The 453,408-nt window shown below is 70.0% G+C and carries 420 protein-coding genes, 3 tRNA genes and 28 pseudogenes (2 of these 451 only partly in view); 223 read left to right on the forward strand and 228 right to left on the reverse strand.

Annotation, left to right across the window (positions count from 1 at the left end; all coding sequences use genetic code 11):
- Nucleotides 1-341 carry the 3' portion of a hypothetical protein gene (locus AC5JOC_RS07470; protein WP_494245981.1) on the forward strand. Its footprint begins 262 nt before the window's first position, so only the last 341 of its 603 coding nucleotides appear in the window; its start codon lies off the left edge, out of view; the stop codon is at nt 339-341.
- 10 nt (nt 342-351) lie between these two features.
- Here AC5JOC_RS07470 and AC5JOC_RS07475 read toward each other — a convergent pair whose 3' ends face one another.
- Nucleotides 352-1,434, reverse strand: coding sequence for an alpha/beta hydrolase (locus tag AC5JOC_RS07475; protein ID WP_161578587.1), 1,083 nt, complete (start codon nt 1,432-1,434; stop codon nt 352-354).
- A gap of 194 nt (nt 1,435-1,628) precedes the next feature.
- On the opposite strand from AC5JOC_RS07475, the gene AC5JOC_RS07480 reads away from it, so the two are divergent.
- Together AC5JOC_RS07480 and AC5JOC_RS07485 are read left to right on the forward strand one after the other, a co-directional pair.
- Nucleotides 1,629-1,802 (forward strand): CsbD family protein, encoded by a 174-nt coding sequence (locus AC5JOC_RS07480; protein WP_064294062.1) that lies wholly within the window; start codon nt 1,629-1,631, stop codon nt 1,800-1,802.
- Between the two features lie 96 nt (nt 1,803-1,898).
- On the forward strand, nt 1,899-2,162 hold the full coding sequence (locus AC5JOC_RS07485) for a GlsB/YeaQ/YmgE family stress response membrane protein (RefSeq protein ID WP_064294061.1): 264 nt from the start codon (nt 1,899-1,901) through the stop codon (nt 2,160-2,162).
- 297 nt (nt 2,163-2,459) lie between these two features.
- Here the strand turns inward: AC5JOC_RS07485 and AC5JOC_RS07490 are convergent, their stop codons facing one another.
- From AC5JOC_RS07490 to AC5JOC_RS07520, 7 genes and pseudogenes are all read right to left on the reverse strand, one after another.
- Nucleotides 2,460-3,011, reverse strand: a complete 552-nt coding sequence (locus tag AC5JOC_RS07490; protein ID WP_079704303.1) for a type 1 glutamine amidotransferase domain-containing protein — start codon at nt 3,009-3,011, stop codon at nt 2,460-2,462.
- Nucleotides 3,012-3,120: 109 nt separating this feature from the next.
- Nucleotides 3,121-3,858, reverse strand: coding sequence for a G5 domain-containing protein (locus AC5JOC_RS07495; RefSeq protein ID WP_494245984.1), 738 nt, complete (start codon nt 3,856-3,858; stop codon nt 3,121-3,123).
- A 106-nt stretch (nt 3,859-3,964) separates the two neighbouring features.
- Nucleotides 3,965-4,063 (reverse strand): annotated as a pseudogene (locus tag AC5JOC_RS07500) (DUF2510 domain-containing protein); the annotation flags it as partial.
- A gap of 88 nt (nt 4,064-4,151) precedes the next feature.
- Nucleotides 4,152-5,096 carry a J domain-containing protein gene (locus tag AC5JOC_RS07505; protein WP_079704305.1) on the reverse strand — a complete coding sequence of 315 codons (945 nt, stop codon included), beginning with the start codon at nt 5,094-5,096 and terminating at the stop codon, nt 4,152-4,154.
- 193 nt (nt 5,097-5,289) lie between these two features.
- Nucleotides 5,290-6,915 carry a DUF7059 domain-containing protein gene (locus tag AC5JOC_RS07510; protein WP_426739001.1) on the reverse strand — a complete coding sequence of 542 codons (1,626 nt, stop codon included), beginning with the start codon at nt 6,913-6,915 and terminating at the stop codon, nt 5,290-5,292.
- A complete protein-coding gene (locus AC5JOC_RS07515; RefSeq protein WP_494246356.1) occupies nt 6,878-8,995 on the reverse strand; it encodes an efflux RND transporter permease subunit in 2,118 nt (705 codons plus the stop codon). The genes AC5JOC_RS07510 and AC5JOC_RS07515 overlap by 38 nt, the downstream gene beginning before the upstream one ends.
- 58 nt (nt 8,996-9,053) lie before the next feature.
- Nucleotides 9,054-10,805: pseudogene (locus AC5JOC_RS07520) on the reverse strand (efflux RND transporter permease subunit); the annotation flags it as partial.
- Between AC5JOC_RS07520 and AC5JOC_RS07525 the strand changes: the two are divergent.
- The gene (locus AC5JOC_RS07525; RefSeq protein WP_064294055.1) at nt 10,738-11,118 is read left to right on the forward strand and encodes a hypothetical protein; all 381 of its coding nucleotides are present in this window, start codon (nt 10,738-10,740) and stop codon (nt 11,116-11,118) included. The pseudogene AC5JOC_RS07520 and the gene AC5JOC_RS07525 overlap by 68 nt on opposite strands.
- Nucleotides 11,119-11,137: 19 nt before the next feature.
- Here the strand turns inward: AC5JOC_RS07525 and AC5JOC_RS07530 are convergent, their stop codons facing one another.
- The 3 genes from AC5JOC_RS07530 to AC5JOC_RS07540 all read right to left on the reverse strand — a co-directional run bounded on the left by AC5JOC_RS07530 (nt 11,138) and on the right by AC5JOC_RS07540 (nt 15,302).
- Nucleotides 11,138-11,710 (reverse strand): hypothetical protein, encoded by a 573-nt coding sequence (locus tag AC5JOC_RS07530; protein ID WP_494245987.1) that lies wholly within the window; start codon nt 11,708-11,710, stop codon nt 11,138-11,140.
- Nucleotides 11,711-11,719: 9 nt separating this feature from the next.
- On the reverse strand, nt 11,720-13,762 hold the full coding sequence (locus AC5JOC_RS07535) for a primary-amine oxidase (RefSeq protein WP_494245989.1): 2,043 nt from the start codon (nt 13,760-13,762) through the stop codon (nt 11,720-11,722).
- Nucleotides 13,763-13,823: 61 nt separating this feature from the next.
- Nucleotides 13,824-15,302, reverse strand: a complete 1,479-nt coding sequence (locus AC5JOC_RS07540; protein WP_159876496.1) for an APC family permease — start codon at nt 15,300-15,302, stop codon at nt 13,824-13,826.
- 212 nt (nt 15,303-15,514) lie between these two features.
- Here AC5JOC_RS07540 and AC5JOC_RS07545 point away from each other — a divergent pair, with 212 nt between their 5' ends.
- The 7 genes from AC5JOC_RS07545 (at nt 15,515) to trxA (ending at nt 25,094) form a co-directional block, all read left to right on the forward strand.
- Nucleotides 15,515-17,005, forward strand: a complete 1,491-nt coding sequence (locus AC5JOC_RS07545) for an APC family permease (RefSeq protein ID WP_124767825.1) — start codon at nt 15,515-15,517, stop codon at nt 17,003-17,005.
- Entirely contained in the window at nt 17,002-17,727 is a 726-nt protein-coding gene (locus tag AC5JOC_RS07550) for an IclR family transcriptional regulator (RefSeq protein ID WP_124767826.1), read from the forward strand. Before AC5JOC_RS07545 ends, AC5JOC_RS07550 begins: the two co-directional genes overlap by 4 nt.
- A gap of 76 nt (nt 17,728-17,803) precedes the next feature.
- Nucleotides 17,804-19,483, forward strand: coding sequence for a DHA2 family efflux MFS transporter permease subunit (locus AC5JOC_RS07555; RefSeq protein ID WP_494245992.1), 1,680 nt, complete (start codon nt 17,804-17,806; stop codon nt 19,481-19,483).
- A 134-nt stretch (nt 19,484-19,617) separates the two neighbouring features.
- The gene (locus tag AC5JOC_RS07560; protein WP_426738995.1) at nt 19,618-21,957 is read left to right on the forward strand and encodes a DUF6049 family protein; all 2,340 of its coding nucleotides are present in this window, start codon (nt 19,618-19,620) and stop codon (nt 21,955-21,957) included.
- Nucleotides 21,950-23,566 (forward strand): murein biosynthesis integral membrane protein MurJ, encoded by a 1,617-nt coding sequence (gene murJ, locus AC5JOC_RS07565; RefSeq protein ID WP_079704314.1) that lies wholly within the window; start codon nt 21,950-21,952, stop codon nt 23,564-23,566. The genes AC5JOC_RS07560 and murJ overlap by 8 nt, the downstream gene beginning before the upstream one ends.
- Nucleotides 23,567-23,717: 151 nt before the next feature.
- Nucleotides 23,718-24,728, forward strand: a complete 1,011-nt coding sequence (trxB, locus tag AC5JOC_RS07570) for a thioredoxin-disulfide reductase (RefSeq protein WP_086472471.1) — start codon at nt 23,718-23,720, stop codon at nt 24,726-24,728.
- A 45-nt stretch (nt 24,729-24,773) separates the two neighbouring features.
- Complete coding sequence (gene trxA / locus AC5JOC_RS07575) at nt 24,774-25,094, forward strand: thioredoxin (protein ID WP_064294045.1); 321 nt, start codon at nt 24,774-24,776, stop codon at nt 25,092-25,094.
- Between the two features lie 269 nt (nt 25,095-25,363).
- Here the strand turns inward: trxA and AC5JOC_RS07580 are convergent, their stop codons facing one another.
- From AC5JOC_RS07580 to rpmH, 8 genes are all read right to left on the reverse strand, one after another.
- On the reverse strand, nt 25,364-26,422 hold the full coding sequence (locus AC5JOC_RS07580; protein ID WP_079704316.1) for a ParB/RepB/Spo0J family partition protein: 1,059 nt from the start codon (nt 26,420-26,422) through the stop codon (nt 25,364-25,366).
- On the reverse strand, nt 26,422-27,324 hold the full coding sequence (locus AC5JOC_RS07585) for a ParA family protein (RefSeq protein ID WP_274500041.1): 903 nt from the start codon (nt 27,322-27,324) through the stop codon (nt 26,422-26,424). The genes AC5JOC_RS07580 and AC5JOC_RS07585 overlap by 1 nt, the downstream gene beginning before the upstream one ends.
- A 2,200-nt stretch (nt 27,325-29,524) precedes the next feature.
- A complete protein-coding gene (rsmG, locus tag AC5JOC_RS07590) occupies nt 29,525-30,166 on the reverse strand; it encodes a 16S rRNA (guanine(527)-N(7))-methyltransferase RsmG (protein WP_494245995.1) in 642 nt (213 codons plus the stop codon).
- A gap of 30 nt (nt 30,167-30,196) precedes the next feature.
- Nucleotides 30,197-30,700: a Jag family protein gene (locus AC5JOC_RS07595; RefSeq protein ID WP_064294041.1), complete on the reverse strand. Its 504-nt coding sequence runs from the start codon at nt 30,698-30,700 to the stop codon at nt 30,197-30,199.
- A gap of 8 nt (nt 30,701-30,708) precedes the next feature.
- A complete protein-coding gene (gene yidC / locus AC5JOC_RS07600) occupies nt 30,709-31,692 on the reverse strand; it encodes a membrane protein insertase YidC (protein ID WP_124767832.1) in 984 nt (327 codons plus the stop codon).
- A 9-nt stretch (nt 31,693-31,701) separates the two neighbouring features.
- Nucleotides 31,702-32,013 carry a membrane protein insertion efficiency factor YidD gene (gene yidD / locus AC5JOC_RS07605; protein ID WP_079003764.1) on the reverse strand — a complete coding sequence of 104 codons (312 nt, stop codon included), beginning with the start codon at nt 32,011-32,013 and terminating at the stop codon, nt 31,702-31,704.
- Nucleotides 32,010-32,441, reverse strand: a complete 432-nt coding sequence (gene rnpA, locus AC5JOC_RS07610) for a ribonuclease P protein component (protein ID WP_338000133.1) — start codon at nt 32,439-32,441, stop codon at nt 32,010-32,012. The genes yidD and rnpA overlap by 4 nt, the downstream gene beginning before the upstream one ends.
- A complete protein-coding gene (gene rpmH, locus AC5JOC_RS07615; protein WP_056010217.1) occupies nt 32,380-32,517 on the reverse strand; it encodes a 50S ribosomal protein L34 in 138 nt (45 codons plus the stop codon). Before rpmH ends, rnpA begins: the two co-directional genes overlap by 62 nt.
- A gap of 327 nt (nt 32,518-32,844) precedes the next feature.
- Here rpmH and dnaA point away from each other — a divergent pair, with 327 nt between their 5' ends.
- The 11 genes from dnaA (at nt 32,845) to AC5JOC_RS07670 (ending at nt 44,842) form a co-directional block, all read left to right on the forward strand.
- Nucleotides 32,845-34,266 carry a chromosomal replication initiator protein DnaA gene (dnaA, locus tag AC5JOC_RS07620; protein ID WP_064294038.1) on the forward strand — a complete coding sequence of 474 codons (1,422 nt, stop codon included), beginning with the start codon at nt 32,845-32,847 and terminating at the stop codon, nt 34,264-34,266.
- Between the two features lie 561 nt (nt 34,267-34,827).
- Nucleotides 34,828-35,979 carry a DNA polymerase III subunit beta gene (gene dnaN, locus AC5JOC_RS07625; protein ID WP_064294037.1) on the forward strand — a complete coding sequence of 384 codons (1,152 nt, stop codon included), beginning with the start codon at nt 34,828-34,830 and terminating at the stop codon, nt 35,977-35,979.
- A gap of 17 nt (nt 35,980-35,996) precedes the next feature.
- Entirely contained in the window at nt 35,997-36,887 is an 891-nt protein-coding gene (gnd, locus tag AC5JOC_RS07630) for a phosphogluconate dehydrogenase (NAD(+)-dependent, decarboxylating) (protein ID WP_064294036.1), read from the forward strand.
- 160 nt (nt 36,888-37,047) lie between these two features.
- Entirely contained in the window at nt 37,048-38,277 is a 1,230-nt protein-coding gene (recF, locus tag AC5JOC_RS07635) for a DNA replication/repair protein RecF (protein WP_494246000.1), read from the forward strand.
- Entirely contained in the window at nt 38,270-38,794 is a 525-nt protein-coding gene (locus AC5JOC_RS07640) for a DciA family protein (protein ID WP_079704322.1), read from the forward strand. The genes recF and AC5JOC_RS07640 overlap by 8 nt, the downstream gene beginning before the upstream one ends.
- Nucleotides 38,795-38,917: 123 nt before the next feature.
- Nucleotides 38,918-40,927, forward strand: a complete 2,010-nt coding sequence (gene gyrB, locus AC5JOC_RS07645; protein WP_079704323.1) for a DNA topoisomerase (ATP-hydrolyzing) subunit B — start codon at nt 38,918-38,920, stop codon at nt 40,925-40,927.
- 107 nt (nt 40,928-41,034) lie between these two features.
- On the forward strand, nt 41,035-43,659 hold the full coding sequence (gyrA, locus tag AC5JOC_RS07650) for a DNA gyrase subunit A (protein WP_159876516.1): 2,625 nt from the start codon (nt 41,035-41,037) through the stop codon (nt 43,657-43,659).
- Nucleotides 43,649-44,056: a DUF3566 domain-containing protein gene (locus AC5JOC_RS07655; RefSeq protein ID WP_056010202.1), complete on the forward strand. Its 408-nt coding sequence runs from the start codon at nt 43,649-43,651 to the stop codon at nt 44,054-44,056. Before gyrA ends, AC5JOC_RS07655 begins: the two co-directional genes overlap by 11 nt.
- Nucleotides 44,057-44,143: 87 nt before the next feature.
- Nucleotides 44,144-44,217, forward strand: a tRNA-Ile gene (locus AC5JOC_RS07660).
- 55 nt (nt 44,218-44,272) lie between these two features.
- Nucleotides 44,273-44,345 (forward strand) — tRNA-Ala (locus tag AC5JOC_RS07665).
- 74 nt (nt 44,346-44,419) lie between these two features.
- Nucleotides 44,420-44,842 carry an NUDIX hydrolase gene (locus AC5JOC_RS07670; protein WP_079704326.1) on the forward strand — a complete coding sequence of 141 codons (423 nt, stop codon included), beginning with the start codon at nt 44,420-44,422 and terminating at the stop codon, nt 44,840-44,842.
- Nucleotides 44,843-44,913: 71 nt separating this feature from the next.
- On the opposite strand, the gene AC5JOC_RS07675 is transcribed toward AC5JOC_RS07670, so the two are convergent.
- Complete coding sequence (locus AC5JOC_RS07675; protein ID WP_079704327.1) at nt 44,914-45,438, reverse strand: hypothetical protein; 525 nt, start codon at nt 45,436-45,438, stop codon at nt 44,914-44,916.
- Between the two features lie 104 nt (nt 45,439-45,542).
- On the opposite strand from AC5JOC_RS07675, the gene AC5JOC_RS07680 reads away from it, so the two are divergent.
- Nucleotides 45,543-46,100 (forward strand): peptidylprolyl isomerase, encoded by a 558-nt coding sequence (locus AC5JOC_RS07680; protein ID WP_064294028.1) that lies wholly within the window; start codon nt 45,543-45,545, stop codon nt 46,098-46,100.
- Between the two features lie 165 nt (nt 46,101-46,265).
- Entirely contained in the window at nt 46,266-46,958 is a 693-nt protein-coding gene (locus AC5JOC_RS07685; RefSeq protein ID WP_274498870.1) for a rhomboid family intramembrane serine protease, read from the forward strand.
- 395 nt (nt 46,959-47,353) lie between these two features.
- Here the strand turns inward: AC5JOC_RS07685 and AC5JOC_RS07690 are convergent, their stop codons facing one another.
- Nucleotides 47,354-47,599, reverse strand: a complete 246-nt coding sequence (locus AC5JOC_RS07690; protein WP_064294026.1) for a cell division protein CrgA — start codon at nt 47,597-47,599, stop codon at nt 47,354-47,356.
- Between the two features lie 78 nt (nt 47,600-47,677).
- Here AC5JOC_RS07690 and AC5JOC_RS07695 point away from each other — a divergent pair, with 78 nt between their 5' ends.
- Genes AC5JOC_RS07695 through AC5JOC_RS07705 form a run of 3 tightly spaced genes read left to right on the forward strand, consistent with a single transcriptional unit; the run spans nt 47,678 to nt 49,280 of the window.
- Entirely contained in the window at nt 47,678-48,484 is an 807-nt protein-coding gene (locus AC5JOC_RS07695; protein WP_139382341.1) for a class E sortase, read from the forward strand.
- 2 nt (nt 48,485-48,486) lie between these two features.
- The gene (locus AC5JOC_RS07700; protein ID WP_164486886.1) at nt 48,487-48,648 is read left to right on the forward strand and encodes a hypothetical protein; all 162 of its coding nucleotides are present in this window, start codon (nt 48,487-48,489) and stop codon (nt 48,646-48,648) included.
- Entirely contained in the window at nt 48,645-49,280 is a 636-nt protein-coding gene (locus tag AC5JOC_RS07705; RefSeq protein ID WP_494246005.1) for an anthranilate synthase component II, read from the forward strand. The genes AC5JOC_RS07700 and AC5JOC_RS07705 overlap by 4 nt, the downstream gene beginning before the upstream one ends.
- A 93-nt stretch (nt 49,281-49,373) precedes the next feature.
- Here AC5JOC_RS07705 and pknB read toward each other — a convergent pair whose 3' ends face one another.
- The 8 genes from pknB to AC5JOC_RS07745 form a co-directional block, all read right to left on the reverse strand.
- Nucleotides 49,374-51,065 (reverse strand): Stk1 family PASTA domain-containing Ser/Thr kinase, encoded by a 1,692-nt coding sequence (gene pknB, locus AC5JOC_RS07710; protein WP_192004005.1) that lies wholly within the window; start codon nt 51,063-51,065, stop codon nt 49,374-49,376.
- 66 nt (nt 51,066-51,131) lie between these two features.
- Complete coding sequence (locus AC5JOC_RS07715) at nt 51,132-51,728, reverse strand: hypothetical protein (RefSeq protein ID WP_494246007.1); 597 nt, start codon at nt 51,726-51,728, stop codon at nt 51,132-51,134.
- Nucleotides 51,710-52,918: a protein kinase domain-containing protein gene (locus AC5JOC_RS07720; protein WP_494246009.1), complete on the reverse strand. Its 1,209-nt coding sequence runs from the start codon at nt 52,916-52,918 to the stop codon at nt 51,710-51,712. Before AC5JOC_RS07720 ends, AC5JOC_RS07715 begins: the two co-directional genes overlap by 19 nt.
- A complete protein-coding gene (locus AC5JOC_RS07725; protein WP_079704332.1) occupies nt 52,915-54,390 on the reverse strand; it encodes a peptidoglycan D,D-transpeptidase FtsI family protein in 1,476 nt (491 codons plus the stop codon). Before AC5JOC_RS07725 ends, AC5JOC_RS07720 begins: the two co-directional genes overlap by 4 nt.
- Nucleotides 54,387-55,784, reverse strand: coding sequence for an FtsW/RodA/SpoVE family cell cycle protein (locus AC5JOC_RS07730; RefSeq protein WP_079704333.1), 1,398 nt, complete (start codon nt 55,782-55,784; stop codon nt 54,387-54,389). Before AC5JOC_RS07730 ends, AC5JOC_RS07725 begins: the two co-directional genes overlap by 4 nt.
- On the reverse strand, nt 55,774-57,018 hold the full coding sequence (locus AC5JOC_RS07735; protein ID WP_079704334.1) for a Stp1/IreP family PP2C-type Ser/Thr phosphatase: 1,245 nt from the start codon (nt 57,016-57,018) through the stop codon (nt 55,774-55,776). Before AC5JOC_RS07735 ends, AC5JOC_RS07730 begins: the two co-directional genes overlap by 11 nt.
- Before the next feature lie 4 nt (nt 57,019-57,022).
- Nucleotides 57,023-57,559, reverse strand: a complete 537-nt coding sequence (locus AC5JOC_RS07740) for an FHA domain-containing protein FhaB/FipA (protein WP_192004009.1) — start codon at nt 57,557-57,559, stop codon at nt 57,023-57,025.
- Entirely contained in the window at nt 57,556-58,302 is a 747-nt protein-coding gene (locus AC5JOC_RS07745; RefSeq protein WP_124767843.1) for an FHA domain-containing protein, read from the reverse strand. The genes AC5JOC_RS07740 and AC5JOC_RS07745 overlap by 4 nt, the downstream gene beginning before the upstream one ends.
- Nucleotides 58,303-58,540: 238 nt before the next feature.
- On the opposite strand from AC5JOC_RS07745, the gene AC5JOC_RS07750 reads away from it, so the two are divergent.
- The 3 genes from AC5JOC_RS07750 to AC5JOC_RS07760 all read left to right on the forward strand — a co-directional run bounded on the left by AC5JOC_RS07750 (nt 58,541) and on the right by AC5JOC_RS07760 (nt 59,503).
- Nucleotides 58,541-58,627: transfer RNA gene (locus tag AC5JOC_RS07750), tRNA-Leu, on the forward strand.
- Between the two features lie 81 nt (nt 58,628-58,708).
- The gene (locus AC5JOC_RS07755) at nt 58,709-59,014 is read left to right on the forward strand and encodes a hypothetical protein (protein WP_494246012.1); all 306 of its coding nucleotides are present in this window, start codon (nt 58,709-58,711) and stop codon (nt 59,012-59,014) included.
- A gap of 54 nt (nt 59,015-59,068) precedes the next feature.
- The gene (locus tag AC5JOC_RS07760; protein ID WP_494246014.1) at nt 59,069-59,503 is read left to right on the forward strand and encodes a hypothetical protein; all 435 of its coding nucleotides are present in this window, start codon (nt 59,069-59,071) and stop codon (nt 59,501-59,503) included.
- 170 nt (nt 59,504-59,673) lie between these two features.
- On the opposite strand, the gene AC5JOC_RS07765 is transcribed toward AC5JOC_RS07760, so the two are convergent.
- Complete coding sequence (locus AC5JOC_RS07765; protein ID WP_494246016.1) at nt 59,674-60,831, reverse strand: low temperature requirement protein A; 1,158 nt, start codon at nt 60,829-60,831, stop codon at nt 59,674-59,676.
- 122 nt (nt 60,832-60,953) lie between these two features.
- Here AC5JOC_RS07765 and AC5JOC_RS07770 point away from each other — a divergent pair, with 122 nt between their 5' ends.
- From AC5JOC_RS07770 to AC5JOC_RS07790, 5 genes are read left to right on the forward strand one after another with little or no spacing between them, the layout of a single operon-like run.
- Nucleotides 60,954-62,027: an ABC transporter permease gene (locus tag AC5JOC_RS07770; RefSeq protein WP_426738982.1), complete on the forward strand. Its 1,074-nt coding sequence runs from the start codon at nt 60,954-60,956 to the stop codon at nt 62,025-62,027.
- Entirely contained in the window at nt 62,024-62,446 is a 423-nt protein-coding gene (locus AC5JOC_RS07775) for a hypothetical protein (RefSeq protein WP_192004014.1), read from the forward strand. Before AC5JOC_RS07770 ends, AC5JOC_RS07775 begins: the two co-directional genes overlap by 4 nt.
- On the forward strand, nt 62,443-62,667 hold the full coding sequence (locus AC5JOC_RS07780; protein ID WP_079704339.1) for a helix-turn-helix transcriptional regulator: 225 nt from the start codon (nt 62,443-62,445) through the stop codon (nt 62,665-62,667). Before AC5JOC_RS07775 ends, AC5JOC_RS07780 begins: the two co-directional genes overlap by 4 nt.
- Complete coding sequence (locus AC5JOC_RS07785; protein WP_494246019.1) at nt 62,664-63,623, forward strand: ABC transporter ATP-binding protein; 960 nt, start codon at nt 62,664-62,666, stop codon at nt 63,621-63,623. Before AC5JOC_RS07780 ends, AC5JOC_RS07785 begins: the two co-directional genes overlap by 4 nt.
- Complete coding sequence (locus AC5JOC_RS07790) at nt 63,620-64,393, forward strand: ABC transporter permease (RefSeq protein WP_494246021.1); 774 nt, start codon at nt 63,620-63,622, stop codon at nt 64,391-64,393. The genes AC5JOC_RS07785 and AC5JOC_RS07790 overlap by 4 nt, the downstream gene beginning before the upstream one ends.
- Nucleotides 64,394-64,417: 24 nt before the next feature.
- Here the strand turns inward: AC5JOC_RS07790 and AC5JOC_RS07795 are convergent, their stop codons facing one another.
- Nucleotides 64,418-65,383: a LacI family DNA-binding transcriptional regulator gene (locus tag AC5JOC_RS07795; protein ID WP_124767854.1), complete on the reverse strand. Its 966-nt coding sequence runs from the start codon at nt 65,381-65,383 to the stop codon at nt 64,418-64,420.
- 154 nt (nt 65,384-65,537) lie between these two features.
- Between AC5JOC_RS07795 and AC5JOC_RS07800 the strand changes: the two genes are divergently transcribed.
- From AC5JOC_RS07800 to rarD, 6 genes are all read left to right on the forward strand, one after another.
- Nucleotides 65,538-67,055 (forward strand): mannitol dehydrogenase family protein, encoded by a 1,518-nt coding sequence (locus AC5JOC_RS07800; protein WP_494246023.1) that lies wholly within the window; start codon nt 65,538-65,540, stop codon nt 67,053-67,055.
- Nucleotides 67,052-68,056, forward strand: a complete 1,005-nt coding sequence (locus AC5JOC_RS07805) for an L-idonate 5-dehydrogenase (protein ID WP_494246025.1) — start codon at nt 67,052-67,054, stop codon at nt 68,054-68,056. The genes AC5JOC_RS07800 and AC5JOC_RS07805 overlap by 4 nt, the downstream gene beginning before the upstream one ends.
- Before the next feature lie 63 nt (nt 68,057-68,119).
- On the forward strand, nt 68,120-69,511 hold the full coding sequence (locus tag AC5JOC_RS07810) for an MFS transporter (protein WP_086472499.1): 1,392 nt from the start codon (nt 68,120-68,122) through the stop codon (nt 69,509-69,511).
- 31 nt (nt 69,512-69,542) lie between these two features.
- A complete protein-coding gene (gene manD / locus AC5JOC_RS07815) occupies nt 69,543-70,784 on the forward strand; it encodes a D-mannonate dehydratase ManD (RefSeq protein ID WP_079704346.1) in 1,242 nt (413 codons plus the stop codon).
- Between the two features lie 163 nt (nt 70,785-70,947).
- Complete coding sequence (locus AC5JOC_RS07820) at nt 70,948-72,036, forward strand: hypothetical protein (RefSeq protein ID WP_494246027.1); 1,089 nt, start codon at nt 70,948-70,950, stop codon at nt 72,034-72,036.
- A gap of 135 nt (nt 72,037-72,171) precedes the next feature.
- Nucleotides 72,172-73,077 carry an EamA family transporter RarD gene (rarD, locus tag AC5JOC_RS07825; protein ID WP_079704349.1) on the forward strand — a complete coding sequence of 302 codons (906 nt, stop codon included), beginning with the start codon at nt 72,172-72,174 and terminating at the stop codon, nt 73,075-73,077.
- A 291-nt stretch (nt 73,078-73,368) separates the two neighbouring features.
- Here the strand turns inward: rarD and AC5JOC_RS07830 are convergent, their stop codons facing one another.
- Nucleotides 73,369-74,565, reverse strand: a complete 1,197-nt coding sequence (locus AC5JOC_RS07830) for a LacI family DNA-binding transcriptional regulator (RefSeq protein WP_494246029.1) — start codon at nt 74,563-74,565, stop codon at nt 73,369-73,371.
- A gap of 253 nt (nt 74,566-74,818) precedes the next feature.
- Here AC5JOC_RS07830 and AC5JOC_RS07835 point away from each other — a divergent pair.
- The 6 genes and pseudogenes from AC5JOC_RS07835 to AC5JOC_RS07860 all read left to right on the forward strand — a co-directional run.
- Nucleotides 74,819-76,445: pseudogene (locus AC5JOC_RS07835) on the forward strand (beta-galactosidase); the annotation flags it as partial.
- Between the two features lie 39 nt (nt 76,446-76,484).
- Nucleotides 76,485-76,727, forward strand: a complete 243-nt coding sequence (locus tag AC5JOC_RS07840) for a Beta-galactosidase C-terminal domain (protein ID WP_494246357.1) — start codon at nt 76,485-76,487, stop codon at nt 76,725-76,727.
- Nucleotides 76,724-77,668 (forward strand): carbohydrate ABC transporter permease, encoded by a 945-nt coding sequence (locus tag AC5JOC_RS07845; RefSeq protein ID WP_079704353.1) that lies wholly within the window; start codon nt 76,724-76,726, stop codon nt 77,666-77,668. The genes AC5JOC_RS07840 and AC5JOC_RS07845 overlap by 4 nt, the downstream gene beginning before the upstream one ends.
- The gene (locus tag AC5JOC_RS07850; protein ID WP_079704354.1) at nt 77,665-78,534 is read left to right on the forward strand and encodes a carbohydrate ABC transporter permease; all 870 of its coding nucleotides are present in this window, start codon (nt 77,665-77,667) and stop codon (nt 78,532-78,534) included. Before AC5JOC_RS07845 ends, AC5JOC_RS07850 begins: the two co-directional genes overlap by 4 nt.
- Before the next feature lie 78 nt (nt 78,535-78,612).
- Nucleotides 78,613-79,935, forward strand: coding sequence for an ABC transporter substrate-binding protein (locus AC5JOC_RS07855; protein ID WP_159876557.1), 1,323 nt, complete (start codon nt 78,613-78,615; stop codon nt 79,933-79,935).
- A 7-nt stretch (nt 79,936-79,942) separates the two neighbouring features.
- Nucleotides 79,943-82,045, forward strand: a complete 2,103-nt coding sequence (locus tag AC5JOC_RS07860) for an alpha-galactosidase (protein ID WP_494246033.1) — start codon at nt 79,943-79,945, stop codon at nt 82,043-82,045.
- Between the two features lie 85 nt (nt 82,046-82,130).
- Here the strand turns inward: AC5JOC_RS07860 and AC5JOC_RS07865 are convergent, their stop codons facing one another.
- From AC5JOC_RS07865 to AC5JOC_RS07875, 3 genes are all read right to left on the reverse strand, one after another.
- The gene (locus tag AC5JOC_RS07865) at nt 82,131-82,544 is read right to left on the reverse strand and encodes a peptidoglycan-binding domain-containing protein (protein WP_494246035.1); all 414 of its coding nucleotides are present in this window, start codon (nt 82,542-82,544) and stop codon (nt 82,131-82,133) included.
- An 88-nt stretch (nt 82,545-82,632) separates the two neighbouring features.
- Nucleotides 82,633-82,911, reverse strand: a complete 279-nt coding sequence (locus AC5JOC_RS07870) for a hypothetical protein (protein ID WP_494246037.1) — start codon at nt 82,909-82,911, stop codon at nt 82,633-82,635.
- A gap of 259 nt (nt 82,912-83,170) precedes the next feature.
- Nucleotides 83,171-83,710 carry a hypothetical protein gene (locus AC5JOC_RS07875; protein ID WP_494246038.1) on the reverse strand — a complete coding sequence of 180 codons (540 nt, stop codon included), beginning with the start codon at nt 83,708-83,710 and terminating at the stop codon, nt 83,171-83,173.
- A gap of 272 nt (nt 83,711-83,982) precedes the next feature.
- On the opposite strand from AC5JOC_RS07875, the gene AC5JOC_RS07880 reads away from it, so the two are divergent.
- From AC5JOC_RS07880 to AC5JOC_RS07905, 6 genes are all read left to right on the forward strand, one after another.
- Nucleotides 83,983-84,831, forward strand: coding sequence for a carbohydrate ABC transporter permease (locus AC5JOC_RS07880; protein ID WP_494246040.1), 849 nt, complete (start codon nt 83,983-83,985; stop codon nt 84,829-84,831).
- Nucleotides 84,832-84,954: 123 nt separating this feature from the next.
- Nucleotides 84,955-85,767 (forward strand): carbohydrate ABC transporter permease, encoded by an 813-nt coding sequence (locus AC5JOC_RS07885; RefSeq protein WP_494246042.1) that lies wholly within the window; start codon nt 84,955-84,957, stop codon nt 85,765-85,767.
- Between the two features lie 381 nt (nt 85,768-86,148).
- The gene (locus AC5JOC_RS07890; RefSeq protein ID WP_494246044.1) at nt 86,149-87,228 is read left to right on the forward strand and encodes an extracellular solute-binding protein; all 1,080 of its coding nucleotides are present in this window, start codon (nt 86,149-86,151) and stop codon (nt 87,226-87,228) included.
- A 17-nt stretch (nt 87,229-87,245) separates the two neighbouring features.
- Nucleotides 87,246-88,937: a BNR-4 repeat-containing protein gene (locus tag AC5JOC_RS07895; RefSeq protein ID WP_494246046.1), complete on the forward strand. Its 1,692-nt coding sequence runs from the start codon at nt 87,246-87,248 to the stop codon at nt 88,935-88,937.
- Nucleotides 88,927-89,166 carry a hypothetical protein gene (locus AC5JOC_RS07900; protein WP_494246048.1) on the forward strand — a complete coding sequence of 80 codons (240 nt, stop codon included), beginning with the start codon at nt 88,927-88,929 and terminating at the stop codon, nt 89,164-89,166. The genes AC5JOC_RS07895 and AC5JOC_RS07900 overlap by 11 nt, the downstream gene beginning before the upstream one ends.
- Nucleotides 89,167-89,239: 73 nt before the next feature.
- Complete coding sequence (locus AC5JOC_RS07905) at nt 89,240-90,133, forward strand: LacI family DNA-binding transcriptional regulator (protein ID WP_194599971.1); 894 nt, start codon at nt 89,240-89,242, stop codon at nt 90,131-90,133.
- A gap of 183 nt (nt 90,134-90,316) precedes the next feature.
- On the opposite strand, the pseudogene AC5JOC_RS07910 reads toward AC5JOC_RS07905, so the two are convergent.
- A pseudogene (locus AC5JOC_RS07910) lies at nt 90,317-91,087 on the reverse strand (DeoR/GlpR family DNA-binding transcription regulator); the annotation flags it as partial.
- Nucleotides 91,088-91,113: 26 nt separating this feature from the next.
- On the opposite strand from AC5JOC_RS07910, the gene AC5JOC_RS07915 reads away from it, so the two are divergent.
- The 4 genes from AC5JOC_RS07915 (at nt 91,114) to AC5JOC_RS07930 (ending at nt 93,530) form a co-directional block, all read left to right on the forward strand.
- A complete protein-coding gene (locus AC5JOC_RS07915) occupies nt 91,114-92,262 on the forward strand; it encodes an acetylxylan esterase (protein ID WP_494246050.1) in 1,149 nt (382 codons plus the stop codon).
- Nucleotides 92,263-92,486: 224 nt separating this feature from the next.
- Nucleotides 92,487-92,648 carry a hypothetical protein gene (locus AC5JOC_RS07920; RefSeq protein ID WP_494246051.1) on the forward strand — a complete coding sequence of 54 codons (162 nt, stop codon included), beginning with the start codon at nt 92,487-92,489 and terminating at the stop codon, nt 92,646-92,648.
- Nucleotide 92,649: 1 nt separating this feature from the next.
- The gene (locus AC5JOC_RS07925) at nt 92,650-93,069 is read left to right on the forward strand and encodes a DoxX family protein (RefSeq protein ID WP_494246053.1); all 420 of its coding nucleotides are present in this window, start codon (nt 92,650-92,652) and stop codon (nt 93,067-93,069) included.
- An 86-nt stretch (nt 93,070-93,155) separates the two neighbouring features.
- Nucleotides 93,156-93,530 (forward strand): hypothetical protein, encoded by a 375-nt coding sequence (locus AC5JOC_RS07930; protein ID WP_241160979.1) that lies wholly within the window; start codon nt 93,156-93,158, stop codon nt 93,528-93,530.
- A 66-nt stretch (nt 93,531-93,596) separates the two neighbouring features.
- Here the strand turns inward: AC5JOC_RS07930 and AC5JOC_RS07935 are convergent, their stop codons facing one another.
- Both AC5JOC_RS07935 and AC5JOC_RS07940 read right to left on the reverse strand, forming a co-directional pair.
- Complete coding sequence (locus AC5JOC_RS07935; protein ID WP_494246358.1) at nt 93,597-94,004, reverse strand: MFS transporter; 408 nt, start codon at nt 94,002-94,004, stop codon at nt 93,597-93,599.
- A 22-nt stretch (nt 94,005-94,026) separates the two neighbouring features.
- Nucleotides 94,027-94,947 (reverse strand): annotated as a pseudogene (locus tag AC5JOC_RS07940) (MFS transporter); the annotation flags it as partial.
- Between the two features lie 162 nt (nt 94,948-95,109).
- Here AC5JOC_RS07940 and AC5JOC_RS07945 point away from each other — a divergent pair.
- The 4 genes from AC5JOC_RS07945 (at nt 95,110) to AC5JOC_RS07960 (ending at nt 100,117) form a co-directional block, all read left to right on the forward strand.
- Nucleotides 95,110-97,458, forward strand: a complete 2,349-nt coding sequence (locus tag AC5JOC_RS07945; RefSeq protein WP_494246055.1) for an FAD-dependent oxidoreductase — start codon at nt 95,110-95,112, stop codon at nt 97,456-97,458.
- Nucleotides 97,459-97,511: 53 nt separating this feature from the next.
- On the forward strand, nt 97,512-98,294 hold the full coding sequence (locus AC5JOC_RS07950; protein ID WP_159876585.1) for an IclR family transcriptional regulator: 783 nt from the start codon (nt 97,512-97,514) through the stop codon (nt 98,292-98,294).
- A gap of 44 nt (nt 98,295-98,338) precedes the next feature.
- Nucleotides 98,339-99,307 (forward strand): acetylxylan esterase, encoded by a 969-nt coding sequence (locus AC5JOC_RS07955; RefSeq protein ID WP_430892866.1) that lies wholly within the window; start codon nt 98,339-98,341, stop codon nt 99,305-99,307.
- Nucleotides 99,308-99,385: 78 nt separating this feature from the next.
- On the forward strand, nt 99,386-100,117 hold the full coding sequence (locus AC5JOC_RS07960; protein WP_159876590.1) for a YoaK family protein: 732 nt from the start codon (nt 99,386-99,388) through the stop codon (nt 100,115-100,117).
- Nucleotides 100,118-100,142: 25 nt separating this feature from the next.
- Here AC5JOC_RS07960 and AC5JOC_RS07965 read toward each other — a convergent pair whose 3' ends face one another.
- Nucleotides 100,143-100,544, reverse strand: a complete 402-nt coding sequence (locus tag AC5JOC_RS07965) for a RidA family protein (RefSeq protein ID WP_137242888.1) — start codon at nt 100,542-100,544, stop codon at nt 100,143-100,145.
- Nucleotides 100,545-100,648: 104 nt separating this feature from the next.
- Nucleotides 100,649-101,461 carry an endonuclease/exonuclease/phosphatase family protein gene (locus tag AC5JOC_RS07970; RefSeq protein ID WP_137242887.1) on the reverse strand — a complete coding sequence of 271 codons (813 nt, stop codon included), beginning with the start codon at nt 101,459-101,461 and terminating at the stop codon, nt 100,649-100,651.
- A gap of 79 nt (nt 101,462-101,540) precedes the next feature.
- Here AC5JOC_RS07970 and AC5JOC_RS07975 point away from each other — a divergent pair, with 79 nt between their 5' ends.
- A complete protein-coding gene (locus AC5JOC_RS07975) occupies nt 101,541-102,020 on the forward strand; it encodes a hypothetical protein (protein WP_079704373.1) in 480 nt (159 codons plus the stop codon).
- Here AC5JOC_RS07975 and AC5JOC_RS07980 read toward each other — a convergent pair whose 3' ends face one another.
- Nucleotides 102,021-102,992, reverse strand: a complete 972-nt coding sequence (locus AC5JOC_RS07980; RefSeq protein WP_494246059.1) for a LacI family DNA-binding transcriptional regulator — start codon at nt 102,990-102,992, stop codon at nt 102,021-102,023.
- Nucleotides 102,993-103,042: 50 nt separating this feature from the next.
- Between AC5JOC_RS07980 and AC5JOC_RS07985 the strand changes: the two genes are divergently transcribed.
- From AC5JOC_RS07985 to AC5JOC_RS08010, 6 genes and pseudogenes are all read left to right on the forward strand, one after another.
- Nucleotides 103,043-104,707 carry a heparinase II/III domain-containing protein gene (locus AC5JOC_RS07985; protein ID WP_494246061.1) on the forward strand — a complete coding sequence of 555 codons (1,665 nt, stop codon included), beginning with the start codon at nt 103,043-103,045 and terminating at the stop codon, nt 104,705-104,707.
- Nucleotides 104,708-104,764: 57 nt separating this feature from the next.
- Entirely contained in the window at nt 104,765-106,672 is a 1,908-nt protein-coding gene (locus AC5JOC_RS07990) for a DUF4962 domain-containing protein (protein ID WP_494246063.1), read from the forward strand.
- Between the two features lie 5 nt (nt 106,673-106,677).
- Nucleotides 106,678-107,289: a DUF624 domain-containing protein gene (locus AC5JOC_RS07995; protein WP_494246065.1), complete on the forward strand. Its 612-nt coding sequence runs from the start codon at nt 106,678-106,680 to the stop codon at nt 107,287-107,289.
- A gap of 117 nt (nt 107,290-107,406) precedes the next feature.
- A pseudogene (locus AC5JOC_RS08000) lies at nt 107,407-107,862 on the forward strand (3' terminal RNA ribose 2'-O-methyltransferase Hen1); the annotation flags it as partial.
- A 58-nt stretch (nt 107,863-107,920) separates the two neighbouring features.
- A complete protein-coding gene (locus tag AC5JOC_RS08005) occupies nt 107,921-108,811 on the forward strand; it encodes a 3' terminal RNA ribose 2'-O-methyltransferase Hen1 (protein WP_494246359.1) in 891 nt (296 codons plus the stop codon).
- Nucleotides 108,808-111,370, forward strand: a pseudogene (locus tag AC5JOC_RS08010) (polynucleotide kinase-phosphatase). Before AC5JOC_RS08005 ends, AC5JOC_RS08010 begins: the two are co-directional and overlap by 4 nt.
- Nucleotides 111,371-111,537: 167 nt before the next feature.
- Here AC5JOC_RS08010 and AC5JOC_RS08015 read toward each other — a convergent pair.
- The gene (locus AC5JOC_RS08015; protein WP_079704383.1) at nt 111,538-111,969 is read right to left on the reverse strand and encodes an Lrp/AsnC family transcriptional regulator; all 432 of its coding nucleotides are present in this window, start codon (nt 111,967-111,969) and stop codon (nt 111,538-111,540) included.
- 161 nt (nt 111,970-112,130) lie between these two features.
- Between AC5JOC_RS08015 and ocd the strand changes: the two genes are divergently transcribed.
- The 3 genes from ocd to AC5JOC_RS08030 all read left to right on the forward strand — a co-directional run bounded on the left by ocd (nt 112,131) and on the right by AC5JOC_RS08030 (nt 115,977).
- Entirely contained in the window at nt 112,131-113,159 is a 1,029-nt protein-coding gene (gene ocd / locus AC5JOC_RS08020; RefSeq protein WP_124767884.1) for an ornithine cyclodeaminase, read from the forward strand.
- Nucleotides 113,160-113,166: 7 nt separating this feature from the next.
- Nucleotides 113,167-114,144, forward strand: coding sequence for a citrulline utilization hydrolase CtlX (ctlX, locus tag AC5JOC_RS08025; protein ID WP_124767885.1), 978 nt, complete (start codon nt 113,167-113,169; stop codon nt 114,142-114,144).
- Nucleotides 114,145-114,312: 168 nt separating this feature from the next.
- A complete protein-coding gene (locus AC5JOC_RS08030; protein ID WP_494246067.1) occupies nt 114,313-115,977 on the forward strand; it encodes a sensor histidine kinase in 1,665 nt (554 codons plus the stop codon).
- Nucleotides 115,978-116,170: 193 nt separating this feature from the next.
- Here AC5JOC_RS08030 and AC5JOC_RS08035 read toward each other — a convergent pair.
- A pseudogene (locus tag AC5JOC_RS08035) lies at nt 116,171-116,659 on the reverse strand (GNAT family N-acetyltransferase); the annotation flags it as partial.
- Between the two features lie 135 nt (nt 116,660-116,794).
- Here AC5JOC_RS08035 and AC5JOC_RS08040 point away from each other — a divergent pair.
- Nucleotides 116,795-117,784, forward strand: coding sequence for an aldo/keto reductase (locus AC5JOC_RS08040; protein WP_124767888.1), 990 nt, complete (start codon nt 116,795-116,797; stop codon nt 117,782-117,784).
- On the opposite strand, the gene AC5JOC_RS08045 is transcribed toward AC5JOC_RS08040, so the two are convergent.
- The 6 genes and pseudogenes from AC5JOC_RS08045 to AC5JOC_RS08070 all read right to left on the reverse strand — a co-directional run bounded on the left by AC5JOC_RS08045 (nt 117,772) and on the right by AC5JOC_RS08070 (nt 122,522).
- Nucleotides 117,772-117,966, reverse strand: coding sequence for a hypothetical protein (locus AC5JOC_RS08045; protein WP_494246069.1), 195 nt, complete (start codon nt 117,964-117,966; stop codon nt 117,772-117,774). The genes AC5JOC_RS08040 and AC5JOC_RS08045 overlap by 13 nt on opposite strands.
- 16 nt (nt 117,967-117,982) lie before the next feature.
- Nucleotides 117,983-118,519 (reverse strand): annotated as a pseudogene (locus AC5JOC_RS08050) (hypothetical protein); the annotation flags it as partial.
- 857 nt (nt 118,520-119,376) lie between these two features.
- Nucleotides 119,377-119,628 (reverse strand): putative immunity protein, encoded by a 252-nt coding sequence (locus AC5JOC_RS08055; RefSeq protein WP_494246070.1) that lies wholly within the window; start codon nt 119,626-119,628, stop codon nt 119,377-119,379.
- A gap of 851 nt (nt 119,629-120,479) precedes the next feature.
- The gene (locus AC5JOC_RS08060) at nt 120,480-120,752 is read right to left on the reverse strand and encodes a hypothetical protein (protein ID WP_494246072.1); all 273 of its coding nucleotides are present in this window, start codon (nt 120,750-120,752) and stop codon (nt 120,480-120,482) included.
- 644 nt (nt 120,753-121,396) lie between these two features.
- A complete protein-coding gene (locus AC5JOC_RS08065; protein WP_202938260.1) occupies nt 121,397-121,777 on the reverse strand; it encodes a hypothetical protein in 381 nt (126 codons plus the stop codon).
- 163 nt (nt 121,778-121,940) lie between these two features.
- Complete coding sequence (locus AC5JOC_RS08070) at nt 121,941-122,522, reverse strand: uracil-DNA glycosylase family protein (protein ID WP_124767893.1); 582 nt, start codon at nt 122,520-122,522, stop codon at nt 121,941-121,943.
- A 40-nt stretch (nt 122,523-122,562) separates the two neighbouring features.
- Between AC5JOC_RS08070 and AC5JOC_RS08075 the strand changes: the two genes are divergently transcribed.
- The 4 genes from AC5JOC_RS08075 (at nt 122,563) to AC5JOC_RS08090 (ending at nt 126,086) form a co-directional block, all read left to right on the forward strand.
- On the forward strand, nt 122,563-124,119 hold the full coding sequence (locus AC5JOC_RS08075; protein ID WP_124767894.1) for a deoxyguanosinetriphosphate triphosphohydrolase family protein: 1,557 nt from the start codon (nt 122,563-122,565) through the stop codon (nt 124,117-124,119).
- 142 nt (nt 124,120-124,261) lie between these two features.
- Complete coding sequence (locus AC5JOC_RS08080) at nt 124,262-124,594, forward strand: DUF7882 family protein (protein ID WP_079706140.1); 333 nt, start codon at nt 124,262-124,264, stop codon at nt 124,592-124,594.
- 89 nt (nt 124,595-124,683) lie between these two features.
- Complete coding sequence (locus AC5JOC_RS08085) at nt 124,684-125,055, forward strand: hypothetical protein (protein WP_159876643.1); 372 nt, start codon at nt 124,684-124,686, stop codon at nt 125,053-125,055.
- Nucleotides 125,056-125,132: 77 nt separating this feature from the next.
- Entirely contained in the window at nt 125,133-126,086 is a 954-nt protein-coding gene (locus AC5JOC_RS08090; RefSeq protein ID WP_494246075.1) for a helix-turn-helix transcriptional regulator, read from the forward strand.
- A gap of 16 nt (nt 126,087-126,102) precedes the next feature.
- Here the strand turns inward: AC5JOC_RS08090 and AC5JOC_RS08095 are convergent, their stop codons facing one another.
- From AC5JOC_RS08095 to AC5JOC_RS08110, 4 genes and pseudogenes are all read right to left on the reverse strand, one after another.
- Nucleotides 126,103-126,378 carry a hypothetical protein gene (locus tag AC5JOC_RS08095; protein WP_124767897.1) on the reverse strand — a complete coding sequence of 92 codons (276 nt, stop codon included), beginning with the start codon at nt 126,376-126,378 and terminating at the stop codon, nt 126,103-126,105.
- 143 nt (nt 126,379-126,521) lie between these two features.
- Nucleotides 126,522-128,210 (reverse strand): ABC-F family ATP-binding cassette domain-containing protein, encoded by a 1,689-nt coding sequence (locus tag AC5JOC_RS08100; protein WP_192004050.1) that lies wholly within the window; start codon nt 128,208-128,210, stop codon nt 126,522-126,524.
- Nucleotides 128,211-128,533: 323 nt separating this feature from the next.
- On the reverse strand, nt 128,534-129,610 hold the full coding sequence (locus AC5JOC_RS08105) for a phosphotransferase family protein (RefSeq protein ID WP_430892836.1): 1,077 nt from the start codon (nt 129,608-129,610) through the stop codon (nt 128,534-128,536).
- A gap of 181 nt (nt 129,611-129,791) precedes the next feature.
- A pseudogene (locus tag AC5JOC_RS08110) lies at nt 129,792-131,010 on the reverse strand (MFS transporter).
- A 174-nt stretch (nt 131,011-131,184) separates the two neighbouring features.
- On the opposite strand from AC5JOC_RS08110, the gene AC5JOC_RS08115 reads away from it, so the two are divergent.
- From AC5JOC_RS08115 to AC5JOC_RS08130, 4 genes are all read left to right on the forward strand, one after another.
- Nucleotides 131,185-131,643 (forward strand): MarR family winged helix-turn-helix transcriptional regulator, encoded by a 459-nt coding sequence (locus tag AC5JOC_RS08115; protein WP_137242863.1) that lies wholly within the window; start codon nt 131,185-131,187, stop codon nt 131,641-131,643.
- A gap of 157 nt (nt 131,644-131,800) precedes the next feature.
- Nucleotides 131,801-132,766, forward strand: coding sequence for a DMT family transporter (locus AC5JOC_RS08120; protein ID WP_494246078.1), 966 nt, complete (start codon nt 131,801-131,803; stop codon nt 132,764-132,766).
- Nucleotides 132,767-132,824: 58 nt separating this feature from the next.
- On the forward strand, nt 132,825-133,625 hold the full coding sequence (locus AC5JOC_RS08125; RefSeq protein WP_138945810.1) for a carbon-nitrogen hydrolase family protein: 801 nt from the start codon (nt 132,825-132,827) through the stop codon (nt 133,623-133,625).
- On the forward strand, nt 133,622-134,950 hold the full coding sequence (locus AC5JOC_RS08130) for a M20/M25/M40 family metallo-hydrolase (RefSeq protein ID WP_192018904.1): 1,329 nt from the start codon (nt 133,622-133,624) through the stop codon (nt 134,948-134,950). The genes AC5JOC_RS08125 and AC5JOC_RS08130 overlap by 4 nt, the downstream gene beginning before the upstream one ends.
- Before the next feature lie 250 nt (nt 134,951-135,200).
- Here AC5JOC_RS08130 and AC5JOC_RS08135 read toward each other — a convergent pair whose 3' ends face one another.
- The gene (locus AC5JOC_RS08135; RefSeq protein ID WP_079704412.1) at nt 135,201-135,908 is read right to left on the reverse strand and encodes an NUDIX domain-containing protein; all 708 of its coding nucleotides are present in this window, start codon (nt 135,906-135,908) and stop codon (nt 135,201-135,203) included.
- A 505-nt stretch (nt 135,909-136,413) separates the two neighbouring features.
- Here AC5JOC_RS08135 and AC5JOC_RS08140 point away from each other — a divergent pair.
- On the forward strand, nt 136,414-137,526 hold the full coding sequence (locus AC5JOC_RS08140) for a glycoside hydrolase family 30 protein (protein WP_494246081.1): 1,113 nt from the start codon (nt 136,414-136,416) through the stop codon (nt 137,524-137,526).
- A gap of 83 nt (nt 137,527-137,609) precedes the next feature.
- Nucleotides 137,610-138,179 carry a dihydrofolate reductase family protein gene (locus AC5JOC_RS08145; protein ID WP_079704414.1) on the forward strand — a complete coding sequence of 190 codons (570 nt, stop codon included), beginning with the start codon at nt 137,610-137,612 and terminating at the stop codon, nt 138,177-138,179.
- A gap of 197 nt (nt 138,180-138,376) precedes the next feature.
- On the opposite strand, the gene AC5JOC_RS08150 is transcribed toward AC5JOC_RS08145, so the two are convergent.
- From AC5JOC_RS08150 to AC5JOC_RS08160, 3 genes are read right to left on the reverse strand one after another with little or no spacing between them, the layout of a single operon-like run.
- A complete protein-coding gene (locus AC5JOC_RS08150) occupies nt 138,377-139,549 on the reverse strand; it encodes an acetyl-CoA C-acyltransferase (RefSeq protein WP_079704415.1) in 1,173 nt (390 codons plus the stop codon).
- Complete coding sequence (locus AC5JOC_RS08155) at nt 139,546-140,238, reverse strand: 3-oxoacid CoA-transferase subunit B (RefSeq protein WP_430892827.1); 693 nt, start codon at nt 140,236-140,238, stop codon at nt 139,546-139,548. The genes AC5JOC_RS08150 and AC5JOC_RS08155 overlap by 4 nt, the downstream gene beginning before the upstream one ends.
- A 5-nt stretch (nt 140,239-140,243) precedes the next feature.
- A complete protein-coding gene (locus AC5JOC_RS08160) occupies nt 140,244-140,969 on the reverse strand; it encodes a CoA transferase subunit A (RefSeq protein ID WP_085511404.1) in 726 nt (241 codons plus the stop codon).
- Between the two features lie 160 nt (nt 140,970-141,129).
- Between AC5JOC_RS08160 and AC5JOC_RS08165 the strand changes: the two genes are divergently transcribed.
- Nucleotides 141,130-141,915, forward strand: a complete 786-nt coding sequence (locus AC5JOC_RS08165) for an IclR family transcriptional regulator (protein ID WP_426738942.1) — start codon at nt 141,130-141,132, stop codon at nt 141,913-141,915.
- 155 nt (nt 141,916-142,070) lie between these two features.
- On the opposite strand, the gene AC5JOC_RS08170 is transcribed toward AC5JOC_RS08165, so the two are convergent.
- Nucleotides 142,071-142,940 (reverse strand): aldo/keto reductase, encoded by an 870-nt coding sequence (locus AC5JOC_RS08170; protein ID WP_192004060.1) that lies wholly within the window; start codon nt 142,938-142,940, stop codon nt 142,071-142,073.
- A gap of 107 nt (nt 142,941-143,047) precedes the next feature.
- Nucleotides 143,048-143,938: a LysR family transcriptional regulator gene (locus AC5JOC_RS08175; protein ID WP_071262156.1), complete on the reverse strand. Its 891-nt coding sequence runs from the start codon at nt 143,936-143,938 to the stop codon at nt 143,048-143,050.
- An 89-nt stretch (nt 143,939-144,027) separates the two neighbouring features.
- Between AC5JOC_RS08175 and AC5JOC_RS08180 the strand changes: the two are divergent.
- A pseudogene (locus AC5JOC_RS08180) lies at nt 144,028-147,502 on the forward strand (bifunctional proline dehydrogenase/L-glutamate gamma-semialdehyde dehydrogenase).
- Between the two features lie 208 nt (nt 147,503-147,710).
- Here the strand turns inward: AC5JOC_RS08180 and AC5JOC_RS08185 are convergent.
- Nucleotides 147,711-148,715, reverse strand: coding sequence for an aldo/keto reductase (locus AC5JOC_RS08185; RefSeq protein ID WP_494246360.1), 1,005 nt, complete (start codon nt 148,713-148,715; stop codon nt 147,711-147,713).
- Between the two features lie 97 nt (nt 148,716-148,812).
- On the opposite strand from AC5JOC_RS08185, the gene AC5JOC_RS08190 reads away from it, so the two are divergent.
- Nucleotides 148,813-149,280 (forward strand): NUDIX hydrolase, encoded by a 468-nt coding sequence (locus tag AC5JOC_RS08190; RefSeq protein WP_201299344.1) that lies wholly within the window; start codon nt 148,813-148,815, stop codon nt 149,278-149,280.
- Nucleotides 149,281-149,290: 10 nt separating this feature from the next.
- Nucleotides 149,291-150,391 (forward strand): serine/threonine-protein kinase, encoded by a 1,101-nt coding sequence (locus tag AC5JOC_RS08195; RefSeq protein ID WP_494246085.1) that lies wholly within the window; start codon nt 149,291-149,293, stop codon nt 150,389-150,391.
- Here AC5JOC_RS08195 and AC5JOC_RS08200 read toward each other — a convergent pair.
- Nucleotides 150,388-150,885 carry an acyltransferase family protein gene (locus tag AC5JOC_RS08200; protein WP_494246087.1) on the reverse strand — a complete coding sequence of 166 codons (498 nt, stop codon included), beginning with the start codon at nt 150,883-150,885 and terminating at the stop codon, nt 150,388-150,390. The genes AC5JOC_RS08195 and AC5JOC_RS08200 overlap by 4 nt on opposite strands.
- A gap of 70 nt (nt 150,886-150,955) precedes the next feature.
- Nucleotides 150,956-151,435: pseudogene (locus AC5JOC_RS08205) on the reverse strand (acyltransferase family protein); the annotation flags it as partial.
- Between AC5JOC_RS08205 and AC5JOC_RS08210 the strand changes: the two are divergent.
- Entirely contained in the window at nt 151,317-151,589 is a 273-nt protein-coding gene (locus AC5JOC_RS08210) for a hypothetical protein (protein WP_494246089.1), read from the forward strand. The pseudogene AC5JOC_RS08205 and the gene AC5JOC_RS08210 sit on opposite strands and share 119 nt — an antisense overlap.
- 38 nt (nt 151,590-151,627) lie before the next feature.
- A complete protein-coding gene (locus tag AC5JOC_RS08215; protein ID WP_494246091.1) occupies nt 151,628-153,397 on the forward strand; it encodes a NosD domain-containing protein in 1,770 nt (589 codons plus the stop codon).
- Nucleotides 153,398-153,454: 57 nt separating this feature from the next.
- Here the strand turns inward: AC5JOC_RS08215 and AC5JOC_RS08220 are convergent, their stop codons facing one another.
- From AC5JOC_RS08220 to AC5JOC_RS08230, 3 genes are all read right to left on the reverse strand, one after another.
- Nucleotides 153,455-155,539, reverse strand: coding sequence for an ABC transporter ATP-binding protein (locus AC5JOC_RS08220; protein WP_494246093.1), 2,085 nt, complete (start codon nt 155,537-155,539; stop codon nt 153,455-153,457).
- Between the two features lie 2 nt (nt 155,540-155,541).
- The gene (locus AC5JOC_RS08225; RefSeq protein WP_079704423.1) at nt 155,542-157,278 is read right to left on the reverse strand and encodes an ABC transporter ATP-binding protein; all 1,737 of its coding nucleotides are present in this window, start codon (nt 157,276-157,278) and stop codon (nt 155,542-155,544) included.
- 194 nt (nt 157,279-157,472) lie between these two features.
- On the reverse strand, nt 157,473-159,038 hold the full coding sequence (locus AC5JOC_RS08230; protein ID WP_194642993.1) for a molybdopterin-dependent oxidoreductase: 1,566 nt from the start codon (nt 159,036-159,038) through the stop codon (nt 157,473-157,475).
- Between the two features lie 90 nt (nt 159,039-159,128).
- On the opposite strand from AC5JOC_RS08230, the gene moaA reads away from it, so the two are divergent.
- Nucleotides 159,129-160,196 carry a GTP 3',8-cyclase MoaA gene (moaA, locus tag AC5JOC_RS08235; RefSeq protein WP_064293946.1) on the forward strand — a complete coding sequence of 356 codons (1,068 nt, stop codon included), beginning with the start codon at nt 159,129-159,131 and terminating at the stop codon, nt 160,194-160,196.
- Nucleotides 160,189-160,446 carry a MoaD/ThiS family protein gene (locus AC5JOC_RS08240; protein WP_079704425.1) on the forward strand — a complete coding sequence of 86 codons (258 nt, stop codon included), beginning with the start codon at nt 160,189-160,191 and terminating at the stop codon, nt 160,444-160,446. Before moaA ends, AC5JOC_RS08240 begins: the two co-directional genes overlap by 8 nt.
- Here the strand turns inward: AC5JOC_RS08240 and AC5JOC_RS08245 are convergent.
- The 5 genes and pseudogenes from AC5JOC_RS08245 to AC5JOC_RS08265 form a co-directional block, all read right to left on the reverse strand.
- A complete protein-coding gene (locus AC5JOC_RS08245) occupies nt 160,443-160,910 on the reverse strand; it encodes a BLUF domain-containing protein (protein ID WP_159876694.1) in 468 nt (155 codons plus the stop codon). The two genes, AC5JOC_RS08240 and AC5JOC_RS08245, sit on opposite strands and share 4 nt — an antisense overlap.
- A gap of 37 nt (nt 160,911-160,947) precedes the next feature.
- Nucleotides 160,948-161,406: a hypothetical protein gene (locus AC5JOC_RS08250; protein WP_494246097.1), complete on the reverse strand. Its 459-nt coding sequence runs from the start codon at nt 161,404-161,406 to the stop codon at nt 160,948-160,950.
- Nucleotides 161,407-161,568: 162 nt separating this feature from the next.
- A pseudogene (locus tag AC5JOC_RS08255) lies at nt 161,569-164,138 on the reverse strand (excinuclease ABC subunit UvrA); the annotation flags it as partial.
- 83 nt (nt 164,139-164,221) lie between these two features.
- On the reverse strand, nt 164,222-164,725 hold the full coding sequence (locus AC5JOC_RS08260) for a GNAT family N-acetyltransferase (RefSeq protein WP_494246098.1): 504 nt from the start codon (nt 164,723-164,725) through the stop codon (nt 164,222-164,224).
- Nucleotides 164,718-165,011 (reverse strand): type II toxin-antitoxin system TacA family antitoxin, encoded by a 294-nt coding sequence (locus AC5JOC_RS08265; protein WP_494246100.1) that lies wholly within the window; start codon nt 165,009-165,011, stop codon nt 164,718-164,720. The genes AC5JOC_RS08260 and AC5JOC_RS08265 overlap by 8 nt, the downstream gene beginning before the upstream one ends.
- Before the next feature lie 47 nt (nt 165,012-165,058).
- Between AC5JOC_RS08265 and AC5JOC_RS08270 the strand changes: the two genes are divergently transcribed.
- Nucleotides 165,059-165,625, forward strand: a complete 567-nt coding sequence (locus AC5JOC_RS08270; RefSeq protein WP_494246101.1) for a dihydrofolate reductase family protein — start codon at nt 165,059-165,061, stop codon at nt 165,623-165,625.
- A gap of 73 nt (nt 165,626-165,698) precedes the next feature.
- On the opposite strand, the gene AC5JOC_RS08275 is transcribed toward AC5JOC_RS08270, so the two are convergent.
- The 5 genes and pseudogenes from AC5JOC_RS08275 to AC5JOC_RS08295 form a co-directional block, all read right to left on the reverse strand.
- Complete coding sequence (locus tag AC5JOC_RS08275) at nt 165,699-166,127, reverse strand: molybdenum cofactor biosynthesis protein MoaE (RefSeq protein WP_056011786.1); 429 nt, start codon at nt 166,125-166,127, stop codon at nt 165,699-165,701.
- Nucleotides 166,120-166,611: a MogA/MoaB family molybdenum cofactor biosynthesis protein gene (locus tag AC5JOC_RS08280; RefSeq protein ID WP_494246103.1), complete on the reverse strand. Its 492-nt coding sequence runs from the start codon at nt 166,609-166,611 to the stop codon at nt 166,120-166,122. The genes AC5JOC_RS08275 and AC5JOC_RS08280 overlap by 8 nt, the downstream gene beginning before the upstream one ends.
- 88 nt (nt 166,612-166,699) lie before the next feature.
- Nucleotides 166,700-167,113: pseudogene (gene moaC, locus AC5JOC_RS08285) on the reverse strand (cyclic pyranopterin monophosphate synthase MoaC); the annotation flags it as partial.
- A complete protein-coding gene (locus tag AC5JOC_RS08290; protein WP_494246105.1) occupies nt 167,101-168,336 on the reverse strand; it encodes a molybdopterin molybdotransferase MoeA in 1,236 nt (411 codons plus the stop codon). The pseudogene moaC and the gene AC5JOC_RS08290, both read right to left, overlap by 13 nt.
- Nucleotides 168,337-168,394: 58 nt before the next feature.
- On the reverse strand, nt 168,395-169,534 hold the full coding sequence (locus tag AC5JOC_RS08295) for a ThiF family adenylyltransferase (protein ID WP_137242838.1): 1,140 nt from the start codon (nt 169,532-169,534) through the stop codon (nt 168,395-168,397).
- Nucleotides 169,535-169,678: 144 nt separating this feature from the next.
- Between AC5JOC_RS08295 and AC5JOC_RS08300 the strand changes: the two genes are divergently transcribed.
- Nucleotides 169,679-170,092: an ASCH domain-containing protein gene (locus AC5JOC_RS08300; protein ID WP_494246107.1), complete on the forward strand. Its 414-nt coding sequence runs from the start codon at nt 169,679-169,681 to the stop codon at nt 170,090-170,092.
- A gap of 6 nt (nt 170,093-170,098) precedes the next feature.
- On the opposite strand, the gene AC5JOC_RS08305 is transcribed toward AC5JOC_RS08300, so the two are convergent.
- The 9 genes from AC5JOC_RS08305 to AC5JOC_RS08345 form a co-directional block, all read right to left on the reverse strand.
- Nucleotides 170,099-170,476, reverse strand: a complete 378-nt coding sequence (locus tag AC5JOC_RS08305) for a VOC family protein (protein WP_071261898.1) — start codon at nt 170,474-170,476, stop codon at nt 170,099-170,101.
- Between the two features lie 51 nt (nt 170,477-170,527).
- Complete coding sequence (locus AC5JOC_RS08310) at nt 170,528-171,082, reverse strand: WHG domain-containing protein (RefSeq protein WP_197977355.1); 555 nt, start codon at nt 171,080-171,082, stop codon at nt 170,528-170,530.
- 22 nt (nt 171,083-171,104) lie between these two features.
- On the reverse strand, nt 171,105-171,941 hold the full coding sequence (locus AC5JOC_RS08315) for an alpha/beta fold hydrolase (protein WP_124767925.1): 837 nt from the start codon (nt 171,939-171,941) through the stop codon (nt 171,105-171,107).
- A gap of 66 nt (nt 171,942-172,007) precedes the next feature.
- Entirely contained in the window at nt 172,008-172,538 is a 531-nt protein-coding gene (locus AC5JOC_RS08320) for a PspC domain-containing protein (protein ID WP_197977356.1), read from the reverse strand.
- Nucleotide 172,539: 1 nt separating this feature from the next.
- Entirely contained in the window at nt 172,540-172,863 is a 324-nt protein-coding gene (locus tag AC5JOC_RS08325) for a PadR family transcriptional regulator (protein ID WP_159876711.1), read from the reverse strand.
- Between the two features lie 40 nt (nt 172,864-172,903).
- Nucleotides 172,904-173,161 (reverse strand): DUF6510 family protein, encoded by a 258-nt coding sequence (locus AC5JOC_RS08330; protein WP_192004076.1) that lies wholly within the window; start codon nt 173,159-173,161, stop codon nt 172,904-172,906.
- A complete protein-coding gene (locus AC5JOC_RS08335) occupies nt 173,161-173,688 on the reverse strand; it encodes a ferredoxin reductase domain-containing protein (protein ID WP_494246111.1) in 528 nt (175 codons plus the stop codon). Before AC5JOC_RS08335 ends, AC5JOC_RS08330 begins: the two co-directional genes overlap by 1 nt.
- A gap of 198 nt (nt 173,689-173,886) precedes the next feature.
- The gene (locus tag AC5JOC_RS08340; RefSeq protein ID WP_086472594.1) at nt 173,887-174,480 is read right to left on the reverse strand and encodes a sulfite oxidase-like oxidoreductase; all 594 of its coding nucleotides are present in this window, start codon (nt 174,478-174,480) and stop codon (nt 173,887-173,889) included.
- 89 nt (nt 174,481-174,569) lie between these two features.
- Nucleotides 174,570-175,265, reverse strand: a complete 696-nt coding sequence (locus tag AC5JOC_RS08345; protein ID WP_194599907.1) for an HAD hydrolase-like protein — start codon at nt 175,263-175,265, stop codon at nt 174,570-174,572.
- Nucleotides 175,266-175,365: 100 nt separating this feature from the next.
- Here AC5JOC_RS08345 and AC5JOC_RS08350 point away from each other — a divergent pair, with 100 nt between their 5' ends.
- Together AC5JOC_RS08350 and AC5JOC_RS08355 are read left to right on the forward strand one after the other, a co-directional pair.
- Nucleotides 175,366-176,247: a sugar phosphate isomerase/epimerase family protein gene (locus AC5JOC_RS08350; RefSeq protein WP_194599906.1), complete on the forward strand. Its 882-nt coding sequence runs from the start codon at nt 175,366-175,368 to the stop codon at nt 176,245-176,247.
- Nucleotides 176,244-177,296 (forward strand): Gfo/Idh/MocA family protein, encoded by a 1,053-nt coding sequence (locus AC5JOC_RS08355; RefSeq protein WP_192004079.1) that lies wholly within the window; start codon nt 176,244-176,246, stop codon nt 177,294-177,296. The genes AC5JOC_RS08350 and AC5JOC_RS08355 overlap by 4 nt, the downstream gene beginning before the upstream one ends.
- Before the next feature lie 28 nt (nt 177,297-177,324).
- On the opposite strand, the gene AC5JOC_RS08360 is transcribed toward AC5JOC_RS08355, so the two are convergent.
- Nucleotides 177,325-178,206, reverse strand: a complete 882-nt coding sequence (locus AC5JOC_RS08360; RefSeq protein ID WP_494246113.1) for an ROK family protein — start codon at nt 178,204-178,206, stop codon at nt 177,325-177,327.
- Nucleotides 178,207-178,379: 173 nt separating this feature from the next.
- A pseudogene (locus tag AC5JOC_RS08365) lies at nt 178,380-178,541 on the reverse strand (hypothetical protein); the annotation flags it as partial.
- Nucleotides 178,542-178,682: 141 nt separating this feature from the next.
- On the opposite strand from AC5JOC_RS08365, the gene AC5JOC_RS08370 reads away from it, so the two are divergent.
- From AC5JOC_RS08370 to AC5JOC_RS08380, 3 genes are all read left to right on the forward strand, one after another.
- Entirely contained in the window at nt 178,683-180,182 is a 1,500-nt protein-coding gene (locus AC5JOC_RS08370; RefSeq protein WP_494246115.1) for a glycoside hydrolase family 36 protein, read from the forward strand.
- 95 nt (nt 180,183-180,277) lie between these two features.
- On the forward strand, nt 180,278-181,267 hold the full coding sequence (locus tag AC5JOC_RS08375) for a helix-turn-helix transcriptional regulator (protein ID WP_124767930.1): 990 nt from the start codon (nt 180,278-180,280) through the stop codon (nt 181,265-181,267).
- A gap of 4 nt (nt 181,268-181,271) precedes the next feature.
- Nucleotides 181,272-181,649: a RidA family protein gene (locus tag AC5JOC_RS08380; protein ID WP_079704440.1), complete on the forward strand. Its 378-nt coding sequence runs from the start codon at nt 181,272-181,274 to the stop codon at nt 181,647-181,649.
- Between the two features lie 20 nt (nt 181,650-181,669).
- On the opposite strand, the gene AC5JOC_RS08385 is transcribed toward AC5JOC_RS08380, so the two are convergent.
- The 5 genes from AC5JOC_RS08385 to AC5JOC_RS08405 form a co-directional block, all read right to left on the reverse strand.
- The gene (locus AC5JOC_RS08385) at nt 181,670-182,194 is read right to left on the reverse strand and encodes a GrpB family protein (RefSeq protein ID WP_124767931.1); all 525 of its coding nucleotides are present in this window, start codon (nt 182,192-182,194) and stop codon (nt 181,670-181,672) included.
- Nucleotides 182,195-182,299: 105 nt separating this feature from the next.
- Nucleotides 182,300-183,370, reverse strand: a complete 1,071-nt coding sequence (locus AC5JOC_RS08390; protein ID WP_159876725.1) for a LacI family DNA-binding transcriptional regulator — start codon at nt 183,368-183,370, stop codon at nt 182,300-182,302.
- An 86-nt stretch (nt 183,371-183,456) separates the two neighbouring features.
- Entirely contained in the window at nt 183,457-184,341 is an 885-nt protein-coding gene (locus AC5JOC_RS08395; protein ID WP_430892787.1) for a sugar phosphate isomerase/epimerase family protein, read from the reverse strand.
- The gene (locus AC5JOC_RS08400; RefSeq protein WP_494246119.1) at nt 184,338-185,435 is read right to left on the reverse strand and encodes a Gfo/Idh/MocA family protein; all 1,098 of its coding nucleotides are present in this window, start codon (nt 185,433-185,435) and stop codon (nt 184,338-184,340) included. Before AC5JOC_RS08400 ends, AC5JOC_RS08395 begins: the two co-directional genes overlap by 4 nt.
- A 52-nt stretch (nt 185,436-185,487) precedes the next feature.
- A complete protein-coding gene (locus tag AC5JOC_RS08405; protein ID WP_124767935.1) occupies nt 185,488-186,300 on the reverse strand; it encodes a sugar phosphate isomerase/epimerase family protein in 813 nt (270 codons plus the stop codon).
- Nucleotides 186,301-186,484: 184 nt separating this feature from the next.
- Between AC5JOC_RS08405 and uxaC the strand changes: the two genes are divergently transcribed.
- The 3 genes from uxaC to manD (AC5JOC_RS08420) all read left to right on the forward strand — a co-directional run bounded on the left by uxaC (nt 186,485) and on the right by manD (AC5JOC_RS08420) (nt 190,688).
- Complete coding sequence (gene uxaC, locus AC5JOC_RS08410; protein ID WP_124767936.1) at nt 186,485-187,903, forward strand: glucuronate isomerase; 1,419 nt, start codon at nt 186,485-186,487, stop codon at nt 187,901-187,903.
- A 5-nt stretch (nt 187,904-187,908) separates the two neighbouring features.
- Nucleotides 187,909-189,369: a mannitol dehydrogenase family protein gene (locus AC5JOC_RS08415; protein ID WP_494246122.1), complete on the forward strand. Its 1,461-nt coding sequence runs from the start codon at nt 187,909-187,911 to the stop codon at nt 189,367-189,369.
- A gap of 80 nt (nt 189,370-189,449) precedes the next feature.
- A complete protein-coding gene (manD, locus tag AC5JOC_RS08420; RefSeq protein ID WP_124767937.1) occupies nt 189,450-190,688 on the forward strand; it encodes a D-mannonate dehydratase ManD in 1,239 nt (412 codons plus the stop codon).
- 116 nt (nt 190,689-190,804) lie between these two features.
- Here the strand turns inward: manD (AC5JOC_RS08420) and AC5JOC_RS08425 are convergent, their stop codons facing one another.
- The 4 genes from AC5JOC_RS08425 to AC5JOC_RS08440 form a co-directional block, all read right to left on the reverse strand.
- Nucleotides 190,805-191,695 carry an EamA family transporter gene (locus tag AC5JOC_RS08425; RefSeq protein WP_494246123.1) on the reverse strand — a complete coding sequence of 297 codons (891 nt, stop codon included), beginning with the start codon at nt 191,693-191,695 and terminating at the stop codon, nt 190,805-190,807.
- Between the two features lie 239 nt (nt 191,696-191,934).
- The gene (locus AC5JOC_RS08430; RefSeq protein ID WP_079704451.1) at nt 191,935-192,339 is read right to left on the reverse strand and encodes a RidA family protein; all 405 of its coding nucleotides are present in this window, start codon (nt 192,337-192,339) and stop codon (nt 191,935-191,937) included.
- A gap of 157 nt (nt 192,340-192,496) precedes the next feature.
- Nucleotides 192,497-193,270: an IclR family transcriptional regulator gene (locus tag AC5JOC_RS08435; protein ID WP_159876741.1), complete on the reverse strand. Its 774-nt coding sequence runs from the start codon at nt 193,268-193,270 to the stop codon at nt 192,497-192,499.
- Nucleotides 193,271-193,348: 78 nt separating this feature from the next.
- Nucleotides 193,349-194,317, reverse strand: coding sequence for a sugar kinase (locus tag AC5JOC_RS08440; protein WP_494246126.1), 969 nt, complete (start codon nt 194,315-194,317; stop codon nt 193,349-193,351).
- A gap of 158 nt (nt 194,318-194,475) precedes the next feature.
- Here AC5JOC_RS08440 and AC5JOC_RS08445 point away from each other — a divergent pair, with 158 nt between their 5' ends.
- The 4 genes from AC5JOC_RS08445 to AC5JOC_RS08460 are packed head-to-tail and all read left to right on the forward strand — an operon-like array spanning nt 194,476 to nt 199,625.
- Nucleotides 194,476-195,780: a type III PLP-dependent enzyme domain-containing protein gene (locus tag AC5JOC_RS08445; protein ID WP_494246128.1), complete on the forward strand. Its 1,305-nt coding sequence runs from the start codon at nt 194,476-194,478 to the stop codon at nt 195,778-195,780.
- A 23-nt stretch (nt 195,781-195,803) separates the two neighbouring features.
- A complete protein-coding gene (locus AC5JOC_RS08450) occupies nt 195,804-196,463 on the forward strand; it encodes a bifunctional 4-hydroxy-2-oxoglutarate aldolase/2-dehydro-3-deoxy-phosphogluconate aldolase (protein WP_411557376.1) in 660 nt (219 codons plus the stop codon).
- Nucleotides 196,460-198,100, forward strand: a complete 1,641-nt coding sequence (locus AC5JOC_RS08455; RefSeq protein WP_494246130.1) for an N-acyl-D-amino-acid deacylase family protein — start codon at nt 196,460-196,462, stop codon at nt 198,098-198,100. The genes AC5JOC_RS08450 and AC5JOC_RS08455 overlap by 4 nt, the downstream gene beginning before the upstream one ends.
- Before the next feature lie 52 nt (nt 198,101-198,152).
- Entirely contained in the window at nt 198,153-199,625 is a 1,473-nt protein-coding gene (locus tag AC5JOC_RS08460; RefSeq protein WP_086472615.1) for a GntP family permease, read from the forward strand.
- Between the two features lie 199 nt (nt 199,626-199,824).
- On the opposite strand, the gene nucS is transcribed toward AC5JOC_RS08460, so the two are convergent.
- The 3 genes and pseudogenes from nucS to AC5JOC_RS08475 all read right to left on the reverse strand — a co-directional run.
- Nucleotides 199,825-200,520 (reverse strand): endonuclease NucS, encoded by a 696-nt coding sequence (gene nucS / locus AC5JOC_RS08465; protein WP_064294112.1) that lies wholly within the window; start codon nt 200,518-200,520, stop codon nt 199,825-199,827.
- Between the two features lie 258 nt (nt 200,521-200,778).
- Entirely contained in the window at nt 200,779-201,558 is a 780-nt protein-coding gene (locus tag AC5JOC_RS08470; protein ID WP_494246131.1) for an MFS transporter, read from the reverse strand.
- Nucleotides 201,559-201,590: 32 nt separating this feature from the next.
- Nucleotides 201,591-202,166 (reverse strand): annotated as a pseudogene (locus tag AC5JOC_RS08475) (MFS transporter); the annotation flags it as partial.
- On the opposite strand from AC5JOC_RS08475, the gene AC5JOC_RS08480 reads away from it, so the two are divergent.
- The 5 genes and pseudogenes from AC5JOC_RS08480 (at nt 202,151) to AC5JOC_RS08500 (ending at nt 206,454) form a co-directional block, all read left to right on the forward strand.
- Nucleotides 202,151-203,218 carry a LacI family DNA-binding transcriptional regulator gene (locus tag AC5JOC_RS08480; protein WP_494246133.1) on the forward strand — a complete coding sequence of 356 codons (1,068 nt, stop codon included), beginning with the start codon at nt 202,151-202,153 and terminating at the stop codon, nt 203,216-203,218. The pseudogene AC5JOC_RS08475 and the gene AC5JOC_RS08480 overlap by 16 nt on opposite strands.
- A gap of 144 nt (nt 203,219-203,362) precedes the next feature.
- Nucleotides 203,363-204,649: an amidohydrolase gene (locus tag AC5JOC_RS08485; RefSeq protein ID WP_079704463.1), complete on the forward strand. Its 1,287-nt coding sequence runs from the start codon at nt 203,363-203,365 to the stop codon at nt 204,647-204,649.
- Nucleotides 204,646-205,047 (forward strand): YbjQ family protein, encoded by a 402-nt coding sequence (locus AC5JOC_RS08490; RefSeq protein WP_079704464.1) that lies wholly within the window; start codon nt 204,646-204,648, stop codon nt 205,045-205,047. The genes AC5JOC_RS08485 and AC5JOC_RS08490 overlap by 4 nt, the downstream gene beginning before the upstream one ends.
- A gap of 218 nt (nt 205,048-205,265) precedes the next feature.
- Nucleotides 205,266-206,063 (forward strand): annotated as a pseudogene (locus AC5JOC_RS08495) (glycoside hydrolase family 125 protein); the annotation flags it as partial.
- Between the two features lie 64 nt (nt 206,064-206,127).
- Nucleotides 206,128-206,454 carry a glycoside hydrolase family 125 protein gene (locus AC5JOC_RS08500; RefSeq protein ID WP_494246361.1) on the forward strand — a complete coding sequence of 109 codons (327 nt, stop codon included), beginning with the start codon at nt 206,128-206,130 and terminating at the stop codon, nt 206,452-206,454.
- 26 nt (nt 206,455-206,480) lie between these two features.
- On the opposite strand, the gene AC5JOC_RS08505 is transcribed toward AC5JOC_RS08500, so the two are convergent.
- The 7 genes and pseudogenes from AC5JOC_RS08505 to AC5JOC_RS08535 form a co-directional block, all read right to left on the reverse strand.
- Complete coding sequence (locus tag AC5JOC_RS08505; protein WP_079704466.1) at nt 206,481-207,110, reverse strand: response regulator; 630 nt, start codon at nt 207,108-207,110, stop codon at nt 206,481-206,483.
- Nucleotides 207,107-208,402: a sensor histidine kinase gene (locus AC5JOC_RS08510; RefSeq protein ID WP_494246136.1), complete on the reverse strand. Its 1,296-nt coding sequence runs from the start codon at nt 208,400-208,402 to the stop codon at nt 207,107-207,109. Before AC5JOC_RS08510 ends, AC5JOC_RS08505 begins: the two co-directional genes overlap by 4 nt.
- A gap of 86 nt (nt 208,403-208,488) precedes the next feature.
- Nucleotides 208,489-209,349 carry an ABC transporter permease gene (locus AC5JOC_RS08515; protein ID WP_274498964.1) on the reverse strand — a complete coding sequence of 287 codons (861 nt, stop codon included), beginning with the start codon at nt 209,347-209,349 and terminating at the stop codon, nt 208,489-208,491.
- A 72-nt stretch (nt 209,350-209,421) separates the two neighbouring features.
- Nucleotides 209,422-210,279 (reverse strand): annotated as a pseudogene (locus AC5JOC_RS08520) (ABC transporter ATP-binding protein); the annotation flags it as partial.
- Between the two features lie 175 nt (nt 210,280-210,454).
- The gene (locus AC5JOC_RS08525; protein ID WP_124767954.1) at nt 210,455-211,030 is read right to left on the reverse strand and encodes a hypothetical protein; all 576 of its coding nucleotides are present in this window, start codon (nt 211,028-211,030) and stop codon (nt 210,455-210,457) included.
- 98 nt (nt 211,031-211,128) lie between these two features.
- Entirely contained in the window at nt 211,129-212,469 is a 1,341-nt protein-coding gene (locus tag AC5JOC_RS08530) for an MATE family efflux transporter (protein ID WP_370581816.1), read from the reverse strand.
- A gap of 9 nt (nt 212,470-212,478) precedes the next feature.
- A complete protein-coding gene (locus AC5JOC_RS08535; RefSeq protein ID WP_494246138.1) occupies nt 212,479-215,442 on the reverse strand; it encodes a VTT domain-containing protein in 2,964 nt (987 codons plus the stop codon).
- A gap of 150 nt (nt 215,443-215,592) precedes the next feature.
- On the opposite strand from AC5JOC_RS08535, the gene AC5JOC_RS08540 reads away from it, so the two are divergent.
- Together AC5JOC_RS08540 and argG are read left to right on the forward strand one after the other, a co-directional pair.
- Nucleotides 215,593-217,572 carry a M13 family metallopeptidase gene (locus AC5JOC_RS08540; RefSeq protein ID WP_159876761.1) on the forward strand — a complete coding sequence of 660 codons (1,980 nt, stop codon included), beginning with the start codon at nt 215,593-215,595 and terminating at the stop codon, nt 217,570-217,572.
- Between the two features lie 293 nt (nt 217,573-217,865).
- Nucleotides 217,866-219,305 (forward strand): argininosuccinate synthase, encoded by a 1,440-nt coding sequence (argG, locus tag AC5JOC_RS08545; protein ID WP_079704472.1) that lies wholly within the window; start codon nt 217,866-217,868, stop codon nt 219,303-219,305.
- Nucleotides 219,306-219,555: 250 nt separating this feature from the next.
- Here the strand turns inward: argG and AC5JOC_RS08550 are convergent, their stop codons facing one another.
- From AC5JOC_RS08550 to AC5JOC_RS08570, 5 genes are all read right to left on the reverse strand, one after another.
- A complete protein-coding gene (locus tag AC5JOC_RS08550; protein ID WP_494246140.1) occupies nt 219,556-220,692 on the reverse strand; it encodes an NAD(P)/FAD-dependent oxidoreductase in 1,137 nt (378 codons plus the stop codon).
- Nucleotides 220,689-221,774 carry a Gfo/Idh/MocA family protein gene (locus AC5JOC_RS08555; RefSeq protein WP_274498971.1) on the reverse strand — a complete coding sequence of 362 codons (1,086 nt, stop codon included), beginning with the start codon at nt 221,772-221,774 and terminating at the stop codon, nt 220,689-220,691. Before AC5JOC_RS08555 ends, AC5JOC_RS08550 begins: the two co-directional genes overlap by 4 nt.
- Nucleotides 221,774-222,544: an amino acid ABC transporter ATP-binding protein gene (locus AC5JOC_RS08560; protein WP_064293895.1), complete on the reverse strand. Its 771-nt coding sequence runs from the start codon at nt 222,542-222,544 to the stop codon at nt 221,774-221,776. The genes AC5JOC_RS08555 and AC5JOC_RS08560 overlap by 1 nt, the downstream gene beginning before the upstream one ends.
- Complete coding sequence (locus AC5JOC_RS08565) at nt 222,541-223,329, reverse strand: amino acid ABC transporter permease (protein WP_079704476.1); 789 nt, start codon at nt 223,327-223,329, stop codon at nt 222,541-222,543. Before AC5JOC_RS08565 ends, AC5JOC_RS08560 begins: the two co-directional genes overlap by 4 nt.
- A gap of 69 nt (nt 223,330-223,398) precedes the next feature.
- The gene (locus tag AC5JOC_RS08570; RefSeq protein ID WP_071261542.1) at nt 223,399-224,271 is read right to left on the reverse strand and encodes an ABC transporter substrate-binding protein; all 873 of its coding nucleotides are present in this window, start codon (nt 224,269-224,271) and stop codon (nt 223,399-223,401) included.
- A gap of 208 nt (nt 224,272-224,479) precedes the next feature.
- On the opposite strand from AC5JOC_RS08570, the gene AC5JOC_RS08575 reads away from it, so the two are divergent.
- Nucleotides 224,480-225,550: a LacI family DNA-binding transcriptional regulator gene (locus AC5JOC_RS08575; protein WP_494246143.1), complete on the forward strand. Its 1,071-nt coding sequence runs from the start codon at nt 224,480-224,482 to the stop codon at nt 225,548-225,550.
- Nucleotides 225,551-225,912: 362 nt separating this feature from the next.
- Here AC5JOC_RS08575 and AC5JOC_RS08580 read toward each other — a convergent pair whose 3' ends face one another.
- Entirely contained in the window at nt 225,913-226,443 is a 531-nt protein-coding gene (locus AC5JOC_RS08580; protein WP_494246145.1) for an SAM-dependent methyltransferase, read from the reverse strand.
- Nucleotides 226,444-226,722: 279 nt separating this feature from the next.
- On the reverse strand, nt 226,723-228,267 hold the full coding sequence (locus tag AC5JOC_RS08585; RefSeq protein ID WP_124767962.1) for a leucyl aminopeptidase: 1,545 nt from the start codon (nt 228,265-228,267) through the stop codon (nt 226,723-226,725).
- An 87-nt stretch (nt 228,268-228,354) separates the two neighbouring features.
- Between AC5JOC_RS08585 and AC5JOC_RS08590 the strand changes: the two genes are divergently transcribed.
- Nucleotides 228,355-229,131, forward strand: coding sequence for a hypothetical protein (locus tag AC5JOC_RS08590; protein WP_494246147.1), 777 nt, complete (start codon nt 228,355-228,357; stop codon nt 229,129-229,131).
- A 51-nt stretch (nt 229,132-229,182) separates the two neighbouring features.
- Here AC5JOC_RS08590 and AC5JOC_RS08595 read toward each other — a convergent pair whose 3' ends face one another.
- The 6 genes and pseudogenes from AC5JOC_RS08595 to AC5JOC_RS08620 all read right to left on the reverse strand — a co-directional run bounded on the left by AC5JOC_RS08595 (nt 229,183) and on the right by AC5JOC_RS08620 (nt 235,618).
- Entirely contained in the window at nt 229,183-230,322 is a 1,140-nt protein-coding gene (locus tag AC5JOC_RS08595) for a Gfo/Idh/MocA family protein (RefSeq protein ID WP_494246149.1), read from the reverse strand.
- A complete protein-coding gene (locus AC5JOC_RS08600) occupies nt 230,319-231,098 on the reverse strand; it encodes a ThuA domain-containing protein (protein WP_159876781.1) in 780 nt (259 codons plus the stop codon). Before AC5JOC_RS08600 ends, AC5JOC_RS08595 begins: the two co-directional genes overlap by 4 nt.
- 59 nt (nt 231,099-231,157) lie before the next feature.
- Nucleotides 231,158-232,040: pseudogene (locus tag AC5JOC_RS08605) on the reverse strand (carbohydrate ABC transporter permease).
- Nucleotides 232,041-232,054: 14 nt separating this feature from the next.
- Entirely contained in the window at nt 232,055-233,053 is a 999-nt protein-coding gene (locus AC5JOC_RS08610) for a carbohydrate ABC transporter permease (RefSeq protein WP_124767972.1), read from the reverse strand.
- 5 nt (nt 233,054-233,058) lie between these two features.
- Nucleotides 233,059-234,318 carry a sugar ABC transporter substrate-binding protein gene (locus tag AC5JOC_RS08615; protein WP_082916064.1) on the reverse strand — a complete coding sequence of 420 codons (1,260 nt, stop codon included), beginning with the start codon at nt 234,316-234,318 and terminating at the stop codon, nt 233,059-233,061.
- 70 nt (nt 234,319-234,388) lie between these two features.
- On the reverse strand, nt 234,389-235,618 hold the full coding sequence (locus tag AC5JOC_RS08620; RefSeq protein ID WP_430892725.1) for a Gfo/Idh/MocA family protein: 1,230 nt from the start codon (nt 235,616-235,618) through the stop codon (nt 234,389-234,391).
- A gap of 183 nt (nt 235,619-235,801) precedes the next feature.
- Here AC5JOC_RS08620 and AC5JOC_RS08625 point away from each other — a divergent pair, with 183 nt between their 5' ends.
- Nucleotides 235,802-236,815: a LacI family DNA-binding transcriptional regulator gene (locus AC5JOC_RS08625; protein WP_249404621.1), complete on the forward strand. Its 1,014-nt coding sequence runs from the start codon at nt 235,802-235,804 to the stop codon at nt 236,813-236,815.
- Between the two features lie 36 nt (nt 236,816-236,851).
- On the opposite strand, the gene AC5JOC_RS08630 is transcribed toward AC5JOC_RS08625, so the two are convergent.
- A complete protein-coding gene (locus AC5JOC_RS08630) occupies nt 236,852-237,286 on the reverse strand; it encodes a hypothetical protein (protein ID WP_159876789.1) in 435 nt (144 codons plus the stop codon).
- Between the two features lie 93 nt (nt 237,287-237,379).
- On the reverse strand, nt 237,380-238,684 hold the full coding sequence (locus tag AC5JOC_RS08635) for an alpha/beta hydrolase (protein WP_494246152.1): 1,305 nt from the start codon (nt 238,682-238,684) through the stop codon (nt 237,380-237,382).
- 184 nt (nt 238,685-238,868) lie between these two features.
- Here AC5JOC_RS08635 and AC5JOC_RS08640 point away from each other — a divergent pair, with 184 nt between their 5' ends.
- Nucleotides 238,869-240,260, forward strand: a complete 1,392-nt coding sequence (locus AC5JOC_RS08640; protein WP_064295424.1) for a glycine--tRNA ligase — start codon at nt 238,869-238,871, stop codon at nt 240,258-240,260.
- A gap of 96 nt (nt 240,261-240,356) precedes the next feature.
- Here AC5JOC_RS08640 and AC5JOC_RS08645 read toward each other — a convergent pair whose 3' ends face one another.
- Nucleotides 240,357-241,100 carry a dienelactone hydrolase family protein gene (locus AC5JOC_RS08645; RefSeq protein ID WP_085511333.1) on the reverse strand — a complete coding sequence of 248 codons (744 nt, stop codon included), beginning with the start codon at nt 241,098-241,100 and terminating at the stop codon, nt 240,357-240,359.
- 250 nt (nt 241,101-241,350) lie between these two features.
- On the opposite strand from AC5JOC_RS08645, the gene AC5JOC_RS08650 reads away from it, so the two are divergent.
- The 5 genes from AC5JOC_RS08650 to AC5JOC_RS08670 all read left to right on the forward strand — a co-directional run bounded on the left by AC5JOC_RS08650 (nt 241,351) and on the right by AC5JOC_RS08670 (nt 250,460).
- The gene (locus tag AC5JOC_RS08650; RefSeq protein WP_494246154.1) at nt 241,351-246,054 is read left to right on the forward strand and encodes a type I polyketide synthase; all 4,704 of its coding nucleotides are present in this window, start codon (nt 241,351-241,353) and stop codon (nt 246,052-246,054) included.
- Between the two features lie 35 nt (nt 246,055-246,089).
- Nucleotides 246,090-248,207: an MMPL family transporter gene (locus AC5JOC_RS08655; protein WP_494246156.1), complete on the forward strand. Its 2,118-nt coding sequence runs from the start codon at nt 246,090-246,092 to the stop codon at nt 248,205-248,207.
- A complete protein-coding gene (locus AC5JOC_RS08660) occupies nt 248,208-249,215 on the forward strand; it encodes a nitroreductase family protein (protein WP_494246158.1) in 1,008 nt (335 codons plus the stop codon).
- Nucleotides 249,212-249,895 carry a 4'-phosphopantetheinyl transferase family protein gene (locus AC5JOC_RS08665; protein ID WP_494246362.1) on the forward strand — a complete coding sequence of 228 codons (684 nt, stop codon included), beginning with the start codon at nt 249,212-249,214 and terminating at the stop codon, nt 249,893-249,895. Before AC5JOC_RS08660 ends, AC5JOC_RS08665 begins: the two co-directional genes overlap by 4 nt.
- Before the next feature lie 64 nt (nt 249,896-249,959).
- Complete coding sequence (locus AC5JOC_RS08670) at nt 249,960-250,460, forward strand: DUF2087 domain-containing protein (RefSeq protein ID WP_494246160.1); 501 nt, start codon at nt 249,960-249,962, stop codon at nt 250,458-250,460.
- A 187-nt stretch (nt 250,461-250,647) separates the two neighbouring features.
- Here AC5JOC_RS08670 and AC5JOC_RS08675 read toward each other — a convergent pair whose 3' ends face one another.
- The 9 genes from AC5JOC_RS08675 to AC5JOC_RS08715 all read right to left on the reverse strand — a co-directional run bounded on the left by AC5JOC_RS08675 (nt 250,648) and on the right by AC5JOC_RS08715 (nt 265,801).
- Entirely contained in the window at nt 250,648-252,279 is a 1,632-nt protein-coding gene (locus AC5JOC_RS08675; RefSeq protein ID WP_494246162.1) for a beta-N-acetylhexosaminidase, read from the reverse strand.
- A gap of 115 nt (nt 252,280-252,394) precedes the next feature.
- On the reverse strand, nt 252,395-252,745 hold the full coding sequence (locus tag AC5JOC_RS08680; protein WP_079704496.1) for a hypothetical protein: 351 nt from the start codon (nt 252,743-252,745) through the stop codon (nt 252,395-252,397).
- Nucleotides 252,746-253,141: 396 nt separating this feature from the next.
- The gene (locus AC5JOC_RS08685; protein ID WP_494246165.1) at nt 253,142-254,884 is read right to left on the reverse strand and encodes a DUF5605 domain-containing protein; all 1,743 of its coding nucleotides are present in this window, start codon (nt 254,882-254,884) and stop codon (nt 253,142-253,144) included.
- Nucleotides 254,885-254,973: 89 nt separating this feature from the next.
- Nucleotides 254,974-257,802, reverse strand: a complete 2,829-nt coding sequence (locus tag AC5JOC_RS08690; protein ID WP_494246166.1) for a family 78 glycoside hydrolase catalytic domain — start codon at nt 257,800-257,802, stop codon at nt 254,974-254,976.
- Nucleotides 257,799-260,276 (reverse strand): beta-glucosidase family protein, encoded by a 2,478-nt coding sequence (locus AC5JOC_RS08695; RefSeq protein ID WP_494246168.1) that lies wholly within the window; start codon nt 260,274-260,276, stop codon nt 257,799-257,801. The genes AC5JOC_RS08690 and AC5JOC_RS08695 overlap by 4 nt, the downstream gene beginning before the upstream one ends.
- A gap of 198 nt (nt 260,277-260,474) precedes the next feature.
- Complete coding sequence (locus AC5JOC_RS08700) at nt 260,475-261,326, reverse strand: ATP-binding cassette domain-containing protein (RefSeq protein ID WP_064295413.1); 852 nt, start codon at nt 261,324-261,326, stop codon at nt 260,475-260,477.
- Entirely contained in the window at nt 261,323-263,182 is a 1,860-nt protein-coding gene (locus tag AC5JOC_RS08705; RefSeq protein WP_124768000.1) for a dipeptide/oligopeptide/nickel ABC transporter permease/ATP-binding protein, read from the reverse strand. The genes AC5JOC_RS08700 and AC5JOC_RS08705 overlap by 4 nt, the downstream gene beginning before the upstream one ends.
- Nucleotides 263,179-264,120: an ABC transporter permease gene (locus AC5JOC_RS08710; RefSeq protein ID WP_079704501.1), complete on the reverse strand. Its 942-nt coding sequence runs from the start codon at nt 264,118-264,120 to the stop codon at nt 263,179-263,181. The genes AC5JOC_RS08705 and AC5JOC_RS08710 overlap by 4 nt, the downstream gene beginning before the upstream one ends.
- Nucleotides 264,121-264,280: 160 nt before the next feature.
- A complete protein-coding gene (locus AC5JOC_RS08715; RefSeq protein ID WP_079704502.1) occupies nt 264,281-265,801 on the reverse strand; it encodes an ABC transporter substrate-binding protein in 1,521 nt (506 codons plus the stop codon).
- Between the two features lie 247 nt (nt 265,802-266,048).
- Between AC5JOC_RS08715 and AC5JOC_RS08720 the strand changes: the two genes are divergently transcribed.
- Complete coding sequence (locus AC5JOC_RS08720; protein ID WP_241160987.1) at nt 266,049-266,609, forward strand: TetR/AcrR family transcriptional regulator; 561 nt, start codon at nt 266,049-266,051, stop codon at nt 266,607-266,609.
- 11 nt (nt 266,610-266,620) lie between these two features.
- Here AC5JOC_RS08720 and AC5JOC_RS08725 read toward each other — a convergent pair whose 3' ends face one another.
- From AC5JOC_RS08725 to AC5JOC_RS08735, 3 genes and pseudogenes are all read right to left on the reverse strand, one after another.
- A complete protein-coding gene (locus tag AC5JOC_RS08725; protein ID WP_494246172.1) occupies nt 266,621-267,124 on the reverse strand; it encodes a hypothetical protein in 504 nt (167 codons plus the stop codon).
- A 118-nt stretch (nt 267,125-267,242) separates the two neighbouring features.
- Nucleotides 267,243-267,788: pseudogene (locus tag AC5JOC_RS08730) on the reverse strand (VanZ family protein); the annotation flags it as partial.
- A 72-nt stretch (nt 267,789-267,860) separates the two neighbouring features.
- Nucleotides 267,861-268,196, reverse strand: coding sequence for a hypothetical protein (locus AC5JOC_RS08735; protein ID WP_411557411.1), 336 nt, complete (start codon nt 268,194-268,196; stop codon nt 267,861-267,863).
- A 189-nt stretch (nt 268,197-268,385) separates the two neighbouring features.
- On the opposite strand from AC5JOC_RS08735, the gene AC5JOC_RS08740 reads away from it, so the two are divergent.
- Together AC5JOC_RS08740 and AC5JOC_RS08745 are read left to right on the forward strand one after the other, a co-directional pair.
- Nucleotides 268,386-268,694 (forward strand): DUF7882 family protein, encoded by a 309-nt coding sequence (locus tag AC5JOC_RS08740; protein WP_124768008.1) that lies wholly within the window; start codon nt 268,386-268,388, stop codon nt 268,692-268,694.
- Nucleotides 268,691-268,942: a hypothetical protein gene (locus AC5JOC_RS08745; protein WP_494246173.1), complete on the forward strand. Its 252-nt coding sequence runs from the start codon at nt 268,691-268,693 to the stop codon at nt 268,940-268,942. Before AC5JOC_RS08740 ends, AC5JOC_RS08745 begins: the two co-directional genes overlap by 4 nt.
- A 6-nt stretch (nt 268,943-268,948) precedes the next feature.
- On the opposite strand, the gene AC5JOC_RS08750 is transcribed toward AC5JOC_RS08745, so the two are convergent.
- Together AC5JOC_RS08750 and AC5JOC_RS08755 are read right to left on the reverse strand one after the other, a co-directional pair.
- Nucleotides 268,949-269,305 carry a DUF7882 family protein gene (locus tag AC5JOC_RS08750; protein WP_411557414.1) on the reverse strand — a complete coding sequence of 119 codons (357 nt, stop codon included), beginning with the start codon at nt 269,303-269,305 and terminating at the stop codon, nt 268,949-268,951.
- Nucleotides 269,306-269,310: 5 nt separating this feature from the next.
- Complete coding sequence (locus AC5JOC_RS08755) at nt 269,311-269,667, reverse strand: DUF7882 family protein (RefSeq protein ID WP_494246175.1); 357 nt, start codon at nt 269,665-269,667, stop codon at nt 269,311-269,313.
- 311 nt (nt 269,668-269,978) lie between these two features.
- Here AC5JOC_RS08755 and AC5JOC_RS08760 point away from each other — a divergent pair, with 311 nt between their 5' ends.
- Complete coding sequence (locus AC5JOC_RS08760; RefSeq protein ID WP_494246363.1) at nt 269,979-270,428, forward strand: NAD(P)H-dependent oxidoreductase; 450 nt, start codon at nt 269,979-269,981, stop codon at nt 270,426-270,428.
- Between the two features lie 178 nt (nt 270,429-270,606).
- On the opposite strand, the gene AC5JOC_RS08765 is transcribed toward AC5JOC_RS08760, so the two are convergent.
- Nucleotides 270,607-271,344: a FadR/GntR family transcriptional regulator gene (locus tag AC5JOC_RS08765; RefSeq protein ID WP_064295407.1), complete on the reverse strand. Its 738-nt coding sequence runs from the start codon at nt 271,342-271,344 to the stop codon at nt 270,607-270,609.
- A gap of 244 nt (nt 271,345-271,588) precedes the next feature.
- Between AC5JOC_RS08765 and AC5JOC_RS08770 the strand changes: the two genes are divergently transcribed.
- From AC5JOC_RS08770 to AC5JOC_RS08805, 8 genes are all read left to right on the forward strand, one after another.
- Nucleotides 271,589-272,968: an MFS transporter gene (locus AC5JOC_RS08770; RefSeq protein WP_229940051.1), complete on the forward strand. Its 1,380-nt coding sequence runs from the start codon at nt 271,589-271,591 to the stop codon at nt 272,966-272,968.
- Complete coding sequence (locus tag AC5JOC_RS08775) at nt 272,965-274,749, forward strand: dihydroxyacetone kinase family protein (protein ID WP_494246178.1); 1,785 nt, start codon at nt 272,965-272,967, stop codon at nt 274,747-274,749. Before AC5JOC_RS08770 ends, AC5JOC_RS08775 begins: the two co-directional genes overlap by 4 nt.
- Nucleotides 274,746-275,216, forward strand: a complete 471-nt coding sequence (locus tag AC5JOC_RS08780) for a ribose-5-phosphate isomerase (RefSeq protein WP_064295405.1) — start codon at nt 274,746-274,748, stop codon at nt 275,214-275,216. The genes AC5JOC_RS08775 and AC5JOC_RS08780 overlap by 4 nt, the downstream gene beginning before the upstream one ends.
- A complete protein-coding gene (locus tag AC5JOC_RS08785; protein WP_426738590.1) occupies nt 275,216-276,046 on the forward strand; it encodes a triose-phosphate isomerase family protein in 831 nt (276 codons plus the stop codon). Before AC5JOC_RS08780 ends, AC5JOC_RS08785 begins: the two co-directional genes overlap by 1 nt.
- A gap of 150 nt (nt 276,047-276,196) precedes the next feature.
- On the forward strand, nt 276,197-276,841 hold the full coding sequence (locus AC5JOC_RS08790; RefSeq protein WP_494246180.1) for a sugar phosphate isomerase/epimerase family protein: 645 nt from the start codon (nt 276,197-276,199) through the stop codon (nt 276,839-276,841).
- Nucleotides 276,838-277,710, forward strand: a complete 873-nt coding sequence (locus AC5JOC_RS08795) for a phosphogluconate dehydrogenase C-terminal domain-containing protein (protein ID WP_079704514.1) — start codon at nt 276,838-276,840, stop codon at nt 277,708-277,710. The genes AC5JOC_RS08790 and AC5JOC_RS08795 overlap by 4 nt, the downstream gene beginning before the upstream one ends.
- A gap of 222 nt (nt 277,711-277,932) precedes the next feature.
- Nucleotides 277,933-278,685, forward strand: a complete 753-nt coding sequence (locus AC5JOC_RS08800) for an SDR family NAD(P)-dependent oxidoreductase (RefSeq protein ID WP_064295403.1) — start codon at nt 277,933-277,935, stop codon at nt 278,683-278,685.
- A gap of 10 nt (nt 278,686-278,695) precedes the next feature.
- A complete protein-coding gene (locus tag AC5JOC_RS08805) occupies nt 278,696-280,642 on the forward strand; it encodes a D-apionate lactonase family protein (protein ID WP_494246181.1) in 1,947 nt (648 codons plus the stop codon).
- 7 nt (nt 280,643-280,649) lie between these two features.
- Here AC5JOC_RS08805 and AC5JOC_RS08810 read toward each other — a convergent pair whose 3' ends face one another.
- Nucleotides 280,650-281,165, reverse strand: a complete 516-nt coding sequence (locus AC5JOC_RS08810) for a GNAT family N-acetyltransferase (RefSeq protein ID WP_079704517.1) — start codon at nt 281,163-281,165, stop codon at nt 280,650-280,652.
- A 220-nt stretch (nt 281,166-281,385) separates the two neighbouring features.
- On the opposite strand from AC5JOC_RS08810, the gene AC5JOC_RS08815 reads away from it, so the two are divergent.
- Nucleotides 281,386-281,664, forward strand: a complete 279-nt coding sequence (locus tag AC5JOC_RS08815; protein ID WP_138945899.1) for a hypothetical protein — start codon at nt 281,386-281,388, stop codon at nt 281,662-281,664.
- A gap of 193 nt (nt 281,665-281,857) precedes the next feature.
- Nucleotides 281,858-282,955 (forward strand): annotated as a pseudogene (locus tag AC5JOC_RS08820) (MFS transporter); the annotation flags it as partial.
- A gap of 63 nt (nt 282,956-283,018) precedes the next feature.
- Here AC5JOC_RS08820 and AC5JOC_RS08825 read toward each other — a convergent pair.
- Nucleotides 283,019-284,029: a diacylglycerol/lipid kinase family protein gene (locus AC5JOC_RS08825; protein WP_494246184.1), complete on the reverse strand. Its 1,011-nt coding sequence runs from the start codon at nt 284,027-284,029 to the stop codon at nt 283,019-283,021.
- Nucleotides 284,030-284,199: 170 nt separating this feature from the next.
- Here AC5JOC_RS08825 and pdxY point away from each other — a divergent pair, with 170 nt between their 5' ends.
- Nucleotides 284,200-285,048 (forward strand): pyridoxal kinase PdxY, encoded by an 849-nt coding sequence (gene pdxY / locus AC5JOC_RS08830; protein ID WP_079704522.1) that lies wholly within the window; start codon nt 284,200-284,202, stop codon nt 285,046-285,048.
- A 203-nt stretch (nt 285,049-285,251) separates the two neighbouring features.
- Here pdxY and AC5JOC_RS08835 read toward each other — a convergent pair whose 3' ends face one another.
- The 8 genes from AC5JOC_RS08835 to AC5JOC_RS08870 all read right to left on the reverse strand — a co-directional run bounded on the left by AC5JOC_RS08835 (nt 285,252) and on the right by AC5JOC_RS08870 (nt 294,258).
- The gene (locus tag AC5JOC_RS08835) at nt 285,252-286,760 is read right to left on the reverse strand and encodes a PucR family transcriptional regulator (protein ID WP_159876834.1); all 1,509 of its coding nucleotides are present in this window, start codon (nt 286,758-286,760) and stop codon (nt 285,252-285,254) included.
- Nucleotides 286,757-287,812 (reverse strand): DUF917 domain-containing protein, encoded by a 1,056-nt coding sequence (locus AC5JOC_RS08840; protein ID WP_274499003.1) that lies wholly within the window; start codon nt 287,810-287,812, stop codon nt 286,757-286,759. Before AC5JOC_RS08840 ends, AC5JOC_RS08835 begins: the two co-directional genes overlap by 4 nt.
- A gap of 9 nt (nt 287,813-287,821) precedes the next feature.
- On the reverse strand, nt 287,822-288,970 hold the full coding sequence (locus AC5JOC_RS08845) for an S-methyl thiohydantoin desulfurase family protein (RefSeq protein WP_124768043.1): 1,149 nt from the start codon (nt 288,968-288,970) through the stop codon (nt 287,822-287,824).
- Entirely contained in the window at nt 288,967-290,070 is a 1,104-nt protein-coding gene (locus tag AC5JOC_RS08850) for an S-methyl thiohydantoin desulfurase family protein (RefSeq protein WP_124768045.1), read from the reverse strand. The genes AC5JOC_RS08845 and AC5JOC_RS08850 overlap by 4 nt, the downstream gene beginning before the upstream one ends.
- Complete coding sequence (locus tag AC5JOC_RS08855) at nt 290,067-291,620, reverse strand: hydantoinase/oxoprolinase N-terminal domain-containing protein (protein ID WP_159876842.1); 1,554 nt, start codon at nt 291,618-291,620, stop codon at nt 290,067-290,069. The genes AC5JOC_RS08850 and AC5JOC_RS08855 overlap by 4 nt, the downstream gene beginning before the upstream one ends.
- A 67-nt stretch (nt 291,621-291,687) precedes the next feature.
- Nucleotides 291,688-293,040: a purine-cytosine permease family protein gene (locus AC5JOC_RS08860; RefSeq protein ID WP_192004135.1), complete on the reverse strand. Its 1,353-nt coding sequence runs from the start codon at nt 293,038-293,040 to the stop codon at nt 291,688-291,690.
- A 139-nt stretch (nt 293,041-293,179) separates the two neighbouring features.
- Nucleotides 293,180-293,908, reverse strand: coding sequence for an alpha/beta hydrolase (locus AC5JOC_RS08865; RefSeq protein WP_494246188.1), 729 nt, complete (start codon nt 293,906-293,908; stop codon nt 293,180-293,182).
- A gap of 62 nt (nt 293,909-293,970) precedes the next feature.
- Nucleotides 293,971-294,258 carry a hypothetical protein gene (locus AC5JOC_RS08870; protein WP_159876848.1) on the reverse strand — a complete coding sequence of 96 codons (288 nt, stop codon included), beginning with the start codon at nt 294,256-294,258 and terminating at the stop codon, nt 293,971-293,973.
- Between the two features lie 52 nt (nt 294,259-294,310).
- Here AC5JOC_RS08870 and AC5JOC_RS08875 point away from each other — a divergent pair, with 52 nt between their 5' ends.
- The 3 genes from AC5JOC_RS08875 (at nt 294,311) to AC5JOC_RS08885 (ending at nt 296,467) form a co-directional block, all read left to right on the forward strand.
- Nucleotides 294,311-294,868, forward strand: coding sequence for a GNAT family N-acetyltransferase (locus AC5JOC_RS08875; RefSeq protein WP_494246190.1), 558 nt, complete (start codon nt 294,311-294,313; stop codon nt 294,866-294,868).
- 161 nt (nt 294,869-295,029) lie between these two features.
- On the forward strand, nt 295,030-295,233 hold the full coding sequence (locus tag AC5JOC_RS08880) for a hypothetical protein (RefSeq protein WP_124768057.1): 204 nt from the start codon (nt 295,030-295,032) through the stop codon (nt 295,231-295,233).
- 46 nt (nt 295,234-295,279) lie between these two features.
- Nucleotides 295,280-296,467 (forward strand): uroporphyrinogen decarboxylase/cobalamine-independent methonine synthase family protein, encoded by a 1,188-nt coding sequence (locus tag AC5JOC_RS08885; RefSeq protein ID WP_494246192.1) that lies wholly within the window; start codon nt 295,280-295,282, stop codon nt 296,465-296,467.
- A gap of 21 nt (nt 296,468-296,488) precedes the next feature.
- On the opposite strand, the gene AC5JOC_RS08890 is transcribed toward AC5JOC_RS08885, so the two are convergent.
- Together AC5JOC_RS08890 and AC5JOC_RS08895 are read right to left on the reverse strand one after the other, a co-directional pair.
- Nucleotides 296,489-297,397 (reverse strand): cation diffusion facilitator family transporter, encoded by a 909-nt coding sequence (locus tag AC5JOC_RS08890; protein ID WP_079704532.1) that lies wholly within the window; start codon nt 297,395-297,397, stop codon nt 296,489-296,491.
- Nucleotides 297,398-297,473: 76 nt separating this feature from the next.
- Complete coding sequence (locus AC5JOC_RS08895; protein ID WP_314138089.1) at nt 297,474-297,686, reverse strand: hypervirulence associated TUDOR domain-containing protein; 213 nt, start codon at nt 297,684-297,686, stop codon at nt 297,474-297,476.
- A 146-nt stretch (nt 297,687-297,832) separates the two neighbouring features.
- Between AC5JOC_RS08895 and AC5JOC_RS08900 the strand changes: the two genes are divergently transcribed.
- Both AC5JOC_RS08900 and AC5JOC_RS08905 read left to right on the forward strand, forming a co-directional pair.
- A complete protein-coding gene (locus AC5JOC_RS08900; RefSeq protein ID WP_137242746.1) occupies nt 297,833-298,039 on the forward strand; it encodes a hypothetical protein in 207 nt (68 codons plus the stop codon).
- Nucleotides 298,040-298,089: 50 nt separating this feature from the next.
- The gene (locus tag AC5JOC_RS08905) at nt 298,090-299,364 is read left to right on the forward strand and encodes a threonine/serine exporter family protein (protein WP_494246195.1); all 1,275 of its coding nucleotides are present in this window, start codon (nt 298,090-298,092) and stop codon (nt 299,362-299,364) included.
- 51 nt (nt 299,365-299,415) lie between these two features.
- Here AC5JOC_RS08905 and AC5JOC_RS08910 read toward each other — a convergent pair whose 3' ends face one another.
- Both AC5JOC_RS08910 and AC5JOC_RS08915 read right to left on the reverse strand, forming a co-directional pair.
- On the reverse strand, nt 299,416-299,790 hold the full coding sequence (locus tag AC5JOC_RS08910) for a GrpB family protein (RefSeq protein WP_494246196.1): 375 nt from the start codon (nt 299,788-299,790) through the stop codon (nt 299,416-299,418).
- A complete protein-coding gene (locus tag AC5JOC_RS08915) occupies nt 299,672-300,493 on the reverse strand; it encodes a putative immunity protein (protein ID WP_494246198.1) in 822 nt (273 codons plus the stop codon). The genes AC5JOC_RS08910 and AC5JOC_RS08915 overlap by 119 nt, the downstream gene beginning before the upstream one ends.
- 59 nt (nt 300,494-300,552) lie before the next feature.
- Between AC5JOC_RS08915 and AC5JOC_RS08920 the strand changes: the two genes are divergently transcribed.
- Nucleotides 300,553-301,137: an NADPH-dependent FMN reductase gene (locus tag AC5JOC_RS08920; protein WP_192004141.1), complete on the forward strand. Its 585-nt coding sequence runs from the start codon at nt 300,553-300,555 to the stop codon at nt 301,135-301,137.
- 63 nt (nt 301,138-301,200) lie between these two features.
- Here AC5JOC_RS08920 and AC5JOC_RS08925 read toward each other — a convergent pair whose 3' ends face one another.
- Nucleotides 301,201-302,316, reverse strand: a complete 1,116-nt coding sequence (locus tag AC5JOC_RS08925; RefSeq protein ID WP_494246199.1) for a zinc-binding alcohol dehydrogenase family protein — start codon at nt 302,314-302,316, stop codon at nt 301,201-301,203.
- A gap of 100 nt (nt 302,317-302,416) precedes the next feature.
- On the opposite strand from AC5JOC_RS08925, the gene AC5JOC_RS08930 reads away from it, so the two are divergent.
- Nucleotides 302,417-302,983, forward strand: a complete 567-nt coding sequence (locus AC5JOC_RS08930; RefSeq protein WP_494246201.1) for a TetR family transcriptional regulator — start codon at nt 302,417-302,419, stop codon at nt 302,981-302,983.
- On the opposite strand, the gene AC5JOC_RS08935 is transcribed toward AC5JOC_RS08930, so the two are convergent.
- On the reverse strand, nt 302,980-303,180 hold the full coding sequence (locus AC5JOC_RS08935; RefSeq protein ID WP_494246202.1) for a hypothetical protein: 201 nt from the start codon (nt 303,178-303,180) through the stop codon (nt 302,980-302,982). The genes AC5JOC_RS08930 and AC5JOC_RS08935 overlap by 4 nt on opposite strands.
- Nucleotides 303,181-303,367: 187 nt before the next feature.
- Here AC5JOC_RS08935 and AC5JOC_RS08940 point away from each other — a divergent pair, with 187 nt between their 5' ends.
- Entirely contained in the window at nt 303,368-303,880 is a 513-nt protein-coding gene (locus AC5JOC_RS08940; RefSeq protein ID WP_494246204.1) for a hypothetical protein, read from the forward strand.
- A gap of 133 nt (nt 303,881-304,013) precedes the next feature.
- Here AC5JOC_RS08940 and AC5JOC_RS08945 read toward each other — a convergent pair whose 3' ends face one another.
- From AC5JOC_RS08945 to AC5JOC_RS08955, 3 genes and pseudogenes are all read right to left on the reverse strand, one after another.
- Nucleotides 304,014-304,298, reverse strand: a complete 285-nt coding sequence (locus tag AC5JOC_RS08945) for a hypothetical protein (RefSeq protein ID WP_494246205.1) — start codon at nt 304,296-304,298, stop codon at nt 304,014-304,016.
- 70 nt (nt 304,299-304,368) lie between these two features.
- Nucleotides 304,369-305,256 (reverse strand): LacI family DNA-binding transcriptional regulator, encoded by an 888-nt coding sequence (locus AC5JOC_RS08950; RefSeq protein ID WP_494246206.1) that lies wholly within the window; start codon nt 305,254-305,256, stop codon nt 304,369-304,371.
- A gap of 31 nt (nt 305,257-305,287) precedes the next feature.
- Nucleotides 305,288-305,539 (reverse strand): annotated as a pseudogene (locus AC5JOC_RS08955) (LacI family DNA-binding transcriptional regulator); the annotation flags it as partial.
- A gap of 47 nt (nt 305,540-305,586) precedes the next feature.
- Here AC5JOC_RS08955 and AC5JOC_RS08960 point away from each other — a divergent pair.
- From AC5JOC_RS08960 to AC5JOC_RS09000, 9 genes are all read left to right on the forward strand, one after another.
- Entirely contained in the window at nt 305,587-306,882 is a 1,296-nt protein-coding gene (locus AC5JOC_RS08960) for an ABC transporter substrate-binding protein (RefSeq protein WP_494246208.1), read from the forward strand.
- A 77-nt stretch (nt 306,883-306,959) separates the two neighbouring features.
- A complete protein-coding gene (locus AC5JOC_RS08965; RefSeq protein ID WP_192004148.1) occupies nt 306,960-307,877 on the forward strand; it encodes a carbohydrate ABC transporter permease in 918 nt (305 codons plus the stop codon).
- A gap of 2 nt (nt 307,878-307,879) precedes the next feature.
- Nucleotides 307,880-308,809 (forward strand): carbohydrate ABC transporter permease, encoded by a 930-nt coding sequence (locus AC5JOC_RS08970; protein WP_338000136.1) that lies wholly within the window; start codon nt 307,880-307,882, stop codon nt 308,807-308,809.
- 48 nt (nt 308,810-308,857) lie between these two features.
- Complete coding sequence (locus tag AC5JOC_RS08975) at nt 308,858-310,780, forward strand: glycoside hydrolase family 127 protein (protein ID WP_494246210.1); 1,923 nt, start codon at nt 308,858-308,860, stop codon at nt 310,778-310,780.
- A 203-nt stretch (nt 310,781-310,983) separates the two neighbouring features.
- On the forward strand, nt 310,984-317,244 hold the full coding sequence (locus tag AC5JOC_RS08980) for an OmpL47-type beta-barrel domain-containing protein (protein WP_494246212.1): 6,261 nt from the start codon (nt 310,984-310,986) through the stop codon (nt 317,242-317,244).
- Between the two features lie 186 nt (nt 317,245-317,430).
- Nucleotides 317,431-321,276 carry an OmpL47-type beta-barrel domain-containing protein gene (locus AC5JOC_RS08985; RefSeq protein WP_274499017.1) on the forward strand — a complete coding sequence of 1,282 codons (3,846 nt, stop codon included), beginning with the start codon at nt 317,431-317,433 and terminating at the stop codon, nt 321,274-321,276.
- 215 nt (nt 321,277-321,491) lie between these two features.
- The gene (locus tag AC5JOC_RS08990) at nt 321,492-321,977 is read left to right on the forward strand and encodes a DUF2975 domain-containing protein (protein WP_137242733.1); all 486 of its coding nucleotides are present in this window, start codon (nt 321,492-321,494) and stop codon (nt 321,975-321,977) included.
- Nucleotides 321,977-322,189: a helix-turn-helix domain-containing protein gene (locus tag AC5JOC_RS08995; protein ID WP_137242732.1), complete on the forward strand. Its 213-nt coding sequence runs from the start codon at nt 321,977-321,979 to the stop codon at nt 322,187-322,189. Before AC5JOC_RS08990 ends, AC5JOC_RS08995 begins: the two co-directional genes overlap by 1 nt.
- A 70-nt stretch (nt 322,190-322,259) precedes the next feature.
- A complete protein-coding gene (locus AC5JOC_RS09000) occupies nt 322,260-322,892 on the forward strand; it encodes a DUF805 domain-containing protein (protein WP_494246214.1) in 633 nt (210 codons plus the stop codon).
- 18 nt (nt 322,893-322,910) lie between these two features.
- Here the strand turns inward: AC5JOC_RS09000 and AC5JOC_RS09005 are convergent, their stop codons facing one another.
- Both AC5JOC_RS09005 and AC5JOC_RS09010 read right to left on the reverse strand, forming a co-directional pair.
- Nucleotides 322,911-324,170 carry an RNA polymerase sigma factor gene (locus AC5JOC_RS09005; RefSeq protein WP_494246364.1) on the reverse strand — a complete coding sequence of 420 codons (1,260 nt, stop codon included), beginning with the start codon at nt 324,168-324,170 and terminating at the stop codon, nt 322,911-322,913.
- A gap of 37 nt (nt 324,171-324,207) precedes the next feature.
- Complete coding sequence (locus tag AC5JOC_RS09010) at nt 324,208-324,651, reverse strand: YciI family protein (RefSeq protein ID WP_191940091.1); 444 nt, start codon at nt 324,649-324,651, stop codon at nt 324,208-324,210.
- A gap of 214 nt (nt 324,652-324,865) precedes the next feature.
- Here AC5JOC_RS09010 and AC5JOC_RS09015 point away from each other — a divergent pair, with 214 nt between their 5' ends.
- Nucleotides 324,866-325,069: a three-helix bundle dimerization domain-containing protein gene (locus AC5JOC_RS09015; RefSeq protein WP_079704549.1), complete on the forward strand. Its 204-nt coding sequence runs from the start codon at nt 324,866-324,868 to the stop codon at nt 325,067-325,069.
- Nucleotides 325,070-325,092: 23 nt separating this feature from the next.
- On the opposite strand, the gene AC5JOC_RS09020 is transcribed toward AC5JOC_RS09015, so the two are convergent.
- The gene (locus AC5JOC_RS09020) at nt 325,093-325,278 is read right to left on the reverse strand and encodes a hypothetical protein (protein WP_079704550.1); all 186 of its coding nucleotides are present in this window, start codon (nt 325,276-325,278) and stop codon (nt 325,093-325,095) included.
- Nucleotides 325,279-325,470: 192 nt separating this feature from the next.
- Here AC5JOC_RS09020 and AC5JOC_RS09025 point away from each other — a divergent pair, with 192 nt between their 5' ends.
- Both AC5JOC_RS09025 and AC5JOC_RS09030 read left to right on the forward strand, forming a co-directional pair.
- Nucleotides 325,471-326,271 carry a sugar phosphate isomerase/epimerase family protein gene (locus AC5JOC_RS09025; RefSeq protein WP_079704551.1) on the forward strand — a complete coding sequence of 267 codons (801 nt, stop codon included), beginning with the start codon at nt 325,471-325,473 and terminating at the stop codon, nt 326,269-326,271.
- 409 nt (nt 326,272-326,680) lie between these two features.
- The gene (locus AC5JOC_RS09030; RefSeq protein WP_202939802.1) at nt 326,681-328,117 is read left to right on the forward strand and encodes a glucose-6-phosphate dehydrogenase; all 1,437 of its coding nucleotides are present in this window, start codon (nt 326,681-326,683) and stop codon (nt 328,115-328,117) included.
- 84 nt (nt 328,118-328,201) lie between these two features.
- Here the strand turns inward: AC5JOC_RS09030 and AC5JOC_RS09035 are convergent, their stop codons facing one another.
- Nucleotides 328,202-329,383 carry an alcohol dehydrogenase catalytic domain-containing protein gene (locus AC5JOC_RS09035; protein ID WP_079704553.1) on the reverse strand — a complete coding sequence of 394 codons (1,182 nt, stop codon included), beginning with the start codon at nt 329,381-329,383 and terminating at the stop codon, nt 328,202-328,204.
- A 169-nt stretch (nt 329,384-329,552) separates the two neighbouring features.
- A pseudogene (locus AC5JOC_RS09040) lies at nt 329,553-330,413 on the reverse strand (LysR family transcriptional regulator); the annotation flags it as partial.
- 57 nt (nt 330,414-330,470) lie between these two features.
- Here AC5JOC_RS09040 and AC5JOC_RS09045 point away from each other — a divergent pair.
- Nucleotides 330,471-331,409 (forward strand): DMT family transporter, encoded by a 939-nt coding sequence (locus AC5JOC_RS09045; RefSeq protein ID WP_494246218.1) that lies wholly within the window; start codon nt 330,471-330,473, stop codon nt 331,407-331,409.
- A gap of 6 nt (nt 331,410-331,415) precedes the next feature.
- Here AC5JOC_RS09045 and AC5JOC_RS09050 read toward each other — a convergent pair whose 3' ends face one another.
- From AC5JOC_RS09050 to AC5JOC_RS09065, 4 genes are read right to left on the reverse strand one after another with little or no spacing between them, the layout of a single operon-like run.
- Nucleotides 331,416-331,799: a hypothetical protein gene (locus AC5JOC_RS09050; protein ID WP_494246219.1), complete on the reverse strand. Its 384-nt coding sequence runs from the start codon at nt 331,797-331,799 to the stop codon at nt 331,416-331,418.
- On the reverse strand, nt 331,799-332,416 hold the full coding sequence (locus AC5JOC_RS09055; RefSeq protein WP_079706159.1) for an Asp23/Gls24 family envelope stress response protein: 618 nt from the start codon (nt 332,414-332,416) through the stop codon (nt 331,799-331,801). The genes AC5JOC_RS09050 and AC5JOC_RS09055 overlap by 1 nt, the downstream gene beginning before the upstream one ends.
- Nucleotides 332,413-332,964 (reverse strand): RNA polymerase sigma factor, encoded by a 552-nt coding sequence (locus AC5JOC_RS09060; protein WP_079704557.1) that lies wholly within the window; start codon nt 332,962-332,964, stop codon nt 332,413-332,415. Before AC5JOC_RS09060 ends, AC5JOC_RS09055 begins: the two co-directional genes overlap by 4 nt.
- A 7-nt stretch (nt 332,965-332,971) precedes the next feature.
- Complete coding sequence (locus AC5JOC_RS09065) at nt 332,972-333,274, reverse strand: hypothetical protein (RefSeq protein ID WP_124768103.1); 303 nt, start codon at nt 333,272-333,274, stop codon at nt 332,972-332,974.
- A 131-nt stretch (nt 333,275-333,405) separates the two neighbouring features.
- Here AC5JOC_RS09065 and AC5JOC_RS09070 point away from each other — a divergent pair, with 131 nt between their 5' ends.
- Nucleotides 333,406-333,927, forward strand: a complete 522-nt coding sequence (locus AC5JOC_RS09070) for a MarR family winged helix-turn-helix transcriptional regulator (protein ID WP_079704559.1) — start codon at nt 333,406-333,408, stop codon at nt 333,925-333,927.
- A 284-nt stretch (nt 333,928-334,211) separates the two neighbouring features.
- Here the strand turns inward: AC5JOC_RS09070 and AC5JOC_RS09075 are convergent, their stop codons facing one another.
- Together AC5JOC_RS09075 and AC5JOC_RS09080 are read right to left on the reverse strand one after the other, a co-directional pair.
- Nucleotides 334,212-334,529, reverse strand: a complete 318-nt coding sequence (locus AC5JOC_RS09075) for a DUF7882 family protein (protein ID WP_086472701.1) — start codon at nt 334,527-334,529, stop codon at nt 334,212-334,214.
- 101 nt (nt 334,530-334,630) lie between these two features.
- Entirely contained in the window at nt 334,631-334,945 is a 315-nt protein-coding gene (locus tag AC5JOC_RS09080) for an ArsR/SmtB family transcription factor (RefSeq protein ID WP_064295809.1), read from the reverse strand.
- 83 nt (nt 334,946-335,028) lie between these two features.
- Here AC5JOC_RS09080 and AC5JOC_RS09085 point away from each other — a divergent pair, with 83 nt between their 5' ends.
- Complete coding sequence (locus AC5JOC_RS09085) at nt 335,029-336,264, forward strand: MFS transporter (RefSeq protein WP_205125839.1); 1,236 nt, start codon at nt 335,029-335,031, stop codon at nt 336,262-336,264.
- Between the two features lie 22 nt (nt 336,265-336,286).
- Here the strand turns inward: AC5JOC_RS09085 and AC5JOC_RS09090 are convergent, their stop codons facing one another.
- Both AC5JOC_RS09090 and AC5JOC_RS09095 read right to left on the reverse strand, forming a co-directional pair.
- Nucleotides 336,287-336,694 (reverse strand): Lrp/AsnC family transcriptional regulator, encoded by a 408-nt coding sequence (locus AC5JOC_RS09090; protein WP_494246223.1) that lies wholly within the window; start codon nt 336,692-336,694, stop codon nt 336,287-336,289.
- A pseudogene (locus AC5JOC_RS09095) lies at nt 336,681-336,974 on the reverse strand (hypothetical protein); the annotation flags it as partial. The pseudogene AC5JOC_RS09095 and the gene AC5JOC_RS09090, both read right to left, overlap by 14 nt.
- Here AC5JOC_RS09095 and AC5JOC_RS09100 point away from each other — a divergent pair.
- A complete protein-coding gene (locus tag AC5JOC_RS09100) occupies nt 336,871-337,539 on the forward strand; it encodes a YitT family protein (protein WP_079704563.1) in 669 nt (222 codons plus the stop codon). The pseudogene AC5JOC_RS09095 and the gene AC5JOC_RS09100 overlap by 104 nt on opposite strands.
- A 93-nt stretch (nt 337,540-337,632) precedes the next feature.
- Here the strand turns inward: AC5JOC_RS09100 and AC5JOC_RS09105 are convergent, their stop codons facing one another.
- Together AC5JOC_RS09105 and AC5JOC_RS09110 are read right to left on the reverse strand one after the other, a co-directional pair.
- Nucleotides 337,633-338,859, reverse strand: coding sequence for a pyridoxal phosphate-dependent aminotransferase (locus tag AC5JOC_RS09105; protein WP_056009747.1), 1,227 nt, complete (start codon nt 338,857-338,859; stop codon nt 337,633-337,635).
- Nucleotides 338,860-338,941: 82 nt separating this feature from the next.
- Nucleotides 338,942-340,015, reverse strand: a complete 1,074-nt coding sequence (locus AC5JOC_RS09110) for an ankyrin repeat domain-containing protein (RefSeq protein ID WP_494246226.1) — start codon at nt 340,013-340,015, stop codon at nt 338,942-338,944.
- Between the two features lie 228 nt (nt 340,016-340,243).
- Between AC5JOC_RS09110 and AC5JOC_RS09115 the strand changes: the two genes are divergently transcribed.
- From AC5JOC_RS09115 to AC5JOC_RS09140, 6 genes are all read left to right on the forward strand, one after another.
- Nucleotides 340,244-341,230, forward strand: coding sequence for a 3-oxoacyl-ACP synthase III (locus tag AC5JOC_RS09115; RefSeq protein WP_194718740.1), 987 nt, complete (start codon nt 340,244-340,246; stop codon nt 341,228-341,230).
- Complete coding sequence (locus tag AC5JOC_RS09120) at nt 341,224-342,396, forward strand: alpha/beta fold hydrolase (RefSeq protein ID WP_494246228.1); 1,173 nt, start codon at nt 341,224-341,226, stop codon at nt 342,394-342,396. The genes AC5JOC_RS09115 and AC5JOC_RS09120 overlap by 7 nt, the downstream gene beginning before the upstream one ends.
- Entirely contained in the window at nt 342,330-343,907 is a 1,578-nt protein-coding gene (locus AC5JOC_RS09125) for an AMP-binding protein (RefSeq protein ID WP_494246365.1), read from the forward strand. The genes AC5JOC_RS09120 and AC5JOC_RS09125 overlap by 67 nt, the downstream gene beginning before the upstream one ends.
- Nucleotides 343,904-344,872 (forward strand): NAD-dependent epimerase/dehydratase family protein, encoded by a 969-nt coding sequence (locus AC5JOC_RS09130; RefSeq protein ID WP_426738626.1) that lies wholly within the window; start codon nt 343,904-343,906, stop codon nt 344,870-344,872. The genes AC5JOC_RS09125 and AC5JOC_RS09130 overlap by 4 nt, the downstream gene beginning before the upstream one ends.
- A gap of 83 nt (nt 344,873-344,955) precedes the next feature.
- Entirely contained in the window at nt 344,956-346,230 is a 1,275-nt protein-coding gene (locus AC5JOC_RS09135) for an alpha/beta fold hydrolase (protein WP_494246230.1), read from the forward strand.
- A 57-nt stretch (nt 346,231-346,287) separates the two neighbouring features.
- On the forward strand, nt 346,288-347,415 hold the full coding sequence (locus tag AC5JOC_RS09140) for an epoxide hydrolase family protein (RefSeq protein ID WP_494246232.1): 1,128 nt from the start codon (nt 346,288-346,290) through the stop codon (nt 347,413-347,415).
- Nucleotides 347,416-347,435: 20 nt separating this feature from the next.
- On the opposite strand, the gene AC5JOC_RS09145 is transcribed toward AC5JOC_RS09140, so the two are convergent.
- Nucleotides 347,436-347,867: a MarR family winged helix-turn-helix transcriptional regulator gene (locus tag AC5JOC_RS09145; protein ID WP_494246366.1), complete on the reverse strand. Its 432-nt coding sequence runs from the start codon at nt 347,865-347,867 to the stop codon at nt 347,436-347,438.
- A 79-nt stretch (nt 347,868-347,946) separates the two neighbouring features.
- Between AC5JOC_RS09145 and AC5JOC_RS09150 the strand changes: the two genes are divergently transcribed.
- The 12 genes from AC5JOC_RS09150 (at nt 347,947) to AC5JOC_RS09205 (ending at nt 359,110) form a co-directional block, all read left to right on the forward strand.
- Nucleotides 347,947-348,315: a VOC family protein gene (locus AC5JOC_RS09150; RefSeq protein ID WP_494246234.1), complete on the forward strand. Its 369-nt coding sequence runs from the start codon at nt 347,947-347,949 to the stop codon at nt 348,313-348,315.
- Between the two features lie 34 nt (nt 348,316-348,349).
- Nucleotides 348,350-348,883 (forward strand): P-loop NTPase family protein, encoded by a 534-nt coding sequence (locus AC5JOC_RS09155; RefSeq protein WP_192004167.1) that lies wholly within the window; start codon nt 348,350-348,352, stop codon nt 348,881-348,883.
- Nucleotides 348,884-349,026: 143 nt separating this feature from the next.
- Complete coding sequence (locus AC5JOC_RS09160; RefSeq protein WP_494246236.1) at nt 349,027-350,073, forward strand: NAD(P)-dependent alcohol dehydrogenase; 1,047 nt, start codon at nt 349,027-349,029, stop codon at nt 350,071-350,073.
- Nucleotides 350,074-350,265: 192 nt separating this feature from the next.
- On the forward strand, nt 350,266-351,525 hold the full coding sequence (glnT, locus tag AC5JOC_RS09165) for a type III glutamate--ammonia ligase (protein WP_494246238.1): 1,260 nt from the start codon (nt 350,266-350,268) through the stop codon (nt 351,523-351,525).
- Nucleotides 351,526-351,529: 4 nt separating this feature from the next.
- Nucleotides 351,530-351,628 carry a hypothetical protein gene (locus AC5JOC_RS09170; protein WP_494246239.1) on the forward strand — a complete coding sequence of 33 codons (99 nt, stop codon included), beginning with the start codon at nt 351,530-351,532 and terminating at the stop codon, nt 351,626-351,628.
- A gap of 315 nt (nt 351,629-351,943) precedes the next feature.
- On the forward strand, nt 351,944-352,654 hold the full coding sequence (locus tag AC5JOC_RS09175; protein ID WP_494246240.1) for an alpha/beta hydrolase family protein: 711 nt from the start codon (nt 351,944-351,946) through the stop codon (nt 352,652-352,654).
- 38 nt (nt 352,655-352,692) lie between these two features.
- Nucleotides 352,693-353,553, forward strand: a complete 861-nt coding sequence (locus AC5JOC_RS09180; RefSeq protein ID WP_494246241.1) for a TetR/AcrR family transcriptional regulator — start codon at nt 352,693-352,695, stop codon at nt 353,551-353,553.
- 47 nt (nt 353,554-353,600) lie between these two features.
- Entirely contained in the window at nt 353,601-354,920 is a 1,320-nt protein-coding gene (locus AC5JOC_RS09185; RefSeq protein WP_494246243.1) for an ammonium transporter, read from the forward strand.
- Between the two features lie 112 nt (nt 354,921-355,032).
- A complete protein-coding gene (locus tag AC5JOC_RS09190; protein ID WP_274499047.1) occupies nt 355,033-355,713 on the forward strand; it encodes a DedA family protein in 681 nt (226 codons plus the stop codon).
- A gap of 5 nt (nt 355,714-355,718) precedes the next feature.
- Complete coding sequence (locus AC5JOC_RS09195) at nt 355,719-356,966, forward strand: sensor histidine kinase (RefSeq protein ID WP_494246244.1); 1,248 nt, start codon at nt 355,719-355,721, stop codon at nt 356,964-356,966.
- A complete protein-coding gene (locus AC5JOC_RS09200; RefSeq protein WP_494246246.1) occupies nt 356,963-357,697 on the forward strand; it encodes a response regulator in 735 nt (244 codons plus the stop codon). Before AC5JOC_RS09195 ends, AC5JOC_RS09200 begins: the two co-directional genes overlap by 4 nt.
- Nucleotides 357,698-357,832: 135 nt before the next feature.
- Nucleotides 357,833-359,110, forward strand: a complete 1,278-nt coding sequence (locus AC5JOC_RS09205; RefSeq protein WP_494246247.1) for an acyltransferase family protein — start codon at nt 357,833-357,835, stop codon at nt 359,108-359,110.
- On the opposite strand, the gene AC5JOC_RS09210 is transcribed toward AC5JOC_RS09205, so the two are convergent.
- Complete coding sequence (locus AC5JOC_RS09210) at nt 359,027-359,602, reverse strand: TetR/AcrR family transcriptional regulator (RefSeq protein WP_124768153.1); 576 nt, start codon at nt 359,600-359,602, stop codon at nt 359,027-359,029. The genes AC5JOC_RS09205 and AC5JOC_RS09210 overlap by 84 nt on opposite strands.
- Nucleotides 359,603-359,647: 45 nt before the next feature.
- On the opposite strand from AC5JOC_RS09210, the gene AC5JOC_RS09215 reads away from it, so the two are divergent.
- A complete protein-coding gene (locus AC5JOC_RS09215; RefSeq protein ID WP_494246249.1) occupies nt 359,648-360,694 on the forward strand; it encodes an NAD(P)-dependent alcohol dehydrogenase in 1,047 nt (348 codons plus the stop codon).
- 40 nt (nt 360,695-360,734) lie between these two features.
- On the opposite strand, the pseudogene AC5JOC_RS09220 reads toward AC5JOC_RS09215, so the two are convergent.
- From AC5JOC_RS09220 to AC5JOC_RS09245, 6 genes and pseudogenes are all read right to left on the reverse strand, one after another.
- Nucleotides 360,735-362,596: pseudogene (locus AC5JOC_RS09220) on the reverse strand (FAD-binding monooxygenase); the annotation flags it as partial.
- Nucleotides 362,597-362,646: 50 nt separating this feature from the next.
- Entirely contained in the window at nt 362,647-363,264 is a 618-nt protein-coding gene (locus AC5JOC_RS09225) for a hypothetical protein (protein WP_494246251.1), read from the reverse strand.
- 34 nt (nt 363,265-363,298) lie between these two features.
- Nucleotides 363,299-364,198 carry a pentapeptide repeat-containing protein gene (locus AC5JOC_RS09230; protein WP_494246252.1) on the reverse strand — a complete coding sequence of 300 codons (900 nt, stop codon included), beginning with the start codon at nt 364,196-364,198 and terminating at the stop codon, nt 363,299-363,301.
- A gap of 380 nt (nt 364,199-364,578) precedes the next feature.
- Nucleotides 364,579-365,070: a hypothetical protein gene (locus AC5JOC_RS09235; protein ID WP_494246254.1), complete on the reverse strand. Its 492-nt coding sequence runs from the start codon at nt 365,068-365,070 to the stop codon at nt 364,579-364,581.
- 282 nt (nt 365,071-365,352) lie between these two features.
- Nucleotides 365,353-366,165 (reverse strand): isocitrate lyase/PEP mutase family protein, encoded by an 813-nt coding sequence (locus AC5JOC_RS09240; protein WP_494246256.1) that lies wholly within the window; start codon nt 366,163-366,165, stop codon nt 365,353-365,355.
- A 62-nt stretch (nt 366,166-366,227) separates the two neighbouring features.
- On the reverse strand, nt 366,228-366,797 hold the full coding sequence (locus tag AC5JOC_RS09245; RefSeq protein WP_494246258.1) for a hypothetical protein: 570 nt from the start codon (nt 366,795-366,797) through the stop codon (nt 366,228-366,230).
- Between the two features lie 105 nt (nt 366,798-366,902).
- Between AC5JOC_RS09245 and AC5JOC_RS09250 the strand changes: the two genes are divergently transcribed.
- On the forward strand, nt 366,903-367,319 hold the full coding sequence (locus AC5JOC_RS09250; protein WP_426738643.1) for a hypothetical protein: 417 nt from the start codon (nt 366,903-366,905) through the stop codon (nt 367,317-367,319).
- A 21-nt stretch (nt 367,320-367,340) separates the two neighbouring features.
- On the opposite strand, the gene AC5JOC_RS09255 is transcribed toward AC5JOC_RS09250, so the two are convergent.
- Nucleotides 367,341-368,186 (reverse strand): helix-turn-helix transcriptional regulator, encoded by an 846-nt coding sequence (locus tag AC5JOC_RS09255; RefSeq protein WP_494246260.1) that lies wholly within the window; start codon nt 368,184-368,186, stop codon nt 367,341-367,343.
- A 100-nt stretch (nt 368,187-368,286) separates the two neighbouring features.
- On the opposite strand from AC5JOC_RS09255, the gene AC5JOC_RS09260 reads away from it, so the two are divergent.
- The 4 genes from AC5JOC_RS09260 (at nt 368,287) to AC5JOC_RS09275 (ending at nt 371,252) form a co-directional block, all read left to right on the forward strand.
- Entirely contained in the window at nt 368,287-369,042 is a 756-nt protein-coding gene (locus tag AC5JOC_RS09260; RefSeq protein WP_159876953.1) for an SDR family oxidoreductase, read from the forward strand.
- 189 nt (nt 369,043-369,231) lie between these two features.
- The gene (locus AC5JOC_RS09265) at nt 369,232-370,200 is read left to right on the forward strand and encodes an alpha/beta hydrolase (protein ID WP_274499060.1); all 969 of its coding nucleotides are present in this window, start codon (nt 369,232-369,234) and stop codon (nt 370,198-370,200) included.
- Between the two features lie 64 nt (nt 370,201-370,264).
- Nucleotides 370,265-370,984: a hypothetical protein gene (locus AC5JOC_RS09270; RefSeq protein WP_494246261.1), complete on the forward strand. Its 720-nt coding sequence runs from the start codon at nt 370,265-370,267 to the stop codon at nt 370,982-370,984.
- Nucleotides 370,929-371,252, forward strand: a complete 324-nt coding sequence (locus tag AC5JOC_RS09275) for a helix-turn-helix domain-containing protein (RefSeq protein WP_494246262.1) — start codon at nt 370,929-370,931, stop codon at nt 371,250-371,252. The genes AC5JOC_RS09270 and AC5JOC_RS09275 overlap by 56 nt, the downstream gene beginning before the upstream one ends.
- Nucleotides 371,253-371,303: 51 nt before the next feature.
- On the opposite strand, the gene AC5JOC_RS09280 is transcribed toward AC5JOC_RS09275, so the two are convergent.
- Nucleotides 371,304-373,742 carry a glycoside hydrolase family 2 TIM barrel-domain containing protein gene (locus AC5JOC_RS09280; protein ID WP_494246264.1) on the reverse strand — a complete coding sequence of 813 codons (2,439 nt, stop codon included), beginning with the start codon at nt 373,740-373,742 and terminating at the stop codon, nt 371,304-371,306.
- A 181-nt stretch (nt 373,743-373,923) separates the two neighbouring features.
- Here AC5JOC_RS09280 and AC5JOC_RS09285 point away from each other — a divergent pair.
- Together AC5JOC_RS09285 and AC5JOC_RS09290 are read left to right on the forward strand one after the other, a co-directional pair.
- Nucleotides 373,924-374,058, forward strand: a pseudogene (locus tag AC5JOC_RS09285) (LacI family DNA-binding transcriptional regulator); the annotation flags it as partial.
- A gap of 494 nt (nt 374,059-374,552) precedes the next feature.
- Nucleotides 374,553-374,975, forward strand: a complete 423-nt coding sequence (locus AC5JOC_RS09290) for a substrate-binding domain-containing protein (RefSeq protein WP_494246367.1) — start codon at nt 374,553-374,555, stop codon at nt 374,973-374,975.
- Here the strand turns inward: AC5JOC_RS09290 and AC5JOC_RS09295 are convergent.
- Nucleotides 374,929-375,927, reverse strand: coding sequence for an NAD-dependent epimerase/dehydratase family protein (locus tag AC5JOC_RS09295; protein ID WP_494246266.1), 999 nt, complete (start codon nt 375,925-375,927; stop codon nt 374,929-374,931). The two genes, AC5JOC_RS09290 and AC5JOC_RS09295, sit on opposite strands and share 47 nt — an antisense overlap.
- A 65-nt stretch (nt 375,928-375,992) precedes the next feature.
- Between AC5JOC_RS09295 and AC5JOC_RS09300 the strand changes: the two genes are divergently transcribed.
- Nucleotides 375,993-376,304, forward strand: coding sequence for a metalloregulator ArsR/SmtB family transcription factor (locus tag AC5JOC_RS09300; protein ID WP_064295846.1), 312 nt, complete (start codon nt 375,993-375,995; stop codon nt 376,302-376,304).
- Nucleotides 376,305-376,377: 73 nt separating this feature from the next.
- On the opposite strand, the gene AC5JOC_RS09305 is transcribed toward AC5JOC_RS09300, so the two are convergent.
- Nucleotides 376,378-377,274 (reverse strand): alpha/beta hydrolase fold domain-containing protein, encoded by an 897-nt coding sequence (locus AC5JOC_RS09305; protein ID WP_494246268.1) that lies wholly within the window; start codon nt 377,272-377,274, stop codon nt 376,378-376,380.
- Between the two features lie 172 nt (nt 377,275-377,446).
- Here AC5JOC_RS09305 and AC5JOC_RS09310 point away from each other — a divergent pair, with 172 nt between their 5' ends.
- Nucleotides 377,447-377,941, forward strand: coding sequence for a GNAT family N-acetyltransferase (locus AC5JOC_RS09310; RefSeq protein ID WP_079704598.1), 495 nt, complete (start codon nt 377,447-377,449; stop codon nt 377,939-377,941).
- Nucleotides 377,942-377,965: 24 nt separating this feature from the next.
- On the opposite strand, the gene AC5JOC_RS09315 is transcribed toward AC5JOC_RS09310, so the two are convergent.
- On the reverse strand, nt 377,966-378,859 hold the full coding sequence (locus tag AC5JOC_RS09315; RefSeq protein WP_079704599.1) for a DUF808 domain-containing protein: 894 nt from the start codon (nt 378,857-378,859) through the stop codon (nt 377,966-377,968).
- A gap of 133 nt (nt 378,860-378,992) precedes the next feature.
- On the opposite strand from AC5JOC_RS09315, the gene AC5JOC_RS09320 reads away from it, so the two are divergent.
- The 4 genes from AC5JOC_RS09320 to AC5JOC_RS09335 all read left to right on the forward strand — a co-directional run bounded on the left by AC5JOC_RS09320 (nt 378,993) and on the right by AC5JOC_RS09335 (nt 382,200).
- On the forward strand, nt 378,993-379,394 hold the full coding sequence (locus AC5JOC_RS09320; RefSeq protein ID WP_494246271.1) for a (R)-mandelonitrile lyase: 402 nt from the start codon (nt 378,993-378,995) through the stop codon (nt 379,392-379,394).
- A gap of 168 nt (nt 379,395-379,562) precedes the next feature.
- Nucleotides 379,563-380,849, forward strand: coding sequence for a hypothetical protein (locus tag AC5JOC_RS09325; protein ID WP_494246272.1), 1,287 nt, complete (start codon nt 379,563-379,565; stop codon nt 380,847-380,849).
- Nucleotides 380,850-380,904: 55 nt separating this feature from the next.
- Nucleotides 380,905-381,849, forward strand: a complete 945-nt coding sequence (locus tag AC5JOC_RS09330; RefSeq protein ID WP_494246274.1) for an alpha/beta fold hydrolase — start codon at nt 380,905-380,907, stop codon at nt 381,847-381,849.
- 90 nt (nt 381,850-381,939) lie between these two features.
- Complete coding sequence (locus AC5JOC_RS09335) at nt 381,940-382,200, forward strand: hypothetical protein (RefSeq protein WP_079704601.1); 261 nt, start codon at nt 381,940-381,942, stop codon at nt 382,198-382,200.
- Nucleotides 382,201-382,240: 40 nt separating this feature from the next.
- Here AC5JOC_RS09335 and AC5JOC_RS09340 read toward each other — a convergent pair whose 3' ends face one another.
- Nucleotides 382,241-384,532 (reverse strand): FdhF/YdeP family oxidoreductase, encoded by a 2,292-nt coding sequence (locus AC5JOC_RS09340; RefSeq protein ID WP_494246276.1) that lies wholly within the window; start codon nt 384,530-384,532, stop codon nt 382,241-382,243.
- Nucleotides 384,529-385,407 carry a formate dehydrogenase accessory sulfurtransferase FdhD gene (fdhD, locus tag AC5JOC_RS09345; protein ID WP_159876975.1) on the reverse strand — a complete coding sequence of 293 codons (879 nt, stop codon included), beginning with the start codon at nt 385,405-385,407 and terminating at the stop codon, nt 384,529-384,531. The genes AC5JOC_RS09340 and fdhD overlap by 4 nt, the downstream gene beginning before the upstream one ends.
- A gap of 93 nt (nt 385,408-385,500) precedes the next feature.
- Between fdhD and mobA the strand changes: the two genes are divergently transcribed.
- The 4 genes from mobA (at nt 385,501) to AC5JOC_RS09365 (ending at nt 387,687) form a co-directional block, all read left to right on the forward strand.
- Nucleotides 385,501-386,178 carry a molybdenum cofactor guanylyltransferase gene (gene mobA, locus AC5JOC_RS09350; RefSeq protein WP_494246278.1) on the forward strand — a complete coding sequence of 226 codons (678 nt, stop codon included), beginning with the start codon at nt 385,501-385,503 and terminating at the stop codon, nt 386,176-386,178.
- Complete coding sequence (locus tag AC5JOC_RS09355) at nt 386,175-386,447, forward strand: DUF6457 domain-containing protein (protein WP_159876979.1); 273 nt, start codon at nt 386,175-386,177, stop codon at nt 386,445-386,447. Before mobA ends, AC5JOC_RS09355 begins: the two co-directional genes overlap by 4 nt.
- A complete protein-coding gene (locus AC5JOC_RS09360) occupies nt 386,444-387,013 on the forward strand; it encodes a hypothetical protein (protein WP_494246280.1) in 570 nt (189 codons plus the stop codon). The genes AC5JOC_RS09355 and AC5JOC_RS09360 overlap by 4 nt, the downstream gene beginning before the upstream one ends.
- A gap of 200 nt (nt 387,014-387,213) precedes the next feature.
- Nucleotides 387,214-387,687, forward strand: coding sequence for a molybdopterin-binding protein (locus tag AC5JOC_RS09365; RefSeq protein WP_494246282.1), 474 nt, complete (start codon nt 387,214-387,216; stop codon nt 387,685-387,687).
- Between the two features lie 12 nt (nt 387,688-387,699).
- On the opposite strand, the gene AC5JOC_RS09370 is transcribed toward AC5JOC_RS09365, so the two are convergent.
- The 11 genes from AC5JOC_RS09370 to AC5JOC_RS09420 all read right to left on the reverse strand — a co-directional run bounded on the left by AC5JOC_RS09370 (nt 387,700) and on the right by AC5JOC_RS09420 (nt 398,066).
- Nucleotides 387,700-388,512, reverse strand: a complete 813-nt coding sequence (locus AC5JOC_RS09370) for an HAD family hydrolase (protein WP_494246284.1) — start codon at nt 388,510-388,512, stop codon at nt 387,700-387,702.
- On the reverse strand, nt 388,509-389,663 hold the full coding sequence (locus AC5JOC_RS09375; RefSeq protein ID WP_159453338.1) for a cysteine protease StiP family protein: 1,155 nt from the start codon (nt 389,661-389,663) through the stop codon (nt 388,509-388,511). The genes AC5JOC_RS09370 and AC5JOC_RS09375 overlap by 4 nt, the downstream gene beginning before the upstream one ends.
- Nucleotides 389,660-391,054, reverse strand: coding sequence for a phosphoribosyltransferase domain-containing protein (locus AC5JOC_RS09380; protein WP_494246286.1), 1,395 nt, complete (start codon nt 391,052-391,054; stop codon nt 389,660-389,662). Before AC5JOC_RS09380 ends, AC5JOC_RS09375 begins: the two co-directional genes overlap by 4 nt.
- Nucleotides 391,051-392,244, reverse strand: a complete 1,194-nt coding sequence (locus AC5JOC_RS09385; protein ID WP_071261351.1) for an HpcH/HpaI aldolase/citrate lyase family protein — start codon at nt 392,242-392,244, stop codon at nt 391,051-391,053. Before AC5JOC_RS09385 ends, AC5JOC_RS09380 begins: the two co-directional genes overlap by 4 nt.
- A 2-nt stretch (nt 392,245-392,246) precedes the next feature.
- On the reverse strand, nt 392,247-392,633 hold the full coding sequence (locus AC5JOC_RS09390) for a hypothetical protein (protein WP_494246289.1): 387 nt from the start codon (nt 392,631-392,633) through the stop codon (nt 392,247-392,249).
- Between the two features lie 466 nt (nt 392,634-393,099).
- A complete protein-coding gene (locus tag AC5JOC_RS09395) occupies nt 393,100-393,651 on the reverse strand; it encodes a TerD family protein (protein ID WP_064295863.1) in 552 nt (183 codons plus the stop codon).
- Nucleotides 393,651-394,166, reverse strand: coding sequence for a hypothetical protein (locus tag AC5JOC_RS09400; protein WP_079704609.1), 516 nt, complete (start codon nt 394,164-394,166; stop codon nt 393,651-393,653). The genes AC5JOC_RS09395 and AC5JOC_RS09400 overlap by 1 nt, the downstream gene beginning before the upstream one ends.
- Before the next feature lie 55 nt (nt 394,167-394,221).
- Entirely contained in the window at nt 394,222-395,433 is a 1,212-nt protein-coding gene (locus tag AC5JOC_RS09405; protein WP_079704610.1) for a toxic anion resistance protein, read from the reverse strand.
- 52 nt (nt 395,434-395,485) lie between these two features.
- Nucleotides 395,486-396,064 (reverse strand): TerD family protein, encoded by a 579-nt coding sequence (locus tag AC5JOC_RS09410; protein ID WP_079704611.1) that lies wholly within the window; start codon nt 396,062-396,064, stop codon nt 395,486-395,488.
- A 58-nt stretch (nt 396,065-396,122) separates the two neighbouring features.
- Nucleotides 396,123-396,713, reverse strand: a complete 591-nt coding sequence (locus AC5JOC_RS09415; RefSeq protein ID WP_079704612.1) for a TerD family protein — start codon at nt 396,711-396,713, stop codon at nt 396,123-396,125.
- A 129-nt stretch (nt 396,714-396,842) separates the two neighbouring features.
- Complete coding sequence (locus tag AC5JOC_RS09420) at nt 396,843-398,066, reverse strand: TerC family protein (protein ID WP_079704613.1); 1,224 nt, start codon at nt 398,064-398,066, stop codon at nt 396,843-396,845.
- Nucleotides 398,067-398,188: 122 nt separating this feature from the next.
- On the opposite strand from AC5JOC_RS09420, the gene AC5JOC_RS09425 reads away from it, so the two are divergent.
- Entirely contained in the window at nt 398,189-398,680 is a 492-nt protein-coding gene (locus AC5JOC_RS09425) for a MarR family winged helix-turn-helix transcriptional regulator (RefSeq protein WP_086472760.1), read from the forward strand.
- A gap of 11 nt (nt 398,681-398,691) precedes the next feature.
- Here the strand turns inward: AC5JOC_RS09425 and AC5JOC_RS09430 are convergent, their stop codons facing one another.
- Both AC5JOC_RS09430 and AC5JOC_RS09435 read right to left on the reverse strand, forming a co-directional pair.
- Complete coding sequence (locus tag AC5JOC_RS09430) at nt 398,692-399,189, reverse strand: GtrA family protein (RefSeq protein ID WP_494246292.1); 498 nt, start codon at nt 399,187-399,189, stop codon at nt 398,692-398,694.
- Between the two features lie 4 nt (nt 399,190-399,193).
- Complete coding sequence (locus AC5JOC_RS09435) at nt 399,194-400,714, reverse strand: glycosyltransferase family 39 protein (RefSeq protein WP_494246293.1); 1,521 nt, start codon at nt 400,712-400,714, stop codon at nt 399,194-399,196.
- 207 nt (nt 400,715-400,921) lie between these two features.
- Here AC5JOC_RS09435 and AC5JOC_RS09440 point away from each other — a divergent pair, with 207 nt between their 5' ends.
- Nucleotides 400,922-401,575: a hypothetical protein gene (locus AC5JOC_RS09440; RefSeq protein ID WP_079704617.1), complete on the forward strand. Its 654-nt coding sequence runs from the start codon at nt 400,922-400,924 to the stop codon at nt 401,573-401,575.
- Between the two features lie 1,642 nt (nt 401,576-403,217).
- Here the strand turns inward: AC5JOC_RS09440 and AC5JOC_RS09445 are convergent.
- A complete protein-coding gene (locus tag AC5JOC_RS09445; protein WP_079704619.1) occupies nt 403,218-403,391 on the reverse strand; it encodes a CsbD family protein in 174 nt (57 codons plus the stop codon).
- 201 nt (nt 403,392-403,592) lie between these two features.
- Entirely contained in the window at nt 403,593-404,321 is a 729-nt protein-coding gene (locus AC5JOC_RS09450) for a VIT1/CCC1 transporter family protein (RefSeq protein WP_192004206.1), read from the reverse strand.
- A gap of 161 nt (nt 404,322-404,482) precedes the next feature.
- On the opposite strand from AC5JOC_RS09450, the gene nhaA reads away from it, so the two are divergent.
- Nucleotides 404,483-405,799: a Na+/H+ antiporter NhaA gene (nhaA, locus tag AC5JOC_RS09455; RefSeq protein WP_079704621.1), complete on the forward strand. Its 1,317-nt coding sequence runs from the start codon at nt 404,483-404,485 to the stop codon at nt 405,797-405,799.
- On the opposite strand, the gene AC5JOC_RS09460 is transcribed toward nhaA, so the two are convergent.
- Genes AC5JOC_RS09460 through AC5JOC_RS09485 form a run of 6 tightly spaced genes read right to left on the reverse strand, consistent with a single transcriptional unit; the run spans nt 405,753 to nt 410,287 of the window.
- Entirely contained in the window at nt 405,753-406,082 is a 330-nt protein-coding gene (locus AC5JOC_RS09460) for a CHY zinc finger protein (RefSeq protein ID WP_494246294.1), read from the reverse strand. The genes nhaA and AC5JOC_RS09460 overlap by 47 nt on opposite strands.
- Nucleotides 406,079-406,675, reverse strand: a complete 597-nt coding sequence (locus AC5JOC_RS09465; RefSeq protein ID WP_124768225.1) for an energy-coupling factor transporter transmembrane component T family protein — start codon at nt 406,673-406,675, stop codon at nt 406,079-406,081. Before AC5JOC_RS09465 ends, AC5JOC_RS09460 begins: the two co-directional genes overlap by 4 nt.
- A 4-nt stretch (nt 406,676-406,679) precedes the next feature.
- On the reverse strand, nt 406,680-407,390 hold the full coding sequence (locus AC5JOC_RS09470; RefSeq protein WP_229939330.1) for an energy-coupling factor ABC transporter ATP-binding protein: 711 nt from the start codon (nt 407,388-407,390) through the stop codon (nt 406,680-406,682).
- A complete protein-coding gene (locus AC5JOC_RS09475) occupies nt 407,387-408,535 on the reverse strand; it encodes a thiolase family protein (RefSeq protein WP_494246295.1) in 1,149 nt (382 codons plus the stop codon). The genes AC5JOC_RS09470 and AC5JOC_RS09475 overlap by 4 nt, the downstream gene beginning before the upstream one ends.
- The gene (locus AC5JOC_RS09480) at nt 408,528-409,685 is read right to left on the reverse strand and encodes a class I adenylate-forming enzyme family protein (RefSeq protein WP_494246296.1); all 1,158 of its coding nucleotides are present in this window, start codon (nt 409,683-409,685) and stop codon (nt 408,528-408,530) included. Before AC5JOC_RS09480 ends, AC5JOC_RS09475 begins: the two co-directional genes overlap by 8 nt.
- Complete coding sequence (locus AC5JOC_RS09485; protein WP_192004212.1) at nt 409,682-410,287, reverse strand: biotin transporter BioY; 606 nt, start codon at nt 410,285-410,287, stop codon at nt 409,682-409,684. The genes AC5JOC_RS09480 and AC5JOC_RS09485 overlap by 4 nt, the downstream gene beginning before the upstream one ends.
- Before the next feature lie 94 nt (nt 410,288-410,381).
- On the opposite strand from AC5JOC_RS09485, the gene AC5JOC_RS09490 reads away from it, so the two are divergent.
- Both AC5JOC_RS09490 and AC5JOC_RS09495 read left to right on the forward strand, forming a co-directional pair.
- Entirely contained in the window at nt 410,382-410,993 is a 612-nt protein-coding gene (locus tag AC5JOC_RS09490; RefSeq protein WP_159877011.1) for a TetR/AcrR family transcriptional regulator C-terminal domain-containing protein, read from the forward strand.
- Between the two features lie 106 nt (nt 410,994-411,099).
- Nucleotides 411,100-411,600 (forward strand): MarR family winged helix-turn-helix transcriptional regulator, encoded by a 501-nt coding sequence (locus AC5JOC_RS09495; RefSeq protein ID WP_079704629.1) that lies wholly within the window; start codon nt 411,100-411,102, stop codon nt 411,598-411,600.
- A 28-nt stretch (nt 411,601-411,628) separates the two neighbouring features.
- On the opposite strand, the gene AC5JOC_RS09500 is transcribed toward AC5JOC_RS09495, so the two are convergent.
- Nucleotides 411,629-412,477: a DNA/RNA non-specific endonuclease gene (locus tag AC5JOC_RS09500; protein WP_494246297.1), complete on the reverse strand. Its 849-nt coding sequence runs from the start codon at nt 412,475-412,477 to the stop codon at nt 411,629-411,631.
- Nucleotides 412,478-412,712: 235 nt separating this feature from the next.
- On the opposite strand from AC5JOC_RS09500, the gene AC5JOC_RS09505 reads away from it, so the two are divergent.
- The 5 genes from AC5JOC_RS09505 (at nt 412,713) to AC5JOC_RS09525 (ending at nt 417,474) form a co-directional block, all read left to right on the forward strand.
- On the forward strand, nt 412,713-414,014 hold the full coding sequence (locus AC5JOC_RS09505) for an ABC transporter substrate-binding protein (RefSeq protein ID WP_139382359.1): 1,302 nt from the start codon (nt 412,713-412,715) through the stop codon (nt 414,012-414,014).
- Between the two features lie 89 nt (nt 414,015-414,103).
- On the forward strand, nt 414,104-415,168 hold the full coding sequence (locus AC5JOC_RS09510) for a carbohydrate ABC transporter permease (protein ID WP_138946001.1): 1,065 nt from the start codon (nt 414,104-414,106) through the stop codon (nt 415,166-415,168).
- Nucleotides 415,165-416,064, forward strand: coding sequence for a carbohydrate ABC transporter permease (locus tag AC5JOC_RS09515; protein WP_079704633.1), 900 nt, complete (start codon nt 415,165-415,167; stop codon nt 416,062-416,064). Before AC5JOC_RS09510 ends, AC5JOC_RS09515 begins: the two co-directional genes overlap by 4 nt.
- 94 nt (nt 416,065-416,158) lie before the next feature.
- On the forward strand, nt 416,159-417,133 hold the full coding sequence (locus AC5JOC_RS09520; RefSeq protein ID WP_426738668.1) for a LacI family DNA-binding transcriptional regulator: 975 nt from the start codon (nt 416,159-416,161) through the stop codon (nt 417,131-417,133).
- Nucleotides 417,134-417,231: 98 nt separating this feature from the next.
- Nucleotides 417,232-417,474, forward strand: coding sequence for a hypothetical protein (locus AC5JOC_RS09525; RefSeq protein WP_274499091.1), 243 nt, complete (start codon nt 417,232-417,234; stop codon nt 417,472-417,474).
- 22 nt (nt 417,475-417,496) lie between these two features.
- Here AC5JOC_RS09525 and AC5JOC_RS09530 read toward each other — a convergent pair whose 3' ends face one another.
- The 4 genes from AC5JOC_RS09530 to AC5JOC_RS09545 all read right to left on the reverse strand — a co-directional run bounded on the left by AC5JOC_RS09530 (nt 417,497) and on the right by AC5JOC_RS09545 (nt 420,578).
- On the reverse strand, nt 417,497-418,501 hold the full coding sequence (locus tag AC5JOC_RS09530; protein WP_494246298.1) for a zinc-dependent alcohol dehydrogenase: 1,005 nt from the start codon (nt 418,499-418,501) through the stop codon (nt 417,497-417,499).
- 272 nt (nt 418,502-418,773) lie between these two features.
- Nucleotides 418,774-419,100: a hypothetical protein gene (locus tag AC5JOC_RS09535; RefSeq protein WP_494246299.1), complete on the reverse strand. Its 327-nt coding sequence runs from the start codon at nt 419,098-419,100 to the stop codon at nt 418,774-418,776.
- Complete coding sequence (locus AC5JOC_RS09540) at nt 419,081-420,250, reverse strand: serine hydrolase domain-containing protein (RefSeq protein WP_494246300.1); 1,170 nt, start codon at nt 420,248-420,250, stop codon at nt 419,081-419,083. Before AC5JOC_RS09540 ends, AC5JOC_RS09535 begins: the two co-directional genes overlap by 20 nt.
- Nucleotides 420,251-420,293: 43 nt before the next feature.
- Nucleotides 420,294-420,578: a MerR family transcriptional regulator gene (locus tag AC5JOC_RS09545; protein ID WP_079704638.1), complete on the reverse strand. Its 285-nt coding sequence runs from the start codon at nt 420,576-420,578 to the stop codon at nt 420,294-420,296.
- Between the two features lie 160 nt (nt 420,579-420,738).
- On the opposite strand from AC5JOC_RS09545, the gene AC5JOC_RS09550 reads away from it, so the two are divergent.
- Both AC5JOC_RS09550 and AC5JOC_RS09555 read left to right on the forward strand, forming a co-directional pair.
- Nucleotides 420,739-421,164 carry an Hsp20/alpha crystallin family protein gene (locus tag AC5JOC_RS09550; protein ID WP_071261327.1) on the forward strand — a complete coding sequence of 142 codons (426 nt, stop codon included), beginning with the start codon at nt 420,739-420,741 and terminating at the stop codon, nt 421,162-421,164.
- 152 nt (nt 421,165-421,316) lie between these two features.
- Nucleotides 421,317-421,643, forward strand: a complete 327-nt coding sequence (locus AC5JOC_RS09555) for a hypothetical protein (RefSeq protein WP_426738671.1) — start codon at nt 421,317-421,319, stop codon at nt 421,641-421,643.
- Between the two features lie 12 nt (nt 421,644-421,655).
- Here AC5JOC_RS09555 and AC5JOC_RS09560 read toward each other — a convergent pair whose 3' ends face one another.
- From AC5JOC_RS09560 to AC5JOC_RS09575, 4 genes are read right to left on the reverse strand one after another with little or no spacing between them, the layout of a single operon-like run.
- Nucleotides 421,656-422,618, reverse strand: coding sequence for a DUF3558 domain-containing protein (locus AC5JOC_RS09560; protein ID WP_494246301.1), 963 nt, complete (start codon nt 422,616-422,618; stop codon nt 421,656-421,658).
- Nucleotides 422,619-422,638: 20 nt separating this feature from the next.
- A complete protein-coding gene (locus AC5JOC_RS09565) occupies nt 422,639-423,394 on the reverse strand; it encodes an enhanced serine sensitivity protein SseB C-terminal domain-containing protein (RefSeq protein WP_494246302.1) in 756 nt (251 codons plus the stop codon).
- Nucleotides 423,395-423,434: 40 nt separating this feature from the next.
- Nucleotides 423,435-424,127 (reverse strand): cation diffusion facilitator family transporter, encoded by a 693-nt coding sequence (locus AC5JOC_RS09570; protein WP_494246303.1) that lies wholly within the window; start codon nt 424,125-424,127, stop codon nt 423,435-423,437.
- On the reverse strand, nt 424,124-424,459 hold the full coding sequence (locus tag AC5JOC_RS09575; protein ID WP_085511700.1) for an ArsR/SmtB family transcription factor: 336 nt from the start codon (nt 424,457-424,459) through the stop codon (nt 424,124-424,126). Before AC5JOC_RS09575 ends, AC5JOC_RS09570 begins: the two co-directional genes overlap by 4 nt.
- Nucleotides 424,460-424,671: 212 nt before the next feature.
- On the opposite strand from AC5JOC_RS09575, the gene AC5JOC_RS09580 reads away from it, so the two are divergent.
- Nucleotides 424,672-425,235: a manganese efflux pump MntP gene (locus AC5JOC_RS09580; protein ID WP_192004221.1), complete on the forward strand. Its 564-nt coding sequence runs from the start codon at nt 424,672-424,674 to the stop codon at nt 425,233-425,235.
- Nucleotides 425,236-425,242: 7 nt separating this feature from the next.
- Here the strand turns inward: AC5JOC_RS09580 and AC5JOC_RS09585 are convergent, their stop codons facing one another.
- From AC5JOC_RS09585 to AC5JOC_RS09595, 3 genes are all read right to left on the reverse strand, one after another.
- Nucleotides 425,243-426,685 (reverse strand): sugar porter family MFS transporter, encoded by a 1,443-nt coding sequence (locus AC5JOC_RS09585; protein ID WP_494246304.1) that lies wholly within the window; start codon nt 426,683-426,685, stop codon nt 425,243-425,245.
- Nucleotides 426,686-426,954: 269 nt separating this feature from the next.
- Nucleotides 426,955-427,632, reverse strand: a complete 678-nt coding sequence (locus AC5JOC_RS09590) for a response regulator (RefSeq protein ID WP_494246305.1) — start codon at nt 427,630-427,632, stop codon at nt 426,955-426,957.
- Nucleotides 427,629-428,879, reverse strand: coding sequence for a sensor histidine kinase (locus AC5JOC_RS09595; protein ID WP_494246306.1), 1,251 nt, complete (start codon nt 428,877-428,879; stop codon nt 427,629-427,631). Before AC5JOC_RS09595 ends, AC5JOC_RS09590 begins: the two co-directional genes overlap by 4 nt.
- A gap of 166 nt (nt 428,880-429,045) precedes the next feature.
- Here AC5JOC_RS09595 and AC5JOC_RS09600 point away from each other — a divergent pair, with 166 nt between their 5' ends.
- Nucleotides 429,046-429,753: an ABC transporter ATP-binding protein gene (locus tag AC5JOC_RS09600; RefSeq protein ID WP_085511157.1), complete on the forward strand. Its 708-nt coding sequence runs from the start codon at nt 429,046-429,048 to the stop codon at nt 429,751-429,753.
- Nucleotides 429,754-429,889: 136 nt separating this feature from the next.
- Here AC5JOC_RS09600 and AC5JOC_RS09605 read toward each other — a convergent pair whose 3' ends face one another.
- Entirely contained in the window at nt 429,890-430,024 is a 135-nt protein-coding gene (locus tag AC5JOC_RS09605) for a hypothetical protein (protein WP_494246307.1), read from the reverse strand.
- Between the two features lie 191 nt (nt 430,025-430,215).
- Here AC5JOC_RS09605 and AC5JOC_RS09610 point away from each other — a divergent pair, with 191 nt between their 5' ends.
- A complete protein-coding gene (locus AC5JOC_RS09610; RefSeq protein ID WP_494246308.1) occupies nt 430,216-431,061 on the forward strand; it encodes an ABC transporter permease in 846 nt (281 codons plus the stop codon).
- A gap of 129 nt (nt 431,062-431,190) precedes the next feature.
- On the opposite strand, the gene AC5JOC_RS09615 is transcribed toward AC5JOC_RS09610, so the two are convergent.
- On the reverse strand, nt 431,191-432,555 hold the full coding sequence (locus AC5JOC_RS09615) for an FAD-dependent oxidoreductase (RefSeq protein ID WP_494246309.1): 1,365 nt from the start codon (nt 432,553-432,555) through the stop codon (nt 431,191-431,193).
- A gap of 58 nt (nt 432,556-432,613) precedes the next feature.
- On the opposite strand from AC5JOC_RS09615, the gene AC5JOC_RS09620 reads away from it, so the two are divergent.
- From AC5JOC_RS09620 to AC5JOC_RS09630, 3 genes are all read left to right on the forward strand, one after another.
- Complete coding sequence (locus AC5JOC_RS09620; protein WP_139382362.1) at nt 432,614-433,210, forward strand: hypothetical protein; 597 nt, start codon at nt 432,614-432,616, stop codon at nt 433,208-433,210.
- A gap of 593 nt (nt 433,211-433,803) precedes the next feature.
- Nucleotides 433,804-434,892, forward strand: a complete 1,089-nt coding sequence (locus AC5JOC_RS09625) for an HNH endonuclease signature motif containing protein (protein WP_494246368.1) — start codon at nt 433,804-433,806, stop codon at nt 434,890-434,892.
- A gap of 308 nt (nt 434,893-435,200) precedes the next feature.
- The gene (locus tag AC5JOC_RS09630; RefSeq protein WP_494246310.1) at nt 435,201-435,644 is read left to right on the forward strand and encodes a BLUF domain-containing protein; all 444 of its coding nucleotides are present in this window, start codon (nt 435,201-435,203) and stop codon (nt 435,642-435,644) included.
- A gap of 31 nt (nt 435,645-435,675) precedes the next feature.
- Here AC5JOC_RS09630 and AC5JOC_RS09635 read toward each other — a convergent pair whose 3' ends face one another.
- Entirely contained in the window at nt 435,676-436,260 is a 585-nt protein-coding gene (locus AC5JOC_RS09635; RefSeq protein ID WP_494246311.1) for an HAD family hydrolase, read from the reverse strand.
- Nucleotides 436,261-436,480: 220 nt separating this feature from the next.
- A complete protein-coding gene (locus AC5JOC_RS09640) occupies nt 436,481-437,035 on the reverse strand; it encodes a hypothetical protein (protein WP_159877052.1) in 555 nt (184 codons plus the stop codon).
- Nucleotides 437,036-437,134: 99 nt separating this feature from the next.
- Here AC5JOC_RS09640 and AC5JOC_RS09645 point away from each other — a divergent pair, with 99 nt between their 5' ends.
- The 6 genes from AC5JOC_RS09645 to AC5JOC_RS09670 all read left to right on the forward strand — a co-directional run bounded on the left by AC5JOC_RS09645 (nt 437,135) and on the right by AC5JOC_RS09670 (nt 443,366).
- Nucleotides 437,135-438,706 carry an ABC transporter ATP-binding protein gene (locus AC5JOC_RS09645; protein WP_494246312.1) on the forward strand — a complete coding sequence of 524 codons (1,572 nt, stop codon included), beginning with the start codon at nt 437,135-437,137 and terminating at the stop codon, nt 438,704-438,706.
- A gap of 14 nt (nt 438,707-438,720) precedes the next feature.
- Nucleotides 438,721-438,969: a hypothetical protein gene (locus AC5JOC_RS09650; RefSeq protein WP_494246313.1), complete on the forward strand. Its 249-nt coding sequence runs from the start codon at nt 438,721-438,723 to the stop codon at nt 438,967-438,969.
- Nucleotides 438,905-439,948 (forward strand): serine hydrolase domain-containing protein, encoded by a 1,044-nt coding sequence (locus AC5JOC_RS09655; RefSeq protein WP_494246314.1) that lies wholly within the window; start codon nt 438,905-438,907, stop codon nt 439,946-439,948. The genes AC5JOC_RS09650 and AC5JOC_RS09655 overlap by 65 nt, the downstream gene beginning before the upstream one ends.
- A 68-nt stretch (nt 439,949-440,016) precedes the next feature.
- Complete coding sequence (locus AC5JOC_RS09660) at nt 440,017-441,288, forward strand: sensor histidine kinase (protein ID WP_494246315.1); 1,272 nt, start codon at nt 440,017-440,019, stop codon at nt 441,286-441,288.
- Nucleotides 441,285-441,947, forward strand: a complete 663-nt coding sequence (locus AC5JOC_RS09665) for a response regulator (protein WP_494246316.1) — start codon at nt 441,285-441,287, stop codon at nt 441,945-441,947. Before AC5JOC_RS09660 ends, AC5JOC_RS09665 begins: the two co-directional genes overlap by 4 nt.
- A gap of 978 nt (nt 441,948-442,925) precedes the next feature.
- Nucleotides 442,926-443,366: a hypothetical protein gene (locus AC5JOC_RS09670; protein WP_159877064.1), complete on the forward strand. Its 441-nt coding sequence runs from the start codon at nt 442,926-442,928 to the stop codon at nt 443,364-443,366.
- A 444-nt stretch (nt 443,367-443,810) separates the two neighbouring features.
- Here the strand turns inward: AC5JOC_RS09670 and AC5JOC_RS09675 are convergent, their stop codons facing one another.
- Nucleotides 443,811-444,539, reverse strand: a complete 729-nt coding sequence (locus AC5JOC_RS09675) for a potassium channel family protein (protein ID WP_411557536.1) — start codon at nt 444,537-444,539, stop codon at nt 443,811-443,813.
- A gap of 68 nt (nt 444,540-444,607) precedes the next feature.
- Here AC5JOC_RS09675 and AC5JOC_RS09680 point away from each other — a divergent pair, with 68 nt between their 5' ends.
- The 4 genes and pseudogenes from AC5JOC_RS09680 (at nt 444,608) to AC5JOC_RS09695 (ending at nt 448,305) form a co-directional block, all read left to right on the forward strand.
- On the forward strand, nt 444,608-445,222 hold the full coding sequence (locus AC5JOC_RS09680) for a nucleoside/nucleotide kinase family protein (RefSeq protein ID WP_411557537.1): 615 nt from the start codon (nt 444,608-444,610) through the stop codon (nt 445,220-445,222).
- A gap of 149 nt (nt 445,223-445,371) precedes the next feature.
- The gene (locus AC5JOC_RS09685; RefSeq protein ID WP_411557538.1) at nt 445,372-446,415 is read left to right on the forward strand and encodes an ABC transporter substrate-binding protein; all 1,044 of its coding nucleotides are present in this window, start codon (nt 445,372-445,374) and stop codon (nt 446,413-446,415) included.
- A gap of 29 nt (nt 446,416-446,444) precedes the next feature.
- Nucleotides 446,445-447,506, forward strand: a pseudogene (locus AC5JOC_RS09690) (FecCD family ABC transporter permease); the annotation flags it as partial.
- 13 nt (nt 447,507-447,519) lie between these two features.
- Nucleotides 447,520-448,305: an ABC transporter ATP-binding protein gene (locus tag AC5JOC_RS09695; RefSeq protein WP_137242630.1), complete on the forward strand. Its 786-nt coding sequence runs from the start codon at nt 447,520-447,522 to the stop codon at nt 448,303-448,305.
- On the opposite strand, the gene AC5JOC_RS09700 is transcribed toward AC5JOC_RS09695, so the two are convergent.
- The 5 genes and pseudogenes from AC5JOC_RS09700 to AC5JOC_RS09720 all read right to left on the reverse strand — a co-directional run.
- Nucleotides 448,271-448,759 carry a PhzF family phenazine biosynthesis protein gene (locus AC5JOC_RS09700; RefSeq protein ID WP_494246317.1) on the reverse strand — a complete coding sequence of 163 codons (489 nt, stop codon included), beginning with the start codon at nt 448,757-448,759 and terminating at the stop codon, nt 448,271-448,273. The two genes, AC5JOC_RS09695 and AC5JOC_RS09700, sit on opposite strands and share 35 nt — an antisense overlap.
- Nucleotides 448,760-448,854: 95 nt before the next feature.
- Nucleotides 448,855-449,178, reverse strand: a pseudogene (locus tag AC5JOC_RS09705) (PhzF family phenazine biosynthesis protein); the annotation flags it as partial.
- A 9-nt stretch (nt 449,179-449,187) separates the two neighbouring features.
- Nucleotides 449,188-451,374: an alpha-galactosidase gene (locus tag AC5JOC_RS09710; protein WP_494246318.1), complete on the reverse strand. Its 2,187-nt coding sequence runs from the start codon at nt 451,372-451,374 to the stop codon at nt 449,188-449,190.
- A 27-nt stretch (nt 451,375-451,401) separates the two neighbouring features.
- On the reverse strand, nt 451,402-453,393 hold the full coding sequence (locus AC5JOC_RS09715) for a DUF2264 domain-containing protein (protein WP_494246319.1): 1,992 nt from the start codon (nt 453,391-453,393) through the stop codon (nt 451,402-451,404).
- Nucleotides 453,390-453,408: the 3' end of a hypothetical protein gene (locus tag AC5JOC_RS09720; RefSeq protein WP_494246320.1), read on the reverse strand. The gene runs 206 nt beyond the window's last position; 19 of the gene's 225 nt are visible here — the last part of the coding sequence; the start codon falls outside the window, past its right edge; its stop codon occupies nt 453,390-453,392. The genes AC5JOC_RS09715 and AC5JOC_RS09720 overlap by 4 nt, the downstream gene beginning before the upstream one ends.

Here is a 453,408-nt window from a genome sequence, read left to right on the forward strand (position 1 = left end):
TGTCAGCGCTGGTGACGGAGGCGTTCGTCGTCCAGAACGGCTTCGCCTGGCCCACCGGACTCGACGTCGTCACGTGGCGAGGCGTCCGCCGGGTCGTGCATCGCGACCACCGCGCGGTCACCGACATCAGTCCCGCGGAGATCTGCAACGCCATGGAGCTCGTGATCACCGCGAGCCCCGAGCACGAGGTCGACCGCGAGCAGCTGCCGATGCAGGCGGCGTCGGTGCTCGGCTACGGTCGCCTCGGTGAGACCGCTCGACGATGGCTCGACCTGACGCTCGCCCAGGCGGTGCTTCACGGTCGTCTCGTCGAGGACGGCGACCGCATCCGCCTCCCCTGACACAGGTCGTTCAGCGGACGGGCGGACCCTGCTGCCCGAACGGCAGGCTCGTGTCGGTGACGCCGTCGATGAAGGCGTCCATGCGCTGGAGGTTGAACCGACCCTGGTCGTTGAGCAGGAACTGGTACTCGTGCTCGAGCCCTGGCCGGAAGTCCGGGTTGAAGATCATCGATTGCACGTCCACACCGAGGCCCTGGAGCTTCGCCTTGAACTCGACCGACTGCGGGTAGAGCGGATCCCAGTTGCCGACCGTGATGTACGTCGGTGGATACTTCGCCGTCAGATAGTCGACGACGGACGCGGACGCCACCTCCGGCCGGGTCTTGTAGTCGCGCGCTCCGAAGTACGACCACAGCACCGTGTCGAGGAACCACCCGAAGCTGCCCTCGGCGTTGACCAGGCTGAGGTCGTAGGCCCCGCAGGCGAGGACCACCCCGGCGAGCTGCTCCGGTTCGATCGGCGATTCGACCTTGATGGAGCTGGCGTACTCGGAGCTCGTGACCACGTTCGCGACCTGGGCGGCGATCTGGGCACCGGCGGAGTCGCCGGCGAGGATGAGCTTGGACGAATCCACGTTGAGCGCGCGAGCGTTGGCGTCGAGGTAGCCGAGCGAGTCGGCGACCTGCTCGATGGGCAACGGGTACTGACCCTCGGGCGCGATCGTGTACTCGACCGCGATCGCCGTGTACCCCTCGCCGGCCAGCACGCGCATGTAGTTGGAGATGAGTTCCTTGCTGCCGGAGATCCACGCTCCACCGTGCACCCACACGATCGTCGGGAGGGCGGCACCGCTGCCGCGCACCCCGTCGGGCGTGTAGACGTCGAGCAGCGCGTCCGCGTCGCCGGAGCGGTACGGGATGTCCTGTCGGACGTCGACACCGTCGGGGACGTACTTCACGAGGTCGGATTGCACGACCTTCGCCCGCTCGTCGAATGCCATGCGGATGACCATCGAGCCCGGCCACGGGGTCAGCTGCAACCAGACGAAGATCACCAACGCGATGGCGAGGATCACGCCGATGATCCAGAACATCGTGTTGCGGACGACACGCAGGAAGCGCGCGAAGCCCGAGCGAGGGGGTGCTGTCCTCAAGCGATTCACCTCCTGGCGGGTCTGGACGGCGGCGCTGCCTGGCGGAACACGAACCTCCAGTCTCGCATTCGATCGGACACCGGCGGCGTCCCGGAAGTTTTTCGACGGATTTCGTGACGAATGCCCGCCGAGCTGCGTCTTACCCGATGACCGGACATCATCACCGGTTTCCAACGCAGACGAAGGAGAACGCCATGAGTGCATCGGACAAGATCCAGAACGCCGCTGAGGACCTCGCGGGCAAGGCGAAGGAAGCCCTGGGCAAGGTCACCGGCGACGACAGCAAGGTCGCAGAGGGCAAGGCCGACCAGACGAAGGCCGACGCCAAGAAGGCCGGCGAGAATGTCAAGGACGCGTTCAAGCACTAGTCCTCGCGATACAGTGGCTGCCCCCGCCCACCGGCGGGGGCGGTAACACGGTCGACCGGCACCCCGTTCGATCCAGCAATCACATTTGGAGACATCATGAGTTTTCTCGGCTTCCTGCTGCTCGGCCTCATCGCCGGCGCCCTCGCCAAGGCGATCCTTCCGGGCCGTCAGGGCGGCGGCTGGTTGATCACGCTGCTGCTCGGCGTCGTCGGTGCACTGCTCGGCGGCTGGCTCGGCGGCATCCTCTTCGGCGCGAACCTGCAGGAGTTCTTCTCGCTGCAGACCTGGCTCCTCGCCATCGGCGGATCCATCGTCGTGCTCCTCATCTACGGCGCACTGACCCGCAACAAGAAGGCGTAAGCGCCTCCACACAGCACTCGGACGCCCGGCCCCTCCAAGGGGTCGGGCGTTCGTGCGTGTCGGAGGAAGGCCGGCGACCGCGGGGTGTCCGCCATTGCGGGGACTGTGCGACCTTCTGCGCCCTGTCAGGATGTCTGATGTTTGACGTCAGAAGCTGATATGAGAGGAGGTGGTCTCATGGACTTCTATCGAAAGTTGCTCGAGCTGCTCCGCGCGATCTGCGGCTGGGCCTGACCCGCACGGACGAACGCCCGGTCCACCAGGACCGGGCGTTCGTGCGTCGCGCTGCGACCCGAGTCAGGCGTGCTGGCCCTCGTGCTCGCCCTCGCCGATCTCCTCGACGAGCTTCGCGTTGAAGGCCGGGAGGTCGTCGGGCGTCCGGCTCGACACGAGGCCCTGGTCGACGACGACCTCCTCGTCCACCCAGGACGCGCCCGCGTTCCGCAGATCCGTCTTGAGGCTCGGGTAGCTCGTGAGCTCACGACCACGGACGACGTCCGCCTCGATGAGGATCCATGCGCCATGGCAGATGACCCCGACCGGCTTGCCCTGCTCGAAGAACGCCTTCGCGAAGGCGATCGAGGTCTCGTCCACGCGGAGGTCGTCAGCGTTGACGACGCCTCCGGGCAGCACGAGTGCGTGGTAATCGTCGGAGGAGGCCTCGGCGACCGCGACGTCGACGGGCTGGACGTGTCCGTTCTTGCCGGTCACGTCCTGGGTGGCGGGCGACACCAGTCGGGCGGTCGCTCCGGCTCCGGTGACCGCCTCCCAGGGGCTCGTCAGTTCACTGTCCTCGTAGCCGTCCGTGAGCAGGAAGGCCACCTGCTTGCCGTTGAGTGCTGCGCTCATCGTCGCTCCAATCCGTCAGCGTCGAGGCACCGTCCAGCGCCTCGCCAGCGACGATACGCTCGGCTCCACATCTCGGACCCGGACTTCCGCCGAACGCGAACGGGGTTGCTCAGGCGTCGCAGGCGATACCGTCACCATCCCGATCGAGGTCGTAGACGTCGCTCCCGACGACGTACACCGGGCCGGGCGTGTACGCCGGTCCGTTGCCGCTTCCCCCGGCGCAGTCGACGTCGCTGGCGATCGGAACGCACTGCCCCTCGTAGTTCGGGTCACACCCTCCACCGGCCGGATCGGCGACGGGAGCGGGAGGCGGCGGAGCGGGTTGCCGCGTCCCGACGGACGTCACCTGCGCGACCGGTTGGACCGACACGAGCTGTGCGACGAGCTCTCGAGCGATCTCGACCCCGGCTCGCGTGGTGACGCGGTAGGTGTTCGTCTGCTGCCCGGGGACGCCCGTCGTCGTCACGACGACCTGACCGACGTCGATGTTCGGGTCCTGCACCTCGGTCACCGCGAACGGGATCTCCACCACCTCGGTCACCTCGGTGACGACCTCGGTCGGGGTGGGGGTCGGCGTGGCACTCGGCTTGGCGACGGACGTCCCCTCCGGAGCCGACAACAGCGCCGCCGGACGGGGCCCGACCGGGTGGATGGCCGCGTTGGCGCTTCCGCCCACGACGACCAGGCACAGGGCGGCACCGATCACGGCGGCCGCGATCCCGCGGTTGCGGATCCCGAGGGAGGAGACGCGACCACGGACGAGCGCGACCACGCCGATGACCACGGCCACGATGGCGACGAGTGCGAGCATCGCCCAGAACGCGCCACCGACGGCGCTGACGAGCAACAGTGCTCCGACCAGGCTGAGCAGGACGATGTGGAGCGGACCGAGGCGGCGCGTCCGGGTTGCCCCGGCAGCAGCAGGCAGGGACGGCGACCGGGGGAGCGGGCACGGCCGCCGGCATGCGTTGCCCACCCCAGCCGACTCCGGTCCACCATCGTTGCCGGCCGGGCTGCTCGGGATCGGGATACCAGCCTGCGGGAGAAGTCATGCCCTGATGCTGGGGCCCGGAGCACGACGGCACAAGGTCCCCGAGTGGGGCGGGAGGGGATTCCTCCCGTGCCGTGTCACGGCGCGTGTCAGAGGCCGACGAAGCGGATGGTCTGCTGCAGACGCGTGCGGATGTCGAACAGCTGGTTGCCGCCCATGCGGTCGACGCCCGGGAGACCGGTGCGGAGGAGGTCGGCCAGGCGGGAGCGCTCGACGAGGACCGTCACCGGATGCTTGCGACCGATGAACTCCACCGACTCCGGGGTGGCGCCGTCCGGCACGACGATGACGGAAGCCGTGAACTTCACCCGCGCCGCCTTCGCGACGGTCCGAGCCGAGCGCACGATCGACCGGACGGGCTCCTCGCGAGGATCGAGCGTCTCCCCGACGACCTCTCCACGGTGCACCCGGACCGGCCCACCCCAGTCCTCCGACTTGACCGCGAAGAGGCCGGTCGGGCCGAGGACGACGTGGTCGAGCTTCGCCTCGCCCGGCGCCAGGACGTCGTGCCAGACCGTGTATCCGATGCCGAGCGTCGCCACGGTGCGCGCCGTCTGCTCCTCGGCGAGCGCGTTGGCCAACTGGTGCCGGATCTCGCGCGGAGCCGAGCGGACGAGCTTCGGGTCGTAGGGGTCGTCGAGTGGGACACCTCGGCCGACCCACTCCCGGATGAGCCCGAGGTAGGCCTCCCGCGAGTCTCCGCCGGGGTGTCCGTAGGCACGAGCGCGAGGGCGTGAGTCGGCGCGCTGCGTACCCGACCGACCAGTGGTCGACGCCGACCAGGTCGGCGCGTCGTCGTCGCCCGCGTCGGAGGACGGAACGTTGCGCCCGCGGTCGTAGGCGGCCCGGTCCTGCTCGGTTCCGACGCGCTCCCAGGCGAGCTGGACGGCGTTGAACTGCCGCGCGCTTCCGCCGAGGTCGGGGTGGGTCTCGCGCATGAGCCGTCGGTAGGCCCTCCGGAGCTCGTCCTGCGTCGCCGTCGTGCTCACGCCGAGCACCTCGTACGGGCTGGCTGAGAGTGGGCTCTCCGGCATGGAGGGTGGTCGCTTTCGTCGGCGGCGTCGGTCGGTCCGACACGGCAGACTATCGCCATCACCTGGAAGACCGCCCGAACCGGCACCCTGTCGGTGCTGTGGAGCATCGACTGGTCTCCCGCATCACGGACGACGGCGTCCTCATCGCCCAGGCACGGTTCCACGACGAGTAGGGCCAGCGTGCCTGAACACCTCAGGAGCTCGGCAGGAGGATGCCGTCGTCCAGCAGGGCGCGGACCCGGGGGATGAGTTCGGCGCGGAGTTCCGCCGCATCGACCTCGACGAGCTGGGCGATCGCGTCGATGATGGCTCCCAGGGTCAACTCGCCGTCGCAGGCCCCGACGAGCCCCGCCAGGCCCGTGTCGATGCCCACCGAGCGAGCCAAGCCGCCACCCTGCCGCAGCGTCATCGCCGTCGGGTCCTCGTCCCCGGGCCAGTAGTGGCGCTCCTCGGTGACATCGCCCGCGAGGATGACGCGTTCACCGAGCAGCTGGTCGTCGTCGAGCGCCACCTGCCAGTCGTGAGTGAGGAGACACACGGCGAGGTGCGCACCCAGCCCGGCGGAGTTCGAGCCCGCCTGCCCGTGCAGCCGCTCGAAGCGGCGCAGCGGAGTGGACGGGTCCGATCGACGGAGCAGCACGTACCCGAAACCGACGCCGGTCACGGCCCGAGCCGCGAAGTCGTCGAGCCAGGCTCCCGCGAGGCGCTCGAACTCCGGCGTCCCGAGCCGGGTGCCACCGTCCCGGATCCAGGTCTCCGCGTATTCGGCCGGATCCTGCACCTCGCGCTCGATGACCCAGGCGTCGACCGGTTCCGGACTGCGCTCCACCCACCCGGCCACGCGGTCGAGCCCGTCGGCGCCGTCGCGGTACTCCCAGTTCCCGAGGAACTGCGCGACCCCGCCGGGCGTCAGATGCCGGGCGACCTCGAGGAACACGGACTCGACGAGCGCATCGCCGACGAGACCGCCGTCGCGGTACTCGTAGCTCGGCACGCCCTCGGCACGCGGGGTGATGACGAACGGCGGGTTGGAGACGATGCGGTCGAACCGTTCGCCGGCGACGGGTTCGAACATGCTGCCGTGGCGGAATTCGATCGAGTCGATGCCGTTCAGGCGCGCGTTGAGTGCGGCGAGCTCGAGGGCTCGTTCGGAGATGTCCGTCGCGACCACGTGATCCGCGATCCGCGACAGGTGGAGCGCCTGGATGCCGCACCCGGTCCCGAGGTCGAGTGCCGTTCCGATCCGCTCGGGGAGGATGATGCCGCTCAGGGTCATCGACGCGCCGCCGACCCCGAGGACGTGCTCCTCGCCGAGCTCGTGACCCAGCGCGAGTTCGCCGAGATCGGAGGCGATCCACCAGGCACCGCTCCCGTTGGCGTCGACCCAGGCGTACGGCCGCAGATCGATGGCCGGGGCGACGGATCCGTCGTCGCTCAGGCCGACGAGACCGAGCGCCACCGCGCCGTCGAGACCGAGCGACGGCAGTGCCCGCGTCGCGTCATCGGCCTCCACGGCGACACCGAGCACGAAGAGCCTCGCCAGCGTCGCGATCGGTTCCACCCCCGCGGTCCGGCGGCGTTCGTCGAGTGAGCGGATCGCCACGACCCGGTTGGAGCGGTGCAGGGCGGCCTCGGCCGTCTCACCCCAGAGGCCGCGCACCCGTTCCACCGTGTACCCGGCCGCGTCGAGGTCGGAACGGAGGAGGTCGATCAGTCGCTGGTCCACGCCCACCAGTGTGCCAGCTGCGGGGTGGGCCGAGCCGCCCACCCTGCAGCCGCCGTCAGCGATCCGTGGTGAGGATCGCGTCGAGGTCCTCATCGGTCTGCTCGTCGTGCTCCTCGACCTCGCGCTGCGCGGCCTTCGCCGTGCGCTTCCGCTCGCGCTTCGCCAGACGGCGCTCGGTCCGGCGCTCCAGGAGCAGGTACAGCACCGGCACGAGGATGAGCGTCAGGAGCGTCGACGACACCAGGCCGCCGATCACGACGATCGCGAGCGACTGCGAGATGAACACCCCACCGCCGGTGAGGCCGAGCGACATCGGCACGAGCGCGAAGATGGTCGCGCAGGCGGTCATGATGATCGGCCGCAGACGGAGTCGGGCTCCGTGCAGGACCGCGTCGTCGATGCCGTCGCCCCGAGCCCGGTACGAGTTGACCAGGTCGATGAGGACGATCGCGTTCGTGACGACGATGCCGATGAGCATGAGGAGGCCGATCATCGACGGGATGCCGAGCGGTGTCCCGGTGATGAGGAGCGCCGCGATCGCGCCGGTCGCCGCGAAGGGCACGGAGACCAGCAGGATGAGCGGCTGCAAGAGGCTCCGGAACGTCGCCACCATGACGATGAAGACGAGCACGATCGCGATGAGCATCGCGAGGCCGAGCTGCGCGAACGACTCCTCCTGGTCCTGGGCGACACCACCGACCGAGGCCGTGACCCCGCTCGGCAGGTCCAGGCCGTCGAGGCCCTCCCGGACGGCGAGCGTCGTCGCGCTGAGGTCGTCACCCGTCGGCGTCGCCGACACGGTCACGGTCCGGACGCCGTCGATGCGCGTGATCGCCGCGGCGGCACGTTCCTCGCCCACCTGCGCGACGGCGCTGACCGGGATCGGGACGGCGCTGACGTTGGCGAGGTCCTTCTGCGCCTGGGTGAGGCGGTCCGCCTCCGCCTGCTGCTCGGCGGCCTCGCTCTCGGCGTCCCGCATCGCGGTCAGCTGCTCGTCGATGGTCGTGATCGAGCCCTGGAGCTGGGAGATCGCGTCGCTCAGCCCGGCGAGTTGGGCGGCGCGGGCCTCGTAGGCCTGTCGTGCCGCCTCCTCCTCCGGGGTCGTGGGCGTGACCGGCGGCACCTCGACGGGAGCCGCCTGCAACGCGCTCAGCTGAGCCCGCAGGGCGTCGAGCTGCGAGGCTGCGGTCGAGCGGGCCTCCTGGAGTTCCGAGCGCTGGGTCGCGGCCTGGGATGCCGCCTCGTCCTTCGCACGCTGGGTGGCCTCGTCCTGCTCGGCCGTGAGGGCGTCGGTCGCGGCCTTCTGGGCCGCGGCCTGCTGCAGCGCGCTGACCGGAAGGGGGAGCGCGGCGATCTCGGCCGGTGTCGTGCCGACCCGCTGCGAGCGCACGATGATGTCGCGAGACGAGCCCTCGAGGATGACCGAACCCATCGGCGTGCCGCGGAGCGCACTGGCGATGGCCTGGCCGACCTGTTCCTGCGTGAAGCCGTACCGGGCGGCGGCGGCGCGGTCGACGTTCACCTTGAGCAGGCCCTGCTCGTCGGCGAGGTCGCTCGTCGCATCGCGGAGGCCGTCCGTACCGCCGAGCATGTCCTGCACCGCGGCCGCCGCTGTGGCGAGCGCCACGGGGTCCTCACCCTGCAGCGTGACCTCCATGCCGCCTCCGCCACCGGTGAATCCACCGGCGGCGTCGCCGACGGTGACCTCGCCGACGTCGTCGAGCTTCGCCACGGCCTTCCGGATGGTGTCGGCGACGCCCTCGCGTGAGCTCTCCTCACCGACGGTCACGCTGATCTGTGCCGTGTTGCTCGAGCCGTTCCCACCGACGGTGGTCAGGTACCCGGAGACGCCCGCGGTCTTCGCGAGGACCGCTTCGACGGCCGCGGCCGCGTCGCTGGTCACGTCGAGGCTCGTCCCCTCGGGGAGTTCCTGCGTGACCGTGACGGTGTTCTCGCCCCCGATGTCGCCGAGGTAGTCGGTCTTCAGGAACCCGGCCGAGACGATCGTCCCGGCGAACACGACCGCCGCCACGAGCAGGGTCACGACCGGACGCTTCAGGGCGGTGCGCAGGACCGGCAGGTAGGCGCGCTGGAGCTTCGAGTACGCCTCGGACTCGTCCTCGACGACGGACGCCTCTTCGGTGGCCGCGTCGCTCGGTGGCCTTGCCCACAGCCGGGGCGGAGGAGCCTCGCATGAACCAGTAAGCGAGCACCGGCACGATCGTGAGCGACACCACGAGGGACGCGATGAGCGCGACCGACACGGTGACGGCGAACGGTCGGAACAGCTCGCCGACCGTCCCGCCGACGAAGGCGACCGGGAGGAACACGGCCACGGTCGTGATCGTCGACGCGGTCACGGCCCCGGCGACCTCGCGGACCGCCTCGACGACGCTCGTGGTCGTCATCGCCCGCCCGGTGTGCCGACGTTTGATGTTCTCGATCACCACGATCGAGTCGTCGACCACCCGCCCGACCGCGACGGTCAGCGCTGCGAGCGTGAAGATGTTGAGCGAGTAGTCGCCGATCCACAGACCGATCATCGCGATGAGGAGGGAGAGCGGGATCGACACGGCCGTGATGATCGTGGACCGGATCGACAGCAGGAAGACCAGGATCACGATGATCGCGAACAACAGCCCGAGCCCGCCCTCGACGGAGAGGTCGTGGATGGACTGCTCGACCATCGGCGACTGGTCGAAGACGACGGTGAACGCCGCACCCGAGCCGAGCTCCTGCTCCAGGCCCGGGGAGGGCGTCACGGATGGTGTGGGCGAGTTGGACGGCGTTGGCCGACGGGTCCTTGAGGATCGTGAGCGACAGCGACGGGAGACCGTCCGCCCGGGCGATGGAGGTCTCGGCTGCGGGCACGAGCTCCACGTCCGCGACGGCGGAGAGCGCGAACGGGCCCGTCCTCGTGCTGGATGGGGAGCGCCTGCAGTTCCTCGGCCAGCGAGCCGACGGCGCGAACCGACCTCGATCGAGAGCTCCTTGCCGGCGTCGACACTGGTGCCGGCCGCCGTCACGGCACCACTCGCCTGGACGGCCGCCATGACCTCCTCCGCGGTCACCTTCTTGGCCGCGAGGTCGGCCGGACGCATCGTGATGACGAGCTGCGTGGCGTTCTCACCCGCGAGATCGACCTGACGCACGCCGGCGATCCCACGGAGCGCGGGGAGCACGGTGGTCTCGACCTTGCCCGCGAACTCGCCGGACTCGTCCTCGGACGCGACCGCGAGCTGCAGCACGGGGATGTCGTCGCTCCCACCGGCGTAGACCTCGGTGCTCGTGTCGTTCGGAAGGGTGCTCTTCAGGCCGGCGAGCGCGCTGCGGATGTCGCCGACGATCTTCTCGTCGTCCTGGCCGAAGTCCCAGCTCACCTGCACGGACGTGGAACCGCTGACCGACGTCGAGGTGACGCCGGTGACGCCCTTGACCCCCTGGACCGCCTGCTCGACGGGCTTCGTGACCTCGCGCTCCACCGACGACGGCGATGCACCGGGATACGTCGCGGCCACGACGGCACCCGGCTGCTGCACGGACGGCAGGAGTTCCTGCTTCAGCGAACCGACCGCGAAGAGTCCGAAGGCCACGATCGCCGCGGTGATGAGGCCGACGATCAGTCGATTGGCGAGGCTGAGCCTCGTGAGGAATGACATGGAAGGACGGGCCTCTCGGTCGCGGAGTGGGCGCGATCCGCCCCACTCCACGCTATGGAGCGCCGCCACCGACCACATCCGCATGAGGATGGACCTGATGCGACCCCGGCATCCGCCGATCGGACGACATCGGTGGTCCTGCGGTACCAGCCTCGGCCGCGAGGGAGCTGCGCCTTGACGGCATGGTCCACCGATACCGGGCGTACCCTTGATACCCGAGTGCGCGCCGCGGGGTGCGCCGGAGCGAGGAGGGTACGTGGATCTGCAGGCCGTCGACCTCCCCAGGTTGCGCCGCGACGCACAGCTCGAGCGCGAGGTGATCATCGAGCACCGCGCCCGCGACGGTGAGGACCCCTGGGACTTCCTGCCCTCGATGCCGACGGTCGACGAGCTCGTCGTCGCCGTCCTCCGGGACGACGCGCTGCACGCCCGGGGTCTGGCCGCCCAGCACGCGATGGCGCGGCTCGCCGGGTACTCGTCGCTCGACGACGCCCAGGACCACCGCGACAACGCGGACCACTTGGAGTACGAGGTACTCCGTGAGATCGCCCGCGTGCACCCCGAGTTGACCCGAGCGGTATGGCGGATGTCCGGCAAGGTCGCCCGGCCGCCGTGGGAGGGCGACGACGCCGAGTAGATCGACGCCGCCGCCCAGGTCACAGCGCCGCGGCGAGCCCCATGGCGACGACGGAGACCGTCATGCTCACCACCTCGACGACCACGACCCGCTCACGCCGCCGAGCCGCGTCGACCGCGATGCGCGTGGACAGAGCGATGAACCCCGCCATGGCGCCCGCCAGGAGCACGGCAGGGAGGGCACTGCTTCCGATCTGATGGCCTGCCGGGTGTATACCCGATCCGGCATATATACTCCCGGCGGCATGACCCGCCATGGTGCACACGAGCGCCGCCATGATGACGAGACCGCCTGAGGTGTGCACGGTCATCGCCGCACGGTGGCGCGTGACGGCGAGCGACACAGCGTCGTCGACCGGAGCCGGCAGTCCGGCGATGGACCGAAGCCGGACCGCCGAGGCGACGGCGAGGACGATCAGGACGACGGCCCAGAGCAACGGATGCAGCATCCCGACACCGGTCGCCAGGTCGAGCATCGCCGCGAGCATGACGATCGCGGCCACGAGGTCGAGGGGTCCGCGTCGGCCGCCGACGGTGCAACAGGCGCCGACGGCGGCCGGGACGAGCGCCCCGAGGTGGAGGACCTCGCTCATCGCCGCGACCTAGTGCCCGTGGCCACAGTGCTCCTCGGCGCCCTGGTCGTGACCTCCGTGTCCCGCGTGCGCGGCGCCGGTGTCGTGCGAACAGTGCCCGACCGCTTCGTTCGGCGGGACGTTCAGGGTCGGGTTCTTGCCGAAGAAACCGTAGGGCTTGAGCGTGAACCGGGCGTAGTCCACCGGCATCACCGGCCAGTCCTCTGGACGGGGGAAGTGCGTCGGTCCGAAGGTGTGCCAGAGCACGATGTCCTCGCCGTCGATCGACTCGTCGCCCTCGATGAACCGCGTGATACCGTCGCCACCCGGGTTCTGGTGGACGAAGTCGCCCGCCGCGTATCGTTCAGCCGGGTCGTACTTCGTGACGAAGAGGTGCTTCGTCGCGAACTCCGCCCGCTTGGCGATCGACGACGACGCGTCGGCCATGAGCGTCGGCGACTCCTGCGGGTACAGCACGTACCCCGTCGGGCGTCCCATCCGGTTCGTCTTCTCCGTGTTGACGATGTGCCAGGCCCGAGCGGCCGAGCCGTCCGCCACGCGTCCGGACCCCGCTTCCGTGCTGAGCCGCGTGACCCGCTTCGTGAACGCGTTGCCGTGCTCGTTCCCCGGCCCGATCGGCACCCGGACCGCGTCCACCTCCTCGACCGCGTTCGACAGACCGTCGACCATCATGTCCAGACGGGCCGAGAAGAGGTGCTGGTGGTACGGCCCACCGAGCCCGGGCGCGACCTCCGAGGCGTACGGGTAGTCGGCGCCCTCCGCGTCGAGCCCGGGGTACGCCGAGGTGAACAGGATGCCCGTCAGCTTCGACTCGCACTCGATGGTGCCGTCGAGGTACAGGTACCAGTAGAACCCGTAGTCGTAGTTGCCGACGGTCGTGAAGAACGAGATGACCAGCCGACGCGACCGCCGGACCTCGTTCGAGCCGGTGTACAGGTCGGAGTGCTTCCAGAGGGTGCCGAAGTCCTCCTCGTGCATGCAGATACCGTTCTCGATCGTGAACGGGTTGCCGAGTTCATCGGCGAGCACCGCGTCGAAGTACTTGATCTCGCCCACGCAGTCGCACCCGAGCGCCAAGGAGTTCGTGAACCGGCCGAACAGGTACTCGCCGGTGTCGAAGTAGTTCTGCCAGAAGCGCACGGGGGAGGGGTCACCGTAGGGGACCAGCATCTCGTTGATCGACGCCCGGTAGATGATCGGTCGTTCCTCGCCGGCATCGTCGAACGAGAGCTGACGGAGGACGAGGCCCTCACGGACGTCGAACCCGACCTGGAACCGCCAATTGCCCCACTCGACGAACTCGCCGTCGACCTGGAAGCTCGGACCCTCCGGCTGGGTGATGACGATCGGCTTGAGCGAGGAGAGCGGAGCACCCTGGACCGCCGGGTCGTCGAAGTTCCCGGGCTCCGCCGGAATCGCCAGGGCGGTCGCGTCGATCAGGCGGGTGATCCGCCGCGCCGCGGTGTCGACATAGGCGCTCAGCCCGTCGACGGGGTGGGCCCACGGGTGGTCGGCCGGGTAGTCCTGGCGGAACGCGAGGACCCGGACGATCCGGCGCCCGACCTCCTCGGGATAGTCGTAGAAGCCTGCCGACAGCGGGACGACCTTCACCTCGTCGACCGTGCAGCCACGGGCGGCGAGGGCGGCGACCCACCCCTCGTCCTCCGCCACGATCTCCGCGATGGCGTCGAACTCCTCGATGAGGATCGGCAGTTGGCCGCGGGAGCCGTCCAGCACGACCGTGCTGAGCAGGGACCCGCTGTCGATGGACACCACGTTGTCCGTCGATCGACCCGTGGCCATGTCGAGCAGCATCACGCGGGCGAGGCGTTCCGGCAGTGGACCGTCGCCGGCCTGCCAGGCGAGCACCGCCCGCTTGTGGGGCTCCTCGAGGCCGACGTAGGCGAACCGGGTCGTCTCGGTGAAGTCGTCGAAGCCGGTGACGATGTCGCGGATGCGGTCGAACTCGGGTGCGGACAGGCTGGCGAGCGGGTGCTGGACGGGGGCGTCGCCGTCGGCGCTGCGCAGGGTGGTGGGGTCGGTGATGGTCATCGTGATGCTCCTGGTTCGGTGATGCGGGTGGTCGCGGGTGGCGAGGGGAAGGGTCGGATGGTCAACCGCCGATGGCGTCCATGACGTCGGCGTAGGCGGCCGGGCGACGACGACGCAGGTACGCGGCCTGCACGAGGCCGACGACGGGGCAGACCGCGATGAGGGCGAGGAGGACGGCGCTCACGGTTCCGAACACGGGGTTGCCGCCCGCATCCACGTCTCCCACCAGCATCGGGAAGTAGACGACGATCACGACGGCCGAACCGACGAGTCCGATGAACCCGAGGCCGGGTGCGACGACCGTGTTCCACAGCCGCCGATCCTGCTTCGTGCGAGCGAAGTACACGATCACCGCGAGGCTCGTGACCGCCATGAGGATCGCGATCGCGAGGGTCGCGACGCCGGCGAACCACGTGAACACCTGCAGGACGGGGTCGAGACCGAGCACGGCGAAGACGACGATCAGGATCGCTGCGGTTGCGCTCTGGACGAGCGACGAGGTGTGCGGCGAGAGGTGCTTGGGGTGGACGCCGCCGAGCCGGCCCGGCAGGACGCCGGCGTTCGACATCGTGTGCTGGTAGCGGGTGATGACGTTGTGGAAGGAGAGGACGCAGGCGAACATGCTCGTGATGAGGAGGACGTTGATGACGAGCTCTCCGACCGGACCGAGGTAGAGCAGCGTGGTGCGGAGGATCATCGCACCCGGGTCCTCACCGGCCACGGCGAGGACGTCGTCCGGCCCCCAGGCCATGACGAGCGCCCAGGAGGCGAGGGTGTAGAACAGGCCGATCCCGATCACCGCGATGTAGGTCGCCCGTGGGATCGTGCGGGACGGGTCCTTCGCCTCGTCGCGGAAGATCGCGGTCGCCTCGAACCCGATGAACGCCGCGATCGCGAACATCAGTCCGACACCGGGCGACCCGGAGAACACCTGCTCGGGCACGAACGGCTCGGCCGACAGCCCGTCGGCACCGCCGGTCACGATGACCGCCCCGGCGAGGACGAGGACGATCCCGACCTCCGCCACGAGCAGGACGCCGAGGACCTTCGAGCTGAGGTCGATGTGGCGGTAGCCGAGCAGACCGACCACGGCGATCGACGCGAGCGAGTAGACGTACCAGGGGATCTCCGGAGCGCCGAGACCGGCGAAGGTCACGCTCAACAGGTAGCCGATGTAGCCGTACACCGACACCTGGATGGTCGTGTAGGTCAGGAGGGCGAGGAACGCCGACGCGAGACCGGCCGGTTTGCCGAGCCCGTATCCGACGAAGGTGAAGAAGGCACCCGGCTTGGGCACATGCCGGGTCATGGCCGAGAGTCCGACGGCGAACAGCAGGAGGATCACCGCGGACACGACGTACATGCTCGGGAAGCCGACCCCGTTGCCGAGCAGGATGCCGAGCGGTGCGGCTCCACCGACGACCGTCAACGGCGACGCCGCGGCGACGACCATGAAGACGATGGCGGTGACGCCGAGCGATCCCTTCAGGGACCGGGTGGGCTGTCCGGCATCGGTGGCCGGACCTTTCGTGACGGTCATGGACACTCCTCGAGCAATGCGGCGGTATCGGGACGAGGCCAGCATCCCGGTCTCCTGTTGCCGCCTCGTCTCGTCGCCGTAACACCTGCTCGGCACCGAATGAGACCGGTCGACACCGCTGTCTCATTTGACGGTCATGAAGCCGAAACACGCCCGCCACGCCGGTGCAACGGGACGCGCCTAGCCTGAACGACGAGGAGGAGGTGAGGGACGTGACGGCTCTGGAACGCGCGATCAGCAATCCTCCGAGCGTCCGTGGTCTCGAGTCCCGGTCACCGGTCGACGGCCTCCAGCGGCGCAGTGTCGGGTTCATCGACGTGTTCGCCCAGTCCGTCTCGGCGGTGGCGCCGTCCGCCGCTGCGACGACGATCCCGTTGATCGTCACCGTGACCGCGGGCGGGGCGACCATGTGGTCGCTCGCCATCGCGATGCTGCTGTCGTTGCTCGTCGCCACCACCGTGAACGTGTTCGCGAAGCGCATCGCCGCGACCGGCTCGCTGTACACCTTCGTCTCCAAGGGGCTCGGAACGGGTGCGGCCTTCGTCACGGGCGTCGCGCTGCTCATCGGGTACGGCTTCATCGCCATGTTCGCCCTGGCCGGAGCCGGGTACTACCTGTCGATCCTGCTGCACCGGTTCTGGCCCGGCATGCCGAGTTCGACGGGTGTCGTGTCCGCACTGCTCGTCTGCATGGCCATGGTCTGCCTCGTCGTGCTCGTCCGCGGGATCCACCTGTCCACCCGGGTGACCCTGATCGTGGAGAGCGCCTCGGTCGCGATCATCCTCATCCTCGTGGGCGTGCTCCTGTCGCAGCTGGGACCGACGCCCGATTGGGCGGTGCTCGGGCTGGACGCCTCCCCGGAACACCTCGCGGTCGGATCGGTCCTCGCCGTGACCGCCTTCGTCGGATTCGAGAGCTCCTCGACGCTGGGCGTCGAAGCCCGCCGGCCCTTCGCGAGCATCCCACGGTCCCTGGTCTGGACCGTCGTCGGCGCGGGTCTCCTCTTCCTCGTCACCTCGTACAGTCAGCTGGCGGGCTTCGCGGCGTTGGGGGAGGACATCACCGCGACGCGGACGCCCATCAACGACCTGGCGCTGGCCTCCGGGGTCGAATGGATGGGACTGCTGCTCGACCTGTCCGTCGCGGCCTCGTTCCTCGCCTGTGCGATCGCCTCCATCACGGCGTTCTCGCGGGTCGTCTTCTCGATGGGTCGAGAAGGGGTCCTCCCGTCGCGCCTCGGGACCACGCACGGCCGGTTCCGAACGCCCCATGTGGCGATCATCACGGCTCTGGCGATCGTCACGCCCGTCTCGGTGCTCGCGCTCCTGCTGACCGGAGGAGCCTGGGCGGCCATGCAGGTCCTCATCGTCGTGGCCGCGGCCGGGTACATCACCGCCTACGTCCTCGTCTGCATCGCAGCCCCGGTCTTCCTCTGGCGGATCGGAGAACTGACGCTCTGGCCGCTCCTGCGCGCGGTGGTGGCCGGGGTGCTGCTGTCCGTCGCGCTCGTCGTCTACCTGGTCGTCGAGAGCACCGGCGAACGGGGCGTCGGCGTCTGGGTGTTCCTCGTCACGATGGCGCTCGGTATCACGATCTGGGCGATCCGGCATCGACGCCGACCGTGGCTGAGTTCGACCGTGGGGGTCTACGACGAGACGGTGAGCGCCGACGTGCTCGGCGGACCGTCCGCGGAGCACCGGTGAGCGGCGCGGGCGAGCTCCGCGCCCGACAGCCGAAGGCCGTGCACAGCGCGCTCACCGTGCTCGAAGAGGTCGCGCGATGCGGTGCCGGTGTGACGGCGCAGGAGGTCTCAGCCGGACTCGACATGCCGAGGGCGACCACCTACCGACTCCTCAACCTCCTCGTCCAGGACGAATACCTCGTCCGCATGCCCGACCTGCGCGGATTCGCACTCGGGCGGAAGGTCGTCGAGCTCGCCCATCTCGTCGCTCCGGCCCCACCCCCGCTCGCTGCGCGCGAGGTGATCGGACGATTGCGGTCGAGCGTCCGAGGAGGCGTCCACCTCGTGCGGTACGAGGGCGATCGGATCAGGATCGCGGATGCGGATCCCGACTTCCCGTTGAGTGACGAGCAGCGGATCGTCAGGCGCCTCGACACCTCCGCGATCGGGCGCCTCCTTCTGCACGAGCTCGCTCATGGCGGATACGACTGGTCAGGACTCGTCCAACGGCCGTTCCGGGACGCCGAGCCGTTGATCCGCGACGTCGAACGACTCGGGTATGCACGACAGGTGGGTGAGGTGACGCCCGGTCACGGTTGCCTCGTGGTCCCGATCCGGGACGACCGCGGCGGTCTCGTCGCGGGGCTGTCGCTCTCGGCACCCAGTGAGCGGATCGAGCGCCCCGCCGCACTCCTGGACCTCTTGCTCGACGGCTCGCACCAGCTGCAGCCGCTCCTCGTCTGACCACCGGATGTCCGTGTGACATCAGCCTCGAGAAGGCGCATAATCAGAATATGCAGCCAGCTGATCGTTTCCGCGCATGACGGAGTCCACGCCTTCCGCGAAGCCTGAGCGCTCGCCGTCGGACCGTCGCAAATGGTTCGGCCTCGTCGTCATCAGCATCGCCGTCGCCCTCATCATCGTCGACTCGACGATCGTCAACGTGGCGATCCCGTCGATCGTCGACGACCTCGGGATCTCCTCGACCCAGGTGCAGTGGGTCCAGGAGTCCTACACGCTCGTCTTCGCCGCACTGCTCATCGTGTTCGGCACGCTCGCCGACCGGTTCGGCCGTCGTCGCATGCTGCTCATCGGCGTCGTGGTCTTCGGCGGAGCCTCCGTCTTCGCCGCCATCGCGCCGACGGGCGACCTCCTGATCCTGTCCCGGGTCATCCAGGGCGTCGGCGGCGCGATGATCCTGCCGACGACCCTCTCCATCATCAACGCGACCTTCCGAGGCCGCGACCGTGCGATCGCCTTCGCGGTCTGGGGCTCCACGATCGGGGGCATGGTGGCGGTCGGTCCGCTCCTCGGCGGCTGGCTCACCACCGACTTCTCCTGGCGCTGGGCGTTCGGGATCAACGTGCCGCTCGGTGTCCTCATCATCGTCGGACTGCTCCTGTTCGTATCGGAGTCGCGGGAACCCGCGACCGACCGCATCGACGCCGTCGGCGCCGTCCTGTCGATCCTGACGAGCGCGTCCCTCGTCTACGGACTCATCGAGGGCCGGAGTCTCGGGTGGTGGCTCACGGACACCCCGCTCGTCATCGGGGACTGGACCTGGCCGTTCACCCTCTCCCCGGTACCTGTGGCCCTCATGGTCACGGTCCTCGCAGGTGTCGCGTTCGTCCTCTGGGGACGCCACCGGATGCGCCAGGGGCGCAGCACGATCATCGCGTTCTCCCTGTTCTCACTGCCGTCGTTCCGGAACGGCAACATCGCCGCCCTCATCGTCTCGCTGGGGGAGTTCGGCATCATCCTCTCGCTGCCGATCTGGCTCCAGTTCGTCCTCGGCTACAGCGCACTGCAGACCGGTCTGATCCTCCTGGCCCTCGCGATCGGTTCCTTCGTCGCGAGCGGGTTCGCCGGCGCGTTCGGCAACCGGGTCGCGCCCGTCCTGATCGTCCGCGTCGGCATCGTCGCGGAGATCATCGGTGTCGCGGGCATCGGGCTGGTCGTCGGGCCGGCGACCGAATGGTTCGCGATCGTGCCGTTCCTGTTCGTCTACGGCTTCGGCGTCGGTCTCGCCACCGCACAGCTGACGGGCGTCGTCCTGAAGGACGTGCCCGTCGAGCAGAGCGGCCAGGGCTCCGGGACGCAGAGCACGGCGAGGCAGATCGGCTCGGCACTCGGTATCGCCGTCCTCGGGACCATCCTCTTCGTGAGCACGGCGTCGGTCCTCGACGGACGACTCGAGGACGCCGGTGTGCCGACCGCGCAGCGCGACGCCCTCGTGACGAGTGTCGTCGACAGCTCGGGCGCCGCCATCGCCGGTCTCGACGCGAACCCGGCGACCGCGACGGTGGCCGAGGACGCCAGGATCGCCCTGTCGGACGGCACCCGCTCCGCGGCGTTCGCGGCCGCAGGATTCCTGGCCGTCGGCTTCCTCGCCACCCTGTCGCTCGGCGCCGGGCGCCGGGAGGACCGAGAGGACGAAGCCGGAGCACGAGTGGACGGGACGGACTCCTCCGAGACGTCCGACCCGGCCCCGCGGGCGTAGGACGCGAGGCCGCCTCACACCTCCGCCGACGTCGCATCGGCGTCGTACAGCGCACAAGCATCCAGGTTCGACTGGGAGGCCCCCGTACAATCGTCACCGGACGGCTCCGCCCGAGCGGACCGTCCCCACCGCCCATGACACGCCACCGCCACCGCCCACGCCTCCTCAGCGCCCTCGCAGCAGCCGCGCTGTCGTTCGCCGTGGTGTCCGCCGGCGGATGGTCCACGGGTTCCAGCGCGATCGCCTCGCCCGAGCTGAGCGCGAACACGGCATCGACTCCCGACGGCCTCGTGTCCGTCGAGGTGAGTCCGAGCGACGGGGGAGCGGTCGAACCCTCGTCCCTCACCTCGTTCGGCATCACGCTCACGAACGGCACCGACGCCGATCTCCCCGCCGGCTCCGTGTCCGTGGCGATCACCACGGCGCGGATCACCGGCACGGCGGCGCTCGACGCCTGGCTCGACACGACCGGTGCGGACGCGGCCGCGACCCCCGCCGGCACCACCGTGGTGCGGACGATCGACATCCCCGAGCTCATCGCCGGGCAGCAGTACGTCGTCAGCGGGCTCGACTTCACTCCTCCGGCGCTGGGGTTCGACGACACCGACGCGTGGGGCTCCTACGGCGTCTCAGCCGGCTACGTCGCGGGCGACACGGCGGCCGGAGGTCGGACGGCGCTCGTCTGGCGGGCGCAAGGACAGCCCACGTCAGCCACCGTCGCGCTCGTCGCCCCGCTCACCGTGCCGCTCAGTTACGGCGGACTCCTCGATGCGGACGAACTCACCGAGCTCACGGCCGACGACGGCGCGCTCACGACGCAGCTCGACGCACTCTTCGGCGAGCAGATCGCGCTCGGGATCGACCCACGCATCATCGCGTCCATCCGGGCGCTCGGCACGCGCGCACCGGAGAGCGCCGTCGCCTGGCTCGCCCGCCTCGAGGCCGCTCCGAACGAGACCTTCGCGCTCCAGTACGGCGACGCCGAACCCGCCGTGCAGGCCGAAGCCGGCCTCGACCGACTGCTGACCCCGAGCTCGTTCTCCTTCGCCCTGAACGTCGCCGACTTCCCCGTCGTGCAGCCGACCGAGACGCCCACCCCGACCGCGTCGCCGACCACCGGGCCCGACGACGTCCAGCCGACTCCGCAGGCCGGCTCCTCACCGGCCACGTCCTCCGAACCATCGGCGGCAGCCACTCCGTCGGAGGAACCGGCACCCACACCGAGCCCCTCCGAGACGCCCGGCCAGGCGGTGCCGACCGTTCCGACGATGGACGAGCTCCTCAGGTGGAGTTACTCGCTCCCCAGCATCGTGTGGGCGGGCGGCGCGGTGACCGATGCGGATCTCGCCGTCTTCGCCGCATCGGGCGGAACGGTCACGTTGCTCGACTCCGCGAACACGACCGACACCGGACAGTCCGTGCGCGCCTCGACGGCGGTCGGCACGGCGCAGACGCTGCTGGCCGACCACGGCCTCGCCGAGTCGCTGGGCGACGCCGCCGCCGCCACGACGGACGCCGCGTTCGAGAGCGCCATCGCCGACGTGAACGCGCGGGCGGCCGCCATCGGCACCGAGGGTTCGTCCGGCGGAACGGTCGTCGCCGTGCTGCCTCGGGGAGTGGACGCGACCCTGCCCGCCCTCGCCGACACCGTGAACGCGCTCCGCTCCCTGCCGGCCACGACGCAGACCTCCCTGGCGGCGACGCTCGCCGAGCCCCCTGCCGCGGCGACGCTCGGGGCGATGGCACCCGACAGCGAACGCGTGTCCGACGTGCAGGTCCTCCTCGACGAGGAACAGGACGTCACCGCCTTCTCCTCGGTGCTCGACGAACCCGAGCTGCTGACCGGACGGGAGCGCGCCACCCTGCTCTCCAGCCTCGCGGCCGGCTGGCTGCGTACGGAGGGCGACTGGGGATCGGCGGTGACCGCGCAGCAGGAACGGACGGACACGGTCCTCGCGTCGGTGCGCGTCACCGACAGCAGTCGCATCAACATGGTCGGCGGCGAGGTGTCCCTGCCGTTCGCCGTGCGCAATGACCTGCCCTATCCCGTCACCGTGGTCATGGAGGCCTCGCCGAGCAACGGTCGACTGAGCATCTCCGGTTCCGTGACGCAGGAGATCGCCGCGGACTCGCGCGCCACCGTGCTCGTCCCCGTGCAGTCGCAGATCGGCAACGGCGACGTCACCCTCCGTCTGCAACTCTTCAGCACCAGCGGGCAGGCGATCGGCGAACAGTCCTTCGTGGGCGTGAACGTCCGCGCCGACTGGGAGGGCATCGGTGCCGTCGTCCTCGCCCTGCTCGTCGCCCTGCTGTTCGTCAGCGGTGTGGTCCGCATGGTGGTGAGCCGACGAGCCAAGCGACGCGGCTCGGGTGCCACGTCCGCCGCCCCCACAGATGCTCCGGACAGCGGTCAGCCCCCCGGCGGTGAGCCCCCGGTAGAGTCGTCACCCGGACGACAGGAGACGAATGGCTGACGGCATCGGCAGGGCGAGCGCGCTCCTCGCCTCGGGAACCCTCGTCTCCCGACTGCTCGGCTTCGTCAAGGCGATCCTCGTGGCTCAGGCCATCGGCGTCCTGGTCATCGGCGACACCTTCGCGATCGCCAACCAGCTCCCGAACACGATCTACGTCATCATCGGTGGCGGCGTGCTCAGCGCCGTGCTCGTGCCACAGATCGTCCGTGCGGGGATCCATGCCGACGGTGGCAACGCGTACATCAACAAGCTCGTCACCATCACCCTCGTCTTCATCGGCGGGGCCACCGCGCTCATCACCCTGCTCGCACCCGTGTTCGTGTTCATCGTCGCCGCGACGCTGTCGCCTGATCAATTCGCGCTCGCGACGGCATTCGCCTACTGGTGTCTCCCGCAGATCCTGTTCTACGCGCTCTACACCGTCCTCGGGGAGGTCCTGAACGCACGCAAGATGTTCGGACCGTTCACCTGGGCACCGGTGCTCAACAACGTCATCGCGATCGCCGGGCTGATCGCCTTCATCACGCTGTACGGCAGCGGCGACCTCGCGGTCAGCGAGTGGACCGACGGTCGAACGGTGCTCCTCGCAGGCTCCGCCACCCTCGGCGTCGTCGTCCAGGCCGCCTTCCTCATGCTGTTCTGGCGTCGGGCCGGACTGCGTTTCCGACCGGACTTCCAGTGGCGAGGCGTCGGCCTCCGCGCCACCGGGCGGATCGCCAGCTGGACCTTCGGCATGCTGCTCCTGACGACCGGTGCGGGGATCGTCGAGACCCAGATCGTCGCTTCCGTGAGCAAGCAGGGACCCTCGGTCGCGATCCTCAACTACGCCTGGCTGATCTTCATGCTCCCGCACTCGATCATCACCGTCTCGATCGCGACGGCCTATTTCACGCGGATGAGCGAGCACGCGCAGGGCACACGCGATCGCGGACGGGACATCCCGCGGCTGCAGGCCGACATCTCCGGGGCCATCCGCGTCGTGAGCGTCCTCATCGTGCTCGCAGCGGCCGTCATCATGGTGGTCGCCGTGCCGTTCGGCAGTGTCTTCGCCGAGACGTTCGAACAGGCGCAGGCGATGGGCGGCATCATCATCGCGTTCGTGATCGGACTCGTGCCCTTCTGCATCCTCTTCGTCCTCCAGCGCGCCTTCTACGCCCTCGGAGACACGAAGACGCCCTTCTTCTTCACCCTGTTCCAGACCCTCCTGTTCGTCCTCCTGGCGCTGATCGTGCTCCTGGTCCTCCCACCGCATCTGGTGGGTGCCGGCGTCGCGCTCGCCATCACGATCGCGTGCATCGCACAGACCGTGGTCGCCGCACTGCTGCTCCGGCGCCGGCTGGGGGGTCTCGACGGCCGACGTATCGTCCTGAGCCTGGTCCGGTTCATCGCCGCCGCCGTGCCTGCGGCTGTGGTCGGAGTCGTCGTGCTGCTGCTGCTCGGCGGTGTCAGCGAGGAGGGGTTCCCGACCGCCACGATCCCCGGCGCCATCGTCACCATGGCCGTCGTCGGGGCGGCGATGGCCGCCGTGTACCTCGCGGTGCTCGCCCTCCTCCGCACGCCGGAGCTCAAGGCGGCCTTGGCGCCCGTCCTCGCCCGCTTCGGGCGCTGACACCCACGCGTCGACACCACCTCACGCACACCGGCTGAGAGCTGCCCGAGGCCCCGGGGGGAGCGGAATAGCGGCCGGTTAGGATGTGTTACACCACTCGGAACCCCGGAACCCACCTGGTCCGGGAGCCCACGAACCACTGAGGAGCATCGTGCGTCAGGTCATCATCATCGGATCAGGACCCGCCGGCTACACGGCGGCGATCTACGCTGCCCGCGCCTCGCTGCAGCCGCTGCTCGTCGCGTCATCGGTCGAGGCCGGCGGCGAGCTCATGAACACCACCGAGATCGAGAACTTCCCCGGCTTCCCCGAGGGCATCCAGGGCCCCGAGCTCATGATGAAGCTCCAGGAGCAGGCAGAGCGGTTCGGCACCGAGGTCCTCTACGACGACGTCACCGAGCTCAAGCTCGACGGCGACGTCAAGACGGTCACCCTCGGCAACGGACAGGTGCACGAGGCCCACACCGTGATCTTCGCCACCGGCTCCGCCTACCGCAAGCTCGGCCTGCACGACGAAGAGCGACTCTCCGGCCACGGTGTGTCCTGGTGCGCCACCTGCGACGGCTTCTTCTTCAAGGAGAAGACGATCGCGGTCATCGGCGGCGGCGACAGCGCCATGGAGGAGGCCACCTTCCTCACGCGGTTCGCGTCGAAGGTGTACGTCATCCACCGCAAGGACACCCTGCGCGCGTCGAAGATCATGCAGGACCGTGCGTTCGCGAACGAGAAGATCGAGTTCATCTGGAACAGCGAAGTCGCCGGCATCACCGGCGCCGACGCGGTCGACGGCGTGACGCTGCGCTCGACCACCGACGGCACCGAGACACACCTGCCGCTCGGTGGCCTCTTCATCGCGATCGGCAACGACCCGCGCACGCACCTCATCCACGGCCAGCTGGAGCTCGCCCCCGAGGGCACGATCGCCGTCAAGGGCCGCTCGTCGAAGACCAACCTCCCCGGCGTCTTCGCCGCGGGCGACGTCATCGACCCCACGTACCGACAGGCCATCACCGCGGCCGGCAGCGGCACCATCGCCGCCCTCGACGCGGAGCACTACCTCGCAGACCTCGAGCAGGCTGCTGGGGAAGCGTCGGCCATCGGCGAAGCACAGACGGCCGGTCGTCCGCAGCCGGCCGACCCCGTGCTCACCACCACCGTTTGATCGACGGCCAGGCTGTCGGCCTGGCCACCACGAAGGAGAACACTCATGTCAGATGCAGTCACCGAGGCCACGTTCGACGAACTGGTCATCAACAGCGACAAGCCCGTCCTCGTCGACTTCTGGGCCGCCTGGTGCGGTCCGTGTCGCGCGGTCGGCCCGATCCTCGACACGATCGGCTCCGAGAACAGCGACAAGATCACCGTTCTCAAGCTGAACGTCGACGAGAACCCGAACCTGGCCATGAAGTACCAGATCACCTCCATCCCCGCGATGAAGGTCTTCAAGGGTGGCGAGGTCGTGCAGACCGTCATCGGCGCCAAGCCGAAGGCCGCACTCGAGAAGGATCTCGCGGCTTTCCTCGCCTGATCAGGTTTTTCTGAACCACGGAACCGCCCGGCTCATCTGAGCCGGGCGGTTCTTCGCTGTCGAGGAGTTTCACGTGAAACACCCCGAATTGTCGCTCTGATCAGGGGTTATCAATCACAGTGCACCCGCGCCGCGCTTCGACAGAGCTCAGTAGCCGAGATGGGGTGGCTGTCCGCCAATCCACGGATTCCACCGCGTTGGTCCCTGAGCTTGGCGAAGCGCATACGGGACCCCGCGGCCGAACGGCCCATGTTTCACGTGAAACAGCGTCAGGAAGACTGACCGAATCCTGACTCGCCAAGCTCGCTCAGGATGCGGTTGAGGTCGGCGATGGTCGCGAACTCCACGACCATCTGTCCCTTCTTCGCACCGAGCGTCACCTTCACGCGGGTGTTCAGGCGGTCGCCGAGGCGGTCTGCGATCTCATCGAGTTGTCCGCGTCGCGATCCGGCCACCGGACGCGGCTTCTTCGCCTGAACACCCTGAGCCGCAGCAGCCTCGGCCGCGCGAACCGACAGGTCCTCGTTCACGATCTTGTCGGCCAAGCGCTGCTGTGCCTCAGGATCGGTCAGCGACAGGATGGCGCGAGCATGTCCGGCGCTCAGCACACCGGCAGCGACGCGCTGCTGCACGGCCGCCGGCAGCTTGAGCAGGCGGATGGTGTTGCTGATCTGGGGGCGGGAACGACCGATGCGGTTGGCAAGCTCGTCCTGGGTGATTCCGAAGTCGGCCAGGAGCTGCTGGTATGCAGAAGCCTCCTCGAGCGGATTCAGCTCCGAGCGGTGCAGGTTCTCGAGCAGCGCATCGCGCAGCATGTCCTCGTCGGCGGTGTCCTTGATGATCGCGGGGATGCGGTCGAGACCCACCTCCTTGGAGGCGCGAAGACGGCGCTCACCCATGATGAGTTCGTATCGTTCGTCGTCGCCAGGGATCGGTCGGACCACGATCGGCTGCAGCACGCCGACCTCACGGATGCTCGTGACGAGTTCGGCGAGGTGGTCCTCATCGAAGACCGTGCGCGGCTGGTTGGCGTTCGGCACGATCAGTTCGGGGGAGAGGTACGCCAGCCGGGCACCGGGGACGGCCACGAGCTGCGGCCCATCTGCCGTGGTCGCAGCGGCGTCCGGTGCAGTGGGGGCGTCGGCTGCCGCCGCCTCTGCTGCGGCGGCGTCCGCGGCGGCAGTAGCCGCGTCCTTCGCCGCCTTGCGGGCAGTGCCCTGGTTGTCGGGGAAGAAGACGTCGACGGGACGGTTCGCCTGCGAGTCTGAACTCGTCGTCGGAATGAGTGCACCGATCCCGCGACCGAGTCCAGTTCGTTTCGTTGCCATCAGTGACTGACTCCCTCAGGGTGGTTCGTATCGGGTGTATCGGAGGAGCCTGCGGCCCATCGGTTGGCGATCTCCGCCGCTGCTTCGAGATAGGACACCGCGCCGAGTGACGTGGGGTCGTAGCTGATGACGCTCTGCCCGAAGCTGGGGGCTTCGGAGATGCGCACCGCTCGTGGGATGACCGACTCGAGGACCTGCCCGGTGAAGTGGTCTCGGACGTCCTGGGCCACCTGCTGCGCGAGGTTGGTGCGCCCGTCGTACATCGTCAGGAGGATGGTGCTGACGGCGAGCCCTGGGTTCAGGTGCCGCTGGATCAGCTGGATGCTACTGAGGAGCTGACTCAAGCCCTCGAGCGCGTAGTACTCGCACTGGATCGGGATGAGTACCTCTTTGGCCGCGACGAAGGCATTGATCGTCAGGAGGCCGAGGGACGGCGGGCAATCGATCAGGACGTAGTGGAACGGCTCTTCGGCGTCCTGGATGAACTGTTCGAGCGCCGTGCGGAGTCGGTGCTCACGCGCGACCTGTGACACGAGTTCGATCTCCGCGCCGGCGAGATGGATCGTCGAGGGAGCGCAGAACAGCGTGGGGAACTCGGGGCTCTGCTGGACGACATCGGCCAGGGGGAAGTCGTCGATCAGGACGTCGTAGACACTCGGGACGTCCGAGTGATGCTCGACACCGAGTGCGGTTGACGCGTTCCCCTGGGGATCCAGGTCGATCACGAGGACACGAGCGCCCGAACGAGCGAGGGCGGCGCCGATGTTGACGGTGGTCGTCGTCTTGCCGACTCCACCCTTCTGGTTGGAGACCGTGAAGACCCGAGTGTGGTCGGGCGTCGGCAGGGTTGCGTGAGCCAAGGCTTTACGCCTCTCAGTCAGATGGTGGAGCTCGCGAGCCAACGGCGTGGACGCGTCGAAGGCGCTACCAACGGAGTCGCGCTCGGGAGCCGCGGAATGCGTTGGTTCGGGTTGTTTCACGTGAAACCTTCTTGCTCGAAACGTGTCCTTCAACCGTACCAGCGTGGGCTGACGCCAGGGGAGCGATCTCCGACAGTGATCGGGGGAGTGCGTACGCACGGAGGCCCTCGAGCGCCGTTTTGCGACACCCGCATATCGTCGAACGTCCCGGATGGTGCCCAGAAGGGACACCTCCCCCTCCTGCGTCCACAGGGTTATCCACAGGGCACCGGCGTGGCCGATCCCGCGCAACCGCGCGAGCCCCGGGCGTGCAGGTCGATGCTGGTCAGATCAACCCGAGACGAGACCGGCGGACGTGTGTTGACAACCATGTGGGAGGTTCCTCTGCGATCAGGCGGAGATCCGCGTCTTTCCGCGGAAGTTCGTACCCGCACGTCCCACTCCGGGCCCGGCACGTCCGGGCTCTCGCCCCGGTGTGAGTTGGCCACAGTGCGGTGGTGGGCCGGGCGGGGCCCCCTTCTTCGCAGAGGATCACCAGTTCCTGCGGTTGCGCGCCAGAACTGTCCACAGAGTTATCCACAGGCCCCAGTCCCACACGCTCGTATGGTGGAGAGTTGCACGACAGGCACGAGTCCGCGCCAACGTTTCACGTGAAACCGAGACTCCGCGCACGCCGAGCCGTCGGACGGCTCATATCGATAGGCGTCTTCGCAGCCCCTGGCCACAGCCCGCTATCCGCCTCACCGGTGTGATCCCACACTGGGGGAGCGGTATCGACGAAGTATCACGCAACCGGTCCGATCTCACACCCGGTCCGTCGTACCCGGCCGCTGTTTCACGTGAAACCCTCTCGACAGGACCAACGCAACCGATGGGTGTGGTCTCGAGCGCAGGCCAGCCTGCTACCGCGCACTGTGCTCGTCGAACTCAACTTGTCTCCACCACCGCGCTACAGCCACGCAGGAGCAGACCGCCACCCATGTTCCACGTGAAACATCGAACACCGCGGCGGTCCCAGCACGACGGCCTCCCTGGGCGTGCACGCACTGAGTGAACTGGATCACACGACTCCAGGCCGACAGGAACCACTCCTGAGAACGAAGGACTCCAGCGAGTGGCATCGCTCCCACGTTCCACGTGAAACGTCGCGCAATCTCACCCTTCCGGTGGCAAGCACCCTCCGCCGAGGCCACCTGGGCGCAGAATCATGCATCGTCGATCGGGAATACGCCTGCTCCTTCCAAGCTCACAGGAGTCACGAGTACGACATCCGCGGTGCCGGCGCACTTCGACACATCGTTACGCAGAATGGGCGCCGTGCACGGTACCTCGCCGCCGGGGAGAGCGCGGAGTAGCAGCACGGGATGCTCCAATGTGAACGCACCGCACCGCGCCAGAACCTCGAAGAACGGGACGACTTCGACGCACGCGATAGCGGCAGGCAGACCATCCTCTCCTTCTCCGGCCGGCAACTGACCCAGCACCTCCGCCAACACCGACCCGCCGGCGGACATGAGCCTGCCGACGCTCGGGCGCCAGTCGGCCCACAGGAACCTGAGGAACTGGCGGAATGTGCATCTCGCAGCAGGTCTCCAACGACAGGTCCGCCACGTGATGCACCACCGCGAGTCAGTTGAACGTGTGGGACGGGGACGGGGCGACGCATCTTCCCTGCAACCAAGGACAGCCTCGGACCTACCCGGGACTTCGAACGAAGGCCACAGATCCCTGACAAGCCCGACCGGATCACCAACCTGAGAGGTCCACCGTTGCCACCCGCACTCGTCCGCCATCTCCGAAGTGACAGCTAGCTGGCCGGCCACCGCGTCGAGCATCGACGTCTGGGTGTGCCGATCACCGGAGCACGGAGCATCGCCGCCCGTCAATGGCGGGGCCGGCTCCGCGTCACGAGACTCGCGCTACAGGCCGATCGAAGAACATATATGAGATATCAGCAGCAACACTGCTGACAAAGGCCAGAAAACACTCGAATCCAGCCCGCCAAGCGGGCCTGATCCGCGTACGGAATGGACCGGAGAATCGTTCCTGACGAACTCAGGACCCCTGAAATGGCCTCGCTCTCCAGCGGGGTTCGTCAGGAGCCATTCTCCCGAGAGCTCGCAAACCGCCGAACATCGTCTGTGAGGCCCCTCGCGGAGGCCCCAAGAGCTCTCGCCCGACTTCAGCCGCGGACGGTTCCCACGATGACTCGGGTCGGCTCCGCGAGAACGCCCTCGCCGAGCGTTCGAACCTCGACGCCGGAGACCCGGTACTTGCGAAGCTCCTTGGTCGACGCGTCGACCTCCGCCTGCGCGCCGGCACCCTTCATGAGGACCAGCTCTCCGCCGTCCCGAAGCAGGGGAGCGGTGAGGGGGAGTAGCTTTCGCAATGCGCTGACCGCCCGTGCGGTCACCTGGTCGAGGGGCTCATCGAGACGAACCTCCTCAGCGCGCGCTCGCACGACGGTGACGTTCTCGAGCCCGAGGACGCCTACCTGATCGTTGAGCCAGGCGACCCGACGTTCCATCGGTTCGATGAGCACGAACTCGACGTCCGGCCGGGCGATCGCAAGGACCAGTCCAGGCAGCCCCGCGCCAGTGCCGACGTCCCCGACTCGTCCGGGATGAAGGAGCGGGGCCACGATCACGCTGTTGAGGATGTGGCGCGTCCAGAGACGCGGAAGCTCCAGGGGCCCGATCAGCCCGAGTGGCTCACCGAACTCCGCCAGGTTCGCGGCGAATGCACGACCGACATCGATCCGGTCGCCGAACAACTCGGCTGCTTCCGCCGGTTCCGGTTCGAGTCCTGCAGGCACGTCAGTCATCGCAGTTTCACGTGAAACGATCAGGCCGCGTCAGCCGCGGGTGATGACGGTGTGACGGTCGCGGCCTTCGCCGTGCGACTCGGACACGAAGCCGCGAGCCGACACGATGTCGTGGACGAGCTTGCGCTCGTAGCTCGACATCGGGGGGAGTGCCGCCTCGGTGGAACCGGCCTCGATGCGCTCGACCGCTCGCTCCACGAGGGCGCCGAGCTCCTGCTGACGCGCTTCGCGGGATCCGCCGATGTCGAGGATGAGCCGGGAGAAGCCACCGGTACGGTTCTGAACAGCCAGGCGGGTCAGCTCCTGCAGTGCGTTCACCGTGTCGGGACGCGACAGGAGACGCAGGTTGCTCTCCGTGGGGGAGTCGATCGACACGTACGCACGACCATTGCGGGCATCGATGTCGATGTCGCCATCGATGTCGCAGATGTCGAGGAACTCCTCGATGTAGTCCGCTGCGACGTCGCCCTCTTCTTCGAGCTGCGTGATGGTGGGTGCTTCGTCCTGGGCCGGGGCCAGTTCCTGGTCAGTCACCGATACTCCTACTTGTCTCGTCCGTCGGTCTGCTGCTTCTTCGCACGCGCCTTGCCCATGGGCTGCTGGCGCTGCGTCGGGGTCTTCTTCTCGGGTACCGGCGCCTCGGAGATCGAGATGACGTCGCCGTTCGGCGTCATGAGCTTGCCCTTCCGCGCGAGACGCTCCTCCCGAGCCTTCGCAGCGTCGGAACCAGGCGTCGGCATGTTCCGGATGACGAGGAACTGCTGCACCATCGTCCACGCGTTGGACGTCAGCCAGTAGAACATGACGCCGAGCGGGAAGGCGAAGCCGGAGAAGAGGAACACGAAGGGCAGGATGTAGAGGAGGATCCGCTGCTGCTTGAACTGCGGGCTGGCCTTCGTCTCGGCCGACATGTTCTTCGACACGATCTGCAGCTGCGTGATGAACTGCGACGCGCACATGAGGATGACCATGACGGCGGCGATGATGACGACCGCCCAGTTGACCGGGTTGCCGGCGAGTGCCGCCTGCATGCTCGTGTGCAGCGGAGCGATCCCGAAGAGGTTCGCGTCGCCGAACTGCACGGCGAGGGTCTCGTTCAGGGGACCGACGCCGGCCTTGCTCTTCTGGGCGTCGTTGAGCACGGAGAACAGGGCGAAGAAGATCGGCATCTGGACGAGCAGCGGCAGACATCCGCTGACGGGGGAGGTGCCGTGCTTCTTGTACAGCTCCATCGTCTCGCGGGACATCGCCTCACGGCTGGCCTGGTCGCGCTTGCCCTTGTACTTCTCCTGCACCTTCTTCATCTGCGGCGCGATCTCGAGCATCTTGCGCTGGCTCTTGATCTGCTTGATGAACAGCGGGATCAGGGCGGCACGGACGACGAGGACGAGCCCGACGATCGAGAGGACCCAGGTGATACCGGCCGCGGGGTCGAGTCCGATGGCCGTCCACAGCAGGTGCCAGCCCACGAGGAGCAGCTCGACCGCCCATTTGAGCGGCCAGAGAATTGTGCCGATGATGTCCATAGGTGCGGGTCAGCCCTTTCCGTGGCTCGGTTGCACGACAAATCCGTGAGAAGTGACGCTGTACCGGAAGTTCTTCTTGGGTGGCACCTCGTCGAAGCGAGGTGCTGCCCAGGGGTGGCATCTCGCGATGCGGGCCGCTGCCATCGCCGAACCGACGACGACACCGTGTTGCTGCACCGCTCCCAGAGCGTACGCGGAACAGCTGGGGTAATACCGGCAGACGTCGCCGTACAGCGGAGAGATCGCGGCGCGATACCCGCGAAGCGCCAGCACCGCAGCATTGCGGGGCGCGAGGCAGGTGGCAGCGAGGACGCCGTTCATCGGTGCGCGTCCGAACTCTCGACGATCACGCCGCGTTTCGCGAAGGCGCGATCGACCTCGGCATGGAGCGAGGCGAACGGCGCCGTCGCTGCAGACGGCAGCGCCCGGATGACCACGTCAGCGCCGTGGGCAGCCTGAACGACGCTGTCGTGGCAGATGGCCTTCAAGCGACGTCTGACGAGATTGCGGGTCACTGCGTTACCGACCGTTTTCGCAACGATGAACCCGAAGCGCGGCTGTCCGCCCTTCGGGTTCATGCGTACGTACGTGACCGTGTGCTCGCCGACGAACCGGGACCCGCGACGAACTACCCCTCGGTAGTCGTCGCCGGACGTGATCCGGCTCGCACGCTCGAGCACGACGGCTCTACGCGGAGAGTTCGGTGCGGCCCTTGGCGCGACGAGCCGACAGGATGCCGCGGCCGGCACGCGTGCGCATGCGCAGACGGAAGCCGTGCTTCTTGGCGCGACGACGGTTGTTCGGCTGGAAGGTTCTCTTGCTCATAATTACGATCTCCGGATCATGACCCACCACTGCACAGGTGGCAGCAGGGTACGGAAGGGTGCCCGTGGGCAGAAGTCAACTGATTAAACCTACGGTCTACTCGCGCGAAGGTCAAACCAGCGGCGCCCAAACGAATGATTATCCACAGGATTCACAGAAATTGTAGCAGTGACACGCAGGGCGGCCGTACAGTGATTTGGGACTGGGGCGACGTGTTGTTAGCGTAAGCCCTCGGGTTATGCACAGCGTGTGGATAGCACCGCGCTCAGCCCCGAATACTCAGGGGAGAGCCTGTGGATGAACCTGTGAGTATGTGTGGGGAGAACTATGTCGGACGCCGACGATGCGATCGCTGAGACCTGGCAATCGGTGCTCGAGATCCTCTCCGTCGACGACCGCATCACCCCGCCGCTCCGCGGGTTCCTCAACCTCATCGTCCCCAAGGGCATCATGGGCGGCACCTTCTACCTGGAGGTGCCCAACGAGTTCACGATGGGCATGCTCAACCAGCGCATGCGGGCACCGATCCTCGCCGCACTCGCGTCCATCGTCGACGGCGGTCCCGTCGGCAACTACGCGATCGTCGTCAACCCCGACATCGTCGAGGAACGGTACGAGCAGACCGGCTTCCAGCACATCGACCCGGCACCGCTCGAGTCACCGCAACCGCAGCTGACCCCGACCCCCACGCTGCCGGCTCGCGAGAACGACACCCGACTCAACCCGAAGTACAGCTTCGACAACTTCGTCATCGGTCAGTCCAACCGGTTCGCGCACGCGGCCGCGGTCGCCGTGGCCGAAGCGCCGGCCAAGGCCTACAACCCGCTGTTCGTGTACGGCGACTCCGGGCTCGGCAAGACCCACCTCCTCCACGCCATCGGCCACTACGCGATGAACCTCTACGCGGGGATCCGCGTCCGGTACGTGTCCAGCGAGGAGTTCACGAACGACTTCATCAACTCGATCGCCAACAACCGCGGCTCGTTCTTCCAGTCGCGGTACCGCGACATCGACATCCTGCTGATCGACGACATCCAGTTCCTCCAGGGCAAGGCGGAGACGCAGGAGGCGTTCTTCCACACCTTCAACACCCTGCACGATCACAACAAGCAGGTGGTCATCACCAGCGACCTGCCGCCGAAGGCGCTCACCGGCTTCGAAGAGCGGATGCGTTCGCGCTTCGAGTGGGGACTCATCACCGACGTCCAGGCTCCCGACCTCGAGACGCGCATCGCGATCCTGCGCAAGAAGGCGCAGAACGAGAAGCTGCACATCCCGGACGAGGTCCTCGAGTTCATCGCCACCAAGGTGTCGAGCAACATCCGTGAGCTGGAGGGCACGCTCATCCGGGTCGTCGCGTTCGCGAGCCTGAACCGGACCGCCGTCGACATGACGTTGGCCCAGACGGTGCTGAAGGACGTCATCAGCCTCGACGACGACAACGTCATCTCGCCGATCGACATCATCAACACGACGGCCGACTACTTCAAGCTCTCGGTCGACGACCTGTACGGCTCGAGCCGGTCGCAGGCGGTCGCGACGGCGCGTCAGATCGCGATGTACCTCTGTCGCGAGCTCACGAACCTCTCACTCCCGAAGATCGGTCAGCTGTTCGGCAACCGGGACCACACGACGGTCATGTACGCCAACCGCAAGATCACCGACCTCATGCAGGAGAAGCGCTCGATCTACAACCAGGTGACCGAGCTCACGAGCCGCATCAAGCAGAACCTCCGCTACGGCGCCTGACCCCTTGTTCGGTCACTGAGCCTCGCTCGGTCCCTAAGCTTGTCGAAGGCCCCTCGACAGGCTCGGGGACCGGGGAACCGCTACGGCGCCTGACGCGTCCTGGTGAACGTTTCCGGCCCCTCGACGCACTCGGTGCGCTCGAGGGGCCGATTTCGTTCATCAGGCGACGACGAGCGCTCATTCGACGACATGATCCGAGCCCGATCTGTCCACATTCGGACCTCGCAGCCCTGTGGATAACCTGTGGAGAGATGTGGAAGCTCCGGGCAGGCTTGTGAGTGAACATCGTTCACCGGCCTCCGCGTCCCACACCCTCGTGTCGTTCTCTCCACAGGCCACCACCAAGTTACACACATGTAGTTCCCTGTGTTCGAGCGGGTTCGGCGGACTTATCCACAGTTTCCACACCGGTTAAGACTGTTAACCGTTAATTCAATGATCTCTCCGCCAAACAACCTTTCCCCAGGCTCGCTTCTCCACAGCACCTCGTCCCACTCGACCCCGGAAGCAGACCCACTAGCATTGGTGACGTCATCGAGAGCCAGAGACAGGGGACTTGTCGTGCGATTCAGCGTCAACCGGGATGTATTCAGCGAAGCCGTCTCGTTCGCAGTGAAGCTGCTCCCGCAGCGCCCGACGCTGCCGATCCTGAACGGCATCCTCATCGAAGCCGGTGACGACGGTCTCATCCTGTCCTCCTTCGACTACGAGGTCTCCAGCCAGACCGGCATCGCGGCCGAGGTCGAGGAGGCCGGCACGGCACTCGTCAACGGCCGGCTGCTCTCGGAGATCGCCAGCCGCCTTCCGAACGCGCCCGTCCGGTTCAGCAAGGTCGAGAACCGCATCGAGGTCACCTGTGGTTCTGCCCGGTTCACGCTCGGATCGATGCCCGTCGAGGAGTACCCGACGATCCCGCAGGTCGACGCCGACTTCGGCCTCGTGCCCGCCGACGAGTTCGCCACCGCAGTGAGCCAGGTCGCTGTCGCCGCAAGCCGCGACGACGTGACCCCGGTCATCACCGGCGTGCAGCTCGAGGTCTCCAAGACGAGCCTCAGCCTCGTCGCGACCGACCGCTACCGCGTCGCGGTCCGCGAGATCGACTGGGACTCGGGCCAGGGCGACGGTTCCAGCGAGACGATCACGGCCCTCGTGCCGGCCCGCACGCTCCAGGAGGTCGGCAAGACCTTCGGCCACAGCGGCAACATCAACGTCGCGATCACGAATCGCGACGACCGCGAGCTCATCGCGTTCCGGGCCGACCGCAAGACGGTCACCTCGCTGCTGATCAAGGGCAACTTCCCGCCGGTCAAGCGGCTCTTCCCCGAGACGACCGACAACTACGCGATCATCAACACCGCGGAACTCATCGAGGCGACCAGGCGCATGTCGCTCGTCCTCGAGCGCGAAGCGGCTCTCCGCTTCACCTTCACCATCGACGGCCTCACGCTCGAAGCCGTCGGATCCGAGCAGGCGCAGGCATCCGAGGGCATCGACGCCCTCCTCACCGGCGACGACATCGTGCTCTCCCTCAAGCCGCAGTTCCTGATCGACGGTCTGACCGCGGTCCGGAGCGAGTACGTGCGGTTCTCGTTCACGAAGACGGAGAACACGAACAAGCCGGGACCCATGCTCATCACGAGCCAATCCTCCAAGGATCAGCCGGGTGCCGACAGCTACAAGTACCTGCTGCAGCCGAACCTGCTGCTGCGCTGACACGCAAAGGATCCACCATGCACATCGGTCTCGTCGGTCTCGGCAAGATGGGCAACAACATGCGCACGCGTCTGCGTGCGAACGGCATCGAGGTCACCGGTTTCGACCGGAACCCCGATGTCACCGACGTCGCGACGATCAGCGACCTCGTCGCTGCGCTCCCGGCACCTCGCACGGTCTGGGTCATGGTCCCCGCCGGGGCCATCACCGACTCCGTCGTCGAGGAGCTGAACGGCCTGCTCGAGGCCGGCGACCTGATCATCGACGGCGGCAACAGCCGCTTCACGGACGACTTCAAGCACGCTGAGCTGCTGTCGGCGAAGGGCATCGACTACATCGATGCCGGCGTCTCCGGCGGTGTCTGGGGTGTCGACAACGGCTACGGCCTCATGGTCGGCGGTTCCAAGGAGCAGGTGGAGCGGGTCATGCCCGTCTTCGACGCCCTGCGTCCTGAAGGCCCGCGCGATGAGGGCTTCGTCCACGTCGGAGAGGTCGGCGCCGGCCACTACGCGAAGATGGTGCACAACGGCATCGAGTACGCGCTCATGCAGGCGTACGCCGAGGGCTTCGAGCTCCTCGACAAGCGCGAGGACATCATCAAGGACGTGCCCGGCACCTTCAAGGCCTGGCAGCGCGGCACCGTCGTGCGGTCCTGGCTGCTGGAGCTCCTCGTCCGCGCCCTCGAGGAGGACCCGGACTTCGAGCAGATCGAGGGCTACGTCGAGGACTCGGGTGAGGGCCGCTGGACGATCGAGGAGGCCATCGCGAACGCGGTGCCCGTCCCGACCATCTCGGCATCGATCTTCGCCCGCTTCGTGTCGCGCCAGGAGGACTCGCCGGCCATGAAGGCGGTCGCCGCACTCCGCAACCAGTTCGGCGGACACGCGGTCAAGAAGGCCGACGACTGACGACACGACGTCTCCTGACGAACGAAATCGACCCTCCCGGAGCCTTCCGCTCCGCTGGAGGGTCGATTTCGTTCACCCTGCGTCGTCGTGACGGGCGCGCTCGGACGTCCGACGGCGCCCCGACCCGTTCGGCGTCAGGGCGAGGCGGTAGGGTGACGTGGTGATCGTGCGGCACTTGAATCTCACCGACTACCGCAACTACGCGGTGGTCGATGTGGCGCTCGAACCCGGACCCAATCTGTTCGTGGGTCGCAATGGCCAAGGCAAGACCAACCTCGTCGAGGCGATCGGATACCTCAGCAGCCTCGGGTCCCATCGGGTCTCCTCCGAACAGGCGCTCATCCGACACGGTGCCGACGCGGCGATCATCAGGGCGCGCATCGTGCACGACGGTCGTGAGCTGCTCGCCGAGGTGCAGCTCAACCGGGGTTCGGCCAACCGCGCGCAGGTGAACCGGTCGCAGATCAAGCCGCGCGAACTGCCGCGGTACGTGTCCACCGTGCTGTTCGCCCCGGAGGACCTCTTGATCGTCCGAGGCGACCCGTCGGCGCGCCGGCGGTTCATCGACCAGCTCCTCGTGCAGCGGATCCCCCGCCTGGCCGGGGTGATGGCCGACTACGACCGCTCCCTGAAGCAGCGGAACTCGCTCCTCAAGTCGGCGAGGGCGCGTGGGCTGAAGTCCGGGCCCCTGGCGACGCTCGACCTCTGGGACGACCGACTCGTGCAGTACGGCACGGAGATCATCGCCGAACGTCTGCAGCTCCTGGCCATGCTCGGTGGGCCACTGCGTGCCGCGTACGAGGCCGTGGCCGGCGACGATCACCGACCGGTCCTCCTGCCCGTGCTCAGTATCGCCGGCACCGATGCCGAGGACGAGTCGGCAGCCGCCGATCCCACGGAGGGCGTGGAGCCGGGCGCGCCCGTCGATCTGGCGCGCATCGCGGAACGGTTCCGTGCTGCGCTCGCGCAGCGTCGGTCGGCCGAACTCGAGCGGGGCCTGACGCTCGTCGGACCACACCGCGACGACGTGTTCTTCGGTCTCAACGGGCTGCCGGTCAAGGGCTACGCGAGCCACGGCGAATCGTGGTCGTTCGCGCTCGCCGCCAAACTCGCCTCGGCCGAGCTCCTCCGGGCCGACTCGTCCCTCGGCGATCCGGTGCTCATCCTCGACGACGTCTTCGCCGAGCTCGATTCGCGTCGCCGGGAACGCCTCGCGGCCGCGGTCGCGGAGTACGACCAGGTCATCATCACCGCGGCCGTGTTCGACGACGTCCCCGAACGGTTCACCGCGCACGTCGTGCGCATCGAGGCCGGACGGATCGTCGACGGTCCGGAAGATGCGGCCGGCCCAGTGAACGAGCCGCTTCCCACGGAGTCGACGCATGACTGAGCCGCGGCGACTCGGACGGGACGCCGACCCGGCGGGGGAACTCTCCGCCACGGTGTACCTCCGGTTCAAGGAGATCTTCGGTGGCGAACGGATCTCCCGTGATCGCAAGCGCCGCGAACGCTCGGCCGAGGGGCCGCAGGACTCGGTGCCGTACGGTGTCGGTCGCGACCCCAAGGGCCTCGGGACGGTCATCGATTCGCTGACCGCCGGACTCGGGTGGAACTCGCCACTCGCCCAGCACGAGGTCCTCGGGAACTGGGCGGAGTTGTGCGGCGAGGACACCGCCAGGTACTCCGAACCGGTGTCGATCGCGGACGGCGTCCTGCTCGTCCAATGCCAGTCGACGGCCTGGGCGACACAGCTGCGGCACATGCGCCACGAGATCCTCGTCCGCATCGCCGAACGCTATCCCGACGCCGGTGTCGACACGATCCGTTTCCAGGGCCCCGGAGCACCCTCCTGGAAAAGAGGCCCCAGGTCGATCCCAGGGCGTGGTCCACGCGATACTTACGGCTAGGGAGGCAAATACGGCCTCCGGGCATGGAAAAGTGCCTCAAACGGGCGTTTTCTCGCGGCTTCACGGGGTCTGTTTGGTAGGATGGAACGGTCGAATCTCGACGGTTTGGAGCCCTCTTTTCCTATGACATCAGAACCCAACACGCACGCCCAAGACTCTGATTACGGCGCAAGTGCCATCCAGGTTCTCGAAGGTCTCGAAGCCGTCCGGAAGCGGCCCGGTATGTACATCGGGTCCACCGGTCCACGTGGTCTGCACCACCTGGTCTACGAGATCGTCGACAACTCCGTGGACGAGGCCCTCGCCGGCTACTGCGACACGATCCTCGTGACCATCCTGGAGGACGGCGGCGTCCGCGTCATCGACAACGGTCGAGGCATCCCGGTCGACATCCACCCGGTCGAGAAGAAGTCGACCGTCGAGGTCGTCCTGACCATCCTGCACGCCGGCGGCAAGTTCGGTGGCGGCGGGTACGCGGTCTCCGGTGGGCTCCACGGCGTCGGTTCGTCCGTCGTCAACGCACTGTCCACGCGCCTCTCGGTCGAGGTCCGTCGTCAGGGTTCGGTCTGGCGCCAGAGCTTCCAGCACGGTGTCCCCGACGCCCCGCTCCACGAGGACGAGCCGTCCTCCGAGACGGGCACCACGATCACCTTCTGGCCGAGCGCCGAGACGTTCGAGACGACGGAGTTCGACTACGAGACGCTCCGGACCCGCTTCCAGCAGATGGCGTTCCTCAACAAGGGCCTCCGCATCGAGCTCGCCGACGAGCGGCCGTTGCGCGACGCCATCGAGGCCGAGGACGTCGACGACAACTCGGCGGCCCACTCGCAGCGCAAGGACGTCTTCTTCTACGAGCGCGGTCTCGAGGACTACGTCGAGTACCTGAACAAGGCCAAGCGTGCCGAGCTCGTCCACGACGAGATCATCTCCTTCGAGTCGGAGAACACCGAGCGCAAGATCGCGCTCGAGGTCGCGATGCAGTGGACGACGGCGTACAACGAGAGCGTCCACACCTACGCGAACACGATCAACACGCACGAGGGCGGCACCCACGAAGAAGGGTTCCGTGCGGCGCTCACCACGCTCGTGAACCGGTACGCACGTGAGAAGGGCATCCTCAAGGAGAAGGACGACAACCTCTCCGGCGACGACGTCCGCGAGGGCCTCACGGCCGTCATCTCCGTCAAGCTCTCCGAGCCGCAGTTCGAGGGCCAGACGAAGACCAAGCTCGGCAACACCGAGGCGAAGGCGTTCGTGCAGAAGGTCGTCAGCGAGCAGCTCAACGACTGGTTCGACCGCAACCCCAACCAGGCCAAGGAGATCATCCGGAAGGCGCTGCAGGCCGCGACCGCTCGTCTCGCCGCCCGCAAGGCGCGCGAGACGGCCCGTCGCAAGGGTCTCCTCGAGGGTGGCGGCATGCCCGGCAAGCTCAAGGACTGCCAGTCGAAGGACCCGTCGCTGTCCGAGATCTTCATCGTCGAGGGTGACTCCGCAGGCGGCTCCGCCGTGCAGGGTCGCAACCCGGAGACCCAGGCGATCCTCCCGCTCCGCGGCAAGATCCTCAACGTCGAGAAGGCACGCCTCGACCGCGCGCTCGCGAACAACGAGGTCCAGGCCATGATCACGGCCTTCGGTGCCGGCATCGGTGAGGACTTCAACCCCGACAAGGTGCGGTACCACAAGATCGTGCTCATGGCCGATGCCGACGTCGACGGCCAGCACATCACGACGCTGCTGCTGACGCTCCTGTTCCGCTACATGCGCCCGCTCGTCGACCTCGGATACGTGTACCTCGCGCAGCCGCCGCTCTACCGCCTGAAGTGGTCGAACGCCGACCACCAGTACGTGTACAGCGACCGCGAACGCGACGCCCTCCTCACCGACGGTGTCGCCTCGGGCAAGCGCATCCCGAAGGAGAACGGGATCCAGCGCTACAAGGGTCTCGGCGAGATGAACTACAAGGAGCTGTGGGAGACCACGATGGACCCGCAGACGCGGACGCTCCTCCAGGTCACCCTCGACGACGCCGCGGCTGCCGATGAGATCTTCTCCACGCTCATGGGCGAGGACGTGGAGTCCCGCCGGACCTTCATCCAGAAGAACGCGAAAGACGTCCGCTTCCTCGACATCTGAGTGGCACGAACCACCCTCATCCACCGGTCACTGAGCTTGTCGAAGTGATCCACCTCGCATCAAACAGGCCCTTCGACAAGCTCAGGGACCAGGAGAAGTAAGAGAACATGGCAGACGAAACCAACGACGAGATCACGGTCCCGGACGAGGACCACGGCGTGCACGGACGGATCGACCAGGTCGACCTGCAGCTCGAGATGCAGCGCAGCTACCTCGACTACGCGATGAGCGTCATCGTCGGCCGCGCCCTGCCCGACGTCCGCGACGGCCTGAAGCCCGTCCACCGTCGCGTGATCTACGCGATGTACGACGGCGGCTACCGCCCCGACCGCTCGTTCTCCAAGTGCGCGCGCGTCGTCGGCGACGTCATGGGTCAGTTCCACCCGCACGGCGACACGGCCATCTACGACGCGCTCGTCCGCCTCGTCCAGCCGTGGAGCCTGCGGTACCCGTTGGCGCTCGGCCAGGGCAACTTCGGCTCACCGGGCAACGACGGCGCGGCCGCCCCTCGGTACACCGAGACGAAGATGGCCCCGCTCGCCATGGAGATGGTGCGCGACATCGACGAGGAGACCGTCGACTTCCAGCCCAACTACGACGGCGAGTCCCAGGAGCCGGTCGTCCTGCCGGCGCGCTTCCCGAACCTCCTCGTCAACGGTTCCGTCGGCATCGCGGTCGGCATGGCCACGAACATCCCGCCGCACAACCTCCGCGAGGTCGCCGACGGTGCCCTGTGGCACCTGGCGAACCCCGAGGCCAGCCGGGAAGAGCTCCTCGAGGCGCTCATGCAGCGCATCAAGGGGCCGGACTTCCCGACCGGCGCGCAGATCCTCGGTATCAAGGGCATCCAGGACGCCTACCGCACGGGTCGCGGTTCCATCACGATGCGGGCCGTCGTGAACGTCGAGGAGATCCAGGGCCGGACCTGCCTCGTCGTCACCGAGCTCCCGTACCAGGTGAACCCCGACAACCTCGCGCTGAAGATCGCCGACCTCGTCAAGGAGGGTCGTCTCGGCGGCGTCGCCGACATCCGCGACGAGACCTCCGGTCGTACCGGCCAGCGGCTCGTCATCGTGCTGAAGCGCGATGCGGTCGCGAAGGTCGTCCTCAACAACCTCTACAAGCACACGCAGCTGCAGGACAACTTCGGCGCGAACATGCTCGCGATCGTCGACGGCATCCCGCGCACGCTGCCGCTCGACGGGTTCATCACCAACTGGGTGACGCACCAGGTCGAGGTCATCGTCCGCCGCACCGTGTTCCGACTCCGCAAGAAGGAGGAGCGCGCACACATCCTCCGCGGCTACCTGAAGGCGCTCGACGCACTGGACGAGGTCATCGCGCTCATCCGTCGCTCGCCGTCCGCCGACGAGGCGCGCACGGGCCTCATGGACCTCCTCGAGATCGACGAGCTCCAGGCCAGCGCGATCCTCGACATGCAGCTGCGTCGTCTCGCCGCCCTCGAGCGTCAGAAGATCATCGACGAGGCAGCCGAGATCGAAGCGCAGATCGCCGACCTCAAGGACATCCTCGCGAAGCCGGTCCGTCAGCGCGAGATCGTCAGCGAGGAGCTGACCGCGATCGTCGACAAGTACGGCGACGACCGCCGCACCGAGATCATGTTCGGCTTCGACGGCGACATGAACATGGAAGACCTGATCCCCGAAGAGGAGATGGTCATCACCGTCACCCGCGGCGGGTACATCAAGCGCACGCGCAGCGACAACTACCGTCAGCAGCACCGCGGTGGCAAGGGTGTCAAGGGCGCCCAGCTGCGCGCGGACGACGTGGTCGACCACTTCTTCGTGACGACGACGCACCACTGGCTCCTCTTCTTCACGACGAAGGGTCGCGTGTACCGCGCGAAGGCCTACGAGCTGCAGGAGGCCGGCCGCGACGCCAAGGGCCAGCACGTGGCCAACCTGCTCGCCATGCAGCCCGACGAGGAGATCGCCGAGATCCTCGACATCCGCGACTACGAGGCCGCGACGTACCTGGTCCTCGCGACGCACGACGGCCTCGTCAAGAAGACGGCGCTCTCGGAGTACGACACGAACCGCTCGGGCGGCATCATCGCGATCAACCTGCGCGAGGGCGACGAGCTCACCTCCGCGCTGCTCGTGGAGAACGACAGCGACGTCCTGCTGGTGTCCCGCAAGGGCATGTCGATCCGCTTCACGGCGAGCGACGAGACCCTGCGGCCGATGGGACGCGCGACGAGCGGCGTCATCGGCATGCACTTCCGCGACGACGACAAGCTGCTCTCGGCGTCGGTGCTGCCGTCCGTCGAGGGTGAGGAACGCGAGGCGTTCGTCTTCGTCGTGACCGAGGGCGGCTACGCGAAGCGCACCAACATCGACCAGTACCGCGGCCAGAACCGCGGTGGTCTGGGCATCAAGGTGGCCAAGCTGAACGACGATCGAGGCACCCTCGCGGGCGCCCTGATCGTCGACGAGAGCGACGAGGTCCTTGTGGTTCTTGCCAGTGGCAAGGTGGTAAGGTCTGCCGTGGCCGAAGTTCCAGCGAAGGGGCGCGACACGATGGGCGTCGTCTTCGCACGTTTCGCGGAGAGCGACCGAATCATCGCGCTGGCCAAGAACAGTGACCGAAACCTTGAGACCCAGGATGTTCCGGAGACGGTTGCAGACGCAGCCGCCCCGGAGGGTGCAGAACCCGAGGCATCCGTGCCGGACGAGACTCCGGCGATGAAGGAAGAAGTAGATGAGCAGTAGCGTCGCAGAGAAGTTGGCCAAGAAGTCGACCAAACGCACCAGCACCAAGCAGGTGCGCCTGAAGCTGGTGTACATCGACTTCTGGTCGGCGGTGAAGCTGTCGTTCCTGGCGGCGATCGCGGTCGCCGTGGTCATCGTGGTGTTCTTCTTCCTCGTCTACACGGTGCTCAACACCACCGGTGTCTTCACGAAGGTCGGTGGCCTGTTCACCGACATCGCCGGACCGGGGAACAACATCCTGCAGTACGTCAACCTGCCGCAGGTCATGGCCTTCGCCGGCATCGTGGCGCTGCTCAACCTCATCGTCATCACGCTGATGGGAGCGCTCCTCGCGGGGCTCTACAACCTCAGCGTGAAGATCACGGGTGGCCTCCTCGTCGGGTTCACCAACAACTGACGCTCCGTCGGGTCGGCGCCGCCCCGTGCGGCGCCGCTCGATTATGAGTTGCGGCGGGAATCGGGTAGTCTCAACAAGGTTCAAAACGGGGCTATAGCTCAGGCGGTTAGAGCGCTTCGCTGATAACGAAGAGGTCCCAGGTTCAAGTCCTGGTAGCCCCACCCTGCACGACCAGCAACACACCGATTGGATCGGATCTCCGGATCTGTTCCATCCGGGGCCTTAGCTCAGTTGGTAGAGCGCCTGCTTTGCAAGCAGGATGTCGGGAGTTCGATTCTCCCAGGCTCCACAGTCCAGAAACGCCCTCGGCAGACGCCGGGGGCGTTCTCCGTTGTCGCGGGGCCCGGCGGTTAGGCTGACGGCATGGATATCCGCGTCGCTGCATATGCCGTCATCGTCGACGAACGGGGCATGCTCCTCTCCCACTGGAACGAGAGCGGACACAGCGGATGGACGCTCCCCGGCGGCGGGATCGACCCCGGTGAGGACCCGGCCGACGCGGCCGTCCGCGAGGTGTTCGAGGAGACCGGCTACCACGCGGAGCTCGACGACTTGATCGGCGTCGACTCGCAGGTCGTTCCGGCGGAGCGTCGCCTCAGCACGACGGCCACCGGGCCGCTCCACACGCTGCGCATCGTCTACCGGGCGCACCTCACCGGCGGCACGCTGACCTACGAGGCCGACGGCAGCACCGACTACGCCGCGTGGTACCCGCTCGAGGAGGTCGGCTCACTCGACCGCGTCAGCCTCGTCGACGTCGGACGACGCTTCGCCGGCCTCATCTGAGCACAGCCGTCACAACACGAAGCCCCTCCCCGGTCGGAGACCGGCGAGGGGCTGCGTCGTGCGAAGCGTGATCAGGAAGCGGCAGGCTCCTCGTCGGAGACCCACAGCTCGTCGTCTGCGCGGAACGTCTGCCAGACGGCGTAGGCGACACCGGCAGCGGCGAGGACGCCGAGGCCGATCGCGATGACGGTACCGGCGCTCGCGCCCTTCTTGGCGGGCAGCACCTGCTCGGGCACGTGGAGGCGACGGAGAGCCGCCTGCACGCGGGTGTCCTTGGCGATGTCGCCGATGCTCAGCACCGTACCGACGACGCCACCGACAGCGGGGACGACGCCATCCGAGATGCCCTTGCGCACGCCGTCGACGGCGTTGCGGGAGACCTTGATCCCCCGGTCGACCGTCGGGACGACGCGGTGCTCGTAGGTGTCGCGCACGACGGGGACCACCTGCTCCTTCGAGAAGTTCCCGAGCTGACGGCTCACCTCACGAGCGACTTCGTTGGCGTGGTTCAGGACATCCTGCTGGGAGTCCCAGAGGTCGGCAGCGGAACCCTTGAGCTTCTTGAGCTCTTTCCGGCGCTTGCGTGACAGGCTCATGTGGTCATCTCCAATGATCGCGGCAACAACGTAACCTCCATCTTGCCACTTAGACCCCTGGATACCATCCGAGAGTCCCGAACCCTTGTGCAAGAATTGGGAGTATGTCAAAGCACACCGCAGTCGCCACGTTGCACACCAACCACGGTGAGATCAAGGTCAACCTCTTCGGGGACCACGCTCCCAAGACGGTCAAGAACTTCACCGACCTGGCGACCGGCGGGCGCGAGTGGACGGACTCGAAGACGGGCCAGACCCGGAACGACGCGCTGTACAGCGACCTCATCTTCCACCGCATCATCCCCGCGTTCATGATCCAGGGCGGCGACCCGCTCGGAACCGGCACCGGTGGCCCGGGCTACAACTTCGACGACGAGATCCACCCGGAGCTCAACTTCGACGAGCCCTACATCCTCGCCATGGCGAACGCCGGCAAGCGCCGCAACGCCATCACGGGCGCCGTCGAGGGCACGAACGGTTCGCAGTTCTTCATCACGACCGTTCCCACGCAGTGGCTCCAGGGCAAGCACACCATCTTCGGTGAGGTCGCCGACGCCGAGTCCCGCGCGGTCGTCGACGCCATCCAGGCCGTCCCGACCGGTGCCGGCGACAAGCCGATCGAGCCCGTCGTCCTCGAGAGCGTCACCATCTCCGAGGCCTAGACCCCGCTCGGAGGACAGACCGTGACCCTGCCCCGGGATCCGTCGGCCAACTTCTGCTATCGCCACCCCGACCGACAGAGCTTCGTGCTCTGCCAGCGTTGCGGTCGGACGATCTGTGGAGAATGCCAGACGCCCGGGGCAGTCGGTTTCATCTGTCCGGAGGACATGAAGGCGCAACGACAGAGCGCCCCTCGCAACCGTCTCGGCGCGAGGATCAGCAACTCCTCCCCCATCGTCACGTACGCGATCATCGCCGTGACGGCGTTCGTGTTCCTGTTGCAGTGGATCCCCGGGCTCGGCGTCACGAACGCGCTCCTCTACGCCGGCGTGTACTCCGATCCGTCGTACGGCGCCCTCCAGCCCTGGCGGATGCTGACCGCCGTGTTCGTGCACTCGCAGGGGTTCATCTTCCACATCCTGCTGAACATGTACACGCTCTGGATCTTCGGCCGGATCCTCGAGACCATGCTCGGGCACTGGCGGTTCCTCGCGCTCTACCTGGTCGCCGGGTTCGCCGGTTCGGTCGGTGTCCTGTTCCTCGCCGACCCGAGGACGGCCGTCGTCGGCGCCTCGGGCGCGATCTTCGGTCTCCTCGGGGCGTTCCTCGTCATCCAGCGACGCATGGGTGCCGACACCCGCGGGCTGCTGGTGCTCCTGGGCATCAACCTCGTCATCGGCTTCATCCCCGGCGTGAACATCGCCTGGCAGGCCCACCTGGGCGGGCTCGTCGGCGGCGCCCTCATCGGCCTCATCCTCGTCAACACCCGCAAGCGCACCCAGCAGCCGCTCCAGGCAGTCCTGATCGGCGCCTTGAGCGTCGTCCTCGTGGGCGCCAGCCTGCTGCCCGCCCTGCTCTGAGCGGGACCGCACTTCGACAGGCTCAGTGACCGGGTGTCGGCTCAGTGACCGGGTTCGGCTCGGTGACCGGGTTCGGCTCGGCGACCGGGCTCGGTGACCGGGTACTACCCGGCGACCCGCGTCGACCAGTGGTGCGCTCGGCCGTGAGCCGCAACCATGCAGCAGACGTTGAAGGTTGACGCGAGTTATCCACAGAGTTATGAACACTGGGGATAATTACACCGGTGTGGTTCCCCGTGTTTCCGGGACTCCCGGCGGTTCTCCACACCGGCATGTGGATAACTCGGAAGTTCTCCACATTCCTGTGGAGAACTCGCTACGACGGATGCCCGGTACACGAAACAGCGGGCCGTCCGAGAGGACGACCCGCTGTGCACGACGTGAAGTGAGTGAGGCTAGCGCCATCTGGTGGTCATGAGGAACCCGATGAAGGCGATGCCGAAGCCGACGAGGATGTTCCACGGCCCGAGTGACTGGATCGGGAGCAGCGTGCCGCTCAGGTAGTAGACGACGATCCAGGCGAGGCCGAGGAGCATGAAGCCGAACATGACCGGCTTGAACCAGACCGCGTTCGGTGCGGGTTCGCCGCTCGTCTGCTCGGGTTCGCGGGACGGTTTGCTTCGTGACTTCGTGCGTGCCATGCCGACATTCTACCTGTTCACCCCAATCGGTGCCTTGGGGATCAGCCGATCCCGAGTTCTTCTCGGTAGAATCCATGCGTGACCGACGACCTACCTTCGCGAGCGAGCGCACGCGCCGCTGAGCGCAGAGCGCCGTCGAAGCACCGCATCAGCGTCTTCGGGGTGGCCGGCGAGCTGCTCATCACCGCAGGCATGGTGGTCCTGCTGTTCCTCGCCTGGCAGCTCTGGTGGAACGACATGATCATGGCCGGCAGCCAGGCGAACGCCGCGTCGAGCCAGTCGCAGGAGTGGATCAAGAACGCCGAGACCGCTCCCGCACCCGAACCGACGGTGGATGCGACCGGCGCGCCGAACTACGGTGAGCCGCCCGTCACCGCCCGTCCCGCGCCGGGCGACCCGTTCGCGGTGCTCTACGTTCCGCGGTACGGCGCCGACTACCGCCGCGTCGTGGCCGAGGGTGTCGACACCGCGACCGTCCTCAACAGCTTCGACCTCGGCGTCGGTCACTACCCGAGCACCCAGATGCCCGGAGAGGTCGGCAACTTCGTCGTCGCCGGTCACCGCAAGGCCTATGGCGGCGCGATGACCCTGATCAGCGACCTGCAGATCGGCGACAAGGTCTACGTCCAGACGGCCGACGGCTACTACACCTACGTGTTCCGGAACATCACCTACGTGTTGCCCACCCAGGTGGACGTCCTCAACCCCGTCCCCCAGGTCGACGGTGTCGCACCGACGCAGCGCATCCTCACCCTGACCACCTGCAACCCGCTCTATTCGACGGCGGAACGCAGTATCGCTTACGCGGTGTACGAGTCCTGGCAGCCGCTGTCCGCCGGGCCGCCCGCCGAGATCGCCGCGTCCGTCGCGGCCGCTGGAGGCTGACGATGTACGGCGCACTCTGGAGGGTCCTGCCCGGACCCGTGTGGCTGAGGATCATCATCCTCGTCGTCCTGTTCGTCGCGGTCGTGGCCGCACTCTTCACCTGGGTGTTCCCCTACGTGGACTCGTTCATCGTCGATCAGAATGTGACCGTCGGAAACGAATGACCCGCGTCCTGGTCGTCGACAACTACGACAGCTTCGTCTACACGCTGAACGGGTACGTCGAACAACTGGGTGCAGAGACCGTCGTCGTGCAGAACGACGGCGTCGCGCTCGACGACCTCGAGCAGCGGATCCTCGGGTTCGACGGCGTACTCGTCTCACCCGGACCCGGTCGGCCCGCTGACGCCGGGATCTCGCTGGCCACCGTGCGCGCGGCGTACCGAACCGGGACGCCACTCCTCGGAGTGTGCCTCGGCCACCAGGCGATCGCCGAGGCGTTCGGAGCGACCGTGCACACCGCCGACGAGCTGATGCACGGACAGAGTTCGCTCGTGGAACACGACGGCAGTGTCCTCTACCGGGGTATCCCGCAGCAGTTCAACGCCACCCGGTACCACTCGCTCGCCGTCGTCGACGGCAGCGTGCCCGAGGAGCTCGTCGTGACGAGCCGGACGACCGGCGGCGTCATCATGGGGCTCCGCCACCGTGACGCCCCGATCCACGGCGTGCAGTTCCATCCGGAGTCGGTGCTCTCCGAGGGCGGCTACCAGCTCCTGGCGAACTGGCTCGAGACGACCGGGCTCACCGGTGCGAATGAGCGGGCACGAGGGCTCAGCCCGCTCATGACCCGGTAGGCCCTTCGACAGGCTCAGGGACCGGAGAGCTTGCGCAGGGACCGGTGAGCTTGCTCAGGGACCGTCCTTCGAGAGCCTAGGAACCGGCGCAGCCTACGGACCGGTGCAGTAGGTGAGCGTGATGACGGACTTCTGCGGGATGTCGCCTGGTGCGGGTGACATGGCCGTGACCGGGTCGCCGGCGACGGCCTTGCACGTCGCGTCGGCCTGCGGCTGCACGGTGAACTGCCTCGTCGCATCCTGGAGGTAGTTCGTCGCGTCGAGGAGCGGCTGCCCGACGACGTCCGTCAGCGTGACGTTGCCGCTGGAGACGACGAGGTTGACCGTGGACCCCTGGTCGACGGAGGTACCCGCTCCGGGATCCATCCGCAGCACGACACCTGCCGGCACGGTCGGCGAGTTCTCCCGGGTCACGGAGCCTTGCGTGAGGCCGGCGGCGGCGACCGCAGCCCACGCGGCCTCCGAGGATTGGTTGACGACGTCGGGGACCTCGACCTGAGCACGGCCGGTCGACACGTAGACCTTGATCTGCGTGTTCTTGGTCACCGTGGTGCCGCCGGGCGGGTCGGTGCGGATGACGTGACCCGCCTTGTAGTCGCTGCTCGCTTCGTCGAACTTGGTGGGGACGAGTTCGAGCTGCTCGATCGTGCTGTTCGCGCTCTCCCACGTGGCGTCGACGAGATCCGGCACCTCTCGGGAGTCCGTGGAGATGCTCGTCGCGGGCGGCAGCTGCACCACCCAGAACACGAGGGAGAAGAGGATGACGGCGATACCGGCGATGGCAGCCCAGATCCACACGACCGGCGGGCGGCGCTGGGTACGCGTGACGGTGTCGTCCGAGGTGAGCTGACGGATCGCCTGCTCGGTGCTGGACGCCGCCGTCGGTGATGGGCCGAACAGTGAGTCGTGGTCGTCGCGTCGGACCGGCACATGGCCGGCCCCGGCTTCGTCGAGATCCTCACGGAACTCGACGGCGCTCTGGTACCGCTCGAAGCGATCCTTCGCGAGGGCTCGGAGGACGACCTGGTCGAGCGCCGGCGACACCTTCGGGTTGATCGAGCTCGGCTTCACCGGGCGCTCGCTCACGTGCTGGTACGCGACGGCGACGGCGGTGTCGCCGCGGAAGGGCGCCTTGCCCGTCAGCATCTCGAAGAGGACGACGCCGGTGGAGTAGAGGTCGGTCCGGGCGTCGACCGTCTCGCCCTTGGCCTGCTCGGGCGAGAAGTACGCGGCCGTACCGAGGATGGCTGTCGTCTGGGCGACCGTCGTGGACGAATCGGAGACGGCGCGTGCGATGCCGAAGTCGGTGACCTTGACGTCGCCGGCCGTGGTGATCATGACGTTGCCCGGCTTGATGTCGCGGTGCACGACGCCGGCTCGGTGGGAGTACTCCAGCGCGGTGAGGATGCTGTGCGCGATGCGCACCGCCTCTTCGGACTCGACGGGACCCTCGGCGATGAGGTCCTTGAGCATGCGCCCTTCGACGTACTCCATGACGATGAACGGCTCGATGAGGTCGTGCCCCGAGCCGTCCTTCACCCGCTCCTCGCCGGCGTCGTACACGCGGACGATCGTGGGGTGCGCCATCCGTGAGGCGGCCTGCGCCTCCTGACGGAAACGGGAGCGGAATGCGGGGTCGGTGGCGAGCGTGGACTTCAGGACCTTGATGGCGACGGTGCGACCGAGCTTGGTGTCCACGCCGCGGAAGACGTTGGACATGCCCCCGCGACCGATGAGGTCGCCGACGACGTATCGGCCTGCGAGCAGGCGTTGATCGTCAGCCACGTACCACCCCTGAATTCGCTTGGAGGACAAACACTAACAGCTTACCCGGGCACCTTCCGAGTGCTCTCAGGGATGACCCTGAGAGCACTCGTCGCGGCATCGGCCTACTGCCCCTTGATGACGTTGATCGACTCGGAGGACGGCGATCCGGAGGAGGTACCCGTGCTGCAGCGGACCGCGTACGAGACCGAGAGCGTGCCCACCGGCGTCGACCGTGATGGTACCCGTCGTGGTGTTCGCATCGAACTGGCCCGAGGAGTTGTTCTGGAAGTAGCCGCCGGAGACGGCGACGGTGTAGCCGAGGAAGTCGGCCCCGGTCGGGCAGGCGTTCTGCACGGCGAGCCAGTCGACCTTGATCGAGGTCGAGGTCGCGTCCTTCGGGATGACGAGCGAGCCGTCGTCGAGCACCGACTGGTCGAGCTTCGGTGCCTCGGTCGGCGGGTTGATGACCGCGATCTCGTCGTAGACGGTCAGCGTGATGGCCGAACCGGTCTTGACGTTGCCCGTGGGGTTCACGTCGTAGACGGTGTCGACCTGCTCCGGCGTCGTGGCCGGGTCGCCGACGTTCTTCGACACGCTGAAGTTGTACGGCGGCGCGCTGAAGATCGTGTTGAGCTCGTCGAAGGACCGGCCCTGGAGGTCGCTCAGGTTGATCGGGAACACCGTGGGCGTGGGCGTCGGCGTCGGGCGTCGGGGTCTTCGTCGGCTTCGGCGTCGCTGGACGTCGTGTCGCCGACGGAGTCGTACCTCCCGGCGTCGTTCCCCTGGTTCGCGAACACGGCGATCAGCGAACCGACCAGCACGATGACGAGCAGGGCGACGAGACCGATGAGCGGCCAGGTCCACTTGCTGCGCTTCTTCTTCTCGCCCTCGCCCTCGACGTCGTCCTCGAGCTGGTCCGCTTCGGCGGCGGACAGCAACTGCGTGGTCGCGTCGTCGGCTGCGGGCATCCGGCGGGTCTGGTCCATCACGGTGGTCGCGGCGTCGCCGGCCCCACCGAGGATCATCGGCACGGCTGCGGCCGCGGCGTTGAGGTCGCCTCGACGGAGCGCCTGGGCGGCGCGCGCGACGTGGGCGGACGATGCCGGACGGTCGACCGGGTTCTTCGCGATCATCGACATGACGAACCGGCGGACCGGCTCGGCGATCGTGACGGGGAGCTCCGGCGGCTGCTCGTTGATCTGCGCCATCGCGATGGCGACCTGCGACTCGCCCGTGAACGGACGGCGTCCGGCGAGGCACTCGTACGCGACGATGCCGAGCGAGTAGATGTCCGTCGACGGTGAGGCGGGGTGCCCGCTCGCCTGCTCGGGCGAGAGGTACTGCACGGTGCCCATGACCTGACCGGTGGCCGTGAGCGGCACCTGGTCGGCGATACGGGCGATGCCGAAGTCGGTGATCTTGACGCGGCCGTCCGGCGTGATGAGCAGGTTGCCCGGCTTGATGTCACGGTGGACGAGGCCCGCGGCGTGCGCGGCCTGGAGTGCCGACGAGGTCTGCGCGACGATGTCGAGCACCTTGTCGGTGGGCAGGACACGCTCGCGCTCGAGCACGGTGGACAGGGCCTCACCGGGCACGAGTTCCATGACGAGGAACGCGCTGCCGTCCTCCTCGCCGTAGTCGAAGACGTTGGCGATGCCCTCGTGGTTCACGAGTGCGGCGTGCCGCGCCTCGGCACGGAACCGCTCGAGGAACCCGGGGTCCCCCATGTACTCGTCCTTGAGGATCTTGATGGCGATGGTCCGGCCGATGACCAGGTCAGTGGCCTGCCACACCTCGCCCATGCCACCGATCGCAATGCGAGATTGCAGTTCGTAGCGACCTCCGAAGGTCAGCCCGGCTGTCGGTCTCATTTGTTCAGCACCGCCTCTAGTACTTTCTTCGCGATCGGCGCGGCCACGAGGTTGCCGTAACCGTCCTGTCCGAGTCCACCGCCATCTTCAACAACGACCGCCACGGCGACCTTCGGGTCGTCCGCAGGCGCGAAACCGGTGAACCACAGCGTGTACGGATCGTCGGATCCGTTCTGTGCCGTGCCTGTCTTTCCAGCCACATCGACCCCATCTATTCTTGCATTAGTCGCAGCACCGCTCTGGACGCCCTGGACCATGATGTCCGTGATCTCCTTGGCCACCGAACTCGAGATCGGCTGCGACAGCTGCGCCGGTTCGAACTCCTTGAGGACGCTCAGATCGGGGTTCACGACGCGGTTCACCAGCTGCGGGTTGCAGACGATGCCACCGTTCGCGATGCCGGCCGAGACCATGGCCATCTGGAGTGCCGAGGCCCGCACGGTGTACTGCCCGAAGGCTGCCATGGCGGTCTGGTCGTCGCTCAGCGCGTTCGGGAAGGTGCTCGGCTGCATCGGCATGGGGTTGAGTCCCGTTCCGGTGATGTTCACGTCCATGTTGAAGCCGAAGCTCTGCGCCATGTCGCGGATCTTCTCGTAGCCGAGTTCGACGCCGAGTTCCGCGAGCGGGATGTTGCAGCTGAGCTCGACGGCTGTCGCGATGGACACCGTCGCGCCGCCGCCGCAGCTTCCGCCCTCGGAGTTGCGGATGACGGTGCTCGTCCCGGGGAGCGTGTAGGTGGACGGGTTCGGGAACTCCGACTCCGGCGTGTAGTCGCCCGAGGCGAACGCCGCGGCCGCGGTGACGAGCTTGAAGGTGGAACCGGGCGGATCGAGGTCGCCGTCGACGCCCTTGTTGAGGAGCGGCTGGCGGTCGTCGTCGTCGAGGGTCCGGTAGGCGTCGAGCACGGCCGCGTTGTCGTGGCTGGCCAGGACGTTCGGGTCGTAGCCGGGGCTCGACACCGAGGCGAGGATCTTGCCCGTCTTCGGCTCGATGGCGACGATCGCGCCCTCCTGGTCGCCGAGCGCGTCGAAGGCGGCCTGCTGCACGACGGGGTCCAGGGTGACCTCGACCGCCGCACCCTTCGGAGCCTGGCCGGAGATGAGCCGGTTGATGGAGTCGAGGAACTGGGAGTTCGACGTACCGCTCAGGTACTCGTTCGTCGCGAGTTCGAGACCGGACGAGCCCTGGGTGGGCGAGAAGTAGCCGGTGACGGGCGCGTACAGCGGGCCGTTCGCGTAGACGCGCTGGTACTTGTATTCGTCGTCACTGGCGACGGACGAGGCGATGGCGGTCCCGTCCGTGAGCAGGATGGGACCCCGCTCCGTCCGGTAGCTGTCGTAGAGCGTCCGCGTGTTGCGACCGTCGGCGTTGAGGGTGTCGGCCTGGAACATCTGGATGATCGTGGTCGACCCGAAGAGCGCCAGGAACATCGCCAGGACGACGATGCTCACCCGCTTGAGTTCGCGATTCATGAGACCACCGCCTTGGGTTGGGTTCGGACCGTGTCGGAGATGCGGAGCAGGACGGCGATGATGATCCAGTTCGCGACGAGCGACGACCCGCCGGCCGCCAGGAAGGGTGTGGTGAGCCCCGTGAGCGGGATGATGCGGGTCACGCCGCCGACGACGACGAAGACCTGCAGCGCGACGGTGAACGCCAGGCCGATCGAGAGGAGCTTGCCGAAGTCGTCGGTACCGGCGTAGCCGACTCGGAAGCCCCGCGAGACGAGCAGCAGGTAGAGCGCGAAGATCGCGAAGAGACCGGCGAGGCCGAGCTCTTCACCGAGGCTGGCGATGATGTAGTCGCTCTGCGGGACGGGGGTGATCTCGGGCATGCCCTGGCCGAGCCCGGTGCCGAGCAGTCCGCCGTGGGCGAGGCCGAAGATGCCCTGCACGAGCTGGTAGCTGCCGCCGTCGCGGTCGAAGACCTCCGGGTTGAAGGCGTCCCACCAGTTGTGGAACCGACCGGCGACGTAGGAGAGGGTCTGGCCGGCGATGAACGCACCGGCGAAGAACATCGTCAGGCCGATGATGATCCAGCTGGCGCGGCTCGTCGCGACGTACAGCATGACGAGGAACATGCCGAAGTAGAGCAGACCGGTTCCGAGGTCGCGCTGGAAGACGATCACGCCCATCGCCATCGCCCAGACCACGAGGATCGGGCCGAGGTCGCGCAGACGGGGGAACTGGATCCCGAGGAACTTCTTGCCGACCATCGAGAGGCTGTCGCGCGTGCGCACGAGATAACCGGCGAAGAAGACCGCGAGAGCGATCTTCGCGATCTCGCCGGGCTGGAAGGTGACCGCGTCGCCGATGCCGATCCAGACGCGGGCGCCGTTGACCTCCCGACCGATGCCCGGCAGCAGGGGCAGCAGGAGGAGGACGAAGGCGAAGAGGCCGGCGATGTACGTGTACTTGAAGAGCACGCGGTGGTTGCGGATGATCAGGACCACGGCGATGGCCCCGGCGATCGCGATCGCACTCCACACCATCTGTCGGACCGCGGCGCTCGCCCAACCGGAGTCGCCGAGGGCGATGTCGATCCGGTAGATCTCAGCGATGCCGACGCCGCCGAGCACGGTGGCGATCGGTAACAGGAAGGGGTCGGCCTCCGCCGCGGTGTAGCGCAGCACGATGTGGAAGGCGAGGACCAGGAGTGACAGGCCCGAGCCGAAGGTGATCAGGGCGAAGTCGAGGTGCCCGAGGGCGCCGAGCTGCACGAGCATGACCGCGACCGCGTTGATGGCGAACGCGAAGATGAGGAGCGCGAGCTCCAGGTTGCGGAGCTTCTTCGGCAGCCGGAGTCGGCGCATCGTCTTGATGACGCCGGTGTCGGCTTGGATGGGGGCTGCGACGTCACTGGTCATCGGTCACCCGCAATCGCTTCACGATGTCGAGGGCCTCGGTGAACGAGGACGCGCTGATGGTCTGGTCGACGGCCTGGCGGTCGAAGTCGGAGAGCGAGCCGAGCGGGATGCCGGTGTCCTCCTTGACGTTCGAGAGTTTGATGGGGCCGACGTCCTGCTGGATGCCCTGGTAGATGACCACCGTGTCGTCGTCGCCGCCGACGAAGTAGCGGGTCTGGGTCCACGCGTACCCGAGCACGACACCACCGACGATCGCGACGATGACCACGATGAGACCGACGAGCCAGGTGATGCGCCGACGTCTCGCGCGGCGCTCGTCCTCCTCGATGAGCTCGTCGAGGTAGTCCTCGGAGGCGGGCTCGAAGTGCGAGTTGCCGAGCGAGGTGACCCGCCCCGGGTGCAGCCAGCTGTTGGGGATGAGCGACGGCTTCTTCACCGACGGGGTGAGCGCGAAGGCCACGGGCTTCGAGGCCGAACCGACGACGACGGGCTCACCGTCACTCACCGGCTCGTCGACGATGTCGACGACCACGACGGTGACGTTGTCCGGTGCACCGCGGTCCAGGCTCTGCCGGACGAGCTTCTCGGCAGTGCGCTGCGCCGACAGCTTCTCGGTGAGGGTCGCGGTGATGTGCGTCTCGTCGACCACGCCCGAGAGACCGTCCGAGCAGAGGATCCAGCGGTCACCCGGCTGCGTTCCGAGCGTCATCGTGTCGATCTCGGGGGAGGCGTCGACGTCGCCGAGGACGCGCATCAGCACGGATCGGCGGGGATGGACCATCGCCTCCTCGGCCGTGATCCGGCCGGAGTCCACGAGACGCTGGACGAACGTGTGGTCGACCGTGATCTGGCTGAGCTCGCCCTCACGGAAGAGGTAGATGCGGGAGTCGCCGATGTGGGCGATGGCGACCTCGTTGCCGATGACCGCGAGCGCGGAGACCGTGGTGCCCATGCCGGTCAGCTCGCGGTGCTTCGAGACCGTGTCGCCCAGGATGGAGTTCGCCGCGAGGATCGCGGACTGGAGCGTCGCCTCAGCGGCCTCGGAGGACGGGTACGGCTCGTCGGCCTCGATGATGCGGTTGAGTGCCATCGCCGAGGCGACGTCACCGCCGGCGTGGCCGCCCATGCCGTCGGCGACGACGAACAGGTGGTGCCCGGAGTAGCCGGAATCCTGGTTGTTTGAGCGCACTTTACCCACGTGGGAGAGCGCTGCGCCGGCGCCGCTGGTCGTCACCGGGTTACCGCCGCAACTCGAAACTGGTCTGGCCGACCTTGACGGGGGTGTCGAGTGGGATCTGCGTCGGGACGCTCACGCGCTTGCCGGCGAGGAAGGTGCCGTTGGTGGAATCCAGGTCCTGGACCATCCACTCGTCGTTCCAGAGCATGAGGCGCGCGTGATGCGTGGACGTGTAGTCGTCGCGGATGATGAGGCCGGAGTCCGCTGAGCGGCCGATGGTGATCGGCTCGCGGCCGAGGGGGAGCTCGGTGCCCTGCTTGGGCCCGGACACGATGACGAGGCGCGAGGTGTTGTCGACCGTGGCGCGCGGAGGCGTGCCGCTCGATCCGCCGGTGGCGGGCCGACTGGGGGCCGGGGCGGCCGCGGCGCGCATCGGCTGCGGCGGTGTGGCCGGGGCTCCGTTCGACGACTGCTGCTGCGGCTTCCGGACACGTGGTCCGAAGAGGTCGGTGCGGAGGGCGTAGACGATGCCGAAGACGAACGTCCAGAGCAGGAGCAGGAAGCCGATGCGGAGGACCAGCAGGGTCAGTTCGCTCACGCGCCGTCCCCCCACGAGTCGCCGAAGGACGACACATCGTGACGTCGGGTCGCATCGCTCATCTGGCGATCGGATCCGCCGGCCTTGGCGACCACCCGGAACACGATCCTGGTGCGGCCGATCTCGATGACGGAGTCGGGGGAGAGGGCCGCCTGGCGGAAGGACTGGCCGTTGAGCTTCGAGCCGTTCGTCGAGCCGAGGTCGCGCGCCTGACCGGCGTTGCCGTCCCAGAGGATCTCGACGTGCTTCCGTGAGGTGCCGGTGTCGGGGATCGTGATGTCGGCCTCGGTACCGCGGCCGATGACCGTGCGGGCCTGCGTGATCGGGTAGCGCTTACCGCCGATGTCGAGCACGGGTGCCCAGGTGACGGAGCCCTTGAGGTTGACGCTGTCGATCTGCACGAGGCCGTCGGGGAGGGAGCGGTCGCCGGAGAGCTTGATGGTCACGGCACCCGGAAAGGAGTACCCCTGGCTCTTGGCGTGCTTCTGGACGAGCGAACCGAGCTCGTCGATGAGGGAGGGGCCGATGGCGTCCATGCGCTCGAAGTCGGTGGGCGACATGCGGACGGTGAACTTGTTCGGCACGAGGATGCGGTCGCGGGAGACGACGGCGGCCTTGGTGTCGAGCTCGCGTCGGAGCGCGCTCGTGATCTCGACCGGCTGGAGTCCGGACTTGAAGGTCTTCGCGAAGGCGCCGTTGACGGCGCGCTCGAGTCCCTTCTCGAAGTTGTCCAGAATGCCCACGGTCTCTCGATTCGTGTCGGTGTCCAGGCAATGTTAGACGGTTTGCCTGCACACGAGGCCAATCGACGCGGGCGCCGACGCCAGGTGTTCACCCGCTCGGCAGCAGGAGATCGGCATCGGAACAGGACCGTCGGGGCCGTTTCGTCCTGCTCTGGCGCGGATCTCCGGTGTTCTGCCACCCGGGCTCCGCGTGCTATCCTCGATAAGTTGCCGCGAGAGCGGCGACGTCTGGTGTCTCGCGCGAGTGGCGGAATTGGCAGACGCGCTGGCTTCAGGTGCCAGTGCTCGAAAGGGCGTGCGGGTTCAAGTCCCGCCTCGCGCACCAGTTGATGTGACACGAAGGCCCCCGAGGAATCGGGGGCCTTCGTCGTTCCCGCCGTCCGGGCGTGACCGCTACCGTGTCGACATGGAGAACCCCCGGATGCCGATGGGCATCGCGATCACGATGCTGCACGACGGCCGAGTGCTCCTGGAACTGCTGGCCGACCGCTCCTTGCTCCTGGAACTGCTGGCCGACCGCTCCTCGGTGTTCAGCAGCGCCGAGACGCGCGTCGACGACCACGACCGGACGTCGGCCATCGTCCGCGAGTGGGTGACCGCGCCGCTCGCGGTGCCGGATCGTCGTGGTTCACACCGTCCGTCGCCGTACCGCGACGGCTACACCCTCGTCGTCTCGCCCGGGTCGACCCGGGATCTTGCGGCGCCTATCTAGTCCCGGACGCGCGTCGACGACCACGACCGGACGTCGGCCATCGTCCGCGAGTGGGTGACTGCGCCGCTGGCGGTGCCGGATCGTCGTGGTCCACACCGTCCGTCGCCGTACCGCGACGGCTACACCCTGGTCGTCTCGCCCGGGTCGACCCGGGATCTTGCGGCGTTCAGTACGTACGGGAACTCCCTGCTGGTCGACTTCGGTCGGGCGTTCGGGGCGGCGCCCGGCGCGGCGGGGGATCCTGAACCACTCGTGCGAGCGCTCCCGCGTGATCTGGCGATCTGCTTCCGGCGCGCGCAGGAGAAGGCCGCCTGGCGACTGGCGCAGGGCGCCTATCTTCCCGTCCTCGTCGGGTACCTCGACGAGTTGCGGGCGATGACGTCGATCGAGGAGCAGTACGCCTACGAGACGACGACCGCCGGGGTCGGTGGAATCCTCGACGACGAGCGCTACCTCCTGGTGGCCGACGATGCCCGCGCGCGGCGATGACGTCGATCGGCGGAGCAGTACGCCTACGAGACGACGACCGCCGGGGTCGGTGGAATCCTCGACGACGACTGGCGGAGCGGTCCTCGCTCTACAACTGGTACATGGATCTGGCCAAAGGTGGTCTCGTCCGCCCACGGCGGTGACGGAGACGTGTCGCGGCGGGTTCACCGTCACCGGCGCTCGCGGACGCGCTGCACCTCCAGGATGAGGACGGCGAGCCCCACGGCGGTCGCGGTGCCGAGGACGGTCACGATCGGGAGTGTGGCGGAGGCCAGCACGGCGATGGCGGCCAGGAGGAAGAGGATCGAGGCGGTGGTCGAGATCCTGCCGCGGAGCAGGACCAACCAGACCGCGACCATGAACACCGAGACGGGGATGGTCAGCGAGAAGGACGCGACGGCGGCGGTGAGATGCTCGCCCGCGTGCGTCAGCAGGTCGAGTTCCACCTCGATCCCCGCGGAGACGGCACCGGCGGCGGCGAAGACGACGTAGTGCGCGTACCCGAAGGCGAACCCCTGGCGGGACGAGGCCAGGCGACCCCCTTGCTCCCGGCTGAAGTAGATCCACCACATCCCGGCGGCGAGGACGATGCCTGCCACGGCCAAGCCGACGAGCCCGTCGATCCGCTCGTCGCTGTTCGCCGCGTCGATGATGGCGTTCGCCGAACCGAGAAGGCTCTCGCCGAGCAGGATCAGCGTGAACAGGCCGTACCGCTCGGCGACGTGATGCGGGTGCCAGGGCGTGCGGTGGACCCGTTCCGCCCAGACGGGCACGAGCACCTCGAGCAGCATCGCGGGCCAGAAGGTCCAGAACTGCCCCTCCACCGGAAGGGCCAGTCGCGCGACCCAGAGGACCTGCACGAGGCTGATCCCGATCGCGAACCGGAGGGCCACCGCGCGTTGCTCCGGATCGGACAACGCGAGTCGGAGCCACTGCGCCACCATCGCCAGTCGCATGATGACGTAGCCGATGGTGATGATCGCCCACTCGCCGTCGACCATGGCGTCGTGCACGCCGGCGGCGAGCACGAGGACCCCGCCCATCTGCACGATGGTGGTCATGCGGTAGAGCCAGTCATCGGTGTCGAACGCGGACGCGAACCAGGTGAAGTTCATCCACGCCCACCAGATGGCGAAGAAGATCATCGCGTAGGAGACGGTCGTCTCCGCCGCGTGACCCTCGACGATCCCGTGGTGGAGGTTCTGCGAGGCCTGGGAGACGGCGACGACGAACACGAGGTCGAAGAGCAGCTCCAACGGGCTCGCCACCCGGTGCCCCTCGCCGGGGTCGCGGCCGGTCATACGGAGGAGACCCAGTCGGTTCAGCACGATCCCATCCTGCCGTGCCTGTCGTTGCCAAGGAAGCTTGACACGTCGCCGGATGACAAGCATGCTTGACGTATGTCAGGTTTCCTTGTCATTTCGGACTCGATCGTCCAGATGCGCCGACGATGACGAACGACAGGTCGGCCCGCTGCGGCGGCGCCGCGTTCCGGCGGCTGGCGTCGATGAGCGCTCGCGACGTGCTCAGGAACCCGCTCACCGGGATCTCGATGTGGTTCATGACCGGCATCATCCTCGTGATCTACGTCTCCATGTGGCTCGCGTTCGTCGTCCTGGGCCCTGCTCCGGTCGCAGCGCTGGACACGGACGAACCGGGAGTCTCGTCGGCGCTCGAGCGGGCCGGTGTGCAGGTGGTCGCCCCCGACGACCCCGATCGGAACACGCGGGTGACCGTGCACGAGGGGCGCGCCCTGGTGGTGCTCGACGCTGCGGACCAGGCTGCATGGGACCCGATCTGGCGAGGGCTGCGCGACGCAGGCGTCCCGGCCCACGGGGTGACGGTGATGGACGACGAGGGTGACGTGAAGATCGACCCGCTCCAGGAGAACCTCGGCATCGTGGTCCTGGTCGGGGTCGCGAGCCTGGCGTTCATCGGCACGACCGTCCCACTCGTGGCGATGCGGGAGCGCGGGCTGCTCCGGCTGCTCGGCGTGACGCCGCTCCGCCGGTCGACCTTCCTCCTCGCGCAGCTCCCCTTGCGCGCGCTGGTGGCGGTGGGGATCCTGGTGCTGACGACCGGGATCGCGGTCTGGCGCAGGTACGTCGACGGCGTGGACCTCCTGGCCCTGGGGGTCTCGTTCCTCCTCGGAGCGGCGATGCTGTTCGCTCTGGCGCTGGTGTTCGCCGCCCGATCGCGGAACGCCGAGGCGACACAACAGACGATGGTGATGGTGACGATCGGGCTCGTGTTCGCGTCGGGCGGGCTCCTGCCGCAGTCCATCCTCCCTGCCGCCGTGCAGGTCGCCATGAACTGCCTGCCGACCACCTGGTTCGTCGCCGCCGCGAGTGCCTCACTGACCGGGGCCGAACCGTTCCTCCCCGTCCCCGCGCTCTGGGGGCTCATGTCGCTCGTCACCGTCGCAGCAGGCGTGCTCGCCGTGCGGTGGTTCGAGTGGGATCAGTCCGAGCGCGACGGGCGGACGACCACGATGTCCGACACGCAACGAGAGGTGGCAGCATGAACGAGCACACGACACGGGGATCGACGCCGCAGGAGCGTCGTGCGTCCCGCAGATACATGTGGGAGATCGCGGCCGGTGCCGTCGGGTTCCTCGTGACGTTCCTCTTCCTGCCGGAGCTGTTCCCCACCGAGCCGGGATCGCCCGCAGCCGTCGCGGTCGCACTCGTCCCGCTCGTGCCGGTGGTGTGGATCGTGATCGCACTCGTCCGACACGTGCGCCGCGTCGACGAACTGCAGCGCGGAGTGATCGTGCTGAGTCTCGCCATCGGGTTCGGCGCGGCGATGCTGATCAGCCTCGCGGTCGTGTTCCTGTCGACCGCCGGTGTCGTCGTCCCCCAGCCGGAATGGTGGGTGTTCATCGGCGGGATGGCGGTCTGGGGCGTGACCATCGGTGTCGTCTCCTTCCGGGCCACCCGATGAAGAACGACGTCCGCGCCCTGCGCACCGAACGCGGGTGGACCCAGGTCCAGTTCGCTGAAGCACTCGGCGTCTCCAGGCAGACGGTGAACGCGCTCGAGACCGGGCGCTACGACCCGTCCCTGCCGTTGGCGTTCCGGGTCTCCGCACTGCTCTCCCGCCCGATCGAGGAGATCTTCTTCCCGGGTGAACACGATGCCCCGCCGTCTGGAGGACGACGATGAACGAATCGGACCGAGTGGTCGTCACCGTCGACCGGCTCAGCAAGCGCTACGGCGACCGGAGCGTCCTGCGCGACGTCTCCCTCCGGGTCCACGCGGGCGAGGTGTTCGGCCTGCTGGGACCGAACGGCGCCGGGAAGACCACCACGCTCGAGACCATCGTCGGACTCCGCCGTCCCACCGACGGAACCGTCCGGGTGCTCGGACGAGACCCGTCGATCGACCGCCGATACGTGACCGAGCGGATGGCGGTGCAGCCGCAGGCCGCCACCCTGTTCCCGACGCTGACGGTCGCGGAGACGCTCGACCTCTTCGCGTCGTTCTACCGCGACGTGCGGCGTCCCGAGGAGGTCTTGGACGAGCTCGATCTGGGGGAGGCACGGCGCGTGCGCGTGAAGCACCTCTCAGGCGGCCAGGAGCGTCGCCTGCTGATCGCCATCGCGTTGATCGGCAATCCCGAGATCGTCGTCCTCGACGAGCCGTCGGCCGGACTCGACCCGCAGGCCCGACGGAACCTCTGGGGCATCATCCGGCGCCAGCAGGAACGCGGGACCACGATCCTGCTCTCGACGCATCACATGGACGAGGCCACCCAGGTCTGCGACCGGATCGCCGTCCTCGTGGACGGCTCGATCGCCGCCTCGGGGGAGCCGGAGACCCTGGTCCGGGAACACGCCGCGACGGCCACGGTGACCTTCGAGGTCCCCGGCCGGACCACCGCGGACGAGTTGCGTTCGCACGACATCCCCGGCGAGATCACCGTGACGGCGAAGGGCGCCGTCAGCCTGGTCGGGATCGTGACCGACGACCCTGACGCCGTGCTGCGCCGACTCACCTTCTCCACCGGTCTCAGACCCCGCGGGTTCCGAGTGGCGCACGGGTCGCTCGAGGATCTCTTCATCGATCTCGCGAATCGGCCGACGTCCGCAGCCGACGGCGACCGGGCCCACAGCCCATGAGCACGACGCCTGCGTTCCCAGCGCAGGTCCGGAGCTTCGCCGCGGCCCACGCGCGCGACCTCGTCCGGGACCCGCGCTCGATCATCGCACTCGTGGCGAGTTTCCTCGCCTTGATCGGACTGCTCTGGGGGGTGGACGCCCTCGTGGCGACGGCGTCCGACACGCCTGCCGGTGTGCTGGAGCGCGCCCTCCCGCTCGTTTCGAGCACGGGGACGATGGCGATCGCCTTCATGCTCACCACGGTGCCGCTGGTCCGGCATCGCAGCACCGGCCTGCTGCGGGCGCTGTCGACCTCGCCGGCCCGTCGCGACGCCTATCTGCTCGGACACCTGCCGATCCGCGTGGGGTTGGTCGTCGTCGAGGCCGCGGTGATCATCGCCCTGGCCGCCTGGACGGTGCCCACCCGTCCACTCTCCGACCTCGTCGCGATCGCCGGCACGATCCTGCTCGGTGGCGCGATGCTGCTCGGCTTCGGCTACCTCCTCGCGGCGCGGTTGTCGAACCCGGACATCGCCATGCAACTCGCGTACCTGCTGCCGATGCTCGCTCTCGCCACGTCCGGGGCCCTCTTCCCGCTCGCGATCCTTCCGGAGTGGGTCGCCGGTCTCTTCCGGGTCCTGCCCACGACCTGGATCGTCGGCGCGCTCGAGGCGACCATCTCCCGAGGCCCTCAGCCCGTGCCGCTCGCAGTGGTCTGGAGCCTGATGGCGGCGTGCGCGCTCGTGTCGGGTCTCGCGGCCGCTCGGCTCCACCGATGGGACGTCGGCTGATCGGCGGAGCTGCCGTCCGCCGCGTCAGTCCCGACGCGGGGCTGCGGTCGAATCGCGCACGATGAGCTGCGAGTCGAGACTCGCGACCGAACGGGGCGACCCGCCGGCCATGGCCTGGAGCAGCACCTCGACCGCCAACGACCCGCACCGGTTGATCGCGAGCCGCACGGTGGTGAGACCGGGCTGGCGGATGGACGCCATCTCGATGTCGTCGGTGCCGATGATGCTGAGGTCGTCGGGGCAGCGCTTGCCCATCGACGTGATCCCGGCGTCGATGCCGAGGGCGACCAGGTCGTTGTAGGCGATGACCGCCGTCGCGCCGCTCGCCACGATCGTGGCCGCTGCGGCGAGGCCGCCCTGGATCGAGGCCGCCTGGTGGCCCAGGCGGGTGAACTCGATGTCGAGCTGCTCGCATGCCGCCGCGACCGCGTCGCCACGGCGGAGGTCCGCCCAGGAGTGCTTCGGACCGGCCGCATAGGCGATGTGTCGGTGACCCAGTGCGGCGAGGTGTTCGACCGCCTGCCGTGGCCCGCTCTCGGTGTCCATCACGACGTAGGGGAGGCCGTCGATGATGCGGTTGACCACCACGACCGGGGTGTCGCCCACGAGCGCGCGGATCTCGTCGTCGGGGAGGCGTGGCGAGCAGAGGAGCATCCCGTTGAGCTTCCGCGCCAGTTCGAGCTGCTCGTGCTCGCGATGCAGGTCCTCATCGGTGTCGAACAACACCGGGCGGTGGCGTCCCTGCCAGGCCTGGGCGTGGACGCCCTTCAGGAGGGTCGCGTAGACCGGGCTGGCGATGTCGGGGACGATGACGCCGAACGTCTTCTCCGCCGTCGAACCGTTCGGGTTCGAGTACCCGAGGTCCGCCGCCGCCGTGAGGACCCGCTCGAGCGTCGCGTTCGCAAGGCGATCCGGCTCGCCGAACGCCCGCGACGCGGTGGCGATGGAGACGCCCGCGTGACGGGCGACATCGGTGAGGGTGGCGGTCACGGTTGATCCTTCGCGGGGTCGGGTGTACTCATGATGCGGCATCGTGCTGCCATGAAACTACTTGACAAACTTTGTACAAACCATTCAGAATCGCTTTCATGATGATCGACGTGGATCTCCTCCAGCCGACGACGCGGTGCCCCGAGGCTCGGCGATGACGGCCCTGCCGCCGCGACTGGGCGCCGGCTCGGGCCCGCGTCCGGAGCACCCGGCACCGTCCGCCGCCGGCATCCTGCACCTCGGTCTCGGCAACTTCCACCGAGCGCACCAGGCCGTCTACACGGCGGCTGCGCTCAGCGCGGGCGGCGATGAATGGGGCATCGTCGGTGTCGCATCCCGGTCCCGAGCGGTCGTCGACGCCATGCGGGCGCAGGATCTCCGCTACACGGTCGCCGAGATCTCACCCACCGGGGCCTCGTTCTCCGTGCCTGCCGTGCACACCGACGCGTTCGTCGCGGCGGAGGATCCGGAGCGCGTGGTCGGCACCCTCGCGGACGACCGCATCCGGGTCGTCACGCTGACCGTGACGGAGCACGGCTACAGCGCCTCGCCGTCGACCGGCCTCCTCGACCTGAACGACCCGCTGATCGCAGCCGACCTCCGGGGAGGTGCCCCGCAGACGACCATCGGCCAGCTCGCTCGCGGTCTGCAGCGGCGGGCTTCCGGCAGCGGCGCCCCGATCACGATCCTGAGCTGCGACAACCTGAGCGAGAACGGCGCTCGCACGGAGGCGCTCGTCCGGGCCTTCCTCTCCGAACTGCGCGGCACCGAGGGCGCGGAAGCGCTCGCCTACCTCGACAGCGCGGTCGCCTTCCCGTCCAGCATGGTCGACCGCATCGTCCCGGCGACGACCCCGCAACTGCGCGAGCTCGTGGCAGCCCGCCTCGGCGTCCGGGACGACGCACCGGTCTCCGCCGAACCGTTCACGATGTGGGCGATCGAGGACCGCTTCGCCGCTGCGCGTCCCGCCTGGGAGGCCGGAGGCGCCGTGTTCACCGACGAGGTGGGGGCGTACGAGCAGATGAAGGTGCGGCTCCTCAACGGGACGCACTCGCTCATCGCCTACCTCGGTGCGCTCCGCGGGGTGGCCACGATCTCGGAGTCGATCGCCGACACCGCCGTCGAATCCGCCGCACTGGCGATCCTCCGCGACGAGTACGAACCGTCGGTGCGGTTCCCGTCCGGCGTCGACGTCCGCACGTATGAGGGGCAGCTCTTCGAACGCTGGGCGAACCACGCCCTCGGGCACCGCACGGCGCAGGTGGGCACCGACGGGTCGGTGAAGCTGCGACAGCGCATCCCGGAGCCCGCCCTCCGTCTGCTCGAGGCCGGATCCGTTCCACACCTCATCGCCCTCACGGTCGCGGCCTACCTGTCCTGCATCGCCCCGATGCCGGGGTTCGACCCCGGTCCGCACGCGCGCGCCATGGTCGATCCGGCCCGCGAGGAGCTCGCCCGGCTGGCGGGCACGTCGACGGACGGTCGGCACCTCGCGCATCGGGTGATCGCGGAGCTGCACCTCTTCGGGCAGGACCTCGCCGAGCAGCCGACCTTCATCTCGCGGGTCGGCGAACTGATCGACACCATCCGCCGACACGGCGTCGACGCGGCCATCCGCGACAGCATCGCCGCCTCGCAGGCACCCATGACCACGACAGGAGCCAACCGATGAAGACGCTCGCGATCCACGGCGCGGAGGACATCCGCTGGGAGGACGCCCCCACCCCGGAACCACGCGACGGCGAGGTCCGCCTCCGGGTGCGGTACGTCGGTATCTGCGGCTCCGACCTGCACTACTACTTCAACGGAGCGAACGGCGAGTACGTCATCCGCGAACCGCTCACCCCCGGCCACGAGCTCTCGGCCGTCGTCGACGTGGACCCCTCCGGGCGGCTCGCCCCCGGCACCCGGGTCACCGTGCACCCGGCGCGATACGGCCCGAGCCTGCCGGGGCTCGAGGACCGCCCACACCTGCGACCCGGCGGCGACTACCTCGGGAGCGCCGCGGCGGACCCGCACCGACAGGGTGGGGCCTCGGAGTACCTGATCGTCGAACACTCGATGGTGCGCGTCCTGCCCGACGGGCTCCCGCTCGAGCGGGCGGCGCTCGCCGAACCCCTCGCGGTCGCCATGCACGCGGTCGGGCTGGCCGGCGACGTGCGCGGTGCGCGGGTCCTCGTCATCGGTGCAGGGCCCATCGGTCTGCTCGTGATCGCCGCAGCCGCCCGGGCCGGTGCAGCGAGGATCGCGGCGAGCGACATGCGCGAACAGGCACTGGAACGCGCCGCGACCGTCGGAGCCGGTGAGCTCCTCCTCGTGGGTCGCGACGCCGTCGCCGACGAGTCCTACGACGTCGTCTTCGAATGCTCCGGCGCACCGGTCGCCCTGACCCAGGCGGTTCGTGCCGCGAAACGAGGCGGGTCGATCGTCCAGGTCGGCATGCTCCCCGACGCCGACAGCCCGATCAACCTCGCCCCCATGCTCGCCAAGGAGCTCACCATCCGCGGCGCGTTCCGCTTCTCCACCGAGATCGACGACGCGATCGCGTTCCTCGCCGAGGGCGATCTCCTCGACGCCGTCGTGACCCAGGTCATCCCAGCCGAGGAGGCGGTCGACGCCTTCGCCGTCGCGCGGGACTCGTCCCGCTCGGCGAAGGTGCTCCTCGCCTTCTGAGCCACCCACCGCACACTCCCACCCCCACTTCCGCTGCATCCCGTAGGTCCGAAGGAGTACCTCATGTCAGAACCCAAGTCGTCCGTCGCCACCGGCGACCCCACCGCGAACCGATCCGTCCGCGACCTCGTCCGGGCCGCCATCTCCGGGTGGCTCGGCACCGCGCTCGAGTTCATGGACTACCAGCTCTACTCGCTGGCCGCCGCGCTCGTGTTCGCCGACCTCTTCTTCTCCAACGAGGACCCGGCCATGGCCGTCGTCGCCGCGATGGCGACGTACGGGGTCGGCTACGTCGCCCGTCCGGTCGGCGCGTTCTTCTTCGCCCGGCTCGGCGACAAGACCGGCCGGACCAAGGTCCTCTTCTACACGATCCTGCTCATGGGCCTGTCGACGACGCTCATCGGATTCCTGCCGACCTACTCGCAGGTCGGCATCCTCGCGCCGATCCTGCTGGTCCTCCTGCGGATCGCGCAGGGCTTCGGAGCCGGTGCCGAGATCTCGGGCGCCGGCGTCATGCTCGCCGAGTACGCCCCGGCCAAGCGCCGCGGCATCATCGCGTCGCTCGTGGCGCTCGGGACCAACTGCGGCACCCTGCTCGCCTCCGCGCTGTGGGCCGGTCTGCTCCTGGCGTTCAGCGAGGACGAGGTCATCGCCTGGGCCTGGCGCATCCCCTTCATCGGCAGCGTCGTGATCATGCTCTTCGCGGTCTGGGTCCGCTTCAACCTCAAGGAGAGCCCGGTCTTCGAGGAGCGCGACGACGTCGTCGACGGCAAGGCGCTCACCAAGCAGGAGACCATCGCCCTCGCGACCGAGACCGGCAACCTCCGCACCCTCGAGGCCATGAACCGCAAGCCGATCAAGGCGTTCAGCATCGCGCTCCTGCTGCGGTTCGGTCAGGCCGGCAACTCGGGACTCGTCCAGACGTACCTCATCAGCTACATCACCGTCGTCCTGCTGCTGGACCGGTCGATCGGGGTGAACGCCGTCATCGTCTCCTCGCTCGTCGCCTTCATCACCGTGCCGCTCTCCGGCTGGCTCGGTGACCGGTACGGACGGAAGCGCATGTACATGGTGTGGGCGATCATCGCGCTCATCATCATCGTCCCGACCATGCTCATGATCCACAGCAAGGACACCGTCCAGGTGTTCGTCGGCTACGTCGTCCTGCACAACCTGGCCGTGATGAGCTTCGCGTCGCTCGAGAACCTGACCCTGCCGGAACTCTTCGGCGCGCGGAACCGCTACACCTACACCGCGATGGCCCGGGAGATCGCCGCGATCGTCGCGACCGGCGCTGGCCCCGTCATCGCCGCCGCCTGGGTGTCCGCCGCCACCGGCTCCTTCATCCCGATCATCATCATGCTCGGCGTCTTCACCCTCTGCGCCCTGGTCGCGTCCATCTGGATGCCCGAGGTCGCCGGTCGGGACCTCACCGACCCGCGCGACGCCATCTGACCGGCACCCGACCTCCTCGAAAGGAACCTCCATGAGCATCGAACGCGCGGACGTCATCGTCACGAGTCCCGGCCGGAACTTCGTCACCCTGAAGATCACCACCAGCGACGGCGTCGTGGGCTGGGGCGACGCGACCCTCAACGGGCGCGAGCTCGCCGTCGCGTCGTACCTCGGCGACCACGTCGCGTCGATGCTGATCGGCCGCGACGAGGACCGCATCGAGGACACCTGGCAGTACCTGTACCGCGGACCGTACTGGCGGCGCGGCCCCGTCACGATGGCGGCCATCGCCGCGGTGGACATGGCGCTCTGGGACATCAAGGCCAAGAAGGCCGGGGTGCCGTTGTACCAGCTGCTCGGCGGGGCGAGTCGATCGGGGATCCGGGCGTACGCCCACGCCTCGGGGACGGACTACCAGGCGCTCGCCAACGCGATCACCGGGTACCAGGAGCTCGGGTTCACCGCGGTGCGCGTCCAGACCGGTGTGCCGGGGCTCGGGCAGGTCTACGGGGTGTCCGCCTCAGGGCCCGGGGTCCGCTACGACTACGAGCCGGCGAAGCGCGCGGCGGACGGCTCGGCAGCCACGGCACCGACCGAGGAGTCCTGGGACACCGCCGGCTACCTCGCGCACATGCCGGGCGTCTTCGAACGGATCCGCGAGGACTTCGGGACGGGCCTCCGGATCCTGCATGACGGACACCACCGCATGTCGCCGATCGAGGCCGCCCGGTTCGCGAAGGACATCGAGCCGTACAAGCTCTTCTGGCTCGAGGACTGCACACCGGGGGAGGACCAGACCGCCCTGCGACTCGTCCGCCAGCACTCGACCACGCCGCTGGCCATCGGCGAGGTCTTCAACTCGGTGTACGACTACCAGACCCTCATCACCGAGCGCCTCATCGACTACGTCCGCTCGGCGGTGACGCACACCGGTGGCATCACGGCGATGAAGAAACTGCTCGACTTCGCGGCGATCTACGGGATCCGTTCCGGCATCCACGGCCCCACCGACATCTCGCCCATCGGGATGGCCGCAGCGCTGCACCTCGACCTCGCGATCCACAACTTCGGGATCCAGGAGTACATGCCGCACAACGAGCAGACCCTCGAGGTGTTCCAGACCTCCTTCACCTTCGACGACGGCTTCCTGCACCCCGGCGAGCAGCCCGGCCTCGGCGTCGAACTCGACGAGGACGCGGCCGCCGCGTTCGAGTACACGAAGGCGTACCTGCCGGTGAACCGGCTGACGGACGGCACCGTCCACGACTGGTGAGCGGCGGCGGCGGTGGCATCTGGTGCTCCGCGGCCGTGAGGTGAGATGATGCGGTGCTGCCTCGAACGCGTGCGGTCCTCCGCCACGTCCGTCCCGATGCGCGAGGCGCTGCGGGTTCCGGGACGGCAGCTCCTCCCTGCGACCCGGAATCGAAGGATGCCCGGTGCACGAGGACCCGACCGTCGGCGCGGCCGACACCGCTGAACCAGTCACCCGAGGCGGCAGCGTCGCCCCCGTCGCTTCGCCGTCGCACCGACTGCGTCCGGTCGCCTTCGGCGGTGTCATCGCCGCCACGGTCGTCGTCGCCGCGGCCTGGGTGGTCGGCGCGTCGGTGTCGCTGACGGCGGCCACGGCACCGTCGGTGATGCTGCAGCCGTACCTCGACGCACTGGAGGACGGGCACCTCGAACGGGCGGTCGCGATGGACGGGACCGCTGCCGCCGCCGCCGAACTCGGCTACAGCGTCGACCTCCTGACCGATGAGCGGTACGCGCTCGCGACCGACCGCCCGACGGCCTATCGCGTCGGAGCGACCCGGACCGAGAACGGGGTCGCCACGGTCGACGTCGCGTTCGAGCGCGGCGGTGAACGACAGACCACGGCGTTCACGCTGCGCTCACAGCCGTCCGGCTTCCTGTGGTTCAGCGCGTGGCGCATCGAACCGGCGAGCCTGCCGACCATCACGGTGCCCACGGTCAGGTTCGGTGCGCTGGACCTCTCCGTCGGAGGCGAGCACGTGGGCACAGTGGATGAGACGACGGTCTACGTCGTCGGACCGGGGAAGTACGACATCGCGGCCGACTCGACCACCGGCTTCTTCGACTTCGAGGTGCCCAGCGTGGAGGCCGAATGGGACGGCAGGCCGACGGCGTATCTGTACCCGACACTGACGGCGCTCGGGCAGGAGGGGGCGACCGCTGCGGTCCACGCGTACGTGGACGCCTGCATCGCATCGACGTCCTATGAACCCGAGGGCTGCTCCATCGCGATCGACAATTCGGAGGGCGACGAGATGTCGGGCGTCACCTGGCTGTTGACCCGTGGTCCCGAGTTCGAGTTCTCGGAGTACTCCGCGACGGCGGGGTTCCTCGTGACCACCACCCGTCGGGGTAGTGCCGACTTCCTCGCCGCGTTCGCCTCGGCGTCGGGCGAATACGGCATCGTGACCGCGGAGGACTGCGAGGTGTGGGTGGACGGTGCCGTCGTGTTGTCGACCGACGGCACGTGGACCTTCGACCCGTACACCTGGTGAGCGTGGGCGATGTCATGCACCAGATGAGGGGTGGGGACGCGTGAAGTACGTTCCAGCGTTCGGCCTGAAGGCGCAGGTGTTCATGCTCTGTGTGGCGCGAGCTGAGCTGCCCGCGCGACGATAGGGTGAGGACCCGTGACGGCCGCCCTTCCCCCTGAGCATCGCGAGACGACGCCCCGCGGGGTCCTCGTCTCCGTCGTCGCCTCGTTCCTGTTCGCGGCGCTGTTCTTCCTGCCACCGCTGCTGGAGCCGTTCGGGGCGAACGAGATCTTCGCCTGGCGCGTGATCGCGACGGTGCCGGTGCTGGCGACGCTCATCGTCGTGTTCGGGTGGTGGCGGGACGTCCGCGACATCGCGGTCCGTCTCGCGCGTCGTCCGCTCCTCGTCCTCGTGGTCGTGGTCGACGGGCTCCTGCTGTCCCTGCAGCTGTGGCTCTTCGGTTGGGCACCGCAGACGGGGCACGGGCTCGAACTCGCGCTCGGCTACCTCCTGATGCCACTGGCGATGGTCGTGGTCGGCGTCGTCCTGCATCGGGAGCGACTCGCACCGCTCCGGATCGCTGCGGTCGCCGCAGCCGCCATCGGCGTCACCGCCGCGATCGTCGTGGCCGGTGGGCTGTCCTGGGCGACCATCGCGGTCGCGGTCGGCTACCCGGTGTACTTCGCGATCCGGCGCCGAGCCGGGCTCGACTCGATCGGTGCGTTCTGCTTCGAGCTGGCGGTCCTCGTCCCCGCCGCGATCGTGCTGGCGCTGCAACCGTCCTCACTCGCCATCCTGGCCGCGCACCCGCAGCTGGGTTGGGGGATCGTGCTCCTCGGGGTGATCGGTGGCGTCGCCCTCGTGCTGTACCTCGTCGCGAGTCGCCTGCTGTCGTTCGGCGTCTTCGGACTGCTCAGCTACCTGGAACCGGTGCTGCTGGTCCTCGTGGCGGTCCTCCTCCTCGGCGAATCACTGACGCTCGCCGACGGGTTCGTCTACGGCCCGATCGTCGTCGCGCTCATCCTGCTGGGGCTCGAGACCTCGCGCCGGCCACCGCGCTGACCGTCCTCCCACCGCACGGCGCGTCGCCGTGAACCTGTGAAGTCAAGCCTCGTGGACCGGTCCGTGCGCCGACGTAGCCTGAGGTCATGGTCACGAAGCATGCTCCAGCAGTGTCGCTCGAGCCGTCCTTTCCCTCGCAGCACGATGTGTCTCCAGCGCGAGACTCGTCCGAACGGCACCACGTCGTCCCGATCGGTGCCCGGCAATGGCGGATCTCGAACGACGCCGATCCCTCCTCACCCGAGTGCTGTCTCGCGTACGTCGAGGCACAGGGCACCGGTTACGACGTGCTCATCGTCGCGCCCAGCCCGCCTGAATGGCTGCACGTGGACACCTTCGACGAGGCCAAGCGCGCCGCGATCCGACGGCCGTCACCGCAGCTCTGAGTCGCTCCTCCGGCATTCGTTCGCCCATTCTTGGGCGACGGAGTGCTGGTTCGCCCAAGAATGGGCGAACGAACGGGTTCAGACGCTCCCGCGACGCACGATCGACGTGGGGACGAACGAGCCGACCGGCGAGATCGTTCTCGCCCCGGAGCTGGGCGAGGAGCACTTCCGCCGCGCGCTGACCGACGGCCGCCGCCGGCTGGTGGACGGTGGTGAGCGGCGGGTGGCAACGGAGCGCCCACGCCGAGTCGTCGAAGCCGACGACCGACACGTCCTCCGGCACACTCCGCCCTGCCGCACGGAGGGCTTCGAGCGCTCCGGCCGCGACGGCGTCCGAAGCCGCGAACACGCCGTCGACGGCCGGCTCCCGGCGCAGCAGCTCCGACATGCCGGCGAAGCCGTCCTGGTGCGAGTAGAGCGGGACCTCCACGACGAGTCGGTCGTCGAAGCGGTCGCCGAGCGCATCGCGGAACCCGGCGAGTCGGTCGGAGCCGGAGTCCCGGTCGAGGGCTGCCGCGATCATGCCGATGTGCCGTCGGCCGGCGCCGATCAGCTCACCGGTGATGTCGACCGATGCCGACCGGTTGTCGATCCCGACGAAGGGGAGCTCACGGAGGTCGGGCGGGTGGCCCACGAAGGTCGCCGGGAGGCCGAGGCGCTCGATGACGCGCGTGATCGGGTCGTTCTGGCGCGCGGACACCATGATCACCCCGTCGACGAAGCCGCCCGAGAGGTACCGGGTGATGCGGTCGGTGTCGCGCTCGGAGTCGACGACCAGACAGACGAGCTGGTGGTCGGCCTGTGACAGGGCCTCGTTCGCCCCGAGCAGGATGTTGCCGATGTTGGGGTCGTCGACGAACAGGCTGTGCGGCTCGTGGACGACGAACCCGACGGCCTGGGTGCGCTGCATGACGAGGTTCCGGGCGGCCGTGTTCGGCACGTAGCCGACCTTCTCGATGGCGGCCTCGATCGCCTCGCGCGCTTCGGCCGACACGTAGCGCTCGCCGTTGACGACCCGGCTGACCGTGCCCCGGGAGACGCCGGCTTCGACGGCGACATCGTGCACCGTCGCTCGTTTGCGTCGGGTCGGCGGAGGGGTCACGGCTCCACCCTAGCGCCGGTCCGGGCGGCCTTCGGCGGGCTCCGTGTTGACAGATTCAGAAACGCACGCCTACTCTGTGTACGTTCACAGACTCTCAACGTGGAGTTGTCGCTCTTCGATCTGTGCACGTTCACAGATCGCGGAAGGCACCATGAGCACGACCCCCACGTTCAGCCACGACGGCATCGCCTACGGCTGCGACTACAACCCCGAGCAGTGGGATCGGTCCGTCTGGCGCGAAGACGTCGCGCTCATGCAGGAGGCGGGCGTCGACCTCGTCGCCCTCAACATCTTCGGCTGGTCGCACCTCGAGCCACGGCCGGGGGAGTTCGACTTCGCCGGGCTCGACGAGATCCTCGACCTGCTCCACGAGGCCGGCATCCGGGTCAACCTCGGGACCGGCACCGCATCGGCCCCACCGTGGCTGACGTTCCGGCACCCGGAGATCCTCCCCGAGACCGAGGACGGGACGACGCGCTTCCCCGGCGGTCGCCAGGCCTGGTGCCCGTCGTCCGCGGTCTTCCGTCGCTACGCCCTCGAACTCGTCGAGCGCGTCGCCGTCCGCTACGGCGCGCACCCCGCCGTCGAGCTCTGGCACGTGTCGAACGAACTCGGCTGCCACAACGCGCTCTGCTACGACGACGAGAGCGCCGAGGCCTTCCGGGGCTGGCTCCGCGCCCGCTACGAGACGATCGAGCGTCTGAACACCGCGTGGGGCACGTCGTTCTGGAGCCAGCAGTACAGCGACTTCGCCGAGATCCTGCCGCCGCGCCTGACCCTGTCGAGCCGGAACCCGAGCCAGGTCATCGACTTCCACCGCTTCTCCTCCGACGAGCTCCTCGGCTACTACCGGGCCGAGCTCGAGGTCCTGCGCCGCCACAGCTCCGTGCCCGTCACGACCAACTTCATGGTCACCGCGCACATCCGGAACCTCGACTACTGGCAGTGGGCGCCCGAGATGGACGTCGTCGCCAACGACCACTACCTCGACAACCGCCTCGCGGACCCCACGGCCGAACTCGCGTTCGCGAGCGACCTCACGCGCGGTCTCGCCGGGTGGCGGCGCGTGGTTGCTCATGGAGCAGTCCACCGGTGCGGTCAACTGGCAGCCGCAGAACCTCGCGAAGGCACCGGGCGAGATGACCCGGAACTCCCTCACGCACGTCGCGAAGGGCGCGGAGGCGATCTGCTTCTTCCAGTGGCGCGCGTCGCTGCAGGGCTCGGAGAAGTTCCACTCGGCCCTCCTGCCGCACGCGGGCACCGACTCCGACGTGTGGCGCGAGGTCGTCGAGCTGGGCGGCACGCTCGACCGACTCGACGAGATCACCGGCACGCGCGTCCAGGCCGACGTGGCGCTCCTCTTCTCCTGGGAGAACTGGTGGGCCGCCGACGGCGAGAGCCGCCCGACCCACGCGATCGACCACCTCTCGCAGGTCCACGCGGTCCACGCGTCGCTGCGTCGTCTGGGTCACACCGTCGACGTCGTGCGTCCGGGCGCCGACCTCTCCGCCTACCGGCTCGTCGTCGTCCCGAACCTGTACCTGGTGCGCGACAGCGAGGCCGCGGTCGTCTCGGACTTCGTCGCGGCCGGTGGGCACGCCGTCGTCACGTTCTTCAGCGGGATCGCCGACGAGGAGGACCGGGTCCGCCCCGGCGGCTACCCCGGTGCGTTCCGCGAGCTGCTCGGCGTCAACGTCGAGGAGTTCGCCCCCGTCCTCCCCGGCCAGGTGCTGACGCTCGCGTCGGGCCGGACCGCGACGGCATGGTCCGAGCGGACCCGCGCCCGCGGAGCCGAGGTCGTCGACTCCTTCGCCGACGGCCCGTCGGCCGGTCGCCCGGCCATCACGCGCAACCGCATCGCGGGTGGCGGCGACGCCTGGTACCTCGCGACGAACCTGGACGCCGGCGCACTCGACGAGGTGCTCCGCGACGCAGCCGCGGGGGCCGGGGCGCTGCCACAGGGTGATCCGGACCAGCCGGGCCTCGAGGTCGTCCGCCGCGCCGATGAGGGACGGAGCTACCTCTTCCTCATCAACCACTCGACGAACGACGTCGAGCTGCCGGCCAGCGGGCGCGAGCTCGTCACCGGCGAACCCGTCGACTCCATCGCACGCGTGCCAGCCGGCGCCGTGCGCGTCATCAGAGAGGACCGCACGCGATGAGCGTCAACATCGAGACGGCCGAGGCGACGTCGCCACGGCCCGTCCGCCCGCCGAGGGCGGCCAAGCTGCCGAAGGCGGTGGTGCAGCACAAGCGGGCGATCGCCATCTTCATCGTCCCGTTCGCCGTGCTGTTCGCGCTGTTCTACCTCGTGCCGATCGGGTACGCGGTCTACCAGTCGCTGCTCGTGATCGAGCGTGACGGCACCTTCGGTCAGGCCCGGGAGGTGTTCGGCGGACTGGCGCAGTACGTGCAGGTCTTCCAGAACGGCCCGTTCTGGCAGTCCGTCGGACGGGTGCTCCTGTTCGGCGTCGTCCAGGTGCCGGTGATGCTCGGGCTCGCGCTCCTCTTCGCGCTGCTGCTCGACTCGCCGCTCCTGCGGGGCAAGCGGTTCTTCCGCCTCGCGTTCTTCGTCCCGTACGCGGTGCCCGGCGTGATCGCCGCCATCATGTGGGGCTTCCTCTACTCGCCGAACCTGTCGCCGTTCACCGCGGTCACGCAGAGCGTGGACTTCCTCTCGGCCGATCTCGTGCTCTGGGCCATCGCGAACGTCGTCACCTGGGTGTTCGTCGGCTACAACATGCTCATCATCTACTCCTCGCTGCTCTCCATCCCCACCGAGATCTACGAGGCCGCCCGGCTCGACGGCGCCGGTCAGGCGCGCATCGCCTGGTCGATCAAGATCCCGCTCGTGATGCCGGCGATCGTACTCACGGCGATCTTCTCGATCATCGGCACGCTGCAGCTCCTCGCCGAGCCGCAGGTGTTCCGCACCTTCAGCTCGGCCGTCAGCAGCACCTTCACCCCGAACCTCACCGTCTACACCACCTCGTCCATCCCGAACGTGAACCTCGCAGCCGCCTTCTCGGTCGTGCTCGCGTTGGCGACCTTCGTCCTCTCCTTCGGGTTCCTGAAGTTCACGCAGCGAAAGGAAGGCAAATGACCGCCATCCTGTCCACCGGCCGCGGCCCGCAGGAGAGCCGCCTGTCGCGCGCCGGCGCGCTCATCGTGATGCTCGTCTTCACGCTCTACTTCCTCATCCCCATCTGGTGGCTGTTCATCGCCTCGACGAAGTCGTCAGCGCAGTTCGGCAACTCGGCTCCGCTCTGGTTCGCGGACTTCAACCTGTTCGAGAACATCGGCCAGCTCGTCGCCTACCGCGACGGCGTCTACCTCAAGTGGATGCTGAACTCGGTGCTCTACGCCGGCCTCGGCGCACTGCTCGGCACGCTCTTCGCAGCCATGTGCGGCTACGCCCTCGCGAAGTACCGGTTCCCGGGACGCGACCTGATCTTCAACGTCGTCCTCGGCGGTGTGCTCGTCCCCGCGACCGCGCTCGCGCTCCCGCTGTTCCTCATCTTCAGCCAGGTGGGCCTCACGAACACGTTCTGGGCGGTCTTCCTGCCCTCGCTGGTGAGCCCCTTCGGTGTCTACCTGACGCGGATCTTCGCGGCGTCGAGCGTGCCCGAGGAACTCCTCGAGGCCTCGCGTCTCGACGGCGCCGGTGAGATCCGGACCTTCTTCACCATCTCCGTGCGACTCATGTTCCCGGCGCTCGTCACCGTGTTCCTCTTCCAGTTCGTCGCCATCTGGAACAACTTCTTCCTGCCGCTCATCATGCTGCGCGACGAAGCCCTGTTCCCGGTCACCCTCGGGCTCTACTCCTGGAACTCGCAGGTCAACCAGATCCCCGAACTGCGCCTCTACGTCCTCGTCGGCGCATTCCTGTCGATCATCCCGCTCGTCATCACCTTCCTCCTGCTCCAGCGGTTCTGGCGCTCCGGCCTCGGTGCCGGCGCCGTGAAGTAGTCGGACCGACGAGCAGACACTCCTCTCCATCCCGCACCAACACCCATCCCGCACCATTCACAGAAGAACGGATTCGCTATGAACCTCAAGAGAACAGCGGTCGCCGCAGCGGTGCTGTCGGCCGTCGTCCTGAGCGGCTGCTCCTCCACCGGGTCGGAGGGCGGCAGTGCTGCTGCCTCCTGCGCCCCGGCCGAGGGCAAGGTCGACCTCAGCTTCACCTCCTGGATCCCCGGCATCGAAGAGGTCGTCGACGTCTGGAACAAGGAGAACCCCGACATCCAGGTCAAGGTCCAGACCGGCCCGAACGGCAACAGCGGTACCTACCAGAACTTCTTCAACCAGCTGAAGGCCGGCAACGCCCCCGACCTCGGCCAGATCGAGTACGACGCCCTGCCGAACTTCCGCGTGCAGAACGGCCTCATGGACCTCGGTGCGTGCGACGACGTCATGGCCGCCAAGGACGACTTCGTCGACTGGACCTGGGGTCAGGTCTCGCTCGGTGAGTCCGACTCGGTCTACGCCGTCCCGCAGGACTCCGGCCCGATGGCCATGTTCTACCGCGCCGACCTGTTCGAGCAGAACGGGATCGCCATCCCGACGACGTGGGCCGAGTACAAGGAGGCCGCCAAGAAGGTCCGCGCCACCGGTGCGTACATCACGAACTTCTCGCAGGGCGACATCAACCAGTTCGCCGGCTTCGTCTGGCAGGCCGGCGGCAGCTGGTTCAACAACGACGGCTCCGACTGGACCGTCGACCTGACCGACCCCGCCTCCAAGAAGGTCGCCGACTACTGGCAGGACCTGATCGACGAGGACCTCGTCTCGACCGTCCCCACCTGGACGACCGAGTGGGACAACGCCTACAACTCCAGCGCCGCCTGGACCTGGAACTCCGCCGTCTGGGGCGCGAACTCCATCGCGTCGGGTGCTCCCGACACCGCCGGCAAGTGGGCCGTCGCGAAGGCTCCGCAGTGGGAGGCCGGCGACTCCGCGGCCGGCAACTGGGGCGGTTCCTCGACCGCCGTCTTCACCGGTTCCAAGCACCCCTATGAGGCGTCGAAGTTCGCGCTGTGGCTGAACACCTCCGACGAGGCGCTCACCATGCTCAACAAGAGCGCCAACATCTACCCGGCGACGAAGGAGGGCCTGAACCTGCCCGTCCTCAAGGAGGGCGTCGACTTCTACGGCGGCCAGCCGATCTACGATGTCTTCGCGGAGGCTTCCTCCGAGGTGTCTGAGGACTTCGCCTGGGGTCCGACGATGACGCAGACGTACAACGACGTGTCCGACGGCTTCAAGGCTGCGGTCTCCGGTGACGGAACCCTGCTCGACGCCCTCACCAAGGGCCAGTCCGCGACGATCGACGCCCTGAAGGCGCAGTCCATCCCCGTCAAGGAGTAACAGAACAGTGATCCACCACCTTCGTGCCGCGGGCGTCAGCCTGATCGTCGACGCCCGCGGCACGAAGGTGCCCACCATCCTCCACTGGGGAGCCGATGTCGGCGAACTCGCCGCCGACTCCCTCATCGCCCTCGCCCACGGGCTGACGCCGGCGATCCCGCCCTCCTCCATCGACGCCCCGCCGCGCCTCAGCCTCCTGCCCACCGTGTTCGACGGTTGGAGCGGCCGCCCGGGTGTCGGCGTGCACCGGCCGGGCGGAACCGATGCGTCGAACCTGCTCGCGCTGCGGCTGATCGACCAGCAGGCCACCGACACCTCGCTGGTCCTGACGACGTCCGACGAGCGTGCCGCGGTGGCGATCGTCTCGACGATCGAGTTGACCCCCCAGGGCGTGCTCCGCGTCCGGCACACCGTGCGGAACGACGCCGAGGTCGACCGACCACTCGCCGTCGACGCCCTCGCCGTCGTGCTCCCGGTTCCCGACCGCGCCACCGAACTCCTCGACTTCACCGGTCTCTGGACGCACGAGCGCACGCCGCAGCGCCACCGCCTCGGGCAGGGTGCCTGGACGCGCGAGCACCGTCACGGACGACCCGGTCACGACGACGCGTTCCTGTCCGTCACGGGCGCACCAGGCTTCGACTTCCGCAGCGGCGAGGTGTGGGCGACGCACCTCGCGTGGAGCGGCGACAAGGTGATCTGGAGCGAGCGCTCGCCACTCGGCCCCGTGGTCACCGGCTCCGGTGAACTCCTCGCGCCCGGCGAGGTCACGCTAGCGCCGGGGGAGACCTACGAGTCGCCGTGGACGGTCGCCGTCTACTCCGACGCGGGTCTCGACGGCGTCTCCGCGCGACTGCACCCCTGGATCCGCTCGTGGAGCACGATCACGAAGCCCCGCCCGGTGGTGCTGAACACCTGGGAGGCCGTGTACTTCGACCACGACCTGCCGACACTGCTCACCCTCGTCGAGCAGGCGAAGCGCGTCGGCGTCGAGCGGTTCGTCCTGGACGACGGCTGGTTCACCGGCCGCACGGACGACCGCCGTGCGCTGGGCGACTGGTTCGTCGACCCGGAACGCTGGGCGGGCGGGCTGTCGCCACTCATCGACGCGGTGACCGGTGCCGGCATGGACTTCGGGCTGTGGGTCGAGCCGGAGATGGTCAACCCCGACTCGGAGCTCGCGCGCACGCATCCCGATTGGGTCCTCGGGCATCCGGACGCTCCGAGCTGGCGCTTCCAACGGGTGCTCGACCTGGACAACCCGGACGCCTTCGCCTACCTCCTCGGCCGACTCGACGCGTTGCTGACCGAGTACGACATCGCGTTCCTCAAGTGGGACCACAACCGCGACCTCCTCGGCGGCTCGGCGCACCGGCAGACGACGGCGCTCTACCGACTGCTCGACGAGGTGCGTGCCCTGCATCCCGGTGTCGACATCGAGTCGTGCGCGTCAGGTGGCGCGAGGATCGACCTCGGCATCCTCGAACGGGTCGAGCGGGTGTGGACGAGCGACACGAACGACCCGCTCGAGCGGCAGTCGATCCAGCGCTATACGGGGCTCGTGATCCCACCGGAGTATCTCGGCGGTCACCTCGGTGCGGCGCGCTCGCACACCACCTGGCGCACCTCGGACCTCGCGTTCCGCCTGGCCACAGCCCTCTTCGGGAGCGCTGGCATCGAGTGGAACCTCAACGAGGCGAGCGAGTCGGAACTCGAGCTGATCGCGGCATGGATCGCGCACTACAAGCGCCTCCGCCCGCTGCTGCACACGGGCGAGGTCGTCCGCATGGACAGCGCCGACCCGGCACTGCACGCGCACGGGGTGATCGCCCAGGACCGCTCGTCCGCGATCGTCGCGCAGGTGGCGCTCGCCGCACCGCTGACGGCGATCCCCGCGCCACTTCGCGTGCCCGGCCTCGATCCCGAGCGTCGCTATCGGGTCCGCCCGCTCGACCTCGGCGCGCCCGCCCGGTCGATCCAGGACGTGCCGCCGGTGTGGCTGACCGAGGGCTCGGTCGTGCTCACCGGCCGCGCGCTGGCCGAGGTCGGGATCGCGATGCCGCTCCTCGCTCCCGAGCAGGCGCAGCTCTTCACCCTCGACGCGGAGTAACCGCCGCGTTCGTCCGCCCGTTCCCGGGCGAACGAGAACTCCCTCGCCCGAACACGGGCGAGGGAGTGTCGTCGTGCGGGTCCGGTCAGATGTTGCAGCCGGAGGCGCGAGCCGCGTCGTACGGGTACCACGAGATCGGGCCGGGGCCCATCTGCGGCCCGCAGAGGATGTTCCAGGTCTCGGCGCCCACGACGCCGTCGACCTGCATGCCCCAGTACGTCTGGAAGGCGACGACGGCCGCCCGGGTCTGCTCGCCGAACTGACCGTCGACCTCCAGGTTGGACACACCACCGGGGATCCTCGGTCCGAAGGCGTTGAGGAGCGTCTGGATGTTGGCGACGCAACTCCCGTCGCCACCGGCGGAGTACTGGTAGTCGACGCACTGGCCGGCGGCTTGGGCCGGTGCGGCGGTCGCCACGCCGCCGACGGAGCCGGCGATGGCAAGGCCGAGGGCGGCCCCCGCGAGGGCGATCCTGCTGCGCATCGTTCGTGTGGTCATGATGTTCCTCTCGTTCGACTGCTCGGACATCACGAGCGTAGGTCGAGCGTCTCGAGCGGTGAATGGGGAGTGGTGCCCATGCCGAGGTTCAGTCCGCGAGGAGATCAGGCGGGGTGACGACCAAGCAGAGGACGCCCCAGAACATCGCGCCGAACACCGAGAGGACGACCGGCAGCGCGACCAGGTCGGCTCCCGTGCCGGCCAGCCGGGTGAACTCCACCGACCACATCCAGACGACGAGACCCAGCACGGCTGCTCCTCCGGCGAGTGCTCGCTGCACCCGACGGTTCGCCTGCCACGACTCGCGGAGCCCGGCGAGGCCGAGGACCGCGGCGACCACGGACAGCGCGAGCGGGACCGTGACCACGAGCCAGGTCGGCGCGGTGCCGTCGACCGACTCCGCTCCGGTCGACGTGGACGTCGAGCGTCGGGGGTGCGGTCGGGAGAACGGTCCAGGCAGCGACGATCCCAGCTGCCAGCGGGAGGCACATCATCCCGGCCGAGACGACTTCGCGGACCATCCTGCTCATCGGTTCGCCCCCCAGCGCCTCCGGTGTGTCCGTTCGTTCGCCCATCTTCGGGCGAATGTTTGTTCGTTCGCCCAAACATGGGCGAACGAAGCGCGGTCAGTCGATGCCGATGTCCTCGCCGACGACGGTGATCTGGGCCGGGACGGGCCAGGGGTGGTCGCCGACGGGTGCGAGACGGACGAGCTCGGTGACCCGGGGCGCCGGCGCACCCGCGGAACCGATGAGCCAGCCGCCCACGAGGAAGGTGGTGCCGGGGACCGACCAGACGGCGATGCCGGTCACTCCGAAGTCGCCGTAAGCGCCATCGGAGAACCGCACCGTGACGAGGTCGCCGTGTGAGAGCTCGGCGAGCTGCGCGACGACGGCGCCGGGATCAGGGTCGACGGGGTCGAGCTCGGGGATCGACTCGAGCACCTGCAGCGGCTTCGTCGGCTTGCCGTTCTGATCGAGTGCCGTGCCGGCCAGGAGGAGTCCGCCGATGATCGGCGAGCGGCGGGCCCGGCCGACGAGGTCGAACACGCCGTAGCGGGGCACGCTCAGACGCGCTTGCAGTGAAGCAGCGTCCTCGGCCGACTCGATGGCGGCCGTGAGGCCTTTGATGTCGCGGCGAGCAGGAGCGCTGAGGTCGTAGTTCACCCATCAACTCTCCCATGTCCACTCCGGCAGCGGACGGACGCTCTTAAGAGACAGTTTCAATCAAGTATGAACAGTCCGTTATGGAACCGTGACCACCGCGCGTTGACCTGTCACGCGGACACCGGGCATGCTGAACAACACTTGGCCGCTGATAAGAGCGCCGCCGCCCCAGGAAGCCCCGCATGCAGCGGAATGCTCCTCACAAGGATGTGAGTATGACGACTTCACAGTTAGATACAGTTTCGAACAAACCAAGACGGATGCCGGACGGGATGTTCGCGTTCGTCCTCGTCCTCCCGGGGCTCGCGCTCCTGGTGGCGGTCGTCGCCTATCCGCTGCTGACCGCGCTCGTCACGGCGTTCTTCAAGCAGAGCCTGGTCGTCCCCGGACGCGAGTTCGTCGGACTCCAGAACATCATCGACGTGCTCCAGGGTGACTTCCTCAAGCTGCTCGGGCAGACCATGGTCTTCACCCTCGGGACGACCATCGCCCCCTTCATCATCGGCTTCGCGCTCGCCCTCGCACTCAACACGCGCATCCGCGGTGCCAAGATGCTGCGCGGACTCATGCTGATCCCGTGGCTCGTTCCGGGCGTCGTCGTGTCGTTCCTCTGGATGTGGATCTTCAACGCGAACTACGGAGTGGCGAACGCCATCCTCGGTCTGTTCGGAATCGACGCGCAGGCGTGGCTGGCACAACCGCAGACGGCCATGTTCGCGGTGATCGTGGCGAAGACCTGGCAGTCCTTCCCCTGGATCATGGTCATGCTGCTCGCCGGCCTGCAGACCGTGCCACAGGAACTCCATGAGGCGGCCGAGATGGACGGCGCCGGGACCATCCGACGCTTCTTCTCGATCACGGTCCCGCAGCTGAAGGGCATCATCGGCCTCGTCCTGCTGCTCGAGTTCATCTGGAACTTCCAGCACTTCGACATCATCTACGTCCTGACGGGCGGCGGCCCGGCTGGGAGCACCCAGACCTTCGCCACCGCCGTGTACGAGACCGCCTTCCGCGGCTTCGACCTCGGCCACGCGGGCGCCCTCGGGCTGCTCTGGCTCATCCTCCTGATGGCGCTCGTCGTCGTCTACGTCCGATTCTCGGAGAAAGGCGAGCAGAAATGAGCGTCTCCACCGCACCCGCCTGCGCCGCAGGACACCACGCCGGACCCGCAGCCCCCGTTCGCCGCCACCGAGCTCGGCACGCTCCGGCGTCGTCCGTCGCTCTTCCGATCCGAGAGCCGGGCGGTGCGGATCAGCGCCTGGGTCGCGGTGATCGTCTGCGGCGGCTTCGGGCTGCTGCCGGTCTACTGGTTGCTGGCGACCTCGCTGACCCCACGGGCCCAGGTCTTCTCGTACCCACCGAAGCTCTTCCCCACGGAGATCAGCTTCGAGGCCTACACCGCCCTCGCATCGAACCCGGACCTGTTCGGCTACCTGCGGAACAGCATCATCGTGTCCGTCATCACCGCCCTGCTGTCCGTGATCGTCTCGGCCTACATGGGGTACTCGTTCTCGAAGTTCCGCTACCGCGGCCGTCGATCCCTCATGTACTTCGTGCTCGCCTCGCAGATGTTCCCGCAGGCGTTGCTGCTGATCACCCTGTACTCGGTGTTCAGCGCCTACGGACTCCTGAACACCTATGCGGCGCTGGTGCTCTCGTTCACGACGTTCACCCTGCCGCTGTGCGTCTGGATGCTGAAGGGGTTCTTCGACACGATCCCGGACGAACTCATCGAGGCGGCTCGCGTCGACGGGGCGTCCCGACTGCGGATCATCCACTCCATCGTGCTGCCGCTGTCCGCACCCGGCCTGGTCGCCGCGGGCCTGTTCGCCTTCGTCCGCGGGTGGAACGACTTCATCTTCGCGCTCACCCTGGCGGGTCCCGACAAGCAGACGCTCCCGCCCGGCCTCGTGAACACCTTCGTCGGTGAGGCGGCCACGGCCTGGCCCGAGCTCATGGCCGCGTCCCTCGTCGTCTCCCTACCCGTGGCGATCGCGTTCATGGCCCTGCAGCGTCACCTCGTCGGCGGACTGACCGCCGGTGCCGTGAAGGGCTGAGCGCAGCACACCGAACCGGCCCGCCGCCGGGCCTCCCCACAATCCGTTCCACCAACCCAGACACGTCCCACCAGGATCACGCTCGAGGAGGAGCCATGTCCCACACCACCCCGTCCTTCGCCACCGCCGCACAGCAGACCGTCATCACCCGCCGCCGCGCCCTGCAGTTCCTCGGCATCGGCGTCGCCGCGGCCACCCTCGCCGGGTGCGCCCCGACCGGAGCCGCACCCAGGAGCCGGCTCCATCCCGAAGGCGACCGCCGGCGGCACCGCGACCGACTTCGACTTCGCGAGCTGGTCGCTCACCGAGAAGGCTTCGGCACCCGCCATCCAGAGCCTCCTGCAGAAGTACGAGGGCAAGGCCAAGATCGACGTCGGCGAGGTGTCCTTCCCCTACAACGAGTACATCAACCAGCTCATGCTGCAGGTCCGCGGCGGGCAGTTCTCCGGCGTCGCCCACGTCGACGTCGCCTGGCTCGGTTCGCTGGCGAGCCTCGGCAAGCTGCAGGACGTGTCCGGGTTGACCGAAGGACGTGGCTACACGAAGGCGGGACTCACGGCCGCGTCGTTCGACGGCGTGCAGTACGGCCTCCCGTGGACGATCGGCGCGATCGGCCTCGTCACCAACCAGGCGATCCTCGACCAGGCCGGCATCGGCGAGTTCCCCACGACGATCGACGAGTTCGAGGGCTCACTCAAGCAGCTCAAGGGCCTCGGCAACGGCATGATCCCCTACGCGGCGTCGACGAAGGCCGCGCAGCTGAAGGACATCCTCATCTGGATGCAGACCTTCGGCAGCCCGCTGGTCGACGGGGACACCGTGACGATCGGCGACGACGCGAGCATCGAGGCGGTCACCTGGTACAAGAGCCTGTACGACCAGGGCCTCATCGCAGCAGACGTCGACCGCTTCGACGCACGCTCGCTGTTCGCGCAGGGGCGCACCGCGATCTACGACGACGCGATCGTCGGACGGAGCGCCGTGACCGGCGAATCACCCGACCCCGACTTCGCGAGCAAGCTGCAGCCGGTCTCCCGGCCGGTCCTCAAGCAGGGTGACACGCCGCGTGCGCTCGTGTGGGGCGGGGCGCTCGCCGTGGTCGACGGTCCGGCCGCCGGCACCGCAGCGGACTTCGCCCAGTGGGTGACGTCCGACCCGGAGACCGTGCTCGAGGACTTCGCCGCCCGTGGTCTGCCGCCGGCGACCGAGGACGCGCTCAACTCCGACGCCGTGAAGAACGACTCGTTCGCCACGAACTTCAGCGACCGCATCACCAAGACGAGCTCGACGAACCCGTTCTGGAAGTTCGTCCAGTACTCGCAGATCGAGACGAAGATCGCGGAGAAGGTGCAGGCGGTCCTCGTCGGCCAGGAGCAAGCCGGCCGAAGCCATGAAGGCCGCCGGGGCAGCCGCGCAGAAGCTCGTCGGCTGAGCCGCGGATCGACGATCGGACGACTGTGACCGGCACCGGGGGAACCATGCGACGCAGCTCATCGAACACCGTCCGCGCGCTCGCCGCGGCCGCGCTCACGGTCCTCGCGCTGGGGGTGACGGCGCCGGCGGTCGCCGCCCCCGGAGGACCGGTGCGGAGCGACGCGGGCGGGAGTGCGGTGACCGACACGGTCGAGACCGTGCCCGTCACCGTCGACACGTCGAACCAGGCCGGCTGGTGGCGACCGCTCGACGTCGTCGACGGTGTCTCCTACTTCGCCTTCAACGCGCCGGCGTCCACCGCGTCCAAGCACGAGGTCCACCTGGCCTCGCGGGGCGCGGACGGGACGTGGACCGAAGGGTGCCTGCGCTCGACGGCCGGCGGTGCCTGCGTGACCTTCACCGACGACAACGGCCACAACCAGCCGTCGATCGTGGTCGACGGCGACGGCATCATCCACGCCTTCGTGTCGATGCACAACGAGCAGTGGAACGTGTTCCGGTCCAGTGCACCCGGCGACGTCACCTCGCTCGTGGAGGCGACGTCGTCCATGCCCGACCTCGACGCGGCGATCACCTATCCGGTGACGGCGCGCGGCCCGGACGGCGACGCCTGGGTGCTCGTGCGCGTCGGGACGGACACGCAGGGGCGGCGGGAGGGTCGGCTCTACCGGTACGACCTCGACACCGGTGTCTGGGAACGCGAAGCGGTGGTCGCCGCGGCGACCGGCTACTCCTTCTACCCCGACGACCTCGAGGTGGACGCCGACGGCCGCGTCCACGTGCTGTGGGAATGGGGCCCGTTCCCGGCGGACCCGGCGCGGCACCTCGGCTCGTACGCGACGTACGACCCGTCCGACGGTTCCTTCGCCGACGTCGCGGGGACCGCGCTCACCGGACCGATCACCCCGACCACCCCGGGATCCGTCGTCTGGCGCCCCTTCGGTGCCGGTGAGGCCATCGGCAGCTACACGCCGGCGCTGCAGACCGCGAAGCTCGCCCTCGACGGCACGGAGCTCGCGGGGATCGTCTACCGGTTCGTCGAAGCCGATCGAGACCGCGTACGACGTGCGATACACCTCGTGGGACGGCGGCGCCTGGAGCGACGAGTCGCTCATCGACGCCTCCGCGCTCGGTTCCGGCGTCTCGACCGTCGCCGGCGATCGACGCGACGAGCGCCGGTGGTGTCGACCGCGTGTACGCGGTCCTCGCCGTGCAGGTCTGCGGCGAGAACCGCAGCCAGGTGGTCCGGCTGGAGCGCGAGACGAGCCGGCACCGCGCTGGACGGCCCGCACGGTCGGCGATCCGATCGACTCGGCCAGCAACGGCTGCGGGCGGAGACCGTCGAGCGGCACGGATGTGCTCTACCTGACGTGCGCCACTCAGCGAGACCACCCGCGGCACCGTCCGGTACGCGGCGATCCCCGCGAGCGGCGTCGGCCGAGACCGGCGGGACCTCGCTCGCAGGACATCGTGTCCGGGCCTTCGTGGCGAAGCGTCGGCGGCACGAACGTGGCACTCGGTGCGACCGTCAGCGTGCCTCGTCCGTCGCTGCGCGCCGACACCGGCGGGGCGCTCGCCGTCGACGGCGTGTGCACGGACGCGAGTCGCTGGATCTCCGCGGTCGGCGACACGGCACCCACGATCACGGCCGCCTGGCAGACCCCGACGGCGCTCGCCGAGGTCAGGGTCAAGAGCGGCTACGCCGGGGGAGTCTCGACCGATTCGGTGCTCCGTGACTTCACGATCGAGGTCCGGACGGGCGGTGCCTGGGTCGAGGTCGGACGGTTCGACGACAACACCGCAGGCACCGTCACCGCGCCCGTGGACGGACTCGTCGTCGACGCGGTGCGCCTCCTCATCACCGACCCGTCCGCCTCGGCGACCGACGTCGCGCGGGTCTTCGAGATCGAGGCGATCGCGGCACCGGCCACCGAATCCGCGAGGAACGACGATGTCCCGGGATAGCGTTGTGCTCAGTCGGGACCGCAACGGTCCCGAGCGGCCGGGATCCACCCGGTCAGCAGTGAGGAGCAGCACCATGTCGGACGCCGCCTTCGGCTCTCAGCGGTCGGCACCGGTACCGCGCCGTTCGCGCACGGGCATGGTGGCGCTCGCCGTCCCGAACCTCGACGAACCGTACTTCGCGGAGCTCACGACGCTCCTCGTCCGCGGCGCCGACGAGCGTGGACTGTCGATCCTCATCCAGCACACCGAGGGCGACCACGACCGCGAGGTCGACATCGCCAACGGGGTGGGCCTGCCGCTCACGGACGGACTCATCCACATCCCCCGCTCGCTGACGGTCGGCGACCTCACGCGGCGGACCTCCCCGGGGCCCCTGGTGCTCCTCGGCGAGCACATCCAGGTGAGCCCGTTCACGCACATCTCCATCGACAACCGGGCGGCCGCCGACGCCGCGACGACGCACCTCGCCGAGGTCGGCTGCTCCCGCATCGCGTTCATCGGGCCCAGGGACGAACGTCCGTCCGACGCGGCGGATCAGCGGTACGCCGGGTATCGGGACGTGGTCGCGCGGCTCGGGCTCGCGCAGGAGCCGTCGCTGATCGGGCACGTCGACGCGTTCACCCCCGAGGAGGGACGCCGCGTGATGCGTCGGATGACCGCCGAGGGCGTCGAGCTCGACGGCGTCGTCTGCTCCAACGACTCGATCGCCTTCGGCGTGCTCGCGGCCCTCCACGAAGCCGGCCGGCGGGTGCCCGAGGAGGTCGCGGTGATCGGCATCGACGACGTCCACGCCGCCCAGTTCTCGACCCCGTCGCTCACGACGGTCGCTCCCGACTACGACGCGATCGTGCGCGCGGCCTTCACCGAGCTCGAACGCCAGATCGCCGCCCCGCCCGGTGCCGACACGCCGGTCCGGCACGTGGTCGTCGACGCACGGATCGTCGTGCGGGACAGCACGGCGCGCTGAGGTCCATGAGCGGGAGGACAGGCCGGCGCTCCGCCGTGCGCGGGGTGCTGGAGGTGTCGCGGTCAGGCGTCCATGCGGTCGTCGTCGGCCGGAAGCGGAGGCGACCGGCGCGAGCCAGACCTCGCCGAACTGCGCGCGGAGCGTGGTCTCGACGTCCTCGGCCACGTCGTCGTCCATGACGAGGTGGTCCACCTCGCGGAGGTCGACGATCGTCGTCAGTCCGACGGCGCCCCACTTCGAGTGGTCGGCGAGGACCACGGAGCGACGCCCGGCGCCGACGAACGCCCGGTTGGTCTCGGCCTCGAGGAGGTTCGAGGTCGTCAGCCCCGCCTGCAGGTCGATCCCGCGGACGCCGAGGAAGACGACGTCGCAGTGCAGGGACTCGATCGCGCGCACGGCGACCGGGCCGACCAGGGCGTCCGAGGGGGTACGGACGCCGCCGGTCAGCACGACCGTCTGGGTGTACGGCTCGTCGGCGCGGTCGGGCCGCGCGAACACGTCGGCCACCGGGAGGGAGTTCGTGACGATGGTGAGCTCCGGGATGGCTCGCAGCTCCTGCGCGAGGGCCCAGGTGGTGGTCCCGCCGGACAGGCCGACCGACATGCCGGGCTCGACGAGGATGGCCGCGCGACGGGCGATGGCGCGCTTCTCGGCGAGCAGTCGGCGTGCCTGGTTGGGGAAGCCCAGCTCGGCACGGTCGGGCAGTCTGGGCGTGGTGGCGCCGCCACGGACGCGGTCGACGAGGCCCTCCGTCGCGAGTTGCTCGATGTCGCGTCGCACGGTCATCTCGCTGACGCCGAGTGCGGTCGCGAGGTCGACGACGCTCGCCGCACCGTTGCGGCGCACCTCCGACATGATCTGCGATCTGCGTTCCGCACCGAGCACAGCGTCCTCCTTCGACCCGGTTGCCAGTCTGGCACGCGCGCACGGCGAACCTCGGCACCGGCGATCCACGACGACGAGACGGAGGCGGACAACGCATGCGTGAGGGACGACATCGGGACTGGTTCGGCGACGAGGTGCGCGACGGCACCTACGGCTACGACCTCGAGGGGCTCCTGGCGGTCGAACCGGTCGTGCCGCCGGCCGGATTCGAGGAGCTGTGGCGCGGGTGGTACGCGGCGGCACGTGAGGTGTCCCCGGATCCGGTCCTGACCCCGATCGGCCGGCAGGGTGCGCACGAGGTCTTCGTCGTCGAGCACACGGTCGCCGACGGCCTCCGCCTGCGCGGATGGCTCGCGACGCCGGCGGACGGGCAGGCGCGATTCGGGATGGTGCACGGGCACGGCTACGGCGGACGGGACGCACCGGACTGGTCCCGCGTCCCGGACGACGCCGCCGTCATCTTCCCGATCGCCCGCGGTCAGGGCGTCTTCAACACCGGACTCGGGGCACCGACGCCGGAGGACGGACACGTCCTGTTCGGCATCGACAGCGTCGAGCGGTACGCGCTCGGCCGCTGTGCCGTCGACCTCTGGCACGCGGCGTCGGCGCTGCTCGACGTCGTCGGACCGCTCCCGCTCTACTTCGTCGGTGAGAGCTTCGGCGGTGGGATCGGTGCGCTCGCCCTGCCGTGGGACGACCGCTTCGTCGGAGCGACGCTCGTGGTGCCGAGCTTCGGTCAGTACGACGTGCGCCTGCGCCTGCCGTGCGAGGGGAGCGGGGAGCGGGTGCGACACCACGTCGCCGAGCACCCCGAGGCGCGCGAGGTCCTGCGGTTCTTCGACGCGTCGACGGCCGCGGGGTTCGTCCACGTGCCGGTGCGGGTGGAGGCCGCGCTCTGGGACGGACACGTGCCACCACCCGGGCAGTTCGCCGTCGCCAACGCGCTCGAGGACCTCGAGCTGAGTGTCCTCCCCGCCGGGCACACCGAGTACCCGGGGCTCGAAGCCGTGCTGGAGGAGTCGTACGCGGCGACGAGGGCGCACGCACTCCGGTCGGTCGCGCGGGCGGTGGACGGATCTGACGATCGAGAGGTGAGAGGGTGGACGGATGATCGCTGCGCTCACGCTCCCCGCCACCCTCACCACGCCAGGACAGGAGCTACTGCTGCGCCGGGCCACCCTCGCCGACCTCGATGCGCTGATGGCGCTCCTCGCAGACGACCCGATCAGCGCGTCCCGTGGTGACCAGGCCCAGGAGAGCGACCTCCCCGCCTACGAGCGTGCGCTCGCGGACCTCATCGACGACCCGGCGAACGAGATCCTGCTGGTCGTCGACGCGGCGGACGCCGTCATCGCGACGATGCAGCTGACCCGCATCCCCGGGATGGCCCGTCGCGGCTCGACACGGCTGCTGGTCGAAGCGGTGCGTGTGTCCTCCAGCGCTGCGATCCGGCGGCGTCGGAACGGCCATGATGCGCTGGGTGACGGACGTCGCCGCTCCGGCGACCGGTTCGTCGATCGTGCAGTTGACCTCCGACGAGGCCCGGGTCGACGCCCACCGCTTCTACGAACGCCTCGGCTTCGTCGGCTCGCACCGCGGCTTCAAGTACGCCGTGACGGCCGTGAGCTGACATGGAGTTCGTCCGCACACTCGCCCGCTGGCTCCTCGGAGCCGTCCTCACCTTCGCCGGCGTCGGCCACCTCACCTTCGCGCGGCAGTCGTTCGTCGCCCAGGTGCCGCAGTGGTTGCCCCTGCCGGTCGACGTGGTCGTCGTTGCGTCGGGAGTCGTCGAGATCCTGCTCGGCCTCTCGCTGATCCTGCTCGCCCGGTACCGCGTCGCCGTCGGCTGGATCGTCGCCGCCTTCTTCGTCGCCGTCTTCCCCGGCAACCTCGAGCAGTTCGTCCGCGGAACCGACGCCTTCGGGTTGGACAGCGACATCGCCCGTGCCGTCCGCCTGGTCTTCCAGCCCGTCCTCGTCCTCTGGGCCCTGTGGTCCACCGGTGCCTGGCGCGCGTGGCGGTCGCGGCGCCGCCGGAACACGACGCGCTGAGCGCGATCGCTAGGACGCCTAGTCATCTCGCCCGGGTGCCTGTCAAGGGGCCCTGGTTCGCAGCATCCGTCCGGCAGGGTTGATCCATGCGATGCATTACCTACGCCGGCGAGAACGTCGTGACGACCGACGAGGTCGCGCAGCTCCTGGTCGAACTGACGGCAGAACTGGCCAAGCGCGGCCGTGCCGAGGCCGTCACCATCCCGATCGTGGTCGAGTCCGACGGCGATGAGGACGGGCCGGCGTCCGCGCAGCTCGTCATCGGCCTCGGCAACGACGTCCTCTCGGTGCCCCACAGCTGGACCGACGAGGTCCCCGACTTCAGTGAGGGACGAGACCGCCTGCAGGGCTACCTCGACGACATCCGCCCGTCAACGACGGCCTACGAGCCGCGCGACTCCATCGAGACCACGGACGTGCTCGAAGACCCTGACCTCGACCTGCGCGACTTCACCCGCTGAGTCGTCCCTGAACGACAACGCCGGCGTCGACCCCTCGGGTCGACGCCGGCGTTCGTTCGGGTCCGCTCAGCGCGGGAGCGGCAGCTTGGCCGTCTCGCGGGCCCGCAGCACGACGATCAACGTGATGAGCGCCGCCGCCATCACGTAGAACGCGGGCGCGAACCGGTTGCCCGTCGAGGCGATCAGGAACGTCGCGAAGTAGGGTGTGATCCCACCGAACACGGCGACCGACAGGTTGTACGCGATCGCCATCGAGCCGTAACGGATACTGGTCGGGAACAGCTCGGCCATCGCAGCACTCGACGCACCGTCGTACGCCGCCATGAAGACGCCGAGGATCACCATCGCGACTGCCGCGGCGGCGAAGTTGCCCGCACTCATGAGCATGAGCGTCGGATACGTCAACACCAGGAACCCGACGCAACCGGCGATCATCACGGGCTTCCGTCCGATGCGGTCGCTCAGCAGGCCCATGAACGGGTACGAGGATCGCGATCGCGAGCAGCCCGAGCACCGTGACCCCGTAGCTGAGCGGCTGCGAGTAGCCGAGGTCGGTCTGCAGGTAGGACGGCATGAAGGTCTGCAGGATCCAGTGGCCGACCGCCTTGATCACGACGAAGCCGACGCAGAAGAGCAGCGCCTTCCACGAGGTCCGCAACGACGTGCGCAGCGGTGACTTCGAGACGGCCCCCTTCGCTTGGATCGCCTGGAACTCCGGGGTGTCCTCGAGCTTGTTCCGCAGGTAGAGGCCGGCGAGGCCGAGTGGCAGGGCGAGGAAGAAGAGGGCGCGCCAACCCCACTCGTTGAGGGCGTCCGTGCCGAGTGTGGAGGTGAAGAGGAGCACGAGGCCCGCACCGACCACGAAGGCCGCGAAGCCGAACACGTCGATGAAGCTCGTCACGAAGCCGCGTCGGTTGGACGGGGCGTACTCGGCGAGGAGCGTGGTGGCGCCGGAGCTCTCGCCGCCGGCGGCGAAGCCCTGGACGAGCCGCACGATCACGAGCAGGATCGGCGCCCAGAGGCCGATGAGGTCGAACGTCGGCAGGAGACCCATGACGACCGTCGCCCCGGAGGTCACGAGGATCACCGTCGCGAGGACCGTCTTGCGCCCGATGCGGTCGCCGAGCGAGCCCCAGAAGAGGCCACCGAGCGGACGCATCACGAAGCCGGCGCCGAACACCGCGAACGCGGACAGGAGCGCCGCCTGGGTGTTGCCCTGCTGGAAGAAGTTGAGGCTGATGACCGTCGCGAGCGTGCCGTACAGACCGAAGTCGAACCATTCGACGAAGTGTCCGGCCCCCGCGGCCCAGATGACCTTCCGCATCCGGCGTGATCGCTCAGCGTCGTCGTAGGGGGTCTGCGCACTGTGCGCGGCGGCTTCGGCCAGGGCTGCGGCCTGGGTCCTGCTCTCGTCCATCGGTCCTCACATCGTTGTCGGGGTGCTTCGAGGTTCACCTGCCGAAGAATCTTACCCACTGAATGGGAAAGTCGTACCGCTGAATGGTAGCGTGGCAACCGTCCGGTGGTCGACACGTGTCCGACGGCTTCCAGGATCACGCATCACGAAGGAGTGTCTCCCATGCAGCACCGCACCCAGTCCGCCGACGTCGTCGTCATCGGCGGTGGTCTCGCGGGGGTCTCGGCCGCCGTCGCAGCCGCCCGTCTCGGCTCCCGGGTCTCGCTCGTCACGAACCGGCCGGTGCTCGGTGGCAACTCGTCGAGCGAGGTGCGGGTGTGGGTCGTCGGAGCGACCGCGCACGGGCACCAGCGGTTCGCGCGGGAGACCGGCATCATGGGGGAGCTCTTCCTCGAGAACCAGTACCGCAACCCGGAGGGCAACCCGTTCTACTGGGACCAGACGGTCCTCGACCTCGTGCGGGCCGAGCCGAACCTGCAGCTGCACCTCAACACCGACGTCCGCATCGTCACGATGGCGGAGGGCGCTGAGGGCGTGGCGTCGCCGACACCGAGGATCGCGTCCGTCACCGGATGGACGATGGGCAGCGAGATCGAGACGGAGTTCGTCGCACCCGTCTTCATCGACTGCACCGGAGACGGGCTGGTGGGGCATCTCGCGGGCGCGACCTCCCGCATCGGGCGCGAGGGCCGCGCCGAGCTCGGCGAGCCGTGGGCGCCCGAGGTCGCGGACGACGAGCTCCTCGGCAGTTCGATCTTCTTCTACACGAAGGACACGGGACGCCCCGAGCGGTTCGTCGCCCCCGACATCGCGCGCGACATCCGCGACACCCCGATCCTCACCAACCGGATCATCCGGACCGGCGACAACGGCTGCAACTACTGGTGGATCGAGTGGGGCGGCGAGCTCGACACCGTCGCCGAGAACGAGCAGATCCGCGACGAGCTGTGGAGCGTCGTCTTCGGGATCTGGGACTACATCAAGAACTCCGGCGAGTTCGACGCCGACACCCTGACGCTCGAGTGGGTCGGATCGATCCCGGGGAAGCGCGAGTACCGGCGGCTGCTGGGTGACCACACCCTCACGCAGAACGACCTGCTCGACCAGGTCGACTTCGAGGACACGGTCGCCTTCGGTGGCTGGTCGATCGACCTGCACCCGGTTGAGGGCGTCTACGCCGAGACCGCCGGCGCGCAGCAGCGGTTCAGCAACGGCACCTACGGGATCCCCTTCCGCAGCCTGTACTCGCACGACGTCGACAACCTGCTGTTCGCCGGACGCAACATCTCCGCCTCCCACGTCGCGTTCGGGTCCACCCGCGTCATGGCGACCTGCGCGACGCAGGGTCAGGCGGTGGGGACGGCTGCGGCGCTCATCGCCCGCGATGGACTGACGCCGCGGGAGCTCGCCGGGCAGGCGCTCCCGCTCCTGCAGCGCACGCTCCTGCGCGAGGACGCCCCGGTCATCGGCATCACCACGGACGACCCCGACGATCTGGCCGGGCGGGCGACGGTCTCCGCTTCGAGCGCGCTCGACACCATCTCCACGCTGGAGCACCTCGGCTCCGGCGAGCGGTTCGCCCTCGACCGCGACGTCGCGATCCTCGTGCCCGTCGCCCCGACACTCGACCGGATCACCCTGCTCGTCGACGCCGCGAGCGACACCACCCTCCGGGTCGAACTGTGGAGCGCGGGCAAGCGGCAGAACGCCGTCCCCGTCGAGCACCTCCTCGACGGCACGGCCGACGTCACCGCCGGGGTGGGCGTGCCCGCCACCGTCCGCTTCGGATGGACGCCCGAGATCGAGCAGAACGCCGTGCTCGTCGTCCGCGCCAACCCGGACGTCAGCCTGCTCCTCACCGAGGGCCACCCTTACGGGCTCCTCATCCTGACGGCCAAGCACGCGTCCGACGAGGTGTTCGACGACCACATCCCCGAGGAGCAGGACCAGGCGATCCTCGACTGGAACGCCCGGAAGCTCCGCGGCCGGAGCGTCGCGCTGACCGTCGGCGGGGAGACCACGGCGTACCGGCCTGAGCGGATCGTCGACGGGTACCAGCGCCCCTACGGCGGACCGCACCTGTGGTCCTCGGCGCGGCTCCAGGACAACCGCGACCTGGTCACCGAGCCCGAGGTCCTCACCCTGCACTGGGATGAGCCGGTCGATGTCGCGTCCGTCCGGATCGTGTTCAACGACGACGTCGACGTGGACCTCATCAACCTGCACCACCACCGCACGGACTTCGAGGCGGTGCCGGAGCTCGTCGCCGCGTACCGCCTCGAGGCACGACCGGCGGGTGCTCCTGAGGGGACGTGGACGGTGTTGGCCGAGGTCGAGGGGAACCGGCACCGGCATCGGATCCACGACGTCGAACCCGTGCGGGTCGACGCCCTCCGTGTCGTCGTCACGGCCACGAACGGGTCGCCCTACGTGAGCGTCGCGAGTGTGAAGGTCTTCGAGCAGCCGAGCGGGCGCACCACCCGGCCGCGCCGAGCCCGACCGCTACGCTGAACACGGCCTCCGAGGCCGGACATCCGAACCGACACCGACACCGTGGAGGACCCGTGGCAGGTGAGATCCAGCAGGGCATCGGCCGTGCAGCATCCGTGCTCGCCGTTCTCGGCGCATCGACCACCGGACCGTTGCGGGCCTCCGACATCGCCCGTGCGACCGGTCTCGGCACCTCGACGACCGCACGCCTCCTCGGCACGCTCGAGGAGCTCGGCTATGTGACGAAGGCGGCCGACAGTCCGTCCTACGCCATCGGCGCGACCATCCTGGCGCTCGCGAGCGAGGGGCTCAACCAGAACCCGGTGCACCGGGAGTCGCGTGCTCCCGCTCAGGAACTCGCACAGCGGATCGGCCTCAGCGTGAACGTCGGCGTGCTCGACGGCTCGAGCCTCATCTACCTCTGCCACTTCGAGGGAGCCCTCGCCCCGAAGTCGCACTCGATGATCGGGCTGCGCCAGCCGTTGCACGCCTCCGCGCTCGGCAAGTGTCTGCTCCTCGACCTCGACGCCGACGGCCTCCGTGCGCTGCTCGGAGATGAGCCGCTCCCGCGCTACACGGCCAACACCGTCACGGAGCACGCGGCCCTCGCCGCCGAGCTCGCGACGGCGCGGGAACGCGGCGTCTGCATGGAGGACCAGGAGCTCGCGTTGGGTCGTCTCGGGATCGCGGCGCCGATCCGCGACGCGAACGCCAGAGTCGTGGCGGCGATCTCCATCTCGGGTCGGCTGAGCCTGATGCGAGAGCGCAACCTCGACGTCCTCACCGAGGACCTCATCGAGGTGGCCGACCGCATCAGCGTCGGTCTCGGCCTCATCTCCGCGATCCCCTCCTCCTGACCTCTTCCCCACCCGTATCCGATCTCACGAACCGAAGGTGACCCGTGGCGCAATTCGACCTGCCCCTCGCCCAGCTCCAGCAGTACCTGCCCGACCGCGAGGAGGCGCCGGACTTCGACGCGTTCTGGACGGACACCCTCGCCGAAGCCCACGCCCTCGCGCAGCCGACGGTGCGTGAACGATCCAACCCTGAGCTGACGGGTCTCGTCGTCGAGGACGTCACGTTCTCCGGGTTCGGTGGCGACCCGATCAAGGGGTGGTTCATCCGACCGGCCGGCGCGACCGAGCCGCTCCCGTGCATCGTGCACTACATCGGCTACAGCGGCGGTCGTGGGCTCGCCCACCAATGGACGATGCACCCGTCCGCGGGCTACGCGGTGTTCGTCATGGACACGCGCGGCCAGGGGAGCGCGAACCTGCCGGGCGCGACGGCCGACCCGTTCGGGAGCGGTCCGCAGGTCGCCGGGAAGATGAGCGCCGGGCTCGGCAGCCCCGAGACCTACTACTACCGTCGGGTCTTCACGGATGCGGCACTCGCCGTCGACGTGGTGCGCAGCTTCCCGGAGGTCGACCCCGCCCGGGTCGTCGTCGCCGGTGGCAGCCAGGGTGGCGGCATCGCCCTCGCCGCGGCCGGGCTCTGCGAGGGACTCGCGGCGGCGCTCGTCGACGTCCCGTTCCTGTCGCACTTCCGTCGTGCCCTGCAGATCACCGACGCGAGCCCCTTCGCGGAGCTGAAGACGTACCTCATCAGCCGACGCGGCCACGAGGAGGAGGTGTTCCGGACGCTCTCGTACTTCGACGCGACGAACTTCGCCGCCCGCGCGACCGCCCCCGCGCTGTTCTCCGTCGCGCTCTGCGACGCGGTGTGTCCGCCCTCGACGGTGTACGCGGCGTTCAACCACTACGCGGGCACGCAGAAGGACATCGCCGTCTATCCGTACAACGGGCACGAGGGTGGCGGGCCGGTGCAGCAGCAGGCGCAGCTGACCTTCCTCGCGGACCTCCTCGCCTGACGCGTCGTTCGCCCATCTTCGGGCGAGCGGGCTCCCGTTCGCCCGAACGTGGGCGAACGGGCGTGGGACGATGTGCACGTGACTGAGACCGGCGGCACCGACCCGACCCTGACGACCACCCGGCGTCGGACGCGTGCCGGCATGATCGCGGCGATGGCGCTCGTGCTGTCGTTCGCGGCCGGGGCGACCGACGCCTTCGCGTTCCTGCAGCTCGGCGGCGTCTTCACCGCGAACATGACCGGCAACTTCGTGCTGGCCGGACTCACGAGCCGGCCCGACTTCGGCGAGGTGCTGCTCGGGGCGACCGTCGCCGTGCTGCTGTTCTCCGTCGGGACGTTCCTCGCCTTCCGCTTCACGAGGCTCGTCGCCACCGCTGACAGACCGACCCCGGAGGCGCCGCAGCACCGGCTCGTCCTCGTGCTCGGCGGTGCGGTGATCGCGCAGGCGTGCGTCCTCATCGGATGGATCGTGTCTCCCGAGACGCGCACGACGCCCGTGATCTGCGTCCTCATCGCGCTCTCCACGCTCGCGATGGCGGGGCAGACGGCCGTCGCCCGTCGCATCGAACGCTCAGGCGTGACCACCACCTTCGTGACCGGCACCCTCACGAGTCTCATGCAGAGCCTCGCCGACGGCGTCCACGACCACCACCTCATCCGGATCGGCGCGATCGTGCTGCTCGTGGCGGGCGCCCTCTGCGGCGCGCTCCTCACCGGCGTGGACCCGGTGTTCGGTGCGGCGCTGCCCCTCCTCCCGTCGATCGTCGGGCTGGTCCTCCTCCGGCTCGCGCCGACGGCCTCCAGCGACTGACGACGAGCATCGGCACCGATCGGTGTCAGGCGACGGCGGCGGTCGCCTCGATCTCGACGAGCTGGTCGTCGTAGCCGAGCACGGTGACCCCGAGGAGCGTCGACGGCACGTCGTGATCGCCGAAGGCGGCGCGTACGACCTCCCATGCGGTGACGAGGTCGGACTGCTTCGTCGACGCGACGAGCACCCGGGTACTGGCCACGTCGGCGAGCGTCGCACCGGCGGCCTCGAGGGCGATGACGAGGTTCTCGACGCACTTCTCCGCCTGGCCGGCGACGTCCCCGACGGCAGCGGTCGAGCCGTCGACGTTGAGCGGGCAGGATCCGGCCAGGAACAACAGCCTGGCGCTCGCCGGAACGGATGACGCGTAGGCGTACTCCGCGGCGTCGGAGAGCTCGTCGGATCGGATCAGCGTGACGACGGACATGGTTCCTCCTCGTGGTGCGGGCGCGATCGTACGACCGCTCTCGATCCATCGTGCCCGACATCGTCGGACGGCGTCGGCGAGGACACCTCGGCGTCTGATCGCCGTCAGTGGGTGAGCTGCGCCCGGATGAGGATGGGGAAGTGGTCGCTCGCCTCCGAGGTGGGGTCCTGCTCGTCGACGAGGGCTTCGATCGGTTCCAGTCGGGTGTGCGGAGCGACGCTGCCTGAGCGACCGAGCACCCAGTCGATGCGTGCGTTCCCGGGACGCTGGGGACCGTAGCCCTGGAACGTGCCGATACCGTCGCTCTCGACCGGCGAGAGGTCGACGAACCCGGCGTCCGCCAGGGAGTCGTGCGCCGCCGATCCGCGTTCGGTGTTGAAGTCGCCGGTGAGGAGGACGGGGACGTCGACGCCGGAGAATCGGTCGGCGATCAGCTTCGCGCTGCGCGTGCGGACGTCGTCGCCGTGCGGTGAGCTCTCGTGGTCGAGGTGGGTGTTGGCGAAGACGAGCTCGTCGCCGGTGCGACGCTCGCGGAGCCTGACCCAGGTGACGAACCGTGCGTGCAGCGACGGCCAGGTGTTCGAGCCCGGTTCGTCGGGGGTGTCCGACAGCCAGAATTCGCCGGCGTCGAGCTGTTCGAACCGCGAGCGGCGGAAGCACACCGGCCCGTACTCGCCGGCCGAACCGCCGTCACGGCCCTGCCCGAACCAGTCGTACTCGGCGAGGCCCGGGAGCAGGTCGTGCAGCTGGTGCTCGCGGACCTCCTGCAGCCCGAGGAGGTCTGGGGCGTTGCGGGCGATGACCTGTGAGACGAGCGGTGCACGGTCCACCCACTCGTGACCGGGCTGGGCGACGGCGGTGCGGATGTTGTAGCTCATGACGGTCAGGACGTTCTGGGTCAGGATGGATTCGCTCACCCGGCCAGCGTAGGGGAGCCGGGTGACGGGGAGCTGTCCCCATGTCGCCGAGCGCGGCCGGGTGCATAGACTCGGCGACATGACCTTCGACCTCGCCGACGCCCAGGCCCGGATCCTCGCTCTGAACAGCGAGGACCTCCCGTTCATCTACGACCCGACTCCCGACGGCGTCGTCGCACACTGGCGGTACGCCGACCAGCGGTGGCTCGGATTCCTCGGCGCCGGCTTGTTCAGCGCCGACTACGAGCTCCGGGTCGAGTTGCACCCGGAGGACGGCGAATGGGAGTTCCACGAGCACTCCTCCTCCTCGAAGACCACCGTCGGCCTCGACGGGCTCTCGACGAAGCGCACGTGGCAGTCGGGGCCCCAGAAGACCTTCACCTTCGGTGGGCGCGCCGCGCCGATCGCACAGTCGACCGACCGGAACGGCACCACGACCGGCCACCTCATGGGCTACCAGTTCACGACGGACGAGGTGAAGCAACCCGTCATCGACGCCCTGACCGCCGCCGGCTGGAAGCCGCGAAAAGGGTTCTTCGGCAAGCTGTTCGGGGGCTGATCAGCCGCGTGCCGGCTCGGCGGGCGCCGCACCCGTCGAGTCACGCACGACCAGTTCCGGGCGGAGCAGGATCGCGTGGGTCGACTCCCGGTCGTCGGTCCGTTCGCGCGTGACCACCTGCTCGACCGCCAGCGCCGCCATCCGGGCGATCGGCTGACGGACGGTCGTCAGCGACGGTGACACGAGATCGGCCAGGGGGATGTCGTCGAAGCCGACGACGGAGACGTCCGTGCCGATGCCGAGTCCGAGATCGCGGATGCCTTTGCACACCCCGAGGGCCGTCATGTCGTTGATCGCGATGATGGCCGTCGGCGGTGGACCGGCGCTGAACAGGTCGTGCACGGCCCGCCGGCCGACCTCGGGTGCCTCGAGCTCGTCGGCATCGGCCGGAAGCCCCGCCCACACCGGCAACTCCGCCGCGTCGAGGCCCGCCGCCTGGACCGCCGCGAGGAAGCCGGCGTGCCGGACGGTCCGGTTCACCGAACGTTGCGACCCGGAGACGAACGCGATCCGGCGGTGCCCGAGCCCCGTCAGGTGGGACGTCGCGACGCTGCCGCCGACGTGGTTGTCGATCCCGATGCTCGCGACGAGGGGCGGGTCGCCGGGCTGGACGGGGCGGTCGAACAGGATGAGGTTGAGGCCGCGCTCGACGAACGACGCCAGGTGGTCGAGGGACGGCAGTGAGGTGCAGAGCACGATGTCGCGGACGCCGTTGTCCCACAGCTCCTCGACGTACCCGAGCTCTCGTCCGGGGTCGCGCTCGCTGTTGCCGAGGAGGACGTTGTAGCCGTGGCCGAGTGCGGCCTGCTCGAGCTCGCGGGCGAACGCTCCCCAGAACGGGTTGCTGACCGACGGCACGATGAGGCCGATCGTCTTCGTCTGCCCGGTGCGCAGTTGCCGTGCTGCCCGGTTGGGTCGGTAGTCGAGGGCTCTGATTGCTGCGAAGACCCGGTCGCGGGTCTCGGGCTGCATCCGGTCGGAGCGACTGTTGAGGACGTTAGCCGTACGCCTCGGCGTGGCTGGTGCTCGAGCATCAGGCCGCGGCCCGACTCGCGCGGACGGCGTCGCGACGGTTCCGTCGACACGGCGACCCGGCCGACCAGGCACAGGCCCTCGCCATCGTGCGTGAGTTCGCCGACTACTCCGCCGAGATCACGGCCGAGTGGAACCGCGACAGCGAGAGCTGGATGCTGCAGGGCAAGCTCTTCAAGCAGGCGTTGACCGAAGCGATCTGGGCCACCCAGATCGCCGACGCGGTCGTCGTGCTCGCCGAGGACGAGGCGGCCCGGGAGGCGATGGGCACACCCGTCGCGACGATGCTCGAGGCCCTCATGGAGACGATCGTCGAGTCCCGTCGGGTGCTCGTCATCGAGCGCGACGACCTCACGAGCAACTACGTCGCCTGGCTCGACGCGGCCGGTGGCCTGGCCACCCGGGCGCTCGCCGCAGTGGGCGGAGTCGCGCCGCACGGCGATCAGGCGCGCTGGATCGAGCAGGCGGTCGTGCACTCGGCCGTCGCCATCGGCCAGGACGGCTGGGAGTGGGAGGGGTCCACCTACTACCACCTGTTCGTGCTCCGCGCCTATCTCCTCACCCTCGCCGGGGCCGACCCGGCGGCGCTCGATCCGGCCCTCGTCGACCGGCTGCGTCGGATGGTCGATGTGCTCGTCGGCTTCGCCGGACCGGATGGTCGCCTGCCGATGCTGCACGACGGCCCGTACGACCGACTCGGCGTCCACCTCGAAGTGTTGGAGATCTGCGTCCTCGCCGGGCAGCTCTGGGATCGGACCGGTCTCGACGCGGTCGAGGCCTGGGCTCGGCGTCGTATCGGTGCTGGTCACGACGGACTCGAGGACCTCCTCGACGGCTGGTTCTCCGGGGCACCGCTCGCGATGTCAGGTGACGCACCCGGCCGTGGCTCGGCGCTCTTCGCCGACGTCGGCTACGCGGTCGTGCGCTCCGAGGCGAGCTCCCTGCAGGCGGTGCTCGACGCCGGACCGCACGGCGGCTCGCACGGGCATCTCGACACCCTCGCCCTGTACCTGTACGGAGACGGGGTCGCCTGGCAGCCCGCTCCCGGCGTCCCGCCGTACGGCAGCGCCTTGCGGCGCGACTACTACGCCAGGACGACGGCGCACCCGACCGTCCGGGCGGACGACGCCGATCAGCTCGAGAGTTCGGCCCACGTGGAGCGCTGGGAGGTCGACCCTGCTTCCGACACGACGCTCGTCCACGCGTCCTCCAGTGAGGCGATCGCCGGCGTCCGACTCGACCGGCGGGTCGAGTCCACCGGCGGGATCCTCATCGACGTGCTCCGTGCAGCGACCGCCGACGGCTCGCTCCGGACCTTCACTTCCGCCCTCCGACCCGCCGTGCCGTTCGAGGTCGTCCAGCACGGTGACGGGTGGCGCACCGGCTGGTCCGGCCCGTCCGGGCGTCGGCTGCACGGCCACCATGTCGCGGATGTCGCGTCCGTCCTCGTGGACGCCCCGGGCAGAGGGCCGTCGGACGACCCGACCGTCCCCCTGGCCGTCGGCGACTGGACGGCGACGGCCGCGCAGGTCACGTTCGTGTCGGTCTTCGCTGAGGCGGAGGTGTCGCCGATCACGTCGATCCGTCTCGATGCGGGTCGCCTGGTCGTCGGCCTGTCCGACGGACGAACCCTCGAACGGGAGCTGCTGCCGTGATCCCGCGCACTGCTCCTCGACGGGCGGGAGGACCGCCTCCGCGCCGAGCTGACCGGCGTGCGGCATCGCGAGTTCCGTCGCCTGCTCGACGAGTGCGAACGCCTCCGTGGGATCGAGCTCCCGACGGAGCACCCGCTGGCCTCGATCACGTACTTCGGCCCCGCCGCGGCGAACCTCGCGCTCGCCCACCGGCTGACCGGGCAGCCGCAGTACCTCGACGAGCTGCGACGCTGGCTCGCGCCACCACTGGCCTTCGAGCACTGGGGTCGCGCGCATCTGCCGGACCACGACCTCGATGCCGGCTGGCTGCTCCACGGACTGTCGCTGGCCCTCGCCTGGGCCGGTGATGCGCTCGACGAGGGGGAGCGGACCCGGCTCCGGGACCGCCTGATCCTGCAGGGCACCCGCCTGTTCGACTTCGCCGTCGAGACCGAGGGCGACTGGTGGTCGTCGTCGTACTGGCAGAACCACAACTGGATCTGCTTCACCGGTCTCGCCACCGCCGGGTACGTCCTGGCCGACGAGCACCCCGGCGCGCTGGCCTGGACCGAGCGCGCGAAGGCGAACTTCGACGAGGTCCTCGACCTCCTGCCGACCGATGGCTCGAACCACGAGGGCGTCGTGTACTGGCGCTACGGCGAGCCGTGGTTGGTGAGCTATCTCGACGTGCTGCGTGCCGCCGAGGGCGTCGACTGGTTCCCGCGGAGCGAGCACCTCCGGGAGACCTTCTGGTTCCGGCTCCACCAGGCCGCTCCGGACCTCGAGCGCATCGTCGACCACGGTGACTGCCACGACCATCGCAGCGGACACTCGATCGCGCTGTACCGGAAGCTGGCCGCCGAGTACCGGATCCCGCAGGCCCAGTGGCTGGCCGATCGTGTGTCGACCGACCTCCTCTGGCGGGAGGCGTCGCAGAGCGGTGTGCGCCCGGGGGTCCTGCCCGAGGCCTATCAGGAGCTGCTCTGGTTCGACCCCACGGTCGAGGCGATCGGTCCTGAGGAGCTCCCGACGGCCAGGTACTTCCCCGATCTCGGCCTCGTGGCCGGCCGGACGTCGTGGGACGCGGATGCGACGCTGGTCTCGGTCAAGGCGTCGCCGGGCGGCGGTTGGCGGGCGTGGCGGGAGTCGCACCGTCACCGACGCGAACGAGGCTGGACGACCCTCAACACCGGTCATCATCACCCCGACGCCGGCGCGTTCGTCCTGCTCGGTGGCGGCGAGTACCTCGCGATCGACGAGGGCTACTCCTCCCGCAAGCGGACGGAGCACCACAACGGTGTGCTCGTCGACGGCGTCGGGTACGGGCGTGAAGGACACTACGACGTCCACGCCGGCCTCGCCGAGGACCACGTCGGCGAGATGCTCGAGGTCACGCTCGCCGAGGACTGGGTGCACACGGTCAGCGAGATCGGCGCCCTGTACGCGCCGGAACTCGGCGTCCGCAGGCTCCGGCGTCACCTCGTGCGGACGCCGAGCGGTGCGCTCGTCCTCGTCGACGACTTCGAGGCGGACACCGCCCGCTCCTGGACGTGGTTGCTGCAGACGACGCACCCCGCAGCTCTGCTGGACGACGGACGTCGGCTCGCGCCCGCCGGCGCTGCCGGCCTCCTCGTGACCTCGCTCGACGACGTCGATTCGATCGACGTCGTCCACCCGACGTCGGTCCAGGCCAACCCGACCTCGTCGACACCGGGGCTCGAGATCGAGCGGGTGCAGCACACGCTGCGCCGGACCTCGTCCCCGTCGCACTCGGCGCGGTTCGTGTCCGTGCTCCAACCCGTGCGGTTCGGTGAGCCTGTGCCGCCGGCCGCGACGATGACCGAGGACGACGAGGGACTAGTGGTGACGATCCCCGGGCTCACGGACGTGGAGCAGGTGGTCGTGCGGCTCGATGGAGCGCGACCACATCATGACGGGATGGACGCGGCCGGTAACGGCTTCGCCGGACGGAGACTGCGAGGATGAGCGGCATGGCAGTCAAGCGCACCGGCTGGGAAGGCCGTCTGCTGGGTGTGCTCGTCCACCCCATGAACGTCGCGGCGGCAGGTCTGGCCGCTGCAGTGCTGTCGCTCGGTGTCGTGACCGCCGTCCCCGCGGTCATCGCGGCGAGCCGCTCGATGCGACGCTGGCTCGACGGCGAGGAGCACGCGGTCTTCACCGGCGTCTTCCGGGAGTTCGCGGCGACCTGGCGACGCTCGCTGCCGCTCGGCGTCGGGGTGGTCGTCGTCATGGCGATGCTCGTCGTCGACGTCGCGTTCCTGACCGCGCAGCTCGAACAGGGATCGGCGATCGCGATCGCCCTGCTCGCCGCGACCGCGCCGGTGGCACTCGCCCTCGGACTCCTCCTGCTCGCCCTTCCGGCGTCGGCGGCGCTGCAACCGGACGCGTCGGCCCGGGCATGGCTGGTCGGGGCCGGGGCGCTCGTCGCCCGTCGGCCGTTCACGGCCCTGCTGCTCCTGATCGGCGAAGTGACGTTCGCCCTGGCCTGTTACCTGTTCCCGACGCTCCTGCCGTTCTTCGGCGCCTCGCTCCCGGCGTACCTCGCGCTCCTCGTCTGGCGGCGGGCCGGTCTGCAGCGCTGAGTCGCCCGGAACTGCACGGAAATCGCCGAATTCCGTGCAGATTCGGGCGACTCACGCACGCACCACGACCGCGGCTAGGCTTTCAGGAACCTCGCCGCCGACCGGACGGATGGACCTGTGCTCGTCACCATCACCTCGACCGCGCCCTCGGCCGCCGACCTGGGGCACCTCGTCCGCAAGCATCCCGCGCGGGCGCAGAGCTTCGACCTCAGCGTCGGGCGCGCCCACGTGTTCTACCCGGAGGCGACCGACGAGCGGTGCACCATCGCCCTGCTGCTCGAGGTCGACGCGATCGCGCTCGTCCGTCAGAAGCGCTTCGGCGGCGGTGACAGCGCGTCGCTCTCGCAGTACGTGAACGACCGACCGTACGCGTCGTCGTCGATGGTCGCCGTCGCGATCGGGCAGGTGTTCCGCAGCGCCATGACCGGCCGCAGCGACTCCCACCCGGAGCTCGCCGCGGCAGCGCTCCCGCTGACGATCACGGTCGCGGCGGTGCCGTCGCGAGGCCTGGAGCAGCTGGCGACCCGACTCTTCGGTCCGCTCGGCTGGACCGTCGTCGAACGGGCGATCCCGCTCGACCCGACGGTCCCCGCGTGGGGCGACTCGCGATACGTCGACCTCGAGCTGACCGGTGCACCTCCGCCTCGCGGACGCGCTCCGCCAGCTCTACGTCCTGCTGCCCGTCCTCGACGACGCCAAGCACTACTGGGTCTCCGACGACGAGGTCGGCAAACTCCTGCGCGCCGGCGAGGGGTGGCTGGCCGACCACCCCGACCGGGACCTGATCACCAAGCGGTATCTCGCGCACCAGTCGCGGATGGTCACCGATGCGCAGTCGCAGCTGGACCCGGAGGCGCGGACCGACGGTGCCGACGGGGACGACGCGGCCACCGCCTCACAGACGAAGCGCGCCCCGGCGCTCGCCGGCCTGCGCGCCGAGGCGGTCCTGCAGGCGCTCGCCGACGTGCGGGCGCGGTCGGTCGCCGACGTCGGGTGCGGCGAGGGCGCCCTCCTGACTCGCCTGATGGCGGATCCCTTGGTCACCTCGGTGATCGGTACCGACGTCTCCGCACGCGCGCTCGCAGCCGCGTCGCAGCGGCTCGGGCTCCGCGACGCGAGCGATCGCGTCCGCGAGCGTGTCCAGCTGCTGCAGTCCTCGGCCACCTACGCCGACGGCCGGCTGCGCGGACTCGATGCGATCGTGCTCATGGAGGTCGTCGAGCACATCGACGCCGAGCGCCTCGATGCACTCGAGGCCTCGATCTTCGGTGCTGCGGCTCCCGAAGCCGTGATCGTCACGACGCCGAACCGCGAATACAACGCGTTGTACCCCTCGTTGCCGGCGGGCGGGTTCAGACACCCCGACCACCGCTTCGAGTGGGACCGTCAGGAGTTCGCGACCTGGTGCACCACCGCGGCCGAGCGGTACGGCTACGGCGTCGAGCACCGCACGGTCGGCGACGTCGACCCGCAGCTCGGCTCGCCGACGCAGCTCGCCATCTTCCGGAAGGCCATCTCATGAGCGACCTCGAGCAGACCCCCGCCGCCCTGCCGATCCCCGAACTGTCGCTCGTGGTCCTCATCGGGGTGAGCGGGTCCGGCAAGTCGACCTTCGCCGCCACGCACTTCGGCCGGTTCGAGACCCTGTCGAGCGACTTCTTCCGCGGGCTCGTCTCCAACGACGAGAACAACCAGGCCGCCAGCGCCGACGCCTTCGCCGCACTCCGCGATGTCGCAGCTCGCCGCCTGGACGCCGGGCTCCTCACGGTCATCGACGCGACCAACGTTCAGCCGGCCTCGCGCAAGTCGCTCATCGACCTGGCACGCAACCACGACGTCCTCCCGGTCGCCGTGGTGCTCGACGTCCCGGAGCGCGTCTGCATCGAGCGCAACGAGGCCCGCGAGGACCGCTCGTTCGGCGCGGCCGTCATCACCCGGCAGCAGGACCAACTGCGCCGGTCGATGCGGCACCTCAGCAAGGAGGGCTTCCGGAAGGTCCACGTCCTCTCCGGGGTGGAGGCGATCGCGCAGGCGTCGTTCGTGCGTGAGCCGCTGCTCAACGACCGCCGTGAGGAGCGCGGTCCCTTCGACGCGATCGGCGACGTGCACGGGTGCCGGAGCGAGCTCGAGACGCTGCTCACGAAGCTCGGGTACGTGATCGAGCGCGACGTGGAGGGTCGACCGATCGACGCCGCGCACCCCGAGGGACGCCGCGCGATCTTCCTCGGCGACCTCGTCGACCGCGGGCCGGACACCCCTGGCGTGCTGCGACTGGCGATGGGGATGGTGGGCGCGGGTCATGCCTTGGCGGTGCCCGGCAACCACGAGTCGAAGCTCGTCCGCGCGCTGCAGGGCAAGCGGGTGCAGACCAGTCACGGGCTCGCCGAGTCGCTCGCCCAACTGGCCGAGGAGCCGGAGGAGTTCCGTGCCGAGGTCGAGCGGTTCTGTCGCGAGCTCGTCGCGCACCTCGTCCTCGACGACGGGAAGCTCGTCGTCGCGCACGCCGGGCTGATCGAGCAGTATCACGGACGCGCCTCCGGGCGGGTGCGGTCGTTCGCGCTGTACGGCGACACCACGGGGGAGACCGACGAGTACGGCCTGCCCGTGCGGCTGCCGTGGGCGGAGGACTACCGCGGCAAGGCGACCGTCCTCTACGGCCACGTGCCGACCCTCGACGCCGAGTGGGTCAACAACACGATGTGTCTCGACACCGGCTGCGTCTTCGGCGGCAAGCTGAGTGCCCTGCGGTGGCCGGAGCGCGAGGTCGTCGACGTCCCGGCCGAGCAGGTCTGGTACGAACCCGTCGTGCCGCTCGGCCGCCCGACCGGTCCCGCCGGTGAGCAGCGGGATCCCGGGCTGCTGCGCATCGACGACGTCCTCGGCAAGCAGGTCGTCGAGACCCGTGTCTCGGGCCGGGTCGGCATCCGCGAAGATGCGGCGGCCGGCGCACTCGAGGTCATGAGCCGGTTCGCGATCGACCCGCGGCGCCTGGTCTACCTGCCGCCGACGATGAGTCCGCCGAGCACCTCGCAGCGGAAGGACCTCCTGGAGCACCCCGCTGAGGCGTTCGAGGCGTATCGCCGGGAGGGGCTCGACCGGGTGGTCTGCGAGGAGAAGCACATGGGCTCGCGTGCCGTCGTGCTGCTCACGCGTGATCCGGCACCCTTCGGTGCTCCCACGGGGTGGCGCGGCACCGTCCACACCCGCACCGGTCGGCCGTTCTTCGACGAGGAGACGACGCAGACGCTCCTGACCCGGCTCGACGCCGCCGTGGAGCGAGCCGGTCTCTGGGAGGAGCTCGACGCCTCCTGGCTGCTCTTCGACAGCGAGCTGCTGCCGTGGTCGGTGAAGGCGGAGAGCTTGATCCGCGACCAGTACGCCTCGGTCGGAGCTGCCGCGACCGCTGCACTCCCGGCGGCCGTGCACGTGCTGGAGCAGGCGGCGGCGACGGGTGTCGACGTCTCGGACCTCCTCGAGCGGACGCGTCGACGGGCCGAGGCCGCCGACGCCTACGTCGCGGCCTACCGCCCGTACACCGCGCCCTCGAACGGTCTGGAGGGCGTGCAGCTCGCACCGTTCCAGCTCCTCGCCTCGACCGGGGACGAGCCACCTGGGCCGCGACCACGCCTGGCACCTCTCGGTCGCGGACCGCCTCGCGGACGCCGACCCGGAGCTCATCCGTCGGACCCGCTCGGTCGAGGTCGACCTCACCGCATCCGCCTCCGAGGACGCCGCGACCACGTGGTGGGAGGAGCTGACCGGTGCGGGCGGTGAGGGCATGGTGGTGAAGCCTGTGGCCGGCCTCGTCCGCGGTGAGAAGTCGCTCGCGCAGCCCGGCATCAAGGTGCGGGGCCGTGAGTACCTGCGCATCATCTACGGTCCCGACTACACGGAGCCGCACAACCTCGAGCGCCTGCGCGATCGGGACATCGGCCACAAGCGGTCGATGGCGCTGCGCGAGTACGCGCTCGGTGTGGAGGCCGTCGAACGGTTCGTCGCCGGTGAACCGACCTGGCGGGTGCACCAGGCCGTCTTCGGCGTGCTCGCCATGGAGTCCGAGCCGATCGACCCGCGCCTCTAGCGTCGGCTCGTCGCACCCGTCCGTTCCCTGCGCTCCCCGTCCGGTCCCTGAGCCTGTCGAAGGGCGGGGTCAGGCCGTGTGCCCTTCGACAAGCTCAGGGACCGGGTTTCAGCTCAGGGACCGGGTTTCAGCTCAGGGGCCGGGGCTGAAGCGCCGCGACCGGGTCGTCAGCGGAGGACGGAACTCAGCAGGAGGCTCGTCTCGCTGTTGACGACGCCCTCGATGCGCCGGATGCCGCCGAGCACGCGGTCGAAGTCGGTGAGGGTCTCGGTGCGGAGTTCCGCGACCAGGTCCCACCCGCCGTTGGTGGTGTGGAGTGCGCTGATCTCGGGGAAGCCGCGCAGTTGGCGGATGACGTGGTCCGTGGAGCGGCCCTCGACCTCGATGAAGGCGATCGCGCGAATGGTCCCCGGGTCCAGTTCGTCGCGCACCCGGACCGAGAACCCGACGACGGTGCCCGAGGAGACGAGGCGCTCCAGGCGGCTGGTGACCGTGGCCCGGGTGACGTCGAGCGACCGCGCGAGGCTCGCGACCGATGCCCGGCCGTCGGCTCGGAGCGCAGCCAGCAGCCTTCGGTCGAGATCGTCGAGCGCTGCCATGCTCACAATGTACAACCGACTTACTCACATTGTGCATAACCTGTGCACAAATCGCGCATCTCTGGAATGGAAAGTGCAGATCGTCGAAATCTAGGCTCGAAGCACCGGGTGCGATCTGCGCACGGTGGCTCTCACACCCCGACCCGTCTGGAGGGAACGTCATGACGCGTTTCGTCGATGTCCGCAACATGATCCGTTGGACGGCCGACCGAGGTCCCGAGCGCATCATCGCCGGCATGATCGACTACCTCGAGGCCGACTTCCGCCGCTGGCCGTCGTTCGACAAGAGCCCGCGCGTCGCGAGTCACACGCCCTTCGGCGTCATCGAGCTCATGCCGACGAGCGACCACGAGACCTACGCCTTCAAGTACGTGAACGGCCATCCCTCCAACCCGGCACGCGGCTACCAGACGGTCACGGCCTTCGGTGTCCTCGCCGACGTGCACAACGGCTACCCCACCTTCCTCGCTGAGATGACGCTCCTCACGGCCCTCCGGACCGCCGCGACCTCGGGCATGGTCGCCAAGCACCTCGCCCGTCCCGACTCGAGCGTCCACGCCCTCATCGGCGCGGGCAGCCAGGCCGAGTTCCAGGCCCTCGGCATGCGGGCCGCCCTCGGGATCAACACCGTCCGGATCTGGGACGTCGACCCGCTCGCGATGGACAAGTTCGCGCGCAACCTGGAGCCGCTCGGATTCGAGGTCGTCATCGGGACGAGTGCCGCCGACGCCGTGGCGGGCGCGGACGTCGTCACGACCTGCACGGCCGACAAGGCGCTCGCGACCGTGCTCACGAACGACCTGGTCGAGCCCGGCATGCACCTGAACGCCATCGGTGGCGACTGCCCCGGCAAGACGGAGCTCGAGGCGTCGATCCTCGATCGCGCCGACGTCTTCGTCGAATTCCCGCCGCAGACCCGCATCGAGGGCGAGATCCAGCAGATGGCTCCCGACTTCCCGGTGATCGAGTTCTGGCAGGTCCTCACGGGTGCCGTCCCCGGCCGCAGCTCGCGGGAGCAGATCACGCTCTTCGACTCCGTCGGCTTCGCCATCGAGGACTTCACGGCGCTGCGCTTCCTCCGCGACTCCGTCGACGGCAGCGAGTACTTCGAGGAGATCGACCTCGTCGCGGCCCCCGACGACCCGAAGGACCTCTTCGGACTCGTCGGCGCGCTCTCTCCCGTCGGCTGAGTCCGACATGTCCGTCCAGGCGCCGTCGGCCGTGGTGCTCATCCGGCCGCACCGGTTCACGCCGAACCCGCTGACCGCGGCCGACAACGTGTTCCAGGTCGCGGACGGCGTCCCGTCGGCGTCCGTGACCGGGGTGGCTCACGCGGCGTTCGACGAGGTCACCGCCGTGGCACAGGCGCTCGATGCGGCGGGCGTCCGCGTCCACCTGTTCGACGACGAGGACCCGGACCGCCCCGACAGCGTCTTCCCCAACAACTGGCTGTCCACCCATGCGGGCGGGCACCTGGCGGTCTACCCGATGTACGCGGTGAACCGCCGACGCGAGCGTCGCTGGGACATCGTCGAGATGCTGAAGCGCGAGTACCGCGTGCAGGACGTCATCGACTACTCGGGGCTGGAGCTCGACGACGTGTTCCTCGAGGGCACCGGTGCGATGGTGCTCGACCACGCGGCACGGGTGGCGTTCGTCGCGCGATCCCACCGGGCCGACCCGATCGCCCTCGAGCGGTTCTGCACCAACTTCGGTTACGAGCCGCTCGTCTTCGACGCGGTCGACCCGCACGGGGTCCCGATCTACCACACCAACGTCATGATGGGCGTGGCGACCGAGTTCGCCCTCGTCGGCCTCGACCTCATCGCCTCACCGGTGCGCCGCGAGCAGGTGGTGGAGCGCCTGACCGCGCATGGACGCGACATCGTGGACCTCAGTTACGAGCAGGTCTGCGACTTCGCCGGCAACGCGATCGAGTTGCGGTCGGCGGCGGGGGAGCGCCTCCTCGCGATCTCGAGTCGCGCCGTCCAGAGCCTGCGGTCGGACCAGTTGGCGGTCATCGAGCGCAGCTGCCGGATCCTGCCACTGGACGTCCCGACCATCGAGCTCGCCGGGGGTTCCGTCCGCTGCATGATCGCCGGGATCCATCTGGACCGCCGGCCGTCCGCACCGGAGCCTGCGCCGAACGCCGATCCACGGCTCGCGAGGGCTTGATCTGCGCCGCTCGATCGTCCGATTAACGCGAATCGCCGCCCGCTGCGCTCTCAAGCAGCTCGCCGACGGACGATCGCGCGCTGATCGGCTAGATTGACGATCGATCAGCTGATCGACGTGGAATCCGGCCGACGACCCCTCGGCCAGCGCTGGAGAGAGTGGGCGATCGTGCCGCTGTTGGAACCCGAAGCCTCGCGACACGGCCGCCTCCGGGTCTTCGCCCGCGCCCAGTTGCCGTTCGCGATCGCCTTCGCGATCGTCGCGATCCTCGTGGCGGTCGTCCTGCCGGAGCGGTTCTTCACCCTCGCCGTGCTCGGGGGCACGGCGATCGCGGTGGTCAGCACCGTCCTCGCCGCGGTCCTCCCGTGGGAGCGCTGGCCGACGTCCGCCATGGCCGCGATCGCCGTCCTCGACCTGCTGGCCGTCGCCTGCGTCCGCATGGAGCTCATCAGCGTGGCCCCGGGGGCGAGCCTGCTCTGCATCTTCCCCGTCCTCTGGCTGGCGTTCGGCTTCACCCCGCGGATGATCATCCTGGCTGTCGTGGGGACCCTGTTCATCAGCAGTGCCCCCTACCTGCTCCGTGCGCGCACGCCGACCAGCGCCGTGGACTGGCTGAACGTGGCCCTGCTGCCGTTGCTCACGATCGGCATCGCCGTTGCGGTCAACATCGGCGCCCGCCAACTGCGACGGGGCCAGCGGGCGATCCGGGAGCAGGCGGCGGAGCTCGAAGTCTCGCTCGCGAGGGCCCTCGATGCTGAGGCGCTCGCCGAGTCGATCCTCGAGACGGTCGACGCCGGCGTCGCCTTCTACACCGCCGACGGCACCCTGCGTCTGGCCAACGCGCACGCCGTCGACATGGTCAGCGCCGTCGGGTTCCGGCTCGACACCCCGCCCTACGCCGGTCCGCACGTCCTCCAGGCCGACCGGCGGACGCCCATCCCGTTCGACGAGCAGATCATCCCGAGAGCGCTCCGCGGTGAGCTGCTGTCGAACCACCTCGAATGGGTGGGGGAGGCCGGCCGCCAGCGGGCGATCCTGGCGAGTTCCACCCGGGTGGTCCGGAACGGCGACACGCACCTGGGGACGGTCATCGTGGCGCACGACGTCACCGAACTCGCGAACGCGATCAACGTCCGTGAGGCGTTCCTCACGACGGTGTCGCACGAGCTGCGGACACCGCTCACCTCCATCCACGGTTACCTCGAACTGATCATGGACGACGCCGAGGTCGACGCCCCCGGTCTCCTTCCGGCCCTGCGGGTGGTCCAGCGCAACGCGGTCGCGCTCGAGCAGCGCGTGCAGGAGCTGCTGGCCGCGTCGGACTCCACGGTCCAGATCGAGCCGAGCCGTATCGACCTCACGGACGTCGCCGCGCGTGCGATCGAGACGGCGACCGCGGGAGTCTCCGGTCCGGTCGTCCGACTGCACGCCGATGCGGCGGCGGTCGTCTCTGCGGACCCCGAGCAGGTCCACCGTGCGATCACCGAGCTCGTCGCCAACGCCGTGAAGTTCACGCCGGCCGATGGGACGGTCGACGTGGTCGTCGAGCCGGGTGCCGGGCACGTCGAGGTGACCGTCAGCGACACGGGCGTCGGGATGAGCGCCGACGAACTCCGTCAGGCCTTCGACAAGTTCTACCGGGCCGACTACGCCCGGGACCAGGCGGTGCAGGGCGTCGGGCTCGGCCTGCCGGCGGCGCGGGCGATCGCCGACGCGCACGGCGGTTCCGTGACCCTGCGGAGTTCTCCCGCTGCGTGCCGGCGTCCCCGGCTGCGACCGTGGCGACCCTCGTCGCTGCCGACTGGAGCCCGTCGGTCATCGCCGTCACGATGACGTCGGACACTGGCGCCCTCAGTCGGCGTGACGCCTCGCCGAGGAGCGCCGACCGTGCCGCATCGAGTCCGGTGACCTCGGCGGTCCAGTCGGGTCGCACGAACTCGTCGCGGTGCAGTCGGAGGCCCTGCGACTCGACGAGCTCGCCCGGCCGGCCGATGAAGCGTTGCAGGCCGTTGTCCCGATAGCCGAGTCGTCGCGAGACGCCCAGCGATGCGCCGTTCCAGACGGCCGCGTCCGACACCGCGACCTGCGCGTCGAGGTGGTCGAACGCGAACTGCAGCATGCCCGCCCGCATCTCGATGCCGAGCCCCTTGCCCTGCTGTGCCTGCGTCAACCATGAACCGCTCCCGACCGTCCGGGTGACGGCGAAGTCGCGGGCGCCGATGTCCTGCAGACCGATCGGCGTCCCGTCCAGGAGGATCGCGAGGTTGAGCGTCCAGGACGACGGCGTCGCGCCTGCACGCTGGGTCCAGAGGTGCCGCGCGGTCTCGCGGATGAGTTGTTCGCGCGGCTGGTCGGTCCACGGCGTGGAGAACGGCATGACGGCGGGATCGTGGACGCCGGCGAGGGCGGCTTCGATCAATCCGGGGAGGTCCTCGTCGCGTACGAGGCGCAGGACGAGTCTCGGCGTGCGGATCTCCAGGCCGAAGAGCGGCCAGACGTCGGTGAGGCTGAGCATCAGGCCACGGTATCGCCTCGGGCTGTAGCCGGTCGAGGCCGCCCTGTCGAGCCGGGGGTGCCGGGGGCGGCTTCCGTGACACACTCGACGCGCCGCGGGATCGCGGCCCGGTTCGACGATGAGAAGGGCTCAACGATGAAGTACACGCACCTCGGCCGCACGGGGACGGCGGTCTCCCGGATCGTGCTCGGCACGATGAACTTCGGCGACCGGACCAGCGAGGAGGACTCGTTCGCGATCATGGACCGGGCGTTCGACCTCGGCGTCAACTTCTTCGACACCGCCAACGCCTACGGCGGCAGCGCCGGTCGTGGGGCGACGGAGGAGATCATCGGCCGGTGGTTCGCAGCCCGTCCCGGCGTCCGTGACGACATCGTCCTGGCGACGAAGGTCCACTCGCCCATGGTCGCCCCGAACGACGACGGCTCGGACGTCGTGAACGCGCGTGGCGCGTCGGCCTGGCAGGTCCGTCGTGAGGCGATCGCGTCGCTCGAGCGCCTGCAGACGGACCGGATCGACCTGTACCAGTTCCACCACATCGACCGGCACATCTCCTGGCAGGAGCTGTGGCAGGCGATGGAGGTGCTCGTCGCGCGCGGCGAGGTCGTCTACACCGGTAGCTCGAACTTCGCGGCGTGGAACATCGCGCAGGCGAACGAGGTCGCATCACAGCGGCACTTCCTCGGCCTCGTCAGCGAGCAGTCGCTCTACAACCTCGCGCAGCGCTCGATCGAACTCGAGGTCATCCCCGCCGCGCAGCACTACGGGCTCGGCATCCTGCCCTGGTCGCCGTTGTCGGGTGGGCTGCTGAGCGGCGGCTCCTCCGACAAGCGCGCTCGATCGGGCGAGTCCCGCATCACCGAGGCCCGAGCCAAGCAGCAGGACCAGCTCGACGCCTACGACCGCTTCGCGGCCGAGCGTGGCTGGACCTCGGCGTCCCTCGGTCTCGCGTGGCTCCTGCATCAGCCCGGCGTCACCGGCCCGATCATCGGACCGCGCACGATCGAGCAGCTCGAGTCCGCCGTCGCAGCAGTCGACATCGAGCTGAGCGCCGACGACCTCACCGCCCTCGACGAGCTCTTCCCCGGCCCCGGTGGCCAGGCCCCGGAGGCCTACGCCTGGTAGGCGTGTGCGATGCGGCCGACCGCCTCGGTGATGGCGGTCGGCCCGGCGTTCAGTTCGAGGATCCGTCGGCTGATGTTCGGCTCGAGGATGAGTGCCTCGAGGACCGCAGCCACGTCTGCGCGCGTGATCTCGTCGTGCGAGTTCGGCGGGCCCCAGGGCGACCGTTCCCCGGGCCGGGTCATCGGTCAGCAGCGACGGGCGGAGGATGACCCAGTCGATCGGCTGGCGGGTCAGCGCGACCTCCGCCCGCTTCTTGACGGCGAAGTAGTGCTCTTCGTCGTCGCTCAGTTGCCGCTCGCGCCAAGCCTCCGGGCGATGATCGGACAGCATGGATGAGGCTGCTATCCCTCGGCGACGCAGTGACCGCTTCCGACACGCGCTGGAGCGCCGCAGATCGTCGATGTCGTCCGTCACGGCTCTGGTAGCTCCGGCGATCTCGAACCCTGCCGCGAAGACGATGACGTCCCAGTCCGAGCTGCCGGACTTCGTAGTGGCGCTCCGAGCTCGCCGCGACGGTCTCACTCCATGGTGGGCGACCGGCCGACGACTCGCTCGAGCTTCGGAGCCGGTCGCGTCGCCGACTGCCGTTGGGCTGTCGCAGGGTCGCGGCGGTGCCGGACATGACCTCGATCCAACCTCGCTCGAGGTCGCCTGAGCTGACGTCGACCTCTCGTGGCGACGCGCGTCGAACGCGCAGTTGCTCGATGACGTTCGCGCGACCTCATCCGTACGCATGGGACCTCGCGGTACGTCACGCTGCGCGCGGGTGGCCAGCGCGCGACCGGCGGTGACGAGAGCCACGTGGTCTCGATGATCTCGATCTCGGCGATCATGTCGGTGCTCTGCTTTCGATGAGGTCTACCGGAGCCTTCGAATCCCATCAGCGACGACGCCCTGGTCGCGGCGCTCGCGCGTGCACCGCAGGATCTCGACCGCCGTCGCGGACCTGGTCGCCGAGGCCTACAATCGGCTGCTGCATCGCGGAAGGGATTGAGCTTGCAGCCGTCGTGTCCGCACTTCGCGGATCGACGACGTTGAGTGCCCTGCGAGTCCGAGGCAGAGCTGGCGTATCTCGACGATCTGCCGCGAGGCGCTGGAGCCATGCGACCGGATCGCAATCGACCCGGTAGCCGTTGAGTGCTCATCCCCGTGCGCCGGGGACGCCCTCGACCCGAAGCATCCTAGTGCCGGGGCATCCGGTCGGTCAACCTGCCCAGGGCTCCTCGACCCTCGCTCGCGGTGGTTCGGGCACGTCGCGTCGGCTCTCGGCCGTTCCCGATGCGATGTCGAGAGCTCGGCACCTGAGCGGCGGCTTGCTCAGCGTGGGCCGCCCCCCGTTATGGTTGCTCCATGGCTCGCGCACCCTGGAATCGACCCGGCGAATCTCCACAGACGCGGCGGCTTCGCATCGCGATGTTCTGGACCGCTGTCGTCCTCGTCGTGGCATTCGTCGCCATCCTCGTGTACTTCGTCGTGCGATCGGCTGAAATCGCCGGTCTGTAAGGGCGGCTCGCGGCGAGCCGCTCGGGCTCGATACGACAACAGCCTCTTCGCTGTCGCGGCCTTCGGATGCCTTCCCGCGGCGGGGTCGGTCACCGACCCTTGGGGAAGCCGATCGGGCGCAGCTTGGGTGCCAGTTCCTCCCACTGCCAGGCGCGCTCAGCTTCTTCGGCGGTCTTACCGTCTCCGTTGAGGCCCACGGCATTCGCGGCGTAGGTCGCAGCGTGCGGAGCGTGGTCGAACATGTGGGCTACCGCGCACGCCTGACCGGCTGCACGAGCAGCGGCGACGGCGGCGGCCGCTCCTGCTCGGTCGCGTCGCGTGCGGCCGCTGCGCGCGCGCACGGTCGGGTCGCGTTGCGAAGCGGGGGCGACGCGGCGTGGCGCGCAGCGCGCTGGCGCTCGGCGCGCACGCGCGATCATCGGATAGTTCACCGGCCAGGGTTCCCAAGCTTCGGAGTCGCCGCGATCGCTGCGCGTGGTCGATCGTCACCGGGGCAGCTGTTGCTCGAAGATCGGCAAAGCCGCGGTTCTGCGCGAGCTCGCGCGCCCACGAGTGCGATCGCGTGCATGGATCGCCGGCTCAGGCGTTCGCCGCACTTCGGTTTCGTCTCGTTCGACTCACGGCCGGTCGATCGTGCTCAGGTGATCAGAGCGTGAGGACAGATGCGCGCCCCGCGCGCAGGTTGTCCGTGCGAGCAGCTCGTGCACGCGCGGTTGAGCGTAGATGGAAGTGGCCCGGAAATCATGGTGGTCTCAACCGGTTCAACGCACCACTGGTTTGACACGTTATGACATCACAGGTGGAAGGCCGGACAGTCGCGCTGTCCACGGGTCGCGTGCCACGAACCCTGAACGTGACGGACACGGCTGATCCGCGCCCCTCGCGCCACCAGGCGTCCAGTGCGACGCCGCCTCGTGGAGCGGGCAGCGTTGCAGTTCGGTAGATCGTCTGACCGGCGAAACCCACGACAGTTCTGCGCACTTGAGTTGGTGTCTCGGATCAGTGGTTCGCCACCGGCCAGACGTCGCAGACGCAAGAAGCCAGTCGACGCGCGACGGTGAAGTGTCTCATCGGCGTTCGCTGTGCCATCGAGTTCTCTGCATCGACAGCCACGGCCGATAGCGCCTCCAGGTGCCACCTGGACGCCGAGTTCTTCTCTCGACCATCGCGGATTGCGGCAGACGCCGCAGTTTCACCAAACGTCCACATGGCCGGCGGCACCCGCTGACCAACAGTCGTCCATGTAGCCGGTGTTCTGCGCGTCGTTGCAACCCAGGACGTGCTTGGCATCGGCGGGTGCCCGCAGGAATGACCCATACGACGCGGCGAGATAACGCGAGAAGCTCGGCATCGATGCCGGCGTCAGAGGACGCCTATGCCGCTGAGCGGAGATCAACATGCCGCTCGCGCCGTAGACGATTCCGGGTGAGTCACTTGGTTCGACCAGCCGCAGATCGACCATCACGTGAGCGACAGCGTGACGTGCACCGTAGTGTGCCGTGATCGTCGCCGCAGCACCGATCTCGAGTCTGCGTCGGGGTCGGCGGATCGTTCGCATCGCGCTCCGATAAGCTCCCGATCGACCCATGGGCAGTTCTCGGCATCGGCGGGTTGTCTCCTTCGCGCAGCTCGACTCCGGACGCCGTCGGCGTCGCGACGGCGCTGGTACCGCGAGCATCTCGGCATCGAAGCCGCGTCCCGCGGACCGGGCGGGCAGCGATGGCGAGCGCGTCCTCGGATGTCAGGAGGCCGGCGATGAGCCGTCTTCGACCGCCTGTTGCGGGGACGAGCGAGTCGTTCGCTCACGACCAGCCCTTCGATCGCTCAACCTTGCGCGTGAGCGACGTGTGGACGGCCCTGCAGCGGACGCAGTCTCGAGGCGCACGCCGGGCATCGGACCGTCGAGCCCCTCGTCGCAACTCGACGTGGGAGCACGGGAGATCGGACGGCGGCGAGGCTGGTCGCTCCGCATTCGACGGACCCGCGAGGGCCGTCCCGAGTCACCGAACTCTGGGTGACAGTGGCGCCCCGAATAGAGCGCCTGCGTCGTCCCTGGCACCGCCCGCGAACGTGGTCCCGATGGACGAGCTCGGCGCGGCGACGGAGCGCCTAGCTTCCGCTGATGACGCTCACCGCTTGGAGGCCGACGACGATCGCGTTGATCGGTACGGCGATGATGAGCACGACGACTGCGCCGATGACGGCGACGATCGAGTGTCGAGGTGTCCGCTTGTGGACCCGCGCCTGCAGGATGAGCACGACGATGGGCGAACCGATCGCGATCGCGGCGCCGAGCACGAACCCGGCGAGCGTCCCGCCGCCACTGAGCCGGTCCTCGGACGGACCGAACTCGCCCTGCAGTGCGAAGGAGAGTTGGACGAGCCAGCTCACCACCAGCAGCCCGAACAGGAGCAGCGTGATGCCGACGCCGGACGCTCGCCCGGTGACCGGTCCGTCCTGGTCGGCTGCTCCAGGGTCGGCGGCTGACACGGATCCAGCGGCCGACGCGGCAGGCTCCCTGGCTGAGCTCGGCCCTGACAGCGGTTCGGCCGGCGGCCGCAGTCCGTCGCCAGCGCTCGGTTCATCGCTCACGACGTGCCCCTCGTCCCTTCGATCAGACGCCGGCGTGCCGGCATCCTCATCAGCCTATTCGTCACGTCGTGAGCGCCGCCCGCACCCGCGCGGCCAGCAGGGGAACCGTCTCCTCCTGGAACCAGGGGTTCTTGCTGCGCCAGCCGCGCGCGAGCGGCGACGGGTGCACGATCGGGAAGAGCGGGAGGTGGGTCTCCGCGGCACGGACGTTCTCCGTCAGGGTGCGACCGGCCCGCGGTCCGAGGTAGGCGCGCTGGGCGTAGGCGCCGATGAGGATCGTCAGGCGCACCTCGGTCAGCTGCTCGAGCAGGCGTGGATGCCAGCGCGGCGCGAAGTCGCGGCGCGGCGGCAGGTCGCCGCTCGCCCCCTTGCCCGGGAAGTAGAAGTCCATCGGGATGATCGCGACGTTCGCCGGGTCGTAGAACTCCTCGGGCGTCACACCCATCCAGGAGCGGAGGAGGACGCCGCTCGGGTCGTTCCACGGGATGCCCGACTCCTGCGCCAGACGACCAGGCGCCTGACTGATGATGAGCACGCGGGCCTCCGGGGAGGCGACGAAGAGCGGTTTCCAGCCGAGCTCGTGGGCCCAAGCGTTCGACTCGTGCGCGGCGACCTCGGCTCGGAGACGGTCGATCGGATGCATCCCTGCAGTCTCCCACCCGCGCGCGCAATACAGTGAGGGGATGGACGACGACCAGCGGCGACGGCGCCTCATCCCCGAGCCGGTGGACCGGTTCGCGACCGGCGAGGAGTACCCCGAGTACCGGGTCGACCTCGAGCGCATCCGGTTCTCCCCGTACTTCGCGCGGTTGTCCGCGGTGACGCAGGTCGTCTCGCCCTCCGGCGTCGGTCAGGTCGTCCACAACCGGCTCACGCACTCGATCAAGGTGACCGCGGTCGCCCGCGCCATCGCCATGCAGCTCACCACGACCGATCCCGAGCAGAACGCCATCGTCGAGCGGCTCGGCGGCTGCGACCCGGTCGTGGTGCAGGCCGCCGCCTCCGCCCACGACCTCGGCCACCCACCGTTCGGCCACCTCGGCGAGCAGGTCCTCGACCGCCTGGCACGTGAGCGGCTCGGCCTCGCGGAGGGCTTCGAGGGCAACGCGCAGTCGTTCCGCATCCTCTCCGCACTCGACGTGTGCGAGACGGTGAAGGAGGGCCTCAACCTCACGGCCGCTTCCCGCGCCGCCGTGCTCAAGTACCCCTGGGGCCGCACCATCCACCGCCCCGACCTCGACCCGGCAGACCCCACCCGCATGCCTCGCGGGTCAACCGCCAGCCGCTGGGAGACCGCGCCGCCGAAGTTCTCCGCGTACACCCTCGATCTCGACGACATGCTCGACGCCCGCAGCGCGTTCACCGCGATCGCGCCCTGGCAGCAGACCGTCGAGTGCTCCGTGATGGACGTCGCCGACGACATCGCCTACTCCCTGCACGACCTCGACGACTTCTACCGGGCCGGCGTCCTGCAGCAGGCGGCGGTCGCGGTCGAGTTCCGCACCTTCCTCCGCGACCAGCACACCCTCGCCGCGCTCGACGCCGACGAACTCTGGAACCGCGCACCCGGCCACTCGCTCGAGCTGTTGCGCCGGCGGATCGTCTCACGCGACCCGTGGATCGCCAGCGACGAGCACTTCCGGGCGTCGGTCCAGCGGGTCGCGACCGAGCTCGTCGAAGGACTCCTCGCCGTGCCCTTCGACGGTTCCAGCCGAACCGAACGCGCCATCGAATCGTTCGTGTCGTCCTGGATCGGTCGCCTCCAGCGCTCCGTCCTCGTCGTCGAGGAGCCGAACGTGCGCTCCGGGCACGTGTCGCTCCTGCCCGAGGCGTGGCACGACGTCACCGTGCTGAAGTTCGTCCACACCCGGTTCGTCATCGACCGGCCGGACTTCGCCACCTACCAGCGAGGCCAGTCGCGGGTGCTCGACGTGCTCGTCACCGAACTGGACAGCTGGCTCGACGACCCCCGTGACGGCCCGCGCGCCCCGCAGAAGCTCCTCGACTTCGTCGAACTCGCCACCGACGGCTACTTCCGACTCCGGGCGGACAACCCCGACTGGCTCCCGGCAGACCCCGAGTCCGACAGTGGCCGCCCGCAGAGCGACCCACGCGCCCTGGGGCGCCTCGGTCGGGCGCGCGGCATCCTCGACTACGTCGCCTCGCTGACCGACGAACAGGCGACGGCGCTCGCCGCCAGACTGCGCGGAGACCGCGAGGCATGGGCCTTCGGCAGCTGAGTGCAGCCTGAACGCCGACCCGGTTCCGAGCAATACCCGACGCATTTCGGATAGGTCAGAGCGGGGGATCGCTAGAAGATCTAGCGTTAGCAACGGCGCCGGGAACCAGCCCGGCACCGAAACAGAACGGATGGCGCGCCTCATGGGAAACCTCCTCTACGGAACCCCTCCGACCCCGCACGAGATCGAAGACCGACTGCTCGCACACCTGCAGACGGTCATCTTCACGAAGTTCCGCCGCAACGAGAGCTTCGCCTTCCACCTCGAAGCCGTTCCCGGCCGCGGGACCGGACGTCAGTCGCTCTGGCTGAACCCGATGATCCCCCTCCAGTTCTCGTTCTACGGCAGCCGTGCCCCCGAGCTCAACCGTGAGTGGTTGGCCGCGCTCCTCGAGCAGGCCAACAGTGCCAAGGGCATGCGCGTCGTCCCCGAGCCGGCAGCCGGCGCCGCGAAGCGCGTCGAGTCCGCAGCGTAGATCCGAACGGTCGGCGACAACTGACCGACCATCGTCTCGACGCGCTCCGGCCGTCGGACGTCTCTGAAACACCAGTTGGGGGTGCCACCGTGACCACCGGTCTCCAGAGCGCGCCCGACTTCCTCGACCTGGACGACGCGCGAGCCTCACGTCGCCTGATCGACCGCACGGACATCGTGTTCCAGACCTCGCACGCCAGCTTGGACGCGGAGGGCGGGCTGTCCCTCAGTCGGACGTCCCTCAGCCTCGACGTCGACGGCGACACCGTCCGGGTTCCGGCGAATCACATCGTCGCCTGGTCGCTCCGTACCGAAGGCGGCCTCATCGTGGTGACCGTCTGGTCCGAGCGCCCGACCGCCGTCCACGAGACCACGGTCCTCCCGCGGTTCGCCCGCATGGCGTCGTCCGCGCTCACCGAGGTCCTGGGTGCGGAACACGGCTTCCTGCAAGGGACCGCCTGACATCGAGTGGTCTGCTCGGGCCGGAAACGACCCGCTACGGGATGACAGCCGGGCTCCGCCGTGAGATTCTATGAGCGATGAGCGAAGAGACGGGACCCGCGGAGCGGTCCGAGGTCGCAGGCCGCGACGTCGATGAGGCTCGCGATCTGTTCGCCGGCGCGTACAACGCCGGCTCGATGATCATCGAACCCACCGAATCGGCGTTCACCTTCCGGTACACCGCGATCGGCGACGACGAGCTGACCCTGCGCGCCACCCAGTTCACCGGACGCGTCACCGGAACGGTGCTCACCGAGGGCGAGTACATCGTCTCCTGGCTGACGGCGGGCAGTGGGGCCACCGACCTCGCCGGCGCGCCGATGCAGCTCGTGCACGGTCAGCCGGCGATGTTCGCGAACGACCGACTCGCCGAGTTCGACTTCACCGACTACCGGCAGAACCTCATGCACTTCGACGGCGGGTTCCTGGAGCGCGTGGCGGCCGAAGTGGAGGGGACGAGTGGGCCGATCCTCTTCGACACGACGGCTCGCCCCACGGGCGAACAGCTCCGTCGCTGGGCCGCCTCCGTGACGACCGTCGCGAAGGTCATCTACGACGACACCAGTCCTGCCGTCCTCCGCGCCGAGGCGAACCGGTCGGCGGCGATCGCGCTCCTCGAGACGTTCCCGCATACGGCCCTGCACGCGCCGGTGGAGATCGGCCTGCCGGACGCCGGGAAGACCCGCGCGGCCATCGAATTCATGATCGCCAACGCGCACCTCCCGATCCGCACGGAGGACGTGGCCGAAGCCGTCGGGATGAGCCAGCGCAGCCTCCAGAGCGCGTTCCGTCGGGAGCACGACATCACCGCGATCGACTACCTGCGACGGGTCAGGCTCGACCGGGTGCAAGAGGAACTGCGGAAGGCCGACCCCGGGCTGGCCACGGTCGCGGAGGTCGCCAGGCGGTGGGGGTTCGCGCACCTCGGGCGGTTCTCCGCCTCGTACACCAACCGCTTCGGCGAGTATCCGAGCACGACGCTCGGTTCCTAGCCGCCGGCCGTTCGGCTCAGAAGTCGCCGAACTCGTCGTACTCGTCGAGACCCGACAGCTTCTCCGTCTCGATGGCGGGAACGATCTCCAGCGCCCGGTTCGCGAAGGACTCCACGGTCACCTGCAGGCCCGGGCTGACCAGGACGTCCAGGTTGCGATCTGCGGAGAGCGGGACGTGGACGAAGCGACCACCGGCTTGGACGGCGGACTCGATCTCGCTCATCAGTGCCGAGATGTCGACACCCGACTCGATGTCGTACGAAACGCGGCCGATGGCGATGCTGTACTGCATGACCATCACCTCCGGGATCGGGTTGTTGCTGCAAGCGTATGGAACGTGCCTGTGGATCACGGTGGGTTGACCAAGGTCGCCACACGTGCAGGGGGGTGTCGCCTCAGTCGTCCTCCTGGACGGTGACACTGCGGCGACACCCGCTATCGCGCGCGGTCGACGCGGGTCTCCTCCCAGACGGGCTCGTCGGAGGCCTGCACCCGGCCGTCGGAGCCGAAGACGAGGAAGCGGTCGAAGCCGCGCGCGAACCAGCGGTCGTGGGTGACCGCGATCACCGTGCCCTCGAAACCCGCCAGACCCTGCTCGAGCGCCTCCGCCGAGACGAGGTCCAGGTTGTCGGTCGGCTCGTCGAGCAGGAGCAGCGTGGCACCGGAGAGTTCGAGTAGGAGGATCTGCAGGCGCGCCTGCTGTCCGCCCGAGAGGGATTCGAACGGCTGCTCGGCCGCGCCCGCCAGACCGTAGCGGTCGAGCACGCGGCTGGCGGCCTCGCGGGGGAGACCCGACCGGTGCTCGTCGCCGCGGTGCAGGATGTCGAGCAGGGTCCGGCCGACGAGTTCGGGGTGCCGGTGCGACTGTGCGAACCACCCCGGCTGCACGCGCGCGCCGAGCTTGGCGTCGCCGTCGTGCTCGACCGGGACGAGCGCGTCGCCCGCTGCGGCGAGGTGCCCGGCGCCCGGATCGGGATCCGTCCCGCCGCCGGCGAGCAACCGGAGGAAGTGCGACTTGCCCGAACCGTTCGAACCGAGGACGCCGATGCGCTCGCCGAACCAGATCTCCGCGTCGAACGGCTGCATGAGGCCGGTCAGTTCCAGCCCCGTGCAGACGATCGCGCGGCGACCCGTGCGTGCGCCGCGGAGGCGCATCGTGACCTGCTGGTCCTTCGGCCGCTCCTCAGGTGGACCGGCCTCCTCGAACTTGGCGAGTCGGGTCTGCGCGGCGCGGTAGCGGGAGGCCATGGAGTCGTTGAACTTGGCCTGCTCGCGCAGACGCAGCACGAGTGCGCGCAGCTTCACGCGGTCCTCGTCCCAGCGCCGGCGGAGTTCGTCGAGTCGGTCGAGGCGGGCGTCGCGGGCCTCGTGGTAGCTGCGGAAGCTCGCGCCATGGGTCCACGTCGTGCTGCCGGCCGCGCCGACCTCGAGGGTGATGATGCGGGTCGCCGCCTGTGCCAGGAGCTCGCGGTCGTGCGAGACGAGGAGGACCGTCTTCCGGGTCTCGGCGAGCATCCCCTCGAGCCAGCGCTTCGTCGGGACGTCGAGGGAGTTGTCGGGCTCGTCGAGGAGGAGGACCTGCTCAGGGCCGCGGAACAGGGCCTCCAGGACGAGCCGCTTCTGCTCGCCGCCGGACAGCGTGCCGAGCGTCCGCCACTGCGCGCGGTCGTAGGGCACCCCGAGTGCCGCCTCGCAGCAGCTGTCCCAGAGCACCTCCTGGTCGTACCCGCCGGCGTCGGCGTACTCGGCGAGCGTCGTCGCGTAGGCCATCTGGGTCGCCTCGACGTCGTCCTCCATGAGGGCGAGCTCGGCGCGGTCGACCGCCTCTGCCGCGGCACGGACCCGCGGAGGCGCGACCTGGACGAGGAGGTCACGGACCGTCCGGTCATCGTCACCGCGACCGACGAACTGGTCCATCACGCCGAGGCCGCCGTCGATGGAGACGACCCCGGAGTCGGGCTGGAGCTCGCCGCGGATGATCCGCAGCAGCGTCGTCTTGCCGGCGCCGTTCGCTCCGATGAGCGCGGCGATCGCCCCTTCGCCGACGCGGAACGAGACCTCGTCCAGCAGGGTCCGTCCGTCGCTCAGCGTGTAGCTGAGGTCGCTGACGTCGATGTAGCCCATGGTGCGCACTCCCCAGGGAGCCGATCGCTCCCGAACGGGCCCGCGCTGGTTCGCGCCGGGCCGCCCACCGCCTGGCGAGCCGACCAGTTTAGCCGCGCCGGTCCGGCCGCGCGCAACTGCCGCTGCGCACGACTCCCGGTCACTGAGCTTGCCCTTTCACTGAGCCCGCCCCTTTCACTGAGCCCGACCCCTTTCACTGAGCCCCCACCCCGGTCACTGAGCTTGTCGAAGTGCCCCGACCGCCCTTCGACAAGCTCAGGGACCGGAGGAGGTCAGCTCAGGGACCGGAGGAGGTCAGCTCAGGGACCGGAGAGTCGCGCGGCTCAGGCGAGCGAGGCCGCGATGTCACCGATCCACGTGCGCACCGACGCGTCGTGTTCGTCGAACCAGTCGCCCTCGTAGCCACGCGGGACACCTTCGACCACCATGACGAGCGCGAGGTACAGCGACCACAGGCGCGCGCGGGTCCGGGCGTCCTCATCGGGCAGGAGCTCGCGGCCGGACGTCTCGCGGTAGGCGCGGAGGAGTTCCGAGTCGGCGGCGACCGTCTCCGGCACGTCGGTGAAGAGCGCCAGGGAGACGAGGTCGGCGGTGGGGTCGGCCCAGTGCGCGCGCTCATGGTCGATGACGCCGGTCAGTTGGGCGGCCTCCGCCCCGTGTTCGGGCATGACGAGGAGGTTGCCCTCCCAGAGGTCGAAGTGGACGAGCGTCGGCTCCGTCACGCTGTCGAAGGCCGGCAGCGCGGTGTCGATCAGGTGTCGGATCTCGTCCGCCGCGACCGGAAGGTCGACCTCGAACCGCAGGGCATCGGCGAGGACGGCCTCCACGACGAGCCGGTAGGCGTCCGCGGCACTGGCCGCCTGAAGCTCCGGGCGGAAGGGGTAGCCGAATCGGTTCCCCTCGGCGAGGCCGGTCGCCGAATCGATGGACGCGGCCTCCGCCGGGATGTCGACGTCGTCTGGTTCCACGTGGAACGGCGTGCGACCCGCCTCGTGCAGACGGGCGAGCGTGCGGCCGAGGACGTCGCGGGCGAGGGGGACGGTCTCGGTGCTGTTCGCCGGTCGGCCGGTGAGCTCGGTCATCACGAGGGCGTCGCGTCCGTCGAGCGTCGCCTCGAAGACGATCTCCGGCTGCGGCACCTCCGCACGGCCGAGGATGCGGAGCGCGAGCGCCTCGGTCGCCATGAGGGACCGCTCGTAGGTGAGGCCGGCCGCGTCCGCGGGGGAGAGCTTCACGATGACGCGCTCGCCGCCGTCGAGTTCGACCGCTGCGACCTCGTTCGCCGTGCCCGCTCCGAGCATCGTGATGGTCGGGCTGCCGGGCTGCATCGCCGGTCGCTCGGCCGCCCAGTGCTCGGCGACCGCGATCATGGTGTCACTGGGGCGAGGGGTTCGGCTCATCCGCCCACGGTAGCGCGCCCTTCGCCCTCCGCTCGCCGCTCGCCGCTGGCCCGCTCGCCGAGCTGCCCCTACCCCGGTCACCGAGCCCCCCGCCCCGTTGCCGAGCCTCCCATCCGGTCACCGAGCTTGTCGAGGTGCGAAGCCCAGAGCGTCCACAACTCCTGCTGGAGTCGCGCGCGGCTCACACGGGGTGCGGGACCTCCTGGCGGGCGGCGTCGGTGGGCTCATCCTGCAGGAGTTGTGGACGACGGCGGGAGCGCTTCGCGGCGGTGGACGCACCGATGATGACGATCAGGCCGAGCAGGGTGATGGCCGCTCCGGCCCAGATCGGCGAGGTGTAGCCGAGGCCGGCGGTGATCGTGACGCCGCCGAGCCAGGCGCCGAGCGCGTTGCCGAGGTTGAACGCGGCGATGTTCGCTCCCGAGGCGAGCGTGGGAGCGGCCGACGCGTACCGCATGACCCGCATCTGCAACGCGGGGACGGTCGCGAATCCGAAGCCGCCCATGAGGACGAGGGCGATCACGGTGGCGACGGGCGACTGTGCGGTCGCGGCGAAGGCGACCAGGATCACGGTCAGTACCGCGATGACGACGATGAGCGTCCGGTCGATGTTCCGGTCGGCCGCCTTGCCACCCACGATGTTGCCGACCAGGAGCCCGACGCCGAAGAGGATGAGGAGCCACGGCACCGTGGTCGAGGCGAAGCCGCTGACCTCCGTGAGTGTGTACGCGATGTAGGTGAACGCACCGAACATGCCGCCGTAGCCGAGGACCGTGACAGCGATCGAGAGCCAGACCTGGCCGGAGCGGAACGCGCGCAGCTCGGCGAGGAGCGACGTCCGGGGCTTCGTCACGCTTCGGCTTCGGCACGAGTGCCAGGATGCCGATGAAGGCGACGACCCCGATCACCGTGATGGCCCAGAAGGTCGAGCGCCAGCCGAAGTGCTGGCCGAGCAGCGTGCCGAACGGGACGCCGAGCACGTTCGCCGCGGTGAGGCCGGTGAACATGATCGCGATCGCGCCGGCCTGTTTGTGGGCGGGGACCATCGCCGCCGCCAGGACCGAGCCGATACCGAAGAACGCTCCGTGGCTGAGGGCGGCGAGGATGCGGCCGGCGAGCATGATCTGGTAGTCGCCGGCGAGTGCGGAGACGAGGTTGCCGACGATGAAGAGCACCATCAGGGCCAGCAGGACGGGCTTCTTCGGCAGTCGGGTGACCGCCGCGGTGAGGGCGAGCGCCCCGACGACGACGGCCAGGGCGTAGCCGGAGATGAGCCAGCCGGCTGCGGCCTCCGAGACGCCGAAGTCGGCCGCCACCTCGGGCAACAGCCCCATGATGACGAACTCCGTGAGGCCGATGCCGAAGCCGCCGAGGGCGAGGGCGATGAGACCGAGTGGCATGACGATTCCTGCGATTCCTGGGGGTCGTGGGGAGAGTGCTGGTGGCCTGCAGCCGGGACGCGTACGCTGATAGTTGCAGACGCGCGATAGATATCGTTGCACGCGCTAGGTAATAGCGCAAGCAACTATGTGCGTCTGCAATCAATTGATCGATGTTCGAACCGAGGAGTCCCGATGGGCATCGCCGACGACGCTGTTGAGATCCGCGCGCAGGGGTGGCGGACGCTCGCCGCCCTGTACGGATCGATCGAGTCCGATCTGGAACGCGCGCTGCAGGCCGAGGCCCGGCTCTCCGTGGTCGAGTACACCGTGCTCGACGCCCTGGGGCGCCAGGACGGCTGGCACATGCGCATGCAGCAGCTCGCCCGCGCGACGGCCCTGTCGCCGAGCGCCACCACCCGGCTCGTCAACCGCCTCGAGGACCGCGCGCTCCTCACCCGCGTGCTGTGCGCCGACGACCGACGAGGGGTCTACACCGAGCTCACGGCGGCCGGGAAGGCGCTGCTCGAGGAGGCCCGACCGGTGCACGACCGCGCCCTCGAGGAGTCGCTCACCACCGCGGAGTCGCTCCCGGAACTCGCGCCGCTCGTGGAGGCGATCCACCGGCTGGAGCCCGTCGCCACCACCGTCTGACCGACCGGACCGTTCTCAGGAGAACTCCGGCGCGTCGCCCGGGGAGCAGGGCGGCGTGCCGGAGGAGTCCTGAGACAAGGACGTCCGCGTCGCAGAACGGTGCACGCGCGCGTCGGTGGGTGATGCCAAGCTGAGTCGTCCGACTCGAGGGAGCACGATGAGCGCCGCAGCACCGAACACCCGTGTCACCGCGCTCGTCGCACCAGGGTCCCGCAGGGTGCTGGGCGCCTATCTCGGTGCCGCGCTCATCTGGGGTGCCAGCTTCCTCTTCATGAAGACCGGCCTGACCGGGCTCGCTCCGGCGCAGGTCGCCCTGTCCCGCGTGGTGCTCGGCGCCCTGACGCTCTGCATCATCATGCTCGTCACCCGACGCCGCTGGCCGCGAGAGCGTCGGCTCTGGGCGCACCTCGCCGTCGTCTCCGTCTTCCTCTGCGTCGCCCCGTTCCTCCTGTTCTCCTGGGCGGGACAGTTCCTGCCGTCCGGCCTGTCGAGCATCCTCAACGCGACCACGCCGATCATGACGCTCGCCGTCGGCGCCGTGTTCCTCCCGAAGGAACGGCTGAACGGCCTGCAGGTGTTCGGCATCTTCGTCGGCGCCCTCGGCGTCGCGATCGTCGTCGGCCCCTGGCGCGTCCTGGCCGACCCGGCGATCCTCGAGTCCATCCCGGCTCAGCTCGCCTGCCTCGGCGCGACCCTCTGCTACGGCATCGCCTTCGTCTACCTCCGGAAGTTCGTCCTCGGCACCCACAGCTACGACGCGGTCGTCATCTCCGCCGTGGAGATCTCGCTCGCCGCCGTCATCATGCTCGTGCTCTCGCCGTTCATCGCGATGCAGCCGGTGTCGCTCGACGCCCCGGTCGTCCTCAGCATGCTCGCCCTGGGAGCACTCGGTACCGGCGTCGCCTACATCTGGATGACGACGATCGTCGACTCCTGGGGCCCGACGGCGGCGTCCACCGTCACGTACCTCACGCCCCTCGTCGGTGTCGTCCTCGGCATCCTCGTGCTCGGTGAGATCCTGCACTGGAACGAGCCGGTCGGCGGCGTGATCGTCGTGCTCGGCATCCTCGTGAGCCAGGGCCGGCTCCGGCTCCGGCGGCGCACGCCCCCACTCTCGGCATAGGGTGGCTGGACGGCCGCGCGCTGACGGTCGCGGCCCTTCCCACGGAACGAGGTTTCACATGCGCATCGCATCCGGGCAGTTCTCCGCCGGAACGGACATCGACGAGAACCTCGCCAGCGTGGTCGCCCTGCTCGGTGAGGCCGCGGCGGGTGGCGCCGAACTGCTCGTGCTGCCGGAGATGAGCAGCTACGCCACCTCGGAGCCGCCGAGCGCGCTCGCCGCGATCGCCCAACCACTCGACGGACCCTTCATCACGGGTGTCGCCGCCGCAGCCGCCGCGCGCTCCCTCCCGACGGTCGTCGGCACCATCGAGGAGAACCCCGGCGGGTTGCCCTACAACACGCTCGTGGCGATCGACGCCGAGGGGGACATCACTGCGACGTACCGGAAGGTGCACCTCTACGACGCCTTCGGGTACGCGGAGAGCGACGGCATCTCGGCCGGCGAGCTCACCGAACCGTTCGTCCTCGAGCTCGGCGACCTCCGCATCGGTGCCTTCACCTGCTACGACCTCCGCTTCCCGGAGAGCGCGCGGCGTCTCATCGACGCCGGCGCCAACGTCATCCTGCTGCCCGCGATGTGGATCGTCGGCCCCGGCAAGGAGGACGCCTGGACGACCCTCGTGCGCGCCCGGGCCATCGAGAACACCGCCTACGTCGTGAGCGCCAACCAGACCGGCCCGCTCGCCACCGGGAACTCGATCATCGTCGACCCGGCCGGCGTCGTCATCGCCGCCGCCGGCGAGGCGCCCGGGGTGGTCTTCGCCGAGCTCGATCCGGCGCGACTCGACGCCGTCCGTGCGCGGGTGCCCTCGCTCGCCAACCGCCGGTTCACCGTGGTCCCGCGGACCGCCGAATGAGCGTGGGCGAGCGCGTGAGCGACCCGGTCGGTCTCTCGGAGGTCGTCTCCATCACGCGCGACCTCATCCGGATCGACACCTCGAACTACGGCGGCGGGCGTGCCGTCGGCGAGTCCCGCGCGGCCGACCTCGTCGAACGCCTGCTCGGTGAGGTCGGGATCGTGTGCGAGCGCTTCGAGGCCGAGCCCGGCAGGACGAACCTCGTGGCACGGTGGCCAGGTCGTGACCGCACCCTGCCCGGCCTCCTGCTGCACGGGCACCTCGACGTCGTCCCGGTCGACGCGGCCGCGTGGACGGTCGACCCGTTCGGTGGCGAGATCGCCGACGGCATGCTGTGGGGCCGCGGTGCCGTCGACATGAAGAACATGGTGGCGATGATCGTCGCGTCGGTCCGGCGCATGGTGACGGCGGGGGAGCAGCCCGAGCGAGACGTCGTCCTGGCGTTCTTCGCCGATGAGGAGGCCGGGTGCGTCCTCGGCTCGCAGTGGATGGTGGAGCACCACCCGGAGCAGTTCGCCGGCGTCCGCGACGCGATCAGCGAGGGCGGCGGGTACAGCGTCACCCTCGGCGAACGAGCCGACACCCGCGCCTACCTGCTCAACACCGGCGAGAAGGGCGTGCTCTGGTTGCGACTGACCGCCCACGGTGCCGCCGGTCACGCCTCGCTCGCGAGTCAGGATTCGGCGATCGTCAAGCTCGCCGCCGCGGTCGGCCGGATCGGCGCGCTCGACTGGCCGGTGTCGTTCACCGAGACCACGACGCACCTGTTCCAGCGGCTGCGTGAACTGACCGGAGCGTCCTCCGAGCTGTCGCCGTTCGAACTCGCCGCGCTCGTCGGCCCGAGTGCGTCGCGGCTGCGCGCCGGCCTGCAGAACGTGGCGAACGTCACCATGATCTCCGGCGGGTACAAGGAGAACGTGATCCCCGAGTCCGCGACCGCGACGGTCGACGCCCGGTTCCTGCCCGGCCAGCGGGACGAGGTCATCGCGCGCATCCGCGAGGCGGCGGGCGAGGGGGTCGACGTCGAGGTCCAGCTGGAACTCATCGCGATGGAGTCGCCGAACGACGGCGAGCTCGTCTCGGTGATCGAAGCGGTCATCGAGCGGCACGATCCCGGTGCGACCGTGCTCCCGCACCTCATCCCCGGCGGCACCGACGCGAAGGCGCTCAGCCGACTCGGCATCACGGGGTACGGGTTCATCCCGCTCCGGCTGCCGGCGGACTTCGACTTCCCCGGGATGTTCCACGGTGTCGACGAACGTGTGCCGCTCGACGCGCTCGACTTCGGCTGCGCGGTGCTCACGGACATCATCCGCTCGGCCTGAGCTGACGCATGCCGGTCCCTGAGCCTGTCGAAGGGCGGTGGCGGGCTCGGTCGGGGCACCCTTCGACAAGCTCAGGGACCGGCGCTTCGCTCAGGGACGGCGCTTCGCTCAGGGACCGGCGCTTCGCTCAGGGACCGGCGCTTCGCTCAGGGACCGGGGGGCCGACCGGTGTTCGGGTTCGCCGATCGGCCACCCGGAGTCGGGTGGCACGGTGTTCTGGCGAGCTCGGAGTCCGGGAGTCTCCGCGGTACTAGCGTGCGGGCGGAACAGGCGTCGGTGCCGTCGCGAACGGGCCGGAGAGCCTCGCCCACTGCAGCAGCATGATGGTCTTCGCGTCGATGATGTCGTCGCCGATGCGCGCGATCGCGTCGTCGATGTCGAGTTCGAGGAGTTCGATCTCCTCGCCCTCCTCGGCGAGCCCGCCCCAGTCGCCGCGACGCGCAGCGGGGTCGTACTCGGCCGCGTAGAAGTGCAGGCGCTCGGTCACGGAGCCGGGGCTCATGAAGGCGTCGAACACATGCTGGACGGCCTCGACCGCGAACCCGGTCTCCTCGCGGGCCTCACGGGCGACCGCCGTCTCAGGATCGTCGTCGTCGAGCAGGCCGGCGGCGGTCTCGATGAGCTCGCCGGTCGGGTGTCCGTTGACGTACGCCGGGTAGCGGAACTGCCTGGTGAGCAGGACCTTCCGGGAGTCACCGTGGTAGAGCAGGATGGTCGCGCCGTTGCCGCGGTCGTAGGTCTCGCGCTGCTGCGTCGACCATGCGCCTGAGCGGTCCTGGACCCGCAGGGTCGTCCGGCGGAGGACGTGCCAGGCGGCGGCGACCAGTTCCACGTCGGTCACCTGGACGCGCGGGTTGCCGGTGAGGTCGAGGCCGGTCCGGTGCAGGCCGGTGCGCCCGCGGGCGTCGGGGAGGTCTGCTCCGGGTTGCGGCTCCCGGACCGTCGTGGAATCGGCCATCCATCGAGTGTACGACCGCCTGCGAACGGCATACCAGCGGGGTGTCCCGGGTGCGCCGCTCGGGTGAGCCCTGCTGTGCGCCGCGTCCGATGGTGAATGACGACTGCTCTTCGGTTTTCGCGGGTTCTGCAACATACTGGTGGGAGCACCGGTCGCGGTCCACGGAGGACCCCCGTCGAAAGGCACTCGATGACGAGCAGCAGTCCCGCCAGCAGCCCCGTCGCCAGCGGAGGCACCACGCCTTCAGCGCGGTCGGTCAGCTGGGTCGTGACCACCCAGGACGCACCCTGGCAGGAGCAGGAGCCCCTCGGGTTCGGACGACTCGCGGGGATGCCGAACGTCATGGTCGACGTGATGAACCCCCGGCAGACCGTCGACGGCATCGGCGGGTGCTTCAACGAACTCGGCTGGACGGCGCTCGGGCTCCTCTCTGAGGAGGACCGCGAGGGCATCCTGTGCCGACCTCTTCACGCCGGGCGCTGGACTGAACCTCTCGCTCTGCCGCATGCCCGTCGGCGCCAACGACTTCTCCACCGACTGGTACTCCTACGACGAGGTCGACGGCGACTTCGACCTCGAGCACTTCAGCATCGACCACGACCGCGCGACGCTCGTCCCCTTCATCCAGGCGGCGCAGCGGTACCGGGGCGACCTGCGTCTCTGGGCGTCGCCGTGGAGCCCGCCCACCTGGATGAAGACGAACGGGCACTACGCGGCTGCACGCCCCTGGGCGGGATCAGACGTCGACAACGGCATCCGTGACGACCAGCTGGGCTCCGAGGGGACCGATCTGTTCATCCTCGAAGACCGCTACCTCGAGACCTACGCCCGGTACTTCGCCCGCTTCGTCGAGGCCTACGGCGAGGAGGGCATCCGCGTCGAGATGGTCATGCCGCAGAACGAGTTCAATTCGGCGCAGGTGTTCCCGAGCTGCGTGTGGACGGCCGAGGGGCTCGCGCGGTTCATCGCCGTCCTCGGCCCGGAGATGGACCGTCTCGGAGTGCGGGTCTTCCTCGGCACGCAGGAGCGGCCGCACGACGCGCAGATCGAGACCGTGCTCCGGGATCCGGCGGCCGGCCCGTGGGTCGCCGGAGTCGGCTTCCAGTGGGCCGGCAAGGGCGCGATCGCCGCCGTGCATCACGCCCACCCCGACCTCGCGCTCTACCAGACCGAGCAGGAGTGCGGCGACGGACGGAACGACTGGCGCTTCGTGCGACACACCTGGGGACTCATGCGCCACTTCTTCACGAACGGCGCGCAGGCCTACACGTACTGGAACCTCGCACTCACGGAGGGTGGCGTCAGCCGCTGGGGCTGGGCGCAGAACTCGCTCGTCGTCGTGGACCCCGAGACCCGGACCTTCCGATACACCCACGAGTACTTCCTCATGCGGCACCTGGGGCACTTCCTGCAGCCGGGGGCACAGCGGCTCGCGACGATGAGCTGGACCGGGCACGAGAACCTGCTCGCCTTCCGCAACCCGGACGGCGGCGTCGTGCTCGTGATGCAGAACGACCTCGGCGAACCGCTCCCCGTGCAGATCGTGGTGGGCGACGACGTCATCACGCCGACCCTGCCGGCAGACTCCTTCGCGACGCTCGTCATCCCGCCCGCCTGACCGTCGGTGCCGGAGCCACCCCTTGTGGGCGGTCGCCTCTGCGGCCTAGCCTCTCGCGTACCGGCACTGGCGACGGAGGACACATGGGCAGGCTCATCTACTCGGCGATCAGCTCGCTCGACGGCTACCTCGCCGATGAGGAGGGCCGCTTCGACTGGAGCGCCCCGGACGCCGAGGTGCACGCCTTCGTGAACGAGCTCTCCCGGCCGATCGGCACCTACCTGTTCGGCCGGCGGATGTACGAGATCATGACGTTCTGGGAGACGGCGGACGAGCTGCCGGACGAGCCCCGCGAGATCGCGGACTTCGCGGCTCTGTGGCTCGCTGCCGACAAGGTCGTGTACTCGACGTCGCTCGACGCGGTCTCGACGGCCCGGACGACGCTCGAGCGATCGTTCGATCCGGAGGCCGTGCGCCGGTGGAAGGCGGAATCGGACCGCGACCTCAGCGTCGGCGGCCCACACCTCGCAGCCGAGGCGATCGCCGCGGGGCTCGTCGACGAGGTGCAGTTGTTCCTCTCGCCGGTGATCGTCGGCGGCGGCTTGCGTGCACTGCCGGCCAACCTCCGGCGGCGTCTGGAACTCGTCGACGAGCGTCGCTTCGAGGCCGGCGTCGTCCACCTCCGCTACACCGTCACCGGCGAGCCCGTCTGAGTCGGCAGCGCGGCCAGCTCGCCCCGCGCACAACTCCTGCTCCTCCGAGGCGGTGATCCCCGCCCGCGCGCACAACTCCTGCTTGGAGCCGTGCGGCTCACCCGACACGCCGGGGCGTGCGGCGACGCGGCGCGATCAGCAGGAGTTGCGCACGGGCGGGGATCGGTGCCGAGCGTCAAGCAGGAGTTACGGACGGGTCAGACGGCCTCGAGGATGATCGCGGAGCCCTGGCCGCCGCCACCGCAGATGCCGGCGGCACCGATCGAACCCGAGCCGGCGGCGGCGAGGCGCCGGGCGAGGTGCCCGACGATCCGGGTGCCGGAGGCGCCGATCGGGTGACCGAGGGCGATCGCGCCGCCGTTCGCGTTGACGATCGCAGGATCGACCCCGAGTTCGTCGGTCGAGTGGACCGACACGGCGGCGAACGCCTCGTTGATCTCGACCGCTGCGAGGTCGCCCGTCGTGTGGGAGGTCTTCGCGAGGGCGGCGACGATCGCGTTCGACGGCTGGGCGTGCAGGCTCACATCGGGTCCGGCGACGAGCGCGTGCGCGACGACCCGGGCGATCGGGGTGAGTCCCCGGGCTGCAGCCGCCTCCTCGCTCATGAGCACGACCGCGGCCGCTCCGTCGGTGATCTGGGAGGAGTTGCCCGCGGTGATCGTGCCCTCGCCGCCGAACGCGGGACGCAGCCCGGCCAGCGACTCGGCGGTGGTGTCGGCGCGGAGTCCGTCGTCGGCGCTCACGACCGTCGGACCCTTGCGCCCCGGCACGGAGAAGGGTTCGATCTCCTCGGCCTGGACGTCCGCCGCTGCCGCGAGCCGCTGGTGCGACCCGGCCGCCCAGGCGTCCTGCTCCGGGCGTGCGATGCCGAGTGAGCCGTTGCGCTCCTCGGTGGACGACCCCATCGACCGGTGCTCGAACGCATCGGTCAGGCCGTCGTGATCGAGGGTGTCGACGAGCTCGATGGCGCCGTAGCGCTTGCCGGCGCGCGAGCCCGACCAGGCGTGCGGGGCGAGGCTCATCGACTCCTGGCCGAGCGCGACGACGACGTCGACCTCGCCGGCGTCGATGAGACGCGTGCCGGTGACGATCGCCTCCATGCCGGAGAGGCACACGGCGTTGACGGTGATGGCGGGGACGGTGAAGGGGATGTCGGCCCCGACGGCGGACTGCCGGGCGGGGTTCTGGCCGGCGGCGCCCTGCAGCACCTGGCCGGCGATGACCTGCTGCACGTCGGCGGCGTCGACTCCTGCCCGGGACAGGGCCGCGCGGATGGCGTGGGCGCCGAGCTCGGTGGCCGGCACGGACGCGAACGCCCCGTTGAACTTCACGAACGGGGTGCGGGCGTACCCGACGATGACGGTGCTCATGCGTGTGCCTCCTGAGGCGTGGCGGGTGCGGTCGGCACCTCGCCGGTGGTGGTGGGGTCGAGTTCGACGGAGAACTCCGCGCCTGTCAGGGTGCGCAGCTCGGCGACGCTCGTGTCGGGCGCGAAGGCCCGCAGGACGAGCGCCCCCTCGACGATATCGAAGACGGCGCGGTCGCTGATGATCCGGTCGACGACACCGACACCGGTGAGTGGGAGATCGCACCGCTCGACGATCTTCGGGCTGCCGTCCTTCGCGACGTGCTCGGTGACGACCACCACCCGCGGGGTCCCGGCGACGAGGTCCATCGCGCCGCCCATCCCCTTGACGAGCTTGCCCGGGATCGTCCAGTTCGCGAGGTCGCCCGCACCCGAGACCTGGAGTGCGCCGAGGATGGCCAGCTGCACGTGGCCGCCGCGGATCATGCCGAACGACATCGCCGAGTCGAAGTAGCTCCCGCCCTCGAGGAGCGTGACCGTCTGCTTCCCGGCGTTGATGAGGTCGGCGTCCTCCTCGCCCTCGATCGGGAACGGACCCATGCCGAGGAGGCCGTTCTCGCTCTGGAGGGTCACGTGCACCCCCGGCGGGACGTGGTTCGCGACGAGCGTGGGGATGCCGATGCCGAGGTTCACGTACTCGCCGTCGCGGAGTTCGGTCGCCGCGATCGCGGCCATGTCGTCTCTCGTCCACATGATGATCAGGCTCCTGCCGGTGTCGTGGTGGCGGCCGCCGGACGGACGGTGCGCTGTTCGATGTCCTTCACCCGCGGCGTCGCCGTGACGAGGCGCTGGACGAAGATGCCGGGGGTGACGACGGTGTTCGGATCGAGGTAGCCGTCCTCGACGACCTCCTCGGCCTCGGCGATCGTCAGCCGGCCGGCGGTCGCGACGATCGGGTTGAAGTTCCGAGCGGTGTGCCGGAAGACGAGGTTGCCCTCGCGGTCGGCGCGGAACGCGTGCACGAGGGCCACGTCGGCGACGATGCCGCGCTCGAGGACGTAGGTCTCCCCGTCGAACACCTCCGTCGGCTTGCCCTCCGCGACCGGGGTGCCGACGCCGGTCTTCGTGTAGAACCCGGCGATACCGGCGCCGCCCGCGCGCAGCCGCTCGGCGAGCGTGCCCTGCGGGGTGAACTCGACCTCGAGCTCACCGTCGAGGAACTGCTTGGCGAAGAGCTTGTTCTCGCCCACGTACGACGCGACGACCTTCCGCACCTGTCGGTTCTCGAGGAGGATGCCGAGGCCCTTGCCGTCGACGCCCATGTTGTTGGAGACGATCGTGAGGTCGGTGGCACCCGTGTCCCGGAGGGCCTCGATGAGGTCGGTCGGGTTGCCGCTCAGGCCGAACCCGCCGACCGCGATGGTCGCTCCGTCCCGGACGACCTCGTGCAACGCCTCGGCGGCGCTCGACCAGTGTTTCGTCATGTCACTCCCTTGTGGATGGCGGGCCGGCCTGACCACATGGTGGCACTGGCCGCTCGTCTCTCCTGTAGTCAGTCACAGCCGTCCTGCGGTGTCAAAGGTGGCATGGGGCCCGATCCCGGATTCGCTCATGACGTGGTCCCGGCTGCGGCGTAGGCTCACCATGTGGACAAACTGGGGGTACGACGTGGCTGAGGGGATGCGCGGCGCCCAGGTCGTCTCGCGCGTGAGCCGGATCCTGAAGATCGTGTCGGAGCATCCCGGTGGTGCGTCGTCTTCGGCGGTGGCCGCGGCCGCCGGGCTCACCCGGCCGACGGCGCACCGCCTGCTCGCCTCGCTCGCCGCCGAAGGCTTCCTCGACCACGACGTCCGCGCCGCCCGGTGGCACCTCGGCCCGGAGCTGTTCCTCCTCGGATCGCTCGCGGCGGAGCGGTACGACGTCGCCGAGCTCGCCCGGGAGAGCGTGCGGATCCTCGCGCACGAGAGCGGCGAGAGCGCCTTCCTCTCGGTGCGTCGCGGCTTCGAGACCGTGTGTCTGCTGCGCGAGGAGGGGAGTTTCCCGGTGCGGTCGTTCGTCCTGACCGAGGGTGTCCGCTTCCCGCTGGGGGTCGCGTCGGCGGGACTGGCGATCCTCGCGTTCTCGAGCGACGAGGAGATCGACGACTACCTGGGTCGCGCCGACCTCGTCGAGCGGTGGGGTGGGGCCCACGCCGCCGACCGCGTGCGCGAGCGGATCCGCGAGACGCGCGAGCGCGGGTACGCGGTGAACCCGGCGCTCATCCTCGAGGGCAGCTGGGGCATGGGCGCGGCGGTCTTCGATGCGGCGGGGAAGCCCGCCTGGGCGCTCAGTCTCACCGGGATCGAGTCCCGGTTCCGGCCTGAGCGCCAGGCGTTCCTCGGTGGCCTGCTGCTGGAGCAGGCGCACGAGCTGTCGAAGCGGCTCCGCTGAGCCGGGTGGTCGGTCCCTGAGCTGCGCTGCACTTCGACAAGCTCAGTGACCGGGTGGCCGCTCCGTGACCGGCGGTGCGGTCCCTGAGCCTGTCGAAGGGCGCACTTCGACAAGCTCAGTGACCGGAAGGAAGCGTCAGTGACCGCGCGTCCGGGCTACTCCGAGACGGCGGACAGCTCCTCGAACTCGTCGTCGGTGAGCTCGATCGTCGCACCCTGCAGGTTGTCCTCGAGGTGCTCGATGCTCGACGTCCCCGGGATCGGGAGCATGACGGGCGAGCGCTTGAGCAGCCAGGCCAGCGCGAGCTGCGACGGGGTCGCGTCGTGTCGCTCGGCGAGCTGCGTGAGCGGGCCGTCCTCCTTGCTGAGGGCGCCGGTCGCCAGCGGGAACCACGGGATGAAGGCGACGCCGTGCTCGGTCGACCAGTCGAGGAGGTCCTCCGAGGAGCGGTCGGTGAGGTTGTAGAGGTTCTGCACCGACGCGATCGGAGCGATCTGCTGGGCCGCCTCGACCTCGGCGACGCTGACCTGGCTGAGGCCGATGTGTCGGATCTTGCCCTCGTCCTGCAGCTTGCGCAGCTCGCCGATCTGGTCCTCGAACGGCACGGTCGGGTCGATCCGGTGCAACTGCAGGAGGTCGATGCGGTCGACGGCGAGACGGCGGAGGCCGAGCTCGACCTGCTGGCGGAGGTAGGCGGGCACGCCGGTGGGCGTCCACTCGCCGGGACCCTGTCGCGTCTGGCCGACCTTCGTCGCGATCACGATGTCGTCGTAGGGGTGCAGCGCCTCGCGGAGGAGGGTGTCGGTGACGTCCGGACCGTAGGCGTCGGCGCTGTCGAAGAAGTTCACGCCGAGTTCGGCTGCGCGCTTGATCAGGCGGATGGCGCCGTCGCGGTCGTCGGGCTCGCCCCAGACGCCCTCGCCGGTCAGCTGCATGGTGCCGTAGCCGAGTCGGTTGACGGTGAGGTCGCCGCCGAGCGAGAAGGTGCCGGCGGCGGTTGCGGGGCGTGCGGTGGTGTCGGTCATGCGGGTGCTCCTTCGGAGGAATGCGGGAGTTCCAGCCAAGCACCGGCGGCTGGGAGGCGCACCCCCTTGCGCGCCGCGTTCGCTGGCAGCGTTCCCGCCCGTCCTGGCTAGGCCGCCGCGGCCTCGAGGGCGGCGCGGAAGGCGACGATCGCCGGGCGGGTGACGCCGGCCTCGCGCGCGGAGGTGAAGATGGTGCGTCGCGGGAGGTCGGGCAGGTCGACGAGGCGACAGCTGGCCGGCTCGCCCGCCCACTGGAGGTCGGGGATGAGGGCGACCGCGTTGCCGGACTCGATCAACCGGATCTGCGCCTGGAGGTCGGCGGTCTGGTAGCGGACGTCGGGCTCGAACCCCGCGCGGCGGCACAACTGCTCGGCGAAGTGGCGTGACGCCGCTCCGTGCGGCTCCATGACCCAGGGGAGGTCGGCCGCATCCTCGATGCGCAGCACCGGGTGGATCTCGTTCGCGACCGGCGGGCACGCGAGTCGGATCGGGTCGGTGGCGAGCTGACGGCGGTCGAGTCCGGGGTGCCGCGGGGCGGCGTGGGCGGGGTACTGCTCCGCGACGACGACGTCGAAGTCGCGCGCCCAGGTCTCGGCCAGTGCCGTCTCCGGTTCGTGCTGCACCATCTCGACGCGGACGTCCGGGTGGTCGCGGCGCATGGCGCTCAGGGCCGCCGGCATGAGTGCGAGCGCCGCCGACTGGAAGACCGCGACGCGGATGGTGCCCGACACGGTCGTGAGGGACGCCCCGAGGTCGGCCTCGGCGCGCTCGAGCGTGTCGAGGAGTGCGTCCGTGTGCCCCACGAGGATCTCGGCCTGCGGGGTGAGCTGCACCCGTCGACCGACCTTCCGCAGGAGCTCGACGCCGGTCTCCTGCTCGAGGACGGAGAGCTGCTGCGACACCGAGGAGGGGCTGAAGTTGAGGGCGGAAGCGACCTCGGCGATCGTCCCGCGGATCTTGAGTTCGCGCAGGAGGCGGAGCCGTCGGACGTCCAGCACGGTGCCCTCCAAAACCATCGGCTCAACCGATGAATATCGTTCGAAAACCTTCGCTGTATCTTATTGGTCTCGACGCCGATACTGGCACCATGACCGACACTCTTGCATCGACGCAGCAGCTCGACCGCGACGCCCTCGCCACCGAGGCCATCGCCCTCGTCCGCCGCTGGCTCCAGACGGCCTCGACGATCCCCGCCGACGCCTCCGCGCAGCAGCTCGCCGGTGTGTTGAAGGACCCGACCGGCCTCGAGTTCACGGTCGGCTTCGTCGACGGCGTCGTGCGTCCGGAGGACCTCCGCGTCGCGGCCCGCACCCTGCAGACGATCGCCCCGAAGGTGCCCGCGTTCCTCCCCTGGTACTTGAAGGCCGCCGTCCGCTGCGGCGGTGCGTTCGCCCCGATCCTGCCCGGCGTCGTCATCCCGATCTCCCGCAAGGTGCTCCGCAACATGGTCGGCCACCTCGTCGTCGACGCCACCGACAAGAAGCTCGGCCCCGCGATCGCGAAGATCAAGACGCCCGGCACCCGGCTCAACGTCAACCTGCTCGGCGAGGCCGTCCTCGGTACGGGTGAGGCGGCACGTCGTCTCGAGGGCACCCACAAGCTGCTCGCGCGCCCCGACGTCGACTACGTCTCCATCAAGGTCTCCTCCACCGTCAGCCCCCACTCGGTCTGGGCGTTCGACGAAGCCGTCGAGCACGTCGTCACGAGCCTCACCCCGCTGTTCGAGCGTGCCGCCAAAGCCACACCTGCGAAGTTCATCAACCTCGACATGGAGGAGTACAAGGACCTCGACCTCACCATCGCGGTCTTCACCAAGCTCCTCGACCTCCCGCAGTTCCGCGACCTCGAGGCCGGCATCGTCCTGCAGGCCTACCTGCCCGACGCCCTGTCCGCGATGATCCGCCTGCAGGAGTGGTCGGCCGGTCGCCGTGCCGCCGGTGGTGCCGGCATCAAGGTGCGCATCGTCAAGGGCGCCAACCTCCCCATGGAGCAGGTCGAGTCGTCGCTCCACGACTGGCCGCTCGCCACCTGGTCCACCAAGCAGGACTCCGACACCAACTACAAGCGCGTCGTCGAGTACGCCCTGCACCCCGACCGCATCGACAACGTGCGCATCGGCGTCGCGGGCCACAACCTCTTCGACATCGCCTTCGCCTGGCTGCTCGCCAAGCAGCGTGGTGTCGAGCGCGGCGTCGAGTTCGAGATGCTGCTCGGCATGGCTCAGGGCCAGGCCGAGGCCGTGAAGCGCGACGTCGGCGAGCTCCTGCTCTACACGCCGGTCGTGCACCCGCAGGAGTTCGACGTCGCCATCGCGTACCTCATCCGCCGCCTGGAGGAGGGCGCGAGCCAGGACAACTTCATGTCCGCCGTGTTCGAGCTGAGCGAGAACGAGACCCTCTTCGCCCGTGAGGAGCAGCGGTTCCTCGCGTCGCTCGCGGAGCTGGACACCACCGTCCCCGCGCCGAACCGGCAGCAGGACCGCACGAAGCCCGCCGAGGCCTCCCCGGTCGACGCGTTCGAGAACACCCCCGACACCGACCCCTCGCTCCCCGCGAACCGGGTCTGGGGACGCGACATCCTCACCCGCGTCACCGAGTCGCGGCTCGGGAACGACACCGTCGCCGCGTCCATCCTCGACAGCGTCGAAGCCCTCGACGCCGTCATCGACGGAGCGACCGCAGCGGGCGCCTCGTGGGGCTCGCTCTCCGGCGCCGAGCGTGCGGTCATCCTGCACCGCGCCGGCGACGTCCTCGAGCAGCGTCGTGCCGACCTCATGGAGGTCATGGCGTCGGAGACCGGCAAGACCCTCGACCAGTCCGACCCCGAGGTGTCCGAGGCGATCGACTTCGCCCACTACTACGCCGAGCGCGCCCGCGAGCTCGACCACGTGGACGGCGCGACCTTCACCCCCGCGAAGCTCACCGTCGTCACGCCGCCGTGGAACTTCCCCGTCGCCATCCCCGCCGGTTCGACCCTCGCGGCGCTCGCCGCCGGGTCGCCCGTCATCATCAAGCCCGCCCGTCAGGCTCGCCGCAGCGGCGCGGTCATGATCGAGGCGCTGTGGGAGGCCGGTGTGCCGCGCGAGGTGCTCCGCTTCGCGCAGCTGGCCGACAACTCGCTCGGAGAGCGCCTGATCGCCCACCCGGCGGTGGAGCGCGTCATCCTCACCGGTGGCTACGAGACGGCGGAGCTGTTCCGCTCCTTCCGTCCCGAGCTGCCGCTCCTCGCCGAGACGTCCGGCAAGAACGCGATCATCGTCACCCCGAGCGCCGACCTCGACCTCGCGGTGAAGGACGTCGTCGCGTCGGCCTTCGGTCACGCCGGCCAGAAGTGCTCGGCCGCGTCGCTCGTGATCCTCGTCGGTTCGGTCGCATCCTCGCGCCGCTTCCGTCACCAGCTCGTCGACGCCGTCACGTCGCTCAAGGTCGGCTACCCGGTCGACCCGACCACGCAGATGGGTCCGATCATCGAGCCGGCGAAGGGCAAGCTGCTCGGCGGCCTGACGACGCTCGGCTCCGGTGAGTCGTGGCTGGTCGAGCCGAAGCAGCTCGACGACAGCGGCAAGCTGTGGAGCCCCGGCGTGCGTGCCGGCGTCGCCCGCGGCTCCGAGTACCACCTCACCGAGTACTTCGGTCCGATCCTCGGTGATCATGACGGCCGAGACCCTCGAGGAGGCCATCGCCATCCAGAACGAGATCGACTACGGACTCACCGCCGGGCTGCACTCCCTGAACCCGGCCGAGCTGCGCCTCTGGCTCGACGGCATCCAGGCCGGCAACCTGTACGTGAACCGCGGCATCACCGGCGCGATCGTGCAGCGTCAGCCGTTCGGCGGTTGGAAGAAGTCCGCGGTCGGCGCGGGCACGAAGGCCGGTGGCCCGAACTACCTCATCGGCCTCGGCTCGTGGTCGAGCGCCGAGAGCACGGCTGAGCGCACCGTCGGTCGGTCGGCGGAGCGCCGTGGCCCGAAGCCCGCTGTCGCCTCGTTGCTGCGTGCCGCCGACGCGGTGCTCACCGCCGACGAGTTCGCGTTCCTGCGCCGGTCGGTTGCGAGCGACGCAGCCGCGTGGGCGGACGAGTTCGGGGTCGCGAAGGACGTGTCGAAGCTGACCGCCGAGCGCAACGTGTTCCGGTACGTGCCGCGTGAGGTCCACGTGCGTCTCGTGGACGGCGGTTCGGTCGCGGAGCTCCTCCGTGTCGTCGCCGCCGGTGCGACCGCGGGCGCGACCGTGCACGTGTCGTCCGCCGTCGCGCTGCCGCCGAAGCTCGTCCCGGCCGTCGAGGCCATCGCCGGTGGGATCACCGTCGAGAGCGAGGACCGCTGGTACGTGACCGCCGCCTCGCTCGTCGGGACGAAGGCCGGCGCGCGCGTCCGGATCATCGGTGGGACGACCGAGGGTGTCGCCCACGCGACCTCCGGCAGCCCCGACGTCGCGATCTACGCGGGCGACGTCACCGAGGCCGGCCGCATCGAGCTGCTGCCGTTCCTCCAGGAGCAGGCGGTCTCGATCACGGCGCACCGCTTCGGCACGCCGAACCACCTCTCGGACGACCTCATCTGACCCGAGCTCCGACGCGGTTCGCAACTCAGGAACGCCCCGGCGTGTCATCCCGACACGCCGGGGCGTTCTGCGCGACGCGCCGACATCCTCCTGAGTTGTGAACCTGTCTCAGGAGAACTCCGGCGGGTCGGGTGGGTGCGGGGGCGACGCGCCGGAGCTGTCCTGAGTGAGGGACAAGCGTGAAGGGGTCAGGCGAGGGGATGTGGCGTCAGCGGAGGGTGCCGTGGACGGCGAACTCGTCGATGCGGGCGAGTTCGGCGTCGTCGAAGTCCAGGCGGTGGATCGCCGCGTAGTTGCCCTCGAGCTGCTCGACCGAGCTGGCACCGATGATCGCCGACGTGACCGTGTCGCGACGCAGCACCCACGAGAGCGCCAGCTGCGCGAGCGTCTGGCCGCGTTCCTCGGCGATCGCCTGCAGGCCGCGGGCGCGCTCGAGGTAGGTGTCCGTGATCGACTCCTCGTTGAGGAAGTGGCTCGTCGCCGCACGCGAGTCCGACGGGACCGTCCCACCGAGGTAGCGGTCGGTCAGCATGCCCTGCGCGAGCGGGCTGAACACGACGGCACCGAGACCGAGGTCGTCGAGGGTGTCGAGCAGGCCGTCCTCGACCTCGCGGGAGAACATCGAGTAGCGGGGCTGGTGCACGAGCAGCGGGACACCGTGCTCACGAAGCGCGGCCGCCGCGGCGATGGTCTGCTCGGGGGAGTAGTTCGAGATGCCGGCGTACAGCGCCTTGCCCTGCTTGACCGCCGTCGCGAGCGCACCCATCGTCTCCTCGATCGGGGTCTCCGGGTCGGGGCGGTGCGAGTAGAAGACGTCGACGTACTCGACGCCGATACGGGCGAGGCTCTGGTCGAGCGAGGACAGCATGGTCTTGCGCGAGCCCCACTCGCCGTAGGGCCCCTGCCACATGGAGTAGCCGGCCTTCGAGGTGATGATGATCTCGTCACGGTGGGCGGCGAGGTCCTCGGCGAAGATGCGGCCGAAGGCGGTCTCGGCGGAACCCGCGGGTGGGCCGTAGTTGTTGGCGAGGTCGAAGTGGGTGATCCCGAGGTCGAAGGCGCGGCGCACGATGGCCCGCTGGACCTCGATGCTGCGGCCTTCGCCGAAGTTGTGCCAGAGACCGAGGGACAGCGCGGGGAGGCGCAGTCCGCTGCGGCCGACGCGGCGGTAGGTCATGTCGTCGTAACGGGTTTCGGCTGCTTCGTAGGGCATGGTCTGCGCTTTCATCATCGAATCGTCGTGGTGCCGGGAGCAAGCGTACCGTGATCGTTCACGGCCGAGTCGGTGCGGCGTCGAGTAGCGTGAGCACGTGTCGTCAACCGCGCTTCCGCCCGCTGAAGAGCCCGTGTCGCACCCGCGCTCCGGGTGCGGCGTCGCGATCGTCCGCGAGGGTCGGATCCTCCTGCTCGAGCGCCTCCGCGAGCCCGAGGCCGGATCCTGGGGCATCCCCGGCGGGAAGGTCGATTGGATGGAACGCCTCGAAGACGCCGTCCGTCGCGAGGCACTGGAGGAGACCGGGCTCGAGCTCGGCTCGATCGAGCTGTTGTGCGTCGTCGACCATTTCGAGGAGGCGCTGCAGCAGCACTGGATCTCGCCGGTGTACCTCGCGGAGGACACCGTCGGCGAGCCTGAACTCCGAGAGCCGGAGAAGCATGGCGGCCTCCGGTGGTTCCCGCTCGAGGTGTTGCCGGAACGGGTGACCGTGTCCACGGTGGCGGCGGTCGAAGCGATCGCGCGGTCTCGCGGATCCAGACGCCCGGACGGCGCCGACTCGTAGACTCGGGCGCGTGACCGATCACCCGTCGTCCGACGCCCGCAACGACTTCGTCACCTTCGACGCGCTCCGGGCGGAGGCCGTCGAGCAGCCGGTCCGACGTGGAGCGGGCGCATGGGGCTTCTTCGGCACGGTCGCGATCGTGATCGGCGCCCTGTTGATCCCGGTCGCCCTCGTCAGCACCTGGGCGGACACGATGCTCCGCGACACCGACGCGTTCGTCGACACCCTCGCCCCGCTGGCCACGGACCCCGCCGTCCAGGCCTTCGTGGGGGACCAGGCGCTCGCCGCGCTGGAGAGTCAGGTCGACCTCGATGCGGCGGCTGCAGTACCGGCCGACCTCGCGGCGACCCTCTCGCTCCCGCCGGCGATCTCGGAGGTGCTCGGCGCGATCGGTGGCGACACCGCGGATGCGCTGCGCGAGGTCCTGCGTCGGAACGTCGCCGAGTTCGCGGCCTCGCCCGCGTTCGCGACCGCCTGGGCCGAAGCCCTCCGCGTCACGCATGAGCAGCTCGTCGCGGGCGTCTCCGGTTCCCAGGGAGCGGTCATCGACGTCTCGGCCGAGCAGGGCCTGGGCGTGCAGTTGGGTCCGATCGTCTCCGCGACCCGCACGTGGCTGGTCGACGCGGGGTTCGGCTTCGCGGCCGCCATCCCGGACGTCGACCGCGTGGTCGACGTCGTCCCGGCGTCGCAGGTCGCGCCGGTACTCAGTGGAATCCAGGTGATCGAGACGGCGGCGGGTTGGTCGCCCTGGCTCGCGATCGGGCTCCTCGCACTCGGGGTGATCCTGCTCTGGCTGGGGCGCCGCAACCCGAGCCGGACCGTGGCCGGAGCCGCGATCGGCGTCCTGCTCGCGGCGGGCCTGACGCTCATCCTGCTCGGCGCTGCCCGGCTCGCCCTCGTGTTCGCGGTGTCGGTCGCGATCCCCGGCGGCGTCGGGGACGCGGCGGCGTCGCTGCTGCTGGGCCCGCCCACCGATGCCGCCTGGTCCGTGCTCTGGGTGTCGCTCGCCGTGGCGGTGCTCGCCTTCGTCAGCGCCGCGTTGCGGCTCCCCGAGCGCATCGCGCAGGGCGTTCGGTCGGCGCGGGGTCCGCTGTCGGGCACGAACGCCTAAGCGCCGGTCGCCGATCCGTCGGCGTGGACGGCCCGGCTCGTGCGCGGTGCTGCGAGTCTCCGATGCCACGGCACCTCCACGAGCGTGTGGAGCAGCCACGACGCGGCGAGGATCGAGCCGAACCAGGCCAGGATGATCGGAGCACGGAGGAGGAGCGGCATGCCGTCGACGGCGCTCGGCGTGATCGCCTTCGCCAGCAGGATGAGCACGAAGACGTGCACGAGGTACGTGGAGAACGAGAGCTGCCCCAGGAAGCGCGCGGGGCGGCTGCGCAGCCCCGCGGTGGAGCGCGGACTCGCGACCGCCAGGCCTCCGACGACGATCCCCGCGAAGGTGATCGCGGCCCAGGCTCGTGGTGCTCCGGGTTCGAGTGCGATCGCCGCCACCACCAGGCCGGCGGCGCCTCCCGCAGCGACCCACGCCGCTCGTCGGGTGGCCGGGAGGGCCGCCGTCCACTCCGCCACACAGATGCCGAGCGCGAAACAGCACAGCACCCGGAGCGGCCGGGGTCGCCATGCCGTTCATGGCCGACGGGGCGAGGGCGGCGGCGATCGTCGTCGCGCTGACGAGCACGATCGACAGGGTGACCACCGGGACCGGGCCGCGCACCCGGCCGCGGAAGGCGAGGGCGATCGCCGGGAACAGGATGAACGCGAGGAACTGGGCCGACAGCGACCAGGCGGGTGGGTTCCACCACAGTGCGTCGCCGAACCACGCGCGGGTGAGCGTGAGTTCGGCGAGGAGGCCGATGGGCGGGAACGCCCCGTCGTCCGTTGGGACACCGACCATCGCCCCGCCGACGCAGAGCAGTGCGAAGGCGAGGAGCACGGCCACGTGTGCCGGGTAGAGGCGCGCCACGCGGTTCCGGAGGAAGCGACCGTAGGCGGGCCAGGTCCAGCGTCGATCCAGGTAGGCCCGGGCGATCGTGTACCCGCTCAGGACGAAGAAGACGTCCACGGCGAGTCCGGTGTGGGCCATCGGCGCGAGCCACGAGAGCTCGGGGAGGACGGAGAACAGCCAGTCCGCGGAGTGCGAGAACACCACCCACCAGGCGGCGATGGCGCGGGCTCCGGCGAAGGCGGTGTGGTCGACGCGGGGTGCCGGTCGGCGGCCCGGCCCGGTCGCGCGGTTCTCCGGTGACGGCATGGTGCTCCTGAATGATCGGACGGCGGTGATCACGCCGGACGTCCAACTCTAGGATGCTTCTGTGCCTCATGCTTCTGTACTGTGTGGATTGTGGACAAGACATCATGGCGCGACGGAACAGCTCGGGGGCGGGGGACCGGAGCGGAACCCGAACCGATCCCGGAACCTGAACCGACGGCCCTCGATCCCGATCCCGAACCCGACCACGAGGCCCCGTCGTCACCACCCGACCCCGACCCCGCACCATCGGCACCGAGCGGGAGCGCGGACACCCAGGCCGCCCCGCCCGTCGAACTCGTGCTCGAGGGTCCCGGGATCGATCCGACCGGTGCCTCCGTCAGCACCGCCGCGGTCCTCGCCTGGTTCGCGGCCGTTCCGGCCGGCAGCACCGTGATCGTCCGCGGCGGCGACGTCATCGCCGTGGACGCGACGATCAGGATCGACCGTCGCGTCCATCTCCGCGGGCGCGGCGAGCTGCGGTTCGTCGGAGGTGTCGAGGCGGCCCCGGCGCTGAAACTCATCGTGTCGGGCAGCTCGGTGACCGGTGTCCGGGTCAGCTACGCGGGCCCGCCGGCATCGAGCACGGGTGAGCGCAACACCGGGATCAGCATCTGGGCGAGCGACGTCCTGATCGACGGCGTCACCGTCGACGGGTTCCAGAACGGCATCGCCGTGCAACCGTCAGGCGAGTTCGAGGGCGTCGTCATCTCCGCGTGCCATGTCCTGAACGTCGTCGGCTCGGGCGGAGGGCGAGGCTCCGCCTCGTCCGCGGGGGAGGACCGCGGCGACGGCATCACCGTCTGGGGTGCGCGTTCGGCGGTCATCGGCAACATCGTCTCGGCTGCCCCCGGCACCGACGCACGGGTCGGCATCCATGCCGAGAACCTGCCCGACTACGCGGCCGATCCCGGGTCCTGGGCCGACTCGATGGTCACGATCGAGGGCAACGTCGTCACCGGGCCGTTCCGCCGATCCATCGCCGTGGAGGGCATGGCCCACACCGTCGTGACCGGCAACACCGTGTCCGACGCGACCTGGTGGGGACTCGCCGTCATCGACACCCGATCGGTCGCCCTGGTCGCGAACACGGTGCGCTGGACGCGGACGGCCGACGACGACCAGGGGTCGGCCTGGGGGCCGAAGCGCTGCCCGGTCATGATCTACCGCGACGCGCAGGGAACCGTGGTCTCCGGGAACGTCATCGAGATCCGCGGCGTCGCGGCCGCGGGCATCATGGCCCAGGCGGCGACACCGCCCCGCGGTTCGACCACCGTCATCGGCGCCGTCGACGCGCTCATCACCGACAACGTGGTCCGCATCGCCGGCGGTACCTGCCCGATCGGGATCGCGCTCGATCGGACCAGACAACCCGTCGTCTCGGGCAACCGGGTCGCCGTCACGCTCGCATCCGGCTCGGTGGGCGGTGTCGTGTCGTACCTCGCCGAGGATGCGGTGGTCTCCGACAACTCCATCACCGGGGCGGCGACCTCCAACGGGTTCGGGGTGCTCCACCAGGGTGCCGGCTCGATCGTGGTCATGGGGAACCGCATCGACCGCATCCGCGTCGCGGTCGCCGTGAGCAACTGCACCGGTGGCGCGACGATCATCGGCAACACCGCGCGCGAGTGCGAGTACGGCCTCGACACCTTCGGCACGACCGGGCATTCGGTGGTGCAGGGCAACCGCTGGGAGTCGAGCAACACGGCGCACGCGAACGCGCAGCCGAACACGAGCTACCTCTCCACGCGGCACATGGGGCTCGCGCGGCCGTACGGCGGCCGCTCCGGCGACATCCTCGTCGGGAACGGACGACTGTGGGTGAACGATCAGGGCACCTGGCGGTCGACCACCCTCAGCTGAACCGACGGGCGGGCGCTCGGGAATCGAGCGCCCGCCCGTCGTGGCGTCGGTGTCGGATCAGCTGCGCGGTGCGTGCGCCGTGTCGGACCCGCTGGCGACGGCTGCCTCGTCGATCGCCGACTGCTCCTCGCCACCGCGGAACTGCGTGCGGTAGAGCTCGGCGTACGCGCCGTCGACCTCGAGGAGCTGCGCGTGCGAGCCCTGCTCCACGATCCGGCCGTTCTCCATCACGAGGATCGTGTCCGCGTCGCGGATGGTCGACAAGCGGTGGGCGATGACGAACGAGGTGCGGTCGGACCGCAGCGCCGCCATCGCGTGCTGCACCAGCAGCTCGGTCCGCGTGTCGACGGAGGACGTCGCCTCGTCGAGGATGAGGAGCTTCGGCTTCGCGATGAACGCGCGGGCGATCGTGATGAGCTGGCGCTCACCGGCCGAGACGCTGCCGCCGTCCGCGTCGAGGACGGTGTCGTACCCGTCGGGCAGCTGCCGCACGAAGCGGTCGACCATCGTCGCCTCAGCGGCCTCGATGACCTCCGCATCGCTCGCGTCGAGTCGGCCGTATCGGATGTTCTCGCGGATCGTCCCCTCGAACAACCAGGCGTCCTGCAGCACCATCCCGACCTGCGACCGCAGCTCGGCACGCGTCAGCGCCGTGACGTCGACCCCGTCGAGGAGGATGCGTCCGCCGGTGAGCTCGTAGAACCGCATGACGAGATTCACGAGGGTCGTCTTCCCCGCCCCGGTCGGGCCGACGATCGCGACGGTCTGACCCGGCTGCGCGGAGAAGGAGAGGTCCTCGATGAGTGGCTTCTCGGGGTCGTAGCTGAAGGAGACGCCGTCGAACTCGACGTGGCCGTCGGTGTGCTCGGGCAGGTGCGCCGTCGCCGTCTCCGGGTCCTGCTCCTCGGCGTCGAGCAGCTCGAAGGTGCGCTCGGCGGACGCGACACCCGACTGCAACTGGTTGGCCATGCCCGCGATCTGGCCGAGCGGCTGCGAGAACTCGCGGGAGTACTGGATGAACGCCGTCGCGTCGCCGAGGGTCATCTGCCCGGAGGCGACCCGGAGGCCGCCCACGACGGCGATGAGCACGTAGGACAGATAGGAGACGAAGGTCATCGCCGGCATGATCATGCCGGACACGAACTGCGCGCCGAACGCCGCCGTGTAGAGCTTCTCGTTCCGCTCGTCGAACTCGGCGAGCATCTCCTTGTCGCGACCGAAGACCCGCACCAGCTCGAGGCCCGAGAACGACTCCTCGATGTGCCCGTTGAGCGAGCCGGTGTTCTTCCACTGCGCGGTGAAGAGCTTCTGCGAGCGGGAGCCGATGACCCCGGCGATCAGCGCGGACAGCGGCAACGCGATCAGCGCGATGAGTGCGAGCTGCCACGACACGATGAACATCATCGCCGTGATGCCGAGCACCGTGAGGGCGGACTGCACGAGTTGTGAGAACGCCTGCTGGAGGGCGGTCTGGATGTTGTCGACGTCGTTCGTGACCCGGGACATGAGGTCGCCGCGCTGGCGGGTGTCGAAGTAGCTGAGCGGGAGGCGGTTGAGCTTCCGTTCGATGTCCTGGCGCAGGTTGTAGACCACGCGCATGACGAGTCCGTTGAGGATGTAGCCCTGCGCCCAGTTGAGGATCGACGCGACGATGTACATGGCGAGCACGATGATGATGAGGCGGCCGAGCAGGGTGAAGTCGATGCCCTGGCCGGGCGTGATGTCGGACTTCACGAGCATGTCGGCGTACTGGTCGTTGCCGGAGGCCCGTGCTTCGTCGACGATCCGGTCGAGCGGGACGCCCGCCGGGAGTTGCGAGCCGATGACGCCGTTGAAGATCGCGTCCATCGCGAGCCCGAGGATCTTCGGGGCGATGACCGTGAGGACGACGGAGAGCACGACGAGCCCGACGACGAGGCTCATCTTCACCTTCTCGGGTGCGAGCAGACCGACGAGCCGCTTGGCGGACGGCCAGAACTGCTCGGCCTTCTTCGAGGGCGTGCCGCCGAACATGTCGCCGTCGGACTCTCCCGGGGTGAACTCCGGCTCGAGGACGTCTGCCTCGATCGCGTTCAGCTCGGGAGCCTGGGCGGTGTCCTTCGAGGTGCGCGAGGGACGCTTGTCACGTGGTGAACGGGCCATGGTCACGCCACCCCTTCCACAGCGAGCTGCGATTGGACGATCTCGCGATACGTCTCGTTGGATTCCAGGAGTTCGTCGTGGGTGCCGCGGCCGACGATGCCGCCGTCGTTCATGACGATGATGTGGTCGGCCTCGCGGATCGTCGCGATGCGCTGCGCGACGATGATGACGGTCGCGTCGGCGGTGCTGTCGCCGAGGGCTGCCCGGAGTCGGGCGTCGGTGGCGACGTCGAGGGCCGAGAACGAGTCGTCGAAGAGGTAGACCAGGGGCTTCGCGACGAGGGCCCTGGCGATGCACAGGCGCTGACGCTGGCCGCCGGACACGTTCGTGCCACCCTGGGCGACGCCGTCGTTCAGCATCTTCGGCTTCGCGCGGACGAAGTCCTCAGCCTGCGCGACGTCGAGGGCGCTCCACAGCTCGTCGTCGGTGGCGTCGGGACGTCCGAACCGGAGGTTCGAGGCGATCGTGCCCGAGAACAGGTACGGCTTCTGCGGCACGATCCCGACGACCCCGGCGATCTGCTGCCGGGTGAGCTGCGAGACGGGGACGCCGTCGATGGTGACGTGGCCCTGCTGCGGGTCGTAGAGGCGCGGGATGAGCGAGAGGAGCGTCGTCTTGCCGGAGCCGGTCGAGCCGACGATCGCGGTGGTCTTGCCGGGCTCCGCCGTGAACGTCACGTCCGACAGGACCGGTCGCTCCGCACCGGGGTAGCCGAAGGTGACGCCGGTGAACTCGACGCGACCGACCGACGGCACGCGGATGTCGGTGCTGGTCGGCACCGTGAGGCTCGGCTCGGTGTCGAGGACGCTCTGGATGCGTTCGGCGCACACGACCGCGCGAGGGATCATCATGACCATGAAGACGCCCATCATCACCGAGGTGAGGATCTGGAGCAGGTACTGGAGGAACGCGGTGAGGGAACCGACCTGCATCTGTCCGGCGTCCACCCGCTGACCGCCGAACCAGAGGACGGCGGCGGTCGCGAGGTGCAGGACCATCATGATGACGGGGAACATGAGGACGAAGATGTTGCCGACCTTGATCGAGACGCGCGTGAGCGCCTCGTTCGCACGGTTGTAGCGCTCCGACTCGAACGGCTCGCGGACGAAGGCGCGTACGACGCGGATGCCGATGATCTGCTCGCGCAGCACGCTGTTGATGCCGTCGATGCGGTCCTGCATCTGCCGGAACAGCGGCATGAGCAGGTAGACCAGGAACCCGACGATGATGAAGAGCACCGGCACGGACACCCACACCAGCCAGGACAGCCCCGCGTCCTCACGGAGGGCCATGATGATGCCGCCGACGCACATGATCGGTGCGGACACCATGAAGTTGAGGGTCATGAGGATCAGCATCTGGACCTGCTGGACGTCGTTCGTGCCGCGCGTGATGAGCGTCGCGCTGCCGAAGCCGCCGATCTCGAGGGCGCCGAGCGAGTCGACCTTCCGGTAGAACTCCCGGCGCAGGTCGCGGCCGATGGCCATGGCGGTGCGGGCGCCGAAGTAGACCCCGCCGATGGCTGCGGCCACCTGGACGAGGCAGACGAGCAGCATCGTCATGCCGGTGGACCAGATGAAGTCCGTGTCGCCGCGGGAGACACCCTGGTCGATGATCTGGGCGTTCAGGCTGGGGAGGTAGAGGGCCGCGATCGTCGAGACGAGCTGCAGCACGAACACCGCGACCACCCAGGCCGCGTACGGCTTGGCGTGTCGGAGGGCGAGGGCGAGGAGGGCCACGTGAGGTCCTTAGACGGTTCGTGTCCGGCGCGGGGCATCGCGCGGACGGGTGACGAGGTGGAGCGGGCCTGGCGCGAGACCAGTGCTCCGGTCGGCGGCGCAGCCGGACAGGAGCGTGAGGGACGTGCCCGAGTGACGATACTCCGCACCGGTGACACGGTGGTGTCCCGGTTCGGAATCGTGATGATCTCGGGTCAGTCGACGCCGACGGAGATGGTGTGCCAGCCCTCCGCGCCGTCGGGGACGACGTCGACGGGGGTCTCGCTCTGCGTCTTGCCCGCGGCGTCGGTCGCGCGAACGGCGATGGTGTGGTCGCCGGCCGGGGCGTCCCACTGGAGGACCCACTGCACCCAGGTGTCGTCGGAGATGGCGGTCGCGAGCGTCGTGTCGAGCCAGTCGCCGTCGTCGATCCGGACCTGGACCCGGTTCACGCCCGTGTGCTGCGCCCAGGCGACGCCGGCGATCGCGACGTTCCCCGCCGCGACACGTCCACCGTTGCGGGGTACGTCGATGCGCGACTCCGTCTTGATGGGCCCGCGCTCGGACCAGCCGCGGTCGGTCCAGTAGGCCCGGGCGTCCGCGTAGCGGGTCACCTCCAGCTCGACGACCCACTTCGTGGCGGAGACGTAGCCGTACAGGCCCGGGACGACCATGCGCACCGGGAAGCCGTGCTGCAGCGGGAGCGGTTGCCCGTTCATCCCGACGGCGAGGAGGCTGTCGCGATCCTCGTCCTGCAGGACCTCGAGCGGAGTGCCGGCGGTGAACCCGTCGATGCTCCGCGACAGGACCATGTCGGCTCCGGCCTTGGGCTTCGCGCGGGCGAGCAACTCGCGGATCGGGTACCCGAGCCAGAGCGCGTTGCCGATGAGGTCGCCGCCGACGGGGTTCGAGACGCAGGTCAGCGTGATGATCGACTCCTGGAGCGGGAGGGCGAGGAGTTCCTCGAACCCGATCTCGACCTCCTGCTCGACCATGCCGGTGATCTTGAGGCTCCAGGTCGAGGGGTCGATGTTCGGCACCTGGAGGGCGGTGTCGATCCGGTAGAAGGAGTCGTTCGCCGACACGACCGGGGTGAGTCCGTCGATACCGAGTTCGGCTCCGGCGGGGACCGGCGGTGCGGCGACGGCGGCCGTCGGGAGCTTGAGCGCCTTCCGGATGGTCTCCACGGCGACCGCTCCGGCCGAGGCGACGCGCGCGCCGACGCCGACGACGAGTGCGCCGACCGCGGTGCCGCCGAGCAGGACGAGGAAGGAGCGCCGGGGGAGTTCGGCCCGCGAGGCGCCGACGACCGGCCGGGCTTCATCCGCGACCGTCGCGTCGTCCCAGGTGCGGAGCCGGGTCACGAGCAGTCGCAGGACGAGGATGCCGACCGCGGTACCGACGACGCTCGGGAACGCCCAGTCGAGGCCCGCGTCCGCGCGGGTGATCGCGGCGACGACCGCGACGACACCGACGAGCGCGAGCGCGATGCTGCCGACCACCGGGCGACGCTCCTCGAGGATCCCGATCCCGACGGCGAGGGCCGCGACCAGGACGCCGAGCACGATGAGCAGCACGAGCTTGTCGTTGGTGCCGAACAGGGCGATGACGAGGTCCTTCACCCAACCGGGCACGAGGTCGATCACGAGGGAACCCACAGCGAGCAGCGGCGAGCTCGCGGGGGCGACGAAGGCTGCGACGGCCTCGGCCGAGCCGAGGGTGGCGACGGCTGCGACGACGCCGGACGCACCGGCGAGCAGGGTGCGGCGGCGGGGCTCCATGTCCGTCATGCTACGCGCGCCCGCTGGGCGTTCCTCCCCGAAGCGGCTCTAGAGGGGCAAGTCGGCCGTCCATCCCCGTACCCTGGGGGGATGACCACAGTCGGGCTCGGAATCCCACGCATCGGGTCGCCGCTCAGGCACATCCCGGACGCTGCCGGGCGCCCCGACGTCGACGGCCTCATCGACCGCTTCGGCAGGGTCGCCCGCGACCTCCGGGTGTCGATCACGGAGAAGTGCTCGCTGCGCTGCACGTACTGCATGCCCGAGCAGGGTCTCCCCGCGATCGCCCGCGACGACCTGCTGACGCCCACCGAGATCGGTCGCCTCGTCGAGATCGCCGTCCGCGACCTCGGGGTGCACGACATCCGCTTCACGGGTGGCGAGCCGCTCATGCGCCCCGACCTCGCGGAGATCATCGCCCGCAGCTCCGCGGTCGCCGGCGACGCCTCGATCTCCATGACGACGAACGGCATCGGACTCGACAAGCGCGTCGACGAGCTCGTGGCCGCCGGGCTCACCCGCGTGAACATCTCCCTCGACACCGTCGACCGCGACCACTTCGCGCGACTCACGCGTCGCGACCGACTCCCCGCCGTCCTGGCCGGCATCGAGGCCGCCAAGCGCGCCGGGCTGACGCCGCTCAAGATCAACGCCGTCCTCATGCGCGACACGCTCGACGGCGCGGTCGCCCTGCTCTCCTGGGCGATCGAGAACGGGTGCCGTCTCCGCTTCATCGAGCAGATGCCGCTCGACGCCGACGAGGCGTGGGTGCGGGAGAACATGGTCGACGCGGCCGAGTTGCTCGACGTCCTCGGCTCCCGCTTCACGCTCACTGCCCCGCATCGCGAGGACCCCTCCGCTCCCGCCGAGGAGTGGCTCGTCGACGGCGGCCCGGCCACGGTCGGCATCATCGCCTCGGTCACGCGCTCGTTCTGCGACGACTGCGACCGCACGCGGCTCACCGCCGAGGGGACGATCCGCTCCTGCCTCTTCGGCGACGACGAGACCGACCTTCGGGGCATGTTGCGTTCGGGCGTCGAGGACGTCGAGATCGCGGATCGCTGGCGCGCGGCGATGTGGCACAAGCAGGCCGGGCACCGCATCGCGTCACCCGACTTCGTCCGTCCCGAGCGGAGCATGGGAGCGATCGGTGGCTGAGACGACGACCCTGCAGGTGCTCGTGCGCTACTTCGCCGCTGCCGAGGAGGCCGCCGGCGTCCCCGAGGAGTCCTTGCCGGCGGTCGCGACGGTCGGCGAGCTGAAGTCGGTGCTGCTCGAGCGCTACGGCGACGCGATGGCGAAGGTCCTCGCGTCCGGTTCCTTCCTCGTCGACGGCGTCGTCAGTCGCGACGACACCCGTCCGCTCGGCGCCCGGGTCGACGTCCTCCCACCCTTCGCCGGCGGCTAGGACGGGGACGTCGCTGAGCGACGACGCTCGGCGAGGGCGCGGGTCGCGCGGTGTTGGAACCATCGCAGGAGGTCCAGGATGCGATGGCGCCGTGCATCCGATTCGTCCTCGTGCGACGCGCGGTAGCCGGGGATCGAATCAGCCGGGTAGTCGTCGAGGTTCTCGCAGCGCATGGTCCAGTCCGGGAACCGCCGGTAGTCGATCTCCTCTTCGACCAGGACCCGCAGCTCGCTGTGTCGGGTGTCCTCGCGCAACCGCTGCAGCACGTGGCGCACGGCCGTAGGAGGCCCTTCGATCACCTGGAAGAAGTCGTCGCCGCGCACGGCGAGCATGCCGGTGAGGCCGGAGCGTCCGTTGTTGTCGCGGGACTGCCGGAGGATCGCTTCGAGGGCGGTCTGGGTCAGCGGCGCAGCGGAGGTGCTCACGTAGGTCACGGAGAGGAACGCGGATTCGGGCTGCGTCATACTCCGTGACCTTACACGTCAGGTGTCGGATAGGGGCTCATCGCGAAGCCTGCCAGGCGCGACGGGCCACCCCGGCCGACCGGAACATCAGGATGAGCGAGCAGATCGCTCCGACGACGGTCGCCAGGAACGCCACGAGCGCGAGCATCTGGAGCAGTTCGCCGACCGATGACGACCGGCCGACGTACGGCGGGATCTCGTCGGACACGGTGTTCCCGACGCCGAAGCCGGCGACGAACATGGCCAGGAGACCGAGCCAGACGAGCATGGATCCGAGTGTCGCGACGTGGACCCAGTGTGTGCCGAGCCGGCCGCGCCATCCGAAGTGGGTGAACACCAGAATGGCTGTGAGGCCGAGCAGGAACGCGATCGCGACACCGACGAGGCCGACGGTCAGGGTGGTGGGCGCGAACACCCCGTAGATCGCCTCGAGGCCGTAGGAGTCGTCCGTCATCGCGAGCGGCGCCCAGATGAGTTCCTCGATGGGAGCCAGCACCAGCATCGACCGTCGCGGCGACCGCCCAGACGACGACGGCGATGCGCTGAGCGCGGAGGTCACGGCGTGCATCGGTCGTCTGCATGGACTCCACGCTAGGCGCTCGGCGACGGCGGGGCGTCATCCCGCCGACGCGTCCTCCGGTGACGGTGCCGCTCCGAGCAACGCCAGTCGCTTCGCCAGGTAGGGCGCGGTGCGGCTGTCGGGGTCTGCGGCGACGGTGTCCGGCGTGCCCGCGGACACGATGCGTCCACCAGCGTCGCCGCCGGACGGTCCGAGGTCGATCACCCAGTCGGCCGCCGCGACGACGTCCATCTCGTGCTCGACCACGACGACCGTGTCGCCGGAGTCGACGAGCGCGTTCAGCTGCGCCAGCAGACGACGGACGTCGGCCGGGTGGAGGCCGGTCGTCGGCTCGTCGAGGAGGTAGAGGGTGTGACCGCGTCGCACCCGCTGGAGTTCCGTCGCGAGCTTGATGCGCTGCGCCTCACCGCCCGACAGCTCGGTGGCCGGCTGGCCGAGCCGCAGGTACCCCAGGCCGACCTCGAGCAGGGTGCGGAGGCTGCGTGCCGCCGCCGGGACGGCCGCGAGGAACTCGGCCGCCTGCTCGACGGTGAGTGCGAGGACGTCTGCGATCGACTTCCCGTCGTAGGTGACCTCGAGGGTCTCGGCGTTGTACCGAGCGCCGTCACAGGTCGGGCACTTCCCGTAGCTGCCGGGGAGGAACAGCAGCTCGACCGACACGAAGCCTTCGCCGAGGCAGGTCTCGCAGCGACCTCCCGCGACGTTGAACGAGAAGCGGCCGGCCGTGTACCCGCGCTCGCGGGCGAGGTCCGTGGCGGCGAAGGCCGCGCGGACGGCGTCGAACAGTCCGGTGTAGGTCGCCAGGTTCGACCGCGGTGTGCGTCCGATGGGCTTCTGGTCGACCCGGACGAGGCGGTCGACGTGCTCGAGCCCTCGCGACGCGGCGGACGGTGAGCGTGTCGGCGTGTCCGTCCGGCACCGTCGCCTCCGCCAGGCCGGAACCCTCGGCCGCATCCGGACTCGGCGGGCACCTCGTCGTCATCGTCTGCGACGTCGTCCGTCGTCCGGCCGTCTGCGCGCAGGTGGTCGCGCACGACGTCGCGGAGGACGCGGCTCACGAGGGTCGATTTGCCGGAACCGGAGACACCGGTGACGGCGACGAACGTCCCGAGGGGGATCGAGGCGTCGACGCCGGCGAGGTTGTGGAGCGTGATGCCCTCCACCTCGAGCCAGTCGCGCGCCTCACGGAGTGCTCGTCGCTCGGGAGCCGGACCGTGCTGGTCGGGGAAGAGGAACGGACGGGTCGCCGACGCCTCGACGTCGGCGAGACCCTCGACGGCGCCGCTGTAGAGCACGTCGCCGCCACCCTCACCCGCGCCGGGGCCGACGTCGACGATCCAGTCCGCGTTCCGGACGACGTCCATGTTGTGCTCGACGACGTAGACCGAGTTGCCGGAGCGCTTCAGCTGCTCCAGCACCTCGAGGAGGGGCTCCGCGTCGGCCGGGTGCAGACCCGCTGACGGTTCGTCGAGGACGTAGACCACGCCGAAGAGCCCGGAGCGCAGCTGGGTCGCGAGCCGGAGCCGCTGCATCTCGCCGGGGGAGAGCGTCGTCGTCACGCGCCCGAGGCCGAGGTAGCCGAGTCCGAGGTCGGTGAGCACGCGGATGCGCGCGAGGAGGTCGGTCGTGATGGCGACGGCGACGTCGGTGCGCTCGCCGGACAGCGTGGTCGGGAGCGCGGGCGCCGCGTCGGTCAGCTCCGTGGTGGGGCGGATGACCTCGGCGAGCTCCGTCATCGGCAGGGCGTTGAGCTCGGCGATCGTGCGGCCGGCGAAGGTGACCGCGAGCGCCTCGCGGCGGAGTCCCGTGCCGTGGCAGAGCGGGCACGGACCCGAGCGCACGAACTGCAGCACCTTGTTCCGCATCATCTGGCTCTTCGAGTCGGAGAGGGTGTGGAAGACGTACTGCTTGGCGCTCCAGAACATGCCGTTGTACGGCTTCGCGACGCGGTCGCGCTGCGGCGTGATCTGCACGACCGGCTGCTCCTCGGTGAAGAGGATCCAGTCGCGGTCCTCCTGGTCGAGCTCCCGCCAGGGGCGGTCGACGTCGTATCCGAGCGCGATGGTGATGTCGCGGAGGTTCTTCGCCTGCCAGGCGCCCGGCCACGCGGCGATCGCGCCCTCGCGGATGCTCAGCGACGGGTCGGGCACGAGGGAGTCCTCGGTGACCGTGTGCGCGACGCCGATGCCGTGGCACTCCGGGCAGGCGCCGACGGCGGTGTTGGGGGAGAAGGCGTCCGAGTCGAGTCGGGTCGTGAACCCCTCGGGGAAGGTGCCGGCGCGCGAGAAGAGCATGCGGAGCGAGTTCGAGAGGGTCGTCACCGTGCCGACGCTGGAGCGCGAGCTGGGGGCGCCGCGACGCTGCTGCAGGGCGACCGCCGGTGGCAGACCGGAGATCGAGTCGACGTGCGGGTCATGACCCTGCTGGATCAGCCGCCTGGCGTACGGTGCGACGGACTCGAGGTACCGCCGTTGTGCCTCGGTGAAGATGGTGCCGAACGCGAGCGACGACTTGCCCGAGCCGGAGACCCCGGTGAAGGCGACGATCGCATCGCGCGGCACGTCGACGTCAACGTTGCGGAGGTTGTTCTCGTTGGCTCCCCGGACGCGGACGAACGGGTCGGATGCTTCGGGGGCGTGTTCGGGCATCAGATCACCCTACGTCGCTCGCTACCGCGATGCGGAGTGGTTGACGCGCCCCCGCAGGTGTGCGGGCGGCGATCGACTTGCGCTCAGCCGACGAGGGTCGCCCGCGCGTCAGAGACCAACAGGTACAGGGCGCGACTCGAACCGGGAAATCGTTCGAAGCCGAATCGCTCGTAGAACGGGATGACGTCGTCGGTCAGGGCGTGGACCAGGATCGCTCGCATCCCGATGATCTCCGCCGCGCTGATCGCTTGGAGGACGGCATGCTGCAGGAGGGCGGTTCCGAGGCCGAGGCCGGTGAACTCCTGATCGATGGCGAGCCGGCCGATCAGGACGACGGGAATCGGATCGGGTGCCCGGTGCGCGAGCCGCTGCGGCGCATCTTCTCGAACGAGCGAACTCGCGGAGAGGCAGTAGTAACCCGCGACGCGACCCTCGGTCGTCACCGAGACCATCGTCTTCGACCCACCACTGCGGTCGTTGTTCCGTGCGTATCCACGAAGCCAGCTGTCGAGGACGTCGACGCCGCAGCGGAAGTCCGACAGGACGTCTCCAGTGGCGAGCGGCCGTGGAGTCCGGAACTCAGTCAACGAAGATCGTGGGTCGGTTCAGGAGGTCGCGGAGTCCGTCGATCGAGCGCGCTGGGCGTTCCAGGATCGCTTCGAACTGTTCGAAGGCTGCCGCATCCACGCGGATGTCGCGCTCACGGCGGATGACATCAGCCGCCCGTTCCGTAGCGGCGGACGTGGTGAAATCGGTGATGGACCGACCTTCGATCGCGGCAGCGGTGGCGATCGCGTCCTTCTGTGCGCTGGTGACGCGGACCTCGATGCGCTTGTCTTTCAATGGAGATGCCATGCCGCCATTGTACGGCAATCTTCCGTACGGAGTCGATGTCGGAGGTCGGGGGCAGAATCACCCTCATGACTCGTGAACGTTCCTGGCACGGCTGTGTCTTCATCGGCGTGAGCCTCGACGGTTACATCGCAAAGCCCGACGGCGACCTCGGCTGGCTCACGGAGCTCGAGCCGCGGGAGCATGCCGCGGATGCGCCGGGGGAGCACCCGGCGCTCGACTGGGATTCGTTCTTCCCGACGATCGACACCCTCGTGATGGGACGCACCACCTACGACACCGTCCTCGGCTTCGGCGAGTGGCCGTTCGAGGGCAAGCGGGTCGTCGTGCTGAGCACCACGCTCGAGGCAGGGGACGACCGCATCACGGTCGCCGGGTCGGTCGACGAAGCGGCCGCCCTGCTCGACGAGGCCGGGGCCGGCCGCGTCTACATCGACGGCGGCAGGACCATCCAGGCGTTCCTCGGTGCTGGCCTCGTCGACGAGATCACCGTGTCGGTCGCGCCGGTGCTCATCGGCTCGGGCGCCCGCCTCTTCGGCGACCTCGACGCCGACGTCCGCCTGCGGCTCCGCGGCACCCACGCGACGCCCGAGGACGGGCTCGTGCGCATCACCTACGACGTGCTGCCGCGCTGACAGCTCGATTCGCCCCGAATGGTCGCCCACGCTTCGTGCGTGCGACCACTCGGGGCGAATCGAGGACGGGCCGCTACAGGCCGACCCACTCCGTCTCGCCGTCGGCCAGGTGCTGGCGCTTCCAGATGGGGACGGTGCGCTTGATCTCCTCGACCAGGCGCTCGCAGGCGGCGAACGCCTCGGCCCGGTGCGCGGCGGCGACGGCGGCCACGAGGGCCAGGTCGCCGACGACGAGCGACCCGACGCGATGCGCTGCCGCCACTCGGAGGCCGGTCTCCGCGGCGACCGTCCGGCAGCAGTCCTCGAGGAACCGCTGGGCGTCGGGATGGGCCCGGTAGTCGAGGGCGTCGACCGCCTCGCCGTGGTCGTGGTCGCGCACGATGCCTCGGAAGGCGACGAGGGCGCCGTTGGCGGGCGCCGCGACGAAGTCCTCGATCGCATGCGCGTCGAGGGGCGACTCCGAGATGAGGGCGAGGACCTCGGGAACCGTCGACTCACTCATGCGCGCCACCTCCGGCGATCTGGGCGACGAGGTGGTCGAGCAGGCCGTCGAGGACCGCGAGTCCGTCCTTCACGCCGCCGGTCGACCCGGGCAGGTTCACGACGACGGTGCCGCCGGAGACCCCCGCGAGCCCGCGACTGAGCGCCGCGGTCGGGGTCTTGGTCGACCCGAGGGTGCGGATCGCCTCCGCGATGCCGGGCAGCTCGCGGTCGAGGTGGGGCTGCGTCGCCTCCGGGGTGCGGTCGCTCGGCGAGAGGCCGGTGCCGCCCGTCGTGATGAGCACCGCGGGCGCGGCGTCCAGGGCTGCCGTGATCGCGAGGTGCACGTCGGCGTCGGACACGACCGTCACCGCATCGACCGCGTAGTCGTGCTCGGACAACCAGGCGGAGATGCGCGGCCCCGTGAGGTCCTCGCGCGTGCCGGCCGCGCCGGCGGTCGACGCGACGATGACGGCCGCGGTTCGCGGACGGACCGTTCGCGCCACAGGTGCTTCGATCGGCTCCGACCGCTTCCGGCGTCCAGTTCCCGCGCTTGCCGCCGGATTTCTCCAGCAGCCGGATGTCGCCGAGGACCGAGGCCGGGTCGACGGCCTTGACCATGTCGTGCAGGGTCAGGCCGGCGATCGACGCGGCCGTCAGGGCCTCCATCTCGACCCCGGTCTGGCCGGTGGTCTTCGCCGTCGCGGTGATGACGATGGAGTCCTCGGTGAAGGCGAAGTCGAGGCTCACGGACGACAGCGCGAGCTGGTGGCACAGCGGGATGAGCTCGCTCGTCCGCTTGGCCCCCGCGATCCCCGCGATGCGAGCGGTCGCGATGACGTCCGCTTTCGGCAGGCCGTCCGCTTGAACGAGCGCGATCACGTCTGGTCGGGTGGTGAAGGTCGCGGTCGCCGTCGCGACCCGCTTCGTCGTGGCCTTGTCGCCGACGTCGACCATGCGTGCGCGGCCGTCGTCGTCGAGGTGTGTGAGCCCGGTCATAGTGCCCATGCTTCCACAGCGTCACCGGCGTCGAGCTCGAGCGTGTCCTCCGGGATCACGATCAGCACGTCGGAGGCCGCGAGCCCGGCGACCAGGTGCGAGCCGGGGCCCGAGACCGGTTCGACCCGGCCATCGTCTCGTCGGCGTCCGCGGAGGAACTGGCGTTTGCCGGGCACCGAACGCACGGCGACCGCGAGTTCGGCCGGCACGCGCGACGCCTGCGGCAGCCCGGCGACCCGGCGGAGGACCGGAGCGACGAAGACCTCGAACGAGAGCTGGGTGCTCACCGGGTTGCCGGGGAACGCGATGATCGGGACGCCCCGGTGGGCGCCGAGCGCCTGTGGTCCGCCGGGCTGCATCGCGACCGAACCGATCCAGCCACCCAGCGGACCGAGGACGTCACGGACGACCTCGTGCTCACCCATGGAGATCCCGCCGGAGGTGAGGATGAGATCGACCTCGCCGTGGAGGTCGTCGAGCAGGGCGAGCAGGACGTCGGCATCGTCGACGACGCGCGCACGGGCGTTGACCTCGGCCCCGGCTGCGACGACGGCGGCCGCCAGCGCGGTCCCGTTGGAGTCGAAGGTCTGGCCGAGCGTCGGCGTCTCGCCGGGTTCGACGAGTTCGGCACCGGTCGTGACGATCGCGACCCGCACCCGCCGACGCACCTCGACGGTCGTGATCCCGGCCGCAGCCAACACGGCGAGGTGTCGTGAAGCGAGGCGCACGCCGGCCGGCAGCAGCTCCTCGCCGGCGCGGACGTCGCTCCCGCGTTCCCGGACGAACAGCCCCACCGGGCGCTCGCCACCGCCGCGCGCAGGACCGAGGAGGACGGTCTCGACACCGTCCGGATCCGTCTCGACCTCGCTCTCCTCGACCGGCACGACGACGTCCGCACCCGGCGGAACGACCGCGCCCGTCATGATGCGCACCGAGGTCCCCGCCTCGAGCGGCGCGGGGTCGATCGGGCGCGCGGCGATCTCGCCCACCACCCGCAGTCGCGTCTCATCGCCCGTGAGGTCTGCCGCCCGAACCGCGAAGCCGTCCATCTGCGAGTTGCGGAACAGCGGCAGGTCGACCGGTGACGGCACCGCCACCGCCGTCACCCGAGCTGCGGCCTCGTCGATCGGCACGTGCTCGGCGCCGGTGTCGGTCACGTCGTCGAGGAGGGCTGCGACGTCGGAGGCGTGTTGCTCGACGGTCTTCCGACTCGTGGGCGCTGGCGTCGTCATGGTGGTTCCCGTCGTCGAGGTCGGTCGGTGGGGCTGCACGGGGTGTTCGGAGCCGCGGTCAGTAGCGGGGGACGGTCGGATCCACGAGCCGCGACCACGCGTCGATGCCGCCCTCGAGATGGACGGCCGAGTAGCCGCGCTCGAGGAGCAGGCGAAGCGCGGACTCGGATCGGATGCCGTGGTGGCAGTAGACGACCACGGGCGTCTCGGGGTCGAGCCCGTGGAGCGTCTCGGGGAGCGAGCCGAGCGGCATCAGCGTCGAACCGGGCAACCGGGCGATCTCCGCCTCCCACGGCTCCCGGACGTCGAGCAGGACGGCCTCATCGTCGCTCGCCGCGAGCTGCGGTGCGGTGATCGTGCGGCCGCCGTGTCGCGGCTCGTGCGGGGCTGCCGCTGCGGCGCTCGCCGCGTCCCCTCCTGGCGTCCGATGCAGATGCTCATCGAGCGACACCTGCCGGGCGCCCGCGGGGTCGCGCTCGTACCGGAGTTCGCGGAACCCGCCGCTCAGCCCGTCGAACATCGTCACCCGGCCGAGCGAGAGGGTCCCGACCCCGGTGAGCACCTTGATCGCCTCGGTGGCCATGATGGACCCGATGACCCCGACCGTGGTGGGCAGGACGCCGCCGGCCTCGCAGGAGAGCACCGAACCGTCCGTCGGCGGGTGGGGGAAGAGGTCGCGGTAGCGCGGGCCGCGAGACGACCAGCTGAGTCCAGCCTGCCCGCCGTACTGCGAGACCGCACCCCAGACGAGTGGGACGTCGGCGAGCGTCGCGGCGTCGTCGACCAGGTAACGGGTCTCGAAGTTGTCGCTGCCGTCGATGACGAGGTCGATCTCCGCGTCGGCCAGGAGGCCCATGATCTCGCCGGGTCCGAGGCGGAGGCGGTGCCTGAGGATCGTCGCATCGGTGTTGACGGCGAGGGCGCGATCGGCGGCGGAGTCGACCTTCGACCGGCCGACGTCCGCGGTGCTGTGGACGGTCTGCCGATGCAGGTTGCTGAGCTCGACCGTGTCGTCGTCCACCAGGTGGATCGCGCCGTCACCGGAACCGACACCGGCAGCGGCAAGCGCCGGGATGACGATGCTGCCGAGGCCGCCGGCGCCGACGATCAGCACCCGTGCGTCGGCGAGACGCTGTTGCGCCGCTGGTCCGAACCCGGGGAGGGCGAGCTGCCTGGCGTACCGCGCGGTCGAGGACATGCGCCGATTATCCCACCGGCACCGTGCCCGCCGGCCCTCAGACCGCATCCGCTCGCGTCCGCAGGAGGCTGCAGGCGCCGCCGCGGGAAACCGACAGGAGGTGGTGCAGTGGCACGACGCGTCGATCGATGCTGGGATGGACGCATGGATGACCACCTCCCCATCGTCGAGTTCGCGTTCCCCGGCCCGCTGCGGGACAGGCTGGTGGCGGCGATCGAGTCCGGCGAGAAGGCCGCGACGAGTTCCCTGGCGCACGAGTACGAGGTGGCAGGCGAGGAGTTGCCGGCGGTCGGGCAGCGCGGAATCGTCGTCGATTCCGATGGCGCTCACCGCTTCGTCATCGAGACGGTGGGTGTCGAGGTGGTACCGCTGGGCGAGGTGCCACTGGCTCACGCTCTGGCGGAGGGCGAAGGCTACGCCTCGGTCGCCGACTGGCGTGCCGGTCACGAGCGGTTCTGGACCTCACCGGAGATGCAGGCCGAACTCGGCGCCGACTTCCGCCTCGACGACACGACGCTCGTCGTCCTCGAACGGTTCGCCCTCATCGCCCGGGACTGAGGCCGATCAGACCGGCTTGACGGGCGTGCGCAGGAGGCAGAAGGCGTTGCCCTCGGGATCGGCGAGGACGTGCCACGACTCGTCGCCCGTCTGCCCGATGTCCGTCGGGCGCGCTCCGAGGGCCAACAGGCGCTCGAGTTCGGCGTCCTGGTCGCCGTCGGTCGGGCTGACGTCGATGTGGAGCTTCGACTTCGGCTGCGGCGGGTCGTCGCTGCGGCTGAGGATGATGGTCGGCTGCGATCCACCGAAGCCGTCCCGCGCTCCGATCTCCACCCCGTCCTCGTCTCGGTCGAGCACGACGAAGTCGAGGACCTCGCACCAGAAGCGGGCGAGCGCTTCCGGATCGCGGCAGTCCAGGACGAGTTCACTGATGCGGCATGACATGAGGGCACGCTACCCCGCACGCGTCGTGCAGCGGAACCCGTTGCAGATCGGCTAGGACTCGTCCCCAGCGGTCTCGGCCCAACGGGTCAGCGTGATCACGAAGCCACGGACGAGGCGGTCGAAGCTCCGGTCGAGGTCGCGGTCGAGGCCGAAGGAGCCTGCCGCCTCGAGCGAGACGAAGCCGTGCAGGGTGGAGCGGAACGCGCGGATCGCGTCGATGGCGTCGTCGCCGCGGAGCTCGTAGGCCGTGAGGACGTCGCTGATGACCTGGATGGCGCCGAGCGATGCCGCCGCGTCCTCCTCATCCTCCGGCCCGGCGATCCACTGCGCGGCCGTATAGCGTGCCGGGTGCTCCAGGGCCCACTCCCGGTAGGCGCCGGCCATCACCGTGATCGCATCCGCGCCCGAACGGCCGACGGCGGCGCGCAGCAGGACGTCGCCGAGCTCGCCCTTCGCTTGGAGGGAGATGCTCCGGCGGAGTCCGGCGAGCGAGTCGAGGTGCTTGTAGAGCGAGGGCTGCCGGACGCCGAGCCGTTCGGCGAGGGCGGCGAGGGTCAGCCCCTCGAGCCCGACCTCGTCGGCGAGTTCAGCCGCTTCGTCCACCACGCGCGCGCGGCTGAGTCCCGCCCTAGGCACGGTGCAGCGCCGACTGGAGGAAGCCGAGGACGGCCTGCGAGGTGACCTCGGGCTGCTGGGCCTGCGGGTAGTGGCCGGCGTCCTCGACGAGGACGACCTCCGCCTGCAGGGTGTCGCCGATCCAGCGGGCCTCTCCTGCGGGGTCGGGGAAGTCGGGGTCCTTGGTGCCCATGATCACGAGCGTCGGAGCGCTCACGCCGGGGAGCGCAGCCTCGGCCGGGGCATGGTCGGTCTGTCTGGTCGTCTGCGAGAAGGCCTTGCCGTAGGCGGGGCGACGCAGGCTCGCGAAGACGTCGGCGAGGTAGTCGTCGAAGTCGACCGGCTTCCGGCCCGCGTTCAGCGTGGGGAGGTAGGCCTTCCAGACCCGTGCGATCCACAGCGGAGCCATCATGGCGCGGAAGACCGCCTGCATGACGGCGCCCGCCTTCGGGTTGCGGACGAAGGGCCCGACGAGGACGAGACCGGACACGTCCTCCGGGTGCTCGGCGGCGACGATCACGCCCGCGCCGGCAGCGAGGGAGTTCCCGATGACGACGGCCGGGGCACCCAGGTCGCGGATGAGGGCGTGGATGTCCGAGGCGGTCGCGACGTCGCCGTACGAGGAGAACGTCGTGTCGCTGTCGCCGTGACCACGGAGGTCGGTGGAGGCGACGCGGTACCCGGCCTGGACGAGCGCGGGAGCGAGGAAGCGGTAGGAGGAGCGGAGCTCGCCCATTCCCGGGACGAGGACGACGAGCGGGCCGTCGCCCTGGATCTCGTAGGCGATCTTGCCCTCGGGACGGTCGAGGTAGCGGGTGGCAGGCCCTGTCGATGCCGGGTTCGTGTTCATGAAGCTAGTCTGCATCGCCGTTTGGCTAATGTCAATAGCTTTGATGGATCGGCTGTCGAAGCAATCTCATCGACTCGGCGCTGGCGCCGCGCACTGGCGCCGATACTCGGCGACCGTGTCGACCTTCGGCAGGATGAGGAGCAGAGCCAGGTAGACGAGGCCGGCGGTCCCGCCCGTGAAGAGGAGGAGGAAGAGGGCGACGGTGCGGACCCAGTCCACGCGGAAGTCGCCGTACGCGGCGATGCCGGCGCACAGGCCGCCGAACCAGCTCCCCTCCCCGATGCGACAGAAGAATCGACCGCGAGCGGGATAGGCGAGGATCCGGATCGGCGGTGCTTCCTGCTCGACGGAGCCCGTCTCCGCGAGGATCATCGCGAGCTGCTCGTCGTCGATCGCGGCGCCAGGGGTTGCCGGCATCGATCGCAGGCGGTCTCCGAGTGTCGTCTCGAGGTCGCGTACGGTCTCGTCCGCATCGGGGTCGGTGCCGAGTGCGGCGCGGGTGTTCGACAGGTAGCGGAGCAGGTGGGCGTGGGCGGCGGCCGTCAGCGGGATCGTCTCCGCATGCCCACTCAGGCTCATGTGGTGGATCTGTTCCATGTCAGTGTCCGATCGTCGTGATCATGTCGGTGAGGGAGGACCAATAGGTGCGGAAGTCCAGGAGCTGCACTCGTCCGGCCTCGGTCAGGGAGAGGTACTTGCGAGGTGGACCGGACGTGGACTCCTGCCAGTCGTGTGCCAGGAGGTCTTCGCGTCGGAGCTTGTTCAGGAGGGGATAGAGCGTGGCTTCCTGGACGGGGAAGCCGGCTTCGCGGAGCGCCGTCGCGATCTCGCCCGCGTAGCGTCGCTGATGCTCGACCGAAGCGAGCACGAGCGGTTCGAGCATGCCTCGGCGGAGTGCCGCGAGCTTGCTATCTGGTTCCATGCCGGTACTGTAACACGACTCGGTACCGTGCGAGATTCGATCAGTCGAGGTCCGTCCACCAGCGGACGCCGTCGAGGGTGACGCGCGTGGTCTCCTCGTGATGGAGGACGACGAGCAGGACGTCGTCGCAGTGCCGACAGCGAACCACCCACGCGTCCGGGGTGCCGAACACCAGCTCCGCGGCGAGGGGCGAGACGTCGCGGCACCCGAGGCACTGCGACATCGTGCCGCTCGGGTCGGTGCCGGTCAGTTCCGACAGGGTTCCGGCGAGGACGTTCCCGTCCAGATGCGAGGTCATCACGCGCCTCCGAACCGCTCGGTCTTGATGCGGGCGGGATCATGGCCGATCGCGACCAGGGTGTCGGCGACCGCCTCGACGAAGCCGGTCGGTCCGCAGACGAACACCGACGGGGCCTCGCCGCCGGTGGACTCGAGCGCCTGCAGGTCGGCCGCGACCAGGCGGCCGGCGGGACGAGGCCAGCCATCGGGCGCTCGCCGGGTGTAGATCCAGGTGACCTCGACCCCGGTCGCCGCAGCGAGCTCGTCGGCGAAGAAGGCGTCCTGCGGTGAGCGGACCGAGTACACGAGTCGGAACGGCGTCGTGCTCCCGGCCGCCTCGTGCGCTCGCACCATCGCCATGAGCGGCACGATGCCCGAACCTCCGCCGATCAGGAGGACCGGCTCCGTGTCCTCGGGGCGCCAGACGAACCAGCCGCCCAGTGGTCCACGCACCTCGACCTGGTCGCCGACCTCGATCGCGTCGACGAGGAACGGGTGAGACCTCGCCGTCGGGGACCCGGTCGACGGCGATCTCGATGCGGTCACCGGCGTCGGCCGAGGCGATCGAGTAGGAGCGGACCGCCTGGTAGCCGTCGGGTGCGGTGAGGCGGACGTCGGCGTGCTGCCCGGCGAGGTTCCCGCCCCAGCCCGGGGCGTCCAGGATGAGGCTCCGCCCCGATGGGGTCAGCTGCGTCGCCGTGACCACGGTGGCCGGCTTCCAGACGTCGACATGGTTCGTGCGCCTCACGAGTACCGCTGTTCGAGCCAGGGATCACCGTAGGCGTGGTAGCCGTTCTGCTCCCAGAACCCCGGTTCGTCGTCCTGCTGCATGACGAGGCCGCGGATCCACTTCGCGCTCTTCCAGAAGTAGAGGTGCGGGATGAGAAGCCTCGCCGGGCCGCCGTGCTCCGCGGCGAGCGGCTCGCCGTCGAAGCCGGTGGCGATCCAGGCCTTGCCGTCCAGGAGGTCGTCGAGTGGGACGTTGGTCGTGTAACCGCCGTAGGAGTGGGCCATCACGAAGTCGTAGCCGCTCTCGACCTCGGCGAAGAGCGTGTCGAGGGAGACGCCCTGCCAGCTCGTGCCGAGCTTCGTCCACCGGGTCACGCAGTGGATGTCGCGGGTGATGTCGTCCTGCTGCAGGGCCTGCATGGCCGCCCAGTCCCAGCGGTGGGTCTCGCCCGTCTCCGTCCGGATCTGGAACTCCCACTCATCGGTGTCGATCCGCGGCGTGGGTCCGGCGGACAGGACCGGGAAGTCCTCGGTGAGGAACTGGCCTGGCGGGAGTCGGTCGTCCTGCTCCCGTGCCCGTCCTCCGAAACCGCGTGTGAACACCGCCATGTCGACCTCCTCAGGATGGTCATCACCCTAGTGAGCAGGTGTCGGTGAAGCCAGGCCCTCCTGGGGTCACCAAGTGGTTCCGGTCTCGCTCAGCCGGTGATGAGGTTCGACAGCGCGTCGATCGAGTGGACGACGGCGAGGGCGCCGGTGGCCTCTGCGGGCGAGCCGTAGCCCCACTCGACGAGGATCGTCGGGATCCCGTGCGCCGCTGCGCCCTCGATGTCGTGGAGGCGGTCGCCGACCAGTACGGTGCGGGACGTGTCGACGCCGGCGGCCGTGAGGCGCCGGAGGGCCTCACCGACGACGTCGGCCTTGCTGCTGCGGACCTCGTCCTCGGAGGCGCCCGTGACGACGGTGAAGTACTGGCTCAGGCCGAAGTGGTCGAGGATCGTGTTCGCCTGCGACTCGGGCTTCGAGGTCGCGAGCCCGATCGGGATCCCGGCCTCGGAGATGCGCGCGAGCAGTCCGGCGACGCCCGGGAACACCGCGGTGCCGACCTCGGCGCCCTCGATGGCGACCTGGCGACGGTACTCGGTGAGGGCGAGCTGCGACTGCAACGGGTCCATGTCCGCGAAGTCGCGGAAGGAGTCGAGCAGCGGTGGTCCGACCCAACGCAGCAGCGATTCGTCGGACGGCACGACGGCACCGACGTTCGCCAGGGTCGTCTTCATGCGGGAGATGATGCCGGGAGCCGAGTCCACGATCGTGCCGTCGAGGTCGAACAGTACGCAGGACCAGCTGCGGTGGAAGGACACGGTCGTACTCGCGAGGTAGAGATCGGTCACACGCTCCATCCTAGGGCGACCCCTCCGGCTGCAGAGGGTTGTCAACCGGTTGCCAGAGCCGTAGGCTGACAGGACCGGCAGCCCGACTGTCTGGTTCCCGATGACGAGAACGAACGCGAAGGCGGAAGCGCACGTGAATGCACAACACCCGGTGAGCTGGACCCTGTCGGGCTTCGGCGACGAGATCGACGCCGACCCGACGACGCAGATCGCCGTGCTGGAGGCGCTCGGTGCATCGCACATCGAGGTCCGGAGCGCGTGGGGCGTCAACATCATCGACCTCGACGCCGACCAGCTCGCCCGACTCGGTGCGCAGCTGCAGCGGTCCGGCATGGGCGTGTCCGCCATCGGATCGCCGATCGGCAAGGTCGACGTGGCCCTCGACGCCGAGCTGGAGGTCGCCCGCCTCGCGCGAGCGATCGCCGCTGCACACGCCCTCGGGACCCCCAACATCCGCATCTTCTCCTTCTTCCGCGGTGAGGGCGTGCCGGTGGAGGCCACCCGCGACGACGTCCTGGTCCGCATGCGCCTGCTCGCCGACCTGGCCGAGCGGGAGGGGGTCGTGCTCCTGCACGAGAACGAGAAGGACATCTACGGCGACGTCCCGGAGCGCATCCTCGACCTCGTCGAGTCCGTCGGATCGCCCGCACTCCGCCTCGCCTGGGACAACGCGAACTTCGTCCAGGTGGGCGTCGCGCCGTTCGACGACGGCTATGCGATGCTGCGCCCGTACCTCGACTACCTGCAGGTCAAGGACGCGGTCGCCGAGAGCGGCCAGGTCGTGCCGTCCGGCGAGGGCGACGGGCAACTGCGTGAAACGCTCACGGCGTTGCGCGACGACGGCTACGCGGGGTTCGCCTCGCTCGAGCCGCACCTCGCCGACACCCACGCGCTCGGCGGCTTCTCGGGTCCCGCCTCGTTCGGCGTGGCCGCCCGGGCCTTCCGGAGGCTCACCGACGAGCTGGGGATCGAACTGCGATGAGCCGCGGGCCCGCACCCGTCCTCCGTCGCGTCGCCGTGGTCGGGTGCGGCGACATCTCCGCCCTCCACATCGCGGCGATCGGAACGGTGCCCGGTGCGCAGCTCGTGGCGGTGTGCGACGTCGACGCCGGCCGGCTCGATGCGGCGACGGCTGCGACGGGTGTCCCGGGCTTCACCGACCTCGATCGACTGTTCGAGGAGGCGCGACCCGACGTCGTCCACATCTGCACCCCGCACCACCTGCACGCCGACCAGGCGATCCGGGCGCTCGAGCGCGGGATCAGTGTCATCCTCGAGAAGCCCCTCGCCCACACGCGCGATGAGGCCGAACGGCTCCTGGCCGCGGCGGAGCACAGTCGCGCGAAGATCGCGGTGTGCTTCCAGAACCGCTACAACCAGCCGGCGGAGCGCGCCAAGGAACTCCTCGACTCGGGTGAGCTCGGCGCAGTGCTCGGCGCCTCGGCGGTCGTGCCGTGGCATCGGACGGCGGCCTACTACGAGGATCGCCCGTGGCGCGGTCGCTGGGAGACCGGCGGCGGTGGACTCCTCATGAACCAGGCGATCCACACGATCGACCTCGTGCAGTGGTTGGTCGGCGACCCGCTCGAGGCGACGGGGTCGATCGCCACCCGCGCGCTCGCCGAGGTGATCGAGGTCGAGGACACGGCCGAGCTGCGCATCGTGCACGCGGGTGGCGCGACGAGCACGGTCTACGCGACGGTCGCCGGGGTCGCGAACCTGCCCGTGACGATCGACGTCGTCTGCGCGTTGGGCACGCTGAGCTTGGGGGCCGAACTCACCGCACGCTTCGCCGATGGGCGCGTCGAGACCACCGTCGAGCGGGTGACGGCCAGCGGAGCGCGTGCCTACTGGGGTGTGTCCCATGAACGGCTGATCCAGGACTTCTACGCGGGGCTCGACGAGCCGGGCGCCTTCTGGCTCCACCCCGCAGAAGCGCGGAAGGCGTTCGACGTGATCCAGGACGTCTACGACGCGGCGATCCCCGAGCGACGGTCGTCGGTCCTCGCCGCGCAGCTCGGCGGTCGCTGAGCCACCACCCGCCGCGGGCTGTGACGGCTCAGGACGCTGCGGTCCGCTTGACGAGCAGCTGCGCTCCGTCCGGGTCGGGGAACCGCTCCACGTCTCGGACGGCCGTCTGCAGGACGGTGTCGAGGTGCTGGGACGCCAGGCTGACGCCACCCATCGCCACCGCCTCCGAACCGAGCGAGGAGACGACCACGTCCGGTGGCAGCGGGCAGATCTCGCCGAGGGTGCGGATGAAGCGCGGCAGGAAGACGTCCGCGCCCGGAGCGCTGCCGCCGCCGACCACGAGGAGTTCCGGATCGAGTGCGAGGACCATGGCCGCCGCGCCGGTGGCCAGGTCGTCCGCGAACTCGTCCATCGCCGTCAGGGCGATCCGATCACCGGCGCGAGCCGCATCGAAGATCTCCTCGCGGGACGGCCGTGGTGAGCCGAGGACCGACTCGCCGTACCGCTCGTTCAGGCGGGACCACCGGAGTTCGGGCATCTCGCCGACGATCCCTGCCGCACCGTGCACGCCGCGATGCACCTTCCCGTCGACGATGGAGGCGGCGCTGGTGCGCACGCCGCAGAGGAGGTAGACGACGTCGCGGTGGCCCTGTGCCGCGCCGACGGTCAGTTCCGCGCGGGCACCGAGCGCGACGTCGCCCTCCACCAGGACGGCTCCGTCGAACTCCTGCTCGAACCGCCCGCGCAGGTTGAGTCCGACCCAGTCCGGGAGTCCCGTCCCGCCGAAGTGCAGCACCTCGCCGTCCCGGCCGATCGCGCCCGGGGAGCCCACGGCGACGATCCACACCGACCCGCGGGTGAGGTCGAGGGTGCTGAGCACCGCATCGCCGGTCGCCAGCGCCAGGGTGATGCGCTCGGTCGCGCCCGTGTCCTCGGGCGAGGCGAGCCGTGCGCTGGCCCAGGACGGCACCGGCGAGGTCGGTCACGACGGCGTGGATGTGGTTCGCGCCGATGTCGAGCGACAGGAGGTGGCCGAGTCCGGCCCGCACGCTGAAAGGCGGTGGCGGGTCTGCCGATCCGGGACGCCGAGGCGCGTTCGACGGATTCGAGCCAGCCCATCTCGACGAGATCCGTCACGATCGCGTCGATGGCCGTCCGAGACAGCCCGGACGCGTCCGCCAGCTCCCGCAGGGTGAGTGGCTGCGGGAGCAGGGCGCGCAGCACACCGAGCGAGTTCATCCTCCGGAGCAACGACCGACTGCCCATCGATCCGCCGGACGGCTCCACCATCGCCTCTCGAGGCATTCGCCATTCCCCTCTTGCGACTTTTCACGGCACGTTGCAGTATTAACTCCGCCTCCTCGACTCTACCCGCGGCAGCCCCGCGGCGGCAGTCGGGAGTCCCGCGTCGATCCCGAGAGCGCCCACCCACACAGAAAGCCGGCCATGCTGCACACCTTCACCTTCGGTGACCTCCGCATCCCCGCGAACCTCGCCGGCGAACCGACCGCCACCAGCACGGGGTTCGTCGTGCCCGCCGGTCCGGTCGCGCTCCTCCACCCCTTCGGCGACACCGGCTTCTACCGGCACGGCTGGAACTCGTGGAGCCCGAGCGGGTGGACCACCACCGACGGCGAGACCATCGGCATCAAGAACAGCCCCGACCGGCTGCTCACCGCCGACGACGCGGTCAACGAGACCCCGCACCTCCACTCCGGCAGTGGTGTCGGAGCCATCGCGGGACCGGACGGCACCGTACTGCTCATCGGGACCCTCGGGCTCGGCAACCCCCGGGTCGGTGCCGACCGCAACACGATCTGGGCGCGGAGCGAGACCGACGAAGCCGAGTGGTTCGTCACGTTCGGGCCGGAGCAGCAGGCCTTCGCCGACTACGCGGCGATCCTGTCCGAACGGCTCGGGCGGCGCTCGCAGCGCGCCGGTCGCGTCTGGAGCAGTTGGTACTCCTACTACGAGGGCATCGACGAGGAGCTGGTCGCCCGCACCGTGGCCGATCTCACCGGGTACCCCTTCGACGTGTTCCAGCTCGACGACGGCTGGGAGCCGATCGTGGGCGACTGGACGGCCGGACCGGACTTCCCGTCGGGCATGCAGGCGACCGCCGGTCGCATCGCCGAAGCCGGGTTCCGCCCGGGGCTCTGGCTCGCCCCGATGATCGCGCTTCCCGACTCCACGATCGCGCGGGAGCGCCCCGACCTCCTCGTGCAGGACGACGCCGGCCGAGCGCTGGCGACCGGCTACAACTGGAACTCCCACTACTACTCGCTCGACACCACCCAGCGGGAGGTGCAGGACCACCTCCGCGAGGTCTTCGAGCGCGTCACCGGGTGGGGCTTCAGCTACCTCAAGCTCGACTTCATGTACGCGGGCGCCGTCACCGGGCGGCGGCACCAGGACGTCCACCGCGAAACCGCCTACCGGGACGCGATCTCGTTCATCAGGGAGACCGTCGGCGACGACGTGTACCTGCTCGGCTGCGGCGTCCCGATGATCCCGTCCATCGGGGTGTTCGACGGCGCGCGCGTGGGGCCGGATGTCGGTCCGTTCTGGGACAACGCCGAACGGGTCGGCGATCCGTCGGGCGTCGGGGCCTGGAACTCCATCGTCGACTCCGTCAACCGCGTCTGGCTGAAGGACGTCTACGAGGTCGACCCCGACGCCGTCTACTTCCGCAGCGCTCGGAACCTCCTCGACCCCGTCGAACGTCGCATGCTCCAGGACGTCGCCGCCATCCTCGAGTTCAAGTCGACCTCCGACCCGGTGGTCTGGCTGCACGAGAGCGAACGCGCCGAACTCCGCCAGTACCTCACGGAGACGCCGACGGTCGAACAGACGGGGCGGTTCACGTTCCGCCTCGACGGCCGCGAGGTCGACCTGACTGCCGTCGTGGCGGGAGAGGCCCGCTCCGACACCTCGTACATCGGGTGACGCCTGGCGCTCGGCGGCGATCCGGCGTTATCCGATAAACGAACGCCGACCGCCCGGAAGTGGAGCTTTGGCACAGTCGTGGGATTCTGAGCAGGATGAGCGCGAAACCAGGGTCCGCGGAGCGGTTCGAGGCCGCGGGGAGCGACGTCGACGACGCTCGCGAGCTCTACCGCGAGGCCTACCGGATCGGCGGGATGACGGTCGAGCCGACCGCCGCCGAGTTCGGATACCGCTTCACCTCCACCGGCGACGACGACCTCTCCCTCCGTGCCTCGCAGGTCGAGGGACGGATCACGGGTGCGTCGTTCACCCAGGGCGAGTACGTGGTCTCCTGGATGACGCGTGGCGAAGGCGTCTCAGACCTGCTCGGCTCGCCGATGAAGTTCCTGCACGGGCAGCCGGCGATGTTCGCCAACGACCGCCCCGCGCAGTTCGACCTCATCGACTACCGGCTCAACATGATGCACTTCGGCGGCGCCTATCTCGAGGGTGTCGCGGGGGAGACCGAGGGGTCGGTGGGTCCGATCCGGTTCGACACGACGTTCCGCCCGTCGGGCGCGGGACTCCACCGATGGAACGCCTCCGTCGCGGCCGTCGCAGGGGTGGTCTACGACGACGACAGCCCGGCGCTCCTGCGCGCGGAGGCCAGGCGAGCGGCCGCGGTGTCGTTGCTCGAGACGTTCCCGCACCTCGCGCTCCGGCCGCCGACCGAGGTGGCCGTCGCCGCCAGCGCTCGGACGCGGACCGCGGTGGAGTACCTCGTCGCGAACGCTCATCTGCCGATCCGCACCGAGGACGTCGCAGCGGCGGCCGGCATGAGCCTCCGCAGTCTGCAGTCGGCGTTCCGCCGGGAGTTCGACGTGACACCGGCCGACTACCTCCGCGCGGTCCGGCTCGACCGCGTCCGCGACGACCTGCGGGACGCCGACCCCGGACGGACGACGGTCGGTGACGTCGCCCGTCGGTGGGGGTTCGGTCATCTGGGGCGGTTCGCCGCCGGGTACTCGCGACGCTTCGGCGAGTACCCGAGTGCGACGCTGGCCTCGTCGAACACCATCGGAACCCGCCCGCGTTCCCTAGGCTGAGGCCATGACCCGATCCACCGTGACCGACCCGCACGCGCCCGAACCCGTCGGGCCGTACTCGCATGCGGCGTCCGGCCCGAGCGGGGCACTCCACCTTTCGGGGCAGACGCCCATCGACCCCTCGACCGGAACCCTCGTCGAGGGCGACGTCGCGGCACAGACCGAGCGGGTGTTCGCCAACCTCGAGTCGGTGCTGACGGCCGCCGGTCGAGGCTTCGGCGATGTCGTGAAGGTGAACGTGTACCTCGTCGACATGGCCGATTTCGCCGCGATGAACCGCGTCTACGAGACGGTCTTCTCGGCGCCCTACCCTGCGCGCACCACGGTCGCGGTCGTCGGGCTGCCGCTCGGCGCGCGCGTCGAGATCGAGCTCGTCGCCTGAGGACCACGCGAGGGGCGGCCCTACTTGTCCCAGGCCTCGGTCGGCGGCAGGCCCCGCGCGGTGCGTTCCTCGTTCAGCAGCGCTTCGATGAGCGGGAGTTTCGCCGCCGTGTAGGCGCGGCCGTCGTCGGTCCTGGCGAGCTCCAGCTTGAGCTCCTGATACCGGCGCCGAGCGGATGCGTCGTGCAGTAGCTTGTCTCGGAACAGCCGCTGGTTGCAGTGCTCCCACGCGTCTGGGCCGAACATGTGGAGGATGTGCGTGCGACGGGCTCGCTCTGAGCGGACGTACACGGCATGCGTCTTCGGTCCCGCGGCGTTCGGCTCGTACCCGAGCCCGGCCAGGAGCGGTCCGAGGGCGAACGGGTCGACGCCTGCCATCGCTCTCGCGGCGAGGTCGATGATCGGCTTGGCGACGAGACCAGGGACGGCGGTGCTCCCGATGTGCTCGATCGCGTCGACACGTCCGTCGAGGACGTCCGAGAGTCGCGCCGCCTCGTGTCGGAACGCCGTCGCCCACGCCGTCCGGTGCGGGCTCAGCTCGATCATCGGATCGAGCGTACCCCGCGGTCGGTCCCCGGGCGAGGGACCGTCCCGGTCCCTGAGCCCACCCCGGTCCCTGAGCCTGTCGAAGGGCTGGGTGACGGCCCCGACTCAGTCCGTAGCCGGCGGCGGAGCGGTCGACTCGCGCATGATGAGCGTGGTCGCGAGGTCGGTGATGGTCGGGACGGCGGTGCCCCCGAGGTGCGCGAAGAGGGTCTGCACGGCGTAGGAGCCGGAGGCGATGTGCGGGCTGCGGATCGAGGTGAGTGCCGGTGTCGTGAAGTCCGAACCGAAGATGTCGTCGAAGCCGATGAGGCTCAGCTGGGTGGGCATCTCGACACCACGTGAGCGCAGCTCCAGCATGATGCCGATGGCCAGGAGGTCGTTGTACGCGAGGACCGCGGTGGCACCCGTCTCGAGCACGGCCGTGGCTGCCGCCCTGCCTGCGGCCATGTCGGGCTGCGTCGACGGGACCCGCACCGTCTCGATGCCGCGTTCGGCGCACAGCTCCCGTGTCCGGCTCCACCGATGCCGCGACATCCAGGACCGACCGGGGCCGGAGACGAACGCGAGCCTCCGGTGCCCGAGCTCGGCGAGGTGGTCGATCGCCGCGGTGAGGCCCGGGTCGATGTCGGCGACGATGCTGTCGACGTCGTCGACCTGACGGTTGATCACGACGACGGGCTTCTCCTGGCCCAGCGCGCGCACGTCGTCGGGCAGGAGCCTCGAGGTCGCGAGGATGAGACCGTCGACCGACGGCATGAGCCGCCTGGCGGTCAGCAGCTCCATCTCCGCCGACTCCTTGAACTCCGCGAGCACGAGCGTGTAGTTGCGCTCGGCGGCCTCACGCTCCGCGCCGCGGACGACGTCGAAGAACATCGGGTTCGTGATGTCGGCGACGATGAGGCCGAGCGTGCCGGTGCGCCCGGTGGGGAGCGCTCGGGCGGCGGGGTTCGCGACGTAGTTGAGCTGCTTGGCGGCGTCGTGGATCTTCTGCGCCGTCTTCTCGTTGATGCGGCCAGGGCGGCTCAGCGCCCGCGAAACGGTCGACGGGTTGACGCCGGCGAGCTGCGCGATGTCGTAGATCGTCGCGGCACGTTTCGTCTTCGCGGCCCCTGCCGTGGGTTCGGGCGTTCCGGGCTCGGGAGCGACCGTCTCCGCGGATGCGTCAGAGGTGCTCATGGGGCCCGCTCCTCTCGATCGCCGCCCTCGGCGACCTGAGCCATCGTACTGCCGCGGCCTCGGCGTGCGGGCTCAGGCCGGCCTGGTCAGCGGGTCGCGACATCGAGTGCGTGGCTGGCCCATTCGTACGACAGGCGGTGCGACTCGTAGACGCTCTCGACGCTCGGGAAGTCGACCTCGATCATGAAATCCCCGTCGTAGTCCGCGGGCATCGCCGCGACGATCGCGTCGAAGTCGAGCACACCGAGCCCGGGTTCCGCCCACAGCCGCTTCGTCTGCGACGTCTCGTGGTAGCTCAGCGCGCCGTCCGCTGCGCCGTCGAGGTGATCGGCGTAGACATCCTTGATGTGGATGCCGCCGACGCGGTCGCGGTAGTCGGTGATCATCGCGACCGGGTCCGCTCCCGCCCAGCGGAGGTGTCCGGTGTCGGGCCCGAACCCGATGAGGTCCGGTCCGAGGGTGTCGAGCAGACTGCGGATCTCGTGCTCGGTCTCGAAGACACCACCGACGTGCGAATGGTGCAGGGGACGGATCCCCTCGGCGAGCAGGACCTCGCAGGTGCGGCCGACGTTCTCGATGGCCAGGTCGAGGCGCTCCTGGGAGAAGTCGGCGCCGATCGCCGGCGTCGCCATGCGCGCCGGGATCGCCATCGAGGAGATCATCGTACGGTCGAGTCCGAGGGAGGCCTGGGCCGCCCCGAACGCCTTCGCCGCCTCGAGGACCTCGGCCGGGTCGACCGTCTCGTCGAACGCGCTGCTGAACAGGCTGAGCGACGGTGCGAGGCCGTAGCCGCCGATCCACGTGCGGTACTCGTCCGCGGTCATGCCCTCGGGGATGTCGGCCTTCACCGCGGTGAACCCGATGCGCTGGAAGTCGGCGAAGGCCTCCTCGAACACCTCGCGGGTCTTGCCGCGCGCACTCCAGTACGGGATGGGGTTCGCCGCCACCCGGTTCGTCCGCTGGGCGCTCATCGGGCCACCGCCGCAACGGCGTCGAGGCGGACCGGCTGGCCCGTGCGTGCGGATTCGTAGAGACCGGTGATGATCGAGATCGCCTGGCGGTTCTCGGCCAGCGTCACGCGGAGCGGCTCCTCCCCGCGGATCGCGGCGAGGACGTTCCGGTACTGGCGCAGGTGCGCGTCCGACATCTGTCCGGCGACGCTCGAGCCCGCCTGCGTCTCGTCGGCGAACTGCGCCGCCTGGTTCGTGTCCTTGCCCTGCGAGCCGAAGAAGGCCTCGGCGCGCTCCATCCCCGCGGGGGTGGAGTGGAAGTACGTCAGCTGGTCGTTCTCGATGACCGCGGAGCCGCGGTCACCGTGGACCTGCAGCCGCGCGACGAGGCCCGGGTAGACGGCCGTCGAGCCGTGGATGACGCCCAGCGCGCCGGATGCGAAGCGGACGACACCGACCGCGACGTCCTCGGTCTCGATGCGCTCGTGGGCGAGGAGCGCCGTGTACCCGAAGACCTCGACGGGGCGTCCGAGGAGGGCGACCAGCAGGTCGACCGTGTGCACGCCCTGGTTCATGAGCGCTCCGCCGCCGTCGAGCGCCCACGTGCCGCGCCAGTCGCCGGAGTCGTAGTAGCTCTGCCCGCGCCACCAGTCGACCGATGCGATGCCCGAGGTGATGCGCCCGAGGTCTCCGCGTTCGGCGGCGGCGAGGACGATCTCCGTCGACGGGTCGAAGCGGTGCTGGGAGATGACGGTCACGACGGTACCGGCGCGCTCCTGGGCGGCGATGATGTCGTCCGTCCGCGAGACGGTGACGTCGGCCGGCTTCTCGATGATGACGTGCTTGCCGGCCTCGAGCGCCTCGATGGCGAGGTCGGCGTGCAGACCGGTGGGCGTGCAGACGACGACGATGTCGGGGTCGGTCTGCGCCAGCGCCTCCGTGAGGGTCGTGAACGCGCGTCCGCCGCGCTCGGCGACGAGGGCCTCCGCCTTCGCGAGCTCCGGGTCGGCGACGGCGACGAGTTCCAGCTCGTCGCGCAACTGGTCGATGACGATGCCGTGCTGCTTCGAGATGATGCCGGCGCCGGCGATGGCGATGCGGTGCGGTCGGGACATGCGGGGGTTCGCTCCAGTTCTGTGCGTGGGGTGCGTCGGTGTCCGTGCCGGCTCAGGCGAGCTGACGGAGGTGCGCGAGGGCGGCCTCGAGCTCCGGTTCGAAGTCCTCGAAGAGGCACTCGACGGTGATGGGGCCGTCGTAGCCGCCGTCTCGGAGGGCCGTGATGAATTCGGTGAGTGGCCAGTCGCCCTGGCCGGGCGGCCGTCGTCCGGCATCGGCGATGTGGGCGTGTCCGATGCGGGCGCCGAGGGCCTGGACGACGGCGAACGGCTCCTCCTCCAGCATGATGTGGAAGAGGTCGGCGACGACGGGCACACGGTCGATCCCGAACTCGTCGAGGAAGGCGACCGTCTCCTCGAGCGAGTTGAGCAGGTTCGTCTCGTCACGGTTCAGCGGCTCGAGGACGATCTGCAGTCCGTTCCGCTCCGCCGCGTCGCGCGTCTCGACGACGACCTCTGCGAACCTCGCGCGGGCGGCCGCGACGTCCACCCCGGTGGGGATGGTGCGCGCCGTACCGCTCCCGAACACGATCTTCGCGCCGGGCTCCGAGACCGAACCGATGATCGGCATGACGGCGTCGAGGTACGCGGTGACGCGTTCCGTCGGGAAGCCGGGGTCGGCGAGCGACAGGTCGCCGGGGAACAGGATCGCGAACGAGCCGCGTCGGACGCTCACGTCGTAGTCGGGGTGGCGCGTCCACCCGGCTCCGTCGGCGACGACGAGGTTGCCGACGATGGTCGGTTCCGCGTAGTCGGCTCCGGACGCGAACGCACCGGGGATGCGTTCGGAGGGGACGATCACGCCGTACCCCGTGAGCGGGTGCCGCTGGGCGGTCGCGATGTCGATACGAACGCTGCTTGCCACTGCAATCTCCTGTGATAGCCGGGTCTGCTCCTCGCGTCGCTGACGCGTTCCAGTGGTCCTGGACCACGACGGTTCCGGTCGGAAGCGGGATCAGTCTCGCAGACGGTCGGCGTTCCGGCAAGCGATTGCCAGCAGGGTGTGGCAATCGGTTGACAGACGGAGGCCTCACCGTTTCAATGGAGGCGTGCCGACGACGCTGCAGAACGATCCAGACCGCCTCCTCCCCGCCGACCCCGGGACGCGCGACGTCGCCAGGGCGCTCTACCGCTCGGTCGAGGCCCTGCCGATCATCTCGCCGCACGGGCACGTGGATCCGGCGATCCTCGTCGAGGACACCCCGTTCGCGAACGCCACCGAGCTGTTCCTCCGGCACGACCACTACGTCACCCGCCTGCTGCACGCCGCCGGGTTCTCCCTCGCGGACGTCGGCGTGCCCGACCTCGCGGAGGGTGGTGCCGTCGCCGCGCCGCGGGACGCCTGGCGACGGTTCTGCGAGCACTGGCACCTGTACGCCGGCACCGCCTCCGGGTACTGGCTGAGCTCGATCCTCGGTGAGCAGTTCGGCGTCACGGAGCAGCCGGACGGAGCGAACGCCGACCGGCTCTTCGACACGATCCACGAGGCGCTCCAAGCGCCGGCGTTCCGTCCGCGTGCGCTGTTCGACCGCTTCCGCATCGAGGTGCTCGCGACCACCGACGACCCGATGGACGACCTCGCCGCGCATGCCGCCCTCGCAGCGGACCCCACCTTCAGCGGGCGCGTCCTGCCGACCTTCCGGCCCGACGCGTACCTCGATCCGTCGAAGGCCGGGTGGGCGGAGCGGGTCGCGGCGCTCGCCGCCTGGAACGGGACGCCGGAGGGCAGCTACCGCGGCTATCTCGAAGCGCTCGCCGGGCGCCGTCGCCACTTCATCGAACACGGGGCGGTGTCGGCCGACCACGGTGTCCCGCAACCACTCACGCTCGAACTCGAGGAGGCGGACGCCGCAGCGCTGTTCGACCGCGCGCTGTCGGGGACCGCCGACGCCGCCGACCTCGAGCGGTTCGCCGCGCACATGCTGTTCGAGAGCGCCCGGATGAGCGTCGAGGACGGCCTCGTCATGACCGTGCACCCCGGCGTCCACCGCAACCACCACGCGCCGACGCTCGCCCGCTTCGGACCGGACACCGGGCACGACCTCCCGGTCCGCACCGACTACGTCCGCCCCCTGCGTCCGCTGCTGGAGCGCTTCGGCACGGCTCCGGGGTTCCACCTCGTCCTCTTCAGCGTCGACGAGACGAGCTACTCGCGGGAGATCGCGCCGCTCGCCGGGTTCTACCCGAGTGTCTTCATCGGCGCGCCGTGGTGGTTCCTCGACGCGCCCGACGCCGTCCTGCGCTTCCGGTCCGCCGTGACGGAGACGGCAGGGTTCTCACGCGGATCGGGGTTCATCGACGACACGCGGGCGTTCCTCTCGATCCCCGCCCGACACGACATGTCCCGGCGCCTCGACGCGTCCTTCCTCGCGCGACTCGTGCGGGAGGGGCGCATCGACGAGGCGACGGCCGAACGCATCATCCTCGACCTCGTCGTCGAGCAGCCGCGACGGGTGTTCAAGCTGTGAGCACCGTGACGAACGTGGACAGCGCTGCCGGAGCGCCGGGGGAGCAGGCGGTCCCGCGTCTGTCCCGCGCGCGGCTGCCCGAGTTCCCATCGGCACCGGTCCGGATCGTCCACCTCGGACTCGGCGCCTTCCACCGTGCCCACCAGGCCTGGTACACCCAGCTCGTCGACCCCGATCACGAGTGGGGCATCGCCGCCTTCACCGGCCGGAGCCCGCAGGCCGCAGTCGACCTGGACGCCCAGGACTGCCTCTACACGGTCGTCGAGCGCTCGGCGGACGGCGACTCGGCCACGATCGTCGGTTCGATCGTCGAGGCGCGGGACGGCGCCGACGTCGCACGGCTCCATGACCTCCTCGCCGCTGAGACCACCGCCATCGTCACCCTCACCGTCACCGAGTCCGGGTACCGGCTCGATGCCGAGGGCAAGCCGGACGCGTCGGATCCGGCGGTCGAGCGGGACGTCGCGCTGCTGTCGGACGCCTTGGACGGCGGGGCGGAACTCCGCGATGCCCGACCGACGACGACGCTCGGCAGACTGCTCCTCGGCCTCGAAGCCCGTCGTCGTGCCGGGGCCGGTCCGATCGCGATCGTGCCGTGCGACAACATCGCCGACGGCGGCGCGCTCGTCCGTCGCGCGATGCTCGCCCTCGCCGACCGGGTCCGCCCGGAGACCGCTCGGTGGATCGCCGACGAGGTCTCGTTCGTCTCGTCCTCGGTCGACCGCATCACGCCGCGTCCCACGCCTGCCGACGAAGCGACGGCCGCGACGCTCACCGGATTCGCCGATGCCGCTCCCGTCGTCACCGAGCCCTTCACCGACTGGGTGCTGAGCGGCGACTTCCCCGCCGGGCGGCCGGCGTGGGAGTCCGCGGGTGCCCGGTTCGTCGACGACCTCGAGCCCTACGAGCAACGCAAACTGCGGCTGCTCAACGGCGCCCACAGCCTCCTCGCCTACGCGGGCCCGCTGCGCGGTCATACGACGGTCGCCGAGGCGGTCGGCGACGAACAGTGCCGGGCCTGGGTCGAGGAGTACTGGGACGAGACGGAGCGCCACCTGCCGGACGACCTCGGGCTGACGGCGTATCGCACCGCACTCCTGGAGCGCTTCGACAACGCGCGCATCGAGCATCGGTTGCAGCAGATCGCCCTCGAAGGGGTCACCAAGCTGCGGGTGCGGATCGTGTCGACCCTCCTCGCGGAACGGGCCGCCGGTCGGCCGGGAACCGGGTCCCTGCGCGTGATCGCCGCGTGGGTGGCGGCCGTCCAGGGCGACGACCGCCCGGGCGATGCGAGCGGTGCCGCGGTCGCCGAGGCACTCCGGTTCCACGGCCGGGAGCGGACCGCGGCGCTCGTGCGCCTGATCGATCCCCGCCTCCTCGACTCGGAGCCGGATGACGGTTCCACGCTCGTCACCGAGCTGGAGCACCTGGTCGACGAGCTGACCGGACGCCCACGGAACCCCTGACACCCGCCGCTGCAGCCGACCCGCAGTCCGTCGGAACCACCCCGGCCACATCGGCCGCAACGCACGAAGGAGTAGTACCCATGAACATCGACAAGGCCGAGGTCATCGTCACGAGTCCCGACCGGAACTTCGTGACGTTGAAGCTCACGACCGACGACGGCCTGACCGGCCTCGGGGACGCGACGCTGAACGGGCGCGAGCTCGCGGTGGTGGCGTATCTGACCGAGCACGTCGTCCCGCTGCTGCTCGGGCGCGATGCGTCGCGGATCGAGGACACCTGGCAGTTCCTGTACCGCTCGGCGTACTGGCGGCGGGGTCCGGTGACGATGGCGGCGATCGCGGCGGTCGACATGGCGCTGTGGGACATCAAGGGCAAGGCTGCGGGCATGCCGGTGTACCAGCTGCTGGGCGGGGCGTCCCGGACGGGGCTGCTCGCCTACGGGCACGCGTCGGGCAAGACGAACGAGGAGCTGTTCGACAGCGTGCGCGAGCACCAGGCGCAGGGCTACAAGGCGATCCGGATCCAGACGGCGGTGCCGGGGCTGAAGTCGATCTACGGCATCGCCTCCAACGCGACCTTCGAGGGCAACACCGGTGTCCGCTACGACCACGAGCCGGCGCAGCGCGGTGGGCTGCCGAACGAGGAGGACTGGGACACCCGGTCGTACCTGCGTCACCTGCCGACGGTGTTCGAGGCGGTGCGGAACGAGTTCGGGCCGGAGCTGCCGTTGCTGCACGACGGGCACCACCGGATGACGCCGATCCAGGCCGCGAAGCTCGGCAAGAGCCTCGAACCCTACGACCTGTTCTGGTTGGAGGACTGCACGCCGGCGGAGAACCCGGAGGCGTTGCGCCTCGTGCGGCAGCACACGACGACGCCGCTGGCGATCGGGGAGATCTTCAACACGGTGTGGGACTACCAGCAGATCATCCGCGAGCAGCTCATCGACTACGTCCGCAGCGCGGTCACGCACACCGGCGGGATCACGCATCTGAAGAAGGTGCTCGACTACGCCTCGCAGTATCAGATCAAGTCGGGCATGCACGGGCCGACGGACATCTCGCCGGTGGGGATGGCCGCCGCGATGCACCTCGGCTTGTCGATCCACAACTTCGGCATCCAGGAGTACATGAAGCACGGCGCCAAGACCGACGCGGTGTTCCAGCAGTCCTACACCTGGGAGAACGGCATGCTCCACCCCGGGGATGCGCCCGGCCTCGGTGTCGACTTGGACGTCGACGAGGCGGGCAAGTACCCGTACCAGCGCGCCTACCTGCCCTACAACCGTCTCGCCGACGGCACCGTCCACGACTGGTGATCCCTGCGGCCAGCGCGGTGCGCTGACCCGACCGCGCCCCTGCGGCGTGAGTGCGCCCCTCCGGAGGCCCGCGCTCACGTCACAGGGGGCGCGCTCACGAATGCCTCGAAACAGGGTCAGCCCGCGAGGAGGGCGACGCCGATCACGACGACGGTCGCCGCGGCGATCCGGCGCACGGGTCGGCCCTCGCGGAGCACGAGCGCGCCGAACAGGCTGACGAGGATGACGCTCACCTCGCGCATCGGCGCGACGAGCGCGACCGGTGCCATGGTGATGGCGACCAGCACGAGGATGTACGACATCGGCGAGAGCACCCCGAAGGCGAGGATGCGCGGCCAGTGGGCGCGCAGGACCGCCGGCAGCTCGCGTGCCCGGCGCCCGAGCGAACCGGAGAACAGCACGACCTCGACCGCGGTGCAGCCGACCATGAACGCGACGGGCGAGGCGCCCCACGTGCGGACGGCGTGCGCGTCCCAGATCGTGTAGGCCGCGATCGCGACCCCGGTGAGGAGTCCGAAGGCGACTGCAGGGTCGATGCGTCGTCGCGTGGCGCGTACGTCGACGGCGACCGGTGCCGGGTCGCTCCCGCGATCGACGAACCCGATCGCGACGACGCCGACGACGATCGCCGCGACGCCGAGGAGCGCGAGCAGCGACGGGCGCTCGCCGAGGAGGAGGACGGCGATGATCACGCTGATCGTCGGGCCGGTGCCGCGTGCCGTGGCGTAGACGGTGGAGAGGCGCCCGCTGGCGTAGCCGCGTTGCAGCACGAGCATGTAGACGTAGTGCAGCACGGCGGAGACCACGACGCCGATGGCGAAGCCGGCGAGGTCGTCCGTACCGAGTCCGCCCGTGAACGGGACGACGACCGCCCACAGCACGGTGCTCGCCACCGCTCCCCACCAGAGGAAGGGCATGCCGATCCGGCTGACGCCGTGGGCGACGATGTTCCACGCCGCATGGCAGACCGCGGCGGCGAGGACGATGGTGACGGCGAGCAGAGACACGTGAGACCCTTCCGATCCTCGCGGGCGCGACGATCAGGGTCCTCCGGGCTTTTGTCCTGTCAGATGACGGTCGTCGGCTGGCCGCCGACCGTGGCGCCGCTCGGACCAGTCGAGCTGTCGCTCCGGAACCCTAGGCGCTATCGCGCACCACGCTACCAGCCTCCGACGAGGCGTGTTCGTTCGCCCGAAGATGGGCGAACGAACGCTCGGTCGCCCAGAAACGGGCGAACGGACGTGCGTCAGTCGACGATCGCGATGGCGTCGATCTCGACGAGCATCTCCTCGCGCGGCAGGCCCGTGAAGACCGTGGTGCGGGAGGGCAGGACGCCACCCTGCACGCGCGAGCCGACGAACTCGCCGTAGGCGTCGTTCATGATCGCGAAGTCCTCGCGCTTGGTGAGGTAGACGCGCAGCATCATGACGTCGTCGAAGGTCGCGCCGCCGGCCGCGAGGATCGCCTCGACGTTCTGGAGCGTGCGGGTGGTCTGCGCGGCGACGTCGCCCGGGAACAGGTACTCGTTCGTCGCGGGGTCGACGGGGCCCTGGCCGGAGACCTGGACGAAGTTGCCCTTGCGGACGCCCTGGGAGAAGGTGTGCGCGGGAGCCGGGGCGTCGGTGGTGGAGATGGCGGTGCGGTCGGTCATGGGGGTGTGTCCTTCGGTTGGTGGCCCTTCGACAAGCTCAGGGGCCGGGGTAGGTGGTCAGGGACGGGGTAGGTGGCCCTTCGACAAGCTCAGGGACCGGATGGTGGGGCTCAGGGGCCGAGGTCGGCGGGGGCTCAGGGACGGGAGGGGCGGGAGGTCAGGCGGTGGCGGGGGCCTCGGCGGGCGCCGGCGGTGCGTAGCCGAGTTCGGCGGAGATCGCGGTCGTGGTGGCGAGGAGCTGCGGCAGGAGGGCGCGGACGCCGCTGTGGGGGAGCACCATCGTCGGGACCGAGATCGACACCGCCGCGGTGACCCGGCCGTCGGGCCCGAAGACCGGCGCGGCCACGCAGTTCATGAAGCTCTCGTGCTCCTCGTGGTCCTCGGCCCATCCGCGTTCGGTCGAACGCTCGATCTCGGCGAGCAGGGCGTCGGCGTCGGTGATGGTCTTGTCGGTGTACCGCTCGAAGACGATGCCGGTGACGACGCGTCGACGCTCCGCCTCGTCGAGTCCACCGAGGAGGACCTTCGCGACCCCGGTCGCGTACAGGGAGGCGGGCAGGCCGACACGCGAGTACATGCGGAGGGGCTGACGGGACTCGACCTTGTCGATGTAGAAGACGGAGCCGCTCTCGTAGGCGGCGAGGTGCACCGTCTGGCCCGTGGCCGCCCCGAGCGCCCGGATGTGCGGAGCGGCGACGCCGCGGACGTCCTGCTCGTCGAGCGCGGTCTGGGTCAGCTCGAACATCGCCCGCCCGAGGTGGTACCGGAACGACGCGTCGCGCGTGACGAAGCCGTGCTCCTCGAGCGTGTTGAGCAGGCGCAGCACCGTGGTCTTGTGCACGCCGGCCGTCGCCGCGAGCGCGTCGAGGGAGTTGGTGCCCGAGACGATCTCGCGGAGGAGGTCGAGGGCCCGGGACAGCGATTGACTCATGCGTCGATCATCCCGTGCGCGCCGACCGTGGTCCACGGCAGCGGGTGGTCCGCGGTGATCCGCCACGACGCCCATTCCTCATCGGACGCCTCGACGATGGTGTCCGACGCCCTGCGCGTCGGGCACGAGCTCGGGGCGGTCGCCGTGGCAGATGAGCGTCGACGCCGCGACCGCGTGGCCGAGCCGCGTGCAGGCGGTGTCGGAGCGACCCGAGGCCAGCCCGGCGAGGTAGCCGGCGGCGAACGCGTCGCCCGCACCGACGGTCTCGACGACGTCGACCGACAACGACCGCACCTCGATGCCCGCCTCGGAGTCACGGTGGAGGGTGGTCGCTGCGTTCTCCTCGTCCTTGAGCACGATGCGCTGCAGGGTCGGCAGCTCGGCGAAGAGGCGGGCGGCGTCCGTGTGGCCGAAGAACAGCTCCGCTTCGTCGACGCCGAGGAACAGGACGGACGCCTGGTCGAGCAGGCGGTGCAGCGGGGCGGTCGAGCGACGCTCCCAGAGGCGCGGCCGGAAGTTGAGGTCGACGCTCAGGACGGTGTCGCGGGGGAGCGCGTCGCCCAGCTCGCCGACGAGCAGCGCCGTCGAGTCGGAGAGCGCCGGGGTGATGCCGGAGGTGTGCACGATGGCGGAGGCGGTGATGGCCGCCCGGGTCGCCTCGTGCCGCAGGGTGTCGGCGCCGAGCTGCGACGCTGCGGACTCGCTGCGGTAGTAGTGCATCCGCGGCCGACGGTCGCCGTCGCCGCTCACGACCGTCTCCTTGACGTAGAGGCCGGTGGGCCGGTGGTCGTCGCGTTCGACGGCGTCGGTGAGGACGCCGTCGTGCCGGGCCGTCTCGAGGATGTAGTCGCCGAACCCGTCGTCGCCGAGGCGCGAGATCCAGTGGGTGGGGACGCCCAGGCGCGCGAGGCTCGAGGCGACGTTGAACTCGGCGCCCCCGACGCCCGTCCGGTATTCGCGGGCTTCGGCGACCGGGAGCTGGTTCTCGGGCAGGAGGACGACCATCGCTTCGCCGATCGTGCTCACGGTGGACGGTGACGTCGTCATCACGGTTCCCCTCGCGTCTCGGCCGGGTCCGGTTGACGGCCTGTGGACGCAATGCTAGAACAGACGTAGCGCCGGATGCAATGTACGTTGCAAGATGCGCAACGCTAGGCGCTCACGACGTCGGCGGGTGCAGCGCTCGATCGCGAAACGAGGAGACGATGACGGACGACTTCGATGCCGGCGCGCTGGGCGTGCTCGACGGCAGCCTCAAGGGCTTCCCGCCGGCGTCCGTCGGGACCGACGCCGCCACGTTCCTCGCCGGTCGACCGGCGCTCGCCGACTTCACGACGCCGCTCGTCACGCTCGACCGCTCGGCGGTCACCGACAACGTCGAGACCATGCGGCAGTGGTGCGACCGCGCAGGGGTGGGCCTCGCGCCGCACGGCAAGACGACGATGAACCGAGCCCTGTGGCAGCGTCAGCTCGACGCGGGTGCCTGGGGCATCACCGTCGCGACCCCGTGGCAGCTCTCCGTCGCGCTCGACTGGTCGATCCCCCGCGTGATGCTGGCCAACGCCCTCGTGCAGCCCGAACACCTGCGCGCCGTCGGACGGTCCCTCGACAGCGGGGACGCCGAGATCGTCGTGTGGGCCGACTCCGTCCGAGCCGTGCAGATCATGTCGCGCGTGCTCGCCGAGCAGCCACCCCGTCGCCCCCTCCACGTGCTCGTGGAACTCGGTGCGCCGGGTGGCCGCACCGGAGCCCGGGACCAGGCCACCGCGCTCGAGATCGCCGAGGCCGTCGTCGCCTCGCCCGAGCTCGCGCTCGCCGGCGTCAGCGGCTACGAGGGGGCCCTCGCGCACCACGGCGACGACGGTTCGCTGCAGATCGTCCGCGACTACCTGGAGTCGCTCGCCGCTCTCCATGACGCGCTCCTCGCAGGCGGCCGGTACGACGAACGTGTCCGGACGCTCATCGTGACCGCCGGGGGCAGCGCCTACTTCGACGTGGTCGCCGAGGTCCTCGCCGGACTGCGCGACCTCGACGGTGCTCACGGACGCGCCGTCGACGTGCTGCTGCGCTCCGGCGCATACGTCACCCACGACGACGGCTTCTACCGCGGCATCACCCCGCTCGGCCGCCACGAGGGCACCGGCGACTTCCGCTCCGCGATCCACGGCTGGGCGACGATCGTCTCCCGCCCCGAGCCCGGCCTCGCGCTCGTCGACGGCGGGAAGCGCGACTTCCCGTTCGACGAGGGGCTCCCCGAGGTGCAGGGCGTCCGCCGCGCCGGGTCCGCCACCGTCGAACCGCTCCCGGGCGCGACGACCACGGCCATGAACGACCAGCACACCTTCGTCTCCCTGCCGCCCGGTAGCGACGTCGAGGTCGGCGACGTCATCCGCCTGGGCCTCTCCCACCCGTGCACCACCTTCGACAAGTGGCGTGCCCTCGTGGTCATCGACGACGTCCGTCTCGCCGAACCGAGCGCCGTCGACGCCGTCACCACCACCTTCGGCTGAGCCGAACCGAACAGGAGCCCCGCATGACGCTCGAGACCCCTCCCTCCACGCCGCACGCCCTCGACGCCCTGTACGCCGACCGCGCCATCGCCGTCGTCCGCGTGCCCGTCATCCCCGACCCGGTCGAACTCTGCCGGGCGCTCGCCGCGGGCGGGATCCGCAGTGTGGAGTTCACCTTCACCACGCCGGGCGTCGAAGCGCTCATCCGCGCCGCGGCCGACGCGATCGGCGACCACGGGGCCGTGATCGGCGCGGGGACGGTCGTGGACCGCGACACCGCGCAGCGCGCCGTCGACAGCGGTGCGCAGTTCCTGGTCACGCCCGGTCTGAGCGAGGAGGTGGCCGAGGTCGCCACCGCCGCCGGCATCCCGTTCCTGCTCGGTGCGATGACGCCGAGCGAGGTCATGCGCGCCGCGTCGCTCGGTTCCCACGCGGTGAAGATCTTCCCGGCCGCCGCCATGGGGCCCGGCTTCCTCAAGGACCTCAAGGGTCCGTTCCCGGGTCTCCGGCTCGTGCCCTCGGGCGGACTGCACGCCGGCAACGCCCGGGAGTACATCCAGGCCGGCGCAGCCGCCGTGACCGCGGGGTCGAGCGTGGTCGGTGCGGCCGACGTCGCCGCGGCCGACTGGGCCGGGGTCACCGAGCGCGCGACCGCCTTCACCACGGCGGCCCTCCTGCCGTGACGTCGCGACCGACGGACGATGCGCGCGCGGTGGTCATCCGCGGCGCTCGCATCGTCGACGGCACCGGCGGACCGAGCGTGCACGGGTCGCTGCTCATCGACCGGGGCCGCATCATCGCGATCGGGGCGTCCGCCGAGGCCGACGCGCCCGCCGACGCCCTGATCATCGACGCCGACGGTCTCGTCGCCTCACCCGGCTTCATCGACATGCACGCCCACTCCGACCTCGCCGTCCTCCGCGACCACGAGCACCTCGCCAAGGTCTCGCAGGGCGTCACCACGGAGGTCCTCGGACAGGACGGGCTCTCCTACGCCCCGACGGACGACCGCACGATGGCCATCGTCCGGCAGCAGATCGCCGGCTGGAACGGGCAACCCGACGACGTCGACTTCGCGTGGCGGACCGTCGGCGAGTACCTCGACCGGGTCGACCGCGGAGCCGCGCTGAACGTCGCCTACCTCGTGCCGCAGGGCTCCGTCCGGATGCTCGTGGTCGGCACCGAGAACCGGGCTGCGACCGCTGACGAGATCGCTCGCATGCAGGAGCTCGTCGCGGCGGGTCTGCGGGAGGGGGCCGTCGGCATGTCCTCCGGCCTCACCTACGTGCCCGGCATGTTCGCCGACACCGAGGAGCTCGTCGCGCTGTGCCGCACCGTCGCGGAGCACGGCGGCTTCTACGCACCGCACCAGCGTTCGTACGGCAAGGGTGCACTCGAGGCGTACGCGGAGATGATCGACATCAGTCGTCGTTCCGGGTGCGCGCTGCACCTCACGCACGCGACGATGAACTTCGGCGTCAACGCCGGCCGGGCCGCCGAACTCGTGGCGCTCATCGACGCCGCCATCGCCGACGGGGTCGACATCACGCTCGACACCTATCCCTATCTGCCAGGTTCGACGACCCTGTCGGCGTTGCTGCCGAGCTGGGCGGCGGTCGGCGGGCCGGACGCGACGATCGAGCGCCTGGGTGACGACGACGTCCGTGCGCGGATCCGATACGAGCTCGAGGTGCTCGGCACGGACGGTTGTCACGGTGTCGTCACCGACTGGGCCACGATCGAGATCTCCGGCGTCGCGAACCCCGAGCTCGCCGGCTTCGTCGGGCGGACCGTCGCCGACATCGCCGCCGAGGATGCGGGACACGCGTGGTCGGGCGACCCGACGGCCCTGTTCTTCGCGCTGCTCGAAGCCGACCGGCTCGCGACCGGCATCCTCCAGCACGTCGGCGACGAGGCCAACGTGCGCACGATGATGGTGCACCCGGCCCACACCGGCGGGAGCGACGGGATCCTCGTCGGCGCAAAGCCACACCCGCGTGCCTGGGGCACCTTCCCGCGCTACCTCGGCCACTACGTCCGCGAGGAGGGGGTGCTCGGGCTGGAAGACGCCGTCGCCCACCTCACCTCGCGCCCGGCCGCGCGTCTCGGCCTCAGCGACCGCGGCGTGCTCCGCGTCGGAGCCGTCGCCGACCTCGTCCTGTTCGACCCCGCGACCATCGCCGACCGCGCGACGTTCGCCGAGCCCCGGCAGCAGGCCGCCGGCATCCCGTGGGTGTTCGTGAACGGTGCCGCCGTCATCGCCGACGGTCGACGCACCGACGCCGTCCCCGGTCGCTCGATCCGCCGCAGCCCGGCCTGACCGCTCCCTCGTCCCTCCCCGCCCCGCGCCCACAGACACAGAAGGTCCTCCCATGCCCATCACCGCCCTCGCGCGCAGCGTCGTAGCCGCCGCCGCACCAGCCCCGAGCGATCCCATCGGATGGCTGCAGCAGACCACCCCCGGCCTGCTCATCCTGTGCGCGGTCGCCATCGCGGTGCTGCTGTTCCTCATCATCCGGGTGAAGCTCGAACCGTTCATCTCGCTCTTCATCGTCGGCATCGGCCTGGCGCTCGCGACCGGGACGAGCATCTACCAGATCGTCGGCGTGGCCGTGCCGGACCCCTTCGACGACGAGCAGATCAAGCCGGGGGCGTCGCTCCTCGAAACCGGCTTCGGCGGGATCCTCGGGCACATCACGATCATCATCGGTCTCGGCACCGTGCTCGGCGCGATCCTCGAGCGCTCCGGCGGTGCGGACGTCCTCATCCGGAAGCTCCTCGGTCGCTTCGGGGAACGCGGCGCTCCGATCGCGATGGGGCTCACCGGTCTCATCTTCGGTATCCCCGTGTTCTTCGACGTCGGCATCTTCGTCCTCGCGCCCCTCGTCTACATCACCGCGCGTCGCGGCGGGAAGTCGCTCGTGCTCTACGCGCTCCCGATGCTCGCCGGCCTCTCGATGACGCACGCGTTCCTGCCGCCGCACCCGGGCCCGACGGCGCTCGCCGGCACCTTCGAGGTCGGGCTCGGCTGGCTCATCCTCATGGGCTTCCTCTGCGGCATCCCCGCCTTCATCGCGTCGGGCATCGCCTGGCCGCTCTGGATCGGGAAGCGCGTCATGGTCTCGGTTCCCGAGGAGTACGTGCTGGAGCCCGAGGACGACGCCCCCGAGCGCAAGGACGTCTCGCTCTGGAGCGTCGGTCTCATCATCATCACGCCGATCCTGCTCATCCTCGCCGCCACCTTCGGTGCCCTCGCCCTCCCGAACGGCCCGGTCCTCGAAGCGTTGACGCTCATCGGCAACCCGGCGGTCGCGCTCACGATCGCCGTCTGCCTCGCGTACTACGTGCTGGGGGTGCGGCGCGGCATGACGCTCGCCGAGCTGGGCGAGCTCTCCGGTCAGTCGCTCCGGCCGATCGGCATGATCCTGCTCGTCGTCGGTGCGGGTGCGTTCTTCGGCGCGGTCATCTCAGCGACGGGTGTGGGTGCGGCGTTGGCCGAGGTGCTCGGTTCGCTCGGCCTGCCGATCATCGTGTCGGCGTACCTCATCAGCTCCGGCCTCCGCATCGCGCAGGGCTCGGCGACCGCGGCGATCGTGATCACGGCGGGGATCCTGCAGCCGGTCGTGCTCGCGGGTGACTACTCGCAGCCGCAGCTGGCGCTCATCGGCATCGCGATCGCCGCGGGTTCGATCACGCTCTCGCACGTCAACGACGGTGGGTTCTGGATCATCGCGAAGTACTTCAACATGTCGGTGAAGCAGACGCTCGCGACCTGGACCGTGCTCGAGACGATCCTCTCGGTCGTCGGCTTCGGGATGGTCGCCCTCATCTGGCTGTTCGTCTAGTCCGAGTCGTGACCGTCGGTCCAGTGCCTTTCTCAGGAGTGTCCGGGCGTGTCGGTGCCTGGTGAAGCCGGCGCGCCGGAGGACTCCTGAGAAAGGTCACTGAGCGGTAGGTGGTGCCGTTCTCAGGAGTGTCCGGGCGTGTCGGTGCCTGGTGAAGCCGGCGCGCCGGAGGACTCCTGAGAAAGGGACTCAGTCGACGTCAGAAGAGGCGGGAGTCGCTGTCGTCGAGGCCGCGCATCGCGTCGTAGTCGAGGACGACGCAGCGGATCCCGCGGTCCTGGGCGAGGGTGCGCGCCTGCGGCTTGATCTCCTGAGCGGCGAACACGCCCTGCACGGGCGCGAGGAGCGGGTCGCGGTTCATGAGTTCGAGGTAGCGGGTGAGCTGCTCGACGCCGTCGATGTCGCCGCGGCGCTTCAGCTCGACCGCGACGGACGCCCCGGTCGCGTCGGTGGCGAGGATGTCGACCGGGCCGATCGCGGTCATGTACTCGCGGCGGATGAGTCGGTATCCGTCGCCGAGGAGTTCGATCTGCTCGGCGAGGAGCTTCTGCAGGTGCGCCTCGACGCCGTCCTTCTGGAGGCCCGGGTCGACGCCGAGTTCGTGCGCGCTGTCGTGGTGGACCTCGTGGATCGACACGATGAGGGCGTCGCCGGTCTTCTTGTGCGTGACCTTCCACAGCTCGGTGATCCCGGCCGCGGCCTGCGTCTCGTCGGGCTCGACCGTCGTGAGCACGCAGGGCGGGCTCATCCAGTTGAGCGGCTTGTAGGAGCCGCCGTCGGAGTGGACGAGCAGGCTGCCGTCGTTCTTCACCATGAGCAGCCGCTTGGCGAGCGGCAAGTGAGCCGACAACCGTCCGGCATAGTCGACCGAGCACTCCGCAATCACCAAACGCACGACGACGAGCCTACCCTCCGGACGTAGGCGCCCGACGCAGCCGGCGTCCGACGGCTGCGCACATCTCCTGCTGCCGTCAGCACGGCTCCGCTCACAACTCCTGCTGGTGCCCCTTCCGGCGAGTCATGAGCCCGGAGTTCTCGGGTCGTCGGGTCGCGGGAGATGCGAGGAGCAGGAGTTGCGAACCGGGCGCGGGCGACGGGCAGACCGTCGGCAGGAGCTGTGCACCCTCGCCAGGTGGGGCGAACGAACTGCGGCTCAGCGCTTGCGGCGGCTGCTCTCGCGGGCGGCCGGCGACGCCAGGCCGGCGAACACGATGAGTACGAGCACGACGAACAGGGCGTTCAGCAGGCCGATGGCGTCGCCGAGGATGCCGATGAGCGGCGGACCGACGAGGAACGCGCAGTAGCCGATCATCGCGACGGCGCTCACCCGTGCCGCAGCGCGCTTGGAGTCGTCGGCCGCGGCGGACATGCCCACCGGGAACCCGAGCGAGGCGCCGAGTCCCCACAGCACGGTGCCGAGGACCATGAGTCCGGTGACCGGCGTGAGGATGAACAGGACGAGTCCGGCGATCGCCGCACCGGCCGACACCTGCAGCACCGGCACCCGGCCGAAGCGGTCGATGAGCGGCCCGCCGACGATGCGACCGACGGTCATCGCGGTGACGAACACGCCGTAGACGAGCGCGCCGGTCGTGTTGCTCTGCTCGTGGCCGTCGACCACGGCGAGTGCGAGCCAGTCGTTGGCGCTGCCCTCGGCGAAGGCCATACCGAGCATGATGACGCCGATGAGGATGAGCCGGCCGTCCGCCCAGACCGACAGGCTCTCGCGGAGACGCTCCTGCCACGGCGCCTTCGGTGCGTCGTCGAGCTCGTCGGCGACGGCCTGCTCGGCCGGGACGAAGCGCACGGCGACGACGGCGGCGATCGCGATGGCGACCGCCATGATGAGCGCGTGCCAGAACACCTCGAGGCCGGCGGCGGAGGCGAGCGCGCCGAGTCCGGCGCTCCGGCGACCGTGCCGAAGCTGAAGCACGCGTGCATCAGCGGCATCACCGTCTTGCCGAGTTCCTGCTCGGCGGCGGCTCCCTCGACGTTCATCATGACGTCGAGCGCGCCGTTGCCGAAGCCGAAGATGATCAGGCCGACGAGCACGATGCCGGCAGTCGGGACGAGGCTCGCGCCGATCCCGATGAGGAGCAGCCCGACGGCGATGAGCCCGAGCGTCAGTTGCATCCCGTGCCGCGGGCCGAGCCGTCCGAGGATGTGCTGCGAGGCGATGAGGCCGAGGATCGACCCGATCGACATGCCGAGGATGAGGAGTCCGACCGTGCCGGTGGTGAGGTCGAGGTTGTCGCGGATGGCCGGGAGGCGGGCCACCCAGGTCGCGATGCTGAGGCCGCTCAGGGCGAAGATCACGAAGATCGCGTTGCGCCAGGCGAGGAGCTCGCGGCGTGGGCGCAGGGCGACGGGTGCGGTCGGCGGGTTGGTCGGCTCTGACACAGGGTCCTCGGGATCGGTGCTGGTGCGCCTGGGCGCTCGGTGGAGCGGGGTGGTGAGGCCCGTGCATCTGGGTGGATCTGACGAGAATCGAATCGATTCGATTCCGTCGACTAAGCTAGCAGATCGTGGACCAGGAATCACGCCCCTCGCGACCGACGCTCGCCGATGTCGCCGAGCGCGCGGGGGTGTCGCCGTCGACCGCCTCGCTCGCGTTCAGCGGCGCCGGACCCGTCTCCGAAGCGACCAAGCAGCGGGTGCTGCAGGCTGCGGCCGACCTCGACTACGCCGGCCCCGACCCCCGGGCCCGTTCCCTCCGCCAGGGACGCAGCGGCATCGTCGGAGCCGTCGTCGCCGGCCGGATCGGGCACTCCTTCCGCGACCCGGTGATGATCCAGACCCTCGACGGACTCGCCGACGAACTCGGCGCGGTCGGTGCCGGTCTGCTGCTCCTGAACGACGCGCAGGAGGGCACGCTGCAGTTGAGCAACGCACCGATGGACGGCGTCGTCCTCATCGGCTGCAGCCCGAACCTCGACAGCTCGGTCGCGATCCTCAGCCGACGGGGGATGCCGATCGTGTCGATCGAAGGACTCGCAGCCCTCGGCGTCCCCGACATCGCCGTCGACAACCGCGGCGGCGTGCGTGAGGAGGCGCGACACCTCGCAGATCTCGGCCACGAGCGTGTCGCCGTCGTCACCCTCAACCTCGACCCGACCGAACGCCGCGGCCCGCTCACGCCCGAGTGGGAGCGATCCGCCACGACGGTCCCGGCGATCGAACGCCTGCAGGGCCTCCGCGACGTCTTCCCCGACGCGCAGGGGTTCGTCACCACGGGGTCATCGCTCGAGGAGGGGCGGGTCGCCGGACACGCCATCCTCGACGTTCCGGCGGGTGAACGGCCGACGGCGATCGCCGCACAGAGCGACCTCCTGGCCGCCGGCGTCATCCGCGCAGCCGAGGAACTCGGCATCTCCGTCCCCGCGGAGCTCAGCGTGGTCGGGTTCGACGGCATCCGGGTCGAGGGGCTCGACTACGACCTCACGACGGTGTGGCAGCCCTCCCGCGAGAAGGGGTCGGCCGCCGGCCGCGCGATCGTCGCCATGCTCGACGGCCGCGATCCGGAGTGCGAGCAGTTCAGCGTCCGCTTCCACCCTGGAGCGACGACGGCACGGGTCCCCGCTCCACAGCTCTGAGTCCTCGCCGGGGTTTCGACAGCCCCTGCCGTGCGGCTGACCCCCCGCTCCACAGCGCTGAGGTCTCGCCGGGGTTTCGACAGATCCTGCCGTGCGGACGGCGGACCCGCCCCGTAGGGTGGAGGAGACGCTCGAAGGAGACCCATGACCGACCAGCCCATCGCCACCGCAGCACTCGTCCAGCAGGAGGCGGCGTCGCTCGCCGTGTCGCTCGCACCGGTGTACCAGGATCTGCACGCCAATCCGGAGCTCTCCTTCGCGGAGCACCGGACGGCCGCCCTGGTCGCGGATCGCATCACCGGCCTCGGGTACGGGGTCGCGACGGGGATCGGCGGCACCGGTGTCGTCGGTGTCCTGGAGAACGGCGAAGGACCGACGGTCCTCCTGCGGGCCGACATGGACGGCCTGCCCGTCCTGGAGGAGACGGGCCTCGACTACGCGAGCGTCGCGCGCGGGGTCGATCCGGAGGGCAACGACGTCCCGGTCATGCACGCCTGCGGCCACGACGTCCACGTCACCTGTCTGCTGGGTGCCGCCGAACTGCTCGCCGCACGGCGCGACACCTGGTCCGGGACACTCGTCGTCCTGTTCCAGCCGGCCGAGGAGGCCGGCGGCGGTGCGCAGGCGATGGTCGACGACGACCTCTACGCACGCGTCCCGAAGCCCGACATCGTGTTCGGCCAGCACGTCGGTCCGCTGCCGGCCGGTGTCGTCGGCACGCACGCCGGTCCGTCGTTCGCCGCGACCGACGCCTACCGCGTCACCTTCCACGGCCGCGGCGGGCACGGATCCCGCCCGCAGTCGACGATCGACCCGATCGTGATGGCGGCGTCGGCGGTCGTCCGCCTCCAGAGCATCGTGTCCCGCGAGGTCGCCGGAACCGACACCGCGGTGCTCACCGTCGGCACGATGCACGCCGGCACCAAGAACAACATCATCCCCGACACCGCGCAGATCGGCGTCAACATCCGCAGCTACGAACCGCACGTGCGCGACCGCGTCGTCGGCTCCATGGAGCGCATCATCCGGGCCGAGGCCGCAGCATCGGGCGCCGAGCGGGAACCGGTGATCGAACACACCGAGGCCTTCCCGGTGCTCGTGAACGATCCCGCGGCGACCGGCGCGGTGACGGCGGTGTTCGCCGACGCGTTCGGTGCCAACCGCGTCGTCGACCCCGGTCTCGTCACGGGGAGTGAGGACGTCGGCATGCTCGCGACGGCCGCCGACGCTCCCATCGTCTACTGGATCCTCGGGGGTGCCGACCCACAGGCCTTCGCGGCGGCCTACGCCTCGGGGCGCATGGAGCAGGACCTCCCCGGCAACCACTCCTCGAAGTTCGCTCCGCTCATCCACCCCACCCTCGACACCGGCATCGCAGCGCTCTCGCTCGCGGCACTGTCGCGTCTGGCCGGAACGGCGGCCACCGCATGATCGTCGTGACGACGGACACCGTCGCCGGACACCGCATCGACGCCGTCCTCGGCGAGGTCGTCGGGCTCACCGTGCGAGCTCGCGACTGGGGCTCCTCGATGTCGATCGGCTTCTCGGCGCTCGGCGGCGGCGAGGTCCCGGGGATGACCCAGCTGCTGTTCGAGTCCCGCCAGGAGGTCATGCGACGCCTGGTGGCCGACGCGGAACAGCGCGGCGCGAACGCGGTCCTCGCGATGCGTCTCGAGACCACCGACATCGGCGGTGCGTGGACGCAGCTGACCGCCTACGGCACCGCGGCGTACCTCGTCCCGATCCCCGCAGGCGAGCCCGGAGCGACCGGCCAGTCCGCCTACGCGGCGGAGCAGCCGGACGCCCCGAAACCACGCGGCGACGTCTGACGGTGGAGCGGAACGAGGGGCACGCCCCTCGTTCCGACCTGCGCTGACCTGACTCGACCTGACCCGCCCGATCACCGCGCCGACGCAGACGGAGGAGACCCATGACCGCTTGGATCGACGAACTCATCACCGAGGTGACCACGGCTGTGCGGGAGCGCAGTGACGAACGGGTGGCCGAGATGTTCGAGCGCTGCTTCGCCGACACCCTGCACAGCACGATGACGCCCATGCCGGACGGCACCGTGTTCATGCTCACCGGCGACATCCCCGCGATGTGGTTGCGCGACTCGAGCGCCCAACTCGCTCCCTATCTCCACTTCGCAGCCGACCACCCCGAGCTGGCCGAGCTGCTCGTCGCCGTCAACCGCCGGCAGCTGGACGCGATCGCACTCGACCCCTACGCGAACGCGTTCAACGCCGAGCCGAACGGGCACGGCCACCGCGACGACCGCACCGACGCGTCGCCCTGGGTGTGGGAACGCAAGTACGAGATCGACTCGCTCTGCTACCCGCTCCAGCTCGCACACGACATCTGGCTGGCGACGGGGCGCCGCGACCACCTGGATGCGCGGTACCGCTCCGCCGTCGTCGCGGCGATGGAGGTCTGGCGGGTCGAGCAGCACCACGAGGAGCGCTCGCCGTACCGGTTCCAGCGGTTCGACGCCCCGCTCTCCGACACCCTCGTCCGCGACGGACTCGGGCCGGAGACGGCGTGGACCGGGCTCTCGTGGTCGGGGTTCCGGCCGAGCGACGACGCAGGGCGGTACGGCTACAACGTTCCGGGCAACCTCTTCGCCGCGGTGACGCTCGCCGGGGTCGAATCGATCGCTGTCGATGTGCTCGACGACGCGGCACTCGCCGCGGAGGCCGGTGCGCTCCGACGCGAGCTCGAGACCGCGATCGACGCCCACGGTGTCGTGACGACCGATCAGTACGGCGACGTCTACGCCTACGAGGTCGACGGATTCGGCAACGCGCTCCTGATGGACGACGCCAACGTGCCGAGCCTGCTCTCGCTGCCGTTCCTCGGCTGGTGCGCGCCCGACGACGCCCGGTACCTGGCCACGCGACGGTTCCTGCTTGAGCGGAGACGACCCGAGCTACTTCGTCGGGTCCGCCGCCCGTGGGATCGGGAGCCCACACACGCCCGACGACCACATCTGGCCGATCGCCCTGTCCATCGAGGGCCTCACCTCGCAGGACGAGCAGGATCGCGCCCGCCTGCTCGACACGCTGCTGCGGACCGACGCCGGCACGGGGGTCATGCACGAGTCGTTCCACAAGGACGACCCCGACACGTTCACCCGCCCCTGGTTCTCCTGGGCGAACGCGATGTTCTGCGAGTTCGTCCTCGACGTGGTGGGTCTGCGCACGCACGTGCGGCGTCCTGTGCCCCGAGGTGACTGAACGGACCCGCAGTCTCGTGCGCCGGCTCAGAGCAGCCGCAGCTCCTGTGCACGGGTGACGGCCCGGGTCCGGTCGGCCACCTCGAGCTTCTCGAAGACGTGCAGCAGGTGCGTCTTCACCGTCGACTCCGAGATGAAGAGTGCCGCCGCGATCGCCCGGTTGCTGTTGCCGGCGGCGACGAGCGCCAGGACCTCGAGCTCGCGAGCGCTGAGCTGCGGGCGGGCTGGGGTCCCACCCTGCATGCGGCCGACGAGCGTCGCCGCGATCGTGGGCGCGAGCACCGTCTGACCGGCGACCACCGAACGGATGCCGGCCAGGATCTCCTGCTCGGGCGCCGCCTTCAACAGGTAGCCGCCGGCTCCGGCCTCGATCGCGCCGAGGATGTCGTCGTCGGTCTCGTAGGTCGTGAGGACGAGCACCCGGACGCCTGGCACGCGCTGCACGATGCGCGCCGTCGCCTCCGCACCGCCGAGGACCGGCATGCGCAGGTCCATGAGCACCAGGTCGGGCCGGTGCTCCTCGGCCGCCGCGACCGCCGCAGCGCCGTCCGCCACCTCGGCGACGACCTCGAGGTCGTCCGCGCGCCCGAGCAGCGCGACGATGCCCGATCGCACGATGGGGTGGTCGTCCGCGACCACGATCCTGATCCGTGTCATCGTCCGTCCTCCACGGTTCTTGAGCCTGTCGAAGGGCTGCCGACCGAGAGGCCGTCCGTGGTCCCTGAGCCCGTCGAAGGGCCCGCTTCGATCGTCACCGGCACTCGCACCCGCACCGTCGTCCCCGCTCCGGCGGCACTCGTGAGTTCCACCGTTCCGCCGAGCAGCGTCACCCGGTCGTGCATGCCGTGCAGCCCGAAGCCTGCGCCCGGACTGGTCCCGAGCAGCGCGCCGTCCGGGTCCGCGATGCCGACCCCGTCGTCGGAGATCCGCAGTTCGGCCCAGCCGTCGTCGACGGTGAGTACCAGCTCGACGCGGTCGGCGGCGGCGTGCTTCCGGATGTTCGCGAGACCCTCCTGGGCACTCCGGAGCAGCACGACCTCGGGTGCTCGCTCGAACCGTTCTGACGGGGCGTCGACCTCGACGACCAGGCCAGTCTCACGGCTGAACCGCTCGCCCAGGCGCCGCAGGCTGTCACCGAGGGTGGTGTCGGCGGCCGGCATCGCGGCCAGCGTGGCCACGAGGGATCTCGCCTCGCGGAGGGCGTCGCGTGCCGTGCTCTCGATGAGGTCGATGCTGTCGAGGGCGGCGATCGGTCGACCGTCCAGCGGGGAGGCGTCCGGCGTGCCCGCGACGGTCTCACCGACCTCGGAGCGGGCGCGTTGCGCGAGCAGCACCACACTCGTGAGGCTCTGCGCGATGGTGTCGTGGATGTCGCGAGCCATGCGTTCGCGTTCGGCGGCCGCTCCGGCCTCCCGGCTCGCCCGTTCCGATTCCGCCTGAGCGGTCTGCAGACTCACGAGGAGTCGTGCCTTCTCGTCGCCGAGCTCGGCGATCCGGGTGATCCAGAGCCCGAGGGACAACGCGAAGACGAGCGAGACGCTCTGGATCGCGAGCCCCTGCAGGATCGCCTCCGGGGCGGCGCCTTGTCCGACGATGAAGCCGACGGCGAGGGCCGCGGCGCTCGCGATGTTGAGGATGATCGCGTTCCGGGTGTTCGGCGTCAGCACCCACAGCAGCGGGAACACGAGGCACTGGAGGGTCAGGACGTTCGGGGAGAACGCCGTCCCGACTGCGGTGAGGGCGATGAGGGTGATCGCGAACCAAAGCCCGCCCTGCGGACGCTCGAGGGTGCGTCGCCCGGCCGTGTAGTAGACGAGGCAGAGCGCCGCCAGCACGATCCAGACGCCGACGGCCCGCTCCGGTGCCCCGGCCGCGCTGACGCTCACGAGCGCACCGACGATCACGCACCCCGCGCCGAACGCGACATCCCACCACCGTCGTCCGTCCATGTCCCAACCCTCCCATCCCTGCTCGCGAACTGTCACTTCCTGCCAGTTCCGGCGGCGTACACCCACCGGAACTGACAGTTCGCGGGCTAGGAGCGGCGGACCCAGCGGAAGGTGAGGCGGGTGAGGACGAGGCCGACGATCGCCCAGACGACGAGGACGAGCGCGACCATCGGGAGGTCCCAGCCACCGGACGGCTCCTGCGAGGCGAACCCCTCCGGCAGGAAGACGGAGCGCATGCCCTGCGCGATCCACTTGAGCGGGAAGACACTCGCGACGTTCTGCAGCCACTCGGGGAGCATCGTGAACGAGAGGTAGACGCCGGAGATGAACTGCAGCACGAGCACGATCGGGATGATGACGGCCGTCGCGCTCTTGCCCGTGCGGGGGAGCGCCGACAGGGCGATACCGAGGACGGCCGAGGTCGCGATGCCGAGCAGGTAGATCCAGGCGAAGGTGAGCCACCGCTCGGGCTCGGTCGGCAGGGTGACGTCGAACAGGAACCGCGCGACGAGGAGCAGCAGCGCGATCTGGAGCACCGAGGTGACGAGGACCTGCCCCATCTTCCCGAGGAAGTAGGAGATCACCGGGAGCGGGCTGCCGCCGAGGCGCTTGAGCGTGCCGTCGCTCTTCTCCGTCGCGATGTCGGTCGCGAGGTTCTGGACGCCCGAGAGGAGGATGCCGGCGGCGATCATGCCGGGGAGGTAGAAGGCGGCCTGGCTGACCCCGCCGGTGCCGTCGGGTGCCTCGCCCACGTTCCCCATCGCGCTGAACGCGGTCGAGAAGATCGCGAGCATCACGACGGGGAAGAGGAAGGTGAAGAACACCTGGTCGCCGGAGCGGAAGTAGATGCGGGTCTCGTAGCCGATCCTGCTGGCTCCGAGCCGGAGGGTGCGTCCGCGGGGGAGTGCCGGGACGAGCGTGTTGGTGGTGCGGTCGATGGTGGTCATGCGCCGACTCCTGTCGTGGTGACCGTCGTGGCCGGTGACGGTGCTGCTGATGGGGTGGCTCGACGACGCAGCGGCGTCGGCCGCGTGGACGAGCCCGAGGTAGATGTCCTCGAGGCTCGGACGGATGACCTCCAGGTCGCGCGGCTCTCCCCCCAGTGTCGCCGTGAGATCGGCGACCCGTGCGGCCGGCGCCTCGGTCCGTTCCTCGTGGAGGCCGTGCTCGTCGCGCCAGCGCACCACGGGGATCCGGGCCTCGGCACCGCCGATCTCGTCGACCGCGCCGATCTCCACGAGTCGACCCGCCGCGATGACGGCGACGCGGTCGGCGAGTTGGGCGGCTTCGTCGAGGTAGTGGGTGGTGAGGAGGATCGTCGTTCCGTCGCGTTTGAGCGAGCGGATGAGCTCCCAGAACTGCCGACGCGCCTCGGGGTCGAACCCGGTCGTCGGCTCGTCGAGGAACAGGAGGGCTGGGCGGCCGACCACCCCGAGCGCGACGTCCACCCGACGACGCTGGCCGCCCGAGAGCTTGCCGATGCGCGTGCCCGCCTTGCTCGTGAGCCCGACCGCCTCGATGACCTCGTCCACATCCCGCGGGTCCGCGTAGTACCGGGCGAACTGTGTGAGCTGCTCCCGGACCGTGACGTTGGCGGCCTCGGCACTCGACTGGAGGACGATGCCGAGGCGGGCCTTCCAGTCGAGACCGCCCTTCGCCGGGTCGACACCGAGGACGCTCGCCTCGCCGCCCGTCCGGTGCCGGTAGCCCTCGAGGATCTCGATCGTGGTGCTCTTCCCGGCGCCGTTCGGGCCGAGGAGGGCGAAGGTCTCACCCGGGTGGATGTCGAAGGAGACCCCGTCGACGGCGGTGAAGTCGCCGTACTGCTTGCGCAGCTCGCGGACCTCGATGATCGGTCGTGTGCTCATGGTGTCCATGCTCGTCCGCTGCGGACGCGCACCGGTAGCGGTGGAGGGGCTGATCCTCCTATCCACCGATCGGTTGATGCGCGAGCGGCCTGACGCACGGGGGCGTCTGCTCGGTTGGTCGACACGCACGAACGCCCACCCGCCCGACGAGGGTGGATGGGCGCTGGCGTGACGCTGGGGCGGCTCAGCCGAGTGCCGCGGTGGAGACGACGACGACGAGGTCCTCGACGTTCTCGAACCCGGCGGTCTCCTGGGTGAGCTGGGTGAACGGGATGCCGATGATCGTCAGCCCGTCGAGCGATCCGGTGAACGTACCGGCGGCTTCGGTCACGCTCGCGCCACCGGCCGTCGCGTTCGCGGCCGCTGCGGTGAGGGAGGCGGCGCCGCCGGAGAGGACGGCGTAGCTGCCCGAGGCGTCACCCGCTTCATAGCTGAGGATGCACACTGTCGGCAGGTCGCCGAGGACTGCGGCCGGAGCGAAGGTGGCCTTCGCCGCGGCGACAGCGGCCGCCGGGACCGCGACGCCGCTGGCTGCGCTGAGCGTGTTGACCTGCTCTTCGGTGCACTTCGTCGCGCCCGATGCCGGCTCTTCCTGGGCAGCGTCCTCCGTGGCCTCGGGCGCGGTCGTGGCGCTCGTCGAGGGCTCGGAGTCGGCCGGTGCGTCGCCACTACTGCAGGCGGCGAGCCCGAAGAGCCCGATGACGGCGACGGCGGTCACCGCGGAGACGCGGAGACGGTGGTGAGCGGAGCGAAGTGACATGGTGGTTCCCCCTGGAATCGTGAGCGTTGACGGATGCTCAGGTCCAGGATGGGGGACCGAGGAGGCCGCCTCAATGGGGACAACTCCCCAGTTGTCGGTCAGGCCCCGGTGCGCATCCACGCCGTCGTGCGGGCGCGGAGCCCGAGGGTGGTCGCGCGCGCACCGAGGTAGCCGACGAAGAAGGTGAGCGCCAACCAGGTGAGCCCGGTCTGCCCGCCGGGTGCCCAGGCGAGGACCGCGAGCGCGAACGGCAGGAAGACGAGCGTGTTGAGCAGCCCGGTGATCGCGAGGTACTTCGCGTCGCCGGCGCCGATGAGGACGCCGTCGAGGACGAAGACGACACCGCCGAGCGGGGTGGTGACGGCGAGCACGATGATCGCGGGCACGATGAGCGCCGCGAGGTCGGGGTCGCTCGTGAAGAGCAGGCCGATGACCGGGCTCGCGAGCGCGATGACCAGGCCGAGCACGATCCCCGAGCCGACGCCCCACTGCAGGCAGCGGACGAGGACGGCACGCACACCTGCGACGTCGCCGGCCCCGAGCCCCTTGCCGACGAGCGCCTGCGCGGCGATCGCGAGGGCGTCGAGCGCGAAGGCGAGGGTGGCGAAGAGGGTCATGACGAGCTGGAACCCGGCGAGTTCGTCGGTGCCGAGGTCGGTCGCGACGAACACGGCGATGAGCATCGCGGCGCGGAGGCTGACGGTGCGGAGGAACAACCATCCGCCGGAACGGGCCGCGCCACCGAGGCCGGCGCGGTGCGGGCGGAGACTCGCTCCCGTCCGACGCACGTGGCGCAGGACGACGACGAGGTAGGCGACGACCATGCCCCACTGCGCGATGACGGTGCCGATGGCGGATCCCGCGATGCCGAGTCCGAGGCCGTAGATGAAGAGGAAGTTGAGGCCGATGTTCGCGGCGAACCCGGCGCCGGCGACCACGAGGGGCGTGGTGGTGTCCTGCAGGCCGCGGAGGAGCCCGGTCGCACCGAAGACGAGCAGCATGGCGGGGATGCCGAGCATCGAGATGCCGAGGTAGGTGTCGGCCTGCTGGGCGACGGCGTCCGTCGCGCCGAACAGCCCGACGAGCGTGGGGGAGAGGAACCATCCGGCCGCACCGATCACGACACCGAGCCCGAGCGACAACCAGAGGCCGTCCACCCCGAGCGACACCGCGCCGCGTTCGTCGCCGTGTCCGAGACGCCGGGCGACCGCGGGCGTCGTCGCGTAGGCGAGGAACACCATGAGTCCGATGACCGTCTGCAGGACCGCGCTCGCGACCCCGAGGCCGGCGAGCGGCACGACGCCGAGGTGGCCGATCATCGCGGAGTCGGCGAGCAGGAACAGCGGCTCCGCCATCAGCGCCCCGAGCGCCGGGACCGCGAGCCGGAGGATGTCGCGGTCGACGGGCCGCAGCCGTCGCCTGTCCTGTCCCGTGGTCACCCGCCGAGCCTAGCCGCGGGTGGTGACACGCCGCGTCGCCGTCCGAGGCGGGACGAGTCGACGGCCTACCGCGCGAGCAGCGACCCGCTCAGGCCGGGGAGGTCGCGCAGGCGGATGCCCGTGAGGAAGCCGGCCGCGGCGGCGTAGGCGACCCGCGGTTGGTCGGCGTCCTCGCGGCAGGCGAGGAACAGCGGCACGGCGGTGGCACCCAGGCGCTCGGCGACGTCGGCGATCTCGGCGAAGCCGACGAGCGGGTCGACCCGGTGGGCGATGCCGGCCATCGTGCGCACGGCGACGCCGTCGGGCTCGGTGCCGTCCTGTGCCAGCCCGGAAGCAGCGAACGAGACCATGGCCGCGCCTTCGGACGCGAATCGCCGGCAGGCGTCGGTCAGGGCCCGCTCGACGGCTCGGCTGGTGTGTTCCTCCGACGCTGTACCCGCACTCGCACCCGCAGCCGTGCCGACGTCGTCCGTCCGGCAGAGCACGACGGACCGCGTCGAGCGCCCACCCGTGCACGGTGCCGCCGGCCCCGGGGATCGGCAACCAGGACACCGCCGCGAGCACGGCGCCTGCGGCGTCCGTCACGACGGAGACCCGGACCGCGGCGGTCGGCTCCCGGTCGTCGCCATCGGGGGCGTCGATGCTCGAACCCACCGTGAGACCGAGTTCGGGCACGTGCCGGTCGGACACCCACACCGACGACAGCGCGCGGATCTGGCTGCGGAGCTCCCACGGCAGTTCGCGAGCGGGCACCAGGATCGAGGTCGTCGGATCCGCGCCGGCGGCTCCCGTCGCATCGTCCGGACCAACGGGTTCTGATGCATCCGCCCCGCTGAGGTCGAGCACGAGGTCTCGGCCGAGTGGCGACACCCGCCACCCCTCGGGCACGATGCGCGCGTCGCGAGTGGCGAAGACCGCCGGTGTGAGCCCCTCCTGCTCGGCCGCCGTCGCGAACGCCGACACCGCGGCTGCTGCACCGCCGGGGTCGCCGATCGGCTCGCCGAGGGCCAGCGCGACGCCGGCATGCTGCTGGTAGGCGACCGCGTGTCCACCGTCGGCCGTGACGAACACCCGGTTCTCGGGCCGGAGTGCCGAGGCCGCCAGCGGTCCGCCGCCGTGTTCGCGCAGCAGCTGGGCCGCCCTGGCGCGTGCTCGCCGCGCACCGGGACCGATCGCCCCGGGCAGGCGTCGCCTGGTCTGGTTCGCCGCGACCCGGAACGCGTGGCGCGACAGCACGAGGACCACCGCCTGTCCCACCCACAGGACGCTCGCGGAGATCCAGATGGTCGACGCCACGACCGGCACCTGGGCCAGCCAGGCGAGGGCGATGAGGGCGAGCGTGACCAGGAGGTTGCCGACGGTGAGCACCATCGCCGCCCACCAGGCCCAGCGATGACCACGGCGGAGCCAGTTCGCGATCACCAGGATCGCGATGGTGTCGACCCCGACGTCGAGGATGGAGCCCTGCGTCAGGGTGGTCGAACCGAGCGGCCCGTCGAGCGGCACGAGGGTGACGAGCAGCTGCACCGCACCGATCACGAGCAGTCCGGAGACGGCGAACAGCCGCCAGTCGCGCATGGTGGGTCGCGGGGTCGACCGGTGCTCGCCGAGGAGGAGGCGGGCCACGATCACGAAGACGACGGTCGTGATGAAGTGCTCGAGGTCGTCGATCTTCCCGACGTAGAGGAGCGCGATCGACACCCACGACAGGAGCAGCAGCCGCCAGCGCAGCCGGTAGGGGGAACGCATGAACGCGGTCGCGGTCGCGACGCAGGCGAGGATGCCGCAGCTCGGACCGACGTCGAGCGTCGTCACGAGGGACTGCGCCCACGGCCAGTCGAGCCGAGCCAGCGCCAGAGCCGCACCGAGGGCCCCGAGGACACCGACGAGATGGCCGGCCACGAAGATCGCCGACGCCCGCAGCGTGCCGAATCGGACCTCGACCCACCCGCCGAACACGGCCGCGCCGACGATCGCGATGAGGTAGGCGAGCGGGTCGGCGGTGATGAACATGCCCGTCAGGACCGTCCACCAGCGCCCGGCTTCAAGGCTCGGCACCCCGTACGCGAACGCCGGGTACCAGGCGGCCTGGTCGATCGGGCGCCACAGGCCACCGGTCACGACGCCGAGGGCGACGAAGACGGTGACGAAGGCGGTGGTCGCGGGGGTCGTCCGCAGGGCCCAGCGCAGCGGCGTCAGGACGACGGCGATCGCGGCGCGCAGATCGGTGCGGACGGGGGCCGAGCTGGCGGCCCGGGTGGTCGGCGTGTCCATTCGGGCGTCGGCGTCGGTCGTGGCCGGGACCGACCCGGATGGCGACAGCAGTTCGTCGAGCTCAGCCTCGGTCATCGACACGGGCGCGCGATCGGCGGCCGGCCGGGCGGCCCGACGACGGATCCGGAACACGACGACCACCGCGATCACGACGGCCGCGGCACCGGCCAACGCGAGCGCCGCCCAGGAGAAGCGGTGCAGGAACTCGGTCGCGGCACTCCCCAGTACGGTGACGACCGTCACCACGAGCGAGGCCCAGGCGATGCCACCCGCCGCGTTGGCGACGAGGAAGTGCGGGTACGTCATGCGGAACATGCCCGCGAGCGGTCCGGAGAAGATGCGGAGGACGGCGATGAACCGCCCGACGAACACCGCCCACGGCCCCCACCGCCGCATGAGGTGCACCGCGGCGCCCAGCCGCTTCGGCCCCACGTGCTTCGGGAACCTGCGGTTCAGCACCGACAGGAGCCGCCGGCCGTACCGCTTGCCGATCCAGTACCCGATCGAGTCGCCGAGGATCGCACCACCGGCGGCCGCGGCGGCGACGAACACCGGGTTCAGGCCGCTCGACGCGGCGAGGAGGGTCGCCCCGATGAGCACGGTCTCTCCCGGCAACGGCACGCCGAGGCTTTCGACCGCGACGACCAGGAAGACGACGAGGAGCAGGACGCCGGGCGGGAAGTCGGCCAACCAGTCCACGCGGGCTCCTTCCGGCCGGGTGGGTCAACGGTAGTCCCTCGTTCCCCGAAGCGCTCGCGACGCTCCTCCACAGGACTCGGTCCAGAGCGGCACGCCCGCTCTGAGAGAACACCCGAGCCGTGGTCAGGTGCCGTCGCTAGGCTGATCCGCATGACTGACGCGCAGCTCGCCTCCGGCATCGACCGCTCCGAACTCGACCCGGCCGTGCGGCCGCAGGACGACCTCTTCCGCCACGTGAACGGCAAGTGGATGGACCGCACCGAGATCCCCGATGACAAAGCTCGCTGGGGATCGTTCCACCAGCTGGCGGAAGACGCCGAGAACGCCGTCCGCGACATCATCGAGGAGTCGCAGACGAACCCCGACGGCGAGGAGGGCGTGAAGATCGGCGCCCTGTACGCCAGCTTCATGGACGTCGACCGGGCCAACGCCCTCGGAGCGACGCCGCTCGCCGACCAGCTCGCCCGCGTTGCAGCGGTCGACTCCATCGAGTCCTTCCTCCGCCTGTCCGGCGAGTTCGAGGCGGAGGGCGTCGGCGGCTTCCTGCAGCTCTTCGTCGACAACGACCCGGGCAACCCCGAGCGCTACCTCGTCTTCGCCGAACAGGGCGGCATCACGCTGCCCGACGAGTCCTACTTCCGTGAAGACACCTTCGCCGAGATCCGCGAGGCCTACCGCGCACACCTCCAGACGATGTTCGAGCTCGCCGGCATCGACGACGCTGCCGCACGTGCCGACCGCGTGTTCGCCCTCGAGACGGCGATCGCGTCCAAGCACTGGGACAACGTCGCCACCCGCGACAGCGAGAAGACGTACAACCTGTACTCGTGGGACGAAGCTGCGGCGCTCGCCGCGGGCGCCGACCTCGACGGCCCGGACCTCGCCGTCTGGCGCGATGCGATCGGCGCCGCCGACGCGGTGTTCGCCGAGATCGTCGTGCGCGAGCCGAGCTTCCTCGAGGGCCTCGGGGAGCTCCTCGTCGCCGAGCAGCTCGAGTCCTGGAAGGACTGGCTGGCCTGGAAGGTCGTCCACGGTGCCGCACCGTACCTCTCCGAGGAGTTCGGTCGCGCCAACTTCGACTTCTACGGCAAGACCCTCACCGGCACGCCGCAGCAGCGCGAGCGCTGGAAGCGCGGCGTCTCGCTCGTCGAGGGCATGCTCGGCGAGGCCGTCGGCCGCATCTACGTCGACCGGCACTTCGGCGCCACGTCGAAGGACGAGATGGACGTCCTCGTCGGCTTCCTCGTCGAGGCGTACCGCGACAGCATCGAGAACCTCGAGTGGATGAGCCCCGAGACCCGCACGCGGGCGTTGGAGAAGCTCGACAAGTTCACGCCCAAGATCGGTTTCCCCGTGAAGTGGCGCGACTACTCGGCGTTGGAGCTCGAAGCCGACGACCTGCTCGGCAACGTCCGTCGCGCCAGCCGGTTCGAGATGGACCGAGAGCTGGGCAAGATCGGCAAGCCGCTCGACCGCGACGAGTGGTTCATGACGCCGCAGACGATCAACGCCTACTACAACCCCGGCTTCAACGAGATCGTGTTCCCCGCCGCCATCCTCCAGTACCCGTTCTTCGACGCCGGCCGCGACGCCGCCGCGAACTACGGGGCGATCGGCGCGGTCATCGGCCACGAGATCGGGCACGGCTTCGACGACCAGGGATCGAAGTTCGACGGCGACGGCCGACTCACCGACTGGTGGACCGAGGCCGACCGCGCGGCGTTCGAGGAGCGCACCGCGTCGCTCATCGAGCAGTACAACGCGCTGGCTCCGGCCCAGGTGCCCGACCACCACGTGAACGGCGCCCTGACGATCGGCGAGAACATCGGCGACCTCGGCGGGCTCGGCATCGCCTGGAAGGCCTACCTGCTGTCGCTCGAGGGCGCGGAGCCACCGGTCATCGACGGCCTCACCGGCGCGGAGCGGTTCTTCCTCTCCTGGGCGCAGGCCTGGCAGCAGAAGGGACGCGACGCGGAGGTCATCCGACTGCTGTCGATCGACCCGCACTCGCCGAACGAGTTCCGCTGCAACCAGATCGTCCGGAACATCGACGCCTTCTACGAGGCGTTCGGCGTCACCGAATCCGACGCAGCATGGCTCGCCCCCGAGGAGCGCGTCACCATCTGGTAGCGCCGCGTCTCGCGGAGCCTGTCGCCCCCTGCCGATGACCCCAGTAGTGGGACATGCGGAAGACCGACAGACGCTGCGAGAATCACTCTGGAGTCGACGAATCGTCATCCCGATGCACTCGTGAAGCTCATGGCGCGAGACCCGAACAGCGCCTGAGCGGACCTGGTCCGATCCGTCCGGTTCACAGCAGCGTCGCCGTCGATATCGCCACAGCCCCAGCCGTCCCCCGGCCCGGGCGAGGCGGTACCGGCGGCGACGTGCTCCACTCCCCGCGAACCCGTAGAATCGCAGGCGTGTCTAAAGTCTTGAGCAGCCTCCCCGTCGGCGAGCGCGTCGGCATCGCCTTCTCCGGAGGTCTCGACACCTCCGTCGCCGTCGCTTGGATGCGCGAGAAGGGTGCCATTCCGTGCACCTACACCGCCGACATCGGCCAGGCGGACGAGCCGAACATCGGCGCCGTCCCCGACCGCGCCAAGGAGTACGGCGCCGAGATCGCGCGCCTCGTCGACGCGAAGTCGGCGCTCGTCGAGGAGGGCCTCGTCGCCCTCCAGTGCGGCGCGTTCCACATCCGCAACGCCGGCAAGACCTACTTCAACACGACGCCGCTCGGTCGCGCCGTGACGGGCACCATGCTCGTCCGCGCGATGAAGGAGGACGGCGTCGACATCTGGGGCGACGGCTCCACCTACAAGGGCAACGACATCGAGCGGTTCTACCGCTACGGTCTGCTCGCCAACCCGCGCCTGCGCATCTACAAGCCGTGGCTCGACGTCGACTTCGTCAACGAGCTCGGTGGCCGCAAGGAGATGAGCGAGTGGCTCGTCGCCCGCGACTTCCCGTACCGCGACTCCACCGAGAAGGCGTACAGCACCGACGCCAACATCTGGGGCGCCACCCACGAGGCCAAGCGCCTCGAGGAGCTCAGCTCCGGCATGGAACTCGTCGAGCCGATCATGGGCGTGCCGTTCTGGCGTGAAGACGTCGCGATCGCCTCCGAGGTCGTCACCGTCACCTTCGAGGCCGGTCGCCCGGTCGCGCTCAACGGCGTCGAGTACGCCGACGCGGTCGCGCTGGTCCTCGAGGCCAACGCCATCGGTGGTCGTCACGGCCTCGGCATGAGCGACCAGATCGAGAACCGCATCATCGAGGCGAAGAGCCGCGGCATCTACGAGGCCCCCGGCATGGCGCTCCTCCACATCGCGTACGAGCGTCTGCTCAACGCGATCCACAACGAGGACACGGTCGCCAACTACCACAACGAGGGCCGCCGACTCGGCCGCCTCATGTACGAGGGCCGCTGGCTCGACCCGCAGTCGCTCATGCTGCGCGAGTCCATCCAGCGCTGGGTCGGCTCCGCCGTCTCCGGCGAGGTCTCCATCCGTCTGCGCCGCGGCGACGACTACACGATCCTCGACACCTCGGGCCCCGGCCTCAGCTACCACCCCGACAAGCTCTCGATGGAGCGCGTCGGCGACGCGGCGTTCGGTCCCGACGACCGCATCGGTCAGCTCACCATGCGCAACCTCGACATCGCGGACTCGCGCTCGCGGCTCGAGCAGTACGCAGCGGCCGGCATCGTCGGCGGCGCGACCGCCGACCTCGTCGGCAAGCTCGAGCAGGGTGAGGCGCAGGAGATCCTGGGCGGCGAACTCCTCGACCCGACCGCCGACGCCCTCGAGCGCGCGACCGACCTCGCTTCCGAGGGCGCCGCGTTCGACTCCGGCACCGACTAGTCGCACCCCGCAACGCCGAACGCCCGCCGCACTCGAGGAGTGCGGCGGGCGTTCTGTCGTGGTCCCTCCCGTTCCGTTCTCAGGAGTGCTGCGGCGCGTCGAGCGGGAGCGCTTGCCGACACACCGGCCGACTCCTGAGTTGGGGACGGCAGGGGTTCACAACTCAGGACCGGTGCGGCGCGTCCCGCCGGACACGCCGGGTGGCCGATGTGACCCGCCGGGGCCGTCCTGAGTTGTGAACCGGCCAGGCCTACGCGGGGACGGGTGACTCCGCGTACCGCTCGGGCCGGAAGGTCGCGAGCAGCGGCGAGGGTTCGCCGTCGACGATCTCGTCCGCGAGGAGTTCACCGGCGATGAGCCCGAGTGTCGCACCGCTGTGGCTGAAGGCCGTGAAGAGCCCCGGCAGCTGCGGGACCGCACCGAAGACCGGCTCGCCGTCGCCGGGGATCGGCTTGTAGCCGGCCCCGATGTGGTCGAGTTCGAGGGTCGGGTTGCCGGCGAGCACCCGCGATCCCTCGGCCAACAGCCGCTCCACGGTCGAGTCCGAGATGTGCAGCGAGCCGTCGTCGCGGACCTCGATCTCCTCCTCCGACCACGCGGAGTCCAGCGCGAAGCCGCCCTCCCTGGTGCGACGGACGGCCACCTTCGGCGTGTTGAGGACGGCGACGAGCTCGGCTGCGACGGGCTTCGTGAACGCGACGAATGCGGCCGGGCTCTGGTCGCCGATCGTGATGCCGAGTGCGGCGAGCTGGGCCGGGACGTCGGGACCCGTGGCCAACAGGACCGCGTCGGCCTCGATGCGGTCGCCGTTCGCGAGCACCGCACCCACGGCACGTCCGCCGGACGAGGCGATCTCGGCGCCGGCGTCCGTCACGATCCGTCCGCCGCGGGCGACGAACTCGCGGGACAGCACCTCGATCACGGACGGCAGCTCGACCCAGCCCTCGCCCGGATTGAAGATCGCGCCCTCCGCAGCCACGGCGGCCGGATCGACACCCGGCGTGACCGAGGCGACCTCCTCCGGAGCCAGCCACCGGGCGTCGTAGCCGATGCCGCGCTCGTAGGCGAAGGTCTCCGCGTAGGACTCGCCCTCCGGTGCCCACATCAGTCCGCCGTCGAAGCGGAGGAACTCCGCGCTCGGGATCTGCGCGGCGAAGGTCCGCCAGCGGTCGATCCCGAGGACACGGAGCGCGTGGTACTCGCTCGACCGCTGGGCCGCGGAGTTCAGCCAGGCGAGCGATCGTCCCGAGGCGCCGCTGGCGAGGGAGCGGTCGGTCACGAGGGTCACGTCGGCACCTCGGCGGGCGAGGGCGACGGCGCTGGACGTTCCGAGGATGCCGCCGCCGATCACGACGACGCGTCGGCTGGTCTGGGTGGTGCTGCTCATGCTGTCTGCTCTTTCTGTTCTGGAGTGCTGCGCTGGTGAGGTGCTGCGGCCGCGTGGACGGCCTCGATGATCTCGAGGACGGCGATCGCGTCGGCCGGATCGACCGGTGGAGGACCGCCGTCGTGGAGGGCGGTCGCGAGGAGGCGGGTGAAGGCGGCGTAGTCGCCGTCGGCCATGGGGACGGGCTCTGTTGCACCGTCGACCCCGATCGCGCCCCAACCGGACGGGTCACGCCGACCGAATCCGTCGTCACGCGGATCAGCACCGGCCTTCAGTGCGGGCTCCTGGCCGTCGAGTCCCCACGAGGTGTAGGCACCGGAGGATCCGAGGACGCGGAACCGTGGGCCGGCCTGGGCGACGAGCGACCCCATCCACAGGTGCGACCGGACCCCCGAACGGTGACGGAGCGCCACGAAGGCGTCGTCGTCCGCGACCGCTCCGGGCCGGACGACACCGAGTTCCGCCTGGACGTCCTCGACCTCGCCGAACAGTTGGATGGCCTGATCGATCACGTGCGTGCCGAGGTCGTAGAGGATGCCGCCGCCCTCCGCGGCGGTCGCGGCCGTCTTCCACGATGCGGGCGGATCGGGCTTCCACCACTCGAAGCGTGACTCGAAGCGATGGACGTGCCCGAGCATGCCCTCGTCGAGCAGCCGCCGCACGGTCAGGAAGTCGCCGTCCCAGCGGCGGTTCTGGAAGACCGTGACGAGGCGGTCGGCGGCTGCAGCACGATCGACGACCGCGCGGCCCTCGGCCGCGGTGACGGCGAACGGCTTGTCGACCACGACGTGCAGGCCGGCGTCCAGGGAGGCTGTCGCGAGCGCGGCGTGCGTGCCGGACGGCGAGCCGATGACCACGAGGTCGAGCTCGTCGGCTCGGGCGAAGAGCTCCTCGGCGGTCGACACGACCTTGACGCCCGGGTACCGCCCGAGCGCCTCGGCCCGTCGATCCGGGTCGGAGGTCACGACGAGGTCGAGCGAGTAGTCGGGATCCGCGGCGAGGAACGGCGCGTGGAACACCGCGCCGGAGGTGCCGAAGCCGATGACGCCCGTCCTGATCGTGCCGGAGACGCGTGCCGCCATCAGAGGACCTCGGAGAGGAAGCGCTGCAGGCGGGGGCTCTGCGGGGCGTCGAACAGCTGCGACGGGGTCCCCGCCTCGACCACGCGGCCCTCGTCCATGAACACGACCTGGTCGGCGACCTTGCGGGCGAAGCCCATCTCGTGGGTCACGACGAGCATCGTCATGCCGCGCTGCGCCAGACCGGCCATCAGGTTGAGGACGCCCTTCACGAGTTCGGGGTCGAGGGCGCTCGTGGCCTCGTCGAACAGCATGACCTCGGGCTCCATCGCGAGTGCGCGGGCGATCGCGACGCGCTGTTGCTGGCCTCCCGAGAGGTCGCGCGGCCGGTGGTCCGATCGTTCACCGAGTCCGACGTCGTCGAGGCGCGCTGCCGCGACTCGGAGTGACTCGCTCTTCGACATGCCCTTCACGTTGCGGAGTGCGAGGGCCACGTTCTCGAGCGCGGTGTGGTCGGGGAAGAGGTTGAAGTGCTGGAAGACGAGGCCGACCCGCGTCCGGAGCCGTTCCGGCTTCATCTTCAGGGCGCTCTCACCGGCGAGGAGGACGTCGCCGGAGGTGGGCTCGTGCAGGCGGTTCACCCCGCGGAGCAGTGTCGACTTGCCCGAGCCGGACGGCCCGATGATGCAGGTCGTCGTGCCGGGCTCGACGTCGATGCTCACCTCGCGGATGACCTCGATGTCGCCGTACGCCATCGAGACGTCGCGGAGCTCCAGGCTCGAGCCGCGGTAGAAGTGTCCGTCGGTGACGGGCAGGGGAGAGGTGTAGGTCATGTGTTGCTCCCGGTGGTGGCTGGCAGGGGTGGCTGCACCTCGTCGAGCTCGTCGAGGCCGCTCTTCGGCGGGGTGGCCTTGCGGCGTCCCGTGCGGAAGCGGTTGTCGAAGAAGTTGACGAGGTGGGTGAGGGGCACGGTGATGACGAGGTAGAACAGCCCCGCCATGACGAGCGGCGAGAGGTTGCCGGTGAGGACGGCGGCGTCCTGACCGACCCGGAACAGCTCGCGTTCGCTGACGAGGAGCCCGAGGAAGTAGACGAGGCTCGAGTCCTTCACGATGGCGATGAACTGGTTCACGAGCGCGGGGAGGACCCGGCGGATGCCCTGCGGCACCACGACGAGTCGCATCGCCTTGCCGTAGCTCATGCCGAGCGCCCGGCAGGCCTCGAGCTGGCCGCGGTCGACGCTCTGGATGCCGGCGCGGAAGATCTCGCCGATGTAGGCGGAGGCGATGAGGCTGAGCGCGAGGATGCCCAGCGGATAGGGCGAGGGGCCGAACAGCTGCTGGCTGAAGCGGGCGAAGCCTTGGCCGATGAGGAGGATGGTGAGGATCGCCGGCAGGCCGCGGAACACGTCGGTGTAGATCCGCGCGGGTACTCGGAGCCAGCGTGAGGGCGAGATGCCCATGATGGCGATGATCATGCCGAGGATGACCCCGATCACCGTGGCGGCGATCGAGATGACGAGGGTGTTGACGAGTCCCACGCCGAGCAGCTGCGGGAACACCTGCCACATCGCGTCGAAGTCGAAGAAGGTCTTGATGATGCTGTCGAGCCAGTCCATGCTGTCTGCTCCTGAGGGGTGGGATGGTGTGGTGCGGGCCGGTGCTCGGCCCGCACCACGAGACGGGGACTACTCGGTCGACGAGGTCGGGCTGGGGCTGGAGGTCTGCTCCGCCTTCGGGAGGTACTGCTCGGGCATCGGAGAGCCCGGGAACCACTTCTGGTAGAGCTTCTTCCAGGTGCCGTCCTCCATCGCCTCGGCGAGGGCCTTGTCGAGGGCCTTCTTGAATTCGGGCTTGTCCTTCGCGATCGCGAACCCGGCCGGTGCGTCGAAGGACGGGATGTCGATGGCGTTCACGAGCCCGTACTGGGCCGCGTACTCCTTCGCCGCCTCGTAGTCGAGGAAGTGGGCGTCGATGCTGCCGCTGTTGACGGCCGAGATGGCCGAGTTGTTGTCGGGGAAGCGCACGAGTTCGGTGTCGGTGAAGTGCTTGACCGCGTAGGCCTCTTGGAGGGTGCCCTGGACGACGCCGAGGCGCTTGCCGGCGAGGCTGTCCGCGTCGGTGATGCCGGAGTCCTTCGCCGCCATGACCGTGAGGTACCCGGCGAGGTAGCCGTCGGAGAAGTCGACCGTCTGCTCGCGCTCCTTGGTGATGCCGATGGCGGCGACGCCGACGTCGAACTGACCGTTCGCGACGGCGGAGAGCAGACCGGAGAAGTCCTGACCGGTGAACACGACGTCGTCGATCCCGATCCGCTTGGCGACGTCGGTGAAGAGTTCGACGTCGAAGCCGGTGAACGTCCCGTCGGCGTCGGTGAAGGTGTATGGCTTCGAGTCGCCGAGGCTGGCGACGCGGATCTGTCCGGGGGTGATGAGTCCGTACGGGTTGTCCTCGGTGCTGCTCGCGGTTCCGGCACCACCGGAGCACGCGGAGAGGATGAGGGCGGTCGCCGCAGCGACGGCGAGGAGGGCCGTCCTGCGGAGGGTGAAGCGATTCGTCACGGCGAGTCCAATCGTGGGGAGGAGTTCGTGGTGCGTGGAGGGAACCGTCGGCTCGTGTCTTGTGGACGCCGCCAGCTCCATTGCTGTCGTTCTGCTGGTGAGACCGGTCTCAATGTCGTAGGTTGAGACCGGTCTCAACAGGTTGTCCAGGACAGTACCCTGGTTCTCGGACAACGTCAACGACGCAGCAGACCCCATCGGAGGGCACATGGCAACGGATCCGGGTACCGGCAGACGCGAGGCGACGGTGTCGGACGTCGCGAAGGCCGCACGGGTGTCGAAGGCCACTGCGGCCCGCGCGCTCGGCGACTACGGGGCCGTGAGCGAGGATGTGCGGGACCGTGTGCAGGCCGCCGCGGAACGCCTCGGTTACCGCCCGAACGCCCTCGCGAAGAGCATGAACACGGGGAAGTCGAACACCATCGGGGTGGTCATCGGCGACATCGAGAACCCCTTCTTCGCTCGTGCGACCCGGGGGATCTCCGACGTCGCGCAAGCAGCCGGATTCGACCTCATCCTCGCCAATTCCGACGAGGAGGTCGACGCTGAGACGGCCGCGATCGAGCTCCTCCTCGACAAGCGCGTGGACGGGTTCATCGTCACGCCGGCCTCCTCGATCGAAACGAGAAGTTTACAAACGGCGCTCGCCGAGGGGCGTCCCGTGGTGCTCCTCGACCGTCGTGCGGCCGGCATGGAGGCCGACACGGTCGTCGCCGACAACGCCTCCGGGGCGGCCGCGGCAACCCGGCACCTCCTCGCCGCCGGACACCGTCGGATCGCGTTCATCTCGACGCTCGGGCACGGGGAGCCGTATGCCTCAGGGGACGATGTCGGCTCCTCCTCGGTCGGCGATCGCATCGACGGGTTCACGGGTGCCCTCCGCGAGGCCGGCGTCGAGGATCCGGCGGCGTCCGTCCACCTCAACGCGCGCGCGGAGGGGATCGACGTCATCACCCGGAAGGTCCTCGGCGACCCGGACCCCGTGACCGCGATCATCGCCTCCGACAGCCTGGTCGGCTCCGCGGTCTTCCGGACCATCCGCGAACTCGGCCTCGCGATCCCCGACGACGTGTCGCTCATCGCGTTCGACGACGCCGACTGGACGAGCCTCACCACGCCGCCGATCACCGTCGTGTCGCAGCCGATCTACGAACTCGGGGCCGAATCCGCGCGCCGGCTGATCGCCCGGATCGGTGGGGCGGGGGCCGACGCGGAGGAGTTCGTGCTCGCCCAGACGCTCATCGAGCGCGGCTCCGTGGGTGCGCCCCCGACCCGCTGACCCCTGATCGCTGACCCGATTCGACCTCAGTCCTGTCCCTAACTCAGGAGTGCTGCGGCGTGTCGGTTGCGACACGCCGGCCGGGCGGCGCGACGCGCCGGGACGCTCCTGAGTTAGGGACGTGGGAGGATCCGGTTTGAGCCGGGATGCGCGGCGGGTGTTGTTGTGTCCCTAACTCAGGACTGCTGCGGCGTGTCGGGTGCGACACGCCGGCCGGGCGGCGCGACACGCCGGGACGCTCCTGAGTTAGGGACGGCGACGGAGGACGAGGACGCTGTCGTCGAGCTCGGCGGGCTCGCCGTCGGGCCCGATCGCGGCGCGCGCGACGAGGCCCGCGGTGACGACCTCCCACTCGGACGACGTCAAGCTCCAGCGAGGCGTGGACCTCGTCGGGCGTCGGGAAGTGCGCGTGCGCGATGTGCTCGGTCGCCCAGGGCGGCGGGCCGGCGTGGCCGACGATGAGCAGCGTGCCGCCGGGAGCGACCGCCGACGCCGCACGGCGCAGGACCGCCTCGCGCGGGAAACTCGACGGGGGAGTGCAGGAAGGTCGCGGTGACGAGATCGAACGACGCCGACGGTTCCCACTCGACGAGGTCGGCCTGCACCCAGGTGACGCGATCGGCGACCCCCGCCTCGCTCGCGGTCGACGCTCCGAGGGCGAGCGCGCTCGGGGAGATGTCGACGGCGGTCACGGACCAGCCCTGCCGGGCGAGCCACACGGCGTCGGCGCCCTCCCCGCTGCCGAGCTCGAGCGCGGTGCCGGGCACCAACCCGCCCACCTCGCGCTCGAGTGCGGCGTTCGGCTTGCCGCTCCACACCTGGCCGCGGCTGCTGTAGCGGTGCTCCCAGAAGGCGGCGGGATCGGTGATGGCGGGCTCGTGCTCGGAGGTCATGGCATCAGCCTGCCGTGACACCGGCTGCGAACACGTGATTCTTGCCGGAACGGCAACGGAGGTTGTCGCTGGGTGGCCTTCGACACTTCGACAGGCTCAGTGACCGGGTTGCGGCCCAGTGACCGGGTTGCGGCTCAGTGACCGGGTTGCGGCTCAGTGACCGGGTTGTGGATGGGCTGATCCGGTCACTGAGCCTGTCGAAGTGCTCGCGGGGAACGATGGTCCGGTCGCCGCCCTTCGACAGGCTCAGGGGACCGGGCATCGACGCCGCGTCCTGCGTCAGGCGCGGAAGTTGAGCGCCAGGTCGATGAGGAGGCGCGTGCCGTACCCGGTCGCACCCTTCGACCGCCAGGACTCGTCCGACTCCACGAGCATGGTGCCGGCGATGTCGAGGTGCGCCCACGGGATGTCGCCGACGAACTCCGCGAGGAACAGCGCGGCGAGCGTGGAACCGGCGAACCGGCCGCCGATGTTGGCGAGATCCGCGACGTCCGAGTCGAGCTGCTTCCGGTAGCTGCGTTCGAGCGGCAACTGCCACAGCTGCTCGTCGGTGGCCTTCGATGACGCGAGCGTCTGGTCGACGATGCCCTGGTCGGTCCCGTGCACCGCAGCCGTCTTCGTGCCGAGCGCCATGATCGCGGCACCGGTCAGCGTCGCGATGTCGACGATCGCGTCGGGCTCCTCCTCGACGGCGAGGCTCAGGCCGTCGGCGAGGACGAGGCGACCCTCGGCGTCGGTGTTCTTGATCTCCACGGTGGTGCCGTTGCGGAACGTCAGCACGTCGCCGAGCATCGTGGCCGAGCCCGAGGGCATGTTGTCCGTGCACATGAGGAACGCCGTGACGCTGCTCGTGCAGTGCAACTCCTCCAGCGCCGTCATGGCGGACAGGATCGCTCCGGCGCCCGCCATGTCCATCTTCATCGCCGCGTGGGACGGGTCGGACGGCTTGAGCGAGATACCGCCCGAGTCGTACATGATGCCCTTGCCGACGAGCGCGAGGTGTCCTGCGGCCTCGATCGGCGAGCCGTCGTCGTCCTTCGGCGTGTACCGGAGCTTGATCATGCGCGGTTCCTCGACGCTGCCGGCGTTGACCCCGAGCAGGCCGCCGAGACCGAGCTCGATGAGCGCGTCCTTGTCGAAGACCTCGACGTCGAGCCCGTTGGCGGCACCGAGCGTCTCGGCCACCTCGGCGAGGTCGGTCGCCGTGAGGTGTCCGGGAGGCGTGTTCGCGAGGTCGCGGGCGAGGTTCGCCGCGCGGGCGAGGACCTCACCGCGGTGCGCGCCGGTCGCGGTCTCCGGGAGGTCTTCAGCACCGGCGACGAGGTGGAGCGCGACGAGCGGGGTGCGCTTGGTCTCCCGCTTCAGCTCGGTGTAGCGGTACCGGGCGAGGAGCGCGCCCTCGACGACGAGCTGGCCGGCGGAGGCCGGGTCGAGGTCGAACGAGCGCGCCACGTCGAGGCCGATGCTCGCGAAGGAGGATGCCGCACGGGCGAAGGCAGCAGCGATGTCGCGGAGGGCTGACGGGGTGCGCTTCTCGGGGGCACCGACGCCGACCGCGATGTACGTCGGGGCGTCCTGGCTGGGGATGACCAGCGTCTGGCCGATCTCGCCGGTGAAGCCGGCGCGGGTCAGGGCCGCACGGTCGAGTCCGAGCGCGGCGGGGATGTCGTCGCCGGCACCGTCGGCTGCGGGGGCGACGGCCAGGCCGATCGCCTCGACGCCCTCGGGGAGTTCGATCGCGACGCTCAACTCGACCGCCTCGGCGTCGAGTGAGGGGGTGCGGGAGAAGGTCGGCGGGATCAGCTTGGTGGGGCGGGATGGCATGCAGCGTCCTTCGTCTCGGAGTCGGGCTGGATCCATCGTATGGGCCTCACCTGGCCGCTGACGCGAGGGGTCTGGCAGGATGCCGGGATGGGTGCATGGGGAACGGCGATCTTCTCGAACGACACGGCGTCGGACATCCGCACCGAGTACCGCGAGTACGTGCAGGACCGGGTGCCGGACGACGAGGCGACGCGACGGACCATCGCGTCGTTCGCCCACCTGGTGGAGCGCGAGGACGGCGAGCTCTGGATCCCGCTCGCGGCCGCGCAGAGCGAGGTCGGCCGGCTCGATCCCGACGTGCGGACGCGGGCGCTCGCGGCGATCGATCGCGGTGCCGACCTCGAGCTGTGGGCTGAAGCAGGCCCGGGGGAGGTCGCCAGGCGGACCGCGGCCCTCGACCGTCTCCGCGAGAAGCTCCTCGGCCCGCAGCCCGCACCGAAGCGCCTCCGTCGATCGTGGCGCCACGTGGAGGACGACCTGACGCCGGGCGACGTCCTCGCGTTCACGGCGCCGAACGGACGGACCGCCCTGTTCCGGGTCGCCGGCATCCATCGGTCCCGATACGGCGACTCACCCGAGCTCGACGTCCTCGACTGGGTGGGCGAGCAGGTCCCCGGGCCGGAGACCCTGGCGACGCTGCGAGCGAAGCGCGAGCCGGCGTCGGGCAGTCTGCCGGAGCGTCCGGTCGTCTGGCAGCCGCACCGCTTCCGGAAGACGGACCCCGTGTGGCACGAGGTCGGTTTCGTCCGTGTCGCACGCGTCGAGGGGTGGCCGAACCGGCCGGGCCAGACGCCGGGCCACTCCGGCCTCTGGCGGGTGCTCAACCTGGTCGTGACCCGCGACCTCCTCGACGGCACCTGGTGAGGTGAGGCGGATCGTCGCTCGCGGGGTGCGCGGGCGACGATCCGCCTCACCTCAGCGGGAGGCGACGAGCGCGGCCCGGACGTCGGCGCGCGGCTCGGCCTCGATCGCCCGCGTGTGCGCCTGGGCGAGCACGTCCGCGATGACCACGCGCTCGCCGGACTCGGCGGACCGCACGGCGGCCTCCACCATCGCGAGGCTCAGCACGTTGGCGTGCACCTCACCCGACGGGACACGCCCCGTGCGCAGGGCATCGACGAACTCGACGAGCGAGCCCGCGATCTCCTCCGGTACGTCCGGCTCGAGCTCAGCGGTCTCGACCGCCGACGGAGATCCGCCCTGCGGCGCGAGCTGCCGCTGCGGAGCGGAGTCGCCGTCCCAGACGGCCGTGCCGTGCTCGCCGTTCACCCGCCAGCTGCCGTTCCACGAGGTCTCCACGCCGTCCGCACACCAGCTGCCGCTGTAGGTGTACCGGACGCCTCCGGCGAACTCGAAGACCGCGGTCGCGGCGGCGTCGGCGGAGAACCAGCTCCACCCCGGGTTGTACTCCTCGCAGTACACGGCGATCGGGTCGCTGCCGAGGACGTAGCGGGCGGCGTCGAAGGCATGGATCGCCATGTCGACGAGCAGCACGTGCGCCATCTCCTCGCGGAAGCCGCCGAAGTGCGGTGCCTTGAAGAACTCGGTCGTCGCGGATCCGAGCCGACCGAGCGTGGCGACCTGCTCCCGGAAGGCGGCGATCGACGCGTAGTAGCGACGCGACTGGCTCGTCATGAGCAATTGCCCGCTGGCCTCGGCCGTCGCCGCCAACGAGAGGGCCTGCGCCACCGTCGGTGCGATCGGCTTCTCGCAGAGCACCGGCAACCCGGCGAAGAGCGCCTCGGTGTTCACCGGGTGGTGCGCGGCGGGCACGGTGACGTTGACGACCGCGTCCGCCCCCGTCGCCTCGGCGACGACCGACACGCTGGTGCCGACGACGACACCCTCGGGGCCCACCCGGAGCCCGGCCTCGGTCACCGCCGACTCGGCGAGGGCCGTGTCGAGGTCGACGACGCCGACGAGTTCCGTGTCCGGGTTCGCGAGGATCGTCCGCAACCAGGCCCGTCCCATCCCGCCCGCACCGACGAGCACGAGCCGGACCGGCCTGGTGGCGTCCGCGAGCGTCGCGAAGCCACCGTCGACAGGAGCACTCATCGCGCGAGCGCCCCTTCGTACCCGCGGCCGTTGTAGAAGTCCTCGGTCTCGTACCGAAGCAGGACCGGCACCGCGCGTTCCGGACGCAGCGTCTGCGCCCACCGGACGCCGTTCGCGAGGACGCGACGGACGTGCTCGTGGTGGTAGACCGGGTAGTCCTGGTCGCCGGGGGAGAAGAAGAAGATCTTGCCGAAGCCGCGCTTGTAGGTCATGCCGGAACGGAAGACCTCGCCACCGGTGAAGGTCGAGAGGAAGACGAGCTCGTCGGGCGCGGGGACGTCGAAGAACTCGCCGTACATCTCCTGCGCCGGGATGATGAACGGGTGCGGGATCCCCTGGGCGATCGGGTGGGTGGGGTCGACGGTCCAGACGATCTCGCGGTCCTCCTCCGACCGCCACCGGAGCGTGCACGAGGTCCCCATGAGCTTGCCGAAGATCTTCGACCAGTGGCCGGAGTGCAGCACGAGCAGGCCCATACCGGCGAGCACGTGCTGGTGCACGCGCTCGACGACCTCGTCGGCGACCTCACCGTGAGCCGCGTGGCCCCACCAGACGAGCACGTCGGTCGCGGCGAGCACCTCCTCGGTGAGCCCGTGCTCCGGTTCGTCGAGCGTGGTCGTGGTCACCACGGCCTCGGCGCCGAGGTGCTCTTCGATGCCCTCCTTGATGGTCGTGTGCATGCCGTCCGGGTAGATGGCGCGGACCTTCTCCTCGATCTGCTCGTGGCGGTTCTCGCCCCAGACGAGGACGCGGATGGGGGTGCTGCTGTCGGACATGGTGGTGCTCCTTCGAGGATGCGTTGCGTGGTCGGAGAGGGTGTCGGAGTGGTCGTCGGTCATTTCACGGCACCGCCCGTCGCACCCGCGGCGATGAACCGCTGGGCGATGACGAGCAGCAGGATCGCGGGCAGGGACGAGAGGACGGCGGTCGCCATCACCGCGCTCCAGTTCGAGACCTGCGAGCCGAGGTACTGGTAGATGCCGAGCGTCACTGGCCGGACGTCCTCCGTCGTCGTCAGCGTCAGGGCGAACAGGAAGTCGCTCCAGGAGAAGAGGAAGGCGAACAGGCCGGCGGTGATGAGCACGTTGCGGCTCACCGGGAGGACGATCGAGACGAAGGCCCGCACGTGCCCCGCGCCGTCGACCCGTGCCGCCTCCACGATCGACGGCGGGATGGTCTGCATCGACGCCCGCAGGATGAGGATCGCGAACGGGATGGCGTGCGAGGCGTCGGCGAGGATCAAGCCCGGGGATCGAGTTGAGCAGGCCGAGGTCGTTGTAGGCCGAGTAGAGCGCGTTCGCGATCACGATGCCCGGGATCATCTGGGCGATCAGGATCACGAGGAGCGCGATGCTGATCCAGCGGAACCGGAACTGTGCGAGGGCGTAGGCCGCCGGGGCCGCGATCGCGAGCGACAGGACGACGGTACCGAGCGAGATGACGAGGCTCGTGACGAGGTGCCCGCCCTGGTCGGCGATCGCCTTCTCGTACCCGGCGAAGCTCGGGTTCACCGGGAAGAAGTCCCCGGTGAGCGTGTTTCCGGAGGGCTGCAGGGACGCGTTCACCATCCAGTAGACGGGGAAGAGCATGATCGCGAGGATGATGACGCCGACGACGGTGTAGCCGAGGTGGCGTCGGTCGCCGCGGTGTCGACGTGGGCCGACCGGGGCGAAGCGGCGCGTCTGCCGGCCGCCGGTCACGATGCTGGTCGTGGTCATGAGGGTCCGTGTCCTTACTCGTCGACCGCGCGTCGGTTCACGCGCAGGTAGACGATGGCGAAGAGGAGCGAGATGACGATGAGGATGTTGCTGAAGGCCGCACCGACACCGAACTCGAAGTTCACGAACGACTCCTGGTACGACCGCACCGCGAGGGTCTGGGTGGCGTTCGCCGGCCCGCCGTTCGTGAGGCCGAGGATGATGTCGAGCACCTTGATCGTGTAGACGACGCCGAGCACGAGCACGACGCTGACCACGGGGCGGAGGTTCGGCCAGGTGATGTGGCGGAACGCCTTCCAGCCGGTCGCGCCGTCGAGCGCTCCCGCCTCGTAGAGCTCGTCGGGGATGTCCTGGAGGCCGCCGTAGAGGATCGTGACGTTGAACGGGATGCCGATCCAGATGTTGACGAGGACGACCGCGAACAGGGCCACCGACGGGCTCGTCAGCCAGGGGACGCCCGACAGGCCGATGGATCCGAGGGCGGCGTTCAGGACGCCGCTGTCCTGGTCGAGGATCGACCGCCAGGTGGCGCTCGACACGATCAGGGGGAGGAGCCAGGGGAGCAGCAGCATCGCGCGGAGGAACGAGCTCAGGGGGAAGCGTCGCTTGAAGAAGACGGCGAGCGCGAGCCCGATCACGAACTGCCCGGCGATCGACCCGATCGTGAACAGCGCCGTGTTGAGCAGCGCCGGTGTGAACAGCTGGGAACTGAACACGGTCACGTAGTTCGCGAACCCGACCCACGGCGCCTCGCCCGTGAAGAACGTCTTCGTCGTGTACTCCTGGAAGCTCATCGTGACGTTCTTGACGACCGGATAGCCGAAGAAGAGCACGATGTAGAGCGCTGCTGGGAGGACGAAGCCGAGCTTGATCAGGTCTTCCCGACGGAAGCGTCGGGACCGGCGGCCGGCCCCGGCGGGGGTGCGCTTGGTCGGCGCGCCCCCGTCGGTGCCGCTGGACCGCTGGCCGGTCTTCCGGTCCTGGAGCGATGCTCCGGCGATGCCACTGCTCATCGGGATCAGCCCGCGGCCGCCTGCTTGAACGCCTCTTCAGGCGTCGCCTGCCCGGTCAGGGCGAGCTGGATGGCGGTGTAGATCTCGGTCGCGGCCTCCGGCCACTCCTCGCCGAGCTCGCCGGTGCGCGAGCGGGCGTTGGCGACCTGCTCCGTGAACGCGGCCATCTCGGGGACCTTCGCGACGTACTGCTCGGCCAGGGCCGTCTTCGTCGGGACGGTGAAGCGGGCCTCCGCGAGGGCGAGCTGGTTCTCGTCACTCGAGATGCACTCGACGAACTTCGCCGCCTTCGCCTGCTTGTCCTTGTCGCCGGTCACGGGGACGGTCCAGACCTCGCCACCGAGCGGGGCGACAGGCGTCTGGCCGGCCTTGTTGACCGGAACCTGCACGCTGCCGTACTTGAGGTTCGTGTCGGCGCTGAGGGCCGGGATCTGCCACGGGCCGTTGATCATCATCGCGGCCTTACCGGCCATGAACTGGTCGTTCACGTCGGCCTGCGACCAGTTGATGACGCTCTTCGACGCCGAACCCGAGTTCACGAGGTCGACCTGCAGCTGGAGGGCCTCGGCGACGGCGGGCGTCGTGAGGTCGGCCTCGTCGCCGCCGTTGGTCCACATGAACGGCAGGAACTGCCAGCTGCCCTCGTAGGTGGCGATGGAGCTGAAGGCGAGCCCGTAGGTGTCGCCCTCGGTCAGTGCAGCGGCGGCCGTCTTGAGCTCGTCCCACGTGGTCGGCGGGGTGATGCCCTTCGCGGCGAGGAGGTCCTCGTTGTAGAAGAGGCCGAGGGTGTTGACCGTCGGCGCCAGGCCGTAGACCTCGCCCTCGTAGCTCGCCGCGTCGAGGATGCCCTTCGCGAAGCCCGAGGTGTCGACGCCGTAGTCGCTGAGCGGCGAGAGGCCACCGGTCGCGGCGATCTCCTGGACGTCCGGGTTGTCGAGCATGAGGACGTCGGGCAGCGTCTTGGACGACGACTGCTGGAGCACCTTCTGGATGAGGTCCTTGCCGGGGACGGTCTCGCGCTTGATCTTCACGCCGACGTCGTCCGCGCACCGGTCGAGGGCGTCGCCCACGAGGGTCTTGTCGGGTTCGTTGTTGTAGTAGTCGAGGATCGTGAGGGTGCCGGCGTCGCCTCCGGCCGCCGCGCCACCGCCACCGCTGCACGCGGTGAGGGCGAACGGGGTGATCGCGAGGATCGCGAGCGATCCGAGCACATGCGGCCGACGGATGATGCGTGGCCGGGTGTCGCGGGTGGTCGTGGATCTCATGTCATGGCTCCTTTGCCTGGTGAGTGGTGTTCGTGATGCGGTGGTGATCGTGGTGCGGTGGGTGGTTCGGTCAGTGGTCGAGTGGGATCCAGGCGGCGCCTGCGTCGGCGCTCGCCGAGACCGCGGTGAGCACGCGCTGCACCAGGAGGCCGTCGGCGAAGCCAGGTTCGGGCGCCCGGCCGGCGGCGAGGTCACGGGCGAGGTCGGCGACCTCGTGGACGAAGGTGTGCTCGTAGCCGAGACCGTGTCCGGCCGGCCACCAGGCGTCCGCATACGGGTGACCGGGTTCGGTGACGAGGATGCGCCGGAAGCCCGCCTCCTCGGCCGGGAGGGTGTGGTCGTGGAACTGCAGCTCGTTCATGCGCTCGAAGTCGAAGACGAGCGATCCGTCGGAACCGTCGACCTCGAGCCGCATCGCGTTCTTGCGACCGGTGGCGAAGCGGGTGGCCTCGAACGTCGCCAGGGCGCCGCCGTCGGTGCGGGCGATGAACACGACCGCGTCGTCGACGGTCACCCGCCCGGTGAGGGGTTCCGCCGCGTCGCCATCCTCAGGATCGTCGCCCGCGGTGGCGCTGAGGCCGCTCGACGAGGTGGGGAGCGGCCGCTCGGTGACGAAGGTCGAGGTCAGGGCGCTCACGCCGGTCAGCTCCTGCCCGGTGACGAACCGTGCGAGATCGATGATGTGGGCGCCGAGGTCACCGAGCGCACCGGAGCCGGCCTGGTCGGCGTCGAGCCGCCAGACGAGCGGGAACGTCGGATCCGCGATCCAGTCCTGCAGGTACTGGGCCCGGATGTGACGGATCGTCCCGAGGCGACCGTCGGCGACGAGCCGTCGTGCATAGGCGAGTGCGGGGGTGCGCCGATAGCTGAAGCCGACCATCGCGTGAACGCCGCGCGCCGCAGCTCGCTCGGCCGCGGCGTTCATCCGCTCGGCCTCCTCGAGCGTGTTCGCGAGCGGCTTCTCGCACAGGACGTGGATACCGGCGTCGAGTGCCGCGATCGCGATCTCGGCGTGGAGGTGGCCAGGGGTGCAGATGTCGATCACGTCGATGTCGCCGCGGGTGAGGAGCGCTCGCCAGTCCGTCTCGACGTCGGCGATCCCGAACCGGTCGGCGAACGCGCGGGCGGCGTCGGCATCGCGACCGCTGACGGCGACGAGGTCGACCCCGCGGCCGAGGTCGAAGAAGCGGGGAGCGGTGGTCCAGGCCTGCGCGTGGATCGTGCCCATGAAGCTGTACCCGACGATCGCGACGCGCAGTGGCTGCTCGGACCGGCGGTCCTCCGTGGTCGGTACAGGCATCAGCACGGCTCCTTCGCCGGTCGAGGTCGGATCGCGCAGACCAGAAAGTTAACCGGTTTACTGCGCGCTTCGGGAACCAGCATGCACCGCGTCGCCGGAGTCGTCAAGGAGCAATTTAACCGGTTTACCGAATCGTGATCCGTGAGAGACTGACCGGACAGCACCGCACCTGAACGGGGATCCATGGCAACGATGCGTGACGTCGCGCGACTCGCAGGGGTCTCGGTCGCCACGGTGTCGTTCGTCGTCAACGATTCGAAGCCCGTGTCCCCGGCCACTCGACTGCGGGTGGAGTCGGCGATGGTCGAGCTGGACTTCCGCCGGAACGCGGTCGCCCGCGCGCTCGCGAGCCGGCGGACCCGCATCATCGCACTGCTGTTCCCGGTGCTCCAGCATCGACTGTCCGACAACGCGGCCCGCTTCTTCACCGGTGCTGCGGAGGCTGCCGCCGAGCTCGGGTACACCGTCGTCCTCTGGCCGGAGCCGAGCGACCCAGACGCGCTTCGCGAGTTCACCTCCGACGGCCTCATCGACGGCGTCATCCTCATGGAGGTGCGGCTCGACGACCATCGGGTCGACCGTCTGCTCGCGGCCGGGACGCCACTGACGCTCATCGGTCGGACGCGCGACCCCTCCGGTCTCGACTACGTCGACGTCGACTTCGAGGGGATGGTCGAGTTGTCCATCGACCGCTTGCAGGCCCTCGGTCATCGGGAGTTCGCCCTGCTCGAGGAGGTCGAGCGGGCCGACCTCGACGGTTACGGCCCGGTGATCCGCGTGCAGGAGACCTTCCACGCCGTGTGCGCGGCCCGTGGACTCCGCGCTCGGACGCTCCAGTGCACTCCCGATCCGGCCGGTGGTCGCGAGATCGCGGCGGCCCTCCAGGAGGAGGCGCCCGAGGTCACCGCCGTCCTCGTGCTCAACGATCGGGCGGCCCTCGGTTTCGTGAGCGAGCTCGGCAGGCGCGGCGTCTCGGTCCCCGACGACCTGTCCGTCGTCCTCGTCGCCTCCACGCGAGAGGTGTCGGAAGCGGCCGACCCGGCACTCGCCGTCACGTTGCTGCCCGCCGCCCAACTCGGCCGAATGGGCGTCGAGACCCTCGTCGGCCGTCTCGACGGCACCCTCGGTGAACTGCGTCACGAACTCGTCATGGGCGCCTTCCTCGAGGGCGCGTCCCTCGCGCCGCCGCCCGATTGAGTCATCTCGTCGCGTGCATGGCCCGCGAGCGACCGGTCACTGCACCTCAGGGTGCCGGGAGGACTCCGCCGCTCGGTTCGCGATCGCCCGGTGCCGTGCCTGCCCGATCAGTGATTGGGTGTAGCCGACGCGGTTCATGGTGTCGTGTCGGGCGAAGTCGGTCGAGATCGGGACCTGCTCGGTGTAGGTGTACGGGCCGGCCTGGACGTTCACGGAGACGAACCCCGAGACACGCCTCTCCTTCGCGAACAGGAACAGCAGGCTGAGGAAGAAGAACCAGATCAACACGATGACCAGCACGATGGCCCACGCCGGGGTGTGGGTGGTCGTCGAGGTCTGATCGCTCGACGTCACGTTGACGTCCGCGAGTGGCCACGTGCCGGCGGGTGTCATGATCACGTCCTCAGTGACCCTGATGTTGCCGATCTGGACGAGGAGGGGCTGTGGCATCGGCGGGAGCTGGGTGGTCATGGGCATCGACCATAACCAATCGGTCCAGACCGCCGCCGAAGTTCTCCACAGCCCACGATGGAGTGGAAGCCGGGTCGCGGAGCCCCGTCCCCGTCACGGTCGTTGGAGACCGATCCGCGGGTAGAGCGCACGGAGCGTCTGGTCCAGCCCGCCCGTGAGCGAGCTGGCGCCGTGGTCGCCACCCGGTATCGCGAAGGTCTGGACCTTCCAGCCGGCCGCCGTCGCGGTGGATGCGGCGCGCCGCATCATGTCGGTGTAGACCGCGTCCGCCGTCCCCGCGGAGAAGAACGCCTCGGTGTCGACGTACGTCGTCTTCGCCATGATGGTCGCCGGTTTGATCGCGTCGTACGCGTTCTGGTCGCCGTTGAACATCACGCGCAGGTTGTCCGCCGGGAGGCCGGCTCCGGGATACTCCTCGCCCGAGACACTGACGACGTTGCCGAAGGTCTGCGGGTACTTGGCTCCGTAGTAGATCGCACAGCTGCCGCCGGCCGAGTACCCGGCGACCGTCCAATCCTTCGGCGACTGGAGGATGTGCAGGTTCGCCTTCGCCCAGGGGAGGACGTCCTGCGTGACGTAGGTCTCCACCTTCCCGTACCGCCCGTCGATGCACAGCGGATCCACCGAGGGGTCGCCGAGCTGGTCCACGACGAGCGCGATGGGGGCGAGCCCCTGGTGGTCGGCGGCGATCGCGTCGAGCGCCTCGCCGATCCACTTCGCGTCGGGGTCACCCGGTTGTCCCATCATCATGAGGACGAACGGGAGCGCCGGGGGATCCTTCACGAGTGCGGCGGGTGGGTAGTAGACCTGCGCCGGGCGGGCGTTGAACCCGGAGTTCGTGTTCGGGATCCGGTCGCCCGTGGGAAGCGGGCCGAACCTGCCTGTCTTCGGCAGATCGGCCGGCGGCTTCCACGTCTCGTACAGCGGGCGGGCCGGATCGCCGGTGGGCGTGCTCGTCGGCGTCACGAGGGTGATCGGCTTGCGGTTCTGGACGTGGAACATCGACCCGAGGGTGGTCTGGACACCGTACGCGCCGTTGACGCCCAGCGCCGCGGTCGCGCCGAAGACGAGGATGCACGCGACGGCGATGACGCGCCGCTGCCACGAGACGCGCCAGCAGATCGTCAGGACGGCGAGCGCGATGCCGGCGAAGACGCCGATCAACCAGGGCTCCGCGGAGCGGATCAACGGCCCGCCGAAGAGGTTGAGCACGTCGAAGACCAGCCACACCGTCCCCAGGGCGAGGAGCGCGCCGGCCAGGAGGGCGATGGCGGCGCTCAGGTACCACAGCAGCCCGGACCGACGGATGACGAGGTACAGCAGGCCGGCGATGCTGAGCCCGTCGAGCACCCAGACGAGTGGACCGTCGATGACGTCGAGGTTCCACAGCCAATCCATCGATGCTCCATCCTGCGTACCGCGATGGTTGTCAGGCTAGGCGGCCGCCCTGAGCGGGACAAGGGCCGTTGGGCGTCCTCACGGGCTCGCCCATAGGATTGAGGGGTTCCGGGAGCGGGCGCCAGCCAGGCGTCAGCACCGGAAGGTACCGCCGCGTGGCAAGCGGCACGGAGGATCCACACCCATGGCAGAGCAGTCCCATCTCGAGTCCGTCATCACCCTGGCCCAGCACCGCGGCTTCGTCTTCCCGTCGGGAGACATCTACGGCGGCACGCGGTCTGCGTGGGATTACGGGCCCCTGGGTGTCGAGCTCAAGGAGAACATCAAGCGCCAGTGGTGGAACGCGTTCGTGCGTGGCCGCGGCGACATGGTCGGTCTCGACTCCGCCGTCATCCTGCCCACCCCGGTCTGGGAGGCGTCCGGTCACGTCAAGGTCTTCAGCGACCCGCTGACCGAATCGCTCATCACCCACAAGCGGTACCGGGCCGACCACCTCTTCGAGGCGTACGAGGCCGAGCACGGCCACCCGCCGGAGAACGGCCTCGCCGACATCCCCGACCCCGAGCACCCCTCGAAGGTCGGCCAGTGGACCGAGATCCGTCAGATGTCCGGCCTCCTGAAGACCTTCCTCGGCGTCGTCGACGACGAGTCCGGTCTCCACTACCTGCGTCCCGAGACCGCCCAGGGCATCTTCACGAACTTCGCGAACGTGCTGCAGACGGCCCGCAAGAAGCCGCCGTTCGGCATCGGCCAGATCGGCAAGGCGTTCCGCAACGAGATCACGCCCGGTAACTTCATCTTCCGCACCCGCGAGTTCGAGCAGATGGAGATCGAGTTCTTCGTCGAGCCCGGCACCGACGACGAGTGGCAGCAGACCTGGATGGACCTGTGCTGGGCCTGGTTCATCGACCTCGGCATGACGCCCGACAACATCCGTTGGTTCGAGCACCCGCAGGAGAAGCTGGCGCACTACTCGAAGCGCACCGTCGACATCGAGTACAAGTTCGGCTTCGCCGGCAGCGAGTGGGGCGAGCTCATGGGCGTCGCGAACCGCACCGACTACGACCTCAAGGTGCACGCCGAGCAGTCCGGCAAGGACCTCAGCTACTTCGACCAGGCCAAGAACGAGCGGTACATGCCGTACGTCATCGAGCCGTCGTTCGGTCTGACCCGTGCGCTCATGGCCTTCCTCGTCGACGCGTACGAGGAGCAGGAGCTGCCGCCGAACGCCAAGGGCAAGATCGAGAAGCGCACCGTGCTGCACCTCGACCCGCGTCTCGCGCCCGTCAAGGTCGCCGTGCTGCCGCTGTCCCGCAACGAGGCGCTGTCGCCGCTCGCCCGCCAGATCGGCGACGAGCTGCGCGGCTCGTGGAACATCGACTTCGACGACTCGGGCGCGATCGGCCGCCGCTACCGTCGTCAGGACGAGATCGGCACCCCGTACTGCGTGACCGTCGACTTCGACTCGCTCGAGGACAACGCCGTGACGGTCCGCGACCGCGACAGCATGCAGCAGGAGCGTGTCGCCATCGACGAGCTGTACGCCTACCTCGCCACCCGCCTCAAGGGCGCGTAGGCCTCCGCCGTTTCACCCGAACGCCCGCTCGCCCATGTTTGGGCGAGCGGGCGTTTCTTCGCCCAGAAACGGGCGAACGGACACGGATGGCTCGGGCTAGGCGTTGCCGAGTGAGGTGTCGAGGAACGCGAGCGTCTTCACCCAGGCGTCGGCGGCCGCGTCCTCGCGGTACGTGATCGTGTTGGTGTCGTTGAAGAAGGCGTGACCGGCGTCGGGGTAGACGGTCGCGGTGAACTCGACACGCGCGTCCTCCATCGTCGTGGTCAGCTCGGGCAGGCTCTGCATGAGGCCCTCGTCCTGGTCGCCGTAGAACGCGAGGACCGGGCAGGCGATGCTCGTCACAGCCTCGGGCTCCGGCGGGTAGCCGTAGAACGGGACAGCGGCGCGGATGCGGCGGTCGGCCGCGGCGAGCGCGAAGCTGTAGCCGCCACCGAAGCAGAAGCCGACGACGGCGACGCGCCCGTCGATCCCCTCCTCGTCGAACAGGGCGTCGACGGCCTTCCCCAGGTACCCGAGCGCCTCCTCGGCGTACTCGGGCGACTTCGAGGCCGAGAGCTTCTCGCGCAGCTTCGGCTGTGCCGCGGTCCTCGTCGCCTCGTCACTGTTGAAGACGAGGCTCTCGAGCTCCGCACCGATCTCGGGTGTGACGCCGGCGCCACTCAGGATGTCGGGCGCGATGACGAGGTACCCCTCCGCGGCGAACCGGTCGGCGACGTCGGTGATGTGCGGGACGAGGCCCCAGATCTCGTGGATGAGCACGAGCCCGCCGCGGAGCTCGACGCCCTTCGGCGGATCGGCGCGGTAGGCGGTGAGGCCCTTGGTCAGCGTGATGGTCGTCATATCGCCAGTGTTCCAGCCGACCCTCCGCACCGGCTGGGGGTTGCGCTGCCCGCGAGTTATCCACAGATTCCGAACGAGCAACCGAACTGATGTTTCAGATGACTACAGTCGAGCTGTGGCGTGCCCACGGGCCGGCTCTCCTCACCGCGAGGTGGCCCCTGGACCTCGACCTACTCCGCTCGGAGTCGTCGACATGCCGACCTGCCCCCTCGTTCCATCCGCGATCAACACCCTCGGAGGTTCTCTCGTCGTGCCCGTTCGACCACTCGCCATCGTCGGCCTGTCCGCCCGCTTCGGTGGCGCGGCAGACGCCCACCAGTACTGGCGCAACATCCTGGCGGCCCGACGCAGCGGCTCCGCCGTCCCCCGCTCGAGATGGGATCACGCCTCCTTCTTCGCGCCGCACGACCCCCGAGCGGTGCATCACGCCTACTCCGACCAGGGGTCCTTCATCGACGGCGTCGAGCAGTTCGCCGCTCGGCACTTCCGCATCCCACCCAGTCGCGCGCACGCGATGGACCCGCAACATCGCCTGCTCCTCGAGGCAGCGCGAGCCGCCTGGATCGACGCCGGGTTCGAACGTCGTCGCATCGACCGGTCGTCCATCGGCGTCTTCGTCGGGATGGCTGCGAACGATTACCGCGAACTCTCCTCGCTCCGCATCCGGGCGCAACTCCTCGGCGACGACTCGGTCCACGCGGAACACGCCGGCCCCGACCTCGCGGCGGCGATGGGCGCGCGCGTCGCCGGTGTGCGCCCGTTCCACGCGTTCTCGATGCCGGGATGCCTGCCGAACATGGGGCCGGCGCTGGTGAGCAGCACGCTCGACCTCGGCGGCCCGAGCTTCGCGGTCGACGCCGCGTGCTCCAGCAGCCTCGTCGCGCTCCACCAGGCGATCGCCGCCATCCGGTCCGGGCAGTGCTCGGCGGCGCTCGTCGGCGGTGTCAACCTGAGCCTCGTCCCGGATGCGATGGTCGCCTTCTCCCGGATCGGTGCGCTGTCACGGAGCGGGGTGTGCCGACCGTTCGACGGCGATGCCGACGGATTCCTCCTCGGCGAGGGCGTCGGCATGATCGTCGTCAAACCGCTCGAGGCCGCCATCGACGACCACGACGACGTCTACGCGGTCATCCGCGGCTCCGGGGTGTCCAACGACGGCCGGGCCGAAGGGCCGATGACGCCGACGACCGACGGACAGCTGGCAGCGCTCCGCCGGGCCTACGAGGACGCCGCTGCCGACCCCGCCGACCTGGGCGTCGTCGAGGCGCACGGCACGGCCACCCCGGTGGGCGACCGCACCGAGCTGGAATCGCTGGCGGCGCTGCGTCGTCTCGGGACATCGCCGCACCGGACCGCCACGGTCACGGCGGTGAAGGCGCTCGTGGGGCACACGATGGCGGCGGCCGGGATCGCCAGCATCGTCAAAGCAGCGCTCATGGCGAGGCATCGGGTCGTCCCCGGGCAGCCCCGCCTGCGTTCCGAGGCGCACGCCGAGACCCTCCGAGACGGCCGCCTTGCGCTCGCCTCCCGCACCATCGACCCGGGCGACGACGGTCTGGGCCTCATCGGCGTCAGCTCGTTCGGGTTCGGCGGCACCAACGCGCACGTGGTGCTCGAATCACCGGCGACGCGAGCAGGTCGAGTCCGTCGGCGTGCCGCTGGGGGACCGGCCGACGAACCGCTCCCGCACCTCCTCGTGTTCTCGGCCGCCGACCCCACGCTGCTCGGCGAGCACCTCCGTGCGGTCCTCGCCGTCCTCCACGCCGCCGACGCACCGTCCATCGCCGGCCTCGCACGGACCTTGAGCTTCCGCTCGCTCGCGAGCACCCGTCTGGCGATCGTGTGCCGCACCGCCGCCGAGCTGATCTCCGGGCTGTCGGCCGCCGTGGAGCAGCTCGCTAGCGGAGCCACCGGGGTGATCTCCGCGGACGTCTGCACCGGTGTCCGTGTCGACGAGGCCGCTCGGCGGATCGCCTTCGTCTTCCCCGGGCAGGGTAGCCAGACCCCGCGGATGCAGTCGGACCTCCTCGATCGATTCCCCGCCTTCCGTGCAGCGGCCGAGACCTTGAACGAGCAGGTGCTCGACGAGACCGGGGTCGATGTGCTCGCGGCGCTCTCCGCGGCCGACGCCGACACCCCCTCCGGAGTCGACCGTCTCACGTCCACCGAGGTCTGCCAACCCGCGCTCGCGGTGACGGCGCTCGCGGCCGTGGCGCAGTTGCGCGAGATCGGCGTGGAGCCCGACCTCGTCATCGGGCACAGTGTCGGCGAGCTGCCCGCCATGGCGACGGCGGGCGCGCTCGAGGCGCCCGACGCCGTGCGGCTCGCCGCGGTCCGCGGACACCACATGCGGTCGGCTGCGACGCGACCCGGCGACGGCATGACGGCCCTCGGCTGCGACGCCGAGCGGGCCGCAGCGCTCCTCAGCGGCATCGACGACGCGTGGATCGCGGCCGCCAACGATCCCCGGCAGACGGTGGTGAGTGGAACCGGCGAGGCCCTGCGCACCGTTGCGGAACGGTGCGTCGAGCACGGGGTGTCGACACACCCGCTGCGCGTCGCCACCGGGTTCCACTCGCCCCTGCTCGAGCCGATCCGGCCGGCCCTCGTGGCGGACCTGTCGCGATTCCGGCCTCGCGCGCCGCAGGTGCAGCTCGTGTCGACCGTGACGGGCCGCGCGGTGGAGACGAGCGAGGAGCTGGGCCGTCAGCTCGAGGAGAACGTCTTCTCCACGGTGCGGTTCCGCGAGGCGATCGAGTCGGCGTCCGCATCCGACGTCGGTGTCTACGTCCAGATCGGTGGGGGTTCGGCGCTGCTCGGGTCCATCCGGCGCTCCCTGGGCGATGCGCCCGACGTGCACGTCATCCCGAGCAGCGCGTCGGCGCCGGACGACGCGGCGACCTTCCTCCGACTCATCGGTCGGCTGACGGTGCTGGGCGCCGACCTCGACCTGGCATCGCTCGTCCCACCAGACACCGCGGGTGTGGCGCTGCCGATCGCGCCGCTGCCGACCGAGCCGTACTGGGTCGTCCGACCGGACGCCACCGCCCCGACGACCACACCCCGAGAACCCACATCCGAACCGCACCGACCACCCTCCCCCGTCGAACAGGATCCCCACTCCATGCACCACAACCCCCACGACCTGCCGTCCTCCCCGCTCGCCGGACGACCGTCGGCAGGACCGCCGATCCAGCCGCGAGCCGCCGAGGCCCAGGCCGACCACCTGCCCGGACTGCTCGCCCTCATGAACCGCCAGCTGAGCCTCATCGAGGGTTCCGGGCGGGCCGATCACGCGCCCGCGTCGACGGATCCGTTCCGCTGGTCCACGGAACCCGGCTCGCCGCAGGCGGAGGTGGTCGCCCGGATGGGCCTCGCAGCCTCCCGGTCGCATCGCGCCGAGTCCGACGCGGTCATCCTCGGCATGGTGTCGCGCATCAGCGGGTTCCCGCTGGACCTGATCCGGCCCGACATGCACCTCGTCGAGCAGCTCGGATTCGATTCGCTGATGATGCGTGAGCTGATCACCCAGCTGCACACGGAGTGGCCATCGCTGCCGACCCCCGCCCAGCTCGGCGAGCGCTTCGCCGGGCGGCCCACGGTGGAGCAGGTGCTGGACGGCGTCGGGTCCCTGCTGCACCCGTTCGCCGAGGAGCCGCAGCACCGGCTTCCGCGGGTCGAGACGGAACCGGTGGCTGCCGCTTCCCCGGCGCCGGCCGACCGCCCGACCCGATGGACCGAGGCCGACGCCCGCATCGAGTGCTTCCCGGAGGCGGTCGCCATGCGGGAACGCCGGCAGCAGACCGACCGCAACCCCTACTTCCTGCTCCATGAGGGGATCATCGACGCGACGACGACGATCGGCGACGCCCAGCTCGTGAGCTTCTCGAGCTACAACTACCTCGGTGTCACCGGCCACCCCGTGGTCGCCGAGACGATCGCCGACGCCGTGGCCCGATACGGCAGCTCGGTGTCCGCCAGTCGGTTCCTGTCCGGTGAGCGCCCGATCCATGCCGAGCTCGAGCAGGAGCTCGCCGACCTCCTCCAGGTGGAGTCCGCGCTCACCCTGGTGAGCGGCCACGCGACGAACGTGAGTGTCATCGGGCACCTGGTGGAACCGGGCGATCTCATCGTCCACGACAGCCTCGCGCACGACAGCATCATCCAGGGGGCGAAACTCTCCGGAGCCACCCGGCGGTCCTTCCCCCACAACGACCTGAGCGCGCTCGACGACCTCCTCGGCGCGATCCGCGGCGGGTTCCGCCGAGTCCTCATCGTCGTGGAGGGCGTCTACAGCATGGACGGCGACCTCGTACCGCTCCCGCAGCTCATCGAGCTGAAGAAGCGACACGGCGCACTGGTGCTCGTCGACGAAGCGCACAGCATCGGGACGGTCGGCGCGAACGGGGGCGGGGTCGGCGAACACTTCGGTGTCGACCGCTCGGACATCGACCTCTGGTGCGGCACGATGTCGAAGTCGCTCGCCGGATGCGGCGGCTACGTCGGTGGCACCGCCGCCGCGGTCGACTACCTCAAGTACTCCGTGCCCGGGTTCGTGTACAGCGTCGGCATCACCCCGGCGAACGCGGCCGCGTCGCTCGCCGCCCTCCGGCTCATGCGCGACGAGCCCGAGCGCCTCAGCCGCCTGCGGCAGAACGCCGACCGCTTCCGCGAGACGGCCCGGGCCGCCGGCATCGACATCGGCGACAGTGCCGACTCGCCCGTCGTGCCGTGCATCGTCGGCAGCTCGGAACGGGCGCTGGCACTGGCGACCGCGCTCTTCGACCACGGCTTCAGCGTCAACCCGATCCTGTACCCGGCCGTGCCGGACGACCAGGCGCGGCTCCGATTCTTCATCACCGCGGAGCACACCGCCGAGCAGATCCAGCGGGTCGTGGACATCACGGCATCCGAACTCAACCGCATCACCCACGACATCGAGGTATCCGCATGACGAACCACTCCAGAACGACTCCCAGACGACGGGCGGTGATCACGCTCCTGATCGGCCTGGTGTTCGCGATCGTGGCGGGCATCGCGGGGGCCGACGTCCTCGACAACCTCAAGACGGGCGGGTTCGACGACCCGCAGTCCGACTCCGTGGCTGCAGCGGACGTGCTCGCCGACCGGTTCCCCGGCAGCGACCCGAAACTCGTCCTCGTCGTGGACGTCTCCGACGGACTCGACAGCGCCGCCGGCAGGGAGGCGCTCGACGACATCGTCGGCGCTGTTGACGATGTGGACGGCGCCAGCGTCACCGGCTCCTACGCCGACTCGGAGCAGCTGCGGAGCGACACCGACCGCGGCGTCGTGCTCGTGGCGCTCGCCGGAGACGAGGACACCGTGCAACGCGCGACCACCGCGCTCCGCGGGACGATCACCGAGGAGGTGACGTCGGCCACGGTCCGGTTCGGCGGCATCGCGGGGATCAACGACGACCTGAACGCGCAGGTCAAGACGGACATCATCGTCGCGGAGACGATCGCCATCCCGATCACCCTCGTGCTGCTGTTCTTCGCGTTCCGCGGTGTGGTGGCCGCGCTGCTGCCCGTCGGCGTCGCGGGCGTCACGATCCTCGGTTCCCTCGGCCTGCTGAACGTGGTCGCGCAGCTCACCTCGGTCTCCCTGTTCGCAGTCAACCTCGTCACCGCGTTGGGCCTCGGACTCGCCATCGACTACTGCCTGCTGTTCCTCACCCGCTATCGGGACGAACGCTCGGGCGGAGCCACCGACGAGGAGGCGTTGCGGATCGCTCGGCGGACGACCGGCCGGACCATCGTGTTCAGCGGCGTCGTCGTCGCCGCGGCGCTCGCCACGCTGATGCTGTTCGACCAGTACTTCCTGCGCTCGTTCGCCATCGCGGGACTCGTCATCGTGGCCTGCTCCGTGGTGGGCGCGGTCGTCCTGCTGCCCGCAGCCCTCACCCTCCTGGGTCGCCGGATCGACTGGGGCCGTCTGCGCTCGCGGCGCCCGGCCGGGGCCGAGGGTCGGTTCTGGTACCGGGTGGGCGACCACGCGTATCGCCGTCCGTGGTTGGCGGTGCCCGTGATCGCGCTGCTCATCGCCATGGCCGCGCCGTTCGCGCACGCGGAGTTCGGGGTGCCCGACGAACGAGTGCTCCCCGCCGACGCCGAGAGTCGTGTCGTGGCGGACATCATGCGGTCCGACTTCGACGTCGCCGAGGCGGACGCCGTCTCCGTCGTCACCGAGGACTGGGCGGGGACGGACCGCGAGCTCGAGGAGTACGCCACCGAACTCTCCTCGATCGCGGGCGTCGAGGCCGTCACGACGTCCCTCGGCAGCTTCGTCGACGGACGCCTCGTCGTCCCGGCCGACGCGCGGACGGAGCAGCACTTCCGCGACGGTTCGGCGCTCTGGCTGCAGGTCGCGACCGACGTCGTCCCGTACTCGCCCGAGGGCTCGGAGCTCGTCCGCGACGTCCGTGCGGTGGACCCTGGAGCCGGCTCGACCGTCCTGGTCGGTGGCCTCGCGGCGCAGATGATCGACATCGGTGACTCCATCTCGGCGCGTCTGCCGTTCGCCGCCGCGGCCATCGCGCTCATGACGCTGATCATCCTCTTCCTGTTCACGGGGAGCGTGCTGCTCCCGATCAAGGCGCTGGTGCTGAACGTGGTCGGGCTGGTCGGCATCCTGGGCGTCATCGTGTTCCTCTTCCAGGACGGCAACCTGTCGGACGTGCTCGGCTTCACCCCGTCGCCCATCGCCATCTCGATCCCGATCCTGCTGTTCTGCATCGCCTTCGGGCTCTCGATGGACTACGAGGTGTTCCTCCTCGCGCGGATCCAGGAACGGTTCCGTGCCACGGGCGATCTCGCGGAGGCGGTGCGGAGCGGGCTCGGTGCGAGCGGCCCGATCATCACGGCCGCTGCGGCGATCCTCGCGGTGTCGTTCTTCGCCATGGCGACCTCCGGGGTGTCGATCATCAAGATGCTCGGCATCGGTACCGGTATCGCGATCCTCATCGACGCCATCCTGATCCGCGGCGTGCTCGTCCCGGTCTTCATGCGCGTCGCCGGACGATACAACTGGTGGGCGCCGCGGTGGCTCGCGGCGATCCACCGTCGCATCGGGATCACGGAGGGCTGAATGGACGCGCGGTTCAGCGGCCTGTCGGCCGATGACGACCTCTCGGCGCTCGTGTCCGAGGCGGCTCGTGCGGCGAACGCCCACAACACGCAGCCGTGGGGCGTGGACCGTCAGGGCGACGAACTCGTCCTCCGCCGGGATCGCACTCGCACCCTCGGCGCGAGCGATCCGCGAGGACGCGACACGATGCTGTCGTTCGGGGCGTTCGTCGAGTCACTCCTCATCTGTGCGGCGTCGGCCGGTGTCGGACTGCGCTTCGAGGCCTCCACCGGCGGTGACGCGGAGACCGATGAGGTCGGCCGGTTCTCGCGCCACCCGGAGGGCTACCAGACGACGTTCTCCTCGGCGGACGTCCGTGGACGACGCGTCTGGCGAGGGCGATGGCGGGACGGCGCTCCTCCGCCCGACGTCCTCACGGCGGCCGCTGCGGAGGCGGAGCGTGCGGGGTTCCGGCTCGTCTCGATGCCGACCCGGGACGCCCGTCCGTTCCTCATCCGAGCCAACCGGTGGTTCTTCGGCGACGCGGCGATCGTCGCCGAGCTCCACCGGTGGACCCGCCTGTCGCCGCGCCACCCCGACTACGGCGAGGACGGACTCAACGACGCGATGCTCGTGCTGTCGAAGGTCGAACGAGCCGGCCTGCGGACGCTGATCAGCCCGCGGGTGTTCCGCGCGCTTCGCGGCGTCGGGCTGCCCGGGTTGTTGGCGAGGATGTCGGCCTCCGCGACCCAGGGCTCCGGCACCGTCCTCGGCGTGGTCAGTCCCACCGAGGCTCCACAGGAACTCGCCGCTGGGCGACTGCTCACCCGGCTCTGGCTCGGCTTCCAGCGCCACGGCCTGTACGTGCATCCCCAGAGCGCGCCGCTCGACTGTCCGGAGACCAGAGCCATGCTCGACGAACGCTGGCAGGTCGCCCGGGACGAGCAGCTCGTCGCCTGGTTCCGGGTCGGCATCCCCGCCTCCGACCCCGCGGCGCGCGTGGCGTCCCCGCGTCGGTCGGGTGGCTGAATCCGCAGCCGCGGTCGTCGACGCTCTCCGGATGCAGGTGCCGTCGGGCGTCGTCGTCTCGGCGTCCGTCGGCACCGCACCCGGGCCGTTCCGGGCCCGTCCGACCTCAGGCTCTTCGGAGCACCGAATCCCGCTCGGCGCGCGACTGCGCCAGGGCGGCACTCGCGACGCTCGGCCAGCGCTCCACGGACATCCCGACGGGGGAGGGCGGGCAACCGGTCTGGCCGACCGGCTTCGTCGGGAGTCTCTCGCACTGCCCCGGTTTCACGATCGCAGCCGTCGGTCGCGTCGGTGTCGCGAGCGCCATCGGGATCGACGTCGAGGTGCACCGGCCCGTCCGTCCCGCCGTCGCGGCGACGATCGTCTGCGGGAGTGAGGCGTCCATGCTCACGCGACTCGCCTCGAGCCATCCGACCGTCGCGTGGAGCGCCGTGCTGTGGAGCGTCAAGGAGAGCGTCTTCAAGGCGTGGTACCCGCTCACCGGCCGATGGGTCGACTACACGGCGTGTGAGGTGGTGATCCACCCGGATCGGGGCTCGTTCGATGCGCGGGTCGTCGTGCCGGCCGGTCGGACCGCGCGCTCGACCACGCCGCGCACCTTCGCCGGACGATGGTCGGTGGTGGGCACCCACCTCTGCAGCGTCGTCATCGTCCCGGCCTCGCGGCGACAGGACGGGTGATCGGCTGATCCGGTCGACGCGGGTACCGTTGAGGACGATGTCGTAGACCGCAGGAGGAGGGGCCATGCCGGACGAGGAACGGACGACGACGGACTGGCGTGCAGTGGCCGCCGCCCTCGCGAACGACGACGCCCGGACGGTGTACGCGCAACTCGTCCTCGGGCAGGAGCCCGACCTCGGCGCCACCCAGCGTGCTGTGCGGCGGGCCGAGCAGAGCGTTCAGACGTTGTCTCGGGTGGGCCTGCTGGATGTTGACGGACGCACTTCGGGCAGGGTGTTCCGGGACCTCCTCGCGGCCGCCGCACCGCCGAAGCGCGAAGGGATCGACCGCTTCCTGGTCGACGGTCGGATCGTGCAGTACCCGTCGAATCCGGACGAGCGGCAGGCGCTGTTGCAGCGCGTCGCGGCATCAGCGCTCCAGCCGGGCGAGGTGGTCGACGAAGCCGAGATCAACGAGCGGTTGTCCGCGTTCCACGACGACGTCGCGGTGCTCCGGCGGTACCTCGTCGACGCGCAGCTCGTCGAACGCACGCGCTCGGGGACCGAGTACGCGCTCGTCACCTGAGGAGGCCGCCCTTCGACAGGCTCAGGGACCGGTGCGCGCGACGGTGGGCCTCTTCCGGTCACTGAGCTTGTCGAAGTGCGTGCGGGGGCTTGCGGGGCTGCCCTTCGACAGGCTCAGGGACCGGGTGGGGGCTCGGGCCGGGGGAGGCTCAGTGACCGGCGGCAAGTCCACGGCCCGCCGGCCGGCGTCAGGCGCGGATGTCCTTCGTGAGCTCCTCCACGAGGGCGGCCCGCTGCTCGCGGGTGGACGGCCGACCCTCGGCGTCGGGACGCTCCTGCCACGGGAACGGTCCCGAAGCGCGGCGGTACTCGACCCCGAGGGCGTCGAGGCGGGCGAGGTGCTGCTGCAGCCGCGCCTCGAAGCCCGCGAGGTCGCGCTCGCGGCCGACCCAGGCGACCTCGGCGAGGGCGCACAGCCGCGGGTATGCCTGGTAGTCGATGACGCGGGCGGAGTCCATGTGCTCGGTCCAGATGTTCGCCTGCACCCCGATGATGTGCTCGGCCTGCGCCTCCGTCAGCTCAGCCGGCACCGGCTCGAAGGTGTACACCTCCGCGACGGTCAGCGGTGGCCCGACCGGGATCGGCTCACCCGGCAGCTCCGACTCGCGGTAGTCGAGGTAGACGCGGTCGTCCGGGCAGGCGATGACGTCGTACCCCTGGCGTGCGGCGGCGACCGCACCGAACTCGCCGCGCCATGAAGCGACGGTCGCGTCCTTCGGCAATCCGCCGCCCTCGAGGATCTCGTCCCAGCCGTACAGGCGTCGGCCGGCGGCGGACAGGTGCGCCTCGAGCTGGCGGATGAACCACGCCTGCAGCGCTTCGACGGAGTCGAGCCCGCGCTCGGCCATGAGGGCTTGCGTTCGAGCGCTCGCTGCCCAGCGGGTCTTCTTCGCCTCGTCGCCACCGACGCCGATGAAGGTCGATGGGAAGAGCTCCATGACCTCGTCGAACACGGTGCGGAAGAACGCGACCGTCTCCTCGCCCATGTCGAGGATCGCCTCGTTGATGCCCCACCTCGTCCACACCGACGGCTCGTCCGCGTCCTGCGCCACATCCGGCACGCCCAGCTCCGGGTACGCGGCGATGATCGCTCGCGCATGACCGGGCAGGTCGATCTCGGGGACGACCGTGATGGACCGCTCAGCGGCGTAGGCGACGATCTCGCGCAGGTCGTCCTTCGTGTAGAAGCCGCCGTGCGGGCGGCCGTCGCCGGGAGCGTGCCGTGCTGCGCCGTGCTGGCTCTCGGTCCGCCACCCGCCGACCTCGGTCAGCTTCGGGAACGCGTCGATCTGGATCCGCCAGCCCTGGTCGTCGGTGAGGTGGAAATGGAGGACGTTGAGCTTGTGGCGCGCGGCGAGGTCGATGAACCGCAGCACGTCGGACGTGGGGAGGAAGTGCCTGGCCACGTCGAGCATGACGCCGCGCCACCCGAAGCGCGGGGCGTCGTCGATGGTCGTCGCCGGGACGGTCCAGTCGACGCCGGGGACGAGCGCACGGCGGTTGACCGCAGGGGGGAGGAGCTGGGTCAGGGTCACCGCGCCGGAGAACGCGCCGGAGGCGTCGGCGGCGACGATGCGCACACCGTCCGCGTCGACCACGAGCCGGTAGCCGCCGGCCGCGACGGTGTCGTCGTGGATGAACGCGATGCTGTCGGTCCGCAGGTCGATCCGTGCGTCGAGGTCGAACCCGGTCGACGTCTGCAGCACCCCGCGCAACCAGCGGGTCGCGGCCGAGAAGCGGCGGTCACCGCCGAGCCCGGTCGTCTCGCTCAGCGTGAAGGCGCCGTCGTGCTGCTGGATGGACACGGGCAGTGGAAGCATCGGTGGTTCTCTCCTCGAGTGCTGATGGGCCGTTCTCAGGACATCTGCGGCGCGGCTGGCCGGGAACCCGGTGACACGCCGGAGGACTCCTGAGAACGGTCCCGGATGGTGGAGGTCAGGACGGGCGGTCGACGAGGGTGGTGAGCCGGTCGGCGATCAGCGTATCCGAGACGACGGTGAGCGGCGACTGACCGGCCTCGGCGGCGAGCTCGGCGATGCTGCGGCCGACGAGCTCGCGGAGGTCGGGGTGCGACACCTGCGCGATGCGCACAGCGGACCAGTCGACGCGCTCGTCGAACGGCGGCTCGGCGAAGGCGCGTTCGAGTTCGTCGACGATGGCGTCGTCCCGGAGACGGTCGATGACGGCGTCGCCGCCACCGCCCGTCACCCAGGTGGGCAGCAGGGCGGTGAGGGCGGTGCCGCGGAGGACGCCGCCCGGGAGGATGGTGCCGGTGCCGTGATCCATGGGCCGCTCTCCAGTCGTCGGGCGATTGCGCATGTTGCAACGGGGGTTGCGTCAATGCCCGACAACTGTAAAGGGTCCGAACAAACGTGTCAACGCTGTGGAGACGGGGTTGCGGGGGAGGGTTGCTCGGCACTTCGACAGGCTCAGTGACCGGGGAAGGGTGGGCCTCGTGACCGGTGGCAGGTGGGCCAGTGACCGGGGAGGGTAGCTCGGCACTTCGACAGGCTCAGTGACCGGGGAAGGGTGCGGCTCGGTGACCGGGGGAGGCGGCTCGGTGACCGGACCCGCCGGCTCAGTGACCGGGGAGGGTGGGCCTCGTGACCGGGGAGGGGTGGGCCTCGTGACCGGGGAGGGTGGCTCAGCGACCGGCAGGGCCCCGCTCCGTACCCGGCTCGGCTACTCCACCAGGCGGAGGCGGACCGCCATGAACTGGCGGCCGGGCAGGTCGACCCGGACGGTACCGGTGTACGTGCCGGGCAGGGTCTCGACCGTCATGTTCCAGGTGTCGAGCACGTCGACGTGGAACTCGCCCTCGGGGAGGAAGACGTTGCGGAACCGCGGCCGGTTGAAGCCGAAGTAGCCGATGACGTACCGGCCGGCCACCCCGCCCCACGGCACGTCCCAGTCGCCGGGGAGCGGGTCGAGGACGCCCGTCGGGGACTCCGCCGAGATGCGCTCCAGGAATGCGATGCGGTCGGGACTCGAACCGATGAGCGGACCGCCCTTCGACCAGAACAGCTCCTCCCGGTCGTTGAGGTAGGTCTCGCCGTGGCCGACGTAGCCGCCGCGGATCGCGCCCTCCCAGAACCGTCGCACCATCTCCTCGCCGGTGATGTTGCCCCAGCCCTGGTCGATGTCGCCCTCGTAGGCGCACTCGTCGATGACGATCGGCTTGCCCCACTGCTCGCGCCAGGCGTCGGTGTTCTCCGCGGTCCGGTAGACGTCGACGCGCTGCACGCTGCAGTGCGTGATCCAGGGCTTCGTGTAGTCGTAGAACCCCTGGCAGTTGTGGATGGAGTTGAGGTGGCCGTGCGGGTCCTCCGCGCCGACGACCGCCGCGAGCCGCTCCCAGTCGTCGTTCGTCTTCGCCCAGAGCAGGTCGTACTCGTTCGCCATCGACCACCACACGTTCGCGAACGCGGCGAGCCGGCGGACGGCGTAGCGGAGGTACCGTTCGTCGACGGCCGGACCGAGGTCCGCGAAGCCCCAACGGTCGTAGGCGTGGAAGAGGATCAGGTCCGCCTCGATGCCGAGCGCGCCGAGCTGGGTGATGCGCCGCTCGAGGTTCGCCCAGTACTTCGGGTCGAAGCGCTCGTGGTCGAACCCGTCTGCGAGTGAGCCGACGAAGGGGAACGTCTCCGGCTCGTTCGCGTTGTAGAGGTACGACTTCGGGAACACGCACATCCGGATCTTCGTGAACGGCGCGGCTTCGAGGGCGCGGAGCGTCTCCTCCTGCAGTTCCTCGGGCTGGTGCGTCCAGGCGTAGGCGGTCGTGCCGAGCGGGCGATGGCGGGTGCCGTCGGCGTGGGCGAAGTGGAAGCCGTCCACGCGCACCGGTCCGTGGCTGCCCGTCGCCGCGGCCGACACGGTGAACGCGCCTGCGACGCCGTCGAGTGATCGGGCGGTCGAGCTCGTGGTGAACGACCACTCGCCCTGCTCCTCGGCGAGCAGCCGCACCAGGTACCGGCCGTCGCCGTCGTAGAACCCGCCGACGGTGAGCTCGCGTGCGCCGTTCGTGAACGTCGCGCCGAGTTCCACGTCGACGAACGGGTTGCCGTGCGACGGCCCGTCCAGCCGGATCTCGACGACGCCGTACTGCGGGACGTCGCCGGGGACCGTCAGGGTCGCCGAGCCGCGCGGGACGTCCTGGCCCTCGTAGTCGGGAGCGGGCTCGATCGCGGCGCCGTAGGGTGCGCGGGCGTCGGGACCGTCGTCGACCTGTGCGAGCGCCGCCCAGAGACGATCCTTCGCCGCATCGTCCTGCAGCTCCGGCACGATCGCCGACAGCTGCCCGAGACGGATGCTGCGGAACTGCTTGGCCATCGGCGAGGCGGCGATGCCGGGCAGGAACTGCTCGAGGACGGTGCGACCCGCCGGGCTCTCGATGACGTCTCCGAAGGCGGAACTGCGGTCGAACATGGATCTCCTGTGATCAGCCGAGCGGGTCGGCGGCGGGTGCTACTGGTGCAGGCGGTGCGAGTGTTGCACGTGGAACAGTCGAGTGGGGGTTATCGCGCAACTCCTGATGCCGGAGTGGCTGCAGCAAGCGCTGCGTCCACGTCGTCGAGCATCGACGGCGGCGTGAACATGAGGAGCTGACGGACGGTCCGACCACGACTCCACTGGGTGCCGCGGCGGATGTCGTCGGCCTTGGCCTGATCGTGGGCACCCACCGAGCTGAGGAGGGCGTCGTACGCGGCCGGTCGGTCGATGATCTCGGAGAGCGGCGAGTCGAGGCCGAGCGTGATGTCGTCGTCGGCACTCGAGCCGGCGTCGGGGACCTCGACCGTCCAATCGTGGCGACCGGACCCGATCGTCTCCTCCGCGGCACCCGGCAACGCGACCGTCGCCGTCGTGTTCGGCGGCACGACCGCCGACACCCGGAGGGACGACCCTTCGCGTCGCCACGCCACCGACGCCTCGCCGTAGGGCGTGACGTGTCGGGCCTCGGCGTGGTCGAGTCCGTCGATCGGCCGCGGTGCGATCCGGAGTTCGCGGTAGCCGGGACCCGCGGGAGCGAGGCCGGCCACGGTGCGGTGCAGCCAGTCGGCGACGGCGCCGAGCGCGTAGTGGTTGAACGAGGTCATCTCGCCCGGGTTGACCGAGCCGTCCTCGAGCAGGCTGTCCCAACGCTCCCAGATCGTGGTCGCGCCCTTGGTGACGGGCGAGAGCCAGGAGGGGTTCTCGGTCTGGAGCATGAGGCGGCCGGCCGCGCGGAGGTGTCCGCCGTCGGCGAGTGCGTCGGTGATGAGCGGCGTCCCCACGAAGCCGGTGCCGATGCGGTAACCGTCGGCGCGGACGAGGTCGGCGAGGCGGTTCGCGAGGCGCTGTCGCAGGGCGGGGTCGTCGACGAGGTCGAACCGCAGGGCGAGGGCGTACGCGGTCGGCGCGTCGGACATCATCCGGCCGGCGGGCGTCACGTACTCGGCGGTGAAGGCCGCCCGACTCCGCTCGGCCAGTTCGCCGTACCGCTCGGCGTCCGCCGTCTCCCCGAGGAGCCCGGCGGTGTCGGCGAGGATCCGGAGCGATCGCGCGTGATAGGCGCTCGCGACGATGTCCGAGTCGACCCTGGCCTTCGCCGGCTGGTCAGGCGGCGCGCTCGGGTCGAGCCAGTCGCCGAGCTGGAAGGTGTTCGACCAGAGACCGTCGGTGCTCACCCGGAGCACGGCCTCCACCCAGGAACGCATCGACGGGTACTGCTCGCGCAGGATCCCGAGGTCGCCGTAGCGCTCGTGGAGCACCCACGGCACGACGGTCGCGGCGTCGCCCCAGGCCGCCGTCGGCCCGCCGCCGGCGAATCCGGACAGCGCGGCCGGGACCACCATGGGGACGACACCGTCCTGGTGTCCCTGCTCGAGCGCGAGGTCGCGCAGCCAGGAGTCGAGGAAGGCGGAGCTGTCGTAGAGGAAGCTCGCGGTCGGGGCGAAGACCTGCAGGTCACCCGTCCAGCCGAGCCGTTCGTCGCGCTGCGGGCAGTCGGTCGGGATGCTCAGGAAGTTGCCGCGCATGCCCCAGACGACGTTCTCGTGGAGGCGGTCGAGCAGCTCGTGCGAGGAGGAGAACCAACCCGTGCGCGTGAGGTCGCTGTGGAGGACGACGGCGGTGACCGACGCCGGGTCGAATGCGCCCGGCCAGCCGTCGATCTGCGCGTAGCGGAAGCCGTGGAAGGTGAAGCGCGGCTCGATCGTCTGTTCGCCGTCGCCCGAGAGCGTGACGTGGTCGGTGGCTGCGGCGTTGCGGAGGGGACGCAGGGCGAGTTCGCCCTCGTCGAGGACCTCGGCGTGCCGGAGCGTGAGCGTCGTGCCCCGCGGGCCGGCGACGGTGAGCCGGAGGCGGCCGACGAGGTTCTGGCCGAAGTCGAGGATGGTCGCGCCCGACGGCGAGGTGAGCACCTCCGCGACCGCGCGCTCCTCGATGCGGCGGACGGGCGCGGCGATCCGGGCCTCCGGCACCGGGTGCGCAGCGTCGTCGACGAGGGCCGGGGCCCAGGTGGACGCGTCGAACGCCGTCGTCGACCAGCCGGGTTCGGCCAGGGTGGTGTCGATCGCCTCGCCGGCGTAGATGCCGCTGTCGACGAGCTCGGCACCGTCGGCCGCCGACCAGCTCGCATCGGTGACGAGCGTCTCCGTCGTCCCGTCGAGGTAGTCGAGCTGCAGCTGGGCGGCGAAGCGTGGCTGGTCGCCGTAGATCCGCTCGGCGAACTGGAAGAACCCGTACCGCTCGGTGTACCAGGCGCCGGCGACGGTCGCGGCGAGGACGTTCTCGCCCGGCTCGACGAGCGCGGTGACGTCGACGGTCTCGTGCACGAGGCGGTCGCCGTAGGCGGTCCAGCCGGGGGAGAGGACGTCTTCCGAGGCGGGCATCCCGTTCAGCTGCGGTTCGGCGGCACCGAGCGCGGTCCAGAACAGCCGGGCGCGACGGACGGGCCCGCCGACCGTGAAGGTGCGGCGCACCCGGATCGGTTGCGCAGGACGCTCGGGCGCCGCGAGACCGATGAAGCGGGCGGTCCAGGCTCCGTCGGCCAGGAACGCGGCCTCGACGACGGTCGGCTCGCTCCAGGGTGTCTCCTCCCCAGCAGTCGACGCGGCACGGACCTCGACGGTGCGCACCTCGTCTGGGCCGAGTGGTGGGAACGGCCAGGAGACGAGGACGGAGTCGCGGCCCTCGACACGCGCCGTGGCACCACTGCCGTCCCGGAGCTCGGCCCAGGCCTGCACCCAGTCGGAGCCAGCGGTCTCGACGGTCCAGCTCAACCGAGGCGTCGGCGTCGCAACCGCGGGGCTGTCGTCACGGGTCTCCGCCCGCAGCCGGCCGATCCGCGCGACGTGCGCGGTCATCGGGAGGTCCCGGCTGCGATGGTGACGACGTGCTCGTCCACGAGGTCGACGACGGACGATCCGATCCGGAGGGTGACGTCGCCTGGCTCGACCTGCCAGCCGTCCGCCCAGTGGGCGAAGACCCGGGCCGGCAGCGCGACCTCCCAGGCGACCGATTCGCCGGCGCCCGCGCGGACGACGGCCGATCCGACGAGCCAGCGCACGGGGCGGTCGACCGAGGAGTCCGGTCGCTCCGCGTACACCTGCACGACGTGCTTGCCGGCGCGGTCGCCGGTGTTCGTCGCGGTCCCGGAGACGCGGGCGTCACCGGAGGCGACGTCACCCGAGACCTCGCCACCGTCGATGGACCAGCTCGTGTACCCGAGCCCGTGGCCGAACCAGTAGGCGGGCGTGGCACCCGAGCGGAGCCACGCGCGGTAGCCGATGTGGATGCCCTCCTCGTAGCGGAGCACGCCGTCCACCGGGGTGACGTCGAGCACCGGGACGTCGTCGAGCGCCGCAGCCCAGGTGGTGCTCAGGCGACCACCGGGTTCGGCGACCCCGAGCAGCACGTCGGCCAGGGCGTTGCCCATCTCCTGTCCGCCGAACCAGCCGAGGAGCACGGCGGCGACCTCGTCGCTCCAGGGGAGCAGGACCGGGGCGCCGGAGTTGACGATCACGACGGTGCGCGGGTTCACGGCGGCGACAGCCCGGACGAGCTCGTCCTGACGGCCGGGGAGGGTGAGGTCGCTGCGGTCCCAGCCCTCCGATTCGACCTTCGAGTTCGTGCCGACGACCACGACGGCGACATCGGCCGCGCGGGCCGCCTCGACCGCCTGGGCGATGAGGGCGTCGGGGTCGGAGTCGTCGGGAGCGCGACCGACGGTGACGCTGATCGCGCCGAGACCGTTCTCGCTCGGGGAGAGGTCGAACTCCGCGCGGAGTTCGACGGCGACGTCGGCCTGGGCGGCGAACGCCCCGGTCGCCGACGGCGGGGCGAGCAGCGCCGCGCCGAGGTCGTTCCCGACGACCACGGGTTGCTCGTCGACGAGGAGGACGCCGTCGACGAAGAGTCGGCCGTGGAGCCCCGTGGCGAAGCCGAGTCGCAGTTGCTCGGTGGCCTCCGGCGTGTACGTGGTGGTGAGCACGAGCTGCGACGCCGTGGTGACCGGGGCGTCGCCGCCGAACCAGACGAGCGCGGTGGACCGGCGGTCCTCGGTGAAGAGTTCCGCACCGTCGGCATCGAGGAACGTGGCGACGAGACCGGGGTCACCCGTGCGCGGGTTGGTGAGGCGCTCGAGCGGGAGTTCGGCGACGCCCTCCTGCACGATCGCGCCGACGGCGTAGTCGATCGTCGCCTCGGGGAGCGCGAGTCGGAGTCCCTCGAGTGGGCTGACGGTGTGCTCGGGGAGGACCGTGGCACTGCCGCCGCCCTGGGTGCGCGAGTCGCGGGCGTTGTGCCCGATGACGGCGACGCGGGTGAGCGTGGCGGCGTCGAGGGGCAGGGTGCCGTCGTTGTCGAGCAGCACGACGCCCTCGGTCTCGGCCTCGCGGGAGAAGGCGACCCCGTCGACCGGGGCCGGCGCCAGCGCTTCCTCGCCGAGGGCGCCGACACGGACCGCGAGGGCGAGGAGCCGGGCGACCTTGCGGTCGACGTCGGCTTCGGCGACGCGGCCGTCGCGGACGGCCTCGACGAGGGCCGCGCTCCATGCGGGAGCGGGGCCGGGCATGGCGAGGTCCTGCGACGCCGGCGCCGAGCCGAGGCTGCGGACGCCGGTCCAGTCGCTGACGACGACGCCGTCGAAGCCCCACTCCGAGTTGAGCGGCGTCTCCAGGAGGTCGTTCTCGCTCATCGTGACGCCGTCGACGGAGTTGTAGGCGCTCATGATCGCCCAGGTGCCGGCTTCGGTCACCGTGCGCTCGAACGGTGCGAGATAGAGCTCGCGGAGGGCACGCTCGCTCGCATGCACGTCGACCGTGAAGCGGTCGGTCTCGGAGTCGTTGGCGACGTAGTGCTTCGGGGTCGCGGCGACACCGTTGTCCTGCAGGCCACTGACGTAGGCGGCCGCGAGCGAACCGGTGAGTTCCGGGTCCTCGCTGAACGCCTCGAAGTGCCGCCCGCCGAGCGGGGAACGGTGGAGGTTGATGGTCGGGCCGAGGACGACGTCGACGCCCTTTCGGCGGGCCTCGGCCGCGGCGACGGCGCCGTATCGGTAGGCGAGCGACGGATCCCACGAGGACGCCAGCGCGGTCGCTGACGGGAGGTTGATCGACGGCGAGCGCTCGTCCCACAGCGGACCGCGGACGCCGGCCGGCCCGTCGGACAGGACCATGGCGCGCAGGCCGATCTTCTCGAGCGGCACCGTGGTCCAGAAGTCGGCGCCGGAGACGAGCGCGACCTTCTCCTCGAGGTCGAGTCGGGCGACGAGGGCGTCGATCGCCGCGGTGTCGACGGGCTTCGTGGCGGCGGCGTGCCGGGGAGTGGTGATGGTCATGCGATGTGGGTCCGTTCTGGGGTGGCCCTTCGACAAGCTCAGGGACCGGATTGGTGGGGTCTCGGGGACCGGTTGTGGGTCTCGGGGACCGGATGTGGGCCCTTCGACGAGCTCAGGTGCCGAGCGATGTGCGTGGTGCGCCCGGCCGGCCAGGTTCCTGGCCCCGGCCGACCGGGCGGTCGTGGTGATCCGGACGGATCAGGCGGCGGACTCCGCCGCACGCTGCTCGTCGATGAGGCGGCGTCGCTCCACCCGGCGGTCCTCCTGGCGGTCCGGGTCGGGGATCGGTGCCGCCATGAACAGGCGCTGCGTGTAGGGGTGGGCCGGGTGCGCCGTCACCTGGTCGCCGTCGCCGGACTCGACGATCTCGCCGTGGTACATGACCGCCACGCGGTGGCTGATGTGCCGGACGACTGCGAGGTCGTGCGAGATGAACAGGTAGGCGACGCCCGTCTGCTCCTGGATGTCGATGAAGAGGTCGAGGACCCGCGCCTGCGTCGACAGGTCGAGGGCCGACACCGGCTCGTCGCACACGATGAGCTTCGGATCGAGGGCGAGCGCCCGGGCGATCGCGATGCGCTGCCGCTGGCCGCCCGAGAACTCCCGGGGGAGCCGTGAGGCCGCGCCGGTCGGCAGCTGCACCTGGTCGAGCAGGGATCCGACGCGCTTGCGGGCGTCGGCACCGGAGACACCGCGGACGGTGAGCGGCTCGGTGAGGATCTGCTCGATCGTGAGCGAGGGGTTGAGCGAGGAGTACGGGTCCTGGAACACGACCTGGATCTCCGAACTCAGTGCCCGGCGCTCCTTGCGCTTCAGGTGCCCGATCTCCTGGTCGCGGTAGCGGATGCTGCCGCCGGTGACCGGGGCGAGGCCCAGCACGGCGCGACCGAGCGTGGTCTTGCCGGAGCCGGACTCGCCGACGAGACCGACGGTCTCACCGGGCTTGATGTCGATCGACACGCCCTTGAGCGCCTTGAACGACTGGGCACGGAACCCCTTGCCCGGGTACTCGACTTCGAGGTCCTTCACCTCGAGCAGTGACGACGTCATCGGGTCTCTCCTGTCAGGTTCGTCGCGAGTGCCGGTCGGGCGGGACCCTCGTCGAGGATCGCGCCGAGCAGCGACTGCGTGTACGGGTGCTGTGCGTGGTTGAAGATCGAGCGCACCGGCCCGGTCTCCACGATGAGGCCGTTCTGCATGACCGAGACGCGGTCGCAGAGGTCGGCGACCACCCCGAAGTTGTGCGTCACGAGGAGCATCGCCATGTGGCGCTCCGCCTGGAGGTCGCGCAACAGGTCGAGGACCTCCGCCTGCACGGTCACGTCGAGGGCCGTGGTGGGCTCGTCGGCGATGATGATGTCCGGGTCCGTGGAGACGGCGCCGGCGATGAGCACACGCTGCGCCATACCGCCCGAGACCTCGTGCGGGAACGCGGCGAAGGTGCGCTTGGGGTTCGGGATGCCGACCCGCTCGAGCAGGGCGAGCGCCTTGTCCGTCGCCTCCTTCTTGCTCAGGCCGAGGGTGACGCGCAGGGGTTCGACGAGCTGGCTGCCGATCGTGAACGCCGGGTCGAGGTTCGACATCGGCTCCTGCGGGATGTAGCCGATGCGCTTGCCGCGGATGGCCGTGTACTCGCGCTCCCCGAGGGTGTCGAGTCGGGTGCCCTCGTAGCGGATCGTGCCGTCGGTGACCCGGCCGCCGCGGGGCAGGAGTCCGAGGACGCCCCACGCCGTCTGGGTCTTGCCCGAGCCGGATTCACCGATGAGGCCGTGGACCTCGCCCTTGCGGATGTCGAGGTCGACGCCGTGGACGACCTCGGTGACCCGGCCGCCCTCCTGGTCGTAGCCGACGCGGAGGTCGCGGACGCTGAGGACGAGCTCCTCGGCGCGAGCGGAGGCGCGGGCGTCGTCGTCGTGACGGATGGGCGGGACGCCGACGATCTCGTCCTCGCTGATCCCGGAGGTGCTGATCGACTGGGTGACGATCGTGTTGGAGCCCGTCTTCGACGTCGTCACGATCTTGCGACGGCGCCGACGGACGGACACGGTGCGCTCGAGCTCGTCGCGCATCGCGTTGGCGAGCAGGGTGAGCGCGATGCAGGTGAGTGCGATCGCGAGCGACGGCCAGACCATGAGGATCGGTGCCTTGTAGATGTTCGTGAAGCCGTCGTTCAGCATCGAACCCCAGGTCGGCACCGACAGGTCGCCGAGACCGAGGAACTCGAGGCCGGACTGGATCGCGATGGCGATGCCCGCGATGATCGCCGACTGGATGATGATCGGTGCGCGGACGACGGAGAGGATGTGCTTGCCGATGATGCGCGGGTCGCTGAGGCCTGAGACCCGGGCGGCGTCCACGTAGAGCTCCGAGCGCACGGCCGTGACCGCCGCATAGACGAGGCGGAAGTAGGAGGGCGAGAGCAGGATGCCGAAGATCGCCATCGAGATCCAGACCGACGGGCCGAGGACGGCGCGGGCGGCGAGGAGGACGACGATGCCGGGCAGCGCCATGATGAGGCCCGTGAACCAGGACGACACGGAGTCGAACCAGCCCTGGTAGTACCCGGCGATCAGCCCGGCGACGACCCCGATGACGATCGCGACGACGAGGGCGAGGAGCGCTGCGGCGACGCTGATCTGGGTGGCGGCGAGCAGACGGGAGAACACGTCGCGCCCGGCGCTGTCCGCTCCGAGGAGGTGGTCGGCGCTCGGTGGCGCCAGGACCTGCTGCAGGGACGCGAGGTTCGGGTCCTGCGGGGCGATGAGCGGTCCGAAGATCGCGACGACCCCGATGAGCGCGAGGAACACGAGCGACGCGGCGCCGATCGGGCGCTTGAGGAGCCGACGCAGGAGGTTGACGCGGACCTGCGGGGTCGGGACGGTGAGCGGGGTTTCGATGGCGGTCATGACAGTCGCACCTTCGGGTTGAGCGCAGCCTGCGCGAGGTCGATGAGCAGGTTGACGACGACGACGATGATGGCCGTCGCGATGACGACCCCCATGACGATGGGGATGTCGCCCTGGGTCGTGGCCTGCACGGCGAGCTGACCGATGCCCGGGAGGGCGAAGATCTGCTCGATGATGACCGCGCCGCCGAGGAGGCCGATGAACTGCACGGCGAGGACCGCGAGGGCCGGGCCGCCGGCGTTCCGCAGCACGTGCTTGTAGATGACGCGGCCCGTGCCGAGCCCGCGACTGCGGAGCGTCCGGACGTAGTCCTTCGACATCGCGTCGACGACCGAACCGCGCACCTGCTGCGAGACCGTCGCGATGGCACCGATCGCGAGGGCGATGATCGGCAATGTCACCGAGGCGACCCAGCCGGAGAAGGACGTGGTGATCGGGATGTACCCGGTGGCCTTGAACAGGCGGAGGTTGATCGCGAAGGTGATGACGAGCACGAGCGCGATGAGGAAGCTGGGGATCGCGAAGCCGATGACGGAGATGAACTGGACGACGTTGTCGATCCATCCACCGCGACGGGCGGCGAGGACACCGAGGATGACGGACACGATCGCGGCGATGATGGTCGCGCCGAGCACGATCGAGAGGGTGACGGCGAGGCGGCCGGTGACGCCGGAGGAGACGAGCTGGCCGGTGAACCACGAGCGGCCGAGGTCGCCCTGGAAGGCGGAGGTGATCCAGTCGAAGTACTGCACCGGCAGCGGGCGGTCGAGGCCGAGTTCAGCCGCCTTCTTCGCGACGGTCTCGGTGGTGGCGCTCTGGCCGAGGATCCGGCGGGCGATGTCGCCGCCGCCGAGGTAGAGGAGGGAGTACGCGATCACGGAGATCACGAAGATGAGGACGACGCCGGACACCAGGCGTCTGAGGATGAATCCGAGCATGGGTCACTCCAGGAAGTGGGTGAGTGAGGGGTGTTGGGGCCGGCCCGTCCGAGCGCTGGGCACTCGGGCGGGCCGGGGTCGAACCGACGTGCAGCCGGCCGGTCCCGGTCCCTGAGCCGGTCGACGGGCGAACCCCTCGACCGGCTCAAGGATCAGCGGACTACTTCGGCTGGATGTCGTAGATGGACGGGTACGCGTTCGTCGGGATCATCTTGACGGTCGTGTTGGCGTCCGTCGCGAAGCTGCCCTGCACCCGGTAGAAGGGGGCGAACCAGGCCTGCTCGACGATGTAGGCGTTGAGTTCCTTGGCGACCTTGCCCTGCGTCGCCTCATCGCCGTACTGGATCTGCTTGATGTACTCGTCGACCTTCGGGTCGTCGTACTTGAAGGGGTTGAAGACGGCGTTCGGGGCGATCATGAACTGGATGAGCTGCCAGTCCGGGTTCTGCTCCAGCGCCATGAAGGAGACGGGGAACTTCGGGGCCAGGAGGTCGGCGATGAAGTTGTTGCCCGGGTCCGTGTACTCGGCGGTGATGCCGACGTCGGCCAGCTGCTGCGAGATCAGCGTGTAGGTGGTGGCGCCGAGCACCGTGGAGGACGGCATCGAGAGCGTCAGGCCGTCGGCGTAGCCCGCCTCGGCGAGCAGTTCCTTGGCCTTCTCGGGGTCGTAGCCGTAGCGGTCGTCGAGCGACTTGTCGTAGGCGGGGGAGTTCTCCGGGAAGACCTGACCCGTGACCGTGCCGTTGTCGTTCTGCAGCGCCTTGAGCAGCGCCGGGCGGTCGAACGCGTAGTTGATGGCCTGGCGGACGCGGACGTCGGCGATCGCCGGGTTCATCGTGCCGGCGCGGTCGAGGAGCAGCATGCCCTGGAAGTCGAGTTCGTTGGCGTTGACGGTCCAGCCGGCGCCCTCGACCTCGGCGAGGTTGTCGTTGTTGGCGAGCTTGATGCCGTTGACCTCGCCCGACTTGACGGCGTTCAGGCCTGCGGTCGCGTCCTGGAGGACGTTGATGGTCAGCTTGTCGTAGTGCTGCCAGTCCTTGTTCCAGTAGTCGGGGTTCGCGGTGTAGCTGTAGCTCGTGCCCGTGACGGTCGCGGCCGTGTCGAGCATGTACGGTCCGGAGCCGACCGGGTTGGTGGCGAGGTCGGGGCTGTCGAACGACTCGGCGCTGGCGATCAGGCCGGGGTCGCGGGTGAGGTAGTTGAGCATGGCCGGGTCGGGTGCACTCAGGGTGATGACGACGGTGGTGTCGTCGGGTGCCTCGACGGAGGCGACGCCCGCGAAGTAGCCGGCGTCGGGGGAGGTGCCGGTCTTGAACCGCTCGAGGTTCTGCTTGACGACGTCGGCGGTGAGCTTCGACTTGTCGGTGAAGGTGACGTCGTCGCGGATCTTGAGCGTCAGGACGGTGTTGTCGTCGTTGTACTCGTAGGAGGTCGCGAGCGACGGGACGATCTCACCGTCGGCGGTGGCGACGAGCAGGGTGTCGAAGACGGCCTGGTAGAAGGGCGAGCGGTTGCCCCACTCGGAGCCGGCCGGGTCGAACGTGGTGGGGGGAGTGATCGCACCCAGGATCAGGGTGCCACCGGAGCCGCTGTCAGAGCCGGAGGTGCTACCGGAGCATCCGGTGAGCACGAGTGCAGCAGCGGTGACCGCGACGGCTGCGGTCGTCTTCCATCGGAACATCTTTGTCCATTCGCTGTGAGCAATCCCTCATCGGATCGCTGGTGATTGAGGACGCTAGCATGAAACCCGAGTGGTCACTAGCTTTTTGTTTTCGGCCATGTCACAGTTGGATCACGACCAGGCCGCGGCGTTCGACGGGGAACGCGCTATCGTGAAGCCGTCCGAAGGGGGAGGTCGTCCGATGACATCGGTCAAGACCGGGAACAAGCCGCAGGGGAAGCCCCGCGGTGCATATGCGAAAACCGGTATGAAGCGCGTCGCGATCCTCGACGCCGCGCTCGCCGTCTTCGCCAACGGGGGATATCGCGCGGGTTCACTGCGGGAGGTGGCCGCGCAGGTGGGGATGAGCGAGGCCGGGCTCCTGCACCACTTCCCGAACAAGAGCGCGCTGCTCGCCGCCGTGCTCTCGCACCGCGACGACCTCTCGGCGACGCTCGTGCCGATGGACGGCGACGACCCGATCGAGACGCTCCGGGGGCTGGTCGCGCTCGCCCGGTACAACGCTTCCGTGCCCGGCGTGGTCGCGCTCTACTGCACGCTCTCGGCGGAGGCGACCTCGCCCGACCACCCGGCGCACGACTACTTCGTCGAGCGCTACGAGGGCACGCGCGGGCGGCTCGAGCGCACCTTCGGGCTGCTCGTCTCCGCAGGACGGGTGCGGGCTGACTTCCCCACCACCAGCGCGGCCTTCATGACCCTCGCGCTCATGGACGGACTGCAGGTCCAGTGGCTGCTCGCACCGGAGTCGGTCGACATGGCGGACGAGCTCCACGCCTTCCTGTCGGGGCTCCTCGGCCAGGAGCTCTGAACCCGCGCCTCCTAGGCGTCGTGTGTGGCCCGCGAGGGCGGGCCGGCCTGCACGGCGGCGGAGCGCGCGTCTCGCAGTCCGGTCCCGGTGACCGCGAACGAGAGCCCGCGGTGCTGTCTCGTGAAGGGGACCGAGACGACGGCCGTCGTGACGATGATGAGGCTGAGGAGCGCGACGGCGCCGGACAGGGTCTGGGTCAGTCCCTCCGCTCGGCCGGACAACTGGCCGGCCGACGTGGTGGCGATGTAGGGGACGGCGACGAGCGAGGCACGGTAGAGCCGTCGGGCCACCGAACCGCGGCCGTCCGGCCACTCGGGCTGCAGCCACACCAGCCGCTGGCCGAGGGACGCTCCACTGCCGATCAGTGCCGGGAGGACGACGACGAGGATCACCGTGCCGGCACCGATGCTCAGCACCTCCGGGAGCGTCGGATCGTTGTCGGGGCCCGTCGCCCCGGTGAGGAGTACCCGCGGTACGACGAACACGAGCGACAGCACCGTGATCGACACCTGCACGGCGCACGGCGTCGAGCACCATCGCGAACCACCGACGCCAGACCGTGATCGGACGCGCGCGATCGCGGCTGGCGCGGAGGACGCGAGTGCTCGGCATCCAGCCGAGGACGATCGGGGCGATGAGCGCCCCGACGGCCGCGCCGAGGGTGTTCGTGATGACGTCGTCGACGTCGGCGACCCGGTAGGCGCATTCGTACAGTCCCCAGATCCCGGTGTACTGCGTCGCCTCGATCAGGACGGAGACGAGGGCACCGAGCAGGATCGAGGAGCCGAGGCCGCGGCTCCAGTACCGGCGGGCGATGGCGCCGAACGGTACGAACAGGACCACGTTCAGCACGACCTGGAGGAACGCGTGGCTCGTGAGCGTGCTGAGGACCGAGAAGCCGGCGGTCTCGCGAGCGACGTCGGCGATCGAGTGCCCCGGGACGAGCTCGAGCGCGCCGTGGGCCGTCGCGCAGTTCGCGCGCTCGTCGGGGAGCGGCAGCAGGGTGTAGGCGACGAGTGCCACCGCGTAGATGCTGACCCCCGCTGCGCCGAGCACCCGGGGGAGGGACATCTGGCCGTAGCGCCGTGTCTGGACGAGCAGGATCGGTCCGAGCACGGCGAAGAAGATCGCCGTACCACCGACGAGTCCGATCCACGCCTGCCAGGTCCACCCGCTCATGCCGACAACAGTAGGGCGAACGGGCCCCTCAGAGCATCAGTCGTCGGATGGATTCCCGGAGGGTCCGGTCCCTCAGAGGTCGTAGGCGTTCGCGCTGTCCGTCGGATGCCGGTCCTCGCTGGCGATCGACGGCGGTGAGGAGCGGAGCGCGATCTGCTCCTGCAGGTACGGCAGCGCGGTGGGGTTCTCGGGTTCGTTCATCGTGGAGTGGGTGGTCTCGCTCATGACGGGCGCTCCCGCATCGAGCAGCAGCGTCGCCTCCACCGACTGCCCGTCGGCACCGTAGGCCGAGACGGTGACCGAGTCGGCGTCTCCGGCGCGGGCGAGGAGCGCCGCGTACTCGAGGAGTGCGTCGGCCGTCGCATCGTCGATGAGCAGGGACTTGTCCGCGTAGGTCAGGTGCTTCATGCAATCGACCGTAGATCGATCAGAAATGTTGTCGGCGCGCTTGCAATTCGTCGTGAGGAGTGGGACCGCGTGCGGGCATGGGCGGGATCCGACCGGACCGATCGCCCGAAATGCAAGCGATCCGTCGGTGTTTCTCCTCCGTCGGGCCACGGCGTACCGTCGTCGCCAGCACACCGATGGGAGGCCTGCATGGGAAAGATCATCTACGACGCCGGCGTGAGCATCACCTTCGACGATCGGGTCATGGCGCATCTGCAGCACGTCATCGGCGTGAAGCTGCGCCGCTCGGAGAGCTTCTTCTTCAGCTGGCGGGACGATCCCCGAGCCGGTGACGGGCGCAGTGCGATCTGGTTGCACCCCGCCATGTCGCTGCGGTTCAAGTACACCGGGAGCGTTCCGGTGGAACTCAACCGCGCCTGGCTGGACGTCCTCGCCGTGAGCGCCGACTCGTCGCAGGGCCTCGGTGTGCTGCCGGAGCCGACGGAGCGCCGCTCGTGAGCCGGCTCGAGATCATCTACGACGGCGAGGTGTACACGGTGCCGGCCGAGGAGGACGCGTACCGGGCGCGGGTGCTCGAGCTCGTCTCGGACGGGCGGTTCCACTGGCTCGAGGTGAACCGCGGCGAGGGGCGTCTGGAACCCATCGGGCTCCTGATCGGTCCGGGGATCCCGATCGCGATCGGTGCTCTCGAGCCCAGCGCGCGCGCCGACGACGACGTGTACACCGCCCACGTCGAAGAAGCGTGAGGCTCCTCACTCCCGACGGGGCGATGGGGCTCCTCGGCGTCGCGGCTCCTCGGACGTCGAGCCGCCGGGGCCCGGTTCGTGGCTGAGGAACAGCCCGGCCGGGGAGGAGGCGGCGTCGAGCAGCTGCGCGATCCAGTCCTGGTTGATGTCGTCCATGACGTTGGCGTCGTCGATCACGAAGTGGAGCGGCAGGGCCGGGTGGATCCAGACGGTCTCCCGCCCCTCGCCGACCGTGTGGACGCGCCAGGTGAAGAAGAACGGTTCTCCTCGCCGCAGCTTGATGCCGACGACGACCTGGAGATGCCGCAGTGCGCGGTCCGGGATCGCGATGCTGAACTCGGACCCGTAGATGAGCTTGCCCATGATCGTCAGTGCGGGGCGGGAGATGATGCGTTGATCGCCAGCTCCCCGGAGTTGGCCTTCTGCATGAGCGCTTCGAGCCGCGGGCGGTCGAGCTCGCTGCGCTCGTCGCTCTCGAACCGGAACTGCAGCGGGATCGCGGGGTGCAACCACAGGGTGGTGCGCCCCTGGTCGCTGTCGTCGAAGCGGATCATCAGGGCGAAGGACTCGTTCCTCCGCAGCTTCATCAGCGCGATCGCCTTGACGTGAGCCAGTTCCGGATCCGGGAGCTGCACCTGAGCGCTCGAGATCCCGTAGACGAGTGTCCCCATGGTCGTGTTCATCCCCTCGACCCCAGGTGAGGTGCCGACGGGTACGCCGAACATGCACGCACGGTCCGACGGGGTCCGGGTCGAAGGTACGTGCTTCCAGGGTAGAAAACGTGGCCAGTTTCCGAAGAAGTATGGATACGCGACCGTAGCGTGACTATCATTCGGCTTCGGTCCGCCGGGGCCGTCCTCGTGCGCCGGAGGCGGCTGATCCGGGCGATGATGGGGTGTGCCGACCCTCATCGTGACCACTCATCCCGACGGCGACTCCCTCACCCGCCACCTCGCCGACCGCCTGGCCGAGGCGCTCGCCCCCGATCGCCGTCGAGGTCGCCGATCTGGCGGCGGAGGGCTTCGACCCGCGCTACCTGCTCAGTGACCGGCACACCTACCGCGTGGGCGGGGACTACACCCCCGATGTCGCTCGGGAACAGGATCGTCTCGACCGCGCGACGGATCTGGTGCTCGTGTTCCCCGTGTACTGGTGGTCGATGCCGGCGCTGCTGAAGGGCTGGTTCGACCGCGTGTTCGTCAACGGCTGGGCGTTCGGCGTCGACGCCGACGGCGGGATCGTGCGGAAGCTCGACCGCCTGCGGATCCACCTCGTCCCCGTGGCGGGCGACGACGCCGGCGTCTACGACCGTCACGGCTACGAGCAGGCGATGCGGACGCAGATCGAGCACGGCATCGTCGACTTCTGCGGAGCCCGGCGCGGGGTGACGGCGTACGTCCACGACTCGGAGGGCGAGGACGCCGATGCGCGGACGCGTGCGGTCGAGGCGGCGGTGGCCGCGGTCGTCGAGGCGATCCGCGCCTGACCGCCCTTCGACAAGCTCAGGGACCGGGACGACCGCCCTTCGACAAGCTCAGGGACCGGGACGAGCGCCCTTCGACAGGCTCAGGGACCGGGCGGCGCCCTTCGACAGGCTCAGGGACCGGGCACGAGCGCCCTCGGTCACTGAGCCGCCCCCTCCGGTCACTGAGCCTGTCGAAGTGCTACGCCGTGAGCGTGCGGTTCAGCCGTTCGGTCGCGGTGTCCATGTGGTGCTGCATCGCGGCCGTCGCGGCGGCGGGGTCGCCCGACATGATCGCCTCGTAGACGGCCTCGTGCTCCTCGAAGGCGCGCTGTGCGTCGACGTCCTCGTGGATACCGCGCTCCACCCAGATGCGGAGCAGCGAGCGGATGCTCTGCAGGAGGTCGGACAGCACGCGGTTCCCGGTGGCGGAGGCGAGCTCCAGGTGGAACTTGAGGTCGGCCTCGATGAACTTGGTGCGGTTGGCACCCGCCTCGCTCATCGCGGTGAGGTGGTTGCGGAGCCGGTTGCGTGCCATGTCGTCCATGCGCGTCGCGGCGAGGCCGGCGGCGAAGACCTCGAGCTGCCCGCGCACCTCGATGAGTTCGCGGGTCCGTGGTTCGCCGAGCATGAGGCCCCAGCTGAGCGTCTCGGGGAGGAGCTCGGAGACGCTGCCGCGGAGGTAGGTGCCGCTGCCCGGGCGGACGTCGACGACGCCGAGGATCTCGAGCGCCGCGAGCGCCTCGCGGACGGCAGAGCGCCCGATGCCGAGGGATGCGGCGAGCTGGCGTTCCGGTGGGAGGCGGGTCCCCGGGGCGATCTCACCGCTCGTGAAGTGGTCGAGCAGGCGCTTCGCGACGGCGGAGACGGCGGATCCCACGGCGACCGGTCCGAGGCTGGACGAGATGTCGTCGGTCGGCCGATCCGGGAACGCAGGCATGGGTTCACTGTATCGCGGCCCTTCGACAAGCTCAGGGACCGGGAGGGGGGCTTCAGGGACCGGGAGGGGGGCTTCAGGGACCGGGAGGGGTGCTTCAGGGACCGGGAGGGGTGTTCGGGGATCGGCAGAGGCTCGGGGGCCAGCGATGCTTGAATTGGTCAACCGGTTGATGTATCGTTCATTCCGGTCCGGCCCGGACCACGCCCTGCCCGCGGCATCGATGCCGCCCACCCGAGGAGTCATAGTGGACACCACCGCCCCCGCGGCCAATCCGGCTGTCGAGCGATCAGCCATCCGGAAGGTCTCGATCCGTCTCGTGCCGTTCGTGGCGCTGATGTTCTTCATCAACTACCTGGACCGCACCGCGATCGGGTTCGCCGCCCCCAACGGCATGAACGAGGACCTCGCGCTCTCCGCCGCCCAGTTCGGCTTCGCGTCCGGCGTCTTCTTCATCGGCTACATCCTGCTCGAGGTGCCCAGCAACCTCGCGCTCAACAAGTTCGGTGCCCGCCGCTGGCTCGCCCGCATCATGGTCACCTGGGGCATCGTCGCGGTCCTGTTCACCTGGGTCGCCAACTTCGAGCAGCTCGCGATCCTCCGCTTCGTGCTCGGTGTGGCCGAAGCCGGCTTCTTCCCCGGCGCGATCCTCTTCCTGAGCCTCTGGGTCCCGGCCAAGCACCGCAGCAAGATCCTCGCCCTCTTCTACCTGGCGCAGCCGCTCACCACCGTCATCGGCGCACCCCTCGCCGGGTGGCTCATCGGCCAGCACGGCGTGTTCTTCGGCCTCGAGGGCTGGCGGTTCATGTTCCTCGGCGTCGGTCTCCCGGCCATCCTCATCGGTGTCATCGCCTGGTTCTACCTGAAGGACCGCCCCGCGGACGCCAAGTGGCTGACCACCGAGGAGCAGGTCTGGCTCACGGCGGCTCTCGCACATGAGAAGGCCACCACGGAGCAGAAGCAGGGCCACGTCAGCCTCAAGCACGCGTTCACGAGCGGTCGTGTCTGGATGCTCGCGTTCATCTACTTCGGCTTCATCTACGGCCTCTACGCGCTCGGCTTCTTCCTCCCCACGATCATCGAGGGCTTCCAGGAGACGTTCGGGACCGAGTTCAACGTCATGCAGAAGGGCCTCATCACGGCGATCCCGTACGTGCCGGCCGCCATCGCCCTGTACTTCTGGTCTCGTGACGCGACGCGTCGTGGCCTGAAGACCTGGCACATCGTGATCCCCGCGATCGTCGGCGCCGTGAGCATCCCGCTCGCGCTCTTCGCCAACTCGCCCGCTCTCACCATCGCGATCATCGCGGTCACCGCCATGGCGATCTTCGCCGCGCTGCCGAACTTCTGGACGCTGCCCACGCAGTTCCTCACCGGTGCGGCAGCGGCTGCCGGCATCGCGCTCATCAACACGGTCGGCAACCTCGCCGGCTTCTCGGCGCCGTACATCACCGGCGCCGTCGCGGACCTCACCAAGGTCGGCGACACCCCGCAGTACGTCGTCCCGATGTTCATCGTCGGTGGCTTCATGATGATCTCCGCCACGCTCATGGTGATCCTCTCCAAGCAGCGGAGCTCTCGCGAGCTGCGCGTCTCGCACGACGACCTCACGGGCAAGACCCGATGACGCGCCTCTTCAACGACCCGGCGGACTTCGCCGACGAGATGATCGACGGCTTCGTCGCCGCGAACCGCAACCAGGTCCGGCGCGTGACCGGCGGCGTCGTCCGGAGCACCCGGACGCCCGAGGGCACGGTCGCGCTCGTCATCGGCGGTGGCTCCGGCCACTACCCGGCGTTCGGCGGCATCGTCGGACAGGGCCTCGCTCATGGCGCGGCGATGGGCAACCTGTTCGCGTCGCCGTCCGCCCACCAGGTCGAGTCGGTCGCGAAGGCGGCGCAGCGCGGGGGCGGCGTCCTCCTCAGCTACGGCAACTACGCGGGCGACGTGCTCCACTTCACCCAGGCGCAGGACGCGCTGAACGCGGCGGGCATCCCCACCCGCAGCGTCGCCGTCACCGACGACATCTCGAGCGCGCCCCTCGCCGAGAAGCACAAGCGTCGGGGCATCGCCGGCGACCTCACCGTCTTCAAGTCCGCCGCCGCCGCGGCCGAGGCGGGCTACGACCTCGACGAGGTCGTCCGCGTCGCCACCCACGCGAACGAGCGCACCCGGTCCTTCGGTGTCGCCTTCAGCGGCTGCACCCTGCCGGGCGCGACCGAGCCGCTGTTCACCGTGCCCGAGGGCCGCATGGCGGTCGGCATGGGCATCCACGGCGAGCCCGGTATCGACGAGACCGACGTGCCGACGGCCGATGAACTCGCCACCCTGCTCGTCTCCTCGCTGCTCGCGGAACTGCCCGAGGGCGTCTCCGAGGCCACGGGCGCTCGCGTCGGCGTCATCCTCAACGGCCTCGGCTCGGTGAAGTACGAGGAACTGTTCGTCGTCTACCGTGCGGTCGCCGCGCAGCTCGAGGCCGCAGGGGTGGAGATCGTCGACCCCGAGGTCGGCGAGCTCGTCACGAGCTTCGACATGGCCGGCGTCTCGCTCACGCTCTTCTGGTTGGACGAGGAGCTCGAGGGCTTCTGGGCTGCCGGTGCCGACACCCCCGCCTACCGCAAGGGCGTCGTCGCAGCGGCCGAGCAGCTCGACCCCTCGGAGCTCGTCGCCGAGACGGCTGCCGAGATCCCCGAGTCCACCGACGAGTCACGGGCCGCCGCCGCGGTCGTGGTCGAGGCCCTCGACGCGCTGGTCCAGGTCATCGACACGAACGTCGAGGAGCTCGGACGGATCGACGCCGTCGCGGGTGACGGCGACCACGGCATCGGCATGCAGCGCGGTGCTCGTGCCGCCGTCACCGCCGCACACGCCGCCGCCGATGCCGGGGCCGGTGCCCACACCGTCCTGCACCTGGCCGGCGACGCCTGGGCGGACCGCGCCGGCGGCACGTCCGGCGCCCTGTGGGGCCTCGCGCTCCGCTCGGTCGGAACCGCCCTCGGCGACGAGGCCGCACCAGGCCGCAGCGACGTCGCGACCGGCGTGCAGGCCGCGGTCGACGGCATCATGTCGTTCGGCAAGGCCGAGGTCGGACAGAAGACGATGGTCGACGCGCTCGTGCCGTTCACCACCACGTTGAGTGCAGCCGTCGCCGACGGTTCCGACCTCGTCGCCGCCTGGACGACCGCCGCTACGGCTGCCTCCACCGCTGCCGCTGAGACCGCGGACCTCCTGCCGAAGATGGGCCGCGCCCGTCCGCACGCTGAGAAGAGTCTCGGTACCGTCGACGCCGGTGCCTACTCGTTCGGCCTGATCGTCACGGCGATCGTCCCCGTCCTCGAGCGCGCCGCCGGCACCACCGCACCGGACGGCTCCACCAGCACCACCACCAACGAAGGAGTACACGCATGACCGATCAGCTGCGCATCGTCATCGGCTCGGATGACGCCGGGTTCGACTACAAGGAGATCGTCAAGCGCGACCTCGAGCAGCACGACGGCGTCGCCTCGCTCGTCGACGTGGGCGTGGACGCCGATGGCCACACCGCCTACCCGCGCGTCGCGATCGCCGCCGCGGAACTCGTCGCGTCCGGCCAGGCCGACCGCGCGCTCCTCTTCTGCGGCACCGGCCTGGGCGTCGCGATCGCCGCCAACAAGGTCGCCGGCATCCGCGCCGTCACGGCACACGACAGCTTCTCGGTCGAGCGCGGTGTCCTCAGCAACAACGCGCAGGTCCTGACGATGGGCCAGCGCGTCATCGGCATCGAGCTCGCCCGCCGCCTCGTCCGCGAGTGGCTCACCTACCGCTTCGACGAGACCAGCGCGAGCGCCGAGAAGGTCGCCGTCATCGGTGAGTACGAGGCGACGGGCTCCTGCTGATGACCACCCCGTCCCCGTCGGCCGTGCCCACGTCGACCGCGCCCCGCGTGGTCGGCGTGAGCCTGAAGATGTACTTCGGCCACGCGCAGACCCTCGAGTGGATCGAGCAGGTGGGCGCCTTGGCCCGTCGGCACGAGGCCGTGGTCGATGGTCGCGTGCGACTGTTCGTCATCCCCGGCTACCTCGCGGTCGCGCCGTCGGTGGCGGCCCTCGCCGGGACGGGCGTGCTGGTCGGAGCACAGGACCTCGCGAGCGCGGACCGTGGCGCGTTCACCGGTGAGGTCGGCGGCCCCGAGCTCGCCGAGGTCGGCGTCGCCGTGGTCGAGGTCGGCCACGCGGAGCGCCGCTCCCTCTTCGGCGAGACCGACGAGGTCGTCGCCGAGAAGACCGCCGCGGCCCTCCGCAACGGCCTCTCGCCGGTCCTCTGCATCGGCGAGGTCGAGCGCACGACGCCCGAGGCGGCTGCGACGGAGTGCGTGCGCCAGCTGGACTCCGCGCTCGCCGATGCCGTGGCGGGGCCGGTGATCGTCGCTTACGAGCCCGTGTGGGCGATCGGTGCGGCTGAACCCGCGTCTGCCGAGTACGTGCGAGCCGTCGGCGCGATCCTGAAACAATCGATCGCCGAGCGTCCCGACCGGGTCGGCAGTTCCGTCATCTACGGCGGCAGTGCGGGTCCCGGTCTGCTGACCGCCCTCGGTGACGACGTCGACGGCGTGTTCCTCGGACGCTTCGCCCACGACGTCGCGGCGCTCGAGGCCGTGCTCGACGAGGCCCTTCGACAGGCTCAGGATGGCACCCTTCGACAGGCTCAGGGACCGAGGACAGCATGATCGGCTTCGGCACCTACACCTTCTTCTGGGAGGGCTCCGAGCTCGCACCCGAGCGCTTGAGCGTCATCGGCATGATCGAGCGCACGGCCGACGCCGGCGTCGAGCTCTTCCAGATCTGCGACGACGCCCGCATCGAGGCGATGTCCGACGATGAGCTGCGCCAGATCGCCGAGGTCGCGCGCGAGCGTCGGGGTCACCCTCGAACTCGGGACGAAGGGGATCGCGGTCGCGCACCTCGAACGCTTCCTCCACATCGCCACCGTGCTGGGCGCGAAGCTCCTGCGCAGCATGGTCACGTCGGGCGACGACCGGCCGTCCCACGCGGACGCCGTCGATCGACTCCGCGCGGTGCTCCCGGCGTTCGAAGCGGCCGGCGTGACGATCGCGCTCGAGACCTACGAGCAGCTGTCGTCGCAGGAGCTCGTCGACCTCGTGAGCGCCGTCGACCACCCGAACCTCGGGATCTGCCTCGACCCGGCCAACACCGTCGCACGACTCGAACACCCGAGCGACGTGATCGCCCGCACCGCCCCGTACGTCCGCAACATCCACGTCAAGGACTTCGCGTTCACCCGCCGGGGCGGCTGGGTCGGCTTCACCCTCGAGGGCGCCCCGCTCGGCACCGGCCTGCTCGACTACCCCGCCCTCACCGCCGTCGTCCGACCGGACGAACGCGGTGTCAACCAGATCATCGAACACTGGCTCCCGCTCGGCGACTCCATCACGGAGACGATCGAGCTCGAGCGCACGTGGACCGCACACAACCTGCAGTACCTGAGAGAAGGAAGATCATGACCGACACCACCACCGTCGCGGACCAGCTCACCATCGCCGTCATCGGCGCGGGCGGCAAGATGGGCATGCGCGTCTCCAACAACCTCGTGAAGACCAGCCACACCGTCTTCTACAGCGAGGTCTCGCCCGCCGGCCAGGAGCGCGTGACCGAGGCCGGTCGCGAGCTCACCGAGACCGATGCGGCCGTCACCGACGCCGACGTCGTCATCCTCGCCGTCCCGGACCTCGCCCTGAAGGCCGTGTCCGCCGGCGTCGTCCCGCTCATGAAGTCGGGCGCCGTGCTCCTCACGCTCGACCCGGCCGCAGCGTACGCGGGTCTGCTGACGCGTCGCGACGACGTCATCCAGGCCGTCACGCACCCCTGCCACCCGTCGGTCTTCGTCGAGCGCCACACGCCCGAGGAGTACGCGGACACCTTCGGTGGCATCGCCGCCCTCCAGGACGCCATCGCGGCGATCGAGTCCGACGACGCCGAGAAGCAGGCGCAGGTCGAGGCCGTCGTCCGGGCGATCTTCGCCCCCGTCGGTGAGGTCCACTGGGTCACGGTCAAGCAGCTCGCGCAGCTCGAGCCGACCCTCGTGGAGACGATCGCCTGCATGATCGGTGCGCTCCTCAAGGAGTCGCTCGACGAGGCCGTCAACACCATGGGTGTGCCGGAGCCGGCCGCTCGTGCGATCCTCCTCGGCCACACGCAGGTCGCCCTCGCGAACTCGCTCAAGGGCGACAACCCGTTCTCCGACGCGTGCCTCATCGCGATGGACTACGGCCGCAGCGCGATCATCAAGGACGACTGGAAGAAGGTCTTCCAGGACGACGAGCTCGACAAGAACCTCGCCGCCATGCTCCACCTCGACAAGATCGAGCGGTAACCCACTTCCCCGACTGTTCGCAATTCAGGACGTGCCCGGCGCGTCGGCCCGCTCCACCCCCGATCCGGGTCGGCGCGCCGCGGCCGTCCTGAATTGCGAACGTCGCATGCGGTCAACCGGTTGTGCCGGATAGGCTGCAGACGACCCGATGCACCACCCCGCGACAGCCACTGCGACACCCGCGACACCACCCCCGCAACACCGCACGAGAGACAGGCGACGATGACTGGACGACTTGCAGGAAAGACCGCGCTCGTGACGGGTGCCGGATCGGGGATCGGACGTTCGGTCGCCGAACGGTTCGCGCGGGAGGATGCCGCCGTCGTCTTCTCCGACCGCGACATCCAGGCCGCCCGCGATGCGGCGGCACCCTTCCCGACCGCCATCGCCGTGCGACTCGACATCGCCGACGAAGCGAGCGTCGAGGCCGCCTTCGCGGTCATGGACGCAGCAGGCAAGACCCCGGACGTCGTCGTCGCGAACGCCGGCGTGCAGCTCTTCGGCCAGGACGCGAAGATCGCCGACCTCGACCTCGAGGTCTGGCAGCGCACGGTCGACATCAACCTCACCGGCACCTTCCTCACGACGAAGCACGCCGTCCGCGCCATGCTCGGCCGGGGCGGCTCGATCATCCTCACGGGCAGCCCGACCGGTCTCAACGGCGAGGGCGCCGACTTCACGGCGTACAGCTCGACGAAGGCCGGGATCCACGGCCTCGGCCGGACCGTCGCCGCGGCCTACGCCGATCAAGGCATCCGCGTGAACACCGTCGTCCCCGGCTACACGGAGACCCCGCTCGTCACCGCGATCTCCGGCGACCCCGAGTCCCGCGCCGCGATCGTCGGGCGCATCCCGCTCGGTCGTCCCGGCCAGGCCTCGGACGTCGAGGGCATCATGGTGTACCTCGCCAGCGACGAGTCGAGCTTCGCCACCGGAGCGACCTTCCGGGTCGACGGCGGCATGACGAGCCTCTGAGCCGACGATCATGACCTCGCGTTCGGGAACCACCTTCCGCGTCGCATCCGACCTGCTGCTCGACCGCGAGCGCGACGCCCTCGCCGTCGGCCGGGGGCCCTGGTCGGCCTCGCTCCGCGGCTCGGAGCTGGACGACATCGCCTTCGACGGCGAGCTCGTGCTGCGCAGCATCCGCTTCGTCGTCCGCGACCAGGACTGGAAGACGCTGCCCGTCATCGTCGACGCGGTCGACCACACGACGAGCGGCCTGCACCTGCGCGGCCGGGTCGGCGACGACGGCGAGACCGTCGCCTGGTCCCTGTCGGTCGACCTCGGCGCGTCGACACTGCGGGTCGCCGTCCGGGCCGAGGTGACCGCCGCGTTCCGCCGGGCGCGCATCGGCCTCATCGTGCTGCAGTCGCCGACCCTGGCCGGCACCGAGCTCGTCGTCGGCCACCCGGAGGGCTCCACGACGACCACGCGCCTCCCGGATCACGTCGCTCCGCATCAGCCGGCGATCCGCATCGAGTCCCTCGCCTGGACCGGCGACCGCATCGCGACCACGGCCCGCTTCAGCGGTGACGTCTTCGAGATGGAGGACCAGCGCAACTGGACCGACGCCTCGTTCAAGACCTACTCGACGCCGCTCTCGTTGCCGTTCCCCGTCGCGCTGGCGGTCGGTGACGTCGTCGAGCAGTCCGTCGAGGTCAGCTGTGCGCGGGTCGACGCTGCCGAGCCCGCCGACGCCCCGCTGGCGACGCCGCTCGCCGTGACCGTCGTGCCCGAGACGGAGTTCGCGGCGCAACGAGAGGACCCGGTACCTGAGCCTGTCGACGGGCGGATCGGCGCGCCACTCGACAGCGTCGTCCCGGCGATCTCGACCTCGGTCTCGAGCGACCCCGATGGCGGTCGCGCTGGTGCGGTGGTCCCCGACACGATCACCGGGATCCTCGTGGAGATCGATCCGACGAACCAGGACTGGCCGGCCATCCTCGACCGAGCCGTGCGCCAGGCCGGCACCAGACCCCTCGACCTCCGACTCGTGCTCGGGACGGGCGAGGAGGCCGAGCCGGTGCTGCGACGGCTCCGCGACGCGGCCGTGCCCGTCGTGCGCGTCGGGGCGTTCCATCGCCGCACCCACCTCTCGGAGGTCACGCTGCTGACCGCGCTCGGCGACGTCCTGCGAACCCTGTGGGCCGAGGGCCCGACGCCGCACCCCGAGCTCGTCGGCGGCACGCGCGCGCACTTCACGGAGCTCAACCGCAACCACGCGCGCCTCGAGCGCTGGACGGGCCCCGTGGCGTTCAGCATCACGCCGTTCATGCACGACCGCGGCGGGCACCAGCTCGTCGAGTCGCTCGGCATGCAGGCGGTCGTCGTGGCGGACGCTGTCAGGATCGCCGACGGCCGCCCGTTGCACGTCGGGCCGGTCACGCTCGGCGCCCGCTACAACGCGGTCGCCACCACGCGGGCGAGCGCCGGTGACTCCCGTGACCCGGAACTCCGCGCGGGCTTCGGCGCGGAGCACGTACCCGGCGCGACGGACGACCGGCAGTCGGCCGAGGCACTCGGCGCCTGGGTCGTCGGCAGTGTCGCGGCGCTGGCCGTCTCCGGTGTCGAATCGCTGTCGTACTTCGAGGCGACCGGACCGCGTGGGCTCGTCGCGGCCGACGGGACGCTCACGGCTGCCGGCCGGGCGCTCGGGTGGATCGCCGAGCTCAGCGGACGGCAGCGCGTCGCGGTCGAGATCGGCGGGGTGTCGCTCGGTGCCGGGTCGTCCGTCGCCGGGCCACCCGTCTCGTCGGCCGGTGTGACCGCGATCGCCGCCGTCGATGCCGCCGGCGAGACCGTCGTGATCCTCGGCAACCTCGGCGAGACACCGGTCCGGGTCGTCCTGACCGGCGCGTCCGAGCCGCGCACCGTGGAACTCGCTGCGGGTGCGGTCGCCCGGGTCGTGATCGCCCGTTCGGGTTCGTAGATCCTGCTCAGGCGAGCGTGCGGCGCAGGATGGCGAGGTCGAGCCAGCGGCCGAACTTCGTCCCGACCTCCGGCAGCAGGCCGACCTGCTCGAACCCGAGCTTCGTGTGCAGGGCGATCGATGCGGTGTTCTCGGCCTCGATGAGGGCGAGCATGACGTGGTGGCCGTCGGCCGTGGCGCGTTCCAGCAGCTCGACCATGAGCGCCTTACCGAGGCCGCGCCCCTGTGCGTCCGGGTGCACGTACACGGAGTTCTCGACGGTGTGGCGGTACCCGTCCTTCGCGGCGTACGGACCGTAACTGCCGTAGGCGAGGACGTCACCCTCGGGGAGCGCGTCGTCGGGACCGTCGGCGATGGCGACGAGTGCGACCCGGCCCGGCTCCTGGTGGCGGGCGAGCCATGCCTCGCGCTCGGCGAGGTCGGGTGTGACCTCGGTCCAGATCGCGACACCGTTCGCGACGGCGTCGGTGTGGATGGCGAGGACGCCAGGCAGGTCGGCGGGTTCGGCGAGACGGATGCGCATGCATCGATCGTAGAGCGCCCTTCGACAGGCTCAGGGACCGGTGGAGTTGGGCTCAGGGACCGGTGATGTTGGGCTCAGGGGTCGGCCGTAGGGAGCCGGGGCGCCCTTCGACAGGCTCAGGGACCGATGGTGTGCGGCTCAGGGACCGACGGTGTCGGGCTCAGGGACCGGGAAGCCCAGGGCTCAGGGGCCCGTTGCCCGCGACGGGTAGATTCGAGGCATGTCCTCCTCCACTCCGCTCCCGATGGAGCAGCTCACCGCCGTCCTGAACGCCGAAGTCGCCCGCTACGCCGCGCGCGGATGGACGGTGTCGTCGGTGCAGGGCCAGCAGGCCGTGCTGCAGCGACAGAAGCGCATCGGCTGGTTCTGGAACCTGATCCTGACGCTCATCACCGGCGGGCTCTGGCTCATCGTCGTGATCATCCGCGTCGTGAACCGCAAGGTCGAGTCGCTCATCGTGACGGTCGACGCCTACGGTCGCATCTCCACGCGACGCTGACGGTCGGAGCATGAGCGAGCGCGGCGAGAGCGATCCCCGGGAGACCGACGCCAGAGCTGTCATCGCCGCCGAGCGCGCCCGCGTCCAGCGGCGGACGCTCACGGTCGTCGTCATCAGCCAGGTCCTCGGCGGCGCCGGTCTCGCCGCCGGGGTGACGGTCGGGGCGCTCCTCGTGCAGGACGTCCTCGGCAGCATGAGCCTCGCGGGCGTCGCAGCCGCGCTCCTGACCCTCGGCTCCGCGCTCACCGCCTTCCTCGTCGGGCGCGTCACCCAGCGGCTCGGCCGGCGCATCGGGCTCGGACTCGGATTCGCGGCGGGTGGCGTCGGCGCGATCGGTGTGGTCGTGGCCGCCACCACCGCCCTGGTGCCGCTCCTCTTCCTGTCGCTCTTCGTCTACGGCGCTGGCACGGCCACGAACCTCCAGGCGCGCTACGCGGGGACCGACCTCGCGACCCCGGCCCGACGTGGTTCGGCGATCAGCGTCGCGATGGTGTCGACGACACTCGGCGCCGTCGCCGGACCCAACCTCGTCGAGCCGCTGGGATCGTTCGCGACCGGCCTCGGGCTGCCGTCGCTCGCCGGGCCGTTCCTCCTCGCCGCGGTCGCCTACCTCGCGGCCGGGACGGCGTTCCTCGTGCTGCTCCGACCCGACCCGTTCCTCCTCGCCCGCCGTCTCGATGCCGAGCTCGCGCAGCTGGAGGTGGAGCGGACCGCCGCGGAGCAGGTGGGGTCGAAGCAGGTGTCGCCGACGACCGCCGCACGCCCGCGTCCCGGCGTCGGCGCCTACGTCGGCGCCGCGGTCATGGTGGTCACGCAGATCGCCATGGTGGCGGTGATGACCATGACGCCGGTGCACATGCGGGCCCACCACCACGGCCTCGGCGAGGTCGGGCTCGTGATCGGGATCCACATCGCCGCGATGTACCTCCCCTCGCTCGTGACCGGCGTCCTGGTCGACCGCATCGGCCGCACGCCGATGGCGATCGCCGCCGGCGTGACCCTCCTGCTCGCCGGTGTCACGGGAGCCCTCGCGCCGGCGGACTCGCTCGGCCTGCTCATCCTGGCGCTCGCCCTCCTCGGACTCGGCTGGAACTTCGGGCTCATCGCGGGCACCGCGCTCGTCGTCGACCACACCGTGCCCGCCAACCGCGCCCGCACCCAGGGCACGCTCGACGTCCTCATCGCGCTCGCCGGTGCCGGAGCCGGCGTCATGTCCGGCGTCGTGATGGCGGGTGTCGGCTACGGTGCGCTGTCGATCGCGGGCGGCGTGCTCGCCCTCCTGCTCATCCCCGTGCTGCTCTGGGCCCGGCGGGTCACCCCACAGACCACGTCGGTCGAGCTGAGGGCGCGCGAGCTACTCGGCCTCGGCCGGCACGCGGACGGTGAGGGCGCCGGGCTCGATCCAGGTGTTGATCGCGACGGCCTTGCCGAAACCGTCGCCGTCGAGCTCGATCTCCTCAGGCTTCGACATGCGGGCGACGAAGCGCTTCGCGGTGCCGTAGCGGAGCTCGCCGTCGTCCTTCTGCTTGCCGGCGAGGGCCTTGCCCGCCTTCGTCCGGCGGAGGACGCCGTTCACCCAGGCGACCTTCGCCCAGATGCGGATCCAGCCGAGGATTCCGCCGGGACGCATGAACATGAGGTCGAACAGCCCGTCGTCGACGACCGCGTCGGGCAGCAAGAGGATGTTGGCGGGGAGCGAGCCGCAGTTCCCGATGATGACGGTGTGGACGGTCGCGCGCGTCTGCGGCTCGTCGTCGATCCGGAACCGCAGGTGCAGCTCGTCCGGGTCGCGCAACGACTTCACGATCGCGTCGACGTAGGCGGCCCAACCGGCCTTGGCCTTGAGGTCGTCGTCGGTGTTCTTGATCATCTTCGCGTCGATGCCCATGCCGGCCATGACGACGAACACATGGCGGTCGCGGGAGTGGTCGGCGCGCTCGATGTCGATGACACCGAGGTCGATCGCCTTGTCCGTGCCGGTGAAGGCCGTGATGACGGAGCCGGGCAGGTCGTTGAGCGTGAGGTCGAGGTTCCGGGCGAGCAGGTTGCCGGTGCCCGACGGGAGCAGGGCGAGCGGGATGCCGCTGCCGCGGAGGCCCTCCGAGACGGCGCGGACGGTGCCGTCACCGCCGGCCGCGATGACGAGGTCGACGCCCGCTGCGATGGCCTCGGCGGTGACCCCCTGGCCGACGTCGTCGACGGACGTCTCGAACCAGAGCGACTCGGCCCATCCGGCGTCGGACGCCGAGCGCTCGACCGATTCACGGAGTGCGTCGAGGTCGACCTTCACCGGGTTGTAGATGATGGCGGCGACCTTCGTGGCGGTGGCGTCGGCCGGCGCGGTCGTGCTCTCAGGAGTCGTCATCCGATCAGCATAGGAGCGGAGACGCGGACGAGGGGGATCCCGCTCACGGGTTGACGCGGCACGTGGGTTCTGTAGGTGGCGGAAGAGTATCGTTGACTCCTTGCAGGCACCGTCCATGCCCGCCACGAACGCAGTGTCCGCGGCGGCCTCCCCATCGTGATTGCGACATCGTGAAGATCCTCTCCATCCAGTCAGCCGTGGCCTACGGGCACGTCGGCAACTCCGCGGCAGTGTTCCCCCTCCAGCGCATCGGCGTCGAGGTGATCCCGGTCAACACGGTGAACTTCTCGAACCACACCGGGTACGGCGCGTGGCGCGGGCCCCTGATCTCGCCCGAGCAGGTCGGCGAGGTCATCACCGGTGTCGAGGAGCGCGGTGCGTTCCCGCAGATCGACGTCGTGCTCTCGGGCTACCAGGGCGGCGTCGGCATCGGCGACGTCATCGTGGACGCGGTACAGCGGGTCAAGGCGGCGAACCCCGACGCGCTGTACGCGTGCGACCCGGTCATGGGCAACGCGAAGTCCGGCTGCTTCGTCGCCCCGGAGATCCCCGACCTGCTGCGCGACCGCGTCGTGCCGAACGCCGACATCATCACGCCGAACCAGTTCGAGCTGGGCTTCCTCACGGGCACCGAGCCCGCGTCCCTCGAGTCCACGCTGGCGTCGGTCGAACTGGCGCGCGCGATGGGTCCGTCGGTCGTCCTGGTGACGAGCGTCGAGCGTCCCGACCGCGACCCCGAGACGATCGAGATGCTCGTCGTGGACGACGCCGGTCGGTGGATCGTCCAGACGCCGCTGCTGCCGTTCAAGGCGAACGGTTCCGGCGACGTCACGGCAGCCCTGTTCGCCGCGCACTACGGCGAGACCCGCGACGCGAAGCTCGCCCTCGAGCGCACGGCGTCGAGTGTGTTCGACCTCGTCGAGCTCACGTACCGCTCGGGCCAGCGGGAGCTGCAGCTCGTCGAGGCGCAGGAGTTCTACGCGAACCCGCGGATGCAGTTCACCGCGACGGCGGTCTGAGCCCGACTCCAGCTCCTCAGCTCCCCTTCCGGTCCCTCCGCTCCCTTTCCGGTCCCTGAGCTTGTCGAAGGGCGGGGTTGTCCGTGTGCACTTCGACAGGCTCAGTGACCGGGGAAGGTGTCTCGAACGGTTTCCGGTCCCTCAGCTTGTCGAAGGGCGGCACTTCGACAAGCTCAGTGACCAGGGTGGCTCAGCGCCCTCCGTCACCGCACGGCGCGGCAGGCGAGGTGGAGCGCGAGGCGCACCTCCGGGTCCGCCATGTCGACGCCGAGGAGCTCCTGCGCGCGGGTGATCCGCGTCGCGACGGTGTTGCGGTGCAGCCCGAGTGCGGCGGCCGTCGGTGCGACCGCGGACTCGTGGTCGAGGTAGGCGGACAGCGTCGTCAGCAGTTCACCGTTGCCGGTCTGCAACGGTGCGAGGAGCGACCGCGCCGCCGGGACGAAGGTGTCGTTGCCGGTCCAGGCGAGCAGCAGCTGTTCCAGGCCGAGGCCGTCGACCCGCACGAACCAGCCCGTCGTGGACCGGTTCGCGGCGATGCGCACCGCGTCGGACGCCTCCCCGAGTGAGGAGGTGAGACCCGCCGATCCGCTCGCCAGCGACCCGACGGCCGTCGCGACGTTGAACGAGCGCCGCGCCTCGACGTGCAGGTCGCGGAGGGCGGCGATGTACCGCTCGACCTGCGGTGGCTCCGGTGGCTCGGCGAAGGTCAGCCAACCGCTCACCCCGCGTCCGCTCGTCGTCGCGTGGGAGTCCACGGCGATCCGCCCGAGCGCGCCGGTCACGAAGCGGAGGAGTTGCAGGGCGTCCACCCGGCTCCGGCCGACGATGCGGAACGCGAGGTGGTAGCCGGTCGTCCGCCAGCCCCGCTCGAGCATGCGGCGTTCGACGTCGGGATCGGGGCGGCCTCGGAGGTCCACGAAGTCCCGCAGGACGCCGGACGACACGGACGCGTCACTGACCTCGGCGACCTCGTCGATGAGGATCCGCGCCGCGACGGCGGGCATGGCGACCTCGGCGGCGACCGCGAGCGCACTCAGTTGTCGGTCGTCGAGTCCGTCCCCGAAGAACGCGACCCGGAGGCCCTCCCGACTCGGGCTGTCGACCCGGACCGATGCCGCAGCGCCCTGCCCGGCCTTCGTCAGGTCGACCCAGGGGCCGAAGTCGATCGCCGCGTGCACCTCCGACGGCAACCGCCCGCCGGCCTCGAGCAGGACGCCCTCGCTGTCGATGAGGGCGATCCCGTGGCCGATGCTCGTCGAGAGGTGGCGGAGCAGGTCGGCCAGTCCCTCGGCGTGGTACTCGATGGACTGCGCGACCTTGCGGACGTACCCGAGGGTCAGGGAGTCGCGGGCCTCGACGAGCTGCCAGCACGCCTTCGCGAGCAGCATCGGTCGGTCGACGTGCAGGAGCGAGAAGCCGAGTCGGTCGGCGAGCGCGCGCGTCCCCGCGCCGAAGCCGTCGGCCTCCGGGATCGCCAGGGCGAGGAAGCCGCGATCCCGGGTGCGGCGGACGAGTGCGTCCTGCTGCCATGGCCTCGTGGGTGGGGCTCCGGTCACCACGGCGAGTCGGCCGGCCCCCTCCTCGGGGAGGGCCGCCTCGTTCGTCTCGACCACCACGCCGGCCCAGTTGGCGTCGGCCGGGCCGGCGACGAGCCGCACGCCACCGTTGTCGGGGTGCGCGAGGAGCGCGCCCAACTGCAGGCGATCGCTCATGCCGGGACCTCGTCGGTTCGGACCTCGTCGAGCTCGTCCAGGCCGTAGGCGGACGGGAGCACATGGCGGAGTCGCTCCGGGGAGCCGGACCACCAGTCCGGACCGTCGACCCGGATGACGGCGACGTGTCTCGCCATCGAGATCGCCGTGACCTCGAGGATGTCCCGGGAGACCGCGTCGACCACGACGATGAGGTCCGGCGCGGCGGCTTCGAGTCGTCCGTCGGTCATGAACGCGAGCGTCTCGGAGCGGGCGACGAGACGGTGCAGCGCGCCACTGCTCCCGTCGATCCCGAAGGTGAGCACGTGCGGGTCCCGGGAGTCCGGCTCGATGCTGTTGACCCGTCCCTCCGCGAGGAGCCGTCCACCCAGCGACTCGGCCAGGGCGGTCAACGGGCCGTCGATCCGTGCGAGGAACGCGCCGCCCAGCTCGAGTGCCCGGGCGGCGTTCCCGACGATGGCGTGCGCGCGGAGGTCGCCGACGGTGAAGCCAGCGAACACCATGCCGCCGCTGCCGCCGGCCTGCACGATCGCCGCGCGGACGACGCGTTCGATGTCGAGAGCACGCTCGGTCTCGACGAGGGCGACCCCGCCGGCACCGGTGTCGCAGGTGACGACGATGCCCGGGACCTCGTCCACGAGGATCGACATCTGGTCGAGCGAGGGGACGGCACGCCCGGTCAGATCAGCGTCGACGATGGTCCTCCCCGCGGCGAACGCGAAGGGGGTGAGCCCGTTGACCCCGCCACCCTCCAACGAACAGATGGCCGGGATGCGGTGTCCGAGCCAGCGTTCCGCGGCCCCGATCAGCCGCCCGAACGGGTCCGTGCCGGGCAGGCGCTCACTGAGCAGCATCGTGGAACCGACGAAGCCGACGGCGAGACACGGGGTCTCCGGGTCGAGGTCGTCGACGCTGTGGAGGTCGAACGGCCAGGCGCGCTCGTCGCGGAGCGCCAGCTCGAGCATCGTCGTCGCGCCGCCACCTCCCGAGCCCAGGATCGCGAACCCCGTCGCCAGGGCGGGGAGGCGATCGCGCTCGAGGAGGGTCGGCATGCCCTCAGCCTAGGCTCGGACCGCCTGACCAGCTGCGAACGCATCCGCGGCTTCCGCAGCCGCTGCCTCGCCCTCGACCGGGACGAACGGCTCCGTCAGCCCGAACGCGGTCGGTCCGAAGGCGCGCAGTGCGTCCGGCGTGCGCATGAGTGCCGGCGTCGAGATCCCGAGGACCCGGACCCGTTGTCCGTAGCGGAGGCCCTCCGTGGTGATCGGCTCGGCGGTCTCGTGGTCGACGATGCAGATGAGGTCCGGCACGATCGCGACGACCTCGCCGTTCCACCGTGCGATGAGGTTCTCGTTCTGGAACGAGATCTCGAGGCGTTCGGAGCTCGACGGGTCGGCCGACCAGATGACGGCCGTGCCCTTGGCGAAGCCCTCGGTGGTGCGGCGCTCCACGTCGGCGACCTTCCCGACGAACAGCTCCCGGACGTGCGAGTAGAGCGTCGTGGACAGCGTGTCGGCGATGGCGGCGAACGGCGAACGGTGCTCCTCGCGCGCGACCCGGATCGCCCGGCCGAGGGCCAGCGCCATCGAGATCGTCCGCGGCACCGCGGTGCGACGCACGTCCGCCCCGCTCATCGCGTACTCGGCGATGTGCGCGACGCCGCCGAGGCGGATCGCGATGCCGCGCGCCAACCACTCCATCTGTCGGTCGTCGTCGCCGGTGTCGATGATCACGCGCTCGCCGCGTTCCCCGGCGATGGCGAGCGGCGAACCGTGCACGCCGTACACCGCGAAGGTCTCCATGGAGAGCTCCGGGAAGGCCCGGCCCATGCCGTCGGCGTCGACGACCGGCAGCCCGGTCTCGGCGGCCACGATGAGCGGGATCATCGAGTTGATGCCACCGCACTCGATCGGCATGGTCGCGTCGGCGGTGCGCCCGAGGTGCTCCTCCAGTGTCCGCAGGGCGAGTGTCGGTTCGAACCCGGCCGGGATCTTCTCGACCATGACCGTCGGAGCGCCCATCTGCGCGGTGGGGATGACGAAGAGGTCGTCGGCGAGGTCGTCGGGGTCGAGGATCGTGATGGAGCGGTCGCCGAGCACCTGCTTCACGAGCATCATGCCGATGTACGGGTCACCTCCGCCGCCGGTCCCGAGGAGGGTGGCGCCTCGAGCGAGGTCGGGCAGGTCGTCCGCGGTCAGCGTCCAGCTCATGCGGCGACCTCCGGCGCGTCCGGCGCAGGCGTCTCGGCCGTGCCGTCGAAGCGGTGCGAGGGCACCTCGTACCCGAAGTACCCCGGCCCGACCATCGCCAGCGCCTCAGGACTGTGCCAGCGGTCGTCGCTCGGTGCCGAGATCACGCGGACGCGCTGTCCGTAGCGGAGCCCCTCGGTGGTGATGGGCTCGCCGGAGTCGTGCTCGAGCACCATGATGAGGTCGGGCGTGGTCACGAGGGTGACGCCGTCGAGCGCGGCCATGAGGTGCTCGTTCTGGAACGACAGCTCGAGGCTCGCGTCGACGCCGTCGATCCGGGCGCGACCGCGGGCGAACCCGGTGGTGGTCGCGCGCTCGACGTCGACGACCTTGCCGGAGAACAGTTCGCGACCGCCGAGCAGCTGCACGGTCCGCTCCACGGGGTCGGCCTTCTCGGCTCGGGCCGCCTCGATGCCGTCGCCGATCTCGCGGCACAGCGACAGCGAGTCGGCGACGAGCGCCTCGCGGGCCTGCGCGCCGGACATCGGGAAGCCGGAGATCATGACCGAGCAGCCCATCTCGACACAGGCGACGCGGGCGATGCGTTCGGTCCAGCTGTTGTCGACGGTCGTGAGGACGCCGGTGTTGCCCTTCTCGTCGCTGAACGCGAGCGGGGAGGCGTCGATGCCGTACAGGGTCGGGAGCACCATCTGCAGCTCGGGGAAGGCCCGCCCCATCCCGTCGGCGTCGATGAGGGGGAGTCCGAGCGCTGCGGCTGCGGCGATCGGGATGGTCGAGTTCACACCGCCGACCTCGGCGCACGCGATGTGCGTGACCGGGCGACCGAGGGAGGCACTGAGGGCGTGGACCGGTGCGACGACCTCGGTGAGGCTCGGCAGCTTCTCGACCATGACGGTCGGGGCGCCCATCATCGCGACGGTGAGGACGAGCGCGTCGTCGGGGACCTCGTCGAGGGTGACGACGGTGACGTCGCCGTGCTCGCGGAGTGCCTGCGCGGCGAGGAGCGCGCCGATGTACGGGTCGCCGCCGCCGCCGGTCCCGAGGACGGCCGCACCGCGGGCGAGGCCGGGGATGAGCTCGGCCGAGATGGTCCAGCTCATCGGAGGCCTCCCATGTCGAGGTCGCCGACGGCCTTCACCCGGATGCGCGTGGCGTTCCCGGGGAGATAGGGGATCGGGACCTCGTCGAAATCGACGATCGCGACCGACGCGGGGGAGGCGCCGGCCGCGATCGCCTTGTCGATCGCCTCGGCACGGACCTCGGCGATCGCCTCCTCGCGTCGGCCGGGTTCGATGGCGTAGACCTTGTCGATCTCGCCCCCGACCTGCGCGATGGAAGCACCGATGGCATTCGCCACGGCGTAGTTGTCGGGCCGGTGGACGGCGCCGAAGATGGGGAGTTCGTCTGAGAGCAGGATCGACCCGCCGCCGACCGCCACCACGGGGATCGGCTCTGGAGAGGTGCGCATGCGGTCGACGGCCTCGGCGATGCGTTCGCCGATCCGCTCGAGGACGCGCTCCACGAAGACCGGGTCGAGGTGGGCGACCTTCGAGGCGTCACCGATCGACGCGCGACCGGCGGCCACGGCGATGTCCGTCGCCGTGAGGGTGCTGCCGCCGAAGACGAGGGCCTCGGTCATGAGCTTGTACCCGACGGATGCCGGGCCGACCTCGGCGGTCTCCTCGTCGACGATGCTGCCGCCGCCGATGCCGATGGACAGGACGTCGGGCATGCGGAAGTTGGTACGGATGCCGGCGACCTTGACCTCGTTCGCCGTCTCGCGGGGGAAGCCGTTGATGAGCAGGCCGATGTCCGCCGTGGTGCCGCCGATGTCGACGACCGCGCAGGTCGCGAGTCCGCTCGTGAGTGCCGCCCCGCGCATCGAGTTGGTGGGGCCGGAGGCGAACGTCGCGACGGGGTAGAGGCGCACGTAGTCCTCGTCCATGAGCGTGCCGTCGTTCTGGCTGAGGAAGATGGGCGCCTCGATGCCCTGCTTCCGGACGGCGGCGGTCAGCCCGTCGACGATCTCCGAGGCGAGCTCGCGCAGGGCTGCGTTGATGATCGTCGCGTTCTCGCGCTCCAGGAGGCCGATGCGCCCGATCTCGTGCGAGAGCGAGATGGCCACGTCCGGGCCGAGGACCTCGCCGACGATCCGCGCCGCCTCGACCTCGAGGTCGTGGTTGACGGGGCTGAAGACGGAGGAGATCGCGACGGAGCGGATGCCGTTGACACGCATGTCCTCGGCGTGTGCCCGCAGCTCGTCGGGGTCGATCGGCGAGATGGGGCGTCCGTCGAACTCGTAGCCGCCATGCGCGAGGTAGCTGCGTGCACTGATCGCCTCGACGAGCTCCGCCGGCCAGTCGACGAGCGGCGGCAACGCGCGGGTCGCCGGGAGCCCGAGCCGCAGTGCCGCGGTGGGTGCGAGCCGCTTGGCCTGCACGAGGGCGTTGATGAAGTGCGTCGTGCCGATCATCACCGCGGTGATCTGCTCGCCGTCGAAGTGGTGGCCGCTGCGCAGTTCGCCGATCGCCTGGACGATCCCGTCGGTCACGTCCGGGGTGGTCGCGTGCTTCACGGCCGCCAGGGTGGTGGTGCCGTCCATGAGCACGGCGTCGGTGTTGGTGCCGCCGACATCGATACCGATGTGCATATGAGGGGTTCGCTTTCTGTTGGTGCGGTGGAGCGGTGTGCGGTGGAACGGTGCGCCGGGCGCCGGGTCAGTTCGTGGCGGGGGAGGTGGCGTCCGCCTGCTCGGGTGCGGCGATCTGCGAGGTGTGGGCGACGCCGACACCGCGGACCAGGCCGAGCTTGCCCGCCGCGATGTACAGCACCATCGAGAGGATGAGCGACAGGACGGCCGGGATGCCCCAGGTGACGAAGTACCCGGTGATCGCGGACACGGCCCAGATGATGATGGTCGCCGGAACGATGCGCGGCGCGGTCGTGGGCAGGCGGCCCGAGGCGCGGGTCTCGTCGAGCTCGCCGCGCCAGCGCTTCACGATGAAGTACTCGGCGACCATGATGCCGGCGATGGGCGGGAAGGCGACGCCGAGGATGATGAGGAAGCCGGAGAACTGCCCGAGGATGCCGACCGCCGCGAGGATGGAACCGACCACACCGAGCACGATGGTGGTGGTCACGCGGTTGAGGTTCTTGCCGAACGCGGTCGAGATGAAGTTGACCAGCCCGAGCGTCGACGAGTACAGGTTCCAGTCGTTGATCTTGAGCGTCCCGGTGATGACGATGATGAGGCCGATGAGCCCGACCGACGACGTGACGATCGCGACGACGTTGCCCGAGGCTGCGGCGTGGGCGAGCAGGACCCCGGAGAGGCCGATGACGAACTCACCGAGCGAGACGCCGACGACGGTCTGCTTGATGACGTCGGCGCGGGACCGGTTGAAGCGGGTCATGTCGGCGGTGATGATGGCGCCGACGATGAGGCCGCCCGCGACGATGCCGGTGCCGGCCCAGACGCTCATGGTGGGGCCGGGTGCCGGGCCGGTGACGAGTTCCATGAAGTCGTGCTGGGTGAGTTCGCTGATGATCGACCAGCCGACGAGGATGAGGAACAGCGGGACGGTGATGTTCGCGAGCCACTGCATGCCCTTGAACCCGTAGGCGACGATGGCGGTGACGGCGAGGCCGAAGATGAGGCTCCAGGCCCACACCGGCATGAAGCCGGGGAGGAGGGCGTCGAGCGACTCGGCGGAGATGGCGCTCTGGATGCCGAACCAACCGATGAGGCTGATGCCGATCGCGAGTCCGACGAGTGACGCGCCGATCTCGCCGAAGCCGGTCCAGCGGGCGAGGAGGGCGGTGTTGAGGCCCTCCTTCTGGCCGATGATGCCGACGATGCACATGATCACCTCGAGGATGATCGAGCCGAGGAGCAGAGCGAGGAACGCCTCGCCGAAGGTCATGCTGTAGCCGAGGGTGGCGCCGAGGAGGAACTGGGACAGGGCCGACACCTGTCCGAAGCGCTGGACGGCGATGCCGAACCAGGGCTTCTGTGCGTCGGGACGGACGCGGGACAGGGCGAAGTCGTCTGCGTGTGCCATGCGAGCCATGCTGGTCTCCAGAAGTGGGGGAGGGAGCGGTGCGGGTGGCGGCAACGTTACTGACGGCCCGCCCGCAGCAGAATGTGCATGATGCAGGAATGTGCGCGCGATATCAGCACTCTGCACAAGCGCTCCGGTCTGCTGGCGCTCAGAGCGACGCCTGGATCACCTCGAAGGTCCGTGCGCCGTCGAGTGCCGCCATGTCGTGGCGGATGCCCGGGAACCGCGTGACGGTCCAGCCGAGCCGTTCGTACTGCTCGACGTCCGCTCGCGGAACGACGAGCTTCGCGTCGTCCGACAGCACCAGCGTCGAGGGGACGATCGGCGCCGACGGCGTCACCGGGTTCGCTGCGACGTCCTGCAGCACCTCCGCGATCATCGAGCGGTCCCACGCGGCATGGGCGGCCTCGGCGAGCGCGACGTTCGCGGGACCCGTCGCTGGGTCCGTGCGGTCGTAGAACCAGGCCAGGAGCCGCGGCAGCCCTGGGATGCTCCAGAACAGTCGTGCGCCGAGGCCTCGGCCCGGCAGTTTCAGGCCGAACCCGGGATCGAGGTAGATCGCGTGCGCCGGGCGGAGCGGCCCCACGATGTCGATGAGGAGCCGCCCGCCGAGGGAGTGGCCGACGATCGCGTCGAGGCCGGTCGGCAACGTCTCGACGAGGTCGGCCGCGAGCGAGGCGATGTCGTAGCGCTCGCCCCGGGTCCGATCGGCGCGTGGGCTGGAGCCGTGACCGCGGAGGTCGACGAGCAGGAACGTGTACCGCTCCGGGTCGGCCGCTGCGACGACGTCGGTCCAGGCGGCTCCGTCGGCCAGGAATCCGTGGATGAGGGCGATCCGGACCGGGCCGTGCCCGCGTTCCTCGACGTGCAGTCGCATGGCCCTCCTCCGTCGGTGCTGGGGACGACTCTACGCGGCGACACCACGCTCCGTCGCTGCGCTCAGGACCGCACGAGCAACCAGGCGAAGGCACCGAAGGACACGAGTCCGAGTGCTGCGCCGACGATCGACCCGATGAGGCTGAAGGTGGGCCAGGGAGCGCCGGGTTGGCGACTCATCCTGATGCCCTGGGCCGCGAACAGCAGCGGCACGAAGCAGGCGAGCACCGAGAACGTCCATGACCCGCCGTCTCTCGCCGTCGACGCGACGATGAAGATCGAGAACGCGGCGATGGCGATGCTGAGGATCGCGCACGCGCGTGCCGAGATCGGTTCGTTCTTCGCAGCCATGGGCACAGGGTATCGAGTTGGGCCAGCCGCCGACCAGAGCAGAATGGAGGGCATGACCGACGCCACTCCGCCGACCCTGACGGAACGACTGACGCTCACCCGCCCCACCGAGCGCGATCTGCCGGAGCTCCACGAGCTCCATGCCGACCCCGCGGTCTGGACGCACCTGCCGTCCGCCCGACACACGGCGCTCGCCGAGACCCGCGCGTTGATCGAGCGGTACCAGGCCGGCTGGGAGGCGAACGGTCTCGACGTGTGGGTGGCGCGTGACACCGCGACGGGTGCATTGGTCGGCATCGGCGGCCCGAGCCTGCGTGGCGGGGTCGCCTGGAACCTCTACTACCGCCTGGCGCCCGCGGCCTGGGGGCGCGGATACGCGCAGGAGCTCATCGCGGCCGCGCGAGCCGCGGCATCGGCGTCGGCACCGGACCTGCCCGTGGTGGCGTTCCTCCTGGAGCACAACGATGGTTCACGACGGGCTGCCGAACGCGCGGGGTTGGAGGTCGTCTGGCGTGGCCCCGACGCGGGCAACCCGGATCCCGATGCCGTGCGCCTCGTGTTCGCCGACCGGGTGCTCAGCGACGAGGCCCTCCGCGTGTTCGTGGGCTGAACGACCGCCGCACCCGATCTCCGAGCGTGTCAGAAGGACGCCGCTTCCGGGCGCGACCGGGTATTTTCGGGCAACCGGCCGCGAAACGCAAGCAGTCTGTTCACCGACGACGTTCCTCGATACGGTTGGAAGATATGTCAGCCACGGTCGAGATGGAACACATGAGTCAGGTAGAACGCGAACGCCCGCTCCTGCGCAAGGGGAGCGAGGCGAGTTTCGTCCGGTGGGCCTTCGACGGTCGCTCCTGGTGCGCCGACCTCGTGAGCGGACAGTACCGAGGCGCGACGAAGACCGGTTGGCTCCTCCAGACCGAGAACGAGCAGCGGGAACTCTCCAATCAGGAGTGGGCTCCCTGCATGGCGTGAGCGTGCCGTCCACATCCACCCGCGCCACGCACCGAGGAGCCCACGCATGACCGACCGCATCCTGACCACGCACGCCGGGAGCCTGCCGCGCACGCCCGAGTTGACCCGGTTGCTCGTGGCCCGCGACCAGCGGCGGTCGTTCGACGTCGCCGAGCTGGAGGAGGTCACGGCGGATGCGGTGGCCGCGACGGTCGCCGCGCAGCTCGCCACCGGTCTCGATCTCATCAACGACGGCGAGGTCCCGCGCGTTGGCTTCTCCACCTATGTGCTGGAACGCATCGAGGGCTTCGGCGGGGCAGGACACCGCAAGCCGACGCTCGACTCCGTGCGATTCCCGGACTACGCGGCGTTCCAGGCGAAGCAGATCGTCGAGGGTGCGGACGTCGCGCGGGTGTGGGATCCGCCGATGGCGCAGGGGCAGCTCGTGTACGACCCCACGCTGTCCGGCATCACCGCCGATCTCGACGGCTTCGAACGGGAGCTCGCCGTGCAGGCCGGCCAGGGGCGCACGCCCGCCGGCACCTTCTTCTCCGCGGCGACGCCCGGGATCGTGTCGACGACGCTGCTGCTCGATGCCGCGAACCCCTTCTACGGCGACGACCGCGCCTATGTGTTCGCGCTCGCCGAGCAACTGCGGATCGAGTACGAGGCGATCGTCGCCCGGGGTCACGTCCTGCAGCTCGACGCCCCGGACCTCGCCATGGAGCGGGTCATCCAGTTCGGTGACGCGACGCTCGAGGAGTTCCTCGCGGCCGTGGACCTGCACGTCGACGCCCTCAACCACGCCATCCGGAACATCCCCCGCGAGCAGGTCCGGCTCCACGTCTGCTGGGGCAACTGGCAGGGGCCGCACCAGGACGACGTCCCGGTCGACGTGCTCCTCCCGCACCTCTACCGGGCGCGGGTGGGCGCGTTCAGCATCCCGCTCGGCAACCCGCGGCACCAGCACGAGGCGCCGGCGTTCCGCGAGCACCCGCTCCCCGAGGGCGCGCTCCTCATCCCAGGGGTCGTCGACGTGACCACCAACTACCTGGAGCACCCGCAGGTCATCGCGAACCGCATCGTGGAGGTCGCGGAAGCGGTCGGCGATCCGACGCGCGTCATCGCGGGCACCGACTGCGGGCTCTCCACGTTCGCGAGCTACGAGTTCGTCGCGACCGATGTCGCGTGGGCGAAGCTCGGTGCGCTCGTCGAGGGCGCTGCGATCGCGTCGAAGCGGCTGTTCGGCGCCTGAGTCCTCGGCTCGGCGCCGCGCTCAGACGGTGATCGACGGCTCGTCGCTCACCGAGAGCGTGAGCACGGCCTTGCCGATGAGGTCGTCCTGCTCGAGGTCGCCCTCGAGTCGGCGCAGCTGACGCGCGACGTCGTTCTCGCGGTCGTCGCCGACGAGGTCGACCGACGCGACGAGGAAGAGGCGTTCCGGTCCGCTGAACTCGAGGTACAGCGCCGTCACCCGTTCGATCTCCGGGTGCGACAGGAGCGCGGTGATCGTCTGCGCGCGGTAGGCGGGGCTCGGCGAGGCCCCGAGGAGATAGCGCCGGTTGCGGTTGATGAGCAGCAGCGCGACCCCGCCGAGCAGGACGCCGATCGCGATCGAGCCGATCGCATCCCACACCGGGTCGCCGGTCACCTGGTGGAGGCCGATGCCGGCCCCGGCGATGATGAGGCCGAGCAGTGCTGCGGAGTCCTCGAAGAACACCGAGCGGAGCGTCGTGTTGGAGCCGTTCACGATGTAGTCGAAGAAGCCGCGGCCGTACTTCTTCGCCGTGCGCCGACCCTCGAGGATCGACTGGGTGAAGGAGAAGCCCTCGAGGAGGAAGGCGACGCCGAGCACGAGGTAGCTGAGGGCGTAGTCCTCCATCGCCTCCGGTGCGGTGAGGCTCTGGATGCCGTGCTGGATCGAGACGACCGCACCGACGGTGAAGATCCCGAAGGCGGCGAACAGCGAGAAGATGTACGCGTCACGGCCGTAGCCGAGCGGATGTGCGGCGTCTCGTTGCTTGTCGGCCCGTTTGTCGGCGATGAGGAGGAAGATCTCGTTCCCCGCGTCGGCCCACGAGTGGGCGGCCTCGGCCAGCATCGACGCCGACCCGGTGAGCGCGGCGACGATGGACTTGGCGATGGCGACGATGACGTTGGCCAGGAAGGCGATCACGACGGTCATGCGCCAACGCTACGCCCAGCCGGGGTCCGTCGTGGACGTCCGGGTGTCTGTGCATCGGGCCGCCAGGGGGAGAGCCTCAGGACTTCAGGACGCGCAGCGCGGAGCCCTTGTGTGCGGCCTTCGCGCCGGTCTTCTCGGACTCCACGATGAACGCGGGCTCGTCCGTCGACGCCGTGAAGTGCTGGCCGTCGAACTGGAAGTCCGCGGTCTTCCGCTCGACGACCTTCCCCTGCGTCCGCCCCTGCGAGGTGCCCCACGACACGCGGTCGCCCACTCGTACGTCTGCCATGCTGCCTCCTCGGCGCTCCACGCCGCGCGCGAGCGGCGTGACAGCGACGATGCCAGCGTGTCGGCGGCCGGACAAGCGCTTGCGCCGCGCGAGCGCAGGGGATATCCCCCGAGGCCCAGGGGCTCCGCGGGGCATAGCGTGTCCCCATGGCCTCGTTCACTCCGGGAAGACCCCGACTCGCGCTCGGCATCGGCATCGTGGCTGTCGTACTCGGGGTGGCGCTCATCCCGGTCGCCGTCGCGAACGCCCACGGCGAGTACGGCTTCCATTTCTGGTGGATCGTCATCGTCCCGATCCTCGCCGGCCTGTACTTCGGTGTGGCCGGAGCCGTCGGGCTCCGCAACCGCCGCTGAGGCCCGCGGCGGCCGCAGGCGCCCCCGGAATCTCGCGTACCGTTGGCGGGATGAGTGACGACACCGCGACCGAGGAGCACCGCAGGACCGCTGCGCACGCCTACAGCGCGCTCGGCTGCCTGCTCCTCGACGCCGGCACCTCCGTCACCGACGTCCGCGACTCCCTGGAGCGCGCCACGGTCGCATCGGGCGACGAAGGCCTCGCCTTCTCGGTGCTGCCGCAGCTCATCATCGTGAACGACGTGCGCACCGGCGCGGTGCTCGCGGCCGGCAACACGCACGGCGAGCTGTCGTTCCGCGGCGCGGCGCGGGCGAACCGGCTCATGCGCGAACTCGAGCTCGGACACTGGCCGGTCGGTGACCTGCCGGCCCGCATCCAGTCGATCCGGGAGACGCCGCGCCCGCATGCGTCGATGCACTGGGTGGTCGGGAACCTGCTGCTCGCGGGTGGGCTCGCGCTGCTGTTCCGCTGCCCCTGGTGGGCGATCGTCGCATCCATGCTCGTCGGTGCCTTCGTCGGCCTCGTCATCACCCTGCTGGCGCGGTGGCGGGGAGCGGTCGCGATCGCCCCGTTCGTGACGGCGTTCGTGTCGACGACGCTCGTCGGGACGCTCGCATCGGCGATGGATCTCGGTCCCGTGCCGCTGTTCGCCGTCTGCGCGCCGATCGCGATCCTCGTGCCCGGCGCGCTCATCACCAACGCCCTGCTGGAATTGACGGCGACGGACATCGTGACGGGCTCGGCACGCCTGATGTACGGGCTCATCGTGCTCGCCTTCATGGCGGCCGGGATCTCGGCCGGGGCGCTGCTCACCGGCCTGTCGATCGACCCCGACTCGACGGCGCTCGTCGGTCAGGTGGGCCGCGGGAGTTCGGACCTCGTCGGGTGGGAGTCGGTCCCGCCGCTGTGGTTCACGTGGATCGGCGTCGTGATGCTCGCGGCCGGGATCGGGATCGCGTTCGGCTCGGGCCGCTCCCTGACGCTGCTGACCATCTGCGTGATGGCGCTGACCTACGCGGGCATCGTCCTGTTCGCCCCGCTCGTGGGGAACGCGGTCGCGACGGGGCTCACCGCCGGAATCGTGTTCGTCGTCGCTCGCATCGTCGAGCGGTACTCGGCGGCGGTGCCGTCCAACGTCACGTTCCAGCCGGCCCTGCTCATGCTCGTGCCGGGCACCGTTGGCCTGGTCTCCCTCGCGACGCTCGAGGGCTCAGCGGTCACGGCGGCGCTGACGGTCTTCATCAGCCTCTGCGTCGGCGTCAAGACGGCGGCGGTCCTCACCGGGGTCGTCATCCCGCCGGTGCGTGCGAGCGCCCGTCCCTGAGTCGCCCGGAATCGTCCGAAACCGAGCCGAATCCGTGCAGATTCGGGCGACTCAGCGGCTCAGCGCAGCCCGCGCCCGCGCCTTGATCGCGAGGATGACCTCGGTCTTCGCGTCGGCGTAGTCGTTCATGTCGTCCCAGGACCTCCCGAGCAGCTCCCGCTTGGTGCGCTCGTACAGCGCGCGGTCGTCGGCGTCGGAACGCAGGTGGTCGCGGAGGAGGAGGTACTCGTCGATCTCCGGTGCGCCCTGCTCGTAGAGGTGCACGTGGACGTCGCGCTCCGGCGTCCGGACCATCCGATGGCGGGGTTCACGGACGCGCAGCACGTAGCCGGCGGCCAGCAGGGGGTCGAGGTAGTCCTCCTCCGCCGTGATGTCCTCCACGGCGACCACGATGTCGACGATCGGCTTCGCCGCGAGTCCGGGCACCGAGGTCGAGCCGATGTGCTCGATCGCGACGGTCGCTGCGTCGTCCGAGCGCGTCGAGGATGCGCTGCCGGTGCTCCCGGTACCGTTCGGGCCACTCCGGGTCGGCGTCGTGCAGCTCGACCCGGACCGGCTCGGGGCCGCCGACGAGTTCGAGCGTCGGTGACGTCCGGGCGGCGGGACGTCGGCGCAAGCCGTTCTGGATGGCACGGATGTTGTCGCCGAGCACCCCCGAGGCCAGCAGTCCGGAACCGAGCGGCCCTGACGGATCGGTGCCGAGTGCCGGCAGGAGGCGCAGTGCCGTGCGGGCCGGGTCGCTCAGGTGCTCGAGCTGCCAGGCGATCTCGGCCGTGCCGGCTCCGGCCTGATGCAGCTCGGCGGCCTTCGCCGCGTAGGCGGCGGCGCCGAGCGCGTGGGCGCCCATGTGCGCGACACCTGCTGCTTGCCCGGCCGACCACGCGGCGGCTTTGGCTGCGGGTGAGGACACCACCTGCGAGGCCCGGTTGGCGACGAAGCGGCGGCGGATCTCCCCGGCGGTGTCGAGCTCGCCACTCGCGTATGCCCGCGCGCGGGCGATCGCGTCACGTGGACGATCGTCGTCCGGGGCCTCCGCTTCGAACAGCGGCAGTACCCGCTCGGCGCAATCGGCGGCCCACGAGGCGACGAGACGGCGGTCGGCTTCACTGAGGGACTGCGGGGAGAGCATGCTCCACCCTCGCACACCCGCCGCGCTCGGAGCGTGGGCAGGCGGGTTAGCGTAGAGGGATGGCCGCCTTGAACCTGCCCGTGATCTCCTGCAGCCTCGATCCGGCGAGTCGGAGCCGGACCCTCGCTTCGGCGAGCAGCGGGCTGCTGCGCGAGCAAGGTCATGACTCGTCCGTCATCGATCTGGCCGAGATGGAACTGCCGCCGTTCGACAACGACCGGGTCTTCGAGAGCCCTGCGTTCCGTCGCCTGCATGCGTTGATCACTGCTGCGGACGGCGTCGTCCTCGCCTTCCCGATCTACAACTGGGCGCCGGCCGCGTCGGTGAAGTCGCTCATCGAGGCGACCGGCGCGACCGGTGAGGACGGCAGGGTCGCCGCCTGGTTCGACAAGGTCGTGACCTTCGTCTGCGCCGCCGGCCTGCCGCACAGCTACATGGCGACCGCCACGCTCGGGCAGTCGCTCATGCTGGACTTCAAGTGCGTCATCAACCCGTACACGGCCTACCTGTCGGAGCGGGACTGGGAGCGTCCCGAGGTGCTGAAGGCGGACCGCGCCGAGCGGCTCGCCAAGACGATGAGCGTGCATGCGGAGCTGTCGGCGCTCCTCGCCGAGCGGAGCTACCGCTCGGTCTGGGAGGTGTGAGACGCGGTCTCGCGAGGTGGCGTCGCGCGAGCTGTCCGGGTTCGGAGCGCACGGTCCCGCGCCTCACAACCGCACGACGAGCTTGCGGGCCGAGACGCCGCCGTGGAGTCGGTCGAGGGCCGGCTGGATCGCTTCGAGGCCTTCGCCGACCACCTCGGGGGCTGGCGCGCAGACGTGTCGTCCGCCGGCGAGCGCGCCCGGCAGGTAGTCCTCCCACAGCATCGGCCCGACCTCGTTGGTCATCAGCGAGCTGCCCCACACGTACCGCGCCGAGATCCCCGCCCGACGGGCACGGATCTGGAGTGCGACGTTGGCCGCCACGAGCCGGGTCATGGTGCGGACGAACGTCAGACTCGGGCCGGCCCGACGCGGCAGCGACCCGAACGACACCGACGGGCTCGCGAGTGCGACGCGGCGTGCCCCGGTGGCGGCGGCGACGGCGACGGCTGGTTCTGCGGAGCCGGTCCCGACGGCGAGGACGCCGACGACCGAGGAGCCGCGGAGGGCGCTGACGAGATCCGCCACGACGGTCGGGCTGCGGTAGTCGAGCACGATGTCGGCACCGAGCTCGCGCATCCGGTCGTGGTTGTGCGGCGAGGCGGTGGTCGCGACCCGGTGGCCGGAGGCGACCGCGAGCTGGATGGCGTTGCTCCCGACGCTCGTGGCGCCGCCCCAGACGACGACGGTCGTCCCGGTGGGGGTGGGGTGCTCCGAGGGGTGGGGGAGCGCGAGGTGGTCGCGCTGGAAGAGGGCGGTCGCGGCCGTGGAGATCCCGAGCGGCAGGACGACGGCGTCCTCGTCTCGCAGACCGTCCGGGATCGGGGCAGCGAGGTCCGCCCGCACGACGGTGAACTGCTGGAACCCGCCCTCGGCGTCATGGCGCCGACCGCGCTCCATGCCGACCGCGTAGGCCACGACGCGGTCGCCCACGGCGAAGCGACGGACGTCCGGCCCGACGGCCACGACCTCGCCCGCGACGTCCTCACCGAGCACGGCGGGCGAGGGAAGCCACCGGTACATGAGGTTCCCGGTCTGCTGCTTGACGTCGTCGAGCGGGTTCACCGCGACCGCTCGGTTCCGGATGAGGAGTTCGCCAGGGCCGGGTTCGTGCATCGCGGCCGGGCCGACGACGAGGTCCGCGCGGGGTGCTGGCAGCCAGGCTGCGGTGTTCGTCGGCATGAGGTCTCCAAGGGTGTTGCGGATTGGCGTGGCGATGATGACACGGTGTGTCATCACTGTACACCTGACGACACGACGTGTCATCGGCTATCCTGATCGCATGGCACGCTGGGCACCCGACGCCGCTCTCCGACTCGAGAGCGCTGCGATGGCGCTGTTCGCCGACCGGGGCTTCGCGGCGACGACGGTCCCGGAGATCGCCGAAGCCGCCGGGCTCACCACCCGCACGTTCTTCCGTCACTTCGCCGACAAGCGCGACGTGCTCTTCCTCCGCGAGCGCGAGCTCCCGACGGTGGTGGGACGGCTGGTCGCCGCGGCGCCAGCAGGGCTCGACCCGCTCGCCCTGGTGATGTCCGGCCTCGAGACCGTGGCCGCCGGTGAGCTGCAGCGCTGGCGGGACGACATCGCCGCCCGCCGCGCCGTCATCCGGTCGGAACCGCAGCTGCGCGAGCGGGAACGGTTGAAGTCGGCGGTCCTCACCGACGCGATGCGCGATGCCCTCATGGAGAGTGGTGTCACGTCAGCCGACGCGGCGCTCGCCGCGTCCATCGGTTCGGCACTCTTCGACGCCTCCCTCGAGCAGTGGCTCGCCGGACCGGACGACGTGCTCCTCGTCGACGTGCTCCGCGCGATGCGCGCCCGACTCGGCGACCTCGCGGGTCGCTAGGGCCGATCCCGGCTCCGCGTCTGCTGCTCGGGGAGCCCGACCTGCCACAGGATGAACGCCACCGCGCTGCAGACCGCGAGCGCGGCGCCGATGATCAGTGCAGCCGTGCCGGTGGAGGCGAGCCAGTCGTGGTGGCTGATCCAGCCGGGATCGTCCTGCGGGAAGTCGAGGAACGACGCGTAGGTCGAGATGCTCACGACGCCTGCCCCCAGGAACGCCGCGGCCAAGACTGATGCGCACCAGGACAGGGTCAGCCAGCCTCGGGCCTGGGTCGCGCCCGGGCGCGCTCGTGTGCCTCGCGATTCCCCCATGCAGCGAGGCTATCGCGACGCCGTGCCACGAGGTCGATCGATGGAGCGGCGTCCGATGGTCGAGGATGAGGGCATGTCGAAGCAGCAGTCGGGCTCGCAGGAGCACCGCGATCCCACCACCAACCCGTACCGGATGAGTCGACGGCGCATCACGACGTGGACTGGCGCGCTCATCGCCTCCGTCGTGCTGCTCGTCGTCGTCGCGATCGTCTTGGCCGCCATCGGCGGCGACAGTGCCGAGTCCTGGGTCGCGATCGTCCTGTTCGTGGCGTTCGGCGTACCCGTCGCTGCGGCCGCCGTCTTGGGCGGGTTGGCGATCGCCTCATGGGGGTGGGTGGCCGGCACGGTGTTCGGTGTCGGGTGGCTGACGCTGCTCGTCGTCGTCGTGAACAACGGGTTCCATCTGCTCTTCGACGGTCAGGCTGTGGGGCCCGTGATCTATGACGAGGCGATCTGGCAGGTCAAGTCGGGGTGGGCGGACTGGTCGTCGGTGGGGTGTTGTTCTTCGTCGCCGGCTGGCAGGGCGATGTCCCGATGTGGATCGGCGGGCCGGCCGGGGGAATCGACGTCTCGCGCAGGCGCTTGACGGGTAGAGAAGGCGACTCGGTCGGCTCTGGCGCGGTGGTCCCGCCACCGAAGCGGAAGCCGCGTCCGAAACCGAAGCGTCGCCCGAAGCAGCAGCGACGTCGCTGACGGCTCACGCGGCCCGGGCGGACCGGTCAGTCGCCGCCGCCCCCACCGCCCCCGTCTCCGCCGCCGCCGGAGTCGCCGCCACCGCCACCGTCCCAACCGCCGGAGTCGCTTCCGCCGTGGTGGCTTCCGCCGTGGTGGCCGCCTCCATGGTGACCGTCGCTGTCGACGATGAACGGCATGCCGGAGTCCGACGTCGTACCACCGCGATGCTTCGACCCGCCGGCACGTCGTCTGGCCTGCACGGTGATCGTGAAGACGATGACCGCGATGGCGGCGAGGACCACGATCATGATGACGGTTGAGCTGTCCATGGCTCGACCGTAGCGATGTCCGACGGCTGTCGCATCACCCGCGCGGCGAGGATCGGCGTCCGACCGGACTTCAGCGCCTCGGGATGGTGGAACCGCGGAGGACGAGGCGGCCCGGCAGGTACTCGATGCCCGGTGGGACGTCCGTGCCCTCGATCGCCTCGAAGATGCGGGTGGCGGCGAGCCGGCCGAGCTGTTGCAGGTTGGCGTCGATCGACGACAGCTCCGGGCGCGAGTTGGTGGCCAGGATCTCCCAGTTGTCGAAGCTGACGACCGCGACGTCGCTCGGGACGTCGCGCCCGAGGTCGCGGACGGTGTCGAGCACGCCGCGGGCGATCTGGTCGGAACCGGCGACGATGCCGTCGATCTCCGGGTGCTGTGCGAGCAGCATCGCCGCCGCATCGCGACCCCAGTGCTCGGTCCACTCCGAGAACATCGGCGAGCCGACGAGCTCCAGTCCCGCCGCCGCGAGGGCGTTCTGCACGCCCGTCACGCGGTCCCTGGCAGCCGCGTACTGCGGCTCACCCGTGATCATCGCGATGCGGGAGCGCCCGCAGGCGATCAGGTGCTCGACGGCGAGGCGCCCGCCGTCGCGGTTGTCGGGGGTGATGGACACGTCCGTCGGATCGTCGGACGGTGCGTACGCGTAGACGACGGGGACGGGCAGCTTGTGGCCGAGCGAGGGCCGTGGGTCGGTGCTGCGACCCACGACGATGATGCCGTCGACGCGCCGGGTGAGCAGCGCGTTGAGGTGGTGCTGCTCGCGGATCGCGTCGCCGCGGGCGTCGCAGAGGAACACGTTCACCTGGCCTGCGCCGAACGCGTCCTCGGCGCCCATGAGGATGGGGATCACGAACCGGCCTTCGAGGTCGCTCGTGAGGAGGCCGACGGTGCCCGTCCGGCCGTTGATGAGGCTCCGGGCGAGTTCGTTCGGGCGTGAACGAGACGGACTTCGCGGCATCGAGCACGCGCTGTCGGGTCTTCGGCGCGACCTCGCTCCGCCCGTTGATCGCCTTCGACGCCGTGGCGATCGAGACGCCCGCGATGCGCGCGACGTCACCGAGGGTCGCCGCCCGGCCGGCAGCGATCCCGGTCGTCGCCGCACAACATCGTTGTCTGGCATGAAACGCCCCCTCTTCATCTTTCGGAAACGTTACCGGATATTCGCTCTTGACGCTACTCTGATCCCAGGCTAGCTTTACCGAAAGGCGCTTTCGACAGTTTCGAAACCTCTCCCGAAGCACCGCCGGACCCGACCGGTCCGCTCAACGAAGAGTCAGAGGAGTCACACATGCGCAGCACGCACATCACACGCAAGCAGCGGGTCGGAGGGGTGTTGGCGGCCAGCGCCCTGCTCCTCGGCCTCGCCGCCTGTTCGTCCAGCGGCGGTGGGAGCGCCCCGCTCGCCAGCGCCGGACCCGAGGGCGTCGACGACGGCTCGGAGCTCACGCTCTGGACCCGCGCGCCCCTGGAGAAGCAGGCCAAGCTGCTCGTCGAGGCCTACAACGCCTCGCACGAGAACCAGGTCAAGCTCACCGTCGTCCCGAACGACGACTACGTCGCGAAGGTGGGTGCGGCCGCCGGTTCCGACAGCCTCCCCGACCTGTTCGCCGCCGACATCGTCTACGTCCCGAACTGGGTCGAGCAGGGCCTCTTCCAGGACCTCACCGCCAACATCGACGGACTCGACTTCAAGGACGAGATCAACAAGGGCCACCTGGCCGCCGGCACGTCCGACGACAAGGAGCACGTCCTCCCGTTCGTGCTCGACCTGTCGATGCTCTTCTGGAACAAGGAGCTCTACAAGGAGGCCGGCCTCGACCCCGAGCAGGGTCCGACGACCCTCGCCGAGTTCGCCGAGGACGCCAAGGCCGTGCAGGCGCTCAACAAGCCGGACACCTACGGCACCGCCACGGGCCTCAACTGCGGCGGCTGCCTCGTCTTCACCTGGTTCCCCAGTGTGTGGGCCGACGGCGAGCAGGTCATGAACGAGGACGGCACCGAGTCGCTCCTCGCCGAGGACGGCGCGAAGGAGGTCTACAGCACGTGGGCCGACCTGTGGAAGTCGGGCGCCGTGCTCCCCTCCTCGAAGGACGAGGCCGGGCCCACCTGGACCGCCGGCTTCACCGAGGGCAAGGTCGGCGTCATGCCGTACCCGGCGACGCTCCTCTCCTCGACCCCGTTCGACGTCGGCGTGTCCGGCATCCCCGGCCCGAAGGGCGGCGACTCGACCTTCGTCGGTGGCGACGGCATCGGTGTCTCCAAGGACAGCAAGAAGGCCGCGCAGTCGTGGAACTTCCTCAGCTGGCTGATGTCCGAGGACGCCCAGGTCGGTGTCCTCGCGAAGGACAACGACGTGGTCTCCCGCTCCGACCTCGCGAACAACGAGTACTCGAGCAAGGACCCGCGCCTGGTCACGATCAACGAGGTCGCCTCGAAGGGTGACACCCCGTACTCGTTGAACTTCCAGGAGGCCTTCAACTCGCCGACCAGCCCCTGGCTGACGCTCGTGCGCAACGCGGTACTCGAGGGCACCGACTCCGTCGACGCCGACAACGACGCCATCACGGACGTGCTCTCGCAGTAGCCCGACCGCCGGTGCGCCGCCGTGATCCCCCCATCGCGACGGCGCATCGGCACCCACCCGTTCGAAAGGTCCCACCCATGAGTACCACCCTCGCCAGACGAGGCCCGACGGACTCGGTCGGTGCCCGGAAGCGCCGCGCCGCGCAGGCCCGTACCGGCTGGCTGTTCGCGCTCCCGACCGCCGTCTTCGTCATCCTCCTCTTCCTCGTCCCGCTCGGGCTCGTCTTCCAGATGGCGGGGTCCGACTGGCCGCTCCTCGGCGGCAACCAGGGTGTGAACTTCCCCGAGAACTTCCCGAAGGCGATCGACAACCGCTTCTTCCTCGACTCGGTCGTCTTCACGCTGAAGTACACCGTCATCGCGACGGTCCTCCTCATCGGCCTGGGGCTCGGCCTCGCGCTCCTCGTCCAGGAGTCCAGCCGATGGAAGGGCTTCCTCCGCACCGCCTTCCTCATCCCGAGCGCCCTCGGCCTCGCCTCGGCGTCGCTCCTGTTCTACGTGCTGTACTCGCCGATCGCCGGCCCGTTCGCCGACCTCACCAAGGCCATGGGCTTCACCTTCCTCGGGACCCCGGACGCGGCGCTCTGGTCGACGGTCTTCCTCATCGTCTGGCGCTTCGCCGGCTTCTACATGCTGCTCATGCTCGTGGGCCTGCAGGGCATCCCGGAGGAGGTCTACGAGGCCGCGCGCATCGACGGTGCATCGCGCTGGCAGACCTTCCGCGACATCACCGTCCCGCTGCTGAAGCCGACCCTCGCCCTCACGACGGTGATGTGCGTCACCGGCTCACTCCTCGCGTTCGAGCAGTTCTACATCCTCACCAAGGGCGGTCCCGACAACAGCACCATCACCGTCGTCCAGCTCATCTACAACGTGGCGTTCCAGGGCCCCAACAACCTCGGCGTCGCCGGTGCGCTGTCGGTCATCGTGCTCGCCGCGCTCATCGTCATCAACATCGTGCAGATCCGCGCGTTCAGCAAGAAGGTCGAGGACTGAGCATGACCATCACCCGAAAGGAACCGGCCACCGTCACCTCGACGATGCCCGACGTCCGTGCTCGCCGCGGCGGGCCCCGACGCGGCTCCGGCGGACCCGAGAAGTCCACCAACTTCTTCGGCATCGCGATCAAGATGCCGTTCTGGCTCTTCTCCGGCGCACTCGCCGTGATCTTCCTCTACCCGCTCGTGTGGACGGCCGTACGATCGGTCTCCCCGCTGGCCGGCACGAACCAGACCGAGGGCTGGGGGCTCGGCAACTACATCACCCTCGCCGGCTACCAGGACGGCATCCTGCAGTACATCGGCAACTCGGCGTTCGTCTCGCTGCTCACCGTGGTCCTGACGCTCGTCATCTCGCTGTTCGGCGGCTACGCCTTCGCCAGGTTCCAGTTCCGCGGCAAGAACGCCCTGTTCCTCGCGACCATCGCGATCCTCATGGTCCCGTACGCCACGCTGCTCATCCCGCTCTACGTGCTCCTCAACCTGGTCGGTCTCTCCAACTCGCTCGTCGGGGTGGCGCTCGTGCTCACCATGTTCCAGCTGCCGTTCTCGACCTTCATGATGCGGATCGCCTTCGAGTCGATCCCGAAGGAGCTCGACGAGGCGGCGATGGTCGACGGCTGCAACTCCTGGACCGTGCTCTGGAAGGTGCTCGTCCCGGCGGTCAAGCCCGGCCTCATCACCGTGGGACTGTTCGCGTTCCTCGCCGCCTGGAACGACTTCATGGCGCCGCTGATCCTCATCAACGACTCCGCGAAGATGACCCTGCCGCTCGCCGTCTCCAACCTGCGCGGCCAGGTCCAGGGCGTCGTGGACTACGGCGCGACCGAGGCCGGCGTCGTCGTCCTCGCGTTGCCGTGCATCCTCCTCTTCCTCATCCTCCAACGTCACTACGTGCGCGGCTTCATGTCCGGCGCATTCAAGGGGTAACCATGAGCACCACCATCAGGACCACAGCAACGGGCACGCGGGACCAGCATGGCCCCGGTCGTCCCCACCACCGGTGCGCTCACCCCGCTCGGGCTCGACGAGGTCGGCATCACCGAGGGGTTCTGGGCGGACCGCCAGCGCGTGAACGGCACCGCGACCCTCGCGCACGTCGAGCACTGGCTGGAGCGGGAGGGCTGGATCCGCAACTTCGACCTGGCCGCCGCCGGCACGCTGCCGGAAGGTCGCCGGGGTCGCGAGTTCGCAGACTCCGAGGTCTACAAGTACCTCGAGGCCGTCGCCTGGGAGATCGGGCGACGGGGCGGTGACGACGCGCTCGAATCCCGGTTCCGCAGCGTCGTGGACCGCGTCGCCGCCGCACAGGAGTCCGACGGGTACCTCAACACCCGCTTCGGCCGGCCCGGCCAGGGCGCGCGCTGGTCGGACCTCGAGTGGGGCCACGAGCTCTACTGCCTCGGTCACCTGTTCCAGGCGGCGGTGGCGCGAGCGCGCACGAGTCCCGGTGCCGACGACGGCCTGCTCGGCATCGCGACGCGTGCCGCCGACCTCATCTGCGAGGTGTTCGGCGCAGACGGCATCCAGTCCGTGTGCGGGCACGCCGAGGTCGAGGTCGGTCTGGCCGAGCTCTCCCGCGTGACGGGGGAGTCGCGGTACCTCGACCTCGCGTCGCTGTTCGTGGAACGTCGTGGCCACGGGGTCCTCCAGGACATCGAGTGGGGGCGCGCCTATTTCCAGGACGACCTCCCGATCCGCGACGCCGAGGCGCTGCGGGGACACGCTGTCCGGGCGAACTACCTCGCCGCCGGTGCGACCGACATCGCGGTCGAACACGGGGACACCGGGCTGCTCGACGCGCTCCGCGGCCAGTGGGACCGCACGATCGCCCGGCGCACCTACCTGACCGGTGGCCAGGGGTCGCACCACCAGGACGAGGCCTTCGGTGAGGACTTCGAGTTGCCGTCCGATCGCGCGTACTCCGAGACCTGCGCCGGCATCGCCTCCATCATGTTCAGCTGGCGGCTCCTCCTCGAGGACCGCGACGTCCGGTACGCGGACCACATCGAGCGAGTGCTGTACAACGTCGTGGCGACGTCGCCGTCAGCCGCCGGCACCGCGTTCTTCTACGCCAACACGCTGCACCAGCGGACGCCCGGGGAGTCGAGCCCGGACGACGAGGTGTCGCCCCGGGCGTCGTCGTCGGAGCGCGCGCCCTGGTTCGACGTCTCCTGCTGCCCGCCGAACGTCGCCCGCACGCTCGCGAGCCTCGCGGCCTTCATCGCGACGACCGACGACCACGGCGTGCAGATCCACCAGTTCGCCTCCGCCACGATCGACACCGTCGTCGGCGGTGAGCACGGCGGCCGGTTCCGGGCCGAGCTGGTGACGGAGTACCCGCGCACCGGGGTGGTCTCGCTTCGGATCGTCGAGGCTCCCACCCAGGCACTCACGGTGTCGCTGCGCGTCCCGTCCTGGGCGGACGACGCCCGGCTCGTGGTGCAGACGGCCTCGGGCTCCCGCGACGAGCATGAGGTCCCGACCGGGTACGCGGACGTCACCCGCGCGTTCTCCGCCGGCGACGTCGTCGAGCTGTCCTTCAGCATCCGGCCTCGGGTGACGCACCCCGACCCGCGCGTGGACGCGATCCGTGGCACCGTCGCGATCGAGCGCGGACCCGAGGTCTACTGCGTCGAGTCGGTCGACCTGCCGGGTGGCGACGAGTCGCTCGCCCGCGTCGAGATCGACGAGCACGCGGACATCGAGGAGGCGTCCGACGGGCGCCTGACGATCGTGCTCCGGACCCGCCCGGTCGTGGACGCCGCCTGGCCGTACGCGGACGGGTTCGACGCCCCGGGTGACGCCGATCCGTTCACCGCGAGCATCGCCCCGTACCACTCCTGGGCGGAGCGCGGTCCGTCGACGATGCGCGTCTGGATCCCCACGACGCGGAGCTGACCGACGCCCGCGGAGCGCCGTTGAACGCCCGACACCACACCGGAACAGCTGGACTTTCGGTATGGTGTCGGGCGCTTTCGTCGTGCTGTCATCCGATTTCCGCCCGGTGTGCCGAAACTTCCGAAAAGCCTTGCGAATCCTGCGAATCTCCCGATAACCTCCCCGGGAGTGTCCTACTCACTGACGAGAGGGAATCAGACAGCGTGGTCAGAACACAGCAATCCACCCCCAAGCGGGGGTCGCGTGGATGGCGTGGCGGGATCGCGGCGACAGCCGCTCTCGCCGTCATCGGCACGACCTTCCTCACGGCGCCGGCGCAGGCCGCGAACGCCGACATCGGCTACCCGACGTTCTCGGGCAGCGACACCCCGGTCCCCGCCACCGGCACCGGCTACACGGCCGGCAACCAGCTGCAGGCGATCTTCGACGCGGACGTGGCCGCTGGAGCCGGAGCCCTCGGCGGGCCCGACTTCTGGATGGACCGGATGCTCCAGCGCACCGGCACCACCGGCAGCTTCGGCGACGACAACCAGTGGCTCTTCAGCCGCGGCCGTGCCGTGTTCATGAAGGAGCACGACCCGTCGAAACTCGGCTTCGGCGGCCAGGTCGCCTACTGGGAGGCCATCGACGGCAAGGCCGCGTACACGGTCGCGGCGAAGATCGACGGCTCCGACGTGACGCTCACGGAGGACACGGCGAGCCGGGTGCAGACGCCGAGCTACTGGCGCAGCGTGCACCGCCACGCGGCCTCGGGGATCGAGGTCGTCCAGACGAAGTACATCACCGACGGGAACGTCGCGGTCACCGGGCTGCAGGTCCGCAGTACCAACGGCGCGCACACCGTGCAGCTCACGGCCAGCTCGGCCTACACGACGACCGTCGAGGGCGATGAGCTCACCGGCGTCGTGTCCGCGGCCAACAAGCTCACGACGATCTTCCCGCGGCTCTCCGGCGACGGCTTCACGCCGGACGGCGGCGGCATCACGGCCAGCCTCGCCGTCCCGGCCGGCGGCACCGTGTCCACCAAGGTGCAGCTCGGGTTCGTCACCGACGAGATCGCGGAGTCGCGCACCCAGTACGACGCCGTCCGCGGACTCGCGCCCGACGCCTCGTACACGGCGCAGGTCACCGCGTACAACCAGTGGTGGGCCGACAACGTGCCCTACCTGGACACGCCCGAGGACAACATCGACAAGACGCTGTACTACCGCTGGTGGCTCATGCGCTTCAACTTCCTCGACGCCGACATCCCCGGCAACGACTACCAGTTCCCCACCTCGATGGAGGGCGTGCTCGGCTACAACAACGCCATCGTGCTCACCACGGGCATGTTCATCGACGACCTCAAGTACTTCCGCAACCCGATCTACTCCTACGGCCCCTGGGTGTCGGCGGGGGAGACCTCGAAGAGCTACAAGTTCGTCGACAACCCCGGTGACCCGGCGAACTGGTCGAACAGCTACACGCAGTACATCTCCGAGGCGGCGTGGCGCTCCTACCAGCTGCACGGCGGACCGACGGCGATCGCCGAGAACCTGGCGGAGTACGCCGAGGACGACGTGAAGGGCCTGCTCGACGCGTACGACACCGACGACAGCGGCCTCATCGACTACAACTGGGGTGCCATGACGGGCAACGACGCCGACGCGGTGTCGTTCCACGAGCGCCCGAACGCGTACATGGACCGCACCGAGAACGCGTACCTGTACTCCAACGCGCTCGCCTCGGCCGCCGCCTACCGGACCGCCGGCAATGAGGCGAAGGCCGTCGAGATGGACGAGTTCGCCCAGGGCATCAAGGACAAGGTCGTCGAGCTCCTCTGGGACGCCGACGCGAAGGTCCTGAAGCACCGGTTCACGTCCGACGGCAAGCTGGCGAAGTGGAAGGAGATCAACAACTTCTACCCCTTCACCGTCGGCCTCATGCCGAAGCCGGGCGACGCGGACTACGCCGACGACTACGTCAAGGCGCTCGACCTCTTCGCGGACGACGCCCAGTACCCGATCTTCCCCTTCTACACGGCGAACCAGGCCGACCAGGCGGACTACGGCGGACCGGGCAGCAACAACTTCTCGGTGATCAACTCCACCGTGACGTTCCGCATGCTGGCGAAGGTGCTCCGCGACTACCCGACGAAGGCGATCGACGCCGAGTGGTACAAGAAGCTCCTGTATTGGAACGCCTGGTCGCACTACCAGAACGGCGGCGACAACCGCCTGCCCGACCAGAACGAGTTCTGGTCCGACGGCGACGCCGACCCGCAGGACATCGGCTACCGCTCCTGGATCCACCACACGATCCTCGGCGCGACGAACTTCACGATGATCGAGGACACCATGGGGCTCCGTCCGCGGAGCGACGCGAAGATCGAGTTGGACCCGATCGACATCGACTGGGACCACTTCACGGCGAACAACATCGCCTTCCGCGACCAGGACCTCACCATCACCTGGGATGCTCCGGGCGGTGAGCGCCACTACGGCGACAGCATCCCGGAGGGCTACTCGGTGTTCCTCGACGGCAAGCTGGCCTTCACCATCGACTCCCTGAGCAAGGTCGTCTACGACCCCGCGACGGGCACGGTCGAGGTGGCGGACGACGTCACCGTCCTGTCCTCGACGACCGCCTCGCTGCAGGCGCCGCAGGACGTCTCCTTCGCCGCCGGCGACCGGGTCGTGGACCTCTTCGCCAAGGCGGGCGCCGACGTGGACCCGGCCAGCGCCGGATCCGCGAACGCCGCCGAGGGTGCCGAGGTCAGCGCGAGCTTCTCCGCGCCGAGCCGTCCCGCCACCGCGGCGGTGGACGGCACGACCGCCAACGAGCCCTTCTGGGGAACCGCGGGGTCACCCAACGCGAAGGACTCGCTCGTGGTCGAACTCGGAGGCACCAAGACCTTCGACGACGCCAGGGTGTACTTCTACAACTCCTCGTCCACCGCCACCGTGCAGGGGTACTCGGAGCCGGCGACGTACTCGCTCGAGGTCCGGAACGGCGACACCTGGACGGCGATCCCGGCCCAGGCGCGTGGCCCGGTCTACCCCCGAGCCAACTACAACCATGTGCAGTTCCCCGAGGTCACCGGCGACGCCGTGCGGCTGACGGTCAACCACGCCGCCGGGTTCAAGACGGGGGTCAAGGAGCTCCAACTCTTCGCGACCGGCGTTGCGGCACCCGCCTCCACCAACCAGGCTCCGTCGGTGAACGCCTGGGTCGACCAGGCGAACTCGGCCGGCGGCACGCTCGCGCTCGTCGGCGAGGTCAAGGACGACGGGCTGCCGCTCGGCGACGTGACCTCCTCGTGGTCCGTGGTCGACGCCCCGGACGACGGTCTCGTCATCTTCGGTGACGCCACCGCGGCGTCCACGACGGCGAGCTTCACCGCCGAGGGTTCGTACACGCTGCGCCTCACGGCGAGCGACGGCGAGCTCACGAGCACGAAGGACCTCGTGGTCCAGGGTGCGGTGTCGGCGGGCGGTCAGAACGTCGCCCGCGAGGCGACGCCGACCGGCGAGTTCACCGCGGGGTGGAACAACGTCGACGCGGTGAACGACGGCACGGTCCTCCACAGCGGCGGGTCGCAGGCCGACATCTGGGGCACCTGGTCGGGGAGCCGCCCGGCCACCCGCTGGCTGCAGTACGACTGGGCGAACCCGGTCCGGGTCGACGCCGCGACGGTGTCGTTCTGGGCCGACCAGACGAACCCCTCCTCCGGCGCCGGTGTGAACGTGCCGAAGTCCTGGAAGGCGCAGTACTGGACCGGCGACGCGTGGGCCGACGTCACGGGCGCTTCCGCCTACGGCGTCGAGCGCGACGCACCGAACGCCGTCGACTTCGACGCCGTGACCACCACCAAGCTCCGCCTCGTGCTGAGCGCGGCCGGTCCCGGCACCGGAGCCGACCCGTACGCCGGTGTCGCGGTCAGCGAGTGGGAGGTGTTCGCGGTCGCGCCGACGGCGATCGAACCCATCGACGTCCGCACCACCACGGGTGTCGTGCCGACACTGCCGTCGACGGTCGACGCGACGTTCGCGGACGGCAGCCACGCCGACCTCCCGGTCTCGTGGGCGTCGATCACACCCGAGCAGGTCGCGGGTGAGGGCAGCTTCTCCGTCGTCGGTCTCGTGACCGGCTCCGCGGTGCCGGCGAAGGCGACCGTCTGGGTGCGGGCGACCGCCCCCGGGCAGATCAACGCCGTCGACCCGGTCGCGGTCACCACCGCAGCCGGGGTCGCACCCGCACTGCCGGCCTCGCTCGGCGTCCTCTACAACGACGGGTCCCGCGAGGACCTGCCGGTGACGTGGGCCACCGTCGATCCCGCGTCCTATGCGGCCGAAGGTGTCTTCGAGGTCACGGGGACGGTCGAATCGGCCCTCCCGGGAGCGAAGACGGCGACCGCCACCGTGACGGTCGGCGCCGGTGGCGGCGAGGAGGACGACACCGCTCCGGTGGTCGCCCTCACCGTCGATCCGGCGGCCCCGGCATCGGGCTGGCACACGGGAGCGGCGACCGTCTCGGTCACCGCGACCGACGACCGCGACTCGGCGCCCGTCGTCGAGGTGTCGGTCGACGACGCCGCCTGGGCTCCGTACACCGGTCCGGTCGCCGTGAGCGGGGACGGTGTCCACACCGTCGCCGCCCGCGCGACGGACGCCGCCGGCAACCGCTCCGCCTCCTCCGACGTCACCGTCCGGATCGACGCGACAGCGCCGTCGGTGACCCCGGTCGCCGACGCCGCGGCCCGCACGGTCAAGGCGACCGCGACGGACGCCGGTTCCGGCCTCGCCTCCATCGAGGTCCGCATCGGTGACGCGGCGGAGTGGACGCCCTACACCAAGGCGGTCCTCGTGGGCCTGGAGGAGACCACGGTCCACTTCCGTGCCACCGACACCGCGGGCAACGTGTCTGCGGACACCACGGTCGTCGTGCCGAAGAGCGACGGTCAGCTCCGCCGGAACGTCGCGATCGGCGCCGTCCCCACGGCCTCGTTCACGGCCGCCTGGAACACGGTGAACGGCCTCAACGACGACGTCGCTCCGACCTCATCGGGTGATGTCACGCCGAACGACAACGCGACCGTCTGGGGCGCGTGGCCGGAGATCGGTGAGCAGTGGGTCCAGTACGACTGGGCGGAGGCGGTCACCGTCGGCGAGACCGGGGCGTACTTCGTCTCGAACCTCGACGACGCGGGCCTCGGCATCGAGGTCCCGGCGTCCTGGAAGGCGCAGTACTGGGACGCCGAGGCCGGAGACGGCGCCGGCGCATGGGTCGACGTCGAGGCGCTCGGTGCGTACGGGACCGAGGTCGACGCGTTCAACCCGGTCGCCTTCACCCCGGTGACGACGACGAAGCTGCGTCTGCTCCTCGAGGCCTCGGGCACCGAGAGCGGCAAGGGCAGCCTCGGGATCAAGGAGTGGCAGGTGTTCGAGGCGGCCGACCAGCCGGTCCCGGACGTCACCGCTCCCGTCGTGACCACCACGGTCACCCCCGAGCGGCCCGCCTCCGGATGGTTCCGCGAGGACGTGAGCGTCTCGGCGACCGCCGTCGACGACCGCGACCTCGTCGCGACCCTCGAGGCGCGGGTCGGGACCGGCGAGTGGGCGGTGTACACCGGCCCGGTCGTCGTGACCGATGACGGGGTCACCACGGTGTCCTTCCGTGGAACGGACGCCGCCGGCAACGTGTCGGAGCCGTCGGTCGTGGAGGTGCGGCGCGATGCGACCGTCCCGACAGCCGCGGGGACGTTCGACGGCACCGCGCGCACCGTCACCGTGACCGCCGAGGACGAGCACTCCGGTGTCGCCTTCACGGAGGTCCGGGTCGGGGACGGGGTGTGGACCACGTACACCGCACCCGTCGCCACAGGTGACGCGGCGACCACGGTGGCCGTCCGCGCCACCGACGTCGCGGGCAACGTCTCGGAGTCCGTCTCCGTCGACGTCCCCGCGAAGCCGGTCACGCCGGAGCCGACGCCGACCCCGGTCGACCCGACGCCGACGCCCGGCCCGAGCGAACCGAGCGGTTCGCTGACGGGTGACGAGGTGCTGCGACTCGGCGTCACGAGCGTGGCCCCCGGCGGAGCGCTGCCGGTGTCGCTGACGGGAGCCCAGCCGGGCGCGGTGTTCCGCGTCGAGCTGCGGTCGACGCCGGTGACGCTCGGGACGCTCACGGTGGGTGCCGACGGCACGGCGAACGCGGTGTTCACCGTCCCGTACACGACCACGGCCGGCGTCCACACGCTCGCCCTGGTCCTGCCTGGCGGCGAGGTGACGGCCCAGGTGACCGTCATCACGCCGGGTGCCAGCACGCCGGACGCCATCGCGTCGACCGGTGTGCCCGAGGAGGCCGCCACGTTCGGTCGCCTCGCCGCCCTCGCGGTGCTCCTCGGAGCCGCCGCCGTGCTGATCGCCCGCCAGCGGGCCGGACGCACGCAGCTCGAGCGCGGACCGACCGGACCGCTCGTCTGATCGCCTCGGCAGGCCCGGGGAGCGCATCCCGCTCCCCGGGCCTGCCCCGGCTGCCGCCCCTGCCCCCTGCGCCGGTCCCTGAGCCCGTTCACCCCGGTCCGTGAGCCCCTACCCCGGTCCCCTACCCCGGTCCCTGAGCTTGTCGAAGGGCCACCCGCACCACCACACCGATCACTGGAGATCCTCGTGTCCCGTCCCCTCCGCCTCGCCGCTCTCGGAGCCGCGACCGCCGTCCTCGCCTCACTGCTCACGGTCGTCGTCGGTTCACCACCGGCTGAGGCGGCCACGCAGAACCCCATCATCGGCGACGGCTCCGTGTACTCGGCGGACCCCGCCACCCTGGTCGTCGACGACGAGCTCTACATCTACGCGGGGCGGGACGAGGCCGGCCCAACCACGAACGACTTCATCATGAACGAGTGGCAGTCGTTCTCCACCGGCGATCCCGACTCCGGCACCTGGGAGCACCACCCGTCGCTCATGCGTCCTGAGACCGTCTTCGACTGGGCGACCTCCGGCCGCGCCTACGCGGGGCAGGTCGTGGAGGGTGCCGACGGCCGCTTCTACTGGTACGTCCCGGTCCACGAGGCGGCGAGCACGTCGGAGGACCAGTTCGGCATCGGCGTCGCGGTCGCCGACGACCCGCTCGGCCCGTGGACGGACGCGGTCGGCGGCCCGATCATCTCCCAGGCCATCCTCGGCAACACGATCCACAACATCGACCCCACGGTCTTCGTCGACGACGACGGTCGTGTCTACCTCTACTGGGGCAGCTTCAGTCAGCTCCGCGCGGTCGAGCTCGAAGCCGACATGGTGACGCTCACGGGTGACGTGCGCACGATCTCCTCCGGTGTCGACGGCTTCTTCGAAGCGGCGTGGCTGTTCAAGCGCGGCGCCACCTACTACCTCGCCTACGCGGCGAACAACGCCGGACCCGACTCCACCTGCACCCCGGCGACCTACCACGCGTGCATCGCGTACTCCTCGGCCGATTCGCCCTTCGGGCCGTGGACCCAGCGCGGCCGCGTCCTCGCCCCCGTGTCGTCCACGACCTCGCACCCGGCCATCACCGAGTTCCAGGGCGAGTGGTACATCGCGTACCACACGGCCGACGCCGTCGGCGGGAACCACTTCCGTCGCTCGGTCGCCATCGACAGCGTGGAGTGGGACGACACGACCGTGCCGCCGACCATGCGCGAGGTCGTCACGACCCCGGAGCGCGGCCCCGACCTCAGCCCACGGCGCAACGTCGCACCCTGGGCGACCGCCTCGGCCTCGAACGAGCCCGTCCCGACGCAGTACTGGATCGACGCCCTCAACGACGAGACGATCCGACCGAACCCGCTGCCGCCCGACATGTGGGGCAGCTGGTCGGCGGAGCGTCCCGCCCAGCAGTGGATCCAGTACGACTGGGACCGCCCCGTGCGCATCGACAGCGCATCGATCAAGTTCTTCCGCGACGTCGCACCGGGCACCGGCAACGGGGTGTCCGACCCGTCGAGCTGGAGGCTGCAGTCCTGGAAGTCCGGAGCCTGGGTCGACGTCGTGAACCCGAGCGGCTACCCGACCTCCACGACCGCGGAGCACACCGTGACCTTCGAACCGGTCACCACCACCCGGCTCCGGGCGGTGCTCAACGCCTCGTCCAACGGGGCGAACCCGCCGGCGTATTCGGCGCTCGCCGTCGAGGAGTGGCGCGTGCTGGCCGCCGAGACGACGGGGTATCAGCCGGTCGTCGTGTCGACGATCACCGGGACGCAGCCCCTCCTCCCGGAGACCGTGCTCCTCGACGACGCGACGGGCGGCTCCGTCCGCGCGACCGTGCACTGGGACCCCGTCCCCGCGGACCAGCTCGCCGCGCCCGGATCCTTCACCGTGCTCGGCACCGCCGAAGGCTATGCGGCCGGCCGCGTCGAGGCGACCGTGACGGTCATCGACGGCACGGTCACCGAGGACACCCAAGCGCCGACGCTCGACGTCGAGACGATCGGCGTCGACGGCGCGGGGGACTGGTTCCTCGGTGACGTCACGCTGCGGGCGACGGCGCTCGACGCGGCGGACCCCACGCCGCTCATCGAGTTCCAGCGGGACGGCGGCGACTGGACCGCCGTCGCCGGGCAGCGGACGGCCGTGCAGACGATCACCGGTGACGGACCGCACAGCGTGGCCATCCGGGCGACGGACGCCGCCGGGAACACCTCCGAGGTCTGGAACGCGTCGTTCCGGATCGACTCCGGTGTACCGACCGTCGACGCGGCGTTCGATGCGGAGAGCCGCGCGGTCACGGCGTCGGCCGCCGATCCTGGCGCGCCGGAGACCGCGTCCGGTCTCGCGGGCCTCGAGGTCGCCGTCGACGGACAGGACGCCTGGGAGCCGTACACCGCGCCGGTCATGCTCGACCTCGAGGCGCACGACGTCTACCTGCGTGCGAGCGACACCGCCGGCAACGTGTCGGCGGTCACCGCCATCACCGTGCAGCGCTCGGCGGACGCCCCGCTCGAGGGCGACATCGCGTCGTTCGCCACGGCGACCGCCTCCTACTCCTCGCCGTGGACCACGGTCGACGCCGTCAACGACGGCAGTGCCTCGGGTGCGTCCTGGGGCACCTGGCCGATGGTCGGTGAGCAGTGGGTGCAGCTGAGCTGGGACCGCGAGGTCACGCTCGACGCCGCGTCGGTGCACTTCTTCGCCGACGCCGCAGACGAGGCGAACGTGGGGGTGATCCCGCCGCGCAGCTGGGTGGTCGAGACGCTCGCCGCGGACGGCTCCTGGGTGCCGGTCGACACCACGGACCCGTACACCCGGGACCGCGACGTCGCCAACGCCGTGGGCTTCACACCGGTCGCGACGTCGGCCCTCCGGGTGCGCATGCAGGCTTGGGGTGCGGCGGAACAGGGCGGATCCGTCGGGATCCTGGAGATCACGGCGAACGCGGTCGCTCCGGCGGGGGAGCCGGACACGACGGCGCCCACCGTGACGCTCGCGTCGAGTCCGGCCGAGCCGACGGGCGAGGCCGGTTGGTATCGCGAGGGCGTGTCGGTCGCGGTCGACGCTGACGACGACGTCGACGACGCCCCGATGGTCGAACTCCGGCTCGGCGACGGCGCGTGGACGCCGGCGGAGGAGGTCGAGGCGTTCGACCCGGAGACGCGGGTGCTGATGCTCGGCGCCGATGGCGTGTACGTGGTCGCGGCCCGCGCGACCGACGCTGCTGGGAACGTCTCCGAACCGGTGGCCCTGTCCGTGGACATCGACACGACCGCGCCGGAGGTCGAGGCGGTCACCACACCGGAGGCCCCCGCGACCGGACCGGTCACCGTGCGGTTCGACGCGACGGACAAGGGTTCCGGGGTCGCCCTGGTCGAAGCGGCAGTGAGGTCGGGCGACGCGGGTTCGGGTGGTGCCGGCCAGGACGATGCCGGCTGGTCGCCGGTCTCCGATGCCGGGCTCGTGCTCGACGAACCGGGCGAGCACCTCGTGCGGTACCGCGCCACCGACGTCGCCGGCAATGTCGGCGCCGAGCGTTCGGTGACCGTCACGGTCGTCGAGACGCCCGTCGACCCGGAGCCGGGGGACGGCGCCCGGGTGGTCCTCGGTGCCTCATCGGTGACGGCGGGCGGTTCCCTCGCGGTCGCCGGTTCGGGTTTCGGCGCCGGTGAGCAGGTGACGGTCACGCTCTTCTCCGACCCGGTGCGGCTCGCCACCTTCACCGCCGACGGCTCGGGTGCCGTCTCGGGTGTCGTCGCCGTGCCGGTCTCGACGCCGAACGGGGTGCACACGGTCGAGCTCCGAGGTGTCACCACCGATCGCGCGGCGACGGCCTCGCTGCAGGTGACGGGCGGTGGAGCCCTCCCGGGCACGTCTGTCGGAAGCCCCGGTGCCTCGGCGCCCGGAGCCGGCGGGGGCGGTGGTGGCGACGACCTCGCCAGGACCGGCGCCGCGCCGTCCGCGGCGCTGCTCATCGCCGCACTCGCCCTCCTCTCCGGTGTGCTGCTCGTCGCGAGGCGTCGTCAGGAGGCGTTCCGAGGTTGAGTGCGCCCTTCGACAGGCTCAGGGACCGGATGGGCTCGGGACCGGAATTGCTCTGGGACCGGGATGGCCCTGGGACCCGACGGACTCGGGGACTGGAAGGGCTCTGGGACCGGATGGGCTCAGGGACCGGAATGGCTCAGGGAGCGGGATGGCGTCGGCTTGCGCAATCTATCGAATAACGATAGCTTTCCATTGTTCTTCGATGGAGGTGCGCGATGCGCGGAGTGACGGTCCTGGTGCTGCGGGTGATCCTCGCGGTCGCTCTGGTGGGTTCGCTGGTGGTGCAGGTGGTGATGGTCCCGTTGCTCTGGGCGGACCTCGACGGCGTGGACGAGGTGCCGCGGACCCTGTTCGCGATCATCGTGATCGCCGAGATCATCACCTTCCAGCTCTGCGCCGTGTGTGTCTGGGCGCTCCTCGACCTGGTCCGTCGGGGGCGGGTCTTCTCGGCTCGCTCGTTCCGGTTCGTCGACGTCATCATCGGTGCGATCGCCGTGTCCGCGCTGCTCACGTTCGGGCTCGCCGTCCTCCTCGCTCCGGGCGGGATCGCGCCGGGGGTCATCGGTCTCCTCTGCGGCGCCGCGCTCGTGACCGCCGGTGTCGCCCTCGTGGTCGTGGTCATGCGGTCCCTGCTGCGTCAGGCCGTCGACCGCGAGATCGAGGCGCAGGGGCTCCGTTCCGAGTTGGACGACGTGATCTGATGCCGATCATCGTGGACATCGACGTCATGTTGGCTCGCCGCAAGATGTCGGTCGGTACCCTGTCGGAGCTCGTGGGGGTGACACCGGCCAACCTCGCGGTACTGAAGAACGGCCGTGCGAAGGCGGTCCGATTCACGACGCTCGAAGCGCTGTGCGTCGCACTCGACTGCCAGCCGGGCGACCTCTTGCGCTGGGAGGCCGCGTCGGAGTGATCCGCCCCGATGCCCCGGTCGCCATGCCGGGCATACTGGAGGCACCTCGACCAGCGATCCGGAAGCAGTCATGACGTATCCTCCAAACCCTCCAGGTCCGCAGTCCCAGCTGCCGTACGGGCAGCCGCAGTACGGCCAGGCACCGTACGGTCAGCCGCAGTACATCGCGCCCCCGCCCCGGGGTGCCAGCTCGCCGGACGACCTGACCCTGCCGCTCTACGGGGCCACGTTCCGCCAGGCCACCAAGCGGTTCTTCAAGCAGTACGCGAACTTCTCGGGGCGCGCGTCGCTCAGCGAGTACTGGTGGAGTTCGCTGCTCACGACGATCCTGATCCTCATCCCGACGCTGCTCGTCATGGTCGGTGCCATCATGACCGGCGTCGCAGCAGCGACGGCTGCGCAGGAAGAAGACCTGTCCGGGGGTGGCTATGACTTCGCGGAGCCTGGGCCCATGGAGTTCGGCATGCGTGTGCTCCTCATCCTCGGCGTGATCCTGCTGTTGGTGGTGTGGTTCGCCCTCATCGTGCCGAGCCTGGCGATCACCTGGCGGCGCCTGCACGACGCGAACTTCCCCGGCCCGTACTACTTCTTCACACTCGTCCCCTCGATCGGAAGCGTCATCATCCTGGTCCTCGTGCTGCTTCCGTCGAAGCCCGAAGGGCAGCGCTTCGATCGCCCGGCGCAGGTGTCGTCCGGACGCTGAGGTCGCAGGAGACGCGGTTCACTGCGGCAGTTCGGCGGCCTTCCGCAGCAGGACGTCGCGCTCACGGTCGTTCGCTGCGAGGTGCGCGGCGGTCAGGAGTTCCGAGCGCGCCTCCTCGATGCGCCCCAGCCGTGCGAGCAGTTCGCCGCGGACGCTCGGGATGAGATGCGACCCCCGCAGCGACGCATCGTCGGCGAGGCTGTCGACGATGCGGAGCGCCGTCGCCGGGCCGGTCGCCATCGACACCGCGATCGCGCGGTTGAGTTCGACGACCGGGTTCGGGGCGATCCGTCCGAGCGTCTCGTAGAGGATCACGATCTGCTCCCAGTCCGTCGCGTCCACGCTCGGAGCGACCGAGTGGCACTGCGCGATGGCCGCCTGGAGTGCGTAAGCGCCGCGTCCCCGGCCGAGGGCGTCGGCGCGGCTGAGCGCTGCCGTCCCGCGAACGATCTGCGCCCGATCCCAGCGCTCGCGGTGTTGGTCGGCGAGCAGGATGGCGGAGCCGTCGGGTGCGACGCGGGCGGCGAAGCGTGAGGCCTGGAACTCCATGAGGGCGACGAGCGCGTGCGCCTCCGGCTCGCGGGGGACGAGCGCGACGAGGCGTCGGCCCAGCCGCAGGGCCTCGTTCGCGAGGTCGGCGCGGATCCAGGTCGGTCCGCTCGTCGCCGCGTACCCCTCGGTGAAGAGCAGGTAGACGACGCCGAGGACGGCCGACAGGCGCCGGGGCCACTCGGCCGGGTCCGGCGCCTCGAAGTGGACGTTCGCCGCGGCGAGCGTCTTCTTCGCACGGGTGATCCTCGCCTGCACCGTCGGCACCGGGACGAGGAGCATCCGGGCGATCTCCTGGGTGGTGAGCCCGCTGACGACCCGCAGCGTCAGCGCCACCTGCGACTCCCGCGAGAGCGCCGGGTGGCAGGCGGTGAAGACGAGCCGCAGCACGTCGTCCCCGATCGGCTCCCAGTCGAGGTCGCTCGCCTGCTCCAGGTCACGGGCGAGCGAGCGGTACCGCTCATCGAGGGCTGCCCGACGTCGCCACCCGTCGATCGCGCGACGTTTGGCCACCATCGTCAGCCACGCACCCGGGGTGCGCGGCACGCCGTCGCGCGGCCAGTGTTCGAGGGCCTCCAGCAGCGCCTCCTGGGCGAGATCCTCCGCCAGACCGAGGTCGCCCGTCAGCTTCGTGAGGGTGGCGACGATCTGCGCGCTCTCGATCCGCCAGACGCTGTCGACCACGCGGCGGGCGGCCTCATCGCCGTCCGCCGCGCCGGTGTCGGTCATGTCGGCGTCGGTCATGTCCGTCTCGCGTCGGTCGTGCTCAGGCCGGGTCGGCCGCCGGCTTCGCCACACCTTCCTGCGCCCGCCACTCCTGCTCCTTCTGGAGGTACTCGTTGTCGGCGTGGTCGGCGAAGTCCGTCTCGTCGGTCACGCGGCGCACCTCGATCTTGTTGCCGGGGCCGAGCGGCGCACGGCCGGCCCATTCGATGGCCTCCTCGCGGGTGGCGACCTCGATGGTCCAGAACCCGTTGAAGAGCTCGTGGAGTTCGCCGTAGGGGCCGTCGGTGACGATCGGCGCCTCGGTCGTGAACTCGACGACGGCGCCCTGTGCGGCGTCGGTGAGACCGTCACCGCCGACCATCACGCCGGCGTTGATCATCGACTCGTTGTAGGCGCCCATCGCGTTGATGACCGCTTCGAAGTCCATGTCCTCGAGCTTCTCGACGGACCCGCTGTTGCGCATGATGAGCATGTACTTCGACATCGTCTTCTCCTGTCGTCAGGGGCGCTGATCGCCCGCCTCACTCTGACGTCGAACGGCGAACACGGAAATCGACATCGCGGTCAGAATATCCTCGGCGGGTGCCCGATGGGGAGGGTGAACGGATCGCGGCGGCCAGGTGTCCGGCGGGAGAACAGCGGCGGACGGAAGTCGCGATTCACAGCCCAGGCAACAACTGTGGGTTGATACTGAGTCCATGGCAACTGAGATCGACCACGAAGAGATCATCCGTCAGCTCACTGCGAAGCTGAGCGAGAAGTACTCGGGGGTCGATTCCGCTCGGATCGGCGAGCTCGTGCGCGAAGAGGTCAGCGCGCTCGCCGAACGCCCGGTCCAGGATTACGTGACCGTCCTCGCCGAGCGTGCGGTCAAGAAGTCGCTGAAGCGCGCCGAGAAGTAACGGTCCCGCCACCGGCCGGATCGCTACCGGTCAGGTCTGCTCGTCAGCGCCTCGATCGAGACCACGATGACGATGCAGACGACGAGCAGGATGAACACGTTCGGGTTCAGGGTCAGCGCGTAGAGGACGACGGCGATCAGCACGAGGACGCCGATGATGACGATCGCGCGGCGTGGTGATCTCCGCCTCGTCCGGTTCAGGTCTGCCATGGTGCCCCCTCGCTGATGGTCGGTCGAATCTCCAGACTATGAGTGCCCGGCCACCCGCGCGCCCAGTCTCTGTCGATAGACTCGGCTCGGGTACTTTTGTCGATGAGTCGACAGAAGCGGTTCCGTGCTCGGTGTCCGTCACGCGATCCGATGCGCCCGTCGGTGCCCGCCCGAAGCTACGAAGGAGTACCCATGAGCGCACCGTCCGTGCAGCTGTACACCGTCCGCGACGCCATCGCCGAGGACCTGCAGGGCGCCGTCGCCCGCATCGCCGAGATCGGCTTCACGAAGGTCGAGCCATACGCGTTCGTCGAGCGCGCTGCCGAGTTCGAGACCGCTTTCGCCGCCGCTGGTGTCACGGCCCCGTCCGGCCACGCGCCCGTCATCGACGCCGCCGACCCGGCGGTCGCGTTCGACGCGGCATCGCGGCTCGGGATCGGGACGGTCATCGACCCCTTCATCCCCACCGATCGCTGGCAGACCGCCGACGACGCGGCACGTCTCGCCGAGCGCGTCAACGAGCTCGCCGTCCAAGCAGCGGCGTCCGGCCTGAAGTTCGGTTACCACAACCACAACTGGGAGTTCTCGACCCACGTCGACGGGCGCCCGATCTTCGAGCTGTTCGTCGAGCAGCTGTCGCCCGAGGTCGTCCTCGAGATCGACACCTTCTGGTCGACGGTCGGCGGTGCCGACACCCCGGCGTTCCTCCGTTCGCTCGGTGACCGCGTGCAGTTCCTGCACATCAAGGACGGCATCATCTCCGGTGACATCGCCACCGCACTGCCGAGCAGCGAGAGTGCGCTCGTCGTGCCCGACGCGCTCGCTCAGGCGTTCGCGAACCAGCAGCCCGCGGGTCAGGGCCAGGTCGACATCCCGGCGATCCTCGCTGCCGCACCGCACGCGACCCGCGTCGTGGAGTTCGACGGCTACAGCAAGGAGATCTTCGGCGGCGTCGCCGAGTCCTACGCCTGGCTCGCCGAGAACGACAAGTAGGCGCGCACCTCGACAGGCTCGGTGAGCGGGGCGCCCGTTCCCTGAGCTGCGCCGCACTGAGCCTGTCGAGGTGTCGAAGGGCCCACGGGGAGTCGTTCTGTGGCCGTGGACGTGTGCTCGGGGGCACTTCGACAAGCTCAGTGACCGAAGTTGGCTCAGTGACCGAAGTTGGCTCAGTCACCGAGGTCGGCTCAGTGACCGAGGTCGGCTCGGTGAGCGGGGCGCCCGTTCCCTGAGCCTGTCGAAGGGCCTACGGGGAGTCGTTCTGTGGCCGTGGACGTGTGCTCGGGGGCACTTCGACAAGCTCAGTGACCGAAGTTAGCTCAGTGACCGAAGTTGGCTCAGTGACCGGGGCGCGGGCGTGCGCAACCCCAGGACGATCGGCCGGCGGCTCGGTCAGGATGGAATCATGAGCGACCAGTCCGACACCACCACCCAGCCCGATCCCGACACCGTACCCGGCATCCCGGACGCGGAGTCGCTGGAACCGACGAAGCGCACCATCGCCATCCTCGGCGCCAACGGCGACCTGGCCAAGCGGCTCCTGATCCCCGGCCTCGGCGAGGTCGTCGACGCCGCCCGCGACATCTCGCTGCAGATCATCGGTGCCGCCCGCACGCCGCAGCCGAACGAGGAGTGGCGTGCGACCGTCCGCGCCAGCCTCGAGGACGCCGGCATCGGCGCCCGGACCGTCGACGCGCTGGTGTCGACGACGGAGTTCATCCCGACCGACGCCTCCGACCCCGACGAACTGCGTGCACTGCTCGACGCCTGCACCGGCTCGCCGATCCTCTACATCGCGCTCCCACCGTCCGCCGGGCGCAAGGTCGCCGAGGCGCTCGCGCAGATCGACCTGCCCGACGACCTCCTCATCGCCATCGAGAAGCCCTTCGGCGACGACCTCGCCGACGCCCAGGCGCTCAACGCGGCGCTCGCCGAGGTCGTGCCGGAGGAGCGTCTGTGGCGCATCGACCACTTCCTCGGCAACGCGACCGTCCTCGGGATGCTCGGCCTCCGCTTCGGCAACCGACTCCTCGAGGCGGGCTGGAACGCGGAGCAGATCGAGAAGGTGGAGATCCTCTACGACGAGGAGCTGGGGCTCGAGGGGCGTGCAGCGTTCTACGACCAGACCGGCGCTCTGCGCGACATGTTGCAGAGCCACCTGCTCATGGTCCTCGCCCTCACGGCGATGGAGCGTCCGGACGCGGTGACGCCGACCGACGTCCACGACCGCATCGCCGAGGTCCTCGGCGCCGTGCGACTGTGGAAGGACGACCCGTCGACCGCCCGTCGCGCCCGCTACACCGAGGGCCGGGTCGGCGACCGGCTCTTCCCCTCCTATGTGGACGAGCCCGACGTCGACGCCTCCCGCGAGACGGAGACGCTCGCACAGCTCCTGCTCCAGGTCGACACCCCGCGTTGGCAGGGCGTGCCGTTCGTCCTGCGCTCCGGCAAGGGCATCGGTGACCCGCGCCGCGAGGTCGCCGTGCACTTCCGCCGCTCGGCTGCGCCGACCGGACTGGACGCTCCGGACGGACACTCCGACACCGTCCTCCGCATGTCGCTCAAGGGCGGTGCGGTGCACCTCGACCTCATCGTGACCGGAGCCGATGACGTCGACGGCCTGCGCCGGGTCGAGCTCGAGGCCGATCCCGGAGCTGCGACCCTCAGCGCCTACGCGCAGGTGCTCGCCGGCCTCCTGCAGGAGAACACGCTGCTGTCGGTGCGCGGCGACATCGCCGAGCAGTGCTGGCGCATCGTCACCCCGGTCGTCACCGCCTGGGCCGCCGGCGAGACGCCGCTCGAGGAGTACGAGGCGGGGAGTGCCGGTCCGACGGACTGGTGACCGGGCCCTGACGCACTGCTGAGCGCCTGACACGAAACGACCCGCGCCGAATGATCGGCGCGGGTCGTTTCGTGCTGTGGGCGGTTACGCCGACGGCTTCAGGACGACCTTGATGCAGCCGTCCTCCTTCTTCTGGAAGGTCTCGTACATCGCCGGAGCTTCGGCGAGCGGCACGCGGTGGGTCGCGAGGTCGAGCACGCCGAGCGGGTCGGTGCTGTCCTCGACGAGGGGGAGCAGCGTCGGGATCCAGCGGGCGACGTTGCACTGACCCATCCGGAGCGACACCTGCTTGTCGAACATCGACTTCATCGGCATGATGTCCGCCTCACCGGCGTAGACGCCGCTCAGGGACACGACGCCGCCACGGCGGACGAGCTCGAGCGCGGTGTGCAGGGCGGCGAGCCGGTCGATGCCGGCGTGCTCCATGGCCGGTCGCGCGATCGCGTCGGGCAGCACGCCGACGGCCGTCTGTGCCGCAGCCGCGATCGGTGACCCGTGGGCCTCCATGCCGACGGCGTCGACGACCCCGTCCGGGCCGCGTCCGCCGGTGGCGTCGCGGAGCTCCGCGACCACGTCGTCCGAGAGGTCGAGCGCACGGATGCCGTAGCGCTCGGCGAGGGCACGGCGCTCCGGCACCGGGTCCACGGCGAAGACCTCGAGACCGCGGTGCTTGGCGATGCGAGCCGCGAGCTGACCGACCGGGCCGAGGCCGAGCACGGTGATCGAGCCGCCGTCCGGCACCTCGGCGTACTCGACGCCCTGCCAGGCGGTCGGGAGGATGTCGCTCAGGTAGAGGTAGGACTCGTCGGGCAGGTCGCGACCGACGACGATGCAGTTCGCGTCGGCGAGTCGGACCTGCAGGAACTCGGCCTGTCCGCCCGGCACCTGCCCGTAGAGCTTCGTGTAGCCGTAGAGGGAGGCGCCGCTGCCGTGCTCGGTGACCTGGGTCGTCTCGCACTGCGACTGCAGCCCGTTGCGACACATGAAGCACTCGCCGCACGCGATGGTGAACGGGATGACGACCCGGTCGCCGACCGCGACGCGGGTGACCTCCGAGCCGACGGCTTCGACGACACCCATCGTCTCGTGGCCGAGGACGTCGCCGCGGTCGAGGAACGGGCCGAACAGTTCGTAGAGGTGGAGGTCGGAGCCGCAGATGGCTGCCGAGGTGACACGGATGATCGCATCGGTGGGGGCGGTGATCGCGGGGTCCGGGACGGTCTCGACCGACACCGAACGGCGACCCTGGTACGTGAGTGCGCGCATGGATGCTCCTTCGTCGTTGTCCTTCCACCCTGCGCCTCCTGGACGTCGGGCGACTGGGGGTGGACGTCTCGTCGGAGGGCTGATACGAGCTCAGCGTGCTCGCGTCGGCGGCCACGCGCTGGAGGCTGGCGAGCACCGACCGGACCGCGGATCGCGCCATCGCCTCCGGTCTCGCCAGGACGTCGACGTGCCGGACGAGGACCGCGCCGGCGACCGGTCGGAGGACCATGCCGTCGACGGCCAAGGGTGCCGCCGTGGTGCGCGGCATGACGGCGATCGCCGCCCCCGTGCGGACGACCTGGGCGGCGACCGAGAACTCGTTGATACGGTGGTCGATCCGCGGCGCCCGGCCGCTCAGCGCGCCCAGGTGATGGAGGACGCCGGCGAGCGGGAACCCCTCGTGCGTGGAGATCCAGCGTTCGTCGCGCAGATCCTCCGGTCGCAGCTCCGACCGCGCCGCGAGCGGATGCGCCTCGTGCATCGCGATGTCGAGGGGTTCGACGAGCAGCGGCGTCACGACGAGGCGGTCGAGCGGCCACGCCGGCTCGTGCGGGAGCCGGTGGGCGATGACGAGGTCGTAGTCCGCAGTGAGCCCGGCGAACCGGTCCTGCGCGACGTCGGCGTCGGCGAGGATGAGCCGCGGAACCGGACCGGTCGCATCGACTCCGGGAATGGGGCCGCTCGCGAGCAGCGGTCCGAAGAACGCCAGCCCCGCGCTGTGGAACGCGGAGACGCTCACGGGGCGCTGCTCGTGTTGGAGGAAGGAGTCCACGGCGTCCCTGGCCTCGGCGAGTGCCTCCTCGACGCGCGCGGCGGCGACGGCCAGGGCTTCGCCGGCCTCGGTGAGGACGAGGCGGCGCCCGTGCTTCTCGGTGAGCGGCACCGGCATGGTGGCCTGCAGCGCGGCGAGCTGCTGCGACACGGCCGAGGCGCTGACGTGCATGGCTGCGGCGACCGCGGCGACGCTGCCACGGTCGCCGAGTTCGCGGAGGAGGCGGAGGCGCGCGGGATCCATAAGCTTTTCCTTCATCGTCGATCCAGACACTGCCTGTTGTTCTGTCGTGTCCGTCTCCAGGAGAGTAGCGGCATGGCCCGCCGCGCACCCTCCGAACTCATCGTCGATGTGCTGCTCGTCGGGGTCGCGGCGGTGTGGGGCGCCAGCTTCCTCGCGGCGAAGGGCCTCGCCGCCGTCACCGGTGTGCCGGCCGCGGTCGCCCTGCGCTTCCTGGTGGCGGTGATCGCCATCGGGCTCATCTGTCTCGTGCGACGGGAGCGACTCCCTCGCGGACGGGGCCTGCTGATCGCGGCGGCACTCGGCTGCTCGCAGGCCGCGATCATCGGCCTCGAGACGTGGGGCGTGCACCTGACCTCGGCGACGAACGCCGGGCTGCTCATCAGCCTCGCGCTCGTCATGACGCCGGTGCTCGACGGTGTCGCGTCGCGGTCCTGGCTCCCGAGGTCCTACTTCGTCGCCGCGGTCGCAGCCGTGGTCGGTGTCGCGCTGCTCGTGTCGGACGGCGGTCTCCGCGCACCCACCGCGGGCGACGCGCTCGTGATCGCCGCCGCCGTCGTCCGTGCGGTGCACGTGACGTCGAGTGCGCACCTGACGCGAGGTCGAACCGACAGCACGCTCGGCGTCGTCTTCGTCCAGATGCTCGTGTGCGCCGGGGCGTTCAGCCTCATCGCCGGTGACGGGCTCGCGGCAGCTGTCACGCGGCTCGATCTGCGCGGCTGGCTGGACGTGCTGTTCCTCGGTCTGCTGTGTTCCGTGTTCGCGTTCGTCGTCCAGCTGTGGGCGGTGCGGCGGACCTCGGCCTCGCGCGCGAGCATCCTCATGGGGACGGAACCCGTCTGGGCGCTCCTCGTCGGCGTGCTCATCGCGGGGGAGGTGATCGGCCCGCTGGGTGCGCTCGGTGCGGCGCTGATCATCGTGGCGAGCTATGTCGGCCAGGCGATCGAACGCCGCCACCGCGCGCGGACGACCGGCACGGCACCCACGGTGCAGCAGGAGCCGGCGCCTGTCTGACGGGGTCTACGGTGTGGTCGCCGCGCCCGTGAGCGGCGTTCCCAGCGGTGCTGCGTCCTCGATCCGGCACACGCGGACGTCGATCTCATGGATCGGCGTCCCCTCCGTCGACGTCGCGAGCACCTTGCCGATCGCATCGCCGACGAGACGGAGGGTCGCCGGGACCGGAGCCCCGTCGGTCACGCCGATGGTCACGCCGATCGTCAGCGCGCCGTCGGCTCCGCGACCGACGGCCACCTTCGTCGGCTTGTCGTCGTCACGCCCGACCGCGTCGGCGACGGTCCGCAGGACCGCACGGATCGGCGACCCGGACGCGTAGACCGTCGTGACCCCCGGTGTCGCAGCGACGACGGCGGTGAGCTGCTGCGAGAGTGCGGCATCGGTGTCCATCACGAGTCCTCCGGCCGGGCGACGCGCTGCGTGTGGATGTCGATGATCGTGACGTCGACGGCGACCACGTTGAGCTCGGTGTGCGTGGCCAGTTCCGCGACGACGCGATCCCGGATGAGCTGCGACAGCCGTTCGAGGTTGTTGCCGAACGCGGCCGAGGCGGTGATCGCCACCGTGATGGGCGCGTCCAGGGTCGTCACATCGCCGTCGAGCCGGACCCGACCGACGATGACCCCGCCGACGCTGTCGCCCACCCCGCGGATCAGGGTGCGGACGGAGCCCTCCGTGATACGGAGGTGCACCTCGGGGTCCGGGTGCCTGAGTGGGATGTCCCGACCGGCGTGCGCCTCGAGTGAGATGTTCTGGAGGACCGCGTGCATCCAGGAGCGGTCCTGCTCGGAGTGCGTCGCCGCCTCCGACTTGAGCAGCGCCCAGGTCTGGGTGCGCAGCCGGAGCAGGGCGTCGAGGGCGAGTTGGCAACCGGGGGAGGCTTCGATGTCGGGGTCGAGGGGCTCACGGCCGCTGTCGAGGTAGTCGGAGAGCTCGTCGATGGTGTGCCCGTCGAGGTCGGCGCCGGCCAGGCCGTCGAGCATGGACTCGTGGTCGTCGTCGTTCATCGCCACACCTCCATCTCCCGCAGGACGGTCTGTCTGGCTCGCGCGAGCTGACCGCGCACCGTCGACGTCGGGACCCCGAGCGACTCGGCGATCTCGACGTACGACAGCCCGCCCGTCTCCTTGAGCATCCAGCACTCGCGCTGCATGGCGGGCAGTCGGTCGAGGACCGAGGCGAGTGCGCTCATCTGCATGCGCACCTCGACGACCCGTTCGGGGGACTGATGGGACGGGGCGGGGGCATTCCAATCCTCGATCTCGCTGTGTTCGCGGCGGCGTCTGATGCGGTCGATCGCCCGGTTCGAGACCATGCGCATCAGCCAGGACTTCACCGCGTTCGGGTCGTTCAGCCGGTCCAGCTGGCCCCACGCCTGGATGAGGACGTCCTGCACGACGTCCTCCGCCTCCGACTGGTTGCCCAGCACGCGGACGGCGTAGGCGCGCATGAGCGAACCGTGCCGGAAGACGAGGACCTCGAAGGCGGTGGCGTCTCCGTCGGCGGCGCGCTCGGCGAGGATGCCGTCCGGGAGCACCTCGAGCGAGCGCTTCACGGAGTGGTTAGAGGACGGCGAACGCGGTGAAGGCGACGGCGGTCGCGGACACGATCGCGGACGCGGCGACAGCGGCGACGTACGGAAACTGGAGCGTCTTCGCCGGGCCGTTCTCCACCGCCTCCTTGGCGCGGAGCAGGGAGACGAAGACCCCGAGGTCCTTGCCGGTGCTCGAGGCGGCGACGAAGCGGCCGTCCCGGAACTCGACCATGCCGGCGTACTCGCCGTCGACCGAGGCGACCCAGAGGGTCGCGTCCGGCTCGGCCCAGGCGACCGTGGTCCCCGTGCCTCGCTCCAACACCGTGCTCATGACTGCTCCTTGCTCAACGTTCGTGTTGTTAGAGAATCTAGCTATTCATGCGTCTGCATGTACCCCACTTGACATCGCGATCCGGACTCCGCTAGACAATCTCGTTACGAGAACCACTACTGTTGGACTTCATGACCGCCCAAGCCGTTGACGCGCAGCACTACTGGTACGAACAGGATGAGCACGAGCGCGGCCGCCGCATGCTCGAGGCCATGCGTCTGTACCGTGCCGCCGAGGCCGCGATGCGTCGTCGGACCCGCGACGAGATGCACATGGGCGAGAACGACCTCCTCGCGCTGCGGTTCATGCTGCGCGCCAAGCAGGAGCACCGTCTGGTCAGCCCCACGGATCTGGGTGCCTACCTCGGCATCAAGACCTCATCGGTCACGGTCATGCTCGACCGCCTGGAGGCGGCGGGTCACGTCGTCCGTCGGCCGAGCGAGACCGACCGTCGCCGCGTCACCGTCTCGACCACCGACTTCGCCGACTCGGAGGTCCGCAAGACCCTGAGCCACATGCACCACCGCATGATGGAGGCGACCACCGGGATCGAACCGGAGATCGCGGCCGGCATCGTCGACTTCCTCGACCGCATGCGCGAGGCCGTCGACTCGATCGACCGCACCGAGCCCGAGGGGCAGCCGCAGCACTGAGCCGCGGCTCTGAGGCGTCGATGGGCCGGGAGGCCACTCGGTCTTCCCCACCTGGTCTGAGGGGAAACAGCGAGGCGGGCCGCACGGTCTGATCCGTGTGGCCCGCCTCCGAATGTCTTCGACGATTTCGACTGCGCGCTGCGGGCCCTCCAGGCGCCGCTCGAGCCGACTCTCAGAAGTCCCCGACCTTCGATGATCCGATGGTAATCGAGCACGTGTCGGACGGCCGATGCTTGAACGGTCGGATCGCTTGTGCTACTCGGGATCGTGCTGGTGGCGGTGCCTCAGTTGTCGGCGGACAGCTCCGGGTAGTCGGTCTCCGGCATGAGCTCGAGCCCCGCCGGCGTGTAGGTGCGGTCGAGCATGGCCTGCAACCAGGTGCGGTTGAGTGCGACCGGGCGGGAGCCGGTGAACCGGAAGACGATGGGGACGCCGGTCTCGATCCAGATCGCGTAGCGGCCCGAGCCGTGTGCGGGGTCGATCGTCCAGGAGAGGAGGAACGCCTCGCCCTTGCGGAGCTTGGAGACGACGACCATCTGCACATGGGCGAGGGTCCGATCCTCGAGTTCGAGTGCTTCGTTCCCGTACCGCAGCGTTCCCATGTTCCCCAGCCCCCTGTCGTCGTCTGCGCGGTCGATCACCGCGCCGACAATTCTGGCAGCTCCCGTCGATGCGGCGCGAATGCCAGGGGCGGGATTGCTGGTCAGTCGGCGTCGAGGACGGCGTCGAGCAGGCCCGGGAACCGGGTGTCGAGGTCGTCACGCCGCAGGGTGAGCGTGCGGTGGCGACCGTTCGGCTCGTTCCGGATGACGCCGGCCTCGCGAAGCACCTTCATGAGGTGGGACTTCGTCGACTTCGGGATCGTGGGGTCGAGGGCGGTGCAGTTCGCGGCGTCCATCGGTCCGTCCCGGAGCTGCCGCACCATCTCGAGTCGGTCCGGATCGCTGAGCGCGAAGAGGACGGCCGGCAGCTCGATCGCCTCGCGGTCGGGGTGCGTGAGATCGGCTGGTGCGGGCATGGTTCGATAATAGTTGAACAATGAGCGGAAAGCGCGTATCGTCCAATCGTTCGACATTTTTGGAACCGAAGGATGCCCGCCCCGTGCAGACGACGACCCCGTCACCCCCGACCCGACCCGTGCCCACCGCGGCTGACGGCGCGCCCGTGCTGCCGCGCCGTCGCTTCGGTTTCGTCCTCGCGGGGCTCGGCAGCACGCTCATGCTCGCCGGTGCCAGCGCTCCGTCACCGTTCTACCCGGAGCTCCAGGAGCGGCTCGGCATCGGCCCGATCGGCGTCACCATCGCCTTCTCGGCCTACGCGCTCGCCCTGCTGGTCGCGCTCCTCACGATCGGCTCGGTCTCGGACCACCTCGGACGCCGCCCGGTGATCACCGCCGGGTTCGTCGTGCTCGCCGCGAGCATGCTGCTCCTCTGGCACGTCGACTCCGGAGCGCTGCTGTACCTCGCCCGCGTGCTCCAAGGCCTCGCCAGCGGGGCACTGCTCTCCACGCTGTCGGCGACGATCATCGATCTGGCCCCGCCCGAGCGGCCACGAGCGGCGACCCTGCTGAACGCCATCGCCCCGATGATCGGTCTCGCCTCCGGCACGATCCTCGCGGGCGTCCTGCTGCAGACGGTCGCCGATCCGTCGAGCTGGACGTTCCTACCGCTGGCGGTCGCGTACCTGCTCATCGCGGTGTCCATCTGGAACGTGCCGGAGACCGCAGCCCGCACCCCCGGGTGGGCGCGCGCCATCCGACCCCGCGCAGCCGTCCCCGTCGACGCCCGACGGTTGTTCGTCGTGAGCATCCCGATCGTCCTCGGCGGTTGGGCGACCGGCGGGCTGTTCCTCTCCCTCGGGCCGAGCATCATGCACACGGAGCTCGGCGTGGACGGCCAGCTCGGAGGGGCACTCCTCATCGGGCTGCTGCCGGCCGCCGGGGCCGTCGCGGCCGCGGTGCTCCACCGTCGCCGACCCGTCGTCGCGGCCGTCTACGGGGCGTCCGCGCTGTCCGCCGGGACCGTGCTCCTGCTCGTCGCCCTGATCCTCGGGTCGCTCCCGGTCGCGGTGGTCGCCGTCGTGATCGCCGGAACCGGGTTCGGCACGGCGTTCATGGGCACGATCGCCTCGCTCGTCCCGCTCGCGCCGGCCGACGAACGCGCTGAGCTGTTCGCCGCGCTGTACATCGTCGCGTACCTGTCCTTCGGCGTGCCGGCCGTCATCGCCGGCCTGCTCGCCTCGGCCATCGGGCTCCACGCCACGGTGCTCGGTTACGGCACGGTCGTCGCGATCGCCGCGGGCACGGCCGCTGTGGTGCGCGCCCGGTCGGCGCGCTGACGGTTCGAGCCCGCTGACGACCTCAGCGCGCTGACGGCTCCTCGGCGAGGCGGTCGAGGAGGCTCGACGATCGGTACGGGATGACCTCGATCAGGGAGACCTTGGTGTTCGTCCGGACCACGCCAGGGGCAGCGAGGAGGACGCCCGCGATGCGGTGCAGGTCCTCCGTGTCGTGTGCCACGACCTTCGCGAAGAGGTCGGCGTCGCCGGTGGTCGCGTGCACCTCGACGATCTCCGGGATCGACTCGAGGGCCGCATAGGCCTCGGTCGCGAGGTCCTGACGGATGGAGATCTCGATGAAGGCGGTGAGCGGGTAGCCCAGCGCCGACAGTCGGACCCGTCGGCTGGGGGCGGCCGAGTGCGCCGCTCGTCTCGAGTCGGCGCAGACGGGCGTGGACGGTGTTCCTCGCGACGCCGAGGGTGCGTGCAAGGGCGAGCGCCGTCATGGACGGGTCGTCGTCGAGCGCGGTCAGGATGCGCGCGTCGAGGTGGTCGATGGTCGCAGGATGAGGCATGTTGCTCACTCTCGGGCTGGGAATCGAGCACGATGACCACTGCACTCTACTCGTGTTGCGCAAGACGACGAGCTGACGCATCGTTGGCGGAATGAGCACCCAGCAGCCGAGCGCCGCGACGTCGAGCGCGCAGCAGGCTCCCTCCACACCTGCCCCGGCGCCGTCTCCAGTCCGACACGGGGCGGTCGAGGACATCCTCGGGCTGCTCGTCGGCGTCACGGTCGTGTCGTTCGGCCTCTTCATCCTGAAGGCCGGTTCGGCGGTGACCGGCGGGACGGCCGGCCTGTCGCTCCTCGTCAGCTACCTCGCGCCCGTGCCGTTCCCGGTGCTGTTCATCGCGATCAACCTGCCGTTCTTCCTGCTCGCGATCCGCGGCAAGGGCTGGGTGTTCACGCTGCGGAGCGGCGGCGCGATCGTGCTCGTGTCCGTCCTGTCCGGGGTGCACCCGCTGTTCCTGCCGGTCGGACACATCGACCCGTTCTACGCGGCCGTCGTCGGCAACGTGCTCTGCGGCGTCGGCATCCTGATCCTGTTCCGACACCGGGCGAGCCTCGGCGGGTTCAACATCGTCGCGCTCATCCTGCAGGACCGCTTCGGCATCCGTGCCGGCTACGTCCTCATGGCCGTCGACACCGTGGTGGTGCTCGTGTCGCTCGTCGCCGTGCCGCCGCTCAACGTGCTCGTCTCGGCGCTCGGTGCGGTCCTCCTGAACCTCATCCTCGCGCTCAACCACCGGCCGGGCCGCTACCTCGGCGTCTAGGGCAGGAGATCCGCCCGGCAGCAGGACATGCTCGAGCTCGGCAACGTCCTGCTGTGGTGCTGATCTCCTGTTGCGGTGCTGCTGCTCGCGCGCCTACTGCTTGTAGGACGACAGGAAGTTCCCGAGCCGCTCGATCGCGTCCGTCAGCACGCGCTCCTCGGGCAGGGTCACGACCCGCAGGTGGTCGGGGTCCGGCCAGTTGAAGCCCGTGCCCTGGACGAGCAGGATGTGCTCCGCCACGAGCAGATCGTGGACGAGCTGCTCGTCGTCGTGGATCTCGTGGACCTCGGGGTCGAGGCGCGGGAAGGCGTAGAGCGCACCCATGGGCTTGGTGCAGGAGACGCCCGGGATGGAGTTGAGGCCGGCCCAGGTGGCGTCGCGCTGCTCGAGCAGGCGACCACTCGGTGCGATGAGGGCGTCGATCGACTGCACGCCGGAGAGCGCCGCCTGCACCGCGTGCTGCGCGGGCACGTTCGGGCACAGGCGCGTGGACGCCAGGAGGGTGATGCCCTCGAGGAAGCCCCGCGCGTGGTCGCGGGGCCCCGTGATGACGAGCCAGCCGGACCGGTAGCCGGCGACGCGGTAGGTCTTCGACAGGCCGTTGAACGTGAGGCAGAGGAGGTCGGGGGCGACGGTCGCCATCGGGATGTGGACCGCGTCGTCGTACAGGATGCGGTCGTAGATCTCGTCGGCGAGCAGCAGCAGCCCGTGCTCGCGCGCGACGCCGGCGATCTGCTCCAGCACCTCGCGGGAGTACACCGCGCCCGTGGGGTTGTTCGGGTTGATGACGACGATCGCCTTGGTGTTCGGCGTGATCTTGGAGCGGATGTCCTCGATGTCGGGCGCCCAGTCCGCCTCCTCATCGCAGCGGTAGTGCACCGGCGTGCCACCCGCGAGGCTCGTCATCGCGGTCCACAGCGGGTAGTCGGGCGCGGGGATGAGGACCTCGTCGCCGTCGTCGAGCAGGGCCTGCATCGTCATCGTGATGAGCTCGGAGACGCCGTTGCCGAGGAACACCCACTCCGGATCGACCCGGGGGAACCCCTCCATCTCCTCGTAGCGGTAGGAGACGGCCTGACGCGCGGAGAGGATGCCGCGGCTGTCGCTGTACCCGTGGGAGTGGGGGAGCGCGGCGATCATGTCGCGCACGATCTGGTGCGGTGCCTCGAAGTCGAAGATCGCGGGGTTGCCGGTGTTGAGCTTCAGGATGCGGTGCCCGTCGGCCTCGAGACGCACGGCCTCGACGAGGGCCTTCCCCCGGATCTCATAGAGGACGCTTTTCAGCTTGGAGGACTGGTCGAGGGTGCGGCGGGTGGTCATCCCCACAGGCTACTGCGGGGATGTGAGCGCACGACAATGCCGATTCAGGGATCGCGGCTCCCGCGGTCGGTCGGCTCCGGTGTCAGACGGCAAGGGCCTCGAGGCGGGCGAGGAGCACCGGACGAGGAGGCCGCGCCGTGCGGACGACGTCGAGCGCGGTCCGGCCGTCGGTGAGGACGACGGCCGGGTCGAGGCCAGGCGCGGCGAGGAGCACGTCGTACAGCGGTTCGAGTCGGTTCTCGGGGAAGTTGCCCTGCCCGGCGAGTGCGGTCAGCGGGACACCGTTCGCCGGTGACGACGCGTTGACGTCGGCACCCGCGGTGATGAGTGCGCCGAGCACCCGGGCGTCCTGTTCGGCGTCCCGCGCGCCGGAGCGGTCGAGCGCGAGGTGGAGGACGCTGTCGCCCTCGGCGGTGCGCAGGGCGACGTCGGCACCGTCGGCCAGCAGCTGCGGGACGAACGTGGAGCGGACGGTGAGGTCGGGATTGCGCAGGACGGCGTGGAGCAGGCTGTCGCCGTTCTCGTCGACCGCGGACGCGAGGCCTGGGGTGTAGACGGCTCGGAGCTCGTCGAGGTTCTGCCAGGTCGCCGTGCGGGTCACCGCCTCGGTGGCGGGGGCGAGTCCGGCCGCATCCAGATACGCCGTCACCAGGTCGAACAGCTGCGGCCGCCGGAAGCGACTCGAGCGGGCCCGGTCGAGCACCGAGTGCCCGTGCGGGTCGGGCGCGAGGAGCTCGAGGCCCGGCTGGTCGAAGAACGCACGGTAGTAGGGTTCGAGCTCCGCTTCGGACAGCTTCGGGTGGTCGACCTCCTCCACCGGGCGGCGCTGGTGTCGTCCGGCGGGCCGGTTCACGTCGGCACCGGCGGCGATGAGGCGACGGACGAGCGGAGGGTCGACCTCGGGGTCCCGGGCGCGCTGCGCCAGCAGGACGTGCAGCAGCGTGTACCCCTCGTCGAGGACGACCGTCGCATCCGCCCCGTCGTCAAGGAGCCGCCCGGCGATGAACGCGCGCGTCGCCGGATCCTGGTTGGACATCGCCTCGGCCAACAGCGGCAGCCCGGTCGAATCGGTGTACGAGGGCCAGGTCTCGGGGTCGTAGGCCGCCTCGAAGTCCTCGATGCTCGCACGCTTCAACCAGTAGGGCCGGACCACCATCGTGACATCCTCCGATCGGGCGGCACCGGCGGAATGGGCCGCGCCCACCAGCCTAGGCGGACGCCCCGCGCGCTGTCCGGCTGGACGCCCGCTGTCAACGTCGGGGACACGATTCGTCCACGTTCAGGGTAGAGGAGTACCGTCAGACGCTGGCGGTCAAGACTGCCTGGTCAGAGGCACGGAGGAATCGTGACCGGAAACGCAACTACCCGATTCGACAATGTGGCCATGTTGTCGGTGGCGAGCACGCTGCCGTCCGCAGTGGTGACCTCGGTCGAGATCGAAGAGGGCCTCGCGGCCGCGATGAAACGCGCCCGCCTCCCGAAGGGCATCCTGCGACGCGTCGCCGGTGTGGTCGAGCGACGACACTGGGGCCCCGGTGAGAACTCGGATGACGCCACCGTGTCGGCCGGACGCCGTGCGCTGGCCGAGGCCGGCATCTCGCCGTCGCAGATCGGGCTCATGATCAACACCTCGGTCACGAGACAGCACCTCGAGCCCTCCGTCGCCGTGCGCATCCACGACGGCCTCGGCTTGCCGAGCTCGGCCATCAACTTCGACATCGCCAACGCCTGCCTCGGTTTCGTGACCGGTATGACGATGGCGGCCGCGATGATCGAGTCCGGACAGATCGAGTACGCGCTCATCGTCAACGGTGAGGACGCGAGCGAGGTCCACGCCAACACGATCGAGCGCCTGAGCGGCAGCACCATCGACCGCGACGACTTCATGAGCGAGTTCGCCTCCCTCACGCTCGGCTCCGGAGCGGCCGCCGCCGTCATCGGGCCGGCCGATCGTCACCCCGAGGGACACCGCATCCTCGGCGGGGTCACCCGCGCGGCGACGGAGTTCAACCACCTCTGCGTCGGCAGCGTCGACGGCATGTTCACGGACGCCCGAGCACTCCTCAAGGGTGGGCTCGACCTCGTCGTCTCCGCGTGGAAGGAGGCCGCCGGCGACTCGTGGCGGTGGTCGAAGATGGACCGCTACATCACCCACCAGGTGTCGTCCATCCACACGGACTCCATGGTGAAGGCCGCCTCGCTCGACCGCAGTCGCGTCCCGGTCACCTATCCCTACCTCGGCAACGTCGGGCCGGCCTCCATCCCGATCACCCTCGCCGACCAGCAGTCGACCCTGAACAAGGGCGACCGCGTCCTCCTCATGGGCGTCGGCTCGGGGTTGAACACCGGCCTCATGGAACTCGCGTGGTAGCGGGCACCGTCGCCGCGAACGTCGGTCTGCGGACCATGGGGGTGCGCGCCGCAGGTCTGCCCGGCCTGCCCGCCGCCTTCTCCCACCGCATCGACGTCCCCGGCCGCTTGGCCGACGCCGGCACCACGCGCAACTGGCACTACCTCGACACCGCCTCGGCGCTCGCCGAAGCCGGCGCGACACCGGTCGGCACCGTGCTCGCCGTCCACGGGAACCCGACGTGGTCGTACCTGTGGCGCTCGCTCGTCACGCAGTCGGTCGAGCAGGCGTCCTCCGGTGGCGACGCCTGGCGCGTCGTCGCGGTGGACCAGCTGGAGATGGGCTGGTCGGAGCGCACCGAGACCACCCGGACCCTCGAACAGCGGATCGCCGACCTCGCCGCCTTCACCGAGGCGCTCGGCATCACCGGTCCCGTCGTCACGCTCGGCCACGACTGGGGCGGCGTCATCTCCCTCGGCTGGGCGACGGAGCACCCGGAGGAGCTCGTCGGCTCGATGCTCCTCAACACCGCCGTGCACCACCCGGAGGGCACGGCGATCCCCGCGCCGCTGCGTCTCGCAGGCGCTCGAGGCATGCTCGGTGCCGGATCGGTCCAGACCACGGCGTTCCTCGACACGACGCTCTCCCTCGCGTCACCGCCGCTCGACCGCGACGTCCGCGACGCCTACCGGAGCCCGTACGGGTCGCCGGCCCGCCGTCGGGGGATCGGTGCGTTCGTCGCCGACATCCCCGCGACGCCCGACCACGTCAGCTTCCCGCGCCTCGAGCGCCTCGCCGACGACGTCGCCCAGCTCCGCGTCCCGGCCGTCATGCTCTGGGGCCCGCGCGATCCGATCTTCAGCGACCGCTACCTCGACGACCTCGCCGACCGCCTTCCGCACGCCGAGGTCCACCGCTTCGAGGGTGCCGGCCACCTCGTCATCGACGACGCCCCCGTCGCCGAATCGCTGCTCACCTGGCTCGGCGACCGCCTGCCGCAGGGTGCGGCCGTCGGAGACCGTGCCGACTGGCGTCCCGCCGAGGCGTCCGCGTCCGAGCAGCCGGCTTCGAGCCGCTGTGGCGTCGGCTCGACCAGCGTCGCACCGACGACGGCGACGCCATCGTCGAGCAGCGCGGGTCCGGAACCGCACGTCGCGTCAGCTGGCGGCAGCTCGACGACCGCGTGACCCGCCTGGCCGCCGGCCTGCACCGCATCGGTGTGCGACGGGGCGACCGCGTCTCGCTGCTCGTCACGCCTGGCGCCACGCTCACCGCCGTCATCTACGCCTGCCTGCGCATCGGCGCGGTCGTGGTCGTCGCCGACGCCGGTCTCGGCGTCAAGGGACTCCACCGAGCCGTGCGCGGTGCCTGGCCCGCCTACGTCATCGGTGAGACCAAGGGGCTCGCCGCAGCCCGGGCGCTCGGCTGGCCCGGCGTGAAGGTCTCAGCCGCCCGCCTCCCCGGCGCGACAGCAGCAGCGCTCGGCGTCTCGTACAGCCTCAAGGACCTGCTCGACACCCGCACGACGCCTGAGCTGCCCAGCGAACCCGGCCCGACCGACCTCGCGGCGATCCTGTACACCTCGGGATCGACCGGCCCGGCGAAGGGCGTGAAGTACACCCACGCCCAGCTGTCGTCGCTCCGCGACGTCCTCTCGGAGCACTTCGCGATCACCGCCGATTCGGGACTCGTCACCGGCTTCGCTCCGTTCGCCCTCCTCGGTCCGGCGCTCGGTGCCCGCTCCTCCACGCCGGAGATGGACATCTCCTCGCCACGCACGCTGACGGCCCGCGCTGTGGCGGCGGCCGTGGCGGAGACGGATGCCGACATCGTGTTCCTCTCGCCGGCCGCCATCCTGAACGTGGTCGCGACGGCCGACGCGCTCGACAGCGCGGACCGTCAGGCGCTCCAGGGCGTCAGGACCGTGCTCTCGACGGGCGCGCCCGTCAGTCGCCAGCTCCTCACGGCACTCGTGGGTGTCCTGCCCAACGCGTCCGCGCACGCGGTGTACGGCATGACCGAGTGCCTGCTCGTCGCGGACATCACCCTCGACACGCTGCCCGACGAGGACACCGAGCACACGGGTGTGTGCGTCGGGACGCCCATCGGCGGCGTCGACGTGCGCATCAGCCCACTCGACGAGGCCGGACGCGCCACGGGTGCGCCGACGCAGGACGCGGATCGCCTCGGCGAGGTCATCATCTCGGCGGAGCACCTCAAGTCGCAGTACGACCGGCTCTGGCTGACCGACCGGGCCGCTGTCCGCGACGTCGCCGATGACGGACGCTGGCACCGCACCGGCGATGTCGGGCATCTCGACGCCGACGGCCGCCTCTGGATCGAGGGCCGTCTGCCGCACGTGATCGCGACCCAGGACGGACCGATCGCTCCGGTCGGACCGGAGCAGGCGATCGAGACCGTGTCGCTCGTTCGCCGCGCCGCCGTCGTCGGCGTCGGCCCCGCGGGTCTCCGCCAGTGCGTCGCGATCGTCGAGACGACCACGGGTACGAAGCGGGTCCAGCTCGCTGAGGCGGAGCTCGCCGCGCAGGTGCGGGACGCTTCGACGCAGCCGCTCGTCGCGGTGTTCGTCGTACCCGAGCTGCCGACGGACATCCGCCACAACTCCAAGATCGACCGCACCCGCCTGTCGGTGTGGGCGGAAGGCATCCTGGCCGGTGAACGGCTGAGCACCCCGTGACGGTCCTCGTGACCGGCGCGAGCGGCATGCTCGGCCGCGAGGTCGCGTTGGAGCTGCTCCGCGCCGGCCACCACGTCCGCGTCCTGCAGCGCGGCCCGTCGGCGCTCGCCGATGTCGAGGAAGTGCGCGGGTCGATCACCGACGCGGCGGTCGTCGAGACGGCGATGGACGGTGTCGACGCCGTCGTCCACCTGGCCGCGAAGGTCTCGTTGGCGGGTGACCCGGCGGAGTTCGAGCGCGTCAACGTCGCCGGGGCCGAGGTCGTCCTCGACGCCGCCGAGACCGCGGGCGTCTCACGATTCGTCCACATCTCCTCGCCGTCCGTCGCGCACGGTGGCTCGGCGCTCGTGGGTGTCGGTGCGGAACCGGCCGACCCGGACGCAGCACGCGGGGAGTACGCGCGGACGAAGGCGAAGGGTGAGCTGCTCGCCCTCGAACGTGACCGTCGCGGGTTCGCGGTCGTCGTCGTGCGGCCGCACCTCGTCTGGGGTCCGGGCGACCCGCAGCTCGTCGAGCGCATCGTCGACCGCGCACGCCGCGGCCGGTTGCCGTTGCTCGACGACGGAACCGCCCTCATCGACAGCACGTACGTCGCGAACGCGGCGTCGGCGATCGCGGCGGCACTCGAGCATGCGGAGACGGCACACGGTCGTGCGTTCGTGGTGACGAACGGGGAGCCGCGTCCGGTCGGCGAGCTGCTCGCGGGCATCTGCCGTGCTGCCGGTGTGAAGCCGCCCGCCTTCAGTGTCCCCGCCGGCGTCGCCCGGGCCGCAGGTGGGCTCGTCGAGCGCCTGTGGAGCATCCGCCCCGGCGCCGATGAGCCGCCGATGACGCGCTTCCTCGCGGAACAGCTGTCGACCGCCCACTGGTTCGACCAGCGTCAGACCCGCGCGGCCTTGCACTGGACGCCGGCGGTCTCGATCGACGAGGGACTCGAACGCCTGGCGGAGCACTACCGCGCCTGACGCCTGGCCCGGGTGAGCCTGCGCCGTCATCGGCTCACCGACCGGCATCGCGCTCGTCCACTCCACGGTCTACCGTGTGAGTCATGACCCCGCGACGCGACTCCGAGACCGGAGGCGCGGGCGACGGCGCACCGGGCGATCACCCGTCGAGGCCCCGTCACCGGGTGATCGGCCGGATCGTGGGCGTCGCGGCGTTGGTCGCGTTCATCGTGGCGGCACCAGCCGTCGCGCGGCTGCTCGACTTCGGCGTGCGTGTGGGGGAGGGGGCGGCGGTCGAGTCCTCGGTGGAGGGCTTCTACGGTTCCGCCACGCCCACACCGTCGTCGACCGCAGCGCTTCCAGGGACGATCGTGCGGAGCGAGTCCGTCGTCGGCGCGCCGGACGGTGCCACGGCGCTGCGGGTCGTCTACCACTCGACCGATGTCGACGGCGCCGACATCCTCGTCTCCGGCCTGATCGTCGCACCGAGTGAACCGGCGTCGGCCGGGACTCGAACGGTCGTGTCCTGGGCGCACCCGACGACCGGCACCGCACCGCACTGTGCTCCATCGAGCGGTATCGCACCGTTCGCGCTCATCGAGGGACTCACCGACCTCCTCGCGGACGGCAACGTCGTCGTCGCCACCGACTACGCGGGGATGGGGATCCCCGGCCCGGCGTCGTTCCTCATCGGAGCGACCGAGGCGGCGAACGTCCTCGACATCGCCCGCGCCGCGCAGCACGTCGAGGGCATCGGCGCGAGCGACCGCGTCGTGCTGTGGGGGCACTCGCAGGGCGGACACGCGGCCTTGTTCGCGGCACAGCGTGCCTCAACCTACGCGCCCGAGCTCGACGTTCGGGGCGTCGCGGTCGCGGCTCCGGCGAGCGATCTGGCAGCCCTCCTCCAGGACGACATCCGCGACGTCTCCGGCGTCACGATCGGGGCCTACGCCTTCAACGCCTACGCGGAGGCCTACGCCGATCGGCTGCCGACGGACCCGCTGAGCACCATCCTCTCCCCGGCCGCAGTGACGGCCGTGCCCGCGATGGCGAAGCTGTGTCTCCTCGGCGAGAACAAACAGTTGCACGACATCGCCGACCCGATGATCGGCTCGTTCTTGACGGCGGACCCGGCGACGGCTCCCGTGTGGAGCGACCTCCTGCAGGAGAACACTCCGACCGAGCGGATCACCGTGCCGCTGTTCGTCGCACAGGGGTCGAAGGACACGCTCATCCGGCCTACCGTGACCGCCGCTTACGTCGCCGCGCAGGAGCAGGCCGGCGCGACGGTCAGCTCACACGTCTACCCCGACGCCGATCACGCCACCGTCGCCCTCACGGCCCTCGCCGACCTCCGGGCCTGGATGCGCACACTGTGATGCGCTAGCGGATCCGGTTCGCCTCCCCTGTCGGTCGTCTGCCCTAGCGTCGAGCGCATGCGTTCGTTCCGGATCCAGGTGCCCGATGCCGACCTCGAGGACCTGCGGCGGCGACTCGACACGGTTCGCCTCCCCGCCGCGATCGGTGACGCCGGCGAGGAGAGCGCCCTCTCGCTCGACCGGTTGCGGGCGCTCGTCGACCACTGGCGGGACGGCTTCGACTGGCGGCGCATCGAACGGGAGCTGCAGGAGGTGCCGCAGTTCGAGGCGGAGGTCGACGGCCAGCGGCTGCATGTCGCGCGGCTACCGGCGCCGGACGGCGTCACGGTGACGGTCCCGGTGATCGCGTTCCACGGCTGGCCGTACTCCTTCGTCGAGATGCTGCCGCTGGCGAGGGAACTCGCAGGACGCACGGTCGACCTCGGCGACGGCCGGACACTCGGCTTCGAGGTCGTCGTCCCCTCGCTGCCCGGGTACGGGTTCTCGGCGCCTCTCGTGGACCGGCCGTTCACCGGCCCGGTGGTCGCCGAACTCATGCACGCACTCATGACCGAGGTGCTGGGGCGCGCGAGCTACCTCACCTACGGCGAGGACGTCGGGTCGACGACGAGCGACTGGCTCGCGGCCCTGTATCCCGAATCGGTCATCGGCCAGTTCGCGACGCACGCCGCCTTCCCATCTGCGTCCCGAGCGCGCGACCTCACCGCCGAGGAGCAGGACTGGCTCGACCGACACGACCAGGAGTGGGCTCGCGGTCTCGCCTACGCCCGGGTGCAGGCCACCAGGCCCGAGATCCTCGCGACGGCCCTCAACGACTCGCCGGTGGGCCTCGCCGCGTGGATCGTGGAGAAGCTCCTCGCGTGGGCGGGCGAGGGGGACTGGTGGACCGACGACGAGCTGCTGACCACGGTCTCGCTGTACTGGTTCACGCAGAGCGTCGGGTCATCGTTCCGGCCGTATCGCGACCACCCGAAGCAGCCTGAACTCCCACTGATCGAGGTGCCCGTGGCCGTCGCCGTGCAGACGGGCGAACGCGGACTCCCGCGCTCCTACGCGGCGCGGACGTACACCGACATCCGGAGCTGGGAGGAGCTGGACCGCGGTGCGCACTTCACGGCCTGGCAGGTGCCGGACGTGGTGGCGGACCGGATCGAGGCGTTCGCCGTGACCCTGCTCGAGGACTGACCGGCCGAGGAGGCGGGCCGTCAGGCGTCGGCGTCGCGAAGTGAGCGGATCATGCTGCGCAGGATGCCGAGCGCCGCCTGCTGCTCGTCCGCGGTCAGGTCGCTCAGCATCCGCACCTCGACCGTTCGCACCGCGGCGGTCGCCTGCGCGAGGTGCTCGCGACCGAGCGGCGTCAGCTGCGTGGGCAGGGCCTTCCCAACGGGTGCCTGGTCAGGACGGCTGACGAAGCCGTCGCGCTCGAGGGCCTGCAGGAGCACGTTCATGGACTGTCGGGTGACGAAGGCGCCGCGAGCCAGTTCCGAGTTCGACAGCCCGGGTCGCTGGGCGAGGAGTTCGAGGCAGGAGTAGTGCGTGATCGTCATGCCGAGTGGCCGCAGCACCGCCTCCATGGCTGAGCGGAGTGCGCTCGACGCCTCCTTCAGGAGGTACCCGAGCGAGGTGTCCAGTTCGATCCCGTCGTTGACTCATGTCAGTATTCTGACATAGGCTGAGTGTGTCAGATAACTGACACAAGAGAAATGGACGCACATCATGCCCGTCACCGGACCCGACTTCATCTCCCTCCAGGTCACCGACCTCGACGCCTCGCAGGCCTTCTACGAGCAGTACCTCGGCCTCGTCCGCTCGCAGGCCGGCCCGCCGCACGCGGTCGTCTTCGAGACGACGCCGACCGCCTTCGCGCTGCGCGACATCGTCCCCGGGACCGACCTCGCCTCGGTGAACCAGCCCGGGATCGGAGCGGCGATCTGGCTGCACGCCACCGACGTCCAGGAGATCCACGACGCCCTCGTCGCCGACGGCCACACGATCGTCTCGGCGCCGATCGACGGCCCGTTCGGTCGCACCTTCACCTTCGCCGACCCCGACGGCTACCAGCTGACCCTCCACGACCGCGCCTGAGCTCGTTCAGTGCCCGACGCGTCAGAATGGACGGATGCGACGATCGAGAGTGCACGTGATGGGCGCCAGTGGTAGTGGCGTGACGACGCTCGGGCGGGCGCTCGCCGACCACTGGTCCGTCCCGCACGCCGACGCCGACGACTACTTCTGGGTGCCGACGGACCCGCCCTACGTCACCAAGCGTTCTGACGCGGAGCGGGTGCGGCTCATGCGCGAGCTGTTCGTGCCGCGCGAGGCGTGGGTCCTGTCGGGCTCGATGCCCGGCTGGGGCGACGAGATCGTCGCCGAGTGCGACGCGATCGTCTTCGTGACCCTCGACCCGGCGGAGCGGCTGCGGCGTCTGGAGGCCCGAGAGATCGAGCGGCGGGCCGGCGAACCGCACGACGACCGCGCGTGGCGGGAGTTCCGTGAGTGGGCGAGCGGCTACGACGACCCCGCGTTCGACGGCCGGAGTCGGGCGTCGCACGAGGCCTGGCTCGCGACCCTGCCGCAGCCGGTCCTCCAGGTCGACAGCGGGCTGTCGCGAGCTGAGCTCCTCGAGGTCGTCCTGGCCTGGGAACCGCGCTGACGGGTGTCGGTGCCAGAGCGCTGTCAACGGGGTGCCGGCCGCCGGATCGAGGCGCATACTGGAACGGTCAGACTTATCTGACACACGTCGCTTAGTGAGCGACTGCGGCGTGCGGTTCCGACGCTCGAGGAGGATGTCTCACCATGAAGGCACTGCGGTACACGAAGATCGGCTCGGCCCCCGAGGTCGTCGAGATCGAGAAGCCGACACCGGGGCCGGGTGAGATCCTGCTGAAGGTCACCGCCGCCGGTGTCTGCCACTCCGACGACTACGTCATGAGCCTCCCCGAGGAGGACTACCTCGCGCAGCAGTACCCGCTGCCGCTCACGCTCGGTCACGAGGGTGCCGGTGTCATCGAGTCGTTCGGTGAGGGTGTCGAGACCGGCCTGCAGATCGGTGACGCGGTCGCCGTCTACGGACCGTGGGGCTGTGGTCACTGCCTCAACTGCTCCCAGGGCAAGGAGAACTACTGCACGAACGCCGCCGCCGAGGGCATCCGTCCTCCCGGGCTCGGCGCGCAGGGTTCCATGGCCGAGTACATGATCGTCGACGACGTCCGCCACCTCGTGCCGATCGGCGACCTCGACCCCGTGAAGAACGTGTCCCTCACCGATGCCGGCCTCACGCCGTACCACGCGATCAAGCGCAGCCTGCCGAAGCTCGGTGCCGGCACCTTCGCCGTCGTCATCGGTTCCGGTGGCCTCGGCCACGTCGGCATCCAGATGCTCAAGGCGCTCTCCGGTGCGACGGTCATCGTGCTCGACGTGAGCGACGAGAAGCTCGAGCTGGCGAAGCACGTCGGTGCCGACGTCACGCTCATCAGCGACGAGTCGGCGGCCGGCAAGATCCGCGAGCTGACCGGCGGGGTCGGTGTCGACGCGGTGTTCGACTTCGTCGGCGCGAACCCGACGATCGCCACGGCCACCGCGGTCGCCGCCATGGAGGCCGACGTGACGATCGTGGGCATCGGCGGCGGATCGGCGACCATCGGCTTCGGATCGATCGCCTACGACGCCGCCGTCCGCGTGCCGTACTGGGGTTCGCGGAGCGAGCTCATCGAGGTCTTCGAGCTCGCGAAGGCGGGCAAGGTCGACGTCGAGGTGCAGCCGTACTCGCTCGACGACGCCCCGAAGGCCTACGAGGACCTGCACGCGGGCACGATCCGCGGGCGTGCGGTCATCGTCCCGTAACCACGACTCCCGGAACCGGCGTCCGTCGCACTCGCGGCGGGCGCCGGTTCTGCGTTTTCAGTGCACCTCGGCGCAGGGTTCACACCCCGGAAACACTTTCGACACTGCATCGAAACTCCACCCACGCATACTTTCAATACAGTATCGAAATGAGTCGCGGCGAGGGCAGCGACGCAACCGGAGGAGCATCCCATGACCGTCGTCGAGACCGTTACCACCGTGGAGTCCGTCCGCGCCCGCCTGCAGGAGGCCGGCGTCAAGTACGCGATGGCGAGCTTCGTGGACATGCACGGCAGCATCAAGACCAAGTTCGTCCCGCTGTCGCACCTCGAGCGCATGGCCGGGGGATCGGAGCTCTTCACGGGGGCCGCGCTCGACGGCCTCCCGCAGGCGATCAGCGACGAGGAGCTCTCCGCCCGCCCCGACCTCGACAGCGCCGTGCAGTTGCCGTGGCGGAAGGACGTCGCCTTCTTCGCGAGCGACCTCTACACGAAGGGCGAGCCGTTCGAGGCGGCGTCGCGCAACATCCTCAAGCGCCAGCTCGATGCGGCGGCCGAGATGGGCTTCACCTTCAACCTCGGGATCGAGACCGAGTTCTTCGTCCTGAAGGACACCCCGGAGGGTGTGACCGAGGTCAGCGACCGCGACGACCTCGCGAAGCCCTGCTACACGGCGACCGCGGCGCTCGACAACCTCGACTGGCTCACCGAGCTGGTCGAGGCGATGACCGAGATGGGCTGGGGCGTGTACTCGTTCGACCACGAGGACGCCCCGGGGCAGTTCGAGATCGACTTCAACTACTCCGACGCGCTCACCATGGCCGACCGCGCCGTCTTCTTCCGCCTCATGGCCAACGAGATCGTCCGCAAGCACGGCTACTTCGCCACCTTCATGCCGAAGCCCTTCGCCGACCGCAGCGGTTCCGGTGCGCACTTCAACATGTCGCTCGCCGACATCGAGACCGGTGAGAACCTCTTCGAGACGGACGACGACCCGCGTGGTTGCGGCATCTCGGAGCTCGGCTACAAGTTCATCGCCGGTGTCCTCAAGCACGCGCCGGCGCTCTCTGCGGTCATCGCGCCGACGGTCAACAGCTACAAGCGCCTCGTGCGTCAGGGCAGCATGTCGGGCTCGACCTGGGCGCCGGTGTTCGTGAGCTACGGCAACAACAACCGCACCAACATGCTCCGCGTGCCGCTGCAGGGTGGGCGCGTGGAGTGCCGGGCGGCCGACATCAGCTGCAACCCGTACCTCGGGGCGGCGCTCATCCTCGCCGCGGGCCTCGAGGGCATCCGTGAGGACCTCGACCCGGGTGCGCCGCACACCGAGAACATGTACGACTACACCGAGGCGGAGGTCGCGCAGCTCGGCATCGGCATGCTGCCCCGCAGCCTCGGCGAGGCGGTCGACGAGTTCGCCACCGACTCGCTGTCGCGCGTCGGTGTTCGGTGAGGCGATGTACGACGCGTTCATCGACTACAAGCGCCAGGAGTGGAACGAGTACCAGGCGCACGTGTCGGACTGGGAGACCGCCCGCTACCTGAAGTTCTTCTGATCCCGATGCACCAGGTCCTCGACCTCGGGAGGTTCGCGCTGGAGTCCGGCGCGGACCTCCCGGAGGCGCGGCTCGCGTACACGACGCAGGGCGCGCTGAACGCCGACGGCGACAACGCCGTCCTGCTCCCGAGCTACTACACCGGGACGCACGCGAGCTACGAGCCGTGGATCGGGCCGGGCCGGGCGCTCGACCCGGAACGTTGGTTCATCGTCTCGGTGAACCTGTTCGGCAACGGCGTCTCGACCTCGCCGTCGAACGCGGCTGAGGAGGTGCGCGGGTGCCGCGTTCCCCGAGGTCTCGATCGGAGACAACGTGCGCGCGCAGCGGCAGCTCGCCGAACACCTCGGGGTCCGCCGCTGGCGGTTGGTCGCCGGCTGGTCGATGGGCGCGTTGCAGGCCTACGAGTGGGCGGTGCGGTACCCGGAGTCCGTCGACGCGTTCCTCCCCGTCGCCGGTGCCGCGCGGTGTTCGCCGCACAACGCGGTCTTCCTGGCCGGCGTCGAGGCGGCGCTCCGGGCGGATCCGGCGTTCGACGGCGGCCGCTACACGACACCGCCGCGGGCCGGACTCCGCGCATTCGGGACGGTGTACGCCGGGTGGGCCTACTCGCAGGCGTTCTTCCGGGACGGCACCTACCGCGAGCTCGGGTACGCCGACGTCGCCGACCTCCTCGAGGACTGGGCGGCCGACCACGAGCGGTGGGACGCGAACGACCTGCTCGCGATGCTGCGCACCTGGCAGCGGGCGGATCCCGGGCGAGGGGTCGAGGGCGGGTTGGCCGCGGCGCTCGGGGGCGTGCGCGCGCGGAGCATCGTCATGCCGTCGTCGACCGACCTCTACTTCACCGTCGAGGACAACGTCCTGGAGTCGGCGATGATGCGTCGGAGCGAGGTGCGGGTCATCGAGTCCGACCTCGGCCATGTGGCGGGGCGGCCTGGCGTGCGTGCCGCCGAGACGGCCGTGATCGAGGCCGCGCATGCGCGAGCTGCTGGGCGAGGGCTGAGCTGCCGTGCCCGCCCGTAGGATTGGCGGAGGTGTCCGCGAGCAGGGAGTGGTGATCGATGGCCGGCCGCACAGGAGCATCGCCCGGTCGTCCTCGCGCGAGCGGCATCGCCGCCGAGGATCCTCGTGAGGAGATCATCCAGGTCGCGACCAGGCTGTTCGCGGAGCGCGGGTACGAGCGCACGAGCATGACGATGCTGGCCGAGGCGTGCGGGATGAAGCAGTCCTCGCTCTACTACTGGTTCGCGAACAAGCGCGAGGTGCTGCGGGCGACCGCCGCCTCGAACCGCCAGTCGGTCGGCGCCGCGGAGGCCCTCGGTCCGATCGAGGCTGATGTTCCCGCGAAGCTCTACCGCGTCCTCTACGAGGACGGCGTCGCGATCTGCGAGGCGCCCTTCGACTACAACGAGATCGAGCGGCTCGCGGCGGAGCATCCCGACGACCTCGCGTCGTTCTGGGACGACTACCGCGCGCTGTTCACGTTCATCGCCGGGCTCATCCGCGACGGCGTCGAGCAGGGGATCCCTCGTCCTCGGCGGCAGCGAGACGCCGGAGTGGGCGGCAGCGGCGGCGCTCCACGCCAACGAGGGCATGCAGAAGGCCTACCGCTACGGTTCCGGCGACATCGCCGCGCAGTACCCGCCGGTCGAGGCCGCCGAGGGTGCGAGCGAGACGGACCGCATCAGGGCCTTCGCGCGGCGCACCGCCTCCGCCACCCTCCACAGTCTCCTCGTCGACCGCGCTGCGCTCGCCGACGTCGAGCGGGCTGCCCTCGCAGCTCGACCTCGCGGCCGGCTGATCCGCCGATGGCGCGTCGCGACCCGCTGGAGGGTGCCCGCTCCGCTGATCCCGTAACGAACACGAAACGGATTCGATACTGCATTGAAACCGGTCGTCGCGACAATTGGATGACCTATTGAAAATGCGGTCGTCCGTTTCGGATCCCGCGCGAACCCTGGAGGTCCGAATGGACACGGCTGCAATCGCGGGCAACACGGCATGGCTCCTGACGGCGGTGGTGGCCGTGGCGCTCATGCTGCCCGGCCTGGCCATGTTCTACGGCGGGATGGTCAGCCGTCGCGTCACCATGAACATGATGATGATGATCTTCGCGTCGTTCTGTCTCGTCGGGATCCTCTGGGTGGCCTTCGGCTACTCGATGGTGTTCGGGGACAGCATCGGCGGCCTCGGACTCGTCGGCGACCCGACCGAGTACCCGGGTCTCGGCCAACTGCTCGTCGCGCCGGAGGGGAGCGCACTGCCGCCGCTCGCGCTCGCCGCACTCCACCTGATGTTCGCCGGTCTCACGATCGGGATCGTCGCGGGAGCGGCCGCCGGTCGGATGAAGTTCGGCGCGTGGATGGTCTTCGCCGGCGTCTGGTCGACGCTCGTCTACTTCCCGGTCGCGCACTGGGTCTTCGCCTTCGACTCCGCTGACGGCAGCGTGCAGGGCGGGTGGCTCGCCAACACGATCGGCTCGATCGACTACGCCGGCAGCACCGCGATCCACGTCAACTCCGGGGTCGCCGCCCTCGCACTCGCCATCGTCCTCGGCAAGCGCAACGGCTTCCCGTCGCAGCCCAAGGCGCACAGCCTCCCGCTCACCCTGCTCGGCGCCGGACTCCTCTTCGTCGGTTGGATCGGCTTCGACGGCAGCGCCCTCGGTGCGGCCGACAACAACGCCGCCGTCGCGGTCTTCAACACCGTCGCCGCCACCTGCGCCGGCGTCATCGTCTGGCTCGTCGTCGAGAAGCTGCGCGACGGTCACCCGACCACGCTGGGCGCCTGCTCGGGTGCGATCGCCGCACTCGTCGCCATCACGCCCTCCTGCGGCGCGGTCACCCCGCTCGGCTCGCTCGCGATCGGCGCCGCCGCCGCGGTCGTCTGCTACTTCGCCGTCAGCCTCAAGGTCCGCTTCGGCTTCGACGACGCCCTCGACGTCACCGCCCTCCACTTCGTCGGCGGTGTCGTCGGGGGTCTCCTCATCGGTGTCCTCGCGGTGCCGCTCGCGCCCAGCGGCGGCGAGGGACTCCTCGCGGGCGGCGGCTTCCTCCTCCTCGGCAAGCAGGCGCTCGCGATCGTCGCCGTGTTCGCCTACACCTTCACCATCACCTGGGTGCTCGCCAAGGTCCTCGACAAGACGATGGGCATCCGGGTGTCGGCCGAGACCGAGGCGCAGGGGCTCGACGTCGCCCTCCACGCGGAGAACGCGTACGAGATCAGCACGCACGAGGCGCTCGCCCCGCGCGGGCACGCCGAGCCGAAGGTCCCGGCCGTCGTCGAGTAGTCCCGGACGGCCCCCGCGGTCGACCATCCCCTGCCGAGGACACCACCGCGGTAGGGGGTGGTCGATACCCCAGGGTGATGCCCGGCGTCCGTCCGCTTCGTAGCGTCGGAGCATGGACGTCATCAACGAACTCATCCTCGGCGCCGTGACCTCACCATGGCTCTACCTGGTGATGTTCGCAGCGGCCGTGATCGACGGCTTCTTCCCGCCGATCCCCAGCGAGACGGTGCTCGTCGCCGCCGCGGCGGTCGCCGTCTCGACCGGTGGGTCGAACCTCCTGCTGCTCTGCGCCGTCGCGGCGGTGGGGGCGGCGATCGGCGACAACCTCGCCTACCTCATCGGCCGTGGCGTCGGCACGACCCGCTTCGCCTGGATGCGGCGTCCGCGCATCGCCGCGGCCTTCGACCGGGCCGGGCGGACCCTCGGCCGGCGGGGCGCGCCGCTCATCCTGGGTGCGCGCTACATCCCCGTCGGACGGGTCGCCGTCAACATGTCGGCGGGTGCCCTCCGGTACCCGTGGCGTCGTTTCCTGCCCCTGAGCGTCATCGGTGGCGTGACCTGGGCCGCCTACAGCGCGCTCATCGGCGTCGTGGCCGGGAAGCTCTTCGAGGACCAGCCGTTCCTCAGCTCCGTCATCGGGGTCGCCGTGGCGCTCGTCCTCGGTCTCGTCGTCGACCGGGTCGCAGCGGCGCGTCGTCGTCGTCGCGAGCGCTCGGAGGCCGCTGCCGGGGCGAGTGGGACCGAGGAGGCGGAGGCGGACGACCACCCCGTCCTGGTGCTGGTGGGAGAATGACGATCATGGATCGCACGTCGCCCGGCATCACCCGCCGGACCGTCATCCTCATCGTCCTCGCGGGCGTCGGAGTTGTCCTGCTCAGTGTCCTCGTGCCGATCCAGAGCCTCCTCTACGGCACCGTGCTCCCGGCGTCGTTCCTCCTCGGAGCCGCGATCTGCGGGGCACCTGTCCTCTCCGTGGTCCTTCCGCGCGTCGCGATCGCGCTGTTCGCCGCCGCCGCGTTCGTGCTCCCGCTCATCGCCTCGGCCGATCACGACCCGGTCTGGCCGTGGCCGTGGTCCGTACCCGCGCTCATCGCGTTCGCCGTCCTCGTCGGGGCCGTCACCTTCCTGCACGGCTGGTTGCCGGGGCTCATCACCCTGCTCGTGAACATCGCCGGCTCGCTCGTCGCAGCGCTGCTCGTGCCGTCCGCCGCCGACCCGACCGCCATGGCCGCCGACCTCATCGTCGCGTCCTCCATCGCCGCCGTGGCGTTCCTCGTCGCGCTCCTCGTCTCCGGGCGCGTGCGCATCGGCGAGGAGCTCACCCGGGAGCGCCAGGTCTCGGCCACCGAGCAGTCGCGGCGGCTGCTCGTCGAGGAGCGCACGCGGATCGCCCGCGAGCTGCACGACGTCGTCGCACACAGCATGTCCGTGATCCAGGTGCAGGCCTCGACCGCCAAGTACCGGGTGCCCGGCCTCGCGGACGAAGCCACGGCGGAGTTCGACGACATCGCAGCGACCGCCCGGGCGTCGCTCGTGGAGATGCGTCGCCTGCTCGGCGTCCTGCGGACCGAGGACCAGGTGGCCGAGTTGACGCCGCAGCAGGGCATCGCCGATCTCCCGGCGCTCGCGGAGAGCCTGCGCCGGGTGGGCGCCGACATCACCCTCCAGGTGACCGACACCGACGGCGCCGAGGTCCCGCCGTCCGTGCAGATCGCCGCCTTCCGCATCGTCCAGGAGGGCATGAGCAACGCGGTACGGCACGCGCCCGGCGCACCGGTCGCCGTGGACGTCCGGGTCGACGACGCCGCGGTGCACCTGCGCATCCACAACGGAGCGTCCCGGTCGGCTGGTGAACACGGGGCCGGACACGGCCTGCGTGGCATGCTGGAGCGCGCGGAACTCCTCGGCGGCGGCTTGAGCGCCGGGCCGGACGGTGAGGGCGGCTGGCTCGTCGTCGCCACGTTGCCGGTCGCCGTGTCGTCCGAGCCACGGACGTCGACACCCTCGTCCCCCTCCCGACCCGTCTCCACGAAGGATCGCCCGTGACCATCGACGTCCTCATCGCCGACGACCAGGCCATGGTCCGCGCCGGGTTCGGTGCCCTCCTCGACGCCCACGAGGGCATCCGGGTGACCGGTCAGGCCGCGAACGGCGCCGAGGCCGTGAAACTGTCCGCGCGACTCGACCCCGACGTGATCCTCATGGACGTCCGTATGCCCGAGCTCGACGGGATCGAGGCGACCAAGCGCATCCTCGGGCCGTCCTACCCCGCGGCGAAGGTCCCACGGATCATCATGCTCACCACCTTCGACATCGACGACTACGTCTACGACGCGCTGCAGGCCGGGGCGAGCGGCTTCCTGCTCAAAGACGCCCTTCCCGAGGACCTGGTCCACGCCGTGCGGGTCGTGGCGGCGGGCGACGCCCTGCTCGCCCCGAGCGTGACCCGACGGATGATCGCGCAGTTCGCCGCGCAGAAGCCCCGCGCCTCGCATGGCGCCGCGCGGCTGGCGGAGCTCACCGAGCGCGAGCGAGAGGTGCTCGTCCTCATCGGCCATGGGCGGTCGAACAGCGAGATCGCCGCGACCCTGTTCATCGCGGAGCAGACCGTGAAGACCCATGTCGGCAAGGTCCTCGCCAAGGTCGGCGCGCGCGACCGCGTGCAGGCCGTGATCTTCGCCTACGACACCGGACTCGTCGCGCCCGTCCTGACCCGGACGCCCGCGCGTCGGTCCGCCTCACCCCTGGGTACGGGGCGCGACGACACCGCCGGGTGATGTGCCGCTTCGGTACCGCGTTCATAACCTCCTCGGACCATCACCGAGGAGGACCGTCATGGCCATCACCCACACCCAGCACCGCCGCTCCAGAACCCGCACCCGAGACCGGATCGCATCGCCCGTCGCCGTCCGGTGTCGCGCGACACGGGCATCGACCTCGTGCGTGCCTGCTGCATCGTCGGGGTCGTCGTCCTCCACGCGATGATGGTCGGCGTGACGGTGACCTCCGCCGGCCCGGTGTTCGAGAACGCGAGCGACGGCACGGCGTGGATCGCGCCGCTCAGCTGGGTCCTGCAGGTCATGCCGCTGTTCTTCGTCATCGGCGGGTTCGCCGGGTTGCTCGCCTTCCGTCGGCAGCGATCGCGAGGGGTGCCGGCCTCGGCGTTCGTCGCGGCACGGCTGCACCGCCTGTTGCTCCCCGCGGTCGTGACCATCGGCTGTGTGGGAGCCGCACTCGCGATGCTGACCCTGGCCGGTGTCCCCGCCGACCTCGTCGCCACGGCCGGCTTCCGGTTCGGCCAGCCCCTCTGGTTCCTCGGCGTCTTCCTGCTCTGCCAGGCACTGCTGCCCGCACTCGCCGCCGCCCACGAGCGCGCACCGCTCCGGTCGATCGCGTCGCTCGCCACTGCCGCCGTGCTGGTCGACGTCCTGCGCGCTGCCACTGGTGTCGACGCCCTCGGATTCCTCAACCTCGTCCTCGTCTGGACCGCGCTCCAGCAACTCGGGTTCTTCCTGGCGGACGGCTCGATCGGCGCGCTCAGCCGGCGTGTCCGGGCGCTCGCCGGTGTCGGGGCGGTCGTCGTCCTCGTCGTCACCTGGTGGACCGGCGTGTACTCGAGTGACCTCATCGCGAACATCAACCCGCCCACCGCGGCGCTCCTGCTCGTCGGCGTCGCGCACACGGCACTGCTGTCGCTCCTGCGAGACCGGCTCACGAGGCTCAGCCGGCGGCCCAGGGTCGCGGCGGTGACGGCCTTCGTCACCACGCGGGCCATGACGATCTACCTCTGGCACATGCCGGTGCTGCTGGCGATGGCCGGCGCGTCGGCCCTGTTCGCACTGACGACCGGCATCGCGCTTCCGGCGCCGGACAGCCTCGGATGGTGGCTCGGGCGGCCACTCTGGCTGGCGCTCGCGCTGACGCTGACCGCACTGGTCGCGACGGTGTTCGCCCGCGTCGAGGCGGTTCCGAGCCCGGTCGCGACCGGTGCACGACGGCGACTCGCGATCGCCGTCCTCCTGGGGCTGGGCGCGATCGTGGCGCTCCTCGTGATCGGTACGACGGTGCTCAGCGCGGCGCTCGCCGTGGTGCTGATCCTCGCCGCGTTACTCCTGAGTGCAGAGGCCGGCGCGGATCGTCGCGGCCAGTGCCGTGCGCCGACGCTGGTGGACCTCGGGTGCGTCCGCTGAGGTCGCGACGACCGTCATCGACGCCTGTGCCCACGTCGCGGCGGTCGAGATGAGCAGCGACCAGATGTCCGCCGGGTCGAGGTCGGGGCGGATCGACCCCGCTCGTTGCTCCGCCTCGATGTCCTGGATGTGGCGGACGTCGTGGTCTTCGAGGCTGGGGTACAGGTAGCCGGTGCTCTCGCGCTCGAGCCGCTTCCACAGCACCAGGCGGGCGAGCGCCGGATCGGCGAGGTAGTCGTCGTAGAGCCGGGCCGCGTACTCGGGGAGCTCGGCCGCCGTGAACGGCACGCGATCGCCGTTCGCGATGACGTGGGCGTGGAAGACGGCGTCGAACAGCTGGTCCTTCGCGCCGTAGTAGGCGTAGATCATCGGCTTGCTCATGCCGGAGCGCTTGGCGATGCGGTCCACCCGTGCGCCTGCGATGCCGTGGGTGGCGAACTCCTCGGTCGCGGCGTCGAGGATGCGCTGGCGAGTCTGTTCCGCGGTGGTCATCGATCCAGTGTAGCGATACTACCAACTAGTAGGTAGTATCGGCCCATGCGCACAACCGCCCTCATGTCCACCGCTGCTCCCCGCTCCCTCCGACCGACCGTCATCGACCGCCGCGACCTCCGCCCGGACGATGTCGACGTGCGGGTCACGCACTGCGGCGTCTGCCACAGCGACCTGCACGCCCTCGCCTCCGCGGGACCCGCGGCCGGACTCGTGCCCGGACACGAGTTCGTCGGGGAGGTCGTCGCCGTCGGCTCCGAGGTGACGTCCTTCGCCCCCGGCGATGCCGTCGCCGTCGGCAACATCGTCGACTCGTGCGGTACCTGCACCATGTGTCTGCGCAGCCAGGAGAACTCCTGCTTGGAGTTCCCGACCCTCACCTACGGTGGCCGGGACCGCATCGACGGGAGCACGACGCTCGGCGGCTACTCCGGGCGCTATGTCGTCCGCGACAGCTTCGTCTACCACCGCCCGGCCTCCCTGGATCCGGCGGGTGTGGCACCCCTGATGTGCGCCGGCATCACCGTCTGGGAGCCGCTCCGCACCAACGGCGTGGGGGAGGGGACGCGGCTCGGCGTTGTCGGCCTCGGCGGTCTGGGGCACCTCGCCGTCCGACTCGGCCACGCGCTCGGCGCCGACGTCACGGTCTTCACCACCTCCGAGGGCAAGGCGACCGACGCGCTGCGGCTCGGCGCGTCCCGGGTCGTGGTCTCGACCGACCCCGAGGCGATGGCCGCAGCGGCCGGCAGTCTCGACCTCGTCATCGACACGGTCTCCGTGGAGCACGACCTCACACCGTACCTCCGCGTCCTCGACCTCGACGGGACCCTGTGCTCGCTCGGCTACCTCGGACCGATCTCCATCCAGACGATGGACCTGCTCCTCGGCCGGAAGCGACTGACATCGTCGGGCAGTGGCGGTCACCGGTGGACGCAGGACCTCCTCGACTTCTGCGGCACCCACGGCGTGACGGCGGACGTCGAGGTGGTCCCGGCCGCGGACGTGGACGTGGCGCTCGATCGGCTGGCCCGCAACGACGTCCGGTACCGCTTCGTGCTGGACCTCGCCGACATCGACGCCGAGCTCGCCTGACGATCAGGAGTGCGGTCGTCTGCCGTCCCATCACGCCGTCGAAGAACGCCGCGAGCTCCGCGGTGGCCGTGAGCGGGAGCACGTGGGCGACGTACTGGTCCGGCCGCACGACGACGACGGCACCCGCTCGGTCGACGCCGCGCTCGGCGAAGATGTCGACGTCGGGATGGCGGGCGTAGACCTTCTCGTAGTCGATGAGGTCGAACGGGCCGACGCGCGGCAGGAACACCGGCGGAACGGTGCCGAGGTCGATGTCGGTGTGGCGCTGCTGGTAGACGATCTTCACGTCGAACCAGTCGTCGGCCCGCACGCCGTCAGGCACCGCGCGGAGCGGTGACTCCGGGTGCGTCCTGCAGCCAGGCGGCGAGCTCCGCCGATCGGCCAGACGCTGGCGAAGCGGCATCCGCGAAGACGTAGATCCGCCAGCGCCCGTCGGCCGTGGCGTGGTGTCCGAGATGGATGTGGTTGGCGTCCGCGACGCGCGAGGTGAGGGCGGACTTGAACCGCTTGCCGATCGGGAAGCCGCTCGCGAGGTGCTGGTGGGTCGCCTCGCCGACGATGGCCGACGGGGTGTACTCGGTCATGAAGCCGGCCGGGAACTCCGCCGTCCGCACGTAGAAGTCGGCGAGCTCGGACGGGTCGGCGAACTCCTCCGGCCGCTTGGCCATGAGGCTCGACCACTCGCGGTCGAAGTCGATGAGCTCCCGGGCGACGACCTGACGCTCGGCCGAGTACGTCGCCAGCAGGCTCTCGGGGCTCCGACCCTCGAGCACGTGGCCGAGCTTCCACGCCAGGTTGAAGCCGTCCTGCATCGACACGTTCATCCCCTGCCCGGCCTTCGCGCTGTGGGTGTGGCAGGCGTCGCCGGTGATGAAGACGCGCGGCGTGCGCGTGCCGAGTTCGTCGAGCGGGACGTCGTCGAAGCGGTCCGTCAGGCGATGGCCGACCTCGTAGACGCTGTGCCAGGCGACGTGCTTCACGTCGAGCCGATAGGGACTCAGGATGGTGTTCGCGTGGTCGATGATCTGCTCGATCGAGGTCGACCGCACGGCCTCGCTGCCGCCCGACGGCACCTCGCCGAGATCGACGTACATGCGGAAGAGGTGCCCGCCCTCGCGGGGGATGAGCAGGATGCTGCCGCCGGAACCCGACTGGATGGCGCACTTCGTGCGGATGTCGGGGAAGTCGGTGACGGCGAGGGCGTCCATGACGCCCCACGCGTGGTTCGCCTGGTCGCCGGCCAAGGTGCAGCCGATCGCCTGGCGGACGGCACTCCGGGCGCCGTCGGCCCCGATGACGTACTTCGCGCGGACGGTCCTGGTCTCGCCGGAGGACTCATCGCTCGTGTCCAGCAGCGTGACCGCGACCGGGTACTCCGCGTCGTCGTCGATCTCGAGTCCCTGGAACGCCCACCCGTAGTCGGGGCGCATCCGGGTCGGGGCGTTCGCCATGTACTCGGCGAAGTAGTCGAGCACGCGGGCCTGGTTCACGATGAGGTGCGGGTACTCGCTGACGCCGGTGGTGTCGTCGAGCGGTCGGGCGCCGCGGACGATCCGACCCGGGTCGTCGAGCGTCGGGCTGCCAGAACGCCATCTCGGTGATGCGGTACGCCTCGGCGGTGATGCGCTCGGCGAAGCCGAAGGCGTCGAAGGTCTCGACGCTGCGCGCCTGGATGCCGTCCGCCTGGCCGATCGCGAGGCGTCCCGGTCGGCGCTCCACGATCCGCGTGGTGATCGTCGGGAACCGGGACAGCTGGGCGGCGGCGATCATGCCGGCCGGGCCGCTGCCGACGATGAGGACGTCCATCTCCTCCGGGAGGTCATCGGGCCGGTCGACCCCGACGCCCGCTGCGGGCAGGACCCGCGGATCACCGGAGACATAGCCGTGGTGGTGGAACTGCATCGATTCCTCACTTCATCGTCAAGAATTCGATAATGGAACACGCTGTTCGCTTATCGCACGGCAGACACTACCCTGCACCGGCGCACGGTGGAAGACCGTTCGCCGGTGCAGGTGCAGCTCGAGTCGCGGGAGCTCAGTCCTTCGTCGCCCAGGTGCCGAGGTCCTTGACCTCGATGACCGTGGGCAGGGCGTCCTTGTCGCCGAGGAAGGCCTGGCAGGCGACGAGCGGGGCGTCGGGGGACACCCCGGCCGTCGCGTTGCCGTCCGGGGTGCAGTCGAACTGGCCCAGGACCTTGATGGGCTGGTAGCGTGCCCGTGCCGCTGAGCTTCCATTCGTCCGTCGTCGGCACGGGGAGGGCGGAGCGGTCGGCGTCCTTGATGTCGCCGTCCGTCAGCGTGACCGAGTAGGTGACGAAGTACGGGGTCTTCCCCTCGTCCGACGGCGTCGACTGCACGCCCATCTCGGCGAGGTCGCTGAGCTTCCCCTCCCGGACGTCGTCGATGGCGAACGACATCTCGACGCCCGTCCCGACCTCGACGGCCACACCCGTGCCGAGTGCCAGGGCGTCGTCGGGTGCCTGCTGCGGGCTCGAGCACCCGGTCAGGGCGATCCCGGCGGTCGCTGCGACGAGGGCGGTCAGGGCGAGGGTGCGGTGCATGCGGATCATGTCATCGACGGTATCGGGGACGGCCGCCCGAGGCCTACGGGGACAACTCCCCATCTGTCGGGGAGGAAGCGCGACTCGCCGTCGTCCAGTGCCCCGGTCGGTCGAGGGTGGTCGGCAGGAGCGCCGCCTCGTCACCTCGTGCCGCGTTGAGCTGCATCTGGGTGAGGAACAGGGCGGCCGAGAGGTCGGCCCCGTCGAGTCGTGCATCGCGGAGATCGGCTCCGAGCAGGTCGACGCCCGCCAGGTCCGCCCCACGCAGGTCCGCGCCGATCAGGATCGCCCCGCGCAGATCGGCTCCGCACAGCCGACGAGCGCGCAGGTCGCGGCCGGCGAGGTCCGCCGAGGGGTGGAGGTCGTCGCCTGGCTCGGTGTCGGCGCCGGCCAGGTACCCGCCCCGCGCCTCCTCGCTGACGTCGATCAGCAGGTGCCGGACGTCGGCGCGGAGGGACTCGACGTCGCAGGCGAGGATCTCGGAGGTGCCGCCGTCGAGGATCCGCTGGATCCCGGTACGGAGGCGGCTGATGTGCGCCATCAGGTCTGACGCGGCCGTCCGCTCGGCGGCTTCGACGAGGTACCAACTCATCTCCTGCAGCTGGCGCACGACGGAGAACGTGGCGAACATCTCGGCGCTCGTGTCGGGGCGTTCCCGCCAGCTCGTGCCGCTGAAGAGCTCCTGCGAGACGAGCTGGCCAGCGCCGAAGCAGTCGAAGACGGTGCATCCGCGGAACCCTCTCGGACGCAGGGATTCGTGGATGGTGCAGGAGAAGTCGTCCGCCAGATTGAGGCAGGGCGTTCCCGCTGGTTTGTCGATCGGGAAGTCGGCCGATCGTTGGAACCCGAAGGCGGTGCAGCAGAGCGCGAAGCAGTCAGCGCAGTTCGCGCGGAGCGCCGAGCGGTCGTCGGAGGGGGTGGAGGAAGCGTCGATGGACGTCATGCGTGGGTGTTCTTTCCGGAGTGGTTTCGAGTGGGGGCCGGGGTGCAGGGGAACTCCGCAGGGAGCTCCCGTTCCGGGCGCACGAAATCACCGCCCCTCGTGGGAGGAGCGAACGGGTGTCGCTGAAAGGCCTCTGGGTCACAGAGCGAAAGAACGGTTCACTGCCCTCAGGGTATCGGAGGGCGTCGGATCGGCGTGCTCGATCGCGATTGCATCACAGAACCCAAGGGTTCTAAGGTGAACAGCGATTTCGTGAATGGCAGAAGGGTGATGACGATGAGTGAGAAGCCAGTGAGTTGGGGGAGCGCGCGCGCGAAGTTGGGCCGAGATCCGGAGCGCGTCGCCGCCGCTCGCCATGCCGCCGAGGCAGAAGTGCTCGCTTACCAACTGGTCACGCTGCGGAAGGAAGCTGATCTGACGCAGACGGAGCTCAGTAAGACGATGGGCGTATCGCAGCGCGTGTGTCGGCCATCGAACACGGGCAGCTCGAGTCGTTCGAACTCGACACCATCAGGATGTACGTCGCCGCGTTGGGTGGTCAGGTCCGGGTTGTCGCCGACTCCGGGGATCGCAGCGTCACCCTTGCGAGTTGACCTTCTCGCAGGCCTGTGATCGCATCGAGCAGATGAGTACGCGTCCATGGTGCTCTCGGTGGTCCTGCGGTCGGGAAGTCGACCTGCGGCAGGCGCCTCGCCGGAGAGCGTGAACGAGCGGAGTTCATCGATGCCGACGACGTTCGACAGCTGATCGTGCCGGTGACGCGACGCTCTGGAGCGGTCCGAGGGCGAGCACAGCACCTGCTCGCGGTCCGGAACGCCGCGGCGCTCGCTCGCAATCTCGGTGACGCCGGCTTCGACGTGGTCATCGCGCATGATGCCGTGCCGGCTGATCGCGCTCGCGGCCTACCGTGCCGAACTCGCCGACTGCCTCGTGGTCCATGGTCAGCACTCCCGGCGGATGAGGCGTCGAGTGCGTGCCGCGTCGCGCCCCGCGCATCTGCCTGACGTCCGAGTTCGATCTGCTGCACGAGGTGCTTGCGTCAGCCGCCGGAGGTCGACGTCGTCCTGGACGTCTCCGGCTTCACGACCGATTCCGACAGCGTCGATGGCGATCCGTCCGACGCTGCGGGCGTTGTCCGCTGACCCGCCGGGGGTTCAGTCCCGGATGAGCTGGTTCAGTGCGGCCCAGCCGAGCGTGGGCGGTGATGCGGGAGCTGCATCGGGCGTCTCGAGCATCGCCGTCGCCCACTGCTGCGCGAGGCTGTAAGCGGCTTCCGCGATCGACGAACCAGCGCTGATGCGACTCGCGCCGGCTCTCGCGAGCTCGCTGATCGTCAGCGTTCCCGGACCGAAGGCGACGTTGAGTGGCAGGGTCGTCGCATCGGCGAGCCGCTCGATCGTGTCGGCTCGGAGGGCACCGAGCACGAAGATCCCGCTCGCGCCGGCCCGTGCATACGCAGCGGCACGCGTCACCGTCTCGTCGAACCAACGGTCGTCTCCGATGTCGCCGAGTCGATGCGTGTCGATCCGGGCGTTGATGAAGAGGGGAATCCCGGCCTGGTCAGCGGCAGACCGTGCTGCCTCGATCCGTCGTTCCTGTTCCGCGATCGGGCGGAGCGAGTCCTCGAGGTTCACGCCGGAGGCGCCCGCGTCGATACAGGAGGCGATCGTGCGGGCGACCTCGTCCGGTGTCTCTCCGTAGCCGCCCTCGATGTCCGCGGTGACCGGGACGGACACCGACGATGCGATCCGTCGCACGGTGTCGAGGGCGACGTCGCGGTTCAGCTCGTTCCCGTCGCGGTGCCCGAGCGACCAGGCGACCCCGGCACTCGTCGTCGCGATCGCGCGGGCGCCGGACGCCAGGACGGCGCGGGCGGAGGCGACGTCCCAGGCGTTCGGCAGGATCAGCGGGTCTCCGGGGACGTGCATCGCCTGCAGGGCGAGCGCGCGTTCGAGCGGTGTGGTCATCAGGCAAGTCCAGCACATCTCGCCTGGCCGTTCGACCGCGTGGATGGCTGAGACCCAGGGGGTCAGCGGACCGAAGGGGTGAAGGCTGAGCTCGAGCGTGACATCGGAATCGCGCCGGGGAACGGCTCGCGTTTCGGCTCCCAGCCCGGGTTGGCCGCCCGCAGCTCGGCGATCTTCCTCGTCTGCCCGTCCCAGATCCTCGTGAGGACGTTGCCGGTGCGTCGGCTCAGCATCGTGGTGATCAGGTTGAGTGGCGAGATCGGGACGGGCATCTCGACGTCGAGCAGGATGCAGAGCCGACCCGAGTACAGGAAACTCGGATCGTGGTTCACGAACCACCCGCCGCCGCCGATCCGCAGGTAGGTCTCGCCGATGTATCGCGTGGCGCCATCGGTGAAATCGGTGTCCTGCTCCTGCGCGAAGACGTGGCGGTCCGGCCAACGGTCGAGGATGAGCTGCTCGAGGGAGACGAGCGAGTCCCGCGTGTAGTCGGTGACGACCTCGCGCGGTGTGAGGAAGTCCTCGAATCGCGCGAGGCGTGGTTGCATGATCTCCAGCCACTCGATCAGCAGCTTGTCCTGCTCTGGTGCGTGTGACTGCTCGCCGGTCTCGGTGCGTCCGTCGTCGCTCATCCCTCGAACGTACGCGGTGCGCGACGGGCAGGGAATGGGGACATCTCCCCTCGGTGTGGTTGGCTGGGCCACACCTGATCGCATTCGTCACCCTTGGAGGTAGCCGTGCGTGTCTTCGGTGTCTTTGCCCTCGTACTCGCCGCCCTCGGCCTCGTGGTCGCCTCGCTGGTCGTGATCGGCAACCCGGATCTGGCCGCACCCGGTCCGCAACTCCTGCCGTACCAGGCGTACGACTCCTGGCGCTTCACCCTCGGCCTCCTGCTGTGGGGTGCGGGTGTCTGGCTCGCGGTCGGCATCCTCGCGGTGTCGCGTCAGCCGGGGCTCGCCTGGCTCGTGCTGCTCGCGTTCATCCCGCTACTCGTGGTCGACCTGATCGGCGGCGGGCTGATGCCGAGCTTCGTCCTGGCGCTCCTCGCGGTCGTCGTCCTCGGCCTGGTCGTCCCGGTGATCGTCGGGGTCGTCGGCATCGCGATCGGCGGGGCTGTCCGGCGTCGGAAGCTGCGGACAGCACCGACGGCCTGAACCGTTCGGCCGGCGCTTCCGCTACCGCGCACCCTCGAAGGTCTGCGTCCCGAGCACGGCGAGGAGCTTGAGCTTGCTTGCGGCCTCGGTGTGCGGCGCGGCCGTGAGGACGAGGAGTGCCTGCGACTGGTCCTCGGTGAACAGGGCCTGGCAGTCCAGCTCGATGGGGCCGATCTCGGGGTGGATGAGCACCTTGTGGTCCTCGAAGCGCCGCCCGACCTCGTGCGTCGCCCACAGTCGCCGGAACTCCTCACTGTGCCCGGTGAGCGCCTCGACGATCTCGCCGGCCGGCGACTGCGCCCCCAACGAGCCGTAGGCCGCACGCAGCGACGCGACCTGCGCTCGACTCTGCCGGTCCCGGTCCTCGGCGGGGTATCGCTCGCGTTCCTCCGGGTGCAGGAACCAGCGGTAGATCGCGCTGCGTTCCAGGCCCCGGTACCGGTTCGCATCGCCGAACAGCGCCCGGGCCGGGTCGTTCTGGACGAGCGTCTCGCCGAGCGCCGACAGGATGAGCGCGGGTGCGTCGGTGAGCCGGTCGAGGACGCGCAGAAGCGCCGGCGCGACGTAGTCGGTCGCTGCGAGGCGGGTCGGCGCGTTGTGTCCGGCGATCCGATACAGGTAGTCGCGTTCCTCGGCACTCAATCGGAGCGCCCGCGCGAGCGAACCCAGCATCTGCGTGCTCGGCTGCGGACCCCGCTGCTGCTCGAGCCGCGCGTAGTAGTCGGTCGACATCGCTGCGAGCTGCGCGACCTCCTCGCGTCGGAGCCCGGCCGTCCGTCGCCGAGGTCCGCTGCTCAGACCGACGTCCGCGGGCTGCAACGTCGATCGGTGTCGGAGGAGGAAGTCGGCGAGCGCTGGGCGATCCATCCCGCCAGTATCCGCCTCCGCGGCCAGGCGATCCAGGGATCGCGGATCCATGGATCGCCGCACCCTGGTGCGGCCGTCGTCACCGACGGAGACTCGATGCATGCAGATCACCGGAAACACCGTCTTCATCCCCGGCGCGACGAGCGGCATCGGCCTCGCTCTCGCACGACGCCTCCACGCAGCCGGCAACACCGTCATCATCGGCGGGCGACGCACCGAACTCCTCGAGTCGATCGCCGCCGACGAGCCCGGCCTCCACACCGTGCGGATCGACACAGCCGATCCTGCGAGCATCGAAGCCGCGGCGAAGCAGGTCATCGCGGAGCACCCGGAGATGAACGTGCTCATCACGATGGCCGGCGTCATGCGCGGCGAGGACTGGACTGGTTCCGACTTCGTCGCGACCGCCGAGGAGATCATCACGACGAACGTCCTCGGGCCCATCCGGCTCATCGGCGCGTTCATCGAGCAGCTCCGCAGCCGACCGGACGCGACGATCATGACCGTCTCCTCGGGCCTCGCTTTCACCCCGCTGCGGGTGACGCCGACCTACAACGCGAGCAAGGCGGCCATCCACATGCTGAGCGAGTCGATCCGCCTCCAGCTGGCGGACACGGGCGTCCGTGTCGTCGAGCTCGTCCCGCCGGCCGTCCGCACCTCGCTCATGCCCGGCCAGGAGGAGAGCGACTTCGCGATGCCACTCGACGCGTTCGCCGACGAGGTCATGGGCCTCATCGAGTCGCAGCCCGACGCCACGGAGATCCAGGTCGAGAACGTCAAGTTCCTGCGCTACGCCGAGGTCCGCGGCGAGTACGACCAGACCGTCGCGATGCTCAACCGCCTCGACCCGCACTAGGCGCGTTCGTTCGCCCGGATCTGCACGAAATCAGGCTGAGATCGTGCAGATTCGGGCGACTCAGCGCGTCCGGAGCCCGCCAGATGGCGGTGCGATGCCGGGAAGACGGGCACGTTCGGCGGGTGAGTCGGGCCGTCGCGAGCAGCAGACTGGGGACACCGTCATCCGCTGTGGACATTGGAGTTCATCATGACCGCGACCGCGAACCACCCGCCCTTCGATCCCGAGCTCGCCGCGGTCCTCGCCGCCGTCGGTGATCTGATGCCCTCGACCCTCACCGCCGACATGATCCCGATGCTGCGCCAGGCGTCGCCGGTCTCGCTCCCCGTGGACGAGATGCTCGCCGAAGCCGGGGTCGAGCGCCGCGATCTGACCATCGCCGGGTACGAGGGTGCCGAGATCTCCGTCTCCGTGCTCGCGCGAGCCGGCAAGGTCGGCACCGGCCCCGGAGTGTTCCACACCCACGGCGGCGGGATGGTCATGGGCGACCGCTTCGTGGGGCTCGGCCAGTTCCTGCCGTGGATCGTCGAACTCGACGCCACGGTCGTCACCGTCGAGTACCGACTCGCACCGGAGTTCCCCGACCCGTACCCGGTGGAGGACTGCTACGCCGCACTCGTCTGGACGGCGGAGCACGCGCAGGAACTCGGCATCGATCCGGCTCGGTTCATCATCGCGGGAGCGAGCGCCGGTGGAGGGCTCGCCGCTGGTGTCGCGCTCCTGGCCCGCGATCGGAGCGGTCCGGAGCTCGCCGGCCAGGTCCTCATCTACCCGATGCTCGACGATCGCGACGCCACCGTCTCGACCACGCAGATCGACGGGGTCGGCGTCTGGGACCGGGGCAGCAACATCACCGGCTGGACCGCACTGCTCGGCGACCGTGTCGGAGGCGACGACGTCTCCATCTATGCCGCCCCGGCACGCGCAACCGATCTGACCGGCCTGCCACCCGCCTTCATCGACTGCGGCAGTGCAGAGGTCTTCCGTGACGAGGACGTCGCCTACGCGACGTCGCTCTGGCAGGCCGGCGTCCAAGCCGAGCTCCACGTGTGGCCGGGTGGGTTCCACGGATTCGACATGCTCGCGCCGCACGCCGAACTCGCCCGGGCCATGACCGCCGCCCGGAACGCCTGGGTCGCTCGCCTGCTCGCGCCCTGAGGTCATCGCCTGTGACGGCCCGGTTCCCTATGCTGGGTCGTCACAGGCACATCGGAGTGACGCCATGCAGGAACTCGTCGGCCGCCTCACCGCTTTGGATCCCGAGGCGAGTGAAGGTCTGAAGGTCATCGCCTACTTCGACGCGCTCGTCGCGGGCGGGGTGAACACCGAAGCGCTCACCCGCGGAGCAGCCGTTCTGGCCGGGGTGCCAGCAGGAGCGCGTACCCCGGAGGCTGCCGTCCGCGTCGATCCTGCCGGCCACCGGCTGCCCGTCGAATCCGCGGACTGGCCGACGCGCACGGTCGCCGGTGACGGGTCCGTCTGGTTGGAACGCGTCGGAGTCGCCCACGCCAACGACGCGATCGTGCTCGAACGGTTCGCGCTCGCCGTGGCCCTGCTGCGGTCGCGGCGTCACCCGCAGGCGGACTCGTCGGTGCAGATCCTGCTCGATGCCGATCGTTCCGAGTCGGAACGATCGCAGGCCGCCGAACGACTGTCCCTCTCCGGCTCCGCCCTGCGGGTGATCGCGACGTCGCCGTCGGTGCACCCGCCGGGTGGTCCGTCGGCCCTCACGGTCGGCACCGGTGGCGATGCTGCGGGCCACGATCATCAGCGGTCCCGACTCGGTGCCGGGACCGTCTGCTGTCGACGGCGTCGCCGGAATCGGACGCCCGGGCGTCGCGACCCAGCTGGTGCGATCGTGGGCGGACGCGCAGTTGGCCATCAGCATGACGGACGCCTCCCACCGGGTCGTCGACATCGCGGACCTCGGTATCCTCGCTGACGCGGTCCGGGAGTTGGCCGCCACCGCCGCTGGGGTGCCGGACGTCTCGGCGCTCGCCGCACTCGACGATCGTGCCGTGCGGGTGCTCGACGCGCTGGTGCGAGGCGACAGTGTGCGGTCAGCAGCGCAGGAGCTCGGCATGCACCACTCGACGTTGCAGGGCAAGCACGAGCACTTCACCCGGATCCTGGGATACGACCCTCGCGAGCCGGTCGGACGGGCGCGCTACGAACTCGCCTCGCTGCTGCTCAGATCCATGGGGCGTTGAGTCGCCCCGTTCTGCACGGAATCCGGCGATATCCGTGCAGAATCGGGCGACTCAGCGAGCCGCTGCCTCCAGATCCACGACGACGTCGTCGAGGCCGGCGCCGCTCACCGTCACCGTGATGGCACCGGGCCCGCTCGGCCGGACGATCGCCAGCGCCCGTCCGTCGAAGGTGGTGCGCGTGGTCGCGTCGAAGCGCTCGGTCGTCTTCGGGGTGCCGGTTCCGAAGCCCGCGAGCCGACCCGCGCCCGCGACGCTGACCGAGACCTCGCGGTCGGCGCCGGTGACCAGGACGCCGGCCGCGTCCCGCAGCTCGATCGCGATGAAGGCGAGATCGGTGTCGTCGGCGCGGAGCGTCGTCCGGTCGGCGGTCGCCACGAGCCTGGTCGGGCCGGTGGCGGAGACGAGCGCGGTGCGTCCGACCTCCGCGCCCGAGCGGAACGCGACCGCCTCGAGCGTGCCCGGCCGGTAGACGGTCTCGAACTCGGCGAGCTTCGGCCGGCGTCCACCCACCGGCCCACGCGCCACCTCCACACCGTCGAGCAGCAGGGCCACCTCGTCGGCATCGGCGGCGACCTCGACCGTCACCGGCGCGCCCTCGAAACCGGGCCACGTCCACGAGTCGACCGAGTCGCTCCACGCCCACGGCGACTGCATCGTGATCGTCTGCCCGTGCCGTTCCGGTCGGAGCACCGCGATGGCCGGCTCGGACCGCAGACCGAAGACGATCTCCCGGTAGTACGACACCGGCCGCCGCCAGCCGGTGATGTCGAAGTCGCCGCACCACGCGGTGAGGTACGGGAACTCGCGCTCGAGTGCGCCGTTCGCCTCCGGGTCCTCAGCGTAGGAGGTCGCACCGATGCCGACCTCGCCGAGGTAGTCCCAGCCGGTCCAGGTGAAGTCGCCGATCACGTTCGGGTTCGCCTCGACGAGCGGCCAGAGGTCGCCGATCTGGGTCGGGAAGGTCTCCGAGCCGACGATCACGCGGTGCGGGAACCGCTCGGCATCGCTCGCGTAGCGGCCGTCCGCGTAATTGAGACCGAGGACGTCGAGGGCTGCACTGGACTCCTCGGTGCGCGTCGTGACGGCGTCGGAGGAACCGATGAGGCTCATCATGTTCGCGCCCGCTTCGCCCATCAGCTCGTTCAACCCCTGGTCCGACGCCATGATGTCGTCCAGATCGTCGAGCACGGCCAGGGTCGCGTTCACGCCGTTCGTCACGAGTCGTGTCGGATCCAACGCGCGCACGTGCTCGGCGAGTTCCCGCGCCTGGATCGCACCGTGCGGGGTGCCGACCTCGACGATCTCGTTGCCGATCGAGTACATGATCACGCTCGGATGGTTCATGTCCTTCGCCACCATCGACTCCAGATCGGCCCGCCACCACTGCGCGAAGTCGAGGGAGTAGTCGTGGTCCGTCTTGCCCCGGCCCCACATGTCGAAGGCCTCGTCCATGACGAGCATGCCGATGCGGTCGCAGGCGTCGAGCATGGCGGGCGACGCCGGATTGTGGGCCGCGCGGATCGCGTTGAAGCCGGCGTCCTTGAGGAGCTGGATACGCCGTTCCTCGGCGCGCGCGATCGACGCTGCACCGAGCGGACCGTTGTCGCTGTGGACACAGGCGCCGCGCAGGAGCACCGGCTCGCCGTTGATGCGGAGACCCTTCCGAGGGTCGACGGTGACCGTGCGGATGCCGTGGACCGTGTGGACGACGGCCGCCTCGTCGGCGGGTCGGTCGTCGACCTCGAGCGAGGTCCTCGCCGAGTACAGTGCCGGCGAGTCGACGCTCCACAGGGCTGCGTCCGGCACGTACAGGCGCTGGCGGATGAGCGCGCTACCGCCTGGCGCGACGGTGACCGGCGTGCGCTCGCCCTCGACCACCCTCCCGTCTGGGCCGGCGAGTTCCGTCGCGAGGACGCGCGCACTCCTGGTGAGACCCCGGTTGACGATGGTCGTCGCCACTTCGAGCACCGCCTGGTCGTCCTCGATCCGGATCGTCGTGATGCGGACACCGTCGGGTTCGACGTGCGTGGGTTCGTCGACGTGCAGGAGGACCGGGCGGTGCAGGCCGGCTCCGGCGTACCAGCGGGAGTCCTGCCCTGCGCGGGTCTCGATGCGCAGCGTGTTCGTCTCGCCGAAACGGAGGAACGGGGTGAGCTCGACGAAGAAGCGCGCGAAGCCGTCGGCACGATTGCCGGCGAACTCGTCGTTGAGGTACACCATCGCGTGACGGAACGCGCCCTGGATCTCGAGCCGGACGATGCGACCGGACCACTCGGCGGGGACCTCGAAGGTCTTCACCTGGCTGAACGCGCCGGCGGGGAAGTAGGCGGCCCCGCCCTTCGCGACTGCGTCCGGCGAGCGCTCGGTATCGCGCAGGGCGTCGTGCGGGAGGGTCACGGCCAGCGAGTCGTCGGCACCGCCCTGGACGGCGGCGAACGGGCCTCGGGGTGCGCGGACGATCCAGTCGCCGGTGAACGGGATGGTGGTCATGACGTGCTCCAGTGCAGATCGGGATGACGAAAGTCTTTCGGCGTCGTGCGCCCTGACCCCGAAGGTAGGCTGAGCGGCCAGGCGTCGTCAACGCGTCGATTCGAAACTGTTTCGCTAGGCTGGGCGCGACGGACGGCTGCCCGCTGCGGGACGAGGGAGAGGCTCCATGGCACGCACACCCATGACGGGTCCGACGCTGGCGTCGATCGCAGAGCGCGCCGGTGTCTCGATCGCGACCGTCTCGAAGGTGATCAACGGTCGTTCGGGCATGTCCGAGGCGACCCGTGCCCGGGTCGAGACGGCCGTGCGCGAGCTCGGGTACCGCCCGACACCCCGGTCGATCCCCGGTGCTCCGCGAACCATCCACGTCGTGTTCGACACCCTGCACAGCGTCTACTCCCTCCGTGTCCTCGACGGCATGGTCGCCGCGGCACAGCGGTCGGACGTCGATCTCGTGACGCGGGTGCTGTCGCCCGGTTCCGGCTTCGGGTCCACGGATGCGACCGGAGACGAGGTGGCGCTCGACCGCAGCTTCGTCGACGGCGTCGCGGCGCGAGGTGCGATCGGCATGATCGTCGTCACGACGCCCATCGCAGCCGACGTCGTCGACGCCTGCCTCGACGCGGGCATCGCGCTCGTCGCGGTCGACTCGCCGGATCCGCTCGACCGCTCGGTCGCGAGTATCGGCTCGAGCCACGCCGCCGGCGGGCAGCAGGCGGTCGAGCACCTCGTCGGCCTCGGGCATCGGCGGATCGCCTTCGTGGGCGGACATCCGGCGAATCCCGGCCTGCATGCGCGGGCCGATCGGCTATCGAGAGGCGCTCTCGTCGGGGCCGGTGTCACGCTCGACCCAGGGCCTCGTCTCCGAGGAGGGGATGGGCACCGTCGGCGCGGCGCGGTCGAGCGCATGCTGGCGCACTCGACGACCCGCCGACCGCCGTGTTCGCGACCAACGACGCCGACGCCTTCGCCGTCATCCGCACGGTCGTGCAGGCCGGTCTCCGCGTGCCGGAGGACGTGAGCGTGGTCGGCTACGACGACACGTACTCGGCGATGCTGACCGTTCCGCTCCTGACGACCGTCCACACCTCGATGCACGACATCGGCCGGGCGGCGGTCGACACCGTCCTCCGCCTGCATGCCGGCGAGCAGCCGTTCTCCCATCACCTCGAGCTCGCGACCACGCTCATCGAGCGGGAGTCGACGGGGCCGGTCCCGCCCTCGACGCCCTGAGTTGCCCGAATCTGTGCGTTTCAGCCCGAATTTCGAGCAGTTTCGGGCGACTCAGCGGGACGAGCGCGGCAGGCGGAGGTCGTGCGAGCGTGAACCGGCCGACGGGGAGCGCGGCACGGATCCGGGACTCGTCGAAGCGGCGTGAGGGACGGAGGTCCGCGGGGAGTTCCGGTGCCGGTGGGGCCGCCTCGCTCACTCCTTCCGCCAGCATCTGCGCCTGCGCCTTCGCCACCAACGGCGTCTTCATGAGGCGTTCCGTCGCGCGCGCGAGCAGGCGGATCGTCCACACGGGGACCGGGACGTACAGCGGGCGGCGTCCGGCCACGTGCGCGATCCGGCGCACGGCCGCACCCAGCTCGAGCTCCTCGGCGCCCATGACCGCGACGGTCGGCTCCGACACCCGGCCCTCGAGTGCTGCGACGAGGACGTCGACGGCGTCCGCGACCGGCACCGGACGCACGCGGCGCTCGCGGTAGCCGACGGTCGCGAACACCGGGAAGGTGCGGACGGCCTTGGTGACGTGATCGACCATGTGGTCGCCTGCGCCGTAGATCATGCCGAACTTGAGGACGGTGTGCGCGATGCCCGAGCCCCGCACGATCTCCTCGGCCGCCCACTTCGTCTCGTGGTACCCGGAGCCGCAGTCGGGGCGCGCGCGGAGGAAGCTCACCAGCACGATGCGACCGACGCCGGCGCGACGGGCCGCGTCCACGACCGCCCGGGTGCCGTCGACGTGCACGCGCTGGAAGGTCTGGTCGCCGAGCTCCCGGTTGATCCCGGCGCAGTGCGCGACCGCGTCGCAGTCGGCGAACGCGGCGGTCAACGCCTCGACGTCGTCGATCTCCACGCCGGTGCGTCGGGAGACGACGACGATCTCGTGCCCGTCGTGCTGCAGTCGCTCGGCCAGGTGTCGTCCGACGAACCCGGTCCCACCGGTGATGGCCACTCGCATGCTGTCTCCTTCGCTTGTTAGCAATATAGCGAAACTGTATATCGCAATTGTGCTAGATTGCAAACATGGCAGATACAGCGTCGGACATCTTCGCCGCGCTCGCTCATCCGACGCGGCGGCAGATCCTGCAGGACCTCAAGGACGGCGAGCTCGCCGCGGGGGAGATCGCCGCACGCTTCGACGCCACCGGTCCGACCATCTCGCGGCACCTGAGCGTCCTGCGCCAGGCCGGCCTCGTCTCCGAGCGCCGCGATGCGAACCGCATCCTCTACTCACTCGTCGGTGAGCGCCTCGCGCTGTCGGTGGGCGACTTCCTGTCCACCGTGTGCCCGGAGCAGATGGTCCTGCGTGAGGTCCGCAAGCGCCGGACCGCGTAGCTCGGTCTCGATCCGGCGCTGAGTCGCCCGAAGATGTCCGATTCCGCCGCGATCTCGAGCCGTTTCGGGCGACTCAGCGCAGCCCGCGCGTGACGCTGCGGACGATCGTCTGCGTGGCGGCCTGTCCGGCGCGGGTCGGCAGCAGTGCCCAGACGTGGAACTGTCCGGTGCCCTCGTGGTAGTCGACGGTGACGCCGGCCGCTTCGGCTCGGTCGACGAGCAGCTCTGCGTCGGGGTTGAGGACGTCGCGGGTCCCGCTCAAGAGCGTGAGTGGTCCGAGCCCGGCGAAGTCGCCGAAGAGGGGGCTCACGGTCGGATCGGTGATGTCCAGATCGCCGCGCCAGTGCTCCGCGAACACGCGTCCGCCGGGCGTCGCCAGCCAGGGGTCGCTCGGCTGCACGAGGGGGATCCGCGGGTTGCTCCAGGTGAGGTCGAGCGCCGGTGACAGCAGGGTGGTCATCGGCAGGACGACGCCCTCGTCCCGGAGTCGGAGCGCAGCCGACAGGGCGATCTGACCGCCGGCCGAGTCGCCCGCGAGGACGGTCGGCCCGTGCCGCTCGATGCTGCGCCGGACCAGCTCGACGACGCCGTTCTGCGCCACGGCCGCGGTGCCGTAGGGCACGAGCGGGTAGATCGGGAGTGTGACCACGGCGCCGGTCTCCGCGGCGATGGTGGCGGCCAGCGTCCAGTGCTGCGGTGCGATCTCGCCGACCCAGCCGCCGCCGTGCGCGTACACGACCCCGCCGATCGCCGGTCGTCGCGTGGGGGACACGGTGTACACCGGCCAGTCTCCGAAACGTTCGACGTCGACCCGGACGTCGCTGCGGAGGGTGCCGGGCGGACCGTAGGACGCCGGCCGGAGGGTGCGCTCCCGGATCCGGCGGCGCGCGCCGGCCTCACTCACGAAGGCGCGGTTCGCGCGGATCAGTCGGAGCGCTGGGCCGACGACGACGCCTGGGATGGTGAGCACGGTGCCTCCGCGGTTGACGGGTTCCTGGGTCTCGCCACGGTAGCAGCGCAGGCTGGGCAGGAGTCCCCGTCAGGCTGGAGGTGAAGCGCTCCGACGGGTCTTCGTCGTGGGACACTGGCAGACGGCGTCGACGTGCCGATCGCGCCGCAGCAGCCCGTCCCGAAGGAACCGCATGCCCGAGCTGAACCCCGTCGTCATCGAGCGAGTCGCCTGGGACGACGAGCGGGCCGTGCGGCTCCGCGCCGCGATGGACGAGGAGATGGACGCCCGGTACGCGTCGGCCTGGGAGGACTGGGACCCCGAGGCCGCCGAGCGGGCGCTGACCGCGTTCACCGTCGATCCTGCCGACATCAGTGCGACCTTCCTGGCCCTCATCGACGGCGAGCCGGTCGGCCACGCCGCCCTGCGCCGACTGCACGGCGAATGGGAGCTCAAGCGCGTCGTCACCCTCCCGGCTCACCGCGGGCGGGGCGTCTCGAAGCGTCTGATCACCGCCGTCGAGGACACCGCCCGTGCCGAGGGGGCGTCCCGCCTCATCCTGCAGACCGGCGACCGCCAGCCCGAGGCCGTGCGGCTCTACGAGTGGCTCGGCTACGAGCCCATCCCGATCTACTCGCCGTACGAGGTCATCCCGATGTCGCTCTGCTACGCCCGCCCGCTCCGCTGACGCTCGGCAGCGCGGCTGCCTCCGCTAGTGAGTAGCTTTCGCGGGCTGGTTCCGTGACCGCAGGCGCGAGATCCCGGTCACGATCGCGACGACGATCAGACCGAGGACGAGTCCGAACACGGCGGACATCGCGGTGTCGGCGATCCAGACGACGACCGGTCCGGCGGCCTCGATCGCGTGGGTGACGACGTGCAGGAGGTCGTACGGGCCGTGCCAGAACGTCTCGGCGAGGTTCGCGATCACGAGGTGGCCGCCGACCCAGAGCATCGCGACCGTGCCGACGATGCTGATGACGCGGAAGACCGCGGGCATCGACGCGACGATCCGTGCGCCGGTGCGGCGGACGCCGCGTGACGGGTTCTTCATGAGCCGGAGTCCGATGTCGTCGATCTTCACGAGCAGGGCGACCGCGCCGTAGACGACCGCCGTCATGACGAGGCCGATGACCAGGAGGGCGCCCAGTGTCATCCAGATGCCGAGCCCCGAGTCGAGGCTGGCGAGGGAGATGAGCATGATCTCCGTGCTGAGGATGAGGTCGGTGCGGACGGCCCCGGAGACGAGCTTCTTCTCGTCGCGGACGTCCTCCTCCGCCTCCGCGTGGTGCATGCCGAACCACTCCATGACCTTCTCCGCACCCTCGAAGCAGAGGTAGGTGCCTCCGATGATGAGGAGGAACGGCAGCACCCAGGGCGCGAACGCCGTGAGCAGCAGGGCGATCGGGATGATGATGACGAACTTGTTGATGAGGCTGCCGCGGGCGATCCGCCACACGACCGGCAGTTCCCGCGCGGGGGTGAGCCCCTGCACGTACTGCGGGGTGACGGCCGCATCGTCGATGACGACGCCGGCGGTCTTCGCACTCGCCTTGAGGGCTGCGCTGAGGATGTCATCGACAACGGCGAGCAGGCCGACCGACATGTGCTTCTCCTTGGCTCGGGGATCACGCCGCCGCGGGCTCGGCAGGGACGGAGTCCACAGTACTGTCGTGATCGCCGAAGGGTGTACTGCTGGACACTCCCTCGCCGACGTGCACGGCCGTAGCGTCGTCCGTATGCAGATCCAACCGAAACCCGCGACGATCAAGAACCCCGCCGAGCAGTTCACCGGCGACGTCTACCTCGACCTGCTGGCCGCGCCGCAGCAGGACGGCCAGCACATGGTGGTCGCGAAGGTGCGGTTCCTCCCCGGCGCCCGCACCGCATGGCACTCCCATGCCAACGGGCAGACCCTCCACGTCACCGAGGGCGTCGCCCTCATGGGCACGCGCGACGGTGCCGTTCTCGTCGTCCAGCCGGGTCAGACGGTCTACACCCCACCCGGCGAGGAGCACTGGCACGGAGCCACGCCCGACGACTACATGGAGCACCTCGCGATGTTCGAACAGGCGGACGACCCGGCCACGAGCACGACCTGGCTCGAGCACGTCGCCGAAGCCGACTACCACCGCCCCTGACCGACTGCCCGACCGCGACCCCGCTTCTCCGCTGTGGAGAAGCGGGAGTCCTCCCCAGAGGTAGGGAGGCCTCCCTTCCATGCGGATGCCACCCCGGTACTGTTGGCACTCACGACAGATTGGGGATTTCGAATGGTCGAGACCACACCGCGCCGCTCACGGTCGGCAGTGCTCGCGCTGACCTTGACGATCGGAACGCTCGTCGCGGCGGCGATCATCGGCGGATACTTCATCATCGTCGGCGATCAGGCCGACATCGCCGGGCGGGTCTGGCTCACGCTGCTGCTGCTCGCGGCCTTCGTCGGTGCCGTGTCGCTCGACGCCGCAGCCGGCCACGGACCCAACAAGTGGTACCTCGCGGTGTCGACGTTGGTGAACATCTTCCTCGTCACCGTCGGCCTCCTGAAGCTGTGGAACGGGTGGCTCCAGCCGCCGAACACCTCCGACGGGTTCGTCTGGTCCACGCAGATCATGCTGTTCCTCGGCATCCTCATCATCGTGCGTCTCGCGCTCATCATCATCCAGGTGTACTTCCTCCACTTCGTCACCCGCGCCACGTCCACCGTGGTCAGGGCCACCGGCATCGTGACGATCGCGCTCATCATCGCCACGGTCCTCGTGCTCGTGCTGCCCATGGCCTTCCCCGAGGGCACCTGGGCGGACTGGTGGTGGCGCATCGCCGCGGCCACGACGCTCGCTGCGGCGATCTCCGCCGTGATCCCCGTGATCGTCCGGGCGTTCTCCCCGAAGCCGGAGGGCGAGCGGGTGACCTACGGGCAGCAGCCGTACCGTCCGGAGGTGTACCAGCAGGCCGCACCCGGCTACCCGGTGCAGGGTTACCCGGGTCAGCAGGGATACCAGGGCCAGCAGGGCTACCCGGGACAGCAACCGCAGCAGCCGTACCAGGGGCAGCCGTACCCGCAGCAGCCGTACCAGGGGCAGCAGCCGTATGGCGGCCAGCCGAACCCTGGCCAGCCGAACCCCGGCCAGTACGGGCAGGGGCACCCCGGGCAGGGCTACCAGGGGCAGCCTGCCCCGCAGCAGCCTGCCCCGCAGCAGTTCACCCCGCAGCAGCCGGGCCAGCAGTGGCCCACGCCGTCCTGGCAGGGCTCCGCGCCCGGGCAGCCTGCTCCGGCACAGCCCGCGCCGCAGCAGTGGGGGCCTCCGCAGCCGCAGGTTCCGTCGTCGCCGGTTCCGCCCGCGCCTCCGCAGCAGGACCAGCAGCGTCCGCAGGAGTCCCGCCCTCCGCAGGAACCGACAGCAGCCGGCGGCAGCCGCAGAGCCCGCCGCCCGCCGAGTAGGCGAACCGACCACGAGCCGGCTGGAAGCCCACCGCTTCCAGCCGGCTCCGTCGTCGGTCGCACTCGAAGCCTCGCTTCGCTTGCGCACAACTGCGTAGCCACGTCGGGCACGTCTTCGCCCAGCGGCGGATGTGGCGATGCGCTCGCTCCGTGAGTATGGAATCGGCGCGGTGCGACCGCCCGCCGCCGACTCCTCACGATGGGTGACGATGCGCAAGCTCCTGAAGGTTCCACTGATCTCGATCGCCACGATCGCCGGCCTCGTCGCAGCGGGCCTCGCGACGACGAGCATCGTGAACGCCGTCGCGAGTTCGTCGGAAGCGGGCGAACTGCAGCCCTACGGGCAGTTGGTCGACGTCGACGGCAAGGACATGAACGTCGTCATCAGTGGTTCCGGCGCCGAGACGATCGTCCTGCTGCCCGGGCAGGGCACCGCGGCACCCGGCCTCGACTTCGAGCCGCTCGTCGACGAGCTCCGTGACCAGTACCGGGTGGTGGTCGTCGAGCCGTTCGGCTACGGCCTCAGCGATCAGACGGACGTGCCCCGGACCTCGGCCAACATCGCCGGTGAGGTGCACGCCGCCCTGCAGCACCTCGGCATCGACCGGTACGTCCTCGCCGGACACTCGATCGCCGGCATCTACGCCCTCGAGTATCTGGAGCGGTTCCGCGCCGAGGTGACGGCGTTCATCGGGATCGACACGAGCGTCCCGACCCAGCCCGGAAGCGACGAGCCGACGCCGACCGACGGCGTCGACACACTGAAGGCGCTCGGCATCCTCCGCCTCCTCACCGCCATCGCGCCCGACCCGTACGAGGGCCTCCCGTACGACGCCGCCACGAAGCGCCAACTCGCGATCCTGACGAACCGCAATGCGATGTCGCCGACGCTGCTCGACGAGATCGCCCACACGCCCGGCAACTTCCAGGCGGCCCGGTCACAGTCGTTCCCGGCCGACCTGCCGATCCTCATGTTCGTCGTCGGCGACGACCCGGAACTCTCCGACTGGGTGCCCCTCCACGAGGAGCAGCTCGCCGGAGTCGAGCGGAGTGAGCTCGTCCGACTCGACGGCGGCCACTACCTGCACCACACCGAGGCGACGGTGATGGGCGAGGACATCAAGCGGTTCCTCGCCGACACGCCGGGAGACTGAATCCCCGGCCGATCCGGGCTGGCGTGTCGTCGGATGTCGGGTTAGGCTCACTCTCTATCGAACGTATGTTCGAACGACGGGAGGCCACGCATGTTGATCACGAGCACCGAGATCGCGGTCTGGACGACGCCGGCAGGCGTGCCGGAGCGACTGTTCTGGGATGGAGCCCGGTACCTCGTCACCGACACCCCGACCCCGCTCGAGCCGAACGTCTCGTTCGTCACCCATCCGCCCGCGGCGACCCCCGCCTGGCGGTTCCAGGCGACCGCTGCAGACGGCCGGTCCTTCGTCTTCGACATCCGACTCGACACCGCGCGCGGACGCTGGCAGCTCCTCCGAGCGTACGAATGAACCGCCCGGACCGTCGCCCGGGTCGACGTCGCTCCGGCTGTCAGGCGGCCGGCTGCAACCGCACGACGATCGCCTTCGAGACCGGGGTGTTGCTGCGGTCGGCCGTCGAGTCGAGCGGGACGAGGACGTTCGCCTCGGGGAAGTACGCCGCGGCGCATCCACGAGCGGTCGGGTAGGAGACGACGCGGAAACCGCGGAGCTCCCGATCCGGCTGCCCGGCCCACTCGCTGAAGACGTCCACCGTCTGGCCGTCCTCCAGGCCGAGGTCGCGGAGGTCGTCCGGGTTGACGAAGACGACGTTCCGGCCCTTCTTGATGCCGCGGTACCGGTCGTTCAGGCTGTAGATCGTCGTGTTGAACTGGTCGTGCGAGCGCAGGGTCTGCAGGAGCAGCCGACCGGGCGGGCAGTGGATCGGTTCGAGCTCGTTGACCGTCAGCAGGGCGCGACCCTCGGGGTTCGTGAACGTGCGGGAGTCCCGCGGTCCGTTCGGCAGGACGAAGCCGTCCTCGCGGCGGATCTGCTCGTTGTACCCCTCGCAGCCCGGCACGACCCGTCCGATGTGTTCGCGGATCGTGTCGTAGTCGTCCTCGAACGCCTGCCAGGCGATGCCCGAGTCCTCACCGAGCGTCGCTCGCGCGAGGCGCGTGATGATCGCGACCTCGGAGAGCAGACCGGGCGCTGCCGGCGGGATGCGGCCGTGCGAGGCGTGGACCGCGCACACCGAGTCCTCGACGCTGACCATCTGCGGTCCGCTCGCCTGCAGGTCGATCTCGGTGCGCCCGAGGGTCGGCAGGATGATCGCCGCCTCGCCCGTGACCGCGTGCGAGCGGTTGAGCTTCGTGGAGATCTGCACGGACAGCTGCGTTCCGCGGATCGCGGCCTCGGCGGCGGCGGTGTCGGAGATCGCCGCGACGAAGTTGCCGCCGAGCGAGATCCAGGTGCGGACCTCGCCCCGCTGCATCGCTCGGATCGCGTTCACCGCGTCGACCCCGTGCTCCCGCGGCATCGGGACCGCGAACTCGCGCTCCATGGCGGCGAGGAAGGACTCGGGCATCTGCTCCCAGATACCCATCGTCCGGTCGCCCTGCACGTTGCTGTGCCCGCGGATCGGCGATGCCCCGGCGCCAGGCTTGCCGATGTTCCCGCGGAGGAGGAGCAGGTTGATGATCTCCTTGATCCCGTTGACCGCCGCCTTGTGCTGGGTCAGACCCATCGCCCAGGTGACGATCGTCGCGTTCGACGCGATGTAGCGCTCGGCGAGTTCGTCGATCTGCTCGCTCGTGAGGCCGGTCGCCTCGAGCACCGCCGCCTCGTCGAGGTCGGCCAGGTGGGCCGTGAGCTCCTCGAGTCCGAGGCAGTGCTCGGCGAGGAACGCGTGGTCGAGGATCGTCCCCGGAGCTGCCGCCTCGGCCTCCAGGACCCGCTTCGAGACCGCCTGCAGCAGCGCCATGTCGCCGCCGAGCCGGATCTGCAGGAACTGGTCGGAGATGACCGTGCCGCGCCCGACCATGCCGCGGACCGTCTGCGGGTTCTTGTACCGCTCGAGCGCCGCCTCGGGGAGCGGGTTCACCGAGACGATCGTCGCGCCCGCCTGCTTCGCGTCCTCGAGCGCCGTGAGCATGCGCGGATGGTTCGTGCCCGGGTTCTGGCCCATGACGATGATGAGGTCGGCCTGCTCGAAGTCCTCGTACCGGATGGTCGACTTCCCGACGCCGATGACCTCGCCGAGCGCCGTGCCGGTGGACTCGTGGCACATGTTCGAACAGTCGGGGAGGTTGTTGGTCCCGAAGGCGCGGACGAAGAGCTGGTAGACGAAGGCCGCCTCGTTCGACGCGCGGCCGCTCGTGTAGAAGACGGCTTCGTCGGGGGACTCCTGACCGCGCAGCTGCTCGCCGACGATGGCGAACGCCTCGTCCCAGCTCACCGGCCGATAGTGGTCCGAACCGGCCGGCTTGTAGACGGGCTCCGACAGCCGACCCTGCATGCCGAGCCAGTACTCCGACTTGTCGGCGAGATCGGTGAGCGAGTGTTCGGCCCAGAAGGCGCTCGGGATGACGACCGGTGTCGCCTCCCAGATGACGGCCTTCGCGCCGTTCTCGCAGAACTCGAGCTTCTTGCGGTCGTCCGGGTCGGGCCAGGCGCAGCTCATGCAGTCGAAGCCGCCGCGCTGGTTGATCGACGTGAAGAGCTCCGCGGTCCGCTTCGGTCCGAGCTGCCGGAGGGCGGGCTCCATCGAGTGCAGGATGCCGGGCAAGCCGACGGCGACGTGCTTCGGGTGGGTGACCTCGATGTCGGCGTCTGTGACGTCCTCGACGGGCGGTTCGGCGCTCATGCGTTCGCTCCGGTCTGGAGTGCTGCTGGTGCCGAGCCTTCGGCCGGGTCGGCGAGCCGGTGCGCTCCGCTGTAGACGACCATCGAGTCGCCACGGAGGAAGCCGACGAGCGTCATCCCGAGTTCGGTGGCCAGTTCGGCGGCGAGCGAGGACGGAGCGGAGACGGCGGCGAGCATCGGGATGCCGGCCATCGAGGCCTTCTGCGTGAGCTCGAAACTCGCGCGCCCCGACACCATCAGGACCATGGAGCGGAGCGGGAGCAACCCCTCCTTCGCCGCCCATCCGACGACCTTGTCGACGGCGTTGTGTCGGCCGACGTCCTCGCGGAGCACGAGCATCTCGCCGGTGCGGGCGTCGAACAGGCCGGCCGCGTGCAGACCGCCGGTGCGTTCGAAGACCGCCTGCTGTGCCCGGAGGCGGTCGGGGAAGGTCACGAGGAGCGCCGGGTCGAGGCGGAAGTCGTCGTCCGCGACGGAGTACCGCGAGCTCGTCCGGACGGCGTCGATGCTCGCCTTGCCGCAGAGGCCGCACGAGCTGGTGGTGAAGAAGTTCCGTTCCAGGCTCGGATCCGGGGCGGGGACGCCGGGCGACAGGGCGACGTCGAGCACGTTGTAGGTGTTGACGCCCTCGTCCGTCGCGCCGGCGCAGTAGCGCGCGGTCCGGACGTCGTCACCCCGACCGATGACGCCCTCCGAGACGAGGAAGCCGATCGCGAGGTCGACGTCGTGGCCGGGCGTCCGCATCGTGATGGCGAGCGAACGACCACCGACGCGGATCTCGAGCGGCTCCTCGACGGCGAGGACGTCCTCGCGGGTGCGTGCGGGCTGTCCCACCGTGATGCGGGTGACGCGTCTGCGCGCCGTGATGCGAGTCATGGCTCATGGCTATCACCACCATCGGACGAGGGCAAGGTGCCTCACCGGATCCGCAGCCGCCTCGGGGGCTGGATCGCGGCCTAGGCTGGTGCCATGTCCGTCGACGCGATCATCCTCGCGGGAGGGCGGTCCTCCCGTCTCGGCGGCGTCGCGAAGGCGTCGTTGTTCCGCGACGGCCGGACGCTCCTCCAGCTCGCGGTCGATGCTGCGCGGGCGGCCGGCGGCCGTGTCGTCGTGGTCGGCCCCGAGGTCGAGACGACTGATCCAGTCCGCTTCGTCCGCGAGCGCCCCGTCTTCGGTGGCCCTGCCGCGGCCATCGCCGCAGGCCTGGACGCCCTGCGTGATGACGTCGCGGCCGAGGGCCCCACGCAGGTCGCCGTCCTCGCCTGCGACATGCCGGATGCCGCACCGGCGCTCGCCGCGGTGCTCGACGCCGCCACAGCCGCGACCGGGACCGACACCGACGGCTGGGTCGCGGTGGACGACTCCGGTCGTGAGCAGCCGCTGCTCGCCGTCTACCACCGGGAGGCCCTGGAACGCCGGGTCGCCGCACTCCGGGCGTCGCAGCCGAGCGGTGACCTCGCGGGTGTCTCCGTCCGCCAGCTGCTCGCCGGACTCGTCCTCCGCCAGGTGCCCATTCCCGACGGCGGCTCGGCCGACGTCGACACCTGGGCCGACGCCACCGAACTCGGGGTCGTCACCGCCGTCGAGTCGCCGACGCCGACCGCGTCCACCACACCGACCGCCGACCCTGAGGAGCGTCTCCCATGACCGATGACCTGCATGCCGTCCTCGCCGACTGGACCGACCGGGTGTCCGCCGAGCTGGAGCTCGGCGACGTCGCGGTCGACATCGACGCCGTCCTCGGACTCGCGGGCACGGCCGCGCACGCCGTGCGGCGTCCGGCCGCCCCGCTCACCACCTACCTCGTCGGCATCGCCGTCGGGAAGGCGCTCGCGAGCGGGGCGGATCCGGTCGCCGCCGCCGAGGCCGCGACCGCGGCCGTCGAACGGCTGGTCGCCTCGGACTCGACCGCATGACGAGGTCCTCCTGGTCGGACGCCCGCAGCATCGCGCATGCGGCGGGTGCCGCGCAGCGGTCCGACGTCGTCGACACCCTGGCGCTCTCCGAGGCCCTCGGACACGTCCTCGCGGCGCCGCTCGTCTCGCCCATCGCGATCCCGCACTACGCCTCCTCGGCGATGGACGGCTGGGCGGTGGCCGGGGTCGGCCCGTGGACGCTTGCTGACCGGTGGAGACGCCGAGCGCGCACGATCGGTCGGACTCGGCGACGGTGTCGCGGTCGACGTCCTGACCGGTGGACTGATCCCGGCGGGCGCCGAGGCGGTCCTCCAGCTCGAGCACGGCGTGGTCGAGCAGAGCTCGGGATGCTGCTCAGCCTCCACCTCGCGCCGTCCGCACCGAGCGAGGAGCCGCGCCCGGGGCGGCACATCCGGCCCGCCGGAACCGAGTCACCCGCGGGGTCGACCGTCCTCGACGCCGGCACGCGCCTGGGTCCCGTGCACCTCGCGGTCGCCGCCGGCGCCGGCTTCGACCGCGTGCCCGTCGTGCCGACTGCCGCGGGTCCGCCTGGTCCTCACGGGTGACGAGGTCGTCACGAGCGGCGTGCCCGCGCCCGGGTTCGTGCGCGACAGCTTCGGCCCATCCCTCCCGGGAGTGATCGCCTCGCTCGGTGGCGTCGTCACGTCCAGCGTCCGTGTCGGCGATGACGCGTCCACCACGGCCGACGCCCTCGGGCTGACGAGTGCGGTCGGCGCTCCTGGCCCGCCAGCAGCGGGACCTCGTCGTGACCACGGGTGGTACCGGCGACTCCCGCGCCGATCATGTCCGAGCGCTGCTCCGCGACGCCGGCGCGGACTTCCTCGTGGACGGCGTCGACGTCCGCCCGGGTGGCCCTGCGCTGCTCGCGCGGCTGCCGGACGGTCGTCTGTTCGTCGGGCTGCCCGGCAACCCGCTCGCCGCACTGCTCAGTGTCCTCACGCTCGTGCACCCGGTGCTCGCGGGCTTCCAGGGACTCGAGCTCCCGGCCCTGCGACCGGCGGTGCTCGCCTCGCCCGTCGACGGGGCTCGCTCAGGGACGGTGCTGCGCCCCTACCGCTCGGTGCACGATGCGGACTCGCCGACGCCGCATGCGGAGCCGACGCCCTGGCACGGGGCAGCCATGCTCCGCGGGCTCGCCGACGCCGATGGCGTGCTCGTGTGCCCGGGCTCCGGCACGGCCGCGGGCGGCCTGGTACCGAGTCTCGACCTGCCCTGGTGATCGGGCCTCGGGTCAGCGGCCCCGGACGGCTGCCGCCGTCATCAGCCGCAGCAGTTCCTCGCCGGCGAGGATGCCGCGCCGCTCGGTGACCGTCAGCGTGTCGATCGTGAAGCCCTCGTCGTCGAGCTCGCCGTGCGCCGGCCGGAACGCGAGGTCGGCGGTCTCCAGCATCGACTGGTCGAGGAGCGAGTCACCGGCCGCGAGGACGAGTGGTCCGTCGAGGCGGCGGGCGACCTCGCTGACGGCGTCGTGCTTCGTGAGCGTCCGCGGCACGCAGTAGAGCTTGCGTCCCTGCAGGGACACCGTCCATCCGAGCCGTTCGCACTCCTGCTCGACCTGTTCGAGCCAGCCCGCCGGGATCGCGTCGCGCTCGACGATCGAGTAGAAGAACAGCGCGTCCGCGACGTTCGTCTTGAGGATCCAGGTCGGCGACGCCAGTTCCTCGAAGCGCGCGAGCGCCTCGTCGAGCGGAGCGGTGTGGTCGGTGAGGTGCGCTCGCACGCGACCGCGCCAGTCGGCGTCCGGGACGCCGTCGACGAGGATCTCGCCGCCGTTGCTCGTGATCGCGTAATCGGGCGCACCACCCGGCAGCTGCACCCGCTGATACTGCGCCACGGTCCGCGTCGTGACGGGCATGAAGACGGCCTGCGAGCGCAGCTCGATCAGCAGGCGCTCCGACTCGCGCGTCATGAACGAGATCGGCACGCCGTTCCAGAGCTCCGAGACGATGATCGACGGCGCTTCGGGGTCCGGCGTCTCGAGCCAGAACGCCTTCGGCGAGTAGATGAGGGTGCGGTCGAGGTCGCAGGCGACGAGGGCGCTCACTGGGCGTCTCCCGCCGCGGCGTCGCTCAACGGGTTGATGAGCCCGACACAGCTGTAGGGCAACCCGGGCACGACCTCGACCGGCACACCGCGCTGCTCGGCGAGCAGGAGCACGTGCGCGACGTCGTCGAGGGCGTCCGGCGACACGAGCACCTTCCACGGCACCCGGCGGAGCAGGACGCGGGTGGTCTCGCCGACACCCGGCTTCACGAGGTTCACGGTCGGGATGTCGTACTGTTCCCGGATCCGCTCGACGGCCTCCCAGCCGATCCAGCTCGGTTCGCGATCGGCCGCCGAGGCCTCCTCCACACCCGCGGCGACGTCGTCGACCACCTCGGCGAAGCGGCTGGAGACCGCGTCGAGGAAGGCGCCGGAGACGTCGTGACTGCTCAGCTCGCGGTAGAACTTGGCACCGTGGAACTGGTCGTCGGAGAGCAGCTCGCGGTTGTACACCGTGCGGGACACGAGGCCGGAGACGGTGGAGTTCAGGCACGCCGAGGGGATGAGGTAGTCGTCGCGGGTGCCGTACACGGGCACGCAGTGGCCGGGGTCCGCGAGGACCGCCAGTTCGTCGGAGAAGCGGATGCCGTCGGTCTCGGCGAAGAGTTCCAGCGCCGCCGTCAGTTCGCGCGCGATGGCGCCCTTGCCGGTCCAGCCGTCGACGAACGCGATCTGCTCCGGGTCGTGGTGCGCCGCGAGGTAGCGCAGCGCGGTCCCGTCGACGCCGACACCGCGCACGATGCTCATCGTGTAGTGCGGCACGTCGATCCCGCGGACCTCCTTCGCCCAGCGACGCATGAGGATCCCGATGGGCGTTCCGGCGCGGGCGAGGGAGACCAGCACGGGGCGGTTCGCGCGGGACGCCAGGACGAGGTCGGTGACGACACCGACGGCCACCGCGAGACGTCGGCTCGACCGCGCGAGGGCGTCCCGGTAGAGCTCCTCGTACTCGGGGGAGGGCAGGTACTCGATGGGCAGCGACTCGGCGTAGTGCGCGCGACCGCTCTGGATCGCGGCCTCGCGTTCGGAGGCGTCGGCCTCGAGGCGGGTGTCGCCGAGGTCGGTGAGCAGCCAGCGCACCTCCGAGGCGTCGTAGGACCCGAAGTCCGGTCCGGTGAGCGGCTCGGGGAGGGCGGCGGCGTCGATGGTCACGGTGCGGGGTTCCATTCGGCTGGGGTCGGGACGGATTCGGTGAGGAGGACGACGATGACGTGGTCGGTGACGGTCCGCAGCGCCTCGACGACGCCGTCGGGCCGGAGCAGGAGCTCGCGGTCGGCGCCCGGCTCCGGGAACAGGACCACCGCCGCGAACCGCGAGCCACCGCGGGAGAGGTTGTAGGCGAAGCGGGGTCCGAAGCCGTCGATCGTGCGGTCGTGGCTGGTGAAGGACACCGCGCTCGCGATGGCGTAGTCGTCACGGTCGATGACGGCGATGGGGGACCGCGTGGTGGTCGAGAAGCGCGTCGCTCCGCGGGTGCGGTCGAGGTGGGCGGCGACGGCCAGCGGTACCGCGATGAACTCCTCGGAGCCGAGCACCACGACCTCGCCGTCCGGCAGCTCCGGAAGGACCCGGTCGGCGATCGCGGCGGTCACCGCGTCGTCCAGGCGTCCTGGCGCACCGAAGCGCGCGCTCCGCACGGGCGGCAGGTCGGAGGCGTCCACGACGACGACGTCGCCGGCTGCGGTCGAACCCGCGACCGATGCGGCGGGTGCAGCGTCGATGACCGCTCGCGCGCGGGCGAGGACGTCCTCCGGAAGGTCGACGGCACCCACGCCGAGCGCCACGACGGTGATCCGGGTGCCGAGGCGGTCGGCGAGGTCGTCGAAGCGCTGCCGGTCCGCATCCGAACGGAGGTCGATGAGGCCCGCGACCACCCAGTGCGCCTGCGGCGTGGTGGCGTGCAGCGCGGTGATCGTGTTGCGGACGGTGCGTCCGGTGCTCAACTCGTCGTCGACGAGCACCGTGGTGCCGCCGACCGTGGCCCACGCGGGGTCGCTCGGGTACAGGCGGTGGTCGCTCGCGTGCGAGTGCTCCTCCTCGAACGGCGTGAAGGGCACGTCCGCCTCGTGCCTCGTGGAGTGGAGGTACGGCGAGCCGAGCGCGTCGGCGACGATGTGGCCGAGCCCGGTCGCCGTCTCCGCGTAGCCGACGGTGACGAGCTCCGGCCCGGCCACTGGGGCCGCATCGCGGAGCTGGGCGAGGTGCTCGCGGACGGCGGTGAGGGCGGCGAGACCGTCAGCATCCGGCCGTTCCCGACGGGCCAGGAGCTGCGCCACGGTGTCGAACGGAGCCGTCTCCGGATCGCTGCCGTCGAGCGCGCTCCGCACCAGCAGTCCGAGCAGTTCTCCGGCGGCGAGTGCCAGGCCGGGCACGGTCGGCACGTGTTTGGCGAGGACCGTCGACACGAGCAGCTGCGCGCGTTTGGGGTTGTCGCGGAGCGCGAGACCGACGAGGTCCTCCACCGGGATCAGGCTTCGGGACGCGTCCGAGCGCAGGCCGATGCCGACGGCGTCACTGACGAAGCGGCCCGTCCATACGGTCACCGCATGCTCGTCTCGAGGAGGTCGACGAACGTCGTCTCCTCCGCTGCCACCCCGAAGGCCTCCGCGCGGAGCAGGGTCTTGCGCGCCCACGCCTGGTGCGGCTTCATCTCGTTCATCTTGTTCCGGTACGGGGAGGCGTTGGCACCGCCGCCCACATCGCCGACGACCGAGAGGGCGTCGACGTACTCCTCGTGGCTCACGACCGACATCGCGTGGACGACCGGCACGTGGCTCGGGTGGATGACCGTCTTGCCGAGCAACCCGTTCGCCTGGTCGAGCGCGATCTCGCGGATGAGGCCGTCGAGTCCCTTGAGGAGGAGCTTCTGACGCAGCTGCGCCTCGTTCGCGTCCTGGAACGGCGTCATGCGCAGCTGCGGGCGCATGAGCCGCTCCGCGTTGTGGAAGTGCTCCCAGACCGTGCCGGTGATGACGAAGTCGTCGCCCGGTCGACCGAAGACGTTGACGACGTCGGCGATGACCGAGGAGACGAGTTTCACGTCGTACACGGTGAGGTCGCGCGAGCGCCGGAGCGAGAAGGCGCTCGAGAGGTCGGTGGCGCCGATGCGGACCGCCAGGACGTCCTCGCGGTGGGCCTTGGTGACGTCGACGATCCCGGAGAGGGTGTCGTCGCGGGTCTCGCGGTGGATCATCCGCGGCGACTCGAGGATCGGCATGACCCGGAGGCGACGCGCGCCGTTCGACCCGTCCTGCCCGTAGTCGCGCTGCACGCGACCGAGCGCCTCGAAGAAGCGGTCCGCCACCCCGTCGCTGTTCTCGTACTTGGGGATGACGAAGCCGCTCAGGAGGTCGAGTCCCGGACCGAGGAGCCCGGCGACCCGCTCGAGCTGCTCGGGCGTGCGGACGCGGATGAACAGCAGCGGCAGCACGGGGCGCTTGGACCCCGAGCTCTTGGCGGCGAGCTGCTGCATCGCCTCCGCGACGTTCGTCTCGGCGAACTCGACCGCGTCGTCGGGGACCGAGTCCTCGAGGCACAGCACCATGCTCAGGCAGCCGTGCTTCGCCTGCTTCACGACGTCCTTCGCGAGCGTCGGGCGCGTGCCGGGACTGTAGAGCGTGGCGCCGAGTGCCGCCGCCACGTGTTCCGGCGGGGAGTCGATGCTGATGGGGCTCGGGAGCTTGTGGAACAGCCGCGACGCGCGCTTGTCGTCGACGTAACTGAAGTGGCGCATGGTCATCGTCTCCGGGGTTCGCGGGCGACGACGTACGGCGTCGGCTCGAAGCCGAACTGCTGCAGGAGCGTCTCGAGGGGGATCTCGGCGGGAAGGGGTTCGAGGCGGAGTTCGAGTCTCGACCCGATGCGCAACAGCGAGACGACCGGCGGTGCGCCGGTGTCGTCAGCCGCGGCGAAGCTCTCGCCGTCGAAGAGCTGCACCGTCAGTGGGTGACCGGCTGTGCCGACGAACAACGCCCGCCGGATGAGGTGCACGTGCCGGAGCGCGAGGATCGCGTCGCCGCCGTCGAAGCCGAGCAGCGGCCGGTTGCCGGGCGTCGTCACCGGTGTGCCGTCGATGCCGTCGGCCGTCGCGACCCCCGTCACGAGTTCGACGGTCTCCCACACGATCGCCGTCGCTCCGCCGACGATGAGGCTGCCGATCGCGGACTGACGCGGGTCGAGCCGGACCAGCGGGGTCTCGTCGTCGAGGACGCGGACCTCCTCGGCCGTCGGGGCCGGGAAGGGCTGCGGGGTCGTCGGAGCTGCGGCGGGCGTGGTGGCGGGGCGTCCCGACGGCGTAGCGGGAGCGGGCGACGAGGATCCGCCGAGCGAGAGTCCCGTCGACGGTGCCGACGGTGCAGGACGGCGCTGCCGATGCCGCCGGGGCAGGGGGTGCGGCGGCGGGCGTCGACGGCCCGCCGAGCGTGAGTCCCGTCGACGGTGCTGCCGACGCGGCGGGCGTTGCGGGGGGAGGTGCCGCCGGGGCGCTCGCCACGGGTTCCGCCTGCGCCACCGGCTCAGGTCTCGGCTTCACCCGACGACGGAGGTAGTCGATGTCCCGTCGCACCGGGGAGGTGTTGAGCGGCACGGCTCAGAGGTCGATTCTGAAGTCGCGTGCCACGCCGGCGAGCCCACCGGCGTACCCCTGCCCGAGGGCGCGGAACTTCCAGTCCGAGCGGTGCCGGTACAGCTCGGCGAGGAGCAGCGCCTGGCTGCTGCGGACCTCGGCGATCGGCACGTCGAAGCGCACGAGCTCCCGACCGTCGGGCGTGGCGACGCGGACGAACGCCGAGCGCACAGGCGAGAAGTCGCCGGGACCGCGGACGTCGGGGTCGATGTAGAGCAGGAAGGCGATCTTCGACACGGCGTCCGGCACGCGCGACAGCTCGACGTCGATCTCCTCGTCGTCGGCCTCGGACGAGAAGGTGACCGCGCCGTCCTGGCTCTCGACCTGGTTGAAGAACACGAGGTGGTCGTCGGACAGCGCCTTGCCGTCGTCGCCGCACATGATCGCCAGCGGCACGGGTTCGCTCTGCGGTCCGCGGCTCGCGATGACGTCCCAGCCGAACCCGATGAGCACGGCGTCGAGACCGGGGTTCTCGGCGGTGAGCGCGGCGTTCGCGCCCGCGATCAGCGACGCCATCAGTGCGCACCCAGCACGAGACCGGCGTCGGGCTCCTGGAACTTGTCGGAGAGGAACCGACCGTGCGTCGAGAGTTCGGCGATCGCGCCGATGCGGATCTGGTTGAGGAGGTCGCGGATGGTCTCCTCGATGAGCTCCAGCTGACGGGCGAAGACGATCGTGCTGCGGGAGTCGTCGGTGCGGTCCGCGGCCGGCAGCGCGAGGAAGGAGCGCAGCGGGCTCGGGAGGTAGTCCGTCACCATCGCGGCGAGGAGCACGCGCTGCTCGGTCGACGCACCCTGGTCGGCGATGGTCGCGACGACGAGGCGCAACTGGTCGTCGATCTGTCGGAGCTGCGAGGTGAGCAGCGTGGGGAGGTCGCGCCCCACGGAGCGCACCGAGTCGCGGAGTTCGTCGAGGTGCCGGGCCGTCTGCTCGTCCTCGGTCTCACCGACGGGCGCCGGCGTGGCGTCGACGACGCCGAGCGGCTCGGCCCCGCCGGTCCGCAGTGCGTTCAGCAGTCGTCCGAATGCCATCCCTCGTCCCCCTTCGTCCTCAGCGACCCGTGCGCCCGATCACCCGAGCGTGAGGCTACCGCAGTTCGCGCTGCTCGGCCTGACGGCTGCGCTCGAGGTACGGCTTCGCCTTCTCGAGACCAGACTCGAGCGCGTTGACGGTGCCCTCCATGTTCTTGGCGGCTTCGGCACGGAAGGTGTCGATCGCGTCCATGGTCTGGAAGACGTTGTCGAACGCGCGCTGCAGGGTCTCGACGCTGACACCCGCGGTGGAGGCCTGCTGGTGGATGCGCGTGGTCTGGTCCTTCAGCATCTCGCTCGTCTGCAGGATCATGTTGTTCGTCGTGGTGTTGATCGCGTCGATCTGGTCGAGGACCATCTTCTGGTTCGCGAGGGCCTGCGCGACGACGACGGCGGTCCGCAGGGCGGCGATCGTCGTGGTGCGAGCGCGGTCGACACCCTTGATGAGCTCGAGGTTGTTCTTGCGGATGAGGTCCATCGCGAGGTAGCCCTGCACCGAGACGGCGAGCTGCGTGAGGATGTCCTGGTGGCGCTGGCGGACGGGGAAGAGGACGTCGGCCTCGAGCTTCTGGGCTTCCTCGATGCGTCCGGAGGAGCGGGCTTCGTCGATCTTGGCGACGCAGGCGGCGTCGAGCGCCTTCGCGAAGACGGCGTACTCACTGAGCGCCTGCATCGTCTCCCAGAGCTGGACCTTCTCGCCGGCGAGGGCGGCGTTGTCCTTCAGGAGCTCGTCCTGGCCGGCCATGAGCGACTTGATGATCTTGTCGAGCTGGGTCTGCGCGGACTCGTACTTCTGGAAGTACTTGGCGAGCTTGTTGCCGCCCGGGATGAACCCGAGGATCTTGCGGCCGACGCCGAGGTCCGCCTGGTTCGGCGTGAGGTCCTCGACGGTGCTGCGGAGGTCGCCGAGCGTGGTCGCGACCTTGATCTGCGCGCTGTCACCCGAACGCTTCGCACCGGCGACCGAGGTCGACGAGCGGTCGAGCATGCGGGAGGAGTACCCGCTCGACTGCACCATCTCCTTGCCGCCGATCTGGGAGATGCCCTCGATCTTCTGCGTGAACTCGGGCGAGCGCGGGTCGAGCGTCGCGACCTCCGTCACGAAGGAGCGCGCCTGCTGCTGGATCTCCGTCTGGCGCTCCGCCGGGACGGGGACCATGCCCGGTGCCTCTTCGGCCTGCACGACGTCCGGTGCATCCGGAGCGTGCAGCACGAGGGAGGCTGCTGCCTGTTCGTTGGCGTCTGGCGGAGTGAGTGGCGTGCTCATGCGGTCGACCTTGCTCTCGTGTGTGGCTTGCTCGTGGTGGAGGCGTCGGTGCTCAGCCGAGCGGGACGCCGAAGTCGCCGGCGATGCCGGCGAGACCGGTGGTGTAGCCCTGGCCGACGGCCTTGAACTTCCACTCGGATCCGTTGCGGTAGAGCTCCGAGAACAGCATGGCGGTCTCGGGGGCGGCGTCCTCGCTGAGGTCGAAGCGGACGATCTCGGTGCCGTCCTGGTCGACGATGCGGCAGTACGCTCCGCGGACCTGGCCGAAGTTCTGGCGACGCTCGTCGGCCTTGTCGATCGACACGGCGATGATCACGCGCTCGACGTCTGCCCCGACCGCGTTCAGGTCGACCGAGATCTGCTCGTCGTCGCCCTCGCCGTCGCCGGTGCGGTTGTCGCCGAGGTGCTTGACGGAGCCGTCCGCCGAGGCGGGCTGGTTGTAGAAGATGAAGTCGGCGGAGGAGCGCACCTTGCCGTTCGCGCCGACGAGCAGCGCGGAGGCGTCGAGGTCGAAGGCCTCACCGCTCGTGGTGCGCGGGTCCCACCCGAGACCGACCGTCGCGACCGTCAGGCCGGGGCTGGTCTTGGTGAGCGAGAGGTTGTTGCCCTTTTCGAGGGTGAGTCCTGCCATGGTGATCGCTTCTCCTTCGGAACTGCGCTGGCGCGCGGGGGACTGCTGCGGGTGGTGCTCAGAGGGCCTGGGCGGCCGGGCCGAGGAGGTCCATGACGGAACGCCCGTTGGCGCGCTCGCCGATCGCCTTGAAGGTCCAGCCGTTGCCCTCGCGCGAGACCTTCGACATGATCATCGCGGTGTGCGGACCGGAGTCGGTGAGCTGGTAGCGGGCGACCTCGGGCGAGCCGGGGGTCGAGTCGTCGATGATCCGGCTGAAGGCGTTCTGCACGGTGTCGAAGGTCTGGCGGCTGTAGCTGCTGATCACGAAGACGATCTGCTGGACGGACGGGGCGACCCTCGAGAGGTCGACGAGGATCGTCTCGTCGTCGCCGTCGCCGGCACCCGTGAGGTTGTCGCCGGTGTGGCTGGCCGAGCCGTCCTTGCTCGCGAGCTGCTGGAACCAGATGGTGTCGAGCACCTTGCCGGTGGCGTCGAAGAAGATCGCTGAGGCGTCCAGGTCGATGTCGGGTGCGGACGAGCGGCCGAAGAAGCCGCGCTTCACCGGTGCGACGCCGTCCCAGCCGAGACCGAGGCGGATCCGCGTGAGCGAACCGCCGTCCTGCTTCGTCAGTGAGAGCGACTGGCCCTTTTCCAGACTCAGACCCATGGTTCCGTCTCCTAGATGCTTCATCGTGTTGCTGGTGGTGAGGTGTGGGACGTGCGCCCCCGGCCGAAGCTGGGAGCGCACGTCCACGTTATCGGTTCAGCCGGGCGAGCGCCCGGATTCCCGGTCCGTTCAGAGCAGGCCGCGGGAGTCGGAGCTCTTCGCCTGCAGCTCGTGGGCCCGGGCGAGCAGCCGCTGGAGCTCCTCGTCGTCGGCCGCCTTCGCCTGGTGCTTGGGCTTCAGGTTCGCGAACGACTTCTGGCGCTCGACCATGCGGGTGTAGCTCGTCTCGAGTTCGACCTCGTCCACGTGGTGACCGTCCGGGATGTCCTCCGGGGAGTCGGCGTGGTCGACGATCTTCTTCGCCTGGGTGCGGGCGTCGCTGATGATCGTGTGTGCACGACCGGCCGGGCTGAGGAGCGAGGCGAGGACCGTGACGGTCAGGATGCCGATGATGACGATGAGCGACAGGCCAGTGCTGATCTCGAACACCGGGATGTGCTCGCCACCGTTGAGGAACGGCAGGGTGTTCTCGTGGAGCGCGTGCAGGACGAGCTTCACACCGATGAAGCCGAGGATCGCCGCCAGGCCGTAGCTCAGGAAGATGAGGCGGTCGAGCAGGCCGTCGATGAGGAAGTAGAGCTGACGGAGGCCGAGCAGCGAGAACGCCGTCGCGGTGAAGACGATGTACGGGTTCTGCGTGAGGCCGAAGATCGCGGGGATCGAGTCGAGCGCGAAGAGCAGGTCGGTGCCGCCGATGGCGACCATGACGAGCAGCATCGGCGTGAGGACCTTCTTGCCGTTCTCGATGGTGACGAGCTTGTCGCCGTCGTAGCGGTCGGTCGTCTTGAAGAGACGCTTGGCGAGACGGATGACGAAGTTGTTCGCGTCGTCGCTCTCCTCCTCCGGGCGGAGGAGCTTGATCGCCGTGAAGATGAGGAACGCGCCGAAGATGTAGAACAGCCAGGACCAGGCGTTCACCGCGGCGGCACCGAGGAAGATGAAGCCGGTGCGGGCGATGAGGGCGAAGACGATGCCGAAGAGGAGCACCTTCTGCTGGTCGGCCCGCGGCACGCGGAAGCTCGACATGATGATGAGGAAGACGAAGAGGTTGTCGACCGACAGGGCCTTCTCCGTGATGTAGCCGGCGAAGTACTCGGATCCGAGTGTGCCACCGCCGAAGAAGAGGACGCCGAGGCCGAAGACGATGGCGATACCGACGTAGAGGGCCGACCACTTCGCGGCTTCCGGCAGCGTCGGCTCGTGGGCCTTGCGCACGTGGAAGATGAAGTCGAAGGCGAGGAGGGCCAGAATGCCGACGATCGTCAGCAGCCAGACGTATCCGGGGATTTCCATGGGCTGTGTTCTCCGCAGCGCTCGAGGTGGGGGACGGGTGATGTTTAGTTGGTGCCGTCCCACTATATAGTTGGTATGGTCGAACCAACACCCGAACGCACGTATTCAGAAAGAATTCAGCTATGAGCGATGACGTCGACCCCGCCGAGGCGGGAGCCGTCATCCAGGCGTCCCTCGCGACGGTGCTCCGGTGGTCCACCAGGGCCGACAACCGGCGTTCACTGCACGACGCCGAGGGTGCCGCCCTCACCGCCACGGACGCGTGGCTCCTCGAATACGTCATCACCGCCGGGCCGATCCGCATGTCCACGGTCGCGGGCTGGATGGACGTCGACAAGTCGACCGCGACGGCCGAGGTGCGTCGCCTCGAGGAGGGTGGTCTCGTCGTCCGGGCGACGGATCCGAGTGATCGCCGCGCGGTGCTCGTGAGCGCGACGGAGGAGGGACGGACCGCCCTCGAACGACACCGGCAGGCGGCGCAGCAGGTCTACAACACCCTCGTCGGCAAGTGGAGCGAGCGCGATCGAGCGGAACTCGCCCGGTTGCTCTCGCGGTTCGTCGACGAGTTCTCCTGGGTCAGCGACGCCGTCTCGCAGCACAACGCGAGTCGCTGACTCGGACGGCCTCACGGGTCGACGCGCACCGGGATCGGTCCCGTCCGCTCCGCCCGCGGCCCGTACACCCAGAAGCGGTAGAGCACGAAGCGGAACGCGGAACCGAGGGCCAGCCCGACGATGTTCGCCGACACGTTGTCCGCCAGCGGCGTCGTCAGGTGCATCGCGTCGTGGGAGACCCAGAGGCAGGCCAGGGCGATCGCGCCGCCCGCGAGACTCACCAGACCGAATTCGAGCGCTTCGCGGGCGACGTCCGAGCGCCGATGCGCGCGGAAGGTGAGGAGCCGGTTGCCCACCCAGTTGGCCACGATGGCGAGCGTCGTGGAGATGCCCTTCGCCACGAGCAGCCCGGAGGTGCCGGTGTGGAGGAACACGGTGTACGCGAGGAGGTTGAAGACCCCGACGTCGACGAGGAAGCCGGCGCCGCCGACGAGGCCGAAGGCGGCGACCTCGCGGACGATCGGTCGCCGGAGCAGCGCGCGCGGATCGGGAAGGGCTCGGATCACCATCGCGTCACGACCTGACCAGCTCGAAGACGATGCTGCGGTGGACGGGGATCCGCTGCTCGACGTGGTAGCCGAGCGCCTCCAGATCCGCCACGTTCGGAGAGGTGCTCGAGCCCTCGACGACCCAGACGGTGTCGTGGCCGATGAGCCGGTCGTGGATCTCGGACAGCGGCGCGGCGAGATCCCAGAGCTCGGGGCGGTCGCGGTAGCTCGTCTCGAGCGCCACGTCGTCGAGGCCGGCGAAGGCCTGCGGGTAGAGGTCGATCGCGAGCCGCGACTTGCGCGAGGGCTTCACCGACTGGTCGAAGACGACCGCGTCGCCCGGCGAGGCATGGGCCTGGACGACCTCCGCGGTCTGCCGGAGGTCGCTGCCGTCGTCCTTCGCGAACGGGCCGCGCTGTTCCGCGAGGACCGGGATCGCGAGCGCCAGCACGAGCGCGACACCGACCGCGGTCGCCACCGCGCGGTCCACCCGCTTCGGCAGGAGGTCGACGATCGTCCGGAGTCCGAGCGCCATCATGATCGCGACGGCCGGGACGCAGAAGGTGACGTAGCGCAGGTTGTACATCGGCGTCACGAGGGTGTTGCCGATGATGAGCAGCGCGGTCGGTGCGAGCGCCCAGACGGCGATCATCGCCAGGGCGCGACGCTGCCGGGACGATCGGCGCACCACGAGGACCCCGATGGGAGCGAGCACGATGAGCAGCCACGCGAGCACGGCGAACGCCGGCGTCTGGAACCACTGGCCGACGAGCACCGATTCCGGCGTCGCGTAGTCCCGCCTGCCGAGGAACGCGATCTGCTCGCGCTGCGCGATGCCCGCGATCACGATCGGAGCGCCGAGGACCAGTGCACCGACCAGGGACCAGCCCCACGCTCGCATCACCCGCCGCCCGGGGCGTTGGAGCACCATCCACGTGGCGTGCACGAGGAGGAGCATCGCGAGGTACAGGAACAGGTACATCGAGGCGGCGCTCGCGATGGCGAAGAGCGCCCAGCTGCGGCGTGACGTGGACCGGCGGCGCACGAGCGACACGAACCAGACCGTCAGCCACACGACCGCGGCCATGCCCAGCGCATAGGAGCGCGTCTCGGCGCCCATCCGTGTGACCTGGGGGATGACGGCGAACACGAGGCCCGCCGTGATGCCGATCGCCGGGGTGAAGATGGACCGCGCGAGCACGACCGTGCCGGCCGCGGCCAGACCGACGCCGATCGCGCTCGGGAACCGCGTGACGGCCTCGGCGGTGCCGAAGGCACCGGTCCAGACGTGCAGGAACGCGTAGTACAGGCCGTGGACGGCGTCGATGTGGCCGATCATCCCGAACATGACGGGGAGGGGGCGTTCGGCGGCGAGGACGCTCGCCGCCTCGTCACCCCAGTACGACGGCGTGCCGATGCCGATGAGCGAGACGAGGGTGGCGAACAGGCCGACGACCCAGGGTGCGGCGCGGCCGCCGAGGAGGGTGTGGAGGGCGTCCCACCGACGGCGCGAGGGCGCGGTCGGGACGGTGATCGTCGCAGTCATGGGTTCCCCTCGGACGCGACAACCTGGCGCGTCGTCTCATCGTCCGCCGCTCGGATGAACGCCAGCAGAGAGATTCCTGAGAGGCCGCGGGGGATCCTGCCGGGACCCGACGGCAGGAGCCCGGCCGCCCCGGTGGGGAGTTGTCCCCATCGCGCGGCAACGGCGCGCGGGACAGACTGCTGGAGTCCGCCGCCGAAAGGAATCCCGATGCAGCTCTCCCGCGTCACCGCCCTGATCACCCTCCCCGTCGCAGCCATGCTCGTGCTGGCCGGATGCTCCACGCCGTCGGCCCCCGACGCGAAGCCGACGGAGAAGGCTTCGTCGTCTGCGACGTCGAAGCCGACCTCGACCGGATCGGCGGACGGTGAGGTCACCGAGCCTGGAGCGCAGGTCGGGATCGATGAGCCGATCGTCTACGAGTCGCAGGGCACCGACGGCGTCACCGCGCTCATCAGCGCGAAGCTGACCGAGGTCACCCCCGCGACGGCCGACCAGGTCGCGTTCCTCAAGACGCAGTTCGACGGCGGGGAACTCGACGGCTACGACATCACGCTCATCCGGCTCGAGATGACCAAGGTGTCGGGCGACCCGGTGGCGTTCAACAGCGACGCGACCTCCTTCTCGCCCGTCGACGCCGATGGCGAGAAGGTCCAGGAGGCCACGCTCATCGGGTGGGACGAGTGCGGATCCGAGTCGTTCACCGAGGAGTTCGACGCTGGCGCGCCGATCACGCAGTGCTACGTCGCGGCGGCTCCCGCCGGTGGCAAGGCTCCGGCCGGCCTCATGTACGACGGCGGCTTCACCGACCCGAACCCGTACGACTCCTTCGACGGCGACCCGATCCTGCTCATCAAGGACTAGCTGCACTGCAGGCCTGAGTGCCCTTCGACAGGCTCAGGGACCGGAGCGTCGCGGGTGAACCTCTCCCGGCTCACTGAGCCTGTCGAAGTGCCCGCGAGGAACCCGCATCGTTCCGGGCACACCTCTCCCGGTCACTGAGCTTGTCGAAGTGCCCGCGAGGAACCCCATCGTTCCGGGACACCTCTCCCGGTCACTGAGCTTGTCGAAGTGCCCGCGAGGAACCCGCATCGTTCCGGGCACACCTCTCCCGGTCACTGAGCCTGTCGAAGTGCGCACGAGGAACCCTTCGACAGGCTCAGGGACCGGAAACGGTCAGAACGGTGCGGGATCCGGTTCCGTTCGATGGTGCTTCCCGTCGGGCGTTGTCCAGTCGAGGACGCCGCCGGGCCGGTGGTCGAGGTTCCACCCGGGCAGATGCTTCATCCGGTGGTGATGTCGACACAGGCAGGCGAGGTTCCCGACATCCGTCGTCGCCGCCGTCCTCCCAGGCGACCGAATGATCGAGGTCGCAGGCCCGGGCTCGCCTGCCGCAGCCCGGTGCCCGACAGGTGCCGTCCCGCAGGCGCACCGCGCGCTGCAGGTCGGCCGGGAACGCGGTACTGATTCCGCCCGACCGAGAGGACCGCGCCGGTTTCCGGTTGGACGAGGATCCGGGTGAAGCTGGGCGCGTTCACCGCGATACGGGCCGCGGTCTCGGGGTCGATTGGCCCGTACCCGTCGAGCGTCGCCGGGGCGTCGCTGACGCCGGCCATAGCTGAGCGCCGGGACGGTGATCTGCACGGTCGGCTTGATGTGCTCCTGGACCTCGATCGGGTGCGGGAGCACCGGGCTCGACATGACGTCCTCGGGCGTGACACCGGTCAGGGCGAGCGCCGCGAGGGCATCTGCCTGCAGCTGGGCGCACGTGCGAGTGTCGCCCGCCTTGCGTGACTCCGCGGCGGCTGCTTCGACGCGCTCGATGATGCCCTGATACGACCCGCCTCGAGCGAGGCCAGCACGGCGGGTGCGTCGTTCACGAGACGCTCGGCATCGTTCGTCGCCCGCTGCACCGTCTGCTCAGGCGTTCGGGTTGCCATCGCGAGGGCTGCGCAGGTGGAGCGGCGCGACAGGGCCAGTCGCTCGGCCGGCGGGAACACGGCCGGAACGACCGAGTCGGCGAGCGCGTCCGCATATGCGGCAGAGCGAGCCAGCAAGCGCGCTTCTCGCGCATCGAGAGCCGCCCGCAGCCGGTGGATCTCCGCGTACTCGTCCGAGAACTCCACCAGCTGCTGAGTTGGGGGACTGTGGAAGTTGCTCGTGTGCCCTTCGACAAGCTCAGGGACCGGAAGAAGATCACCGGAGCAGGAGGTCCCTCGTGGGCCCTTCGACAAGCTCGGGGACCGGAGGAAGATCACCGGAACGGGAAGCTCCTCGTGTGCCCTTCGACAGGCTCAGGGGCCGGGGGAGATCGGCCGGATTGGCGGGGTTTTCCGTGGGCCCTTCGACAAGCTCAGGGACCGGGGAGGGGAGCCAGGGACCGGGGGAGGGGAGTCAGGGACCGGAGGAGGGGGGTCAGGGACCGGGGGTGAGCCGAGTCGGCGTCCCGCAGACAGACGAACGCCGGTGACCCGAGCGGGGCACCGGCGTTCGTGTGATCGGGAGGTCAGTTCTTGAACGCGTCCTTCACGTTCTCACCGGCCTGCTTCACGTCGGACTTGGCCTGGTCGGCCTTGCCCTCCGCGACGAGCTTGTCGTTGTCTGTCGCCTTGCCGACGGCCTCTTTGGCCTTGCCCGCGAGGTCTTCGGCGGCGTTCTTGATCTTGTCTCCTGCGCTCATATGGTGCTCCTCACATGTTCTTCGGGCTGTCGATCCGCACTGATCGAATCCGACAGGGCGACCTGGTGGACGCCCTTCACTTCTACACCCGGGAGCTCCACGTCCGGGCGGGGCTCCAGCAGACTCCCAGAGAACTCCCCGGACCACACAGCACCAGTGCACCCGTCGTCGGTTCGTCCTCGACTGCCAGGACCCCGGCCATCAGACCACGCCGCTCGTGCCGAGCAGGGTGCCGATCGCGAAGGTGGCTGCGAGGGCGAGCGCTCCGCCGACCACGACCCGGACGGTCGGGCGGAGCGCCGGGTTGCCGCCGATCCTCGCGCTCGTGAAGCCGGTGAGCGCCAGCGCGATGAGCACGACGACGAAGGTGATCGGGACGCGCACCTCGGGCGGCGGCAGCAGGATCGCGAGCAGGGGGAGCAGCGCCCCGACCGTGAAGGCGAGCGCCGAGGCGCCGGCGGCCGCCCACGGGCTGACGACCGCGTCCTCGGTGATGCCGAGTTCGGCCTCGAGGTGCGCCGTGAGCGGGTCGTGTGCGGTCAGCTCCTCGGCGACCCGCCTCGCGGTCGTCGGCTGGAGCCCCTTCGCCTCGTAGATCCCGGCGAGTTCCGCGAGCTCCGCCTCGGGGTCGTCGGAGAGCTCCCGCCGCTCCTTCGCGATGAGGGCCCGCTGACTGTCCCGCTGGCTGCTCACCGACACGTACTCGCCGAGGGCCATGGAGATCGCACCACCGACGAGCCCCGCGACACCCGCTGCGAGGAGCGGGGCGCTGTCGGTCGTGGCACCGGCGACACCGACGACGAGGGACGCGACGGAGACGATGCCGTCGTTCGCGCCGAGTACACCAGCACGGAGCCAGTTCAAGCGGCCCGCGAGGTCACCGCGATGCGGTTCGTCCGGGTGGGCGCCGGGTGGTGGTGATGAGCTCATGGATGCATCCAAGCACCGCGCGGGCCGCCCGCGCAGGGTTCCCGGCCGATCCGCTTGCCCGATCGCCTAGACTGGAGGCTGGTGCGCCGGGAAGTCTGGTCGGCGGGCGATCGATCGGGATCGCTCTGCTGCTCGACCGAACCCTCCCCCGAAGGATCCGTATGCCCGACGCTCACCGCTCCCACGACCTGCCGGCCGACCAGGCCCCGCACTCGATCTGGCGTGGCATCCACCAGACGCTCCAACAGGACACCGTCGGTGGCGCCCTCCTCGTCGTCGCCACCGCACTCGCGCTCGTGCTCGCCAACACCGGCGCTTCCGAGTTCTACCTGAGCGTCCGGGACTTCACCTTCGGTCCGGAGGCGCTCCATCTGAACCTCTCCATCGGTGCCTGGGCGGCCGACGGACTCCTCGCGATCTTCTTCTTCGTCGTCGGGCTGGAGCTCAAGGAGGAGTTCGTCGCCGGCAAGCTCCGGAACCCCAAGACCGCCGCGCTCCCCATCGCCGCTGCGGTCGGTGGTGTGGCCGTGCCCGCCGTCATCTACGTCCTCGTGAACCTGAGCGCCGGGCCCGACGCACTGCAGGGCTGGGCGATCCCGGCCGCCACGGACATCGCGTTCGCGGTCGCGGTGATCGCGGTGGTCGGCAAGTTCCTGCCGCCGGCACTGCGCACCTTCCTGCTCACGCTCGCCGTGGTGGACGACCTCATCGCCATCAGCATCATCGCGATCTTCTACACCGACCACATCGAGTTCCTGCCGCTGGCGCTCGCCGCGGTGCCGCTCGCCATCTTCGCCGTGCTCGTCCAGCGCGGCGTCCGGGCCTGGTGGGTCCTCATCCCGCTCGGCCTGTGCACCTGGGCGCTCATCCACGCGTCCGGTATCCACGCGACCGTCGCCGGCGTGCTGCTCGGCTTCATGGTGCCCGTCTTCTCGACCAAGCGTGCCCGCGTCCAGGTGGGGACCACCGCGGAGGGGCGTCCGATCTACGAAGGCCTCGCGGCGCACTTCGCCGATCGCTGGAGCGTCGTCTCCACGGCGGTCGCCGTCCCGATCTTCGCGTTCTTCTCCGCGGGCGTGGTCATCGGCGGGCTCTCCGGGCTCGTCGAGTCCTTCCAGGACACCATCGCGCTCGGGATCATCGCCGGGCTCGTCCTCGGCAAGCCGATCGGCATCCTGGTGACGACGTTCCTCGTCACGCGCCTGCCCGGTCTCGGCCTCGACCCGTCGATCCGTTGGGTCGACCTCGTCGGCATGGCGTTCGTCGCGGGCATCGGATTCACGGTGTCGCTGCTCGTCGGTGAACTGTCCTTCGGGGTCGGCAGCGAGTCCGACGACCACGTCAAGGTCGGTGTGCTCGCCGGCTCGCTCATCGCCGCCACCATCGGTGCCGCGATCCTCGCCGCCCGCAACCGCGTCTACCGGCGGGCGGTCACGGTTGGAAGTAGTACGCCGAGTGCAGGCGGCAGCCCGGATTGAACCGGGCGTCGCAGTTCGGGCAGCCGTCGACTTCCAGGTAGCGGTCGATCGTCAGTTCCGTCGAGCACACGCCGCACAGGATCGCCTCGCGGTCGCGCTGCTCGCGCGGCCACTGCTCGGCCGGGTGGTCGGCGCACTCCGCGTGGCACAGGTGGCACGGGTAGTACTCGCCGCAGCAGGCGAAGCGGATCGCGATGACGTCGAGCGCGGTCGCGTAGTGGACGCAGCGCGTCTCGTCGTCGACCGTCTTGCCGAGGACGCGCACGGTGTCGTCGCCGCTCATCGGACGCCCCGGGCGGTGAGGGCCTCACCGAGCTCGTCGGCGTGCTTCAGCGACACCACGAGGAACGGCACGACGAAGGTCACGAGGTTCGACCCGGCCCCGCGCGCCCGCTGCGCTTCCCGGACGCTCGTGGCCAAGCGGGCGAGGACGGGCACCGTGTTGATGGCGACGGCGAGCATCAGGGCGATGCGCGAGGGGTCGACACCGAAGCGACCCAGGGGCTGGAGGACGCGCTCGAAGGCGTCGAGCAGGTCGGCGACCCGCGTGCTCAGCACCAGGAGCGCCGCGAGCAGGATGGCGGCGACGATCCGGGAGGTGTTCGACACGGCGGACTCGACGTCGAGGAACAGCAGTTGGCCGGCCACCGTGATCGTGATGATCCAGCGGATGAGCAGGAGCTGCCGTCCGAGCTCGCCGAGGCCGAGGCCCGAGACGAGGTAGGCGAGGACGGTCACCGTGGTGGCGATGCCCGCGGTCCACCAACTCGTCGGCAGGAGCGAGATCGCGAGCACCACGACGAGGATGCCGAGCGCCTTCGGGCCGGCCGGCGCGCGGTGGAGCCAGCCGGAGCCGGGACGGTAGAGGGTGATCACGCGGTCACGCCCGCAGACTCGCGCGGTAGGCCGCGATCACGTCGTCCGGTGCTCCCTGCGCGACGACCCGCCCACCGTCGAAGAGCAGCGCGGTGTCGCAGCGGGCGGCGAGCTCCAGGTCGTGGGTGACGAGGAGGAGCTGATGGCCCGCCTCGGGGTGGAGGAGGTGGTCGGCGACGGCGGCGCTGTTGCGGGCGTCGAGGTAGGCGGTGGGTTCATCGGCGATGAGCAGCGCCGGCCGGCGGATCACGGCCCCGCAGAGCGCCAGCAGCTGCTTCTGGCCGCCGGAGAGTTCGTAGGCGGACCGGTCGGCGAGGGCAGTCAGGCCGAACTCGTCGAGCGCATCGGCGACCTGCGCGGCGATGTCGGCCTTCGACGCCTTCGTGCCGCGGAGGGAGAACGCGACGTCCTCCGCCACCGTCGGCATGACGATCTGCGCGTCCGGGTTGCTGAACACGATGCTGACGAGTCGTCGAAGGGTCGCCGTGTCCTTGGCTGCGTCGACCCCGTGGACCTGGACACTGCCGGCGGTCGCTCGCGTGAGGCCGCCGACGAGCCGGGCGAAGGTGGACTTGCCCGAGCCGTTCGCGCCGATGACCGCGATGCGCGCGTCGTCGAGGTGGAGCGTCACGTCGTCGAGTGCGACGGTGTCGCCGAGACGTGCGGTGACGCCGTCGAGACGGATGGCGGATGACTGGTCGATGTCCCCGATCATCGCACGACCTCGAACACCGCGGCGACGCCGAGACCGCCGCCGACCGAGGCCGCCGCCACCCCGATCGTGCCCGCCGGAGCCCCGCCGCGGACGAGCCGCGAGAACAGGCGGACCACGGCGACCGCACCGCTCGCGCCCCACGGATGACCGAGCGCGAGGGCGCCACCGTCGGCGCAGAGACGCTCGTCGTCCTCGGCGACACCGAGTCGGTCGAGCACGGCGAGCGTCTGGGCCGCGAACGCCTCCACGATCTCGAACGCGGCGACCTGCGCGAGGTCCACGCCGGCCCGATCGAGGGCGTCGAGGATCGCCGGCGCGGCCCCGATCCCCGGCAGTGCCGGGTCGCAGCCGACGACGGCGTGCGCCCGGACGGCGAGACCGGGCGTCGTGCTCCCGTGGGCGGGCCCGCCGGGCATGACGAGCACGGCGGCCGCACCGTCGCTCACCCGGCAGGTGTTGCCTGCGGTGAGGGAGCCTTCGGAGAAGAGCGGGGTGAACCGGGGGAGGAGCCGCTCGATCCCGCTGCGCGGCGCCTCATCGTGCTCCGCCGCCCCGACCAGCGCGACGAGCTCGTCGGTGAACCGCCCGGCGGCGACGGCGCTCGCCGCACGGTGCGTGCTCCGCGCCGCGTAGGCGTCCTGGCGTTCGCGGGAGATCCCGTCGTGCTCGGCGAGGTCCTCCGCGGCCCTGGTCATGTCGGGGTCGTGCCAACCCGCCGGTGCGAACGGTGCGCGTGCGTAGGCGACGCCGTCGACGGAGCGGGTCGGCGCGGTCGACGCGCTCTCGACACCGCCGGCGATCCGTGGCCGATGGTCGCCGGCGCTGATCGCCGTGGACGCCTCGATGATCGCCGCGAGGCCGCTGCCGCACTGCCGGTCGACGGTGAGCCCTGGAACGTCGAAGCCGAGGCCGGCCCCGAGCGCGGCGACGCGGGCCGGGTTGCCGCCGGGGCCCATGCAGTTCCCGAGGACGACGTCCGCCACCACCGGCGGCAGGCCCAGGACGTGCGTCGCGTCGTCGTGCACGGCGCGGACGACGGGGACCGCCAGCTGCTCGACCGTGAGTGCGGCGAGGGCGCGCCCGCGCGTCGCGATCGGCGTCCGTCGGGCCGCGACGATGCGCGGGAGGGCGTGCGACTCAGTCAAGGGACGCCACCGTCCCTGCCGCGAGTCGGTCGGCGAGCTCCGCGCGGGCGGCCTTGCCGGTGACGGTGCGGGGCAGCTCGTCGACGACGAACCAGCGTCGGGGCCGATGGGTCGGCGGCAACAGCGGTGCGAGGGCGTCGCGGAGCATCGCGCGGGTCGGACGCGCGCCCGGGTGCAGTTCCAACACGGCCGTCACGAGCGATCCGACCCCGGCGTTCGGCAGACCGAGCACGACGGCGTCGTCCACCTCGTCGAGTCGGCGCAGAGCCTCCTCGACATCGGCGGGGATGACGGTCGCCGCGGCCGTGAGGATCGCATCGTCGGATCGGCCGAGGAGCGTGACGATCCCGTCGTCGATCCGTGCGCGGTCGCCGACGGTGGACCAGTCGCCGTCGCGTCGGAGCGGGCCCGAGCCCCCGAGGTACCCGGTCGCGACGAACGGCGATCGGACCCAGAGGACGTCGTCGTCGCGGACCTCGAGCTCGACGCCGGGGAACGCGCGGAGGCCCGGTCGATCCGGATCGACACCGTCGTCGACCGCCACGAAGGAGAGCTCGGCGGCTCCGTAGTAGGACACGACACGGATGCCGAGGTCCTCCGCCCTGGCGCGGAGTCCGGGGTCGAGTGAGGCGCCTCCGATCAACGCCACCCGCAGGCGGGGCGGCACCTCGCCGTCGAGCAGTGCCCGGAGGCCGTTCGGGGTCCCGTGGAACCGGGTCGCGTCACGGGCGTCGTCGGGGGTGAGCGCGTGGGTGGTCGGGAGGGCGAGCGAGCAACCGACGGCGGCCGCATGGGCGACCGAGAACAGCGACAGCGACGACGCGGGCGGCGACGACAGCGCCAGGACGTCGTCCGGCCCGAGGTCGAGCAGCGCGCCGACGGCCGGGAAGGAGTCCGCCCACGACGCGGCGGTCCTGAGCACGATGCGCGGCTCGCCCGTGGTGCCGGAGGTCAGCGTCGCCCACCCCTGGCCAGGCTGTGGACCGGACGCGGTGCTGCGGTCGCGGACGGAACGCCAGTACGACTCGCTCCACCGGTCGTCGCCGATCAACGGCACGCCGCCGGCCGCCCGCACCTCGAGCGCCCGACGGACGAGGTCGGTCGGCGCCCCGCCGCGCAGCGGGACGAGGTGCCCTGGACGCACGGTCATCCGATCCGGGCGGGCTCGCCGGGACGCGTGGAGCCGGCGCCGGCCGCGTTGCGGAACGCGCGCGGGTAGGCGCGGGCGAGCGTCATCGTGATGACCGTCGCGAGCACGACCTTCACGAGGTCGCCGGGCACGAAGACGAGGCTCTGCAGGGCGGTCTCGCCGAGTGGCAGGCGGGTGACGAGCGACTGCACCGGGATGCCGAACGCGTAGATGACGCCGATGCCGCCGACGAAGACGCCGAGCGCGGTGCGCCACCAGCGCAGCCGACTCCCGCCGGCGTGCACGATGAGCCCGATCACGAAGACGCCGACGATCCAGCCGAGGAGATATCCGGCACTCGGTCCGACGAAGACGCCGATCCCGCCGCGACCGCCGGACAGGAGAGGGAGGCCGATGGCGACGAGCGCCAGCAGCACCAGCATGGAGAGCATGCCGCGCCACGGGCCGAGGATCGCGCCGGCGAGCATGACGCCGAGGGTCTGCGCCGTGATGGGCACCGCGCCGAGCACCGAGAACGCGCCGGGCAGGCCCAGGGCGGCCACGATGGCGGCGAACACGGCGATGCGTGCGATGTCGGTCGCGTCGATCCGGAGTCTGCTCATGCTGGGTCCTTCGTCGGGATGGTCGGTTCGCCTGGGGCGGGTGGATCGCACCTGAACGGTGTTCACCTGAACAGCGTTCACTATAGTGGTGCTCATGTCCGGTCCCGAAACAGTGCGTCGCCATCGGCGCGACGATGTGGCTCAGGTGGCCCTCCGCATCCTCGACGATCACGGCCTGGCCGACCTCACGATGCGCCGCCTCGCCGCGTCGCTCGACGTCCAGCCGAGCGCGCTGTACTGGCACTTCGAGAACAAGCAGACCCTCATCGCCGAGCTCGCCGACCGGATCGTCGATGCGCACCCGGCACCGGGTGACGCGGTGTCCGAGGCCGGTTCCGACTGGCGCGAGCGGACGCGCGTGGAGGCGGAGGCGCTGCGCGACGCCCTCCTCGCCTATCGCGACGGCGCCGAGGTGGTGTCGAGCACCTACGCGCTCGGGCTCGGTTCCGGGCGGGCGCTCACCCGGCTGACGGACGCGGTGTCGGTGGCCGGGTTCGACGAGGCGACGAGTCGACGTGCGGGCACGGTGCTGCTCCACTTCATCCTCGGGCACGTGTCGCACGAGCAGCAACGGATGCAGTACGACAGCGTCGGCGTGCTGGCTGACGCTGCGACGGATCCGCTCGGCCAGGAGGACCAGGCACAGGCGTTCGCCTTCGGGGTCGGTCTCCTCGTCGACGGCCTGGCGGCGCTCTCCGTCCGCTGACGGCTCGTCGTGCGCGATAGCACAGGGTGGATGGAACCGCCCACCGTCTGGATCGGCGGCGGCCCACGGTAGCGTTGGTGCAGGCAGGACGCGAGGGAGGCAGGCGATGGCGAAGGGTGATGACGACGACGTCGACATCGTCATCGACGCCTGGGCGAACGCGCTGCCCGACGTGGACTTCGCACCGCTCGACGTGGTGTCCCGCCTCCGCCGGCTCGTGCCGCACCTGCAGGAGGTCCGACGCCTGTCGTTCGCCGCGAGCAACCTGCGGCCGTGGGAGTTCGAGTTCCTCTCCATCCTCCGCCAGCACGGAGCGGACGGGCTGACGCCGTCCATACTCGCCACCCGACTGGGCATCACGAGCGGCAACCTCGCGAGCCAGCTCGATCGTCTGGCCGCTCGCTCGCTCGTCGCCCGGCAGAAGAACGAGGCCGACGGCCGGAGCAAGATCGTCGTCCTGACGACCCTCGGTCAGCAGCGGGTCGACGAGGCGATGCGGCGGCTGGTGGACGACGAGAACGCGATGCTCGCCGGGCTCAGCCATGAGCAGGTGGCCGTGCTCATCGAGAGCCTCCGGGTCATCGGCGCGGCGCTCGAGCGTCGGTAGGGGTCTGGGTCGAGGTTCCGGACCTGCCTCAGAACCGCAGGTCGGACGGCCCGCTCAGCTCGATCCAGGTGTCGGTGTCCGGGCGCACTGTCGCGGGAGCCGGCTCGAGGACGTCGGCGGAGGCGAGGGCGCCGAAGTCGAGACCGGTGAGGCTCGCGAGGTCGAGGATCGGCAGCTGGAAGGTCCGGAACGGGCCGAGTGGGGGCACGGCGGTGGCCTCGTGCGTGTCGTCGATCGCACTGGACCGGCCGAGGTCGAGGTCGTCGAGCTGCGCCGACTGGTCGAGGAGGTAGCCGCTCGCCGCGAGCGCTCCGTCGTTCGACCACGCCGCCACCTTCCAGAACCGGCGTGGGATCTGCACGCCGCGGTAGAGCGGGTCCGTGTCGGCGAACACCGGCCCGGTGAAGACCGACAGCCGCCGGCGCCCGGCCGAGGCGTACTCGAGGACGAGGTCCTCCAGGCCGTTCCAGAGCTCGAGTGACTGGTTGAAGTCCGCAGCCTGCGGGGCGGCGTTCGTGTAGCAGAAGGTGTCGACGTTGGCCTGCCGGGCGATCTCGACGGGCCCCCAGACCGGGTCCCTCCGCCGCACGAGGTGGCCGCGGTCGAGGTCGTTGCGGGCGTAGAGCTCCGGGCCGGCCTGCTCCTCGACCGGGACGCGGTCGTCGAGGTGCCAGTCGTCGCCGCGCCCGAGGTCGAGGAGGGCGGCGCCGTCGATGTCGACCCCGGTCGCGGCTGCCAGGCGGCGGTCGGGGTCGAGGAGCACGGTGAAGTGCGTGTAGTCGAGACGGCGGAGGCGCGCCAGCTCGGCGGGATCGGTGGGTGCCGGGAGCTGCAGCTGGTCGGCGAGGTCGAGGAAGCCTGAATCGAAGCCGGTCATGGCAATGAGTCGATCATGAATCCGATCGAATCGGAACGGGGGACCCGCCCGATGGCCACGACGTCACCGACCGTTCACGATCATGCACCCGTTCCGCAACAAATGAGAGCGCTCTCTTGACCTCGTCCAACCCAGCGCTTAGTGTGTCCTGCATGCCCGTGGGAACGTTCCCACGGCGTCGCGCCGCGGATCCCGGATGGGTGGCCGGCCGACACCGAAGCGCACACACAAAGGAGTGACTGTGAACAGCAAACGCCGCGGCATCACCGCCGCATCCATCGCGGGGGCATCGATCCTCGCCGTCCTGGCCTCGGGGTGCAGTTCCCCCGCCGGCAGTGGCGGAGACGAGAAGATCACCCTCTCGGTCACCACGTTCGGCACCATGGGCGTCGACGCCAACTACGAGCAGTACATGGAGGAGCACCCCAACATCACCATCGAGGCCACCAACCTGGAGGGTGGTGGAGCAGCGCGCGACGACGCCTACGCCAAGATCGCCGCCGGAACCGGCCTCAGCGACGTCGTGGCCATCGAGGAGGGCTGGCTCGGAACCATCTCCGAGGTCAGCGACTCCTTCGTCGACCTTCGCGACTACGGCATCGAGGACGTCAAGGACACCTGGCTGGACTGGAAGTACGAGCAGGGCACGGACGCCGACGGGCGCGTGATCGGCGCCGGTCTCGACATCGGACCGCAGGGCATCTGCTACCGCGGTGACCTGTTCGCGGCAGCCGGTCTGCCGAGCGAGCGCAGCGAGGTCGCTGCGTACTTCGGCGGCGAGGACGCGACCTGGGACCGTTTCTTCGAGGTCGGTGAGGAGTACGTCGGTGCCACCGGGAAGGCGTTCTATCACAGCCCCCGGTTCTTCTGGAACTCCTTCGTGAACCAGCAGGAGGAGGGCTACTACAAGGCCGACGGCGAGACCCTGAACATCGAGGGCAACGACGTGCTGAAGGAGCAGTTCGCGAAGATCGTCGAGGCCGAACAGGCCGGGCTCGGTGCCGGTCTTCCCGGCTGGGACGTCGGCCCGGAGGCCAAGGAGGGCAAGTTCGCGACCTACATGTGCCCGAGCTGGATGCTCGGCATCGTGCAGGGCTACTACGACGAGGGCACGACCGACAGTGGTTGGGACTTCGCCGACGTGATGCCCGGCGGCGCTGCCAACTGGGGCGGTGCGTTCCTCGGCGTCGCCGAGAACTCCGAGCACAAGGAGGAGGCGGCCGAGCTCGCCCTCTGGCTCGCATCCCCTGAGGCGCAGGCCGCATCGTTCGAACTCGCCGGTCCGTTCCCGAGCACGCTCGACGGCCAGGAGCTCGTGAAGGACTCCACCAACCCGTTCTTCAACGACGCACCGGTGGGCGAGATCTTCGCCGCGCGGTCGGAGGGGGTCGTGGCGCAGGTGAAGGGTCCTGAGGACTCCAACATCCAGGACAACGTGTTCGGTCCGATCCTCGACCGGGTGAGCCAGGGCGAGATCACCGATGGTGACACCGCCTGGAACGAGGCGCTCAAGCTGCTCGACCAGCTCGTCGGCTGACCTCCTCTCCGACGCAGCTCGCCGGGGCGTCCGTTCGCACGCGGACGCCCCGGCACCCCTCCCGCTCCCTCTCCCGGATTGGCAGAGCCATGACCAGCACCGCAACCGTCCGCCGGCCACCTGCCGCGTTGACGTTCAGACAGAAGCTGAACCGCTTCGACTACCGCGCCTCGCCGTACCTGTACATCGCGCCGTTCTTCATCCTCTTCGCCCTCATCGGCATCTTCCCGATCGTCTACACCTTCAACGTGTCGCTGTACGAGTGGCATCTGTTGAAGGGCCAGGGCGACTTCGTCGGACTCGACAACTACGTCTCCGTCCTCTCGGACCCGTTCTTCTGGAACGCGTTCGGCAACACCATCAGCATCTTCCTGCTCTCGGCGGTGCCGCAGCTCGTCATCGCGACGCTGATCGCCGCCCTCCTCGACCAGACGCTCCGCGGACGCACGTTCTGGCGGATGAGCATCCTGCTGCCGTACATCGTGGCGCCGGTCGCCGTCGCGGTCATCTTCCTGCAGATCTTCAACCAGTACCACGGACCGGTCGCCGGCCTCCTCGAGCTCTTCGGGCTCGACCCGATCCGGTGGGCGTTCGACGTCTTCCCCTCGCACGTCGCCATCGCGAGCATGGTGAACTGGCGGTGGACCGGCTACAACGCCCTCATCCTCCTCGCTGCGATGCAGGCGATCCCACGGGACGTCTACGAGTCCGCCGCGCTGGACGGCGCGAACAAGCTCCGACGGTTCTGGTCGATCACGATCCCGATGATCCGCCCGACGCTCATCTTCGTCGTCATCACCTCGACGATCGGCGGGCTGCAGATCTTCACGGAACCGAAGCTGTTCGACCCCCGGAGCAACGGCGGATCCGACCGGCAGTTCCAGACGATCGTCCTGTACCTGTACGAGCTCGCCTTCCCGAGGCGGGACTTCGGTCGAGCATCCGCCACCGCCTGGATCCTGTTCCTCGTGATCATCCTCGCGGGCCTGATCAACTTCGCCATCACCAGGGCCATCCGGACGAACGACGCACGTCCGGTGCGGATCCCGAAGGTGCGCGACACCCTCATCACGACGCGGTCCGTCAGCACCAGCCCGGCCCGCTCGCGTTCGACGACCACGAGCACCACCGACCAGCGAGGCGGACGAGCATGAGCACCCTGATGGAACGCACGCGGACCGAACCGACCGCGACCACGGAGGCCCCGCGGTACCGCAAGGGCAAGGACCACGAGCGGCCGGGCATCCTCACCTACGCCATCCTCATCGCGTTCTTCGCCATCTCGGCGTTCCCGTTGTGGTGGTCGTTCGTCATCTCGAGTCGGCAGTCCTCCGACACGAACCTCGTGCCGCCCGCCGTCCTCCCCGGCCCGAACTTCCTCGGCAACGCGGCGAAGGTGTTCGAGACCGCCCCGTTCCTGCAGGCGCTCGCGAACAGCGTCATCATCTCGGGCGCGATCACGGTCTCGGTGGTGTTCTTCTCGACCCTCGCCGGCTACTCCTTCGCGAAGCTGAAGTTCCGGGCCAGCAACGGGCTGCTCCTCGCGGTGATCGCCACGATGGCGATCCCCACCCAACTCGGCATCATCCCGTTGTTCATGCTCATGGCCGAGTGGGAGTGGGTGGGGACGCTCCAGGCGGTGATCCTGCCGGGGCTCGTGACCGCGTTCGGTGTGTTCTTCATGCGCCAGTACCTCGTCGACGTCATCCCCGACGAGCTCATCGAGGCCGCGCGCGTCGACGGCGCGTCGATGTGGGGCACCTTCTGGCATGTCGCGCTGCCGGCCGCCCGACCGGCGATGGCCGTCCTCGCGCTCTTCACCTTCATGGCCGCGTGGACCGACTTCCTCTGGCCACTCCTCGTCCTCGGTCCGCGGAACCCGAGTGTGCAGACGGCGCTCGCGGCCCTGAGCGCGAGCGGCGGACAGACCCCGGACCACTCACTCGTGCTCGCTGGCGCGGTGCTCTCGGTGATCCCACTGCTGATCCTCTTCGTCCTCGCCGGGAAGCAGCTCGTGGCGGGCATCATGCAGGGCGCGGTCAAGGGATGACGCCCGCGCCGCATACAGTGTCTTCACACCGGCACGACTGAGGAGACACACCATCGACACCGAGACGGACTCCACCGTCCCCACGCTCATCGCGGTGGCAGCGCTCGCGGGCGTCTCCAAGTCCACCGCCTCCCGCGTCATCAACGGGTCCTCCCAGGTGACGCCGGAGGCGGTCGCGTCCGTGACCGCGGCCGTCGAGCAGCTGCACTACGTCCCGAACCGCGCGGCACGCAGCCTCGTGCGTCGGCGTGCGCAGACGATCGCGATGGTCATCCCGCAACGCACCGCCGAGTTCTTCGCCGACCCCTACTTCGCCGAGGTCATCCAGGGTGCCGCGATGTACGCGTCGTCGACCGACTACACGCTGACGCTGCTGATCGAATCCGACGTCGACCCGGACAAGACCCGTCGGTTCCTCACCGGCGGCAACGTGGACGGCGCGCTCGTCCTCTCGCATCACACGAGCATGCAGGCGTACGCGAAGCTGTCGACGTCCCTCCCGGTCGTGTTCGGGGTGCGGGCGCTCGAGGAGACGACGCCACCTGGACACGTCGTCGACGTCGACAACGTGGAGGCGGGCGCCCTGGCGACCCGGCGTCTGGTGGAGGCCGGTCGGTCCCGCATCGCCACGATCACCGGCCCGCTCGACACCGCGGCCGGTATCGACCGCCGTGCCGGGTGGCGGCGCGCCCTCCTCGAGGCGGGACTCGAGCCGGGACCCGAGGAGGAGGGTGACTTCACGCCGACGAGCGGCGCGCGCGCGATGGAACGGCTCCTCGCGGACGGCCGGCAGGTCGATGCGGTGTTCGCGGCGTCGGCGCAGATGGCGACCGGAGCGCTCGGGGTGCTTCGAGACCGGGGGATCCCGGTGCCGGCGCAGATCGCCATGACCGCGGTCGACAACAACGTGTTCGCCGTGGACGCCTACCCGGCGTTGACGACCGTGGACCTGCACACGGCGGACAAGGGTGCGCTGCTCGTCGAGACCCTGCACCGCCTCATCGCAGGAGAGGAAGTGCCGGAGATGACCACGATCCCGATCGACCTCGTGGAGCGCGCCTCGGTCTGATCCCCGCCAGGGCTCGTAGGCGGGAGTCGCCGCACCTGACTGCAGTTACTAGAATTTCACACTTTTGTTTCAGTTGGTTGTTTGATATATTACTTTTCATGACCACGATCTACGACACCACGCGCCGCACCGAAGATTCGCGCATGCTCGCAGCTCTCGTGTCCGCCACGTTCCTGCTCGACGCGCTGATCGTGTTCGGCATCGGCTTCATCCCCGGCGTCTCGCCGCTCGAAGGCGGACCGACGGCGATGACCGCAGCGGTGCTGACCGCCGTCCTCTTCGCCGTTCAGCTCGTGATCGTCGTCGTGATGGCACGTGCCGCCCGGGCCTCCATCGCCTGAGGGCATCGCTTCGGCGAGGTGCTCAGAGATGGATCTGCGTCTTCGGTCCGCCGGAGCTCGCGCGGGGGAGTCCCTCGGCGAGGACCCGCGGCACCTCGTCCAGGGTGATGACGGTGCCGATGAGTCGGCGGATCCGGTCACCCATGAGCGCAAACCGTCGTGCCGCCTCGTCGATCTCGGCCGAGCCGCCGAGCACCGCGTGGACGGCGGCATCGAGGGCGATGAGTCTGCCCGACGGGAGTCCGACGTCACCGTCGGGGACCCCGAGCAGTGCGATGCGGACGCCGACGGTGGCGTTGTCGAGCAGCCGACGCGTGACCTCGGCTGAGCCGGTCGCTTCGATGATCACGTCGAAGCGCTCGTCGCCGAGCGTCGCGGGGTCGCGGGTCTCGAGGCCGAACCCCGTGGCGAAGTCCCGGTCGGATTCGCGGCGCGCGGCGACGGCCACCTCGGCGCCGGCGTCCGCGGCGAACAGGGCGGCGAACATGCCGAGGGTCCCGGCGCCCCAGACGAGCACGCGGTCGCCCGGGCCGGTCTCGGTGAGTCGGATGCCGCGAAGCGAGCACGACGCCGGCTCGACCATCGCGCCCAGGTCCGCATCGACACCGGGTGGGAGGCGGTGTACGGCCCGCTCGGGGAGCACGAGGAGTTCCGCGAGTGCGCCGTCCAGCTGGCCGAGGACGCCGAGTTCGAGGTGGTCGGGGCAGCGGTGGTGGTGTCCGGCGGCGCAGCGAGCGCATGCGCCGCACCCGATGAACGTGTCGCCGGTGACGAGGTCGCCCGGCCCCACACGGCTGACGCCGTCGCCCACGGCGACCACTCGGCCGGCCCACTCGTGGCCGGGCTGGAGCGGCAGGGTCGTCCGTCCGTCGGCGAGGTACGGCATGGTGCCGCGGAAGAGTGCCACGTCGGTGCCGCAGAGTCCGGCGCGCTCGATCCGGATGAGGACCTCACCCGGTCCAGCCGGTGGATCCGGTCGCTCGAGGACGGTGGCCTCGTTCGGTGCGGTGATGCGTACGGCTCGCATGCGGTCTCCTCGTCGTGACGGCGCTGGTCAGAGCGTAGTGGGATGCGCGTCCGGGTTGCAGTGCAACAGTCCCCGTCGACCCGCATGCGGAAGGACGAGGTGTCCTCGTGGGCACTTCGACAGGCTCAGTGACCGGGAGAGGTTCACCGGAGACGTTCCGGTCCCTGAGCTTGTCGAAGGGCAGCTCGGTTGGGGCGCCTCGGTGGCCGGGAGAGGTTCACCGGAGACGTTCCGGTCCCTGAGCTTGTCGACGGGCGTGAGCGCGCGTCAGCTCACCAGGACGACTTGCCTCCGCCTGCGACGACCGCGCTGGGCCGCTGCACCTCGGCGAGACGGGAGGTCCGGAGCGGCGTCGTCTCCCACCAGGCGTCGAAGGTGCCGGACGCCGGGTCGATCTCGAGGTGCATGCGGTGGGGTGTCTCGATGAAGATCGCGTCGACGCGGAGGACCCGCGCTCCGTCCTCGCCGCCGGTGCCCCAGGCGGCACTCGCCGTGATCGGTCCATGCGTCCGCCACGCGCCGACACCGGGGACGAGCTCCACCCGGTCGTCGCCCTCGTGCACGACCAGCACGATGTCGTCACCCTCGCCCGCCGTCACCTCGAGCGCCGTCAGCTGCGCCAGGCCGGTATCGGCGGCGGCCGCGAACGTCCGTCCGACGAGCTCGCGCAGTGACGAAGCCGCGCCGGTCTCGTCCGACGCGTCGAGCGGCGGCAGGGCGAGCCCCGCCAGGCGTGCGAGCAGCGACTGATCGGCGGTCCGACGCTCGCGACCGCGCTCCGCGTCGGCGGCGCTCGCCGGTCCCGAAGGCCGGCAGCAGGTGCTCCCACGCGGCGTTCAGCACGGCCTGCATGTCGAGACTCTGCCCGGTGATCGCCAGGACGACGTCGTGCTCCGGCAGGACGACGCAGTACTGACCGTAGGCGCCGTCGCCGCGGAACCCGTGACGGGCCATCCAGAACTGGAACCCGTACCCCTGCGCCCAGTCCGACTCAGGGTCGTCGCCGTTCGCGATGTGGGATCGTGTCGCCTCGGCGACCCAGGCGGCCGGCAGCAGCTGCCGACCATCCCACTCGCCGCCCTGCAGATAGAGCTGACCGAGTGCGGCGATCGCCTCCGTCGTCGCGTGCAGGCCGCTGTACCCGAGCTCGAAGCCCTCGTCGTCCTGCTGCCAGTCGAACTCGCCGATACCCAACGGCTCGAGCAACCGCGGTCGCAGGTAGTCGGTGAGCGTCCCGCCCGTGACGCGCTGGACGATCGCCGCGGCCGTGTACGTGCAGGGCTGGTTGTACGCGAAGACGGTTCCCGGGTCCTCGTCGGGCGGGAGGAGCAGGAAGCCGCGGACGAGGTTCGTCGGGTCGATCGCAGCGGCCCGCATGATCGTCTCCTCGCGGTGCCCGCTCGCCATCGCGAGCACGTGTCGCACGCGCATGGCGCGGCTGCGGGGGTCGGTGATCTCGGCGTCGAGCTCCGGGAAGTGGCTGATGATCGTGTCGTCGAGTCCGAGCAGGCCCTCCTCGACGGCGAGGCCGACGGCGGTCGAGGTGAAGCTCTTGCTCAGCGAGTACAGCAGGTGCACCCGATCAGCCGAGTACGGCGCCCACCAGCCCTCGGCGACGACGTTCCCGCCGCGCAGGAGCATCAGGCTGTGCGGTTCGACGTTCGGCGTGTGCTCGAGGGCCGTGATGAACGCCTCGATCCCGGCGGCGTCGACGTGCTGGGCGGACGGAGTGCTTCGCTGCAGGCTCATCCCTCCATGCTGCCACCTGCCGGCGGTGGGATCGACCCGACGCTCAGTCCTGGTCGGCGTCGAGCTGGTCTCGGAGTCCCTGGTTGATGTCCTCGAGATCGAGCACGCGAGCGATGCCGGCGAGGTTGACGCCGTCGTCGCGGAGGTCGGTGACGCGCTTGAGTCGCTCGATGTCGTCCTCACTGTAGCGACGGGTGCCGCCCTCGGTCCGGGACGGGGTGAGGAGGCCTTTGCTCTCGAAGAGCCGCAGGGACGCCTCCGGGACGCCGGCGAGCTGGGCTGCGACGGCGATGCCGTACACGGGTGTCGCGCCGTCACGATCGGCCATGCTTGAGGTTTCCTTTGAACGGGTTGCAATGGATCAGGTTTCGGATGTATAAAAAATCTACACCACGAAGTGCAGATCTGAACCACCGGATCTGTGGCTTCCGGGCACTGACAATCGATGAGCCCGATCCGTCATCGGGCGACAGGGAAGGAGAACACCCATGGCAATGACCCTCGATCCCATCAGCCAGCTCGACCGCTTCGCGGCCTCCGTACTGGACTCCGTGCGCGCACCCCGGCCCATGCCGGTGGACCTCTTCCGTGACGGCGACCGGTACATGATGGTCGCCGACCTCCCCGGCATCGACCCCGGATCCATCGACGTCGACGTCGACGGAGGTCAGCTGACCATCCGCGCTCAGCGCACGGCCGACAGTCGCGAGGGTGTCCGCTGGCTCGCACGCGAGCGCGGTGGCGGCCACTTCCTGCGGCAGTTCACCCTCGGCGAGGGAGTCGACCTCGACGGCATCACCGCGTCCTACGACAGCGGTGTGCTCTCCGTGATCATCCCGGTGAGCGAGCGTGCGAAGCCGCGGAAGATCACCGTCGACTCCACGACCGACCACCCGCAGTCGATCAACGCCTGAGCCGGGATCGACACTGACCGGGATCGACCTGACCGGGATCGACACTGAGCCGGGATCGACACCCGTCCGGATCGAACGAACCGAACGCCCCGCCCACGATCCGTGGGTGGGGCGTTCGCCCGTGTGCGACCGGCGGTCGGCATACTGGGGGCATGTCCCGCGTCCAACGGATCCTCGTAGCGTCAGCCCTGCTCGTGATCGCCGCACTCGGCCTGTTGGTCGCGGCGACGCAGACCACGATGATCTGGTACCAGGCGCCGGGTGCCGACGGCATCGCGACGGAACAGGTCGCGGTGTTCGAGCCGGCGGTGGTCGGCACTGTGGTCGCCGCGGTGGCGGTGCTGGCGCTCCTGGCGCACCTGGTCCTCGTGATCCGACGCGCGGTGCCTCGGATGCAGTGGGTCGTCGCCATCGCGCTGACCGTCGTGACCGTGATCGCCGCGGTCCTCGTGTCCATCGCGGACCGGCCGGTGTTCTAGCGCACGTCGAGCTCAGCCGAGCAGCTCGGCCAACAAGGCCCGAGTCGTCTCCTCGCTCGCCCCGGGGGCCTGCAGGCGCACCCAGTCGTCGCCACGTCGAGCGTGCGCCGAGTGCTCGCTCCCGGCCGCATCCACGGCGCCGACCGGACTGTCCTCGCGAAGCACCCACGCACCTCCGGGGAGCACCGTGAACCGGACGAGCTCGCGGGAGTCCGCGGACAGCAGTCGGCAGTCGAGCCCGCCGACCCGCTGGAGCGAGTCCTGCACGAGGTGGTAGCTCGGTGTCGCGGTGCTCACGTAGCTCGCGCCGGTGGCGGCTGCGCCGAGGTGTGCCGCCGCGGTGTCCACCGGCAACGCCGTGGCGCAGGAGCGCGAGGTGGGTGCCGACGACGACGGGGGCGCGGTGGGTGCCGGAACCGGGGCCGCCGCAAGCGCTGTCCGAGCCAGTTCCTCCGTGCGCGTCCCGTTCGGGTCGTCGACCCCTGCCGCATCGACCTCGATGAACCGCTCGCCGTCGAGGGCGTGGACGGAGCAGGCGCCGTCCGAGCACATCGTCCCGTTGATCTCGCCGACGCTCGCGCTCCAGTCGGTGTGCTCGTACCAGTGGTTGAAGGTTGCCCAGTGGTCGACACCCTCTCCGACGAGTCGGACGGTCAGTGAGGTGCCGGCCGCCTCATCGGCCCAGGCGCAGACGGTCCCGCCGTCCTGCAGGACCGGGGCGTCGTCGACGGTGAGCGGTTGCGGCGCGGCTGCGGCGCCCAGGAAGGATGCGACCTCCGCGTCGGGGACGAGCGCGTCGCAGGCGAGCCCCGGGAAGGTGGACGTCGGCGCGGGTGGGAGCGCCGCCGATGCATTCGGTGGGGATCCGGTCGGAGTCCCGGTGGGCACCCCCGACGGCGGCGCGCTACACGCCGCGAGGACGCCCAGCAGCGCGGCGATCGTGAGGACGCGTGCGCCACGTGCGACCGCGGGCACCGTTCGACTCAGCCCACTGCTCATCGTCGCCGGAACAACCCTCGCTTGCGGCGATGGAACGGCGGGACACTGGTCAGGAGATGCTTCGCGCCAGGCGCCACGTACATGACGTCGATCGGCACGCTCGCCGAGTACGTCGCGAGGGCGCGTGCGAGCGGACCGCTGATCGTCTCACGGGCGGTCGGGGCGCCGACGATGACGAGGAGGTAGCACTCGTCGAACGTGCCGCCCTCCTGCGGGGTGACCTTCCAGCCCAGCACCGCTTCGTCGACCTCGCCGTACTCGGCGAGGACCGCGGTCAGGGTCTCGGTCATCCCTGGTGGGATGCGAGCCGGCTGTCCCACCATGACCTCGGTCTCGCGCTCGACCACGCGTGGTGTGAGCACCGCCTCGCCGTCGAGCAGCTGGGCGATCTCGCCGGGGAGGAACTCCTTGCCGTGCGTGGAGTGCGGGTTCAGGACCAGCCTCGCGCCTCGGGTCATCTGCCACAGGACGCGGCAAGGGAGGGCGAGGAGGTGCTGTTCGAACGACGGGACGACCTGGAGTGTCTCCTGGAAGCGCGCCTTCGAGGTGTAGAACGGCTGCACCGAGCTGCCGTCCGAGTCGAGGAGGTCAGCCAGGGTCGCCATGCCGTCGTCGGTCACGGTCCCTGCCACGATCACGGTGCTCTCGAGGAGCGCCGTCAGGAACGCGGGGGCGTTCGAGCGGTCGTTCGCGGCTGCGGCGAGGAGGGCTTCGATGTCGGGAGCGTCGGGTGCGTCGTCGGCGGCAGGCATGCCAGCAGCGTATCCCGGCCGTGTGGGAAGGTGCGCGTGCTCAGCAGCAGTCGCAGGTGTCCGTGTTCTCCGAGGTGAGCGATGAGACCGGCCGCTTGCACGCGTCTCCACGCCAGGCTTCGACGCCCTCACGGACCGCGAAGCCGGCGATGACGAGGGCGGCGACGCCGTCCGCCCAGGCCCAGCCGAGGGTGCTGTTGAGGACCAGCCCGATGAGGACCGCGGCCGACAGGTAGGAGCAGATGAGCGTCTGCTTCGAGTCGGCGACGGCGGAGGCGGAGCCGAGTTCCTTGCCGGTCCGGCGCTCGAACAGCGAGAACGCCGGCATGATCACGACGCTGACCGCCGCGAGGACGATGCCGACGGTCGAGTGCTGGACCTCGGCGAACCCGAGCAGCGAGCGGGCGGCGTCGACGCTCACGAACGCGGCGAGGCCGAAGAACGACAGGGCGATCACCCGGAGGGCGACCCGTTCCCGACGATGGGGATCGGGGCTCGAGAACTGCCAGGCGACCGCGGCGGCGGACAGGACCTCGACGATCGAGTCGAGACCGAAGCCGACGAGGGCTGCCGATGAGGCGACGGTCCCGGCCGACAGGGCGACGATGGCCTCGACGACGTTGTAGGCGATGGTCGCCGCGACGATCCAGCGGATCCGGCGCTGCAGCGTCGCGCGTCTGGCGGGGCTCAGCTGGGCGCGGAGACGGGGGCTCGGCAGGCCGACGGTGCTCACGCGCAGGTGCAGCTCTCACCCGAGCAGCAGGCGGGATCGACGACCAGGACGAGCCGGAGGAGGTCGTCGAGCGCCGGCGCCAGGTGGCTGTCCGCCAGGCGGTACCAGGTGTTGCGTCCTTCCTTGACGCCTTCGACGAGGCCGCAGCCGCGGAGACAGGCGAGCTGGTTCGACATGACCTGTCGGGAGACGCCGAGTGCGTCCGCGAGGTCGGAGGGGAAGGCCGGTGCCTCGCGCAGGGTCAGGAGGATGCGGGCCCGGGTCTCGTCGGACAGGGCGTGCCCCAGCCTCGCGAGCGCGGCGGTGTGCGTCAGGGTCGCGGTCGGCGTCATGGTGTCGGTCACGCGAACGACAGTACACGAAATGCTGTATCAATCGAGCCTCGCGGTCGCCCGAACAGCCGCGTTAGGCGAGGCGAAACGCTGGCAATCGGACGTCTCGGCTTGCCGCCGCCGCACCGCGCTGGCAACGTTGACGGGTCCTCGCGGCATGGCGCCCGAACGCATCTCCGCGTCCAGGACGCATCACAGGAAGACCCCGCGACATGACGTTCTGGCCGCTGCTCCTCATCGCGCTCGGCGTCTCCGCCGACGCCTTCGCCGTCGCCCTCACCAAGGGCCTGCACATGCGGCGGTTCAACGTGCGTCACGCGCTCGTGATCGCCGGGACCTTCGGCCTGTTCCAAGCGGTCATGCCGCTCGTCGGCTGGTTCCTCGGCACGCAGTTCGCGCGGTACATCACCGAGGTCGACCACTGGGTCGCCTTCGGCCTGCTCGCCCTCGTGGGCGGCAAGATGCTCTGGGAGGCGTTCTCGAGCCACGAGGACACCGAGGTCGACTCCGACCGCATCGACGTCCGGCGACTCCTCATCCTCGCGCTCGCCACGAGCATCGACGCGCTCGCCATCGGCATCACGCTCGCGTTCCTGCCCGGTTCGATCCTCGAAGCCGTCGTCCTCATCGGACTGACGACGTTCGTGCTCGCCTTCCTGGGCGTCTTCATCGGCCGTCGCGTCGGTCAGCGCTTCGGCAAGCCGGCGGAGATCGCCGGTGGAGTCATCCTGATCCTCATCGGTGTCAAGATCCTCATCGACCACCTCACCGGCTAGTCGGAGGTCACCGCTTCCGGGTGAAGATCGCGCCGGTCGACACGTCCTCACCGAGCGCCTCGAGGCTCCGCCCACGCGTCTCGGGTACCTGGGTGGCGACGAACAGGAGCGCGAGTGCGCCGACACCCGCGAACAGGAAGAAGGTCCCGGTGATGCCGAGGCCGTCGACCAGGGACGGGAAGTACAGCGCCAGGAACCCGTTTGCGACCCAGAGCATGAAGATCGAGACACCCATGCCGAGGCCGCGCATCTGGAGCGGGAAGACCTCGGCGAGGTACACCCAGACCGCCACGTTGAGGAACGTCTGCATGGAGCCGACGAACACGACCACGAGGAACAGGATGACCCAGGGACGCATCGGGTCGCCCGGCTCGAGCACCATCGAGGAGAAGCCGATGAGCAGATGGCACGCGGTCGTGAGCGAGAAGCCGATGACGAACGTCTTCCGTCGGTCGAGTCGGTCCATGTAGGTGAGGGCGATGAAGCCGCCGACGACGGCGATGATCCCGGGCGCGATGTTGGCGATGAGCGCGGCGCTCTCGTCGAAGCCCGACTCCACGAGCACGGTCTGCCCGTAATACATGATCGAGTTGATCCCCGTGAGCTGCTGGGCGATCCCGACGCCGACACCGACGAGCAGGATGCGCACGAGCCACGGGTTGCGGAGGACGGCCCCGAGCCCGATCCGGTGTTGGTCGCGCTGCGCGGTGATGGACGCCTCCACCTCCGCGAGTTCGGCGACGGCGCGGTCGTCGGAGCGGACGGTCCGCAGGACGTCCAGGGCGTCCTCGCGGCGACCGTGGTCGACGAGCCACCGCGGTGACTCGGGCATCCGCAGCATGCCGACGAACAGCGCGACCGCCGGGAGGGCGCAGACGGCGAACATGATGCGCCACACGCTCGTGTGCTCGCTGAACACGGTGCCGATGACCGCGTTGATCACGAACGCCGACAACTGTCCGAGGACGATCGCGACCTCGTTCCGGCCGGTGATCGACCCGCGGATCTCATACGGAGCGAGCTCCGCCAGGTAGACCGGGACGACGGCGGAGGCACCGCCGACGGCCAGTCCGAGGAGGACGCGACCGGCGACGAGGAGCTCGACGTTCGGTGAGCAGACGACGACCAGCGTGCCGACGAAGAAGAGGACGGCCAGCACGATGATGCTCCGACGTCGGCCCCAGGCGTCCGACACCCGCCCGCCGAGCAGCGCACCGACGGCGGCCGCGAAGACGAGTGAACTCGTCACGACACCCTCGGTGAGCGGGGTGAGGCCGAGCTCCGCGGTCATCGGTCGCAGTGCGCCGTTGATGACGCCGGTGTCGTACCCGAAGAGCAGGCCGCCGAAACAGGCGACGATCGAGATCAGGCCGAGGTGGCGGCGGTGCGGCCCGGGCGTGAGGGCCGGCAGCGTGCTCGCCGACTGTCGGGCTGTGGGGGATCCGGCCATCGTGCTTCCTCGTCTGCTGGGTCCCGGTGCCGAGCGGCGACGTGGACACGACGACAGTACCGGCTCCGCGCGGTTGCGGGGCGGGCCGTGGCCTCGCCCCGCAACCACACCGACGCCAGGCTGAGGGAGCTGCATCGGTACAGACGGTTCGGGTCTCGTCTATCCGGACGAGGCTACGGTCGAGAGCGATCCGCCGTTCGCGCTTGAGGATGTCCGGCGGCTGTCGTATCCTCTGCGCTCGGCGTTCCTCTGCTCCCTGAGCGACCGGTTCAGTCGTCGGCGCCCGGCCGCAGCAGGCCGCTCTCGTACGCGAGGATGACGAGCTGGGCGCGGTCGTGGGCGGCGACCTTCGTCATGATGCGGTTCACGTGGGTCTTCGAGGTGTGCGGTGAGATGACGAGGTCGTCGGCGATCTGCTGGTTGGACCGTCCGCGGGCCACGAGGAGCAACACTTCCAGCTCCCGCTCGGTGAGGAGCGCCAGCTCGGTGGGGACCTGGCGCGGGCTCGTCGGTTCGTCCGCAGCGACGACGTACCTGGTGATGAGACTCCGGGTCGCGGCGGGGGACAGGAGTGCGTCGCCGGCGTGCACCGCGCGCACGGCGCGGACGATCTCCTCGGGCTCCGAGCCCTTGCCGATGAACCCGCTCGCGCCGGCGCGCAGAGTCGCGATGAGGTTCTCGTCCTCCTCGAACGTGGTGAGGATGAGGACCCGGGTGTCCGCGAGGTCGGGGTCCGCGCAGATCGCCGAGGTCGCACCGATGCCGTCCAGCACGGGCATGCGGATGTCCATGAGCACGACGTCCGGTCGCAACTCGCGGGCGAGAGACACCGCCTGCGCGCCGTCCACGGCTTCGCCCACGACCTCGAGGTCGGCCTCGGAGGAGAGGATGTCGGCGACGGCCTGGCGGATGAGCGACTGGTCGTCGACGACGAGCACGGTGGTCATGCGGGGGACTCCTCGGGGTGCGTCGGGGCCGGGTGTGTCGGACCGGGGTGCGTCGGCTCGCCGGTCGGGAGGCTCGCGGACAGCCGCCAGCCGCCCGGGGTCGCGCCGACGTCGACGGCCCCGCGGACGGCGGCGACGCGCTCGCGGATGCCGAGGAGTCCGTGCCCGGTGGTCGGCGCCGCGTCGGCCTGCTCACGCGGGACGCCGGGGGCCGTCGGATTGCTCACGCTGACGACGATCCTCCCGTCGCCGCCCTCGACGAGCACGTGCGCACGACGCTCAGGACCGTGCTTCAGTGCGTTCGTCAGCCCCTCCTGGACGACGCGGTACGCGACCGTGTCCGTGGCGGTCGACAGCTCTGGTGCGTCGGGGTCGATCCGTGTCGTGATGTCGAGGCCTGCGGTGGTGAACTCGGCGATCAACGCATCGAGTCGGTCGAGTCCCGGCTGCGGCAGCGTTCCACGGGAGCCTGCGCCGGCGTCCCCGCCGTCGCTCCGCAGGACCTCGAGCAGGTCACCGATCTCGCCGAGCACCGTCCGTGACGCCCGGCGGATCGAGACGAGCGCCTCCTTCGCCTTCTCCGGCCGCGACTCCAGGGAGCTCGACGCCACCCCGGCGTTCAGGCTGATCACCGAGATCTGATGGGCGACGGTGTCGTGGAGGTCGCGTGCGATCCGGAGCCGCTCCTCGGTCACCCGACGCCTCGCCTCGGCCTCGCGGGTCTGTTCGGCCCGCTCCGCGCGTTCGGTGATCGCCAGGATGTACGCGCGGCGTGATCGCGTCCCGTCGCCGGCTGCGGCGGCGAACGCGATCATCACCGCGAACTGGACCGTCCGCGGATCGAAGCTGCCGATCGACGCCAGCAGGCTGAGGAGGGCGACGGCGACCATCGTCGCGACGGCCGTGATCAGGGTCGTCCGACGCGCGGAGCGCACGGCCACCCCGAACATCGCGATCGCGGCCGCGATCACGACACCGGGAGCGAGGGTCCCCGTGATCGCCGCCGCACCGTAACAGGCGATGACGGCAGCGAGCACCGGGATGGGCCAACGTCGGCGGAGCGGGAGCAGGAGTGCCGGCGCGACGACCAGGGCGACGACGAGCGGGCTGCCCGGCCGGAACTCCGCATTGGGGAACGGGATGAACGCCGAGGCGATGATGAGGACCGCGGCGACCACGTCGTGCACCCACGCCGGAGGTCTCCGACGCGGATCGCGCACCCGGTGATCCTGCGTCGCGGAGGTCATGGGCCCAGTCTGCCGGGAACCGGCGCCCGGCGACTCCTCCGCACGTGGCATTCCGCGGTACCACGGACGCGGTACACGGGTGTCCGCCGGTGGGGGACGCGCCGGACGGGCGACGCCGCGAGTCTGGAGTGGAGCCGGAGCACCCGGCCCCAGACGAGGAGACACCATGCAGAGCACCACAGCGCCGCCGATCATCTCGGTCCGGGACGTCCGGCGTTCCTACGGTCGCGGTCAGAACCGGTTCGACGCGCTGAAGGGGGTGAGCTTCGACATCCACGCCGGCGAGAGCGTCGCGATCGTCGGGAAGAGCGGCTCCGGCAAGTCCACGCTCATGCACGTGCTCGCGCTCCTCGACGCACCGAGTTCCGGCACCGTCGAGCTCGAAGGGGTCGACACGAGCACCCTCCGCGGTCGCCGCCTCAACACGACCAGGAACAAGACCTTCGGGTTCGTGTTCCAGCAGTTCTTCCTCACCGCCAACGCGACGGTGCTCGAGAACGTCCTGCTCCCCATGAAGATCGCCGGCGTCCGCCGCGGTGACCGACGTCGCCGGGCGCTCGCCGCACTCGCGCAGCTCCAGCTCGAGGACAAGGCGCGGAACCGTGCGGTGAACCTCTCCGGCGGGCAGAAACAGCGGACGGTGATCGCCCGCGCGCTCGTCAACAACCCGCGGATCATCTTCGCCGACGAGCCGACCGGCAACCTCGACACGGCGACCGGCGCCGTCGTGGAGGACATCCTCTTCTCCCTCAATCGGGAGAGCGGCATCACCCTCATCGTCGTCACGCACGACGAGGAGCTGGCGGCACGCTGCGATCGGCGGATCCTCATCCGCGACGGACTGCTCGTCGAGGACGAGGCGGTGGCCGCATGAGAACCGTCGACCTCATCGGGACCGCCGTCGCGAACACGTTCCGGTCCAAGACCCGCACCATCCTGACCATCCTGGCGATCTTCGTCGGGGCGTTCACGCTCACGCTCACCAACGGGCTCGGCACGGGCATCAACGCCTACATCGACGACACGGTGTCGAGCGTCGGCGCGTCCGACACGATGACCGTCACCAAGACGTCCGAGACCGCAGGCGGGTTGGGTGCGGCGACGAGCGGGCCGAAGGAGTACGACCCGGACGCGGTCGCCGCCACCGGTGCCGGCGCGCCGGGATCGACCGTCGTCGCCCTGACACCGACCGACCTCGACGAGCTCGGCGGGATCGACGGCGTCCTCGACGTCCAGGCCGTGAAGTCGATCTCGACCGACTACATCGAGGCGGGCGGCGGCACGAAGTACGTCGTCGGTGTCGGTGGGACTCATCTCCGGGCAGAGCGTCACGCTGGTGGACGGTGCACAGCCCGACGACGACACCGACACGCTCCAGCTCGTGCTCCCCACGTCCTACGTGGAACCGCTCGGCTTCGGAAGCGACGCGGACGCGGTCGGGCAGACGGTCACGGTCGCGATCACGGATGCGCAGCGCACGCAGCACACCGTGGACGCGACCGTCGTCGGCGTCGCCGAGGAGAGTCTCGCTTCGCCCACCGGCGCCTCGATCGTGCCGAACGCCGCGCTCACCGACCTCCTCTACGAGACGCAGAACATCGGCGTCCCGTCCGACCAGGTCGAGCGGTACGCGCAGGCGTCCATCCGGTTCGGCGCGGACGCCACCGACGAGCAGGTCACGGCGTTGAAGGACCGACTGGCCGACGCGGGCTACACCGGCACGACCGTCGCGGACCAGCTCGGCACCATCAAGACGGTGATCGACGGGATCGTCCTCGTCCTCAACGCCTTCGCGATCATCGCCCTCCTCGCGGCCAGCTTCGGAATCGTGAACACGCTGCTCATGTCCGTGCAGGAGCGCACCCGCGAGATCGGGCTGATGAAGGCCATGGGGATGGGCAGCGGGAAGGTCTTCGGGTTGTTCAGCCTCGAGGCCGCGTTCATCGGCTTCCTCGGCAGTGCGATCGGCGTCGGTATCGCGGTGCTCGCCGGCACCGGCATCAGTGCCGCGCTGTCCGGATCGCTCCTCGCCGACCTGCCGGGCCTCGACCTCATCGCGTTCGACCCGGTGTCGCTCGGGATCATCGTCCTGGTCGTCATGGTGATCGCGTTCCTCGCCGGCACCCTGCCCGCCGCCCGTGCCGCCAAGGCCGATCCGGTGGAGTCGCTCCGCTACGAGTGAGGTGCAGCGGTCGGGAATGCCGGGTGGCGGCTGTGGGGCGTGGCGGAAGCGACGCCCCACAGCCGCGCCGGCGCCAGGTTGAGGAGCAGCGCCGGCGCAGACGCTCAGGTCGCGTCTGCGGCGTCCACGTTACGACAAGCGGCCGTCCCGTCGTCGGAGGTTGAGGCTCCGCGCCCGCTTCTTCTCCGCTTCGCGCTTCGGGGTGGTGACGTGCTCGGGTCTGAGACCGATCCCGATGAACCTCGCCGCAAGCGGTCGGACGACGGGTCCGGCGAGCCGCATCAGCCGGATCACCGACCGCGGCGCGATGCGGTCGCCCGTGGTCGTGCGGGAGATCACCCGATGCCCCGCTCGCTGGATGCGCTGCATGATCCTCACCGGCCGCTCGCGTCGACGTTGGACGGCCGCGAGGACCCCGGACGGTGCGTCCCCTGCGGCGAGGTGGTCGGCGATCGCGTTGGACAGGGCGACCGCATCCTGGATCGCGTAGTTGACCCCGACGCCGAACATCGGTGACATCGCGTGCGCGGCGTCGCCGATGGCGATGAAGCCCGGGCGGTGCCAGCGGTCGAGGCGGTTGAGCTGGACTGAGAGGAGTTTGACCTGGTCCCAGTCGGTCAGGGTGTCGACCACCTGACGCAGGACGGGCGCGGCATCGACGATCCGGCGGCGGAGCGCCGGCAGGCCCTCGGCTCGGAGCAGCTCCGCGCCGCCCTTCCGGATGACCATGCCGGACTGGTACCGGTCACCCCGGTCGATCGTGAGCACCATGCCGCGCGGCGAGAGGTAGGCGAGGGTCGGGGGCGGCGGGTCGGCCGGCTTCGGCAGGCTGAACCACAGGACGTCGATCGGCACGCCGCTCTCGTCGGGGATGAGTCCGGCCGCGTCGCGGAGTGCCGAGGTGCGTCCGTCCGCCGCGACCGTGAGGGTGGCTCGGATCTCGATGTCGGTGGAAGTGCTGGTCGCTGGGTCGGTTTCGGTCGCTGGGGCGTCGGCGGTCGTCGTGGTCGCGCGCAGGCCACGCACCCGGCCCTGCTCCACGATCAGGCCGGTCGCCTCGGTGCGGAGGCGGAGCTCGAAGTTCGGCAGTGCGGCGGCCTCCTCGGCGAGGAAGTTCAGGAAGTCCCACTGCGGCGCGAGGACGAGGAAGCGGTCGGGTGCTGGCAGGGTGCGGAAGTCGACCATCGTCATCCGCAGGCCGTCGATCACGGCGTCCATCGCCTGCAACCGGTTGAGCGGCAGCCGCAGGAACCGCTCGCGCAGGCCGAGCTCGCCGAGCAAGGTGATGGTCGACGGGTGGATCGTGTCGCCGCGGAAGTCGCGGAAGAAGTCGGCGTGTTTCTCGAGCACGGTCACGCGGAGGCCGGACCGGGCGAGGAGGTAGCCGAGCACCATGCCGGCCGGGCCGCCACCCGCGATGACGCAGTCGCGGTCGGTGGTGTGGTCGGCGGCGTGGTCGCCGTGATCGCTGTCGGTGGGGGTCGTCGGTTTCATCGCGCTGCTCCCGTCGGTCTCTTCCGGACACTACTCCGGAACCCATATCGTCGACATCATGCGTGTGTTGCAGCGGGCGGGACTGCCGCTTCTCGTGTCCGGAACGATCGTGCTCGCGCTGTCGGCGTGCACTGGTGGCGGTGGGCCCGGTGGCGGCTCCGCCGGCAGTGCGTCGCCCGCTGCGTCGGTGCCGGCGGAGTCGTCGAGCGGGGGCTCGGGAGACGGATCGTCCCTGCAGGTCGACTGCGCGGCGGTGGAGGCGGCCGTCGCGCCGTACATCGCGGGGCTCGTCGCGCGGGAGGACAACGGGGCGGACGAGTACGGGACCGTCTGTGGCTGGGAGGCGCCGGAGGGGACGATCGATGCGGCGGACATCCGCTCGGTGGAGATCGTCGTCTCGCCCGAGTCGAGCGAGGCGCTGTCGGCCGATGAGCTCGCCGCCGCCGGGCTCACGCCGATCCCGGATGCGACCATCGAGGCTGCCGGAGGGACCGCTTACAGCGCGACGGTCGAGACCGGTGTCGCCGCGGTGATCGTCACGACGGTGGTGCTGCCGGAGACGGAGATATCCGTCACCGGTGGGCAGTGGGCGGGCCATCCGTCGCTCGACGGGCCGGCCGCGGTCGAGGTCGTGAAGGCGCTCATGGGCCGGTGAGCGGCCCGGGAGCTGCGGACCCCCTCCGGTCCCTGAGCAACCCTCTCCGGTCCCCGAGCAACCCTCGTCCGTCCCTGAGCAACCCTCGCCGGTCCCTGAGCAACCCTCGCCGGTCCCTGAGCAACCCTCGCCGGTCCCTGAGCCTGTCGAAGGGTGCTCGCAGGCACTTCGACAAGCTCAGTGACCGGAAGAGGTGCACCCGTATTCACTCCGGTCTCCGAGCAACCCCCTCCGGTCCCTGAGCGAACCCTCGCCGGTCCCTGAGCCTGTCGAAGGGCCTGCGGGTGAACCCTGCGAATCCGGTATGCCTCCTCCGGTCCCTGAGCCTGTCGAAGGGCCCACGAGCAACTTCCACAACCGCTTCGACTCAGCATCTGGAATGTCAGTGGTCCGTGGTGGACTGAAGTCATGACCGAGACCACCACCTCCGCAGTTCGAGCTGGCGATGACTACGCCGCGCAGCTCGCGGAGTTCTCGGACCACTACGCGGACATCCAGCGGCGTGCGCGCCAACGCTGGACGCCGAGGAGGCTCGGCTCCTGGCCCGCTCCGCCGCCTACGCGGACGCCTTCGCCGACGTCACGGTCCCGGCGATCTTCCCGCCGGCCGAGCGGCAGGCGCTCTCGCGCCGCTCCACCTGCGCAGCCCTCGCGATGGCGACCCGCACGCCCGAGCGGACCGTGCAGCGGGCGACGAACGACGCCGAGCGCCTCGTGAACGACGCGCCCGCCGTGCTCGCGTCGCTCGAGGCCGGCCGCATCTCGGCCCGGCACGCGCAGACGATCATCGACCAACTCAGCGACGTGCCGACCGCAGGGCGGGCGGTGTTCCTCGCTGAGGTCCTGCCGGTCGCGGAAGAGTCCACCAACGCGAACCTCCGCAGGCGCGCCCGCGTCCTGCGCGAGCGCCTCCACCCCGAGTCCATCACCGCCCGAGCGGTCCGCTCGGAGGCGGACCGCCGGGTCGAGTTCGAACCCGCCGCCGACGGCATGGCGTGGGTGCACCTCTTCACCACGGCACCGATCGCGCAAGGCATCATCGAGCGCGTCGAAGCAGCCGCCACCGAATCGCGCCAGGCCGGCGACACCCGCACCTGCGCACAGCTGCAGGCCGACGCCCTCGCAGCCCTCGCCCTCACCGGCGTGACCCCGGACGACGTCATGTCGAGCCCGGTGCTCCCGCACCCCATCGAGGTGCAGGAGCACATCAAGCCCACCGTGCAGATCACCGTCCCGGCGTTGAGCATGGCCGGTGTCTCCGATGCCCCGGCGACGCTCGACGGCTACGGCCCGATCGACCCGGAGACCGCCGCCCGCATCGCGGTGAACGCGCCCAGCTTCACCCGGATCCTCGTCCAGCCGGAAACCGGCGCGGTCCTCTCCGTCGGCCGGAATCAGTACCGGGTCCCGGCCGACCTGCAACGCGCGGTGCGCCTCCGGGACGGCACCTGTCGGGCACCGGGCTGCGGGAGGCGAGCCCGGGCCTGCGACCTCGACCATTCGGTCGCGTGGGAGGACGGCGGGACGACGGATGTCGGGAACCTCGCCTGTCTCTGCCGACATCACCACCGGATGAAGCACCTCCCCGGGTGGAACCTCGACCACGGGCCCGGCGGGGTCCTCGAGTGGACGACACCCGACGGCAAACACCACCGGACCGAACCGGACCCCGCCCCATTCTGACCCCCGCCGGTCCCTGAGCCTGTCGAAGGGTTCTTCGTGGGCACTTCGACAGGCTCAGTGACCGGGAGGGGTGTGCCCGGAACCGGTTCGGTCCCTGAGCTTGTCGAAGGGCACTCGGGTTGCGCTGCCTCAGTGACCGGGGAGAGGTGTGCCCGGAACGTTGAGGGGTCCTCGTGGGCACTTCGACAGGCTCAGTGACCGAGCTGGACTGTGCTCGGATGCATTTCGGTCCCTGAGCTTGTCGAAGGGCAGGCAGCCCCGGCGTGCTTCCGGGACCACCTCCGCACCCCGCCGGGTAGGCTCCAAACGTGGGCACCGACGAAGACCAGATGCTGTCACTCGTGTACGCGAGCACGGCGACACAGCCGTTCAGCGACGACGACCTCACCGCCCTGCTCGCCGTCTGCCGCGAGAACAACGCCCGCGCACAGCTCACCGGCATGCTCGTCCACCGTGACGGCCGGTTCCTCCAGGTCCTCGAGGGCCCCGAGGCCGCCGTCCGCGAACTGATGGTCACCCTCGCCGCCGATCCCCGTCACACCGGCATCCGCGTGATGTTCGAGGAGCCCATCCGCGAACGCCAGTTCGCCGCCTGGACCATGGGCTTCGAACGCGCCGACACCGGCTCCGCCGCAGACCTCGACGGCTACCGCGACACCTTCGACGACCTCGACCGCGACGACCCGACCGCCACCATGCGCGCCCTGCAGGAACTCGCCCGCTGGTTCCGCAGCCGCGCCACGCGGAGCTGAGCCGCGCTCAAGCCCGCGCTCACACCCGCAGTCAGCCCGCGAGCTTGCCGATCGGGCTGTCGTCGAGGTTCGCGAGCAGCTCGGCGACGTCGCCGTAGACCGCGACCGCACCCGCGTCACGGAGCTCCTGCTCGCCGAACCCACCGCTGCGCACCCCGATGCACTCCACACCGGCCCGCGCGGCCGCCTCGATGTCCCAGACGGCATCGCCGACCATGACCGCTCGCGACGCCGGCACGCCCGCACGATCGAGCGCGACCTCGACGATGTCGGGCTCCGGCTTGGCGGTCTCCACGTCACCGGACGAGGTCGCCGCGAAGATCGCATCGTCGACGTCGAGCAGCTCCCGCAGGATCTCGAGCTCGTTCTCCGGAGCCGAGGTCGCCAGCACGACTGCGATCCCGCGGCCTGCCAACTCGCCGAGCAGCTCGCGCGCACCGCCGATCACCCGCAGCCGGGAGGTGTTCTGGAGGTAGTACTCGCTGTGCAACTCCTTCGCCCGCTCGCCGTACTGCTCGACCTCGTCGGACCCGTCGAGCAGCGATTCGAGCAGCTCGACCGCCGTCCTTGCCGATCGAGCGATGGATCCGCCACGCGTCGACCGGCCTGCCGGCATCGGCGAACGCGCGATCCCAGGCGTCGACGTGCAGGTAGTTCGAGTCGACGAGCGTCCCGTCGATGTCGAAGAGCACCGCGATGCGGTCGTCGGAGTTCTCGGGGACGGTGGTGTCAGCTGGTTCGGACATGCGTCCAGTCAAACCCGCGAGCCCGCGATTGTGAAGCGGTGGTCATTCGCCGCAGAACGTGCGAGCCCGCGGACGCGGCAGCGCCGCCCGCTACTGGAACCGACTCGTGAGGATCACGGAGCTGGTCGCATCGTCGAGGAGCACCTGCGTCGAGCGGCCGTCCTGCGAGAAGGCGTCGTCGAGAGCGGACGAACGCACGAACGGTCCCGGCGGCAGTGCGTCGTCGAGTCCGGCGTCGAGGTCCGGGAGCTCCGCCTTCGCGTCCGAGCCCGCCTCACCGGGTGCGAGCGCCCGCAGTTCCGCGTACCCGGCCTCGTCCAGGACGACGACCGCATCGATCCAGTACGTGCTCGGGCCCGGAACCCGCTCGTCGCCCATGGTCCCCGACATCCAGGTCGCCGAGAGCGCGGTGGCGAGCTGCGGGAAGCGGTCGGTGAGCGGGCCGAGCTCGTGCCGGATCTCACCGGTGCCCGAGCGGGTGGCGGAGTCCGATGCCGATGCGGATGCCGCCGTCGTCCGGTCCGGCGACGGTGACGACGCGCAGCCGGCGAGCAGACCGGCGACCACGACGACCACCGTGGCCACGACGGTCGCGCGCGGCGCGAGACGGTGACGTCGATCGTGCATCCGAGCAGTCGTGTCCATGCCAGCAGCCTAGAGGTCGTCGATCACTGTCCGTTCGGCCAGCCCGGGACTGTGCGGCAGGCGGGGGTGCCCGGAGCGGCTTGCGCCGAGGCTGGATCCATGAACCTCTCCACTCATCCCATCGAGGCTCGCGGGCTCCGCAAGACCTTCCACGGTCGCCCGCGCGTCGATGACGTGTCCTTCACCGTCGCCCCTGGCCGGGTCGTCGGACTCCTCGGCCCCAACGGCGCCGGGAAGACCACCACCATCCGCCTGCTGCTGGGACTCGCCCGTCCCGACGCGGGGGACGGCCTCATCCTCGGCCGCCCGTACCGCGAGCTCGAGCAGCCGGCGCGCACCGTCGGCGCCGTCCTCGACGCGGGCGGACTCCACCCGGCTCGCACCGGGCGGCAGCACCTCCGCATCGCCGCCGCGCGGATCGGGGTCGACGCAGCCCGCATCGACGCGGTCCTCACCGAGGTCGGGATGGCACGCGACGCCGACCGCCCCGCCGGCGGGTACTCGCTCGGGATGCGTCAGCGCATCGCGATCGCCGCAGCCCTCCTCGGCGAGCCGGCCGTGCTCATCCTCGACGAGCCGTCGAACGGCCTGGACCCGGCGGGCATGCAGTGGCTGCGACTCCGGCTGCGTGCGTTCGCCGACGCGGGTGGGACGGTGCTGCTGTCGTCCCACCTCCTGTCCGACGTCCAGGACATCGCGGACGACGTGGTCGTCATCACCGACGGGCGCGTCGCTGGCCCAGTCGTCGATGGGCGACATCCTCGCCGCATCGGGCGGCGACCTCGAGGCGTACTACCTCCAGGTCACCGGAACCGCCCAGCTCACCGACAACGGGCAGGTGCGCTGATGCTCCGCGCTGAACTCATCGGTCTCGTCACCACGACCGCGACGAAGGTCACCGCGGCGGTCGCCGTCGTGGGACTCATCGTCACGCAACTCGCCTTCGTCACCCTCATGCCCGCCCTCGCCGACGGCGACATCGGCCCTGGCCTCGACGCCCTCGGGAGCGACTTCCCCGTCCTGGACCTCGCCTCCCGCGCCGTCCAACTCGACGCGCTCAACCCCCTCGGTGCGTCGATGGGCAGCGGCTCCATCGGTGTCGCACTCCTGGCGATCACCCTGCTCGGCGTGCTCGCCGGCACGAGTGACGACCGCTACGGCGGCATCGTCGGTGCCGCCCTCGCCTCGCCGAAGCGGTTCCGCATCGTCGCAGCCAAGGCGGGCGCCGTCGCACTCGTCGGCGCCGCCCTCGGTGTCGTGCTCGCCCTCGTCAGCCTGGTCACGCTCGTGATCACCCTGGCAGCGACCGGGACGCCGTTCGTCCTCGGTCTCCCGGACCTCGCAGCACGGTTCGGGCTCGGTGTCCTCGCCGTCACCGCCCTGTCGGTCATCGGCCTCGCGGTCGGACTCATCGTCCGCACCCAGCTCGCCGGCGTTCTGACGATGATCGCGATCCTCATCCTCGAACCGGTCGTCGTCTCCTCGATCCAGCTGATCACCGGCGGCATCGTGCCGGCCTGGACCCAGTTCCTGCCCGTCGCCCTCGCACAGGGCGTCATCCACGGCGGAACGGACGGGCTCGGACCGATCGTCGTCATCCTCGCCCTCGTGGCCCTCACCGCCGCCCTCACTGCGGCCGCATCCGCTGCGCTCTCGCGCCGCGACATCTGAAAGGAACCACCCACATGAACGACCAGACCCAGACCCACACTCAGACCAAGACGCAGCACCAGACCCGTCACCGCACGATCATCGCCGTCTCGGCCGCCGCCGCGCTGCTCGCCGGAACCGTCTCCCTCAGCGCCTGCTCCAGCGCCACGGAGCAGACCGCCGGCACCGGCTCCGAATCCGGGCCCGCTGCAGGACCGGATGCAGTCGCTCGTCGACGCCGGCTACCCCGCGGCGCTCGCCTCGGTGATCGGGCCGGACGGTGAGGCGATCGACGTCGCGGCCGGCATCGGCGACCTCGCGACCGACGAGCCGGCCCCGGTCGACGGCGAGGTGCGGATCGCGAGCAACACGAAGATGTTCGTCTCGACCGTCGTCCTGCAGCTCGTCCAGGAGGGGAAGGTCGCGCTCGACGCCCCGATCGACACCTACCTCCCTGGGCTCATCACCGGCGACGGCATCGACGGCACCCGCATCTCGGTCCGTCAGCTGCTCCAGCACACGGCGGGACTCCCCGAGTACGCCGACCAGATCGCCGCCGACGCGTTCGCGGCACAGGAGCGGTACACCTCGCCCCGCGACATGCTCGACATCGCCCTCGCCAAGCCGGCCGTGTTCGCGCCGGGGGAGCGGTGGGCGTACAGCAACACGAACTACCTCGTGCTGGGGCTCATGGTCGAGAGTGTCACCGACCGGGCGCTCGCCCAGCAGATCGACGAGCGCATCGTCAAGCCGCTCGACCTCGAGCACACCTACTTCCCGGCGCCGGGCGAACGCGAGCTGCGCGGTGAGCACCCGCACGGGTACCACGCGAAGACCGTCGGCGACCTCCTGGACATCACGGCCCTCGACACCTCGTTCGCCTGGTCCGCCGGTGCGCTCGTCTCGACGCCGCACGAGCTCAACGTCTTCATGAAGGCCCTGCTCGACGGTGAACTCCTGAACGAGGAGACCCTCGCCGAGATGCAGACCACGGTTCCGGCCGGCGACGAGCTGTGGCCGGGAGCGGGCTACGGGCTGGGCCTGCAGAGCTACCCGCTGAGCTGCGGCGGCGTGGCCTGGGGCCATGGCGGCGACATCCCCGGAACCCAGACGCGCAACGCGGTCGGTCCCGACGGCACGGCCGTCACCATCGCCGTCACCTCGCTGCCGTGGGCGGTCGTCTCGCCCGACGACAACGAGCGGTTGATGAAGCAGTACCGGATCGTCGTCGACGCCCTCGACGCGACCCTCTGCGAGCGATGATCGCTTCCCACCGGACGCCGAGCGCCGGCCCCCACCGGGGTCGGCGCTCGGCGTGGTTGACTCGACCCATGACCTCTCCCGCACGGCCCGCCCCGCTCGCGGCCCGTCTGCGCTCGGCGCTCCCGCCGGTCCTGGTCCTCGCCGGTGCGGTGGGGTACCTCGGGGTCGTCCCGTGGGTCGACGAGCTGCACGCCGTGCCGGGTCAGGTGTCGCCGTGGGCGCACGCGGGGCTGGTCGTGCTCCAGGCCATCGCCCTGCTCTTCCGGCGTCGGCACCCTGTCGCGGTGTTCGGCGTGGCGGTCCTCCTCGACCTCGTGGTCCTCGGGTCCAGTGGTGGCGAACTCGGGATCGGCTCGTTCGGCGTGATCCTCGCCACCTACGCGCTCGCTCGTCGCGCGGAGCGGCGGACGGTCATCCGCGCGCTGGTGGCCGGTGCGGTCGCGACGACGGTGGTCGGCGGCATCGCGATGGCCTTCGGGTCGTCCGAGGAGCCGCTCATCCTCGTGTTCGCGGCCGTCGCGCGCATCGTGTTGCAGTACGTGCTCCCGGCCGGTGTCGCCGAGTACGCCAGGGGTCGCGAGCGCCTGCTGTCGGCGATCGAGGACCAGGCGCGCATGGCCGAGAACGAGCGTCGGATCAGCGTGCAGAACGACCTCCGCGCTGAGCGCACCGCCCTCGCGCGGGAGCTGCACGACATCGCCGGACACCACCTGTCGGGGATCATCGTCAGTGCGCAGGCGGCCAGCGCTCTGGTCGAGCGCGACCCGGAACGCGCTCGGGAGATGCTCCAGACGGTGCAGTCCGATGCCCGCACGACGCTCGTGGACCTGCGGCGGACGGTCGGCCTGCTGCGCAGCGACGACGCGGACGCCCAGGGCGGCGGAGACGGATCGACCCTCGGCCCGGCGACCACTCCGACGATCGCGGCGATCCCGGAACTCGTCGAGGCGGCGCGGTCGCGGGGGCAGCACGTCGCCTACACCGTGACCGGTGAGCCTCGTGTGCTGGGGCCGCTCGCGGAGACGGCCGCGTACCGGACCGTCCAGGAGTCGCTGGCGAACGCCGCCCGGCACGCGCCCGGAGCCGTCTGCCGCGTGGCGGTGCGGTTCGAGGTGGACGCGATCGAGCTCATCGTGACGAACGCGGCGTCGTCGCAGCGGCCTGCTTCGCCGTCGCGCGACGGCTACGGCCTCTGGGGCATGCGCGAGCGTGCGGAGCTCATCGGAGCGCGATTGACCGCGGCGCCGACGGACGAGGGCGGGTGGCGCAACCGCCTGACCATCCCCGACGAACACCGTCCCGACCAGCAGGGTCCCGACCAGCATCGGAGTGACGCATGATCCGCCTCCTCATCGCCGACGACCAGGCGGTCGTCCGCGCCGGCCTCTCGGTGATCCTCGGCGCCGAGCCCGACATCGAGGTCGTCGGTGAGGCGATCGACGGTGCCGACGCGGTGCGGTTGGCGAAGGAACTGCGTCCGGACCTGATCTGCATGGACATCCGGATGCCGGGCACGGACGGGATCGCGGCGACCCGCACGATCACGGCGGATCCGGATCTCGACGCCGACGTCCTCATCCTGACGACCTTCGACGTCGACGCGGACGTGTTCGCCGCCCTCGAGGCCGGTGCGGCCGGCTTCCTGCTGAAGGGCGCCGACGAGGCGACGCTGCTCGCCGCGATCCGGTCCGTCGCAGCGGGGGAGGGGACGCTCGACCAACGCCTCACCCGTCGCATCCTCCGCGAGTTCTCGGAGCGCCGGCGCGAGCGCCCGCGGCCGCGACGGCACCGGTCGGAGTCGCCGCTCACCGATCGCGAGTTCGAGGTCCTCGACCTCCTGGCGCAGGGACTCTCCAACGCGGAGATCGCCGACCGCCTCTTCGTCGAACCCACCACGGTGAAGTACCACCTCGCCGGTCTGCTGCAGAAGACGGGAGCGCGCGACCGCCTGCAGGCCGTGCTCTGGGGCATCCGCGCGGGGCTCGTCGACCCGCGCTAATCGGAGTGCAAACGAAATAATATATATTATTGGCTCTTCTTCTACGTGTGTTTTTGAGCGCTACACGGCATGCGATGTTGGACGCGAAGGGACCGGATGGCTGTCGCTACCCAGCGGACGTGTCGTTACACGTGTTCCTTGCTGGAGCTCGTGGAGCGAAGAGCGGACGTGGGTGGGCCGACCTGGGCAGACTGCGCTGCCTGCGGGCTCGAAGCGCCGGAAGCCCTGGGGGCCATCGGGCACGCGGGGGACTGTCTCGTCGTGCTGATGCCCGGCTGATCTCGTCGCAAGGGTGGTCGTCGGGACGTGCTCGGGCGCCGCGCTCTATCGGTGGCGACACCGATCGTCTTGCTCCACAAGGTGCGTTGGCCGCACACGGACACCGGTCGACACATCGTGACGCCGCACGCGTCGACGTCGCCGATAGAGTGCGGTGACGGGTCGCGGACCGGTCTGAGCCTAGGGAGCGCCGATGTTGGTTCGTGTTGAGTGCTCTCCAACGACTGGCCAGGCTCCATGGCTGACCACTTGCTGTCCTGTGGAACGAGCAGGACAGCACTGCATGTTCATCCAAAAGCATAATATTGCCTTTATTGGCAAACTCTCAGGATATTGCTATCTTCCGCGCCAGGTCGCCGATCTTTGGGGCCGGTGTTGAATGATCGAGGAGGTTGAGCGGTTGCGAGAATGCGACTTGGGGACTAAGCCTAAAGTGTCCCCGCAGATGAATTTTGTAGTAATGACGAAAATCGGGATGGACTGATATGGGTTGGCAGAAGAAGCAAATTTTGCGAGACATCTTGATTGTTTCGGCTTCTGTGATTGTCTGCGTGGGGATATCGTTCCTTCTCGTCTCTAGCTGGCTTCCGGGGCTTCCGATAGGGGTGCTGCTGGGATTGGTGCTACAGCTGATCTTTAGGTACCGGTCGACGAAAAAGTCCCAGCGGTCAGAATAGTTCACACTCAAAGGAGAATGTTGTGTTCACAACTCTGAAAGGCAAGCTCGCGGGATTCGCGCTCGTTGCTGCTCTTGGCGTAGCTGCACCCGTCGCCGTGGCTTCATCTGCCTCGGCAGAAGACTGTGATCCTGGCGCCCGACACGACATCTGGGCGACTCCTGATGCCGCGTACGATGCTGTCACGCTCAACGCATGCTCGGCTCGAATCCTCTCCGATGAGTACGGGGCGAGCAGCGGCTACACGGGAGTCGTGGGGCTCATCACTTCATGGATTCCGGGGATCCCTGCGAAGACGGCCTCCGGACTCTTCGGCGTCAAGTCTGTCTCTGATTTCTTCGTCGGGAACGGGCTCGCTTCCTGCTCGAACAATTTCACGACGACTGTCAAGGTGACATTCGCAAATGGCTCGTTTGCCGGCTGTGAAGCTGGTTCTCTGGGCAATGGTGGCGGGATGCGGTAGATATCACCGGACTGGAAATGTTGTCTCTGCCGTAACTGAGCTTCTCAGAGGGGCGTCGTGGAATCTCCGCGGCGTCCCTCCAGCTTTGTTCAGGTCGCCCAGCGAGCGAGGCGTTGCGTTGCTCGAGGTAGCGGTCGATCGAGTTTCGACTGAACGAGCCGATGGGGGCTCGGTCGTTGAGTTCGGGCCGAGCGTTCGGGTTCGTAGCAGCGATCTCGTGGAGACCTTTACGTACGGACAACTCGTCGAGCACCCGACGCAACCATGAAGTCATCGTCCGCGGCGAGCATGGCGAAGATCTCTTCTGGGGGGGGGGGGGGCTCGCGAGATGTCAGGTTCCAGCGGACGCTGGGGTCTGGGTCGCGCGCTTGGCGGCGCCACTCTTCAAGTTGCTCTGGGTTAGTCATACTTCGCGCTCTCAGAAGGAACGTACTGGGTCTGCAATTACTTCGATGATGCGCCGTCCGGAAGTGTCTCGCCCACTTTCCCTTCCATGAGCTGCCGAAGCGACGCGATCTCGGTCGTGAGTGCTTCGATGTGCGCACTGGTGATCGCTTCGGATACGGCCTCCCTTTGCTCGACGCGTTCGACGATCCATGAGGCAAGGGTGGCAGTGACGACACCGATAAGGGCGATCCCGCCGATCATGACTCCGACGGCAACGAGCTGTCCGGTGTACGTCACGGGGAAGTAGTCGCCGTAGCCGACGGTGGTGATGGTGACGAATGCCCACCAGAGGGCTTGGCCAAGTGTCTGGATCGCGCCGTCACCGCCGCGTTCAGCATCGAGGACCGCAAGACCCGCGACGTACACCAGGAGCGTGGATGCGCCGGCGGCATAGATGATGACCCGTCCCCGGAAGGCGGCGCCGGCGGTCCGGTTCAGGATCGCCAGGAGCGTGACGAGCCGGAGCAGGCGCAACGGGCGGAGCATCGGGAGAACGACGATCGCGAGGTCGAGAAGGTGCGTGTAGAACCAACGCCATCGCGGGTTCGCGAGCACCAGATTGACGACGTAGTCGGCCACGAAGACCACCCACGTCGCCGCGATGATGACCTCGGCGACGCTTCCGCCGGGTTCGGCGATCACCTCGTATGAGTACGCCGCGAGGAAGACGACCGCAGCGATCGCGAGGGGCCATTCAGTGAGCTTCTGCCAACGTGCCTGGGTCATGCGGCGAGCGTATCTGGAGGAGGAGCCCTCGCCCGGACGGGTTGAGAGCGAGCGGTTAACATCGTGGAGTGATTGTCGCGATCGAGGGTCCGAGTGCTGCCGGCAAGACGACCTGGTGTCGAGCGGCAGCGACGGAGTTCGTCGCTGAGTACGTGCCTACGGGCAACGAACCTGATGGACGTGACCCGGAGGCCCAAGCGAGGTATTGGACCGGAGTGAACGGAGATCGCTGGTCGCAAGCGATCGCTCTCGAGCGCCGAGCCGGAGTGGCTCTGTGTGACAGCGATCCCCTCAAGCTGCACTACTCATGGTGCCTGGCTCGCATCGGCGAAGCTTCTGCGACGCGCTTCCTCGCTGAATTGGGTGCTGTCCGTGAGGCGATGCGGCGGCGGCAGATCGGAATCGCTGACGCTGTCTTCCTGACCCTGCCCGAGGAAGGCGTTTTGCGGCGCCAGAAGGACAGCGACACGACACGGTCCCGGCGCGCCTTCGAGCTGCATGTCCGGCTACGCGGCCCCCTCGAGGAGTGGTATCGCACGCTTGACTCTCTCCGTCCCGGGAGCGTGGTCTGGGAGCTACCGCCAACGGGGGTGGCAGATCTCGTGCCAGCGCTGCAGCCCGACGACCGCTACGACGTTGACCTGCTCGATGCGCTCGAATCCCGACTGCCGCAGACCAGCTGACAGCAGACCCCTATTTCAGGTTGTCGACGGTCGCTCGGTGCGCGCGGCCGTCCGATGAGTCGATCGGCGGTGACCGGTCGACGATTCGCGCGCCCGGTCAGGTAAGGCTATCCTTCCTAGGTCCCACGCCCTCGAATGAAGGAGACGACGTGCACCAGCGCGCCGCCATCAGCCTCGTCCTCGCCGCGGCGCTCGCCGTCGGACTGTCCGCCTGCGGCGCGTCCGAAGCGGTCGAGCCCGAATCGACCGCCGCCGCCGGGCAGGGCGCGACCGACTACCCGCTCACGCTCGACAACTGCGGCACCGAGGTCACGATCGACGCCGCACCCCAGCGGGTCGTCTCCCTCGACCAGAACTCGACCGAGATCCTGCTGTCCCTCGGGCTCGAGGACCGCATCGTCGGCACCGCCTCCTGGACGGACCCCGTCCTCGACTCCCTCGCCGACGCGAACGCCGACGTCCCGCGCCTGGCCGACAACGCCCCCACCTACGAGGTCGTCCTCGGAGCCGACCCGGACTTCGTCACCGCGTCCTTCGGCCGCCACTTCAACGAGGGCGGCGTCGCACCACGCGAGCGGTTCGCCGAGACCGGTGTCGCCAGCTACCTCTCGCCCACCGACTGCGACAACGGGACGAGCATCAACGGCGGCGGGACGCGCACGACGCCGCTCACCATCGACGCGCTCTACCAGGAGATCACCGAGATGGGCGAGGTCTTCGACGTCTCCGACCGTGCTGCCGCGCTCGTCGCCGACCTGCAGGCCCGGGCCGCGAAGGCGACCGAGGGTGTCGACTTCGACGGCACGACGGTCGCGTTCTGGTTCGCCGACACGAAGACCCCGTACGTCGGCGGTGGGCTCGGATCCGCCGCGCTGCTCGCCTCGACCACCGGGCTCGACAACGTCTTCGGTGAGCTCGAGGACGACTGGCCGGCCACCACCTGGGAAGACCTCGTCGACCGCGACCCGCAGGTCCTCGTCCTCGGCGACCTGCAGCGCGACCGGTTCCCCGGCGACCGCCTCGACGACAAGGTCGCGTTCCTGGAGTCCGACCCGCTCACGAAGACCATGGACGCGGTGCGCAACCAGCGGTACATCGCCCTCCACGGCGCCGAGCTGAACCCGTCCATCCGCTTCGTCGACGGCCTCGAGAAGATCAAGGCGTGGTGGGTCGAGCACGAGGACGAGCTCTGAACCCGGAGACGGTGACGAGCACCGAACCGGTGACGAGCGGCGACACGGTGACGAACAGCGACACGGCGCGGCGACCCGCCTCACGCGCACGCCGCGCGACGATCACCGGCCTGCTCGTCCTCGCCGGCGTGGTCCTCCTCCTCGTCTCGGTCGGCGTGGCGATCACGCTCGGACCGGCGGACATCCTGCTCGTGAACGTGCGGGACATCGTCGCGAACCACCTCGGCGTCACCGACATCCCGGTGAAGCTGTCGAAGGACGCGATCGTGTGGGAGGAGCGGCTGCCGCGGGCCTTCGTCGCTGCAGCCTGCGGAGCCGGGCTCGGGCTCTGCGGCGTCATCATGCAGTCGCTCCTCCGCAACCCGCTGGCCGACCCGTTCATCCTCGGCATCTCCTCCGGTGCGTCGACCGGTGCGGTCGCGATCGGGATCCTCGGACTCGGCGGGGCGTCGATCGGCCTCTCCGGCGGCGCGTTCATCGGCGCGCTCGTCGCCTTCGGACTCGTGCTCCTGCTCTCCCGTCTGTCGGGCGGCGGGACCGACCGGGTCGTGCTGGCGGGCGTCGCCAGCACGCAACTCTTCTCCGCACTGACGTCGCTGATCATCTTCGCGTTCGCCGACTCGGACGAGACGCGCGGCGTGATGTTCTGGCTGCTCGGCTCGCTCGAGGGCGTGCGCTGGGACGACGTGGCGCTCTGCGCGATCGTCGTCGTCGCCGGGTCGCTCCTGTGCCTGCGGTACGCCCATGCACTCGACGCGTTCGCCTTCGGTGAGGACGTCGCGGCGTCGCTCGGCATCCACGTCGCGAGGACGCGGGCGATCCTGCTCATCGCGACGGCGCTCATCACGGCGACGCTGGTGAGCGTCGCGGGGGCGATCGGCTTCGTCGGACTCGTCCTGCCCCACGCCGCCCGCCTGCTCGTCGGGCCCCGTCACGGTCGGCTCATCCCGGCCACGGCGATCATCGGTGCGATCTTCATGGTCTGGGTGGATGCCGGCTCGCGCGTCGCGTTCTCGCCGACGCCGCTGCCGGTCGGCGTCGGGACCGCGCTCGTCGGGGTGCCGGTCTTCATCGCCCTGCTGGCGCGGAGGACGGAGGCGCGGCATGACCCTGCACGCAGAGCACGTGTCCTGGAACCGCGGCGGCGCGCTCGTCGTCGACGGCGTGACCCTGCACCCCGAGCCGGGACAGACCGTCGGCCTCCTCGGGCCGAACGGGTCGGGCAAGTCGTCGCTCCTGCGGGTGCTCCACGGACTCGTGAAGCCGACCGCCGGACTCGTGACGCTCGACGGTGTCGACCTGGCGTCGGTCGGTCGACGGCGCATCGCGCGTTCGGTCGCCTCGGTGACGCAGCACGCCGACACCGACGTCGACATCACGGTGCGCGACATCGTGCGGCTCGGCCGGATCCCGCACCGCTCGGGACTCGGCGGTGACACCGCAGCCGACGAGACCGCCGTCGACCGCGCGCTCGCCCACGTCGGCCTGCTCGACCAGGCCGGCCGCCTCTGGCACACCCTGTCCGGAGGCGAACGCCAGCGGGCACAGATCGCGCGGGCGCTCGCCCAGGAGCCGCGCGAGCTCCTCCTCGACGAACCGACCAACCACCTCGACATCCGACACCAGCTGGAACTGCTCGACCTCGTCTGCGCGCTCCCGGTCACGACCGTGATCGCCATCCACGACCTCAACCTGGCCGCGATGTACTGCGACACGGTCGTCGTACTGCGCGCCGGTCGGGTGGTCGCTGCCGGGGCACCGGGCGAGGTGCTGACCGCGGCGCTGATCGCGGACGTCTACGGCGTGGCGGCCGAGGTGACGCTGGACGTCGAGCGCGGGTATCCGGTGGTCACGTTCACGAGATCGGCTGGGCCGTCCCCGTCACGGTGATGCCGCCGGTGGCCGGGACGTCGACCGTCAGCAGACTGGGGGCGCCGACGTGGTGGCCCTGCCGGACGAGGATCCGAGCCGGAGGGGTGAGGAGACCGAGCGCCCGCAGGTAGCCGCCGAGGGAGGCGGCTGCGGAGCCGGTCGCCGGATCCTCGGTGATGTCGCCGACGGGGAAGAGGTTGCGGGCCTCGACGAGCAGGTGGCCGGCGTCGTCGATCCCGTGGTCGTGCACGACCGTCACCGTCCCGGCCCAGCCCTGCTCGTCCATCAGCGCGCGCAGCGCGGCCGGGTCGAAGGTGAAGGCGTCGAAGACCTGCTGCTCGCGGACCGCGACGACCGGGTGCCGGTTGCCGGCGAACGACTCGCGGAGCGGCCACCGCTCGTCGAGGTCGGAACGCTCGAGCCCGAGCAGCGACAGCAGACGATCGGCGACCTCGGCGTCGAGATCGCGCACGGTGGGTTCGACGCTCGTGAACGACGCGGTGATCGAGCCGGTGCCGCCGTTCGTGTCGGCGTCGTGTCGGCGTCGGATGCGGTCTCGACGACGAGGGGTCCGACGTTCGTCTCCAGCGTGAAGCGTCCGACGCCACGGCGCTCAGCCAGGGCGACGGCGGTGGCGATGGTCGCGTGACCGCAGAACGGGACCTCGGCACCGGGGGAGAAGTAGCGCATGCGCACGTGGCGGTCGTCGCCGTCGACACCCGGGTCGACGACGAACGCCGTCTCCGGATACGCGACCTCGGTGGCGATCGCCTGCATCTCGGCGTCCGTCAGCGCCGAGGCGTCGAGGACGACCCCGGCAGGGTTCCCACCGCCCGGCTCGGCGGCGAAGGCGGTCAGGCGGAGGATCTCGGGAGGTCGCGTGGTCGACATCCGACGATGCTAACCCGCGTCGCCGTCCTCGCCGACTGCTGAGACCTCCACGATCCAGGCCCGTTCCGGTGCGGACGACGGGGTCTGGAGGCCCGAGTGCGACAGCACCGCCCCGGAGGCGACCACTCCGGTCCACCCGGCGAGCGGGCCGTCCACCTCGTCCTCCTCGCCGAACCAGGCGGGCACGGCGCGACCGCCGGACGGCTCACCGATGCGCAACGGCCGAACCCGGTAGCGACGCTCCGGGTCGAGTCCGCGCAGGGTGAACCGCCCGATCCTCGCGACGTCCGAGCGGCTGAGGAACGCGAGCGAGAACAGCGCACGCGACCGGTCCTCGGCCACCACACCCGTGATCTGGAGCGCGTCGTCGAAGACGTCCTCGCGCACGAGCCTCCCCGTGTGCAACAGGTCACGCGTCCGGCGGTAGAGCCCGAACCATCCGCGCAGTTCCTCCAGTTCCGCCGGGGACGCCTGCCGCAGGTCCCACTCGACCCCGAGATGACCGAAGAGCGCGGTCGCCGCACGGAAGGACAGCTCGTGCGAGCGGCCCGTGGTGTGCGAGCGCCCGGAGGCGATGTGGGCGCCGAGCCGCTCCAGGGGGACCAGCTGGGCGGTCCAGCGGTTGATCTGCTGCCGCTCGAGCGGGTCGCTGCAGTCCGAGGCCCACACGCGGTGCGTGCGCTCGAGGACGCCGAGGTCGACGCGTGAGCCGCCGGAGGAGCAGGACTCGATCTCCAGCTCCGGGAACCGACGCGTGAGTTCGTCCATCAACCGGTACACGGCCGCCGTCTGACGATGCACGCCGGCCCGACCGTCGGGTGCCGACCCGGCGTCGACGAGGTCGCGGTTCTGATCCCACTTGATGTACGCGATGTCGACCTCGGTCAGGATCGCGGTCATCCGTTCCAGGACGGCGGCGAAGGCCTCTGGTCGGCCGAGATCGAGGACCTGCTGGTTCCTGGCGGGGATCGGCAATCGTCCGCCCGTCTGCATGATCCAGTCCGGGTGCTCCCGGGCCAGATCGGAGTCGAGGTTCACCATCTCCGGCTCGAACCACAGACCGAACTCCATCCCCAGGCTCCGGACCCGGTCGGCGAGCGGCTGCAGCCCGTCCGGCCACACCTCCTCGTCGACGAACCAGTCGCCGAGCCCCGCGCGGTCGTGTCGTCGCCCGCGGAACCAGCCGTCGTCGAGGACGAACCGCTCGATCCCGAGCGAGGACGCGACCTCGGCCAACTGCATCAGAGCCTCGGCGTCGTGATCGAAGTAGACCGCCTCCCACACGTTGAGCGTGAGCGGTCGGTCCCGTGCCGGATGGCCGGGTTGCGCGCGCAGGTGCTCGTGGAACAGCGCGGCCTGGGCGTCGAGCCCGTCCCCGTAGGCGCCGTACACCCAGGGGCTCGTGTAGGCGTCACCCCTGGCGAGGCGGATCTCGTCGGGCAGCAGCAGTTCGCCGCCCCCGATCACCTGGTCGCCGGTCGAGAGCCGTTCCGCGAGGTGTCGCTGGTTGCCGCTCCACCCCACGTGGACGCCCCAGACCTCGCCCGTGGCGAAGCCGAACCCGGGGACGCCCACGTTCAGGACGAGCGGCGCGTCCGGCCCGGTCCGCCCGCGGCGGTCCTCGCGCACCCAGGCGCCGACCCGGAGCGGCGAGCGCTGCGGCGTCCGCTCCTTGCCCCACCGGCCGGCGAGGTCGAGGACCTCCCGGGCGCGAGCCGGGATCGGGAGCGCGAGATGCAGGTCGTCGAGCCGGTAGACGCCGTCGGCGACGTTGCGGAGCGTCGCGCGGACACGCAGGAGACCGGCCTCGCTCAGCTCGAACTCGATCCGGATCGCCAGGCCCGCCTCGGCGTCCTCGCCGTCGACGGTCACCGTGCGCGGGGTCACCTGCGCCGGCTCCATCGTGAACAGCGGCGACCAGTCGCGTCCGTCCCGGCTGCCGGTGATGCCCGGCCGACCGAGCCAGGCCTCGCTCTGCTCCGGCAGCACCGCGAGGCGGGTCGGGCGGTCGGGGGCGTTCTCCGTGACGAACCGCTCCGCGCCGCGCACGACATCGGCGAGCTCCGCATCGTCGAGCGGACCGAGGTCGGCTCCCCAGTGCGCGATCGACGGCAGGTGTCCGTCGCGCAGGTCGATCACGACGCTCACGGCGCGCGATCGCAGGTGGACGACGGGCTGTCGGGTGTCGGTGGACATGGGGTCCTTTCGGATGGGGTGCGGTGGTCAGTCCGCGGACGGGCGTGCGAGCTGGCCGTCCCAGGGGACGAAGGTGGCGAGGTCGACGTCGTGCACGGTTCCGTCGGTCCACCGTGCGACCAGCCGGGTCCCGGTCACGTCCACCGCGACCGGCAGGTCGGGTGTCTCGCCGTCGTCGAAGCGGAGGGTGTGGAGTGCGGCCAGGACGGTGTGCCCCGGAGTGCTGGCGGCGTACAGCGCCGGGACCGCCGAGTGGGGACCGAACGCGTTGGCGTCGCGGTAGGCGACGGCCTCCGCGCGGTCCCAACCGTGCAGCCCGACGATGGTCGCTGCGAGCCCGTCACGACCGACCACCGTGGCCCGCGGCGCGGCCCCGGCGGGATCGACCACGGTGCGCAGGACCGCGTCGTCGGCGACGGCCGCACCGCCCTCGCGGACGGCCCACGCGCGAGTCGACTCGACGAGGTGCGCGCGGAGCTCCTGATCACCGTGGACGATGCTGACCGTGGTGACGGCGCAGCCCGGCCACACCCGGCCGTCGAGCTGTGGGAGGTGCACCGAGCCGGAGACCTCGCCGACGGTCCGCATCCCGCGGATCGCGGCGCGTCGACTCGCCCGCCCGTCCTCGTCGAGCAGCGCGAGATGGCCGTCGACGTTCTCGTCCCACGCCGCGCCCGTCCCCGGGGCCGTGTGCGAGGAGTACCCGAACTTGGCGTAGTGCGGATCGTCCGCGTCGGCGCGAGCGGGCTCGACGGGGATCTCGCAGTGGTCGCTGCCGTGGTTGGCGAGCGTCACGACACCGTCCCGCTGCGAGCGCAGGATCCATCCGACCGCCGGCAGCACGGTGGTCTCCGGCGGTCCGTCGGTCGGCTGCGGGCGTTCCGGAGCGGTCCACACCGGGTCGTCGCGGTCGATGGCGAGCCCGAGGAACCCGATGCCCGCGAGATAGGGCGAGCCGAAGCCGCTGTAGCTCTGCGCGGTGGGCTCCCACGGCCCGTACCAACCGAGACTCAGCGGGCCGTCGACGCCGACGCCGTGCCGGACGAACCCCGAGACCACCCCGGAGGCCAGGCGACGCGTCGCGCCGGGACTCAACGGGTTCACCCCCGAGAGCTCGGCGCACCAGAGCGCGGCGAGGGCGGCCGTCCGATAGCTCAGCGAGCGGCCGACGTGCACCATCGACCCGTCGGGTGCGACCATGCGCGCGAAGGAGCCGGTGAAGTCGTGCAGCCGTTCCAGATGCCGTGAGCCGTCGGCCGTGCCCGTGCGGTCGGTCATGCGGTACCAGGCCCAGAGGTAGGGGTGGATCGCCCACGCGTTGTAGTAGTCGATCGCGTGTTCCGGACCGTCGGTGTACCAGCCCTGCTCCAGGTGCCACGACTCCACGCGGGCGACGTTCCTCGTGCCGTTCAGCCCGGTGACGTCCTCGTCGACCGAGCGGAGGAACGCCTCCGCCATCGCCGGGAAGAGCTGCCAGTTGTTGTGCCAGACCTCGAGGCGCGCATGGTGGCGCAGCCAGTCGGCGATCTGCACCTGCTCCTTCCGGGTGAGCCCCGCCCACAGCCGGTCGCGACTGACGTACAGGCCGAACGCGATGTTCGCCGCCTCCACGATCGAGTTGGTGACGCCCGTGCCGGGGGCCCGACACGTCACGCCCAGCGGCCAGGACTCCGGACCGTCCGGGGCCGTACCGGCGAGGAGTGCCCGGCTGTACCAGGCGACGAGGTCCTCGACCCCGTCACCATCGCCGGCACCAGGGCCGTCGCCACCGCCGGCGATCCGTGGTGCGGCGAGGAGGAAGGAACGACCGACCGCCTCCATGCCCTCGCGTGCGACACCGTCGCGGGTGACCCGACCGGGCAGCCGAGGGATGCCGCCGAGCGGGCTCTCGAACCGGCGGACCTCCGCCAGCCACCGGTCGGCCGTGGCCTCCCAGTGCGCCCGCGTCCACCCGGTGAAGGGTGCGGCGACGGGGTCCGCGGCCGGTAGACGGAACGGCGGGAGCGGGTCGGGCGTCATCGTCGGGCCTCCATC

This window comes from Plantibacter sp., assembly GCF_059073635.1.

Coding starts and splice junctions, on each gene's coding strand:
- AC5JOC_RS09295 (WP_494246266.1), bottom strand. CDS start 375,927: ATGCGAGTGGCCATCACCGGTGGGACCGGGTTCGTCGGACGACACCTG.
- AC5JOC_RS09540 (WP_494246300.1), bottom strand. CDS start 420,250: ATGAGCCTGCAGCGAAGCACTCCGTCCGCCCAGCACGTCGACGCCGCC.
- AC5JOC_RS08715 (WP_079704502.1), bottom strand. CDS start 265,801: ATGTTCCGATGGAAGACGACCGCAGCCGTCGCGGTCACCGCTGCTGCA.
- AC5JOC_RS08140 (WP_494246081.1), top strand. CDS start 136,414: ATGCCCGTCGGCGCCAACGACTTCTCCACCGACTGGTACTCCTACGAC.
- AC5JOC_RS07680 (WP_064294028.1), top strand. CDS start 45,543: ATGTCAAAGCACACCGCAGTCGCCACGTTGCACACCAACCACGGTGAG.
- nhaA (WP_079704621.1), top strand. CDS start 404,483: ATGCCCGACGCTCACCGCTCCCACGACCTGCCGGCCGACCAGGCCCCG.
- AC5JOC_RS07505 (WP_079704305.1), bottom strand. CDS start 5,096: ATGCCGGAGAGCCCACTCTCAGCCAGCCCGTACGAGGTGCTCGGCGTG.
- AC5JOC_RS08160 (WP_085511404.1), bottom strand. CDS start 140,969: ATGACGAAACACTGGTCGAGCGCCGCCGAGGCGTTGCACGAGGTCGTC.
- AC5JOC_RS08340 (WP_086472594.1), bottom strand. CDS start 174,480: ATGGCGGTGTTCACACGCGGTTTCGGAGGACGGGCACGGGAGCAGGAC.
- AC5JOC_RS08080 (WP_079706140.1), top strand. CDS start 124,262: ATGGGAAACCTCCTCTACGGAACCCCTCCGACCCCGCACGAGATCGAA.
- AC5JOC_RS08750 (WP_411557414.1), bottom strand. CDS start 269,305: ATGGGCAAGCTCATCTACGGGTCCGAGTTCAGCATCGCGATCCCGGAC.
- AC5JOC_RS08230 (WP_194642993.1), bottom strand. CDS start 159,038: ATGGAGCCCCGCCGCCGCACCCTGCTCGCCGGTGCGTCCGGCGTCGTC.
- AC5JOC_RS09450 (WP_192004206.1), bottom strand. CDS start 404,321: ATGAGCTCATCACCACCACCCGGCGCCCACCCGGACGAACCGCATCGC.
- AC5JOC_RS08290 (WP_494246105.1), bottom strand. CDS start 168,336: ATGACGACGCCAGCGCCCACGAGTCGGAAGACCGTCGAGCAACACGCC.
- AC5JOC_RS08895 (WP_314138089.1), bottom strand. CDS start 297,686: ATGGCAGACGTACGAGTGGGCGACCGCGTGTCGTGGGGCACCTCGCAG.
- AC5JOC_RS08835 (WP_159876834.1), bottom strand. CDS start 286,760: ATGAGCGATCGCCTGCAGTTGGGCGCGCTCCTCGCGCACCCCGACAAC.
- AC5JOC_RS08585 (WP_124767962.1), bottom strand. CDS start 228,267: ATGCCATCCCGCCCCACCAAGCTGATCCCGCCGACCTTCTCCCGCACC.
- AC5JOC_RS09565 (WP_494246302.1), bottom strand. CDS start 423,394: ATGCCTGCCGCCGACGACGCACCCGACGCTCCCGACATCGAAGCCCTC.
- AC5JOC_RS08620 (WP_430892725.1), bottom strand. CDS start 235,618: ATGCCTGTACCGACCACGGAGGACCGCCGGTCCGAGCAGCCACTGCGC.
- manD (WP_079704346.1), top strand. CDS start 69,543: ATGAGCATCGAACGCGCGGACGTCATCGTCACGAGTCCCGGCCGGAAC.
- AC5JOC_RS08445 (WP_494246128.1), top strand. CDS start 194,476: ATGACGGACGACTTCGATGCCGGCGCGCTGGGCGTGCTCGACGGCAGC.
- AC5JOC_RS08355 (WP_192004079.1), top strand. CDS start 176,244: ATGAGCCGCGGGCCCGCACCCGTCCTCCGTCGCGTCGCCGTGGTCGGG.
- AC5JOC_RS08905 (WP_494246195.1), top strand. CDS start 298,090: ATGAGTGACGACACCGCGACCGAGGAGCACCGCAGGACCGCTGCGCAC.
- AC5JOC_RS08450 (WP_411557376.1), top strand. CDS start 195,804: ATGACGCTCGAGACCCCTCCCTCCACGCCGCACGCCCTCGACGCCCTG.
- AC5JOC_RS09525 (WP_274499091.1), top strand. CDS start 417,232: ATGACCACGATCTACGACACCACGCGCCGCACCGAAGATTCGCGCATG.
- AC5JOC_RS09435 (WP_494246293.1), bottom strand. CDS start 400,714: ATGACTGCGACGATCACCGTCCCGACCGCGCCCTCGCGCCGTCGGTGG.
- moaA (WP_064293946.1), top strand. CDS start 159,129: ATGACCACAGTCGGGCTCGGAATCCCACGCATCGGGTCGCCGCTCAGG.
- AC5JOC_RS07975 (WP_079704373.1), top strand. CDS start 101,541: ATGACCTTCGACCTCGCCGACGCCCAGGCCCGGATCCTCGCTCTGAAC.
- AC5JOC_RS08640 (WP_064295424.1), top strand. CDS start 238,869: ATGGCAGAGCAGTCCCATCTCGAGTCCGTCATCACCCTGGCCCAGCAC.
- AC5JOC_RS07510 (WP_426739001.1), bottom strand. CDS start 6,915: ATGAGGACCTCGACGCGATCCTCACCACGGATCGCTGACGGCGGCTGC.
- AC5JOC_RS09445 (WP_079704619.1), bottom strand. CDS start 403,391: ATGAGCGCAGGAGACAAGATCAAGAACGCCGCCGAAGACCTCGCGGGC.
- yidD (WP_079003764.1), bottom strand. CDS start 32,013: ATGAACGGCGTCCTCGCTGCCACCTGCCTCGCGCCCCGCAATGCTGCG.
- AC5JOC_RS07770 (WP_426738982.1), top strand. CDS start 60,954: ATGACGAACGACAGGTCGGCCCGCTGCGGCGGCGCCGCGTTCCGGCGG.
- AC5JOC_RS08485 (WP_079704463.1), top strand. CDS start 203,363: ATGACCGACCAGCCCATCGCCACCGCAGCACTCGTCCAGCAGGAGGCG.
- AC5JOC_RS08120 (WP_494246078.1), top strand. CDS start 131,801: ATGAGCGCCGCAGCACCGAACACCCGTGTCACCGCGCTCGTCGCACCA.
- AC5JOC_RS09555 (WP_426738671.1), top strand. CDS start 421,317: ATGTCCCGCGTCCAACGGATCCTCGTAGCGTCAGCCCTGCTCGTGATC.
- AC5JOC_RS08975 (WP_494246210.1), top strand. CDS start 308,858: ATGGCCCCGGTCGTCCCCACCACCGGTGCGCTCACCCCGCTCGGGCTC.
- gyrB (WP_079704323.1), top strand. CDS start 38,918: ATGACATCAGAACCCAACACGCACGCCCAAGACTCTGATTACGGCGCA.
- AC5JOC_RS09650 (WP_494246313.1), top strand. CDS start 438,721: ATGAACGACCAGACCCAGACCCACACTCAGACCAAGACGCAGCACCAG.
- AC5JOC_RS09110 (WP_494246226.1), bottom strand. CDS start 340,015: ATGGTGGTCCGGCCCTACTGGTTGAAGCGTGCGAGCATCGAGGACTTC.
- AC5JOC_RS08925 (WP_494246199.1), bottom strand. CDS start 302,316: ATGCCGACGAACACCGCAGCCTGGCTGCCAGCACCCCGCGCGGACCTC.
- AC5JOC_RS09470 (WP_229939330.1), bottom strand. CDS start 407,390: ATGATCGGGGACATCGACCAGTCATCCGCCATCCGTCTCGACGGCGTC.
- AC5JOC_RS09030 (WP_202939802.1), top strand. CDS start 326,681: ATGAGCGACCAGTCCGACACCACCACCCAGCCCGATCCCGACACCGTA.
- AC5JOC_RS08645 (WP_085511333.1), bottom strand. CDS start 241,100: ATGACGACCATCACGCTGACCAAGGGCCTCACCGCCTACCGCGCCGAT.
- AC5JOC_RS09260 (WP_159876953.1), top strand. CDS start 368,287: ATGCAGATCACCGGAAACACCGTCTTCATCCCCGGCGCGACGAGCGGC.
- AC5JOC_RS07705 (WP_494246005.1), top strand. CDS start 48,645: ATGACCCGCGTCCTGGTCGTCGACAACTACGACAGCTTCGTCTACACG.
- AC5JOC_RS09480 (WP_494246296.1), bottom strand. CDS start 409,685: ATGACCGTGCGTCCAGGGCACCTCGTCCCGCTGCGCGGCGGGGCGCCG.
- AC5JOC_RS07675 (WP_079704327.1), bottom strand. CDS start 45,438: ATGAGCCTGTCACGCAAGCGCCGGAAAGAGCTCAAGAAGCTCAAGGGT.
- ocd (WP_124767884.1), top strand. CDS start 112,131: ATGACGCGTTTCGTCGATGTCCGCAACATGATCCGTTGGACGGCCGAC.
- AC5JOC_RS09675 (WP_411557536.1), bottom strand. CDS start 444,539: ATGACCCAGGCACGTTGGCAGAAGCTCACTGAATGGCCCCTCGCGATC.
- AC5JOC_RS08900 (WP_137242746.1), top strand. CDS start 297,833: ATGGCCTCGTTCACTCCGGGAAGACCCCGACTCGCGCTCGGCATCGGC.
- AC5JOC_RS09115 (WP_194718740.1), top strand. CDS start 340,244: ATGTTGTCGGTGGCGAGCACGCTGCCGTCCGCAGTGGTGACCTCGGTC.
- AC5JOC_RS08275 (WP_056011786.1), bottom strand. CDS start 166,127: ATGAGTGAGTCGACGGTTCCCGAGGTCCTCGCCCTCATCTCGGAGTCG.
- AC5JOC_RS09485 (WP_192004212.1), bottom strand. CDS start 410,287: ATGAGCAGACTCCGGATCGACGCGACCGACATCGCACGCATCGCCGTG.
- AC5JOC_RS09515 (WP_079704633.1), top strand. CDS start 415,165: ATGAGCACCCTGATGGAACGCACGCGGACCGAACCGACCGCGACCACG.
- manD (WP_124767937.1), top strand. CDS start 189,450: ATGAACATCGACAAGGCCGAGGTCATCGTCACGAGTCCCGACCGGAAC.
- AC5JOC_RS09280 (WP_494246264.1), bottom strand. CDS start 373,742: ATGACCACCATCCCGTTCACCGGCGACTGGATCGTCCGCGCACCCCGA.
- AC5JOC_RS09360 (WP_494246280.1), top strand. CDS start 386,444: ATGACGAGGTCCTCCTGGTCGGACGCCCGCAGCATCGCGCATGCGGCG.
- AC5JOC_RS09100 (WP_079704563.1), top strand. CDS start 336,871: ATGAGCACCCAGCAGCCGAGCGCCGCGACGTCGAGCGCGCAGCAGGCT.
- AC5JOC_RS09035 (WP_079704553.1), bottom strand. CDS start 329,383: ATGCGCGCACTCACGTACCAGGGTCGCCGTTCGGTGTCGGTCGAGACC.
- AC5JOC_RS08810 (WP_079704517.1), bottom strand. CDS start 281,165: ATGCGCATCCGTCTCGCCGAACCCGCCGACCTGCCTGGCGTCCTCGCC.
- AC5JOC_RS08785 (WP_426738590.1), top strand. CDS start 275,216: ATGACCACCCCGTCCCCGTCGGCCGTGCCCACGTCGACCGCGCCCCGC.
- AC5JOC_RS07535 (WP_494245989.1), bottom strand. CDS start 13,762: ATGACCATCACCGACCCCACCACCCTGCGCAGCGCCGACGGCGACGCC.
- AC5JOC_RS08460 (WP_086472615.1), top strand. CDS start 198,153: ATGCCCATCACCGCCCTCGCGCGCAGCGTCGTAGCCGCCGCCGCACCA.
- AC5JOC_RS09135 (WP_494246230.1), top strand. CDS start 344,956: ATGACCCCGCGACGCGACTCCGAGACCGGAGGCGCGGGCGACGGCGCA.
- AC5JOC_RS07580 (WP_079704316.1), bottom strand. CDS start 26,422: ATGGCAACGAAACGAACTGGACTCGGTCGCGGGATCGGTGCACTCATT.
- AC5JOC_RS09490 (WP_159877011.1), top strand. CDS start 410,382: ATGTCCGGTCCCGAAACAGTGCGTCGCCATCGGCGCGACGATGTGGCT.
- AC5JOC_RS07480 (WP_064294062.1), top strand. CDS start 1,629: ATGAGTGCATCGGACAAGATCCAGAACGCCGCTGAGGACCTCGCGGGC.
- AC5JOC_RS09080 (WP_064295809.1), bottom strand. CDS start 334,945: ATGCCCGCACCAGCCGATCTCACGCACCCCGACCGCGAGGCGATCGAG.
- AC5JOC_RS09645 (WP_494246312.1), top strand. CDS start 437,135: ATGAACCTCTCCACTCATCCCATCGAGGCTCGCGGGCTCCGCAAGACC.
- AC5JOC_RS08550 (WP_494246140.1), bottom strand. CDS start 220,692: ATGAGCAGCACCACCCAGACCAGCCGACGCGTCGTCGTGATCGGCGGC.
- AC5JOC_RS09580 (WP_192004221.1), top strand. CDS start 424,672: ATGACGTTCTGGCCGCTGCTCCTCATCGCGCTCGGCGTCTCCGCCGAC.
- AC5JOC_RS07725 (WP_079704332.1), bottom strand. CDS start 54,390: ATGAATCGCGAACTCAAGCGGGTGAGCATCGTCGTCCTGGCGATGTTC.
- AC5JOC_RS07555 (WP_494245992.1), top strand. CDS start 17,804: ATGACGGAGTCCACGCCTTCCGCGAAGCCTGAGCGCTCGCCGTCGGAC.
- AC5JOC_RS08045 (WP_494246069.1), bottom strand. CDS start 117,966: ATGACCCGGCCCGGGGAACGGTCGCCCTGGGGCCCGCCGAACTCGCAC.
- AC5JOC_RS09500 (WP_494246297.1), bottom strand. CDS start 412,477: ATGACCGGCTTCGATTCAGGCTTCCTCGACCTCGCCGACCAGCTGCAG.
- AC5JOC_RS08040 (WP_124767888.1), top strand. CDS start 116,795: ATGAAGTACACGCACCTCGGCCGCACGGGGACGGCGGTCTCCCGGATC.
- AC5JOC_RS08615 (WP_082916064.1), bottom strand. CDS start 234,318: ATGAGATCCACGACCACCCGCGACACCCGGCCACGCATCATCCGTCGG.
- dnaA (WP_064294038.1), top strand. CDS start 32,845: ATGTCGGACGCCGACGATGCGATCGCTGAGACCTGGCAATCGGTGCTC.
- AC5JOC_RS09585 (WP_494246304.1), bottom strand. CDS start 426,685: ATGGCCGGATCCCCCACAGCCCGACAGTCGGCGAGCACGCTGCCGGCC.
- AC5JOC_RS09665 (WP_494246316.1), top strand. CDS start 441,285: ATGATCCGCCTCCTCATCGCCGACGACCAGGCGGTCGTCCGCGCCGGC.
- AC5JOC_RS08850 (WP_124768045.1), bottom strand. CDS start 290,070: ATGAGCTGGACCATCTCGGCCGAGCTCATCCCCGGCCTCGCCCGCGGT.
- AC5JOC_RS08865 (WP_494246188.1), bottom strand. CDS start 293,908: ATGCGACTGCACGTCGAGGAACGCGGGCACGGCCCGGTCCGGATCGCC.
- AC5JOC_RS08795 (WP_079704514.1), top strand. CDS start 276,838: ATGACCGACACCACCACCGTCGCGGACCAGCTCACCATCGCCGTCATC.
- AC5JOC_RS07865 (WP_494246035.1), bottom strand. CDS start 82,544: ATGACCACACGAACGATGCGCAGCAGGATCGCCCTCGCGGGGGCCGCC.
- AC5JOC_RS09140 (WP_494246232.1), top strand. CDS start 346,288: ATGCGTTCGTTCCGGATCCAGGTGCCCGATGCCGACCTCGAGGACCTG.
- AC5JOC_RS08800 (WP_064295403.1), top strand. CDS start 277,933: ATGACTGGACGACTTGCAGGAAAGACCGCGCTCGTGACGGGTGCCGGA.
- AC5JOC_RS09400 (WP_079704609.1), bottom strand. CDS start 394,166: ATGGCATTCGGACGACTGCTGAACGCACTGCGGACCGGCGGGGCCGAG.
- AC5JOC_RS08625 (WP_249404621.1), top strand. CDS start 235,802: ATGGCAACGATGCGTGACGTCGCGCGACTCGCAGGGGTCTCGGTCGCC.
- AC5JOC_RS08560 (WP_064293895.1), bottom strand. CDS start 222,544: ATGACCTACACCTCTCCCCTGCCCGTCACCGACGGACACTTCTACCGC.
- AC5JOC_RS08400 (WP_494246119.1), bottom strand. CDS start 185,435: ATGTCCCGACCGCACCGCATCGCCATCGCCGGCGCCGGCATCATCTCG.
- AC5JOC_RS09415 (WP_079704612.1), bottom strand. CDS start 396,713: ATGGGTCTGAGTCTGGAAAAGGGCCAGTCGCTCTCACTGACGAAGCAG.
- AC5JOC_RS09065 (WP_124768103.1), bottom strand. CDS start 333,274: ATGAGCACGGTGTTGGAGCGAGGCACGGGGACCACGGTCGCCTGGGCC.
- fdhD (WP_159876975.1), bottom strand. CDS start 385,407: ATGACTCGCATCACGGCGCGCAGACGCGTCACCCGCATCACGGTGGGA.
- AC5JOC_RS08890 (WP_079704532.1), bottom strand. CDS start 297,397: ATGACCGTCGTGATCGCCTTCCTGGCCAACGTCATCGTCGCCATCGCC.
- AC5JOC_RS07905 (WP_194599971.1), top strand. CDS start 89,240: ATGTCGGACGCCGCCTTCGGCTCTCAGCGGTCGGCACCGGTACCGCGC.
- AC5JOC_RS09190 (WP_274499047.1), top strand. CDS start 355,033: ATGGACGTCATCAACGAACTCATCCTCGGCGCCGTGACCTCACCATGG.
- AC5JOC_RS08805 (WP_494246181.1), top strand. CDS start 278,696: ATGACCTCGCGTTCGGGAACCACCTTCCGCGTCGCATCCGACCTGCTG.
- AC5JOC_RS09235 (WP_494246254.1), bottom strand. CDS start 365,070: ATGCGCGATGACCACGTCGAAGCCGGCGTCACCGAGATTGCGAGCGAG.
- mobA (WP_494246278.1), top strand. CDS start 385,501: ATGTCCGTCGACGCGATCATCCTCGCGGGAGGGCGGTCCTCCCGTCTC.
- AC5JOC_RS09615 (WP_494246309.1), bottom strand. CDS start 432,555: ATGAAACCGACGACCCCCACCGACAGCGATCACGGCGACCACGCCGCC.
- AC5JOC_RS09230 (WP_494246252.1), bottom strand. CDS start 364,198: ATGACGTCCATCGACGCTTCCTCCACCCCCTCCGACGACCGCTCGGCG.
- AC5JOC_RS09195 (WP_494246244.1), top strand. CDS start 355,719: ATGGATCGCACGTCGCCCGGCATCACCCGCCGGACCGTCATCCTCATC.
- AC5JOC_RS08490 (WP_079704464.1), top strand. CDS start 204,646: ATGATCGTCGTGACGACGGACACCGTCGCCGGACACCGCATCGACGCC.
- AC5JOC_RS07915 (WP_494246050.1), top strand. CDS start 91,114: ATGCGTGAGGGACGACATCGGGACTGGTTCGGCGACGAGGTGCGCGAC.
- AC5JOC_RS07670 (WP_079704326.1), top strand. CDS start 44,420: ATGGATATCCGCGTCGCTGCATATGCCGTCATCGTCGACGAACGGGGC.
- AC5JOC_RS08095 (WP_124767897.1), bottom strand. CDS start 126,378: ATGCAGTACAGCATCGCCATCGGCCGCGTTTCGTACGACATCGAGTCG.
- AC5JOC_RS07780 (WP_079704339.1), top strand. CDS start 62,443: ATGAAGAACGACGTCCGCGCCCTGCGCACCGAACGCGGGTGGACCCAG.
- AC5JOC_RS08880 (WP_124768057.1), top strand. CDS start 295,030: ATGAGTCAGGTAGAACGCGAACGCCCGCTCCTGCGCAAGGGGAGCGAG.
- AC5JOC_RS08395 (WP_430892787.1), bottom strand. CDS start 184,341: ATGAGCGCCCAGCGGACGAACCGGGTGGCGGCGAACCCCATCCCGTAC.
- AC5JOC_RS09270 (WP_494246261.1), top strand. CDS start 370,265: ATGCAGGAACTCGTCGGCCGCCTCACCGCTTTGGATCCCGAGGCGAGT.
- AC5JOC_RS08220 (WP_494246093.1), bottom strand. CDS start 155,539: ATGGCCCGTTCACCACGTGACAAGCGTCCCTCGCGCACCTCGAAGGAC.
- AC5JOC_RS08270 (WP_494246101.1), top strand. CDS start 165,059: ATGACTCGTGAACGTTCCTGGCACGGCTGTGTCTTCATCGGCGTGAGC.
- AC5JOC_RS08930 (WP_494246201.1), top strand. CDS start 302,417: ATGGCACGCTGGGCACCCGACGCCGCTCTCCGACTCGAGAGCGCTGCG.
- AC5JOC_RS08950 (WP_494246206.1), bottom strand. CDS start 305,256: ATGCCGCGAAGTCCGTCTCGTTCACGCCCGAACGAACTCGCCCGGAGC.
- AC5JOC_RS09055 (WP_079706159.1), bottom strand. CDS start 332,416: ATGAACGACGACGACCACGAGTCCATGCTCGACGGCCTGGCCGGCGCC.
- AC5JOC_RS08105 (WP_430892836.1), bottom strand. CDS start 129,610: ATGAGCCGAACCCCTCGCCCCAGTGACACCATGATCGCGGTCGCCGAG.
- AC5JOC_RS08765 (WP_064295407.1), bottom strand. CDS start 271,344: ATGCCTGCGTTCCCGGATCGGCCGACCGACGACATCTCGTCCAGCCTC.
- AC5JOC_RS07490 (WP_079704303.1), bottom strand. CDS start 3,011: ATGAGCGCAGCACTCAACGGCAAGCAGGTGGCCTTCCTGCTCACGGAC.
- AC5JOC_RS08840 (WP_274499003.1), bottom strand. CDS start 287,812: ATGCCGACCCTCCTCGAGCGCGATCGCCTCCCCGCCCTGGCGACGGGG.
- AC5JOC_RS09710 (WP_494246318.1), bottom strand. CDS start 451,374: ATGTCCACCGACACCCGACAGCCCGTCGTCCACCTGCGATCGCGCGCC.
- AC5JOC_RS09530 (WP_494246298.1), bottom strand. CDS start 418,501: ATGCGAGCCGTACGCATCACCGCACCGAACGAGGCCACCGTCCTCGAG.
- AC5JOC_RS08940 (WP_494246204.1), top strand. CDS start 303,368: ATGTCGAAGCAGCAGTCGGGCTCGCAGGAGCACCGCGATCCCACCACC.
- AC5JOC_RS07880 (WP_494246040.1), top strand. CDS start 83,983: ATGTTCGCGTTCGTCCTCGTCCTCCCGGGGCTCGCGCTCCTGGTGGCG.
- AC5JOC_RS09655 (WP_494246314.1), top strand. CDS start 438,905: ATGCAGTCGCTCGTCGACGCCGGCTACCCCGCGGCGCTCGCCTCGGTG.
- AC5JOC_RS07965 (WP_137242888.1), bottom strand. CDS start 100,544: ATGTCCGTCGTCACGCTGATCCGATCCGACGAGCTCTCCGACGCCGCG.
- AC5JOC_RS08855 (WP_159876842.1), bottom strand. CDS start 291,620: ATGCACATCGGTATCGATGTCGGCGGCACCAACACCGACGCCGTGCTC.
- AC5JOC_RS09025 (WP_079704551.1), top strand. CDS start 325,471: ATGAGCGCACCGTCCGTGCAGCTGTACACCGTCCGCGACGCCATCGCC.
- AC5JOC_RS09240 (WP_494246256.1), bottom strand. CDS start 366,165: ATGACCACACCGCTCGAACGCGCGCTCGCCCTGCAGGCGATGCACGTC.
- AC5JOC_RS08580 (WP_494246145.1), bottom strand. CDS start 226,443: ATGACCTCCGAGCACGAGCCCGCCATCACCGATCCCGCCGCCTTCTGG.
- AC5JOC_RS08565 (WP_079704476.1), bottom strand. CDS start 223,329: ATGGACTGGCTCGACAGCATCATCAAGACCTTCTTCGACTTCGACGCG.
- AC5JOC_RS08695 (WP_494246168.1), bottom strand. CDS start 260,276: ATGACCATCACCACTCCCCGGCACGCCGCCGCCACGAAGCCCGTCGAC.
- AC5JOC_RS08885 (WP_494246192.1), top strand. CDS start 295,280: ATGACCGACCGCATCCTGACCACGCACGCCGGGAGCCTGCCGCGCACG.
- AC5JOC_RS08875 (WP_494246190.1), top strand. CDS start 294,311: ATGACCGACGCCACTCCGCCGACCCTGACGGAACGACTGACGCTCACC.
- AC5JOC_RS09340 (WP_494246276.1), bottom strand. CDS start 384,532: ATGAGCGCCGAACCGCCCGTCGAGGACGTCACAGACGCCGACATCGAG.
- AC5JOC_RS09395 (WP_064295863.1), bottom strand. CDS start 393,651: ATGGCGTCGCTGATCGCGGGCGCGAACGCCGCGCTCACCGCCGAGAAC.
- AC5JOC_RS09155 (WP_192004167.1), top strand. CDS start 348,350: ATGCGACGATCGAGAGTGCACGTGATGGGCGCCAGTGGTAGTGGCGTG.
- AC5JOC_RS08170 (WP_192004060.1), bottom strand. CDS start 142,940: ATGACCGACACCACCGCACGCCCCGCAACCGCCGCCGGCACCTTCTCG.
- AC5JOC_RS08300 (WP_494246107.1), top strand. CDS start 169,679: ATGGATGACCACCTCCCCATCGTCGAGTTCGCGTTCCCCGGCCCGCTG.
- AC5JOC_RS09430 (WP_494246292.1), bottom strand. CDS start 399,189: ATGGTGATCCGAGCCCTTCCCGATCCGCGCGCGCTGCTCCGGCGACCG.
- AC5JOC_RS08995 (WP_137242732.1), top strand. CDS start 321,977: ATGCCGATCATCGTGGACATCGACGTCATGTTGGCTCGCCGCAAGATG.
- AC5JOC_RS08595 (WP_494246149.1), bottom strand. CDS start 230,322: ATGAGTGCTCCTGTCGACGGTGGCTTCGCGACGCTCGCGGACGCCACC.
- AC5JOC_RS08705 (WP_124768000.1), bottom strand. CDS start 263,182: ATGACCGCCATCGAAACCCCGCTCACCGTCCCGACCCCGCAGGTCCGC.
- AC5JOC_RS08515 (WP_274498964.1), bottom strand. CDS start 209,349: ATGACCACCATCGACCGCACCACCAACACGCTCGTCCCGGCACTCCCC.
- AC5JOC_RS08815 (WP_138945899.1), top strand. CDS start 281,386: ATGTCCTCCTCCACTCCGCTCCCGATGGAGCAGCTCACCGCCGTCCTG.
- AC5JOC_RS09355 (WP_159876979.1), top strand. CDS start 386,175: ATGACCGATGACCTGCATGCCGTCCTCGCCGACTGGACCGACCGGGTG.
- AC5JOC_RS08575 (WP_494246143.1), top strand. CDS start 224,480: ATGGCAACGGATCCGGGTACCGGCAGACGCGAGGCGACGGTGTCGGAC.
- AC5JOC_RS08070 (WP_124767893.1), bottom strand. CDS start 122,522: ATGCATCCGATCGACCGTCTCCGAGCCGAGGTCGCCGCGCACGAGTCG.
- rpmH (WP_056010217.1), bottom strand. CDS start 32,517: ATGAGCAAGAGAACCTTCCAGCCGAACAACCGTCGTCGCGCCAAGAAG.
- AC5JOC_RS09300 (WP_064295846.1), top strand. CDS start 375,993: ATGGCAGATACAGCGTCGGACATCTTCGCCGCGCTCGCTCATCCGACG.
- AC5JOC_RS08525 (WP_124767954.1), bottom strand. CDS start 211,030: ATGTCACTTCGCTCCGCTCACCACCGTCTCCGCGTCTCCGCGGTGACC.
- AC5JOC_RS08740 (WP_124768008.1), top strand. CDS start 268,386: ATGGGAAAGATCATCTACGACGCCGGCGTGAGCATCACCTTCGACGAT.
- AC5JOC_RS09000 (WP_494246214.1), top strand. CDS start 322,260: ATGACGTATCCTCCAAACCCTCCAGGTCCGCAGTCCCAGCTGCCGTAC.
- AC5JOC_RS08825 (WP_494246184.1), bottom strand. CDS start 284,029: ATGACGACTCCTGAGAGCACGACCGCGCCGGCCGACGCCACCGCCACG.
- AC5JOC_RS09405 (WP_079704610.1), bottom strand. CDS start 395,433: ATGAGCACGCCACTCACTCCGCCAGACGCCAACGAACAGGCAGCAGCC.
- AC5JOC_RS07700 (WP_164486886.1), top strand. CDS start 48,487: ATGTACGGCGCACTCTGGAGGGTCCTGCCCGGACCCGTGTGGCTGAGG.
- AC5JOC_RS08700 (WP_064295413.1), bottom strand. CDS start 261,326: ATGACGTCGTCACTGCTCGAGGTGAAGGACCTCGAAGTCGAGTACCCG.
- AC5JOC_RS07540 (WP_159876496.1), bottom strand. CDS start 15,302: ATGACCGTCACGAAAGGTCCGGCCACCGATGCCGGACAGCCCACCCGG.
- AC5JOC_RS07800 (WP_494246023.1), top strand. CDS start 65,538: ATGACGGCCCTGCCGCCGCGACTGGGCGCCGGCTCGGGCCCGCGTCCG.
- AC5JOC_RS08505 (WP_079704466.1), bottom strand. CDS start 207,110: ATGACACGGATCAGGATCGTGGTCGCGGACGACCACCCCATCGTGCGA.
- AC5JOC_RS09715 (WP_494246319.1), bottom strand. CDS start 453,393: ATGACGCCCGACCCGCTCCCGCCGTTCCGTCTACCGGCCGCGGACCCC.
- AC5JOC_RS08390 (WP_159876725.1), bottom strand. CDS start 183,370: ATGAGCACCTCTGACGCATCCGCGGAGACGGTCGCTCCCGAGCCCGGA.
- AC5JOC_RS07935 (WP_494246358.1), bottom strand. CDS start 94,004: ATGGGCCTGCTGAGCGACCGCATCGGACGGAAGCCCGTGATGATCGCC.
- AC5JOC_RS08735 (WP_411557411.1), bottom strand. CDS start 268,196: ATGAAGCACCTGACCTACGCGGACAAGTCCCTGCTCATCGACGATGCG.
- AC5JOC_RS09180 (WP_494246241.1), top strand. CDS start 352,693: ATGGCCGGCCGCACAGGAGCATCGCCCGGTCGTCCTCGCGCGAGCGGC.
- AC5JOC_RS07805 (WP_494246025.1), top strand. CDS start 67,052: ATGAAGACGCTCGCGATCCACGGCGCGGAGGACATCCGCTGGGAGGAC.
- AC5JOC_RS08600 (WP_159876781.1), bottom strand. CDS start 231,098: ATGTCCGACAGCAGCACCCCCATCCGCGTCCTCGTCTGGGGCGAGAAC.
- AC5JOC_RS08165 (WP_426738942.1), top strand. CDS start 141,130: ATGTGGACAAACTGGGGGTACGACGTGGCTGAGGGGATGCGCGGCGCC.
- AC5JOC_RS08680 (WP_079704496.1), bottom strand. CDS start 252,745: ATGGATCACGGCACCGGCACCATCCTCCCGGGCGGCGTCCTCCGCGGC.
- AC5JOC_RS09150 (WP_494246234.1), top strand. CDS start 347,947: ATGCCCGTCACCGGACCCGACTTCATCTCCCTCCAGGTCACCGACCTC.
- glnT (WP_494246238.1), top strand. CDS start 350,266: ATGACCGTCGTCGAGACCGTTACCACCGTGGAGTCCGTCCGCGCCCGC.
- AC5JOC_RS08945 (WP_494246205.1), bottom strand. CDS start 304,298: ATGGACAGCTCAACCGTCATCATGATCGTGGTCCTCGCCGCCATCGCG.
- AC5JOC_RS09420 (WP_079704613.1), bottom strand. CDS start 398,066: ATGGAAATCCCCGGATACGTCTGGCTGCTGACGATCGTCGGCATTCTG.
- AC5JOC_RS08630 (WP_159876789.1), bottom strand. CDS start 237,286: ATGACCACCCAGCTCCCGCCGATGCCACAGCCCCTCCTCGTCCAGATC.
- AC5JOC_RS07790 (WP_494246021.1), top strand. CDS start 63,620: ATGAGCACGACGCCTGCGTTCCCAGCGCAGGTCCGGAGCTTCGCCGCG.
- AC5JOC_RS08555 (WP_274498971.1), bottom strand. CDS start 221,774: ATGGCGGCACGCGTCTCCGGCACGATCAGGACGGGCGTCATCGGCTTC.
- AC5JOC_RS09495 (WP_079704629.1), top strand. CDS start 411,100: ATGGCGAAGGGTGATGACGACGACGTCGACATCGTCATCGACGCCTGG.
- AC5JOC_RS08510 (WP_494246136.1), bottom strand. CDS start 208,402: ATGGACGGACGACGGTGGTGGGATGTCGCGTTCGGCGCGGGGTGCGTG.
- AC5JOC_RS08150 (WP_079704415.1), bottom strand. CDS start 139,549: ATGAGCACCGTCATCGTCGGGTACGCCCGCACCCCGTTCGTGAAGTTC.
- AC5JOC_RS09330 (WP_494246274.1), top strand. CDS start 380,905: ATGCGCAAGCTCCTGAAGGTTCCACTGATCTCGATCGCCACGATCGCC.
- AC5JOC_RS09320 (WP_494246271.1), top strand. CDS start 378,993: ATGCAGATCCAACCGAAACCCGCGACGATCAAGAACCCCGCCGAGCAG.
- AC5JOC_RS07690 (WP_064294026.1), bottom strand. CDS start 47,599: ATGGCACGCACGAAGTCACGAAGCAAACCGTCCCGCGAACCCGAGCAG.
- AC5JOC_RS08385 (WP_124767931.1), bottom strand. CDS start 182,194: ATGATCGAGCTGAGCCCGCACCGGACGGCGTGGGCGACGGCGTTCCGA.
- AC5JOC_RS08320 (WP_197977356.1), bottom strand. CDS start 172,538: ATGGAACAGATCCACCACATGAGCCTGAGTGGGCATGCGGAGACGATC.
- AC5JOC_RS09315 (WP_079704599.1), bottom strand. CDS start 378,859: ATGTCGGTCGGCCTGCTCGCCGTTGTCGATGACATCCTCAGCGCAGCC.
- AC5JOC_RS09460 (WP_494246294.1), bottom strand. CDS start 406,082: ATGAGCGGCGACGACACCGTGCGCGTCCTCGGCAAGACGGTCGACGAC.
- AC5JOC_RS08375 (WP_124767930.1), top strand. CDS start 180,278: ATGAGCGCGAAACCAGGGTCCGCGGAGCGGTTCGAGGCCGCGGGGAGC.
- AC5JOC_RS09225 (WP_494246251.1), bottom strand. CDS start 363,264: ATGATCCGCATGCACCGCACCCTCGCCCTGACCGCCCTCGTCGCAGCG.
- rsmG (WP_494245995.1), bottom strand. CDS start 30,166: ATGACTGACGTGCCTGCAGGACTCGAACCGGAACCGGCGGAAGCAGCC.
- AC5JOC_RS08660 (WP_494246158.1), top strand. CDS start 248,208: ATGGACGCGCGGTTCAGCGGCCTGTCGGCCGATGACGACCTCTCGGCG.
- AC5JOC_RS09425 (WP_086472760.1), top strand. CDS start 398,189: ATGAGCGATGACGTCGACCCCGCCGAGGCGGGAGCCGTCATCCAGGCG.
- AC5JOC_RS07855 (WP_159876557.1), top strand. CDS start 78,613: ATGAACCTCAAGAGAACAGCGGTCGCCGCAGCGGTGCTGTCGGCCGTC.
- AC5JOC_RS07720 (WP_494246009.1), bottom strand. CDS start 52,918: ATGAGACCGACAGCCGGGCTGACCTTCGGAGGTCGCTACGAACTGCAA.
- AC5JOC_RS08315 (WP_124767925.1), bottom strand. CDS start 171,941: ATGAACACGAACCCGGCATCGACAGGGCCTGCCACCCGCTACCTCGAC.
- AC5JOC_RS08135 (WP_079704412.1), bottom strand. CDS start 135,908: ATGGCCGATTCCACGACGGTCCGGGAGCCGCAACCCGGAGCAGACCTC.
- AC5JOC_RS08015 (WP_079704383.1), bottom strand. CDS start 111,969: ATGGCAGCGCTCGACGATCTCGACCGAAGGCTGCTGGCTGCGCTCCGA.
- AC5JOC_RS08430 (WP_079704451.1), bottom strand. CDS start 192,339: ATGACCGACCGCACCGCCATCTCCACCACCGACGCCCCGGCTCCCGCG.
- AC5JOC_RS07925 (WP_494246053.1), top strand. CDS start 92,650: ATGGAGTTCGTCCGCACACTCGCCCGCTGGCTCCTCGGAGCCGTCCTC.
- AC5JOC_RS09640 (WP_159877052.1), bottom strand. CDS start 437,035: ATGGACACGACTGCTCGGATGCACGATCGACGTCACCGTCTCGCGCCG.
- AC5JOC_RS08115 (WP_137242863.1), top strand. CDS start 131,185: ATGGGCATCGCCGACGACGCTGTTGAGATCCGCGCGCAGGGGTGGCGG.
- AC5JOC_RS08870 (WP_159876848.1), bottom strand. CDS start 294,258: ATGGCTGCGAAGAACGAACCGATCTCGGCACGCGCGTGCGCGATCCTC.
- AC5JOC_RS07785 (WP_494246019.1), top strand. CDS start 62,664: ATGAACGAATCGGACCGAGTGGTCGTCACCGTCGACCGGCTCAGCAAG.
- AC5JOC_RS09045 (WP_494246218.1), top strand. CDS start 330,471: ATGGCCCGCCGCGCACCCTCCGAACTCATCGTCGATGTGCTGCTCGTC.
- AC5JOC_RS08710 (WP_079704501.1), bottom strand. CDS start 264,120: ATGCTCGGATTCATCCTCAGACGCCTGGTGTCCGGCGTCGTCCTCATC.
- AC5JOC_RS09265 (WP_274499060.1), top strand. CDS start 369,232: ATGACCGCGACCGCGAACCACCCGCCCTTCGATCCCGAGCTCGCCGCG.
- AC5JOC_RS08790 (WP_494246180.1), top strand. CDS start 276,197: ATGAGCTGCGCCAGATCGCCGAGGTCGCGCGCGAGCGTCGGGGTCACC.
- AC5JOC_RS08780 (WP_064295405.1), top strand. CDS start 274,746: ATGACCGATCAGCTGCGCATCGTCATCGGCTCGGATGACGCCGGGTTC.
- AC5JOC_RS08330 (WP_192004076.1), bottom strand. CDS start 173,161: ATGACCTCGCATCTGGACGGGAACGTCCTCGCCGGAACCCTGTCGGAA.
- AC5JOC_RS09020 (WP_079704550.1), bottom strand. CDS start 325,278: ATGGCAGACCTGAACCGGACGAGGCGGAGATCACCACGCCGCGCGATC.
- AC5JOC_RS08685 (WP_494246165.1), bottom strand. CDS start 254,884: ATGTTCGACCGCAGTTCCGCCTTCGGAGACGTCATCGAGAGCCCGGCG.
- AC5JOC_RS09255 (WP_494246260.1), bottom strand. CDS start 368,186: ATGGATCGCCCAGCGCTCGCCGACTTCCTCCTCCGACACCGATCGACG.
- AC5JOC_RS08295 (WP_137242838.1), bottom strand. CDS start 169,534: ATGTCCTCGACCGCGCGGTACGCCAGGCAGCTCGCCCTCCCCGGGTTC.
- AC5JOC_RS09310 (WP_079704598.1), top strand. CDS start 377,447: ATGCCCGAGCTGAACCCCGTCGTCATCGAGCGAGTCGCCTGGGACGAC.
- AC5JOC_RS08100 (WP_192004050.1), bottom strand. CDS start 128,210: ATGGGCTACATCGACGTCAGCGACCTCAGCTACACGCTGAGCGACGGA.
- AC5JOC_RS08915 (WP_494246198.1), bottom strand. CDS start 300,493: ATGCTCTCCCCGCAGTCCCTCAGTGAAGCCGACCGCCGTCTCGTCGCC.
- AC5JOC_RS07810 (WP_086472499.1), top strand. CDS start 68,120: ATGTCAGAACCCAAGTCGTCCGTCGCCACCGGCGACCCCACCGCGAAC.
- AC5JOC_RS09160 (WP_494246236.1), top strand. CDS start 349,027: ATGAAGGCACTGCGGTACACGAAGATCGGCTCGGCCCCCGAGGTCGTC.
- AC5JOC_RS08325 (WP_159876711.1), bottom strand. CDS start 172,863: ATGGAACCAGATAGCAAGCTCGCGGCACTCCGCCGAGGCATGCTCGAA.
- AC5JOC_RS07685 (WP_274498870.1), top strand. CDS start 46,266: ATGAAGGCGCAACGACAGAGCGCCCCTCGCAACCGTCTCGGCGCGAGG.
- AC5JOC_RS07560 (WP_426738995.1), top strand. CDS start 19,618: ATGACACGCCACCGCCACCGCCCACGCCTCCTCAGCGCCCTCGCAGCA.
- AC5JOC_RS08185 (WP_494246360.1), bottom strand. CDS start 148,715: ATGCCCTACGAAGCAGCCGAAACCCGTTACGACGACATGACCTACCGC.
- AC5JOC_RS07930 (WP_241160979.1), top strand. CDS start 93,156: ATGCGATGCATTACCTACGCCGGCGAGAACGTCGTGACGACCGACGAG.
- AC5JOC_RS07640 (WP_079704322.1), top strand. CDS start 38,270: ATGACTGAGCCGCGGCGACTCGGACGGGACGCCGACCCGGCGGGGGAA.
- AC5JOC_RS08720 (WP_241160987.1), top strand. CDS start 266,049: ATGAAGCGCGTCGCGATCCTCGACGCCGCGCTCGCCGTCTTCGCCAAC.
- AC5JOC_RS08075 (WP_124767894.1), top strand. CDS start 122,563: ATGGACGACGACCAGCGGCGACGGCGCCTCATCCCCGAGCCGGTGGAC.
- AC5JOC_RS07980 (WP_494246059.1), bottom strand. CDS start 102,992: ATGCAGCCCGAGACCCGCGACCGGGTCTTCGCAGCAATCAGAGCCCTC.
- AC5JOC_RS08635 (WP_494246152.1), bottom strand. CDS start 238,684: ATGGATTGGCTGTGGAACCTCGACGTCATCGACGGTCCACTCGTCTGG.
- AC5JOC_RS07945 (WP_494246055.1), top strand. CDS start 95,110: ATGCAGCACCGCACCCAGTCCGCCGACGTCGTCGTCATCGGCGGTGGT.
- AC5JOC_RS09590 (WP_494246305.1), bottom strand. CDS start 427,632: ATGACCACCGTGCTCGTCGTCGACGACCAGTCGCTCATCCGCCAGGCC.
- AC5JOC_RS09660 (WP_494246315.1), top strand. CDS start 440,017: ATGACCTCTCCCGCACGGCCCGCCCCGCTCGCGGCCCGTCTGCGCTCG.
- AC5JOC_RS08380 (WP_079704440.1), top strand. CDS start 181,272: ATGACCCGATCCACCGTGACCGACCCGCACGCGCCCGAACCCGTCGGG.
- yidC (WP_124767832.1), bottom strand. CDS start 31,692: ATGGACATCATCGGCACAATTCTCTGGCCGCTCAAATGGGCGGTCGAG.
- AC5JOC_RS07530 (WP_494245987.1), bottom strand. CDS start 11,710: ATGAGCGAGGTCCTCCACCTCGGGGCGCTCGTCCCGGCCGCCGTCGGC.
- AC5JOC_RS08990 (WP_137242733.1), top strand. CDS start 321,492: ATGCGCGGAGTGACGGTCCTGGTGCTGCGGGTGATCCTCGCGGTCGCT.
- AC5JOC_RS09545 (WP_079704638.1), bottom strand. CDS start 420,578: ATGGCCGATCGTGACGGCGCGACACCCGTGTACGGCATCGCCGTCGCA.
- AC5JOC_RS08305 (WP_071261898.1), bottom strand. CDS start 170,476: ATGTCATGCCGCATCAGTGAACTCGTCCTGGACTGCCGCGATCCGGAA.
- gyrA (WP_159876516.1), top strand. CDS start 41,035: ATGGCAGACGAAACCAACGACGAGATCACGGTCCCGGACGAGGACCAC.
- AC5JOC_RS08130 (WP_192018904.1), top strand. CDS start 133,622: ATGAGCGTGGGCGAGCGCGTGAGCGACCCGGTCGGTCTCTCGGAGGTC.
- AC5JOC_RS08350 (WP_194599906.1), top strand. CDS start 175,366: ATGACGAGAACGAACGCGAAGGCGGAAGCGCACGTGAATGCACAACAC.
- AC5JOC_RS09695 (WP_137242630.1), top strand. CDS start 447,520: ATGACCCTGCACGCAGAGCACGTGTCCTGGAACCGCGGCGGCGCGCTC.
- AC5JOC_RS09635 (WP_494246311.1), bottom strand. CDS start 436,260: ATGCCGGCAGGCCGGTCGACGCGTGGCGGATCCATCGCTCGATCGGCA.
- AC5JOC_RS08845 (WP_124768043.1), bottom strand. CDS start 288,970: ATGAGCTGGACGCTGACCGCGGACGACCTGCCCGACCTCGCTCGAGGC.
- AC5JOC_RS08670 (WP_494246160.1), top strand. CDS start 249,960: ATGCCGGACGAGGAACGGACGACGACGGACTGGCGTGCAGTGGCCGCC.
- AC5JOC_RS09620 (WP_139382362.1), top strand. CDS start 432,614: ATGCGTGTGTTGCAGCGGGCGGGACTGCCGCTTCTCGTGTCCGGAACG.
- AC5JOC_RS08245 (WP_159876694.1), bottom strand. CDS start 160,910: ATGACGCAGCCCGAATCCGCGTTCCTCTCCGTGACCTACGTGAGCACC.
- AC5JOC_RS09105 (WP_056009747.1), bottom strand. CDS start 338,859: ATGACCACCCGCCGCACCCTCGACCAGTCCTCCAAGCTGAAAAGCGTC.
- AC5JOC_RS09010 (WP_191940091.1), bottom strand. CDS start 324,651: ATGTCGAAGTACATGCTCATCATGCGCAACAGCGGGTCCGTCGAGAAG.
- AC5JOC_RS07845 (WP_079704353.1), top strand. CDS start 76,724: ATGAGCGTCAACATCGAGACGGCCGAGGCGACGTCGCCACGGCCCGTC.
- AC5JOC_RS07655 (WP_056010202.1), top strand. CDS start 43,649: ATGAGCAGTAGCGTCGCAGAGAAGTTGGCCAAGAAGTCGACCAAACGC.
- AC5JOC_RS08145 (WP_079704414.1), top strand. CDS start 137,610: ATGGGCAGGCTCATCTACTCGGCGATCAGCTCGCTCGACGGCTACCTC.
- AC5JOC_RS09440 (WP_079704617.1), top strand. CDS start 400,922: ATGCAGCTCTCCCGCGTCACCGCCCTGATCACCCTCCCCGTCGCAGCC.
- AC5JOC_RS09170 (WP_494246239.1), top strand. CDS start 351,530: ATGTACGACGCGTTCATCGACTACAAGCGCCAGGAGTGGAACGAGTAC.
- AC5JOC_RS07895 (WP_494246046.1), top strand. CDS start 87,246: ATGCGACGCAGCTCATCGAACACCGTCCGCGCGCTCGCCGCGGCCGCG.
- AC5JOC_RS09185 (WP_494246243.1), top strand. CDS start 353,601: ATGGACACGGCTGCAATCGCGGGCAACACGGCATGGCTCCTGACGGCG.
- AC5JOC_RS08155 (WP_430892827.1), bottom strand. CDS start 140,238: ATGTGGACGAGAGACGACATGGCCGCGATCGCGGCGACCGAACTCCGC.
- AC5JOC_RS08435 (WP_159876741.1), bottom strand. CDS start 193,270: ATGAGTCAATCGCTGTCCCGGGCCCTCGACCTCCTCCGCGAGATCGTC.
- AC5JOC_RS07755 (WP_494246012.1), top strand. CDS start 58,709: ATGGAGAACCCCCGGATGCCGATGGGCATCGCGATCACGATGCTGCAC.
- AC5JOC_RS09215 (WP_494246249.1), top strand. CDS start 359,648: ATGCGCACAACCGCCCTCATGTCCACCGCTGCTCCCCGCTCCCTCCGA.
- AC5JOC_RS09510 (WP_138946001.1), top strand. CDS start 414,104: ATGACCAGCACCGCAACCGTCCGCCGGCCACCTGCCGCGTTGACGTTC.
- AC5JOC_RS07485 (WP_064294061.1), top strand. CDS start 1,899: ATGAGTTTTCTCGGCTTCCTGCTGCTCGGCCTCATCGCCGGCGCCCTC.
- AC5JOC_RS09575 (WP_085511700.1), bottom strand. CDS start 424,459: ATGACGCCGACCGCGACCCTGACGCACACCGCCGCGCTCGCGAGGCTG.
- AC5JOC_RS08775 (WP_494246178.1), top strand. CDS start 272,965: ATGACGCGCCTCTTCAACGACCCGGCGGACTTCGCCGACGAGATGATC.
- AC5JOC_RS08610 (WP_124767972.1), bottom strand. CDS start 233,053: ATGAGCAGTGGCATCGCCGGAGCATCGCTCCAGGACCGGAAGACCGGC.
- AC5JOC_RS09385 (WP_071261351.1), bottom strand. CDS start 392,244: ATGCGCCACTTCAGTTACGTCGACGACAAGCGCGCGTCGCGGCTGTTC.
- AC5JOC_RS08675 (WP_494246162.1), bottom strand. CDS start 252,279: ATGCTTCCACTGCCCGTGTCCATCCAGCAGCACGACGGCGCCTTCACG.
- AC5JOC_RS09070 (WP_079704559.1), top strand. CDS start 333,406: ATGACCGCCCAAGCCGTTGACGCGCAGCACTACTGGTACGAACAGGAT.
- AC5JOC_RS09600 (WP_085511157.1), top strand. CDS start 429,046: ATGCAGAGCACCACAGCGCCGCCGATCATCTCGGTCCGGGACGTCCGG.
- AC5JOC_RS09595 (WP_494246306.1), bottom strand. CDS start 428,879: ATGACCTCCGCGACGCAGGATCACCGGGTGCGCGATCCGCGTCGGAGA.
- AC5JOC_RS09005 (WP_494246364.1), bottom strand. CDS start 324,170: ATGACCGACACCGGCGCGGCGGACGGCGATGAGGCCGCCCGCCGCGTG.
- trxA (WP_064294045.1), top strand. CDS start 24,774: ATGTCAGATGCAGTCACCGAGGCCACGTTCGACGAACTGGTCATCAAC.
- AC5JOC_RS09245 (WP_494246258.1), bottom strand. CDS start 366,797: ATGAGCGACGACGGACGCACCGAGACCGGCGAGCAGTCACACGCACCA.
- ctlX (WP_124767885.1), top strand. CDS start 113,167: ATGTCCGTCCAGGCGCCGTCGGCCGTGGTGCTCATCCGGCCGCACCGG.
- AC5JOC_RS09050 (WP_494246219.1), bottom strand. CDS start 331,799: ATGGACACCGATGCCGCACTCTCGCAGCAGCTCACCGCCGTCGTCGCT.
- AC5JOC_RS07775 (WP_192004014.1), top strand. CDS start 62,024: ATGAACGAGCACACGACACGGGGATCGACGCCGCAGGAGCGTCGTGCG.
- AC5JOC_RS09335 (WP_079704601.1), top strand. CDS start 381,940: ATGTTGATCACGAGCACCGAGATCGCGGTCTGGACGACGCCGGCAGGC.
- AC5JOC_RS09550 (WP_071261327.1), top strand. CDS start 420,739: ATGGCAATGACCCTCGATCCCATCAGCCAGCTCGACCGCTTCGCGGCC.
- AC5JOC_RS08970 (WP_338000136.1), top strand. CDS start 307,880: ATGACCATCACCCGAAAGGAACCGGCCACCGTCACCTCGACGATGCCC.
- AC5JOC_RS09275 (WP_494246262.1), top strand. CDS start 370,929: ATGACGGACGCCTCCCACCGGGTCGTCGACATCGCGGACCTCGGTATC.
- AC5JOC_RS07730 (WP_079704333.1), bottom strand. CDS start 55,784: ATGACCAGTGACGTCGCAGCCCCCATCCAAGCCGACACCGGCGTCATC.
- AC5JOC_RS07995 (WP_494246065.1), top strand. CDS start 106,678: ATGGCAGTCAAGCGCACCGGCTGGGAAGGCCGTCTGCTGGGTGTGCTC.
- AC5JOC_RS08370 (WP_494246115.1), top strand. CDS start 178,683: ATGCTGCACACCTTCACCTTCGGTGACCTCCGCATCCCCGCGAACCTC.
- AC5JOC_RS07920 (WP_494246051.1), top strand. CDS start 92,487: ATGATGCGCTGGGTGACGGACGTCGCCGCTCCGGCGACCGGTTCGTCG.
- AC5JOC_RS08860 (WP_192004135.1), bottom strand. CDS start 293,040: ATGGCTCGCATGGCACACGCAGACGACTTCGCCCTGTCCCGCGTCCGT.
- AC5JOC_RS09210 (WP_124768153.1), bottom strand. CDS start 359,602: ATGACCACCGCGGAACAGACTCGCCAGCGCATCCTCGACGCCGCGACC.
- AC5JOC_RS09075 (WP_086472701.1), bottom strand. CDS start 334,529: ATGGGAACGCTGCGGTACGGGAACGAAGCACTCGAACTCGAGGATCGG.
- AC5JOC_RS09015 (WP_079704549.1), top strand. CDS start 324,866: ATGGCAACTGAGATCGACCACGAAGAGATCATCCGTCAGCTCACTGCG.
- AC5JOC_RS09410 (WP_079704611.1), bottom strand. CDS start 396,064: ATGGCAGGACTCACCCTCGAAAAGGGCAACAACCTCTCGCTCACCAAG.
- AC5JOC_RS08960 (WP_494246208.1), top strand. CDS start 305,587: ATGCGCAGCACGCACATCACACGCAAGCAGCGGGTCGGAGGGGTGTTG.
- AC5JOC_RS08440 (WP_494246126.1), bottom strand. CDS start 194,317: ATGACGACGTCACCGTCCACCGTGAGCACGATCGGCGAAGCGATGGTC.
- AC5JOC_RS08920 (WP_192004141.1), top strand. CDS start 300,553: ATGGCCGCCTTGAACCTGCCCGTGATCTCCTGCAGCCTCGATCCGGCG.
- gnd (WP_064294036.1), top strand. CDS start 35,997: ATGCACATCGGTCTCGTCGGTCTCGGCAAGATGGGCAACAACATGCGC.
- AC5JOC_RS07850 (WP_079704354.1), top strand. CDS start 77,665: ATGACCGCCATCCTGTCCACCGGCCGCGGCCCGCAGGAGAGCCGCCTG.
- AC5JOC_RS08125 (WP_138945810.1), top strand. CDS start 132,825: ATGCGCATCGCATCCGGGCAGTTCTCCGCCGGAACGGACATCGACGAG.
- AC5JOC_RS08755 (WP_494246175.1), bottom strand. CDS start 269,667: ATGTTCGGCGTACCCGTCGGCACCTCACCTGGGGTCGAGGGGATGAAC.
- AC5JOC_RS08690 (WP_494246166.1), bottom strand. CDS start 257,802: ATGACCGCGCACGTCGCGCGGATCGGCCGGCTGCGGGCGGAGACCCGT.
- AC5JOC_RS08540 (WP_159876761.1), top strand. CDS start 215,593: ATGACTGACGCGCAGCTCGCCTCCGGCATCGACCGCTCCGAACTCGAC.
- murJ (WP_079704314.1), top strand. CDS start 21,950: ATGGCTGACGGCATCGGCAGGGCGAGCGCGCTCCTCGCCTCGGGAACC.
- AC5JOC_RS08590 (WP_494246147.1), top strand. CDS start 228,355: ATGGGTGCATGGGGAACGGCGATCTTCTCGAACGACACGGCGTCGGAC.
- AC5JOC_RS08965 (WP_192004148.1), top strand. CDS start 306,960: ATGAGTACCACCCTCGCCAGACGAGGCCCGACGGACTCGGTCGGTGCC.
- AC5JOC_RS08090 (WP_494246075.1), top strand. CDS start 125,133: ATGAGCGAAGAGACGGGACCCGCGGAGCGGTCCGAGGTCGCAGGCCGC.